Genomic DNA, 459,563 nt, shown 5'->3' with positions numbered 1-459,563 from the left:
AAACAGTGCCTGACCCGAAACTCGAAGCCCCTGACGACATTATTCTGCGCGTCACGGCAACGGCTATTTGCGGGTCGGACCTGCACCTGTATCGGGGCAAGATTCCGACGGTCGAGCATGGCGATATCTTCGGCCATGAATTCATGGGCATTGTCGAGGAAACCGGGCCCGGCGTGACTGCTGTGCAGCGCGGTGACCGGGTGGTGATTCCGTTCGTGATCGCCTGCGGTGACTGTTTTTTCTGCCAGCAAGAGCTCTACGCAGCGTGCGAAACCACTAACAGCGGCGCCGGTGCGGCCATGAACAAGAAGCGCATACCACCGCCGGCCGCGCTGTTCGGCTACAGCCGGATGTATGGCGGCATTCCCGGTGGCCAAGCGGAGTTGGTGCGGGTGCCCAAGGCCAATACCGGCCCTTTCATCGTCCCCGGCACGCTGTCGGACGAGAAAGTCCTGTTTCTGTCCGACATTCTGCCGACCGCCTGGCAAGCGGTGCTCAATGCACAGATCGGTCAGGGATCGAGTGTGGCCATTTATGGCGCTGGCCCGGTGGGGCTGCTCAGCGCGGCGTGCGCGAAAATGCTCGGCGCCGAACGTATCTTCATGGTCGATCACCACCCGTATCGGCTCGAATACGCGCAACGCACCTATGGCGTGATACCGATCAACTTCGATGACGACGATGACCCGGCCGATACCATCATTCGCCAGACCCCGGGCAGTCGAGGCGTCGATGCAGTGATCGATGCGGTGGGGTTCGAAGCCAAGGGCAGCACCACCGAGACGATACTGGCTACGCTGAAACTCGAAGGCAGCAGCGGTAAGGCTTTGCGTCAATGCATTGCGGCGGTGCGGCGCGGCGGCGTGGTCAGCGTGCCAGGCGTCTATGCCGGATTCATCCATGGCTTTCTGTTCGGCGATGCTTTCGACAAAGGCCTGACTTTCAAAATGGGCCAGACCCATGTGCAGCGCTACTTGCCGGAACTGCTGGGTTACATCGAAACCGGCGCATTGCAACCCGACGCGATCATCACCCACCGCCTGTCCCTTGAGCAGGCCGCCGAGGGTTACAAGATTTTCGACAAGAAAGAAGAAAACTGCCGCAAGGTCATTCTGACCCCCGGCAGCAGCGATGTGCCGCTGGCGCAAATGGAAGAAATGCCGCCGTTGGTGCCCGTCAGTTGATCAACCTGAACAGCGGGGCAGTGCCAACGGCATGCCCCGCACCGCAGCAAATGAATAGGGTTACGACGCTGAATGCTGACGGACATGCTTGGGCCCCGCCAACGCCCAGGCAATCAAGCCGAACAACGGCACAAACACGATCAGTACGATCCACACGCCTTTATTGCTCGATTTCCCCTCGCTCTTGCGCACCCGATTGATGGCCCAGAGTTCGATTAGCAGAAGAACTGCCGCCAGTACGATCCACACGGTTTCGATTTGCATTGGCTACCTCCTGATGGTCTGTTCGTTAGGTGGCGTGTGGCGCGGCGGGTTCATTTATTTTTCTTCAGGGCATTGAGCTGGCGAGCCAGTTCGAGGGCCTCTCGACCACTGTTGAAGGTCGGCAGCAGGTGGGTGAAGGGGATGTCGATCATCCGGTTTTCGCGCACCGCGCGCAGTTGCGACAGCACCGGGTCTTTGCTCAGCAGATAGCGTTTGCGACTGGCGGGGGACCATTCGGCGTCGGCCAGCAGAATCACGTCGGGGTCGCTGGCCAGCAGTGTTTCGCGGTTGACGGTCACCCGATAAAGATTGATGTCGGCGAACACATTACGCGCACCGGCGGCGGCCAGTAGCGGGGTGACAAACCCGCGCTGACCTTCGCTGTCGAGGCCTTTGACCTCGCTGTCGAGATAGAACACTGACAGCGGTTTGTCCGCACCAGCCAAGGCTCGGGCGCTGGCGAGGTCGGCATCCATGGCCTCGCGCAACTGTCGCGCCTGGGCCTGTTTGTGCAGCAGTTTGCCCAGAGTCAGCAAGTCATTGCGCACATGCGCGAAGTAATCCAGCGAGTGCCCGTTGCAGGCCGATTCCAGTAGATACGAGCCCACGCCATTGCGCGCCAGCCCCGAGCGCGAGGTCACACCGTCGCCGAACGCCGTGGCAAAACCACCGATCACCAGATCCGGCTGCTGTGCGTAAAGCACTTCACTGGCCGGGTACTGCCGGGCGATCACCGGCACGCCGAAATACTCGGATGGTCGCTGTCCGGCAGCGGTGTCATCCAGGTAAGCCACGCCGACCAATGCAGGCCCCGCGCCCAGCGCCAGGACGATATCGGCGGCATGCTGATTGAGAGCGACGATGCGCGAAGGCTTCACGGCGTTCCATTGTTCGCTGCAATTGCGATAACTGTCGGCGAGTACGGGCAGTGAGCAGAGCAGGGCACCAAGCGCTGCCAGGATCGATCTCATGTCCGCGCCTTGATCAGCAGATCCGCAACAACTTCACCGCCGACCAGATGCCCTTCAACCAATCGCTGCACATCTTCCTTGCTGCGCACGCCATACCAGCAGCGCTCCGGATACACCGTGACAACCGGCCCCAGATTGCACGGAAACTGGCAGTGCGTGCGAGTCAGCAAGACGCCACCCGGCGTCTCGATGCGATCGTGTTCGAGCAAATGCCGGCGCAGGGTTTTCCATAACTGCAAGGCGCCGCGCTGGGTGCAGCGCGGGCCGGTACAGAGGAACACGTGGCGCGCATGCTCGGGCACGTGCGACCAGCCCGGGTGCGTGTCGACGCCGTCGATGGTTGTGATTTCGCTCATCAGAAACGGTACGTGTAGCGCACTTCGGAGGTGAACGGCCGGCCGAGGTTGTCGACGTTGCTTGAGCGGCTGGTGACGTAATCACGGTCGAAGAGGTTTTCCACCAGCAGACTTACGCGGTGCTGGTGGGCGTTGTCGAGATAGCGATAAGCATCGGCGTCGACCACTGAATAATTGCCGTACTCGACTTGCTTCGAGCTTTTGATATCGCGGATATAGCGGATCGCAGCGCCAGCGCCCCACAGACGGTTTTCCGATTCATAGCCCACCCGCGAACGGGCGAAGAAGCTCGGGATGTCGTTGATGGTCGCCCCCGTGCGCGATTCGGTGAGATTGCGGGTCATGTCCGCTTGCAGGCTCCATTGATCGTTGAGCGCCAGTTTGGCGTCAGCCTCGAAACCGCGCATACGCACCTGGCCTTCACCGTTGACCCACTGGATGTCATCGAGGGTGATCAGGTCGTCGATCTTGCGTTTGAACAGGGTCACGCTGGCGCTGAATTCGCGGTCGAGCAGGAAGCCTTTGTAGTCGACACCCAGCTCCGCGTTGCGGCTTTTTTCCGGCTTCAGGTTGCGATTGCCGATCTCGTCGCCCGGTTCGTTGACGAACAATTGCTCGGCGTTCGGCAGTTTGTAGGCGCTGCCGTATTGGCCGCGCACCGACCAGTTATCGTTGAGGTCATACAGCGAAGTGAGCATGCCGACCGTGGCGCTGTCACCGCCGCTCATGGCCTCGTGGCGCAAGCCGATACTCGGGTGCCAGTCGGGCAGGGCGTCGATCTGCGGGCGCAGTTGCGTGTAGAACGCGTGGGCTTCGGCCTTGTCGTTGTCGATGATCAGCACATCGTCCTGGCCCTTGAACCATTGGTTGTCGGTACCGAACACCAGCATATGGCCGCCGGGCAACTCGGCTTTGCCTTCGGCCTGCACGCCCCAGTCGGTGAAACCCCAGTAATCATTGTGGTTGATGACTTTGGTGCCGCCGCCCTCGACGTTGTTGACGCGGGTGTAGCGCGTGTCCCAGTCGTTGATGTGGCCTTTGACGAAGTAGCTCAGGCGCTCGTTGACGGTCTGCTCGAAAGTCGCCGTGGCGATCTGCTGTACACGATCGTTGGTGGTTTTGTGGTTGTCGACCGGGCGGGCGAAATCGAGGTTGGCGTCGGCGTATTGGTAGAACAGTTCCAGCCGCGCATCGTCGCCGAAGGACTGGATCGCCTTTCCGCCGAACGTGGTGACTTCGTACGCACGGTTCTTCCCGGACTCGTTTTTCATGTCGCGGTTGCGATACGGCTGATAGCCGTCGGAGACGTTGTGGCTGACGTACGCCAGCAAACCCAGGTCGCCAAACCCGTTAGTGAAGATATTCTCGACCCGCGCATCCTCGGTGGTACCGCCAAAGCTGTCGACGCCCAGATTCACTTCGCCGGCGGCTTTGCGCGACTGCGGGCTGCGGGTGACGATGTTGATCACGCCGGAAACGGCCTGAGTGCCGAACAATAGACTCTGGCCACCCTTGAGCACTTCGATGCGTTCAATGGCGTTGGCCGGCAGCGTGTCCAGATAGAGGCCGCCGTACAGACGATTGTTCAGGCGCACGCCGTCGAGCAGGATCAGCGTATCGTCGTTGCGCCCACCGAGCAGCGAATAAGTGCCGTAGTCGAAGGGACCGTTTTTCGGTGCTACATACAGACCGGGAATGAACATCTGCATGACGCGGCTGACATCGGCGCTGGGGCCGGCGCGCTCGATCTGCTCGCGGGTAACGATCTCGACCTTGCTGCCGAACTTCGCCATATCAGCGACGGTGGTGGACTCCACCGACGGTGCAGAAACGATTTGTTGATTGAGTTCCAGTGGCGCGTCATCGGCCAGCAGCAGCGGGCTGAACAGGCAGCCGAACAGAAGGGTTGGAGCAGAAGTGTTGAAAGGTCGAATCATTGTCTTCTCGAAAAGGATCTTCGCAGAAGAGCATGCAGGAGAAGGCATCGCGCACAGCCAATACCGGCCCATGCCCGCCCACCGCAGGATTTTGCCAAACAGCAATTCAGGCCGGTCTCCGGGCTCGCGCGTATCGAGGCTTTCACCTTCCCATGGTCGTCTGGCCACAGTGGTGTATCGAAAGCATCACGCGCATACCGTTGCGGGGGCAGCACCGGACTTGTTCGAAAAGAACGTACCGGTTTCCCGTTTCACCCCATGCACGGCGGCATGGGACACCTGAAACTGGGCGGCATCTGAACATTCGGATGACCGTTCGTCAACTTGCATGCGTGCGTACTCCTCTAACCACTGTGGGAGCGAGCTTGCTCGCGAAGGCGTAGTGTCAATCAACAATGATGTAACTGACCCGGCCTCTTCGCGTGCAAGCTCGCTCCCACAGGATCTCTGCTCTGCATTAAAAACAGGTCGAGGTCGCACTTGGTCGTTTGATAGGTGAAGGTTTAAAGTTCACTTCAAGTTCAATTACGGCTCAGGTCAATCATGAAAATCGGTGAACTGGCAAAAATCAGCGGCCTGGCAGCTTCGCGCATCCGCTTCTATGAGGCGAGCGGCCTGATCAACTCGGTCGGGCGCAAGGCTAACGGCTATCGCGATTACGCCCCGGAAACCGAGTGGATTCTGCAGATCATCACCGGTGCACAGTCGGCGGGGTTTTCCCTGGAGGAAATTCGCCAGTTGCTGCCGGTGAATGCGCAGGACTGGCAGCACGAAGGGATGCTGGTCGGGCTCAAGCGCAAGGTCGAGGAAATCGAAGTGCTCCAGCAACGCCTCGCGCACAACAAGGCGCAACTGCTGCGCGTCATCCATGGCATCGAGAGCAAACCGGCGGACGTCGGCTGTGCGGACAACGCGCAGTTGTTGATCAATCAGATGCGCGAGGAGAAGGCGGCGCAGCTCAAGTAACCGCCTCGTAAAAAGCTCTTGACCTTAAAGTTGGCTTTAATCTTATGGTTGTTGCACGCCCAAACGAGGATTCCTCATGAACGTGTTCGACAGCCTGTTGCTTCCCAACGGTTCAACCCTCAAAAACCGCATCGCCAAAGCCGCCATGGAAGAAAACATGGCCGACGCCGATCAGGCGCCCTCTGAACAACTGATGCGCCTGTATCAAGCCTGGGCCGACGGCGGTGCCGGTCTGCTGATCACCGGCAACGTCATGGTCGATGGCCGTGCGATGACCGGGCCGGGCGGCGTGGTGCTGCAGGATGACCGGCAATTGGCCAAGTTCAAGCGTTGGGCGCAGGTCGGTCGGTCCGGTGGTGCGCAGTTCTGGTTGCAGATCAACCATCCCGGTCGACAAATGCAGGCCAATCTCGGGCAGAAAACCTGGGCGCCGTCGGCGGTTCCGCTGAGCATGGGCAGCCTGTCCAAACACTTCACCACGCCCCACGCGATGACCGCCAGTGTGATCGCAGAGGTCGTTCAGCGTTTCGCCCGCAGCGCGCAACTCGGCGAGCAGGCCGGGTTCACTGGCGTGGAAATCCACGCCGCCCATGGCTATCTGTTGAGTCAGTTTCTGTCGCCGCTGACCAATCAGCGCAAGGACCAGTGGGGCGGCTCGCCGGAGAACCGCGCGCGGCTGTTGCTGGACATCGTCAAGGCTGTACGGGCGCTGGTTTCTGCGCAGTTTGCAGTGGCGGTGAAACTCAATTCCGCCGACTTTCAGCGCGGTGGGTTCAGCGCCGATGACGCGCGACAAGTCGTCGAATGGCTCAACAATCTGGGGGTGGATCTGGTTGAATTGTCCGGCGGCAGCTACGAAGCCCCGGCGATGCAGGGCGAAGCGCGGGACGGGCGCACCCTGGGGCGTGAGGCGTACTTCGTCGAGTTCGCCCAAGACATTCAGAAAGTCGCACGGATGCCCGTGATGGTCACCGGTGGCGTGCGCCGCCGGCCGATCGCTGAAATGGTCGTTAACAGTGGCATGGACATGGTCGGCATCGGCACCGCGCTGGCCATCGATCCGAACCTGCCGCGTGACTGGCTGCTGGGCAAGGACAGTGCCCCCGAGCTGCCACCGATCACCTGGAAGAACAAGGCCATGGTGTCGCTGGCCAACATGGCGGTGGTCAAGTTCCAGTTGCGCAAACTCAGTCAGGCGCGAAAGCCCGATCCGCGCGTGTCACCGCTGCGCGCGTTGATCATGCAGCAAATCGGCAATGCCTTGCGGACGCGCCAGTACCGCAAATGGGTGGCGAACAACTGATCTGAATGGCTTGCTGACGTTCGGCCCTATATCCTGCACGCCTGTGTGATGGAACGACTTAGGGAAGAATTGCATGCCGTTCAGGGTGATGGTGGTCGGTGGTTACGGAAATTTCGGCAGTATCGTCTGTCGGCACCTGGCGTTGATGCCGGAGATCGGCCTGGTACTCTCCGGCCGTGATCCGCAGAAATTGCAGCGCAAAGTCGATGAACTGAATGGTCAATCGGGCAATGTCTGCGAAGGCTGGTGCGGCGACGCCATGGGCGCCGAGTTCAAAGACGCGTTGCGAGCGTTGAACATTCAATTGGTCGTGCATACCGGCGGGCCGTTTCAGGGGCAATCCTATGCGGTCGCCGAAAGCTGCATCGCCGCCGGCGTGAACTATTGTGATCTGGCTGACTGCCGCACCTTCGTCAACGGTATCCACGTACTCGACGCGAGAGCGAAGCAGGCCGGCGTGGCGATCCTCAGTGGTTGCAGCTCGGTGCCGACGCTGTCATCGGCGATCATCGATGAGCAGCGCCAACGCTTTTCCCGCATCGACTCGATCGAACACGGCATTTCCTCCTCGGCAAAAATGCCCGGGCTGTCGACCATCGAGGGCGTGCTCGCTTACGCCGGCAAACCGATCAAGCAACTCAAGAACGGCAAAGTGCATGAAGTCTCGGGCTGGCTGGACCTGACCTTGCGCAAAATGCCGCAGATGGGCACGCGGCTGCTAGCCAATGTCGATGTGCCGGACATGGATATTTTCGCCGGCCGTTATGGCGCGCAGACCCTGAAGTTCAAGGCAGGCGCCGGGCTTAAACTCGGCGGCATCGCCAACGGTCTGCTGGCTCAGGCGCTGAAGGTCGGGCTGGTGCGCGACCATGCCCTGTGGGCAGCAAGACTGCATCGCCTCGGCCTGCGTTTCGAGCGTTTCGGCGATGGCAAAAGTGCGATGTACATCGATGTTCAAGGCCTGGGCGTTGACGGCAAACCGCTGTCGATGACCGCGCAACTCACCGCCCTGAACGACAAAGGCCCGGAAATCCCCAGCTGCGCCGCCGTGGCACTGGCCACGAAAATGGCCTCAGGCTACGTGCCATCCGCCGGCGCCCGACCGTGCGTGGGCGAAATCAGCGTCGCCGAATACATGGCCGCGATCAACGACCCGGCCAACCTGAGCCTGGCCGTGAACTTCTCGGACGGGCAGCGCTGACATGCTCTACCTGTGCCTGAAATACTTGCACATCATCGCCGCGATCTTCCTGTTCGGTTTCGGCATGGGCTCCTACCTCTACCTGATCGCCGCCAGCCGCACGCGCAACCCGCAAGTGATTGCCCACGTCGCGCGCATGGTCGTGGGCTTCGACACTTGGATCACCACACCGGCGGGCTTTGTGCAGATCATCACGGGGTATCTGTTGATGCGACTTTCCGGGCTGAGCATGAGCACGGAGTGGGTGCTGACCTCGTTGATCATCTTCTTCTGCGTCGGCGCGCTGTGGTTGCCGGTGTTGATTCTGCAGAAGCGGCTGTGCGTGATGGCGGCGAGTGCGAGCGAGGTGGGCGCGGCGCTTGATGAGCAGTATCAAGCGGTTTACCGGAAATGGTTCTGGATGGGCGTGATGGGTTTCGCCGGGATGTTTGTCATCGTGCTGATGATGGTGACGAAGATGACACCTGTGCAGCTGTTCAGCTTTCTGGTGTAGCTGCAGTGGCTTTCAGGAATCGCTGTTCGTGATCTGGAGTGGGTAGCAGGCAGGTGTCGTATTTGCCGAACAGCCGATAGCGGTTCAATGCGATACGGTCGTAGGCCCAGTCGCGCAGGACTCGGGGGAAGATGCGCAGCAGTCGCAACGGCTGCCAGCGGGCGGGTAATTGGCTGATAACTTCGAAGAAAGCGTCGGAACGTTCCCAGTAGTGTTGGTCGCGGATGACGGCCATGGTGTCGAATTGATCGATGGGCAGGCCGGCCCATGCCAGAAGCGCCTGTCCTTCGGGGGATTGCACGGCGGCCAAGCGCACGCGATGTTGGTGGTCGTGGCGGATGAGAAAACGTGCCCAGCCGTTGCAGAGTTTGCAGACACCGTCGAACAGGACCACGGATTCGCCGGGGTTGAGTAGCGGGGCGGCGGTTGGGCGGGTTTTCGGGGTGGTCATGGGTTGGGTTCGGGAGAGGCTGGATTGTTGCGATCATAGCCTTAGGAAGCGCTTTGCGCGAATGCGCCATATTCGGCGATCATCGGACGCCTCAACGCTCAGGCACTCTGCGAGAGAGCGCAGATCAACTACAGTTTCCCTGACCTGTCTTTAAGGAAGTTCGTCTATGTCAGTGGATCAAGATCGTTTCTCTCGCGCTTTCAGTTTTCTTCTCAACAACGGCATTGAGTTGTTTCCGGTGAAAATCAAGCGTAGGGATACCGGCGTCGTTGCTTTTCGCATATCAAAAGGGGGAACTGCTGGAAATACATTGGAGGCAGGTGAGGAAGTTGATGAAGAGACAATGATTCATAAGGTCTTGAAACTTGGTTATGCGGTCCGCTGTTCTTCGGTCGATGGAAGTACCAAAGGTTTGTACAAACCAAATGAAAGATCAGTATGCGAGGTCCGTCGGAAAACAGTGCCTTAAATTAGGCAGTTTTACAGCTCGGCCACATTTAGACACATGGCTAGTTCCCTATAAAATGCAAGGAAACTTCGAAATGGAGATCAATCAGTTGGAACAGATCATTGCGTCTGCCCAAGGCGCAATAGCTGCGAGAAGACGTCTTGCACAGCTCATAAATTGTAGCGCGTCCACATCAATCCAACCTGGTTCGGCAAAGAATTCGGAGGCGCTCGCAGAAGCCTATGAGTCCGACCTATTTCAGTATGTGCACGGCACTCCCACGCTTCCCGAAGATAACCGACTCAAACGATTGCTCAAAGACGTTGAGCGATTGAACTTCTGGCAGGCGCATGACTGTTATGTGGGAGCGCGTACTCCTGACGGCGAATGGAAATTTTCTGATTCTGATGGCAATTCTTGCGAGGGCGCGAGCCTGCGTGAGGCGCTTGACCAGCTCATGGTTATCCAACCAGATTTGCGTGGTCAGATGAGTGACGATGATGCTTGGGAAGGTTGATTTGATATTAAGGGAGACAAACTTTTCGACGGTAAGCCAAGGCAGGTTGATCGCGAAAGTTGGTGACAAAGCAAGCACTTCATGAGCGCAGGGGGGCAGCAGTATCCGGCGCGGTCAAGCTCGGACTGTTCTTCAGGGACAGGTCTCATCCAGGAATGTGATCTGTCCCTTGTCGATGTCGACCCAGCCAGAGTTTTTTGCAGCAGATCGGAAATCTAGAAGGTTTGCGTTGGTGAAGGCTAATTAACGGCTGGCAGAAATCCACGCTGCTCCATGCGGATCTGCAGTGAAAGGGGATGAACGCGATAAGTGCCTTCAGATACGCGCATAGTGAAGTGATTATAGGATGGGCTATGAGTGCCAGTTTCAATTTCTGAGTTTGATAGAAAACAGCCCGTGGTTGTGGCGTTGTCCTGAGCAAAATAATCCATGAACTCCTTACGGGTAACGATAATTCCATTACCGAGTTGGCCATCGATGATTGCATCCAAAAAGCGGCTGCGCAGAGTCATGTTTAATCCTTAAGAAATGTGAAGTCGAAAATTTCGGGAAAACCAGTATTAATGCCACATCAGTGGCGGTTCGGCTCAAAGCAGGATGTGTGAACAGGATTGCAGGGGCCGAGTGAAGTCAGATAGATGTTCTGCTGCCGTTGACGCTTCGCAAATGTAGTCTGTCTCCTGTCGACGTCAAATAGCTGCTTTACCCCCGCGAACTTCGTCCACTCGATCCTTCGCCCCCGCCCGCAGCGCATGCCGAAGTCTCAAGGCCGGCCGCTCGACGCAGTAGTACGAAACGCCACTCAGCAAGAACGACAGCAGCAACACCGTTACCACCTTGGGCCAATCGAATGAAGTGATCGGCCAAAGCCCGTGCAGGAAGTAGATCACCACGAAGTGATTGAGGAACACGCCGTAGCTGATGTTCCCCAGGAACTCGTCGGCCTTATGGAACTTGAGTTTCGTCAACAGGTACACAGCGGGAATCCCCAGTGCGATACCCGCGGTCACTTCGGCGTTGAACGGTCGGCGCTCGATCCATCCCGCCATGATCGCCACAAAGGTCAATGTCGCCGCCACGGCGGTTCCTGCGGTGATTGCCAATCCCTTCGCCTGCGGTTTATAGAGGTAGCTGCCGCACAGGAACATGAACAGCACACCTGGCAATAATCGGTAGCCGTAAAAATCGCTGTTGATGAGTCCAAGGCATGCGGCAATGAAGACGGCTGCGGACAAGGCGAAGGCTGCGCCTCGCGCCCGGTAGATGATCAGGAACGGGATCACCAGGTAGAAGCACATCTCGAGTCCGAGCGACCAGGCAGCAGGCAAAATCCCTGAACCGGTCGCGCCGAACATGTAGAAGCCGAGGGGCACGATGGCCAGGCTTGCGGCGATGTTTTTGAAGGTCAGTTCAGCTGCTTGCGGCGTGCCGGGCAGCAGAAAATAGATCACCGCACAAGAAACGACGAAGTAGAACAGGAATTGCGGATAAAGGCGCAACGCCCGGTCCAGGTAGAACAGGCCGACTTTCTCGGGCGCCTTGTAGTTGCGCTCGATCAGTGAAGTCATCACGAAACCACTGATGAGCAGGAAGGAAATCACGGCAACCACACCCGGGTTGAATCCCATGAACATCTTGCCCATATGTGAAACAGCGACCAGAACCGCCAACAGCAGACGAAAAGCTCCCACTTCTATCCCCGAACGACCTTGTAGTTATGGTGGGTAAATTACGATGGTTTGTGGGGGGATGACAGGTTTTTTTCTGCGCTCGGGGCTAGGGAATGGCGGGAATTTCAGGATTTCGGAGAATGCGGGATTTATGCGAGCCATTCGCAGTGGGCGAGAGCGCTCGGCACGGAACCAAGCGCTCAGGGTAGGCGGGGCACTTACGGCTCCGCCCTGACGTTTCAGCCTTTGTTTGCGTTCAGCTTGCGCAGTTCTTCGTAGGTCGCCGACTGGACGAACCAGAAGCCGGAAATGATGCACCAGCACAGGGTGCCGGCCACGAAGATACCCAGCGCCGGGAGGAACCCGCTGGTGAAAATCGCGACGATAGCGACCAGCCAGATGAACGCCAGGGAGAGATAGAGGACGGTGTTGTTGACGCTGATGACGAAGTCTTTCACGGGGGCATATTCCTTGCGGGATGTAGAAAAATTCCCCCTCTCCGGGGGCGGACGCATGCTATCACATTGCCTTCATGATTCAAGCAAGAGGAACTCATTGCCGGGTGGAATGAGGACAGATTTATTTATCAGGCAGGCCGGTCGCTTCTGGCTGAAAGCAGACGCCCAATGCAATCTTGATCCCTTTGTGACAGCAGCCTGTCCGCCGCCACAAAGGGATTCCCCTCAATCCACCGGCACAACCTTATCCAGCGCTTGATTCACCGCCAACTCCCCCAGCATCACCACTTGTGCAATCCCCAGCGCAGTTTTGCGGTGGCCTGGGCCCAGGAGGGCGGCGAAGTTGTGGAGCATTTCGGTGGCTGAGCTGAGGGACTCGCTGGCGTTAACGAGCAGGGACTCGCTGTTGCAGTCGGAATTGGCCAGGAACATGGGCGCGTGTTTTTTGTCGCTGCCGATGATGCGTTGGGTTGGGGTGAGGAAGTAATCGAGGGCGCGTTCGGCGGCTTCGTGGAATTTCTTTGAGTCGGGTGATTCGTAGGGGGAGGCCGGATCTGCTTCCGGCGGGTTAGGCGTTACTTTGAACATTTTCTTCTTTTTCCTGTTGTGTGGCCGCCGCACCTAGCTACTAAACAAGGGGTGGCAGCTGTACGCAGGTTAGTAGACCGGGGAAAAGAAGAAAGCCGGCGCGCCCGAGGGCGCCCTACGCACAGCCGCCATCAAGTGCAGGTACGTGAATACCTTTTGACGGACGCTTGTGCACTTTCATTTACCACGGGCTACTAAACCCGATCACTGGGAATCAGTGACGCGAACCAAGTTACCGGTGGCCCTTGAGGCGCACAAGCCGGCGGATTCTGGCGTAGTCGTAGGCAATGGCGCAAGGCGTTGTAGCCTGAAGCAGGTAACGCGACGTGTCTTTTAAACAACCACGAAAAACGCCTAAACACGCCTCATCAACACGCCGTTCAAAATGACATTCGTCGGCCCGCCTTACAGCTCAGGCAATTGACTGGAACCCTGACCACAGGCCACGCACCAACACTTGGTTGCAACCCAAAAAGACGAGGAGGGATACCCATGTCAGTTCATCCAATTCTGTTTCTGGGCGGCTCCGGCGCCATTGGCCACCGTTCTGCCAAAGCCTTGCGCGCTGCCCATCCCGACGTACCTTTATTGATCGGCGGCCGTGACCTGGCCAAGGCGCAACAAGCTGCCGAGGAAATGGGCGGGGCGCAGGGCGTGGTCATTGATCCTGCCGCTGATGACCTCGGGCTGGGCGATCGCCCGGTCAGTGCCGTGGCGGTTTTCTACATGGACCATTCCCTTGCCGGCCTGCGTTTTGCACAGCAGCGCAAGGTGCCGCACTTGAGCATTTCCTCCGGCGTGTTCGAGATTGCGCCGCAAATCGCCAGTTACATCCATCGCCCTGACGCGGCGCCCATCGTGCTGGGTTACGAGTGGATGGTGGGCGCGACGACGGTGGCGACGCTGCACCTTGCCGAGGCCTTTGCCCGGGTGCACGACATCCGCATCGATGCTTTGGTCGACGAGGAGGATGGCGGCGGGCCGACCGTGGCCAAGGATTTTGAACACCTGAACAGGATGCTGCCCGCCGCCCTGACTCGGCGCGACGGGGAATACATCTGGCGCGAAGGGGAGGACAAGAACGTTAGCTTCCGCGCGCTGGACGGCACTTCGATGCAAGCCAGCGGTTTCTCGTCCATCGACGTCACAGGGCTGGCGGCCGCTACCGATGCGCCGAATGTTCAGTTCAATCTCGCCAGTGGCGTCAGTTCTTCGCGGCGCGCGGGTCGGCCGATGTCGACCGAGATTCTTATCGAAATGCTTGGCGAGGATCGTAACGGGCGACCATTGCACACCCGGCACGCACTCGTTCATCCGGCAGGTGCGGCGGCGCTGACGGGTTTGAGCATTGCCATGCTGCTGGAGCGATTGCTCGGGCTCGATGGCCGAGCGCCGACGCGGGGAGGTCTTTATTTCCCTTATCAGTTGCTCGACGCCGGTGCGTATCTGGAGCGCCTGAGCAAAGAGGGGGGTGAATTGCTTGAGCTGAAAGTGCAATAAGTCAGGCTTCCTTCCGTAGTGTCGGTTTTGCTTATTGAACCGCTGGCGAGCCTTGATGCGCTCGCCAGCGGCCATTTCTCTTCACGGCGACTGCCAAGGCCCGCCATCCGCCACCGGCACCTCGCCCAGATCATACGGGTTGACCCCTTCAAGACAGCCAACATTGAAGCCGAACTCATGCGGATTGGTACTGCGTCTGTGATGGGTGTAGATGCCGCAATTACCGCAAAAGAAATGCTCGGCCACCTGCTGGCCAAAGCTGTACTTCAACAATGCGGATTTTCCTCGGATCACTTTCAGGTCAGCCCCCGGCACCGCTGCGACAATCGCGCCCCGGCGTTTGCAGAACGAGCAGTCGCACCGGTGCGGCGTGGGCAGGCCGTCGGGCAGGTGGATTTCGAGGATCACCGCGCCGCAATGGCAACTGGCGCGATGGTCGCGGCGGATGGGCGTGGTGCCAATCTGTTTGAGCATGATCAAGCCTCCATCCAGTCCACCGTTGCCGTTTCGCGCCATTTCACCTCGGTGATGCCGAACCGCTCGGCCTGGGGTTTGGAGATGACTTTCAACGGTGGTTTGCCGGGTTTGGGAATGGGTGCAATGCCGGCGTCGCAACTCGCCCAATGCCATGCGTCAGCGTTGCGCATGGTTTTTGCGCGAATGACGAATGACTTTGGCTGGCCGTGAAGTTTGTATTCGATGACGAAGATGTCGACGTTGCTCATGAGTTCCTCCTTACGCTCATACGCAAATGAGTTTTGCCGACAAAAAAAATTCAAAGGATTTTCGCGGTTTGTTTCAGGCTGCTGACAAACGCTTTGCTTTGAACGGTTGGAACCGGCGGCGGCCTAAAGATCAAGCGTCTGCCAAGCACACACGCGGACGAAAATACCCCACGATTTCAGCCCCGGAGATAACCGGTGAACAAGACGATCAGCGCCGAGGATTTGAATATTCATTTCAAGCACAACGATGACGCTGCACTGTTTAGGTGGCTGCTTGCCAGTTTCTTGATGGGCAAGCGGATACAGGCCGAAATCGCTGCCGAAGCCTATCGGGTGATCGCTGATAAACACGGTCGCGATACACCGTGCAAACTGGCTGCGTGCAGCCATCGTGAGCTGGTCGCGATGCTCGGGGAGGCGCATTACGTGCGTTATGACGAGACCACCGCCGTACGCCTTCACGCCTTGGCCCGCAAGTTAAACGACGAGTATGCGGGCAAGGTCAGCCATATGGTCGAGGTCAGCGCTGATCGCCAGGCCTTTGAAAAGCGCCTCGCAGAATTCGACGGCATCGGTCCGAAAACCGTGGAAATCTTCATGCGCGAAGCAGGTGCTGTGATCAGCCTTTGAGCGCGGGCCGTGACAAGAGAGCGGCCACCACCCGCGTCGTGCAAAGGCTACCTGACTCGACGACCCGAACGATTGATCGCCAACAGGCACAGCCCGACCAGCAATGCAGCACCTGCAACCAGAAGCGCCGAAGGTTGCATCGGCTGGCGCAAGCCTGCTGCATGCCGCTGCGATATTGCCAGTGGTCGGGTTGCAATGGTCGCTTCGTCAAGCGCCTGGAGTGGCGTAACGGCTTCGGCCTGAAACGGCATTTCCTCTATGCTCAGACGCAGGCCGTCTGTCAGCTCCAGTGTCCGCGCGGTGATCGTGCCGACGATTCTGTCCGGATACACCGGTTCGCCATTGGGATCGAGTTGGTCATACAAGAAGTTCTGCCCTTCGAGCCAGCCCACGGCCGTTTGCAACTCGGGGCCCAGGTAATACTTGCCGTCGAGGAAAAATCCAGAAAATTGCGGCGCGCGCTCGACGCTTTCAATGCGATAACGCTCACCCGGTTTCATACCGGTTTCAGGGGCAATCATGGCCAATCCCTCCGTTGTAGGTTCAGCGGTAGAGAACAAGGATCGACTGTCGTTCCATGTAACGGAGCAATGGTCGCGGTTGTCCCCGAACGGACCGGTAAAAGGCGAATACGACTTCGCCCGGCCAAGGCCGGGCGAAGCGATGTTTCGCTAGCTGAATCAGTAATCCCAGATCGCCGGAATCCAGCGGAACGCTTCACCATTCACGGCAACCCGACCGACCGACGGAAAGGGCAGGTGCGTGGCGACAAACAGTTCGCCACTGGCGGCGGCCTCCTGCAGCAAGCGCACGCGTACGCGCACCGCTTCATCGGGGTCGTGCTCGAAGCCGTTGTGCCAGTCCGGGTGGTCGAAGGCCACCGGGAACAGGGCGTCGCCAGCGAAGGTCAAGCGTTCTTCGCCGGAGGTCACGTAGACCACGCAATGGCCCGGGGTGTGGCCACCGGTGATTTTGGCGACTACGCCGGGGGCGACTTCGAACGCGTCTTCGAAGATGCGCAGCTTGCTTTGGTACTGCTGGATGAACGCGTTGGCGGTGGAGCGCAGCACGTCCGGTACCGGTGCGGGCATGTCGGTGCAGGTGAAGTCCGGCGATGTCCAGAAGTCGACCTCGGTGGCGGTGACGTGGATGCGCACGTCATCGCGCAGACGGTTTTTCACCGAGTCGACGAGCAGGCCGCCGACGTGGTCCATGTGCATGTGGGTGATGACGATATCGGTGACGTCCGCAAGGTCGATCCCGGCGGCCGTGAGGCGTTTGGGAAACTGCCCGGCGCGGGGAAAACCGGGGAACTGGCCGCCGAGGCCCGCGTCGACGAGGATCACCTGCGTGCCGCTGCGCACCACCAGCACGTTGAGTGCCCAGTCGAACGCGTCGGGGCCGAGATACATCTCTTTGAACCACTCAGCGCGGTCGGCGGGATCGGCGTTGGTCGACATGGTCTGGGTCGGCAGCGGCAGGACGCCGTCGCTGATTACCATCACGTCGATGTCACCGAGGCGCAGCGCGTAGCGCGACGGCACCAGTTCTTCGGTCGGGGTTTGCCGGGTGGCGCTGCTGGCGGTGAAGGATTCCAGGTGCATGGTCATGGTGCTCTCCTTTTTATCGGGCAAGACATCGGTTCTTGGGCGCTTGGGGCGCAGATCAGGCCACCGGAATCGCTGGGTCGGCAGCGGCCAGAGCGGCGCTACGCTCAGCGACCGGCGGGTAGATCCACACGCTGTTGATTTGCGTCTTCAGTTCCTTGGCTTCGTCTTTCACCAGTTTCAGCTGGCGATCCCAACCTTCGGTGTACACCGCGCCCCAGGCACCCAGGTCGAGGCAGGTGACGTACTTCGGCTGACGGTAAGTGGTCGGCGCCACGCCAAGCAGATCGGCGACGGCGTTGTTGCCGGCATGACGACCGAGGCTGATGGCGTGCTGGCAGGACATCACCGAAAAGTTGCCGACGTCATCGGTGGCGGCGCGGGCGACATCGCCAGCGGCGAACACGTGTTCAAGGCCCTGCACTTTGAGGTTGCCGTCGACGTGCAGACGACCTTGGCCATCGCGCTCGGCATTGAGCTGTTCTGTCAGTGGGCTGGCGCGGAAACCGACGGTCCAGATCACCGTGTTGCTCTCGATGTGCCGGCCGTCGGCGAGGGTGACGCCGTTGGCATCCACGGCGGCGACCGTGGCGTCGACGATCCACTCGATACCCAGTTCTTTGGAGGCCTCGATGATGGACGGGCGGATGCCGTCGCCCATGGTCGCGGCGATGTCTTTGCTGCGGTCGACGATGATCACCCGAACGTCTTGATCGTCACCGAGAATGGCGCGCAGACGGCTCGGCATTTCGGTCGCCGTTTCGATCCCGGTGAAGCCACCACCGGCGATCACTACGGTATTGCGTGCGGCGCTGACAGGCTGGCTTGCCAGCGAGTGGAGGTGACGCTCCAGGCGTGCCGACGATTCGATCTGGTCGACGTCGAACGCATGTTCTTTCAGGCCGGGCACCGGCGGACGCGCCAGTTGGCTGCCGCTGGCCAGCACCAGGCGATCATAAGTCAGCTCACCGGGGCGGCCGGCTTCATCGCGATAACCGACACGCCGCGCCTGGCCGTCGATGCTTTCGGCGGTACCTTTGACGAACCGCACACCCACGGCAGCGAACAGTTCATTCAGCGGCGCGTACATGCTTTGAACATTGGGTTCGTAGAAACGCGGACGGATGCGCAGTTCGGCTTGCGGGGCGAGCAGTGTGATTTCCACATCGTTGCGGTCATGCATATCCAGCAAACGCGCGGCGCTCAATGTGCTCCACAGCCCGCCGAACCCTGCACCGATCACCAATAATTGCTGTTTCATAATGTGCTCCCTGACGCTGATGGTTGGTTAGATCCGAGTCGTTTTCGACTCTGGCGTGACGATCACTGGCCGCTGCAAAACCGCTTGCTGAACTGTCTGGCGCTTAATCGCTCGCTGTCGAAAGCAATGCTAGGGCGTGGGCGTTGCGGGCGCAGTTGTCCATCGGTGTGCATGGATTACGCATGGGTCGAAGGGAGGTATACGAAGGTATCGAACACGCTACCGGGCAAGATTCAGGGCCGTGTCGATGTGACTGAGCAGAATTTCCGGGGCGCAGGGTTTGGCCAGGCAAGCGATGACGCCGGGCGCGCGGGTGTGCATGTCATCGGGATGGGCGGTGACGAAAATCACCGGAATGCGCCATCCTTGCGCGCATAACTCTTTATACAGTTGGGTGCCGCTGATGCCGGGCATCTGGATATCGGAGATCAGGCAATGCGTCTGCGCCGGACCGCCTGACTCAAGGAACGCCTGCGCGCCCGGATAGCTGAGGACCCGATAACCGCTGGCGCGCAACAAGCTTTCCAGCGCACTGCGAATGGCCTCGTCGTCGTCAACCACGGCAATGACAAGCTGCTGTTGCATAGGGCTCCCTGGCCGGATGGGCACGCATGGCGACTCCTGTCGTTCTTGCACCATACGCCGTCGGCAGCGGCGCAGAACTATACCTAGGTATAGTCGGTCGGGACCCTTTGCTCGTCAGCGGATATTCGCATCAGCCTGCGCGACTGAAACGGCTGCGGTAGTCGCGCGGCGAAATCGACAGGTGACGCTGGAAGCAGGCGCGCAAACGCTCTTCATCACCGAAGCCGCAGAGGCGCGCGACCTTGTCGATGTTGTGCGGCGAGTTCTCCAGCAAACGCTTGGCCGCTTCGAGGCGGAACACTTCGATGGCTTTGGACGGCGTGCGGCCGGTGCTGTGTTTGTAGACCCGGGTGAAATTGCGCAGGCTCATTTTCGCCTGTTCAGCGAGGCGCTCCACGGTCAGCTTCGGATCGTCGAGGTGATCGATCAGCCACAGGTGCAAGGAGTCGAACAACGGGCTGTCCTGCACCTGTGCTTGCAACAGCGTGCTGTATTGCGCCTGACCACCGGGGCGCTTGAGGTAAACCACCAATTCGCGGGCGACCTGCAACGCCACCTCACGGCCGCAATCAGCCTCGACCAGCGCCAAGGCCAGATCGATACCGGCCGTGACGCCTGCCGATGTCCAGACTGCGCCCTGCTGGATGAAGATCGCATCGGCATCCACATCGATCGTCGGAAAGCGCTCGCGCAGGGTGTCGCACATGGCCCAATGCGTGGCGGCGCGGCAGCCGTCGAGCAAACCGGCCTGAGCCAACAGAAATGCGCCGCTGCACACCGAGACCACTCGCCGCGCGGTAGGGGCGTTGTGCCGCAGCCACGTGGTGAGTTCGGCGTGCTCGTCGAGGGTCTGGCAGATATCGGGCGCACCGGGCACGACGAGGGTGTCCAGTGCGGTGATGTCCTGGTCACGCAGCGCACGGGTATCCACGGCCAGACCTTCGACGGTATTGACCAGCCCCCCTTCAAGGCTGGCGGTGTGCAACTGATAGCCCGGTTGGTCACGCTCGGCCAAGGCTTTGCTCGCGGCCCAGAACACCGTTTGCGCGCCACTGAGGTCGAGCAAGCTCATGCGCGGGTAGGCAATAAACACCACATCGCGCGGCGGGTGCGTAGCGGTGAAGGACTGTCGGGAAGCGCTGGACATCGGGATCGTGCCTGTGCGAACGGCTGAAAAGGGACGGTGGCGGCATGGCCGATTTTCAGGGGTTTCTGGCCTGTCGGCAATGCGCACCGGCTGCTAGCCTGCTGCGCGACCGTTTGGCTGGCCTGTGGCTGCGTTTGCCATCATGAACTAGATTTAATCACCTGCACATCGCACGCGTTGCGATCTCGCCGAGGACACACGATGACCCTGTGGTCGCATTCCAGCCCCAGCGCAACCCCGCCCGCGTTGAGGGAACCGGTGGTTTATGTGGTCGACGACGACGCCTCCATGCGTCAGGCCCTCGACGGTTTGCTGCGCTCGATCGGTCTGCAGGTGCAGACATTCGAAACCTCCCAGGATTTTCTGGCTTCGGCCAAACGCGACGTGCCCGGTTGTCTGGTGCTCGATGTGCGCTTGCGCGGTGAAAGCGGCCTGACCTTTCAGGAACAGATGGAAAAAAACGGCCTGCGCACGCCCATTGTGTTCATGACCGGACACGGTGATATCGCCATGTCCGTCAAAGCGATGAAGGCCGGCGCGGTGGACTTTCTGGCCAAGCCTTTCCGTGATCAGGACATGCTCGATGCGGTGGCCAGTGCCCTGGCCCGCGACAGTGCGCGACTGCTCGCCGAACAGTCCGGCGCGGCCCTGCGATTGGCTTACGAGACGCTGACCCTGCGTGAGCGCGAGGTGCTCGGTTTCGTCATCGGCGGGTTGATGAACAAGCAGATCGCCGCGCAACTCAACCTCAGCGAAGTGACGGTGAAAGTCCATCGCGGTCAGGTCATGCGGAAAATGGCAGCACGTTCGGTTGCGGATCTGGTACGTATCGCCGAATCGCTGGGCATCGAGCCGACGCGGCGGACCCGTTGAGCTGAATCAGTCCCGGGCACTCACCGCTTGGCAGAAAACCCTTTGACGGTGTCGAGACACATGGCCAGCAGAAAGCAGATTTTGTGGGACGACGGCGAGCGGGTATTCACCCGCGAACGAGATCAGGGGGAGGGCAGTTCCAGCGTGCTGATGGTGCGTCCGGCACTCGCTCAGCCGCTGCCCGCAACGCTCGACCGACTGGCACACGAATACGGCCTCAAAGACGATCTGCACCGTGAATGGGCGCTGCAACCGCAAGCCCTGAAACGCGTCGGCGGTAGCACGCGCTTGCTGTTCGACGATCCCGGCGGCGAGCCGTTGTCGCGCCTGCTGATCGCGCCGCTGGACATCGAGACCTGCCTGTTGCACGCCATCAACATTGCCGTGGCACTCGGCCGTTTGCACCAGGGCGGGCTGGTGCACAAGGACCTCAAACCACAGCACATCCTCGTCAATTGCCATGACGGTCACGCCCGTCTGACGGGCTTCGGTCTGGCCACGCGCCTGCCGCGCGAGCGCCAGGCGCCGGCGCCGCCGGAAACCATTGCCGGCACCCTGGCCTACATGGCGCCCGAACAAACCGGGCGGATGAACCGCTCGATCGACTCGCGCAGTGATTTGTATGCCTTTGGCGTAACCCTGTATCAGATGCTCACCGGCTCGCTGCCATTCAGTGCCAATGAGCCGATGGAGTGGGTGCATTGCCACATCGCCCGTGTACCGATGCCCGCGTGCGAACGGGTGGCCACCGTGCCGGTGATGCTCTCGCGTGTGGTCATGAAGCTGCTGGCCAAGACGGCCGAGGAGCGCTATCAAAGCGCCGCTGGCGTCGAACATGACCTGCGCCGTTGTCTGGACGATTGGCAACGAGCGCGGCAGATCAATGTGTTCACGTTGAACGAGCAGGGCGCGATCGATCGCTTGCTGATCCCGGAGAAACTCTATGGGCGTGAGCGCGAAGTGCAGACGCTGATCGACGCCTTCGCCCAAGTGGTGCAGACCCCTACGCCGAAGCTGGTGCTGGTGTCCGGTTATTCCGGCATCGGCAAGTCCTCGGTGGTCAGTGAGTTGCACAAAGTGCTGGTGCCGTCGCGGGGTTTGTTCGCCGCCGGCAAGTTCGATCAGTACAAACGCGACATTCCCTATGCAACGCTGGTCCAGGCGTTTCAGGGGTTGGTGCGCACGCTGCTGGGCAAGCGCCGCGAGGTGCTCGCTGACTGGCGCGCGGCGTTGCTGCAGGCACTGTCGCCCAATGCGCGGTTGATGACCGAGCTGATCCCGGAACTCAAGCTGATTATTGGCGAGCCGCCACCGGTGCCGGAGTTGGAACCGCAACAGGCGCAGCAGCGCTTCATGAGGGTGTTGCAGAGTTTCATCGGCGTGTTCGCCCGGCCCGAGCACCCGTTGGCGCTATTTCTCGATGACCTGCAATGGCTGGACGCGGCGACGCTCGATCTGCTGGAGGATCTGCTGACCCGCGCGGAGCTTGGGCACCTGTTGCTGGTGGGGGCGTACCGCAATAACGAGGTCGATGCGGATCACAGACTCAGCGCAAAACTCGAGGCCTTGCGCACTGCTGGCGTACACATCGACGAGATCCGCTTGGCTTCGCTCGCGGGCGTGCACATTGAACAACTGATTGCCCAATCCCTGCGCTGCCCACCCGCGAGCATCGTGGCGCTGGCGCGGCTGGTGCTGGACAAGACCGGCGGCAATCCGTTTTTCGTCATCCAGTTTCTACACGCGCTGGCCGAAGAAGAACTGCTGGTTTACGACCACCAGGCCAGCCGCTGGCGCTGGGATCTGGCATTGATCAACGCCAAAGGCTACACCGATAACGTGGTCGATCTGATGCTCGGCAAACTGGCGCGCCTGCCGCTGGAGACGCGCCATGCCCTGCAACAATTGGCCTGCCTGGGCAACGTCGCGCGGATCGATACCCTGGCCACCGTGCTCGACTTGTCGACGGCTCGCGTGCACGCGGCGCTGTGGCCGGCAGTGCGCCAGGAACTGGTGGAGTTTCACGAAGGCGCCTGTGCGTTTGCCCATGACCGCATTCATGAAGCTGCGTATTCGCTGATCGCCGAAGACGAACGTGCGCAGACTCACCTGCGCATCGGTCGTTTGCTGGCGCTGCAAACACCGGGGAAAGGGCGTGAAGACGCGATTTTTGAAATCGTCGGCCAACTCAATCGCGGCGCCACTTTGATCAGCGCCTGTGCCGAACGTGAACAACTGGCCGAATTCAACCTGCTCGCCGGCCAGCGCGCCAAGGCTTCGACCGCCTACACCTCGGCACTGACTTACCTGGGCGCGGGCGCTGCGGTGCTGGGCGAGCAAGGCTATGACAGTCGCCATGAACTGGGGTTTGCCCTCGAGTTGAACCGTGCCGAGTGCGAATTCCTCACCGGGCAACTGGCACTGGCCGACGCGCGTCTGACTGCGCTGGCCGAGCGCGCCATGACCACGGTGGAGCGAGCGGCGGTCACGTGTTTGCAGATGGACGTTTATCTGCTGCTCGATCGCAGTGATCGTGCGGTGAGTGTGTGCCTGACGTATTTGCGTCAGGTCGGCATCGACTGGACGGCGCATCCGGACGATCAGCAAGTGCGCCAAGAGTATGAACAGATCTGGACGCAACTGGGAGAACGCAGCATCGAACAGTTGATCGATCTGCCGCTGATGGAAGATCCGGCCTGGCTTGTGACGCTGGATGCATTAAGCAAGCTCTTCGCGCCGGCATTGCAGTCCGATGCAAACCTCGCCTGCCTGACCATTTGCAAAGCCGTCAGCTTGAGTTTGCAACATGGCAACTGCGACGCTTCCTGCATGCTCTACGCCAACGTTGTGCGCGTCGCCGGCCGGCGTTTCGGCGACTATGCCGCCGGTTACCGTTTTGGCCGATTGGGCTGCGATCTGGTCGACCGCCGTGGCCTGACGCGATACGAAGCGCGCACCTACCTGTGCTTCTCGATTTTTGTGGTGCGCTGGATGCGACCGGTACGCGAGTGCCGCGAATTGCTGCGGCGTGCGCTCAGCGCCGGCAACCGCATTGGCGATTTGCCCTATGCGGCCTATGCCGGCAACAGCCTGATTTCCGACTTGCTGTTTATTGGCGAGCCACTGGCGGAGGTGCAGGTTCAGGCTGAAGCGGGGCTGGCCTACGCGCAGAAAATCCGCTTCGGTCTGGTCGTGAGTTTCATGAGTTGCCAACGGGCACTGATCCGCATGTTGCGCGGGCAGACCCCAGTGTTCGGCAGTTTCAACGATGAGTATTTCGATGAGGCGCGCTTTGAGGCGAAGCTTGCCGCGCCGGATCTGGCGCTGGCTCGCGGCAAATATTGGGTGCGCAAGCTGCAGGCGCGTTATCTGGCCGGGGATTATCCGGCCGCCGCCGACTGCGCGGCTCAGGCCAGAGAACTATTGTGGGTGATCTCGTCGTTTTTCGAGGAGGCCGAATATCACTTCTACGCCGCGTTAACCCTGGCTGCCTGCGTCGAGGCGGATGCTGATCAGTTGCAACGTTTGCGTGAACACCACGAGCAACTGCAAACCTGGGCGCAACAGTGTGCAGAAACCTTTGCCAGTCAGACGGCGCTGGTGGCTGCCGAAATGGCTCGCGTTGCAGGGCAGGTGATCGAAGCCGAGTCGCTGTACGAGCAAGCGATTCAACTGGCCCGGGACAACGGTTTTGTCCACGTCGAAGCCTTGGCCAATGAACTCGCCGCGCGGTTCTACGGCGCCCGCAGCCTGAGCAAAATCGCCCGCCTGTACCTGCAAGACGCGCGTTACGGTTACCTGCGCTGGGGCGCCGATGGCAAGGTGCGGCAACTGGAGCGACGTCACCGCCATTTGCGCAATGAAGAGCCAGCGCCCGGCCCGACCGCGACGATCACCACGCCGGTCGAGCATCTGGATCTGGCCACGGTACTCAAGGTTTCTCAAGCGGTTTCCGGCGAAATCGTCCTCGATCGCCTGATCGAAATGATCATGCGCACCGCCATCGAACAGGCCGGCGCCGAGCACGGCCTGCTGATTCTGACAGAGGGTGAGGCGGCGTATATCGCCGCGCGAACCCGCATCGACGACGACAGCACGCTATTGTGCAATGAACCGGTGAGTGCAGCGGTGCTGGCCGAATCGATGCTCTATCAGGCCCTGCGCACCGGTGAAAACCTGTGCCTGGACGATGCCTGCGCCGATCCGGCATTTGCCGCTGACCCGTACATTCAACAGCGCGGTGCGCGCTCGATCCTCTGTCTGCCGTTGATGAATCAGGCGCGGATCGCCGGGGCGCTGTACCTGGAGAACAACCTGTCGGCCGGTGTGTTCAGCCCGGCGCGTATCGCCGTGCTGCGGCTGGTGGCTTCGCAGGCGGCGATCTCGCTGGATAACGCGCGGCTGTATCGCGATGTCGCCGAGCGCGAGGCGAAGATTCGTCGGCTGGTCGATGCCAACATCATCGGCATCATCGTCTGGAGTATCGAAGGCGAAATCATCGAGGCCAATGACGCCTTTCTGCGCATGGTCGGTTACGAGCGCGACGATCTGCTGTCGGGCAGCGTGCATTGGCGCGACATGACGCCGCCGCCACTGCGCACGAAAAGTGAAGCGGCGCTGGCGACCGCGATCCGCACCGGCCGCGCCCAGCCATTCGAGAAGGAATACATCCGCAAGGACGGCAGTCGCCTGCCGGTGATCGTCGGTCTGGCCGCGTTCGAGGCCAGTCAGCAACAAGGCGTGGCGTTCGTCCTCGACCTCAGCGAGCGCAAACAGGCCGAGGAACAGGTACGCGAAGGCGAGCGTCGTTTTCGCCAGGTCCAGACGGAACTGGCTCACGCCAACCGCGTGGCGACCATGGGCCAGTTGGCGGCGTCCATCGCCCATGAAGTCAACCAGCCCATCGCGGCTACGGTGACCAATGCCAACGCGGCGTTGCGTTGGCTTGGCGCACAACCGCCGAACACCGACGAAGTCAAGCAGAGCCTCAGACGGATCATCAACGATGGCAACCGCGCGGCCGACGTGCTCGGGCGGATCCGCGCGCTGATCCGCAAGACGCCACCGCAACGTCATGCAGTGGATCTCAATGCGCTGGTGGGCGAGATGGTCGGGTTCACGCGTGGTGAAGCGGCCCGCTATGGGACGCTGGTCACCACACAACTTGCCAGCGACTTGCCCGCAGTAGTGGCCGACCGCGTCGAGTTGCAGCAGGTCCTGCTCAATCTGATCATCAACGGCCTGGAGGCCATGGCAGTAATGGCGGAGGGCGAGCGTCGGCTATTCATCACCAGTGAATCCGTTGATGAAAACGTGCAGATTGTGGTCAGCGACTCCGGGCCGGGATTCGCCTGCGAGCACGCCGAAGAAGTTTTCACCGCGTTCTACACCACCAAATCCACCGGGCTGGGCATGGGGCTGTCGATCTGTCGCACGATCATCGAAAGCCATGGCGGGCATTTGTGGGCGGAGGCGAACACGCCTTGCGGGGCGCGGGTAGTCTTTACGTTGCCGGGGTGTGCGGGGAGGTGAGGGCGAGATGGGGTATCCGTCGTCAGATACGTTGTGACTTATCGGTGTTCATTGCGACCGATTGGTTTTGGTGTGTCGATATCAGACACAACCATGGCGCATTCAGGCTACTGAATCATTCGTCAGGCCGGGTAAGGTGACGTGGCTCTACAACAAAATAATCCCATCTAGATCATGGGGTTGATAAGAACTGCGGCGGTTGAGAAGGCTTCTTTCGGGGCATTCAGCAGGCAACGATGATGATCGATCGCCTCAGTCAACTCGCTCAAATGTCGATCAGCAGAGAATAAAAAAACCAATGATCAGCCCGAACTCCATGGATTCGAGTAGCCAATTGGCGCAGGGCTTCAAGCCTCGTCACGTCACTATGCTGTCCATCGCCGGGATTATCGGCGCCGGATTGTTCGTCGGCTCGGGGCATGCCATTGCGGCGGCGGGGCCGGCGGTGCTGCTGGCTTATCTGTTCTCGGGTCTGCTCGTCGTGCTGGTCATGCGCATGCTCGGCGAAATGGCGGTGGCCAATCCGGACACCGGCTCGTTCTCGACCTATGCCGATCAAGCGATCGGGCGCTGGGCGGGGTTCACCATTGGTTGGCTCTATTGGTGGTTCTGGGTGTTGGTGATTCCCATCGAAGCATTGGCGGCCGGCCATGTTTTGAACCAATGGTTTCCTCAGGTCGATGCCTGGCTGTTCGCCTTGGGCTCGATCATTGCGTTGGTGGTGACCAACCTGTTCAGCGTGTCCAAATACGGTGAATTCGAATTCTGGTTCGCCATGGCCAAGGTCGTGGCGATCATTGGTTTTATCGGTGTCGGTTTCGCCGTGCTGATGGGCTGGGTTCCCGACAGGGAAGTCAGCGGGTTGAGCGGGTTGATGGCCGACCACGGCGGATTTGCGCCCAACGGCCTGTCAGCGGTTGTCGGCGCGTTCATCACCATCATGTTCAGTTTCATCGGTACCGAAGCGGTGACCATTGCCGCTGCCGAATCCAACGACCCGTCGCGCAACATTGCCAAGGCCACCCGCTCGGTGATCTGGCGTATCGGCGTGTTTTACCTGCTGTCGATCTTCGTGGTGATCTCCGTGGTGCCGTGGAATGATCCGTTGCTGGCCTCGGTCGGCTCTTATCAGCGCGCTCTGGAAATCATGAACATTCCCCATGCCAAGTTCATGGTCGATGTGGTCGTCCTGATCGCTGTGGCCAGTTGCATGAACTCCTCGATCTACATTGCCTCGCGCATGTTGTACTCGCTGGGCCGGCGGGGCGATGCGCCGAAGATGCTGAAGGCGACTTCCTCGGAAGGTGTGCCGCGCGCCGCGGTTATCGCCAGCACGGTGATCGGTGCGTCAATTACCGTATGGAGTTATTTCATGCCTGCCGGGCTGTTTCAATTTCTGCTGGCCAGCTCCGGCGCGATTGCCTTGCTGGTGTACCTGGCGATCGCGGTGTCGCAACTGCGCATGCGGCGGATACTGCGCCAGCGCAACGTCGAGCTGACCTTTCGCATGTGGCTGTTTCCGTGGCTGACATGGCTGGTGATCGTGTTCATCTGCGCAGCGTTGGCGGTGATGATGATCACCCCGGAACACCGCACCGAAGTCACCACCACCATCGGCCTGGCGTTGGCGATTTCCTTTATCGGCCTGGTGACGTCGCGTCATCCTGCGCCGGCGGTGAGGGTCACGTCGGTGGGTAAAAAAATCGGCAGTTCATTGCGCTGAACCGTTCATTGGCGCCCGGATTTGCGTCAAAGCCTGAATGACATGGGCTGCCATTTTTTCGGGACTGATCGTCCCGTCCACTCGCAGCACCGAGGCCGTTTGCGCTGATAACCACGCTTCGTGCCAGGCGCGATTGCGTCCTGAAAAGTCCGGATTGTCGTACTGCGAGGCCCATTCTCGAAAGGCGACATGTATCTCATGCATGTCGCCACCCGGTGCAATCCGCTCTCCAAAGCGTTGCTTTTCCCGTGCCGCCAGCCGTTCGAGGCGAACGGACGTTGGTGTGACAACGAACGCAATCAGATCGGCATGGGCAATCAACGCATCCCCCCAATCAATACAAGAACCCGTCAGCACCCAATCGTCGTCACCGAGTTCTTGCTGCATCAATGAAACACGCTCACTGACCGAACGCTTGGTTGTGAACGGAGGATTGGTAGGCATCCAGAAGAAATCGTCGACATCGACCTGGCGTATGCCCAGTAGATGGGCGAGGTGCTGACCCAAAGTCGTCACGCCCGCACACGAAGCGCCTGTAATGTAGATCCGCAATTCTTCCTCCTTGAGTCTTGGCCGGTTTCGGGGGCAGCAAGATATCAAGATCGCTCCTAGCGTGTCAGTGCCGCTCTTCAGGACTCACGGTTTATTACCGGAGATTCCACATCCGTATAGTGCTTGCCCCGTCGCGCGATTACCCCTAAACCCTCGAATTGAAGCGATGTATTGCGGTCAATGACACCGGTGAATCGCCGGCACACGGAGGGATCATGGACGCCAGCGCAATTCCCGAAGGTTTCACCCCGTTTACCCGCAGCAGCCCGTTGCTGGATTTGCTGGGCCCGATCTACGCGCGCGGCAGCGGGCTGCAATTGGAGCTGGGGTTGTTGACTGACTCACGCCATGCCAATGGCCGTGGCACCTTGCATGGCGGGGTATTGGCGACATTGGCCGATGTCGGCATGGGCTACGCCATGGCCTTCTCCAGCGACCCTCCACAGCCATTGATCACGGCGAGCATGACCCTGGATTATCTCGGCGCGGTAAAAATGAACGAGTGGCTGGAAGTGCGTCTGGAGTACTCGAAAAAGGGGCGTCAACTGGCGTTTGCGGCGGTTAGTTTGCATGTCGGGGAGCGCACGGTTGCGCGGGCCAGTGCGGTGTTTGCGGTGCCAATGGGGTGAGGTGTGTTCACCGCACAGGTTGAATGACTGGAGGATTTTTAACGTCCGATTTGGCATTCTCAAACGGGGGCTGCGCCTTGCCGGAGTTGCCGCTCGAGTGTAGGGTACACAGCCGCTGCGATCTGTAGCGAAGCCAACTACCCGTGATGCTCTCTACTGGTAATGCCAAAACGTTAGGTATTGAGCGTTAGGTAATGACCTTGAAGTCTTGCTGTTTGATCGTTCCTTGCTGCCTGTAACTGCAACGACCCCGGCCACTACAAAAGCGGTAAGGGTAGTTCGCCAGAACCGTATGGCTACTTCAGATCATCCCTGGTGCGTGATACGCCAAAAACGTCAGTGGCATAGACCAATGAGCAGTTCTAAAGTCACCCCCTCAGTACCCGCTACTGCACCAACTCTAGAAGGTTTGTGAATGATAAAAACTATCCCTATATGGAAAATGATGATGGCCACCAGGGGTAAGATATTGGGACTTGCACTCCTGGCATCCTTACCTGTTTTTGTTGTTGGCAGTGCGTGGGTATTCCTTGAAGGTTTGAAAAATGGGCAAAAGAGCCAAGCTATAATGGGGTTTATCTGTCTATTTTTCTTTGGTGTGGGCAGCGTGCTATTTGCACCTTCAAGAAAATATATTCCCGGCAAAACATTTCAGGGTTATAGAAATAAAAAGCTCAATACAAGGACAGCCGTATATTACGGTTACGCAATCATTATTTTTATTTGCTCGGTTTTTGCGGTGCTTGTACCGAAAGATATGCTGAAAGCCCTAGGCTATGGGGTGGTGGGTATTGTTGGTATTTATTATTATTCAAAGAGCCTAAAGTTTCACGCCGATATCGATTTTTCGACAAATGAGTATTTGGCAACTGCTCTGGGATTTCCAGCAGGTGAGAAAATTCTGCTCAGCTACCAGAATTTTGATGCGGGCGAAGTTGAAGCAGGTTGCAATGCTTTTGCCGCAACGGCGACAAAGTTAATTGTAGCGTCGTTTGATGGGAGTGTTTGGGAAAAGCTATCACGGGACCTGAATCAGATCTCGCGCATTGGTATCATTGGCGATGAAAGCCAAAATTACTACGTTAAATTGCAGTTTAATGATGGAGCCGATGCTTTGCTGCGCATTGGACTATATGAAAAGCTCACATCAAATCCCGTCTTGGTAGTAAGAAGGCTGTTGGAAACGATTGATGCAAGTCTCTTGAGTGATAATGGGACACTAAAGACAGCACCAAGACGTCGGGTAGTTGTCAGTTCTGCAGCGCCAATCTCGATTTCAGAAGCTGTTGCGCCTGAGTCTACGCGCGCAGCCATGGTGCCCGTACGCAAAATTGAAGTGGCCCCTGATGTATTAAATGCCATCCGGTCCGCCGAGGAAGTTGCTCCCGGTCGCAGGCTGGAGCTTTAACAATGTCGCATTGTACAAAGTTTGAATTTTCTTATGTTGATGAAGAAGCCATTGCCAAAGCTTTCGGCAAGATGGGCCTTAGTCCAACGACGGGTCTGGTTTCCATGTTTTCCAGCGACTTCAGTAAAAAAGTGCTGGGCAAAATAGGCTATATGGGCGCGCAGCAATTTCGAGCTATTTGTGGCCAAACCGCTGATGAATTCAATCTATTCGTTTGCAAAATTGAGGATGGCTCGTACAAGCTTCTCATCGAACGGGAAAATATTTCTGACAACGATGAATCGATAATGGCTGATTTGGCATTAAGCTTTCAGAAAGCGTACATCAGCGTAGCCATCGATGAAACGATCAAGCGTATAGACGCATCAGGTATTCCAGCAAGAGTGAAAGAAAGTCTTCAAGGGTTCGAGATTGAATTTGGACCTCACTACGAATACAGCATTCATGTGACGGTTACCGGCGATCAAGTGACGGAGGAGGTGCGTGGCGTGAAAGGCGACATTTGCACAAAACTTACTGAAGAGCTTGAGTCGCTACTGTCCAGCCCTACGGCGGAGCTTGTAACTGAGTGGAAGCCGGAATATACCGTAGTCCATGAAGAGCAGACCCTTCAAATTCTCAGTGCGAATTTCTGAATGGACATCAATGTACATCATATGGAATTGAGCAGCGTTAACGGCCCCGGGTTACGTTTGACCTTATGGGTGCAGGGTTGTGCGCTGAATTGCAAGGGTTGCTTCAACCAGGCCACCCACACTCGCGAAGCGAGTACGCTGATGTCTGTTTATGAATTGGCACAGAAGATAAATGCACTGGACATCGCCGGGGTGTCTCTTTCTGGAGGCGAGCCGCTCGACCAGGCGCAAGCTTTGGAGCAATTGATACATGCCGTCGATGGCGAGAAAAACTGGATACTCTATACAGGCTATACGCCAAAAGAGATATTCGAGAATGACGCCATGATTCGAGTTGTTAAAGCCGTGGACTTGACGCTGGCCGGTCGCTATCGGCATAACGCTAAACATCCCTATCAGCACAAGCAGATTATCAAAACCAGCGACAGAGTCGATATGGGTTTCTTTAGTAATAGAAGGGCCGTCGAATTTGTTGTGTCAAGTACTGCGGTTACCAAAACCGGTCTTCCGATGCATGTGTAGCCTAGTTCAGGCGTAGGGATATAGATATGAACCGTACTCAGCAGATAACAGATTACCTCAAGGCGCGTTATGCGGTATTGGTCGTTGAAACTTTCGAAGAAGAGCGTGCGCTCAACGAAATTTCTGAAATCGCCAAGACGCTTAACCATCGCTTGTTCGTTTGGAACTCGACGCTAGGCGTTCAGATAAATGGCGCCGTGGCTGGAGATAAAACCTTTGATTTGAAAATGGCCTTGGACTTTTGTGAAGAAAAAGCAAAGGAGGAAGGCAGCAAAAATATTTTTGTTTTCTGTGATGCTCATAACTACCTGGCCTCAAGCTCAAATCCTGTTTACCGTCGTCGACTTCGAGATTTGGCCATAAATATCCGCTCGCGTGGATACCGAAGTAATTGCATTGTCGTGGCGCCCAGCTTTGAAATTGCCAATGATCTGCAGAAGGAAGTTACATTGATCGATTTTCCTTTGCCGTCAAGAGACGAAGTCAAGGCTCAAATAAATAACTTTGTTAATTCCTGGCAGGGCAACAGCAGCGTTAAGATTGACCTTTCCAGCGAAACCAAAGATAAACTCATTGATGCCGCTTTGGGACTTACGGGGCTGGAAGTGGATAATAGCTTGTCTCGTTCATTGGTATCCAGTCTGAGCTTGAATGAAAATACCGTAAAGGATCTGCTTTCCGAAAAAAGACAAATTATCCGGAAAACGGGTATCTTGGAATACATCGACTCAAAGATAAGTCTTGAGGATGTTGGAGGGTTGGCCACTCTTAAAAAGTGGCTGCATTTACGTAGCCAGTGCTTTGGGCAGGCGGCGCGGGAGTTCGGTGTCGGAACCCCAAAGGGTTTGCTCTTAACTGGAGTTCCTGGTTGCGGTAAGTCTCTAACGGCGAAATGCGTATCGTCGTCATGGAACATGCCCCTATTGCGTTTGGACATGGGGAAGATCTTCCAAGGCGTGGTCGGTTCCTCAGAATCCAATATCCGTTCCGCACTGCGTACTGCCGAAGCTATTTCGCCCTGTATTCTATGGATCGATGAAATCGAAAAAGGACTTTCCGGTTCTTCCGGAGGTGCATCTGACGGAGGTACGGCTACACGCGTATTCGGCACGCTGTTGACTTGGATGCAAGAAAAAACGGCACCTGTTTTTGTCTTTGCTACTGCTAACAACATCAACAGCTTGCCTCCGGAGTTGTTGAGAAAGGGGCGATTCGACGAAATATTTTTCGTTGACTTCCCATCGACTTTAGAAAGAAAGAAGATTCTTGAAATACACCTGAAAAAATTGAAGCGCGACCCGGAAAAATTTGATCTGGATCGCTTGGCTGCTCTAGGGGGCGAGTCGAATTTCGGTAAAGATATCGTGCTTTCTGGTGCTGAAATCGAAGCCTGGGTTGGGGATTCGCTGATTGAAGCGTTCTCACGGCGGATGAATGGCTCTGGTGATGCAAGCGACCTGACGATGGCTGATTTTGAAACCACTATTTCGCGTTTGGTACCGATGAGCAAAATGCGTAAAGACGAGTTCACCAAACTCCGTGATTGGGCGAATCAAAATGCAATTAGCGCTTCGGCTACGCTTGCCGGTCAAAATGATACGGAAACTCAAATCGGCGGCAGGCAAATTGATTTTTAATTTGCGGTGACATGGCAGCCTCGCCTAAACGCTGGCGACACACCCACGCGGTCCAGCAGAGCCGCGTGGGCGCAAGGAAGAAGGCCCTTTGTGACCAGCATTTCTTGCCTCTAAACAGGATTCCGGACCGCTAGAATCGGATATCGGTGAGCGGGGTAACTGTCGGCTCAAACGACTGCTGCTGGTTCACCCTCAAGCCTGATCCATCGCCGCCGCCACGCCCTGATCCTCACCCAGAAACCCACCACTCTGATGCTGCCAGAGCCGCGCATAAATGCCGTTTTTGTTGAGCAATTCCGTGTGCGTCCCTTGTTCGATAATCCGCCCCTCATCCATGACAATCAGTCGATCCATCGCGGCAATCGTCGACAACCGATGCGCAATAGCGATCACGGTTTTCCCCTGCATCATTTCATCAAGGCTTTCCTGAATGGCCACTTCGACTTCAGAGTCCAGCGCACTGGTGGCTTCATCGAGCAGCAGGATCGGCGCGTTCTTGAGCATCACTCGGGCAATGGCGATGCGTTGGCGCTGGCCGCCGGAGAGTTTGATGCCGCGTTCACCGACCAGGGTGTCGTAGCCGCTGTGGCCTTGTTTGTCGCTGAGTTGGCTGATGAAACCGTCGGCCTGTGCGTTCGCGGCGGCGCGGCGGATGTCCTCGTCGGTGGCGTCCGGGCGGCCGTAGGCGATGTTGTCGCGTATCGAGCGGTGCAGCAGCGACGTGTCCTGGGTGACCATGCCGATCGCGCTGCGCAGACTGTCTTGCGTCACGTGCGCTATGTTCTGACCATCGATGCGGATCTCGCCGCTGTCGACGTCATAGAAACGCAGCAGCAGATTGATCAGCGTCGATTTGCCCGCACCGGAGCGGCCGACCAAGCCGATTTTCTCGCCAGCGCGGATGTTCAGGCTCAAATTGTCGAGGACCTGACGTTCGCCGTTGTAGTTGAAATTGACCTTGTCGAACGTCACCGCGCCGCCCGCCGGCACCAGCACGCCGGCGTTCGGCGCGTCCTGCACTTTGGGGCCACGGGTGAGGGTGGCCATGCCGTCCTGGACGGTGCCGATGTTTTCGAACAGCGACGTCATCTGCCACATGATCCAATGCGACATGCCGTTGATGCGCAGCGCCATGGCGGTGATCGCCGCCACCGCGCCGGTGCCGACCTGGCCCAGATGCCACAGCCACAGGGCATAGCCGCCGGCACCGATAATCAGCCCGACCACCAGCGCCTGATTGACGATTTCGAACTGGCTGACCAGACGCATCTGGCGAAAACCGGTGAGCTTGAAATCCTCCATCGCCGCGCGCGCGAAGTGCGCTTCGCGTTTGGAGTGCGAGAACAGTTTCACCGTGGTGATGTTGGTGTAGGCGTCGGCAATACGTCCGGTCATCGACGATCGCGCATCGGCCTGTTCCTGGCCGACCTTCCCTAAACGCGGCACAAAATAAACCATGGCCAGCCCGAATAACGCGAGCCAGGCAATGAACGGCAGCATCAGTTTCAGGGCAAAGCCGCCGGCCAGGGCGATGATCGCAATGAAGTAAACGCCGATGCCCGGTGCGATTTCGATCAGGGTGAACAACACCTCGCGCACGGCCAGCGCGGTCTGCATGACCTTGGTCGTGACCCGCCCGGAGAACTCATCGGAGAAGAACGAAAGGCTTTGCCGCAGCATCAGCCGATGGAAATCCCAGCGCAGCCGCAGCGGCAAGTTGATCGCCAATATCTGGTGCTGGACCATGGTGCGCAGCGCCACCAGGCCGATGCTGATGAACAACACAATGCCGATGCCCCACAGCACGCGGCTTTCCTGCGCGTTGACACCGCCGCCGGCCTGCCACGTCGAGAGCAGATCGACGACCTGGCCGAGAAAGGAAAACAGCCAGGCTTCGTAGATCGACACACCGGCACTGAGCAGCGCCAGCGCAAAGATATAACCGCGTGCGCCGCGCGTGCAGGCCCACAGGAACCGCATCAGGCCAACGGGCGGGGGTGGTGCTTCGTCGGGGGGGAAGGGGTCGAGTCGTTGTTCAAACACGCGAAGCATTGTGGTCTCCGAAATCATCAGGGTCAGGGGATTTTGCCACTTAATGGCGGTGTTGCGGGTTTGCATGTCACTGACTTGTCCCCAACAAGTGTTATCGCCCGGGATCACGGCGGTGCACAACCCCAAGGATTCCGGGTACATGCCGATCAGCTAAGCTGTCTGCTCAGACGACTTGAGCAGCGCACGATGCAACGAACAAATCCGGTTTCATGTTGGGAGTCGATGGGCAAAGGAAATGTTTAATTTCTTTTTGACACTTTTATTCGTCTTGATCCCCACGGCGTCGCTTTCACTCGACAGTTACCTGCGCTACCGAGTCGCCAGAAACAAACCGGTGAGCAATGTCTGGAAGGGGTGTAATCATTTGCTTTCCATTCTGCTGCTCATGCAGTTGCTGGGTTTGGCGCTGTACTTCTTCTACATCGCCTGAGCGCGGTGATTGTCGGCCTTCCAGGGAGAGGAAACGTACGTGATCCCGAATTATCGAATTCGCTTCTACTCGCTCATCGGTGCGCTGTTATGTCTGCTCGGGGCATTGGCCAGTGCTGAACAGATACACAACGCCGCGACCCTGTGGCAGTTCGACGTCACGACGGGGCGGGGCGTCTCCAAAGTCCGGGAACACTTGGTCTTCGATCAACAGCCGTGGCGCTTCGGTTTTTATCTGCTGATGGCCATTGCCGTTTTCATTGCCTCGACTGGCGCGGGGCTGTGGTTGTGCTGGGGTGTTTTGCGCGGGCGGCGGGCGTTCAAGCGCTGGAGTGGGAAATTCCTTAGATAGTCACTCGTTTTGATAGAGGGTCTGAATATGCTGGGTTTCGGTTCCGCACTGTTGGTCATAGGAGTGGGGTTGATTTTGTATGTGTCCGATATGTTCGGGTATTCGAAGTCTGTAGAGGCAGAGCGGTCTCAGCTGACGTCTGCTCAAGTGTTAACCAAAGAGCAGAGAGCCAAGCGTCGCTATTTTCAGTCGGCAGGCGTCGCCAGAGTTGTCGGTGGGTTGGCGATAGCCGTCGGGCTTTTGATCCTGGCTGTCTTTGCTTGAAAAACGTCGATGCCAACTAGCGAATCCAGCCATTGCTCCCCAATTCGGCAACAGTGTTTGTCCCACCACCCGATTTTTCCCGCCCCCGTCATTCCCTAGCATCGTCTCCAGGCCGTCAGCAATCACGCTGAAGCGGCCCACTCAACGAGACGGTGAACATCATGAACACAATGAAAATGGCGCTGGCGTTACTGCTTGGCAGTCTGGGCGCACAGGCTTATGCGGATTCAGCGCCGACGCAAAACCTGCCGGTCGAAACCTATGGCTACTCGAGCAAACTCGACATCGAGCATGTGATCTCGATCACCGAGCCGGCCAATGAATGCGCGCCGGTGCCGGTGCAGATGACTTATGAGGATTCCCATGGCGAGCGCCATGTTCTGCAATACCAGGTCATGGGCACTGGCTGCTCCAGTTGATTCAGTTGATTCAGTGCAGAGAGGGGAGGGTCGACACTCCTTGTCTGCTGCGCTCAGGGCTTTCTTGCTCCGGCAATATCTTCGTCCGATGCCAGTAATTCCGGGATCGACTGCTTGAGAAAATCCACCCAGGTTCTGGTCTTCGCATCAACGAACTTGCGCGACGGATAGATCGCGAACAGGTTCAACTCCTCCAGCCGGTACTCCGGCAACACTCGCACCAACGTCCCCGCCCGCAGGCCATCCACGGCCGAAGCTATCGGCTGAATGCCGATGCCCATGCCTTTTCTGATCGCGATGGTCATGCCGTCGGCGGTATTGATATGGAAAGGTGACACGGGAATGGTGATGGTCTCCATGCCTTGCGGCCCCTCGAACGTCCAGTGCTCCACCGGCATTACCGTGTTGACGATGCGCAGGCACTCATGTTCGGCGAGGGCGTCGGGCGAGTCGGGCATGCCGCGTTTTTCCAGATAGGCCGGCGACGCGCAGAGGATGCTGTAGGTGATGCCCAGCCGTTGCGCGACGAAGCCGGAATCCGGCAGTTCACGAGCCAGTACGATGGACATGTCGTAGCCTTCTTCGAGCAGGTCCGGTACGCGGTTGGTCAGGGTCAGGTCGAACATCACCGAGGGATGAATCTCGCGATAGCGCGCGATGGCGTCGATCACATAGTGGTTGCCGATGGCCGACATGGCGTGGATTTTCATGCGGCCCACGGGCAGGGTTTGTGCGGTGCCGGCCTCTTCGTCGGCCTCGCGGACATCATCGAGTATGCGTTCGCAGCGTTGCAGGTAGCGCAGACCGGCTTCGGTCAGGGCGAGGCGGCGGGTGGTGCGGTTGATCAGGCGCGTGTGCAGACGGGTTTCAAGGGCGGACACGGCTTTGGAGACGTTGGTTGTGGTGGTGTCGAGCAGTAGGGCGGCCGCCGTAAAGCTGCCGCTTTGCGCGACGGCGACGAAGAAACGCATGCTCTGGAAAACGTCCATCGTTGTTCCGCCTTATGGTGGGTTGTGTGGTGTTGGTGAGTCGGTGTTCACTTCTAATGGCAGCCCCTCACCCTAACCCTCTCCCGGAGGGAGAGGGGACTGACCGAGGTGTCTTACGCTGTCCGCCGACCTGATCAACCTTGGCGATTATGGATTCGGCAACATGCTTTCGATTTGGCGAATCACTTGAACATCCCCCAATCAGGCTCCCTCTCCCTCCGGGAGAGGGCGGGGGGTGAGGGCTACACTCTGAGTCACGCCACAAATTTCAAGACTTACGCCCGGGAATAAACCCCGGCACCCCGGTTTCCACCACCGAATTGAAGCGGATCCGCGTGCTGATGTCTTCCCTGATTTCACGCATCGCCCGCTGCGGCAATGTCGCAACATCAAAATTCTCCTGAATATGCGCTGGCGTCGCCGAGGTCGTCAGAAACGCCGTGCCACGCTGCACGGCCCACGCCAGCGCCACTTGCGCCGGAGTCTTCTGCACATGCCGGGCAATCCCGCTCAGCACCACATCCTCCAGCACGTTCGGCTGCATCCCGTGACCCAGCGGCGCGAACGCCAGAAGAATGATGCCGTGCTGTTGGCAGAACTCGAGCATTTCCCATTCCGGCAGATACGGGTGCGACTCGATTTGCACCACGGCGGGTTTGATCCGTGCGTGCGCGACGATCTCTTTCAGCGCTTGCAAAGTAATGTCCGACAAACCGATGGATTTGCAGCGACCCTCATCCACCAGACTTTCCAGCGCCCGCCAGGTGTCGAGCAACGTGATCTCGCCATCGTAGATGACATGGCCGAATACATCGCGTGGATCCTGATCATCACCCGGTTGAAAAGCAAATGGCGTGTGGATCAGGTAGCAATCGATGTACTCGGTTTGCAAACGTTGGCAACTCGCTTCAAAGGCCGGTTTGACCCGCTCCGGACGGTGGTTGGTGTTCCACAGTTTGGTGGTGATGAACACGTCTTCGCGGCGAATCTGCCCGTCAGCGAACACCTGTTGAAATGCCACACCAATCTGCGCTTCGTTGCGATAACGTTCAGCGCAGTCAAAGTGACGGAAACCCACCTCCAGCGCGCATTTGACCGCTTCAGTGGTGGTGCTCAAATCGCGGAACAATGTGCCAAAACCAACGGCCGGCATCGAGCCTGCACCGTTGTTCAGCGGCCAGCGGGTGTCGCGAAGCGCATCGTGAAAGGCTTCGTAGGTCATGATTTTTCTCCAGTGTCGGTGGTTACAGCGGGGTTTGCTCAGTGCCTGCACGGGCGGCGATTTTTTGCTCGAAGACGCCGACGGAGTTGCCGCCCAGCGCCACGAACAATTGCACGGTGTCGAGATAACGCGTGGTCCTCACGCGAATCTGCCCAAGCAGCGCCTGCTCGTACGCGCGCTCGGCTTCGAGCACTTGCAGAACGCTGTTTTCACCTTGGGCGTAAGCTTGTTGGTTGAGTTGCAAGCTGCTGTCGGCGGCGCGTAACGCATCGTCCTGCGCGAGGTTTTGTTCGGCGCCGTGATGGATCGCCTGCAAGCTGTCCGCGACCTGGCCGAACGACTGAATCACCGTCTGCTGATAGCGTGCGAGCGAGGCGTTGTAGCCATCGATGGCAGCCTGACGCTCGGCTTTCAGCGTACCGCCATTGAAGATCGGAGCAGTCAGGCCGGCCGCAAACCCCCATAGTGCGGCGCCGCCATTGCCGGACGCGGCTTGTGCCAGTGAGGCCGACAACTCAATGCGCGGATAGAGATTGGCCGTCGCCACCCCCACGGCTGCGCTGGCCATGCGCAGTTCGGCTTCGGCCTGCAAGATATCCGGACGATTGCGGGCGGTTTCCGAAGGCAGGCTAACCGGCAGCGTCGTCGGCAAGGCAAAGTCGCTGAGGGTGAAGTCCGGTGCGATCCAGTCGGCCGGGCCTTTGCCGGCAAGGATCGACAATGCATGCCGCGCCGCATCACGCTGCTGGGCAAGCGGCGGCAGCAGGGTGCGATCCTGCGCAAGCCGCGTTTCGGCCAGCGACACATCGATGCGCGTGGTGCTGCCGCTTTGCTGAGCACGCTGCACCAGATCAAGGTTTTTTGAGTCATTGGCCAGCAGCGTTTGCACCGCCTCCATTTGCGCATTGGCCGAGGCGATCAGCAGTGCTTGCCGGGCCACTTCACCGGTCAATGTGAGGTAGGCCGCTTCGTAGCGATGTTTGTGCAAATCGGCCAACGCCTGCTGGCCTTCGACTTCACGCTGGATACCACCGAAGGCATCCAGATCGAATGCCACACGCGGGCCGATGGCGTAGACGTTGGCAACGCTCGGCTGCGGCCCATTGTGGGTGCGTTGCCGTCCGCCGGCCGCCGCGAAATCCACTTGCGGATACAGCGCGCCTTCCGCTGCTGCAACCGAGGCAGCGGCCTGACGCAGGGTCGCATCGGCGGCGACCAGTTCGAGATTGCCGTCGATGGCGCGACGCATCAGTTGGTCGAGCTTCGGCGAGCGCAGCGCGCTCCACCAATCGCCGTGAAGGCGTTGGCCCATATCGAAGCGTTGAACGCCGGAGGATTGCTCGGCTTGTTCATCATAGTGCTCTGACGAACTGGCGGCGGGGCGCTGAAAATCAGGGCCGACAGTGCAGGCCGAGAGCATCACCATCAGGGCCAGCGCGGTAAACGCGCTGGGGATTGCAGAGCGAGTGAAGCGCGAAGATGTTTTCATTTTGCAGACTCCACAAAGATCAGTTGGCCGCAGCCGGTTTGCGCAGCAACAGCACCAGCGGACTCACCACGAGCATCGCCAGCATCAGAATCTTGAACTGGCCCATCACCGCGACGAACGCGGCCTGATGGGTCACCAGGTGGTTCAAATGTTCCAGCGCCGGCAGTGAAGTCGGCAGCGCCACGCGATAGGGCGTCAACTGACTGACCAGCGCCATGTGCATCGCCTGGGTGTTGTTGAAGAAAAAAATCTGCACCACCGCCACACCGAGGGTGCTGCCGTAGACGCGCATCAGGTTGAACAGTCCGGCGGCTTCCGGGCGCAATGCCGGGTTGAGCGTGCTGAACGCGACCTTGCTCAGCGCCGGCATCAACACGCCGAGGCCAACCCCTTGAATGAATCCGCTCCACGCCACGGGTGTCCAGTCCATCAACGGCGAGTAGCCGAGCATCATCCAGTTGGCGTAAACCACCAGCGCAATACCGGCGGCGACAAACAGCCGTGTGTCGATCCAGCCCGGCGCACGGCCCATCAGCAGGAACGCGCCGACCAGGCCGATGCCACGCGGGATGGTCAGGAAACCGGTGGTGTCCGGCGGGTAGCCCATGATTTCGTCGAGCATCGGTGAGGTCAGCGCCATGGTCGACAGCAGCACGAAACCGAGAGCGAAAAACATCACCGTCGACAGAACGAAATTGCGGTCGCTGAGCAACGCCTTACTGACAAAGTGCGTTTTGGCGGTCCACCGATGCACGACGAACAGGTACAACCCAAGCACGCAGGCCAGTGCTTCGATGCAGATTTCCAACGAGTCGAACCAGTCCAGGCGCTCGCCACGATCGAGGAGCATCTGCAGGCCGATCATGCCGAGAGTGAACGTGCCGAAGCCGAAGAAATCATAGGGCGGACGCTGCTCGGCTTTTTTCTCGGCCAGCAGCAATGCCACCAGCATGAAGATGTACGCAATCAGCGGCAGGCTCAGGTAAAACATCGGCCGCCAGTCGAGGTACTCGCAGATCAGGCCGCCAATGCTCGGACCACTGACGATGCCGAACAGCACCAGCGCCGTCCATTTCGCGCCGAACGCAGGACGCTTTTCTGCCGGCAGCGTTTCCAGTGCAATTGCCATCGACAGCGGCGCCAGCACACCACTGGCGAGGCCCTGCAAAATGCGCGCGGCGATGAATTCCAGCGGCGTGCTCGCCAACGTCCCAAGCCACAAACCGAGGGCAAACACCACCAGCGCTATCTGATAAACCCGCTTCAATCCGAAGGACGCGGCGAGCCACTGAGCGATCGGCAAAGTGATCGCGCTGGCGGCCAGATACGCCGTGAAAATCCACCCGGCCTGATCGTCAGTCATCGACAGGCTGCCCTGTATCAAGCGCAGGGCGGCATTAGGCAATGGCAGGTTCATCGATTGCAGATAAGTCGTCAGTAAGGCGACGAAGCGCAGTGCGCGCAGATCAGCCGTGTTGTTCATCTCCCATTACCCCGCGCTGAGCAACGACTTGAGTGGATACCACCATGGCGTGCGGTGGCCGGTGTCGACTTCGACGGTGGCGCTGGTGCCCGAGAACAACGGCATGGCCGGGTCGGCGTCGTCGAGTTCGAGGCGTACCGGCACCCGCTGCACCACCTTCACCCAGTTGCCGGTCGCGTTCTCCGGCGGCAGCAGGGCGAAGTCCGCGCCGGCGCCGGGGCTCATGCTGATCACGTGGGCCTTGAAGGGGCGATCAGGGTACGTGTCGAGGGTGATCGTCGCGGTCTGGCCGGGGCGCATATGCGTGACTTGGGTTTCGCGAAAGTTGGCTTCGACCCAGGTCTCATGGTCGGAAATCAACGCGAACGCGGCGCTGCCATTACTGACGTAATTGCCAACCTGCAAGTCGTCGACCTTGGCCACGATGCCGTCGGCCGGCGCGGTCACTGTGGCGTAAGACAGATAGAGCCGCGCCTCGTCGAGCTGGGCTTTGGCTTCACGCACGGTGGGATGCCGATCGATAGCGATGTCTGGATCACCGTTGAGGGCGACCACGGTGCTGGCGATCTGTTGCTCGATCGAGGCGATGCGTTGCCGTGAAACTTTCAGGTCGGTGTCGGCGCGCTCATAGGCTGCCCGCGAGACGAATTCGCTGGCGATCAGCGCTTTCTTGCGCGCGAACTCTTTCTGATCGTATTCCGCCGACGCCCGAGCGGATTGCAGTTCGGCCTGCTGCTGGCGATAGCCGGCCTTGAGGCCGTCGATGCGCAGGCGAGCGTTGCCTAACTGAGCTTCGGCGCGGTCGACCGCGATCTGTAACGGTTGCGGGTCGAGGCGAAACAACACCTGACCTTTGCGCACGGGCTGGTTGTCGTCCACGGCGATCTCGACCACTTGCCCGGACACCCGCGCATTGATCGATGCCTTGGCCACGCGGGCATAGGCGTTGTCGGTGGAAACGAAAGGCTCGTTCGCCCGGTATTGGCTATAGCCGATGACGGCAAACAGCGCGGGTAGGCCGGCCATCAACAATGGCCGCAGGGTTTGCTTGAACGGTTTCTTCGGCGGTGTATCCATCAGATCCTGGATCGGCTGGGCGCTGGCGTGTGCTGCGGTGAGATCAATTGGCTGGGTCATGATCGGCTCTGTCCAGGGTGCTGAAGCCAAAACGGGGCATCGGGCCGACTTGGGCAAAGCCTGTGGCCGCGACGTGTTTAATTACTGCGAGAAATCAAATCCGTGCGCGGTGGGGGAGGATCGCTCCGTACCGCTGTTCGTCGTCGCCACACCCGCTTCGAGCTGCGCCACAACAAAGCCGTTGATCAAGGAATTTCTGGTTCCTTAATTTTGTGCGATGGTGTAAGAATATGAGCGACTTCTTATCCTTGCAAGGAATTTGTACGACGTGGCACAAAATAAACCGACGGAAGGAAAAGGCCGCGGCCGTCCTCGCGCGTATGACCCACAAACCGCATTGCAACAGGCACTCGGCGTGTTCTGGAATACCGGCTATTCGGGGGCTTCGCTGGACAGCATCGCCACCGCAGCGGGCATGAACCGGCCCAGCCTGTACGCCGCGTTCGGCGATAAACACGCGCTGTACATCAAGGCGCTCGATCAATATTGGGACACCGCGCACGCCGCTATGCAGACCGCGCTGAGCGACAGCGAGCTGACTCTGGCGCAGGCGCTGACTGATTTTTATGAGGGGCAATTGGCGATTTATTTCTCCGGCGACGGCCAACCTCGCGGCTGTTTTGCCATTGGCACGGCGACCACCGAAGCCGTCGAAGACCCGGAAATCCGCCAAGTGCTGTCGGCCAGGCTCAGTCAGCTCGACGCTGATCTGGAAGCGCGTCTGCAAAAAGCAATCGAAGCGGGCGAGCTGAAACCTGATAGCGAACTCGCCGCGCTGGCGGTGATCGCGTCTTCATTGCTGCACAGCATTTCGATCCGCGCCCGTGCAGGTAAGTCCCGTGAAGAATTGAGCGCAATTGTGCGCAACGCCGTCAGCGTGATCTGCGGCTAAGCGCGGTCATGAACGGCCTCGACGACATTCTCGCGCAAGACCTGTCAGTGGTCTTTTGCGGGATCAATCCCGGTTTGCTCGCGGCGGAGCAGGGACATCATTTCGCCGGGCGCAGCAATCGCTTCTGGCGTACGTTGCATCTGGCCGGATTCACTGCCGAAGAAATACGCCCGGAATACGACCGCTCGATTCTGCAGTACCAGTGCGGATTGACCGCAGTGGTCGCACGGCCCACCGCGCGGGCGGATCAAGTGTCAGCGCAGGAATTCATCGCTGCCGCCGCTGATTTCGAAGCGAAGATGGCCCGCTACAAACCGCGCCATGTAGCGTTTCTCGGCAAAGCGGCTTACGCGGGGCTTTCCGGGAAAAAAGCCATTGCCTGGGGGCTTCAGCCGGAAACTTTCGCCGGTGCGGCGGTCTGGGTGCTGCCCAATCCCAGCGGCCGCAATCTGGCGTTTCCCCTCGAACAACTGGTCGCGGCCTATCGGCAGTTGTACGAAGCCACAGCGCTTCAAAGCGCTTGAATGTCCGCCTCGATGCGCGCCGAAATCCATTGCCGACTGTAGGCCAGAACGCCCTGAGCAATGGCCGTGGGAAAGTGGATAAAGCCGTGGGGCGAGGAGGGCAGAAGGTACATTTCGACCGGCGCCGATTGCGCCCAGCGCCTGGCGATGTCGAGGGTGTCGTCGCGCAGCGGATCGAGATCACCGGCAAACAGCAGCGCAGGCGGGAAACCGCTGAAGTCGCCGTACAGGGGTGATAACGGTGGCTGGCGGCGTTGTTCGTCAGTCAGTTCCGGGGTCAGCAAGCGCAGTGCATCGACCATGCCCGGGCCGTCCAGCACCAATGTGTCCGCAGGCGCGGAGCGTACGCTTGGCGTGCCGGTCAGGTCGTAGACGCCGTAATACAACAGTGCGCCGTTGATGCGTTGCAGTAAATCGGGCCATTGCTTCAGCGCCAGCAAGGTCGCCGCCGCCAGATGGCCGCCCGCCGATTCACCGACCACCACGACGGGCCGACCGGCAAATTCGGCATCACTCAATACTCCGCGAGTCGCGTTGAGGCAGTCTTGCAGCAGACCTTCAAGCGGCGTCGAAACCGCTAATCGATAATCGACCGAGACCACCGTCACCTGGCAGGTGTTGACGATGGCGATGTTGAAATTGTCGTCCATCTGCGCATTGCCGATCACCCAGCCGCCACCGTGGAAGTCCAGCACCACGCCTTTCGCCGGGCCTTTGGGGCGGATGATGCGCACCGGTACACTCCCCAGCATCTTCTGCTCAGCCGTCAGACCATGCTCGCGCAACTTCCTCGCGCCGCCGACCTGACTCACGCGCAGCAGCGCCTGGATCAAACGCGGCGTCAGGCGATTGCGGATCTTGAAACGCGGCAGCCAGGCGAGTTTGCGGTTGAAGGCGCGTACCTGCGCCAACTCGCGCTCGCCCTGCGGCCACGGTGTTGCACTACCCCAATTGGCGTTGGTCATCAGCGGTTCTTGATCAGAATGGAAAAATTCAACGCAGCGGCAACGCACAGCCACGCCAGATACGGAAACAGGATCAAGCCAGTGATCAAATCCAGTTGTATCGCCAGCACCACCATCGCCGCAACCACCAGCCACAGCACCGTGAGAATCACCATTGCCGCCAACACCTGATGCGCGCCGAAGAACACCGGCGTCCACAGCGTGTTCAACGCAATCTGCGCCGCCCACAGCGCCAGCACGGTCTGGCTGCCGGGGATCAGGCTCAAGCGGTAACCGGCCCACGCCAACAGCAGATAGATAATCGTCCAGGCCACGGGGAACGCCCAATTGGGTGGGGTGAAACCGGGTTTGTTCAGCGTTTCGTACCACGGCCCCGGTTTGAACATCACGCCGGTAGTTGCCGCAGCCGCGCAGGCCAGAAGAAATATGAAAAAGGTCATTGCCAGTCCTTGGCTGAAATCAGCCGGTAAGGGGTTTAAGAAAAGGACGCCCCGGCGCGCGAAAAGTTTGCCATGAATTCCAGATTGGTCTGAGGGGCGATTCAATTTGAACTAAAAACTGACCGTCGCGTCAGGATAACCAGTTGCCTTTTCCTACTGACGCGGATGACATCATGTACACCTATCACATCGAATACCGATTCAACGGCGAGCCTCGTACTTTTCTGCTTGAACTCAAAGAACCACAGTTGGCCGAGCACGAAGCCGCGATGCATCTGCTGGAACTGCACTTGGGCGACGCGGAAAACGGCCTGCTCATGCCCACTGCGGATTCAACGCCCGAGCAGATCCTCGAGCAGGCCGAGCGAGTAGGGATTACGGACATCAACGTGGTCAGTCAAACCAACTGACACCGGTCATTGTGGGAGCGAGCCTGCTCGCGAAAGCGCAGTGTCATCCTGCACATCGGTTGGCTGACACACCGCTATCGCGAGCAGGCTCACTCCTACAGGGGTTCTGCCGCTGCGGTCACAACAGCTTTTGCATGATGATCGTGCGTTCGGCTCCGTGATATTCATCCCGAACCCTGTCGAACCCAAGCGATCGATAAAAACCTTCAGCGGTGATCGAAGAGGGCACATGCAGCTTGGTGAAACCCTGGCTAACAGCGACCGACTCAAGCTCTTCCATCAGCCGCTTGCCCAGCCCTTTTCCCTGACAGCCCGGTGCGACAAACACGCTGCGAACTACGTCGTGATCAAGGCTGGCGGTGGCGACGATGTGCTGATTGAAAGTCACCACGTAAACCTGACGCTTGCCCAGCAAATCCAGAATCGCTTGCGGCGAAAAGCAACGCTGCACCTGCTCTATAACGTCTGGCGAATAGTCGCGCCCATTGGACTCATGCAAGGTGTTCACGATGAGTTCACTGATCATGGCGGCATCTTCGCCTGTTGCGATCCGAATCTGATCTTCCATTTTCGTTAATCCCTGAGACTTTCCCTGCCGGTGGATGGACCAATCGCGCACCCCACAGCCCGATCGCGCAGCCATTTCCATTCAAAGCGAAACTGTCATATTCAGTATCACTTGCCTACCCATAGTGACCAGCCCAACGCTTAAACAATGAGGCTGCACTGTGTTTCAACGTCTTCTGTGTTCGCTGTCCGTACTGAGCCTGTCCATCGCCGCCGCCCATGCTGCCGAGTCCGTTCCGCTCGACACGCCGCGCCTGCAAGGCATGGACAATTTCCGCGATGTCGCCGGCACCACCACCGCGTATTCCACTGCCCACGACGGCACCATGCGTGCTGGCGTGTTCTACCGCGCCAACGCGGTAACTCCGACGGCCTCCGACCTGGCGACCCTCAGCAGCCTCGGCATCAAAGCCGTCTACGACCTGCGCACCCCCAGCGAAATCGCCGCCACTCCCGACACGCTGATCAGTGGTGCGACTTACCAGAACATCGACATCATCGGCAGCACCACCTCTGGCTCGAACATCACCAACATCTCCTTCAAAAGCGCCGCCGACGCCATCGCGATGATGGAACAGACCAACCGCGCTTTCGTCAGCGACGCCGGCATGCGCGGCCAGTTCGGCAAGCTGTTCAATGAACTGGCCAGCGTCGACGCCGCGCAACTGTTCCACTGCACCGCCGGCAAGGACCGCACCGGCTGGACCGCTGCCGTGTTGCAAAGCATCGCCGGTGTCGACGATGCAACCATCATGGCCAACTACCTGGCGACCAACGACTACACGGCCGCCCGCGTCGCTGCCACGTTGAAGGCGATGCCCGCCAGTATGGCCGCCGTGTATGAGCCGCTGCTCGGCGTCCAGGCCAGCTACTTGCAGGCCGGCCTCGACGAAGTCACCGCGCAATACGGCAGCATGGACAACTACCTCAAACAAGGCCTCGGCCTGTCGCAGGAAACCATTTACGTGCTGCGCGGCAAACTGGTCGAATACAACAGCCTGCCGGGTCAGGCCGGGTTGATCGGCAACGCCGCCGCCGGCGCCGAACTGCTCCGCGAGTTGCAGAACACCAACCTGTCCGGCACCTACAGCGCCTACAACTACTACCTGCAATCGGCCATCGACGCCGGCACCCTCGGCGGTGTCGAAACCCAGGTCGGCGGCCAGGTGCACGCCGACGCCGCCAGTTACCTGCTGCGCCAAAACGCGATGATCGAACAAGCCGCCGCACCGTTCGCCAGCGGCACTGATCTCAAGGTCGGCCAATACCGCCTCTGGACCACCGCGCTCGCCGGCTACTTCGGCACCGACGGCTCGTCCCACGCCGACAGCAGCAACGAACACAGCCAAGGCCTGATGGTCGGCGTCACTCAACGCTTCAGCGAACAACTCAGCGCACGCGGCGGCTTCGGCTACAGCAAAGGCACGGTCGGCGGTGCAGGTGGCGAAGCCGATACCGACTTCACCTTCCTCAACGTCGGCGCCCGCTACGGCTTCACCAGCCTCGAACAAGGCCTGTTCGTCGACGCCAACGCCAGCGCCGGCTACGTCGACTACGACAGCAAACGCGACCTCGGCGGCGGCCTCGGCACCGCCAAGGGCGACACCCACGGCAACCTCACTGGCGCCACAGTCGCGCTCGGTTACCGCGCCCCGGTCAACGGCATGACCTTCGAACCGAGTCTCGGCTTCCGCGTCAGCCACCTCGACCTCAATGGCTTCAAGGAGAAGGGCAGCGAACTCTCCCTCGACGTCGACGACAACAGCGCCACCCGCCGCAGCGCCGTCGCCAACCTCAACGTCGCCTTCGCCCCGGTGGCGATGGGCGCATGGCAACTGGTGCCGGGCGTGCAAATGGGATACGAACGCACACTGGGCGACAACCAGGTAGATAGCGAAAGCCACTTGCTCGGCCTCGACATCGAACAACGCGCGGCTTTTGATAATCGCGACCAGTTCAGCGGCGGCGTCAACGTCATGGCCAGCCTCGGCGCCCTCAGCCTCGGCGCAGAAGTGGGCGCCAACGGCGGCGGCGACAGCCACGGCTTCAACGGCGGCCTCAAAGCCAGCTACGCCTTCTAAAACACACACGGGATCAAGGATGACCCCCAATCCAACCAACACCCCAAAACCCACTGTGGGAGCGAGCCTGCTCGCGAAAGCGCCAGATCAGCCAACACCAACATCGACTGACCCAACGCCTTCGCGAGCAAGCTCGCTCCCACAAAAGCCCCTCACCCTAACCCTCTCCCGAAGGGAGAGGGGACTGACCGCGTGGATTGGAAGAGTTACATCGACGTGGCATACCGAGTCGAGCTCAAATTTTGAAAAGCCCACCAATCGGCTCCCTCTCCCTCGGGAGAGGGATGGGCGGGCGGCGTTCCGATGAGGGGCAGTCCCACCACAAAACCTGCGAGTGTCCCTTGCGCTTGTATATGAAGTTGTGGGAGAGGGGACTGACCGAGGCGTCTTGCGTCATGCATCGACCTGAAAGATCGAGGCGATTATGGATTCAAAGCAAGACTTTCAGGTCGGTGTAGATCTTCAATATCCCCGGCTCGGTTCCCTCTCCTTGGGGAGAGGGCTAGGGTGAGGGGAAAGCAGTTACCGCAAAATCAACTGGCCAACTCGGTCAAACGCCTCCGCGCCCACTCCTCGATCAACCGCGCCGGCGTGCCATCCCCACGCTTAGCGACCCATCGGCGCGGTGCGACGTTTAGCTAAATCTTCTCACCACAAGTTACCTTGCAAACCTGTTACCCAATCACCCCCGAGCCCGAAACTCCGCCGGACTCACCCCGTAAGCCCCCTGAAAATACCGACAAAACCGCCCCACATTGCTAAACCCAAACCGCAACGCCACCTCCGTCACCGACCCCGAACCCCGCCGCTTCAACACCTCATAAGCCCGCTCCAGCCGCACCTGCCGCTGATACGCCACAATCGACATCCCGACAAACCGCCGAAACCCCTCCTGCAATGCGCGCTGACTCACATGACTCAACCGCGCCAGATCCACACCACTCACCAACTGCTCCGGATGCGCCTGAATAAACTCCACCGCCAACTTCACATGTCGCGGCGCAACCATCGCCGTCGGCCGGCGCAACGCCTCGGAAAAGTTATGCGGCCACGCCTCCAACACCGCATCAATCAACATCTCGCGCAACCGCGACGGCATCAATGTCCCGCTGTTGATCAACAAATCAAACTCCGTCCCCGTCGCCAAATCGATCAACGCCTTGATCCCCTGAAACGCTGCCGAATTCAGATTCACGCTGGGTTCAAAAACGATCTTCTGCAGAATCGGCTTATCCAGCAGCGCCGATAACCGCTCGGTGAGCTGATGGCGATTGATCGACATGCCGTGATGCGCGTGATCATCGAAGAAGCGCATCGAGCGGATGTCAGCCTTGTCGATCGCCAGCCCAACCTGCGACACACCGATAGACTCAGTGGCATGGTTAAAAACGATCTTGCCCGCCGTGGGGATGACGAAGGTGATTTCATCCTGGGGATCGGGAAAGGCAACCGTGAAATCCCCGCGATAATGCATCCGCCGAAAACTCACCCCGTCATGCCACCCATAAACCCCGCCAATCATGATGTTCAACGGCAGCGGCGGATTGTCCGCATAGCGATTACCAAACAACTTCGAAAACAGTGCACCGAAGTCGTCCGAACGAAGATTGTCGGAGCGCAGAATGATTTGCTGGCGAACAGGAGTCGGAAACACCTTGGCGGCACCTTCGGTTGCGGGCTCTAGAACAGGGGTGAAGGGTAGGGCGCCGAGGAGGTTAGCAGAGGAAATATGACCGGTTTGTGACAGCCAGAAACATGCCGTAACACCGCCGCGCCACGTTTAAGCAAAGGACACTCGGCAGCCAATCACCGACATGGCAACCTGCTCGCCACTGTACTCAGCAAGCAAACACAGGCACCGCGCCAAGCCCTGGCCCCTGTTTGCCCAGCCCTGAAAGCCCACAAACATCGGAGCGGCAATGCAAGCCAACACGCAAACACTCCCCATCACCCTGACCCCCGAACTCGACTTCGACCAAAACGCCGCCAGCGCTTTCGGCGAATCACTGACCCACGAATACACTCAAGCCACACCATTCCCACACATCGTCATCGACAACTTCCTGCAAGCAGACGTCATCGCCAGCATCCGCGAACACTTCCCGGTCGAACCGACCCACAACGAACAAACCTACGAGCGCGGCTACAAAGGCCAACTCAAACGCCAGATCAGCCCCAACGCCTGCAGCCCGTACCTGAAGAACATCTTCAACACCTTCAACTCCGCGCCAATGCTGGAATTCCTCGAAAAACTCACCGGCATTCAAGGGCTGATTCCTGACCCTTATTTCGCGGGCGGTGGCTTACATGAAACCAAAACCGGCGGTTTCCTCGGCGTGCACTCGGATTTTCGGCTGAACAAAAAACTCAACGTTGAGCGGCGGCTGAACGTGATCATTTACCTGACCGAGGATTGGCAGGAGGCGTACGGCGGCAACCTGGAGCTTTGGGATGTGGGGATGAAAAAGTGCCTGAAGAAGGTGCTGCCGATTTATAACCGGTGTGTGATTTTTAATACGGATAAGGATAGTAACCATGGGCATCCGGAGCCGTTGACTACGCCGGAGCACATCACTCGGCGGTCGATTGCGCTTTATTACTACACGGCGAGTGGGGTGGGTGGCGAGCCGGGGCAGAGGAATAAAACGCACTATAAGCCTAGGCCGAAGGATCGGTGGAGTTTGAGGTACTACGCGAATAAATTTTTTAAAAAGAAGGACTGAGGAGGCTGCGTGATCAGGGAAGCAGTCGTTTTTTTTTGACTGGGTGGTAGTAGTTGGTGTTGGTTCAGCTTTCGGCCAATCGCTGCCATTCACGAAGGGCTGCTTTCGGCCAAAAGCGGCCTGTCGACACCGGCGCACCCAATCCTTGTGCGATACTGCGTTCATGAAACTAGACACTGTCCTAGGCGACTTCTTCCTAACGTTCGGCAAAGACCTCCACATAGAGGCCAACCATGCTCTATTACGGTCGGGTGACTTCGCTAAAAACCTCTACCTCATCAAAGCTGGTGCAGTGCGGATCTGCGTGCGCGACCCAGAAGGTACGGATATCAGCGTCCAATTCTTTTTTGAGGGCGAGGTCGTTAGCTCTCTGGAGAGCCTGGTTAGCGGCTGTCCAAGCGAGTTGGAAATTATCACGATGGAAGCGTGCCACCTGTGCGTGCTAGACCGGGACACCGTTCTGGCGCAGATCCTGTCGAAACCAATCTTGCAGACTCAGTTGCTGGCACTCACGCAGTTGCGACTGGCCGACTACATCAAGCTCTACACCAGTGCCATCTCGCAAACCCCTACAGAACGATATCTGGGCATGCTCTCCACTCAGTCAGATCGATTGGCAAGAATCCCCATGCACGTGCTTGCAGGTTATCTGGGGGTGACCCCAGTTCACTTGAGCCGAATTCGGCGAAAGCTGAAAGCGAGCGCAGACAAAACCGGCATCTGAACATATGTAAATGACAACATAACGCCAGAGAAGCACGATTGGCCTTCACCACTGCTCTGGCCAATCTCCGGCAGCTAACGGGCTGATGTTTCGAAACAGCCCCCTACCTTTGGTTACCACAGTAGTGATGAGACTTTTCAAGCATCCATCCACTTCTGGAGGTACCTCGATGGCATTGAATTTACTGGCTGTACTGCAGATTTCCGGCGCAGCTCTTCTGACTTGGGCATTGGTCAAGCTAGCACGGTGGCTTTGGATCTACCTTTGGCTACCAGCGCGATTCAACGGCCAATCTTTAGCCAAACGCTACGGTCAAGGGAGCTGGGCATTCATCACTGGTGCCAGCGACGGTTTGGGCAGAGCTTTCGCCCGCGAATTAGCACACTGCGGCTTTAACCTGATCTTGGCAGCACGTACCCAGTCCAAACTTGACCGCCTCCAGAGCGAGTTGCAGGAGTTGGGGGTTCAAGTTCGAACTGTCGCGCTTGACCTGTCGGATTCGGCCCCACACACCTATCAAGCCCTGGCCGCCGCCGCAGAGGATGTTGATCTTTCGGTGCTGATCAACTGTGTAGGCACCACAGTACATCGGCGTTATGCGGATGTGCCGATTGCCACTTTACGCCGTTTGCTGGCAGTGAATGTCAGTACCACCGCTATCGTGACCCATACGTTGCTGCCTGGACTCCTCAGGCACTCCTCCTCGACGGGAAGACGTGCAGCACTTCTTAACGTAGGCTCCATAGTGGGGCGCTTTTATTGGCCGGGTACGCAGATCTATGGAGCCTGCAAGGCTTTCGTTGATCATCTCACTGTTCCGCTGGCATTTGAGTATTCAGATCAACTCGACGTTTTGTCCTTCCAGCCCACCGTCATGGCGACAGCTATGGCAGCAGGCACAGAACCTGCTGCCATCACCATTACACCAGAAATGGCTGCCAGCGCAGCACTGTCTCATTTAGGCCACACACTCGCATCTCATGGCCACTGGCGACACGGTCTACTGGCAGCCCTTTTCACTATCCTTCCCGCCCGTGTACTAAATGCAGTGCAACTCAGCGGAGCGTTGGAGATGGGGAGAGTTGAAATGACCAAGGGCGAATAGACCCTGGGCGTCGAGTGTCCCCTTTGCTTGTTTCTCGCCAATGCACCCCAGACCAGCAGCTTTAGGTCGGTAGCTGCTCTTCGCTAAGGTCATCTACGGGGCGGACGCAGACAGCTGCGACAGACCGCTTCTGGCCGATTGCTGCCTTTGAATGCAATCAGAGGCAGCCTTTCCCATACGAGTTGTGACGTCTCGGTTCAAATGCTGATCAGCCAATGCGTGCGGCTATTGGAGAGCGTTAGGCAACGCCCACCAGCACATAGATTTTTAACAAGGGACCTGTTCTGGTAGCTCACGACGCTCACAAGGATTTGACAGGAAGTCATAGTGGCTAAGCCAGCGGCGCGAAAAAGTGATCCATACAGTTGCCCATTGCCAGGGCACGGCACCAACCCTATTGCGGTCGGGTCTCCCGACGTGTTTTTCGACGGACTAGCCGCGGCACGGCAAGGTGACGCGTGCACATGCGGGAGTGCGCTCTCATCTGGGCTGTCTTCGACTGTGTTCATCAACGATAAGAATGCCGCAACCATCGATACGGGTGGCGCTCACGGCGGCATCGTTGTTGGTGGGTCAGGGACGGTAATTATCGGGGATACCCATTCGCCCTGTGAGTTTGTTCCTCCTGCGCCACTAGCGGGCCATGCGCGCTGGATCGGCTTCAGAATACCTGCGGACGAGAGCTACGAGGGCCTATCCTGCACCGCGCATTTTGATGACGGCTCATCGTTGCCCGGTGTATTTGATAAAAACAACGCCATTAAATTTTCGAACCTATCGGGGAAGGCGTGCGTGATGCTGCAATTTGAAGAACAAGCATCCGAAGAAGCGGCATCTCTCACCGAAAGTCTACTGAATTCGATTTTGGGATAAGGATCATCCTATGACAGAGCCGTACATCGTCACTGGCAGCTATGTCGTCCAGCGTGAGCACGCCTTGCAAGACTCGCCTCTTGATCGGGCTTTAGAACTGATGGAGGGCTCTGCGCTGCGGTTTTCACTGGATGCGATATCTGATGAAAAAACTCGAGCGAGCTACATCAAGAACATCCAGCGCATGTCTCAGCAAACACGCGATGACGTGAAAGCTGGAAAGATTACGGCGCAAGAGGGAGTGAAGTTCAGTCATGAGATGCGCAACAAAATCATGGTTGAGCACCGCAAATTTACCTCTGCGCAGGGGCTGGCTATCGCCCAGAGGAAGAAAAAGGGTGGGACAGAGCTCAAAACGCTTTTAAATATGTACTCTGAAAACCTATTCCAAAAGGGTTACGACAGCCTTTCGGAAGTAGAGAAGAACAAAGTCCATTACACCATTCTGGAATCTTCGGGACGGGATAATGCCAAGTTCTCGGCGGGTACAAAAAAAATGCTGATCATGGGCAAGCTCGGTGTTGTTGTGACGGCTGCTCTGGCGACGTATCAGATATTGAATGCTGAAAACAAACCTAAGGAAGCTGCGCGCCAAGGAATCATTGTCGGTGCTGGGGCATTTGGTGGGATTCTTGCGGGGTTGGGCGTCAGCGCATTTTGCGGACCTGGTGCTCCCATTTGTGCAATCGCAGTGGTTTTTGCTGGAACAGTCGCAGGCGGTGTTGCAGGCGAAGCTGTTGCGAGCTCATTGGATGAAGAGCTTGAGGAGTTCACGCATTGGGACATCTTCTGACTGAGCCACAACTGACCAAGGTCAGAGCGGCACTCTCCGAGCCATTCAACGACTTTCCTGTCGATTATGACTATCTGGCGAGGAAGGTCAGAGGCGTCGACCCTGACATTCTTTACGAAATCCTCTATTCAGAGGTCGCGCCGGTGTGTTTCACCAATCTTGTGGCCGCTGTACCTCCGGTGTGGACAGGCTTCGACCCCGAAACTCTCAGAGAGTCGATTGAGGAAAGGTTGGCTGCGAGAGAGCGTAATTGGTTTCGTCGCCAGTTCGACAAAGTGCTGGTTCGCTGGCTGAAGTACAACTACGCCTACATCTGGAAAGAAATCGCTAGCAGGCTGTAGCTTGGGGGGATTTTTAGAAGAAAGAGGACGAGATTATTTTTTGTCTCGGTGGGCGTGTCTGATCAACCTCCATGACGGCATCCCAACCGTCATGGAGGTTTTCTCATTACTCCGTAGGCACCACGTTATCCAACGCCCGATTCACCGCCAACTCCCCAAGCATCACCACCTGCGCAATGCCTTGCAGTGTCTTGCGCGCCGGTCCGTGAACCAGTCCGATCACATCGCCCAGCATTACAGAGGCGGAGCCGAGTGACTCACTGGCATTCACCAACAGTTCTTCAGTCTTGGTTTTTGGATTGGCGATAAACATCGTATTGGTTTGGTACGGGGTGCCCATGATTTCTGGTGCGGGACCGAGGTAATGGGAGAGGGCGCGGTCGACGGCTTCGTTGAATTTCTTGGCGTCGGGGGATTCGTCGCCTGCGATTGGATCGGTTTCTGGCGGGTTCGGCGTAATTTTGAACATAGATGAAACTCCTGGGAAACGATTAAGGAGCCATCACACTTCGCTACCAAACGAGGGGTGGCGGCCATGCACAGGTTGGTAGACCGGCCCAGGAGCCCGGCGCGTCCGAGGACGCCCTACGCATGGCCACCATAAAGCGGAGATCAGAAAAACGATCTCTGCGAAAGGTGCGCAATGCGCCTGGGAAAGTCGGGCTACCAAACCCGATCACTGCTATTCAGTGACCGACCCACAATAGAACCCGCATCCAAGGCGCACAAGCCGGCGGATTCTGGCGTAGTCGTAGGCAACGGCGCAAGGCGTTGTAGGTTGGGATGGCGTAACTTTGAGTGTCTTTAAACAAAGTCGAGGAATTGCTTAAACAGGGCAGTTAGAGCTGTTTTTGCGATGTCTTCGGAGAGTGGATGAGCGGGAACCCCCGGGGGCAAGTCCTCTCGCTACAGGTGGGAGTTAATTCGCCAGCGAAATCAGCATGTCGATCACATTAATCGGCACATAAATCAACGTAATCGCCGCATACGCTTTACGCGACCTCGCCACAAACGCGCCAACCGGCAACGCAATCATGATCACATCCAGCAAACCCCAAAGCGCCACCGGCGATGCCTCAAACAACGTGACATTGACGATCAGCCCCAGGCACAGATACGTGGATAGCGACAGCAATGCATAGCGCCCATCTTGTTCGAAATACACGCGCAACCCGTTCTGCTCGTCCTCACTACGGCTCGGCAGCAGCAACGCCGCCGTGACGAACAGCGAGAGTGTCAGCATCACCAACAGTAGAAATTCGAGAAACGAGAAGGTCTGTTTCACCGCCGACAGTGCGTTGACGGCCCACCAGAATTCCAACTGCGTGGTAAACAGCATCACCGCCCAGACCAGTGCCACCCAATCTGGCTTGGCTACTCGGCGGATGCGGAACACCGTTAATACGCCGAGCAGCAGGCGGGTGACGGAGAGTCCGAGGATCATCGAGAGAACGGTGGCGACGATTGGGAAGTTGTTCATCTTGCCTCTCGTGAACTCGGTTTTGGCTGTCAGGGTGCTTTGGGCAGACTAGGTGGGGCGGGTAGGACCGTCAAACGCGGCTGTGCGGTTGGGTTGGCAGAAAACGGCTGTAGAGCCTTGCTGCGCGGAAGTAATGGATTAGGATGCCCGAAGGCTGGAATGGATCTTCTCGAATAAGGATGTGTGGTTTATGGAATCTGCTTTTTCGCAAGTCACCGAGCGTTTGCACAACCGCCGGTTTTCCGTGGCGAATAACGCTCAGGGCTTATCCGATGCGCGCACGGTGTTTCACTACTTCGTCGAAGGCGCGGCGGTTTGGGGGACTTATGCGGGTGGGCATATTCGCCTGGGCAACCAGGTTGGGCGGGTGACCGGGCCGGACAGTATCGAGCTGCTTTATCAGTGCATCACCACGGATGGCGAGATTCGCGCGGGTTGGTCGCGGGGCGTGGTGGGGGTTAATGAGGCGGGGCGGACAACGTTGCGGTTTGTGTGGGGGTGGTTGTCGGGGGCCGAGGGTGGCGGGGAGTCGAGTTATGTTGAGGTGGTCGCGTAGCGATGGGGCATCTTGTGATTATCGCGTGCTGCTCGGGCACTAACCTTTCAACGCAAGGATGGCTATGTCTGTAGATCTTGATGAGTTGCTGGAACGTGTCGCCGATGAGCAATCGTTCATCGAGTTCGTCGCGGCGCTGGGTGCTGATTTCTCCCGTGAGCGGGCACTGGACAAGGCGACACCATCGTCTACTTATGAGGCCGGTGCGTTAGGCTGGGAAAATGGATCGGTCGATACGTTTCTTGATGCTGCGGCTGCTTGGGCGATGGCTACTTCGAGGAATGCTCAGGCGGATGCTGCCGTTTCTAATGTCTGGCAACGGTGCGCGGAGATTTTGTTGGCTGGGAAGTTTTACGAGTGAGGCTCGCAGATCATCCGCTTTAGGCCTGCATTTTTTTGATAAGAAAACGCCCAAGGGTTTGGCGTGTCCTGGATGGTTAGGACCGCTTACTGCCTTGGGCGAGATGGGCGCAGATTAGGTGGGGGCAATGTAGACGTCAACTCTTCGCCATCACATCCCACGTCCGCATCACCTGCGTAATCGCCGCATCAATACTCTCAATCGGCGTGTCATCCCGAGCAAGGATGGAAATCCCCTGCAGGAAACTGTCGAACACGGTCGCCATGGCGGCCGCGTTCGTGTCGTCCGCTAACAGTCCTTCACTCACACCACGCTCGACACACGCAACAATCCCTGCGCGGGTTCGGGCGCGGGAGTGGGTGAGGGCTTGAGCGACGTGCGCATTTTCCGGGCTCGGCGCGCTCATGACGCCGAGGGTGACCATGCAGCCTTTCGGGTGGCCGTCGTCGCATTGCATGCGTGCTGACTGGCGCAGGGCGGTTTCGATGGCTTGGCGGGGCGGCAGAGTTTCGTCCCACAGGCATTCGGTGACTTGGGCGAAGGTCGCCAGGTAACGCTGCACGCATTCGTCGAACAGGGCTTCTTTGGAGCCGAACGCGGCGTAGAAGCTCGGTGCGGAAATGCCGCCGCCCAGTTCGGCCTTCAACAGTGAAAGGGATGTCGAGTCGTAGCCGTGTTGCCAGAACAATTGCATGGCTTGGTCGACGGCGTCGTCGCGATCGAATGCGCGGGGGCGGCCGGTTCTGGCCATAGCTGAAACTCCTCGGAAAGTGATTTGGATACTAGTCGATACATAAGTCGTTGACAACGTGCCTAGGCTGCCGCCAGTATTTTATATCGATCGGTACGCAAGTCTGATTTTCCAAACTCAAGGAGTTTCCCGTGACACCTTCATTGACTCTAACGGCTGCGCCCAAACGCCTGCCCATTGGCGCCTTGCTGGCGCTGGCCATGACCGGATTCATCTGCATCGTCACCGAAACCTTGCCCGCCGGGCTGTTGCCGCTGATCAGCGATGGCCTGGCAATTTCGCCTTCGATGGCCGGGCAGATGGTTACCGCGTATGCGCTGGGCTCGGTGCTGGCGGTGATTCCGATGACCATCGCCACCCGTGGCTGGCGTCGGCGCAATGTGCTGTTGCTGACGATTGTTGGTTTTCTGCTGTTCAACTCGATCACGGCGTTGTCGTCGCACTATGGCGTAACGCTGGTGGCGCGTTTTTTCGCCGGGGTTGCGGCGGGTCTGGCGTGGAGTTTGTTGGCCGGTTATGCGCGGCGAATGGTCGAGCCGGATCAGCAGGGCAAGGCGTTGGCGCTGGCCATGGTCGGCACGCCGATTGCCCTGTCACTGGGCGTGCCGCTCGGCACATGGCTGGGAGGCCTCGTCGGTTGGCGTACGACATTCGGCATCATGTCCGGGCTGACTTTGATTTTGATTGTATGGGTGCTGGTGAAGGTCCCCGACTATCCACCACAGCCTGCGCATCAGCGCCTGTCGTTGCGCCGCGTGTTGACCACGCCGGGCGTCCGACCAGTGCTGGCAGTGGTGATCAGCTGGATGCTGGCGCACAACATTCTCTACACCTACATCGCCCCGTTCGTAGCGCCGGCGGGGCTGGCCGATCGCGTGGATCTGGTGTTGCTGGTGTTCGGTATCGCCGCCCTGGCGGGGATCTGGCTGACGGCCAAATTGGTTGAACCGCTGTTGCGCAAGACCGTTCTGGTGAGTCTGGCCACGTTTGCACTGGTGTGCGTAGGGTTCGGCTTTTACGGACGGGGGCCGGAGGTGATTTATCTGGGCGTGTTGGTGTGGGGATTGAGTTTTGGCGGTGCGGCGACGCTGTTGCAAACGGCTCTGGCGGATGCGGCGGGGGATGGCGCGGACGTGGCGTTGTCGTTGAATGTGGTGGCGTGGAATAGCGCGATTGCGGGCAGCGGCGTGGTCGGCGGGGTGCTGCTGGATCGATGGGGTGTTGCCTCTTTCCCATGGGCGATGGTGGTGTTGGTGGCGGTCGGGTTTGTGATTGCCTGGAGTGCTCGCGCGCATGGGTTCAGAGCGGGGCCGCGTGGGGCGGGAGCGGCGGCCGTGGGTGGACACTGAAGTGCTCGCTCTCAGATGACGTTGGGTGTCAGGTCAATGTGTTTTTGATGCGCTGACGTCATCGCTGGAAGGCCAGCCTCCACAGGGCTGGTTTTTCAACACTGGTCATTTTTTGAAGTGCGCAAGAAGTTGCGCAATGAAGTTCTTTTTTTCTCGGGTGAATGCTCTGTAGCCCTTTAACTACGTGGCCTCCAGCCAAGTGCGCAACTTCTTGCACACCACTGCGCAAGAAGTTGCGCACTTTCCCTTGTTTTTCATTGGCTTAATCACAGGAAAAGATCAGTCGATGAGCTCGGGGCCTTGATCTGTATGGGTTGCACAAAAGCTGGCATGAACTTTGATGGCGCATGGCCATCCTTTTCAGGCAATGGTGCCTGAGAGGTATGTCTTTCAAGCAAGGAGAGCATCCCCATGGCAACCCCAGCGTACATGTCCGTCACTGGCGAAAAACAAGGCCTGATCACTGCCGGCGCATTCACCGCCGATTCCGTTGGCAACACCTTTCAGGAAGGTCATGAAGACCAGGTCATGGTGCAGGCTTTCACCCACGACGTGATCATCCCGCGTGACCCGCAATCCGGTCAGCCAACCGGTCAGCGCGTGCACAAGCCAGTGGTCATCACCAAGGTCTACGACAAGGCTTCGCCACTGCTGCAAGCTGCTCTGACCTCCGGCGAGCGCATGAGCGAAATCGTTATCCAGTGGTTCCGTACTTCTGCTCAAGGCACCCAAGAGCACTACTACACCACCAAACTGGAAGACGCGATCATCGTCGCCATCAACAACAAAATGCACAACTGCCAGGACCCAGGCAACGCGCATTTCACCCACCTGGAAGAAGTGCAGTTCACCTACCGCAAAATCACCTGGACCCACGAAGTCTCCGGTACTTCGGGTTCCGATGACTGGCGTGCTCCAGTCGTTTAATCGCGGCTGACAGTTGTACCGCCCCGGCCGGCATCGCTGGTCGGGGCGCACTCACTTTTAAAGAATTTTTGCCAATAGCCCCTTGAGGGGCTGTTGCGCGTCGCAGCACTGCGCGAGGAACAAGGGATGTTCTCACCGGCCAACCAGCCTCATTTCAATCTGACCGTCGATGGCATCGACAGCGATTTTCAAGTGCTGTCGTTCACCGGTCGTGAGGCACTCAACACGCCGTTCGAATTCGAGCTGGAACTGGTCAGTGAAAAGGCCTCGATCAACCTCGAAAGCGTGCTGCACAAACTGGCGTTTCTCCAGCTGTCGCCAACCGGCACTGGCATCCACGGTCTGGTCTACAGCGTCGCCCAGGGCGAGGCGGGCAAGCGCTTGACCCGTTACAAAATCTCCTTGCGCCCGCAACTGGCGTACCTCGCGCACCGGGTCAATCAGCGCATCTTCCAGCAGATGACCGTGCAGCAGATCATCAGCCAGGTGCTGGAAGAACACGGCATCCTTGCCAGCGACTACCACTTCCAGCTCAGCGCGATTTATCCGGAACGCATTTACTGCGTGCAGTACGACGAGTCGGACCTCGATTTCATCCAGCGCCTGTGTGAAGAAGAGGGCATTCACTACCACTTTCAGCACACGTCCAGCGGCCACAAACTGACCTTCGGCGATGACCAGACGGTGTTCCCGAAACTCGCGCCAGTAGCCTATCAGCAGGACTCGGGACTGGTCGCCGACAAACCGGTGGTCAAGCGTTTCGGCTTGCGTCTGGCCACGCGCACCAGCCGCACCACGCGCCGTGATTACGACTTCGTCAAACCGAAGATCGAGCTGGAAAGCGACGCCAAAAGCAGCGCCCAGCCGGACCTCGAAGACTACGATTACCCGGGCCGTTTCGTTGATCGCGAGCGTGGTAAACATCTGGCCAATCGCGCGCTGGAACGCCATCGCAGCGACTACCGTCTGGCCGAGGGCAACAGCGATCAGCCGATCCTGGTCAGCGGGCATTTCCTCGCCCTGACCGAGCACGCCAACCCGACGTGGAACGACCTCTGGCTGCTCACCGAAATCTTCCACGAAGGCAAGCAGCCGCAAGTGCTCGAAGAGTCGGTGACCAGCGACACCACCGACCTCAAGGACGATTTCCACCAGGGCTATCGCAACCGCTTCAGCGCGATTCCGTGGGACGTGCCGTACCGCCCGCCTCTCGATCACCCGAAACCGAAAGTCCTCGGCACACAAAGCGCGGTGGTCTGCGGCCCGGAAGGCGAAGAGATTTACTGCGACCAGTACGGCCGGGTGAAGGTGCAGTTCTTCTGGGACCGCGAAGGCAAACACGACGACATGACCAGTTGCTGGATGCGGGTGGCATCGAGCTGGGCGGCGGAAACCTTTGGTTCGATCAATATTCCACGGGTCGGCATGGAGGTGTTGATCACCTTCCTCGAAGGCGATCCCGACCAGCCGCTGATCACCGGTTGCCTGTACCACGGCGCGAATCTGCCGCCGTACAAACTGCCGGATTTCAAGACCCTGGCCACGGTCAAGAGCAAGGAATACAAGGGCAGTCGCGCCAACGAATTACGCATCGACGACACCACCAGCGAGATCAGCATCGCGCTACGCAGTGATCACGGTGCGAGTGCGATCAACCTCGGTTACCTGACCCATCCGCGCCCGAGCGGTGGTCAGCCGCGAGGTGAAGGTTTCGAACTGCGCACCGACCGCCATGGCGCAGTGCGTGCGGCGGCTGGTCTGCTGATCACCACCGAACCACGGCCGAACGAATCCAAGCACCACAAGGATCTGCCGGAAACTGCCGAGCGCCTTGCGACGGCCAGCGATCAGCAAGATGGATTCGCCGTTCAAGCCAAAGAGTTGCAAGCCCAGGAAGCAGGGGATCAGGACGACGTGGCCAAGGCCTTGCACGCGCAGCATCAAGGCGTACTCGGCAGCGGTCCGGCCAACCTCACCGCCAACGAATTCCCCGAGTTCACCGAGCCACATCTGGTCCTCGCCAGCCCGGCCGGCATCGCCCTGACCACGCCACGCTCCAGCCACATCGCCACCGGCGAACACCTGGCCCTGAGTAGCACCGGCCACACCAGCCTGTCGATCGGTAAACGCCTGCTCGCCAGTGCCAGTCGCGGCATGCGCCTGTTCGTGCAAAGCATGGGCTGGCGCTTGGTCGCGGCCTCCGGCGACATCGACGTACGGGCGCTCAAGGACAGCATCAACCTGCTGGCCAAACTCAACATCACCGCCAACGCCGACCGCATCACCATCACCGCGAAAACCGAACTGGTGATTCAGGGCGGCGGCAGCGCGACGACCTACAACGCCGGCGGCATCACCCACGCCACCAGCGGCCCGTACACCGCACACGCGGCGAACTTCGCCTACACCGGCGCGAAATCTTTGGCCGGGGTATTCCCGGAACCGCCGAAACCGGGCAAAGGCAATCTGGAATTGTTCAACCAGTACGCCGGGCGTCAGGGCATCAAGGACGGCGATTACGAAGTCATCGATGCGCTGGGCAAAAGCATCAAGGGCAAGCTCGACGGGAAGGGGTTCGCCAGCGTCGCTGGTGCTGCACCGGGGCCTGCGCGGGTGCTGTTCGGCAAGGATCCGGCGGATACCTGGAGCGACGGCAGCTACATCGGCAAACCGGAGTGGCCGTTGAGTCCACCGGGTGCTGAAGACGTGCCGAGTCAGGTGCAGGCGATGGTCGCGCAGGTCTTGCCGAGCAAGAGTTGGGAGATGTTGGAGAAGGGCAAGGACATGGCGCAAACAGGGATGAATGCGATGCAGACCGCGCAAGGTGCGATGCAAACGGCGCAGCAGGTGAAAGGCGTGGTGCAGGGCGGGGTGGCCGGGTTGCCGAAGCTGGCGAGTGCGGCCATGCCGAGTGCGTCGGGGATTCTTGGGGCGGCGAGCAAGGGCGGCCAGTTACCCACGCTTCCCGCACCAACGCTTCCAAAACCTTCCTTGAAAACCCCGGGCCTGTTGGCGGGTGAGATGCTGTCATGACCACTGAAATCGTAAAACGTGAACCTCAGGTTGCTATCGTTCCACTGAACGCTATCGACATCCAGGACGTTGCCAGCAGCGCAGCGACCTTCGATGCCTGGTTGCAATCAGCCACGGATGGTGTGGTCACCCTCGACCGTATCAAGAACGTCGCCGGCGCCTTGCCGGTTGTGGGCAACATCATGGCGCTGGTCGATGCGCTGGGTGACATCGTCACCTTGTCGAACGCCAAGCAGCGCGACTTGCTCGCGTGGGCCAGCCTGGGCATCAACCTGATCGGCGTATTGCCATTACCGCCGGCCATGGCCGCTGCGCGCATGACCCTGCGCCCGACGCTGTTTCTGGTACGCCAGGAGATGAAGGCCAGCAGCAAATTGTTGCTCAGCACCTCCGTGATCGAGGTGCTGGTCGGGCACCTGAACGCTTCGATTGTCGGCACGCTGGATGATTTTGTTGAACAGGCCAAAGGCAAATTGCCCGGCATCCTGGCGGACGCTGGCAAGCTCGGCGAAGACGTCATCAACGAGATTGCCAAAGGCATCGAAGCGGTGGCTTTTGGCAATCTGGATGCCAAAGGTGATCTGAATGCGGCCAGCGCCCAGGCGAGCGCCGCAGCCGATCAATTCAAGAATGATCCGCTGGCCTCGTTCAGCAATGTTTTTGGGGCTGCCAACAGTGCTCTGAAATCGGCAGGCAAAGGCCTGGCCAACAGCGTGGCGCAAAACCTCGTCCCCGATGACTTCAAAAAAACCGTCTCCGACGAAACCAAAAAACTGCGCGCAATGGGCCCGGAGCTGCGCACTCAGTTGAGCAAGCTCGACGATGAATCGGTGCAGAACTCCATCGGCTGGTTGCTGTTTATCCTCTCCAGTGCCGTGACACTGTGGCGCAAGCGCAATGCTCATGGCCAGAGCACCGCAGTCCATCCAGACAAAACCGGTCAGGCAAAGCACACGGCGTCTGATGGTGAATTGGGATCCAATGGCCAACAGGCTCCGGCGAAAGGGGCGCCCAATCCGAAGAAAGGCCCTTGTGAATGCGCCACGGACTTCAGCATCAATTTCGCCTTGGGTTCGGAAAGCCTGATCCATACCGATTTCAGCCTGTCTGGCCCATTCCCGATCAAATGGACACGCACCTACAACTCGCGCCTCGACGCTTACGATCAGAGTGAACTCGGCGCTCGCTGGGTCAACGAATTCACCACACGGTTTGACTGTGTGGACGAGGGCCTGACGTTCTACGGCGCCGATGGCCGCGACCACAGCTACCCATTGCCAAAGGTCGGCTTGTTCCACTACGACGCCATCGAAAACATCACCCTGCTCCGCAACAGCGAAGATCAACTGTTGCTGTGCCGTGGTTTCGAACGCAAGGAAACCTACGTCCGCCGTGGCCAGCGTTTTGTGCTGACTAATATCTCGCTGCGTAACGGCGCCGGGATCATGCTGCATTACGAGCACCGTCACGGCGAACAATCACTACTCTCCGACCTGATCACCTATCAGGAAAACGACGTCAGCAAGGTGCACTTGCACCTCGGCACGATGATCGATGAACACAGCCGGTTTATCGGCCTATGGGAGATTGTTGATGGCGCCCCGTTGCGACAACTCTGCGCATACCAATACGACGCCTATGGCGACCTTATTCAGGCGCAGGACGAGAACGGCGCAGCCTGGTCGTATCAGTTCGAGCATCACCTGATTACCCGCTACACCGACCGCACTGGGCGCGGCATGAGTCTGGAATGGGATGGCCAGACCGCCAAGGCCAAAGCCATCCGCGAATGGGCAGACGACGGTAGCTTCGACACGCGCCTGGAGTGGGACGAAAACATCCGTCTGACTTACGTCACCGATGCTCTCGGCAACGAGACCTGGCACTACTACGACATCCTTGGCTACACCTACCGCATCCGCTACACCGATGAACGCTCGGAATGGTTCTTCCGCGACGACGCGAAAAACATCGTGCGCCAAGTAAATGCCGACGGCAGCACAGATCGTTATAGCTACGATGAACGCAGCAACCTGCTCGAGCACATCCGCGCCGACCATACCGTGATGCATTACGCCTACGACGATCAGGATCTGCTGATCAAGATCAGCGATGCCGAGGGCGGGCAATGGCAGCGCGCCTATGACGATCAAGGTAACTTGGTCGAAGCGCTCGATCCGCTCGGCAACAAAACCGAATACGCCTACAACAAGGCCGGTCAGCCCATCGCGATCAAGGACGCCAACGGCAACGAAAAGACCCTGGACTACAACGACGCCGGGCAGTTGGTGGAGTACGTCGACTGCTCGGGCAAGACGAGCGCCTGGGAATATAATGAACTGGGGCAGATGATCTGCTTCACCGATGCGGCCGGGAACGCCACCGAATACGAATACAAGGCTGGCCAACTGGTGCTGATCAAGCACCCGGACAAGACCGAGGAGCGCTTTGAACGTGACGCTGAAGATCGGTTATTGGCGTATGCCGACGGTCTCGATCGTTGCACCACCTGGAGCTACAGCGCTGCCGGTTTGGTCACCGAGCGTGTCGATGCCGCCGAACAAACCCTACGTTATCGCTGGGACCGCCTCGGACGGTTAACGGCCCTGGAAAACGAAAACGAACAACGCGCGCACTTCCACTACGACCCGGTCGGGCGCCTGCTGGAAGAACGCGGCTTTGACGGCCGCACCACGCGTTATCAGTACGACCCACTCACCGGACGCCTCGCGCAATCAGTCAATGGCCAACGTGTCATCTCGTTGAGCTTCGACCCGATGGGCCGTTTGACTGAGCGTCGCGCCTCCTTGGGAGATCAGTCGCAAAGCGAAACCTTTGCCTACGATGGCAACGGCAACATGGTGCTGGCCAACAACGCCGACAGCCGCTTGCAATGGTTTTATGATCCGGCAGGAAATATTCTGCGTGAGCATCAACACTATCTGAGTTTGGAACGCCCGGTGGTCGCGGTCTGGCGGCACGAATACGACGTACTAAACCAGTGTATTGCCACGACCCGTCCAGACGGCCACCGTGTCAGTTGGTTGACTTACGGCAGCGGCCACCTGCTCGGCCTGCGCCTCGATGAACACGAACTGATCGGCTACGAACGCGACGACCTGCACCGCGAAGTCGCCCGCCATCAAGGCAATCACTTGCTGCAAACCCAAAGCTGGGACCCGGCCGGCCGTTTGCAGGAACAGTTGCTGGGACGCAGCGACGACAAGTCCACGCTGCTCAAACGCGAGTACACCTACGACGCGGCCGGCCAACTGACCGACATCAACGACAGCCGCCGCGGCCCGCTCGCCTATCGCTACGATCCGGTCGGCCGACTGCTCAGCGCCGCAACGCGTCAAGGCGTGGAAACCTTCGCCTTCGACCCGGCTGGCAACCTGCTCGACGACAAGGCGACAGAAATTCGCCGCCCACTGGACCTGACCCCACCGCGCAGCAAACTGGTCGACAACCTGCTGCGCGAATACGCCGGCACGCACTACGACTACGACGAACGCGGCAACCAGATTCAGCGCTGGCACAACGGCCAACGCAGCGATCTGCGGTGGGACCTGTTTGATCGACTGGTGCATTTCGAAGACCCGCGCCTGGGCGTGGATTTCGCCTACGACGCACTGGGACGACGCCTGCACAAAAACTCTCGTGCGCACTACAAGCAGCGTCCGGCAGCAGGTTCCCTCTGGAACAGAAACGAACACGCGCGCAAACAGCGCGAGCTGGGTTGCGGCTTCACCTTGTACGGTTGGGATGGCGACAACCTCGCTTGGGAAAGCAGCCCGGCACAAAGCGATGGCGAGCCCGGCCGCACGGTGCACTACGTCTTCGAACCGGGCACTTTTGTTCCTGTTGCGCAGGCTGTGCGGCACGCGCCGATCGATCTGATTGGGCTGCCGGATTACAGCGGTGAATACAGCCTCGATGACGACCCGGTGTGGAATCACAAGGCAACGGCATTACCGTTTGACGCGTTGGCCTGGTATCAGTGTGATCACCTCGGCACGCCGCAGGAATTGACGGACTCGCAAGGCAACCTTGCCTGGACCGCGCAGTACAAGGCGTGGGGGCAGGTGACGGAGCAGCGTTCGGAGTGGGCGCGGCAGCATGGCGTGATGAACCCGATACGGTTCCAGGGGCAGTATCACGATCATGAGACAGGGCTGCATTACAATAGATATCGTTATTATGATCCTTCGGTCGGACGTTTTATAAATCAAGATCCGATCGGTCTTGCAGGGGGATTGAACGCCTACGAATATGCACCAAATCCCGTGCAATGGATCGACCCATTAGGTCTAGCGCGTATTCCTAAGTCGGTGAAAACCAAGGTAGCTATCGAGAACAAGCAATTTCACGGAGTGGAATCATGTGAGAAGTGTTTAGTCACAGTAGTTCCTGGTCAAAAGAGCCAGAGGGGTGTAACTCCGCCACCGAATGAACGACAATTCGATCATATTCAACCTGATTCATTGGGAGGCGCAAACGATGAAGGTAATACCCAGATTCTATGTCGCCGTTGTAATCGTGAAGCTTCAGATTCAATCAAGCCGGATTACAAAACACTCAACCGTCTAGGCGGCTCCCCACCTTGAGCGTATAAAATATGAAAGATATTTTTCACAAGATTGTCTTTGAGTTAACGCCTGACGAGGATGATTATCCTCCTGTATCTGCTGAGTCGATTTGGGGCATCTATGCCGGTGATGGCACCTATACCTTAGACAATACTCCCTATTACGTTTATGGCGTGAGTAAGGGAGATTCCGTGCAGGTAAAGTCCAGTGGCGATGAGATGATAGCTGTGCGTGTCGCAAAACAGGGTGGCCATTCGACTGTCAGAGTTTTTGCCAGTGATACTGAAGAGAAAAGAAAAATAATCGCTCATCTTCATCAGTTAGGTGCCTCGTGCTCAGTTAGTCAGGAAATGTCGCTGTTTACAGTGGATATTCCCTCAGATTGTGATTTTTTCGCAATCGACAGATATTTGTCTGATATTGCTGATGGGGAAAATACTGCATATGAGGATGCTTGTCTGCAGCACTCAGATATTGAGTCATCTCGTCTAGGGGAGTGCCTGTCATTGGCTTCTTTACCACTACTAGCTCATTGATTGAGTAAGCCCTAAGGGGGCATGGAGACAGGCCGTGAGCTGGAGTTTATTAATCGTAGTCTGTCCCTATTAATACTCACCCCTTAAGGACCTGAAATGGAAAAGGTATTTTTTAACTTGATCGTCGAAGACGATTACCCTCCTGTCTCGAGCGAAAGCGTTTGGGGCGAAAAAACGGCATCCGACACATTCATTGTGAAGAACATACCGTTTTATTCGAGAGATGCTTGTCTTCATGATGAGGTTGCTGTCATCGCCAGTGCAGACGGTGAGCATCTATTCGATAAGGTCGTCACGAGCAGTGGTAACAGCACCATTCGTATAATTTTCTTTGCTGAGGGAGTACCTCACATCTCGCCCGTGCTGGACTCCCTAGTCAATATAGGTTGCAAGTGGGAAGGAATGAGTAAGAAATTCTTTTCCATCAACATTCCTGCGGAGATTTCCTTCGATGAGGCGATAGACCTGCTTGCTGAGGGAAAAGCTAAAGACTGGTTGGATTTCGAGTATGGATTGGTCCGACAGTAGAGACGCCTACCTAGTAGGCGGAGGGTAACCGTCCGGCCAACTCACCTTCCTGACCCCGACGCCAAAGGCGATGGTGTCCACCTAATTTAAGTGGACACCATTTCTAGCCTTTTAAGCGGGTCTTTCCATGCAGTCACAACGCCGATTAACTCGCCTTGCGAGATTTGCAGGCTCTCAGACCGACCTCAACGGCAAGCCGATTGCCGCTGTCGGTCACAAGGTTAGCTGCCCATTGTGCGAAGGCATATTCCCGATCGCCGAGGGCAGCAGCACCTACACCGTCGACGGCACGCCCATCGCCCTCGACGGCATGAAAACCGCCTGCGGTGCTGCGCTGATTGCGAGCGGGCCGAAAGGCGCCGTAATCAGCTAGGCACTTAATCATTCTGGATTCAATCAATACACCCGCTGTAAACCTTAAAGGACTAAACATGAAATATACCGCTTTGATCTTCGCCATGACTGCAGCCCTAGGCACCGCCAGTTTCGCCCATGCGGAAGAGATGGATCCTGCAGCGCTGAAAAATGCCTACGACATGGGGCGCAACTCGGTGGGTTTGATCAACCACTGCGTCGACAAGGGTTTCTTGAAAGCTGACAGTACTGAGAACGCCAAGAAGATGAGCGACTTTATTAAGGGCATGCCAGGTCCAGTGGACAAAAGTGACGGCGACAAAATCGAAGCTCAGGGACGCAAGGGTGAGATGTTTATGAACGGTGAATACCAAAAGCTCGAGGGTAACCTGCCGCCGACGCTCAGTCTCAAGCAGTGGTGCGAACAGGCGGATCAAGGCATGCGTAATGGCTTGAAGCAAGTAGGTTTGTAAGTGAGTCCGACCTTGTGGTCAGGCTCGAAAAACGCTCGCTGATTGCGAGCGTTTTTTATTCCGCTGCTGGTGCTTGATGTAGTTCTATTGGCTCAGCCCCTTGGAATCCGCCAACCCGCCCTCATAACCATCGCTATACCCAACACCCCGAAGAGGAACGACACGCCATGACCACTCAAACCGAAACCGCCATCCTCGCTGGCGGCTGCTTCTGGGGCATGCAGGATTTGCTGCGGCGCTATCCTGGTGTGTTGCAGACCCGCGTCGGTTACAGCGGTGGCGATGTGCCGAACGCTACCTATCGCAACCATGGTGACCATGCCGAAGCCATTGAAATCACCTTCGATCCGGCGGTGATCAGCTACCGACAGATCCTTGAGTTTTTCTTCCAGATCCACGACCCGAGCACGCCCAACCGGCAGGGCAACGACCTCGGTCGCAGCTATCGTTCCGCAATTTATTACCTCAGCGAAGAACAACGCGACATCGCCGAGGACACGGCTGCCGATGTCGACGCCTCAAAACTGTGGCCGGGCCGCGTGGTGACCGAAATCGAACCGGCGGGGCCGTTCTGGGAAGCCGAGCCGGAGCATCAGGATTACCTCGAGCGTATTCCGAATGGCTACACCTGCCATTTCATTCGCCCGAACTGGAAGTTGCCGAAGCGCGGGTGAGGGGGGCACGCCGCTCATTCAGCGCCACTTCAGTGGTCGCGAGGCTGAATGAGTTTCCGACTTCGCGGGCAAGCCCGCGAAGTGGCGAGCGCTTATGGCGCCGTTTTAACCCTGCGCTTGATCCTTCAAATCATCCAGCGCATCGATGATCGCCTCATCGCTGTCGGCCATTGCATCTCGCATATCTTTAGCGAGGTTGCTCTGGACGGCCATGAATTTTTCGGCCAGATCGCGGCCCTTTTTCGAACTCAGGATGATCGTCATCGCCTGCTCGGGATGCTGGTTGGCGCGAGTCAGCAGGTCAAGCTCATCGTTGTTGAAGTGATTGGCATAGATTTCCACGACCATGCCCTTCAGGTCGTCAGGATCGATGTTCTCTCGCACGACGTTGCGAATTTGCTCGCGTTCGAGCATAGGGTAGCGGGAGGCATAACCGCTGGACGCGGTCTCGACCATGCTGGCGTATTGCTTGGTCATGCCACTGGACTCGACGAACGCCTGCGCCTTGTCCTTGTTACCCCCACAACCCGCCAGCGTCGCTGCGGCCAATAAAGCCAGCATAATTTTTTTCATGCTCATGAGCATTTTTCCTTGAATGATCTGTAAGTGCAGAGAGCGCCACAAGTGTCCCTGTCTCTCACTCCAAACACCGTTTAGGGGTCATGCGGATTTCCCCGGACGGGTCGGCACTATTGGCCCCCTCGGCACTGCGTGCAGGCTCTTTACGACCGCTCCATTCCACAGGATAAGGTCCGCTCGGTGCCAGCAGCGCCTGCATCCGGTTCATGAAATCAGTGTCACTTCGGGCGTAGAAGATCCACTCCCGACGGTGTTCTCCAGTGACCGTGCACACCCACTTCGCGAGCCCGTCATCCGCCGCGGCGGACAGTAAAAGGGCCTCCATCTCATTCATGCGTACAAGATCACGAGGTCGCGGCAGGAGTTTCCTGGAGGTGTAATTCCAACGGACTCTCATCTTGAACGGTAGCGCCTGCTGCTCCGTCGCGGAAATTGAGCGAGCAGTCCGGTAACTCATGGGGCTGGGGGTGTCCGGATAGTCGGACTTCTGGAAAGTTTCCTCGCCCGGCTCGGCTAAGCGCGTTTGTGTGTAAAGATCAGGCGCATCGCCCAGAATGGCTTTGAGTGCAGCATCACTTGCGTCCTTGCGGTCAGCCACGCAGTCATCGTAAGCGGCACTGTGGCTTGGGCCTTCATCCAGGCAGGGGTCGCGTTCGATCGGTGGCGGGGGATGGGAGCAGCCCGTGTTAAGCAGAGCTGTCGATGCCATTAGCACAAACAGCGGCCAAGCGCGATTCAGGGTATTTCGATTGTCGGGTTTGACGTCATTCACAACGTGCCTTCCTTGGGAGGGGCGAGTACAGGTTTGGAGTGGAAGTGATCGAGCCGTGTCGCCATTAATGCCGACTGACCTGCTTGAGCCAGTTCCAGAAGGGGTCGTTCGATTCGCTCACATCCATGCACTCTGTACGCCGGACCAGGTCCGCTGCGCGCGTGGGTATGCTCAGCCCGAGCGTTCGCTCGACGTGGCTTCGCAACAGAAGAGGCGGAGGAGGGTAATCGTCTTCGGCGTATTCTTTTTCGCGTACTTCATCCGGGGTCAGTTGGAACTGCTCCGGCCAGCAGAGCTCGTCGTAACCGATAGCCAGCAGCCTCAACAAGTCTTCAATCGTGTCGGTCAGGACGCAAAGCATCGTTGACCCGGACCCTGATCCCAGATGGACGAATCGCTGTTGCCCGATGTCGTCCAGCCACAGCCCGGCCCACGAGCCGTCCCCACCGGTTCTGAGGAACAGGGTCAGGCGCTGGTTTACGTCAGGATCATCGCTATTAGTCCAGCGGGCGGTGTCGGCAGGTACTGGCAGGTAAAAAGCGGTTGTCGCCACATCGCTATGTGCCGGGTCCGGATGCAGCGTCATGTAGCGCGTGCCATCGCGGTGACTGCGCACGCAGCCATGTTCTTCCAACAACTCAAGTGCTTGGCGAAGGCGTGCGGGCAGCGGATTGCCCGCAGGAAAAGCGGCCGCCATTTCATCGGTGAAGTTCATTCATTTCCTGACTCGGCGGGCATTGGAGAGGGTTGGGTTCCGGTGACCTCGGCGGTCTCGTCCAGAACCCAAGGTCCTGGTGTATGTTCAATCATGCTTTACCAAACCCCAGAAAAGAACGCAGTTTATGGCCCCACTTGCGCTCATAGAAGGGCGTGGTCTCCCTGAGAAAGTAATCACTCAGGCCCGCTTCACCTTGGGACACCCGGCACAAATCAACCGGCTCGCCCTGCGGCGCGGTATCCCCGGCAACATTGCCTGCCTCACGCATAACCCGCTCAATATCGCCGTCCGCCTCAATGCCCACGATCAAGTGCGGTTTTTCGTCCACCGAGGTGTCATGCATCAATGCCAGAAATCCGCGCTTCACATTGGAATGTTTGGCGAGCAGTTGGGTGAGCGAGTGGACCATTTGTGACGGGTATTCGGCAGGCTGGCCGAGCAGCACGTTGGTTTCTTTCTCGACCGTGCGTTCCGTGGCGGTCTGGCCAACAGCATCGGCGAGCAAATTTTGCACCTCTTGCGGGAAAAACTCTTTGCCGTACGGCGACTTCGGATTCAGGCAGAGCAGGGCGCCCAGTGTGATTTCGAACAACGATCGGGCGGGTATCTCGAGGTAGGACTGCTCGCTGTCGATGGACTGTTGCAGTGTTTGCAGGGACGAGAAAAACGGGATGACCGGGGTGCCGTCCGGTTTTTGCCAATGGGCGATGCTGATGTTGCTGCCGGCTTGGAGATTGACGTGGTCGTCGGCCTCACCAGCAGTACCGAGGATGTATACGTTCGAGTTCAACAGTGTGTTGAAAAACTCGGGGCGATGTGCCGGTTCGTCGGCGGCCCGTTTGAGGCTTTTTTCCAGCAGGTTTTCTGGTTGGGTATCCATGGTGTTCATCCGTGACTCGTTCTGAAACAGGGCATAGAACAGGTACATCGACGCGTGTTCGGCTGACGCCTACGCGGGCAAACCTGTTGCCACAGGTTTGCGTATAGATCACAAAATTCGGGTGCAGCGCAAATCACTGTGGGAGCTTGCCTGCAAGCGATGACGGTAGGTCAGTTAGCTTCTTCGCAACAGACACATCGCCATCGCCAGCAGGCTGGCTCCCACAGGGAATGCTTCAGAGCAAACTCCACGACACCCCAACATAAACCCCCATCCCTTCACCCGGCGTAGACCGCGCGGCATCCAGCCCTTTGTCGTCATACCCCGGTGTCACCGTCGCCGCATAGTGCTTGTTGCTCAAATTGCGCATATCCACCCAACCCTGCCAGTCACCCTTCGGCGCGTTGTAACCCAGCGTTGCGCCGTACAATGCGTATGGATCAGCGTAATAACTGTTGGCGTAATCCACCGCAACTTTGGACACCAGCTGCGTATTCACCGCCGCAAAGAACCCCAGCGGCCAGTCGTAACGCAACTCACCCTGGTAGTAATGCATCGGCAGGCCCGGCAAGCGGTTGTCGCCGAAACGATCATCATCGCGATAGTGGAAATCACTGAAGGTATACGCCTGACGCAAACTCAACTGACGGCCATCAGCCGCCGACCAGAGTTTGCTGTTGAGGCTGGCTTCAATACCTTGGTGCACAGTCGGGCTGGCGTTCAACTCATAAGGCGTGACGGCATTGGCATCCGGCAACACCGACAGCAGTTCATGCCGCACCTGCGCGTAGTACCACGCCAGACTCCATTCGCCGACGGCGCTGTCGCCACGACCGCCCAGCTCCAGCGTGGTCGCGGTCTGGTTCTGCAGTTTGATCGGGTCTTTCTGCGTGCCGGTCGCCGCGCCATTGCCAGCCGGGAAGCGCACGTTGGAGCTGTAGATCAGCGACCACGGGTGCGGCGCCTCGACCGAGCGGCTGAGGTTGCCGAACAGTTGCAGGTCCGGGGTGATCTGGTAACGCAGGCCGAGGCGCGGTGCGTAGTCCCAATCGTTCATGCTGGTTTTGCCGCCGCTTTGCGGGTAGGTCACGGCGCTTTCGCGGCGGGTGTAGATGGCTGCGAGGCCGGTGGTCAGCCAGAGGTCGTCGGCGATTTCCAGGTCGTTGCCGAAATGTAGAACGGTGTCCGAACCCTGATAGGTGAAGTTACGCATGCGAGTGCCGGGCAGGTAGCTGGCGGTGTTGCCGGAGGGAACTCGCACAAACTCGCTGGCGCCGTCGTTGGGCAGATGTTTGGTCACGCGCAGGCCGACGTTGCTGCGGCTTTCCATGCCGAAAAGCGTATCGCGGCGTTTGTAGTCGAACGTGCCACTGACGTCGGTGTAGGCGACTTTTAAACGGTTCGGGCCTTCGCGCAGGTCCATCGGATAGTCGTGGTAGACGAGGCCGGTCTGGATGCTCGAATCGTCGTCGATGTAATACGTGGTCTTGTTGCCGATGAAGGTGCTGCCCGGCTGCTTGCGGCTGTCATCGCGCGCCACGTAGGAAGGATTGGCCGCACGAGGCGAGTGTTCGATGGAGTGCTTGGTCACGCGGCCGGCGAGGTCGTTGTCGGTCTCGCGGTAGCGAATGTAGAAGCGCGTTTCCAGATTCGGGTTGAAGCGATAGCCGAAGTTGGCGATCACGCCTTTGCTTTCGCTGGCGGTGTGATCCTGATAACCGTCGGCGTTGGAGTCGGTGAGCGACACGTAGTAATCGAAGTCGCCGAGCACTTGCCCGGAGCTGACCTGACGCTGTTGATAGCCGTGGCTACCGGTGGCGTAGCGCACTTGCAGTTTCGGCGCGGTGTAGCCGGTGTGGCTGACGTAATCGATGGCGCCGCCGAGTGCCAGCGAACCGCGATCAAAACCGTTGGCGCCGCGCAACACTTCAACGTGATCGACCCACAGCGGTTCGAGCAATTCGTATGGCGTGCCGCCCGGGCCGGTCAGTGGCAGGCCGTCGAGCATCGTGTACAGCCCCGACGCATGGGCGCCCGGTGCACGGTTGATGCCCGAGCCACGCACCGAGATTTTCACGCCCTCGTTGCCCGCCGACTGCGCATAAACCCCCGGTTGATACGCCAGCACATCCTGATTGCTCGCCACGCGGCCCTGCAAAGGCTGGCGCATGTCGACCACGTTGGTGCCACCGGGCACTTGTTCGAGGCGGGCCTCGGCTTCTTCAACGCTTGCGTCGGAAACCCTTTGCTCATCCGCCGAAATCAGCACTTGCCCCAATTCCAGTCCTTGAGTCTCGGCCATCGCCGGGCAGGCGAGGGCCAGGCCGAGCAGGGCAGTGGGTAGGGATTTGGGCGACGGCATCGAAAAACTCCAGGCAGGCAAGAACGGGCAATGATCAGTGCGACGTAACAAAGAACGAACGAAACACATGGCAATTTGGCTTTTTGCCCGGCAATGGCAATCAGCACGGCATGAACTAACCTCACGTGTCTGGTTCACCCCGTCAATCAACAGTCTGTTTCTGCATTTATTGGAGAGAGGCCAAGGTCATGGCAAAAGACAAAAAGAAGGCCGCCAAGGCGCCTGAAACTCCGAAGTTGAAAAACAAGGACTACCTCGACCAGTTGCGCAAACTGCACGTCGAACTTGTCAAGTTGCAGGAGTGGGTGATCGCCAAGGGCGTCAAGGTCTGCATCGTTTTTGAAGGGCGCGATGGCGCCGGCAAGGGCGGCACGATCAAGGCGCTGACCGAACGCGTCAGCCCGCGTGTGTTTCGCGTGGTGGCGCTGCCGGCACCGACCGATCGCGAGAAAAGCCAGATGCATGTGCAGCGTTATCTGCCTTATTTGCCGGCGGCGGGCGAAGTGGTGATCTTCGATCGCAGTTGGTACAACCGCGCCGGTGTCGAGCGGGTGATGGGCTTCTGCACCGATGAGCAGGCCGACAAATTCCTCAAATCGATTCCCTGGGTCGAGCACGCGATCGTCCAGTCCGGGGTGATCCTGCTCAAGTACTGGCTGGAAGTCAGCCCCGAGGAACAGACCCGCCGGCTCGAGGCGCGTATCAATGATGGTCGCAAGACCTGGAAACTGACGCCGATGGACCTGAAATCCTACAGCCGCTGGTACGACTACTCACGGGCGCGGGATGAAATGTTCAAATACTCCGACACTGAACATGCGCCCTGGCTGGTGGCCGACTCCAACGACAAGCGCCGCGCACGGCTGAACATCATCACCGATGTGCTCAGCCGCATTCCGTATGAGGATGTGAAGCGCGAGAAGGTCGAATTACCCAAACGGCAGAAGCCGGGCAAGTACAGAGAGCCAGATTATCCGTACCGGCGCGTGGCCGAGAAGTTCTGACAAAACGCCCCAATCCCTGTAGGAGTGAGCCTGCTCGCGATAGCGGTGTGTCAGCCAACACATCCGCCACAGACAATCCGCTATCGCGAGCAGGCTCACTCCTACCGGGTTCGGTGGTGTATCCAAAGCAAGCAGTCCATCCGTCGATTACGCTGAACCACCGGGATCTCACGTCTTTCTATCAAGGAAGTCCTTCACGAGATCATTCCCGATGTTCGATCAGCGCAAGCAAGAAAAACTGGCGGCATGGCGAAAGCTGGCGACGCAATCGCAGATGCGTCTGGACCCGGAAGAACAGTACGACGAACTGCTCAAGGCAGCCGATGAAATGGAAGAGCAGGGGCTGATCACCAGCGCCGAGTGGCGGCAGTTGGTGCGCGATGCCGGCAATGTGTTTATCGGTGACTCGGGGCGGCCAAACGGGTGAACCTGTTCAGGTCACACGACCCTTCCTGGCCTGCAGTTGCGCGCCTCTGGAATCCTGCAGCAGCCGCGCAAATGCTGTTTTGTCGATCGGTCGGCTCATGAAATAACCCTGCACCTCGTTACATTGATCGACCCCGAGAATGTCCAGTTGCTCTTCAGTTTCGACCCCTTCGGCGGTCACGGTCAGGCCCATGGCCTTGCCCAGGCCGATGATCGCCTGCACCACCGCGCGATCGTTGGTGCCGCTGCTGATCGAGGCGATGAAGCGCTTGTCGATCTTGATCCCGTCGAACGGGTAGGCGCGCAAGTAGCCCAGCGACGAATAACCGGTGCCGAAGTCGTCCATGTTCAGGCGCACACCGAGTTCTTTCAGGGCGTTCATGGTGGTCAGCGCGCCGTCGGTGTCGTTGAGCATCACGTTCTCGGTGATTTCCAGTTCCAGGCGGCTGGCCGGGAAGCGGGTTTGCACCAGCACTTCGCGCACATCCTCGACCACATCACTCACGGCAAACTGTGCGGGTGACAGATTGACCGAGAGCAGAATGTCTTCCGGCCAACCCAGCGCGGTTTCGCAGGCTTCGCGCAACACCCAGCGACCGAGCGGGACGATCAAGTCGGTCTGTTCCGCCAGCGGAATGAACAGGTCCGGGCCCAGCAAGCCCTTGGTCGGATGCTGCCAGCGCACCAGCGCTTCGACCGAAACGATGTGCTTGCCATCGACCTTGTAGCGCGGTTGATAGTGCAGGATGAATTCGTTGTGTTTGAGCGCGTGGCGCAAGTCATCTTCCATTTGCCGGCGCGTCTGGATCTGATCGCTCATGTGCGCTTCGAAATAACACCAGGTGTTCTTGCCCTCGGATTTGGCCTGATACAGGGCGATGTCGGCGTAACGGATCAGGTCGCTGGGCACGTAACCGTGGCATCGGCTGAGCGCGATGCCGATGCTGGCGCCGATGTGCAGCGGGTGATGTTCGAAGACTATCGGTTGATGCAGGCTGCCAATCAGGCGGGTGCAGAATTTGTCGATTTCGTGCTGACTGTCCATACCGTTGAGCACCACGATGAATTCGTCGCCGCCCAGACGCGCGACGATGTCCAGTTCGCGGGTGCATTCACGCAGGCGCGCAGCGACTTCTTGCAAAACGGCATCACCGGCCGGATGGCCGAGTGAATCGTTGATCGGTTTGAAATTGTCTAGGTCGATCATCAGCAGCGACAGCGGCGGCGCGTGTTCCTTGAGCAGCAGCGCTTCATCCAGATAACGCGCGAGTTTGTTGCGGTTGGGCAGGCCAGTCAGGGCGTCGTGCATCGACAGATGCTGGATCTGCGCATGGGCGGCGACTTCGTCGGTGATGTCGCTGGCGGTGCCGCGATAGCCGATGACCGTGTGTTTGTCGAAGATCGGCCGCGCAGACAACCGACAGTGGCGTTGCTGGCCGGAGTGGTCGCGGTAGGTGCAGCGCAGGTCGCTGGTGCTGTTTTCCTCGGTCAGGTTTCTCAGCCAGAGTTCCAATGGCGTGGTGTCGCAACTCAACAGGTGGCCGATGTCTTGCCCCAGCCACAGGGTTTGCGGGTAACCGGTCACTTCGCTGAAGCGCGCCGACAGGTACGTCAGCGCCAGGTTGCGGTCGACTTCCCAGATCCAGTCCGACGCGGCTTCGGCCACCGCGCGAAAGCGCTCTTCGCTGGCTTCCAGTTCGCGGTTGGCGTTTTCCAGCGCGAGATTGGAAGTTTGCATGACGGCAAAACTCTGGTCGACGTACTGCGACGAACGCAAGGCGTGGCGGAAGAAGTACGCGGTCAGCAGCATCAGTACCAGCATCGTCGCGCCGAGGGGCGGCAGCAATGACCACAATAAATGTTGTCCGGGCCGCTCCAGATCAGCGATGAGGCTGTAACCGGTGCTGTCCAGCGGCACCCGAGGGCGCTGCGGGTCGATCGTCTCGTCCGGCGCCAGGGTCAGGTTGTTCAAGCCGTAACCGCTGCCGATCAGACGCAATTTGGTCGGCGTAAGTTTGTCGACGAACACCAGCACCGAAGAGGTCTGCGGATCGCCCAGTGGCCGCTCATCGTTGGGTATGATCGCCGCCGTCGACACCAGCGCCGGCCAGCCTTCGAACAGTGAATAGCGACTGACCGGCTTGGTCAGATCACCTTGGCTCAACACTTGATCCAGTAACTCCGTGGCGCTCACCTGAACGGACGCGGACAGCTCGGCATCGACCATTTGCCCGCGCACCACCGCGTAACGGGTGCCTTCGCGGTTGAGGACGAACACGCCGTCATAGCCGTCATTGGTGAACAGGGTTTTGCCGAGGTTCTGCTCGGTGTAGGCCCAATCGGTGTCGACCTGACCGCTCAAATGCTCGTAGGCGGTGGTCCAGTAGGCATAGCTGGTGATGTAGTTTTTCGAGGCGGTGATGCGGTTTTCCAGGGCGCGCGCGGAATAGAAGCGGGTTTTGTCGATTTCTTCGCTGTCCAGCGCATTGGCAATACCCAGCAAAGCCACCGTCGCGGCAATCACGCCGCTGACAAACAGCGCCCCGACCGCGAAGGCCAGTCGGCGGGTGACGGCGCTCTGGCGCGGTGGAAGCGGGGCTGCATAGCTGGAAATGTCCATGTGCTCGTCCTTGATCCGCTGTCTTCTGAATCTAGAACCACGGCGCGGGCGCAATGTTCAGATTCTTCTACGCAACTGCATTGAAAGCGTAGTGAACCCGGCGTGAATTGCCTCCCCAAGTGCAGGACGCCGATCAGCGGCGATTCCCGAAAGGGCAAGACTTCCCGCGCAAAAACCGGATAATGGCGGCCATTCGTTTAGCCGTATTCTGGTAATCCCGCATGGAAATCAAGGTCAACTTTCTCGACAACCTTCGACTTGAAGCCAAGTTCGACGACTTCACGGTGATCGCCGATCAGCCCATCCGCTACAAGGGCGATGGCTCGGCACCGGGACCGTTCGACTACTTTCTGGCGTCGTCGGCGTTGTGCGCGGCTTACTTCGTGAAGTTGTACTGCGACACGCGCAACATCCCCACGGAAAACATTCGCCTGTCGCAGAACAACATCGTCGACCCGGAGAACCGCTACAACCAGATCTTCAAGATCCAGGTGGAATTGCCGGCGGACATCTCCGAGAAGGATCGTTTGGGCATTCTGCGTTCCATTGATCGCTGCACGGTGAAGAAGGTTGTGCAGACGGGCCCGGAATTCATCATCGAAGAAGTCGAAAACCTCGACGCCGATGCCCAGGCCTTGTTGATGCCGGTGGCCGGTTCGGACGCTGGCACTTTCATCGCCGGCAAGGACCTGCCGCTGGAGCAGACCATCGCCAACATGTCGGGCATCCTCGCCGACCTCGGGATGAAGATCGAAATCGCTTCGTGGCGCAACATCGTGCCTAACGTCTGGTCGCTGCACATCCGCGATGCGCATTCGCCGATGTGCTTCACCAATGGCAAGGGCGCGACCAAGGAGGGCGCACTGGCCTCGGCTTTGGGCGAATTCATCGAGCGCCTGAACTGCAACTTCTTCTACAACGACCAGTTCTGGGGCGAAGAGATCGCCAACGCCGAATTCGTGCATTACCCGGACGAGCAATGGTTCAAGCCGGGCCCGAAGGACGAATTGCCTAGCGAGATTCTCGACGAATACACCCTGAAGATTTACAACCGTGACGGCGAGTTGCGCGGCTCGAACCTGTTCGACACCAACTCCGGCAACACCCAGCGCGGCATCTGCTCGCTGCCGTTCGTGCGCCAGTCCGATAATGAAGTGGTGTACTTCCCGTCCAACCTGATCGAGAACCTCTACCTCAGCAACGGCATGAGCGCCGGCAATACCCTCGCCGAAGCGCAGGTGCAGTGCCTGTCGGAGATCTTCGAGCGCGCGGTCAAACGCGAAATCCTCGAAGGCGAAATGGCCCTGCCGGACGTGCCGCAGGAAGTGTTGGAGAAATACCCGAGCATCCTCGCCGGCATCAAAGGCCTGGAAGAGCAGGGCTTCCCGGTGCTGGTCAAGGATGCGTCGCTGGGCGGTGAATTCCCGGTGATGTGCGTGACCCTGATGAACCCGCGCACCGGCGGCGTGTTCGCCTCGTTCGGCGCGCACCCGAGTCTGGAAGTGGCGCTGGAACGTAGCCTCACTGAACTGCTGCAGGGCCGCAGCTTTGAAGGCCTCAACGACTTGCCACAACCGACGTTCTCCGGCCAGGCCGTCACCGAGCCGAACAACTTTGTCGAGCACTTCATCGACTCCAGCGGCGTTGTTTCGTGGCGTTTCTTCAGTGCCAAACCGGACTTCGAATTCGTCGAGTGGGATTTCTCAGGCCAAGGTGAAAACTCCAACGCCGAAGAAGCCGCGACGCTGTTCGGTATCCTCGAAGACATGGGCAAAGAAGTCTATATGGCGGTCTACGAGCACATCGGTGCCAAGGCCTGCCGCATTCTGGTGCCCGACTACTCGGAGATCTACCCGGTCGAAGACCTGATCTGGGACAACACCAACAAAGCCCTGCAATTCCGCGCCGACATTCTCAATTTGCACACCCTGAGCAAGGTCGGCCTGCGCAACCTCGCCCAAGGCCTGGAAAACAGCGAACAGGACGATTACACCGAGATCACTACGCTGATCGGCATCGAGTTCGACGACAACACGCCGTGGGGCAAGCTGACGATTCTCGAACTGCGTCTGCTGATCTGTCTGGCGCTGCAAAAGTACGAGCAGGCCAAGGATCTGGTCGAAGCCTTCCTGCAATACAACGACAACACCGTCGAGCGCGGCTTGTTCTATCAAGCGGTCAACGTGGTGCTGGAGATGGAGCTGGACGAAGATCTGCAACTGGAAGACTACGAGGCTAACTTCCGCCGTATGTTTGGCGATGAGCGGATGGATGCGGCGATTGGTTCGGTCAACGGCAGCGTGCGGTTCTATGGCCTGACGCCGACCAGCATGAAGCTGGAAGGGCTGGATCGGCATTTGCGTTTGGTTGAGAGCTATAAAAAGCTGCATACGGCGCGGGCGAATGTGAAGCAGGTTTAAGCCTGTTTTCACATGGGGTTCGGTGGTGAATTCACCCCTCACCCCAGCCCTCTCCCCTAGGAGAGGGAGCCGATTTGTGAGCTTTTCAAAATCCTAGTTCGACTCGATATCTCAGGTCGGCGTATTTCAACCAGACACCTCGGTCAGTTCCCTCTCCCCAAGGAGAGGGAGCTGATCTGTGGGCTTTTCAACACCAGAGTTCGACTCGATATCTCAGGTCGGCGTATTTCAACCAGACACCTCGGTCAGTCTTTTCTCTTCAAGGAGAGGGCAGGGGTGGGGATTTTTCGAATCCAGAGTTCGACTCGATATCTCAGGTCGGCGTATTTCAACCAGGCACCTCGGTCAGTCCCCTCTCCCTCTGGGAGAGGGCTAGGGTGAGGGGCTTTGGCTTTTCCGCCCATGCGCCGAATCCGCCAATAGCCCGGTATCGACCCGCACAAACACCGAATCACCCACCGCCGTCAGCACTTCCCCCGCATACACCTCGCAAATCACCCGCGTCTTGCGCCCGACGTCACCCTCGACCTTCGCCCGCAAAACCAGCGGCACACCCATCGGTGTCGGCTTGATGAACTTGATGCCGAGGTTGCCGGTGACGCAGTCGATGCGCGGCAGGCTGCCGGGTTCGCGGTTTTCTGCGCGGTAGTGGTAGGCCATGGCCGTCCAGTTGGAATGGCAGTCGACCAGCATCGCAAGCAGGCCGCCGTAGACCAGGTCCGGCCAGCCGCAATATTTGGCCTCCGGCAGGTGTTCGGCAATAACGTGCACACCATCTTCGTGCCAATGGCTTTTGACGTGCAGGCCGTGCGGATTTCGGCCGCCGCAGCCGTAGCAAACGCCTTCGGGGGCGGCGAGGTCTTGCAGAGGAGTGTCGAGGCTGGACATGGTTTTTATTATCCTGGGATGGTGAGCCCGGTCAGGCGCAGGCGATTGCGCCCGCCGCGTTTGGATTCATAGAGGGCGGCGTCGCCTTGTTCGATCAGAGCCGTCAGGTTGGCAGGCGGTTTGTCGAACAGGCTGGCGCCGATGCTCAGGGTCACGGCGGCTGTGGTGGGAAATGTCTGTGAGGTGGTGCTCAGAAACTGCTCGCGCAGTGCGTTGCCCAGTTCCATGACGCGCTCACTCGATGCGCTGCTGAGCAGGATGACAAACTCGTCACCGCCCAGGCGCGCCGTCAGCGCATTGCGCGGCAACACCGAGCGGATCATCTCGCTCAAGGCGATCAACAAACGATCACCGGCAGTGTGGCCATACTGGTCGTTGACCAGTTTGAAATTGTCGATATCGATCAGCAGCAAGGCGCCGGGATGTTGCGGCGAAACATGTTCCAACAAGCGCGGTGCACGTTTTTCCAGGGCCCGGCGGTTGTACAGAGCCGTCAGCGGATCACGCTCGGCAAGGCGGGCGATCTGTTTTTCCCGGCGATACCGTTCGGTGCCGGTCATCGACAGGGCGATCAACATGATCGCCATCGCGCCTTCGACCAGGGAAATCTGAATGATTTCGCCACGAAACGCCGCCAGATCGATCAGCGTGCCGGGAATCACCACCGTCAGGGCTTTGGCCACGTAGAAAATTCCGTGACCAAGCAGCACGTAACGCAGCTGCACCGCGCCGACGCTCAACGATTTGCCATGGGGACGCAGCAGCGAGCTGGCCTTGAGGGTCGCTAGCGCCACCAGCAGCGAATTGGCCGCCAGCATGACCTTCGACCACAACGGCCCGTCTGGCAGCAACAGCATGACCAGCCAGGTGACGAAGATCAGGTACCAGGCCGGCGACAGCCGTATCTGGGTGAAGCGCGCCACGCCGAGCAGGAACAGGAAATGCGCGGTCACCAGCAGGCCGTTGGCGAACCAGATGCCGATCAGCAAAAAGCCGCTGCTGCGCAGCAGGGCCAGGGTGGAGCCGACGGTGATGGTGGCGAAACCGGCGCTCCAGAACAGTAGCGAAGGCTCACGAATGCTGCGCCACTCGATCGCCAGATACAGCGCGGCGGCGGCTGCGAGGGCGATGGAAATGGTCAACATCGTAGGTGGGTCGAGCGGCATTTCTTGATGAGCCTGTCTGATTGGCAGTTAGACCGGCGATTGTAAGCGTTCGGGCGACTTTTTCGCAGAGGTCGTGTTGCCGCGCAGACCACTGGCAGCGGGGAGGGCGCGGGCGTTAGCGGCCACCGCAGCCACTGCGCCGATCGATCATTGCCCGGACGCGAGCCAGGTGTCGACGACCCGACGATCCACCTCTTCCCATTCGGCCATCCCCAGCACGCGGGTGGTGTTGAGCCCGTGCAGATAACCGCGCAACTGATTGGCGGTGTCGGTGATGAGCTGCGGGTCGTTGATTTTTTTGTCCAGCAACACGCTTTCGTACTGTACGAGGTACTCGGCCACGCGCTCGCGGAAGTCGGGCAAAACGGCGTCTCGGATCAGGTCAAACGTTCTCAAGGAAGGTTCCTCATTAGTCTTTTTCTAGTTGTATTGAGTGTGTATCAGTCTGCAGTCGCGCAACTATTGCTAGAAGTAATAGTGACCATCAAGAAACGCAAGTTCTGCTTTGTCGGCAATCGGCGGAAAATTGCCTCCATCGAACACGCCGCTCAAGGAATCTGCGCGATGAACACTCTGACCCGACTGGCTTTGGTCGCCCTGCTGACAGGTGGCGCACTGTTTACAGCCCCGACGTACGCAGCCGACGCTGGGTCGTGTCACTTGCAGAGCCTCACCGGTAGCAGTACGACCTTGCAGCATTCGCAGACCGTCGGTGTGTTGCTCAGCGAGAACACTCTGGACAACCTGCAATACCTTGAGCGTTACCACGACATGGCGGTCAACGGCGCGAAAGATGCGCTCGACTCGCGGATTCGCGAAGCCTTTGTCGGCAGTTCCGATCCGGAGCTGGCCATCGACTGGCTGGTGAGTTCGCTGCAACAGCAGTTCTTGTCGGTGACTGTTTACGACAACCTCGATGCGCTGGTGCAGGCTCATCCGGACGTGGTGGTGAAGCTCGACACGTTCAATCGGCTATTGACCCAACGTAACAGCCTGGTCGAAGCACGGTTCACCGCACGCTTCTATGACGCCGACCTGCAATACATCGGCAAGGCTGAAGGCGCCGTCGAGAAACAGTTGCCTTCGGTGTGGGTGCATAACCAGGCGGCACCGGCCATTGCTGCGCAGATCGACAGGCAGCGTGACTTGCAACTCAATGCCTTGAAGCAATTCGATGTGTCGCTCAAGGCGTTGGTAGCGTCGAGCTGAACACTTAAAACATAAATGGCAACGGCGGCTCCGTGAGGCTGAACCGTTGCCGGTTGAACCGAACCTTTATTTTCAGGATTTTACCGATGCGTCTTTTATTCGTGCCTGCCATGGCTGTTGCTTCTTTATTGCTCGCTGGTTGCGCTTCGGCGCCGAACAACCCGAGCCTGACTTTGCAGACCAGCAAGACCCCTGCGCAATACGCTGACTGTGTTGTGCCGAAGTTGCAGGGCAGTGCGCTGAATCCGACGGTGTCGCAGACTCAGCGTAGTTACCGGATTGTGGTGCCGAGCAAGATTTCTGCTGACAACGTGCTGGAGGCTTACAAGGCTGGCAATGGCGGCAAGGTGTTTATCTACGAGCGGCATTTGTTGGCTTCGAATCTTTTGCCTTCGAGTTTTGAGCGGGCTGCGCAGGATTGCATCTGATTTTGGCTTTTGTACGTATTTGACTGAGCTCCTTTGGTTGGCCGCAACCAACCAATTCTTTGCCTCGCGCCTTTTGTGGTTGCGGGGCTTTTTTTTTGGTTCTTGGCGGCCTTTGGGCCGACCAGGCTCTTGGGGTTTTGGGTGTATATCCGTTGCTTCGGGTGCTGCCTCTGGCGGTTTCGCTTTTACAGCGAGTCCCTTTGGCAAACGCCCCAAAGGAACCAAAGGTCTGGGCCCCGGCGTTCGGCCCCTCGCTGAGGCTCGGGGTTCCTTCGCTCCGAGATCTATCCGGGGGCATCGCCTACGGTTTGCTTCGCTGCACCTCCTCTCGATGCATTTGGCTTCGCCAAACGGTCGCTGCGCTCCCACTCCCGGATAAATCCCTCCACTCAGCCTGCCGAAGGGGCCAGCACGGCAAGATCAAGAGCTGCAGCCGAGCTAACGCTCATCCTGTTGAGTGGTGAAAAGCACAGGGGTCGGCTTTTGATTTGTGTTGGAACTGCCCCTCACCCCAGCCCTCTCCCGAGGGAGAGGGAGCCGATTTGCGTGATATTCAAAGCCTGAGTTCGGCTCGGAATCTCACGTCGGTGCATGTCTCACAATCACCTCGATCAGTTCCCTCTCCCTCCGGGAGAGAGCCAGGGTGAGGGGTTTTTGTTCTGCTTCAGTATTCGAGTACGGCCCGGTATTCCACGTCGGTGCATGTCTCACAATCACCTCGATCAGTTCCCTCACCCTCCAGGAGAGAGCCAGGGTGAGGGGCTGTTGATCTGCTTCAGTATTCGAGTACGGCCCGGTATTCCACGTCGGTGCATGTCTCACAATTACCTCGGTCAGTTCCCTCACCCTCCGGGAGAGGGCCAGGGTGAGGGGCTTTTGTTCTGCTTCAGTATTCGAGTACGGCCCGGTATTCCACGTTGGTGCATGTCTCACAATCACCTCGATCAGTTCCCTCACCTTCCGGGAGAGGGCTAGGGTGAGGGGCTTTTGTTCTGCTTCAGTATTCGAGTACGGCCCGGTATTCCACGTCGGCGCATGTCTCACAATCACCTCGATCAGTTCCCTCTCCCTCCGGGAGAGGGCTAGGGTGAGGGGCTGTTGATCTGATTCCGTATTCGAGTACGGCTCGGTATTCCACGTCGGCGTATGTCTCACAGTCACCGCGGTCAGTTCCTTCTCCCTCCGGGAGAGGGCCAGGGTGAGGGGCTTTTGATCTGCTTCAGTATTTGAATACGGCTCGGAATCTCACGTCGGCGCATGTCTCACAGTCACCGCGGTCAGTTCCCTCTCCCTCCGGGAGAGAGCCAGGGTGAGGGGTTTTTGTTCTGCTTCAGTATTCGAGTACGGCCCGGTATTCCACGTCGGTGCATGTCTCACAATCACCTCGGTCAGTTCCCTCTCCCTCCGGGAGAGGGCTAGGGTGAGGGGCTTTTGATCTGGGCTATCGCGCAGGTTGCTGTAACATGCGGCCTCTTCACTCTGGCGAGCAATGAACATGGATTCTCACTCGATTTTGACCTTCACTGTGGTTGCGGCGATTGCCATTGCCAGTCCGGGCCCTGCGACGTTGATGGCGATCAATAACAGTCTGGCTCACGGGCAGCGCAGCACGATCTGGTCATGCTTGGGCAACGCCAGCGGGTTGTTCTGTCTGTCGGCGGCGGCGATGTTGGGGTTGGGGGCGTTGTTGGCCAGTTCTGAGCTGCTGTTCAATGCGGTGAAGATCATCGGCGCCGGGTATTTGTTCTACCTCGGCGTCAAGCAGCTGTTCAAAAAGGGTCCGATGCTGCCGGAGGGAGTCGAAGGAGAGGCGAGCAAGTTGCAGCCGACTCGCGGCAAGTTGTACAAATCGGCGTTCCTGACGGCGGTGACTAACCCCAAGGCGACGATGTTTTTTACCGCGCTGTTCCCGCAGTTCATTGATCAGGGCGCTGCGCTGCTCCCGCAGTTTCTGATCCTGACTTCGATCTTCATGGCGTTGTCGGTGTCGTCACTGAGCGTTTATGCCGCGCTGGCTTCGCGGGCCAAGGGCGTGTTGACCCGTCCGGCGCTGTCGCGTTGGGTCAGCCGGGTGGTCGGGTCTACGTTTATCGGGTTTGGCGCGGCGATTCTGACGATGCGGCGGCAGGCGGCTTAAACCCATTTGAACCGGGCCGGGAATCTCGCCACGAAGCAGGTTCCCGACTCGGCGCTTGAAGTAACGCTCAAGGTGCCGTTGTGCGCCATCGCTATCTGCGCGGCGATATACAACCCCAGCCCCAAACCCTCGCAACGCTGCCCGGCTTCGGCCCGGGAGAACGGTTCGAACAGCAGTGGCATCAGTTGCGCCGAAATCGGTGTGCCCTGATTGGTCAGGGAAATCACGATCTCGTCGTTTTCCGCATAGGCTTTGAGGACGATTGGCGCGCGGTTCGAGCCATGGGTCGCCGCATTGCCAAGCAGGTTGGAGAGCAATTGGCTGATGCGCAGCGCATCGCAATAGACGCCCGCCGGCACATCCAGTTCATGGATGAAATTCCCCTGCGGATGGGACGCCTGAACCTCGGCAAGGGTCAATTGCAGGGTGTGCTGCAGGTCATCCACCAACTTGCGCTGCACCGGAATTCCGCCACCCAGTCGTCCTCGGGCGAAGTCGAGGATGTTTTCGATCAATACGCCCATGCGCATCGAGCTATTGCGAATCGCCGCAATCAGGTTGAGTGAACGTTTGTCCTCGGTTTTGCTTTCCAGCAAGTCAGCGCTCATGCGCACCGCGCTCAGCGGTGTGCGCAGGTCGTGCCCGAGTACCGCGATGAACTGCTCACGCAGGCGCCCGAGTTCGTTGGCGTTGTTGAGTTCGAGTCTGGTCGCTTCCAGGCGGCCTTGCGTGTCGAGGCTCATGGCGATCAGTTGGGCGAACAGGGTCAGTGTCTTGGCGATGGCCGGTTCGTCGAGATTGGCCGGCACGGAGTCGATGGCGCACAGGGTGCCGAAGAATTCGCCGTTGGCTTTGACAATGGGGATGGAGATGTAGCTTTCCAGCCCATAGGTTTTCGGCGTGTGATGCCGGGAGAAGAGCGGGTGCGTACTGGCATGACCGAAGATCACCGGCTGCTGGTGCTGGCGGATCTCATGGCAGATGGTCGATTCGAGCACCAGTTCACCACCGGGCTTGAGCCCGAAATCAATCGAGTCATCGACAGCGCATGCCACCCAATTCTTCTCGGTGACCCGCGCCACCGCGGCGAAACGCATGCCGGTGAGGTGTTTGACCATGCTGAGGATGACCGGCACCGCGTCAATGCTGCGGATGGCTTCGATGTCGGGTGCAAAGGCCGGGTTGGTCATGGGGCGATGCTTCGTGATGAGTTCGCTCAGAGACTATCTGTTATTGCTGTGCATGACTAATGCGGCCGGTAGAAAAAGCAAGGGCGCCGCGGATTTTCCGGGCGCCCTTGGTTTTTGTTACGCAATCGATCGTCAACGACTCAGAACTTTTATTTGGCGGCCAGCATGCGCGGCTTGTCATAGTTGTCGGTGGAGCACGCTCAGCGGCTGAGCGTGACGCCAAGAGTGGTCAGTCCAGATCTTCGGCCTGATGCCGCTCGGGCACCTGAGTCGCCTCATCGCCCCAGGTGCGATTGACGCGTTGCCCGCGAATGACCGCCGGCCGCTGGGCAATGTCTTCGGCCCAACGCTGCACATGCGTGTATTCGTGAGCGGCGAGAAACTCGGCCGCCGAGTAAACATTGTTGCGCACCAATTGTCCGTACCACGGCCAGACCGCGATATCGGCGATGGTGTAGCTGTCGCCGGCCAGATAGGCGCTTTCAGCCAGACGCCGATCGAGCACGTCCAGTTGCCGCTTGGCTTCCATGGTGAAGCGGTTGATCGGGTACTCCATTTTCTCCGGCGCATAGGCATAGAAATGTCCGAAACCACCGCCCAGATAAGGCGCTGCGCCCATTTGCCAGAACAGCCAGTTCAACGTTTCGGTGCGGCCAGCAGGATCTTTCGGCAGGAACGCACCGAATTTTTCCGCCAGATACAGCAGGATCGAACCCGACTCGAACACGCGGATCGGCGGCTCAACGCTGCGATCGAGCAGCGCCGGAATTTTCGAGTTCGGGTTGATTTCGACAAAACCGCTGGAGAACTGATCGCCTTCACCAATGCGGATCAGCCACGCATCGTACTCGGCGGCGCTGTGCCCTAGCGCCAACAGCTCTTCCAACAGAATCGTCACCTTGACGCCGTTGGGCGTGGCCAGCGAGTAGAGCTGCAAAGGTTGTTTGCCGACCGGCAGGGTCTTGTCATGGGTCGGCCCGGCAATCGGCCGATTGATGCTGGCGAACTGGCCGCCGGACGGGGCTTCGTTTTTCCAGACCTGGGGCGGAACGTAGGGCGCTTTGCTCATGTAAGGGGCCTCAATCTTGGCAAGTGGAAAAAGTACCTCGCTGATAATACCAACGGCGCGGCGCAAGTCGTCCTCAACTCGACGGTGATTTGATTCGCGCTTGATCCACTGTGTCATTCATCTTGTCCGCCTGACGGATATCACCGCAAAAAATATCGACGTTGCCATCGGTCGCGGCGGTCCGCACCACGATGGCGTACTCGCCCGTCAATAACGTCGACAGGCTGACCGGGGCGCTGCGTGAAAAGGTCCAGCCGCGTACCGGTTGACGCTCGGTGGTGACCTTGTCGTTCATCGCGTACGCCACCGGCCCCGGCTGCGCGCAACTGCCCTGATAAACGAATGCGTACAGACGCAACGGCAGCGAGGCGCCGTTGGGTGCGCCACTGATGAAGAAACTGAATCCGGTGTCCTTGCCCCAGTCGGCGAGCGTGACATTGCCGATTTGCCCGCTGTTTTGCCGGGTGGCAGTCAACGCTACGTTGGTGCCAGGGTTTGAAGAACCCGCGCAGCCGAGCAGGCTGGCAGCCACAAACATGGCAGTGAGTTTTACCGGTTTCATTGCTGGCCTCCTGATAGAAGAACTGCAACGAACCAGTTAAGCAGAAGGATTGAACCTGCGCGCACAGGGTTCGTGCGAAGTTGCCGCACAACGATCTGTGTTCACTTCGCACGCCTGAAGCGAAGCCATTCGCGCGCTTGTTTGTAGCCATAAATAAGCACGGTCGAAAAGGCGATAAGCGCGACGGTAGCGCCGAGCAAGCCCAGCCCTGTGGTGAACTGCACGTAGGCAGACAGAGACAGGGCGAGCACCGCATAGGCTGTGACGTACTTCCTATACGCGATCAAGAGCATCGGGACCATCAGGATGACAAACAGGTGAATGGCGACGGTGATGAATATTTCCGTTATCAATTGAATCGGCACACTGCCCAATGATGCCTGAGCCATGGTTATTTCGGCGTCGTAGAGCAGCACCTGCAGCGCGATGACGATGATTGCGGCCAGTATCACCGCGGGGAACGCTATTTTTTTTGAGAGGTTCATCTGATCTTTATTTTCCAAAGGGTGTAATCATTTCCAATGTCAGCCTTAGCGCTGCGGCCATTGATCCTTGATTTCAAACCACGGCGCCTTCGACGTCACTTCCACGTGTTGCTGTTTTTCCGTGGTGAAGGTCGTGTCCAGCGTGCCCAGCGCCACCGAAATCCAGTCGCTGTAGTCACCCTGTTTGCTGGCCCAGAACAGCGACGAGCCGCAGTGCGTGCAGAACTGGCGCTGCACCGACTCAGAAGACTGATAGGCCTTGATCTGGTCGGCGCCCTCCAGCAATTCCAGGTTCTGGCGCAGCACGCTGCCATAGCTGGCAAACGCCGCACCATGGCTTTTGCGGCATTGGCTGCAGTGACAGTGCGAAAGCGCTTTGGGCCGTGAACGGATCTGGTATTTCACGGCACCGCACAGGCAACTGCCCCGGAAGATTTGAGGGGAGGGCGTCAGCATTGTTATTGGGAGTCCTTGTAAGTGATGACTTGTTTCAGGCTGCCAGATGGCTGTGCCAGAAACCCGGTGATCAGCGCAATCACTTGCTCCTGGATCTGCGCGCGCGGACGGCCGCCCTCGCCATCGGTGCAGATGATGCTGTCGCCCGGCACGTCTTGGTCGAGCATCGCCACGGCGCCAGGTTTGCAGATGGCCATGAAGGTGAAATGGCTGGCGTCGCTGATCTCGACGTAGCGCGATGACGTTTTTGGCAGGCGTTTGGCGAGGTCGACGGATTCCAGCTGCGCGGGCAGTTCTTTCGACGGGACGCCGGCAGCGATCACCAGAATCGGCACGGGGTATGCCGCGAGACTGGCATCGGTCATCCCGCGCGACAGACCGAGGTCCAGCGAAACCACGGCAGTCACGCGCTTGTCCCGCAAGTCGGCCGCCAGCCGGGCTTTCGATTGCGCAGTGTTTGCAGTGTTCATCTGTTCGTACGCAGTGCAACTGGCCAGTTGCGGATGAATTTTGCAATCTTCGGCAAAACGCTCGGGGTCGAAGCGCGCGCCGCCGGTTTCGAGTACCGTCCAGCCGCCCAGAGAGTGGCCGACGACGGCAATTCGAGCCTTGGCCACCGCGCCGAATTTTTCCGGTTGCGCCGTCACCGCATCGATGGCGCGGCTGAGGTCAACGGGGCGCTGCCACAACTGCGCGGCGGCTTGCGGGCTTCGGTCGCGGCTGGTGGTGCCAGGATGGTTGACCGCCGCGACGATGTAACCCTGACGGGCCAGCGCACTGGCCAGCCACGTCTGGTTGATCCAGCTTCCGCCGTTGCCATGGGAAAGCACCACCAAGGGATGCTCGCCGCTGGCAGCAGGGGCATCGAGCACCGCCGGGGCGCCGACGAATACCGGGTTGTCACCGAATAACTGTGGCGTCGCGGTGGTGGTCGAGCCTGGGTACCAGACGACCATTTCCAGGGGGCGCTCGTTGCGCGGATCCGCCAGCGTGGCGTACTGGAAACCGACAATTTGTGTGTCAGCGAATGCATGGGTGCTCAAGCAGAGCAGAAGCAGTGCACCGAGTGTTTTCATCATTGTTGTTATCTTCCGTGATGGGCCGATGGGCGAGGCGGACTTTGACTGATTTCGCGCGCTTCAGCGAGTCTCTTTGGGCCCCTCGTTATAAACATTTTCCAGCGGCCAGCGCGTGGCCAGATGCGCCGTCAGATAATCCAGGAAGGCTTTGACTTTGGGCGTCATCGCTGCGCGTTCCTGCACACAGGCATAGATGTCCATCGGCTCGACAGCGGAACCTGCGACATCGCCGTGTGCAAACAGCGGCACCAGTTGCCCGCTCGCCAGGTAAGGCGCTGCGACAAACTCCGCCAGTCGGGTGATCCCGGCGCCGTGGACAGCCATTTGCGCCAGCGCATCAATGTCATCACTGATGGTGGTGGCGTTGATAGTGGCGTCGAAACGCTCGCCGTCACGAACAAAACTCCAGCGCAGGAAACGCCCGTCCAGTGGGTAACGAAAGGCCAGGCATGCGTGGTTTTGCAGGTCGTCGGGTGAATGCGGGCGACCGGCGCGCTGAAGGTAGGCCGGTGCGGCGCACATGATGAAGGGCAATGAAACGATCTTGCGCGCCACGATGCCGTCTTCCAGTTGCGGCTTGATCCGCAGGCTCAAATCGATGTCATCGTGGATGTGGTTGATCTTGCCATTGGTGGTAGACAGTTCGATGCGCAGGCGCGGATGCAGAGCGGCGAAACCGGCGATCAGTGACGCCAGCACATGCCGGCCGAACGCCGAAGTCGAGGCGATGCTCAAACGGCCCTGCAACTCGGTTTCATCGCAGCTGATCGAGCTTTGCGCAGCTTCCAGATCCGCGGCAATGCGCCGGACTTTCTCGTAATACACCGCGCCGTTTTCGGTCGCCGCCATGCGGCGTGTGGTGCGTTTTAGCAGGCGAACGCCGAGGTGCACCTCCAGTCGGTTGATCGTCTGGCTCACCGCTGCTGCACTGACGCCCAGAATCCTGGCGGCGCCGACAATCGAGCCCGACTCCACCACTTTGATAAAACAGGCAATCGCTGCTAACAGATTCATCCATGTTCCGTTGAAGGTTGATTCGTAAGCTCTGCTTTATAAAGTACCTGCGGTTGAGCGTCTAGTTGCGTCAGATCGGCTTTGTTAACGTGCGGGCTCCCTGTCAATGGATGGAAAAGCCATATGAATCAATCAACAAGCACCGAAGCCTTGATTATCAGGCGCCGTAAGCTATCTTCGCGTGCGACGCCGTATGTGTTTGCGTTGTACATGGCAACGATCATGGCGTTTCTGATGTCGCTGGTCATCACCGCCGCCAACTCCGGGATTGATAACAACTATCTGAGTAATGCCTTGCACGCCTACAAACTGGCGATGCCCGTCGCGTTCCTGTGCATTCTTGTGGTGAGACCGATCGTGATCAAACTGGTGGCGTGGACGGTGCACGCGCATCGTTGAAGGTTATCCGCGCCAATATTGCCCGACAGCACCCTGCGTTCCCTGCACCGGATCGGTCTGCGCAAACGTCAACGTCGCGATTTTTTGCAGTTGCTCGCCGCTGGGTGCCTCGCGACAGATATCGCCGCGCTGGCCCGGTGGATAGGCACCGACCACCAGAAAATCGTCGCTGCAACTCAGGTTGCAATGGCCGACGCCAGCGGGCAGCAGCAAGGCATCACCGGCTCTGACCTGCACAACATGCCCGTCGGGCCCGCCCAGCATGAGTTGCGCATGGCCCGTCGCAATGCCCAGCACTTCATGGCCTTCAGTGTGATAGTGATGGAAGTCATACACCCCATAGCGCCATTGCGGCGGCCAGCCGTTGGCACTGAAGGTTTGCTCGAACAGGGCCGCAGGATCGCTGCCCTGCAGATCAAGCGCTTGCGGATAGATCAACACCGGCAGGCGCGGATTGTTCGGCACCCAGTCGTTGCGTTCCAGCAGCAGGGTTTGTACGGGCGTGAGCATGCTGTTCTCCTCATTTGGCGTCTTGATTGACTGTTCTGGCGCCTTCGCGAGCAGGCTCGCTCCCACATTCAGGCAGCGATCCCCTGTGGAAGCGAGCCTGCTCGCGAATGGCTCGCCGCCGATTCAACCGTTAAAGGGTGGACAGCCAGGGCGCGCACTTGCCTCAGAAAAACGCGTAGAGCAACTGATAAAAGGCGATCCGCCACAGAACAGGTTTCACACCCTAAACCTCGAAAAACAAATTTCTTTGCGGGGAAATCAATCGAAACTTCGCCAACAAACCAACTGTCCAGACCCATACAGCTGCCGGCGGATGTTCGCCGGGACAGATCGATGCATCGGTGAAAAGCGAGGATTGAAATGACGCTGACAGTGGGAGATTTTCTGGTTGAGCGGCTCAGCCAATGGGGCGTTACGCGGATTTTCGGTTATCCGGGTGACGGCATCAACGGCGTGTTTGGCGCGCTCAGTCGGGCCAAGGGCAAAATCGAATTTGTTCAGGCGCGGCATGAAGAAATGGCCGCGTTCATGGCCTCGGCGCACGCCAAATTCACCGGAGAGCTGGGCGTGTGCATCGCCACTTCCGGCCCGGGCGCCTCGCATCTGATCACCGGCCTCTATGACGCGCGCATGGATCATATGCCGGTGCTGGCCATCGTCGGTCAGCAGGCGCGCACGGCGCTGGGGAGTCACTACCAGCAAGAGCTTGATCTGGTGTCGATGTTCAAAGACGTCGCGGGAGCATTTGTGCAGCAGGCTTCGGCACCTTCACAGGTGCGGCATCTGCTCGATCGGGCGGTGCGCACGGCAGTGGGTGAGCGTCGGGTGACCGCGCTCATTCTGCCCAACGATTTGCAGGAGCTGAAATACGAAGCGCCGGCGCGCGTCCATGGCACCCCGCATTCCGGTGTCGGTTACACGAAACCCAAAGTGCTGCCTTATGACGTGGATCTGCAGCGTGCCGCCGACGTTTTGAACGCGGGCGAAAAGGTCGCGATTCTGGTCGGCGCAGGTGCTTTGCAGGCGACGGATCAAGTCATCGCGGTGGCGGAAAAACTCGGTGCCGGCGTGGCCAAGGCCCTGTTGGGCAAAGCCGCGTTGCCGGACGATTTGCCTTGGGTCACCGGCAGCATCGGCCTGCTTGGCACCGAACCCAGCTACAAACTGATGAGCGAATGCGACACCTTGCTGATGATTGGCTCGGGCTTTCCGTATTCGGAGTTCCTACCCAAGGAAGGTCAGGCGCGAGGCGTGCAGATCGATTTGCAGCCCGACATGCTCAGCCTGCGCTATCCGATGGAGGTCAATCTGGTTGGCGACTCGGCAGAAACCCTCGCCGCGTTATTGCCATTGCTCGAGCAGAAAACCTCCAACAAGTGGCGCAAGAAGGTCGAAGGCTGGCGCGGCAGCTGGGAGAAAACCCTGGAAAAACGTGCGATGGCCAAAGCCGACCCGGTCAACCCGCAAAGGGTGGTGTATGAGCTGTCGCCGCGCCTGCCCGATGAGGCAATCATCACCAGCGACTCCGGCTCATGCGCCAACTGGTTCGCCCGCGATCTGAAAATCCGCCGTGGCATGCAGTGCTCATTGTCCGGTGGCCTCGCGTCCATGGGCGCCGCTGTGCCTTATGCGATTGCCGCCAAGTTTGCTTATCCCGAGCGCTCGGTAATTGCGCTGGTAGGCGATGGCGCGATGCAGATGAACAACATGGCCGAGCTGATCACCGTCGCCAAATACTGGCGGCAATGGGCGAGTCCGAAATGGATCTGTGCAGTGTTCAACAACGAGGACCTCAATCAAGTCACGTGGGAACAGCGGGTGATGGAGGGGGATCCGAAGTTCGAAGCTTCGCAAAGTATCCCGGACGTGCCTTATCACTTGTTTGCCATTTCCATCGGCCTGAAAGGCATTTTTGTCGATCGCGAAGAAGACGTCGCCGCTGCCTGGGAAAAGGCTCTGGCCTCGGAAGTGCCGGTGGTGATCGAGTTCAAGACCGACCCGAACGTGCCGCCGTTGCCACCGCACATCAAACTTGAACAGGCGAAGAAGTTCGCCACGACGCTGCTCAAGGGCGATCCGGATGAGGCCGGGGTGATCGTGCAAACCGCCAAGCAAGTACTTGGCGCGGTGTTGCCCGGTAAAAAATAACCGATTAGCACACAGGTTTGATCGTTCCCACGCTCTTCGTGGGAATGCCTCTAGGGACGCTCTGCGTGCAGTGACGCGGAGCGTCACGGGCTGCATTCCCACGCGGAACGAGGGAACGATCACCTAACGATCTGCGCCTACAGGTGAGGAGGTGTGTTTTTGATTTTCATTGGCTGTGCAGGCTGGAGTCTGGGGCGCGAACACTGGCCGGCATTTCCCGTAGAGGGCACGCATTTACAGCGCTACGCCGCGCGCCTCAACTGCGTGGAAATCAACAGCTCGTTCTACCGCCCGCACCGTCGACAAACCTATGAGCGTTGGGCCGATGGCGTACCGGAGGCCTTCCGTTTTTCGGTGAAAATGCCCAAACACATCACCCATGAATTACGCCTGGCGGGTTGCGAGGCGGCGCTGGACAAGTTTCTGGCTGAGTGCGGTGGGTTGGGCGAGCACCTTGGATGCTTATTGGTGCAATTGCCGCCATCGCTGGTGTTCGAAGAAGCCAGCGCCGACGCCTTTTTCACGACGTTGCGCGAACGGTTCTCCGGCGCAGTGGTGCTCGAGCCAAGGCATGAATCGTGGGTCAGCGCCGAGTCGATGTTACTGACTCATCAGATCGCACAAGCAGCAGTCGATCCTTCGCGCATCAGTCGTGATGTTTCGCCAAGCGGCTGGACGAGAACTCAGTATTGGCGCCTGCACGGCTCACCACGCATTTACCACAGCACCTACGATTCAACTTATCTGCTAGACCTCGCACAAGCTCTGCAATCAGCGGCCGCAGCAGGTGCTGCGACCTGGTGCATATTCGACAACACCGCCAGCGGCGCAGCGCTGGGCAACGCCTTGACGCTGGCCACACTGACAGCCGATTGGGAGCAGATATGTGCAGCCGTGAAACTCAACCCGGCGAAGAAGCCCTCACCCTAGCCCTCTCCCAGAGGGAGAGGGGACTGACCGCGTTGCTCGCGCAAGTTACGCCGACTTGAAATACCGAGTTGAACGCAAGATTTGAAAAGCGCACAAATCGACTCCCTTTCCCCCTCGCCCTTGGGGGAGAGGGGACTGATCGAGGTGTTCATGCAAATGACACAGACTTGAAATACCGAATTGAACGCAAGATTTGAAGAGCCCACACATCGGCTCCCTTTCCCCCTCGCCCCTGGGGGAGAGGGCTGGGGTGAGGGGGGTAGATCCAGCAGACTGTCGCGATCGTCTGCAAAACCACTAATTACCATCGGCCACTTTGCGTTCGATCTCATCGATCTTGCGCTGCAGCGTCTCGGCGTCCTGCTCCTTTACTCGGGTGGAAGAGGGCGTGATGACCTCATCCACGGCTTCGGTGTCATCGTCCCTGTCTTCAAGATCGCGTTCGACTACGTTCACCGGTTTGCCGGACGTGTCGGTTGGCGGGGCGTTCGAGGTTTTTTCGTCGCTGTTCATGTGGGTGACCTCCAGTGATGTAAACATTGGAGGCAGGCAGTGCGGCAGGCGTTCGATATTTTTGCCGAATGGCGCCCTCCCGCGGCGGAGAGGGCGCACTGACGGTTTTCAGTCCTTGAGAATGTCGCGATCCTTGGTTTCCGGCAGGAAGAACGTGCCCAGTACCGCCGTCATCACGGCAATCACGATCGGATACCACAAGCCGTAATAGATGTCTCCGGTCGCGGCAACCATGGCGAACGCTACCGTCGGCAGGAAACCGCCAAACCAGCCGTTGCCGATGTGATACGGCAGCGACATCGAGGTGTAGCGGATGCGGGTCGGGAACAGCTCCACCAGCCACGCCGCAATAGGGCCATAGACCATAGTCACGTAGATCACCAGTACGGTCAGCAGGAGCAGCACCATCGGGTAATTGGTTTTCGCCGGATCGGCTTTCTCCGGATAACCGGCCTCCTTGAGCGCGCTGCCGAGGGTCGCGGTGAACGCATCGTTGCGCGTCTTGAAGTCAGCGGCAGGCAGGGCGCTGCCTTCGAAACTCTCGACGACTTTGTCACCGATGCGCACTTGGGCGACGGTGCCCGGTTCGGCGATCACGTTCTCATAAGGGATCGCCCGTTTTGCCAGCAGGGTCTTCGCCAGGTCGCAGGAACTGGTGAATTTGGCCTTGCCCACCGGGTCGAACTGGAACGAGCACTGGTCAGGGTTGGCGATCACTTTGACCGGGTTCTTCTCCTGGGCGATGAACACATCGGGGTTACCGTATTGGGTCAGCGCATGGAAGATCGGAAAGTAGGTCAGCGCCGCCAGAATGCAGCCGACCATGATGATCGGCTTGCGCCCGATACGGTCAGAAAGACTCCCGAAAATCACGAAGAACGGCGTGCCGATCAGCAGCGAACCGGCGATCAACAGGTTGGCGGTCTGCGGGTCGATCTTCAGCGTCTGCAGCAAGAAAAACAGCGCATAGAACTGCCCGGTGTACCAGACCACCGCTTGCCCAGCCGTGCCGCCGAGCAGCGACATGATCACCACTTTCAGGTTGTCCCAGCGTGCGAAAGACTCGGTCAGCGGCGCTTTTGACGCCTTGCCTTCGGCCTTCATTTTCTGGAACACCGGTGACTCGCTCAGTTGCAGGCGGATGTACACCGAGACGATCAGCAACAGGATCGACAGCAGAAACGGAATCCGCCAGCCCCACGCTTCGAAGGCTTCAGTGCCCAGCGCGGTGCGGCAGGCGAGGATCACCAGCAGCGACAGAAACAGGCCGAGGGTCGCAGTGGTTTGAATCCATGAAGTGAAGAAGCCGCGTCTGTTGCGGGGTGCGTGCTCGGCCACATACGTCGCTGCACCGCCGTACTCGCCACCCAGCGCCAGACCTTGCAGCAAGCGCAAGGTAATCAGAATGACCGGTGCGGCGACGCCGATGGTTGCGTAGCCGGGCAACAGACCGACAATCGCCGTCGAGACGCCCATGATGACAATGGTGATGAGGAAGGTGTGCTTGCGCCCGATCATGTCGCCGAGCCGGCCGAATACGATCGCCCCGAATGGCCGCACCGCGAAGCCGGCGGCAAAGGCGAGCAGGGCAAAAATGAACGCGGTGGTTTCGTTGACGCCGGCGAAGAAGTGCTTGGCGATGATCGCCGCCAGTGAACCGTAGAGGTAAAAGTCGTACCACTCGAAAACCGTACCCAAGGAAGAGGCGAAGATAACCTTGCGCTCCTCCTTGGTGATGCCGCCGCTGCGCGGTGGACTGCCGGTGGAAGCTGTGTCGATTGTGGCCATGGGTGTTCTCCGTCGTGCTTATTGTTTTGGGCCGGAGTCCCCCGTTACTGCTTATCGCACTCTGGCCTTGTGGCAAATGCCGCAACTGCTCTCGCGTGAAACTTGCACAGTCTGACCGCCTCGCATGGCTGCGAGGTTTCCTGAAGCATAATCAGCTTTTGCCAGATATCCACCCGCCGGCCCGCACACTACGCCTTCACCCAGCGCTGGCGGCTCCAGGCACTCAACCAGTCGACCACAAACACCAGCACCAGCATCGCCAGAATCACCGTGCTGGCCTGGGCTTCCTGAAACAGGCTGAGGCTTACATAGAGCATTTGCCCAAGCCCGCCAGCGCCGACAAAACCCAGCACACTGGCCATGCGGATGTTGTTTTCCCAGCGGTACAGAATGTAGGCCAGCAGTTGCGGCGCGAGATTCGGCAAGGTGCCGTAGCAGAACGCGAGGAGCGGATTGCCGCCCTGCAAACGAATCGCATCGGCGGGTTGCGGCGGGGTGTTTTCCAGCGCTTCGGCGAACAACCGCCCAAGTACGCCAGTGGTGTGCAGGGCGAGGGCGAGGGTGCCGGCGTTCGGCCCGAGCCCGGCGGCGAGCACCATCAGTGCGGCCCAGACCAGTTCCGGAATCGCCCGCAAGGCATTGAGCAGCAGACGCGAAGCACTTTGCAGCGGCCAGCCAAAACGCCCGGCGGCTGGCAACGCAAGGACGATGCCGAACACCGCCGCGAGTAGCGTGCCGAGCGCCGACATCGCCAACGTTTCCAGCGAACCGTGGAAGATGGCCTTGAGGTAATCCGCGCTCAGGTCCGGGCTAAGAAAACGCTGCACATAGGCGCCCATCTGCTTGAGACTGGTGGCGCTGCCGAGTTCGCCGAGATCCAGACCCAGATAGGCAAACGAGGCGATGACAGCCAGCGCGATGCCGGCAATCAGCAGCAGGTTGATCAGGCGATTCATGTCAGCCTCCAGCGCAGCAAGCGGCTGAGTTGATCGGCGGCCAGGACCAGAATCAGAAAGCACAGCAGAATACTCGCGACTTCACCGCCGGCGAACATGCGAATGGACAGGTCGATCTGCTGCCCCAAGCCTCCGGCGCCGACAAATCCCATCACCACCGACGCGCGGATCGCGCATTCCCAGCGATAAACCGTGTAGGAGAGCAGTTCCCCCGCAACATTGGGCAACGTACCGTAAGCGAACGCCGCCAGTCGGCCACTGCCGGCCTGCAACAGCGCGTGCGCCGGGCGCTGATCGGTGGACTCGAAAATCTCCGCGTAAACCTTGCCGAGCATGCCGCTGTAGGTAATGGCGATGGCCAGCACACCCGCTGCGGGACCGAGGCCCACGGCGCGTACAAACAACAGCGCCCAGACGATTTCCGGCACGCTGCGCAGAAAAATCAACATCCCGCGCACCGGCCAGCGCAACAGACGCCCCAGTCGGCTTGGCACGCCACCGCGTGAGGCGGCGGATAGCGACAGCGCCCGGCTAGCGATCAGGCCGGCCGGTATTGCCAATAACAGCGCCAATGCCATGCCAGCGGTGGCGATAGCGAGGGTCTGCAGGGTGGCTTTCAACAATAACTGTAAAAACGCTTCGTCGTGCGCAGGTGGCCAGAATTGCGAGACAAAACGGCCCATTTCATTCTGGCTGTCGGGCAGCAACACGCCCAGATTCAATTCACTGAGCTGAATGCCCGGCCACAGCAAGGCTATCGCCAGCAACGTCAGCAACAGCCGTGGCCCTGCCGCAGGATCGCGTGAATCGGCTTTCAGCATCGTGGAATCTGCACAGTCAATGGCGCCACCGCAGCGGCCGGCGATTGCAGTTTTTCGTTGGCGTACAGCGCATCGAGCATTTCATGGCTGACTTGCCCGGAGGGGCTGTCGAACAGAATCTGCCCGTCGCGCAGACCGATGATTCGTGGGAAGTACGACAGCGCCAGATCGACCGCGTGCAGGCTCGCCACCAGCGTGACGTTATGTTCGCGAGCATGGCGCGAAAGGATCGACAGGGTGTGCCCGGCCATCACCGGATCCATCGCCGACACCGGTTCATCAGCCAGCAGAATCTCCGGCGCCTGATACAACACGCGGGCAATGCCAACACGTTGCAACTGGCCGCCAGATAATTGCTGGCAGTGGGCGAACAATTTGTCGCCCAGATCCAGCCGCGCCAACGCCGCGCGCGCACCCGCCACATCCAGTGGATGCAACAGGTTCACAAGACTTTTACCCAGATTCCATTGGCCGAGCTTGCCGGCCAGCACCGCCGTGACCACGCGCTGACGCGGCGGCAACGGCGGTGCCTGATGCACCAGACCAATGCGGGCGCGCAGGCGTTGGCGCTGGCGGGCCGACAAGTGCCAGGCGAGTTCGCCCAGCACTTCGATCTCACCGCTGCTGGGCCGCAGTGCGGTGGCCAGCAGGTTGAGCAAACTCGATTTACCGGCCCCGGACGGGCCAATGATGGCGACCTGTTCGCCGACGCCAATCTGCAAATCGATAGCGCGCAGGGCGTCGACTCCATTGGCGTGGCGCAGGCTGCCCTGGTTGAGGCTCAGGGTCATTTCAGCAGTTCGGCAGCGCGGGCGGCTTCCTCGATGCCCTTGTAATTTTCAGGCTTGGTGTCGATGAAGCGACTGGCGGCCTGCAGATCAAGGATCTTCTTCTGTTCAGGGTTGGCCGGGTCCAGATCGAGGAAGGCTTTTTTGATCTTCGCTGCCAGCGCCGGGTCGAGGGTTCCGCGCACGGTCCAGTTGTAATCGAAGTAGGTCGGGGTGGTGGCGAAGACTTTGACCTTGTTGGTGTCGACCTTGCCGGCATCCACCAGTTTCTGCCAGACGCTGGCGTTCAGCACACCGGCGTCGACCTTGCCGGCCTGCACCCAGGCCACGGTGGCGTCGTGGGCGCCGGAGTAGGCGACACGGCTGAAATAGGCTTCAGGTTTGATGTTGTCGTTTTTCAGCATGAAGTAACGCGGCATCAGGCTGCCGGAGGTGGACGACACCGAACCGAAAGCGAAGGTCTTGCCTTTCAGGTCGGCGAGGCTATGTACATTCGGGTCGGCGGTGATGAATTTGCTGGTGAACTGCGCGTCCTGCTCGCGCTGAACCAACGGAATCACCGGCGTCGTTGCATCGGTTTTCAAGCGCGCCTGCACAAAGGTGAAACCGCCGAGCCAGGCCATGTCGAGACGATCGGTGGCCAGTGCTTCAACCACCGCCGGGTAATCAGCCACCGGTACGAACTGCACCTTCATGCCCAGTTGCTGTTCCAGATAAGCACCCAGCGGTTCGAACTTGCGCAGCAGTTCGGTCGGCGCTTCATCAGGAATCGCGCTGACGCGCAAAACGTCGGCGGCCTGGGCCATGAATGCAGAAAAGGACAGGGCCAGGCCGGCGGTCAGTGCCAGGGTTTGTTTGAGCATGGAATTCTCCGTTTCGTGAGCGTCAAAAAGTGTGAAGAGCTGAATTACGGCGCTACGTGAGGGTAGACGAATCGGCGAGGTTATACGTACTTGCACGCACAAAGGCCAGCATCGTGGGGACGACGCTGGCCTTTGTTCTTGGGCGGTTATGCAAACAGACGAGCGTCGCGATGGCAACCGGCGGGGTATGTCTGGATATTATTTGCGCTGAGTCGCTTACTCGGTCGCCTCAAAGGCTGCGTGGTACTTCACTTCTCCCGTCGGCAACTCAATGCCGAATGACAACACCTGAAAATATTCCTGCGGCACACCGGGCAACGTCAGCTCCGGGTGATTCTTGAAGCCGAAATGCCCGTAATAGCCCGGATTGCCCAGGACCACGCAACCAGCACCGCCGAGGTTTTGCAGTTGCGCCAGTGCGGCCTTCATCAATGCCGAACCGATGCCTTGATGCTGATGTTCAGGCCATACCGAGATCGGACCAAGACCGTACCAGCCAGTGGCGCCAGACGAAATGGTTACCGGGGAAATCGCCACGTGGCCAACGATCTTGCCGTTTTCCTCGGCGACCAGCGAAACGCTCAGTTGGTCAGCGTCGCGCAAAGCATTGACGATGAACTGCTCGGTATGACTGGAGTGCTCTTCGTTCTGGAAGGCCGCTTCGGTCAATTGCGCGATAGTGTCGACGTCGTCGGGTTGTTCGTTGCGGATGGTCAGGTTCACGCTGATCCTTTTGCGGGTGTCTTGGTCGATCAGCGCGCGCAACGCGGCGAAGATCGGTTCGGCAGCGGTGTGTTTCTTGCCGTAAGTCAGATTGAAACGGTAGTCGAAATCCGCCGGGTTCTGGCCTTGGGTGTGTTGCAGCAGGGTCTCGAGTTTGTCCAGTGCCTTGACCGCTTTGGCCTCGGCAGACCGGGCGTTTTCGTAGTCGTCCCATAGCGCGAGAATGTCGTTTCTCAGGGCGTCATCGAGCGAGCGGGTCAGCAGCAGAAGGTCGTTGCGCTCCTGCTCGCTCTTGTCGGGAAAAGAAGCCTGATCGACCGCCGGAATGTCGCCATTGATGGCTTCGCCCAAGTCGTGAATCACGCACATCTTCAGCACTTTCAGCAGGTCGAGCCCGGCCAGTTCATCGGCGAAGACGATCGCCATCAGGCACAGGCGCCAGCTGTGTTCGGCGGTGCTTTCGGTACGGCCGCTTGAGGTGTGTGCGCTTCTGAGGACGTCTTTGAGTTTTTCCGCTTCACGCAGGAATTCAAGGCGTCCGCTGATTTTTTCGAGGTCCATATACTTGCCCGGTGATAGAGCCGAGCAGCAAGCCTAGAGCCGATGCGGTTGAGCGTCCACGCATAAAATATGCGCTCAGAGCGTCTCCACCAGCCGCGCCGCCGTGCCGTCGGACAACGGAATACGCGTCCAGCGGCACAGGCTCTGGCGGATCGGTACCAGGTCGGAGTCATTGCTGCCGGTGACAAACTCCAGCGCCGGCGGTGCCTGCAATTCGCGCCAGCCCAGTGTGTCGAGCGCCAGTTCGTTGCTGGCGATTTCCGGCGTCACAAAACGCCACAGCGATTGTCCGAGCAATTCGCTCAGCGGACTGGCGAACTGCGCGGCGCGTGCAGGGGAACAGGCCAGCAAACGGTGGGTCAGGTCGCAGACCAGATGCACCGGTCGCGTGTTTTCGCGCACCAGCCGGGCGAGAGCCTGATCGGCCCCCGTGTCGAGGCGCGCGGCCAACAGTTGCTCCAGCTGTAAATGCGCAGCTGGATCCAGCGCCAGCGCACCGCTTTCCCAACGGGAAATAGTCGATTGGGTGACGCTGAACATCTGCGCGGCGTGGCTTTGCTTGACGCGATGCAGCAAGCGCCAGCGACGCAGGGCGATGCCGGGGAGGGCAGGTTTGAGCATTGCAACTGACATGACGGCTGTCGGAAAGACTAAAGGGCCGACAGTCTGAAGACTGCCGACCCCTGCTGCAAATCGATCTGACGATCAGGCCGCGTCGGGTAGTTTGGCGATGACCTTGATCTCGAAATCAAAGCCATACAGCCAGGTCACGCCAATTGCGGTGGCGGTCGGGTGTGGCGCCTCGCCCCAGAATTCCGCCAGCACCAGATTCCAGATCGTTTCGAACTTCGACTGCGGATCCACGATGAACACGGTGACGTCGACCACATCATCGAACGTGCAACCAGCCTCGTGGAGGATCGAATTGAGGTTGCTGAACGCCTGGCGCACCTGGGTTTGCAGATCCGGCTCGGGCGTGCCGTCCTCGGTGCTGCCGACTTGTCCCGAAACAAACAGAAAACCGTTTGAACGCACCGCCGGCGAGTAACGATGGCGTTCGTAAAGTGCGCGGCGGGCAGGCGGGAAAACAACATCGCGCTGAGTCATGGGAGTGTCTCCTTCATTTGAGTTGATGGAGCCACTGTAGGTATTTGCAGGCGGGCGATAAACGCGCAAGCTTGGCGTTCACTGTTTGAGAATCCCAAACAATCGAGGGCGCACCTTGGACCGTTTTGACGCAATGCAGGCCTTCGCCCGGGTGGTCGAGGCGGGGAGTTTCACCAAAGCGGCGGAAACCCTGCACATGAGCAAGACCACCGTGACCCAACTGGTTCAGCAGTTGGAGGCACGGCTGCGGGTCAAGTTGCTCAACCGCACCACGCGCAAGGTCAACGTCACCACCGATGGCGCCGTTTACTACGAGCGGGTGGTCAAGTTGCTGGCGGATATGGACGATGCCGAAACCAGCCTGCCCGGCGCGGCGGCATTGCCCAAGGGAAGACTGCGCGTAGACGTACCGAGTCCGCTGGCACGGCTGATTCTGGTGCCGGCCCTGCCTGGGTTTCACGCGCGTTACCCGGATATCCAGATCGACATGGGCGTCAGCGACCGCATCGTCGACATCATTGATGAGAATGTCGATTGCGTGGTGCGTGGCGGCGAGCTTATGGACTTGTCGCTGATGGCGCGTAAGGTCGCCGATCTTCAGTTGGGAGTGTTTGCTGCACCGCAATACCTGGCGCGCGCGGGCACGCCTGCGCATCCACGGGAGCTGGAAGACAGCCATCACCGGGTGGTCGGTTTCCTCTGGGCGCGTACCGGCAAACCGGTGCCGTATGCCTTGCACAACGCCAGTGAAAACCTGCAAATCAAAGGGCGCCACGTGCTCGCGGTCGACGATGGTAATGCCTACCTCGCGGCAGGTCTGGCGGGCTTGGGCGTGCTGTGGCTACCCAAGTACATGTCGAAAAACCATGAGGCGCGCGGCGAACTGGTGCCGCTGTTCGAGGACTGGCAACTCGAACCGATGCCGCTCTATGTGGCTTATCCGCCGAACCGGCATGTCAGCCTGAAACTGCGAGTGTTCATCGACTGGATTGTCGAGGTGATGGCGCAGCATGCACCGGTCATTGATCGCCCAGGTTATTGATCAGCCATTCGCTGAAACTGCGCGCCATCGGGTCGTTTTCGCTGTCGCGATGAGTCAGCAACGCCCAGTTCGGTCCGCGAATGGTGTCTTCCACCAGCGGTTGCAACAAGCCGTCAGCCAACGCCTGACGGCTGAGCAGTTGACTGACCAGCGCAATGCCAAGCCCAGAACACGCGGCGTCGAGCAGGAGCCCGGGATCGGAGAAATTCAATCCCTGATCCTGCTGACCGACGTCGATCCCGGCCTCGACCGCCCAATGACTCCAGTCCATTTCCCGCTCGCCATGCAATGTGGTGCGCTCTGCTTGAGCGACTTGGAGCAGGCGCGGATGGCACGCCGGAAAGAGCCGGTCGGCGTGCAGCACTTTGAAACTGCATTCCGCCTGTGAACTGATGTCGTCGCGCACCGCCAGATCAATGGTCTGAGTGGCCATGTCTGGCACTTCATCGGTGCTGTAAATCCACAGATCGACCTCGGGATGCTGTGTGCGAAAGTCCGCCAAACGAGGCAACAACCAATGCCGGGCAAACGCCGGGGTGGTGTTGAGCACCAGTTGATTGGGTTTCTGATACTGCCCCAGACGCCGAATCCCCACCGCCAATTGCTGCAGCATCGCTTGCGTGGTGCTGAGCAAATCGTGGCCGGCATCAGTCAATGCCACGCTGCGACCGCTGCGGAAAAACAGCGGCTGTTCCAGGTACGCCTCAAGGCTGCGGATCTGCTGACTGATTGCCGACTGCGTGAGGTTCAACTCTTCCGCCGCCTTGTGAAAACTGCCGAGCCGGGCGGCGGCTTCGAAGCCGCGCAGAGAACTGAGTGGCGGCCAGTGTTTAAGCATATCGATAAGCTCCTCTAATCAGTTATCCGCAAAATCCATCGTTTGTTTGCTGTTTTCATGGCTCGTAGCATAAGCGCATTGAACACAACGGCTTAACTGACGAGGCTTATCATGCAGCACAATGACAATAAAAACAGCGCCTGGATGATGCCGGCAGAGTGGGTGACCCATGCCGCGACGTGGATGGTCTGGCCGCATAACAAAACATTGTGGGAGTCGGGTTGGCGGGTGACCCTGGCGCAGGTTCAGGAAGATTTCGCTCGCGTCGCCAACGCCATCGCCCGTTTCGAACCGCTGAAACTGGTGGTCGACCCATCGGCCATCGCCAGCGCCAAAGCACTGTGCGGGCCGAACATCGAGCTGATTGCGCTGGCCGTGAATGACAGTTGGTGCCGCGACTCTGGCCCGACCTTTATCTGCCATCCGCAGCGAGGATTGGCCGGTGTGAGCTGGCGCTTCAACGCCTGGGGCGGCAAGTCGGCCCATGATCTGGATGAAAGTCTGGCGCGCCGCGCACTCAATCACCTCGGCCTGGATTGCTTCGGCACGCCGCTGAGCAACGAGGGCGGGGCGATTCATGTCGACGGCGAAGGCACGCTCATCACCACCGAATCGGTGTTGCTCAATCCCAATCGCAACCCGGGCATCAGCAAAGCCGAGATGGAAGAGATCTTCAGTCGCTTGCTCGGCGTGAAGAAAACCATCTGGCTACCGGGCGATCCGGATTACGTCACCGGCGACATGACTGACGGCCACGTCGACGGCGTCTGCGCCTTTGCCCGTCCCGGCGTGTTGCTGGTAGACGCCACTCACGATCAATCGTCGGTGTACGCCGAAGTGGCGCGGGAAAACCGTCGCGCACTGGAGCTGGCCACCGATGCGCAGGGCCGCAAGTTCGAGCTGATCGAACTGTACGAAGCCACCGACGCCGTCGACACCGAAGCCGAAGTGTTCTGCGCCTCGTACACCAATTTCTACATCGCCAACGGCGCGATCATCATGCCGGCGTATGGCATCGAAGCGGATAACGTCGCCGCCAAAGTCCTGGAGCAGACCTTCCCCGGCCGCGAAGTGGTGCCGGTACGCATCAATCATCTGGCCCATGGCGGCGGCGGGGTGCACTGCATCACGCAACAGCAGCCAGCCTGGCCGCTGAGAGGTTGAACGCATGAGCATTCTGACCATCGCCAGCACCCAGATGCCGTGCACCTGGGACTTACCGGGCAACCTTGATCGCGCCGAGCAGCTCGTACGCGACGCCGCGAAGCAGGGCGCACAAGTGATCCTGTTGCAGGAGCTGTTCGCCACACCGTACTTCTGCATCGAACAAAGCCATAAGCACATGGCGTTGGCCGAGGAGTATCGCGACAGCCGCGTACTCGCGCGTTTCGCCGCCCTGGCCCGCGAGTTGGGCGTGGTATTGCCGCTGAGCTGGTTCGAAAAGGCCGGCAACGCCTACTTCAACTCGCTGAGCGTGGCCGATGCCGACGGGCGCCTGTTGGGCGTGTACCGCAAGACCCATATCCCCAATGCCATCGGCTATCAGGAGAAGGAATATTTCAGCCCCGGCGACACCGGTTTCAAAGTCTGGGACACCGCATTCGGCCGCCTCGGCATCGGCATCTGTTGGGATCAGTGGTTCCCGGAAACCGCGCGCTGCCTGGCGCTGATGGGCGCTGAAGTGCTGCTTTATCCGACCGCCATCGGCTCGGAACCGGGCTGCGCGGCGCTGGATTCCCGCGACCATTGGCAGATGACCATGCGCGGCCATGCCGCTGCCAATCTGCTGCCGGTGGTGGCGTCGAACCGCGTCGGTCGAGAAACCGCGACCACCGATTCGAGTCTGCAAATGAGCTTCTACGGCTCGTCGTTCATCAGCGATCACAAGGGCCAATTGCTCGCCAGCGCTGACCGCGACAGCTCCGGCGTGTTGCTGCACAGCGTCGATCTGGCGGCCATGCGCGAAGAGCGTTTGAGCTGGGGCATCTATCGCGATCGGCGTCCGGACATGTACGGGCCGCTGCTCAGTCAGGACGGCCGCCACCTTCATGCACGCTGGAACACCCAAGGGGTTTGACATGGCTATCCATCACAAACGCTTGCGCGGCGCGATCGGCGTGGCGCTGATCTGCTTGATGCCGGCGCTGCACGCCGAAGACAAAACCCTGCGGCTGTACAACTGGGCGGATTATTTTGCCGAAGACACCCTGAGTCGCTTCACCGCCGAAACCGGGATCAAGGTGATCTACGACGTCATGGACGGCAGCGAAACACTGGAGGCGAAGATGCTCTCCGGCGGCAGCGGTTACGACCTGATCTTCCCCGGCGACACCGTCGCCGAGCGCTTGATGCGCGCCGGCAGCCTGATGCCGCTGGATCAAGCGAAGCTGAGCGAACTGGCCGACATCGAACCCGGTTTGCAGAAACTGCGCGGTCATTACGAGCACTCCAGCAAAGCCACGGTGCCCTACACCTGGGGCACCATCGGCCTGACCTACAACGAAGAGCAGATCAAACAACGCATGGCTGATGCACCGGTCAACAGCCTCGACATGCTGTTCAAACCGGAGCTGGCGGCGAAGTTTGCCGATTGCGGGATTTCGATGATCGATTCGCCGGATGAAGTGCTAGCGGTCGTGCTCAATTACCTCAAACGTGATCCGCGCAGCGCCAAACCTGAAGATCTGGCGGCGGCCAGTGAACTGCTGATGAAGCTGCGTCCGTATATCCGCAAGTTCCAGTCGCAACCGGTCACTGATCTGGTCAATGGCAACCTGTGCCTGTCACTCGGCTACAGCGGCGACATGACCCAGGCCCAGCGCACCTCGGACAGTGCCGGTAAGCACACGAAGTTTCAGTATCGGGTGCCCCGCGAAGGCACCACGGTGTGGATGGACACCATGGCCATTCCGGTCGACGCCAAACACCCGGAATACGCCTACGCGTTCATCAACTTCGTCATGCGCCCGGCGAACATGGCGGCGATCAGCAATTTTACTGGCTACCCGACTTCCAACGCCAAAGCGCGGGCGGACGTCGATGCAAGCATGAGTGACAACCCGGATATCTACCTCGACGAAGCGACCTATGCTCGATTGATTCCGGGCAAGGATATTCCCCAGGCCGACATGCGTGCACGCATGCGTACCTGGACCAAATTCAAGACTGCCACTGGCCAATGATCCATGGCCGGCGTGTTGCGCCGGCCTTTTTCTACAGGAAAAGCAACATGTCGACTCGTCGCGAGTTCATCAAACAAGTCACGGTCGCCGCCGGTGTCGGCGCGGCATTCATGGGCCTCGGCCTGTCGCCGGGCAAAGTCCTCGCCGCCGCGCAAGGCCGCTGGTTCATGCCCGACGAAGGCGATAAACATGAGCGCGCCTACATCGCTTTCGGCGCGCAGGACGCGATCTGGGAAGACTTCACCGAAGACGTCCAGGAAGCCCTCGGCCGCATCGCCCGCGCCATTGCCCGGTTTGAACCGGTCACCGTGTTCTGCCGCAAGAACGAACGCAGCATCGCCGAAGAATTCTGCGGCACGCGCAATATCACTTACGTCACCGCCGGGCTGGATGACATCTGGATGCGCGACATCGGCGCCAACTTCGTCATCGACGACAAGGGCGGCCTCGGCGCGGTGGACTTCAACTTCAACGGTTGGGGCGGCAAACAGCAGCACAGCAAAGACACGAAGATTGCCGCACTGGTCGCCGACGACGCGCAAGCCACGTACATCCGCACCGATCTGGTGGGCGAGGGCGGGGGCATCGAGGTCGACGGTCACGGCACCGGGATCATGACCGAGAGCAGCTGGATCAACAGCAACCGCAATCCGGACTGGAGCAAGGCTGACGTCGAAGCGGAACTGAAAGAACGCCTCGGCCTGCGCAAAATCATCTGGTTGCCTGGAATCAAGAACAAGGACATCACCGATGCCCACGTGGATTTCTACGCACGTTTCATCAGGCCCGGCGTGGTGATCGCCAACCTCGACACCGACCCTGAATCCTACGATCACAAGGTCACTTTGGCGCACCTGGAAATCCTCAAGAACGCCACCGACGCCGACGGTCGCAAACTGCAGGTCCACACGATTTCGCCGCCGCTGAAGCCGCGCAAAAGCAAGTTCAATCAGGATAACCCGGACTTCGCTGCCGGTTACATCAATTACTTCGTGATAAACGGTGCGATCATCGCCCCGGAATTCGGCGATAAAGCGGCGGACAAAAAGGCCTACGACCTGCTGTTCGAACTGTATCCGCAGCGCGAAATCGTCCAGCTCAACATCGATGCGATTGCCGCTGGCGGGGGCGGAATCCAATGCGTCACCAGCCATCAACCGCAGGCGTGATTGACTCTGACGCGGATCAAGCCAACTATCGGCGCATAACAACATGACCGATGGACTCGAACTTGATCGAACGACGCCAATTCAGCGGAGGCATGAAGGGGAAAAACCTCCGCTATCTGAATGAACACAGCGCTGCTGACCCGCTGCTGACCCGCACCGGTTTTCTGCTGCTGGAACACTTTTCACTGCCAGCATTTACCCAGGCGCTGGACACGGTGGTCACCACTAATTTGCTGCGTCCGGGATTGTTTTCCTCGCGCACGTTTGGTTTGGGCGACGGTGAAGTTATCAGTGATCTGGGACTGGTCATCCGCCCCGATGCACGGCTTGATCTGTCTGCGCTTGATGAACTGGATTTGCTGGTGGTGTGCGGCGGTTATCGCACCGAGTTGCGCGCCAGTGACGAATTCATCCATTTGCTCAAGGCTGCGGCGGAGCGCGGTATCAGCCTCGCCGGGTTGTGGAACGGCTCGTGGTTCCTCGGCCGTGCCGGATTGCTCGACGGCTATCGCTGCGCGATCCACCCGGAACACCGCCCGGCACTGACCGAAATCGCCAAAACCACCCACGTCAGCAGCGAACCCTACGTGATCGACCGCGACCGCCTCACGGCGTCGAGCCCGTCCGGGGCGTTTCACATGGCGCTGGACTGGATCAAAAGCCTGCACGGCAAAGCGTTGGTCGAAGGCATCGAAGACATCCTCGCCTTCGAGGAATCGCGCTATCGACGAATCAAACCGGACGAGAACATCTGCGTCAGTGCGCCGCTGCGTGAAGTGGTGAAACTGATGGACGCCAACCTGGAGGAACCGCTGGAACTGGAGCAACTGGCGGTATACGCCGGACGCTCTCGCCGGCAGTTGGAACGGCTGTTCAAGGAACAACTTGGTACCACGCCGCAGCGCTATTACCTGGAACTGCGAATTACCGAAGCGCGGCGTTTGTTGCAGCACACCGAATTGTCGCAGGTGGAAGTGCTGGTGGCTTGCGGGTTTGTTTCGCCGAGCCATTTCAGCAAGTGCTACAGCTCGTATTTCGGCTACAGGCCTTCCAAAGAAAAACGGCTGGTCAAATAACACCAGCCGTCACCCACCCGAGTTCACCTCGCAATCCCACGTCGGCGTACCTCTCCAAAACACCCCGGTCAGTTCCCTCTCCCTTTGGGAGAGGCTAGAACCTCTGGCCAAGAAGCCTGTACGTCACAAGCCGCCGGCACCCAACCGTATCGTATGCTCGTCGCTTTCCTTGAAGGTAAAAAACGCCCCTGCCTCAGAGCATTTTACTGCCAATTCTTTTGCCCCGATGACCCCATCCACAAGCCACCTATCCACCATTCACCGTCGCTTGGATAGGTTGCGGCAAGCGGTTAACATGGCCACTCAAAACTCGTCAAATGGAAAAGGATTGCTAGATGAGCGAACGTGATGATCTTCTTGCCTCGGTGGCGGAAACTATCAAGACCTATCGTAAAGGTGAAATCGACGAACCAACGCCAGAACATGTTGACCGCTGGCTGTATCAGTTCACGCCAGATCAACAGCTACCTTTTCTGCGAGAGTTCAACCACGTTATTGAATACAGTTTTTTAACACTTAACTACATTAAAGAATTTCTTCGTCGCCTTGTGAATAACGCCGGGCTTGCAGGTGCAAATCCTGCAGCGTACTGGTCAGCCGCTAATTTTCTAAATATTCAGCAACATGGACATAGTCAAAAGGAAATGCTTAAGCAATTTTCTGCGTGTCTCCGTGATGAATGTAATTTAGATATTGGTAGGTGCGGAACGGCGGGGGGCGACTATATTTATCTTGATGATGCAATGTTTAGCGGAAGCCGCGTAGGCAATGATCTTGAACCGTGGATTGTCAATCACGCACCACAGTCTGCCGAAATCCATGTAATCGTAGCTGCTCTCTATTCTGGTGGATCGTACATGGTCGATAAACGGCTCAAAAACGTAGTAAAACAGTCAGGAAAAAACATTTCTATTAAGTATTGGCGCGCCGTTGAAATAGAGAATCGGAAATGGCACAAGAACGTTTCAGGAGTGCTATGGCCTACAAACGTTCCCGCTGTGGCTGAGGTTCATGCCTATATGAGTCTGCCATCGAGGTTTCCTTTCGAACCTCGGCAGCCCGGAGCGACAGTTATAAAGCCATTTCTTACAGAGGCTGGACGACAAATACTTGAAAGTGAGTTTTTTATCGCGGGAGCGAAGATTAGATCAATGAGCGAAAATCCGAAGCTATCCATGCGCCCGCTCGGATTTAGCCATTTTGGTGTGGGTTTTGGGTCCACAATTGTTACTTACCGCAATTGTCCGAACAACTGTCCGCTTGCGATTTGGTGGGGTGATCCGAGCAAAAAAACGGGTGCATTGCATTGGTATCCATTGTTGCCAAGGGAGGGTTATTCCTCCTTGAGGAATATTTTCGATGACCTTACAAGGTTCTAATTCCGATAAGCGAAAGAATAATCTTCAGCGGACTTATGTTCGTGACGAGGTAGTCGTAATTTTTAAAACTAAAGAAGGTTTTGGTGGATTGTCGAATATGGCGTCTGGATACCCGTTGCAGGTCAACGGCGTTCGTATTCTAACCACCGAGGCTATGTACCAAGCGTGCCGCTTTCCGCATCTCCCAGAACTTCAGAAGGAAATCATCAGCCAACATAGTCCTATGACCGCCAAGATGAAGAGCAAGCCACATCGTATGGAGTCTAGGCCGGATTGGGATAAAGTTAGATTCAAAGTTATGCGTTGGTGCCTGCGCGTAAAGCTTGCGCAGAATTACGAAGAGTTCGGGCAGTTACTGATTGCAACGCACGAAAAGCAAATTGTTGAACAGTCGCGTAAGGACGACTACTGGGGCGCAAAGCTCGTGGATGAAAGTGGCGATATTCTGGTTGGACAAAATGTACTTGGGCGGTTGCTCATGGAATTGCGTGAGAAACTCAAGATGGACTCAAATCATGCATTAAAAACGGTGCCTCCCCTGAATATCCCCGACTTCCTTCTGCTGGGAAAATCAATCGAAATAGTCACCGCTCAAGCTTCAGCACGACATTCGAAGGTGCAGCATGGATTATTCTAGCCACTTTATTGAGCGAGTCGCTTATGGAATTTAAAAAAACTCTGACGGAGCACTTCAAAAAATTTGAAGCATCTCCGATGTTGTTTATCGGTTCGGGCATGTCGAGGCGCTATTTAGACACGGAAAATTGGGAGCAGTTATTGCTGAGATTTTGCACCGCAATCCAAGAAAATCCGCTTAAACTGAGGGCGAGTTCCAACGGAAATCTCACAAAATATGCTCAACTTTTAGCAAGAAGTTATGAGGAACGCTGGTGGGGGCAGCCAGAATCGGCAGAGGTGGCGGCGGAGTTCGCAGAACATTTCGTAAATGACAGTTCCATTCTTAAAATTGAAATTTCCAGATATTTGCGCAATGCTCATAAAAATAAGAATCCAGAACTGCTGCAGGAAATGTCGTTGTTGGAGAAGGCCAATATTGATGGAGTGATAACAACAAACTGGGATTGTTTGCTCGAAAATATATTCCCAAAATTCACTACTTTCATTGGCCAAGATGGCTTAATTGCCGGAAGAAGCCACGGCATCGCCGAAATATACAAAATACATGGGTGCTCTAGTGTGCCTAATTCCTTGGTATTGACTGAGGATGACTATGCAGAATACAGAAGGAAGAATCCGTACCTGTCCTCAAAGCTTCTTACTATTTTTATTGAGCGCCCCGTCATATTCCTTGGCTATTCCCTTACCGATCCGCATATTGCAGATATTTTGGAAGACATAATCGGGTGTTTTCCTGAAAGAAGCTTGGAGTTTCTGAGGGATAAACTCATTTTTGTCGAATGGCACAAAGATCTTGATGCGCCCACCATTACTGATTCTGTAATTCATAAGCGGATCCCAGTGAAATTGCTTCGGGTTTCAAGTTTTATCGAAATCTATGAGGTTTTGTCAGAAACAAAGAAAAGAATACCGGCGCATATCTTTCGAAGAATAAAAGATGAACTCTACGAGTTGGTGATCACTGATGACCCGAAGGGTCAGCTTTATGTCAGGAACGAAAGTGATCTTGAAAGCGGTGGCTCTTTAACGGAGTATGTTGTAGGGTATGGAGCTATTTCCACTCTCAAAAAAGGGGAGGCAATTTCAAAGCAGGGACTTATAGGTCTAACTCGTTCAGACTTAATTCGAGACATAGTCTTTGAAACTGAGAAGTTTGAGGCTGGCGAGGTTGTTAGTACGGTTTTTCCAAACCTTGCGAAAGGTAATATGAAGCTTCCTATATTCTATTATCTAAATAAATCAGGTTATTTATTGTCAGATGGAAAGCTAAATCCTGATGTTGCTCCTCTTTGTACTGGTGCGATGTCTCGTTTCGATGGTGACTTGTTTGCGGAGACTAATCGGGGGACAGAACTGAGAAGGTCAAAAACTGTTCCTGAGGTAACCATTAGTGTAAACGAACTTTATAATAAGCAGGGTTTTGAGCTTTTTGTTCGCATGTTGCCATATATGGACCCTATGCTTATAAAGTCCGGTCTTGATGATTTAATTGAAATAATAAGAAAACATGTTGATATCTCTCATGCCACTAGTGGGTTTGCCAGGCTTGTATGTATATATGATTTGGTGAGATATAGTAATCGCTATTAGTGCCTTTGCATAGCTGTTGGATTGGTAATTTATTAGCGAATATTCGCACTTTGCCAACTGACAGCATTGCAATTCTAGATAAAATTTATTGTTACTAATAAACGAGATTTCACCGCGCGACATCAAAGTGCCACTGATTGTCACTATCAGCTCCACCTGTCACCCTGCGCCTCGCTCAAAAGGATCAGGACAAGGAATCAAGGATTGAGTGGCTACGTCCCCGACCCTCCCAAGGGTTATCGCAACACTGGCGTCGAACCCGTCGACGTCAACGCCCAACACTGGGCGTAATACAAAGATCTTCCGGCGACACCGGACGTAAAACCAGAACCGCTGGGATGTGTCTTCGCCAAAAGCTGCAACTTGCCAGACGGCGAAATCAACCACACAAACCAAGCTGGATTCGTCCCGGTAGAGAAACTGGCGGACTACGGTTTGTGGGCTGTTCTGGCCACAGGAGCGGCAATCACCGCCGAAGGCACAACTTTTCAACTGGTCGGCGGTTCCACAACCGGCAGCGCCATTGCTCAGCGAGTAGGTGGCTCCCTTGCGCTAGGCTTGCTCGAAAGTGCAGGTGCGTTAGCAGCAGGTGCCGCCGTCGGCACCGTTGCGCTATTAATGCCCAATACCAACCTTGCACCCGACAGTGCCTTCTACAAAACCGACCAGTACGCCACGCTCGAAACGGGCCGCACGCGCGTCCGCGTCAACGTAAAGACTTTGCCGGACGGTTCCGTCAGCGCTTACGGTTTCTACACGGGCGGCAAAAAGGACTGGGAAAATGTCCCTGTCATCAAAGCGGAAAAGGACGGCGAGAAATACGTAGCCGACGTAGGTAACGGCATTGGCCTTACCTGGACGCCAGCAGCAAACCCAGATGGTGTGCTGGGTATTCCAGCACTTGAAGGCGTGCCGCAATTGCCTCCCGTATGGGTATATCCGCCGACAGAAAAGTCGGACACGCTTTTGGCTAATCCAGCACATCCTCCCGAGTTTCAGGACGCAATCATCTGGTTCCCGGATGACGCTGGCCTTGAACCCATCTACATCGTGCTCAGCACACAACTAGAGAAGAACAAGGCAGCAGGGGCGGCCTTCGAAGAAGGGGCGTACAGCGGTTTTTCGGAAGAAATGGAAGAGTCCGGCCAACAAGTAACGATAAAAACAGAGAGCGGCACCCGGACCCGCCTCGATATGATAGGCAGAGATGCAAACGGCGACATCGCGTGCGTCGAATGCAAAGCCTCGGAAACGGCACCACTGACCCGCAATCAAAAGCGGGCATTTCCGGAAATCGAACAGAGCGGTGGACGCATCATGGGTAAGGGTAAACCTGGCTTCCCCGGCGGCACCCAAATCCCGCCAACCCGAGTAGAAATTCTGCGCCCGCCGCAAAAATAACGGAACCAAGGAACTGAAATGTCCGTAACAGACGCAAAAACCATCGACATGTGGGGCATCCCAAAATGGGACAACAACAAGATCATCCTCGGTATTGCTGACCATTTGGAATGGGGCGACAAGGCTGAACAAGGCGAGCACCTGTTGGTGCTTCAAGAGAAAATCAACAACTACATCGCTTTCATCGAAAGCGGTGAAATCTACACTGAGATACCAGGTGCACTCGGAAAATCACCTGTCATTCGTGTTCAAGGCAAGTACGAGTTACCCGAGCAAGGCGAGTTGTTTATTGATCGCGTTGCCGAGGCATTGAAGGACGTGGGCATAGGATTAGAATTCGTGCTCAAAGCGGATTAATAACACATCTAGAGAAAACGGCTGCCCAGTCACGTGCTTGGTATCAGAAAGCTGACAATCCCCACTGAGAGATCGGGCATGTCTATCAACGAAACAAAAGTCGTCGACATCATCGCAGTACCCGAGAGGGAGCCAGACAACGTCGTACTCGTCATCACCGATCACCTGGAATGGGGCAACAAAGCCCAACAGGGTGAACACCTGCTGTTGCTTCAAGAGAAAATCAACACCTACATCGCCTTCATCGAGAGCGGCGAACTGCTGGACAGCTATCTGCCAGCGAAAGGTAAAAATCCGAAGATTCGCATCAACGGCCTCTATGCGCTGCCCGAGCAAGGTGAAACCTTTATCGACCGCGTGACCGAGGTACTCAAAGGCGTGGGCATTGGAATGGAGTTTGTACTCAAGGACGACTTTGCAGTTCGCCACTAGAGGCTGCCCTGACGCCGGCTTGTCCTCTGAACGCTGAAAGTCCTCACTGATAGAACCTGCGCGCTGAAAACTCCTGCGCGACTGGAAATCGGGCCAGCCACGCCATTTCAGCAAATGCTACAGCTCATATTTCGGCTACAGACCTTCCAAAGAAAAACGCCTGGTCAAATAACCCAAGCCATTACCCACCTGAATTCACCTCGAAATCCCACGTCGGCGAACCTCGCCTAAACAACCCGGTCAGTCCCCTCTCCCTCTGGGAGAGGGCTAGGGTGAGGGGCTTTTAAACACCATCACCCACACGCGTTTAACTTACACGCACTGTTACGCCATAACGGCTACAACACCTTGCGCCGTTGCCTACGCGTACGCCAGAATCCGCCGGCTTACGCGCCTTGAGGCGGGCTGTATCGTTTCCCTGTCACTGCAAAACAGTGATCGGGTTTGGTAGCCCGTTTTCTAAGCGTTATGCGCCGCTATATGCAGTCTCTTTTCGAGGCTCGGTTTTTTATGGTGGCCATGCGTGGGGCTCCTTCGGGAGCGCCGGGGTTTACTCGCTTAGACCGGTCTACCAACCTGCGCAATGGTCACCACCTCGTTTGGTAGCGTGAGTGATGGCTCCTTATTTTTTGCTAAGCGAGTGTCATCTATGTTCAAAATTACGCCAAACCCGCCAGAAACCGATCCAATCCCCTACGACGCTGCGCTCGAACCTCAAAACATCAAAGAGGCCACCGACCGTGCGATCAATTTCTACCTCAATCCCTCCGCGCTGAAGACCTCAGTACCCACCCGCAAGACCGGCAAGATCTACCTGATCGACCCCACGGTGGATAACGAAACCCTGCTCGTCGAAGCCACTGAAACCTTGTCCTCCGCCACTGACATGGCCCGTGAACTCGCCGATTCGATTGACCCTTCACAGCGCAAAAAGATGCTGATCCTGCAACAGGTGATCATGCTCAGCGAACTGGTGGTCGGTCGAGTCCTGGATAACCAGCGCTTGCCGCACTAGTCGCGATGCAGATGGGTGAGGGGGCTTGCTCCCTCATTGCACAGAAGCGTCTGTAATCGCGGCGCTTCACGCCTTCTATCAAAGAGCCGCAAACGGTTCTTGTCTGGAGTTTCAGCAGATGTCTCAGCCACCCGAACCACCGGTCACCGACCTGGTGTCCCCATACGCATCGCCCAATTCAAGAAAGCTGCACGAAGCGGCAGAACGTGCGCTCGACCATTACCTGTTGCCTGCCGCGATCATGGCCACACCCTATACGCCCAGCACGATGTTCATGGTTAACCCGCAATCCGACGCCGAGTCCTTGCTGAGCAATGCCAGCGGTTCGCTCGCATCCGCCACGGTCATGCTCGGCAATTTTGCCGGCGTGCTGGAGGGATCGAACCGTCATACCCTGCTGGGCATTGCGCAAGTGGTCATGTTGGGAGAGTTGGCGGTGAACAAGGCGTTGGATCTGGTTGTGCCAACCGAGTAGTCGCACACGTTATCGATCAAGCAGTCAGCCATTGCGGCTGACTGCTTTTTTTGTTTCTACAGATGGTCGGCGTCGATCACGGCTTTGGCAAACGCCTGCGGATCTTCCTGCGGCAAGTTGTGGCCAATCCCGCCGTTGATCAAACGGAACTGATACTTGCCGGTAAAACGCTTGGCGTAATCCTCAGGCGCCGGGTGTGGCGCGCCGTTGGCGTCGCCTTCGAGGGTGATGGTCGGCACGCTGATCGACGGTGCAGTGGCGAGTTTCTGCTCCAGTGCGGCGTATTTCGCTTCGCCCTGTACCAGGCCCAGACGCCAGCGGTAGTTGAACACGGTGATGTCGACGTGATCCAGATTCTCCAACGCCTTGGCGCTGCGATCGAACGTGGCGTCATCAAATTTCCACTGCGGCGACGCGGTTTGCCAGATCAGTTTGGCAAAATCATGAGTGTTCTTCTCGTAACCGGCACGGCCACGGTCCGTCGCAAAGTAGAACTGATACCACCACTGCAATTCAGCCTTGGGCGGCAGCGGGTTTTGCCCGGCGGCTTGATTACCGATCAGGTAACCACTGACCGAGACCAGCGCTTTCACCCGTTCCGGCCACAACGCCGAAACGATGTCCGCCGAACGTGCACCCCAGTCATAACCGCCGAGCACCGCTTGCTTGATTTTCAGCGCGTCCATGAAATCGATGACATCGCTGGCCAGCGCCGCCGGTTGGCCGTTGCGCAGGGTGTCTTTGGAAAGGAACTGCGTATCGCCATAACCGCGCGCATAGGGCATCAACACCCGATAACCCTTGGCCGCGAGCAACGGCGCGACTTCGTCGTAGCTGTGAATGTCGTAAGGCCAGCCGTGCAGCAGGATCACCACCGGGCCGTTCGCCGGGCCGGTTTCGGCGTAGGCGACGTCGAGTACGCCAGCCTTTACATGCTTGAGCGGGCCAAAGGGCGAGGGCGCGGAATAACTGGCGGCGGCCGGTTCAGCGGTTTGCGCCTGGGTGGTGCCAAAAGCGCCGAACAGCGACAGCGCGAGGATCGACAAGCCGAATGCGGTGTTGCGGGTGTGCAGTGCCTTTTTCATGGTGACGTCTCCTTTGCGAGCTGTTGGCCGAGGGGTCGTTTTGAACCCTTGAAACCTTGAGTGCATTTGAGCGTGGGGACGTATCTGGCCTGTGTCGAAGAACGGCTTAGTTGAAAGTCGATGTGTCGCGATGAGGTTCGTACACAGTGTGATACACGGCGGCGAAACCGACTCAGCATGGACCTGATTCAGGCCAAAATAATAAGTCGCTGTTTTAAAACAAAAAATATTTCACTTCGCGCTTCCCAAAGCAAAAAAACCTTGGTAAATTGCGCCCCGTTCTCACAGCGAACCTAACGAAGTAGCTGGACAGAGCAGTAGGGGCGTCGCCAAGCGGTAAGGCAGCAGGTTTTGATCCTGCCATGCGTTGGTTCGAATCCAGCCGCCCCTGCCATATTCGAAAAAACGCCAACTTCGCAAGAAGTTGGCGTTTTTTTATGCCTGCGATTTGGCCTGGCTTGGTAAAGCAGACGTGTGCGGCGCCGAAGCACCGCGCACGCCGTCCACTCAGTGCGGTGCGCGCGAAATGGTTTTCATCAGGTCTTCGGGGCTGATGTGGCCGACCACACTGCCCGGTTGCGGCAGGTTGAGGATGTGGCCCTTCATCTTGCCGATGATGTGCATCTCGCACGGCTTGCAATCGAACTTCAGCGTCAGTACTTCATCGCCGTGGATCAACTGCATCGGTGCGACTTTGGTGCGCACGCCGGTCACGCCTTTCGCCTGTTTCGGGCACAGGTTGAAGGAGAAGCGCAGGCAGTGCTTGGTGATCATCACCGGCACTTCGCCCGGCTCTTCGTGTGCTTCATACGCGGCGTCGATCAGCTTCACGCCGTGACGGTGGTAGAAGTCGCGCGCCTTCTGGTTGTAGACGTTGGCGAGGAAGGTCAGGTGCGAATCCGGGTACACCGGCGGCGGGCTGGTTTCGGCTTTACGGCCGCCACGCGGGTGAGCGGCAACACGGGCGGCGGTCAGGGCTTCGATCACTTCACGGCGCAGGGCTTTGAGCTGCGAGTTCGGGATGAAGAACGCCTGAGGCGCATCCAGTTTGATGTCGGTGGCGTGGTACTGCGTGGTGCCGAGCTGGCCGAGCAGATCGCGCAGCTGTTCCAGCGCTTGCTCAGGCTTGTTGGCCACACCGAACGGACCGGGCAGGGTGACGCTGGCGCTGATGCCTTCTTCACTGGTGGCGGTCACTTCCAGCTGTTGTTCACGCAAATGAGCGACCCAGCTCAGGGCCACGCGGCGCTCGGACGAGGTCTTTTGCAGCGCCTGTTGCCAGTTGTGATCGAGGTTGCGATTGAGCGGGTGGTTCGGGCGCAGCTTGAACAAGCCTTCGGGCATTTCGTTCGGCTCGACGCGGTAGCGGTAGCGCTTCTCGCCGTCTTCTTCGAACTCGCCTTTGGCTTCGGCGATGTTGGCGCGGAAACCGACCACTTCGCGCTTCACCAGTACATTCAAGCCATCGCCGTTGGACAGCGGCTCCTGGGTGACGACCTGCATGTCGCGCTTGCCGACTTTCTCGACGGTACCCACTGGCAGACCGGTGAAGGTCGGCGAGTCGAAAGCGCCGATGTCGATCTTGCGATCAGTGACGAAGTAATCGGTGCTGCCCCGGTGGAAAGTCTTTTCCGGGTCCGGCAGGAAGAAGTGCGCGGTGCGGCCGCTGGAAGCGCGAGCCAGGTCCGGGCGGTCTTCGAGCACGTCGTCGAGGCGCTGGCGGTAATAGGCAGTGATGTTCTTCACATAGCCCATGTCCTTGTAGCGACCTTCGATCTTGAACGAGCGCACACCGGCTTCAACCAGCGCGCGGATGTTGGCGCTCTGGTTGTTGTCTTTCATCGACAGCAGGTGTTTTTCGTAGGCGATCACGCCACCCTTTTCATCTTTGAGGGTGTACGGCAAACGGCACGCCTGGGAGCAGTCGCCACGGTTGGCGCTGCGGCCGGTCTGCGCGTGAGAGATGTTGCACTGGCCGGAGAAAGCCACGCACAACGCGCCATGAATGAAGAATTCGATAGCGGCGTCGGTTTCGTCGGCGATCGCACGGATTTCCTGCAGGTTCAGCTCACGGGCCAATACCAACTGCGAGAAGCCAGCCTGATCGAGGAACTTCGCTCGCTCCAGGGTGCGGATGTCGGTCTGGGTCGAGGCGTGCAGCTCGATCGGTGGAATGTCCAGCTCCATCACGCCCAGATCCTGAACGATCAGCGCGTCGACACCGGCGTCGTACAGCTGATGGATCAGCTTGCGCGCCGGTTCCAGTTCGTTGTCGTGCAGGATGGTGTTGATGGTGGTGAAAATTCGCGCGTGATACTTGCGGGCGAATTCCACCAGTTCAGCGATTTCGCCGACTTCGTTGCAGGCGTTGTGGCGCGCTCCGAAGCTCGGGCCGCCGATGTACACGGCGTCAGCGCCGTGCAGGATCGCCTCACGGGCGATGGCCACATCGCGGGCAGGGCTGAGCAATTCCAGATGATGCTTGGGCAAGGACATAGTTTTTTTAGTCAGGCTGTCACGGTTAGGCACGCATTGTACCTGCGAAACGGCTGGGCGGCATCCGTGCGCAGATATCAGGTAAGTAGCGTCTAGCACACTTTCAGTCAGTGGGTAACTGTAATGTCTATCAGTTGTTTGATGTAAGGACTCCGAGCATTGTAGTCGTCGCCACATCGTTACATTGTTCAGATGCTATTAACCAAAACAGGGAGCTGATTATGTTGAGTGACGACGACTATGAAAAGTTTGGATTAATCCCAGGGACTCTCAAACCTGATCGAACCAGAGAGAAAGGAACGAAGGGAGAGGAGGGTGATAATTTCTTCAAAGGTACGTTTTCTCCTCCGTTTCCGATGGTGGAGGAAAAGTTTTTTGGAAGCGAGTTCATTTATAGGGCTTCAAAGGACAAGGAGGCGATCTCTATCATTGGGCGCACCCCGCCTGGTGAAGTATTTTATGTGCAACTCGGCTTCGTGCTGCCAGGAGATTCAAAAACCGGTACATATGCTTTAGGTCAGGAGCCGAATGGGCCGACGGGGGTATTTGTCTCTTCCGGCATTCTTACTGCTGACACGGGAACTTTGGATATAGAAAGAGATAATAATCGGCAGACGATCCGCGGTGCCTTCGATATGAATTTCAAGCATGAGGGCGCTGACTATCGTGTGTTTGGGAGATTCTTTCTGAATGCTACGGAACCGCTTTAAGTGTCTCGGCCTATATGACTCAAAAAGCTGAGACCTGACTAGGCAGGTCTCATTGGTGAAATCAGGCCTTGGCCGCCATCGCCGTCACTTCCACACGCATTCCTTCAACCGCCAGCGAGGCCACACCCACTGCCGCACGCACCGGCCACGGCTTGGCAAAGAAACGTTTGTAAACCTCATTGAATGCCGCGCGATCGGCCATGTCGGTCAGGTAGATGGTCAAGTGCATCACCCGATCCATCGAGCTGCCGGCACGCTCCAGTGCGACTTTCAGCGCTTGCAGGGTGCATTCGCTTTGCAGGGTGATATCGCCCAGTTCCAGACTGCCATCGGCACGGGTCGGGATCTGCGTGGAGACCATGATCCCGTTGAACGTGGTGACGTCCGACGAAATCGAGTCTGCGTCCGGATCCGGGGTGAAGGTGATGTCTTGGTTGGCCATGCTGATCCCTTGTTTGAGCGAGTAAAGATCGCGCCAGTTTACAGATTCAGGGCCGACATGGCCCGTTTGGCCAATTGGCACCATACTCCTGCGCGTTATTGGCAAACGAGGCAAACCCCAATGCTCGCGATTCGCCCAAGCCAACTATCGGCGCTTGAACAGGACAGCCGTCAGCAGATCGCGCTGGCGGTCCTCGCCGATCTGCGGAGTACCACGCCCCATGCCGTTGCGGGACTGTCGACTGCCGAAGTCGATTTTCGCCTGCACACGGCGGTTTCCCGATCGCAATGGCACGAACTCGATTCCCGCGACGATGTTGCAGCGTTCGTTCGCTTGTCTTTTATTGTCGGGCCGCACTTCGACGAATACCCGGCATTCAAGGAGATATTCGCCAATCACGCCAGTGAGGCGCGGATTCCTGCGCTTTTCCTGGAGGCCAGGCCGGAAGACTGGAACAACGCCAGCCAATTCGAGATCGTCAGCCGTTACCAGAAAAATCCGGACGTCGCAGTGGTGTCACTGACGGCGCTGGCTGCGCATCACGTCGATGACTACTGGCGCCACGCGCTGCATCCTGACGTCTGGCGGCTTGGTCGAATGAAACCGCTCACAGACCGCGCCGACGTGGCTGCGTTGATTCAATCCGGGGAGTCTGCCAACAAGCGCGGCTATGCCATTGTTGACCCGCAAAAAAACCTCGTGGGTGCGCTTTTCGTGACCCGTGAAAATGCCGTCACTCGCGTTTCCTACTGGGTTGCGCGGCCGGTCTGGGGGAAGGGCATCGCCAGTCAGGCCCTTATGCAACTCAAAGCGATGCTGGTAGATGAACCCCTGACACTGACTATCGAGCCGGGTAACACGCCGTCGTTCAAAGCCGCCACGAAATGTGGATTCCGTCAAACCGACTCCCTCACCTTTATGGCCTGACAACATGGAAAGAGCCGATAACACCCTCGCGGCAGATGTCGAAAATGCCTTGAATGACTACCTTGCGCTGGCGCAGGACGCGACTGACAAAACACATCAGGCCAAACTCGTCATGCTGCAAAAAAAAGTCGCAGCCGCCACCAAGGCAGAGGGTGTGCATGAGCACGATCAGGTGAAGCAGCTCTCTCTGGCTGTCCAGACGTGCTCCCTGCAGCCGACCAAGGTCAGACAATTGCAGGCGCTGAATCTGGAGAAAGTCAAAGCGCTCAACAACGAAATCAAGGTGCGCAACGACGCTTCCCTCACGCTGTGCAAACCCATGTCCATCAGGTTCCAGGACCGGACGTGGAGCCAATACTATTCAGGCACCTCCAACATCAAATATCCCGACGTCAGTGGCATGCTCCCGCATGTCTGCAAAGCCGGGCTGATTCAGAACATGATGCTGTTTGACCTGCTGCAGGGGCATCGCCAGCAGATCTGCTCTTTCCAGTTACCCGATCTCTCTGCGTTGGTTGACAATTACACGGACTACCCGGCAATTATCATTCCGTCAGGTGGCAAGGACGGTCGATGGCAGAAAATGGTTGCCGGTGATTTGCCCAATTACTGGTGGGCGCGCTTCGTTAAACAGGTGCACGTGGTGTTTCTTGTTTCAAACGAAGAAATTGGCAACTACGACAAAATCGAGGATATGGGCGTCACTGTCGTCGGTTACGACGGCTTTGGCATGGGCTGCGCCCGAGCGGTCGGTGTGCATGTCGCGAAAAAACTCAATCGCCTGTGTTTCATGACGGACGACCGGACCAAAGATCTTTGGTATCGCGGTGAACCTGTCGAACTCGGATTACTGAAGCTGATGCCAAAAGGTCTGCAGCCCCGGTTCCCGTTTATCAGCGGGGTCAGCCCCAAGGGTGAGCTGAATATCCTGACTATCATCAATCCCGCAACGACTGAGGCTGAGAAGCCCAATTTCTCCAGATACTTCATTGCCTCCAAGGAGGACAAAGGGCTGTTCCTCTATTGCGAGGCATTGCGCTTGCGCAATCCCCTGACCAAAGTCGGTGCGCTCACTGGCGAGTTCAAAGAAATGGTCAAGGGCGAGCCGGCGTTTCCTTTTCAGTTTGAAGTCAAGTTCGACGCCGACAATCCTGCCTATAGCAACAAAGCCGTCGCTTATGCGGGAATCAAAGGCGCCTGCATGGCGCGCATCACTGACTGCCAACTTTACCGTTCGGTCGACACGCCTCCAGGCAACATCCCGGCCAATGGCGTTGCCCTCGACTGGAAGTACTTGAGCACCCACAAGGGTTTTCTCAATCAGTGGGACGCCGTGAAAATGCAGGATTCGGCGATGTACCTCCTTTTGAAGCAAATCTACGACGAGATGAAGGTAAAATCCGAGTCTGTGGTTGAAGAGGACAAGCTGCAACCCGAACACTGGCAGGCGTTCGATAAGTACCTGACACCGTGGTTCAGTTGAGTCTCCATTGCGGTCCCGGTCTATTTCAGATTGGGGCCGTGGCCGCTTCTGCGGCAAGTGCCGCCTGCACGCCGGGGCGTAGTTCCATGCGGACCATGAACGCCGCCAGGCTTGGCCACCCCTTGATGTCGATGTTGAAGATCGGCAGCCACTTGAGGACGCTGAACAAGTACGCGTCGGCCACGCTGAACGTGTGCAGCAGGTAGTCACTGGTGAGATGGACGTCCAGAAAATCCAGCCGCTGGTACAGCTTGCCGCGAAAGATGTCTTTGATTGGCTCGGGAATATCGGCGTTGAATAGCGGGGCGCTGCCACCGTGCATTTCGGTGGCGATGAAGTTCAGGTGTTCCTGCAGACGCGCTCGCTCCCACGTGCCATTTGCTGGCGCTAGCGTGTTGCCCGGCACCTGATCGACCAAAAACTGCAGGATCGCTGGCCCTTCCGTCAGCACCTCACCGTTGTCCAGCACCAACGCGGCGACGTAGCCCTTCGGGTTGATCTCACGAAAGTCACGCCCATCGGCGGTGCGTTTGCTCTGGTTGTTGACGCGAACAAGTTCAAAAGGCAAACCCAGTTCTCGCAGGACAATGTGCGGGGAGAGCGAGCAGGTCATCGGCGCGAAATACAGTTTCATGGCACTTCCTTGCTGAGTGAAGGCGCCAGATTCCATGGCCGCAGAGGCTTTGGCAAAGGTCATTTCGGGTGTTAGCGTATGACAAAATCTCATGCTCGATGAAAACCCCATGACCATCAGACTTCCGTCGCTTAACGGATTGCGTGCCTTTGAAGCCGCCGCCAGACACATGAGCTTTACCAAGGCTGGCGCAGAACTCAACGTTACCCAGACTGCCGTCAGCCACCAGATTCGCCGACTCGAAGCGGAGCTGGGCGTGCCTCTGTTTTTACGCCTCAACGATGGCTTGTCCCTCAGTGAAGACGCAAAAGTCTATTTGCCGGGTGTTCGCGCGGCGTTTCATGAACTGCGTTATGCGACTGAACAACTGCTCGAGTCTCGCGATAAGAGCGTGCTGACGGTGAGTACTCTGGTGTCCGTTGCGTCGAAGTGGCTGTTACCGCGTTTACCATCCTTTCAACAGGCGTTTCCCGCTATCGATGTGCGAATCAGTGCGTCCACCGAACTGGTGGACTTTGCAAAGGGCGCCATTGATGCGGCGATTCGTTACGGGCGCGGTGACTGGAAGGGCTTGCGTGCCGACTTTTTGATGTCCGACGAGATCTTTCCGGTGTGCAGTCCCGCACTGGCGAAGACCTTGCGCTCGCCGGCGGATCTGCCTGCTCACACAATGCTGCAAGTCAGTGGTGCGACGGCCGGTGATTGGAGCGCCTGGCTGCGTGCAGCGGGTCAACCGCCGCAACTGGCGGAAGGCGCGCGCATGACCTTTGACCTAGCGATGATGGCGGTACAGGCAGCGGTTGACGGGCAGGGGGTGTTCATTGGCCGTTCAACCTATGTCGAGGACGATCTGCGGGCCGGGCGTTTGGTGGTGCCCTTTGATCTGCGCTTGCAGGATCAATTGGGTTTCTATCTGGTAACGCCCCATGAAACCGCGCAATCGAAGAAGATCGTCGCGTTCAGGACATGGCTGTTGGCTTTGCCAGAAGGCCAGGACGCCTTTGTATAAGCGTGTATCAAGCGGCCGCGCAGACACACGCGAACAATAATCTTGGGGTTCAGGACACATCATCCCTACATGCAGCGCCCAAAGTAGCGGTCACACCACCACTGCATTTGAGAGGGCAACATCATGCATCGTCCACTGTTACTGGCCAGCGCTGCGATTCTCGCTTCAATCATCGGTGTCGCCCACGCGGCTGATGCGCCCGCCAAGAGCTGGCAACAAGGCTTGAGCCGCACGGATCTGGTTCGTCAGGACCTCGGTGCCGCCGAGCGCGAGGTGATTCAGGCCCGCGTCGATTTCGAACCGGGCGTGACCTCGCCCCGGCATGCACATCCGGGCGTGGAGGTGGCCTACGTGATCAGCGGCACGTTCGAATATCAACTGGAGGGCCGGGCGCCGGTGACACTGAAAGCGGGGGATTCGTTGTTCATTCCCGAAGGTGTGGCGCATGTCGCCAAAAACGTGGGTGCGGACAAGGGGTCGGAGTTGGCGACTTACATCGTCAAAAAGGGCGAGCCGTTGCTGATTCTCAAACCGTAGGCCCACGCCTCAATGGAGCGTCGCCGCTCGGCGACTTTCTCCAATCCTGATTCGATCGAGCGCTCGGTTCAACGCGTCGAGGGCATCGAGCAGCGCTTTGGCCTCGGCTTCCCTGCCTTCGCCCCACAAGCGCTCGGCCATTTTGTTCAGGGCTTGAATCGAGCGCTCGATGTCTGCGGCGTTTGCGTGCTGTTTAGGGGCCGGTGGTTTCTTCGGCATTCAGGGTTCCTCTGCTGACGGCAAACCACCATACCGCTACGGCACCCAGCAGCATAGTCAGCACGGCCAGAATCAGGATGACCCCTTGCGTGCCTGCGCTTGAGGCCAACAGCGCCACCAGCAAACCCGCCAAGGGTTGCGAGAGGTTGTTGAGCAAGGTAATCACGCCCACGGTCTTGCCAAAATCCTTGGCCGGAATCACCCGCTGGCGGATGCTGCGCATGTAGATGTTGAACATCTTGTCGAAGCCGACGATCAGCAGGAACCCCAGCACATAGCCGGCCAGATTCGGACTCAGGGCGCTGACCAGCGCACCGGCGGCAATCATCGAGTAAGCGAGCCCGCCCATTATCCGCTGGGGCAGTTCCACCCGGGCAAGGAAGAACAGGATCACGATAGTCGTGACTGCGCCCGCTGCCTGTAGCCCGGCGTAGGCATCCTTGCCGGCACTGAACTCGCCGATCACCATCGCCGCCGAAGTGGCCAGGGTGACGCCGACGATCAGATTGACCCCGACGGCCAGCAGGATGATTTTTTTCAGTTCCGCCAGCTCGCGTATATGCCCGAAAGCAATGCGCAGCGGTTGCAGCCAGATGTCCTGATGCTGCTCGAACACCTCCAGCGTAATGCGGCTGAGGCGTTGCCAGACCAGCATGCTCAGGTCAGCCAGCAGGAACAGACCGGCGACCCACAGCACCACCCAGTGCCAGGCCCACACCTCCAGCAAAAGTGCAGCCACCAGCGGACCAAGCACCAGCCCGGTCTGATCGGCGATCTGTGAATAGGACAAGGTCTTGGTGTAGCTGTAGTGCTGGAAAATATGCGGCATCAGCACCTCGCGGGCCATGATGCCCTGGGTGGTCAGCACGCCACACAGCGCTGACAACACGACGACCCAGGCGATACCGCCGAAGAGGGCAAACATGCCCACCGCCAGCAGGCAGAGCAGTGCCCGGTACACCTGGCTGATGTGCAGAATCCTGATGGGTGAAAACTTGTCGCACAGGGCTCCGCACAGCGGAAACGCGAGAAACCGCGGCAGCGATTCGACGAAAAACGCCAGACCTGCCCAAGAGGCGCTGTTGGTGGTCTGGAATACCACCAACGGCACGATGAACAGCAGAATCTGATCCGCCAGCCGCGACAGAAACAGTGAGGTGAAAAATGCCAGGTAATCCTTGCGCAAAGTGAACTCCTTGTTGTTGACGGCCTGGCCGCGTGGCCAGCCGTGCTTCAGTACGCCGATCCCTGGCTGTCGTTGAGATTGTGCCGCTCGTCCCCGCGCAGGGGCGGGTTGAATACGCTGACGAGGATCAGGTCTTGCTCCTTGCCCCCGCGCAGGTAATGACGGTCGTGCTGGTCGAGTACATAAACATCACCCGGACGAATCGGGAAGACATTCCCTTGCATGTCTTCGACTTCGCCTTCCCCGGCAATGCAATAGCATGCCTCCAGATGATTGCGATAGTGCAACAGCGATTCAGTCCCGGCACGCACCACGGTGTGACACAACGTAAAACCCATGGCATCGCGCTCGGTGAGCAGGCGATGGCTGGTGCCCGCGCCCCACTCGACGAAGTACGGAGTCTGTTCAACGTCGGATTTGTTGCGAATGAACATATGAACCTCTCTGCAAAAGTGCTGATTTGATAAAAAATTCAGACCGGTTTCAGGACGGCTTCGCCGTATGCCTGCATTGCGTCGTTCCAGACCAGGTCGCGGTGTGCGGCCATGGCCTGGACATCGCGCCAGTGACGCTGCAGCGGATTGGCGGCGACCAGCGACGAGGCGCCGAGTCGCTCCACCAGACGGCGTACCACCTGCACGCATTGCTGCGCCAGATAGGCGCGGTCACGCTTGAGTTGCCTTAGCTGCCGAGCGTCGAGGGCGCGTCCATGCATGCCGGCGTCGTGCAGCCGTGAGAGCAGTGAGTCGTATAGCAACCCGGCGCTGTACAACTGCGCTGCCGAGTGAGCGACCTGTTCAGCGATCCGAGGCTCGCTGCTCAGAGGTGAACCGGCGAGCGCCAGCACATAGGCCGCGAGCGCTCCCTCGGCACAACCCAGCAACGGGCCGATGATCGAGGTGGTGAGATAAGGCACCAGAGGCACCCGGTCGATGTAGTCGGTGCCAGTCGCGGGGACGGGCTCGGCAAATACTTCATGCAGGGCGAAAACATGTTCGTGAGGCACCAACAGTTGCTCGGTCAGCACGTCATGGGAGCCGGTCGCGGCCATGCCGCAGCTGTCCCAACTGTCGAGCCTGTGTACTTCATGCGCGGCGATCAGCACCAGGAAGCGTGGCGTGTGCGCTGCATCCGGATGGTTGGGGCAGGGCGCATTGAGCATCAGCCACGTGGCGTCTTCGATACCCGAACTGAAGCGCCAGCGCCCGTTCACCCGGATGCCCGTCGCTTCCAGCGATAACTGGCTGTCACCGCCACTGGAGGCTGAAGCGAACAGCTGTCGGGAACCTTCTGCGTACAATCGATCCTGAAAGGCAGGTGTCAGGCGCCGGACAATGCAACCGTGACCGCCCACCAGCGCCATCATCCAGCCTGTGGAGGCGCAGGCTCTGGCCGCAACGCGCGCACTCTCCAGCAAAGTGGGCCAGTGACCGGTGTGAGTAAGCGGGGCGCGCGGCGACAGCAGATCCAGCCAGCCGCCGGCGAACAGTTCTTCGAAGGTGCTGTTGCTCAGGCGGCGGTTTTTTTCCGCGGCGCTGGCCCGCTCCCGCCAATCCGGGAGGTGCTGCAAAGCGCGTTCACAGAACGCGGGCACGGCGGCAGGATGGAAGTCCGGTTTCGAGGCGTCAAACATCGACTGGCTCCCTGATACCGACGGCGGCAGGCTGCCGTTCACCCAGTCGCGGGCTTTCAAAGCAGAATTCGGCGGGCTGCACCACGGGTCCTAACAGCGCGAGGAAACGCTCGAGCTGTTCGGAGTCGTCGGAGGCAACGAATTCACAAAAATTACTGCTGTTCCAGAGTAAGTGAACGTGCTTGAAACGAGCCGACAGGGCGCTTGTCAGCTCCTCCAGCGTGACTTGGCCGTTTTGCATTTGCTCAAGCATTTGCTGGCGCTTCCAGCTGATTTCTTCTTCGCTGAAATAACGGGTTTTGAACACTTCGTCTTTGACGCGCTCGCGCCGCAAGTATTCCTGGGGCTCGGGGTGGTTGAGCTTCTCGAGAAAAAACACCAATCCCCCGGGTTTGAGAAACTGCTGGAGATGAGCGATTTGTCGCTCGCGGTCGCGGCTATAGAACTGGAACGCGGCCATTTCATAGATGTAATCGAAGCCCTGCGCGAAGTCGCGGTATTCGGGGCTTTGCAATACGTCCGGGCTGACCTTGAATACCGATTGCGGGAAAAAGCGCGACTGCGCCGGGTCGGCATGCCGGTCGAAGGCGATTTGATTGGCCTGGTTGGGTGATGAAGTGAAACTTCGTATCAGGCCTTGAGAATGGCCGGCCAAGGCGCGACCGTTGCTGCCATCGAAGGCGTCCACTTCGAACAGACTGAACGTCTGGCCAGGCTCGCGAACACTGGCCTGGGACAGGCGGGCCAACGCCACGCCGACTCTGGACAGTTCTTCGAGTATGTACGGCACGCTCGCCAGGAAGTGCGAAAACAACGGGCCTGCACCTTCGATCAGACGATCATGATAGGCGAGCATCTGCGGATCACCGATCTGCGACCGCAGGTGGCTGTGCAACGACTGCAGAGGCACTTGGCTGGCACCCGTGGCGAGGCTGTGGAAGTGCCCGGCCAGTTTCAGCATTGCGCTTTGTTGCAGGTCGCGATCCAGGCTGGCGTCATCCTGTAGCGAAGGCTGGCAAGTATTCATGGGTAGCTCCTGCTGTCAGAACAGTCCTTTGGTGGTGAACTTGCCCGAGTCGGTTTTCGGCAAGGCTTCAAGAAATACGCAATGGGCGGGCACCATATGCCAGTCCAGACGCGACTTGCAGTAATCGAGCAAGGTCTGTTCGCTGGTCTGTTCATGGCTGGGTGCGAGCACGATGCAGGCCTTGGGCACATGGCCGGCCGATTCGTCGGCGACCGGCACCACCAGCACCTCGGCGACCGCCGGATGCGAGGCCAGGCATTGCTCGATCTCCCGTGGGTTGACGTTCCAGATGTTGCGCGCGAAGACATCGTCCTTGCGGGCGACGTAATACAGATAGCCCTCGGCGTCGCGTTTGAACAAATCCCCGGTGCGATACAGTCGCGAATGGCCGAAGGCATCGTGGACGAATGCCTTGGCATTGGCCTCGGGCATGTCCCAGTACTCAAGCATCAGGTAATCGCTGGTCACCAACAGCTCGCCGACTTCGCCAGGCTGGTCGATCGCCTGGCCTTGTTCGTCCAGCAGATAGAGGCTCACCCCTGGCAAGGGTTTGCCCACTGAAGTGGGGCGTTGATCAATCTCCTCGGGCGACAGGTAGCTGACCCGTTTGCACTCGGTGAGCCCGTAGTTGGAGAAGATCCGTATCTGCGGCAATGCCCGGCGGATTTGCTGGATGTGACGGGTGTGCAAGGCCTGGCCGCTGCTGGAGATGTAGCGCAAGCCGGGGATTCGTGCCTGCCAGGCTGGATCGGTATTGGCCAGCAGGAAAAACACCGGCGGGAACACGTGCATGGCGGTCACCGCCTCGCGCTCGACCACCGCAAGCACATCATCGGCGCTGCTCGCGGGACGGCTTTCGATGACGCTGGTAGCGCCAGCGAACAACGGCATCATCACGTTGTAGACGCCGTAGTCGGACGCCAGCGTCGAGTAGCTGAGGACGCGGTCGTCGGGAGTATTTTGCAGGTAAGCAGTGACGCGACTGGAGGCCGCCAGCATGATCCGGTGATTGACCAGCACGCCTTTGGGATTGAACGTCGAGCCTGATGTGTAGAAGATCGAAGTGGCACGCTCGGGGTCAGCGACCGGCAGTGGCGCGGTAAGGTTTTTTGCCTGTCGTTGTGCGGTGATGACGTCATCCAGAACGATGATTCGCGAAGACGCCAAGGGCGCAGTCACAGTGAGCAGGATCAACTCCAGGCCGGCCGCTTCCATCAGTCCTGGCAGGTCTTCGGTGCAGTCCGTCAGCAGCACCCGTGCGCCCGAATGTTTGAGTTGCTGGATCAGCTTGGCGCGGCTCAGGGTGTGGTGGGTAGCGGCGGTGATCGCCCCGGCTTGCAGTACGCCCAGGTAAGCGGCGATCAGATCGACGCTGATGGGGGCGTAAAAACCCACGCGATCACCTGGCGCCACGACCAGGGTTGGCAGCAGGGCGGCGATGTCATCCGCGCGCTGTTGCAGTTGCTGATACGTTGTCGTCACCCCATCAAGGACAATCGCCGGTTTTGACGGGTATACACTCGCATTATCTGCGATAACCTGATGAAAAAGTTGCATTGCTCAATATCCTTTCAAGCACAACCTGGAGGGCTTATTTACGTTTTCTTGCGCACACCGAAACATAGGTGCCTTGCCAGGTATAAGGATCAATCGGCAAGTTATCTGAATTGCTCAGCGGCCAACTCTGTTTGTCGAAGAAATGATTGAAGGCAAAAATCTCGAAGTCCGCTAACCACTGATCAAAGAAACCTTCGCTTTGTTGAATGGATAAGCCGGCTTCCTTGTCCCAGATAAACGGCTCGCCCGTTGCCTGGAAGTAACGCGTCAAGTCGGATAACAGGTCGAGGAATATAAAACCGCCGGGTTTGATTGCGCTGATTAACTTGGGCATCACCTGTTGAAGTTCGTCTGGAGTGAAAAAGTGCAGCACTTCAGAACATACCAGCACGTCGTAAGCGTGCGGGGCGGGGGTGTAGTCGAGAATATCGGCTTGCTCGAAATTCAACTCTCGCAACCAGGGGTTGTGCCTGCGGCTTTGCACCGTGCTGTCGACCATGTCGACGCCACTCACGTTGTAGCCCTTGCGGGCCAGCGCCGTGAGGTTGCGGCCATCGCCGCAGCCCAGCTCCAGAGCCTGACCTGGACCCGCAGGCAGGTAGTCCAGAAACTGCTTCAGTTCACCGCGCAATTCACCGAACAGCGCGCCGTTATCGCTGGCGTTATATTCTCTGTCATACCATTCTTTCAAGACGCAACTGTTCACTACTTTCATAGTTATTCTCTGCCATCGATATACGTGAGCATACGGAAAGCCGCACGTTTAACGCATGCGGTCAAGTAATGTCAGAAATGCTGTTGAAGGAATGAAATGGTAGAGAGGGGAGGATGAGGCGGGCGAGGGCAAGACATAATGAAACTCCTTTTCATTTTTTGTTTTTCAAGAGTTACCCATGGCTATCGAGTGTTGTGGAGGACTTGATAGCGGAAGGGATAGTTCCATCGCACGGTTTCTCCTGTCAAGGCGAAGCGAGGCTGGATGCGGATGTTTTTTGTCACGGTGTAGTTACATTGATTATGTAATAAGAAATTATTGTAATTGTCGTGGTTGAGAAATAGTGCTGATCTTGAGTGGCCGATGATTTTGACCGGGAAAGGACGAGTTGCCAGTATTCATGTTGAGCGCAGATCGGCCGATATTTGCAGTCTCGAACGTATATTCGGATCATTTTTCTTGAAGTGAAAACAGGGCAGATATGGAGCAGGACAGCCGCATTCTGAGCGCTCTCAAGCGTTTTCGTTATTTGATCCTGGCGGTCATGGTGATCGCGTCCCTGGTAAGCGCGTTCTGGCGCTTTACCGGCGGGTGGAGTCAGTTCTGGACATGTGTAGGGGCGCAAGCGTGGTTTACCCAAGCCGTGTTTGCTTACCTTCGCGGTGGCTGGGTAGCAATCGGCCCCGGTGGACTGCCGAAGGATGCCAACCCGATCGGCAGGGCACTATTGGCTACAGTGGCGCTGGGGCTTTACTTATTGATGTTCAGCTACGAAGAGCAGAAGCCCGACTCTATTCATGAAAGGCGCGCCTCGGACTGGACCATGCCTACGCGGGAGGAGATGCGGCGTTTGGCGGAGTAAAAGCCGGTGCTGGGCTGAAAACACGTCGGGTGCATCGTGCGATCTTCACTTTTACGTCCACTAAAGTCGTGAAGCACGATGGGAAGGGCCGAAAATATCGTGAACCGGAGAAACGACGCAGTCCGAATGCGGCCCGATGCGGCAGCCAAAGCCTGATGGCTTCTCTATGTCATCCGCAATGTTAGAACTTCACCCCAGCGGCAGTGGGCGATCAATGATGACGTGCTTCATCACCAGCGTCGATGTCAGACGCTGTACGTTGGGTAATCTCGACAGCTCCTCATCGTAAAGTTTTTGAAATGCAGGAAGATCTGCTGTCACCACCATCAGCAGGTAATCAGGATCGCCAAAAAGTCTCTGCGCTTGGACGATATAAGGAATACGCGGTAAAGCTTGTTCAAAATCAGCTACTGCCTTTTGGTGTCCCTCTCGAAGCGTGACGAATACCAGGGAAGAGAAATTGAGTCCTATCTCAGTTGCGGACAGTTGAGCTCGATAACCCTTGATCACTCCCGCATCTTCCATCGCCCGAACGCGTCGATGGCATGGAGACAAACTGAGACCCACGCGCTCGGCCAGCTCAGTCAGCGACTGACGACCATCTTGCTGCAGTTGCGCAAGAATCTTCTTGTCCACACGATCCATTGAGTAAGACCTTCTAATTAAGTCGGCTTTGACAGGTAATTTCGAAAGATAATACCACTTCGCTTTCATTATCCTTCTATCACGGTAATTCGGGGCCAAGCGGCGCTCTGGATTGATGGAAAAGGAAGGATTTGATCGTGACTGTTTCTCTGATCATGGCGTTTTGGGCCGTATCATTTTTGTTTGTTATCACACCCGGAGTCGACTGGGCCTACGCGATATCGGCAGGTTTGCGAGGCCGTGTCCTACCGGCCGTAGTCGGCATGCTCTGCGGTCACCTTGTGGCCACGCTGATCGTCGCTGCAGGCGTGGGTGGAGTGCTGGTAAAAATACCCTATGCATTGCTGACATTAACGCTGATGGGGGCGGCCTATCTCTTATGGCTCGGCTTCAACATGTTGCTTAAACCTTCGTTGCCTGTTCAAGGGACATCCAGCAATGACGGTCGCTGGATGGCCTGGGCGATAAAAGGATTGTGCGTCAGCGGTCTCAACCCGAAAGTTCTGTTGTTGTTCCTGGCGCTGCTGCCTCAGTTCACTGATGTGTCAGCCGCCTGGCCAGTAGGGGGTCAGATTGTCGCGCTAGGTCTGATTCACGGTTTCAGTTGCGGCGTCGTCTATCTTGCGGTCGGTTATGGCGCCGGGGCGGTGCTTGCTTCACGACCAGCAGCGGCCATCAATGTGAGCCGAATATCTGGAGCCGCGATGATCGTAATCGCTGTGGTTCTTGCTGCGGAACGGCTGTTCACTTGAAATGAGGAAGCGATATGTCTGAGCAAAATAACGCCCCGTACAACAGTCCTCTTCGCGGCAGGGTACGAATTCCACATTTACGGGACATGAAGGCACGGGGTCAGAAATGGGCCATGTTGACTGCTTATGACATGTACGCCGCGTCGGTATTTGAGTCGGCAGGCATTCCGGTGCTGCTCGTAGGCGATTCGGCAGCCAACAATGTGTTTGGGCACGATTCGACGTTGTCGATAACAGTGGACGAGATGCTTCCTCTGGTCAGAGCAGTTTCTCGCGCTACCAAGCGGGTGTTAGTCATTGCGGATTTGCCTTTTGGCTCTTATCAGGGATCGCCGGAGCAGTGCTTTCATACTGCAGTGCGTTTTATGAAAGAAGGTGGGGCTCATGCCGTGAAGCTCGAAGGTGGAATCGAGATGCTTGCGCAGGTCGAAATGTTGGTAGCCGCAGGTATTCCGGTTATGGCCCATATCGGATTTACCCCGCAGGCAGAACACCAGCTGGGCGGCTACCGTATCCAAGGCAAAGGCGATGATGCACAGCGGTTGATTGATTTGAGTGTTGCCTTCGAACGCGCGGGGGCATTTGGTCTGCTCATTGAAATGGTGCCAGGCGACGTGGCAAAGAGGATTTCCGAGACAGTCTCCATTCCAACCGTCGGAATTGGTGCCGGGAATGGCTGCGATGCTCAGGTGCTCGTCTGGCAGGACATGGCGGGGCTACGGGATGGTCAGTTGCCGCGATTCGTCAAGCAGTATGCGGATATGAGAAAGGTGATGAGTGACGCTGCTCAAGCCTTTGCTAAAGACGTCGGGTCGGGTTCATTCCCTGGGCCAGATCATACTTTTTAGATCATCGGAGCTGTCAATGAACGCACTGCGCCAGAAGGCAATTGAGGGACTTGAGGAAGGCGATACTTTCGAAATCAAACGCACTTTTTCGGACGCAGAAATCGTCCAGTTTGAAGCGCTATCGCGCGATCACAACCCAGTGCACTCCAATGCCGTATATGCAGAGGCCAAAGGCTTTGATGGGGTCATCGCTCATGGCTTGCTGACGGCGACATTGATTACGGAGATAGGAGGGCAATTGGGGTGGTTGGCCTCCTCCATGAGTTTACGTTTCAAGCGCCCCGTTTACGTTGGAGATGAGTTGACCTGCGTGTGGAAAATCAGGGGGGTTAGTGACGGTAATCGAGCGCAAGCCGAGGTGATCGTGAACAACAGTGCCGGTCAGCCTGTCTTGCTCGCGGAAACGACAGGGTTCATTCCCAATGACGCCGAGAGAAAACTACTAGGATCAATGGCGATTGATGAGTCCTAGGCTTATCAAGTCAATGCAAAAAACACCCTTTGTAGAGAAATTACAAATGCATGGTTTAGTAAAGTTTATTATTCGACCGGGAACGGAAATGGCAGACGCCGGCTTTTTCGTTCTAGCCGTTTTCGTTGGTGGCGCAGCGGGAGTATTGCTGGGCTACAAAGTGTCGCTTTGGGTGGGATTGCCCTTCGCACTTTGTGCAACCCTGCTGCTTCATCTCACCTGGCGGACGCCAGGTGAGCAATCTGTTTGAGCTGCTCGAACAGGTCCGCACTTACGTCGGTTTTGTCGCCGTGAGGAACCGATGCGGCTCTCAAATCAGCTGGCTTTTCGTTGGTAGATCGCGGTTTCCGGAAGCGCGTAGCCGTCGTCCAGTTCTTCACTGGTGTACACGCCGAGAATCACGTCCGGGCTTGTTGTGAGGATTCAGCGCGGCTTGAGTTCTTTCACAATCTTGGCGGACGATCTTTTCCTGCGCCTCCGAAGCCAGCTAAAGACCGCATGCACCGGGTGCAAAAAGGCCGTGAGCACGCCTATCAGCATGATGACGAAGATGATGATTAGCGGGATGCTTTCGTGCGAGAACATGGTGGGTTACTCCTGTAGTCACTATGTCGGAACCCGCAGCCTAGACGTATCGAGCCATGTTTTCGATGAACGTATGTTCATGCTCTTGCTGTTGAATTGTGATACCGCGCCGGAGAGAGGATTTTCGAAACGTGCAGGGCTCATCGAGGTAAAACCAGTGATATCGTGCATCCTTTCTCACAGGAGCGACCTTCATGAAACTGGTCGTAGGAGTGTTGGCTGCGGTATGTGCACCACCTGATTTTTCCTCGAGGTTGTAATGGAACTGTCTCGCCTCAATCAGCTTTTTTTCGAGAACAACTGCGTAGCTTCGATGCAGCTCGAAATGGTGGATTTCAAATACAAAATCACGCTAAGTATGTCTTCCTCCGATGATCCAGAAACCGAGGGTGTGACGGCTGTTTTTCGTGACGTGAGCGCACTGAACCTAAGCGGCTTCGGTGGCGGACTAACCCAATTCATGGACCTCGTCGTAACTCGAATCGACGATGGACTTGATAGAGTCCGGTACGAGCTGAGGGATCTTGAGGACGAGAAAATTTCGTTCTATTTCTTCACCTTCAGCGTGCGAGACCACAAGGATTAAATATGCGAATTTTGATAGTAGCGCTGGGCGGTAGCGATGTTGGCGGGGTGTGCGACAGGCCCTGCAAGCGGTGTGGCGAGAGGATGACGGCACTGGCGCAATCAGCGAGGCGCTGAAGGCATATCACAACACGGCCAGCATCGTGACAATGAGAACGTGATAGCGGAGGAGAAGCTTGCGTCAGCGACGCGCTTCACGTCCCTTGACGGGTGGCCAGGTGTTCATGAACACCGCAATTATTAGCCAGGCCTTCATCAAGGAGCTGGTTCTGGGCATGACGCTGCGATCGGCAGCAGTAAACGCTCAAGGCTTGCTGGCAGAACGGAAATTTTTCAGAACGCCAGAAACGACAAAGCCCTGAATAATCAGGGCTTTGACGGTACCAAATATGGCGGAGGCGATGGGATTCGAACTCATGGACCTGTTACAGTCGACGGTTTTCAAGACCGTTGCCTTAAACCACTCGGCCACACCTCCGTTGCGTTGCGGGCGCCATAATACCTGAATGAAACACACTGTCAAACTCTCTGCATGGCTTGTTACAGAGCGTCTGTTATGATCTTTGCGACTGAACGTTTCAGACCAACAGGAGTGTCGCCATGCGCGAACAGGATTACGCAGTTAATAACAGCGTGCAGGCTGAGCAGCTAGAGGTTAGCCGCGTCCTGCGCAACACTTACGGCCTACTGGCTCTGACCCTTGCATTCAGCGGCGTCATGGCTTTTGTCGCACAGCAGATGCGTGTTGGCTACCCGAACATTTTCGTGGTGCTGATCGGTTTCTACGGGCTGTTCTTTCTTACCAACAAACTCCGTGATTCCGCGTGGGGCCTGGTGTCCGCTTTTGCGCTGACCGGTTTCATGGGTTTCCTGCTCGGCCCGATCCTCAACCGTTACCTGGGCATGCAGGGCGGCGCTGAAGTGGTCAGCTCGGCGTTCGCGATGACTGCGCTGGTGTTCGGTGGTCTGTCGGCCTACGTGCTGATCACCCGCAAGGACATGAGCTTCCTCGGTGGCTTCATCACCGCTGGCTTCTTCGTCCTGCTGGGTGCAACGCTGGCGAGCTTCTTCTTCCAGATCAGCGGCCTGCAACTGGCGATCAGCGCAGGTTTCGTGCTGTTCTCGTCGGTGTGCATCCTGTTCCAGACCAGCGCCATCATCCACGGTGGTGAGCGCAACTACATCATGGCGACCATCAGCCTGTATGTATCGATCTACAACCTGTTCATCAGCTTGTTGCAGATCTTCGGCATCATGAGCCGCGACGACTGATCGTTAGTCGTTTCAACAAAAAACCCGCTTCGGCGGGTTTTTTGTTGCTCGCAGAAAAGCGTAGTGGCCTTTTACGTACAAAATGATCTGAAAATAGTGGCGTCTTTTTGGAAATCACCTACACCTAATTACCAAGGAAGAGCAGTAGCCTGATCGACAGGAGTCGGAAACCAGCACCCCTCGTGTCATTCCTGCGTCCCTCGCATTCACTTCCCTCGTTGTTGATCGCCAGGCCTTTCGGTCGAGAGCGACTGTATTCGTTCGTCCAGTAAAAAACCGGGAGGTGAACCACGCCAAATGCCATGCACCGTGACCGTATCCCGGCGAACGACCGGGACCCTGATACCAGAAAAATAATGGAGGCCCTGCCATTGCGGGCGTTGTCCCAATCAAGGAGATCATCGATGAACCAGCCCCAAGGAAAACTGACTGTACTGGCCGTCACCACCGCGCTGTTCAGCGCGTCAACCTTCGCCGGCGTCTATCCTGACTTCGGCTATCAGCCACCTTCCAGCCAATACTCTGGTCCACTGTTTGAGTTGAGCCAGAGTTACCCGGCAACAGCGCCGAAAGTACCGCTACCCGGTTTTTTCAAGAATCTACCGACCAAGCCAGATAACAATTTTGAGACTTGGCGTGCGTACATGGAGGAAGTCAAAACCTATTGCCTTGAAGGCAACGTCGAGGCTGACTGGTACGTGCAGAACAATAAAAAACGTCAGTGGTATCACATGCCGTGGCAGCACTATGGCCCGCTGGGACGCGAAGGGATTCACGGCCTGACCAAAGAGGCGCAGATCCAGGTCAAGCAACTCGCCGCCACGCAGACCGCCACCGGCCAGACTTACGCGGTGGGCATCTATAACGACATCGGTGCCTATACTATCGGAGAGGTCTGGAAAGACCCGAACAACCCTGATCCGAAATACACATCGGCACCCAACAGCTTCCCCGACGGCACCGTAGTCTGCAAAGCCCTGTTCGCCGATATCGATCGCAGCACCGTGCCGTTCCTGGTGAACCCGGTGTTGTGGAAGGGCTACGTCACCGAAACATTCACGTCGGCCAATCGCAAGGTCAAAGATGTCGCATTGATCCAGATGGACATCGCCGTGCGCGATAAGCGCATGAGTGCCACTGGCTGGATCTTCGGCACCTTTCAGTACAACGGCGCGAAAACCGGCAAGCCTGGCTGGGACAACCTCGTTCCGGTAGGGATCATGTGGGGTAACGATCCGGAAGAAATCGGCAACGACTTCACCAACCCGCAACCGACGCAGACCAAGATCAACCCCGCGTTGCAACAGACCGCGATCAATGCCAAGACCCAGGAGTTGCCACCCACTCATCTGGGCTGGAACGGTCGCCTCAATGGTCCGGTGGACAACCCCAACAGTTCCTGCCTGAGCTGCCATGCAACCGCCGAAACGCCGCAAGTGGCGATCATGAATCCAACGTTCCAGGCCAATGCGCCGAAGCCGGGTTCGCCTGAATGGATGAAGTGGTTCCAGAACATTCCGGCCGGCCATGCTTTCACACCGGGCACTCAAAGCACCGACTACAGCCTGCAGTTGTCCGGCGGTCTGGTGAATTACTTCGAGTGGAAATGCGACATGAGCGGCATCTACGCTGACGGCAAGAATGCGTGCAGCAAAGCGTCGGACATGAAACTGAAAATGCTCAATTCCACCAACAACGCCACGCCGCAGCCATTGCAGAAAGTCATTCGTGACCCGAGCCTGCAGCAACTGCTGGAGTAAGAAGCGAAAAGCCTGCGCACGTTCGGCGTGCGCAGGCTTTTTCAGTTGATCACGATGCTGCCGTCAGTCTGCTGCTTGTAGATGGTGTAGGGCAGCAACAAGGTGTCGAGTACTCCGGAAGCCACGGCATCAATCGCCCAGCCGGGAAGGGCGGCGTTGTACTTGTTACCTTCGCCTACCGGCGCATGCAGGTTACAGAAGTCATACATCACGCCACTGTAGATCCTTGGCACAGCCCCGCAATAGGACTTGTTCGATCTCAAATCGTCCACAGCAACCTGATCGTCGCGCACGACCGTCTGCACGGTCCCGCAACCACTGAGTATTAACGCCAACAGCAACACTGCCTGAACTTTCATACCGCCAATCCTTAGCCGGAAAAGACCCAATCTAAGCCAATCGTGCAGGAAAAGCACCTACGCCATCGGCGGCAAGCGGCGCTTGACCGGGGTCTTTTTGACGATCGCGGTATTGGTTTCCGCCAGCGTATTGAGCCGGTCGAGCAGGGTGTCGAGTTGTTCCATCGAACGTACATGCAGGCGCGCGATGAAGCAGTCTTCGCCCGTCACCTTATCGCACTCGGTGAACTCGGGAATCGCCAGGATCTGCCGCTCCACCTCCTTCAACTGTCCCGGCAATGGCCGCACCCGCACGATCGCCTGCAACTGGTAACCAAAGCATTTCGGATCAATTTCCACGGTGTAGCCCCTGAGCACACCGCGTTCCTCCAGCCGGCGCAAGCGTTCGGCCACACTAGGTGAAGACAAGCCGCTGATCTGTGCCAGGGCCTTGAGTGAGCGCCGCGAATCCTCCATCAAGGCGCCGATGAGGATCTGATCAATATCGTCAGTCATGAAGAACTCCAGCATTAGGCAATTGGCGAAAACTACCCACGATAAAAAAGGCAGATGCCGAGTTTAGCCTTCTTTTTGCGCTGGAGCGCTTGCGGCTTTGCTTGGCATACTTTTGTCACAAAGACAGGAGATCAATGATGGACAAGACACTGCGTCACGGCTCATTCGAAATGACCGCCGCCATGCTGATATCCGGGACCATCGGCTGGTTCGTACTGGTGTCCGGGCAACCGGTGCTGGACGTGGTGTTCTGGCGCTGCGTATTCGGCGCCGGCACCTTGCTGCTGATTTGCGCGGGATTCGGCTTCTTGCGCCCGGGCATTCTGACCCGCACCACAGTTCTGCTCGCCGTGATCAGTGGGATGGCGATTGTTGGCAACTGGGTGTTGTTGTTTGCCTCGTATTCACGGGCTTCGATTGCCATCGGCACGGCGGTGTACAACGTGCAGCCGTTCATGCTGGTCGGGTTGGCGGCACTGTTTCTGGGCGAAAAAATCACCTTGCAAAAGCTGTTCTGGCTGGCGATTTCGTTCCTGGGCATGTTGGCCATCGTCAGTGCCCATGGCAGCCAAAGTGAAAGCGGCAACGACTATCTGATGGGCATTGCGCTGGCGTTGGGGGCGGCGTTTCTGTATGCGATTGCCGCGTTGATCATCAAGCGTCTGACCGGCACGCCGCCGCATCTGATTGCGCTGATTCAGGTCTGCACCGGGATTTTGCTGTTGGCGCCGTTCGCGCATTTCAGTGCGCTGCCGCAGGCGCCAAGTGCCTGGGCCAGTCTGGTGACGCTGGGCATCGTTCACACCGGTCTGATGTATGTGCTGCTGTACGGCGCGATCCAGAAATTGCCGACCGCGTTGACCGGCGCACTGTCGTTCATCTACCCGATCGCGGCGATCTTCGTCGACTGGTTCGCGTTCGGCCATCGCCTGGAAACCCTGCAATGGGTCGGCGTGGCCGCAATCCTCCTGGCCGCCGCTGGCATGCAGCAGGGCTGGGGCCTGAAGCCCCGGCGACTGGTCGCGCAGTAACCCTCAGATGTTCCAGCGCGGTGCGGTTTTCGCCAGGCGCTGGCGCATCTCGGCAATGTTCGCCGCCAGTTGCCGGGTCAACAGTCGGTAACCGTCCAGTGCGCTGTAAACCGGTGCGTCGAGGTTTGCCTCCGGCAACTCCAGCGGCCTGTCCAGGCGTTGCGAGGCGCCGGTTTTCAGGGCCCGGGCCATGCCGATCAATTGCACGCGAATCTGCCGGTGCTCGGCCTTCAATGCCGATTGCAAATGGGCCATGGCTTCGGGATCGTTGGCATCCGGGCGGGTGTTGCCGAGGATCTCCAGCGTGCTGATGCACATGCGCAGATTGCGCTGGATGGCATCGAGTTCGGTCATGGAAATCTTCACTTCCTTGGACACCGACGGCATCAGCGAACGCAACTGCACCATTACCGCGCCGAGGCGCCCCATCAGTTTCAAATGCTCATCGGCGCTGACCGGTTGGCCGCTGATGATCCGCCCATACACCGTGGCGCAATCGCGCAAGGCATCGGCGAGGTTGTAGCGCCACGAATACACCGCGTACAGCGGCAGGGCGAACGAGAAGGCCAGCGCCAGCGCAATCCCAATCAAGATATCGACCCCGCGCCACAAACCGTCGGTGATCGGGTTGTCGCCATGTCCGGCGACAATGAACACGGTGATCGCCGAGAGCAGGGCGGTGTAACCACCCTTGCCAATCGCGTGATACGAGAAGAAACCGCAGACCACCGCCATCGCAAAATACGTCAGCCACGGCATGCCAAGCCACGCCTGCTGCGCCACGAGCAGCAAACCGACGCCGGCACCGATCAAGGTGCCGGTGGCGCGTTCGGCGGCTTTTTTGCCGATGTTGCCGTGGTGCTGCAAACCGCCGATCACCACCAGCATGGTCACCGAGGCCCATTCGCCGTGGGGCAGATTGATGCCGGTGGTCAGCAGGATCGTCGCCAGTAACCCGAGGGCCACGCGCACCGCGTGAATCAGCCGCGCGTGCCGGTAACGTCGATAGGGATCAAGCAACGGTCGCAGGACACGGCGCAGCAAGGGCGGAAGTCGATGGGTGCTGTAATTACTCAGTGCGGGCCTCTCGTGATGGCGATTCAGGTCAATGGAAAGGAAAAATGTAATTCATCCATGCTGCCATACGCAGGAGGATTTTGCGCATCGTGCCAATGTGGTGAAAGTGTTGACTGTACAACGCGGCTTGCCCGTAAGCACCGCCCGGCATCAGCTTGCTGTACTGGGCGAAGTCCGGATCGGTGATTTCGATGATCACCGGCACACGCCCCGCCGGCGGCGAACCGGTGTAACCGATCAGCGTCCCGGAAGGCTGCACCTGACCTTCGGCAATCACACCGATGACGTTTTTCACCCGGCCGGCGAAAACTTTGCCGGGAATGCCGTCGAACGCGACTTCCGCCTCGTCGCCCACGGTCAGGCGCAGCAGGCTGTTCTGGCGCATCCACGCGGCAAAATACTGGCCTTCTTCCGGGATGAACACCATCGACGGGCGCAATGGCAACTTGCTCGCCATCATCCCCGGCCGCAAGGAAACATGGGTGACGAAGCCTTTGCTCGGCGCGCGGACGGTGGTGTTGTCCAGTTCGAACTGGGCGTTGTCCAGTTGCGCCTGCAAATCATCGGTGCGGGCGATGGCCGCATCGAGTTCGCGCTGGGTGCCGAAGTTGCGGCGGATCAACTCGGTGATGCGATAGCGGTCACCCTTGGCCGCCACCAATTGCGCTTTCAGCGATTTCAACCGGTTTTCAAACGGTGTGGGATCGATGCGAAACAGCACGTCGCCTTTTTCCAGTGGCTCGTTCCCCTTCACCGGCACGTCGATCACCTGGCCGCTGATGATGGGAATGACTGGCACTGAAACGAAGTAAGTGCGCGCCACCTCGGAGTAGGGGTGGTTGTAGTTCATGGTGAAAATCAAGGCGCCGATCATCAGGATGCCGCCCAGTACGGCGGTGGGCACCGTCCATTTGTTCAGCGGGATACGGAAGATCTTGAACACTGCGACGCAGATCGCGGCGTAAGTCAGGATGAGCAGCAGATCCATGGCGTTCAGCCCTCCCGGTTTTGGGGGGAAGTGGCATTCAGCGCTTCAAGTCGCTCGAGGCGTCCTTGCAGTTCGATCACCTGTTGCTCCAGGCGAACGACATGGTTTTGCACGGAGTTGCCGTCACCGAACCCCCAGCCGCGATCTTCTCGATAGGCCATCGCCCAGATCCACAGGAACGGCCAGAGCGCATGCAGCGTGAACAGACTGACCCAGCCAGTGGCATGGATTGCATCCTGATGCGGATGGTTTCGATGGACGGCAATTTCATAGGGGATGTCGTGCAACACGATGATCCCGTAAAACAGCACAAGCCCGGCAAACACCAACACGCCTAACGCGAAGTAATCGAGCATGATCAAGCTCCCGGCATCCAGCACAGTGCTGGCATCAGTGTAGACACTGATTTGCCGGGCGCCTGGCGACTTTGGATCAGAACCGCATGTGGTCGCCTTCTTGCTTATTTACGATCCAGTGACGGTTGATCAGAAGATGTAATCGGTAGTCAGGAAGCTCGAATCACGCCCGCGAATGATCTCGCTGATCAGGTCCTTGTTGCTGTCCTGGAACTTGGTCGCCACCAGCGTACGGATCGAGAACACCCGCAACGCATCGTGTACCGACAACGTACCTTCCGCCGAGTTTTTGCGGCCATTGAACGGGTAAGTATCGGGGCCGCGCTGGCATTGCGCGTTGAGGTTGATCCGCCCGACCTGGTTGGCGAACGTGTCGACCAGCCGGCCGACCGCCACCGGGTTGGTGCCGAAAATGCTCAACTGCTGACCGAAATCCGACTCCAGTACATAGTCGATCACGGTATCGAGATGACGGTACGGCACGATCGGCACCACCGGGCCGAATTGCTCTTCCTGGTAGACGCGCATCTGCGGATTCACCGGGTACAGCACTGCCGGGTAGAAGAACGACTCACGGGATTCGCCGCCATTCGGATTGACCACTTCGGCACCCTTGCTGCGCGCATCCGCCACCAGACCGTGCAGATAGTCGACCTTGCCCGATTCCGGCAGCGGCGTCAGCGACACACCGCTGTCCCACGGCATGCCCGGTTTCAGCGTGGCCAGTTTGGCGTTGAATTTCTCGATGAAGCTGTCGACCACGTCTTCGTGGACGAAAAGGATTTTCAGCGCGGTGCAGCGCTGGCCGTTGAACGACAGCGAACCGGTGACCGCTTCGCTGACGGCGTTATCGAGGTCGACTTCCGGCAAAACGATGCCCGGGTTTTTCGCATCCAGACCCAGCGCGGCGCGCAAGCGGTGCGGTTTAGGGTGCAGTTTTTTCAGGTCGCTGGCGGCTTTGTTGGTGCCGATAAAGGCGAAGATGTCGATCTTGCCGCTGGCCATCAGCGCGCTGACGGTTTCACGACCGCTGCCGTAGATGACGTTGATCACGCCGGTGGGGAAGCTGTCGCGGAACGCTTCCAGCAGCGGACGAATCAGCAACACGCCGAGCTTGGCCGGTTTGAACACCACGGTGTTGCCCATGATCAGCGCCGGAATCAGCGTGGTGAAGGTTTCGTTCAGCGGATAGTTGTAAGGGCCCATGCACAGGGCGACGCCCAGTGGTACGCGGCGGATCTGCCCGAGCGTGTCCTGTTCCAGCTCGAAGCGGCTGGAGCGGCGGTCGAGTTCCTTGAGCGCATTAATCGTGTCGACGATGTAATCGCAGGTGCGGTCGAACTCCTTCTCCGAGTCCTTGAGGTTCTTGCCGATTTCCCACATCAGCAGTTTCACCACGGCATCGCGCTGCTGGCGCATGCGACCGAGGAAGGCTTCGACGTGCTGGATGCGTTCGGCCACGCGCATGGTCGGCCACAGGCCCTGTCCACGGTCGTAGGCGCGCACGGCGGCGTCGAGGGCGGTGAGGGCAGTGTCGGCATCGAGCAGCGGTGTGCTGCCGAGGATCACTTGTTCGTCGCCGTTATCGCCTTTCAGATAGACCGGGCTGCGCACGGTGGCGAGCGGGCCGTCCCAGCGACGCAACTGGCCGTCGACGAGGTATTCACGTTGCTCGACTTGACCGTCGAGGCGGTATTTTTCCGGGATGTCGCTGACAGAAGGGAACAGGTTGCCAAGGATGTTTGCTGTGGTCATGTCGCTACCCCGTGTTGATGTCCGCATGCAGATCAAAAAAGTCTCTACAGGTTATACGCCTGAACGCGCCGGAATTTAAACCCGCAAATGTCACCGGAATGTCACGCAAAGGCGCAAAGCAGAGGGGGTTGGTTTGATGATCGTTCCCACGCTCCGCGTGGGAATGCAGCCGGGGACGCTCTGCGTCCCATTGGAACGCGGAGCGTCCCTTGAGGCATTCCCACGCAGAGCGTGGGAACGATCATCGGGGAGAGGGCTGGCCCCGTTTGCCCCCCTCGCTGTCCCGCAATGCCCTCAACCCGTTGCAGCCGCTGCCTTAAGGTGAGAGCACAACAATAAGCGAGGCCGTTATGCGGGCAATCCGACTCACTCTAATACTGGCGTTGGTCATGGCGCTGCCTGGCTGCGGCGAAGACCCGAAGCCCTCAGTCACCAGCAACAAAGCCATGCCCAAAGACCCGGCACTGGCGCAGATCTACGCCAACAGCTGCCAGCTCTGCCACGCCAATCCCGCTGCCAACGCACCACTCACCGGGGATCGCAAAGCCTGGGAGCCACGCATTCAGCAAGGCACCGACACGCTGCTCGACCACGCCATCAACGGCTACAACGGCATGCCGCCGATGGGCCAGTGCGTCGAATGCTCGGAAGAACAATTCCTGCAATTGATCGGCTTCATGGCCGACCAGCCCCTCCCAGAATAAGGTGCCCGGCATGACGATGGATCTGACACGGCGTCAGTTGTTGCAACGGGCAAGTATTGTCGGCGCGTTCAGTGCGTTGGCGAGCAGTCCGGCATTGGGCCAATTGCTGCGGGCGCCACGTTTGATCCCATGGCGCAACTGGTCGGGCGGGCAGAGTTGTTTGCCAGCAGCGCGTCTGGCGCCGAAGAATCTCGATGAACTGACAACCGCCATCAAGCAGGCACAAGGCAAGATTCGCCCGGTCGGCTCGGCGCATTCCTTCAGCGCCCTGGTGCCCACCGACGGCACGCTGTTATCGCTGAGCTACTTCAGTGGTCTGCTTGATCACGATGCGAAAACCCTGCAAGCCGAATTTGCCGCCGGCACACCGATGTCGCGCATGGGGCTGCCGCTGAAGGACATCGGCCAGGCCCTGCAGAACATGGCCGATATCGATTACCAGACCCTGGCCGGCGCGATTGCCACCTCGACCCACGGCACCGGCAAAAACTTCCAGTCCTACTCGGCGCATGTCTGCGGCCTGCAACTGGTGACCGCCAATGGCGAGGTGCTCGACTGCGACAGTCAACGGCATCCCGAAGTGTTCAACGCCGCCCGCGCCTCCCTAGGTGCACTCGGCGTCGCCACTAAAATTCGCCTGCAAAACCGCCCGGCCTATCGTCTGCGCGAACGCCAATGGATCGCCAAGACTGAAGAGTTGCTGGAGGACATCGACAACAACACCCGCGAAAACCAGCACTGGGAAATGCTCGTCGTCACCCATTCCGACTACGCCTTGTCCATCGCCCTCAACGAAACCGACGACCCGGCCACGCCGCCGATTTCACCGGAGGAAGAGGGCGGCAACGAGTTCGTCACCCTGATCGAGAAGATCGACAAGTACGCCAGCGACTTCCCCGACCTGCGCCGCACGCTGCTCAACAGCCTGCGCCATCTGGCCAGTTTCGATGACCGCGTAGGCGACTCGTTCGACATCTACGCCAACGTGCGCACGGTGCGTTTCAACGAAATGGAGTATTCAGTGCCTGCCGAACACGGCCCGGCGTGCCTGCGTGAAATCCTCAAGCTGATTCAGGACAAGGACCTGCGCACCTGGTTTCCCATCGAGTACCGCTACGTCAAGGCTGACGACATTCCTTTGAGCATGTTCGAGGGCCGCGATAGCTGTTCGATCTCGGTGCATCAGCATTATCAGATGGATCATCACAACTTCTTCGCGGCGGTCGAGCCGATTTTCTGGAAGTACAACGGGCGCCCGCACTGGGGCAAGTTGCACACGCTCAATGCGCGAACCCTGCAGCCGCTGTATCCGCGTTGGCGCGAGTTTGTCGATGTGCGCCAGGCGCTGGATCCGAGTGGACGCTTTCTCAATGCGCATCTGGCGTCGATTCTGGGGGTGAGCTGATGGCGGTCAATCGACGCAATTTTCTCCTCGGTACATTGGGTGTCGGCGCGGTGTTGGTGGGTGTTGGCGCGTGGCTGCGACCGGGCGATCGAGGCGCGCCGTACAACGATTACTTTCGTGCGTTGAACAATGAATTAAAAAACAAGGGCCCGATGCGCCCGGTGCTGCTGATCGATCTTGATCGCCTCGATCACAACATCGATGTGGTGATGCAGTCGGTCAAACGCGGCGGCAAGCAGTTGCGGTTGGTGGAGAAGTCGCTGCCGTCGCCTGGATTGCTCCGTTACATCGCCCAGCGTGCCGGGACACAGAAGCTGATGTCGTTTCATCAGCCGTTTCTCAATCACGATGCGCTGACGTTTCCACAGTCGGACATTTTGCTCGGCAAGCCGTTGCCGGTTCGTTCGGCAGAGCTGTTTTATCAATCCCACAAAGGCCCGTTCGATCCCGCGAAACAACTGCAATGGTTGCTCGACGGCCCCGAACGTTTGCAGCAATACCTTGCGCTGGCTCAAGGACTGGGCACGCGGATGCGCATCAACATCGAACTGGACGTCGGTCTGCATCGCGGCGGCGTCAGTGATGCGAATACCCTTGGGCAGATGCTCAGCCTGATCAGCGCCAACCCGCAGCATCTGGAATTTGCCGGGTTCATGGGCTACGACCCGTTCGTGGGCATGGGCGTGCCGGGAATTCTTGGCTCGCCCGAAGAACTGTTCGCCAAGGTTATGGTGATTTATCAGCGCTGCGTCGATTTCACCCGACAGCAGTTTCCCGCGTTGTGGCACGACGGCTTGTGCCTTAACACCGCCGGCAGCCCGAGTTATCGCATTCATGAAAACGAAAAGCTCAGCACTGAAGTTTCGGTGGGCACGGCGATGCTCAAACCGACGCACTACGATTTGCCATCGCTCACCGAACACGTCCCCGCGACCTACATCGCCACGCCAGTTCTAAAAAGTACGGGGGCTGTGAACATCCCGGCGCTGGATGACAAGTCGAAACTGTTCTCGTGGTGGGACCAGAATCAGCGCCAGACCTTCTTCATCTACGGCGGTAACTGGATGGCCGAGTTCGAATCGCCAGCCGGTTTGCAGAGTAATGGCGTGTATGGCCGCAGCTCGAATCAGGAGATGGTCAACGGCTCCAATGCCGTCGGCCTCACTGTGGAAGACCAGGTGTTCCTGCGCCCGACCCAGACCGAAGCCGTACTCCTGCAATTTGGCGATTTGCTCGCCGTGCGCAACGGCAAAATCGTCGACACCTGGCCCGTCTACACCTGACCCCAAATCACCCAAACACTGCAAAACCCTGTGGGAGCTGGCAAGCCAGCTCCCACAGGGTTCTCGATGTATGTCCCATCTCATTGCCAAATTCTGTAATGAAGCTTTTATGACAAAAGTTCGGTAGCACATCGCCAGTCCGGTCATGCCTATGTAACGCGCTTGAGGGGCCCAACGGGGCGCTTTTCACAAGCCGAGGCGGGACGCCGGGAGTGAGGCAATGGGGACTATGGAACGCTACTCGAAAGTGGGCATGCAGGAGCTCGATCAACGCCTGTCGAAGATCGTCGAAGCCGCGCGCAAGAAGCCGGTTTCGGTGTATCGCTATGGCGCGCCGTGGGTCTGGATAGTCTCGCAGGATGACTGGCAGGGCGCCTTGAAAGAGGTGTCGAGCTACATTCCGCCGGGCCATTCGCTGGTATTGCTGCGCCCGCAGATCGACGACCTGCTCGATGCCCACCGCGAACTCCTGCACGACCTCAATGCCGAACCCGGCATGCTGATTCCCGCGCAAACGGTCATGCATATCCTGCTTCTGCAACTGCTGTACTCGGTGCCCAGCGAGCAGCAACTCTATGAACAGCTCAATTACAACCTGCTGTTCCGCTGGTTCGTCGGCCTTGGCCTGAACCAGAAAGTCTGGAGCTTCAACGCCCTCAGTCGCGACATCGCCACGCTGCTCAACGAGCCCCGTGCGGTGCTGCTCATTCAAAAAATCATCGGCGAAGTGTTCTGCGGCGCGTTGCTGCAAATGCCCGAGTTCTCGTTGAACTTCGCGCTTTTGCACACGTGGCTGGGCAAACACGCCTGCGCCTCGACAGCCAGCAATTGACGCCATACACGCGGCGTTCGAAACGCCAACAGGTCATCGCGAATTCAGGGGGTAGTGTGGAACCGATTTTCAAGTCACGGCTGGCGCTGTGGGGCTGGCTGCTGGTGACGGCGGGCGCGCAGCCGGCATTGGCCGAAGAGGCTGCCGAAAACGCGGCGGCGAAGCGTCTGGTCGACGTCAACGAGTACTTCGTGCGCGGCAACACCGTGCTCGATGCGCGGGCGATCGAAGAGGCGGTGTACCCGTTTCTCGGCCCGCAAAAAGCCCTCAGCGATATCGAAGGTGCGCGCGATGCCTTGCAGAAGGCCTATCAGGAACGTGGCTATCAATCGGTGTTCGTCGAACTGCCGGAGCAAGCCGTCGCCGACGGTATCGTCTACTTGCAAGTCAGCGAAACCAAGGTAGGCCGCGTGCGTGTGGTCGGCGCCAAACATTATTCGCCGCTGGACATCCGCGACGACGTCCCGGCGCTGAAGGAGGGCGAGGTGCCGGACTTCGCCAAGGTCCAGGGCGAACTGGCGCAACTCAACAAGACGCCGGGTCGCCAGGTGATGCCGCTGGTGCGCGAAGGTCAGCGCCCCGGCACCATGGACGTCGATCTGCAGGTCGAAGACCAGAACCCGTGGACCGCCAGCGTCGGCCTCAACAACGACTACAGCGCCGACACCGAAAAGCTGCGCACCGTCACCAGCCTCGGCTACAACAACCTCTGGCAACTCGGCCATAGCGTCAACCTGACGTTCTTCACCGCGCCGCAGGAAACCGACAACGCCAAGGTCTGGTCGGGCTCTTACACCGCGCCGCTGACCGAGCGCTGGAGCCTGCAGTTCTCCGGTTACCAGTCCGACAGCAACGTCGCCACCATCGGTGGCAGTAACGTGCTCGGCAAGGGCCATTCCTACGGCGTCTCGGCGATCTACACGCTGCCCTCCAGCGGCAACTGGTCGAACTCGCTGTCCGCCGGCATCGACTTCAAGGACTTCGACGAGCGCCTGACCCTGTCTGGCGAAAGCGACAAGGTTCCACTGCAATACGCGCCGTTCACCTTCGCCTACAACGGCTATCGCTACAGCGCAAAGAGCCAGCTCGGCCTCGGCCTGAGCCTCGTCGCAGCGACCCGCAGCATTTTCGGCTACGGCAGCTCCGACGAAGATTTTGACTACAAACGCTACCGCGCCAAACCAAGTTTCGCCGTGCTCAAGGGCGACACCAATTACACCTGGACCTTCGACAGCGGCTGGCAGAGCGCGAGCAAAGCAGCGTTCCAGTTGGCCTCGGGGCCATTGGTTTCCAACGAACAATTCTCCGCCGGCGGCGCCACTTCTGTGCGCGGCTATCTGGCTGCCGAACGCACCGGCGACGACGGCTTGCTGCTCAGCCAGGAAGTGCGCACGCCGTCGCTGGCCAAGTACGCCGGCACGTGGATGCAGGACTGGCGCTTCTACGCCTTCGCCGAAGGCGCGCAACTGTATCTGCGCGACGAACTGCCGGATCAGGACGCCAATTACGCCCTGGCCAGCGTCGGCCTCGGCACCCGCGCCAGCCTGAGTAAATGGCTGTCCGGCAGCCTCGACTGGGGCTATCCGCTACTCGAAGGGCCGAACACCTCGAAACAGGAATCGCGCCTGCACTTCAACCTTCAAGCCACTTTCTGACAAGGAGCACGTTCATGCAGCGCCTCTTTCTTTCGTTGTTGATCTGCCTGGGCTTCGTGCTCCCGGCCACGGCTCAGGCCTGGTGGCAGGACGACTGGCACTACCGCAAACAGATTGCCGTCGACACCACGCCACAAGGCGCGGCGATCAATCAGGCCCTCGGCCGCACCGCGTTGCTGGTGCGCCTGCACACTGGCAACTTCACCTTCGACGGGGTGAAAGAGGACGGCGCGGATCTGCGCTTTGTCGCCGCCGACGACAAGACCGTGCTCAACCACCAGATCGAAAGTTTCGACGCGCTGATGGGCATGGCGCTGATCTGGGTTGATGTGCCGAATGTCGAGGGCGGTCAGCGCCAGGACATCTGGATGTATTACGGCAATCAAAAGGCCCCGGCGACCGGCAACGGCCAACTGACTTTCGACCCGAATTACACCGCGCTCTATCACTTTGACGGCGCTACCGGCACCCCGGCGAAAGACACCACCGCTTACGGCAACACTGCGCAAAGTGCGACCGGAGCGGCGATTGACGGTGTAGTAGGGCGCGCGTTGCAGTTCAGCGGCCAGCCGTTGTTGCTGCCGGCCAGCCCTTCGTTGCAACACAATGCGGGCAGTGCGTTCACCTTCAGTGCGTGGTTGCGTCTGGATCAGGCCAGTGGCGAACAACTGATTCTCGCCCGTCGTGAAGGCGCCAACAACTTGCTGGTCGGTGCGAACCAGGGTGTGCCGTTTGTAGAGATCGATGGCCAACGTGCCGTTGCCACTCAAGCGCTGAATCCCGGCCAATGGCAACACGTTGCACTGACCGCTGAAGGCTCGAAAGTCACCCTGTTCATCAACGGTCGCGAAGCGGCCACGCTCGCTCAGGCGATGCCGGCCTTCAACTCGGTCATGGCCGTCGGCGCTGACGTGCACGAAGGCCCGTTCCAGCCGTTCGTGGGCGCCATCGATGAATTGCGCTTGTCGAAAGTGTCACGTCCGGCAGCGCTTTTGCTGGCCGACGCCACCTCGCAAGGTGCCGAGTCGAAACTGGTGGCTTACGGTGTCGACGAAGAACAGTCCGGTTTCGGTTTCGGCAGCCTCGGCTTCCTGCTCAACGCGGTGCCAATCGATGCCTGGGTGATCATCGCCGTGCTGGTGCTGATGATGTTCCAGTCCTGGATCATCATGCTGCGCAAGAACCGCAGCCTCAGCCGTGTGACCGCCGCCAACGAAGACTTCCGCGTGCAATTCGCCAAGGTCGGCACGCGTCTGGAGATGTTCGCCGACGACGCCCAACTCGCGCAGCGTCTGCAGCATTCGTCGCTGTGGCGCTTGTATCTGGTGGCGGTGAAAGAGATTCGCACCCGCCGCGAGCAGGGCGCCGATACTTCGTCGGTTTCCGCCGCCACCATTGAAGCCATCCGCTGCTCGATGGACGGCGTGCGCACCCGCGAAAACCAGCAACTCAGCTCGAAACTCTCGACCCTGTCCAACGCCATCGCCGGTGGCCCGTACATCGGCCTGCTCGGCACCGTGCTGGGGATCATGGTGGTGTTCCTCGGCACCGCAATGGCCGGCGACGTCAACATCAACGCCATCGCGCCGGGCATGGCCGCCGCGTTGCTCGCTACGGCGATGGGCCTGTTCGTCGCGATCCCCGCGCTGTTTGGCTACAACCGCCTGATCACCCGCAACAAGGAAGTCAGCGCCGACATGCGCGTGTTCGTCGACGAGTTCATCACCCGTCTGGCGGAGATGCACGGCGAGAGCCAGTTCAGTGAGGCGTCGCATCGCGGCCATCACGCCAACCACTCCGTACCGGCCTGAGGAGCACTGACATGGCGTCTGTAAATGCCTCCCACGACGATGACGAAGATGCCGCGGTGGACAGCATCAACATCACCCCGCTGGTCGACGTGCTGATGGTGGTGCTGGTGATGTTCATCCTCACCGCCACCGCGCAGGTCTCGGGAATCCAGATCAACCTGCCCAAGGCCAGCGCCTCGGTGTCGCTGTCCGAGGCCAAGACCAAGGCGATTTCGGTCAACGACGGCGGCCAGGTGTTCCTCGACGCTTACCCGGTGACCCTGGCCGAGCTGGAAGAGCGCCTGCGTATCGAGAAGGCGCAGAGCCCGGATTTCCCGGTGATCGTGCGCGGCGATGCGACCGTTCAATACCAGAAAGTCATCGAAGTGCTGGACCTGTTGCGCCGGCTCGAACTGTCCCAGGTCGGTCTTGTGACCGGCAAACCGAGTCAGGGCTGAGTCATGACCGCACAACTCCCGATCGAGCCGCTGCCGGTGAAAAAACCAGCGCTGCGTTATGCGAAATGGAGCGCCGGATTGCTCATCGGCACGCTCGCCGCGTGGTTCCTCTGGCAGTGGGCCAACGACATGAGCGGCATCCGCCGCGAAGCGCCGAAGGTGCCGACGATCATTCCATTGCCACCACCGCCACCTCCGCCGCCGGAAAAACCGCCGGAGCCGGAAACCCCGGTGGAAGAAAAAGTCGTCGAGCCGGAACCGACACCCGAGCCAGAAGAGGTCAAGCCTGAGGAAGAAGCGCCGCCATCACCGGCGGACGATCTGGCCAACCCGATGCAAATGGACGGTGATGCGCAATCCGGTAACGACGCTTTCAATATCGGCGCGGGCAAGGGCGGCGGCATGGCCGGAGCCGGCGGCGGGCGTTTGGGCACGGGGACATACAGCCAGTTTCTGGCGTTCACCTTCCAGCGTTTGCTGCGCGAGAACCCCGAGCTGCGCAACCTCGCGTTTTCGTTGCAGGCCGATGTCTGGCTGAGCAGCGTCGGTGAGATCACCCGCGTCGAGCTGATCAAGTCCAGCGGTAATCCCGAGATTGATACGCAAGTGTTGGCTGCGCTGCGTGGTGCGCCGTCCCTGAGCGAACGGCCTCCGGCCTCCATCACTTTGCCTGTGCGCCTGTCCCTGCAAGGGCGGCGTCCGGGTTAACCCCCACTTTTAAAGCTTTGGCAAAAGGAGTTGTGTGCAGATGATTTCCAACGTGAATCGATTGTCCCTGGCGGTCGGCATGGTCATCGCGACCCTGGTCGGTCAGGCCGCGGCAGCGCCTGCGCCCTCGGAGAACGCCACGATCAATCTGATCCGCTTGCTGGTCGAGCAGGGCATTCTGAAACAGGACAAGGCTGATGCGCTGATCGCTCAGGCGCAGAACGAAGCGGCGCAGGCTAAACAGGCTGCGGCATCCACCGCTGTGGCGGCGGGGCCAGTGGCGGCGCCGGGCGATGTCCGCGTGCAATACGTGCCGGCAGCGGTGCGCGACCAGATCCGCGATCAGGTCAAAGCCGAAGTCATGGCCACCGCCAAACAGGAAAACTGGGCCGCGCCCAACAGCTTCCCGGAATGGGCTGCGCGCATCAGTTTCGACGGCGACATTCGCTTGCGCAACGAATCGCGCTACTACTCGGACAGTAACAGCAACGAGATCGTCGACTTCGCCAAGCTCAACAATAACGGCCCGTACGACGTCAATCCAAACAGCAGCACCAATCTGCCGCCGCTGCTCAACACCCGCGAAGACCGCACCAATCAGTTCCGCATCCGTGCGCGGCTGGGCATGAAAGCCGAGATCTCGCCGCAATGGACCGCTGGCATTCGTATCGGCACCGGCTCGGACAATAATCCGGTGTCGACCACGCAAAGCCTCGGTGGTGGTTTCGCCAAGAAGGACATCTGGCTCGATCAGGGTTACCTGAACTGGAAGCCTACCGATGAGCTGACCTTGACCGGCGGCCGTTTCGCCAACCCGTTCATGTCCACCGACATGCTCTATTCCAACGACTTGAACTTCGACGGCGTGGCAGCGATTTTCGACCACAAACTCAATCGCGATTGGGGCGTGTTCGGCACCGTCGGCGCGTTCCCGGTGGATTACACCAACGACACTGCCAGCAGCAACGGCTTCGACAAGGAAGAAAGCGACAACAAGTGGCTGTACGGCGCGCAGATCGGCGCCAAGTGGGCGATCAACAGTAACAACCGCCTGAAAGGTGCGCTGGCTTACTACCGCTTCGACGACATTCAAGGCCAGCGTTCCAGCCCTTGCGAACCGTGGGCCGGCGCGCCGGGTTGCGACAGCGACGGCAGCCGCGCAGCGTTCATGCAGAAGGGCAACAGCGTGTTCCTGCTTCGCGACATCACGCCGAACCCGCTCAACCCGACTACCACGCCGCAGCCGCAATTCGTTGGCCTCGCTTCGGAATTCAACCTGCTGGATCTGAACGTGGTCTGGGATGCCGACCTGCCGGAAGACTTCAAGCTGCGCAGTCAGGGCAACTACATCCACAACCTCGCTTACGACGAAGGCGACATGCGCAAGCGTTCGGCCGGGCAGATCGTCAACAACCTCGACAGCAACGGCGACATCGAAAGCGGCGCCAATGCGTGGATGGTGCAATTCACCCTCGGCAGCGCGCTGGACCTGAAAAAGCAGGGCGACTGGAACATGTTCGCTGGCTACAAATACATCCAGCCCGACGCCTTGCCGGACGGCTTCAACGACTCGTCGTTCCACCTCGGCGGTACCAACGCCAAAGGTTATTTCATCGGCGGTAATTACGGTCTGGCGAAGAACGTTTACGCCACCGGTCGCTGGATGAGCACCGAAGCGGTGTACGGCGCGCCGTTCGACATCGACGTCTTGCAGCTTGAGATCAACACGCGCTTCTAAGGCGCCGGGAGAGGGTTATGAAAACGCGATTTGTGTTGCTCGGGCTCGGGCTGTTGATCGCCACTGGGGCCAGTGCCGAAGGCATGGAAGAACGCCTGCGCACGCAATTGCGCAGCACCACGCAACAGCTGCAAGCCCTGCAAAGTCAGCAGGCCCAGGCCAGCGCCGCGCAGCTGGCGGCGCAAAACGAAGCCAAGGCTGCGCAGGCGCAAATCAAGCAATTAAGCGCCGAACTGGCCAAGGCCAAAGGCGTTGCCGAGCAACTGGTTGGGCAGCAACAGAGCCTGCACAGCCAGGCGCAGGCACAAGTGGCAGCCAGCGCCGAGCAGATCGGCAAGTTCAAAAAGGCCTATGACGAGTTGTTGGTCATGGCCCGTGCCAAAGAGGCAGAACGGTCTAAGCTTCAAACGCAATTGGCTGAACGTGACACACAAGTGCAGCAATGTTCAGTCAAGAATCAGCAGATGTACGGCGTCGCCAAACAGATTCTCACTGCCTACGAAAACATCGACGTGGCCGAGGTGATGAAGATCCGCCAGCCCTTCGCGGGCAGCGCCCGGGTCAAGTTCGATGAACTGGCTCAGGGGTTCGGTGACGAGCTTTATAAGACTCAATTCGACGCGCCGCAAGCTGCGCTCTCGCACTGATTAAAAAGCCTGTTAAACAAGGAAGAAACAATGACTCAATTGATCACCCACGTATCACCAAAATCCCTGACCGAAGTCCTGCAAGGGGCGGGTTATCGCGTCAACGAAACCGAACAGAACGGCATTGTCCAGTTGCTCAGCGCCAGCCAAGGCATCGGCTACGCCGTGCGTTTCGGCAACCCGGCGGTGGAGCAGGGTAGCTACGTCGATTTCACTTTCAGCTGTGCGCTGCGGGTGCAGGGTGAGTTGCCACAGGGTGTGGCCGAGCAGTGGAACGCCAGCCGTCGCTTTGCGCGGTTGTCGTTGCAGGGCGAGTTTCTGGTGATGGAAATGGACGTGGTGGTGGCGGCGGGCGTGAGCAACGATCACCTGCGCGGTAACCTCGAATTGTGGGATCGCCTGCTGCAGGAGTTCATCGTTTATCTGCGTGACTTCACCCAGAACGGCAAAGCGCAGACCGCGAAAGTCGCCGTCGCCGAGCAAGAGGAAGTCGCGCTGTGAAAAAGCCTGCCATGGTGATCAGCGCTGCGGCAGTGGCGCTGTTGGTGGTGGCCGTGGCGCTGGTGGTGCGGCCGGGCAGTGACCCGGTCGCTGCCCAGCAATCGTCGCCGCTGGCGACGGTTGCTGCGGGGCCGGCGGTGGCGCGGTTGGGTAATCAGCAGGTAACCCCTGCGGAACTTCAGACGTTGCTCGCTACAGTCCCGGCAGAGACCCGTGAACAATTACGCGGCAATCGTGAAGCGCTGGAACGCTGGATTCGCACGCGTCTGGCCGAGAAAGCGGTGCTGGAGCAGGCTGATGCGCAGGGTTGGGCGCAGCGTCCGGAGGTGGCACGGCAAACCCGTGCGGCGACTGAGCAGATTGTCTTCCGTGATTACTTGCGTTCGGTCAGCCAGGTGCCGGCGGACTACCCGAGTGCGGCTGAATTGCAGCAGGCTTACGACGCAGGCAAAGCCAATTGGCAGACACCGGCGTTGTATCGGGTCAGTCAGATTTTTCTTGCGGTGAATGATCCGCAGAGTCTTGAGACCGTGCGCAAGCAAGCTACCGACCTGAGCAAGAAGGCTCAGGCGACGCCGGCAGAATTTGCCGCACTGGCGACTCAATATTCGCAGGATCGCGTCACCGCTGAACGTGGCGGTGATAGCGGCCTGCAACCGTTGCAGCAACTGGTGCCTGAAGTGCGAGGCGCCGTGACGCGGCTCAAGGTTGGCGCGGTATCTGACCCCGTTCAAAGCGCCGCCGGGTTCCACGTAATCAAACTCACCGAACAACAACCGACGCGCACCGCAACCCTTGATGAACTGCGCGATCAACTGACCCAGGCCCTGCGTGCACAGCGACAGGAGCAGATCGCTCAGGCGTATCTGGACGGCATGCTCAACACCGCGACGCTGAGCATCGACGGCGCCGAGCTCAACAAAGTCCTCGAGGAAAAACGCTGATTTCACCTACACCACAACCCCTGTGGGATTGGTGGACATTCATAAATACAAAGATCGACAGGGAGTCATCGATGTCATTCACCGAACCCGCAGGACGACCGGGCACCACTGATTACCACTGGCCACACGACCACAGCGAACCGTGGCTCGCACACGCCGCGACCATCGACGCCGACGTCGCCCAATACTTCCTGGTCAGCGCCCGTTGCGGCTGCTTCATGCAAGCGGCGCGCAGCCTCAACGTGCGCTCGACCTTGCTGCGCAAACAACTGGCGCTGCTTGAGCAAGAACTGCAACACACCCTGTTCAGCTTTCAGGGCAGCGCCTTGAGCCTGACCCGCGAAGGCCAGCAACTGCAGGCCAAGCTGATAGCGCTGGCCAACGAACGCAAACTCCCGGTGATCGAACAACCGCTGATTCGCCTCGCCGTCGCCGAATCCATCTTGCACGACATCCTCGGCCGCGACCTGATCGCACTGCTGCGTCGCAACGCCAGCGTGCGTCTGGAAATCATCGCCCTCGACAGTGAACTGTCGCTGCGTGCGGTCAGCGCCGACATTGTGCTGTGGCTGGCCAACGGTGAAACCCCACACCCCGGCCCGACCTTCGCCACCAGCGAACCACAAGCGCTGGCGCGCCTCGACTACCTGGCACACATCGCCAAACGCTACTCCCGCGTCACCGCCCGCCCGGATACCCCCGACGACCTCGCCGACTTCATGCTCGTGCAATGGCAGCATGATCGACAGATCGACAGTTTTCGCCCGTGGAATGAACTGGTCGAACAGCGCCTGGCCGGGGTGGTGCAGATGCAGTCCTATGAATTGATGCTGGAGATGATTCGTTGCAGCGCGTGCATTGGGTTGTTGCCAGCGTATATGAGCCGGTTTGACCGGGGCCTGATCGCACTGCCGGGGCTGTTCGAAGAGCCGATGCAATTGCAGGCATGGCTGGCCGTCAATGCTGATTCGCAGAAAGTGGCCGAAGTGCAGACCCTGACTGACCTTATTCACCACACCTTCGCCGAGCGCCAGGAGTGGTTCCAGCCGTGATGCTTTCTCCGTAGGAGTGAGCCTGCTCGCGATGACAATTTAAGAGTTGGCATTGATACCGGCTTACCAGAAAAAATGCCTACAATTCTCACAGTTCGTCTTCGGGCAGGCTCATGTTAACGGGTACCTTCATTCTCGCTATGTTTGGGCCGTAAAACTGATGGTATCTACGCTGACAGTCAATAGGTTGCCGCTGCCGGCGGAGGCTCCGTCAAGACTGAACTCTATTGTTTTAATGCCGGGTCGTTCGACGGCCACCTTCAGATAATCGGTATGTTCCAATGTCGGGATTTTTAACGTCTCCAGTAGAGTGGCTTGGTCGTCGTAAAATTTGACGGTAAATACTCCGTCAGGAGTGCCGTTTGAATACACGCTGTATCTCAGTTCAATGCGTGAACAAGGAACTTTTATTTCCATTGTTGCACTTAAAGATTCTTCAATGCGGCGTAAAAAATACAGGAAATGCTCTCTGGCATTATTAATAATCTTTAAATGACTTCTCGATTGCGCCGCTGAAGTGATCGTCATGTATTTGGTTTCAAGAGTGGTGACAGACCCTTGAGGATAATCTTCGAATTCCTCGGTAAAAGTTTGCGGGAGCTGGGTAAATGTTCTTGCGGGATAACTTTGCGAACCATCCGGAGTCTTGGCAGTAAAGCTGTGTGTGGACGGGGTCAGGCCTCCAATCGGCAAGCTCCATTCGCCGGTTGTTGTATCTGCGGTAGTCTTGCCTTTGGACAATTCTCCGTCCAACACCTCAATGCTTTGACCAGCGGAGGCTGTGCCTCTTATCATAAATGAAGTTTCTACCGTCATTCCTTCATGGGGGATTTCGATACCACTGCCCAAGCCTTTTATTGAAGTTAGCGTTGGTGAAGCATTTGTCGATCCATAAGTCGTCATGTTGAAGCTCCTGCATTGAGTGTGGACAGGAGCAATCAAAGCGCAAGCTTAAGAATTGCGCACCTGTCAGATCTGACAGGTGGCGACGAGCGGTCATTGGCGCGATCATTTGATCCAGAAAACGGAAAGCGTGGTCTGGCCTGTTTCCCCCTGTAGCGAGGGGCTTTCTCCCTCGGCACAGGTTCTTGCCTGTCTTCTCAGTCCGGCAAATCCAGATTATCCATCACCCGATTCACCGCCAGCTCGCCGAGCATGATCAGTTGCGCAATCCCCAGCAGCGTCCTGCGCTGCGATGCGGGGATGAGATGGGCGAAGTCATGGGCGATGGTTCTGGCTGAAGCGAGGGTTTCGCTGGCATCGGCCAGCAGTTCCTCGTTTTTGAAGTCGGCAGTAACGGCGTACATCCGGCGGGTTCTACGCGGTGGTGGGGTGGAGCCGGGTGGGCAGAGGTAGTGGTCGAGGGCGCGGTCGGCGGCTTCGTGGAGTTTTTTTGAATCGAGGGATTCGTAGGGGGAGGTGGCGTCAGTTTCGGGTGGGTTGGGTGTTGGTTTGATCATGGGTAAAGCCTCTAGAGTGGTGAAGCTGCCACCGTTCGCTGCTAACGAAGGAGGTGGCGGCTGTACGCGGGTTAGCAGACCAGGACTCTAGAACCCGGCGCACCGAAGTGCCCCACGCAAAGCCGCCATAACGGCAACCGACTTTGTGCGTCTAGAGTTAACCCAGGCTGCTAAACCCGATCACTGAAGTAATCAGCGACCGCAACACAATAGAACCCGACCCCAAAGCGCACAAGCCGGCGGATTCTGGCGTAGCTGTAGGCAATGGCGCAAGAGTTTGTAGCCTGGAAGGCGTGTCTGGAGGTGTCTTTTAAACACTTGAGTTTAAAAAGCAAGAGATCGAGCGATTGTCAGGGACTCTCGCCAGACAGGTCAGGCGCGGTTTAGAGTGATCGGCCACACATTGATCCAGGAAGGATCCGGCATGCCAGACCACAACCCCGCCATCCACCTCGAACGTTTCAACGAATCACATGTAGAGGCCGTCACCGCGCTGTACAACGATCCGGCCGTGGCGCGTCAGGTGTTGCAGATGCCGTTTCAGTCCGTCGAGGTCTGGCGTCAGCGAGTGATGGCGGATAACGAGCGGACGGTAAAACTGGTGGCGCTGCATCAAGGCGTGGTGATCGGCCATCTGGGTCTGGAACACTATTCGCGGATTCGCCGCAGCCACGCCGGCAGTTTCGGCATGGGCGTTGCGGTCGCGTGGCAGGGCAAAGGCGTGGGTTCGAAGCTGTTGGCGACGGCGCTGGATGTGGCCGACAACTGGATGAACCTGCACCGCGTCGAACTCACGGTCTATGCCGATAACGAAGCGGCCATCGGCCTCTACCGCAAATTCGGTTTCGAAGACGAAGGCCTGTTTCGCGACTACGCCGTGCGCGACGGGCAGTGGGTCGACACCCTGAGCATGGCCCGCCTGCGCAATCGCCCGAAAACCTGACTCAGTCGCCCAGCGCGAACGCCACCGCCGACTGTGCATGCAGTTCGGTGGTGTCGAGCAAGGGCAGGGCGCTGTGTTCGGGTTTGATCAACATACCGATTTCGGTGCAACCGAGGATGATCGCCTGAGCACCGCGAGCGGTGAGGGATTCAATCACCCGTTGATAGATTTGCCGCGACTGTTCGCTGATCACACCGACGCAGAGTTCGTCGTAGATGATCCGGTGCACGTCCTTGCGCTCGGCTTCGTCAGGCACCAATACCGTCAAACCTTTGGCAATCAAACGTTGTTTGAGAAAGTCCTGCTCCATGGTGAACGCCGTGCCGAGCAAACCAACCGTGCGCGCATCAATTTCCAACGCAGCCTGCGCGGCTGGTTCGGCAATGTGCAAAAACGGAATGCTGATCGCCGCCTGAATCTGCTCGGCGACCTTGTGCATGGTGTTGGTACACAGCACCACGCATTCGGCGCCGCCGGCTTCGAGCCGGCGCGCGGCGTCCACCAGAATCGCTGCCGCATCGTCCCAGCGCCCGGCGTGCTGGGCCTGTTCGACCGGGCCGAAGTCGACGCTGTACATCAATAACTGCGCCGAGCGCAACGGGCCTAGACGATCACGGACTTGCTGATTGATGAGTCGATAGTATTCGGCGCTGGATTCCCAGCTCATGCCGCCGATCAGGCCGATGGTGCGCATTGGATGTCCTCAGGCAAATGACAGTGTCGAGTGTTCAGGTCTGCCCGGAGTTTCCTTTTGTTCAGCGTCCGATGCCAGCAACAAGTGACTGTACTGCTGATCTTTCACGTAAGTGTCATGGTGCTTTATCGGGGCGTGTGCAGGTTAAACGTACGCCGGGGCTGGTATCTGCCACTATCCACCTTTGCAGGTCCTTTCCGAGGAACATCGCTATGGACGACGTACAACAACTGGGCGAGATGCTTCGCCATTACGCCGAGAGCGAAGCGCACAAGAAGCGACTGTTCGAGACGCAATCGGCTGCTTGGGCTACGCGGATTACTGCGCTGTTCGGCGAAATTCAGCAATGGCTGGAGCCGGTGCAGGCGCCGAATCTGCTGGAGGTGAGCCGCGAAGCGTATGTCGCGTTCGGGCCGAGCACTCCGGTGGAAACTTCGACGTTCAAGACGGAAAAACTGAGCATTGTGATTGCCGGCAAACCGGTGGAGTTTGTGCCAGATGTGATGGGCAGCGCGGGGCAGATTTCGCTGGCGGTGATGGGGCTGACGGCGGCGCGTTATGGCAGCATTTCGCTGGTGGGATTGGCGAATGGCGAGTGGCAGTGGCGCAAGACCAATGGGCTGAAGGATCCGGATACGTTTGTCTTTGATGCGAACTTTCTGGCGCAGCAGTTGCAGAGCTTGATTCCGCGCGAGCGCGGTTAAGATCAAGAGCTTACCCCCTCACCCCAGCCCTCTCCCCCAAGGGGGCGAGGGGAAAGGGAGCCGATTGGGGGATGGCCCAAACCTGAGTTCGACTCGATATTTCAGGTCGACGTAACCCGAACAAACAATTCGGTCAGTTCCCTCTCCCCAGGGGTGAAAGGGAGCCGATCTTCGTTGTGTTTGAGATTGCATTCACCCGAGATATTTCAGGTCGGTGTAACTCGAATAAACCACTCGGTCAGTCCCCTCTCACTCTGGGAGAGGGCTAGGGTGAGGGCAGCCCACCTGACACCCCTCACATATCGAGATTCACCCACCCCGGCTTCGCCACCTCCGGCGCCACCGCTTTCACGGTTTTGCCGGTGGCCAGCTCAACCCGCCGCGCCACCTCCGGATCATCGGCAAAAGGCACCATGCTCGCCTCATCCAGGCTGTCCGCCGTCTCCCGCCGCAAGCAGTACTCTACCGCCAGCCAAAGAAACACCACGCCCAACACATTGAAAAAAACATCCATCACGTTCGGCTCCCTGCCTCAGGCGATCTGCGCTTCACGGTGCGCCAGCGCCACGTCCGCAACCCGCACCGTGCGCCACACGTTGTAAGCCATCAGCAGCATCCCCGTGAGGAAGAACACCCCGCCGGCAAAGCGCACGATAAACCCTGGATGGCTGGCCTGCAGCGCTTCGACAAACGAATAGGTCAGCGTGCCGTCCTCGTTGATCGCCCGCCACATCAGGCCCTGGGTGATGCCGTTGACCCACATCGAGGCGATGTACAACACCGTGCCAATGGTCGCCAGCCAGAAGTGCAGGTTGATCAGCGGCGTGCTGTACATCTGCTCGCGGCCAAACACTTTCGGCACCATGTGATAGGTCGCGCCGAAGGTGATCATCGCCACCCAGCCCAACGCGCCGGCGTGGACATGGCCGATGGTCCAGTCGGTGTAGTGGGAGAGGGCGTTGACGGTTTTGATCGCCATCATCGGCCCTTCGAACGTCGACATGCCGTAGAACGCCAGCGACAGTACGAGGAAGCGCAGGATCGGGTCGGTGCGCAACTTATGCCAGGCGCCGGACAAGGTCATCATGCCGTTGATCATCCCGCCCCAGCTCGGCGCGAGCAGGATCAGCGACATGGCCATGCCTAGTGATTGTGCCCAGTCCGGCAGCGCGGTGTAGTGCAAATGGTGCGGGCCGGCCCAGATGTACAGGGTGATCAGCGCCCAGAAATGCACGATCGACAAACGATACGAATACACCGGCCGATTGACCTGCTTCGGCACGAAGTAATACATCATCCCGAGGAACCCGGTGGTGAGGAAAAAGCCCACCGCGTTGTGCCCGTACCACCACTGCACCATGGCGTCGGTGGCGCCGGAATACACCGGATACGACTTGAACCAGTCCACCGGAATTGACAGGTGATTGACCACATGAAGCATGGCGATCACCAGAATGAACGCACCGAAAAACCAGTTGCCGACGTAGATATGCTTGGTCTTGCGCTGCACCACGGTGGTGAAGAACACCACGGCGTAAGCGACCCAGACCACGGCCATCCACACCGCGCCGGAGAATTCGATCTCGGCGTATTCCTTGGTGGTGGTGTAGCCCAGCGGCAGGGTGATCAGCATGATCACGATCACCGATTGCCAGCCCCAGAAGGTGAATGCGGCGAGGGTGTCCGAGTACAGCCGCACCTGACAGGTGCGCTGCACCGCATAGTAACTGGCGGCGAATTGCGCGCTGCCGGCGAAACCGAAAATCACCAGGCTGGTGTGCAACGGGCGCAAGCGGCCGAAGGTGGTCCATGGCAGGTCCAGATTCATCTCTGGCCACACCAGTTGCGAGGCGATGAAAACACCCATCGCCATGCCCACCACACCCCAGAAAATCGTCGCGATAACGAATTGGCGGACGACCTTGTAGTTGTAAGCCTGTCCGATTGTTGCTGTGCTCATGGTCAGTTCATCCACGGTTGCAAAGTCTTGCCAGGCCACCCGGTCTGGCATGAGCTGCACTGTAGAAACCCCGCCAGAAACAAAACAGGCTCAGGAATCTTTCATTTATGCGGATCAGATTGAAGGGCTGACTGCGGCGTTCTGCCGCGTGCTGATATGGTTTTTATCGCCGCAGGTGAATCTGTAACGTGCTGCGCTGTTCGGCCATAGTCTGGGAAAATCCTGTGGGAGCGAGCTTGCTCGCGAATGCGGAGTGTCAGACAACAAATCCGTTGCCTGACACTCCGCATTCGCGAGCAAGCTCGCTCCCACAGTTTTGATCCGTGATCAATTCTGATGAGGTGTGCATGTATCAATACGATGATTACGACCGGGCGCTGGTGTTCGAGCGTGTTGCGCAGTTTCGCGATCAGGTCGAGCGCTTCTTGGCCGGGGAATTGAGCGAAGAAGAGTTTCTGCCGCTGCGCCTGCAAAACGGCCTGTACATGCAAAAGCACGCTTACATGCTGCGTGTGGCGATCCCCTACGGCACGCTGAGCGCCGAGCAGATGCGCACGCTGGCGAGCATCGCCAGCGACTACGATCGCGGTTACGGCCACTTCACCACGCGGCAGAACATGCAGTTCAACTGGATCGAGCTGGCCGAGGTGCCGGACATTCTCGAACGCTTGGCGCAGGTCAACATGCATGCAATCCAGACCTCCGGCAACTGTGTGCGCAACATCACCACCGAGGCGTTCGCCGGGGTCGCGGCGGACGAACTGATCGACCCGCGCCCGCTGGCTGAAATTCTGCGGCAGTGGTCGACGATCAACCCGGAATTCCTGTTTCTGCCGCGTAAATTCAAGATCGCCATTTGCTCGGCGAAGCAGGATCGCGCGGCGATCATGATGCATGACATCGGCTTGTATCTTTACCCCGGGCGCGATGGGCAGATGCTGCTGCGCGTGATTGTCGGCGGTGGTTTGGGGCGCACGCCAATTCTCGGTTTGCAGATCCGCGAGGGCTTGCCGTGGCAGCATTTGCTGTCCTATGTCGAAGCGGTTCTGCGGGTGTACAACCGTCACGGTCGACGCGACAACAAATACAAGGCGCGGATCAAGATTCTGGTCAAGGCGCTGGGCATCGAGGCGTTTGCCAAGGAAGTCGAGGAGGAATGGCAGCACCTCAAGGACGGCCCCGCACAGTTGACCGAGGCCGAATACCAACGGGTCACCAGCGCCTTCGTGCCGCCGGTTTATCACAGCCTGGCCGACACCGATCTGGACTTCGGTACTCGCCTGGCCGAAAGCCCGGCGTTCGCCCGTTGGGTCGCGCGCAATGTGCAGCCGCACAAAGTGCCGGGTTACACCAGCGTGGTGCTGTCGACCAAACCGGGCATGGCCTCACCGCCGGGGGATGTCACCGGCGTGCAGATGCTGGCGGTGGCCGATTGGTCGCAGCGTTTCGGTTTCGGCCAGATTCGTATTGCCCATGAGCAGAACATCGTCCTGCCCGATGTGCCGAAAACCGACCTCTATGCGCTTTGGCAACTGGCGTGCAAACACGATCTGGGCAGCGCCAACGTCGGCCTGCTCACCGACATCATTGCCTGCCCCGGTGGCGATTTCTGTGCATTGGCCAACGCCAAGTCGATTCCGGTCGCCCAGGCGATTCAGGCGCGTTTCGAAAATCTCGATTACCTGCATGATCTGGGCGATATCAGCCTGAACATCTCTGGCTGCATGAACGCCTGCGGTCACCACCACATTGGCAATATCGGCATCCTTGGCGTCGATAAGAACGGCAGCGAGTGGTACCAGATCACTCTCGGCGGCGCCCAAGGTAAAAACAGCGCACTGGGCAAAGTCATCGGCCCGTCGTTCAGCGCCGCCGAGGTGCCGCAGGTGATCGAGCGGATCATCGGCACCTTCGTGCGCTATCGCGAGCATGAGGAATTGTTCGTCGACACCGTAGCGCGGATCGGCTTTGAGCCGTTCAAGGAACGGGTCTATCCGAAGACGCTGGAGGCCACGGTATGAATAATCTGTTGCGGCTGGAGCAGGGCGTGGCGCGAATCGAGACGGACGATCCGTGGACGTTGGTGCGCGATCCGTCAATGCCGAGGCCTGACGGATTGCTGATGCTGCCGCTGGCACACTGGCTGAAATCGCCGTCAACCCACGCGGTATGGCTCGGCCCCGACGATGAGGTCGAAAGCCTGGTGCCGTGGCTGGGTTCGTTGCCGCTGATCGCGCTGGATTTTCCGAGTTTTCGCGACGGGCGTGCTTACAGTCAGGCGTATCTGCTGCGCAGTCGGTTCGGCTGGTCAGGGGAGTTGCGCGCGATTGGCGATGTGTTGCGTGATCAGCTCAGCCATATGCGCCAGTGCGGGTTCGACAGTTTTGCCGTGCGTGAGGACAAATCCGCCGAGGATGCGCTGAAGGGGTTGGCCGGGATGAGCGTGCTGTATGGGCGTTCGGTGATTGAACCGCGACCGCTTTTCCGTCGGCGCTAACCCTTTGCCCGGACAGGGGAAACCCTTAGGAACCTTACCGATTGGGCATTTTTCCTTGGGTCGATGGTGGCCTTTTGGTAGAGTCGCCCTCGCCAGCGGGTTTTCGGCTGGACGATGGAACCGAAGAAGGGAGTCTGATCAGTGAGTCCGGGCAAAAAAATCCTCGGCCTCACAGCGGTGCTTTTGATGCTGACGCTGTGGGCCAGTTACTTTTACGTATTCAAGGAAAACCGCGACGGCCAGCTCGGCGGTGTCGGCGAAAGCACCGCGTGGTGCGGCACACCGCCGTCCACGGAAGCGGCGCTGCTGGGCAAGGACCAACTGACCTTGCGCGTCACCAACAACCTGCGCGGTGAGTTCATGCTCAGCGGTTCGCTGGTGGTCTCCGAACGTACCTTCAACCGCTACGACCTCGCTCGCAACGAACTGCGCTTGCGTCTGGAACCGTTGCAATGGTCCTTCGGTGTCACGCCGATCTTCCTTGAGCAGGTCAAGGTGCAGCCGCTGAGCCGCAACCTGTCCGCCACCAACAAAAGTGCCTACGCCGAACTTGAACCGCGCCCGATCGGTGTGCAGGGGCAAGTCACCGAATTCCCTTTCGACACCTATCGCTACGGCTATAAACCGGTGCTCTACTACCTCAAGGGCAGCGAGCGCATTGACCTGCGTTTCAAGAACATCACCACGTTGATGGAGATGTCCAACACCTTTACGCCGATCCAGAAGTACAACCGCGTCGACTACATCAACGAGAAAACCTCGATGATTCGCGACGAGGATTACAAGGCCTACGGGCCGCACGAATGTGCGTTCAGCGTCGAGCGCAAAGGGTCATTCAAGGTTGTCGTGTTGTTGCTGCTGTTGGTGCTGTGCTTGCCGTTGCTGCTGGTGTTCTACCGTAATGAACCGGGTATCGACTTCCTCGCCACGCTGTTGGGCGCTGCGATCGTGCGGGTGTTGCTGATCGGGCCGGTGCAGGATTTTCAGCTGTACAACATCGATTTCCTGTTGGGTGCGGCGATTTTGCTGGTGGGGACGGTGTCGCTGATCAAGGCGATGCACATCAACAGCCGGCGGGAGATGGCCTTGCGCAGTGGTGAGACTTCGTCCTGGTGATCGGGTGAACCTTGAAAAGCCCCTCACCCTAACCCTCTCCCGGAGGGAGAGGGGACTGAATGGGGGATATTTGAGAGATACACCGACCTGAGCGATTGGCTTTGAATCCATATTCGACTCTATTTTTCAGGTCGATGTAACTCGCCAGACAACTCGGTCGGTCCCCTCTACCTCTGGGAGAGGGCTAGGGTGAGGGCAAGAGGATCTCCAGCCAATCACTTAAGCGCCGGATCCCCCATATTCATCTTCTTCCACCCCTGCAACAGCACCTGCGCCTTCGGCTCCTGCCCACTGTCGAGATACCACTGAATTAGCGACAACCGCGCATTGCGGTTCGCCGGTTGCACCTTGAGCAGCCCCTCCAGCACCGCGCACGCCTCATTGACCTTGCCACTCTCATGCAGCGCCACCGCCAGCACATAACCGTACTGCGCGTTCTGCGGCTCCAGTTGCGCGGCTTTCTTCAGTGGTGACATGGCCTCGGCCGCCTTTCCAGCGCGGATCAGCGACAAACCGCGAGTGTGTTGCAACAGCGCGGCATCCGGGTGTTGCTTGAGGCCGTCCTCCAGCAGTGTCTGCGCCTCTTGGCCACGACCATTGGCCTCCAGCCATTGCACCAGCGTCACCAGGGCCGGGTAGAAATCCGGGTCGCGTTTGAGTGCCGAGCGCAGCAGACCCTCGACTTCCGAAGCACGGCCACTGGCCTGGTACAACATCGCCAGATTCAGATTGGCTTCGGCACGTTCCAGCAGACTTTTCTGTACCGCTTCGTACTCGGCAATCGCCGCATCCCAATTGGCTTGCGCCGCGCGAAGTCCGTTATTGCGCGCCACACTCAACAAATCCCGCGCGGCGACGATGCGCACGGCTTTCACCGGATCGCCCAGTAGCGGCGCCAACAGAGGCGCACGCTCCGGTGGCGGCAGGAATGCACTGATTGCCCGTACCGCGCTTTCACGCACCTGCGGTGCCGGATTCTTCAGGTCCTGTGTCGCCAGCTTCAACGCCTGTTCGCTCGGGTACAGCGGCAACTCCGCGAGCAATGTCGCGCGCTGAATTGCCGGCAGATTACTGCGCTGCAACTGCTCATACAACGCATCCGCAGCGCCCGGCTGGCCATTGCGGATCAGCCACAAACTGTCGTCATAACGCGGTGCCTGAGGCGCGGTGGAAGCGCTCCACAACTTGAACTGCGCGGTGACCTTGTCGCCGGCCTTGCCTTGGTGACAGGTCAGGCAGGCGTCCGGCTTGCCGAGTTTCTGCGCCCGTTCCGGGTTGGGAATGCTGAAGCTATGGTCATGCCTGAAGTCATTGCCCATATAGAACTTGCCGGGCATGTGGCAATCGACGCACTGCGAGCCGGGCTGGCCCATGGTGTGGCGAGTGTGCTCGATGGAATCGTAGTTCTTCGCTTGCAAGCCTTTGCCATCAACGCCTTCGACCGAGGTCTTGCCGGCTGTGTTGTGGCATTGCAGGCACACCGCGTTGCCCGGGGCCTTCAGTTCGTTGCTGTGCGGGTTGTGACAGTTGCTGCAACGCACGCCCTTGTCGAACATTTTGCTTTGCAGGAACGAGCCATGTTCGAACACCTCATCCTTGATCTTGCCGTCCAGCGCATACAGTTCGCGGGTGAGGGTGCTCGGCAGGTAATCGTCCATCAGGCGTTTGCCGACGGTGTAGCCATCGCCCAGCGGTGCTCGACGGGCATGGCAACGGGCGCAGGTTTCGATTTCGACGGTGGCGTTTTTATCCTTGAGGTCGACGTCGAAACCCTGGTGGATCAGATCGCCTTTTTTCTGCGTCCATTCAAGGTGATTCGACGCCGGGCCGTGACACGCCTGGCAGCCGACACCGAGGCTGTTCCACTGACTGTTGAAGGTGTTGCTGGCCGCATCGAAATTGCGCTTGAACCCGGTGGTGTGGCACTCGACGCACATGAAATTGGCGTTCTGGCTCGGTTTGCTCCAGTGCAGCGGATTCTTGAAGTTCACGCCTTGGCCGGGGTAGAGATGAAACCAGCGGTTTTTCTCGGTATCCCACGCCACGCCGAGTGCCTGCAAACGACCTTCGCCGACCTCGATCAGGTATTGCTGCAACGGTGCGATGCCGAAGGTGTAGGCGACTTTGAAGTCGGCGTTCTTGCCGTCAATGCCGGGGGTGTTGACCCAGAATTCAGCGCCCTTGCGTGAGAAACGTGTGGTCTCGTTTTCGGCTTTGAAGACGACGTTGTTGAAGTCGCCGAGCATGGTTTCAGCGTTCGCCGGCTGCATCGCCAACTGGTGATGCGAACCCTGCCAATCCTTGACCTGTTCGGTGTGGCAGCCTTGGCACTGTTGCTCATCGACCATCGTTGCCGGTTTAGCGGCGATGACCGGTTGTGGCTTGGCCGGCGCGACGACGGGCGCGCTGGTCGGCACAGGTTTCACCGGTGCGGGAGCGGGGCTGAACAGAAACCAGCCAATGCCGGCGACTGCGGCCAGCAGCACGCCGATGGCAATCGGGAACAGATATTTTGAAATTGAAGATTGAGACGAATCAGGGTCAGGTTGTGCTGTTTTATTTTTATGCTTGGGCATTGCGACTTCCGTAGTCCAGGTGCATTTGCCATCTGGCGTGCGTTCAAGCTCGATGCAGCTTTGCCGGATGACCGGCGTCTGTCAAATGACGGTTGTGATCCGCCACGCAGCCTTGCGTGAATATTGTGCTTTGCAATCGCAATTACTGAGGTTTTAGCTATACCTGTAACTCCCCCGGCAAAGTTTTTGGCCTTCTGACAGGAGTTACAGCATGAAGCTAGCAGTGATGATGGGCACGCTGTGTATTGCCACCGTCGCAATGGTGGGTTGTTCCAGCAAAACCGTCGACCCGAAAGAGTACTCCGGCTTCCTCAAAGACTATAGCCAGCTCAAGGAGGCCAAATCACCGTCCGGTGCCGAGGTGATGCGCTGGATGGACCCGAAATTCGACATCAACAAATTCACCAGCGTTTACATCGAACCGAGCCAGCTTTATCCCAAGCCACAACCCACCGCGAAAATCCCGCAGCAAACCCTCAACGGCATCACCAGCTACTACGATCAGGCGCTCAAGCGTGAAATCGGCAAGTCGCTGCCTCTCGCCACTGGCCCAGGCCCGGGCGTGATCGTGGTGCGCCCGGCAATCACTGCCGTGAGCAGCAAGACCGAAGGCCTGCACGCTTATGAAGTGATCCCGATTGCACTGGTTGCTGCCGCAGTCAGCACCGCCAGCGGTATTCGCGATCAGGAAACCACGCTGGCCACCGAAGCGGTGTTCATGGATGGCGGCAGCAACAAAGTCGTGGCGCAAGTCGTGCGTAAAGGCACCGGCAAACCACTGGAAAATGACTCGCAAGTGATGAAAGCCGATGACGTCAAAAAGGTCATCGATGGCTGGGCGGTCGACATGCATCAGATGTATCTGAAGCTTAAGGCAGAGGCTAAATAATGCAGCGGGGCTGATGGCCCAATCGCGAGCAGGCTCACTCCTGCAAGGGTTCTGTTTTGGTCACAAGATGTGTGTCCACATGAACCTCCTGCAGGAGTGAGCCTGCACGCGATGGCGGTCTGTCAGAAACCGGATCACTGTCCGGTAAACCAGCGGAAATACGGATTCCCGCCATCCCAGCGCATCACCTCGCGCATATCCCGCCCCCACGCATCCCGGTCGCCGTCATAGGCGTGCAGGCTAGCCCGATAAAACTGCATCAGGCGCTGGCGATGGCTATCCATGCGCTCAATGAAAGCAGGATCGGCATTCACCAACGGCGGCGACTGATACAGGTCCAGCAGCGCCGGTAATACCCGTGTGATCTCCTTGCTGCGCACCCACGGCGCGTATTCGATACGTGGCTGATCGTCGGTTACCGCAGGCGCATCGGCGGCGAAGCGTTCAAGTCCGGCGCGATCCGTCACCCAGGTGGCGAGCAGCGCGGCGGCCGAGCCGATGCCGACATCCTGCAAGGTACTGCGCACGTTGTCCTGCTGGAAACGCGCGGTGATTTTCGCGGCGTCCAGTTGCATCGGCTGCATTGAGCCGACCAGCAGCATCTCGTGAAACTCGCTGGTCCACAGCGAGGCATACGGGAACACATCCAGGAAACTGCGCACCAGCGAACGTGAATCGTCGATGTTCTGTGTCGGTAACGGCAGCCATTGCGCGACGATGCCCTGTTGCTCCAGACGGCTGGCCGCCAACTGATAGAAATCCCGCGAATACAGATTGACCACGCCGGCCGCAGAGGGCGGTGGCGGTTCGAGGGTGATCAGGTCGTAGGTTTGCGCGCTGCGCAGCAGTTCCTGACGCCCGTCGCGCAGGCGCACATCAACGCCGGGATCGCTGGCGGCATTGAAGTTGCCCTTGAACAGCGGCGCGGCTTTGACCACCGATGGCAGCAACTCGGCCACCACCCGGTGTTCCAGCCCCGGATAGCGCAACATCGCGCCAGCCGTGATGCCAGTGCCAAAACCGATGACCAGCGTCGAGCGCGGTTCACCGTTGTGAATCAGCAGCGGCAACAGCGCCTGAATGCGCATGTATCGCAGGGAGGGCATGGCATCACCGGTATTCGACACACCTTGAATGTACAAACGGTGAAAGCTGTTTTCGCCGCGACCTTGAGCCACCACCGCCACGGTGCCGCCGCGACCCTCTTCGTAGAACGACAGCGTGCCGTTGCGTGCACCGGGCAACAGGCTGGCGAGTTTGTCGACCGGGGTGAACACGGCCAGGACAACCGAGACCAGACCGAGGGCGACCACCACCTGACGCCGGCCTTTCTTGACGTGATGACCTTTGCGCACGGCAAAGTAGCCGATGCCGGCAGCGATCATCGCCAGCAGGCCCAGCGTGCGCACCAGCCCCAATAGCGGGATTAGCAGGAAGCCGCAGAGCATCACCCCGACAATCCCGCCGAGGGTATTGAACGCCACTACCGCGCCGACATCACGGCCGACGCGTTCGTGGCCGACACTCAAACGCAACGCCAACGGAAACGCCGCACCGAGCAACAACGTCGGCACAAACACGATGCTCAACGCTGCCACGGCGAAGCGCGCACTCATGCCGGCCAGTTCATTGGCGCCCAGACTCAACAGCCACATTTCCGCCTGACTTTGCGCGATCACCAGCCAGCGCCCGAGCAGGGCGATTTCCAGCAGCGCGACCAGCCCGGCGCCTGCAATCAGCAGGCCGAACACGCCCCACGGATCACGGATGCGTTCGACCCGGCGCGCGAGCAGGGCGCTGCCGATAAACAGCCCGGTCAGATAGGTCGCCAGCACCACGGCAAATGCGTAGGTGCGGGTGCTCATGAATTGCACGATCGATTGCGACCAGACCACTTCATAGCCCAGCGCCACGCCACCGGCGATGGAGTACAGCCACAGCGCGGTGCGATCCGTGGCTTTCTCTGCATGATGTTTTGCAGCAGTTACAACCGGGGCCGGCCGTTGCCGGGCAAACCACAACGCACCGACAGCGGCCAGCAGATTGAGCATCGCCGCGAACAAGGCACTGCCACGCACGCCGAGGCTGGCAATCAACACGAACGCGGCGAGCAGGGTGCCGACAATCGCCCCTAAAGTGTTCGCCGCGTATAACTGGCCGCCGGCCTTGCCCGGGTCAGCGGCCAGCGAACGCACCAGCACTGGCAGGGTGCCGCCCATCAGCACCGCAGGAATGCCGACCAGCGCGAACGGCAACAGCCATGCAACCACCCCGACGTGCCCTTGCAGCCAGGCAAACGGACTGGCCGCTAGGCTCATGGTCACGGTCGCGCCGACGCCAAGAATTGCCACCAGCACTTCCAGTCCGGCATACAACAACACCGGTTGCTGCAAGCGATCGGCCCAGCGACCGAACAGCCAGCCACCGATCGCCAGCCCGGCGAAAAACGCGCTGATGCCGGTGGTGATCGCGTACACCTCGACCCCGACCACCAGTGACAGCTGCTTGATCCACAGCACTTGATAAACCAGCGCGGCGGCGCCGGAGATGCACAGGAGCAGGGCGGGGACGAGCAAGGCTGGGGAGGTGGTTTGTGTGACGGGTATGGCCGATGGCTTGCTGGCGATACGTGAGGACATGCGAAGGCCTTAATTCAAGAGTCACGGTGACTGGCTGATCGTTCCCACGCTCTGCGTGGGAATGCCTCACTGGACGCTCCGCGTCCGCTTCGGCAAAGGACGCGGAGCGTCCCGGGCTGCGTTCCCACGCAGAGCGTGGGAACGATCAATAAGGCCGCCCGCCGGTGAGGGCGAGCGGCAGTCCAGCGGTTTTACTGTGCAGCTTTCATTTTCTCAGCGATTTTCGCGTCTACCGCAGCACGGATCTGGTCGATGCTGAAGCTGGCCGGTTTCTGGCTCGGTGGGTAATCGACGAAGGTCTGCAGGAATGCGGCGGACTTCATCACCGCGACCTCGGTCAGATAAACGTTCTTGGTCGTCCAGTCCGAGTACTGGTCGGAAACGACGTCGGCACGTTCATACGGGTCCATGCGCAGGTTGAAAATCTTCGGCACGCGCAGGCATACAAATGGCTCGCTCCAGACTTTAAAGCCGCCGGGTTCACGCTGTTCGCAGAAGACCGCTTTCCAGTTGTCGTAACGCATCGACACCAGCACGCCATCGTCGTTGAAATAGTAGAACTCTTTGCGCTCACCCTTTGGTTGCTGGCCGGTCAGGTACGGCAGTTGGTTGTATCCGTCCAGATGCACCTTGTAGTTGGCGCCGCCGGACGTCGGTGCCCAACCTTTGAGCAACTTGTCTTTCACCCCTGCATCACCGGCAGCGGCGAGCAGTGTCGGGAACCAGTCCAGACCGGAGAACATCTCGTTGGAGACTTCACCCGGTTTGATCTTGCCTGGCCAGCGCACCATTGCCGGAACCCGGAACGCACCTTCCCAGTTCGAGTTTTTCTCGTTACGGAATGGTGTAGTTGCGGCGTCCGGCCAGGAGAACTGGTTCGGGCCGTTGTCGGTGGTGTAGACGACGATGGTGTTGTCGGTGATTTTCAGGTCATCGAGGGTTTTCAGCAGTTTGCCGACGTCGCCGTCGTGCTCGAGCATGCCGTCGGCGTACTCGTTGCCGGCCATGCCGCTCTGGCCCTTCATCGAATCACGCACATGGGTGAACAAGTGCATGCGCGTGGTGTTCATCCACACGAAGAACGGCTTGTCGGCCTTGGCCTGCTTCTCGATAAACGCTTGGGCTGCGGCGGTGGTTTCGTCGTCAATGGTTTCCATGCGCTTGGTGGTCAGCGCGCCGGTGTCTTCGATCTTGCCATCGGCGAAACTGTGGATCACGCCGCGCGGGGTAAAGGCCTTGGTGAACTCGGGGTTGTCCTTGGGCCAGTTCTCGCGTTCCGGTTCTTCTTCGGCGTTGAGGTGGTACAGGTTGCCGAAAAACTCGTCGAAACCGTGATTGGTCGGCAGATATTCGTCACGGTCACCGAGGTGGTTTTTGCCGAACTGGCCGGTGGCGTAACCTTGCGATTTCAACGCTTGAGCGATAGTGATGTCACGTTTCTGCAGGCCGACCGTTGCGCCCGGCAAGCCCACTTTCGAAAGGCCGGTGCGCAACGGCGTCTGGCCAGTGATGAACGAGGAGCGGCCGGCGGTGCAACTGTTCTCCGCATAGTAATCGGTGAACATCATGCCTTCTTTGGCGATACGGTCGATGTTCGGGGTCTTGTAGCCAACCACCCCCATCGAATAGGCGCTGATATTGGTCTGGCCGATGTCATCGCCGAAGATCACCAGAATGTTGGGTTTTTCAGCCGCTGTGGCCGTTGCCGACAGCGCCATGACCGAAGTCGCCACTAAGGCGAGCTTGGGTAGCCACTTGCGTATGCGAGTCATCTGACTTGCTCCTTTTCGCGGGGGTCGTTTATTGCGACTAACGTTTATTGCAGTCCTGCATCACGCTTTCTTATTGCACCTGCCCGGTTGCCGGCGATTCGAACGGGTAGATCCGGCGCCATTCGGACGCCATGTCGACCACGGTCCAACCACGGGAATTCGCTTCGTCGAGGGCCTTGTCGAGCCGGCCGATATCGGATTTTCGGTCGTACGCCCATTCGCGCTTGGCGTCGGTGTGGTGCACCAGTCCCATGAAGCGCTTGCCGGAACCGGCGGCCGTCCACTGCAGCATCTGCAGGTCGCCGTCGGAATTGCCGAAGGCGAGGATCGGCCGCTTACCGATCACCGCATCAATGCTTTCCGGTTTGCCCGGGCCGTCGTCGTTGTGCGCCAGTTTCGCTGTGCGCACGATCGAGGCCTGACCGTCCTTGTATTGGAATGAAGTGATGAACGTGGTGCCGATCACTTGTTCTGGCGGGATGCCGTAGACCTTCTCGGCGAAGGCGCGCATGAACCCGGTGTCGCCGCCGGAGACGATGTAGGTCTTGAAGTCCTGTTTGCGCAGGTAGTCGAGCATTTCCAGCATCGGCTGAAAAATCATTTCGGTGTACGGCTTGCCGGTTTTCGGATGCCGTGCCTGACTTAGCCAGGTCTTGGCGTAGTCATCGAAGGCTTCGATGGTCATGCCGGTGTGAGTCGCGCCAACAATTTTCAGCAGGCCATCCATGCCTGAGGCGGCCAAGGCCTTGTGATCGTTCTCGAGTACAGCTTTGAACGGTTGGGTGGTCTTCCATTCCGGGTGCTGTGCAGCGGTGCGCTTGACCTCGTCGAAGGCAAACAGCAATTCGAAATAGGCCGGTTGTTCACTCCACAACGTGCCGTCGTTGTCGAACACGGCGATACGGTCGCCCGGTTTGACGAAGTCCTTGCTGGTCTGGTCGGTCACGGTCTGCACGAATTCGATAATGCTCTTCTTCGCCGGGCCGTCATTCCACGACGGCAGCGGCTCGTTGGCCTGGGCCAGCAGCGGCAGGGCGAGACCAAACAACAGGGCCAGTGCGAAACGTTGGCGGTGCAGTAGCGCAGTCGTCATGGGAAATCCTTCTCGTGAACGGGGTTGAGCGGGCGCAGGGCCGAGGCCGGTTTCGCGTGTTGCTGTTCGGCCTGACTGTGAAGCGTAGTCAATGATTCGCGCAGTTGAACGAGTGTTTGCTCGGTACTCGGCTGGCGACCGTAAAGCCCGCGTAACAGTCCTTGCAGGCGCGGGCCGGCATTGACCAGTTTCAGCCCCAGGCGACTGCGCCGCAGCCACAGGTACAGCGCCGTCAATTGCGCCGGACTGGCTTGCAGTTGGGCAGTGATTTGTTGCCAGGCGAAATCAGCAGATTGCTGCCATGCCCGTTGCTGCGCTTGCCGGCGTGCATGCCACTGTTGCCTGGCGCGGATGAACGCAGGACGCAGCAGATAAGCGGCGGCAACGACAGCGCCAATCAGCGTTAGCCACAACAGCCAGCGGGTGGAGAAACGCAGATGATTCTGGCCCAGTTGCTTAAGGTCTTCGCTGATCGAAAATACCGGTTTGTAGGCAGTGCCAGCCGCTGCTTCGAAGGTCACCGCCGGCACTTGTGCGGTGCGCGATTGCCGAGTGCTGGCGTCCCACCATTTCACTTCAATGGCCGGCAGCGTATGCGAGCCGGCCTTGTCGATGCGGTAGGTGACGCTGTCGATGCGCTGACCGCCGAGGATGTCACCGCGACCGTCATCCAGCGCAGTGACTTGCGGGGTTTTGGTATAGCGGCTCAGACCGGGGATATCCCCGAGCGTTGGAATCGGCAGGGCCATCGCCAATGCGCCGTCCGCTTGCAGGGTCAGTTGGCGGGTGATGCTGTCACCGACTTTCAAGGGAGTCGCCGAGTTTGTGACGGTCTGGGTGAAGCGCAAACCGGTAGCCACCAACGGTGTTTCCCCGGGTTTGAAACCGGGCGGTTGTGCGGCGCTGAACTGCACCGGTTGGCTTTGCGCAGTGATTTCTGTCGTGGCTTGGCCGGGTGTCGCGCGCACGGTCAGAGAAGGGATATCAAACGTGCGCGCAACGTTCGGGGTGATCAGGTAGCTGTAGCGCAAACCGCTGAAGGCTTGGCCGTCGATGGTTTGGTTGAGGTGCTGCGCCTGACCGTCCGGCGGCATGACCAGCGCGCCGTCGAGTTTCAGGTCGGGCACGGTGGCGGCGCTGGTGAACCAGGTGTCGGTGAGCACGTCGAGCTGCAGTTCGACCAGGCCACCGACCATCGCGCCTTCGGCGGGTTGCAGGTGGGCCTGGACTTTGAGTTGCGGGTCGGCGGCAAAGGCATTGATGCTGAACAGGCTGAACAGCAGTAAGGTGCCGACGGTTGTGGCGACTGAATGGGCCTCTTCGCGAGCAGGCTCGCTCCCACATGGGTGTTGTGTACGGCGCGAATCCGCTGTGGGAGCGAGCCTGCTCGCGAAGGCCGCAATTCGGTTCATGGCCTGGCTCCCTGCTGATCCTGCAAGCTGAATTTCTGCTTGAGAAACTTCGCCGGCGAAGTGGTCAGGTTCTGCAACCACAAAGCATCGGACGCGGCCTGTTCGGTCTCGACCTTTTTGCTCTGGCCCTTGCCCGGTGCCTTGTCGAATTTCACCTCATCGGGTTTGGTCTCCGGGGCGTTTTTCTCGGCGCTTTCGGTGTCCTTGAGCAGCGCCTGCGCCAGGGCCAGATTGGCCGTGGCTTCGGGGAACTGCGGTTGCAGCTTCAAGGCCTGGGTATAGGCGGCGATGGCTTGATCAAACTTGAAGCGCCGAACGTAAATATTGCCCAGATAGAAATACGCCTGCGGCGTGTCGAGCCGCGCGAAGGTCGCCAGTGCGAGGTCGTAATCGGCCGCGTGATACGCCGCGACACCTTTCCAGTACGGGTCGACAAACAGCGCCGCTGCTTGCGGCAGATGCTCATGCTCGAACGCCCAGCGACCTTGCTGGTCGCGGGTGAAAAACGCATCGGTCAGCGCATTGGCCTGCGCCGGTGCCGCTGGCCAACCGAGGCCAATCGCCAATGCCAACGCGGGCATCCAGTTGACGCTCCAGCCCTTGCGCACATTGATCAGCGCCAACAGCAACAGCGGCCAGCACAGCCAATAGCCGGCGTCTTTCCAGTGCAGTTCGCGCTGCTCGGCGCTGGCACTCTGAAAGTGCTGTTGCGCGTGCAGTTCGATCCAGTCCAGATCATCGTCATTGAGCGTCAGGCTCCCTAGCGGCGCATCGACGGCGGAGGCCAGTTGCTTGATTGCCGCCTGATCGAAGCTACCCAGCGCCGGGCGTCCGTTGGCATCGGTGCGCGGCTGGCCGTTGGCGTCGTGGATGACGCCACCGTCCTCACTGCCGACCGCCAGTACCAGCACTTGCAACGGACTGTCGCCCACCCGTTTGTCGAGGCCGTCGAGTTGCGTAATGTCGGCGCCGTCGGTGATCAGCAGCAGACTGCCGGGGGTTTTTTCGGCGCTGAGCAAGCGTTTCGCCTGATCGATCACCGCGCCAACATCTTTCCCCGGTTTATCGATCAACCCGCTGCCCAACGCTTGAATGAAAGTGTCGAGCAGCGCTGGATCGTCGGTGGGCGGCAACACCAGATGCGCGCTGCCGGCGTAGGCGATCAGCGCAGTGCGGGCGCCGGCGCGGCGCTGGATCAGATCGTGCAGCTTGTGTTTCGCCGCTTCCAGTCGGCTCGGCTGCACATCGCTGGCGTCCATCGACGGCGACAGATCCACGGCAACAATCAGCGGCGCACGATTCTCGAGGAAGTCCGGTCGGTCCTGTTCCCAGGTCGGCCCGGCGGCTGCGACCGCAGCGAGGATCAACAGCGCGCACAGCAGATGCACCGGGCGCAGGCGCTGATGGTCCTGCGGCGTTACCAGAAGGTGTGGCAACAAGTGCTCAGCGATATTGCCGCGCAACCGTCGTTGCAGGTCGCGACCGCGCCGCCAGAGCAGCGGCAGCACGGCGCCGAAAAGCGCAAACAGCAACCACAGCGGGCGAAGGAAATGGAAGTCACTGAGGTTGATCTCCATCTCAGGCCTCCTGCCGCTGACGGGCAAACGCCAGGCGCACACGCAGTAGCGCGCCGAGGTGATACAGCGCCAACAGGGCAACCGCCGCGCCCAGCGGCCAGTAGAACAACTCGCGCTGCGGTTGATGGCTGAGGGTTTTCACTTGGTGCGGGGTGAGGCGATCGAGGGTGCTGTAGACCTGATCCAGGGCGGTGCGGTCTTCGGCGCGGAAGAACTGGCCGCCAGTTGTTTTGGCGATCTGTTCCAGCGCTGACAGATTGACCTTGGCCTCGCCAGACGCGCTGGGGTCGCCGATGCCGATGGTGTGAATGATCACGCCTTTGTTGGCGGCCATTTCAGCGGCGTGATCCGGGGTGATCGCACTGCTTGTGTCGTTGCCGTCGGTGAGCAGGATGAGGACTTTTTCCTGTTCGTGGGCCTTGTCCAACAGCTTTAGGCTCAAACCGATGGCATCACCGATCGCGGTATTCGGGCCGGCCATGCCGATGCCTGTGTCGGCCAGCAACAGCGAGAGGCTGGCGTGATCGAGGGTCAGCGGTGCCTGCGGATAGGCACCGTTGCCGAACACGATCAGGCCGAGGCGGTCGTCCTTGCGCTTGTCGATGAAGCCTTGCACCACTTCCTTGACGGCGGCGAGACGATTGATTTTTTCGCCGCTGGCGTTGGTGAAATCTTCGGTTTCCATCGACTGCGACAGGTCGATGGCGAGCATCAGGTCGCGTACCGGTTGTTGCCGTTCGATGGGTTTTTCAACGAACACCGGGCGCGCGGCGGCCAATAGAATCAAAGCCCAGACGAGGATGTTCAGCAGCAGTTGCCAGAGATTACGGCGACTGCCAACGATGCCCGGCGCCTCACCGACGGCCCGGCTCATCGCCGCAAAAAATGGTACGCGCACGGCGCTGCGGGCCTCGTTGTACGCGGGCAGGTAGCGGTAAACCAGCCAGGGCAGCGGCAGCAGGAGCAACAGCCACGGGTAATCAAGCTGCCACATGGTGATGCTCCATCCAGTATTGGCAGGTGTCGAACAGCGCCTGACGTTGCGGCGCAGGCAGGGCGCGCAAGGTTTCGTCGGGGGCGTAGGCGAGTTGTGCGAGTTGGTCGCTGAAGTCGGCCGGGAGCGGTTTTTTGCTGTGCTGCTGCAGAAAGTCTTGCCAATCCTCCCGCCCAAGTACCGCAGGACCCTGTGGGAGCGAGCCTGCTCGCGAAAGCGGTGTGTCAGGCGCCAAAGATATTGACTGTGCGGGCCTCTTCGCGAGCAGGCTCGCTCCCACATTGAGCGGGTTCCAGCTCGGGGATTGTGTCGGCATCGACAGCGCCACACGCTTGAGCAGCTCCGGCAATTCGCGCAAGGCATTGAGGTCATCACTGCGACCACGCAATTGCGCCAGACGCGCCAAGCCTTCACGTCGATAAGCGTCCCTGCGCCATTGCCAATAACGGCGGATACCAATCAGTAACGCGGCCAATATCAAAAGGGCGAGCAGCACCCACCAGCCCCAGGTCTGCGGCGCATAACTGATCGGTGCAGGCAGCCCCAACTCCTTGAGTTGCTCGATGCTTGGAACATTCGGATTCACCGCCGTGCCCCGGCACTTTTGCCCAGTTCCGCGCGCAGTTGTGCGTGGGCCTCTTCGGCAGTACTGAACATCATCAACGGCACCTGACTGCGGCGCAGCAGGGTGGCGACGTCCTGGAGCCGCCCGCTTAGAAAGTCCCCCAGCGGCTGATGCACGTTGCGTTTCTCGATGGCCAGTTCCACCTGCAACTCGCCTTGGGTGACCAGCAGGCGGCCATTGTTCGGCAGCTTCATCGCCAGCGGGTCGTAAACCTGCAGCGCAATCACATCGTTGTGCGCCGACAGTTGCCGCATCAGTTGCAGGGTATGTTCGCCAGCCCCGGCAAAGTCGCTGACGATGCAGATCAAATGATCATGCCCGGCCAGCGCGAGGCAGCGTTGCAGGACCTTGTCCAGTTGATCCTCGTCTTCAGCGTCGGGGCTGGCCGCGCTGAGTGCCTGATTCTGTTCGGCGATGCGGCTGAGCAAGGCTTCCACGCGTTTACGGCTGCGCAGCGGTGCGACGCTGTCGATGCGCTGATCGTTGAACACCAGCCCGCCGACCCGGTCGCCGGCGTTGAATACCATCCACGCCGCCAGTGCCGCGAGTTCGGCGCCGAGGGCCGATTTGAAACTGCGCTGCGAGCCGAAGAACATCGACATGCGCTGATCGACCACGATCAACGCCGGGCGGTCGCGCTCTTCGGTGAAGGTGCGCACCACCGGTTTGCCGGTGCGCAGCGAGGCGCGCCAGTCGAGGTGACGCAAGTCGTCGCCTGGCTGATAGCGGCGCAACTCATCGAAATTCAGGCCGCGTCCGCGCAGGCGCGAGGCATGGTTGCCGGCGAGGATGCTGTCGCGCGGCTGACGGGCGAGAAAACTCAGGTCACGGGCCTTGAACTCCAGCGCCATCAATTGCGCGAGAGAGACGTAGACCAGACCTTCGTCGTTCATGCCGGAATCGCCACTTTGTCGAGAATTCGGTCAAGTACCTGATCGGCATTCACACCGTCGGCCACGGCGTCGTAGCTCAATTGCAGACGATGGCGCAGCACCGGATGCACCACGGCGCGCACGTTGTCCGGCGAAACAAAGTCCTGACCCTGCAACCACGCATCGGCACGCGCACAACGATCCAGGCCGATGCCGCCGCGCGGGCTGGCGCCGATAGCGATCCAGCGCGCCAAGTCTTCGTCGTAATCGGCGGGGTGGCGGGTGGCGTTGATCAGGTCGATCAGATAACTGTCGATGGCCGGCGACACGTGTACCGCGCTGACTTCCTTGCGGGCGGCGAAGATTACGTCCTGCGCCAGGCTGAAACCTTTGGCCGGCGTGGTGCTCGCGCCTTGGGCGAACTCTTCGTTGCGCAGCAGGCGCAGCACCTGGCTTTCGTTTTCCGCGCTCGGGTAGTCGAGCAGCACCTTCATCAGAAAACGGTCCATCTGCGCTTCCGGCAGCGGATAAGTGCCTTCCTGTTCGATCGGGTTTTGCGTTGCCACCACGATGAACAGTTCCGGCAGCGCATGGCTGTTGCCGGCCACGGTGATCTGGCGTTCTTCCATGGCTTCAAGCAACGCGGCCTGGACTTTCGCCGGTGCGCGGTTGATCTCGTCGGCGAGAATCAAATTGCCGAACAGCGGCCCCGGCTGAAAACGGATTTCGTTTTTGCCTTCGACCTGATGCAGCACCTCGGCCCCGGTGATGTCCGAGGGCAGCAGGTCCGGAGTGAACTGGATGCGGCTCATCTTCGCGTCGAGGTGTTTGGCCAGCGCCTTGACCGTGCGCGTCTTGGCCAGCCCCGGCAGACTTTCCAGCAGCAAGTGACCGTTGGCCAGCAATCCTAGGAGGATCTGCCGGATCACTTGATCCTGGCCGAGCACCGCTTCGGCGATGCTGGCTTGCAGGGCATTGAGGTCGGTAAGCGCAGTCATGGGGGCAGTCCTTTGTGTCCGGTCTAGAAAAAGGCCAGGGTCAGGTTGACGCTGAAACCGTTGCCTTCAGGGCGGTTTTTGGTGTCGAACTCCGGCACCCAGCGCGCACTGACATTGGCTTGCGCATCGGCGAACTTGCCGGTCCAGCCCACGACCGGGCCGGCGCCTACAGAGCGCCCGCGATAACCGTTGAACGTGTCGGCGGTCTGGCCTTTGTCGTCGGTCAGTTGCTGGATATAACCGGCGGCGACCCCGGCGTTCCAGCCATTGCCAAAGCCATGGGTCCAGAGCGCATCGAGGCGGAAGATGTTGCCGTTGCGGTAATCGGTGGCGTCGTTTTCGGTGTAGCGCTCGAAAGCGCTCATGAGGCTGAACTCGCCACCCTTACCGTCGAGATGGGTGAACGCCACGGTCGGCATGAACGTGTAATTGTTCTGTCCGGGGTTGGCCAGACGGTCCTTGTTGTAGGCACCAGTGGGCACGTAGATCGGTAGCGAAAACGAGATGTGATTCAGCTCATCGAAGTGGTAGCCGGCGGCAATCGGCGTGATCAGGGCGTCGGCGAATTGTGTTCCCGAGTCGCTGTCACCCAGGGTGCGACCGCGCGGGCCGGTGATGCTGGCTTTGATGTCGGTGTATTGCACCGGCACGCCGATTGCCGAAGCGTAATTCCAAGGCCCTTTGCCGGTGTCCCAGACGTGGGTGAAGTTGCCCATGGTGTAGGAGACTTTCATGTCGATCCCGCCGCTGACCGCGCCGGAAATCGGTGCACCGTTACTGCCCTTGAGCGAGCCGTCGTACCAGATGCTGGTCAACGACATGACCCAGCCCGGCTCGGGCGGGACGATCCCGGCGTTGGAGAACACCTGCTGACCGGTGATCGGTCGACCCACGCCGCCCTCCGCTGCGTAAAGCAGAGGACTGCCGATCAGGCACAGCGCCAATAGCGGGCGCACAACGTTGGGCTTGATCATCAATCAATGACTCCGCTTATTGTTTTGAGTTGACCGGGATCAGTGGCGGCATTTTCCATTCGCCGCTGGCCACTTCCGGTTTTGGCAGATAAAGACGCAGGATCCCGTAGAACGGCCCGTTGGGCGCTGGCAGCCAGTTGGCCTGTTTGTCCTTGCCCGGGTTCTTGTGCTGCACATACAGGGTCAGGCCGCCGTCGGCATCCAGCGCAAGATCCGGCAGCATTCGCGAATTGATCAGGTAGCGATTCAGCGGGTTGGCCACCAGCAATTTGTTCTTGCCGTCATACATCGTCAGCGACCAGAACGCGTCGGCCGGGGGCAGGGCGCCCTTGTCGAAATGCAGGGTGTAATCGTGTTTCGAGGCGTCGGCTGGCTGGCCGTCCTTGTCGACGAAATAGCCGATGTAATTCGCTTCTTCAGCGGAGTTGCCGAATATGCCCATGTTGGCGCCGGCGTAGCGGTACAGGTAATTGCCCTTGAGGTGATCGCGGGTGCCGAAGAAATCCCCGCTGGTCACTTGATGGGTGTCGACCTTGTCCTTTTTGAACGCGGCAAATTCGGCTTTGGCATCGCTGATACCGTCTTCGAGCGCTTTGCGCTGCTCGGCTGAGAGTTTCTTCAGGTCGAACGGCTGGCCAGCGCCGATGCCGATTTTGCTGAAGCGTGCGAGCAGAGCCTTTTCGACGTCCTGCGGCGGCGTGAACGCCAGCATGAAATTCAGGTAACGAAACAGCTCCGGGGTTTCGCTCATGGTCGGCGTCGGTTTCGGCCAAGTCACTTTAGGTGCCGGCGCCGGAGCTTTCTGTTTGAGGTAGTGGCTGAGAGTTTCGACCTTGTAACCTTTCTGGATCTGTTTGACCTTGGCCAGGTCTTTCTCGTCGAACAATTGCGTGCGGTACAGCGCGTAGGTGATGTTGCTTTCGCTGCGCAGCAGGCGGTCGATGTTGACCGGTTGCTGACCTTGCCAATCCGGCCCGGCAATCATGAAATGCCCACCGTTGTTGCCGGTGCTGCGGGTGCCCAGATAGGCGAAGTTCTGCGTGTAGGCGTCGATCAGTTGCACCGAGTAATAACGGTGTTCTTCGATCGGCGGCAGGGTCAGGATCAGCGGCTCGGTGCGCAAGTCCATCCAGACGAAGGAGTAGGGCGTGTCGGCGTTGGGCGTGACAAACGCGGTGTCCTTGGCGGTGAAGGCTTTGGCAGTGTTGCCGATCTGGTTCAACGGCGACTTGTAGTTCGGGCTTTTGCTGTCGATGGCCTGGGTGTAGAGGGTTTTGTACATCTCCACCACCGGGAAGCCATACAGATAGGCTTCCTTGGCAATGCCCTGGGCTTCGTCAGGGCTGGCGCTGAAATCGGCCAGGACGCTGGTGCTCAGCGTAAGGGTCAGGCCGGTCAGCAACAGATTGCGTGTGTGCATGGTGCGTCCTTATTTATTGCGCGAGCGTGATGTCGTCGAGTTTCCAGCTCTTGTCGAAATACGCTTCAGTCGGCGCGTACAGACGGAAATAACTGAACCAGTGTTTGCCGGGCAGGGTTTGCACCCAGTTGCTTTCCAGGCCCTTGGGTGCGGTCGGGCCGAAGTACAGATCCACCGAACCGTCGGGGTTCTTCTGCAAATCCTGACGCGAAGAAAGGTCGGCCTTGCGCTGCGGATTGTCGATCAGGCCGCGGCTGGTGATGTCGTAAACAGTCATCGACCAGAATTGTTTGGCCGGCGGGTTGGCGCCAACGTGCAGGCGATAGCTCTTGCCACCGTCGAGCCAGTCACCCTTGGCGTCGGTGTAGGCGCCGAGGTAGGTCTGACCCAGCCCCGGCGTTTTGGAAACCATGCCCTTGGTGTTGGTGACCGCCTCGTAGAACCAGGCACTGCGTTCCCACAACTGGTCGTAATAGGCCACGCGTTGTGATGGCTCGGCGATGTTCAGCACCGTGTCCCAGTGCCGGTCGGGCCAATACTGAGCGTCAGGAAAACGCTTGGCGAAGGTGTTGGCCTTGGCAATCAGTTCGCCGACCTGCGCACCTTGCTCAAGGGCCTGACGTTGATGGGTATTGGGGTTGAAGGGTTTGTCCTTTTCGATACCGAGGCTGGCAAGCATCGCCATGTAGAACCGGTCACGCTCGTTGACCGGTTCTTTCTGAATGATCTGGTGCAGGCGTTCCCAGTAGGCGATGCCTTGAGGTTGCGTGCCGGACCAAGGTTTGCCTTGCGGCGAAAGCAGGCGAGTGTCGCCCGGCTTATTGCGTTGGGCGTACGGGTACATCTTGAACTTCTCGACCAGTGCCTTGCCCTTGGCCGGGTCCGGATCGAGCACACGGAAACCCACCAGCACGTTCATGGTTTCCGATTTCGCCAGGTAGTACCGGCCGGCATCTGCCGGTGGTTCGGCTCCGGGTGGCAGCACCAGGTATTTGCCGCCCTGACCCTTATCGGGGCCGGTCTGCCCCATGTCGATGATCGCCCGCTGCCAGAAATCACCGATGCCGCCAGCGGTCGGCCCCGGCGGCAACTCGATCACCAGTGGCCCGGTTTCACTCAGATCGACGAAGCCGAGAATGTAGGGGGTAGTGGCGTTGGCAGTGATCACCCCAAGCTTGTCTTCGTAGCTGTTGAGTACCATCAGATCGCCGCTGCGCGCGCCGAGCTTGTCGCGAAACTCTTCCTGCCACTGTGCATAAGACACCAGCGGCAAGGCCCACAGATAACTCTGGGTCGCCTGCTGGAAATCCAGTTCGGCGTACAGTTTGGCAATCGATTCATGGCTCGGCAGCTCGCCTTCCATAGCGATCTTGCCGATAGGGGTATCGAGGTCCTGGGCGCCGACGCCACAACTGACAAACATCATCATCAAACTGAAACCGGCGGCTTTGAGGGCTACGTGCATAGCGATTTCCTTACTTGCCAAACGTCACGTTGAGGCCGGCATAGAGGGTGAATTGCGGCAGGCCATCGCCCTTGCGATCAACCGTCCATTGCGGTTCGACGAAGGCGTTGAGGATGTTGCTGCCGGACTTCCAGGCCTTGCCCACACCCAGACCTATCGGGATGTAATGGGTGTCGTTTTTCAGGTCGAAGGTCCAGGTGCCGGTGGAGCGCAAATACCAGCCTTTTTCCAGGTTATGAATGATGAACGGTTGCATCGTGGCGCTCTCGACGTGGGCGCGGTCGTTGTCCCCGGCAAACGAGCTTTGGTATTGCACCAGTGCGCCAAGCAGACCGCGCGGCGAAGCGTCGATTGCTACCGCAGCCAGGCCGCCTTGCCATTTGCCGGTACCGAGTTCGTCCTGTTCAGCCGTCGGCGCCGTGATCAGCGGACCAATGCCCAACTGCACGCCGTCGGTTTTCAGAATGAAGATATCGAACAGGTTCAGATCGCCGATACCGGTGCTGTAACGGTTGTGCGGATCGGGGCGGGTGCTGATCGGCAGCGTGGCGCGAACCAGTTGCGGCACACCGATGAAATCGTTCGGGGCGATCGGCAGGGTGCCACGCAGCAACACGTCATTGGTGTGCGCGTTGCTGTCGTAGAGTTTCGGGGTGTAGTAGTCCTGCAGATTGGCGCCGGGCGCCACGTTCAACGGGTTGTTGCTTTTGTTGGAGTCCTCGGCGTTATCCGCCTGCGCGCCACACGCAGCCGCCAGCGAACTCGCCAGAAAAAGAGTCTTCCCCACTCGATTGAACATCATCCCCGATTCCCTGGTGGCCTATGGACAACTCGGCACATCTTGGCCGTTACGGCGTAATCCCTTTCTTATCAAGCCTGTAGGACACGTCTGAATGACGCTAGCAGCTAATCGGGAGTTAGCCAGCCGAATGGATTAATTCTTTGGTTTTGTGAGCAGGATCACGGTGATTTTGTGTACTCAAAGGCTGCTGCCCGTGTAGGAGCTGCCGAAGGTTGCGATCTTTTGATCTTGTTTGTAAGTTCAAGATCAAAAGATCGCAGCCTTCGGTAGCTCCTACCTATGCGTATTTCAATTCGGGATGTTTAAACGTTGTTTGGAATTTGCGGAACGTTCCCACAAGGTTTTCAGGTTGTCCGTCGGACGTCGGGTCTCTAGCCTGTGCTCGTCGCTGCCAAATCAGCGACCGGGACTGGAAACCCCGACGGGTATTAGTGGCGCGTACACGCCTTTCATAACGTATCCTTGCGCACTTCGAATGTGTGCAGTCCGTTATGGCGGCTGTGCGCGGGAGACCTTCGGGTCGACCGGGTCGCCGCTGCCCGGGTTTCCAACCTGCGTACAGCTGCCACCTCTTCGTCCGGAAACCGAATGCGGCAGCTCCAACTTTCCAGTGGAGTTCTACCATGAAAAAGCCAACACCCAACCCCCCAGAATCAGACGCCGACAGCACATCCCCCTACGCCTCAGTCGACAGTAAAAAACTTCACGAAGCCGCCGACCGCGCCCTCGACTACTACCTCAATCCCGCCGCCCGCATCATGTCCTGCGCCAACGAGCCGGAACCCATGTACCTCGCCAATCCCCGCTACAACACCGAATCCCTGCTCGCCAACGCCAGCGAAACCCTAGGCTCGGCCAGCGAAATGCTGATCAACTTCGCCGCCTCCCTGGAAACCTCGCAGCGCAAGACTGCACTGGGGATAGCACAGGTCGTCATGCTGGGTGAACTTGCGGTGAATCAAGCCTTGGATCACGTCGAGCTCAATGACTGATCTCTATTGAATGATCGTTCCCACGCGCAGCAAAGGAATGCCGCCCTTGACGCTCTGCGTCAAATTCGCAAGCTGAACGCAGAGCGTCCCTTGAAAGACGGTTGGGCATAACCGTGACAATTGCAGGAGCAAAGGCTTGATAAGGAAAATGGTTACAAACAGGCGGATTAGCCTATGGCTGGTGGCAGTTTTATCCGTCAATGCGGTTTTTTTGGCTTTTCTGATTTTTGGTGATATTGGGAAAGGGCGCGACAGGAAAATGATCAAAACCAAGGAGCCGTTGCTGATTGAAGGTCCAAATGGCGACGAGAACTACTATGTCCTGCCTTTGGGTACCACGCTTTATCACGATAAAAGCTTTCCTGAAGGGCATGACCGTTATGTGGTGTATCTCAACCATAAAGGCGCAATTGCACACGAAGAAGTAACCATGAGGCCTGAGTATGGCGGCTCATTAATCGATCCCCTCTGGCTGGCCAATGTTAATGAGGAAACCTTGAAAGACATTTTCAAACGTTTTCCGCTTTCCAAAGAAGATGTCGCCGCTGCGATCAAGGCCAATGAAATAACCAAGGATGATCTGGCCGACATCATCCGATCGATGCCCGACTGACGGTTTTGCAGGTGTCGAGTGAAACGAGGCTGTGATCTTTTGACTTTGCTTTTCAAGATCAAAAGATCGCAGCCTTCGGCAGCTCCTGCATGTGATATCCGGTTCAGCCGTTTTTCTTGGCCTGTTCGCGAACGCGCTCTTCCTGCTCCCGCGCTTCTGGGGTGAACTCGGCGCCGAAGTCTTCGGCAGAAAATATCTGGCGGATTTCGATTTCAGAATCGCCCGGCATCGGATTGGGGCAACGCTTGACCCATTCGATGGCTTCTTCCTTCGATTTCACTTCCCAAATCCAGTAGCCCGCCACCAGTTCTTTGGTCTCGATGAACGGCCCGTCGATGACCGAGCGTTTGTCCCCGGAGAAGCGTACGCGGGCGCCTTTGCTGCTCGGATGGAGGCCATCGCAATCGATCAGGATGCCGGCCTTGACCAGTTCTTCGTTGAAGTTGCCCATGGCGGTGATCAGCTCTTCGCTGGGCATGATGCCGGCTTCGGAATCGGCGCTGGCTTTGACAAGGATCATGAATCGCATGGCGGTTACTCCGTGGATTGTGGGGATTCGTTGTTTAGTCGAACGAGCCAGCGGTGAATCGACAGGGTCTCTAAATAAAAGACCGGTAACACCACAGAATCCAATGTGGGAGCGAGCCTGCTCGCGAAGAGGTCGTCACATTCAACATTTATGCTGACTGGTCCAACGCTTTCGCGAGCAGGCTCGCTCCCACAGGGGGAATTGCGCAGCTTTTGTATACAATTTTGCGCGCAGGCACCCAACAATTTAAAAACAGGGCATAGGTCGTCGGACAATTTCGTGGTTAACTTCCGCCTCTTGCATGCTTTCCAATCAAAACATCAGAAGGACTCAAGTCATGGCTCAAGTCACCCTTAAAGGCAATCCGGTTCAAGTCAACGGCCAGTTGCCACAAGCCGGTTCCAAGGCGCCAGCCTTTTCTCTGGTTGCCGGCAATCTGTCCGACGTCACCCTGCAAGACTTCGCCGGCAAGCGCAAAGTCCTGAACATTTTTCCAAGCGTCGACACCCCGACCTGCGCCACCTCCGTGCGCAAGTTCAACGCTCAGGCCAACGAAGTGGCAAACACCGTGGTGCTGTGCATCTCCGCTGACCTGCCGTTCGCTCAAGCGCGTTTCTGCGGCGCCGAAGGTCTGGAAAACGTCCAGAACCTGTCGACCCTGCGCGGTACCGAGTTCATCGAGAACTACGGCGTGGCCATTGCTGACGGCCCGCTGAAAGGCCTGACCGCTCGCGCCGTTGTGGTTCTGGACGAAAACGACAACGTCCTGCACAGCGAACTGGTCAAGGAAATCGCTGAAGAGCCTAACTACGAAGCGGCGCTGTCCGTTCTCAAGTAAGCGCTTTTACAATTGTTAACGGCCTGGCCCTGTCCAGGCCGTTTTCATTTGTGTATCAGTGTTTTGCCTCACACCTTGAAACGTAAGGTGTAAGTAAATTGCCGGTAAAGCTGCTTTGCTAATTCCCCATCAGTGCTTATCGTTCAGCCTCCCGTAAAAGAAGCCCACGCGCCCAATGGTTAATCACTCCATGCAATCGTCCCCCCGTAACTCCCGTCGCTGGCTGATCAGCTTGCTTGTCCTGTTGGTGATCGCTGTCCTGTGCTGGAAATTCTGGCCTGCCGGCTCGAGCCACAAGGAGGGCGCTGACAAGGCTGCGGCCGGGCACACCGGGCGGTCGGGGATGATGCGGCCGGGCTTCGGTGGCGGCAGCGGGCCGATTCCGGTGCGCGTGGCGCCGGCGGTCACCGGCGACTTCCCGTTGTATTACAAGGCGCTGGGCACGGTGACCGCGCTCAACACCATCAATGTGCGCAGCCGGGTGGGCGGCGAGCTGGTCAAGATCAATTTCGAAGAAGGCCAGATGGTCAAGGCCGGCGACCTATTGGCCGAGATCGACCCGCGTCCGTACCAGAACGCCTTGCTGCAGGCCGAAGGCACCTTGTTGCAGAATCAGGCGCAACTGAAGAATGCTCAGGTCGATGTCGAGCGTTATCGCGGTCTGTTCAAAGAGGACAGCATCGCCAAACAGACGCTGGACACCGCCGAAGCGCTGGTCGGTCAATATCTGGGCACGGTCAAGACCAATCAGGCCGCAGTCAACGACGCCAAGCTCAATCTCGAATTCACCAAGATCCGCGCGCCGATTGCCGGTCGCGTCGGTCTGCGGCAGGTCGACGTGGGTAACCTCGTCACCGCCAACGACACCACGTTCCTCGCGGTGATCACTCAGACGCAACCGATCAGCGTGGCTTTCACGCTGCCGGAAAACAGCCTCGAAACCGTGCTGACCCGTTACCGCAGCGGCGCCAAGCTACCGGCTGAAGCGTGGGATCGCGGTGATACCAAGCTGCAAGCCACCGGCGTACTGCAAAGCCTCGACAACCAGATCGACGTCGCCACCGGCACCCTGAAATTCAAGGCCCGTTACGAAAACCGCGATCAGGCGCTGTTCCCCAACCAGTTCGTCAACGTTCACCTGTTGGCTGACACGCTGAAAGGCGTGGTGCTGGCACCGTCGGCGGCTATCCAGTTCGGTACCAACGGCACCTTCGTCTATGCGTTGGATGGCGACAAGAAAGTCACCATTCGTCAACTGAAGATCGGCGCCAGTGATGGTGAAAACACTGTGGTCACTGAAGGCCTGACTGCCGGCGACCGTGTGGTGCTGGAAGGCACCGACCGCTTGAAGGAAGGCAGTGAAGTGGAAGTGGTCAACGACAGCAATCAAGTGCCGACCACGCCGACCGAACACCTGCAAGGCAAATCCGCCGCCAACGCGCCGGATGCTGCGGTGACTGACAAGGCCAAGAAGGGCGCATGAACATTTCGCGGCTGTTCATCCTCCGACCGGTAGCCACCACCCTGAGCATGCTGGCCATTGTCCTGGCCGGTCTGATTGCTTACCGCTTGCTGCCAGTTTCTGCACTGCCGCAGGTCGATTACCCGACCATCCGCGTCATGACCCTGTATCCCGGCGCCAGCCCGGATGTGATGACCAGTGCCGTGACCGCGCCGCTCGAGCGCCAGTTCGGGCAGATGCCAGGCCTGACGCAAATGGCCTCCACCAGCTCCGGCGGCGCGTCGGTGCTGACCTTGCGTTTCAGCCTCGACATCAACATGGACGTCGCTGAGCAGCAGGTGCAAGCCGCCATCAATGCTGCGACCAACCTGCTGCCGACCGATTTGCCGGCGCCACCTGTGTACAACAAGGTCAACCCGGCGGACACCCCGGTGCTGACTTTGGCCATCACCTCGAAAACCATGCTGCTGCCCAAACTCAATGATCTGGTCGATACGCGCATGGCGCAGAAGATCGCCCAGATCAGCGGCGTCGGCATGGTCAGCATTGCCGGCGGTCAGCGTCAGGCCGTGCGGATCAAGGTCAACCCGGAAGCGCTGGCGGCCAACAGCCTGAACCTGTCCGACGTGCGCACTTTGATCGGCGCCTCCAACGTCAATCAGCCGAAGGGCAACTTCGACGGCCCGACCCGGGTGTCGATGCTCGACGCCAACGACCAACTGACCTCACCCGAGGACTACGCCAACCTGATTCTTGCCTACAAAAACGGCGCGCCGTTGCGGCTCAAGGACGTGGCGGAAATCGTCGATGGCGCCGAAAACGAACGCCTCGCTGCGTGGGCCAACCAGAATCAGGCCGTATTGCTCAACATTCAGCGTCAGCCGGGTGCCAACGTCATCGAAGTGGTTGACCGCATCAAGGCATTACTGCCGAGCATCACCGATAACCTGCCGGCCGGCCTTGATGTCACTGTTCTGACTGACCGCACGCAAACCATCCGTGCATCGGTCACCGACGTACAACACGAATTGCTCATCGCCATCGCCCTGGTAGTGATGGTGACGTTCCTGTTCCTGCGCCGCGCCAGTGCGACGATCATTCCGTCGGTGGCCGTGCCGCTTTCCCTGATTGGCACCTTCGGCGTGATGTACCTGGCCGGGTTCTCGGTCAATAACCTGACCCTGATGGCGTTGACCATTGCTACCGGTTTCGTGGTCGACGATGCGATCGTCATGCTGGAAAACATTTCGCGCTTCATCGAGGAAGGCGATAGTCCGATGCAGGCCGCGCTCAAAGGCGCCAAGCAGATCGGCTTCACCTTGATCTCGCTGACGCTGTCGCTGATTGCGGTACTGATTCCGCTGCTGTTCATGGCCGATGTGGTCGGGCGGTTATTCCGCGAGTTCGCCATCACCCTGGCTGTGGCCATCCTGATTTCGCTGGTGGTCTCGCTGACCCTGACGCCGATGATGTGCGCGCGTCTGCTCAAGCGTGAGCCGGAAGAACACGAGCAGGGCCGTTTCTACCGTGCCAGCGGTGCTGTCATCGACTGGATGATTGCCGAATACGGTCGGATGCTGCGCTGGGTGCTCAAACACCAGCCGCTGACCTTGCTGGTCGCTATCGGCACACTGGCGTTGACCGTGTTCCTCTATATGGTCGTGCCGAAAGGCTTCTTCCCGGTGCAGGACACCGGGGTGATTCAGGGTATTTCCGAGGCGCCGCAGTCGATTTCCTTTGCCGCGATGGGTGAGCGTCAGCAGGAACTGGCGAAAATCATTCTGGAAGATCCGGCAGTGCAGAGCCTGTCGTCCTACATCGGTGTCGACGGCGATAACGCCACACTCAACAGCGGACGCTTGCTGATCAATCTCAAGCCCCATGGCGATCGCGATCTGAGCGCCACGGAAGTGATTGCGCGTCTGCAACCGCAACTGGACAAACTGGTCGGCATCCGCCTGTTCATGCAGCCGGTGCAGGACTTGACCATCGAAGACCGCGTCAGCCGCACTCAGTATCAGTTCAGCATGTCCTCGCCGGATTCCGAGCTGCTCAGTCAGTGGAGCGGCCGTCTGGTCGAAGCGCTGGCACAACGGCCGGAACTGACCGACGTTGCCAGTGATTTGCAGGACAAGGGCTTGCAGGTCTATCTGGTGATCGACCGCGATGCCGCCTCACGCCTTGGCGTTTCGGTGGCGAACATCACCGATGCGCTGTACGACGCCTTCGGCCAGCGGCAGATCTCGACCATTTACACCCAGGCCAGCCAGTACCGCGTGGTGCTGCAAGCCCAGGCCGGGGAGAAGATCGGTCCGCAGGCGCTGGACCAGATTCACGTCAAGACCACTGATGGCGCGCAGGTACGTCTGTCGAGTCTGGCCCACGTCGAAGAACGTCAGGCGCAGCTGGCGATCACCCACATCGGCCAGTTTCCGGCGGTGATGATGTCGTTCAACCTGGCCCCCGGTGTGGCGCTGGGGCATGCGGTCGACATCATTGAACAGGTGCAGCAGGACATCGGCATGCCGGTCGGCGTGCAGACCCAGTTCCAGGGCGCGGCGGAAGCCTTCCAGGCCTCGCTGTCGAGCACCTTGCTGCTGATTCTGGCGGCGGTGGTGACCATGTACATCGTGCTCGGCGTGCTCTACGAGAGCTACATTCACCCGATTACCATTCTTTCCACTTTGCCGTCGGCGGCGGTCGGCGCCTTGCTGGCGTTGCTGCTCAGTGGCAATGACCTGGGCATGATCGCGATCATCGGCATCATTCTGCTGATCGGTATCGTGAAAAAGAACGCGATCATGATGATCGACTTCGCCCTGGATGCTGAACGCAATCAAGGGATGGCGCCGCAGGAGGCAATTTATCAGGCGGCGCTGCTGCGCTTCCGGCCGATTTTGATGACCACGCTGGCGGCGCTGTTTGGTGCGGTGCCATTGATGCTTGCGACCGGTTCCGGGGCTGAACTGCGTCAGCCGCTGGGTCTGGTGATGGTTGGCGGTCTGCTGGTGAGTCAGGTGTTGACGCTGTTCACCACGCCAGTGATCTACCTGTATTTCGACCGCCTCGGTCGACGCTTTGGCAAGACCAATGCGGATGCCGAAGAGGTGTCGGTATGAAAGCAGCTGCAAGCTTCGAGCTACAAGCTGCAAGAAAAAAGCACATCCTGCGCATGTTTCTAGCTTGCAGCTTGCAGCTTGAAACTTGGAGCTGGCCGCTATGAATTTGTCCGGTCCTTTCATCAAGCGCCCCGTGGCGACGATGCTGCTGAGCCTGGCGATCATGCTGCTCGGCGGTGTCAGCTTCGGTCTGCTGCCGGTTTCGCCATTGCCGCAAATGGATTTCCCGGTGATCGTCGTGCAGGCGAGCCTGCCCGGCGCCAGCCCGGAGGTCATGGCGTCCACCGTGGCCACGCCGCTGGAGCGCTCGTTCGGCGCGATCGCTGGCGTCAACACCATGAGCAGTCGTTCCAGTCAGGGCTCGACCCGGGTCATTCTGCAATTTGATCTCGACCGCGACATCAACGGTGCCGCGCGGGAAGTGCAAGCGGCGATCAACGCTTCGCGCAACCTGTTGCCGAGCGGTATGCGCAGCATGCCGACCTACAAGAAGGTCAACCCGTCGCAAGCACCGATCATGGTGCTGTCGCTGACGTCCGATGTGCTGGAAAAAGGCCAGCTCTACGATTTGGCCTCGACCATTCTTTCGCAGAGCCTGTCGCAAGTGCAGGGCGTCGGTGAAGTGCAGATCGGCGGCAGTTCGCTGCCGGCCGTACGCATCGAGCTCGAACCGCAGGCGCTGAACCAGTACGGCGTGGCGCTCGACGATGTACGCAAGACCATCGCCGATGCCAACGTACGCCGGCCGAAAGGTTCGGTCGAGGACGGTCAGCGCTTGTGGCAGATCCAGGCCAATGACCAGTTGGAGAAAGCCAAGGATTACGAGTCACTGATCATCCACTATGCCGACGGTGCCGCACTGCGCCTCAAGGACGTGGCCAAGGTCAGTGACGGTGTCGAAGATCGCTACAACAGCGGCTTCTTCAACGATGACGCGGCCGTGCTGCTGGTGATCAACCGCCAGGCCGGCGCCAACATCATCGAGACGGTCAACGAGATCAAGGCGCAACTGCCGGCGCTGCAAGCGGTGTTGCCCGCCAGCGTGAAACTGAATCTGGCCATGGACCGTTCGCCGGTAATCAAGGCCACTCTGCATGAAGCCGAGATGACCTTGCTGATCGCCGTGGCGCTGGTGATTCTGGTGGTGTACCTGTTTCTCGGTAACTTCCGCGCCTCGCTGATTCCGACGTTGGCCGTGCCGGTGTCGCTGGTCGGTACCTTTGCGGTGATGTACCTCTACGGTTTCTCGCTGAACAACCTGTCGCTGATGGCGCTGATTCTGGCCACCGGTCTGGTCGTGGATGATGCCATTGTGGTGCTGGAGAACATTTCCCGGCACATCGACGAAGGCGTCAAACCGATGCAGGCCGCGTACCTCGGAGCCAAGGAAGTCGGTTTCACCTTGCTGTCGATGAACGTCTCGCTGGTCGCGGTGTTCCTGTCGATTCTGTTCATGGGCGGCATCGTCGAGAGCCTGTTCCGCGAGTTTTCCATCACGCTGGCTGCGGCCATCATCGTGTCGCTGGTGGTTTCGCTGACGTTGACGCCGATGCTTTGCGCCCGTTGGCTCAAACCGCACACACCGGGGCAGGAAAACCGCCTACAACGCTGGAGTCGCCGCACCAACGATTGGATGGTCGGCAAATATGCCACCAGCCTCGACTGGGTGTTGCGTCACCGGCGCCTGACCTTGCTCAGCCTGCTGATCACCGTCGCGGTCAACGTTGCGTTGTATGTCGTAGTACCGAAAACCTTTATGCCGCAGCAGGACACCGGCCAGCTGATCGGTTTCGTGCGCGGTGACGATGGTCTGTCGTTCAGCGTGATGCAGCCGAAAATGGAGATTTTCCGCCGCGCCGTGCTCAAGGACGAAGCGGTGGAAAGCGTGGCCGGGTTCATCGGTGGCACCAACGGCACCAATAACGCTTTTATGCTGGTGCGCCTGAAACCGATCAAGGATCGCCAGCTCAACGCGCAGAAAGTCATCGAGCGCATGCGCAAGGAAATGCCCAAGGTTCCCGGTGCGCAACTGATGCTGATGGCCGATCAGGACCTGCAATTTGGCGGCGGCCGCGAACAGACCACCTCGCAGTACAGCTACATTTTGCAAAGTGGTGATTTGAGCGAGTTGCGCAAGTGGTACCCGAAAGTGGTTGCCGCGTTAAGGGCATTGCCGGAACTCACGGCGATTGACGCCCGCGAAGGGGCGGGAGCCCAGCAAGTGACGCTGATTGTCGACCGCGATCAGGCCAAACGCCTGGGTGTCGACATGGACATGGTGACCGCGGTGCTGAACAACGCTTACAGCCAACGGCAGATTTCGACGATCTACGACAGCCTCAACCAGTATCAGGTGGTGATGGAGGTCAATCCGAAATATGCCCAGGACCCGGTGACGCTCAAGCAAGTGCAGGTGATCACCGCTGACGGTGCGCGGGTGCCGTTGTCGACGTTCGCCCATTATGAAAACAGCCTGGAAGACGATCGCGTCAGCCACGAAGGCCAGTTTGCCTCCGAGGACATTTCCTTCGACATGGCCGAAGGCGTGACGGTGGAGCAGGGCAGTGCCGCCATCGAGCGGGCGATTGCCAAGCTCGGCCTGCCGGAAGATGTCATTGCGAAAATGGCCGGTACCGCCGACGCCTTTGCCGCCACGCAGAAGAGCCAGCCGTTCATGATTCTGGGAGCGCTGCTGGCGGTGTATCTGGTATTGGGCGTGCTGTATGAAAGCTACATCCATCCGCTGACGATCCTGTCGACCCTGCCGTCGGCCGGTGTCGGCGCGTTGCTGTCGATCTATGCGCTGGGCGGCGAGTTCAGCCTGATCTCGTTGCTCGGGTTGTTCCTGCTGATTGGTGTGGTGAAGAAAAACGCTATTTTGATGATCGACCTCGCGCTGCAACTGGAACGCCATCAGGGCCTGTCGCCGCTGGAATCGATCCGCAGCGCCTGTCTGCAACGTCTGCGACCGATTCTGATGACGACCCTGGCGGCGATTCTCGGTGCCTTGCCGTTGCTGCTGGGCCGGGCCGAAGGCGCGGAAATGCGCCAGCCGCTGGGCCTGACGATCATCGGCGGGCTGATTTTCAGCCAGGTGCTGACGCTTTACACCACGCCTGTGGTTTACCTCTATCTCGACAAGCTGCGCCATCGATTCAACAAATGGCGTGGCGTGCGCACTGACGCCGCTCTGGAAACTCCGCTATGACTGACCGTTCGCTTTTCAATCTGGCCACCGTTCGCGGCTCGCGCTTGCTCAGCCTGTCGCTGTGCGTGGCGATGCTCAGTGCCTGCGCCGTCGGCCCGGACTACCAGCGCCCGCAGACTGCGGAAATCGCCCAGTACAAGGAGGCCGAAGGCTGGACTCAGGCCAACCCGAGCGACTCGCTGGCCCGTGGCGCCTGGTGGGAGTTGTATGGCGATCAGCAGCTCAACGGCTTGATCGAACGCCTGAACAATTCCAACCAGACGGTCGCGCAATCCGAAGCGCAGTATCGCCAGGCTCAGGCCTTGGTGCGCAGTGCCCGTGGCGCGTTTTATCCCAAAGTGGACTTAAGCCTGGGCAAGACTCGCTCCAGTCAGGGCACCGGCAGCAGCAGTTCCAGTCTGAGCAGTTCCTCCAGTGGCATCCGTGATACCTATAACGCTGAGCTGAGCGTCAGTTGGGAAGCCGATGTCTGGGGCAAATTGCGCCGTGGACTGGAAGCCGATGAGGCCAGCGCCCAGGCCAGTTTTGCCGATCTGGCGGCCATGCGCCTGAGCCAGCAATCGGAGCTGGTGCAGAACTACCTGCAACTGCGCGTTATCGACCAGCAGAAACGGCTGCTCGAAGCCACAGTCGCCGCCTACGAACGCTCGCTGAAAATGACCCAGAACCAATACCGCGCCGGGGTTTCCGGGCGCGATGCGGTAGCACAGGCGCAGACGCAACTGAAAAGCACCCAGGCCGATCTGGTCGACCTGATCTGGCAGCGCGCGCAATTTGAAAATGCGATTGCCGTGCTGACCGGACAAGCTCCGGCGGATTTCAACATTGCCGAAGTGCAGACCATCCCAAAGCTGCCGCAGGTGCCGTTGAGCCTGCCCTCGCAATTGCTCGAGCGGCGCCCGGACATCGCCTCTGCGGAGCGTTCGGTGATTGCCGCCAACGCCAACATCGGCGTGGCCAAAGCCGCGTATTACCCGGATCTGAGCCTGAGTCTGAGCGGTGGCTACAGCAGCAGCACCTCGCAGAATCTGGTCAGCCTGCCGAACCGCTTCTGGTCGGTGGGGCCGAAACTGGCGCTGCCGCTGTTCGACGGTGGCATACGTTCGGCCGAAGTCGACCGTACCGAGGCGGTGTATGACCAGACCGTGGCCAAGTACCGCCAGACCGTGCTCGACGGTTTCCGCGAGGTTGAAAATTATCTGGTGCAGCTCAAGGTGTACGAAGACGAAGCGGCGGTGCGCCAGGAAGCGCTGGATGCAGCCCGCGACTCCCTGCGCCTGACGGAAAACCAGTACAAGGCCGGTCTGATTGCTTATATCGATGTGGTGGTGGTGCAAGCCACAGCGCTGAGCAATGAGCGCAGCGTGCTGAATATTCTACAAAGTCGTTTGATTGCCAGTGTGCAATTGATTGCGGCGCTGGGCGGTGGCTGGGATGGGCAACTTGAAGTGAGCGACAGTGCCCAATCTTCGAAGTAACGTGCTTCTGTGTTGATCGTTCCCACGCTCCGCGTGGGAATGCAGCCCGGGACGCTCCGCGTCCCATCCCGAGCCGAACGCAGAGCGTCCGCTGAAGTATTCCCACGCATAGCGTGGGAACGATCGGGTAAAGCCGTGAACGCCGGGCCAGAGCCTTGTCGGATGATCGAACAAGCGTTTCATCGGGTTGATGGCCAATTGCTTACTTTGTCAGTGCGTTCTTCTGTGCAATCAGTACAATCGCCGCATTTGCCCGACCGAGAATGGACGCAATCCGCGTCGGGTGGCCACGAGAAATCCCATGCTCATCGGTAGTTATTCTTCCACCCTGGTTTTCATTTCGTTGTGCGTGGCGATACTCGCTTCCTACACCGCGCTCGACCTCACCGGTCGCATTGCCACGGCCAAGGGCCGCGCGGTGCATTTCTGGACCGCGGGTGGTGCGTTTGCCATGGGCATTGGTGTCTGGTCGATGCACTTCATCGGCATGCTCGCCTTCAAACTGCCGATCGATCTGGGCTATGACATCGTCCTGACCGCGCTGTCGTTGTTCATCGCCGTGTTGTCTTGCGGCTTCGCCTTATGGCTGGTCAGCCAGCCGAAACTGCCGATTCTGCAACTGGCGTTCGGCGCGCTGATCATGGGCGCTGGGATCAGTGCCATGCATTACACCGGCATGGCGGCGATGCGCATGACCCCGGGGATCGACTACGACCCGACGCTGTTCGGTGCTTCATTGCTGATTGCGGTCGGCGCGTCGGCGGCGGCACTGTGGATCGCCTTTCGCCTGCGTCAGCACTCGCCGTACGTGCGCCTGATTCGTGGCGGCGCGGCGATCATCATGGGCATCGCCATTGTCGGCATGCATTACACCGGCATGGCCGCCGCGCAGTTTCCTGATGGCAGTTTCTGCGGGGCCACCGTCAACGGCTTGAAGGGTAACGGCCTCGACAGCCTGGTGTTGATCACCACATTGGCGGTGCTGTCGATTGCCTTGCTCACCTCGATTCTCGACGCACGCCTCGAAGCGCGCACAGCCGATCTGGCGCACTCATTGACGGTGGCCAACCGCGAACTCACGCAACTGGCCCTGCACGACACCTTGACCGGTCTGCCGAATCGCATGTTGCTCGACGACCGGATCAATCAGGCGATGAAAAAGGTCCAGGAACAGGGCGGCTGTTTTGCGCTGATGTTCATCGATCTGGACGGTTTCAAACCCGTCAACGATGCTTTCGGGCATCACATGGGTGATCAGTTGTTGCGCGAAGTGGGCGTACGCCTGCGGGAAGACTTGCGCGGCCAGGACACACTGGCGCGGATCGGCGGCGATGAATTCGTCCTGCTCGTGCGACTGACTGAACCCAATGATGCGTTGGGTCTGGCGGCACGGCAGGTCGGGCTGATCGCGCAATCATTCCGCGTCGCCGAACATGACTTGCAGATCTCCGCCAGCGTCGGCATCGCTCTGTATCCGGGCAATGGCCAGAGCGCTCAGGAACTGCTGATGAACGCCGACGCGGCGATGTACCACGCCAAGGGTGGCGGCAAAAACGGTTACAGCTTCTTCGATGCGTCGATGAACAACAACGCGCGCAAGCAGTTGCAGTTGTTACAGGACCTGCGTGCGGCGCTTGAACACAGTCAGTTCAGCTTGCATTACCAGCCCAAGTTCGACGCCGCCAATGGCCGTCCGGTCGGGGCCGAAGCGCTGCTGCGCTGGCAACACCCGATCCACGGCATGCTGATGCCGGACAAGTTCATCGACCTGGCCGAGAAATCCGGTCTGATCATCCCGATCGGCGACTGGGTGCTCAACGAAGCCTGTCGGCAGATGCGCGAATGGTACGTGCTCGGTTACACCGATTGGCGTATCGCGGTGAATCTGTCGGCTTTGCAGTTTTGCCACGCCGGGCTGGTGCGCAGCGTCGCCAAGGCATTGGCCACTCACCACTTGCCGGCTAACAGCCTGACCCTGGAAATCACCGAAACCACGGCCATGAGCGATGCCGATGCGAGCATGACGGTGTTGCAGGAGTTGTCGGACATGGGCGTCGACCTGTCGATCGATGACTTCGGCACCGGTTATTCCAGTCTGATGTACCTCAAGCGCTTGCCGGCCAACGAGCTGAAGATTGATCGTGGTTTTGTGCGGGATCTGGAGCATGACAGCGACGACGCGGCAATTGTTTCGGCGATTGTCGCGTTGGGGCAGGCGCTCGGTTTGCGGATTGTCGCTGAAGGTGTTGAAACCGGGGTGCAGCAGAAGTTCTTGACGCAGTTGGGGTGTGATTCGCTGCAGGGTTATCTGTTGGGGCATCCGATGCCGGCGGATAAATTCATGCAGGATATTGCGCGTGGTGAGCGGGTGGCGGTGGTCTGATCGACCGCGTTATCGTTCTTCGCGAGCAGGCTCGCTCCCACATTTGGAATGCATAACCCCGTGGGAGCGAGCTTGCTCGCGAAGGCGTCGGGCCCGACGCAACAGACCTCATGCAAAACCCGTCAATGGCGGTTATTCTTGCCCCCGACTGTTACGTGTGCATTGGGGGAGAAAGGCCAGCATGGATAAAGTCATTGTGATCACCGGCGGCGGGCGCGGGATTGGCGCCGCTACGGCGCTGTTGGCTGCCGAGCAAGGCTATCGGATCTGCATCAACTACCAGTCGGATGAACAGGCCGCGCAAAGCGTGCTGGAGCAAGTCCGCGCATTGGGCGCACAAGCCATCGCCGTGCGCGCCGACGTCAGCATCGAAGACGAAGTGATCGCGCTGTTCCATCGGGTCGACACCGAGTTGGGCCGGGTCACCGCGCTGGTGAACAACGCCGGCACCGTCGGGCAAAAGTCGCGAGTCGACGAAATGTCCGAATTCCGCATCCTCAAAATCATGAAAACCAATGTCCTGGCGCCGATCCTCTGCGCCAAGCACGCGATCCTGCGCATGTCGCCCAAGCACGGCGGGCAGGGTGGCAGCATCGTCAACGTGTCGTCGGTGGCCGCGCGTCTCGGTTCGCCCAACGAATATGTCGATTACGCGGCCTCCAAAGGCGCACTCGACACCTTCACCATCGGTCTTTCAAAGGAAGTGGCGGGCGAGGGGATTCGCGTCAACGCGGTGCGCCCGGGTTACATCTATACCGATTTCCATGCCTTGAGCGGCGATCCGGATCGGGTCAGCAAGCTTGAGTCGGCGATTCCGATGGCCCGTGGCGGGCGCCCGGATGAGGTGGCGGAGGCGATTGTCTGGTTGTTGTCGGACAAGGCTTCGTATGCGACCGGGACGTTTGTTGATTTGGGGGGCGGGCGTTAAAAACTTCGAAGATGCATGGGAGGTTCCGGTCCGTTTGCGATCAAGCATCTCCCGTGTTGGTTTTGCGTGTAAAACACACCGAAAGGGCCCCGTCTCGGAGCCCGCTGTGGTTTAACAATCAGGTAACTAATTAATCGTCGGACTCAATCACAATATTGTCAAAAAATGCGCGGGTGGTCGGTTTTAGTTCGCCAGAATAAATGGGTCCAATATCAAAGCTGCCAGCCGTAGGCTTCGTCAGATCCACAGCAATGGAGTATCGATGCCAATCGATAGTCGGCGCAGGGGAGTTCACAGAAAAATTGTTATTTTTACCGGTGCTAACCCGAACGGCATTAAAACCTTCAGGGGGGTCAACAACACGCAGGTCGAAAGAAAGGATAACTTTCCTGTTCACATAATCTTTGAGTGTTCGCTGGTAACACTCAAGCTCCACGCCAGGTTCAAGGTTTTCCTTAGTGGCGAGGCACTTGCCTTTGCCCGTCGATTCATCATCTACCAAATCACATATTTGTATATGACCAATTTCTCCCCAGCCATTTCGTTCGCCATCATCAAAATTGGTTGAGTGCAGAATTTTTTTGTCAGACATTTTCAACGCTCCATGTATTTAAAATTGCCCCTGTATTCAGCCATTACCGATCAATGCTGTCACCTGTCAGAGTTGACAGGTTTTGTCCGAATAAATTGCCGTCCATCAGAAATGCATATAGCTGTATGCAATTAAAGCTTCGCAGGGCTGCTGGTGTTCAATTGCCAAATTAATATCGGCAGCCAAGAGTTCTCACAAACTTGCAAATGCGATAGTTGGGGGCTCAGCAACCTGTCAGAACGACCGCACAATCCGCCCCAACGTCTCCATGGCCTTTTCAGAGTCCTCAGTCCAAGGGCTGCCGTAATTCAACCGAATACAATTCCTGAACCGCTGCGTCGGCGAGAAAATCGGCCCCGGCGCGATGCTGATGCCTTGCGCCAGTGCCATCTGAAACAACTTCAGTGAATCCATCTGCGGTGGCAGCTCCAGCCACAAGAAGTAGCCCCCCGCCGGTTGGCTGACCCGGGTTTGTGCCGGGAAGTAACGGGCAATCGCCGCGAGCATCGCGCTCTGCTGCTCTTCCAGGGCGTAACGCAGTTTGCGCAGGTGCCGGTCATAACCACCGTGTTGCAGATAGTCGGCAATCGCCGCTTGCGCAGGCATCGAAGCACACAGCGAGGTCATCAGCTTCAGCCGTTCGATCTTCTGCGCGTAACGCCCGGCGGCGACCCAGCCGATGCGGTAGCCGGGGGCCAGGCTTTTAGCGAACGAGCCGCAGTGCATGACCAGACCTTCGGTGTCGAAGGCCTTGGCCGGTTTCGGTGCTTGCTGGCCGTAATAGAGTTCGGCGTAGACATCGTCTTCGATCAGCGGCACTTGATGACGGCGCAGCAGTTCGACCAATTCCTGCTTCTTTGCTTCGGGCATGGTCGCGCCCATCGGGTTCTGGAAGCTGGTCATGCACCAGCAGGCCTTGATCGGGTGACGTTCGAGGGTCTGCGCGAGGACGCCGAGGTCGATGCCGTCGCGTGGATGCACGGGAATTTCCACGGCTTTGAGTTTCAGCCGTTCCAGTACTTGCAGGCTGGCATAGAACGCCGGAGCTTCGATGGCCACCAGATCGCCGGGTTCGGTCACGGCTTGCAGGCACAGGTTCAGCGCTTCGAGGGCGCCGTTGGTGATCAGCAGCTCCTCCATCGGCAGCATGAGCCCGCCAACCATGTAGCGCAGGGCAATCTGCCGCCGCAGTTGCGGGTTGCCCGGCGACATGTCGGTGACGACCATGCGCGGATCCATCTCGCGGGCGGCGCTGGCCAGCGAGCGCGACAGGCGTTGCAGCGGGAACAGCGTCGGGCTGGGGAACGCTGAACCGAACGGCACGGTACTCGGGTCCTTGATCGATTCCAGCACCGAGAACACCAGTTCGCTGACGTCGACTTCGGTGGAATCGTTGACGTGGCTGCTGATCACTGGTTCCGAGAACGGGCTCGGCGCGTGGGTGTTGACGAAATAGCCGGAGCGCGGCCGCGCGCGGATCAGGCCGCGGCGTTCGAGCAGGTAATAGGCCTGGAACACCGTGGACGGGCTGACGCCGTACGTCTGGCTGGCATAGCGCACCGAAGGCACGCGCTGGCCGGGGCCGAGGACGCCGGAGCGGATCAGTTCAGCGATGTCGTCGGCGAATTTTTCGTAGCGTTTCATCGAGTACCTTGGTGCTGGTGTTATTGAGGTGTGTCAGGGAGCAAGCCCTCACCCTAACCCTCTCCCAGAGGGAGAGGGGACTGATCGGGGGATGCTTGTGAACTGCACCGACCTGAAATTGCTTCGCCGAATCCATAATCGACTCGACCTGAAAGTGCTTTGCTCGATCCATAATCGACTCGGCCTGAAAGTGCTTTGCTTAATCCATAATCGACTCGACCTGAAAGTGCTTTGCTCAATCCATAATCGACTCGGCCTGAAAGTGCTTTGCTCGATCCATAATCGACTCGGTCTGTCAGGTCGGCGTATAGCGACAGACACCTCGGTCGGCCCCCTCTACCCCTGGGAGAGGGCTGGGGTGAGGGAGCGGATTCTAAGGGATCAACGATTCATCGGCGCAACAAACCTGCTCTTCGCCACGCTGTAAACCTCAGGCTCATCGCTGTCGGCAATCTTGAAACTCAAGGTCTGCGAACTGCTGGCCGGGCGCTCCGTGGTCATCGCCACTGACACCGGCACATCGACAATCTCGCCCGGTGCCAGGCTCAACTCGGTCTTGCCTTGCAACTGGAAGCCGTCGGCGTCGACCAATGTCAGGTTGTAGTCCTGACGCTGCTGGGTCTTGTTGATGACCTTAAGGGTGTAGATGTTTTCGATCTGGCCCTGACCGTTCTCGCGAAACAGCCCGCGATCCTTGGTCACGTCCAGCGAGACCATTGGCCGCTCGATCAACGCCAGTGCCAATGCGCCGATCATCGCCACCAGCACCACGGTGTAGCCGATCAGGCGCGGCCGCAGCAGGTGGGTTTTGCCGCCCTGCAATTCACGCTCGGAACTGTAGCGGATCAAGCCGCGCGGGTAGTTCATTTTGTCCATGATCGAATCGCAGGCGTCGATGCACGCGGCGCAACCGATGCATTCCATCTGTAAACCGTCGCGGATGTCGATGCCGGTCGGGCAGACCTGCACGCACAACTGGCAGTCGATGCAATCACCCAGGCCGGCCTCGAGCGGTTTCACGTCGCGCTTACGCGGGCCACGGTTTTCGCCACGGGCCACGTCGTAGGAAATCGCCAGTGTGTCTTTGTCGAACATAACGCTCTGGAAGCGCGCATACGGGCACATGTGCATGCACACCGCTTCACGCAGCCAACCGGCGTTGATGTACGTGGCGGCAGTGAAGAACAGCACCCAGAACAGGCTGACGCCGCCGATTTGCAGGGTCAGCAGTTCTTCGGCCAGTGGCCGGATCGGCGTGAAGTAACCGACGAAGGTCAGGCCGGTCAGCACGCTGATCGCCAGCCACAAGGTGTGCTTGGCCGCACGCCGGGCCAGTTTGTTCAGGCTCCATGGCGCGGCTTGCAGTTTGATCCGTTGATTGCGTTCGCCCTCGGTGATCTTCTCGCACCACATGAAGATCCACGTCCACGAACTCTGCGGGCAGGTGTAACCGCACCAGACCCGGCCGGCAAACACGGTGATGGCGAACAGGCCGAACGCCGCGATGATCAGCAGTGCGGACAGCAGAATGAAATCCTGCGGCCAGAAGGTCGCGCCGAAGATGTGGAATTTGCTTTCGGAAAGATCCCAGAGCACCGCCTGACGTCCGCCCCAGTTCAGCCACACAGTGCCGAAAAACAGCACAAACAGAAATCCCGCACCACTCATGCGCAGGGTGCGGAACAGGCCGGTGAAGCTGCGGGTGTGGATCTGGTTGTCGCTGGACTTGGCGGTCGCCTTCATTGGGCGCGCGGGTATGCTTTTTATAGTGGGAGATGCTTCTACGGTTCGGACGGGGATTTGTTCGCTCATGGTTATTCGCTCATCAGCCTCCATCAGGCCAGAGCACTATGAGCGTCGATCTGTTTGCATAACAGACTCAGATATTTCAATAAAAAGCGGATCAGATGAGATTCTGCACAGCGCCTGCGACAACTTGAAGCAGCCCGCAGGCAAAGGCGCAAACGCCTATCGCAGGCGTTTGCGCGGGGTGTTGATCAAGGTCAGTCAAATCACCGAATCACTCTCGTCGGCTTTCAGGTGTTTGCGTCCGTCCTTGACGCCTGCGACGGTCAAGGCGTCAGCTTCAGCCTCGGTGATGTAAACGCGCCGGCCCTCTATATCCACGAACGACATGGATTTTTCGCTATCCGTCCGGACTTCCAAGGTGTCGCAGATACGAATTTCTTCGCCATGTTCGACGGTGAAAAAACACACTTTTTGCTCGGGGTTGGATTCATCGACTCGAAGGGGCATGGGGCAGTCCTTTTTTCGGGGGGTCTGCAAGGTTAGGGCGCACGCCGCGCCGATGGTTCTGCGCAACTGATTAATGGTCGCCGCTGTCCATCCTCTATAAGCCCAAAAACAAGGACTGCACGATGAACGCGTGGTGGCAAGAAGTGTGGGAGACCCTGCAAGCAGAATTCGCCGACGTTGGCGACGCTTCGCAATTGACGCGCATTACCGTGCGCCTGCTGATGGCGGCGGTACTTGGCGGAATTCTCGGGTTCGAACGTGAGCACAAAGGCAAGGCTGCCGGGGTGCGTACGCATATGTTGGTAGCGCTCGGCGCGGCACTGTTTGTGCTGGTTCCACAGACGTCGGGGGCCGAGTCGGATGCGATGAGTCGAGTGGTGCAAGGAGTGATTGCCGGGATCGGCTTTCTGGGTGCCGGCACTATCCTGAAAAACAAGGAAGGCGATGAAGGCCACGTCAAAGGCCTGACCACGGCTGCCGGTTTGTGGATGACGGCGGCCATTGGTGTAGCGACGGGGCTGGGCAAGGAAGCCACGGCGCTGCTCAGTACCTTTCTGGCACTGGGCATCTTCAGTGTGATGCCACGCATCGTAAAATTCTTCGAAAAAGAAGAAGAGAAGACTGATGACCACTGATCATTCCTGCGCCGGATGATCGTTCCCACGCTCTGGGTGAGAATGCCTCAATGGACGCTCCGCGTCCGCTTTGGGACGCGGAACGTCGTGGGCTGGATGCCCACGCGGAGCGTGAGAACGATCAATCAGACGATGACTGGCGGCATCGTGCTCGGCGGTTCTTCTTTCGGTGGTGGCGTCGTGCCCGGTGGTTCCTGCTCCGGAACCGGTTGCGGTTCGGTCTCGGGCAGCGTGGGTTTGTCGATGTTCGGATCGGGCGTTTCGGCCGGGATCGGGATGTTCATCTATTGACCTCCGTGTGGCACATGGCGTGAGAAGTGCTTAAGTGGATTGACCACCCTTCACGCAATTCGATCCGCTTTTCTGACACGGCAATTTCATCTGAACTTTTCCCGGCGCCGGTCGCTCGGAACCTAAGTGAGTTCATGTCGGGGCAGGTGCTTCGTTGTGAACACTGATCCGGCACAAGAGCGTCCTTGGGGCGTTAAGGAGAGATGCTCAATGACTGCTGAAAGACCTTCTGAACTGAGCTACAACCCGCACATGCCGCTGTCACAGGCGTTGCTGCTGCCGCGCATTGCCATTGAAAACACCATGCCGACCCTGGAGGGCGGGCAGTTCGCCGTGAAGTCGATTGCCGGCCGCGAAGTGGTGGTCACCAGCAAGGTGTTTGCCGACGGTCACGACAAACTCGCGGTGCGCATCCGCTGGCGCGAGGAAGGTGAAGAGACCTGGCAAAGCGAAGTCATGGCTGATCAGGGCAACAATGGCTGGCAAGGCCAGTTCCGCCCTGAACATCAGGGCCGCTACCTCTATTGCATCGAAGCATGGATCGATCACTTCGCCAGTTTTCAATATGAACTGGAGAAGAAACACAGCGCCGCCGTACCGGTGTCGCTGGAGCTGCAGGAAGGCCGCAGCATGGTGCAACAGGCCGCCGAACGCAGCGAAGGTCAGCTCAGCGAACAGCTTGCGGCCTTGCACCACGAATTGTCCGGGCTGCTCGAAACCGAGCAGGTCGCGCTGTTCCTGCACTCGCGCAGTGCGCAATTGATGGCTGAGGCCGATCACCGCGCCTACTTGAGCGTCAGTCCCGAGTTCCCCATGGACGTCGAGCGCGAACTGGCCGAGTTTGCCAGTTGGTACGAACTGTTTCCGCGCTCGATCACCGACGATCCGCACCGGCACGGCACCTTTAATGACGTGCACTCACGTTTGCCGATGATTCAGGACATGGGCTTCGACGTGCTGTACTTCACGCCGATCCACCCGATCGGTCGCGCCCATCGCAAGGGGCGCAACAATTCCCTGACCGCCGGCCCCGATGATCCGGGCAGCCCTTATGCCATCGGCAGTGAGGAGGGCGGTCACGAGGCGATTCACTCGCAACTGGGCACTCGTGAGGACTTCCGTCGACTGGTCGCGGCAGCTGCCGATCATGGGTTGGAAATCGCCCTCGACTTCGCCATCCAGTGTTCCCAGGACCACCCGTGGCTCAAGCAGCATCCGGGCTGGTTCAACTGGCGCCCCGACGGCACGATCAAATACGCCGAAAACCCGCCGAAGAAATATCAGGACATTGTCAACGTCGATTTCTATGCGCCGGACGCCATTCCAAGTCTGTGGGTCGAGTTGCGCGACATCGTCATCGGCTGGGTCGAGGAGGGCGTGAAAATCTTCCGCGTCGACAATCCGCACACCAAACCGCTGCCGTTCTGGCAATGGCTGATCGCCGATGTGCGCGCGCTGTACCCGGAAGTGATCTTTCTCGCCGAAGCCTTCACCACGCCAGCGATGATGGCGCGGCTGGGCAAGGTCGGGTACACCCAGAGCTATACCTATTTCACTTGGCGCAATACCAAGGCTGAGTTGGCGACGTATTTCACCGAACTGAACGAATCGCCGTGGCGCGAATGCTACCGGCCGAATTTCTTCGTCAATACGCCTGACATCAACCCGGCGTTTCTGCACGAATCCGGGCGCCCGGGCTTTTTGATCCGCGCGGCGCTGGCGACCATGGGCTCGGGGCTGTGGGGCATGTACTCCGGATTCGAACTGTGCGAGTCGGCGCCGGTGCCGGGCAAGGAGGAATACCTCGACTCGGAGAAGTACGAGATTCGCGTCCGCGATTTCACCGCGCCGGGCAACATCATTGCCGAGATCGCCCAGCTCAACCGGATCCGCCGACAGAACCCGGCGCTTCACACGCACTTGGGTCTGAAGATCTACAACGCCTGGAACGACAACATTCTGTTCTTCGGCAAGCGCAGCTTTGACGGCAGCAATTTCATTCTGGTGGCGGTCAGCCTCGATCCGCACAACGTGCAGGAGGCGAATTTCGAACTGCCGTTGTGGGAAATGGGCTTGCCCGACGATGCGACGACCCACGGCGAGGATTTGATGAACGGGCATCGCTGGGACTGGCATGGCAAATATCAGTTCATGCGCATTGACCCGGCGTATCAGCCGTTCGGCATCTGGCGAATCACCGCTACGTAATGATCGTTCCCACGCTCTGCGTGGGAACGCATCCCGGGACGCTCCGCGTCCCAGAAACGGACGCAGAGTGTCCATGGCGGCATTCCCACGCAGAGTGTGGGAACGATCATCGTGGGGCGCTTTTAAAGCATTCAACAGGAGTTTCACATGGCGAAGAAACCCAAGGCAGCCACCTTTATCAAAGACCCGCTCTGGTACAAGGACGCGGTGATCTATCAAGTTCACGTCAAATCGTTTTTCGACTCCAACAACGACGGGATCGGCGATTTTCCTGGCCTGATCGCCAAACTCGATTACATCGCCGACCTTGGCGTCAACACCATCTGGCTCTTGCCGTTCTATCCCTCGCCACGTCGCGACGACGGCTACGACATTGCCGAATACCGTGGCGTGCACAGCGATTACGGGACCATGGCCGACGCCAAGCGCTTTATCGCCGAGGCGCACAAGCGCGGTTTGCGAGTGATCACCGAACTGGTCATCAACCACACGTCCGATCAGCACCCGTGGTTCCAGCGTGCGCGTAAGGCCAAGCCAGGCTCGGCGGCGCGGGACTTCTATGTGTGGTCGGATGACGATCAGAAATACGACGGCACACGGATCATTTTTCTCGACACGGAAAAATCCAACTGGACCTGGGACCCGGTCGCCGGCCAATACTTCTGGCACCGTTTCTATTCGCACCAACCCGATCTGAATTTCGACAACCCGCAAGTGATGAAAGCCGTGCTGTCGGTGATGCGTTACTGGCTGGACATGGGCATCGACGGTCTGCGCCTCGACGCGATCCCGTACCTGATCGAGCGCGACGGCACCAACAATGAAAACCTGCCCGAGACCCACGATGTCCTCAAGCAGATCCGCGCTGAGATCGACGCCAACTATCCCGACCGCATGCTGCTCGCCGAGGCCAACCAATGGCCGGAAGACACGCAGCTGTATTTCGGCGACACCGATGCGGCCGGTCTCAATGGCGATGAGTGCCATATGGCGTTTCACTTCCCGTTGATGCCGCGCATGTACATGGCGCTGGCCCAGGAGGATCGCTTCCCGATCACCGATATTCTTCGGCAGACCCCGGAAATTCCCGCCAACTGTCAGTGGGCGATCTTCCTGCGCAACCACGATGAGCTGACGCTCGAGATGGTCACCGACAAAGAACGTGACTATCTATGGAATTACTACGCCGCAGACCGTCGCGCGCGGATCAACCTTGGTATTCGTCGGCGTCTGGCGCCGTTGATGGAACGTGATCGCCGCCGCATTGAGCTGCTCAACAGTCTGCTGCTGTCGATGCCAGGCACGCCGACCCTGTATTACGGCGATGAAATCGGCATGGGCGACAACATCTACCTCGGCGACCGCGACGGTGTGCGTACGCCAATGCAGTGGTCGATTGACCGTAACGGCGGCTTCTCCCGCGCCGATCCGGCGAGTCTGGTGCTGCCGCCGATCATGGACCCGCAGTACGGTTATCTGTCGGTCAACGTCGAAACCCAGTCCGGCGATCCCCATTCGCTGTTGAACTGGACCCGACGCTTGCTCGCGGTGCGCAAACAGTCCAAGGCGTTCGGCCGTGGCACGTTGAAAATGCTGTCGCCGAACAACCGCCGTGTACTGGCGTACACCCGCGAATTCACCGATGCCGATGGCAAGCACGAAATCATTCTGTGCGTGGCCAACGTCTCGCGCAGTGCGCAAGCGGTGGAGCTGGATCTGTCGGCCTACGTCGGCATGGTGCCGGTGGAGATGCTTGGCGGTAACGCTTTCCCGCCAATCGGCCAGTTGAATTTTCTCCTGACATTGGCGCCGTACGGCTTCTATTGGTTCGCCTTGGCGGCGGAGAACCAGATGCCGAGCTGGCACGTCGAACCGGCGCAGAGCCTGCCGGACTTCACCACGCTGGTGCTGAAAAAACGCATGGAAGAATTGCTCGAAGCGCCGTCGCGCACGACGCTGGAGCAAAACATTCTGCCGAGCTGGTTGCAGAATCGTCGCTGGTTCGCCGGCAAGGATGCGGCCATCGACAAAGTACATCTGGCCTATGGCGTGCGATTTGGTGATGCACAGCATCCGGTGCTGCTGAGCGAAATCGAAGTCACCAGCGGCGGGCAGACCAGTCGCTATCAACTGCCGTTCGGCTTTATTGCCGAAGATCAGGTCGGCCCGGCGTTGCCGCAGCAATTGGCCCTGTCCCGTGTACGCCGTGTGCGACAGGTCGGTCTGATCACTGACGCGTTCAGCCTCGAAGCGTTTATTCGTGCGGTGCTGCAAGGCATGCAGAACAACACCGTACTGGAGTCGGCGGAGGGGGAAATCCGCTTCGCACCGACGCTGCATCTGGAAAAACTCGGCCTCGGTGCCGAGTCGGAAGTGCGCTATCTGTCCGCCGAGCAATCGAACAGTTCGGTGGTGATCGGCAACAGCCTGGTGCTCAAGCTGATACGAAAAGTCGCTTCTGGCGTACACCCGGAACTGGAGATGAGCGCTTACCTGACCGAGGCCGGATTTGCCAATATCTCTCCGCTGCTCGGCTCGGTTATCCGCCGCGATGCCAAGGGCGAAGACAATCTGCTGATGATCGCCCAAGGTTATCTGAGCAATCAGGGCGACGCCTGGGAATGGACGCAGAACAACCTCGAACGGGCGCTGCGCGATGAGCTGGCCGACGCCATGTCCGAGCAGGAACAGCATTACAACGCCCTCGGTGAGCTGAAGGATTTTGCCGGGATGCTCGGTCAGCGCTTGGGTGAGATGCACAAGGTCCTTGCTGCACCGACCGACAATGCCGACTTCGCGCCGCAGGTGTCGACGGCCAAAGACATGCAGGCGACGGGCAAGGATGTCGTGGCCCAGGTCGAGCACGCTTTGAAACTGCTCAAGCAGCATCAGGGCGAACTCAATGCAGCGGATCAGAAACTGGTCAAACGCCTGATCGACGAGAAGAAAACCATCCTTGCCCACGTGCAGGATCTGGCGAAAAAAGCCGTCGGCGGTTTGCGCATTCGCGTCCATGGCGACTTGCATTTGGGCCAGGTATTGGTGATCAAGGGCGACGCCTATCTGATCGACTTCGAGGGCGAACCGGCGCGGCCATTGAGCGAACGCCGTGGCAAACACAGTCCGTACAAGGATGTCAGCGGCGTGTTGCGCTCGTTCGATTACGCGGCGGCGATGACCATCAACGTGCACAACGTTGACCACAGCGCCGAGTCTGAAACCGCGCGGCGTCTGGTTGCCGAGCGTTATCTGCGTGAGGCCCGTGAGGCATTTGTTCAGGCATATCGCCGCGCGGCAGCTAGTCTTGATCATGCTTGGCAAGATCCTGAAGGTGCCGACGCCGCGCTGGCGTTGTTCGGCCTGGAGAAGGCGGCCTATGAAGTGGCCTATGAAGCCGAAAATCGCCCCACGTGGCTGCCCGTGCCGTTGCACGGTTTGTATGGGTTATTGACGGGGCTTAAACCCTTTTCCGATCTTGGTGGAGAGTAGTCATGAGTTTCTCGAACAAGGAACAGGGTGCGGTCAAAGAAGCGTTGCTGCCCTCGGCAAAAGATATCGATGCCTTGGTCCGCGCTGAACATCACGACCCTTTTTCCATTCTTGGCCCGCACGGCGATGGCGCTGGCGGGCAGTTCATTCGCGCCTATCTACCCGGTGCGTTGAGCGTCGTGGTGCTGGACAAGGACAGCGGTGAAGAACGCGGTCCGCTTGAGCAAACCGAAACACCGGGGCTGTTTGTCGGCCATTTCGATCAGGCGCGGCCGTATCAGCTACGCACGCGCTGGGCCGGCGGCGAGCAGGTCGCCGAGGATCCGTATAGCTTCGGCCAGTTGCTCGGTGAAATGGATCTGTATCTGTTCGCCGAGGGCAATCACCGTGACCTCAGTGCCTGTCTTGGTGCGCAGTTGAAAACGGTGGATGGCGTCGACGGCGTGCGCTTCGCCGTGTGGGCGCCGAATGCCCGACGCGTGTCGGTGGTGGGGGATTTCAACGTCTGGGACGGCCGCCGTCATCCAATGCGCTTGCGTCATCCGTCCGGGGTGTGGGAGTTGTTCATTCCGCGCCTGCGAGCGGGCGAGTTGTACAAATATGAAATTCTAGGCGCCCACGGGATTCTGCCGCTCAAGGCTGATCCGATGGCGCTGGCCACCAGTCTGCCGCCGGACACCGCGTCGAAAGTCGCCGAGCCGCTGCAAATCGACTGGCAGGATCAGGACTGGATGAGCAGCCGCCGTGACCGCCAGAAACATTCTGCGCCGCTGTCGATCTATGAACTGCACGCCGGTTCGTGGCAGTGCGAACTGGATGATCTGGGTGAAGTGGCGCGCCAGTACACTTGGCCGGAATTGGCTGAACGGCTGATTCCTTACGTCAAGGAACTGGGTTTCACCCACATCGAACTGATGCCGATCATGGAGCACCCGTTTGGTGGTTCATGGGGGTATCAGTTGCTCTCGCAATTTGCGCCGAGTGCGCGCTATGGCTCGCCGGCGCAGTTTGCCGAATTCGTCGATGCCTGCCACCGGGCGGAGATTGGTGTGATTCTCGACTGGGTACCGGCGCATTTTCCGACCGATACCCATGGTCTGGCGCAGTTCGACGGCACCGCGCTGTACGAGTACGGCAACCCGCTGGAAGGCTTCCATCAGGATTGGGATACGCTGATCTACAACCTCGGCCGCACTGAAGTGCACGGCTACATGCTGGCGTCGGGGCTGCACTGGTTGAAGCATTTCCATGTCGACGGTTTGCGCGTTGATGCGGTGGCGTCGATGTTGTACCGCGACTATTCGCGCAAGGCCGGTGAATGGGTGCCGAACCGCCATGGCGGTCGGGAAAACCTGGAAGCGATCGACTTCCTGCGGCACTTGAATGATGTGGTTGAACTGGAAGCGCCGGGTGCGCTGGTCATTGCTGAAGAATCCACCGCGTGGCCGGGCGTCAGTCAGAGCACCCAGCAGGGCGGCCTCGGCTTTGCCTACAAATGGAACATGGGCTGGATGCACGATTCGCTGCATTACATTCAGCAGGATCCGGTGTACCGCGCCCATCATCACAACGAGTTGAGTTTTGGCCTGGTCTACGCCTGGTCCGAGCGCTTCATCCTGCCGATTTCCCACGATGAGGTGGTGCACGGCAAGCATTCGCTGATCGACAAAATGCCCGGCGATCGCTGGCAGAAATTCGCCAACCTGCGCGCTTATCTGAGCTTCATGTGGACCCATCCGGGCAAGAAGCTGCTGTTCATGGGCTGCGAGTTCGGCCAGTGGCGCGAGTGGAACCACGATCAGCAGCTGGACTGGTATCTGCTGCAGTACTCCGAGCACAAAGGCGTGCAGAAACTGGTGGGTGACCTTAATCGGCTGTACCGCGAGGAACCGGCGCTGCACGATCAGGACGATGCGCCGCAGGGTTTTCAGTGGTTGATCGGTGACGATGCAATCAACAGCGTTTATGCCTGGCTACGCTGGAGCAAGGACGGTAAACCGGTGCTGGTGGTAGCCAACTTTACGCCAGTGCCGCGTCAGGCCTATCGCGTGGGAGTGCCGTTTGCCGGGCGCTGGACTGAATTGCTCAACAGCGATGCCGACACCTATGCCGGGTCCAATTATGGCAATGGTGGCGGGGCGTTTACCGAGGAGGTGGCGAGCCATGGCCAGTCGTTGTCGCTGGAACTGAACCTGCCGCCGTTGGCGGTGTTGATCCTCAAACCGGAGGGTTGATCCGAGACCGTGTCGCTGCCTTCGCGAGCAGGCTCGCTCCCACAGGGGAAATACATTCCAAATGTGGGAGCGAGCCTGCTCGCGAAGGCGCCAGTTCAGACACCTTCAAAATCCGACTCACCGCTCACCAACGCATCCGCACCCCAAGGCTGCCAATAATCCCGTTCAAGTCATTGTCATCGACATCACTGCTGTAATCGGCACTGACATACAGACTCACCGCCGGCGTCACCCGCGCCACCAGACCCAGTCCCAACTCGACGGTGGAGGACTTGCGGCTGCTGCTGATCTTGTCGACCTGATCCAGCGTCACCGTGCTGCCGGTGTAGACGGTGTGCCACAGGTTGGTGCGCACGTAGGGTTCGACCGGCAACCCATTCAAATCGTAACTGCCTTTCAATCGTGCGCCGACGCGACCACTCCACGCCGTCAGATCAGTGGAAGAAGCATTGCCTGAACCCGCGTAAGGCGTGTCGAGCGTGATGCGTTGATTGATCAGTTGCGCCTGCGGTTCGACCACCCAGTTGTCACTCAGGCCAATCGGAAAACCGCCTTCCACCGAGAAGGTCATGGCGCTGCCTTCGGTGGCTTGCCGGGCGCCTTGGCCGTTGCGACTGAAACCGCTGACCCGGCCACCGCTGGCCGACAGGTCAACGTGCCAGCCTTGGGCACCGGTGAGGCTGTAGTAGGCGCCGAGGCTCTGGCCTTGCAGATTGAGAGTGTCACGGTTCGGGTCGGCCAAGGCGCGACTGGTGAGCACGCCGTTGCCATTGGCCTGAATCTGATTGACGCCGCCGATCAGGCCGATGGTCTGAGTATGCCCGCCACCTTGCACGGTCAACACGGCTGGGCCTTTGAAGTCGCCGCTGCCGGGCATCGCGTAGCCTGAGGACAGCACATCGGTTTGCGCCTGCCGGGCGCTTCTGCCGTACAACTCATCCCAGGCCGACGGTGCGAGGTCTTCGGTAATCAAGCGTGTGCCCTGCAGATCGGGCCGTGGGCTGAAGCGTTGCGGGCCGGGGGTGATGACGGTGGTGGGCAAGGTCATCACGGGCACATCCGCGCGATACCACGGGGTGGTTTCATCCGCCGCAGGACCGGCCTGCGCCTCCATGGATGAGCACAGCAAGATAGAGCTCGACACTGTGCAGAAAGTGATTTTGATCTCGTGTGGGGTTACGGAAATTTTCATGGAGGTCTACCTTGCAGGCGCTGCGGTATCTCGATGTGGCGTCTCTCCTACCCCGAACGAGGGGCGACCGAATGGAGCGGGGCGAACCGTGGCCGCTCGATTTCGCGAGTGTCCGAAGGCTCGTCCCGGGTGGTGATTCCGGGGGTAGTAAGGTAGAGATAAGAAGAGTCGAGCGTGCCCGTCAAGAAATTGAACGATGAGTGGTAGTGGTAAAACAGGATTTGCAAGCGTTTGTTTTTCTGCACATAACTAAGTGGTTGTTTGCATGGAAAAACGCAGCGAAAGCCCCGACTCAGAGGCATTCAGTTACCGACAGAAGGTCTGCCGGCACTGATGGGACACCAGGGTTGTGAAACTTCCGCGTATGGCATTGCTGTCACTATTGCGGCTAGAGATGCACCTCTACTGCCAGCGGCAGGTGATCGGACAAATGCGTCCACGGCTTGTTGCCGAGGATTTGCGGGTCATGGCTGCTGGCATTGCGCAGGTAGATCCGGTCCAGTCGCAGCAACGGAAACCGCGCCGGGTAAGTCTTGGCCGGGCGCCCGTGGTGACGCTCAAAGGCTTCGTGCAGGTAGTCCCGGCGGGCGAGGGCGGCGTTGCCCTGCAACTGCCAGTCGTTGAAGTCGCCCGCGATGATCACCGGGGCGTCGTCGGGCAGCGATTCGAGCAACTGGCAAAGCAGTTGCAACTGCAATTGCCGATGGCTTTCGAGCAGACTCAAGTGCACGCAGATCGCATGGACTTCGGCATGCCCCGGCACATCAAGCACGCAATGCAGCAGGCCACGGCGTTCGGGGCCGGTGATCGACACATCGAGGTTGCGGTACTCACGGATCGGATATTTCGACAGCAGCGCATTGCCGTGGTGGCCGTCGGGGTAGACGGCGTTGCGCCCGTAGGCGAAGTCGCTCCACATACTGTCGGCGAGAAACTCGTATTGCGAGGTTTGCGGCCATTCGTTGTAACGGCTCGAATGCCGCTCGTGTTCACCCACCACTTCTTGCAGAAACACCAGGTCGGCCGAGGTGCTGCGCACCGCTTCGCGCAGTTCCGGCAGGATGAAGCGCCGATTGAGCGCGGTGAAACCCTTGTGGGTGTTGACCGTCAGCACCCTTAAACGATGAATGACGGGCGCGTCGTCAACATGACGCTTGGGATCGCTGGACACGGTTACTCCTCTGAATCCTGAGTGCCTGTTCATGCGACTGACAAGCAGGGCTGGCAGTTCCTTGCGAATCATCAGGTCTGCGTTCCGGGCCGGGAGAACTGCCGTAGCGGCGACCCTCCAAGAGGCTCAGCGAACCAGTCGAACAACAATGTCATCGATTTGATAATCGTTGCCACCATCAGTCCCACCACCGCCTCCTCGATCCTGATGGCTTATTATTTGAATCGTGTGGTTCGTGCTCTGTGTCACCGAAAAGTTTCCTGTCTGGGAATACCACTGGCCGGTCCGGGGAACGCTGTACACCGGCAAGATTGCTTGGCCTGTTGAAAACCTGACGGAAAAAATAGGGGGAATGTTAGTCGGCTGAGGGCTGAGGTTTCGGACTCGATAACTGAATGTGTAGGTATGCCCGACCACAAATCGAAATGATTGACTGAATAGTAAGCCAGAGTGACCTGAAGCGCCGGGAGTGTCATTGTGAAACACACCACTGGTCACTCGCCCTTGATAACCTGCTGGCCCTTTGGTCCAGTTACCTGACGTGCCGTTCGTAAAATCGGTTACGGAATCCGTCCACCTCTCTGCAGTAAAGCTGCGCACTGCCGACTCCGGTTGTGCACCATAGAGCGCTTTGGCCTTGATAGGATGCGCGACCGGGCTCAATCCACTGATCACTCTGCTCCAGTCGCCATTGGCATTGACTGGCACGACTGGCGTCAGCGCTGTGTTGCCGTCGTAGATCTGTACGGTCTGGCCGGGACTGGCCTTGCCGGTGACGGTGACGCTGGCGTCGAAGGTCGTGCCGTTCGGTGCAACGGTGCCTTTGGAGTCGGTGATGTTGACGATGGTGGGGGTCACGGTTTGCGCGACGGTAAAGCTTCGCACCGCCGACTCCGGTTGCGCACCGTAGAGCGCTTTGGCCTTGATGGGGTGCGCGACCGGGCTCAATCCACTGATCACTCTGCTCCAGTCGCCATTGGCATTGACTGGCACGACTGGCGTCAGCGCTGTGTTGCCGTCGTAGAGCTGCACGGTCTGACCGGGACTGGCCTTGCCGATGACGGTGACGCTGGTGTCGAAGGTCGTGCCGTTCGGTGCAACGGTGCCTTTGGAGTCGGTGATGTTGACGATGGTGGGGGTCACGGTTTGCGCGACGGTAAAGCTGCGCACCGCCGACTCCGGTTGTGCACCATAGAGCGCTTTGGCCTTGATAGGATGCGCGACCGGGCTCAATCCACTGATCACTCTGCTCCAGTCGCCATTGGAATCGACTGGCACGACTGGCGTCAGCGCTGTGTTGCCGTCGTAGAGCTGTACGGTCTGGCCGGGACTGGCCTTGCCGGTGATGGTGACGCTGGTATCGAAGGTCGTGCCGTTCGGTGCAACGGTGCCCTTGGAGTCGGTGATGTTGACGATGGTGGGGGTCACGGTTTGCGCGACGGTAAAGCTGCGCACTGCCGACTCCGGTTGGGCACCGTAGAGCGCTTTGGCCTTGATAGGATGCGCGACCGGGCTCAATCCACTGATCACTCTGCTCCAGTCGCCATTGGCATCGACTGGCACGACTGGCGTCAGCGCTGTGTTGCCGTCGTAGAGCTGTACGGTCTGGCCGGGACTGGCCTTGCCGGTGATGGTGACGCTGGTATCGAAGGTCGTGCCGTTCGGTGCAACGGTGCCCTTGGAGTCGGTGATGTTGACGATGGTGGGGGTCACGGTTTGCGCGACGGTAAAGCTGCGCACTGCCGACTCCGGTTGCGCACCGTAGAGCGCTTTGGCCTTGATAGGATGCGCGACCGGGCTCAATCCGCTGATCACTCTGCTCCAGTCGCCATTGGAATCGACTGGCACGACTGGCGTCAGCGCTGTGTTGCCGTCGTAGAGTTGTACGGTCTGGCCGGGACTGGCCTTGCCGGTGATGGTGACGCTGGTATCGAAGGTAATCCCGTCGGGCGCGACTGTGCCTTTGGAGTCGGTGATGTCGGTGAGGGTGGGCGATATCCACCCAGCCACCCGTAAATCTAACGCTGCAGAGTATTCATTGCGCTGCGTGGCGGCCCGCCACACGGTATAGAGCACCCTCACGCTATTTCCGATATTGGCCGTCACGAATTTTCCGTCCACCGGAAAACGAACAGGTTGGCCTTCGGTCACGGTGGTGATGGGCAGCCAGTCACTGGTGCTGGCGAAGGGGTTGGGACTGCGCCAGTAATAGGTAAGAACATCCCCCTTCAGGGGCTTCGCCTCGCTGATCCACACATGCACCCTATCGAACACCTTGGACGGATCCAGCACATCCCCCGGCGGATCGGCCTCTTCCACTTCAGGGGCCGGCAGTGTCGCCCGAACCTTTTCAACTTTGGCCAGCAGCCGCTCGGACTCTCTGATGTCGAGGAGGCCAGGTGCATCGTTTGCGACCACGTAAGACAGGTCGAGCGTGCCGTTTTCAAGGACCTTGATGTGCTCGGCGTTGATGTCGAACGTGACCAGGCCTTCCTTGGCTTCGTTGTCGCTGACGATATGGGGAACCTCATGCGGATAGTCGTCGCCATCGGACTTGGTGCCAGACCATCTCAGGCAGATCAGGTCGCCATTTTTCATCGCGTAGCGTACATCGACCGTGGCGTAAGGCTCGTCCGGTTCGAGGGTATCGCCGAGCAGTTCGCGGATGCTCGGCTCGGGGAGGATGTTGACGTCGCCCACGACACTGGCAAAGGTACGCTTGGAAGAGAGTGGGTCACCCCCGTCCTTTTTGTAGAGAATATAAGACGCATCGGCGCGCCCTTGGGCGATGGCCCTGATCAACTCATAAGGCACTTCGATTTCCAGCACTGAAGGGATGTTGTCGATGTCGCGGGTTTTGCTGCAGATGAGCGGTTCAGCGTCACCCGGCGGCGTGCCGATGAAAGTCATTTTCACCTTGTCGCCCACGCCGAAGTACTGGCTGCTGACATGGATCTGGATCGTGACCGGCTGCTTGTTCAAATCCCTGATGGTAATGAAACCGTTGACGGCTTCCCTGATGATCGGTGCATCCAGTCGCCAGCCGCCCGCGTCCACGTCGATGTAGGTGCGTTTGGAGTGGCGGTCGGCCCAGTTCCAGACTTCGTCATTGATGTCGTATTTGATTTCCCGTTTGAGTCCGTCACCGGTGCCGAAAATGGCGTCCGGATCAATGAGGATCTCGATCGGCTGCTGGCCGTCGGCTTGCTCCTGCGTAATGCGGTGCGCCGGAAGCCGATAGTCGCCCAGCTGTAAACGCACCTTGTCGTTGCGCGTGCAATTCACGTAATGAGGGATGGTGGCCAGGACGCCTTTTTTGGCCCATTCGGCGTCTATCACGCCCTGTTCGACCAGCTCGGGCGGCAGTTGCACGATGTTCAACTCTGAGTGGCCGTCGGGCAAATGCGGTTCCTTGTCACGATTTCCCGGTTTGTAAAGCTTGACCCATATCCGCAAGCCCGGCGACGGTGGGTCGGCTTCGGTCTCGCCTGCGCGGGTCAGCACATAGTGGCAGTTTTCAAGCCACCCCGACTCGACCGGCGTTGGCAGATGAAAGAACACCCTTTGGTTGACTTCTTCGGCCTTCACGAAGCGCTCGAGTACTTTTGTGTTGTTGTAATAAATGTCGAGTTTGTCACCCTCGCTCATTGGGCTCAGGTAAGGATTGATGACGCATTGCAAGCCTTCAGGGTCTGTGGTGGCGACCTTGATGCTGATCCCGCCATCGCCGTCTTGCACCGGCTCGACCATCCCCGGAATCAGCAGGGGACGCAGCGCCAGTGTGTTATTGCCTTCCGTCAGGGGAGGGAAGCGGAAACGCTTGTGAGAAGGCATCAGGCAAGTCCTCTTGAAGAGAATTCAGGCGTTTTTTGATGACGGCCGCTGCAGTCGAATTCAGCGAGAATCAGGTGGATTCAGGCTTCGGGTAGGTGACGAACACTGCAATGCGCTCCGGTCAGGTGATGGAGTGATTGAACCTGTGTTTATGGGTTAGCGCACCTGTCAGATCTGACAGGTGCGCACTGAAAACCGACGAACGGCTTAAGAGGGCTGGCACGAATTTTTGGTGGTGGACGGCGAGAAATGCACCCGCGCCAGCAGGATGTCAGTCAGCCTTCACGCTGAAGATGCTGGCGCCTTCATCAACAAGCCCATAGGTATTGCGAGATGTACTCCCTGAACTCGTTGAGTTCAGACAAACACGATTTCGTAGGGCAAACGCATCCGCTCCAGGATCACCGGCGGCAACATCGGCGCAATGCCGATCGCCGGTTCGCCGTTGAGCTGGCTGGCGTAGGCATGGGTGGCGTGGCTCTTGCGCGCTACGGTCCAGGTATCGAGGCGCAGTTTGCGTGCGCGTTCCCATGGGATCAGTTGCTGGTCGCGTTCAGGCCAGTGCCAGGCCCAGACCGGTACATCGTGGAAGGTCGCGCCGGCCTGTTCCGCCGCTTGCGCACTGGCTCGACCCACCGCTTCATGGTCGTCGTTGCCATCGCCGCGCCAGGTGCTGAACACCACGTCGCCGGGACGCAGGTAGCGGCTGATGAATTCGGTCACCTGCGCTTGCTGCTCACAGAGGGCGTTGTCAGTGAAGCCGCCACGCACCCATTTCAGGCTGTGCATCGGCAGGCCGAGGCGGCGCAGGGCTTCGACGCTTTCCTGCGGGCGGAACACGCTCAGGCGTTTCTCCGACCATTGCCGTGAACCCGGATGGCTGGCACTGCCGTCGGTGATCGAGAGCAATTGCAGCGGATGGCCGAGGCTGGAAAGTAGTTGCAGCAGACCGCCGCAGGTAACCACTTCATCGCCCGGATGCGGCGCGATGACCACGGCGCGGGCACCGTCGGGCACCAGGCTGCGGGTATTGATGACGGGGATGTTGTCCAGTTGCGGAGCGCTGTTCCAGATTTGCGCCGGCGAACTGCTGTCGCTGAGGGATAACGGTTTCATGGTGTGACGTCCTTGTGTTGTTTGGCCCTCAGTCGTGCGTGTGGTGATGATTGCCAGACGCCTGCGACCCGTGAAGGCGGGTTGAATGCCTAGCGACGCTCCGAACCCTGGATTGCCGCGCAGCAGAGTATTGCTCATGAAGCGAAATTCGTCGCGTCACAGATCAATCTGATCCGCTTTTTTTTGCGCTATCTGTGCCAGATTTCGCAGGTAGTCACCAAAGCCACCGCGCGCACGGCTGTCGAATCGCGCACTGGTGAGCACTTGCGGGCGATGGCTCCAGGCGATGTTCGCGCCGTCGAGTTCCAGTTCCCGGACCAATTGCACATCCTCGTCGCAGGCCAGCGGTTTAAAGCCTCCGGCCCAGCGATAGGCGTCGGCACTGATGCCCAGATTGGCGCCGTGGATATGCCGATGGCCATCGCAGGCGCGGTAATCCCGGTGATAGCGGATTTGCGCCGCTTCATCGAACGACTCGTGCCAGCGTTCGACCGTGACGGTACCGCATACCGCGTCCGCGCCCAACCCCAGTTGCGCCACCAGCCAGTCGTCGGCCACGCGGCTGTCGGCATCCGAACAGGAGATCCAGCGCGCCCCGCGCTCCAGCAACAGTTGTGCGCCAGCGGCCCGAGCCTGGCCGACATTGCGTGCGTCGATGTGCAGGCTCAGCACCGGATAGCGGCTGACGATCTGTGCCGAGCGGTCGGTGCAGCTGTCGAGCACGACCAACACTTCAACCTTTTCCCCGGCCAGCAAACCGTGGCGGCTGGCGCGCATGGCCGCGTTCAGGCAGTCGTCGAGCAAGTCTTCTTCGTTGTGTGCCGGGATCAGAATGCCGATCATCGCAAGCCCTCCAGTGCCGCCACCGAGCGCGGCTCACGGCTCCACACCTCAAGAATGAAGTCCGCTTCCTGATGCAGGACCAGCCGTGGCAGGTGCAGATTTTCGTGAATCAGGTCATGAACCTGCCGTGCATTCAGCGGGCAGCCATCGATGGGCGGACGCCAGTGACAGGCGAGGAACTGGCCGTCGGCAGTCAGGCAATCACTGGCCCGACGGATCACTTCTGTCAGATCTTCACCATCGAGGTAGTAGCCGATCTCGCTAAATACGATCAGGTCGAATTTTTCTTCCGGCCAATCGCCGGGAAGACGGTTTTGTCGCACTTCGGCGTGATCGAACAGGCTCAGACGCGTGCGCGCCAGGGTCACCGCTGCGCTGGCCGTGTCACAGCACAACAACCGATCACAACGGCCGGCGAGTTCGGCGCTCAATTCGCCGTTGGCGCAGCCCGGCTCGAAGATTGCCCGATAGTGCGGCCGTGGCAGGGCGGCGAGGGTGATCGCGCGCTTGCGCTGCTCGTACCAGCGCTCACGGAAGGCCCACGGGTCGTCGTTGCCGGCAAACAGCCCGTCGAAATAGCGATCCTCGACACTCATAGAAACACCACTTCGAAGGGTTGCAGCAGGCGATCGAGCACATACGGCGCCAGCACCGGGCCAAGTCCGGCGTCAGGATCGCCTTCCAGTTGACTGGCGAAGGCGTACACCGCGTGGCGCTTGCGTGCGACTTGCGCTGGCGTCAGAACAATCTTGCGTGCCCGTTGCCACGGTACGAAGGCGTCTTCCGGGGTTGCCCAGTGCCAGGTCCACACCGGCAGTTCATGGCAACTCGCACTTACGCGACGGGCAGCCTCGGCGCTGGCGCGGCCGACGGCTTCGTGGTCGCAATGACCGTCCTCGCTCCACGTGGTGAAGAGCACATCATCGGGACGCAGATGACGCGCAATGAAATCAACCAGCTCCGCTTCCTGGGCCGCGACCTGGGTGTCGCTGAAGCCACCGCGCAGCCATTTCACCCGATGCATCGGCAAACCGAGGCGGCGCAGCGCTTCGGCTGATTCCTGCGGGCGCACCACGCTCAAACGTTCTACCGGCCAACGACTGGAACCGGGGTGACTGGCGCTGCCGTCAGTCACCGAAATCAATTGCAGAGGCCGGCCAGCGGCGGCGAGCAATTGCAGCAAACCGCCACAACCGAGCACTTCGTCGTCAGGGTGTGGCGCAACAATCACTGCCCGGGCGCCCGGAGGCACCAGACTGAGAATGTCGATGCTGTCCAGCTCCGCCAAGTGCCGCGAAGCCTGCCACTGATGCAGGCTGGTGCCTTGGCCGACAATCGGATTGGTTTTCATAATGCCCATACCTCACTGGATTGCCCGGCCATCAATTGCCCGAGGGCGGCCAGATCCCGTTCGGCATGACTCTGGCGCAGGAACACCGGCAGGTCGGCGCTGAGTCGGGCAAAGTGGCGATCCTTGCAAAACGGCCCCGCGCCGAGGGCGCGGCCGACCTCACGCATCACCTGTTCGGCCGATTGCTCGACCACCGCGCGGGCGCGACGAGCGAGCAATTCGGCGTTGTCCTCGGGATGGGCATCGATGTGCAAGGCGCTGAACCGCAACACATCTGCCGCTGCTTGCAAGGCACTGTCGACCGCGCCGAGATGGGCGAGGGCGTGGGGTTCCGGGCGTTGTGCACACTGCGCGCGCAATGCTTCGGCGATTTGCCGCGCAGCACCGTACCAGCACGCAGCAATACCGATTCCGCCCTGCCAGAAACCCGGGCGTTGCAGATAGTCGCCGGGGTTGCCGATGGCCTGCGCTTCGGCGCCGTCGAACAGCACCTCCACGCTGCCGGTGGCACCCATGCCCACGGCTTGCCAGCCTTGTTCGGTGACGGTCACGCCCGGTTGATCGAGGGCGACGGCGACCAACTGTTGCTGATCATCGGCATCCCACGCGGTGAGCAAGGCATGGCTGAGCACGGCGGCACCGGAGCACCACGCCTTGCGTCCATGCAGCGCAACCATGTGCCCGACCGGGCTGACTTTGACCCGTGCTTGCGGCGGTTCCGCGGCCCACATACCCCAAGTACTGCCCGGCGTCGGTGAGCCGCCCAGTTGCTCGATAATCGCCAGTGCGTCGGTATGGCCTTCGAACAGTTTGCACAAACCCAGGTCATGCCCGCCGACTTCCGCCAGCCGCTGAAAGCGCTCCAGCGTGCGGCCACTGCCCGGTAACGGCAAACGATCCAGCCCGGCCTCGACCAGCGCCCGCAGGCAATCGCCGAGGGCTAGGGTGTGCGGATAATCCGCTGGACGCCGGGCGAGATAGTTGTGCAGATCCATATCAATCTTCTTCATCACGTTGCAGTTCGAACAGCAGCAACGAGCGCCCGGTAACCGAGTATTCGTGGCCGAAATCGAAGCGTTCCTGCCCACGGATCGACGGCTGATTGGTGTCGATCATGCACGTCCAGAAACTGCCTTCCGGTACTTCCGGCAAGGTGAAATTGACGATGTCGTGATGGGCGTTGACCACCAGCAGCAAGGTCGCATCCGCACCTTTGCGGCGAATCCCGGTTTCCTGCGCGCGGCCGTCGAGCAACATCCCCAGGCAGCGGTTATGCGCGTCGTGCCAGTGCTCGGTGGTCATCTCGGTGGCGTCCGGCGCCAGCCAGGTGACGTCCTTGACGCCGATGTCTTCGTTGTACTCGCCGACCAGGAAGCGTCCGCGACGCAGGATCGGATAAGCCAGGCGCAGCTTGATCAGGCGCTTGACGAATTTCAGCAACGCCTTGCCGTCTTCGCTCAGGTCCCAGTTGACCCAACCGATCTCGCTGTCCTGGCAATAAGCGTTGTTGTTGCCGTCCTGGGTGCGGGCGAACTCATCGCCGGCGACGATCATCGGCGTGCCTTGGGCGAGCAGCAGGGTGGCGAAGAAATTGCGCATCTGCCGATGGCGCAGGGCATTGATTTCGGGATCGTCGGTCGGGCCTTCGACGCCGTGGTTCCACGACAGGTTGTTGTTGCTGCCGTCCTGATTGTTCTCGTCGTTGGCTTCATTGTGCTTGTCGTTGTACGAGACAAGGTCGTTGAGGGTGAAGCCGTCGTGGGCGGTGATGAAGTTCACCGAGGAATAAGGACGCCGTCCGCGCTGGTTGAACATCTCACCCGAGGCGGTCATGCGGCTGGCAAAGTCTGCAACCTGGCCGTCGTCGCCTTTCCAGAAGGCGCGGACGGTGTCGCGGAACTTGTCGTTCCATTCGACCCAGCCCGGCGGGAAATTGCCGACCTGATAGCCTCCGGGGCCGCAGTCCCACGGTTCGGCAATCATTTTCACCTGACGCAGCACCGGGTCCTGACGGCAAGCGACGAGGAAGCTGTGACGCTCATCGAAACCATCGTGGTAGCGGCCGAGAATGGTCGCCAGATCGAAGCGGAAGCCGTCGACGTGCATTTCGCTGGCCCAGTAACGCAACGAGTCGGTGACCATTTGCAGGACGCACGGATGACTCAGATCCAGCGTGTTGCCGGTGCCGGAGTCGTTGATGTAGAAGCGCTTGTCGTCGGGCATCAAGCGGTAGTACGAGGCGTTGTCGATGCCGCGCATCGACAGGGTCGGGCCTTGCTCGTTGCCCTCGGCGGTGTGGTTGTAGACCACGTCGAGAATCACTTCGAGGTTGGCTTCGTGCAGGTGCGCGACCATTTCCTTGAACTCGGCAATCTTGCCGCTGGCGAGGTAGCGCGGGTCCGGGGCGAAAAACGCGATGCTGTTGTAGCCCCAGTAGTTGGTCATGCCTTTGTGCAGCAAGTGCTGGTCGTTGACGAAGGCATGGATCGGCAACAGCTCTACCGACGAAACGCCGACGTTGCGAATGTGTTTGAGGACATCGTCATTCATCAAACCGGCAAAGGTGCCACGCACGTTTTCCGGCACCGACGGGTGACGCATGCTGATGCCGCGCACGTGGGTTTCATAAATGATGGTCTTGTCCCACGGCACGCTGACGCGATGGTCATTGCCCCAGGTGTGCGCCGGGTCGATGACCTTGCATTTGGGCACAAACGGCGCGCTGTCGCGTTCATCGAAGCTGAGGTCAGCGTCGGGATGGCCGATGGTGTAGCCGAACAGCGCTTCCGACCATTTCAGTTCGCCCACCAATTGCTTGGCGTACGGGTCGATCAGCAATTTGTTGTGGTTGAAGCGGTGACCGTTGGCCGGGTCATACGGGCCGTAGACGCGGTAGCCGTAGATCAGCCCCGGGTGCGCATCGGGCAGGTAGCCGTGGTAGATCTCGTCAGTGTATTCCGGCAGTTCGATGCGTTCGAGTTCGACTTCGCCGGTATCGTCGAAGATGCACAGTTCGACCTTGGTGGCGTTGGCGGAGAACAGGGCAAAGTTCACCCCCAGCCCGTCCCAGGTCGCACCGAGCGGGAAGGGCAGGCCTTCACGGATTCTCGACGGCTCGGCGTGCGCGGTGGGTTCGGCTTTCTTTGGACGGGTCATGATTGCTCCTGCAAATACGGGGGTAGTTCGGTTAACACTGTTTCCCCTGTGGGAGCGAGCAGGCTCGCTCCCACAGGGGGTTGGTGTGTTTCTTGAGGACGAGCGCGTCCTCGGTGGCGAGCGAACCCGCCACACGGTCATTCAGTTCAATAGTTCGGTTAGCGTCAGATCGCCGAAGGCTTTCGCGGCGCCTTGGGCTTTTTCTCGGCGGCTTTTTCGCCAGGGGGAATCACTTTCGCGGCGCTGGCCGGTTTGGCTTTCGCCGGCGGTTTCGGTTTGGCGGCCGGGGCCTTGGCCTCGGCGGTTTTGCCAGCGGCTTTGCTGCCAGCGGCTTTCGGTGGCTTCTTCGGTGCCAGCGCCTCAGCTTCGGCGAGCTTGCGTGCCATCTCCCAGTGGCGCGCCTCCTGACCATCAGGCTGACCTTCCGATTCCCAGATTTGATAGGCGAATTCGCGGATGCGTTTATCGTCGGTACTCATCGCAATGCTCCTGAACTGAACTCATGCTTGTGTTAAGTGTTGGATAAAGAGATTGACCGGGACATCCCCCAGCGCGTCGCTGATATTCAGCTCCCTGTTTTTTGTGACTGCGCTGCTTGAAAAAAGTCCCTTCAGGTTTGTGTCAGAGGCGGCGAACGGTAGAACCACCCGCGTATCGCCCCAGCGCAGCGCATCGACCTGAGGTACAGCACCGTTTTCCAGCAGGGTTGCGCAACGGACCGGCACGATCACGATGGCCTGCTTGCTCTCATGCTCACGGGCAAATGCGAGCACGTTGTGCGCCTGACTGCCGAGCACTTCCAGGGCCTGATAGCTGCCACGGCGAAACAGCTCGGCATGCTCGACGCGCAGGTTCAGCACTTCGGCAATCAAGGCTTGCTTGATGCGCCCGTCACGCCAGTTCGTCAGCAGTTCCGCAGGTGGCATTGGCTCCTGCAGGGCTTGCTCGCGAGCGGCGTAATCCACCGGCCGGCGATTGTCCGGATCGACCAGGCTGAAGTCCCAGAACTCGTTGCCCTGATACAGATCCGGCACCCCCGGCACGGTCATGCGCAGCAAGGTTTGCGCCAAGCCATTGAGCGCGCCGGCGGCGGCAATGCTGTTGACGGTCTTGCTCAGTGCGGCGCGCAGCAGTTCGCCTTCTTCGCCGGTGAGGAGTTTTTCGGTGAATGCCTGCGCGGCGTTTTCATAGCTTTCGTTCGGCGCGCTCCAACTGCTTTGCAGCTTGGCTTCACGCAGGGCTTTCTGCTGCCATTGCCAGATACGCTTGGCGTAGTCGGCGAACCCGCCCTGATCATCATCACGCAGGTGCAGCGGCCAACTGCCGAGCAACGCTTGATAGAGGATCAGTTCATCGCCGCTCGACGGCATCTGATCGTCCACCCGCACCGGGCGGGCGAGGGCGCGCCACAGTTCGATCTGTTCGGCGTACCAATGGCTGCGCTCACTGAGCACAGCCAAACGTGCGCGGGTGTCTTCGCCGCGCTTGTGATCGTGGGTCGCGGTGGCCAGCAAGTTTTCGGGGAATTCACTCAGCCGTTGCTGATTGACCGCATGAAAGTCGCTGAGCGGGGCGCTGAACTGTTCGGTGTTGTAGCCGACGTCATTGCGCGACAGCAGCACCGCCGAGCGATACAGCGCGGTGTCCTCCACGGCTTTGGCCGCTGCCGGTGAGGTCAGTTGCTGAAAGCGTACGCAGGCATGTTTGAGAATCTTGCGTGAACGCCCGCGCGGTTTGCGCCGCCACGGCGTGCCACCGAGCCAGGCGGCAACGCAATCGAGCACCGGCCAGTCGCCTTCGCCGAGGGTTTGCCGGGCACCGTCCATGGCGTGCTGGAAGAATTTCTCGTCCTGCGCCGAGCGGCCCATGGCGCTGATGTAAGTGCGATAGACCGGGAAATGCACGATCAGCGCCTGCAGCACCCGGCGGATCGCACCGAGAGTCAGGTCGCGGGTCATCAGGTCATCGCGGGCGACTTGCAGCAGGGCCTGGGCGACGCTTTCGCAATCGCTGGCCAGCGAGCCGTTGAGAATCTGCTGACGCGCCAGCTGTGCTTCTTCGATGAACGCGGCCGGGCGTTCGGTGCGCCGCTGCCAGAGGTCACCGAGCACGAATTCGCCGTCCGGGTCGTGTTGCAGCAGCGACAGCTGGTTCATGAACTCGTAACCGGTGGTGCCATCCACCGCCCAGTCGCGGTGCAGGGTTTCGCCGGCGCCGAGGATCTTCTCGACGTGGATCGGCAAGTGCCTGCCCGGCGCCAGCAGATCGACCCGGCGGCGCAGTTTGCGGCAGTAACCACGCGGGTCGGCGAGGCCGTCGATATGGTCGATGCGTAAACCGTCGACCAAGCCTTCGGCGATTAATTGAAAGATTTTGCCATGGGTGGCTTCGAACACCGCCGGACGCTCGACGCGCAGGCCGCCGAGTTCATTGATGTCGAAAAAGCGCCGCCAGTTGATGTCGTCCGCCGCCGTGCGCCAACTCGCCAGGCGATAGCTTTGACGTTCCAGCAACTGATGCAGTTTGTGGAAGCCTTCTTCGCTGGTTGAATCGTAGTGCAGCAGATTGTTCTCGATCGCTTCGAGGATCTGCGGATCAGTCGCTAACTGGCGCAGTTCTTCTTTCAGCGCAATCGCCAGTGAATGGGCATCGGTCTGGTAGCTGAGGGCGGTGAAACGATCGGCTAAAGGCTTCAACGCTTCCTCGGCCCTCAGCAGCTCACCGTAATCACTCGGGCAGATCGGGAAATGATGGTCGTAGTGCTCGACGTGGAAACCACCCGTCTGCGCGTTGAAGTGCAGCTTCAACGTGCCTTCCTGCAAGGCCACGCCGTAATCGCTGCCAAGAAACGGCAGCAGCAACTGGCCCTCCATCAACGGGTCCGGCGAGTGCCACTGAATGTCGAAGAACTCGCCGTACGGACTGAGTCGTCCCCATTCCAGCAGGTCGAGCCACCACGGGTTGTCGTTGCCGCCGACCGCCATGTGATTGGAGACGATGTCGAGGATCAGCCCCATGTTGTGTTCGCGCAGGGTGCTGACCAAACGCCGCAGTGCCGGCTCGCCGCCGAGCTCCGGATTGACCTGGGTCGGGTCGACCACGTCGTAACCGTGCATCGAGCCGGCCCGCGCCGCGAGCAGCGGTGAGGCGTAAATATGGCTGATGCCCAGCCGGGCGAAATACGGCACCAATGGCACGGCTTGTTCGAGGGTGAAGCCTTTATGAAATTGCAGGCGCAGGGTCGCGCGCAGGGGCTGGATAAGCGCTTGATTCATTGGTCACGCTCGGCAGCCTGAAGACGCGCGCAGGCGAGCAGTTCCAGACGTCGCGCCGCATCGGCGCCATCGAGCAGCGCTTCACTGGTGCCGGGCAAACGCCGTGACCAGTTCGGATGAGTGTCGATGGTGCCCGGAAGATTGGCCTGTTCGTTGATGCCCAGCGCATCTTCCAGCGGCAACAGCACCAGTGGCGCGCGGGTATGGCCCAGGAAACGCACAGCGGCGTCGACCACTTGATCGGCCTCGTGGGATTCCTCACGAAAGTTTTGCGGGTCTTGGCTCAACGCACTGCGCAGGCCTTCGCGTTCACGCTGGCGGTATTGGCGCCATTCGATTTCGCCGTTGGCATCGACAAAACCCAAGCGCGCGTTCCAGTCAATGTCGCGGCCATGCCACCAGCCGTTGAGCGTCGGCAGATCGTGGGTGCTGGTGGTCGCCAGTGCGTTGTCCGGCCAGTCGAGAATCGGTTTGAAATGCGTGTTGTCCTGTTCGAACAGCAGCACGCGCATACCGAGCATGGAACGGGCGATAAGTTTTTCGCGCAGGCCATCAGGCACGGTGCCGAGGTCTTCACCGAGCACAATCGCCTGGTGGCGATGGGATTCGAGAGTCAGCAGACGCAGCAAATCATCGACCGGGTAATACAGGTACGCGCCATCGGCCGGGACGGCGCCATTGGGGATCACCCACAAGCGTTGCAGGCCCATGACATGGTCGATGCGCAAGCCGCCGGCGTGGGCGAAGTTGGCGCGCAGCATGTCGATGAAGGCACGGAAACCGTTGCGGATCAGGCCTTCCGGCGAGAACGCGGAAATGCCCCAGCCTTGACCCGAGCGATTGAGAATGTCCGGCGGTGCGCCGACGGTCAGCGAGGCCAGCAGTTCATCCTGAAAACTCCAGGCCTGACTGCCGGCGCCATCGGCACCTACTGCCAGATCGGCGATCAGGCCAATGCCCATCCCTGCGCTGCGCGCGGCGGTTTGCGCGCGCTCCAGGCAACGGTGGATCAGCCATTGGCAGAAAGCGAAATAGCCGATGCGTTCGGCGTATTCCTCGGCAAATGCTTCCAGCGCCGCGCCGCGTGGGTCGTGCCAGTGTTCCGGCCATTGCCGCCAATCGAGGTTTTCGCCACGGGCGGCGCGCATTTCCTGAATCGCTTCGAAACGGCAGTGGTTTTCCAGCGCTTCACCACCGGCGTGGCGGAAACTGGCGAAATCCGGGTGCAACGGATGGTCACCGGCGATGAAACCTTCATACAACGCCTGCAAGAGTTTCTGCTTGGCGTCGGCGGCGCTCGGCCAGTCGATCAGGGGTAGATCTTCCAGTTGCGCAAACTGCTCGGCCAGGCCGGCCGCGTCGATCGCATCCCGCAAGGCGCGCTCGCCGAGAATCGCCCCGGGGGCGGCATACAGGGAATTGAGAAACAGTCGGCTGGAGGGCGAATAAGGACTGTAGCGCCCGGTATCGGCGCTGAACATGGCGTGCAGCGGGCTGATTGCCAAGGCATCGGCGCCGCGCTCACCTGCGACGCGAACGAGGTCTTCGAGCGCTTGGGTATCGCCGAAACCGCCGTCACCGGCGCGGCGCAGGGAATACAGCTGCGCACTCAAGCCCCACGCGCGGGGAATCGGATTATCCACCGCATCGCCGACGCTGAAGCAGCGCTCCGGGGCGACGGCCAGGGTGAAATATTGATCGGCGATGTGTACCTGTTGATAGCCCACCGGGATCAGCCCCGGCAATACCGCTTCGGAATCGAGTTTCAGGTTCAGCCGCGAGCCGTCTTCAAGGTGGACTTCACACGGCGTTTCCGGTGCAAAGTAGCGCGCCAGATCCACGCCGATGCCGACATCGGCGGTCAACAGCGGTGGCAAGTGGCGGTCTTGTTGAACGGCTTGCAGTTCCAGCAGGCTGGCGTCGATTTCCTGCGCGGTGCTCGCGGGGTGACCGAGACCAATCAAAACATTGCGCAGCACCGCCGGGGCGACTTTTTGCGGGCGGCCGTTGGCGTCGATCCAGTCGACGGCGAGGCCGGCTCGGCTGGCGAGAATTTCCAGTTGCGCATCGCTCATAGGCGCTCTCCATTCAGAGGTTGCAAAGGGGTTGCGGCCGTGAGGCTGACAAGCGCGCAATACGCGGGCAGTACGCCCGATTCCGACAGATCGACGGTGGGTGGCTGTTGAAACAACCACACGGCCTCGGTCTGTGGAGGGTTGACCACTGGCGTGTCGCTGAGGTTCAGGTCAATTCGCAGCTCGCTGCCATTGCCCAGACGCCAGCGTGCACTGACCGCGCCATAACCGAGCATATGGGCGCCGAGCGCTTGCGTGCCGGACAGATGGGGAATGATGTATTGATGGCGAAATTGCAGCAGCTTCTGGTACAGCGCGAGGGTTTCCTGCTGTTTTTCGCTGCCATGGCCGATCAACCTTGGCTGTGAGGCGTGGAAGGTTTTGTCGGCATTCGGGTCGGGAATCTGCTCGCGTTTATGCGGGTCGGTGAAGGCGCTGAAGGCGGCGAACTCATTGCGGCGACCCTCACGCACCAACTCGGCCAGTTCGCCGTGGTGACTGGTGAAAAACAGGAACGGCTGCTCGGCGGCGAATTCATCGCCCATGAACATCAGCGGAATCATCGGTGAGAGCAGCAACAACACGGTCGCTGCCTGCACGGCACGCGGATCGGCCAGATGATGCAAGCGTTCGCCGAACGCGCGATTGCCGATCTGATCGTGGTTCTGCAGGAACAGCACGAACGCGGTCGAAGGCAGATGTTCGCTGGGCTCGCCGCGTGGTTCGCCATGGCGGGTGATGTGACCCTGGAAGACGAAACCCTGACTCAGGCAACGCACCAACTGTTCGGTCGGTTGCAGGGCGTAATCGGCGTAGTACGCGTCGGTTTCGCCGGTCAGCAGCACGTGCAGGGCGTTATGGCCGTCGTCGTTCCACTGCGCGTCGTAGTCGTATTCGAGCAGGCTCGACTGGTTGAGTTCGTTTTCCACGGTCAGCCAGACATGCCGACTCGGGTCGATCTGTGCGCGGATGCGCCGGGCCATTTCCGTGAGGAAATCCGGGTCTTCGATGGCATGCACGGCATCCAGGCGCAGACCGTCGAAACGGTATTCGAGCAACCACATCAGGGCGTTTTCAATGAAAAATTCCCGCACTTCGTCGCGACGGAAATCGATCGCGGCGCCCCACGGCGTGTGTTTGTCCTCGCGGAAAAAGCCTTTCGCGTAACGATGCAGGTAATTGCCGTCAGGGCCGAAGTGGTTGTAGACCACGTCGAGAATCACCGCCAGACCGTGGCCGTGGGCGCTGTCGATCAGGTGTTTGAGTTGTTCCGGCGTGCCGTAGGAGGCTTGCGGCGCGTAGGGCAAAACGCCGTCGTAGCCCCAGTTGCGTTCGCCGGGAAACTGCGCCAGCGGCATCAGTTCGATGGCGGTGATGCCCAGGCCGGCGAGGCGCGCCAGGTGTTGTTCGACTTCAGCGAAGCCACCGAGCGCACCGACGTGCAACTCGTAGATCACCGCTTCGCTCCACGGCCGACCTTGCCAGGCACTGTGTCGCCATTGATAACTCAGCGGATCGACCACCACGCTGTGGCGGTCGAGGTCGCCATCCTGCGCTCTGGAGGCCGGGTCGGGCACCTCCAGTTCGCCGTCGATGTTGTAGCGGTAACGGGTGCCCGCCGGGCAACGGGCCTTGATCACAAACCAGCCGTCTGCCTGAGGCAGCATTGGCAGGGACTGGCCGTGTTCAAGTTCGACACTGACGTAGAAAGCATCCGGCGCCCATAGCGCGAACTGCGTGTGTTCGGCGTCCAGCATGATCGCGCCGTGGGGCCATGTTTCAGTAGACCGTAACGGCATCGTGGCAAACCTCCATGGTTACTTGTGGTGCGCTTTACCCAGTGCCTTGGCCACCAGTTGTTCGTAGAGTTCGGCGTAGGGTTCAACCGCTTTGCACCAGTTGAACGGCGCCGCCATCGCCCGGCAACGCATGGCATTGAGCAGTTCGGGGAAGGCGAACACCTTGAACGCGCGGCTCAGGGCTTCCTGATAACTTTCAGCGCTGGATTCATCGAAGAGGAAACCGGTGACACCGTTTTCAATGGTGTCGGCCAGCCCGCCGGTATTGCGCGCCACCGGCAGCGAGCCGAAGCGCTGGGCGTACATCTGGCTCAAACCGCAAGGCTCGTAACGCGATGGCATCAGCAGGAAATCGCTGCCGGCGAACATGCGGCGGGCGTCGGTTTCGTTGAAGCCGATGCGCACACCAATCTGCCCGGGGAAACGCAGCGCCAGTTCGCGCATGGCTTGTTCTTCTTCAGGTTCGCCGCGACCGATGATGGCGATCTGGCCGCCGTTCTGCACGATGTACTCGGACACCGCTATCGTCAGGTCCAGGCCTTTTTGATAGACCAGTCGCGAAACCACAGCGAACAGCGGGCCTTCGGAGTCATTCAATTCGAAGAGCTCGCGAACGTGTGCAGCGTTGACCGCTTTGCCTTCCCAATCACCGATGGCAAATGGCGCGAACAGGTGCGGATCGGTGGCAGCGTCCCAGCTCTCATCAATGCCGTTGGGGATGCCGCTGAGCAAGCCTTGCTGGGTCTTGGCGGCGAGAAAACCGTCGAGGCCGCAGCCGAAGTCCGGGGTAGTGATTTCCTGCGCGTAGGTGGCGCTGACCGTGGTGATATGGCTCGAATACGCCATGCCGGCCTTGAGGAATGACATCTTGCCGTAGAACTCCATGCCTTCCTGTTGCAGGGCATGGGTGGGAATCCCCAGTTCAGGGCAGGAGCCAAGACTGGTCACGCCTTGATAGGCGAGGTTGTGAATAGTGAACAGGGTCGGCGTGCGCTGCCCGCGCCAGTGCATGTAGGCGGGCGCGAGACCGGCCGGCCAGTCATGGGCGTGCACCAGATCCGGGCACCAGTGAATTTGTGCGAGGTTGGCGGCGATATCGGCAGCGGCCAGACCGAGGCGGGCGAAGCGAATGTGGTTGTCCGGCCAGTCGCGACCGTTGTTGGCGCCGTAGGGCGAGCCTTCGCGCTCGTAGAGCTCAGGGCAGATCAACACGTAGATGACCAGACCGTCGGGCATGTCCATACGGCCGATCTTGCACGGCGGCAGCGCTGCATGGCCGCCCAGTTCGCCGATGATGTGGATCGGGTTTTCGCTGTGCATCACCTGCGGGTAACCGGGGATCAACACGCGCACGTCGTGCAGATGGGCCATGGCCCGGGGCAGGGCAGCGGAGACATCTCCGAGGCCGCCGGTCTTGACCAGATCGGCGATTTCCGAGGTGACGAACAACACTTTTTTCTTGTTAGGGTTCTGGCTCGCTACCGGAGTCAGCGTTTTGGTGCCTGGGACGTTGATCTGTCGGCTGCCGGGAACACTGACGGTGCTCGATTCACCAACCGCCTGCTGAGCACGCTCTCCCTGAATATCCAATGCCGCACTGATCATATGAATCTCCCGTCTCGTTGATCTGATTCTTGTCTTGAACAAGCGATGTCCATGGCCAAGTCCTGTGGCCGGGCGCAAACGCGCCACGCATCGGTGAGCAAACGCTACCCAACACGCGCAAGCAGAATGGGTGAACAGGCCGTTGCAAGGATTGCACCAGTCGCTTTGGCCCTGTCTTTCTGATGACCCGTCGCCGCGCGCAAAAGTTTCGACTTTTTTTCGGCAATGTGACCGGTCGGTTTTACCCCGCGAAAGTCAGTCTAGGCCAGATCCTAGAGCGGGCCAGAGCAAATGGGTAAATTGTTCGACAATCGGTTTGCCGTTAACGGAAACCGTGCTCTGAAGGGGGAAACGCACCGACGAAGTGCAGGTTTTTCTGCGAGGGAGGGCCAAAACGGTGACTGGTCAGTCACGATTTTGTGCTAGCGAGGAGGGCGGTTGCACTGTTGTGGTGCGGGCAGTTTGTTGGTGGGGAGGCAGTGAGTGCCCCTTCGCGAGCAAGCTCGCTCCCACAGTGGATCTGCGCCGGGAACAGATTTTCTGCTCACTGAAGATCCCCTGTGGGAGCGAGCTTGCTCGCGAAGGCGGTGGTCGCTACACCAGCGCAATGATGGAAGTTCTCAGTTCAGCAGGCGAATCGGCTCCTCAGCCGCCCAAGCCTGAATATCCTCGATCATCTGCGAAAAGAACTGCTCATAGTTCTGCCGACTGACATAGCCCACATGCGGCGTCGCCAACACATTGTCCAGTGTGCGAAACGGGTGCATGGCCGGCAACGGCTCCTGCTCGAACACATCCAGCGCAGCTCCGGCAATCTGCTGTTTCTGCAAGGCCTTGATCAACGCCGCTTCATCGACAATCGGCCCGCGTGCGGTGTTGACCAGCAACGCCGTCGGCTTCATCCAGCCCAGCGCCTGGGCATCGACTAGCCCGCGACTGCGCTCGCTGAGCACCAGATGCACCGACAACACGTCTGCCTGCTCGAACAGTTGCTGCTTGTTCACGTAGGTCACGCCAGCCTGTTCAGCCCGTTCGGCCGTGAGGTTTTCGCTCCAGGCAATCACCCGCATGCCGAACACCTGGCCGAACTGCGCAACGCGCTGGCCAATACTGCCAAGACCGAGAATGCCGAGGGTCTTGCCGTGCAGGTCGCCACCCAGCCCTTGCTGCCACTGACCATTGCGCAGGGCATTGGCTTCATTCACCAGATTGCGTGTTGCCGCCATGATCAGCGCCCAGGTCAACTCCGGCGCGGCATGCTTGTAGCTGTCGGTGCCGCAGACCTTGATGCCCTGCTTTGCTGCCGCCTGCATGTCCAGCGCCGCGTTGCGCATGCCGCCGGTGACCAGCAACTTGAGATTGGGCAAACGCTTGAGCAAGTCCTCATCGAAACGCGTGCGCTCGCGCATCACGCATATCACCTGATAGCGGCCCAGACGTTCAGCGAGCGTGGCGTTGTCCGCCGGGTAATCGTGTTCGAACGTCACTTCACCGAGACTATCGAGCACTGACCAGTCGACCACATCGCGAGCCACGTCCTGCCAGTCATCAATCACTGCAATCTGCACCGCCATCAGCCTTACCTCATCAACGAACGGGATTGGATGTATTCAGCCAGTCGAGCAGGGCTTTGTGAAACTGCGCCGGTTCTTCCATTTGTGGGGCGTGGCCCATGCCGGGAAACTCCACCAGCGTCGACTGCGGGATCAGCTTGGCCACTTGTTTGCCGAGCACCTCATAGTGGCCGATTTTCGCTTTCACCTCAGGCGGCGCGAGGTCCTTGCCGATGGCCGTGGTGTCGGAGGTGCCGATCAGCAGCAGGGTCGGCATCTTCAGGTCTTTGAACTCGTAGTACACCGGTTGGGTGAAAATCATGTCGTAGATCAGCGCCGAGTTCCAAGCGACCTGAGTCTTGCCCGGGCCTTTGCTCAGGCCAGCGAGCATGTCTACCCAGCGGTCGAATTCCGGTTTCCAGCGGCCGTCGTAGTAAGTGGTGCGTTCGTAATCGCGAATGCCTTGGGCGCTGACCTTCAGTTCGCGCTGATACCACTGATCCACGGTGCGATAGGGCACGCCAAGGGCTTTCCAGTCTTCCAGACCGATCGGGTTGACCATCGCCAATTGCTCGACCTGCTCGGGGAACAGCAACGCGTAACGGGTGGCGAGCATGCCGCCGGTGGAGTGGCCGAGCAGCGTGGCCTTTTGAATGCCCAATGCTTTGAGCAATTGCTGCGTGTTGGTCGCCAGTTGCTGAAAGCTGTATTGATAGTTGTCAGGTTTGCTCGAGGTGCAGAAACCGATCTGATCCGGCGCGATCACCCGGTAACCGGACTCGCTCAATGCCTTGATCGAACTGTCCCAGGTCGCCGCGCAAAAGTTTTTGCCGTGCATCAGCACCACGGTGCGGCCATTGGCCTTGCCGTGGGCGGCGACGTCCATGTAACCCATCTGCAGGGATTTGCCCTGAGACTGGAAAGCAAAGTGTTTAAGCGTGTAAGGGTATTCGAAGCCTTGCAGCTCCGGGCCATAGGCCGGGCCTTCCGGCGCTGCCTCAACTGGCGTGGCAGCCTGAACGGACAGGGGCAGGGCGGCGCAGAGGAACAGGGAGGGGAGCCAACGGGAAAACGTGACAGACATAAGGTCAAACTCCGTTTGAAATCGGCCGATGCTGGAACGGCTGGATTATGGCGACGTTAAACACAGGCAACGCCCGCGCCCGAATGTTCAACCCAGCCAACCCAGCGTGAGCATGGCCAGCACAGCGTAACGTGCACCTTTGGCCAGTGTGACAATCAACAGGAAGCGCCCGAGTGGTTCGCGCATGACACCGGCAATCAGCGTCAGCGGGTCGCCAATGATCGGCAACCAGCTCAGCAACAATGACCAATGCCCGTAACGCTCATAGTGTTTGCGCGCCTTGGCCATGTGCGCGGGGCTGACCGGAAACCAGCGTCGATCCTGAAAGCGTTCGACGCCGCGCCCCAGCCACCAATTGACCAGCGAGCCAAGTACGTTGCCCAGCGTCGCCACCGCGAGCAGGCCCCACAGCCAGTAACGCTCGCTGACGATCAAGCCGACCAGCACTGCCTCGGACTGCAATGGCAGCAAGGTGGCTGCACCGAATGCGGCAATGAACAACCCGAAGTAAGCGGCGCCAATCAATGGGCCGGGTAATCCGCCACGACGACGTCAGCGCCATCCTTCTTCAGGCCAATGACCTGATAAGCATCGCTCATGCCGTCCATTTCCATGCCCGGCGACCCCATCGGCATACCCGGTGCGGCGACGCCGAGCAGGTCATCGCGCTTGCTCAGGGCCAAAACCTGTTCCGCCGGCACATGGCCTTCGACGAATTTGCCGTTGATGATTGCGGTGTGGCATGACGCCAGACGCGGCGGTACGCCATGTTGTTGCTTGAAGCTGCTCATGTCGCTTTCGACGTGGTCTTCGACCTTGAAACCGTTGGCTTCGAGGTGGCTGATCCATTTCTTGCAGCAACCGCAATTGGCGTCGCGGTGGACTTCGATAGGGATCAGATCGGCGGCTTGCGCCAGGGAAGAAATGAACAGGGCGCTCAGGGCGGCCAGACGCAGGTGGGTACGCATAGCGGATTCTCGGCTCGGGTGACGATCAAAAAGAACGCATTTTGACCGGTTTTTTCCGCCTGACATCAACGCAATGTTTCCAGTTGTTGCGAGACGGACTGGCAGGATGATCGTAGATCAAGGCTGACAGGTTGCTGAGCGCGAGATGACAAAATTGTCAGGTGGCAATTGTGTGAACGCCGTCAAACCTGTGGGAGCGAGCCTGCTCGCGAAGGCAGTGTGTCAGGCACTGGATGCAGTGAAGGACAGGACGCTTTCGCGAGCAGGCTCGCTCCCACAGGGGTTATCTGGTTGGCAGAAACCCCAGCAGAGATCAGCGCACTTTGAATCGGCCCATGATCGCGCTCACCCGGCTGTTGGCTTCGAGCAATTGGTGGGTATTCAGTTCGCTGGCTTTGCCACTCTGCACCAGTTCATCAACCATGTGGCGGATCTGCACCATGCTGCGGTTGATCTCTTCGGTCACCGCGCTTTGCTGCTCAGCGGCGGTGGCGATCTGGGTGCTCAGGCTGTTGATGTGGCTGACCGAACCGGCCATTTCATCCAGACCCGAGTTGACCCGGGCGGTGGCGTCGGCGGCCGACTGGCAGCTGGCCTGGGTGTTTTCCATGGCGCTGACCGACGAGCTCACGCCCTGCGTCAGACGCGTCAACATCTCGTTGATTTCCGAAGTGCTGGCCTGAGTGCGCGCGGCGAGGGCGCGGACTTCATCGGCAACCACGGCAAAACCGCGGCCCTGTTCACCGGCGCGTGCAGCTTCGATGGCGGCGTTGAGCGCCAACAGGTTGGTCTGCCCGGCAATCGCGCCGATCACCCCGAGAATCTCGGTGATGCGCTGGGCGTCCTGCTGCATGTTTTCAACTTTGTGTGTGGCACTGGCCACTTCATCGATCAGCGCCACGACGCTGTTGGTCGCTTCGCCCACCACCACGCGGGAGCGGTCGGCGTTTTCGTTGGCGCGCTGGGTGAACGCGGCGGTTTCGGCGGCATTCTGCGCCACGCTTTCTGCCGTCGAACTCATTTCGGTGATGGCGGTAACGGTCTGATCGGTTTCCGAGGCATGGCGCAACAGGATCTGGCTGGTGTGCGTCGAGGTGCGTTGCAGGTTGTCGAGGCTCGATGCCATGGCGCCGGTGGCCTGAGTGACTTCGCCGATCATGTTCTGCAGATAGGCAATAAAGGTGTTGATCGAGTGGCCGATGGCGCCGAGTTCATCTTCAGCGCGAATGGTGATGCGCCGGGTCAGGTCGGCATCGCCTCTGGACAGCAAGTCGATGTTGGCTTTCAACGCTTTCATGCGCTGCACCAACTGGCGAATCGCGTAGACCTGCAACAGCACCAGCAGGATCACCAACGGAATCTGCAACAGGCTCAAAGTGCTAAGGACATCATCACGTTGGGCGGTAAGCATTTTTGTCGGCAGAGCGGTGGCGAGGAACCATGGCGTGCCTTCGATCGGCCGCATGAAGAAAGTGCTGTCTTGCCCGTTGTTGTCGAACTCGATGCGCTGCGCCTGATCGCGGTTCTGCAACCCGGCTTTGACCTGGCTGGCGAAGGTCGACGTGCCCGCCAGCTCGCTGATGTTCTTCAGCACGATCGGACCACTGATGCGCGAACTGTTACTGATGACCTTGCCGTCGGCTTCAACGATGAGCATCTCGGCGTTGAGGTCTTTTTCCTTGCGCGCCACCAGATCGTTGAAGAAGCCGAGGGTGACGTCGATGGTCGACACGCCCCAGGCATTACCGTTTTTCTGGATGGCCATGGCGCAGTTGGTGCGTGGCTCGGCACTGGCGTCATCTTTATAGGCTGCTGCCCACGCGCACTGACCGCGTGGGGTGGCCATGCCGCCCTTGTACCAGCTCTGGTCGTAATAGTTGGGAGCTGCGTCGCTGTTCCAGAACGTGTTCACGGCCAGTTTGCCCGAGGCGTCGCGGTGCCAGAACGTACTGAATTTGTTGCGCCCGGCTTCACGCTGCCCCGGCAGCGGCCAGATACCGCCGCCAAATACCTTCAGCTCGCCGTACTGATCGACCAGACCTGGCAGCACCGCGTCGATGGCGGCGCTGTCGAGCAGCGGGATGGTCTGGGTGATGCTGCGCTGTTGCGCCTGCACTTTGTTCAACTCGCCCTGAATCTGCTCGGCGACTTCGGCGATGCGGTTGAGTACCACCTGTTCTTCAGTGTGACGCAGTTTGGGGGCGACCAATTGGCTGATGCCGACCACGGTCAACACCGACAACAGCAGGATGAACAGAACCAGAAACAGCGTGTAGCGAGCCGAAATAGTGCGGAATGCGGGCATGGAGACCGGTCCTTGAGCAGCGTTTCTTATTAGGGGGCAGGGGACAAAACAGTGCGGGTATCCACAACGTATCGTCGCTACGCCGCGAAGCTTTAGGTACTTGCGTTCTAAATAACCTGAGCTCCGATGACTGGTCGGTATCGGGTTCGATACACAAGCGCAGGTCATCAGCAGTGATCAGTCGAAAAAGCTATTTTCATTTCATTGTGATGACAGCTCTGGATCAAGGTTTGCGGGGCGTTGCGCTTTTGTATCGAGAATGTACAAGAATTGTAAAAAAGTGCAGAAAGAGGTTGGTGCCATCAGTTCGCCCGCCGATACTCGCGGCCATTAATGCCGTTCACACGGATATTTCAGGTCATTTCACAGGGAGTCTTTTCATGACGATCGGTATTGTCGGCGGCTGGCAGGCCAAGGCAGGACTACTGGTGCGCGATACTGGCGCAAAGAAACAAGTTTCCCAGAGCGTCAAGGTGCAGCAGATGCTCTCCCTGGTCGGCACTAACCCCACTGCGCTGAATACCGCGGAGATGGACAAACAGGGGTTGCGCAAGGCAATCAAGGGCTTCGATCCAACCAATGTTTCGGTAAAACAATTGGGCAATCTGAGCGAACTGCTGCGTGGTCGCGGGCTGATCTCCGATATCACGTCCATTACGTTGAAGAACGCCGGGGACAAGTTCGACCGTTTCGGGGTGACCAAGGATATCGATGCCAAATTCAACGCATTGGAATACTTCGCCACCCAACTCGATGCTATCCAGACCAACGGGCTCAATGGCAACGCCTACGGCAAGAGCCTGATCCCTGAGTTCAAGAAAGCGATTTACGTCCTGCAGAACCTCAAGACTTATGGCGATGGCAATGCTCCGAAGCCGGTCGACCAAGGCGTCAAAGCCAAAGCTTGAGGCTGAGCGTTGTAGCCCGCTCGATGCTTGAACGGGCTGCTTCGGTTCGCGTTTCAGGACAGCGGCGATGCCAGTGGGTGCCCGGCAATGGCCTGTTGCGCGTGTTCATGCAGGCGCTGGATGTGCGGGCAATGCAGTTCCAGCCTGCGTGGTTGATAGCCCTGATGAAACAACGCCAGCCACCCCGCGCAACGGTCGTTCGGGGTAATTCCGGTAAAGACGAAACCCAGCGCCGACAGGCTGTCCACGGCGTCGGCGAACCCTGTTGCGAGCCTTAGCCGAATCGAAATCATCCAGTGCCGGGGCAATCTTCGTAGCTGTTTAAGCAATCCGCCGTCGAGCTTTTTCAGCCTGACGTCATAACGCCCGGAACATTGCTCGACATGCAACGGCGGTCCCACCCAGGGCGCGTCCTTTTCCTGTGTTCCGTATACCTCGCACAAATGCTCCATGAAATCGCGACAACTGTCCGGCCATGGCAGCGCCGGGAGCGGGCGGCGGTAGCCGTCGATCGGGATGTAGCCGATGACGATGGACTCCGGTAGTGCTTCGCCAAATGGCGAGGGGACATAGTCGAGCAACAAACCGCTGCTGCAGAAGCCGAGTCTGGCCGCCATGCGTTGTGTGTAGGCGTGCTGCGTCACCTGTTTAATGCTCACGCCGTGGCAACCCAGTGCTTGTGCATGGATCAACAAGCGTGTGCCCAACTGCGTGGCGATGTTCTGTCCGCGGGTCGACGGATGGACCACGCTCAATGCCAGTTCCGCCGTGTGCGATCCGGTGTTTCTGCACAACGTGGCGTGGCCGAGGATTTTTTTGCCGGATTCCGCCACCAATGAATGCCAGCTGCCATCGCCGTGGTTCTGGTTGATCATCAACGGCAAATACACGTGTGGTTGCACGTAGTGGTCACCGTAGATTTCCCGGAACAGGCGACTGATAGCCCCAGCGTCGGAGCGGCGATAACTGCGCAGCGTCACGTTGTCCATGGACGTTGCTCCGGGCGGGCGGGATGGTAAATGCGCAGGTCGACGACTCGCTGACGCTTGCCGGAGCGCGGATGGCGGGTGAGTGCTTCGGGTGTGCAACGGGCAATCTGCAATTCGATTAACCGATCGGCACAGAGTTGCGTGATCAATGGATATCGCTCGATCAATTCACGCTGCAGGGTTGCGTCGGCGTGAGCCGTTTCAGGCTTCAGCGCATCGGGTACCCATTTCAGGCACAAGACATCGACATTGGCCGATTGACTGATGACCAGTTGCCAATCGTCGCTGGCGGTGGTGCGCCGGACAATGGCGTTGATGTCTTCGATCAGCAGGGTCAGAGTGCTCACTCGTACGCGTTGGCCGCTCATGCTGCGGCCCATCAAGGCAAATTTGCGCATCGGTGCCGTGGCCGGTTCTCGCCAGCAGGCGAGGTCGCCCACGGGGTAACGGATCAACGGCATAAGCCGGCGCGTCAGATTGGTCATCACCAACCGCCCGGTACGGTCGCATTCTTCAATCACTTCACCGGTATGCTCATCGATGATTTCCAGCACGCTGTGGCTGGCGAGCATGCGGTGTTCGCCCAAGGCGCAATCGCGGCTGGTGGCGCCGATGAACCCGGCATCAACACTGGCGTAGCCGATGGAGGCGACGCGTGCGTTGGGGAACACTCGGTGCAATAGCTGAAGTTGCCCGGCAAACAGACTTTCCCCGCCGTAAAGCACGGTTTCGACCTCGGTCAGGCATTGCCCCTGGCGCTCAAGCACGCCGGCGAACGTCAGCAGTTGCGCCGGTACGCCGGCCAGCACGTTGATCCGGTATTGGCGCACGGCTTCGGCCAGTTCTGCAGGTTCTACATCTCCGGTGAAGGGGTATTCGGTGATCCCCGCAGTTTCGTGCGCCAGTGCATCGTGGATAAAGATGAAGCTGGCATACAGATCACCGACAAAAAACAGATTCGCCACCCGGTCTGCGCGGTTGAGCTGGCTACTCAGATGCCTGCCAAAGTCACGCACAAGTGTCTGCCATTCTTCGCGGGTAAACACCGAAAGTTTACCGGCGCTGGTTGTTCCACCGGTCTTGAACACCAGTGCGTGTTCAATTGTTGAGGTCAGGACCGGCCATTGTTCGAAGTTCTCGCTGGCGGCCCAGTATTGTTGCGGAACGATCTCCGGAAGTTCATCCAGTGTGGTGATTGGCAATGCAGCGTTTTGCCAGTGAGTGGCGTAATACGTCGAATGTTCGCGGGCAAAGGCGAGCAACTTGTTCAGTTCAAATGTAGTGGTCATGTTGTTCTCTTGATTGTTCTGGAAGTGGCCGATGTTTGCTCTTTACCGGCGTGCGTCGATCACTGACGGGGTCTTTGCGCTGTGCCTGTTTTTGTGGAACTGCTGCACATCGCAGGTCTGCGCCTGCACGGTGAGAAGCCCGGTGCGCACCAGCATGGCCAGCGTCGAATAGCTCTCCAGCCGGTGGAGGATGTCCGCCGGGTCGCCGGGGCTTCGGATCAGCAGGCGTTCGAGGCCGTCAGGCGTGTGATCGAGGTACAACTGAAAGGGCGCTTGCACGTGCCGCGCGAGTTCGTTCTGGCAAATGAAATCGCTGCCAATGCGCAGCAGGCGGCCATGCCGTTGCAGCAGTTCGAAACGTGGCGAACTCAGCCCGCACGGACAGTCGCCGGGCAGCCAGCGCCCCGTGTCGCCGACTTCATAACGTTGTACGTGCTGGCCCTCGCGAGCTTTGGAAGTGAACAGTAAGCGACCCACTTCATCGCCAACGACAGGCGCGTCCTGCTCCAGTGCAACGATTTCCAGATGCTGGATGCTGTCCATCAGATGAAACACCCCATCGCCGGTCGCGGCGCAGGCATGCCCGAAGGGGCCCGCATCAACGCTGCCGTAGACTGCCGAGCGGATGTTGGCAACGCCGCAGCGAAGCAGGAGTTCACGACACTGATCACTGATGTGCTCACCGCCGAGAAAGACTTTTTCGATTGCGCCATAACGGCTCAGGCGCTGCTCTTCGTTGAGAAACAACCGATGCAGCGTGCTGGGCATGCCGATCAGTACGGTCACACGCTGTTCGATGATCAGTTGCGCAATATCGCTGTAATCATCGTCGGCCGGGGCACCCATTGGTAAATGGGTCGCGCCCAGCACTTCCAGGACTTTGGCAAAGCTGAAGAAACCACCGTACAAGCCGCCACTGAAGAACAGGTTCATCACTTTGTCGCGACTCGGATCGAGCCCGGCTGCAAACAGACCGTCGGCCGTCGCCCGCATTTGGCGTTGAAAATCGCGGTAACTGAATCCCGCCAGCGCCGGTGTGCCGCTGCTGCCGCCGGAGCGGAAAAACAGTTGTGCGGCCGCTGTCGTCGGGCGTGCGATGAACGCCGCTTTGTCGGTGATCGGCAGCCCCGCCAGCGTCAACGCGCACGGTGGTCGGTCGAGGGTCATGTGTGTCGGCAACTGCGTCGGCGCGACGCTGACCGACACTCGCCGGCTAAGGCGTTGCAGTGCGTAAACGCCATCGTGGGGTTCGCCTGCGTAGCCGTCATGAATCGCGTTGATCGGCGTAATCCGGCTGACGCCAGCCGCAATCAGCTGGCGCGACAGTTCACCGATCTGTGCTTCGCCGCACACCAGCGCGCAGCTTTGTAATACGTTGCGCCACGGCAACAAGGATTGCGCCAGGTCTGCGCGCGGCAGGGGCTTGAGCAGCAGCGTGCGAAACAGCGGGGAGGGCGCGAGCGACTGATCATGAGTCCAGATCACCCGCCAGCCCGGCGCACTCCAGACCTGCGCAGTCGTCCCGGAAAAGCTTTTGCGCAGATTTGCCATCTGCGCATGGGTAGTGATTTCGCAGGCTTCCTGAGTCGTTGGAATCAGCGCCGGCCATTGTCCGGCGCGGCGCTCGAAAGCCTTTGCCAGCGCCGACCCGATGTCGTCCAGAACCGCCGGTTCGTCGCTGTCGACCAGTAGCCATTGCGGGCTGGAACAGGCCTGCTGATCCAGTCGGCAGACCTCATCGGCGATTGCGTCCAGAGCCGCCGGCGAAGCCGCGTCCGGCGTCAGGTAGGCGAAACTGATGCGGTGTCCCCAGTCGATCCAGCGACATCCGGGCGGCAATTGTTCGCGGATAGCTCGCAGCGCGCTTTCGCCACCCCACGCCGATACACCATTGGCCAATTTGCACAAACGGCCAATCTGCGCCGTCGCCACTGGTAGAACAGCCACATGGTCGCGCAACTGACCGCTGGGGTCGCATTGCACCAGCGTGTGCAACAGGCGCGCGGTCAGGCCCTGGTCACTGCGGCTGGGGCGTAGCCAGTTGAGGTTGCCGGCCAACAGGCTTTCGAGCATGGCGCAGCACGCCAGCAGCGGCGCATTGGCCGGCGTGATGTGGACCACCAGGCCCAAGGGGCTCCAGCGCTCAAAACATGTCTGCCGATAATCGACGCGCCGCAGGGAGTCCGGCTGATCACCCAGTTCACGTTGAAGTTTGGTTTGCAAAGCGTGAGGCTGACAGAAGGCAATCAGTGCCTGGCGTTGCTCGTCATCCAGCGGCAATTCGGCGCTGCGCAGTTGCTGCGCAAAGTTGGCGGCGGCAGTCAGCACGGTGGCGCTGGGCAGTGGGGTACTCAGGTTTTTTGCTAACGTCTGCTGCAGCAGTGTCAGTGCGGTATCGAGATCGAACTCCGCGTGCAGTTCTCCGTTGATCAAATACATGTCAGTGCCTCCCCAGTAATTCGGACGCCGCCATCGCGCAACTCCTGCCGGCGGTTGTGCCTGCACGGCCATGCAACTCGAACCAGTCAGCGGCAAGACCGCAACCGCAAGTCGAACCGGGGTGCAACGTCGCCAGGTCGCTCATCACCACCGCATGCGCCGGGCTGGATGAAATGTAGGGCGAGACGAACCCCAGCAAGCCTTGCTGGCCGTAAGGCTGGACGGAGAAGTCCCGCGGATTGCGCACGTACGCTTTGGCGTAAACCGGGACGTGAAAATGATGGTGGGCACATTCGATGTAGGGCACGGCATGTTCGACCGCGCCATAACCGTCGCGACACTGCGACGTTTTAATGCCCAGTTGCCGGGCGATGCGTCCGTACAGTTGTTGTTTGGCAATTTCCTCGCTGGCTTGGTTTTTCCAGCCTCCGCCGAAAAACACCAGGGAGCCAGACGCAAGTGCCAGATCAGGCACGCCGGTGGCCTGCATCTGCTGCAAGGTCTGCCAGAGAAATGCCGGGAAACCGAAAATGCGCACGGGCAGGCCTTCTTCAGCGAACGATTGCAGGGCAGCGATGACCCCGAACACATCGAACTGGTGGCCATCGCCATTGCTGCGCAAGGCGTAAACAACCCGGTTGACCGGAGCAAAGCGGCAGAGAAATTGATCGGTGTAGGACGTTCCCAGGGTGATCGCACCTTGCGGCTCGTAGCTCAGCAACAGGTAGTTGCATGGCGTGTCCGCTGAACTCCAGCCGTAATGGCTAAAGATCCGCTCGACCATGAACTGAGCGCTGGACAGACTGCGCGGGTCATAGCGCATGCGGCTTTTCTGGCCACTGGTGCCGGACGATGTCAGTTCCAGGGCGTTGTTTGCTGTCGAGCTGAGCAACAGTTGCTGTTTGAAAAAATTGGCCAGAATCGGCGGTAATCGAGACCAGTCATCGAGACTGTCGAGGTCCTGCACGTCGAGACCGTTGGCGTTCAACCAATGTTCGTAGCCGGGGGTGTGCTGGCAATGAAACCGACTGATCTCGGCCATGGCCTGATCGAACAGGCCAGCAGGCACGGAGCCCGGGTAATAGGGGTGTGGCAACGCGCAAAGCGCATCGCCGGCGGGAAAGCGGTTCATTCAATATTCCTTTATTGGGCAGAGGCAGAGTCGGGATCGGGGGCGTGCAGCAATCGCTGCAGCAGAGGCAGGCACATCAGACCGCTGAAGGCGGCGCAGAGCGCGAAGAGTTCGAGACGGGCGCCACCGCCGATGGCAGCAATGAGCAAACCGCCGAGGCCCATCACCGCAATCGAGATCATGCCGACCAGCGCCGAAACCAGGCCTTTGCTGTCGTCACTGGCAAACAACGCCAGCCGATACAGCGCGGCATTGCTCATGCCCAGTCCAACCGCGTACAACGCCAGACTTGCGACCACCGGGCCCAGGCCCGCACCGGCCAGTGCGCAACCAATCAGTGCGACTAGCCCCAGACAAAAAGGCCAGAGCGCCAACCGAATCAGTTGAGGCAAGGCATGAGTGATCAGCAAATGGTCGAGGATCAGATTGCCGGCGATAACGGCAGAGAAAACCGGAATCTGCCACACGCCATATTCAAGGGGGGTCAGCCCCAGCAACTGGATCAACAGCAGCGGTGCCAGGCCGATCCAGGCGATCAGCGGCAGGCTCATCAGCCCCAGCGAGAGGCTGGCGGCGAGAAAACGGCGATTGCCGAACAACGCGCGGTAGCGCTGGCAGGTCTGGCGCCAGGAAAAGCGCACGACCGGTTGCCGCCGCCCATCGTGACGTGCGACGCCGATGGTTTCCGGCATCCAGGCGAAGAGACCCAGCCAGACCGCTGAAGCAGCAAGACCCAAGCCCAGAAACAGTTCGCGCCAGGACAGCCATTGCAACAACAGAATGCCCAATAGCGGCCCCACCAGTGGCGACAGCAAGGCGATATTGCCCAACAGCGCCATCAATCGCACCGCATCGGCCTCGCAGAATACTTCCTGAATGGCGGGATAACTGACCGCAACCACAAAACCCAGGCCCATGCCTTGCAGCAAGCGCAGCAGATTGAAGGCTGCAATGCTCTGGCTGGCGAAAGCACCGGCGCAGGCCACCGCAAACAATGCGCAACCGATCAATAACAGGCGCCGCCGTCCGCATTGATCGGACAGCGGCCCGATCAACCATTGCAGGCAGACGCCGCCAAGCAGATAGAGATTGAAAGCATTGGGAACATGCCGCACATCGGCCTGAAGTTCGCTGGTAACGTTGAGCATGGCCGGCATGATCAAGTCACTCGCCATATACGTCAGAAGTTCAAATGCGCTGATCGCCAAACAAAATCCGAGCACTTGTCGCGGCCCGATCTGAATCAGTGTTCTCTGCATAAACGTCCCTGTTAGTGAGTGGTAGGAAGTTGCCAGAGACTAGTTGCAGAGACTCGCGTGACCTATTGTTTTGCTGCGACATTAGATTTCAAATGCTTGCAACTTATTTAGTCAGTCCGGTTTGGGTATTTGCAGAGTTACAACTGCCAAGAAACGCACAGCGCAAAAAAAGCCCGCAGCAGGGCGGGCTTTGTTTGAAGTTTGATCGGGCTTGTAGATTTCCTGCTTCAATCCGTTAAATGACAAACAGGCAGGGCGAACAATCCGCTTCTATCGATGTTGGTAATAGCCAGGGCCACCCTGGTAGTGACGATGGTGATCGTCATGCCAGCCGCCGTGGGGGAAGATGATGCAGCCACTCAGGGTCAGCAGGGCAAGAACGGGAATCAGCCAGGTGATTCGACGCAGCATTTTGAAAATTCCTCATGGTTACGCCGTCATGAAGCCAAAACTCTTCATCGGCTGTAACATGAGACCCCGATTGCCGCCGCGCATCCCCGTAGAACGGTAAGTGCATGGCATGCAAGCGGATACAAACCGGATACATTTCAAAGTTTCAGGAAGCCGCAATGACCCACAAGCAACGCTTGATTTATTCGATTCTGATCGCCGTGTCGGTCCTGGCCATCATGCTCGGCCTGTCCTGGCTGCAGAACGCCGGGATGATCTCGGAGAAGACGTTCCAGTTCGTCGCCATCGGTGTGGCGGTGATCGTGGTGGTGATCAACGGCGTGATGCGCCGCAAGGTCAAGCCTTGACGGCGATTGCCGCACGCTTCAATCGTTGTTGAGGACTGCCGCAGCCTGTGGATGCAGGCTGTAGCTCTTGTCTTCATTGAAAGTGATGACACCTTCGGCGCACAGGCGCTTGAGCACCTCGCGCACACTGAGGAACGATAGCGGTATATCCAGATCCAGCAATTGGCTATGGACGCCGCGCACGCCCAGACGCCGCTCGCTTTGTGCGGCGACCAGCAGGGCATCAATGACTTTCAGACGAATCAGGCTGGTGCGCAGCCCGAAACTTTTCAGCAGCAACCGGATGCGTTCGTTACCGTGACGCTCGACGCGTTGCCCGAAATCGCTCGCGTGAGGGCTCATGGAAACTCCTTTGGGTGCCTGGCTACCGTCCGTTGGTAGTTGCGAGTTGTACATGCGATTACTCCTTTTCAGAGCCTGATCGGGGAGGTTTTTTTTGCTCTCTCTAAACAAGACGTATCAGCACGACAAATCATGAAAGAAAATATGTAGAAAATTTGTCGGGGGTTTGTCTTTTTCTTGTGATTGCGGGTTGAAATTGTGGTGGGCGTGGCGGCCTTTGGGCCGACCAGGCTCTTGGGGTTTTGGGTGAATATCCGTTGTTTTTGGGGTGGCGGCTGGCGGTTTCGCTCTTACAGCGACTCACTTTTCCAGACGCCGAAAAGTAAGCAAAAGGCTGGGCCCCGGCGTTCGGCCCCTCGCTGAGGCTCGGGGTTCCTTCGTTACGGGATCTATCCGGGGGCATCGCCTACGGTTTGCTTCGCTGCACCTCCTCTCGATGCATTTGGCTTCGCCAAACGGTCGCTTCGCTCCCACCCCCCGGATAAATCCCTCCACTCAGCCTGCCGAAGGGGCCAGCACGGCAAGATCAAGAGCTGCAGCCGAGCTAACGCTCATCCTGTTGAGTGGTGGGAAGCACAGGGGGCGGCTTTTGATTTTTGTTGGAGCTGCCCCTCACCCCAGCCCTCTCCCGAGGGAGAGGGAGCCGAATTGTGTGCTATTCAACGCCTGAGTTCGGCTCGGAATCTCACTTCGGCGCATGTCTCACAGTCACCGCGGTCAGTTCCTTCTCCCTCCGGGAGAGGGCTAGGGTGAGGGGCTTTTGATCTGCTTCGGTATTCGAATACGGCTCGGTATTCCACGTCGGCGCATGTCTCACAGTCACCGCGGTCAGTTCCCTCTCCCTCCGGGAGAGGGCCAGGGTGAGGGGCTTTTGATCTGCTTCGGTATTCGAATATGGCTCGGTATTCCACGTCGGCGCATGTCTCGCAATCACCGCGGTCAGTCCCCTCTCACTCCGGGAGAGGGCCAGGGTGCGGGGCTTTTGATCTGCTTCAGTATTCGAATACGGCTCGGTATTCCACGTCGGCGCATGTCTCACAGTCACCGCGGTCAGTTCCCTCTCCCTCCGGGAGAGGGCTAGGGTGAGGGGCTTTTGATCTGCTTCTGTATTCGAATACGGCTCGGTATTCCACGTCGGCGCATGTCTCGCAATCACCGCGGTCAGTTCCCTCTCCCTCCGGGAGAAGGCTAGGGTGAGGGGCTTTTGATCTGCTTCAGTATTTGAATATGACTCGGTATTCCACGTCGGCGCATGTCTCACAGTCACCGCGGTCAGTTCCCTCTCCCTCCGGGAGAGGGCCAGGGTGAGGGGCTTTTGATCTGCTTCTGTATTCGAGTACGGCTCGGTATTCCACGTCGGCGCATGTCTCGCAATCACCGCGGTCAGTTCCCTCTCACTCCGGGAGAAGGCTAGGGTGAGGGGCTTTTGATCTGCTTCAGTATTTGAATATGACTCGGTATTCCACGTCGGCGCATGTCTCACAGTCACCGCGGTCAGTTCCCTCTCACTCCGGGAGAGGGCTAGGGTGAGGGGCTTTTGATCTGCTTCAGTATTTGAATATGGCTCGGAATCTCACGTCGGCGCATGTCTCACAGTCACCGCGGTCAGTTCCTTCTCCCTCCGGGAGAGGGCTAGGGTGAGGGGCTTTTGATCTGCTTCAGTATTCGAATATGGCTCGGTATTCCACGTCGGCGCATGTCTCACAGTCACCGCGGTCAGTTCCCTCTCCCTCCGGGAGAGGGCTAGGGTGAGGGGCTTTTGATCTGCTTCGGTATTCGAATACGGCTCGGTATTCCACGTCGGCGCATGTCTCACAGTCACCGTGGTCAGTTCCCTCTCCCTCCGGGAGAGGGCTAGGGTGAGGGGCTTTTGATTCTGCGTTCGGGGAATTGCGCAGAGCGGTTAAATTTTTTTCTTTTGCTTCGTTTCTTCGACAGGCTCATTGCGCGTGGACGCGTGGGTGTTTCCAGAGCGGGTCCGCGCCAGCGCCTGATCCGCTCTTTGGCATGTCGATCAGGAGCGAGCGTGATTATTTCCAGACAGTTAACCGGACTGACCCTTGCCAGCGTGTTTTTCGGACTGAGTTGCTCAGCCCATGCGTTCAGCCCGGCCACGGATGTAAGCGCCGATATTCGCCGCACTGCCTTTGGCGTGCCGCATATTCGCGCGCAAGACGAGCGCGGGCTCGGTTTCGGCATCGGCTACGCCTATGCGCAGGACAACCTGTGTCTGCTGGCCAACGAGATCGTGACCGTCAACGGCCAGCGTTCACGTTACTTCGGCCCGGATCAGTTCACCGTCGAGCAACGTGAAAACCGCGTCAGCGACGTATTTTTTACCTGGCTCAACACACCCGAGGCGGTCAAGGCATTCTGGCAGGCGCAGCCTGCGCAGGTGCGTGATCTGGTCGAAGGTTATGCCGCCGGCTACAACCGCTATCTGGCCGAGCGTCGCCCGCAAGGCTTGCCGCAACAGTGTCAGGGCGAGTGGGTGCGAGACATCGCACCGGAAGATCTGGTGAAGCTGACCCGCCGTCTGTTGGTCGAAGGCGGGGTCGGTCAGTTTGCCGAGGCCTTGGCCGGTGCCACACCGCCGCAAGCAACAGCGCGGGTCGAACAAAAGGTGCAGGCTTATCAGTTGGCCGATGCCCGTCAGCAACGCTTTGCCCTGGACCGGGGCAGTAACGCGGTAGCGGTGGGTAGCGAGCGTTCGTTCAACGGTCGCGGGATGCTGCTGGCCAACCCGCATTTCCCTTGGGTCGGCGGCATGCGCTTCTATCAGATGCACCTGACCATTCCGGGCAAACTCGACGTCATGGGCGCCGCCTTGCCGGGCCTGCCGATGATCAATATCGGCTTCAACCAGCATCTGGCCTGGACGCACACGGTCGATTCGTCGAAGCACTTCACCTTGTATCGCCTGCAACTCGATCCGAAGGACTCCACACGTTATCTGCTCGATGGCAAGTCATTGCCACTGAACAAGCAGACCGTGACCGTGCAGGTAAAACAGGCGGACGGGCAGGTGGTGCCAGTCTCGCGTGATGTCTACAGCTCGCAGTTCGGGCCGATCGTGCAATGGCCGGGCAAGCTCGACTGGGACAATCAGTTCGCCTATAGCCTGCGCGATGCCAATATCGACAATGATCGGGTGCTGAACCAGTGGTACGCGATGAATCAGGCTTCCACCCTTTCGCAACTGCAGGATTCGGTACACAAGATTCAAGGCATTCCGTGGGTCAATACTTTGGCTGTCGATGACCAAGGCCAGACGCTGTACATGAACCTGTCGGTGGTGCCGAACGTCAACGCCGAGAAACTGGCCAAGTGCAGCGACCCGCGTATCGGCACACAAATGATTGTGCTGGATGGCTCCAGCAGCGCGTGCGCGTGGGACATTGACCCTGCAGCTGCGCAGAAGGGTATTTATGCTTCCAGCCAGTTGCCGCAACTGCTGCGCAAGGACTTCGTCCAGCACTCCAATGACTCGGCATGGCTGGCCAACCCGGCGCAACCGCTGACCGGTTTCTCGCCGCTGATCAGTCAGGAGGGGCAGCCACTGGGCCTGCGCTCCCGGTTTGCTCTGGATCGCCTGAGCACATTGAGCAAGAAAGGTCCGTTGGCAGTGAAGGATCTGCAGCAGATGGTGATGGACGATCAGGTGTATCTGGCGACTCAGGTGGTACCGGATCTGCTGAAGTTCTGTGGCTCTGACCTTGGCGCAGATACCCAGGCGCTGAAGCCGGTATGCACCAGCCTCAAGGCATGGGATGGTCGGGCCAATCTGGATTCAGGTCTGGGCCTGGTGCATTTCCAGAACATCATGCAGGCATTGCAGGCTTCGCCGGATGTCTGGCGCGTGGCGTTCGATCCCAAAGACGCTCAACACACTCCGCGTGGCCTGGCATTCGAGCAACCTGCGGTGGCCAAGGCGCTGCGTGAGGCCATGTTGGCGTCGGTCGAGTTGAGCACAAAAATGGGCCTGAAGCCGCAAACCCGCTGGGGTGATATTCAAGTCGTCAGCAGTGGCGGGCAACAAACGCCGATTCATGGTGGCCCGGGCACTCTGGGCATCTACAACGCCATCCAGAGCGTGCCACGTGAAGACGGCAAACTCGAAGTGGTCAGTGGCACCAGCTATCTGCAGGTCGTGACCTTCGATGACAAGGGTCCGCACGCTCAAGGCCTGCTGGCATTCTCGTTGTCGAGCGATCCGGCATCGAAATATTCGCGGGATCAGACCGAGGCGTTTTCGAAGAAGCAGTGGAGTGTGCTGCCGTTTACCGAACAGCAGATTCAGGCTGACCCGCAATATCAGGTACAGACCGTGCGCGAAACAGTGGACAAGGCGGGGAAAGTCGCCGCTCAGTAAAGTCGAGCGTTAATCGTTTCGAGCCAGAAGGCTGCATCCTGCAAGGAGTGCGGCCTTCAGCTTTTTGGCGGCTGTTGCGGTATCGAGTTGATCACCGGGTTACCAGCCTTGTTACGGGTCAGGTAGACAGGCAGCACCTTGGGCAGGCTGTTGGCCAGGTTGTTCAGCTCTTTGATGTTGTAGATGCCGCCCACACGAATGGAACCCGTGCTGGTGTCGGCCAGCTCCAACGGATTGCTCAGATAACGGTTGATCAGTGGTAGTGCTTCGTTCAACGCCAGGTTGTCCAGCACCAGTTTGCCGTTGCGCCAGGTCAGTGACGTGTCGCCAGGGTAGGTCTCGCTGATCTGCGGCATGTAGTCGCCCTGCTTGTAACGTGCCTGCATCGAGGGGCCGAGGCGCAAGCCGTCGCCGGGCAGTGAGCGATTGCTGGTGACCAGCACCGAACCTTCGATCAGGTTCACGCGCACTTGATCCTGATACATCCACACGTTGAAACGCGTACCCGTCACCCGAATCCTGCCTTCGCCTGCGCGGACGACAAACGGGTGGGCCATGTCGTGGCTGACTGTGAAGAACGCTTCACCTTTTTTCAGGGTGACACGGCGTTCGTCCTTGTAATTGCTGAAGGTCAGATCGGTGTTGAGGTTCAGTTCAAGTTGACTGCCATCGCTCAGCGTGACCTGGCGGACACTATCGGTGGCGGCGAAATGCTGATAGCTGTCGGGCAGCCAGCCCAGATTCCAGCCGGTATACGCTGCCAGCGGCAATGCGAGCGCACAGACACCTGCAACGACTGCGAATTGACGCCACGCGCGTGAAGGCTGACGCGCGGGTATGACCGCAGCAGATTCCGGGCGTGGCAAGTGTTCAGCCACATCCCAGATTTCCAGCATGGCTTCATACTCGAACGCATGCAGTGGATGAGCATCGTGCCATTGCTGGAATGCGCGACGTTCTTCGTCCGTGCAGTCGGCGGCGTGCAGACGCATGCACCAATGCGCGGCGGCATCGGTGATCGCATCGTATTCTGCTTCCGAGAGGGTGTCTTGGGTCATTGACTCGTCCTGATTTCGCACATTCTAACCTTGTCGGGAAGTTACCGAGAACAACCGTCATGGCATTTACCCATCAAAGTGGAACTTATTTTTCGCTCAGGCGCCCAAAAAGCAGGACGACAATGACCACTATCCACAAATGGAGTGAAAAAATGATCAAAAAGACATTCGCAGCCTTAATCGCCACTGCCGCTTTGTTCAGTGCGGGCGCCGCGTTGGCAGATAAACCGGGTGCTGGTTGAGTAACCATCGAAAAAGCCATCGAAATCGTTAAAACCAAGGCCGGTTATGTCGAGGTCTATGAGATCGAGGCCGATAACAACGGCTATTGGAAAGGTGAGGGGCGCAAGGCTGACGGCGTTGTTTACGAGTTCCGCATCGACGGCGCGTCGGGCAATGTTTTGCGGGATCAGAAGGATTGATGACGCTGTAAACACGCAGTGAGCTTATGAAAAATGCGCCGGCTTAAACCCGGCGCATTTTTTCGATAATCACGGCAACGTTTGCAGGGTTTGCGCCTGACTTGACGCTGGAGCCGGCAGGGCGATCGGCACCTGTGGCGGATCCAGTTGCCTGCCCATTTCGCTGATGAGCAGTGCGATCGAATCGGCATTGGCCAGTATCACGTCAATACGTGCGTCATTGGCGAGCGGATGGCGAATTGCTTTACGAGCCTCTGCAAGGTTTGCGGTTTTGGTCAGGCTGAGTAGTTTTTTGTAGGCCTTGGCGTGCTCAGGCAACTGGTCAAGATCCACCCACACCCCAGTATTGTTCTTTTCGACGAATAGTCGTGAAGGGTCAGCGGAGCGGGACAAGGATTTACGATAGCGTTCCAGGCTCGCTTTGAGCAGATGCCCATCCGGGACGGTGATGTCGATAAGGTCAGGGAATGGACTCATTGACTCTACGGGGACAAAGTCTTCGGTGTCGCAGATCAAATGCGACAGTTCGTGGAGCAGTGTGACTGCGCGGGCGTGGGAATCCACATTGAATCTGGGAGGCAAAAAAGCGGTATAGGTATCCAGTCTCGGGTTGAAAAAATGTTCGGTAAAGTGGATGACCCTTCGCGTGTCTTCCTTGAATACAAAGGCAACCGTATCGTCATCGTAACGCTCGTTGTGGCCAACGAAAAAGCGGTCGGTATAGAGCAAGTCATCTTTTGGGTCAGTCAGTTCCCGGCAGATCGGCAGGATCACCTTCTCGATTTTCGTCAGGAACATGGGCGTCACCTGCGAGATGTCGAAAAAATCTCTGAGAACCGTTTCCACGCGAGAGCCCCCCAGGTTATCGCGATGGACGACAAAGTTATGCAGGCAATTCAGCGCGTAGGTTCTTGCCCGGGCGACAGCTTGCTGTAACACGAAGGCTCTGGCGGGATATTGGCGATGGATCTGCGCCATCCCTCGGGCCTGGATATGCATCAGAATCGAACAGTGTTGCTCAACTCGGGTTTGCAGCTGATTGCGCCGCTTTGATCGGCAGCGATGCACGGGCTGGCCGGGGCGGGCAAGCACCAGTCGTGAGTTTTTCTTCTCCAGGGCCGGCCCTCGGCCCCCGTCTTTTTTGCGCAAGTACCAGGTTTTTTCGGCCTCCATGACCGGATAGACCTTGCCGGCAATCGCCGCATACTGGCGCGCACCCGATGCATCCATATAAACAAGTTTCGGCGGCTCAAGCTTGAGGCTCTCGAGTGCGGTGGTGGTCTCATAAGGCTGCAAGTTGACGCGAGAGGGCGTGAGCGGTGGCACTTTTGACCAGCGAACAACGGCTTTGTCCGTCGTGTTCACGCCAGTGTTGGCAACCTTTGGTCCAGGTGTTGGCGTATCGGTGGCAAATTCGGCTGTTTGCGCTTCTGCCTCCGTTTCCCACGACAGACGACCCAGGCTAAACAGCGATATCGCTCCGGCAATAAAGGTTTTCAGAGCGTTGGCCCAATGGTGATCCTGAAGACCTTCGGCGGATTCCTTGAAGTCCTTGTAGCTTTTCCAAAGAAAGAACAAAGAGGCGAGTTTGCCGGACAAGAGGTGAGGCACCAGACGGACACCGCGACTGAACAAAGATTTCGCGGTTTCCCAGTCGGATTGGGCATTGATCTGCTGCTGGCAGCTGAGTAATCGCGGCAAAAGACTGAGCGTGTCCTTGTGAAAATGCTCCAGCACATTGCCATTGATGGCTGTGCTGTGAAGTTTGATTTCACTGGCTTTGCCAATCGTGGTTTTCAACAGGTTCTTGAGAACGGCCTGTTGCTCGGTGGGCAGGCGTCGCAGGATCAGATCCTGGAAATGCCCAGGTGTATTGAGGGCGTCCACCAACTGCGCTTCATTTTCGAATTCGCGAAAAACATATCGGGAGTAGGGGGCGTAGAGCACCCGTGGCCCTGAGTGTCCTGCGCCAGGCCCGATGACATAGAGGCCGAGGGCGTCGACCGCATCACTGCCTTCGGTCTTGAGCAACGATAGCGGGCCTGCAATGGCGTGCGCTCCCTTGACGGTGGCACGCGCTATTGCGTCCGGCATGTCCAGAACCTGACAAATGTAGTCGTATCCGGTCTCTGACAGTTGCTGTTGCAGCTTCAGCGAGTGCGCGTGCTGCATCAATTGCCAGGGCAGCTGACGCAGAAAACGTTCTTTGCTGGTGCGTGCGGATTCATTGCTGCCTGATAGTGCCTCAGTCACTTTCTCAACATAGGTGGTGGTGATATTGAGCGATGACAACAATCGCTGTACCGCAGACTGATCAAAGTCTGTCGGCAACGCTGTGGTTGCTTTCGAGGCGACTTTGAACCCGGTGCCTTGCACGATGTTGTAGTGATGCAAAGCAAAATCAAGCAGGTTGCAGGGCGGGCCGGCAAGCGTCAGATTCGGAGTGATCTGGATATCCTGCGGCATGAGTCCGTTGTTCGGAAATCGGGCGTCGAGCAGTGTCTTCAGCGTCTGGTCAACGTGAGTGGCCAAAGCAGGGACTGCCTCGAGAAAATCCTTGCCATCGATAAAACTGCGGCGGACCTCATCCAGCAGTGCGAGTTGTGTGCGTTGTTCCGTGACTGGGGCCATGCGTAACCAGTCGGGAAAGTCCCGCTGGCGGACGAAGGCGCGCGCGAGTTCGATAGCCCGGCGCAAGTTCGTATCGATGACGGTGTTTTTCGTTTGATTGAGATAATTCGAGAGGATGTCCTTGTCCGTGATACACGCGCGTAAAGCCTCGCAATGGGCCAGGAAATGCTCAATGGCCGATTGCATGCGATCGTTCAACACGTCGCCTTCAATCAAATGGAAGGTGCCCAGCGTGTATTGCTGGTCCAGTTGATATTGCTTCACAGGCAGGTTTTCCAGCAGCGTCCGACATTGGTCATTGTCATCGAGGCGCCGTTGCAATTGCTTCTGCGCAATGGCGATATCGTCGAACGATTCCAGGCCAATGGCCGGCGTCCACAGGATGGCGCGCCCGGAATGCTCGACGTCCATGCCTCCGCGCTCGGTCAATAGAACGCAATGAGCGAGTGGCAGCACAACGCTTTGGCCGGCGCAGGTGAGAGAGAGCGACCAGGCATCCGGCCGGAACCCATTGAGTGACTGGCGATCCATGCGGGTTGCGTGTTTTGCATCGAACACTGTATCAACTATTTTTTGCTCGGCCGCCAGCCAGGAATCGCTGAGGTTTCTTATGTGCGCCTCCCCGCGCACCCCCTCCTCGAAAGCCTGCGCCAGTTTCCATCGAATGCCTTCGAGAAAGGCGCGCTGATCGGTGCTGCTCGTGGTCGGCTGATCTTTGAAGTGGCTGGAGAGATTGTCCAGGGTTCGTTCGAGGTCTGTCGCCAGGTGAGCCGCCTTGTCGGCCTGCACGAGTGAGGACGGCGGAGCGCTGGTAAACATCGGGCGCGTACTCCACCGCTCGTTGACGTCGAGCTTGAGCAGACGCTCGTGAATCATTGAGCGGATATCCAGCGCTTTATCGAAAAGCGCGTGGATGTCGATCGTGCGCTCGCTTTGGCGAAACAGCTGCAAGGCGAATTCAACGTTCTGGCGCTGTTTGGTGAGGATCGCTTCAAACAGCGTCGCGATGATTTCGCCGCCGATGTTCTCTCCTGAAACCTGAGCGTTGGCGAAACCCAGGTAGCGATTGCGCTCCTCCAGATTCATGAGCCCGTACAACTCGTCCTCATGTCCCGCAGCATTGAGTTTGGCCGTCAGCGTTTGTTTGAGGTCGGCGTAGTTCGTGAGGACTTGCAAGCCTTGCGTGGGGGTGTAGAGGTAGGCCTTGTCATGGTTGATCATCAGCGAGCCGGCCAACTCGACATAAGCGGTTTCCTCGCGCAGACATACCGTTTCGAAGTTCGGCCGCCGGATACCCACGTTCGGCTCTCGAATCAAGCTGTGCAGGGCGTCGAACTCGGTGGCCGAGAGGATTTCCGTTTCGCGCTTGATCATCAAATCGGCACGTACCTGATCCTGCAGCGTCTGGCTGAAGAAGGTGCGTCTGGACGAGCCTTCAAATGCGGCGGTATTCCAATAGACCTCAAGTTGTCGAAACAGCAACATGGTCAGTTTTCCCGACGCGGATTTGATCGCTTTTACCCACGCGTCCCGGTCAGCATCCAGGGGCGGACGGGTCGGGTGGGAGAATTCTGCTGTATGGCCGCGGGGCCAGCCTTGGCGGCGGAAATACAGCAGGAGCGCTTCACTTAGCGACAATGAATCGACCCGACGTCGGGTATCCCCTGAATGGGACGTGGTGTCGGTGAACAAACTGACGCGGGTGAGCGATTGCGGCAAACCGTTAAAGTGCGGTTCGAGCAGTTCGTCGAGAATCTTTTCCAGCAGTGTTGTCAGCGAAGGCAGGCGTTTCAGTTCATCCAGCAGATCGCGGGCGCAGGCGTCGCGGGATTCGCTGATCGAGGCTGTTTGATCGTCAAACACATCGCCCTTGATCGTTTCGCGGGTCAGGGTAATACCACGTTTCTCTACCAGCTCTTTACGTAGCGAAACGGTGAGAAAGGCGAACAGATCATCGGTTTCCTCAGCGTTGTCCAGGCGTGTCTGCAAGGCGTCTGTCAGGGCCTTGTGATCGCTGTATTTTTTCAGACCGTCGTAGGGGGTGTATAAAAACACGCCGTTGTCATCCGGCCCGGTGCCGAGAATAAAACTGCCGGCCAGCGGTACGGCGAGTTGCTTGTCGGCGTTAAGCAGAATGCGTTCGGCGAGCATGGGTGGGGTTTGTTCGCTGCGCAGGGCGTGGGTCGCCAGTTGCACATGGGCGAGCCAGCTGAAATCTTTACTGTTGAGGCCGTGTGTACGACTCAACTCGTCATGCCGGCCTGTGGATTTGAGTATGTCGGGAAACAGCAGCGGGCTGGACATCTTCGCAACTCTGAACGGGGCGCCTTGGGCGGGGAGTTCAAGAGTAGGAGCGCAAGTCGCCGCGCAGGCGGTACATAGTTACCGCACATGCCGAGTGGAAATGTGCCATGGGTCAATGTCGGTCATCACCCATCCAAGGGTTGACAGCCGACAGCTCCGCCATGGTTAATCGGTGGGCAAGTCGTCCGTACGCTGTTGTTCCCTCCAATAATCATTCTGGAGCTTCAGATGTCTGCGCCACACGATCCTGTGTCTTCTGCTGTCTCGTCCTCGTTGTCTCTCGAAGCGCTGACGCACCTGCTTGAAACGATCTTTCTTCGCCACGGCACCTCTGCCGAAGTCGCGCAAGTGCTGGCCGCCAACTGCGCCGGCGCCGAGCGCGATGGTGCTCACAGCCACGGCGTGTTCCGCATTCCCGGGTATGTCTCGACCCTGAAAAGCGGCTGGGTCAACGGTCACGCGGTGCCGCAAGTCGAAGATGTCGCCTCCGGGTTTGTCCGTGTCGATGCCGGCAATGGTTTCGCTCAACCGGCGCTGGCCGCCGCCAGAGCGTTATTGGTCGAGAAGGCGCGTAGCGCGGGGATTGCCGTGTTGGCGATTCGCAACTCGCATCACTTCGCCGCGCTGTGGCCGGATGTCGAGCCTTTCGCCGATGAAGGTCTGGTGGCGCTGAGTGTGGTCAACAGCATGACCTGCGTGGTGCCCCACGGCGCCGACCGGCCACTGTTCGGCACCAACCCGATTGCGTTCGCCGCACCACGGGCCGGCGCTGCGCCGATTGTCTTCGACCTGGCCACCAGCGCGATTGCTCATGGCGATGTGCAGATCGCCGCGCGCAAAGGTGAGCGGCTGCCTGCCGGGATAGGCGTGGACAGCCTCGGTCAGCCGACTCAGGATCCCAAGGCGATTCTTGAGGGCGGAGCGCTGTTGCCGTTTGGCGGGCATAAAGGCTCGGCGCTGTCGATGATGGTTGAGCTGTTGGCCGCAGCGCTGACGGGGGGCAACTTCTCCTTTGAGTTCGACTGGTCCAATCATCCCGGGGCGAAAACGCCGTGGACCGGGCAGTTGCTGATCGTCATCGACCCCCGCAAGGCTGCCGGGCAAAGTTTTGCCGAGCGCAGTGGCGAGTTGGTTCGGCAGATGCACGGTGTCGGGCTCAAGCGTCTGCCGGGGGATCGTCGGCATTGGCAGCGCAGTAAGTCGTTGGCTGAGGGTATTGTGGTTGATGCGCAGACATTGGCGCAGTTGCGTGAGTTGGCGGGGGAGTGATCAAAGATCAAAAGCCCCTCACCCTAGCCCTCCCGAAACGTCGGACCGCCCAGAGGGAGAGGGGACTGACCGGGGTGAATGGGGGGATATGCGCCGACGTGAAAGATCGAGCTCAGCTCAGGTTTTGAAAGCGCCAAAACTGATTCAAAACTGGTAAAAACATGCAGGCATAAAAAAGGCGAACCCAGTGGGTTCGCCTTTTTTATGCGTGTCTGACTCAGCGACGGCCGAGCAGCAAACCGACCACCAGACCGAATCCGGCGGAGATCGCTACGGTCTGCCATGGATGACCGCCGATGTAGCTTTCGGTGGCATCGACCGCCGGCTTGGTGCGATCACGCACGCTCGATACCGAGTCCAGCGCCTGCTGCAGTTTCAGGGCGATTTGTCCGCGCAGCGTTTCCGCTTCTTCGCCGACCAGTGACGCGCTGCTCTTGAGCAGTTTGTCGGACTCTTCAATCAGAGCCTGAAGTTCGCTGAAGGCCTGATCCTTGATTTGATCTTCGGCGGCTTGCACGGCGGATTTGCGGGCCATTGGGTGACTCCTTGCAGTTGAATGGACAGTGATCAATGGAGTGTGGCGCTGAGCAAAAAGTTGCACTGAATTTAGGCCAGAAAGAAAAACCTGCGCGGGAGATTTCCGTCGAGCGTGTAAGATGTCGCCATTTTACGCAGCAGGATAATTCCCCATGAGTTTCAATCTGGCCGACAAATCCCTCGCAGAGCGCGCTGCGCTGGAAGACGAGAAATCCCGTCTGTTCGAACTCTGGCAGAACAATCTGGGCAAAGCCAAAGGCGAAGCCGCGCGTTTGTTCGGTGAGCGCGCCAAGCGCAAAGGCAAATGGGCCGAGTGGGTCCGCGCCGAACTGGACGGCATGTCGCCGCCGGAGTTCGCCAACATGGTGCGCAGTGAAGTCAATCGCCTGATGGCCGCCAATAAGTAAAGTCTCAGGTGAACGTTGCGGCAATCGCCTCGCGCACTTTGATCACCACTGGGTCGATCTGCGTGCTGGTGCGCCAGCCCAGTTCGATCGGGTAACGCGGCAATTTCAGTGGGCAGGGCAACAGCGCCAAACCGCTGAGTGTCGCGATACTCTCGGCGGCATGCGCCGGAATCGTCGCCACCGCCCGACTGCCCTTGAGCAGATACGGCAGCGCGGCAAAATGCGTGGTCGAGGCGCACACCCGTCGACTCAGGCCCAGCGCCGCCAAACCTTCATCGGTAATCCCGATAAAACCGCCGGACGACACCAGAATGTGCTCGCGGGCGACGAACTCCTCAAGATCGATCTGCTGCTGGCCGGCGGCAAGGCTCGCCGGATCAACCAGACACGCATAACCCCCTTCGCCCAACACCTGACGGCTGAGCAGGCGTTCGGCAAAGCCACCTGCCGTGATTGCCAAGTCGATGCTGCGCTCCATCAGGTCACGCGCGACGATCTGGCTGTGGGTCTGACGGAATATCAAGCGAAGCTGCGGCGCACAGTGGGCAACTTCCTCGATCAGGCGGCGACCGTAGGCGATCTCGAAGTCATCCGACAGTCCCACCGTCACCGAGCGGCCGTCGTACTGATTCGCCGCCGGGTCGACCATCGCCAGGCTTTGCCGACATTTGTTCAGTGCCTCGCTGACCACCGGTTTCAATTGATTGGCTTTGAGCGTCGGTGCCAGTCCGCGCCCGGTGCGCACGAACAACTGATCGCCGTAGACCTCGCGCAACCGGCGCAGCGCCGCACTGACCGCCGATTGTGTGACCCCTAGTCGCAATGCCGCGCGGCTGGCGCTGGACTCTTCATGCAGGGCTTCGAAGACTTTCAGCAGATTGAGGTCGACGGTGGCGATATTCATTTGGTTCATATCATTCAGCAGTGAGCGGGGCTTTATTCATGATCGCGTGGCGCCGCAGAATCAGCAACATCCGAACCTGATGGAGTCACCGCAATGGCCAAATCAATTGTTGCTGCACTGCAAATCGGCGCTTTGCCCGAAGGCAAAGACGCGACCCTGGAACAGATTCTCAGTTGGGAAGGCGCAATCACCGAGGCTGGCGCAGCGCTGGTGGTAATGCCGGAAGCGCTGCTGGGCGGCTATCCAAAAGGTGAGGGTTTTGGCACGCAGCTCGGGTATCGCCTGCCGGAAGGGCGCGAAGCCTACGCCCGTTATTTTGCCAACGCGATCGATGTGCCGGGCGTCGAGACGCAAGCGCTGGCCGGTCTGTCGGCGCGCACTGGGGCCAATCTGGTGATCGGCGTGATCGAACGCTCCGGCAGCACGTTGTATTGCACCGCGCTGTATTTCGATCCGCAGAGCGGACTTGTCGGCAAACATCGCAAACTGATGCCCACCGGCACCGAACGGCTGATCTGGGGCAAGGGCGACGGTTCGACCTTGCCGGTGTTCGACACGCAGGTCGGCAAACTCGGCGCGGTGGTGTGCTGGGAAAACATGATGCCGCTGCTGCGCACGGCGATGTACGCCAAGGGCATTGAAGTCTGGTGCGCACCGACCGTCGATGAGCGCGAGATGTGGCAGGTCAGCATGCGTCATATCGCCCATGAGGGCCGCTGCTTTGTGGTCAGTGCGTGTCAGGTGCAGGCATCGCCTCAGGCGCTGGGCGTCGAGATTGCCAACTGGCCGGCGGATCGGCCGCTGATTGCCGGTGGCAGCGTGATTGTCGGGCCGATGGGGGATGTGCTGGCGGGCCCGTTGCGCGGTGAGGCGGGGTTGCTGACGGCTGAAATCGACACCGATGAACTGGTGCGGGCACGGTATGACTACGATGTGGTCGGTCACTATGCGCGGCCGGATGTGTTTGAGCTGTCAGTGGATGAACGCGCCAAGCCCGGGGTGCGCTTCAACACATAACCCACTGGCTGACACAAAACCTGTAGGAGTGAGCCTGCTCGCGATAGCAATCTGTCAGTTAACGATTATGGTGTCTGGCAGACCGCTATCGCGAGCAGGCTCACTCCTACAGTGGACCGGAGGTGTGTCTGCGAGGTCAGTGGCGTTGCTGCCATTCTTCCCGAGTGATTTCCCAAAGCTCCCGTGGGAAACGCCCACCGACGAAATCGCCTTCATCTGTCCGGATCAAGCGCATCCCCGCGCGCTCCGAGAGCTTTCGCGAGCCAATGTTCGGCGCCGCTTTCGGCACGCGCATCACCGGGCGTTGCAGAACGTTGAACCAGTAATCGGTCACCACCGCGCAGGCTTCCGTCATCAAACCCTGACCTTGCCACGCCGGCGCCAGCCAGAAACCGCGGTGGTTGTCCGTTTGATCCATCAGGCTGATCTTGCCGATCAATTGTTCCGGTGCCGATTTCAGGCGAATCGTCCAAGGCCATTCCTTGCCCGCCGCGACCGCCGGCAAGACAATGTCGCGCAGATAGGCGAGGGCACCGCCCTCCGGGTACGGCCATGGCACGGCCGCGTTCAGATAACGCACCACGTCCCAATGCGCAAATTCGCGTTGCACGGCTTCGGCATCGGCCAGTTGCAATGGGCGCAGAATCAGTCGTTCGGTGTACAGCGTCGGTATGTCTTCCATAAACCTGCAGCTTCCATGAATGTCTTTAAGGAACGAAGCAGGCTAACGCATTTTTACCAGGTCGCGGCAGTGGCTTTGGGCAGGCTGAGCTTGCCGCTGTCGACGAAACGCATGGTGCCGAACAAACCGCCGGCGAGTTTGCCGCGCAGCACGTAAGGCAGGTTGTCGAGGGTTTGCGACTGGCTCAGGCCGAGCGTCTGGCGCAGCACCGAGAACGCCGAGATACTGACGGGGACTGTGACGATGCTCTCGGAAAAACGCGGGATCGAGCCGCTTTGATCACTGACACCGGAGGCCAGCGAATGGCCGTTGACCTCAAGGTCCAAAGCGATGCCGTTGTAGTCGATGGCCGTCTCATTGGGGTTCTGTACGCGCAACTTGATGGCGAAACGTACTTCCAGATCCTGACTCGGCAACGGTTCGAGGCCGACCACGTTGATGTTCACCGGATCACGGTTGGGGAACAGCGCGCAGGCGCTGAGGGACAGCAGCAGTAACGACAGAATGACGGCGTGCAAGCGGCGCATAAACAGTCTCTCAACAAAAAAGGGCTGAACCGCTATCGGTTCAGCCCTTTCATTTAGAGGCCAGACGTTAGCGGTTCAACTGTGCGACAGTCGCCGCTGGGGCAGGTTCACCTTTGGCCGGCATGTCCGGGTTTTCCATGACCTGAAGAATAGAAGCTTCCGGGTCGAAATCGTCTTCTTCCAGCTCGATGAATTCTTCCGGCAGGAAGATATTCAGCACGATAGCGCACAACGCGCCAACGGTGATCGGCGATTCGAAGATGTTGCGCAGCGCTTGCGGTAGTTCGCGCAACACTTCCGGCACCGCCGCGATGCCCAGGCCCATGCCTAGCGAAATCGCCACGATCAGCATGTTGCGTCGATGCAGGCCGGCCTCGGCGAGGATCTTGATTCCGGCCACCGCCACAGTGCCGAACATCACCAGTTCAGCGCCGCCGAGTACCGGTTTCGGCATCAGTTGCAGCACCGCACCAATCATCGGGAACAGGCCGAGGAGCACCAGCAAACCGGCAATGAAGAAAGCCACGTAACGGCTGGCCACGCCGGTGAGTTGAATCACGCCGTTGTTCTGCGCAAAGGTCACCATCGGCATGCTGTTGAACACCGCCGCCATCGCCGAGTTGAGACCGTCGGCGAGCAGGCCGGACTTGATCCGGCGGATGTACAGCGGGCCTTTGACCGGTTGCCGGGAGATCATCGAGTTGGCGGTCAGATCACCGGCAGCCTCCAGCGGCGATACAAGGAAAATCACCGCCACCGGCACGAACGCTACCCAGTCGAAATTGAAACCGTACTTGAACGGCACCGGCACGCTGACCAGCGGCACCTCAGGCATCGAGGCGAAATCTACCGTGCCCATCAGCCAGGCGACCACGTAGCCCAGCGTCAGGCCGATAACGATCGCGCCCAGGCGCAGAAACGGCACGTCGACGCGGTTCAGCACGACGATAGTGCCGATCACCAACGCTGCGAGGAAGATATGGCTGGCCGCGCCCAGATCAGGCGCGCCGAAACCGCCGGCGATGTCGGTCATCGCTACTTTGATCAGCGACAGGCCCATCAGCGTGATGATGGTGCCAGTGACCACCGGGGTGATCAGCATGCGCAGTTTGCCGATGAACTGGCTCAGCACCACCTCAATGAACGCGGCAAAAAAGCACACACCGAAGATCGTCGAGAGGATCTCATCGGTGCCGCCACCGCGTGCCTTGACCATGAACCCGGCGCTGAGAATCACGCTGATAAAGGAAAAACTGGTGCCTTGCAGGCACAGCAATCCGGAACCGACCGGACCAAAGCGCTTGGCTTGCACAAAGGTGCCGAGCCCGGACACGAACAGCGCCATACTGATCAGGTAGGGGATTTCACTTTGCAGACCGAGGGCGCCGCCCATGATCAGCGTGGGGGTGATGATGCCGACGAAGCTCGCCAACACGTGTTGCAGTGCGGCAAATACGGTGGCGGTCAGGTGCGGACGGTCGTTGAGGCCGTAGATCAGGTCGTTGTTGCGCGGGGCTTTTACAGAGGCGGTCATGGTGTTTTGCGCGCCGGGAGGCGGGGCCGGGTCAGAAAATGGAGGCGCAGGATGCCGGAAGAGGGCGGCGAGGGCAACGAGCAATAACTGCCTGAAAGGTCAGGTTTTTCAGGCGTTGGGCGCTAAAACGATTCATGCAAATGCGCTGAGCAGATCCTCTTCGAAGGCTTTTTGCGCATCTCCCGGCACCTGCGCCCGATGCCGGGCCAGATGAAACGCCACGTCAAAGCTCAGTTCGCCCTCACGCACCGGCCGCAGCAAACCCTTGGCCTGCCAGCCCCGGGCATAGTGATCCGGCAGATAACCCACATGTTTACCCGACAGAATAAACGTCAGCGTACCCTCAACCTGTTCCGACCGCGCCGAGCAGACCTTGCCCTGAAACGGCTCGTCACTGCGCAAAAAACGGTAGGGGTGATCGACCCGGTCGCACGCCTGTAAAGCGGCATCGCTGGGCGCCTCATCGGTGAACAACGGATTTCCCGGGGCACAATACAAATGCTGGGTTTCGCTGAACAACTGGCGATAGTCGAAGGCACTTTGCACTTGCGAGAAATAGCCGATTGCCAGATCCAGCCGCTGTTGCAACAGCAGGCGTTCCATTTCGCCTGGCATGGCCGTGATCAGTTCGATGCGCACCGATTCATCGCGCTCGCGAAAGCGCCGGATCGCCTCGGCCACGCGTTGTAATACAGATTGATCGACTGACTCGGAAATCCCCAGACGCACCTCACCGATCAAGCGCCCGGCGACGCCGTTGGACTGATGGCGAAAGGTTTCGATCGATTCAAACAACGTACGCACCGCGATCAGCAACTGCTCGCCCTTGGGCGTAACACTGAAGCCCCCCTTGCCACGGCTGCACAAACGGTAGCCGAGGCGGGTTTCCAGTTTGGCCATTTGCTGGCTGATGCTCGATTGGCTCAGGCCCAGATCACCTTGGGCCGCACTGAAACCACCGCACTCGACCACCCGCACAAACAGGCGCAACAGCTGCAAATCAACGTCGTGCAGTTGACCCAACATCACATTACTCCCGGATAAAGTCAGGATAATTATTCGGCTATTTTTCTAATGTATCCGACGGCGCATCCTGCAACCACTTCCCCCGGTCAGGTGTTCGTCATGGCTCCCGTGTTCAAGCTGTGTTTTCCCGCGCTGCTGTTGTCCGTGGCTCTTCAGGTTCAGGCCGAGGACAAGACGCTCAATCTCTACAGTTGGGCCGATTACGTGCCGCCGCCGACCCTGCAACGGTTTGAGCAGGAAACCGGTATTCATGTGCGTTACGACACCTTTGATACTTCCGAGGTGCTGGAAACCAAATTGCTCACCGGTGGCAGTGGCTACGACGTAGTGGTGCCATCGTCCAGCGTTCTGGCGCGGGGACTGGCGGCCGGCGCGTTGAAGGAAATCCCTCACGAGGGCCTCAAGGGCTACGCCAATCTTGATCCGGATTTGCTGGAGAAAATGGCGGCGGTCGACCCCGGCAATCGTTACGGCGTGCCGTACACCTGGGGCACGCTGGGTCTGGGCATGAACGTCGAGGCGGTGAAGCAAAGGCTGCCCGATGTGCCGCTGAACAGCCTCGATCTGCTGTTCAAGCCCGAATACGCCAGCAAGCTCAAGGACTGCGGCATCGCGATTCTCGATTCGCCGCAGGAGGTCATCGGACTGGCCCTGCATTACTTGGGTAAAGATCCCTACAGCACCGACAAGAATGATCTGGCTGCCGCCGGGGCGTTGTTGCAGAAACTCCAGCCGTCGGTGCTCTACGTCGCGACCGGTCGGCAGATCAATGATCTGGCCAGCGGCAACGTGTGCCTCGCGCTGACCTATAACGGCGATGCGAGCATGGCCGCTGATCAGGCACGCAAGGCCAATAAACCGTTTGAAGTGGCGTACCGCATTCCCAAGGAAGGCACGCTGGTGTGGCAGGACAATCTGGCCATCCCCAAAGATGCGCCGCACCCCGAGGCCGCGCGGGCGTTTATCGAATTCATGCTGCGCCCGGACTCAGTGGCCGAACTGACCAACACGCTGTTTTTCGCCACCGCCAACCAGGCCGCGACGCCATTGGTGGATGAGGCCGTACGTCACGATCCCGACATCTATCCGCCGAGCGAGGTGCGTGCGCGGCTCTACGCCGATCGCAGCATGAGCCTCAAGGACATGCGCCAGCGCACGCGTCTGTGGACCACTTTCCGTAGCCATCAATAACAACAGGAGCACCACGATGGATGTGCCCATGCAAAATGATCAGGCGATCACACGTGACAGCCTTTACGGCACCGCTGCCGAAAGTACTTACGCCGGCATCACCAGTTTCATGCGCCGGCGCTACAGCCGTGATCTGCGCGGCGTCGATGTCGCGGTCAGCGGCGTACCGTTCGACACCGCCACCAGCAACCGTCCTGGCGCCCGTTTCGGGCCACGGGGGATTCGCGCCGCCTCCGCCGGGATCGCCTGGGAGCGCCACTGGCCGTGGACGTTCGACCCGTTCGACCATTTGGCGGTGATTGATTACGGTGACTGCGACTTCGATTACGGCGCGCCCCACAGCATTCCCGAAAGCATCGAAGCCCACGCCGAGCAGATTCTCAACGCGGGCAGCGCGATGCTGACGTTTGGCGGCGACCACTTCATCAGCTATCCGCTGCTCAAGGCCCACGCGCGCAAACACGGCACGTTGTCGCTGATTCACTTCGATGCGCACAGCGACACTTGGCCGGACGAAGAGGGCAAACGGGTCGATCACGGCACGATGTTCTGGCATGCGGCGCGGGAAGGTCTGGTCGATCCGGCGCGTTCGGTGCAGATCGGCTTGCGCACGACCAATGACGATCACATGGGCTTTCAGGTGCTGGATGCCCGGCAGGTGCATCGCAGGGGTTGCGAAGCGATTGTCGAAGCGATCCGCGCACGGGTGGGCGATAACCCGGTGTACCTGACGTTCGATATTGATTGCCTGGATCCGGCGTTTGCACCGGGCACCGGTACGCCGGTGTGCGGCGGCTTGAGCACCGTGCAAGCGCTGGAAATTCTTGGCGGTTTGCGCGGGATCAATCTGGTCGGCATGGACGTGGTGGAAGTCGCCCCGGCCTACGATCACGCCGAGGTCACCTCGCTGGCCGCCGCGACATTGGCCATGGAAATGCTCTGCCTCTACGCCGCCCGACACAAAGTCGATCTCTAAACCCGCCGGCAATGATCGTTCCCACGCTCTGCGTGGGAATGCAGCCTGGGACGCTCCGCGTCCCCTCCACGGCCGAACGCGGAGCGTCCGTTGAGGCATTCCCACGCGGGAGCGTGGGAACGATTATCCCGTGGAGACGCGAGCCGGTTCAGGCCACCGGGATGATCGGCAGGTCCAACGTTTGCGGGCCGGTAAAGCGAGGTGTGGCACTGGCGATCGTCTCGTGCGGGACACCGGCCGGCACGCTGCTGCTGTCTTGCAGCCGAGCCATGTGCTGTTCGCTCAGTTGCACCTCGAGTGCGCCGAGGGTGGCGTCGAGCTGTTCGCGGGTGCGCGAGCCGAGGATCGGAATCAGCGCGGTAGTCGAGCGTCGGGCTTTTTCGCGAAGCCAGGCGATGGCGACGTGGGTTGGGCTGGCGTCGATTTCTTTGGCGACGGCCAGCAACGTATCGAGCAGGGCGGTTTCGCGGGCGCTTTTTTCCGCATGCACCAACATGCCGAGTTTGCTCGCACGGTTGTTGTCATCCCCGCCGCGATACTTGCCCGTGAGGAACCCGCCGGCCAACGGAGACCACAGCGTCGCTGCGAGTCCCAGCGCTTCAGCCATCGGCAACAGTTCGCGCTCGGCAGTGCGCTCGGCGAGGCTGTACTCAACCTGAATCGCTGCAATCGGTGCGAAGCCACGCAGTTCCGCCAGTACATCGGCGCGGGAAACGCGCCATGCCGGGAAGTTCGACAGCCCGGCATAGTGAATCTTGCCGGCGCGCACCAGGTCATCAAAACCGCGCAGGATTTCTTCCATGGGCGTCACGCCATCGGTGACGTGGGCCCAGAACAGATCGATGTGATCGGTGTTCAGACGCTTGAGGCTTTCCTCAACCGCGCGAACCATGTTTTTCCGGCTGTTGCCGGTGTGGGAAATGCCGTCGGCCGGGGTCGTGCCCATGCTGTATTTGGTGGCAATCACCAGGCGATCACGCTCCGGGGCGATGAATTCACTGAGCATCGATTCCGACTGTCCGCCCTGATAACCATTGGCGGTATCAATGAAATTGCCGCCGGCATCGAGGAAGCCATCAAAGATACGCTTGGCTTCGTCACGTTCGGCGCCGTGACCCCAGCCGGTGCCAAAATTGCCGGCGCCCAGTGCCAATTCAGAAACACGCAGGCCGGTTTTGCGACCAAAAACCTTGTAATGCATGGCGATGCCCTCGATAGAAAATTGTCTGCTTGAAACATTATGCTCGAAATATTTGGCCAATATGATGTTGATAATATTCAGTGTCAAGACGTTTGCCGCTCAGCGGTCATGCCCGCCATTAGCGTCTTCCGGCTCCTGCCGTTTTCTGACACCAGGCTCTGCTAAGCTCCGGCATCTTTTCCCTGCCGAGCCTGCCCATCGTGTCGCGTACCACTCGTCTTTTGACTTTGCTGCAAGTACTGCGCGGCAAGAAGCGCCCGGTGACGGCGGCGACTCTGGCCGCCGAGCTGGAAGTGTCCGAGCGCACGCTCTACCGCGACATCGCTGAACTGACCGCCCTCGGCGCGCCGATCCATGGCGAGGCGGGGATCGGTTATGTGCTGCGCAGCGGCCTGTTTCTGCCGCCGCTGATGCTCAACGCCGACGAGACCGAAGCCATCGTTCTCGGTTTGCGCTACGTCGATCAGCGTGGCGACGAAGTCCTCGGCAAAGCAGCGGCGGATGCGCTAGCGAAAATCGCCGCCGTGCTCGATCCGCAGGCCCAGGAAGCGCTGCGCAATCCGACCGTGATGCCGGGCCCGCCGGGCTATGGTTTTCCGCAGAACGCCGTGCCGTTGAACGTGTTTCGCCACGCCATCCGCGACCAGGCCAAACTGCACATTGATTACGCCGACGCGCAACAGGTGCCCAGTCAGCGCCTGATCTGGCCCTTGGCGCTGGGCTTTCTCAATGAGGTGCGAATCATCGTTGCGTGGTGCGAATTGCGCAGCGCCTACCGCACCTTTCGCACCGACCGGATCAGCGCTGCCGGGCGTCAGGGCGACAGCTATCCGGGACGGCGCAGCGACCTGTTGCGCACCTGGCGCGAGCAGATGCAACTGGACGAGAGCGGACGTTTCACTCCTGACAAAAACTGACGCAACGCTGTTTTAGGATGCTCGCAGAACCAAACAAAAGGAGCTGCAACCATGTCCCATCCCGTCTCTGCACTGGCCCCGGCGATCGCTGCGTATATCGATGCGGCGAATGCACGCGATACGTCGCGGGTCGCCAGTTTTTTTGCCGAGGATGCCAACGTGTTCGACGAAGGCCAGCATCAGGTCGGCCCGCAAGCCATCGCGCAATGGATGCAAGACACCGGGCAACGCTATCAGCCCCGGGTCGAAGTGCTGGACGTCCAGCAGCGCACCGGCAAGGTGCTGGTGCACGGGCTGATTTCCGGAACCTTTCCCGGCAGCCCGGCGCAATTGCGCTACACGTTCCGCTTGAACGCGCAGGGGAAAATCGCCCGACTGGATATTTCCCTGTAACCATCGTGGCATACTGCCGCGCATGACTTTCGACTCCCCCCTCAGCGCCTGGCAGCACGCCGTGCAACACAAGGGCTTCATCCAGGATGAAGCCCAGGAACACGCGGTCTGGGCGCTGCAAAAATGCCACGAAGCCTTGCACGCCGGTGCCCGTTCGATCACCGGCGTTTATCTGTGGGGGCCGGTCGGGCGCGGCAAGACCTGGTTGATGGATCAGTTCTATCAGAGCCTGCGGGTGCCGGCGCGACGCCAACACTTTCATCACTTTATGGGCTGGGTACATCAGCGCTCATTTCAGTTGAGCGGGATTGCCGATCCGTTGCGCGCGCTGGCCAAAGAGCTGGCGGCCGAGGTGCGGGTGTTGTGCTTCGATGAGCTGTTCGTCAACGACATCGGTGACGCGATCATTCTCGGACGGTTGTTTCAGGTGATGTTCGACGAAGGCGTGGTGATCGTGTGCACGTCCAATCTGCCGCCGGATGATCTGTACGCCGATGGCTTCAACCGCGACCGGTTTGTACCGGCCATTGCCGCGATCAAAATGCACATGCAGGTGGTTGCGGTGAATGGCGCCGAGGATCACCGTTTGCATCCGGGGGCAGGCCTGCAGCGCTACTTTGTCGCTACCGCTGCGGTTAGCGCGCTGGAGGAAGTCTTTCAGGCATTGACCGTCGGGCAAGCGGTCAGCGCCGAACCGGTGGTGGTCGGCCATCGTGTATTGAACGTGGTGCAGGCCAGTGAAACGGTGTTGTGGTGCCGCTACGCGGATCTCTGCGAGCAACCGTTCGCGGCCATGGATTTCATCGCGCTGTGCGACCGCTACACAGCTATTCTGTTGAGCGAGGTGCCCAACCTGAGCGCACAGAAGCGCGAAGGGCGCATCGCGCGCGGCACCGAAGATGGCGCGCAGCGGGTGGTGGCCGGTGACCGCGAGCTGCCGCAATTGTCGGTTCACGACGATGGCGTGCGGCGTTTCATTGCGCTGGTCGACGAGTGCTACGACCGCAAGGTGCCGCTGTACATCGAGGCCCAAGTCTCCATGGACGCTTTGTACACCGAGGGTTATCTGGAATTTCCGTTCCGCCGCACCCTCAGTCGCTTGCAGGAGATGCAGCTGCAGCGTTTTACCGAAGCTTGAGCGAAGAGGGCGCCGACATGAGCCAACCGCTATCCCATCATTTGCTGACCATGGCTTACCAGAATGGCTGGGCCAATCATCGCTTGGCCAAGGCCTGGAAGCAGCTCGGCGCGGCAGACCTGGCGGCGCCTCGGGTGAGTTTCTTCCCGAGTATTCGTTTGACCCTCAATCACATCCTCACCTGCGACTGGTTTTACGTCGATGCACTGGAGCGCGAATTGCGCGGGGCCGAGCCGCATCCTGACTGCTATGTGTTTTTCAACGTCGACGAACCGTTCACAGACAGTCTGCAACTGCGCGAAGAGCAGGCTCACGTTGATCGACGGCTGATTGCGTATTGCGAGCAACTGCGCGATGCCGATCTGACCCGGATCGTCACCATCGCCCGTGATACGCCGCAGCACGACAGTCGTCTGCGTATGCTTTCGCACCTCTTTGAACATCAGATTCATCACCGTGGCCAGGTGCACGCGATGCTCAGCGATACCACGGTGACGCCGCCGCAACTGGATGAGTTTTTCTGTGTCGGCGAAAGTGAGCTGCGCGCTGCAGATTTTGCCGAACTTGGCTGGACCGAGGAATTGATCTGGGGACACTGACAGAGCAAAAGATTGTCGGCCGGTCCACACTCGCGCTAAGGTCAGACAGCCTTTCAGTGCGCACTTTGCGCGCCGGGGCTTTTGTATGTTCGGGGATGGAAATGGATTCCGCAGAGATTCTTGTGCTTCAAGCCATCTACAGCAATCCAACGCACGCCGAGGCCATCGGTATCGTGCTCAATCATTACGCAGAAGATCCTATGGGCGGCGGTCATTCGCTCGACCCGGAACTGCTGCGCCGACTGCCCGAAGAACTGGCCCGTCGCCCGCATGCGTTCAGCGTGCTGGCCTTTGTCGGTGGTGAGCCGGCGGGGCTGGTGAACTGCTTTGAAGGGTTTTCCACGTTTGCCTGCAAGCCGCTGGTTAACGTGCATGACGTGGCGGTGGTGGACCGGTTTCGCGGTCTCGGCCTGAGCCAGAAGATGCTGCAGAAGGTCGAGGAAATTTCTCGCCAGCGCGGTTGCTGCAAGATCACCCTCGAAGTGCTGGAAGGCAATGCTGTGGCGCAAGGTTCCTACCGCAAGTTCGGCTTCGCGCCGGGCATGTTTGACCCGGATCACGGGCGCATGCTGTTCTGGATCAAAAATCTGCAGGCCTGAAAGCCCCTCACCCTAACCCTCTCCCAAAGGGAGAGGGGACTGACCGAGGTGTTTTGGCGAGGTACGCCGACCTGAAACATCGAGCCGAACTCAGGTTTTGAAAAACATACAAAACAGCTCCTGTGCCTTGGGGGGACTGACCGAGGTGTTTGGGCGAGGTACGCCGACCTGAAATATCGAGCCGAACTTGGGTTTTGAAAAACATACAAAACAGCTCCTGTGCCTTGGGGGACTGACCGAGGTGTTTGGGCGAGGTACGCCGACCTGAAACATCGAGCCGAACTCAGGTTTTGAAAAACATACAAAACAGGTCCTGTGCCTTGGGGGGACTGACCGAGGTGTTTGGGCGAGGTACGCCGACCTGAAACATCGAGCCGAGCTCAGGTTTTGAAAAACATACAAAACAGCTCCTGTGCCTTGGGGGGACTGACCGAGGTGTTTGGGCGAGGTACGCCGACCTGAAATATCGAGCCGAACTCAGGTTTTGAAAAACATACAAAGCAGCTCCTGTGCCTTGGGGGGACTGACCGAGGTGTTTGGGCGAGGTACGCCGACCTGAAATATCGAGCCGAACTCAGGTTTTGAAAAACATACAAAACAGCTCCCTCTCCCTCGGGAGAGGGCTGGGGTGAGGGGCGAATTCACCACTAGTCAAAAGCCGGACACCCAATCCTGACTAATCAACAGAATGAGCACAAAAAAAAGGCGCCCCAATCAGGGCGCCAAACTGTCTTCTCCCGGGCCAGAGCGGAGCCACGGAAGGTCCATCGGTTGCTCGCTAATTCTCAGTCGCGATAGGACTCGGTCACCTGCGCCGTCTGATCGGCGGGAACGCGAATTTCTTTCGCGTTGGCGTCGCTCTTCTGCTCGCTCTGGGCGTGGTGGACCGGGAAGTTGTCGTAGTAATAGCGCATGCGCTCAGCGCCGCCTTCGGCAAAGACGCTGGCAGAACCCAGGGCAAACAGCCCGGCAAGGATTGCGGTAGTGATTTTCATGGTGCCTCCTACTGAACAAGTGGGAGCCGTTCGTCCATGAAGCAGATCTCGGAAGTGAGTCTGGGTGGCATGAATTAACACGGGGTTAACGCCCGTACAGTGTAGGTTTTGCAAGGTGTTGCGGGGCAATATCAGACAGACGCGGCGCACATCAAGCGAATGTGCGCCGTGCCCGAGGGGCGGGGGTCAGAGCTTCCAGTCGAGACTCAGGGTGACGGTGCGCGGGTCACCCCAATACACACCGTTATAGAAGCCGACGTTGTCGTAATACTTCTTGTCGAACAGGTTGTTGACGTTCAGTGACGCCGACAGGTGTCGGTCGAACTCGTAGCGCGACATCAGGTTGACCACGGTGTAAGCGCTCTGGGCGATTCGCGCTTCTTCGGTGTCACCGCCAACCGGCCGGCTCGAGGTGCCATACACATCGCTTTGCCAGTTCACCGCACCGCCCACGGTCAGCGCCTGCCATTCACCCGGCAAACGGTACGCGGTGGAGACGCGCAACAGGTTCATCGGCTGATTGGTGTTGGTGCGCGCGCTTTCGCCGTTGACCGAGTGGGTATAGGTGTAACCGGCGGTCATGTTCCAGCCCTGGAGGATTTCACCGGACACTTCCGCTTCAAAGCCGTTGACCTTATTGCCCTTGCCGCCGGATTTGTAGAACTGCTCGCGGGTCACCGGATCCGCCGGTACCGAGTTATCGAGTTCGGCGACGTTATCCTGCTTGCTCCAGAACACCGCCGTGGACAGGTTCAGGCGTTCCTCGAGCAGGCTGCCCTTGATGCCCACTTCATAGTTTTTGCCGACCACCGGGTCGATGTATTTGCGATTCTTGTCGCGGTTGCCCTGGGGCTTGAAGATGTCGGTGTAACTCACGTACGCCGTGTATTCCGGGGTCAGGTCGTACAGCAGCCCGGCGTAAGGCGTCCAGACGTCGTTCTGTTTCTGGCTGGTGTAATCGACCCCTGTCAGCTGCCGATTGGCGTTGTAACTGTTGCTGGTACTGGACGCTTCCCAGCTGCCGTATCGGCTGCCGAGCACCGCGTGCAGCTCATCGGTCAGGCTCAGGCGCGTGGCGATGTAGCCGGCTTTCTGCCGGGTATCGTCCTTGGACCCGGTGAGGTCGGTGACGGTGTCGCTGAATTTGGCGATGTCGCCCATGTATTTCCAATCGCGGATGGTCCCGTAGTCCTTGGGGCGCGCACCGGCAATGGTGTACGGGGAATTCGAACGGCGCTCGGCTTCACCGTAACCGAACATCATTTCGTGCTCACGGCCCAGCAGCGAGTAGGGGCCGGAGACATTGAAGTCATACGCCTGCATTTTCTGCGTACCGATCATGTGCGAGGTGTAGGCGATCATGCCGCTGCGGTCAGCCGCGGGAAAACCGGCACCACCGTAATAGACCTTGCCGTCGGTATTGCTCTCGCGATGGGTGTACGCCGCTTTCAGGCGCCAGCCGCCGGCCAGTTGCTGATCGAGGGTGGCGAACGCGGTCTTGTCTTGCAGCGGCCAGGAACTCCACGACGTCGCCATGTTGGTCGAGCGGCCTAGACCGGCCTTGCTGCCATCGGCATTCCAGTAGGGCACGGTGCCCCAGGATGAACCTTGCACATGCTTGTTCTGATAGTCGTAACCGACCGCCAGCACGGTGGAATCGGTCAGGTCCGCCTCAAGCACGCCATAACCGACCTCCCGTTGCAGCGCGTATTTGTCTTTGATCGACTGGTTGTCGCGATACGCCAACACCGTGCGCCCGCGAAGGCGGCCGTCGAACGCCAGCGGCCCGCCGACGTCGACGTAGCTGTAGTAATTGTCGTAGCTGCCGCCACTGACCCCGGCCAGCGCCTGCCACTGCGCGGTCGGACGCTTGCGCACCATGTTGATCGTTGCCGACGGATCACCCGCACCCGTGGTCAGCCCGGTGGCACCGCGCACCACCTCGATCCGGTCGTAAATGATCGTGTCGGAATCGGATTTCATGCGATCGAAGGTGTTGAGCATCCCGTCGATCTGGAAGTTGTTGATCGCATAGCCACGCGACGAATAGCTGACCCGATCCGAATCAAGATGCTGCACCACCACACCGGTGGTCTGGCGCATGGCCTCGGACAATGTACCGAGTTTGAAATCATCCATCTGCTGACGGGTGATCACCGACACCGATTGCGGGGTTTCCTTGATCGACAGATTCAGCCGCGTCGCCGCGCTCATCGCGCCAGTGGTGTAGGACTCGGTGTTCTCGGTGGTGGTGCCCAAGCCTTGCGCGCTGACGTTGGTCGCGGCCAGTTCAAGTGCCGTGTTTGCGGGCAGCGGCGGTTTTTCGGCTTCGATTTCAGCCAGCAGATCGGCGCTGAATGCAGCGCTGCACAGGCCGAGGGTGAGGGTCATGGAACGGGTAATGGGCGCGAACATCGCAGCCGACTCCTTGTCTTCGAGGGAAAAATTCCGTTTGTTCAAAGACGAGGGGTACGGCTGGGATTTAGTGTCAAACGAGAAATATTGTTATTTGAAGGTGTTTCAGAGGTCTGACTCGACCTCGCTTGAAAAGCAAAAGATCGCAGCCTTCGGCAGTTCCTACAGAGATCGGTGTAGGAGCTGCCGAAGGCTGCGATCTTTTGATCTTGCCGCTATCAGACCCGCAAACGAATCTGCCGGCCCAACACGTCCATCACGTCACAGCCATCACGCAGCAACATCGCAGCCGCGTGGGCCAGTTGCTGCACATCGGCACCTTTGGCGGAGGAGATATCCAGGCTGGCCAGACTTTCCATCATCTGCGTCACCGCGAGAAAACGACTGGCCGCGCTGCTGTGCAAGACATCGAGCGGGGCTTCGGTGGAGACGAGCAACACGGGGATGCTGTCTTCGTTGTGGGTCATAGAAATGTGCGGACTCATGCTTCACCTCCGGCCTGCGCGGCGTGCAGCCCGGCGACGGAGGCCAGTATCAATGCGCGGGCGGTGGCGAGCATTTGCTGGCTGGCCCAGTGCAGTGAACCGCTGTGTTCCGGGCGGGTCGCGGTGGGGGCTTGGTGGGCGAGGGCTTCGGCGCAGTTCAGGTAAACGGAAGCGTGTTCGAGGGCGTAGTGTGCCTGTCCTGACGCCCACCCGACACAAGCTGCGTGAAGCGGTCCGAACAATCAACCGGCTGTTTGAGGAACTGGAGTTGGAGAACCATCCCGACAAAACCTTTTGTAGCGCGCATTGAACGGGGCTTCACTTTCTTGCGAAAGCGTTACCCCGCGCAATAACCCCCGCCGTGTTAAAAATCTCATCATCGAAAAACGGCCAGCTTGAGGAGCAAGCCTCGAACGACATCCCGCGAAGGAGGTGTTTGGAGTGGACTACCGGTTTTCGTATCAACGCCCTTGGTATACATCGGGGGGGGTTAGGGATCTATGTGGTTGGTGGGCATAGTGCCCTTTGGGCGGTAGGCCATGGCAATAAAGAGGTGACCATGTTGGCCATCCCTAACACGCATGCCGGGGGTTTTGGGGTCGGCCTCCCATTGGGCGGTTTGCCCGGTGGGTGAGATTACCCCGGGTACAAATTGGGCGAGGGCCCATGTATGCGGCTCGGTGGTTCCTGGCTTCTGGAACCCATAGGTTATCGCGATGATCAGGGCCTGTTGTATAGGGTCGTCTTCCACTGAAAACAATTGCGCTCCGTTCCGGGTCGCCCATCCTCTGGCGTAGGAGTAGTTAAAGAATGTTTCTTCGCTCACAATAAGCTCATACACGTGTTCGCATGTCACCTGATATTTGACGGTCTGTCCTTTCGTGTCCCGCGCGCTGATCATTGCTGTTCCGATTCCTGTCGAGACCACGTAGCCGGTTGTTGCATCAACGGAGGCGACGTTGGGGTTCGAGGTGAGATATTCGTACGGTGGATAGCCGCCCTGTGCTGCTCGGGATTGTTGCGCGTTGTCGGGTAAGTACGCCGTTGCTTCAAAGGGGGGAGCAAATGGTGCGGGTGCGGGGTACAAGTGGACTCCATCAAGCATCATGGGGGTAGTGTCTATCTCCAGTGACCTGGAGGCATTAATGGTGTAAGTTTTTATCGGAAAATCAACCGCCGTATCAGCATTCGCAACCTTGTCATAGTTCAACTTGAACGCAATCTTAAGCGGACTTCCATCCTCAAGTTCCTGCAACCAAGCAACCTGCGCCGCCGTCACCAACCCCTCCGCCTGTTGATGCACTTCACCTGCCCAAAACACTTTCTCTACAGCCTCACCGTTCTGGTCAGTCCCGTCGTAACGCAGCCAGATATTTTGATTCAAAGCCTGCAACATCCATTTTTCGATCCTCAGTTGCGCACCTTCCTCCAATTGGGTCACATTTAGTTCATCGCCCACCGCGCCATCAATAGTTGGCGTTGGCAAATTCTTGTCGCCATCAGCAATCGGCAACACAGTCAGAGATAACTCCTCCGAGTCCTGCGGCACACCATTGCGAATGACGGTGTAAATCACCCTGACTGTTTTACCCAGGTTGAACGCAACCTGCGAATTGGGCAGCGGGACTTCCAAATCCTCCTGTGCAGTTACATCTATCGGGCCTTCAGTTTTGCTGCCTTCACCCGGCGTACCTGTCCACGTCACGCTCACCTGTGTACCGATCATGTCCGGATAAGCCCGGACAATAGCAGTCAAGGTATCTTTGGCGGCGATGGGTTGCAGGATGCTGTTAGGTGCTTCTTTGATCTCGGGATCTTTCAGATCCAGCGCCACGCCGACACTGAACTTCAACGGCTCGGCATAACTCGTCCCGCCCGCCACGCGTTTGATCTCGTACCGGGCGACCACCGTGCCGCCTTCATTGCCCTTGATCACCGCGGCCGGGATGGGGAACGGCACTCGCTCACCGGCGGTGAATTCGCTCAGCTTGATCGAGTCGGGGTATTGGCCGGTGATCGAGCCGGTCCAGAACATGAACACTTCATCGTCTTTGACTGTTTCCGTGTACGGCACGGTCAGGGTGGTGCCGGCGGTGTCGGCTGGCAGAACGCCGTCCACCACGCCGTCCACTTCAGGTTGCGGCAGTTCCAGGCGTGCTTCGCCGACGCGCAGGATGTCGCTGTGGATCGACTCGCGGATGGCGCGGGAGGCCTCGAATGGGTCCAGCTTGGCGAATACCGCATCCGCGATCAGTTGCTGGTAATAGAACTCCGCTGTGCCGCCGTTGACCGGGGTCAGGTGTTTGCCATCGATGTTGTAAGACAACGGCTCGGCCGCGACGATGTCGTTGCGGGTGATGGGGCGGGTTGGCAGTTCAGGCAGGTACGGTTTGAGGCCTGGCGTGGTGCCCAGCATGACCGGTTGGAGGACCTGGCCTTCGACGAAGGATTTATCGAATGGAATTTCCAGGCGTATCTGGGCCAGTGTGGGGTCGAGTGCACCGGAATCCTCATCCAGCACTTCCGGCGCGGCCAGCCGCTGGACTTCGCCAATGGCGCGGATGAATTGGCTTTTGGATTTCAGGTCGGCGGAGCTGTCGGCTTTTTTCAGGCGGTAAGACAAGGTGATCTGCGACTTGGCCAACTGGTGCAGCACGGCGTTGGGAGCCTTGATTTCAATAACGCTCGGCACGCTGGTCAAAGCAGTGCCTTCTACTTCCCGATCAATCGGCGCACCTTCGACCGGCGTGCCCTTGATCCTGATGAACGGGATGTCGCCGATTTTGAAATTGCTCGTGTCGGTGGCGATGATTTGCACGGTGCCGTCGGCGTCGCCCAGTTTGTCGACGTCCAGCACATTGTTTACTGTTTCCTTGAGCAACGGCGCGCCCAGCCGGGTCGCATCAACGGCCACCACCACACGCTGTTCGGGGCTCCAGTCCTCGGAGCGGTTGAAGACCTTGTCGTACACCTCGAACACCACGGCCACGCCGGGAAACTCTGCATCACCGGCGTCGCGGATGGTCTTTTCGTCGATGGTCACGGTGATCGGTGTCTTGCCTTCGGCCTGCTCCTGGGTCAGCGGCTCGCTGAGCACGTAGATCCCGCCCCAACTTACGCGACAAACATCGCCGACCGCAGCGTTGGGATAGGGCGGTTTGTCATCGGCCTCGCCAATGCGGATCTCCACGCCATCGGCCACGTTGTCCTTGTCGATGCTGCCGTCAAGAATGTCCTGCGCAATGATCATGATCAGCTTGGAATGCCCGCCATCACCGTTGTCATCATGGCCGCCCGGGCGCGTCAGCTTGACCACCACCAGCATGACTTCGGACGATTCAGCCACGCCACCCAACGGCTTGACGGAATAGGACACCGCGAACTGGCCGTCGACCATGTGCCGCGGAGGCACGAACTCGCGCAGTTTTGTGTTGACCTCGTCCTTGACGACGGTCTTGCTCAACACTTCTATGCCGGTGTTCCAATAAACTTTCAACTCGTCGCCAGGCGCCATGTTCCTCCACGGCCCCGCCAGGCACAGCAGGCCGTGAAGCGGAAAGTTGCCCAGCGCGGCGGCGATGTTGATGCCCCAGATATCGGGATCCCTCGACACCGGTTCTTTGCTGCGACCGGGGATGTTGAGTTCCTCAAGTAACAGGGGTTTGTTGGGGCTGGACATGGCGAGGACTCCGTGGCGGGAAGTGACGGAGTGATTGAACGGTTAAACGGGGGATTGCGCACCTGTCAGATCTGACAGGTGCGGGCTTGAATCCGACGGGTGGTAATGTTGGGAGAGGTCGATTCGAAGCTGAAAAACCTTAGAGATTGGTCGTCACCACGCGCTGCGTGGGAATGCGGCCCGGGACGCCCGCGTCGCTTTCAAAGCCGAACGCGGAGCGTCCGTGGAGGCGTTCCCACGCGGGAGCGTGGGAACGATCACCAAAGATCGCAGCCTTCGGCAGCGCCTACACCAATCTATGCAGGAACTGCCGAAGGCTGCGATCTTTTGATCTTGCCGCTATCAGACCCGCAAACGAATCTGCCGGCCCAACACGTCCATCACGTCACAGCCATCACGCAGCAACATCGCAGCCGCGTGGGCCAATTGCTGCAAATCGGCACCTTTGGCGGAGGAGATATCCAGGCTGGCCAGACTCTCCATCATCTGCGTCACCGCGAGAAAACGACTGGCCGCGCTGCTGTGCAGGACATCCAGCGGGGCTTCGGTGGAGACCAGCAACACAGGGATGCTGTCTTCGTTGTGGGTCATCGAAATGTGCGCACTCATGCTTCACCTTCGGCCTGCGCGGCGTGCAGCCCGGCGACGGAGGCCAGTATCAATGCGCGGGCGGTGGCGAGCATTTGCTGGCTGGCCCAGTGCAGTGAACCGCTGTGTTCCGGTCGGGTCGCGGTCGGGGCTTGGTGGGCGAGGGCTTCGGCGCAGTTGAGGTAAACGGAAGCGTGTTCTAGGGCGTCGAGGAGGGGGATGTCGGCTTGGACGGTGAAGAGGTGGTGGGCGACGTGGTCGCAAGGGGCGAAGGGGGTGGATTTTGTGGTTGGATCGGTCATGTGTAACTCCTAGGAAATGAAGTCGCCACGTGATCGCCGTCAAACGATTTGGGTGGCAACTGTACGCGGGTTGACGGACCGGTCCTAGGAACCCGGCGCACTCGAAAGCGCCCCACGCACAGCTGCCATAGAAGCTATGCAAGGACCTAGGAATACTTCGGGCCGTCAAACCCGATCACGAATGAGTCGTGACAGGCGCGAGGATAGGGAGTGAGGGCAGGGCAGTCAACCGCTGCAGTCTCCGGGAGTTTGACGGGATTCTTTGTAGGGACAACGCCATATACTCTTACAATTTCCTACAGCAAAAAAGATCGCAGCCTGCGGCAGTTTCTACACTGAATCATTTAGGAGTTATTACAGTTGCGATCTTTTTATCCAAAATAAACGGTAATGTGGCCTGGCCCTAGCAGCCACTTTTACGCTTAAGGGTATAAGTTTTCGGCGTTAATTAAACCAACGTATTTCATCAAGATAGAAGCCTAGGTTGTTGTCGTATCCGCACTCTATGGTGAAGTAAGAAATATACTGACCTGGTAATGCCTCATATTTGACCGTATAAACTTGTGGGTATGCGTGGGGGATATATTGGCTATGTATCTCTCCACTCTCATCGTAGTATCTGACTCGATGTGCATTGTGCGCATTGATATCTGCCACGGTGAATGAAACCTTGGTAGAAAGTCCGTCCCAGCTGAATTTCATGTGGCTTCTGTTAAGGCATAGCAATGTTAATTCCCCCATGTTATACTTATGCGCAGGCCCTGTTAGCGAGGGTTTGTAGGTAGTGGGGTTTGCTAAAAGGTCGAATGTCAGCCCGCTTTTAAAGCTGACAGATGCACCCACATAAAACTGCTGACTGGTTTCGGACTCCCAGTTTTCGTAACCCGATGTCAGAATCACTTTTTTTAGAATGTATTTGCGCAGGGGGAAATTCACCGCCGTATTGACGTTCAACTGCTTGGCGAAGTTTACCTTGAAGGTAATCGTCAGCTGACTTCCATCTTTGAGTCCCCGCAACCAAGGAACCTGAGCCGCCGTTACTAACCCCTCTACCTGCTGATGCGCTTCAGCTGCCCAGAACACTTTTTCTACAGCGTTACCGTTATTGTCAGTTCCGTGGTAGCAAAGCCAGATGCACTGGCCCACAGCCTGCAACATCCATTTTTCGATTCGCAGTTGCGCATCTTCCTCTAATTGCATTACATCCAACTCATCGCCCACGGCACCATCAATGCTTGGCGTCGGCAAGTTCTCGTCGCCATCAACAATTGGCAACACAGTCAGGGATAATTCCTCCGAGTCCTGCGGCACACCATTGCGAATGACGGTGTAAATCACCCCGACTGTTTTACCCAGGTTGAACGCAACCAGCGAATTGGGCAGCGGGACTTCCAAATCCTGATGTGCAGTTACATCTATCGGGCCTTCAGTTTTGCTGCCTTCACCCGGCGTACCTGTCCACGTCACGCTCACCTGTGTACCGATCATGTCCGGATAAGCCCGGACAATAGCAGTCAGGGTATCTTTGGCGGCGATGGGTTGCAGGATGTTGTTAGGTGCTTCTTTGATCTCGGGATCTTTAAGATCCAACGCCACCCCAATCCGCAGTTTCAACTCCTGCGAATGCCCCAACGTTTCTCCCCCTCGCTCAATCCTGTAATCCGCCACCACCGTGCCGTTGCGGTTGGCAGTCACGAATGCCTTGCCCACCGTGAACTTCACCGGTTTGCCCATCGTGGCCGGGATCATGTCCAGATAATCACTGGTGCTGCCGCCGGTGGCCGAGCCGCGCCAGCGGTAGGTCACGCGGTCCTTGTCCTGGGTGCCGAGGAAGGGCGCCACCAGCGTTGCGCCTATCGGTGGCACCTTGTCCGGATCCAGCACGTCATTGGCGTCTGCTCCTTCGACTTCCGGGCGATCAAAGATCGGCTTCGGCACGCCCACCTGCATGATGAACGGCAGCGATTCGCGCACGCTCAGCAGCAGGTTGTCTCTGTTGGTGACGACGTAGTAGACCTTGACGCTCAAGCCATCGAAACGCTGGATTTCGGTCTGGCTCACGTTGCGCAAGACGGGCTCGCCATCCGCGATGTTGCCGACCTGGCGTGGGTCCTCGTAGTAGACGGTATCGCCGCCAGGCACCTGCGCTTCCCAGATCAGGTTCAGCAGATCACTGCCGTTGCGGCCGACGTACGACGGAATACGCACCGTCGCCCATGGCGTATCGACTGGCAACGTCCCGCCCGGCGCCTCGTCAACCGTAGGCGCAAGCAGTTGGCTGATGTCGCCGACGACGCTGACGCTGGCGTTTTTCGAGGGGATGTCGGACGCATTCTCGCGGCGCCGGACAAAGCCCACCGATGCACTGCCCTTGGCGATGGCGCGCACGGCTTCGTTGGGGATGATGAAGTCGAGCTGAAAGGGCACGAACTCCACCGTTTTCGATAACGGGCCAACGATGATTTGCGGGCCTTGCGCGGGGGTGCCGGTCCAGGTCAGGACCACTTCATCGTTCACGGCAAAGTCTTTAGCCGTCGTGTACACGCGAACGATGACGTCGTCGTCACCCAGTGTGTCGAGGTCCACGCGATCGGTCGGCTGGCCTTTGACCAGCACCAGCGGTGGGTCGAGGCGGTCACCGTTCATGTCCACCAGCACCCGTTTTAGGGCCGACCACGGTGCGCGCTCGTCCGGGTAGTTGCCGCAGCGGTCGACCACCTGAAACGCCACGGCCACCGCGGAGCCATCGCCGGCGGCTTTGATCAGGTCGTAATCGAAAGTGATGTAGATGGGGTATTGATCTGGATCACGCGCTTGATCCGGGGTGACGAGATGAACCACTTTGTGACTGCCCCAACGGGCGTGGATGCGGTCGTATTCAGTCAGGTTGCGGTAGGTGAAGATGCGCATCGTCACCACGTCGGTTTCCGAAAAGTCCTGGTCGACTTCGTAGCGGTCGAGGGAAAAATTCAGGTCGGAGTGGCCGTCATCGCCGGGGATGTCATCGTATCCACCGGGGCGGGTGAATTTGACCAGCAGCTTCAAGCGGGGGGTGGATTCTTCGTCAGGAATGTTCTTGCCGGTGACCTTGTAGAACACGTCGATGACTTCACCATCGACCACAAAATCCTTGGGCAAGGTAAAGGCCACATCCCGATTGAGCTCGGACTCGTGCTCAAGGGTCTTGCTCCACACTGCATCATTAGGGTTGTTCCAGAAGAATTCGACATGCTGCTGGAGTTCCATTTTTAGCCAGGCGGGGATGACCACTTGCAAACCGTTTTCCACCGCACGAATGGGGATACCTCCGTCGTAGCCATCCTCGGGGTCAAGGCTGGATGAGGCGGGGAAATGCAAGCGCTTCAAGGCATAAATTTCTGAGTCGGACATGCGGGCGTGCTCCGTCGGGAAGGTGACGGAATGATTGAAAGCGCATTGACGCGATTGCGCACCTGTCAGATCTGACAGGTGCGGGCTTGAATCCGACGGGTGGTATGTTAGAAGAGGTCGAGTCGAAGCCGAAAAAGCCTTGGAGATTGTGCTGCGCTTCCATCCGACGGTCGCCTTTTGATGTTGCGGCTATCAGCGCGCAAATTCCCGTGTTTTGTCAGAAGCCCAACGGGTACTGAATCACCACGTAAATCCGGTCAATGTCATCGCCAGCCTGAGCCTCATTGGCCCGGTGCGATACATGCGAGACCTGCACTGACAGGTCCTTCGCCGCGCCCGACTGGACGATGTATTTCAAGTCGATATCGCGTTCCCAGTGTTTACCGCCATCACCTTGCTGCGGCTGGTAACTGCCGCTTTGCGCGTCGAACGGGTTATACGCGCCGCCCTGCGGTGCGTGGGTGCCGTCGATGTGGCTGCCGCTGACGTAGCGGGTCATGAAGCTCAGGCCGGGGACACCGAATGCACCGAGGTCGAGGTCGTAGCGCGCCTGCCAGGAGCGTTCGTTGGCGCCGTTGAAGTCGGCGTATTTGATCGAGTTGGCGAGGTAGATCGAGTCGCCACCGACGAAGTCGAACGGCGTGTCGCCATTGATCCGTTGCCAGCCAAGCATCACCGCATGGGGGCCGAAGGCGTATTTGCCGGACAGGCTGAACGCGGTGTTGTCGATGGCGCCGGCCAGCGCGCGGCCGGTGTCGCGGGTGTGATAGAGGTTAGCGTCGAGCAGTACGCCAGATTGCTTGAAGTGCAGATTGCCGTAGTACTGGTGCCAGGTGTCGTTGAGGTCTGATGCGTACAGCGCGCCGCCGACGGGACTGCCGCTGAACAGATCGGCGCCAACAAAACTGATCCCGCCGGCCTCGGTATTGGCGCCGTAGCCGTAGAAATCGCCTTTGCCCGATGAGCTGTCCTGATTCTTGAACGCGGTGAAATGCCCGGCCATTAGATTGACCTGGTCGAACTCGGCGCTGTTGAGCAGAAAACCCGTGGCGTACTCCGGTTGCAGGCGTTTGTCGGAGGTGTCGAACACCGGGGTTTCGACGGTCATTTCCCCGAAGGCGAGGGTAGTACGCGAGGCTTTCAACTTGAGCGCGCCGCCTGCGCTGGAGTAATCGTTTTCGCTGCGGCCATCGCTGTCGACCGGCAGCAAACCGGTCCCGGAATGGCCCTTGCCACCGTCCAGTTTCAGCCCGACGAAGGCGTGGGCATCGATGCCGAAGCCGACCGTGCCGGATGTGAAACCGGATGAGAAGGTGCCGATAAAGCCTTGAGCCCATTCCTGTTTGTAGTTTTTCCCAGAGGGTGAGGGTGAGCGGTAGTCGTTGCTCAGATAGAAGTTGCGGCTGAGCACTTCGCTTTTGGCGTCGTCGAAAAAACCGCTGGCGTGGGCGGTTGGGTTCAGACCGCAGAGCAGCGCGAGGAGGGTGAGACGCGAAGGGACGCGGTCGATCATGGTCGGTGGCCAGCGGCAATTAAGATGGCTGGGATGATCGAGTGTTTGCTGACCAAGGGATTGAGTGGATGTGCTCAATGAGCGGCATCAAACGAAACCCTGTGGGAGCGAGCTTGCTCGCGAAGGCGGTATATCAGTCAACATTTATGCCGGCTGACACACCGCATTCCCAGCGGTTTGACCGCGTTACGCCAGCGGCGGCGTGCGTGGCGGGATCTGGCGTTTGCTGCCGGTCGATTCGAACGCGGCGGCGAGGCGCAGCAGGCTCGAGTCGTCATAGGCGCGGCCAGCGAAGGTCAGGCCGACTGGCATGCCGATGTCGGCCATGACGCCCATCGGTACGGTGACGGTCGGCACGCCGAGGTGACGGATCGCGAGGTTGCCGTTGGCCACCCAAATGCCGTTGCTCCAGGCGATGTCGGCCGATTCCGGATTCACATCGGCGTCCGCCGGGCCGACATCGGCGACCGTCGGGAACAGCACGGCATCGAGGCCCAATTTGTCCATCCAGTCTTCGAGGTCGATACGCCGTGTCTGCTCCAGGCCACGCAGGCCGTCGGGCACGGTGCTGATTTCATTCCACGGCGTGATGCCACGCTCGGCCATGCGCACGTATTCGTCCATGCCGGCAGCCAGATCGCCTTCACGGTTGGGCAGGGTGCCCGGGTCGTGGGGGAAGATTTTCGGCCCGTCAACGTCAACCAGCCGATTGAGTTTCGGGTCACCGTTGGCTTGCAGGAAATCGTCGAACGCCCACGCGGTCAGGTCCCACAGTTCATGGTGGAGGAACTCTTTGGAGACCAGACCCCGGGTGAACACGGTCGGCGCGCCGGGGCGGTCGCCTTCGCAATTGGAGACCAGCGGGAAATCGGTTTCGATGACTTCGGCCCCGGCGGCTTCGAGGGCCTGACGCGCTTGCTTCCACAGGTCGATCACCGAGGCGCGGGTGTTGATGCGCTGGCCGGTCGGGCCACCGATGCCCGGTGCTTCGCTGGTGCCGGCTTCAGGGTCGGCATTGATGAACATGCGCGGCACGGCGAAACGTTTGCCAGCCAAGGCTTTCGCGTCGGCTGCCAGATCGGCGTAAGCGGCGGGGCGCACCTCGGTGACGCTGGGGATCGGTACCCACGGTTGCAGGCGCCAGAGGTCGCCACGGGTGTCCGGGTCTTCGGCGACGACGATGTCGAGGACTTCCAGCAGATCGGCCATGGTCCGTGCGTAAGGCACGACCACGTCCATGGTCGGGGTCAACGGCCAGTTGCCGCGCACCGAGATCACCCCGCGCGATGGCGTGTAGGCGCACAAACCATTGTTTGACGCCGGGCCACGTCCGCTCGACCAGGTTTCTTCAGCCAGACCGAACGCGGCGAAACTCGCGGCAGTGGCGGTGCCGGCACCGTTCGACGAGCCGGAAGCAAACGGCGCGGTCAGGTAATTGGCGTTGTAAGGACTTTCGGCGCGACCGTAGACGCCGCGTTGCATGCCGCCATTGGCCATCGGCGGCATGTTGGTCTTGCCCAGGCAAATCGCCCCGGCGGCGCGCAGGCGTTCGATGGTGAAGGCATCGCGATAAGCGACCAGATCGGCGAAGGCCGGGCTGCCGGACGCAGCGGTCAGGCCTTTGACCAGATAGCTGTCTTTGGCGGTGTAAGGAATGCCGTCGAGCGGGCCGAGGGTTTGGCCTTTGGCACGGCGAGCATCGGACGCCCGCGCTTCGTTCAACGCTTCAGGGTTGCGCACGACCACGGCATTCAGCGCCGTTGGAGTGTCGGCGCCGTCGTAGGCATCGATACGGGCCAGATAGGCCTGAACCAACTCGACTGCGGTGGTCTGCCCGGTTTCCAGCGCGGCGCGCAGTTGGGCAATGGAAACTTCGGTGACTTCGATCATGCGGCCACCGCTGTTTGAATTTGGGTGTTTTTCTTGGAAGAGGTGTTCATAGCGGTTCTCGTTGCACGGCTTTACGCGACAAGGTTAAGACTGGCGCCTATTTAACACCAAGCGGCGCGCGGAGTAATCGGCGGCATTGGTCTCTCACCGATTTTCTCTCCGGCTGGCCCCTTCGCGAGCAGGCTCGCTCCCACAGGGATCGCATTTCAAACAGGCATCCAGGCTGCCAAAGTGGAATGCATTCCAAACGTGGGAGCGAGCTTGCTCGCGAAGGCGTCAGTCCGGCCAACCCTTCACTTCAGCCGATCACAACACGCCGTACTCCCGCGCCGTGCGATCCACCGCAATCCGCGTCTTGTCGATCAACTCATCCAGCTCCGCGCGCGTGGCCACCAGCGCCGGTGCCATGATCATCCGCCCCAATGTCGAACGAATGATCAGCCCTTCCTCAAAGCCGATCGTACGGCAACGCCAGGCAATGTCGTTTTCATTGGCAAAGCGCTTGCGGCTGGCCTTGTCTTCAGCGAACTGCAACGCCGCCACCAGGCCAACGCCCTGAATCTCACCCACCAACGGGTGGTTGCCGAATACTTCGCGCAGGCAGTTCTGCAGGTACGGGCCGGTGTCGGTTTTCACCTGAGTCACCACACCCTCATCGCGCAAGGCCTTGAGGTTGGCAATCGCCACGGCGGCCGCCACCGGGTGGCCGGAGTAGGTCAGGCCGTGGGCGAACACGCCGCCTTTTTCCACCAGTGCCTCGGCCATGCGCCGCGACAGAATCAGACCGCCCATGGGGATGTAACCGGAGGTCAGGCCCTTGGCGATCGACAGCGTGTCCGGCTCAAAACCGAACGTCTGATGGGCGAACCATTCACCGGTGCGACCGAAACCGCCAATCACTTCGTCCGCACACAGCAACACATCGTATTGACGGCAGATACGCTGAATCTCCGGCCAGTACGTCGCCGGCGGAATGATCATGCCGCCCGCACCCTGAAACGGTTCGGCGACGAACGCGGCGACCTTGTCGGCGCCCAGTTCGAGAATCTTTTCTTCCAGTTGCCGCGCGGCTTGCAGGCCGAATTCTTCCGGGCTGAGGTTGCCTTCGTGGGCGAACCAGTACGGCTCATCGATGTGCGCGACATCGGGAATGCTGCCGCCCATCTCATGCATGAACTTCATCCCGCCGAGCGCCGTCGCGGCGAGGGTCGAGCCGTGGTAGCCGTTCCAGCGGCCGATCATGATTTTCTTCTCGGGCTTGCCCATGACCTGCCAGAACTTGCGCACGGTACGGATCAGCACTTCGTTGGCTTCGGAGCCGGAGTTGGTGTAGATCGCGTGGCTGTAGTGATTGGGCAGCAGGCTGAAGAGCAGCTCGGAGAGTTCGATCACTGCCGGGTGAGTGGTGTGGAAGAACATGTTGTAGTAGGGCAGTTGTTCCAGTTGTTTCGTCGCCGCTGCCGCCAAATCCTTACGGCCGTAGCCGAGGTTGGTGCACCACAAGCCGGACATGCCGTCCAGATATCGATTGCCGTCGTTATCCCACAACGCCAGGCGATCGCCGCTGACCATTACCCGCGGGCCTTCCTCGTTGAGGGCCTTCTGATCAACGAACGCGTGGATGTGGTGGGCAGCGTCAGAGGCCTGGTAATCGCGGGTACTGCGGGTCGAATCGAATTCGGCGGACATGGCGGATCTCCGGGAAATTAAGCGGGTGGGTGCGTTCATTTCAACGCTGCACGGACAAAGTTTTGTCACCTAAAAATATTTTTGTAAAGAAAATATTTGTCGATGAAAAAAGACATACGTAGGCTGACGGCCACTGGCAAGGATCAACAGAGGCAACATGAGCGGACTCAGAGAGCGGCAGAAGGAACAGCGCCGGCAGGTGATTGCCGAGGCGGCGCTTGAGTTGTTCAAGCGCAACGGTTTCGCGGCCACCACACTGGATCAGATCGCCGTGCAGGCAGGCGTTTCCGCGCCGACGGTGGTGAATTATTTCGGCGGCAAGCAGGAAATTCTGCTGGCCTTGCTCAAACAACCCGACGAGCAAGCCATGCGCGAAGCGCGGGCGAATCTCGACGAAAACAGTGATCCGCTGGAGTCGCTGTGCGAATTCGAAGGGCTGATGACCGATTACCAGCTAGCCGCGATGCCGGCTTCGTTGTGGCGGGAACTGGCGCCGTTTCTGTTGACGGGTGAATTGGCGCAGGCCTTGAGTCCATGGAATGCCGCTGTAATTGAAGAAACCAAGGCTTTGCTTGAGCATTTTCAGCGGTTGGGCAAGGTCCGCGAATCAGTTGATATCGACGTGGCTGCGACGCTCTTCAATCAGTACGCGAACATGTCATTCGTTCGCCTGGCGACCGAGGTGATGCCCGATCGGGACGCTTATGCCCGGCATATGCGGAGTGTGTTGAATCTGATTTGCCAGGGTATTTGCGTGGAAGTATGACGAGCCATTGATTTTTGATCGAGCTACTCAGGTCCAAAGAAACCAAAGTGTCTGAGTAACAGCATGCCTATCGCCAAACAACCTAAAAACCTGTCATTTATGACAGGTCAAAATCATCATCCGATCCTTGAATATGCAGGCACTGTAGCAGTGCTGCTGCGATAACTTTGCCCTCATTCAAGGAGACTTAAAATGGGTGTTACTGTAGAAGTGATTCAACCCGGCGACGGCGTTATATACCCGAAGCGTGGACAAACGGTCGAAATTCATTACACCGGTACTTTGACAAATGGTACGAAGTTCGACTCAAGTAAGGACAGAGGTCAACCCTCTAAATTCAGAATTGGTGAAGGACAGGTCATTAAAGGCTGGGACGAGGGTATTGCTGAAATGAGTCTAGGAGAACGCAGCAGGCTGACAATTACTCCTGATTACGGCTATGGAGCAAAGGGCCACGGCGGTGTCATCCCGCCTAATTCGAAACTTTTCTTCGACGTTGAACTTCTGGATATCCAGTAATGGCTAGCTCATAACCAAGTATGAGACCACTGCTTGAGCCATCCAGACAAACCAGGCATTGCCAAACACCTTTTGAAAAACAGCTATGCCTGGCTCGCCGAGTCCTTTTCTCGCTAGAGCGCGCCCCTATGTGACTCAAAACCGCCAGGTCACGCCTCCGCCAACAATATGCAACGCGCTGTTGGGATAACTCCCCGACAGCGTCTGCCCGTTGCGCTTGGTCTGCTGCACGTCCATATCACCCAGCCACACCAGTGTGTAATTGAGGTTGATGTCGGTGTCCTCCGCCAGTTTGTAACTCAGCCCGGTCGCCAGTCGCCACGTCTCGTTCATCGGGTTGTCGACGGTGCGGTCCTTGTCCTTTACGGCAGAGCTGTCGTAGCCCACGCCCATGTTCCAGCGCAGTTTCGGGCTGATCTGGTTTTGCGCGCCGATCGACAAGTGCCATGTGTCCTGATATTTGCGGTCGACCGAGCGTGACACATCGCCAGCGGCACTATCCACCGACACGCCGATGTCAGCAAAGTCGCTCCAGTCCTGCCAGTTCACCGAACTGAGCAGCGTCCATTGTTCGTTCAGCTGATGGGCGATGCTCAGGGTCGCGGTCTGCGGGATGTTCATGTCGATTTCAAGTTCGTCGACGTCCAGCCTCGACAGCGCCAGATTGAGCAGCGGATTGCGGATGCCATGCACGGAAGGCGAGTCTTTGAACTCCAGTTTGACCTTGCTGGTGTAGGCCAGACCGACGGTGGTGCGCTCGTTCACCTGATAGCGCAGGCCGAGGTTGATGCCAGTGCCGATGTCGGTGTCCTTGTACTGCAACTTGCCATCTTCCTGAAACGGCGTGCCCGGCAGGAAGGCGTTATTGTCGATCGCCATTTTTGTGTAGTAGTAGCCGTAGACCAGACGCGGGCCGATGCCCATCGACAGGTCATCGGTGATCTTGTAAGCGAAGGTCGGCTGCATCGAGATGCCGATCAGCGACGATTCCTGGCTGAAGTAGCGGCCGGCCCAGTCATCGTCATATTTCACGCTCAGGCCGAAGTTGCCGTACATGCCAAAGCCGATACTGGCGCGATCATTGATCTCATGACTGATAAAAAAACTGGTGCCCGGCAGGATCGGCAGGGGATTGCCGCCCTCGTTGCCGGAGAAGTCATTGTCGCTGTCGCGATCAAAACCCAGGCCTCCGAGTATGGCCTGACCGGTCAAGCTGATTTGCGTGCCCTTGAGCGCGGCAATGCCGGCCGGGTTACTCATCAACACGCTCGGGTCGGTGGCCAGCGCGGCGGAACCGGCATTGGCCAGACCTGCGCCTTCCTGACCTGCTTCATACAGATCGATACCGCCGGCCTCTGCCTGACCGGCAATGCCGGCCAACGCCAGAACTATCAGTGAATACGTCGATCTCATCCGAAACCTCCTTATAAGCAGGGATGTGCATCAGGTTTAGCCTTGAATCGGGCAACACACCAGTCACGGACCTTATTCAACGGCTTCCAATTGCGGCGTGCTCTTGAAGCGCAACACGTAATCCCCAAATGTAGGCATTGATGCCGCTAGCATGGGCGCGCGCCGCACGCCCGGCGGCGATCGCCCCTCCGTCCTCGTGGTGGTCCATCAAAAGCGATTGACGTTGCGAACTCGTTCCAGTCAACTGTTTCCAAAGATGAGATGGAAGGGAGTTGAGGAAGGAGGGAGCGGGTTTTAACTAACGCTGGAAGCAAATTGACCAACGTGGTAACTAACGTCTGTGCTTGCGGGGAATACCTTAAATAAACCGCAAGCGCCGCAGCGATCGATCAGCAGACGAGTAAAATCAGAAAAGATATTATTTTAAGAGTGCACATCATCGGAACAAGGATCATGTTGTAAATGGAGAAACCAAAAGGTGCTGGTGTAATTGATCTCTTTAACCCTCCCTATGAAGTTTGGGAACATCGCAAGCCGACCTATAAAGAGAAAATCGCTTTAGCTTACTCTCATGGCGTTTGGCAGGATGATTCGGACAAAGCCTTGGTTATTTGTGTTGCTAATTACCTGCAAGCCGTAAAGTATTTGATTGAATGCCCGTCACGGCGTGAACTGTTCGATTTTATAAGCTGCGCACTGGATGAGGATGAATTTTATTCAGCTCTCCGTTCAATAATGCCAAAAGAAACACCGCCAGCACTTTTTAACTACCAGAATTCTTACTCGACCCATGATGCGGTCAGTGTGAATCGGGAAATTTCAGAAGTGGGCGCGTACGCACCGGTTGGCCAATACTTTATCCATGGAGGTGCTTGGGCGAACGATGAAAGCTTTAAATCTGTCAGGCCATTTTCTACAACTTTCTGCCCTCAGATTGCATTCTTGAATGCAGAGTGGAAGGGCAAAGCATATGATGTCGGAAGAGTGGATTTTGTCATCGTTAAAGTTTCCTCTCCGTTTGCCAAGTGCTTTTTGTTTGACAGGTTTGGTGAAAAAGGGCATGAGTGTGAAGTCGTATTTAAGTCCGGCTTAACATATAAGACCGTGGGTAAAGAGTGTTTGGGGCACGTGTTGGTTCGGAAGCGGACAAGCAAAGGTGAGGATCTAAGCAAAAGTGTTCCCGCTTACGCAGTTGAAGTGGAAATGTATTGAGTCGAAATAAATCAGGTCTTTCGAATGAGGTTCGAGATTAGTGTTGTTTTGAAGATTGCTTTGAATCTTGGGTTTTCTGATTTGCTGTGATGTTGGCATTGACATGTTAGTGTGAAAATCCTGCGAGGTGTTTTTGACAACTGGTTCAACAGAGTGCGAGCCGCCCTCAAGGCGGCCAACGAATAATGGCCAAGGTAAAAACTGACCTCGCATAAATCAAACGTGCTAGCCAGTCGTCTTTATTGTTTTTTACGTCGAGTGGAACGCTGTGGCTTTTTGAAATATTTGGATTGCGTTATCTGTTTTGTATGATCCTGTTGCTTGATCGCCCTGTCGCACACCACCAAGGATTCCATGATGGATACGCAAGTGTTTCTAATACAATTTTCGAGGGCGTTGTTCAGACGAAGATAGCCTGAACTCTTGAAGTCACTTTCTATCAACTCAAGGTGGTGGATGAATGAGAGAGTGACTTCAGGAACGTTGAAATCCTTGAATGCGCCGATGATGCCTTCTAGCTTCTCATGCCAGATTTTTTGGGCGTTAAAGCTGAGCTTGCCGCCACTGTGGATAAGGCGATTTCTAATGAAGTTAAGCAATTCCCATACGCTGGATAGTATTTCTATGTTGAGATAGAACTCACTTCGTGTCGCCAGCTCCTGAGTGAATTTCTCGGTAATTTTTTTATGGCTAAGAATTTCGCTCAGGCAGACTGAAATCAAACCCCAGCTAGTGATTTTATCCGTTCTTTCTTGTCTTCCAAAAATCTCGAAATGAATTCGTTGAAGCGTGTCCTCTAATAGCGCAAAGTAGCTTATGAAAGCTGATGCATTTAATCCTGATAAGGCTAGTTCGCGATTGGAGATATTATAGGCTTTTGCTTTTTCGATAAATAATTCGCTTACAAAGGTCCTGTCTTCGCTGCACTGGATCATCTCGGGTTGGTCCGATAGAGCACGGCCGGTGTAAACTGCAAATCGTTGACGCTTCAAATTAGCATTGACCGGAATTTCTTCTATGGTTTGGTCAATCATGCCGTCGAGCTCATCCTTGTCGCCTTCTAGCCCGCTCGGTGTTAATGCGCCTTGCGAAAGAAGCACCGGAACTGATATCAGTGTGTATTGACTGAGGAATGCTTTGTAATATTGCGGGTCATCTTTTTTTGTTGGTAATACATCGCAGAAAAAACTGGTCAACGGGAGCATAAACTTCCTTATCGGCTTGCTGGAAACCACGATAGGCCTGCACATTAGAAATCGACACTGGGTATCGACCTTTGCCAAAGGCGCATCAGCATATCGGCATCAACCGCCCATTATTTAATGAACTGCAGAGTCTCAAGAAAGTCACCCCGTACCATGCACCGTAATTTTCTCTTCCCGCAGGTATTTCGTTCCCGGTAGCAGGCTGCCTTGAAGTTGTTTCGTGTTCTTGTGCGGGCGACGGTGTTTGATCGGGAAGAGTGCTGGGTAAATACGACGACTGCAAGAATGTGTTCTAGTCTGAACTCACTGACGATTCTCGGCATCGGGAGAAGCCGTAATGGAAGACAAACCACTGATAGCGTTTCACAGTTCCAGAGCTTTGCTGGACGTGCTCATACGCGCCGGTCTGATTACCGTGCTGGTGCTGTTCTGTTTCGACATCTTCCATCCGTTCCTCAATGTGATGCTGTGGGCGCTGATTCTGGCCATCACCTTGTATCCGTTGAATCAGAAGCTCGGCGCCAGACTCGGCAACCGCTACGGCTGGGCAGCGATCGTGCTGGTGCTGCTCGGGCTGTTGATTCTGATGGTGCCGCTGAGTCTGCTCGGCGCTTCCGTGGCTGACTCGGTGAAAGTCGGCATGCACACGCTGGAGGCGGGCTCGTTCGAGATTCCGCCGCCACCAGCCAGCGTCGAAACCTGGCCGCTGATCGGTGCGCCGCTCTTTGGCATCTGGCAGCACGCTTCGCAGGATCTGAGCTGGGCCTTCAAGGAGCTGGCACCGCACCTGAGCAGTTGGGGCAAAGTGCTGTTGCATCAGGCCGCCGGTGTCGGCGCGGGGATCGTGGTGTTTGTCGTCGCGTTGATTGTCGCCGGTTTGATCATGAAAAACGGCGAAAGCGGTCATCGCACCGCCGTCGCCATCACCACACGGATTTCCGGCCCGGTGCGCGGCCCGCAAATCGCCGAACTGTGCACCTCGACCATCCGTGCGGTGGCGCAAGGCGTGGTCGGGATCGCTTTCATTCAGATGCTGTTGATCGGCGTGGCGCTGGTGATCATGGGCATTCCGGCGGCGGGCATTCTGGCCTTGATGGTGTTGCTGCTCGGCATCATGCAGTTGCCGGTGCTGCTGATTACCATACCGGTGGTGATCTATGTCTTTGCCCACGACGGCGTCAGTGCCGGCACCGTCATTTTTACCGTTTGGATGATCGTTGCCGGGCTCTCCGACAACGTGCTCAAACCGATGCTGCTGGGGCGCGGCGTCGCCGTGCCAATGCCGGTGGTGCTGATCGGCGCGTTGGGCGGGATGGTCACCAGCGGCATCATTGGCCTGTTCACCGGGCCGGTGATTCTGGCGGTTGGCTATGAATTGTTTATCGGCTGGGTGTATCAACCCGCCGATGTCAGCCGTGTTGTCGAAGACACGCCAACGGAAAATCTGCCGTGACACTTATCGCTGCGAGGGAATCTGACAACCGTTCATCGCTCAACTACGCTGGCTTACGTATCCCTCACTGACACTTGGGCGTAAGGAAGCAGGCGCATGCAAAGCAGGCTGCTGGCGGTTTGGATAGTGGTGTTTGCGGCGCTCTGGAGCGGGCTCGGCTGGGCGGTCGATGACCCGGCAAAACCGGCCGACGAAGCGGTCGAGCTGAAGGTCGCCAACCGCACCATCATGCTGTTTCGCGCGACCATTCTGGGGGAGGCACCGGCTTCGCGGGTCAAGCGCGCGAAGATGGTCATCAGCGAGGCGCTGGACGAAGACACCGCGCTGAACATCACCACTGATTCGATCCAGAACAGCTACATGGTGCTGATCGGTGACAAGCGCGCCTTCATCGTCGCACCCAAGGACATCGACAGCCTCGAATACTCATCGGTGCAACAGGCCGCCGAAGGCGCGGCGGAAAAACTGCGCCAGGTGGTCACTGAAACCCGTGAAGCGCGCAACCTGCAGATGATCCTGCGCTCACTGGGGCTGGCCGCCGTGGCCACGCTGATTTACGTCGCGTTGCTGTGGTGTCTGGCGTATCTGCGCCGCAAATTGCTGGCAAAACTTCCCGCACTGATGGATCGCCACACCCAGGCGCTGAAGGTCGGGCGGGTGCAACTGATCGACTCGAATTTCCTCTATCCCTTGGTCAGCCGTTTGCTGCTGTTGCTGCGCTGGCTGCTGATTTTGCTGCTGACGTACGAGTGGCTGGGTTTTGTCCTGTCGCGGTTTCCCTACACGCGGCCATGGGGCGAAAGCCTCAACAACTACCTGTTCGAACTGGCCGGCTATTTGCTGCAAGGCATAGTCGATGCGATTCCGGGACTGGGCGTGGCGCTGGCGATTTTCTTTATTGCCCGAGGCGTCACCGCGTTCACCCGGCGTATCCTGCGGCGCATGGCTATGCCGGGCACATTCAGCTGGCTCAATCACGAAACCCTGCAACCGACCCAGCGTCTGACGGCGCTGGCGATCTGGCTGTTTGCCTTGGCGATGGCCTATCCGTATCTACCGGGTGCCGGCACCGACGCCTTCAAAGGTTTGTCGGTGCTGATCGGTCTGATGATTTCCCTCGGTGCGACCAGCGTGGTCGGGCAGGCGGCGGCCGGTTTGATCCTCACCTACACGCGCACTTTGCGCCCCGGCGAGTTTGTGAAAATCGGCGATTACGAAGGTACGGTCACCGAGCTGGGCATGTTCACCACACGGATTCGCACCGGCCTGGGTGAAGTGCTGACGCTGCCCAATTCGATGATTACCGGCACTGTCACCAAAAACTACTCGCGCACCGTGCAAGGCCCCGGTTACGTCGTCGATACGGTGGTGACCATCGGCTACGACACGCCATGGCGTCAGGTCGAGGCGATGTTGCTGGAAGCGGCGAAACGCACGCCGGGCGTGCTGGAGGATCCGCCGGCACAGGTGTTCCAGACCGCGTTGTCGGATTTTTATCCCGAATACCGACTGGTCGCCCAGGCCATCCCGAGTCAGCCACGTCCGCGCGCAGTGTTGCTGAGCATGCTCCACGCCAATATTCAGGATGTGTTCAACGAGTACGGCGTGCAGATCATGTCGCCGCACTATCTGGGCGATCCGCAACAAGACAAGTGGGTACCAAGGGACAAGTGGTACACCGCGCCTGCGCAAGAACCGAAGGATCAGTGACCGCCGCTCAAAGGGAGTTCGTTCCATGCTCGAATTCATCCTGCACGCCTTGCGTACCGACCCGGAAATTGCCGTGTTCCTGGCGATTGCCCTGGGCGTGTTTATCGGGCGGATTCGTATTGGCAGTTTTCACCTCGGTTCGGTGGCCGGCGCGTTGTTGATGGGCTTGCTGATCGGGCAGATCGGCCTGGAAGTGCCGGCGGGTTTGAAGTCGGTGTTTTTCGTGATGTTCATCTATGCCGTCGGTTTCAAGAGCGGGCCGGAGTTTTTCGGCAGCCTCAATCGCGGCACGCTGAAACTGGTGGTGCTCTCGGTGGTGCTGTGCGCCACGGCGTTGGGGGCGATTCTGCTGATGTACTCGGTGTTCGATTTCGATGCCGGGTTCACCGCTGGCCTAGGCGCCGGCGCGTTGACCGACACGGCGATCATGGGCACTGCGACCAGCGCGATCAATCAACTGACAATCGATGCCGCGGCCAAGGCGCAACTCAACAGCCACATGGCGATTGCTTACGCGATTACCTATCTGTTCGGCACCATCGGCTTGATCGTGTTTGTCGGCAGCATCGCGCCGAAACTGCTCGGCGTGAACCTGCGCGAATCGGCGCGGGAACTGGAGCTGGAACTGGGCATCGCCAAGGAAGAAGAGGCGATCACCGTGCCGTACACGCGGATGGTGGTGCGCGCTCACCAGGTCGCGGAAAACGGTCAGGCCGCCGGGTTGCGCATCATCGATCTGGAAAAACCCCACGAATCGCTGACCGTCGAGCGGGTGATGCGTGCCGGGACAGTCATCGAACGCGACGAAGACTTCGTGCTGATGGCGGGCGACGTCATCGGTGTTTACGCCTTGCGCGATGCGGTGGGCAACCTCAGCCACTGGGTCGGGCCGGAGATCGATCATCCCGAAGCCTTGTCGTTTCCGACCCGTCAGGTGGACATCGTCCTGACCTCAGCGGAATTCGCTGGCAAAACCATCCACCAAGCCAAAACGCGCTTGGCCACTGACCGGCGCCTGGGCTGCTTCGTCAACAACATCAGCCGTCAGGGCTATGACTTGCCGCTGCTGCCCAACACCGTTTTGCGTCGCGGCGATGTGATTTCGCTGACCGGGCGCACCGCCAGTGTCGAAGCCATGGCCAAACGTCTGGGCCGGATTCGCAAAAACAACTACAAAAGCGATATCGCCATGCACACCCTGGGCATGGTGCTCGGTTCGTTGCTGGGGTTGTTGTCGACCCACATCGGCATGATTCCAGTGGAGCTGGGGATCGGCGGCGGGGTGCTGGTCGCCGCGCTGGTGATTGGCTGGTATAACTCGCGTCACCCGGAAATCGGCGCGTTGCCGCCAGCGGCGCAATGGGCGTTTTCCGAGTTCGGCCTGACCGCGTTTGGCGCGGTGGTCGGTTTGCTCGCCGGGCCAGCAGCGTTTGCCGCGATGAAGGAGCAAGGCCTGGCGCTGTTGCTGTCCGGCGCGGTGGTGACGATTCTGCCGCCACTGGTGGCGTTGTACTTCGGCCGCTATGTGCTGCGCCTGCACCCGATGATTCTGTTTGGCGCCTTGGCTGGTGCGCAGACGGAAGCGGCGTCGATGAACAAGATCATCGAACAGTCGGGGAGTAACACCCCGGTGATCGGCTTCACGGTGTGCTATGCGATTTCCAACGTATTGCTGGCGGTGTGCGGGCCGATCATCGTGTTTGTCGTCGCCGGCTAAACCCGGTTGTCAAAAGCCGCTTTCGCGCATGAATACCGCGAGCACATGGGTCGCGCCGTCACCGAGCAGACTGCGCCGCTGGCCCTCGATCTTCAGATGCCCTCGGGTCTCGCGCAGGGTCGGTAACGGCTCATCGAGCTGAATCAACACCTGAAACAACGCGTTGCTTGGAATCAATGAGTGCTCGGCATTCGTGGTCGGCACAGGCCCACCGAAGCGCGACGACAGCATGCGGTGCGACAACTGGCTGGCGCGGGTGCTACCGATCTGCACTACGCGACCGCCCAGCGGCGTGGTCTGACCATCCGGGTAGAAGCGCACACGATCACCGGTGACCATGCGATGCACCTGATCCTGTGCAACATACGCGTCGACCTGCCAACTGCGCGGATCGATCAGCATGCCCAGCGATTCCTGACGGCCAACCCATTGTCCGGTTTTCCAGTCAGGATTGACGTCCAGCCAGACCCCGGCAAACGGCGTTTGCAGGTTGAGCCGGGCGATTTCCGAGCGCGCGGCGCGGGCCTCTTCGAACTGCACGTTGAGGCGCTGGCGGGTCACGGCGTCTTCGGCCAGACCGCCGGGGTCGGCGATCAGCCCGGACAGTCTCGCTTCGTAACTGCGGGCATTGGCTTCGCTGGATTGCAGGCGTGAGGCGATGTCCGGCTCATCCAGGGTGATCAGGGTTTCCCCAGCCTTGACCGGGCCCTCGGAGTGAATCGATTGCAGGCGTGCCGGGTAGGGCGCATACACGCGCAACTGGTGCTCGGCACGGGCCACGCCAACTGCATCGATCTGCGTACGCCAAGGCATCGCCAAGCCCACCAGAACCGCCAGCAGTACGACATAGAACGCCACTTTGCGCCGGCTCGGAATCGCCGCGCGGCTTTTCCACCAGTGGCCCAACTCGCGCATCACGGGCAGGGCGATAAACCATGACAGTTCGACCATGAACAGGAAAATCCCCAAGACCTTGAAGAAAAACAGATAGACCGCCAGCGCGATCCCCAGAAACAGCACCAGCCGATAAATCCAGGTGATGATCGCGAAGGTCACCAGCAAACGCCGCTGGCCCGTCGGGAACGTCTCTGGCCAGTCTTCCTGCAAGCCCAGCAGATTGCGCCGCAACGTGACCCGTGCGAGGGCCGAGGCGCGTTCGTGCAGATTGGGGAAATCCAGCAGGTCGGACAGGATGAAGTAGCCGTCGAAGCGCATGAACGGGCTGGCATTCAGCGCCAGTGACAGCAACCAGCTGGTGGTCGCCAGATACAGCAATGCATTGCGCAACGCGCCCGGATCACACAACGCCCAGCCCAACGTCGACAGTCCGGCCAGCGACAACTCGGTCACGATCCCCGCTGAAGCGATCGCCAGCCGTTGCCGCGAGCGGCTGAGTTTCCAGCTCTCGCCGGTGTCGGTGTAGAGCATCGGCCACATCACCACGAATGCGATACCCATGTGCCCGACGCGCAAACCCAGGCGCGTCGCGACCAAGGCATGGCCGAGTTCATGCAGGGTTTTCGCGACGATCAGCGCCAAGGCAAAACTGAACAGGCCTTCGGTGGAAAACGACTCGACCACAGCGCTGGTGAACACGTCCCACTGCTGCAACACCAGAATGATCCCGAGCAGGCTGAGGCTCAGTACGATTATCCCGGTGAGCGGATGAAAGACCCAGCCCAGCGCTCGCGCCAGAGCCTGCAACGGCTGTTGCGGACGCAGCAACGGAATGCGGAAAAACAGGTAATGGTGCAGCCACCAGCGCCAGGTCAGCCAACTGCCTTGCTCGCTTTTATCCTTCAAACGTTCCAGCGCGGCGGGGCCGGCGCGCAGCAATTGATGGTGTTCGAGAAACTGGCGGAAATCGAGAACTTGCTCGACGTCCGGTTTCAGCGCTGTGCCTTCGGCAATTTGCTCGCTGATAACCCGTGGCGACTGACCCCAGCGCAGCAGGCACTCGAATTCCAGCCAGCCGATACGGTAGAAACGGTTGATCACCGTGTCCTGAATCACCCATGCCGGTTCGCCGTTGCTGCCATGGGCCGCTTCGCTCAGACGCAAGTCTTCACGCAGCGGCGGCACGGGCAGGTCGGCCGGGTCGAGCATTACCAGCCACTCCACGCACGCAGCGTCGCCAAGGGTCGGCGCAGCAGGTAATAACCGAGCATCACCCGCCCGCCGTAGATTTTCGCCGTGCCATGCAGGCCGAGGCGCGCGTGTTCCGGGGCGCCGTCGATGCTGGCGAGCAGGCGATAAGCGACCACTCCTTCATCGCTGGGGCGCGCCTGATAACTGGTTTCCAGAATCTTGCCCTTGAGCGGGGTCAGTGGGTACGCGGTGAGGAACAGCGTCACTTCAGCGCCCGGTTCCAGGGCAATCGCGTCGGCCACGGCGAGTTGAATGAGCATGGCCGGTTGCGACGGGTCAGCCACTTGCATGATGCGTTCGCCAGTCACGACCGGTTTGCCCAGCCAGTCGTTGGGATCGCTGAACACCGCGACGCCGCCCCGTGGCGACAGCACTTGCGTGCGTTTGAGTTGCGCCTGCACCGCCGCCAGTTCCGCCCGACGTTGCTGCGCGCGCCCGGCGAGCAAGGTCAGTTCGCTTTTGCTTTGCGGATTATCGAACGCCCGTTGGCTGGCCGCCTGCAACTCGGCATCGGCCACCGCGACCTCTTTGCCGAGCACTTCGGCGCGGCTGCGCAGGGTGGTTTCATCCAGCGAAAACAGCGGCGCGCCGGCCTCGACCGGTTGATTGGGCCGCACCTGAATTTTTTCGATCACGCCATCGATCGGCGAGCTGATGATCTGCGCCTGGCGCGAGACGATTTCTGTCGGCGCCAGTGCGCTTTGACGTACCGGCAATAACAGCAGGGCGCCAAACACAAGCGCCGCGAGCAGCAGTTGCTTGCGATTGGGCCGCCAGCGACTGAAACGCTTGCGCCGGGTCAACGCTGACCAGCAATACGCCCAGGTCGCGACCAAACCTTTGAGGTGTTGCCACAACACCGGTGGCGGTTCTTGCTCCAGCAAGATGATCAACAGGCCAAGTCGTTGATTGTCGCGATCCTGCAGCGGTATGCACCACAGCCCCGACGGCCACCATTCGTTCCAGCCTTCGGCAATGTCCGCTGGCGGCGCGGCGTTTTCCTGAGCGATCCACACCGGTTCTGCGTCGGGCACTTGTGCCGCGACCCAGCGACTGGCGCGGCGCAGCCAGACCAGATACGGCGAATCTTCGCTGGGCCGCGACAGGCCGGAGACGTTGAGCAGTTCCAATGAGGATTCACGCTGGGCAAACACCAGCGCCTGATGAAATGGCAGCAACGGGTATAAATCGTTGGCCATGCTGAACGCCAGACTGTTCAGCGAGTCGGCGGCCATGGCTTTATCCCGCAATGCATCGAGTTCGAGCAGCAGGTGAGGGTGCGGCAACGACTCGTTCATGGTCATGGGCGAGCGGCTTGTTCGAATTGCGCCGTGCCGCTCATGCCGGCCATCAGGTCGGGGTATTTGTTGTTGAGTTGCGCTTCCAGCTCAACGGTCTGCGCCACCGCATCGACCCGCGAATTGATGGCGCTGACATGGGCCGGGTAGGTCTTGCCGGTTTCGTGGATGCTGACTTGCAACGGTAAGCCGGGTTTAAGGTCTTTGAGCAGATTGGAGGGCACGTTCAGACGTACTTTCAACGCGCCGTCACTGACCAGATCGAACAGCGGCGTGCCGGCCGAAACGGTTTGGTAAGGCTTGACGTAAACCTTGGCCACACGCCCGGAAAACGGCGCGAGCACCTGGCAATAGCTGCTTTGCGCCGCACCCATGGCCCGCGCGCCATCCGCTTTTTGCACTTCAGTATTGGCCATCGACACTTCGATATCGCCAACCGCGTTGAGCTGACGCAGTTGCTGTTTCGCTTGCAGGTTCTGTTTGGCCATGGCCAGTTCCGCCGCCGCGACTTTCGAGCGCGCTTCGGCTTCATTGCAGTTGAAGCGGGCGAGCAGTTCAGACTTGCTGACCTGCTCGCCGAATCCGGCTTTCAATTCACCCAGGGTGCCGGCCATCTGGCTGGAGAGGGTGGTTTCCAGTTCGGCGGCGAGCAACACACGAATCGCACTGGCGCTTTCCAGAGCGGGGGCCGAGGGGCTGTCTTCGGCGTGGACGGGCAGGATCAGACTGGCCAACAACAGGGCCCCGAAACGGGACTCAAGGGCGATTTTGCGCATTCGGCGTTCCTTGCGAAGTGGCGAGCAGGCGTTGTTGTTCTTGTTCATTCAAGGTGCGCTGGATTTCCCGGGACAGGGTCTTGATGTCATGTTGCGAGATTTCCTTGGGCAGCACGTCGAGACCCACCGAGTTGTACATCCGCCCCCACGCGGCTTGAGCACTGGAGAACGCCGCTTCACGCTGATAACGCGAAAGCAGATAACGGCCCTCGGAGCGGATCACTTCCAGTTCCGAGCCCAGCGCGCCGGTTTTCGCCGCTTGCGCATAGTCGAGCAGGCTGCGATCGACGCGCAGGCTGTCCTCGGCGAATTCCACTTCCTGCCGGGCCAGTTGATAGCGCAGGGTGCCGACCCGTACCTGGGTGAGAATCGCCATCGACAGCGCCACGCGGCGGGTATCGTCGGTTTCGCCCTGGGATTTCTCTGCAGCGTTCAACGACGGCAATTGCAGCAGACGAATGAGGTTCATCGACACTTGCAGACCGGTGCTCATCCAGTCGTTGTTATAGAGGTATTTGTTGGAGTCGTATTTGTAGCCGAAATCGACGCTGACGTTCGGCCACAGCTGCGCCTTGGCGATTTCCAGATCCTTTTGATTGACGCGTTTGCGATACCACTCTTCCATGATTTCCGGACGGTTTTCCAGCGACAGCTGTTCCAGCCGCGCCATGCTCTGACGCACTTCCGGCAGCGGCGGGTCAGGCATGTCAGCGAGGATCATTTTCGAGCCCGGTGGCAACGACATCAGCGCCGACAGCTCGGCCTGAGCGAACTCCAGATCCTGGCGGCGCACGGTCAACAGGTAGATCGAGTCGAGCAGCGCGCGCTGATAGGCGAGGATTTCCTGACGCGGCAGCAAACCACGGGTTTCCGCTTCGCGGGCCGAGGTCAGCGCGGTGTGGGTACGCATCAGCAGTTTGTCGACTTCAGGCATCAGGCGCTGGGCGCCGAGCGCCCGCCAGTAGGCATTGCGCACGTCCTGCAGAACGTTTTGCGCGACTTTGCGCCGGCGCTCTTCGGCCATGAGGATCTGGTCGGATTTCTGTTGGGTGCGGTAATAAGCCACGCCGAAATCCAGCAGGCTCCAGCTCAAACCAAGACCGTAGACTTCGCGATAGCGTTCTTCGGAGGTCGAGGGACGCAAGCTGACCTGGCGGTCTTCGATGCCGATCGAGGTGCCGCCGGAATCGTTGTCACGCCCGGCGTACCCGGCCGAGGCGACCAGACGCGGCAGCATTTCATGACTTGAGACGTCGCGCAGATCCGAGGCCAGCGCGCTTTCCATCAGTTTGAGGCGGTAGTCGAGGTTGTATTTCAGCGCCCGTGCGGCGGCCTCGTAAAAGGTGATCGGTGCGGTGACCGGCTCCTGACCGGAATACATGCGTGACTGGTCGGCAATGATGCGCTGACGGTTTTCTTCGTCGGTCGAGGGTTTCGGTTCCGTTGACGAACATGCACTGAGCAACAGTGCAGAAGCGATGGCGGTACTGAGAAGCCGGGTCGCATGTATACGCATATTCATTCCTTTGCATTCTTCGAATTTTTCGTCAGGTCGGCAGCTTTACCGTGGCGTGCGCCGCTGCGCTGCATCACGCAATTGCGCGCTGAAGCCCTTGCCCCGTGGTTTTTCCTGTTGTTTTTCAGCGTGTGCCGGGCTGTGCGTCAGGTCGGCCGGGTTCAAGGTGAACAGCGATGGATCGCTCAACAAGCCATCGGCACTCAGCCCGGTACGGCCCTGACGCCCCTGAATCCACAGCAGGTCCAGTTCGCTTTCGAGGCGGCTGGTGCGCACCGCTTGCTGGACGAATTGCCCCGGCACCAGGCCCAGACCATTGCCGAGCGAATCACTGCTGAACTCACCGACTGCCGCCAGGCGCAGGTTGCTGCCATCGACGCCCCAGGCCGACAGCTCGGAGATTTCCGCCACACGCTCGACCACTGGCGTGACGAAGACCGCCGGTTGCGGATCGGGGATGAGGAAGTTGCGGTTGACGGTGTTCGGGTCACGCTCGAAGTTGTTGCCACCCGGTGCCGGTATGAACGGCGTGGCGATGTCGAGGGTGATCACCAGTTCGGCCTGATCGCTGGCGCCGGCACGGTCGTTGATGGTGTAGGTGAACACGTCGCGCAGAATCTGCCCGAGACCGGCGGCAGCGAGGACGGCGGGGTTGTTCTGGTCGATGGTGTAGGTGTAGCTGCCGTCGGCGTTCAACACCAGGGTGCCGTAGAGGCCGATGATTGGCTGGCCGATCACCCCGGCCGTGCCGCCATCGGCTTCGGCACCGGTGCGAATGCCGACCACGACGAGGCCGTCATTGGCATCGACGTCGCCATCGTTGGGCAATACGTTGCCGGTGGTTTGCGGGGCAGGGGACTGGTCGCTGGCAAACCCGCTGTCGTTTTGCGCGACCGGCGCGTCGTTAGCGCCCTGAATCACCACGGTCAGACGTGCGTCCGACGTCGCCCCGGCCGTGTCCACCATGCGATAGGTAAAGGTTTCGCTGAGGGTTTCGCCCGCCGTGCGCAGGGCCTGGACCACGGGATTGTTGTTGTCGATGACGTAGGTGTAGCTGCCATCGGCATTCAGCGTCAGTTGCCCGTAGAGGCCGATCAACACTTGTCCGGCGCCGGCGGACTGGCCAGCCTGATTGCTGACGCTTTGCACCTGCTTGCTTTCGCCATTGGCGACGCTGTCGACGTCGCTGTCGTTGTCCAGCACGTTGCCCGTGGCATTGCTGCCCGGCGTGCCGTTGTTGACGCCGCCAGCCTCGATCGCCGTGGCGCTGTCATCGGCGGCGACCGGCGTGTCGTTGCGGCCATCGACGGTGATGCGCAACTCGGCGGTACTGGTATCACCCCAACGGTCGACGATGGTGTAGGTGAACACTTCGTTGAGCGTCTGGCCGCTTTGGCGCAAGGCTTGTACGGCAGCGAGATTGTTGTCGACGGTGTAGGTGTAGCTGCCGTCGGCGTTGATCAGCAAGTCACCGTACAACCCGCGCAATGACGTGCCGACGCTGCCGACCGTGCCGATAGCGTTGACGGTGCCGGTATGAATGCCGATCACCGACAACGGATCGCTTTCGGCATCGGTGTCGTTGGCGAGGACGTTGCCGCCGGGGTTGAACCCCGGTTGATTGTTGTTGCTGCCCCCGGCCTCGACGGCGGTGGCCGTGTCGGCATTGGCCACCGGCGCGATGTTGCGGCCACGAATGATGATGTGGATTTCCGCCAGATCGTTTTGCCCGCCACGGTCGCTGACTTGATAGGTGAAGCGCTCGTTGAGAAATTGCAGCGGCCCCAACGCCAGCACCGCCGCATTGCTCGAGTCGAGGTTATAGGTATAGCTGCCATCGGCGCCGATGATCAGTTGGCCATAGAGGCCGTTGATCAGCGTGCCATTGCTGTTGTCGGTACCTGCGGTGACCCCGGCCAGACTGCCGCCAGCATCTTCAGTGCCGAACCGGATACCGGTGACGCTCTTGCTGTCACCCTGGTCGACGTCGGTGTCATTGGGCAGCACGTTACCGCTCGGGTTGACGCCGTTGCCCTTGCCGTTATCGGCCACGGCGAGCGCGGTGTCATTGGCCGCGACCGGCGCATCCCAGGCACCGTCGATGCGGATGCTCAGTTGCGCGGTGTCGTTGGCCCCGGCGATATCACGCAGGCGGTAGGTGAACGTTTCCACCAGCGAATCGCCGACTTTCAACGCCTGCACGGCCGCGAGATTGTTGTTGATTACGTAGCTGTAAGTGCCGTTGGCATTGATCGTCAAGGTGCCGTACAAACCATTGAAGGTCTGTGTGAGACCAACGTTGGTAAAGGTGCCGCCAGCCGCTTCGCTGCCCGTGCGGATCCCGGTAACAAGCTTGACGTCATTGGCATCGACGTCATTGTCGTTGGTCAGCACATTGCCGCTCGGATTGACCCCCGCAGTGCCGTTGAACGTGCCGCCGGCTTCAACCGCGACGGCAATGTCATCGCTGGCGATCGGGTTGTCGTTGGCCCCGCGAATCGTGATGGTCAGGGTGGCGCTGCTGGTGGCACCGGCGAGGTCGCGGATCTGGTAGGTGAAGGTTTCCGTCAGGGTGTCGGCGTTGCTGCGCAGTGCCTGGACCTGCGGATTGAGATTGTCGACCAGATAGCTGTAGCTGCCGTCGGCGTTCAGGGTCAGCCGACCATAGTTGCCATTGAAAGCGCTGCCGATCAGACCCACCGATGAGCCCTGATTGACACCGATCACGCTGAGTACCTCGCCGTTGCCATCGACATCCGCGTCGTTGCTCAGCACGTTGCCGCTCGGATTAATGCCCGGCGTGGCGTTGTTCTGGCCTCCGGCTTCGACAGCGGTGTTGCTGTCGTTTTGCGCGACCGGTGTGTCGTTGCGTCCTTGAATGCTGATGTTCAGCGTAGCGCGATCGGTGGCACCGGCCGCGTCGATCACTTCATAGCTGAAGGCGTCGAGCAGTGTGTTGCCAGCGCGCAAGGCTTGCACCGCCGCCATGCTGTTGTCGAGTCGATAGCTGTAGCTGCCGTCGGCGTTTAGAGTCAACCAGCCATAAGTGCCGCGCAACTCGGTGCCGAGGGTCCCGGCCGTGCCGGTTCCGGCTTCGCTGCCAGTGCGCACCGAAGCCACCGCGCGGGTTTCGCCATAGTCGTAGCCCGGCAGGTCGCCAGGGACTTCACCGCCGTCGACATCGCTGTCGTTGTCCAGCACGTTGCCTGTCGGGTCCTGACCGGGCTGGCTGTTGTTCAAGCCACCGGCCTCAATCGCCACGCCTGAGTCGTCACTGGCCAACGGGTTGTCGTTCTGCCCGCGAATCAGCACGATGATTTCGGCCGTGTCGGTTTGCGGAGTCGCGCCGACGCCATCGCTGACGGTGTAGGTGAAGCGTTCCAAAAGCAGATCCGCGCTGCGCCGCAGCGCCTGAACGTCAGGGTTGCTGTTGTCGACTTCATAGACGTAGCTGCCGTCGGGGAAAATCGTCAGTGTGCCGTACAGCCCGGCAATCACCGTGCCGCCGAGATTCACCGCGATCGGCGTGCCCGGATCGCCGCTCGCGCCGGACTTGATCAGCGTCACCGTCAGCGGGTCGCCATCGGGATCGGTGTCGTTGGCCGTGACGTCGCCCGAGGGGTTGACGCCCGGCGTCAGGTTGTTGATCCCGCCGGCTTCAGTGGCCACCGCAACGACGTTTTGCGCCACGGGCGGATCGTTGACGCCGTGCACGGTAATCACCAGTTGCGCGGTATCGGTGAGGCCGGTGGTGTCGGTCACGCGGTAGGTGAAGAACTCGGTCAATGTCTGCCCTGGCGCCAAGGCCTGGACCGCCGCATTGGTGCTGTCGACGTCGTAGAAAAAAGAGCCATCGGCACCGATGCGCAAGGTGCCGTAGAGACCAGCCACCACGGTGCCATTGGCGGAGGTGGTGCCGGTGGCAACGCCGCTGAGCACGTCGACGGCCGGGTTGTAGGTGGCTTCGCTTTTGTTGATCACGCCGTTGACCAGCAACTGGCTGCTCGGCTGGTCATTGGCATCGACGTCCTGATCGACGCCGTTGCCGCCGGGTTGATTGATCGGCCCGGGGCGGCTGGGGAACTGAATCACGTTGCCGCTCGGATTGCTTTCCGAGGCTGCGCCATTGCTCGACGCGGCTTGTGCCGACGCCGCGTCATCGCTGGCCACCGGGTTGTCGTTGGCGCCTTGAATGACGATGCGCAGTTGCGCGACATCATCGAGCCCGCCGGTATCGGTCAGCCGATAGCTGAAGAATTCGACCAGTTGTTGCCCGGCGCTCAACCGCTGAACCGTGGCATTGCTGTTGTTGACCACGTAGCTGTAAGTGCCGTCGGGATTGATGGTCAAGGTGCCGTAGAGCCCGGCAATCGCCGTGGCGCCGCTGACAGCGGTGAAGTTTCCGGTGCCGGCTTCGGCCACCGGACGAATGCCGGTGACGGTGCGGGTTTCGCCGTTGATGGTGCTGTCGACATCCTGATCATTGGTCAGCACATTGCCGGTAGCGTCACTGCCCGGTGTGCCGTTGTTGACACCGCCGGCCTCGATGGCCACGCCGTCGTCGTCGATACCTTGCGGCGTGTCGTTGGCGCCCTGAATGGTCACGCTCAATGTGGCGGTCGAGGTCGCGCCGGCGAGGTCGGCGAGCACGTAATTGAAGTCATCGCGCAGGGTCTGGCCTGACAGGCGCAGCGCCTGCACGGCAGCGTTGTTGTTATCGACGACATATTGATAGGAACCGTTGCTGCCAATCACCAATTGACCGTACAGACCATTGATGACCGTCACGCCGAGCACCGGCGTCTGAATGCCGGCACCCGGGCCGACCGAGACCACGTGCAGTTGATCGGCGTTGGTGGCGATGTCGACGTCAGTGTCGTTGCTCAGCACGTTGCCGCGCGGATCGATACCGGCCGAGGCGTTGTTGGTGCCGCCAGCCTCCAGGGCCGTGGCACTGTCGTTGACGCCGACCGGGTTGTCGTTGACGGCGGCGAGGATGATTTGCAGGGTGTCAGTGTCGGTCAGCGCATCGCTGGCGGTGCCGGGAATACCGTCGCCGTCGGCATCGCCGTAGTTGCCACGGTCATTGCTGAGCACAGTGAGCGTGTCGGTGCCATTGAAGTTGGCATTGCCCAGATAGCGCAGGCTGGCCAGCGCGGTATTGATGTCGGCGAGGTTGCCGGTCAGGGTCAGGTTCGCGGTGTTGGCACCGCTGACCGTCACCCCGGGCACGCTTGCGCCAAGGAACAGCGTGCCGTGAGTGACCGTAAGAATGACGCTGATCGCCCGGTCGTTGATGTTCGGATCACGGCCGGCATCGACATCGGCGACACTGATGCCGCCGATATTGAGCACCACATCTTCCTGACCATTTTGCGTGCCGGGGAGGGTGTTGACCGGGGCGTCGTTCTGTTCGACATAACCGGCATTGGCGCTTTGTGTGTCGGCATCGCCCAGGGTAATGGTGATCTGGCCGAGGGTGCCGGCATCGCTGTCGACCCGTACGCGCAAATCTCCGATCGGTTGCGGATAACTGATCCGTCCCGCCGGCACATCGATGCGGAACACACCCAGTGGCAACACGCCGAAACGGTATTGGCCGTTGGCATCAGTGGTGGTAGTGAATTGCAGATTGTCGGCGGTGGTATCGAGGCGGCCGTCGGCGCCGGCCCAGGTCAGGGTCACGGTTTGCCCGGCCAATCCGGCTCCGTCGGGTGTGGCACTGGCGTTCGGGCTGGCGGTGTCGTTCCACAAGGTGCCGGTGATCACGCCGAGCCCGGCGGTGTCGCGCAAGATGTACTGGTTCGGGCCGACCGTGCTGCCGGTGCGCTCGCCCGTGGTGCTGCCATCGACCCCGACGCTGTTGCCGCCCCAACTGGTGAAGTCTTCGGGCAGGCTGCTCCAGGTCAGTGTCGCGTTGCTGCTGGCGACGATCGTCGAGTTCGGCAGGTCGACCGAGTAGCGCACCTGGATCTGCGCGCCGACATCCAGTTGATCGAAATTGACGCTCAAACCGCCGCTGGTGCTGAAGCTGATTCCCGCCGGCAGGTTGCCCGGGCCGTAACTCACGCCGTTGATGCTGACGCTGAGCAGGGTGTAATTGCTGCCGCCGGCAAAGCCGTCGCTGACGCGCGCATCGAACGCCGGCAGGCCGCCGTTCTGGGTAAAACTCAGTTGCACCGTGGCGTTGCCAACGGCACCGCTCGGGTTCGGGTTGAAATTGATGATCTGCTTGTCGAGGCCGCTGAAGCTCGGTTCAACCACCCGTTCGAACACAGTGTCACTGACCGCACGCCCGGCACCGTTGACGATTTCCTTCGCGGTCACCGCCAGTTGCGCGCCGGCAGTGTTGGCGGCGATGTTGGTCACGCGCACGTTGAACTCGATCGAGATGCCTTCCAGATCGTCGTCATCACCATTGCCGTTGACCACGTTGCCGAGATTGAACGTCACCACTTGGCTGCCATCGGGGTTGGTGATGACGGTCAGCCGGCTCGGATCGAAGATGCCTTGCGGCGCCAGACCCGAAAGGTCCGAGGTGATCGGCAGGGCTTCAGGGCTGTTTTCGTTGCCGTTGATATTGAGCGTGCCGCCAACGATCAGGTTGGCATCGCTGCTCAGCCCGCCATTGGAAATGAAGGCGATGCGCAGGGCATTGACCAGCGCATCCGGGGAAATGAACTGCAAGCCGTTGGCCAGGGTGATCTGCACTTGATAGTTGGGGTTGTTGCCCTCGGGCACCAGCACCACCACGCGGTAGCGAATCACTTCGCCGACGGTGACTTGTTCGACGGTGGCGGTGGTCGGGTTCGGCGCTGCCGTGTCCGGCAGACCACCGACACGGGAGATTTCGATGGCCTGAGCCACAGGAATCAGCAAAGTCGACAGGTTGCGGTAATCGTTGAGGGTGCCGCCATTGAGCGTGCCGTCGACACCGGTTCGTTCGCCGGCATTGCCGCCGTCGAGGCTGGTCCATTGCACGCTGGCAACGTTGGCGATATTCGACAGAGCAGCGGCGCTGGCGTTGACGATGCCGCGCAGTTGCAAAACGATGCTGCCGCCCTTGGCGATATCGATATTGGCGCCGCTGGCGGTACGCAACTGGCCGCCGACGATTTCGAAGGCAACCCCACCGTTGTTGGTCGCACCGTTCTGATACAACACACCCACCAGCGTGACGTTGCTGAGCTGGGTGGGCAGGGTGTCGAGAATGCTGATGTCGAACGCGCTGAAGTCGGTGCTGCCATTGCCGTTAGTGATGGTGATATTGAAGGTCACCGTGTCGCCCTGGTCATAACCGCCCAGGCCTGAGGTGGAGGTGATCACTTGATTGATCTGCAGGGTCGGCTCGCGCACGGTTACCGTCGGCTGGCCGCCGCTCAGGGCAACGTTGCGATCCTGCGCGACCGCACCGTTCGGCGTGTCGCCATCCGGGTCGTTGTAAACCAACTGCGCATTGTTTTGCAGCGAAACGTTGGCCTGGTTGGCAATCACGTTGTTGGCCACCAGTTGCAGACGTATCACGAAGGTGTTGTTGCCGGTCTGGTTGTCCGCCGACACGCTGGAAACGCTGAAGGTCCAGCGCCCATCGACACCGTCGCCGCCCAACGCCCCGCCAATCCCGGCAAAACCGCTGACCAGCACGCTGCCGGCGAAATCGGCGCCGAGCGCGCCACTGCCGGCGCGGGTTGTGATGATTTGATAGCCGAGGCCGCCGTTGAAACTGGTGTCCAGACGCATGCCCGGTGGAATCAGGTCTTCGATGCGCAGGTTTTGCGTGGTGCCTTCCGGCAGAGTGATGACGATGTCGTAACGCATGCTTTCGCCGACCACCAGATCGCTGCCTGTGGTGTGGCCGGCGCTGGAGTCGCCATTGTCCAGTGTGCCGTCGGCAAAGACTTTGCTGATCACCGGCGCGGCAATCTGCTGGCTGGCCAGATCGGTGAGGTCGGTCGGGGTGAAGTCGCTGCCGCCATTGACGCTGGCGTAGTTGCTCAGGGTCGCGGTGGATTGCAGGCTGCGACTGGCCTCGATGGTCGCACTGACCACGACGTCATAGCTGATCACCACGACATTAGCGCCGCTGGTATCGGCCGCCGTGCCGCTGCGCCCGGCCAGCAAACTGGCCTGGCCGCCGGCGTCGAGGAAGGTGATCTGGTTGCCGCTGACGCTGTAGTCCGTGCCGAGCACCAGCAAGGTGCCGTCACCGCGATAAATCTGCAGATTGGCCGCCGCCAGACTGCCGCCGACAAAACTCAAGCCGGAGGGCAGGGTGATGCTGGTGCTGACGTCAAACGCGCCACCGCCACCGCTGTTTTCAATCGCTGTGACCAAGCGTAAACGGTCGGCGCCGTCGATGTTGCTGATGTTGCCGTCCACCGCCGATAGATCGGTGACGCTGCCATTGAACGGCTTGCCCGTACTGCCCGGCGGATTCCAGCTGCCACTGGTACCGGTCACCGTGCCATTGGAGCCGGAGACCACGCCGTGCTTGATGTTGAGCACCGGCTCGGCGACGGAAACGATCGCGACAACGTCGGAGGAAATCAGCGTGCGGTCGGTGAGGGTGGTCTGTTGGCTCGATTGTGCGAGGACGTCGAGCGAGCGTTGGTCGGCAAACGGTTGGTCGCCGACCCGGACCGTGAAGCGAATGACGATGCGGCTGCCGGTGGTGGTGTTGGTGGCAAAGCTGCCGAAATCGAATACCACCGAGTTGCCGTTGGCGCTGGTCACACTGACCACGCCACCGGCGTTGGTATTGCCCGGACCAAGCTCCCACTGGCCAATGTCACTGCCCGAGCCCCAGGTAATCCCGCTGACGTTGAACAACGGCAGCGGCAGGTAGGCAGTGAGTTTGAATTGCTCGTAATCACCGGTGATCAGGTCGTAGCTCAGCTCGAAGGTCACTTCATCGCCAGGGCGCAACTCGCCATTGCCGGGCGGGGCGCCGTTATTGACCTCGACCAGACTGATGTCGACATTGCTGGTCGGGATGACGCTGGTGGTGGTGGAACCGTCGGTTTCGCTCTCGCCCGTCAGGTTGAAGCGATCGACCAGCAGCGTGCCGTCTACGGTGGCGGTGTTGCCCAGTTCGTCACCTTCGTTGATGTCCGGATGCGGATTGCCTGAAGGCGGCTTGTAAGTCTGGCCGACGATGGCCGAATAGCTCAGCACCGCAACCACGGCGCCCTGCAACGTGTCGTCGAAAGCCAGATCACCGTTAAGCCAACCGCGGATATTGTTGAACGCAGTGCGCAGCGACTGGGCAATGTCAAACACCATTGAGGTGCTGCCATCGGCGTTGTTCACCACGCTGGTGACCAGGGTGATGGTCTGCGCGACGCCGTTGAGGGTCACCGTGAGAGTCGGCGTGCCGCTGAGGGTCTGGCCGTCGCTGAGTTGATCGCGGATGACCAGTTGGCCTTCGTTGAAGAAGTCCTTGCCGAAGGCGAAGTAGTCGGAAATCGCCAGGTTCAGGCTGTACTGCAAGGTGTCGCCGGGGCTGATGCCGCTATGGCCGATGTCGTTCTGCATCGTCGCGGTTTTCAGCAGCGTGATCGACTTGGCGATGAATTGCGTGCCCTGGCCGGTGCCGCTGAAATCAATGGTGGTGTTCGGTGCGGTCAGGTCACGCGGGTCGAGTGGCACCCATTGCCCCGAAGCTGTCGGCGGGCCAAGGGTCACGGTGACGGCATCGCCGGTGACCGGATTGATCACCGGTTGGCCGTTGGCATCGACTTCCGGCACGTAGAACGCAACCACGGTGTCGGTCTTGCCGGAAAGGCTATCGTAGGCGACGGTGAACGAGTTGATGTAGACGTCATTGGCCGCGATCAGCACGGCGATTTGCGCAGGATTGGTCACCACCGTGCCGTCGTGCAGGGTGATCGAGGTCAGCCGGCCGCCGGCGCCGGGGGTGATTGAATTGACTTGAATATTGTCTGGTAGCGGTTGGGTGACGACGACGTTGGTCAGCGTCTGCCCCGGTGCCGGTGTCGCCGACAGGGTCAGCGTGCGCACGTAGTTGGGGCCGGTGGCGGTTTCGCCTTCCGGGGTGTTGATGGTTTCGCTGACGGTGATCACCGTCGGGTGTACGACGAAGGCAGCGGTGCCGGCCTGAATCAGGCTCGGGTCATTGGTCGGGTTGTCCAGCGCGTCGTTGCCGAATTCGAAGCCGCCACTGGCGCGAATGGTCAGGTCGGGCGAGCCGTTGGAAAACGCCGTGTCGGCCAGGTTGCTCAGGCTGGCGGTGATTTGCACGCCGATCACCGGTTGCTGGTTGGTGACGCTGGCGAACGGCAGTTCAATGACCACCAGTTTGTCGCCGGCGCGCATGCCGTAGGTGGCGGCGTTGATGATCAGGAAGTTGCCGTTGGCGTCTTTGGCCAGTGGATGTGTGGCGTTGCCGCTTGCGTCGAACGTCACCACGTGGCTGATCAGGTTTTGCCCCAGATACGTGGCCGAGATGAAATTGACACCGTCGTCGCCATCCTTGCCGGTGACCGGCATCGCTAGGTTGATAAATGGCGCGTAGCCGACTTGGGTCGAGGTGTTGCTGAAGTTCACGGTGAAGGTGAAACGATCGCCGAGCAGCACATCGCTGCCGCCGGTGGCCACCGTGGCGGTTGGCGCGGCATCAGCCAGCAAACCATCGAAATGGGCCATGGCGAGGCTGCTGATGGCGATGTTTTTGTCGAGGTCGCCGACCCGGGTTTCCAGGGCCCAGTCGCCGCCGGCCTTGCTGCTGCCGGTGTCATTGCTGGAGGCGCCGACATCGGCGCCGGTCCAGCGCGCCAGCTCGCTGACCAGGGTTTGCCCGGCTGCACCGGCGCCGACATCGCAGCCGTACAACTGAATGTCTGCGCCTTGGCTCAGATTGTTGCGCCATTGTTCAAGGGTCTTGCCCAGCGAGTCGATGTTGTCCGAGCTGACCGTGCGGTTGCCCAGGGTGAATTGCCCGGAGGCGCCGTGGGACATGATCTGGATCGAGTCGACCTTGCCCAGTTGCGCCAGCGCTGCCGAGATTGCCGCCAGACCGTCTTCGCCGACATTCACCACGATCGCGGTGACATTGGCCGGCAACTGCGCGACCAGTTGCTCGCGGTTTTCAATGCGGCTGTCGATGACCAGCAGGCTGCGTGCCGCTGATGGCTGCTCAGTGGCGGCGCGGCCTTCGGTGGGTGTGGCGTGGGGAACTTGCGCATCCACCGCAGCGGGCGGCGCAGAGGGGTCGGTGTGATGTTGCTCCACGGTCGCTGAAGCGGCGGCGCCGTCGAACAGAATTCGTGGCTCCAAAGCCAATGCCTGACGCTGCGGACGCAGATGCGCACCGCCGAATCCACCTCGTGAACCTTGCATGACCGGCCCTCATACTGCCTGCTGAATCCTTCCATTGAGCGCCGACGCCAAGCGACGGACAAATTCAGCGTAGGCCGTTTCTTACGGTTTTCCAGCGAACTTCAGTGGCTTGCGACAAGGTGGGATAACAGCCTATGGCCATCAATGCGCGGTGTTCCCGCGCACATTGGCGCACAGCAATAGTGAGGTCTAGGCTGGTCAGTCAGTCGCCCTTGCGGCGCAACGCCCAACGCAGGGACAGGAGCGCAACCGATGAAAGCCCCAGCCAGTATTGTCTGCCTGATGTTCACGTTGCTGCTCGCGCCGGCCGCCCGCGCCGACGATCCGCCCGCCACACCGGCCGCCGAGGCCAGCGACGACACGCCGTTGATCAACCCGCAAGTGGTCGACAAGCTCATCGACATGGGCAATTACCTGCGCAGCCTGCCGAAATTCCAGGTCGATGCCCAAGTCTCGCGGGACACGGTTCTGGAGTCCGGGCAGAAGATCAAGACCGAGTCTGCGAACACCCTGAAGGTGGTAGGCCACGATCGTTTGTATGCGAAAAGCGAAGGCGATGTGCGCACCCGCGAATTCTTTTACAACGGCAAGAAGCTCACCCAGTACTCGCCGTACCTGAAGTACTACACCACCGTCGATGCACCGGCCACCGTGGCGGAAACCCTGCACAAGGTCGAGAACTTCTACGGGGTGCAGGTGCCGATGGAGGATCTTTTTCTCTTTGGCAGCGATCAGGCGCAGATCGATGCCTTGAAAGCTGCGCTCTACGTGGGGCCGTCGGTCATCAAGGGCCAGCTCTGCGACCATTTGGCGTTTCGCCAGGAAGGTATCGACTGGCAATTGTGGCTGACCCGTTCCGACAAACCCTTGCCGTGCAAACTGGTGATCACCACCACCGACGAGAAGAGCTTTCCCGAGTACAGCGCGGTGTACCAGTGGAACCTCAAACCGACGATCCCGGATACGCAGTTCACCTTCAAACCGGGCAAGGGCGATGTGGCGATTGCGTTTAAGAAAGCCAGCGATCAGGGGGGGCAGTGACATGAACAAGTCGATGACGTGGAGTCTGTTGTTGTCGCTGGTCACCGCAACGCTGCTGACCGCCGGTTATGTCACCGAAGCCGATGCCCGGGGGCAACGCGCTCAGGGACATGCCCGCGCCCACGTCAACCGCGCGCCGGCGCCGAATGCGCAACGGGCGCAGCGGATCAATGCGCCGCAACGCGCCAATCACGTGAATGCCGGTAATCGGGTCAACTCGGGCAATCGGGTCAATGCCGGCAACCGCACCTATGTCAACAACAGCCATCGCAACGTCAATATCAACAATCACCGCGATGTCGACATTGATGTCGACGGTCATGGCCGTTATGGCTACGACGACAACTACCATCCGATCGCGACCGCAGCGGCGGTGACGGCAACTGTCGCAGTCACGGCGGCGGTGGTCGGCTCGATTTTCACCCCGGCGCAAATGCCCAGCAGTTGTGTGCAGGTGATTCAGTACAACGTCGCCTACATGCAATGCGGCTCGACCTGGTACCAGCCGCAGTATCAGGGCAGCGATGTCACGTATGTGGTGGTCAACGCGCCTTGATCAAGCTTTCGGCACCCAGGGTTGCATCTGCGCGAGCATGCCACGGCCGCCGCGTCGCAACCCGGTGGCCAGGGTCAGCCACGACAGATCGGTAACGATGACATGGGCGGCGGGCACTAACCGCACTTCACCCGCGGTGCCGCCGGCCGGTCCACCGTCGGGCATGAAAATCGTCAGCCAGTCATCCACGCTCTCGACGATCAGGCACAGCCGAAAGCCTTCGCCCTCGGCAATGATCCCAACCTTGGAACCGTCCTCGTTTTCCAATCCGGCAAACCGCGCGGTGGTGTCCTTGAACAACTGATAACCCGGCAGGTTGCTCAGCAGTTTGTCCTCGGTGGCTTCCATGGCCCGCGCCGCCGCCGAGGTGCGCGCGAGCAACCCGGCGAGAAAACACAAAACGATCAGGCCCAACAACGTCGCCACACTCACCAGCGTCACGCCCGCGACGTCGTAGCCCTTGAACATCGGCAACAGCTTTTCGACCGGCCCGCGCAGCAGGTGGATGGCTTTTTCGATCAGCACGACAATCAGCACCAACGGCAGGATGAACAGCAGGCCGCCGATCACGGTGGTCTTGATGAACTTGTACATGACGGCTCCTTGAATGACGTGCGATCGGATTCAAGGCTAGCTGATCTGTGTCCACCTGCCGTAACGCCAGAGCGCCGGAACGAGCGAGCGGTATCAGCGGCGCCAACTGCCCAAGGGCAATTCGACCTCGCGCTCGGCGGCAGCCAAGGCTTTTTCCAATCCGGACTTGTCCAGCGGCGCGCAGTAGGCCGGTTTTGCCCGCTCGAATCGCCAGCTGTCATCGAGGCCTCCGGCGTCGACCGCATCAAAACCGAGGTCATCCAGCAAACCCGCGACCAACGCCTTGGCCTGCGCGTCATCCGCTGCGATGGGCAGGGCGCGCCGCTCGCTGGAATCATGCGGGCGGCCATCCGTAAGCAAGTCCGCTGCGAGAATGGCGTTGAACACCTTAACCACCGTGGCACCGCGCAAATGCTCGGCGACCAATCGGCTGGTGGTGCTCTGGAACGTGTCGAGCGCAGCGATGTGGCCGTCGCGATCCGGGTAATAGTTGTTGGCATCAAGCACGGTTTTGCCCTCGAACCAGGCTGGCGGCAGGCTCGGGATGTGTTCGTAGGGTATGGCCAGCAACACCACGTCGGCAAACTGTGTGGCCTGTTCGGCTGTGCCGATCTGGCAGCCAGTGATGCCGGCGAGCACGCTGCTCATGGTCTGCGGGCCGCGCGAATTGCTGAGCATTACTTCGTGCCCGGCGGCGAGGGCGATTTGCGCGACGGCGCGCCCGATGAAGCCGGCGCCAACGATTCCAATGCGCATGGTGTGTTCCTCTGTCAGGTGGGGAGCCACTATGATGATTCCTGACCAGGTGCAGATAAATCGCACTCTGTTACTTACTTTCGCTAACAGGAGTTTCGAATGGATCGGCTGACCAGCATGGCGGCTTTCGTTTTGGCCGCCGAAGCCGGCTCGTATGCCAGCGCCGCGCAACGCCTGGACATGTCAGCGCAAATGGTCGCCAAGCATGTGGCCGCCCTTGAGCAGCGGCTCGGCGCACGGTTGCTCAACCGCACCACACGCCGGCAAAGCCTGACCGAGCTGGGCCAAGCCTATTACGAGCGCTGCAAGCACATCGTCAGTGAGGCTGAAGCCGCTGATTCACTGGCGCAAGTCATGAACGACACACCGCGCGGCAAGCTCAGGGTCAGCGCGCCGGTGAGCTTTGGCTCCTACAGTCTGATGCCGTTCGTGACCGCGTTCTTGCGCGAGTTTCCGGAAGTGGAAATCGACTTGCACTTGACCGACCGCGCCGTAGATCTGGTGGAGGAGGGTTTTGAGGTGGCTTTCCGGATCGGCCCGCTGGCGACGGCCAGTCTGACCGCGAGGCCATTGGCTGCGTATCGATTGATCGTCTGCGCGGCGCCACGCTATCTGGCCGAACACGGCACGCCGCAAGTGCCCGCCGATCTGCAACAGCATGAGTGCCTGGGCTATGCCTATTGGTCCCGGCCTGCCGACCATGAGTGGTCATTTTTCAATGGCGCCGAGGTCGAGCGCGTGCCGGTCAGCAGTCGCTTGCATGTCAACGAGAGCAAGGCGTTGTTGTCAGCGGCGGTCGATGGTTTCGGGATTGTGCTGGGGCCTGCCGATTTTCTAGAACCGGCGTTGCGCAGAGGGGAGTTGGTCCGGTTGCTGGAGGGATTCGAGGCGCCGAGCAGACATATGCATCTGCTGTACACGGCGCATCGACAGAAGACGGCTAAAGTTCGCCAGTTCATCGATGCCGCAGTCAGCCGATTTGGCTGACCGGGCGATTTGAATGAATAACGTGGCTTAGTTAATTCGCGGATGTTGCTGCACCAATTCTTTGCGTTTGGCTTCCAGCGCAGCGATTTCGGCGTCGATGTCTTCGATTTTCTGCTCGATATTGTCGTGGTGTTCCTGCAGCAGTTCCTTGGCTTCTTCAAGGTCGGACGCGGCCGGCGCGGCACCCCGCAGGGGCTTGTTGGCGGTTTCCTTCATGGTCACGCCGGTAATCAGGCCGACCACGGCGATGACCATCAGGTAATACGCCGGCATGTACAGATCGTTGGTGCTTTCGACCAGCCAGGCGACCACGGTCGGGGTCAGGCCGGCGATCAATACCGAGACGTTGAACGCAGCGGCCAATGCGCTGTAGCGAATGTGCGTGGGGAACATCGCCGGCAGGGTCGAGGCCATGACGCCGATAAAGAAGTTCAGCAACACGGCCAGCATCAACAGGCCGGCGAAGATCAAACCGATCGTACCGCTGTTGATCAGCATGAACGCCGGAATCGCCAGAATGAACAAACCGATGCTGCCGACGACGATGAAAGGTTTGCGGCCAATCTTGTCGCTGATAAAGCCGATTGCCGGCTGCACAAACAACATGCCGACCATGATCGCGATGATGATCAGCACGCCACGGTTTTCGCTGTAGTGCAGGTTGTGCGACAGGTAGCTCGGCATGTAGGTGAGCAGCATGTAGTAGGTGACGTTGGTCACCGCCACCACGCCGATGCAGGTCATCAGGCTGCGCCAGTGTTTGGTCGCGACCTCTTTGAAGGAGACTTTCGGGCCGCCGGCGAGGCCTTCGCGATCGCCTTGCTCAAGCTTTTCGACGTGCTGCTGAAAGGCCGGGGTTTCTTCCAGGGCGTGACGCAAGTAGAGACCGATCATGCCCAGCGGCAAGGCGAGGAAGAACGGCAGACGCCAGCCCCATTCCTCGAACTTGGCTTCGCCCAGCGTCGTCGAGATCAGCACCACCACACCGGCACCGAGGACGAAACCGGCAATCGAGCCGAAATCCAGCCAGCTGCCGAGGAAACCACGCTTGCGGTCCGGCGCGTATTCAGCGACGAAGATCGATGCGCCAGTGTATTCACCGCCCACCGAAAAGCCCTGCGCCATTTTTGCCAGCAACAGCAGAATCGGCGCCCAGATGCCGATCGAGGCATAGGAGGGGATCAGGCCGATGGCAAAGGTGCTGAGCGACATGATCACGATGGTCGCGGCAAGGACTTTCTGTCGCCCGTACTTGTCGCCCAACGCGCCGAAGAACAAGCCGCCCAGCGGCCGGATCAAAAATGGCACCGAGAAGGTCGCCAGTGCGGCGATCATCTGCGTGCCGGGATCGGCGCCGGGGAAGAACACTTTGCCGAGCACATAGGCGACGAAGCCATAGACACCAAAGTCGAACCATTCCATGGCATTGCCCAGTGCGGCGGCGGTGATCGCCTTGCGCATCTTGGCATCGTCGACAATGGTGATGTCGTTCAGGCCGATCGGCTTGACGGTTTTCTTGCGTGATTTCATCCGGGTCTTCTCTTTGCTGATCCATCGTGCCGCGTAGATGCCATCTATTTGATGGCGCGCACTCTTTGGCTCAGATACATGAAGACACGAAATAATTCACTGCGCGCTGCTTTTTTTCCCTGCGCACCTGTGCAGGAGCTGCCGAGGGCTGCGATCTTGATCGTTCCCACGCTCTGCGTGGGAATGCAGCCGGGGACGCTCCGCGTCCCAACAAGATCGCAACCTCCGGCAACTCCTATAGGGGAATGCGGTTACCGGCGCAGGGTTGCGTAGGATTTACCGAGGTCGCTGGCCCAGCCATCCAGCACCACTTTGACGTCGTCGGCAGTCAGCACTTGCTTGTCGTTTTCCAGCGGCACGCCGGTGCCTTTGCGCACCACTTCGGCAATCACTTCGCCAGTCGAACCATCCTCGAACGACACTTCGGTGGCGACTTCACTGTCCTGATCGCGGATGCCGGTCGCCGTGCTCACACCAGCAGCGACGAGGGTCACCGGCAGCCACTCATAAAAACGCAAACCCTGCGTGCTGGTCGCCACTTGCGTGATGGCGGGGCGCACCACCAGGGTGTTCGGCCCCGGTTGATTGACCAGCCGCAGCACCTTGCTCAATTCCAGCCGCAGCGCCGCGTCGTAATAGTCGGTGACCCCGGCCAGTGTGCTCAAAGGAATTCGCGGCGTCGGCTCGGCGCTCGGGTAAAACTGGCTTGGCGCCAGATACACCTGAGTGTACCGACCCCGGGCGAGGGCCGGGCTGACCCACGCCAACACCGGCTGACCGGACGGCGACACACGCTCGGTCAACACGCTGTAGTCATGCAGAAAGCCGCTGTGTTCGACCGTGTTACTGCTGCAGGCGGACAGGCTCAGGGTGGCAGCAAGGGTCAGCGACAGCGAACGAATACTTGCCATCAACGGGTTTCCTTGTGCTGTTGCGTGGCGATGCTGTCCGAGCATTCGATGTGCAACTGGCCGTGGCTCATGATCCATTGAATGAGGTCGGCCGCAGCGATGCTGTGGACGTATTCCACCCAGTGCGCATTGGTCGGGCTGAACTGCTCGAAGTAGCGGCGCAGAACGATCCGGCTTTGGTCGCTGGAAACGCTCAGACACGACTCCTGAAACACAATGGGTGTATCGGGGCCAAGCGCGGCGGTGCGCTGGCTGAGGATCAAGGGACGATTGCTGTTACGTCCCTCGGCGCAATGGTTGTCGTTCAATAGCTTCATGCGAACCCCCTGGATTGGAATGGCCGCAGAATGCCCGCGCGGTTTTGCCAGAGAATGTCCGGTTGATGTCTGTGGCGTAGAAATGTTGCTCGATTGAAATAAATGACCCGGGCGGCGAAATGGCTTTAGATTGGCGTTTTTTCGCCGCATGGATCCGGAACTGTGAGCAGACTGCTGTTCGTCGACGACGACGTGGAAATTCTCGCGCTGCTGAAGAAATTCTTTGTGCAGCACGCCTATGAAGTCGACGTGGCGCCGCACGGCGAGGCCATGTGGGCGGCGATCGCGCAGAACCGTCCGGACACGATCATTCTTGATCTGATGATGCCCGGCGAAAGCGGCCTGAGCCTGTGCCAGAAGGTGCGTGCGCAACTGGGTATTCCGATCATCATGCTCACGGCCATGGCCGAGTTGAGTGATCGCATTGTCGGCCTGGAGCTGGGCGCCGACGATTACCTGACCAAACCGTTCGCCCCGCAGGAATTGCTCGCCCGGGTACGCGCCTTGCAGCGTCGCGCCGGCGAACAGCGCAGTCCGGTCGAGCCAGCGCGCCCGGTGATCGCCTTCGCCGGTTGGCATCTGGACATCACCTGTCGCGAACTGCGTTCACCGGAAAACGTGATGATTCCGCTGTCCGGCGGCGAATTCGATTTGCTCGTGGTGTTCCTCGATCATCCGCAGCGCATTCTCACCCGCGAGCAGTTGATCGACCTGACCCACGGCCATGGCCATGACGCCTTCGACCGCAGCATCGATGTGCAGGTCAGCCGCCTGCGCCGCAAGATCGAGCCGGACAGCAAGCGACCGGATCTGATTCGTACGGTGCGCAATGGCGGTTATCTGTTCACCGCCAAGGTCAGCCGCTCGTGATCCGCCGGCTATTTCGCGCCGACACCCTGCGCCGGCACATCGCCCTGACCATCGTGGCGGCGATGATTGCTTCATTGGCATTGAATGCGCTGTTCGTGCAAGTCGCCGGCATCTGGGCGCGGCCACCGATCGAACGCACCGGCCTGCTCGAGCAGATCGCCGCAACCTCGCGGGTGATCGAGGCGGCCCCGGCCAACCTGCGCCCGCAACTCGCCGCAGCCGCAAGCAGCGCCATGTTGCACGTGTCGTGGCAAGCACAACGCGCGGACTTCGACTTGCCCAGTGACGGGTTTCGCCTGCCAGCGAGCAGGGTGCCGGTGCTGCAGCAACTGCTAGGCAAGGATCGAAAAATCGAGGTGTTCAGCCCAGGCGACTGGCCAGACGGCAGTCCCCAGGCGCATTACGCCGCCGTCGTGCAATTGGTCGATGGCAGCTGGTTGTCATTTATTCCGCCGGAGCGCAGTTGGGGCCTGGAATTTGGCGCGCGTATCGTCATCGTCATTGCGCTGGGGCTGATTGCCACGTTGCTGGTAGCCTGGGTCGCGACGCGCCAACTGGCCAACCCTTTGCAGCGTTTCGCCAGCGCAGCAAAACGTTTCGGCACCGATCTGCGCGCACCGCCAATCAAGATCGAAGGCCCCCACGAAATTCGCCAGGCAATCATCGCCTTCAACACCATGCAAGCGCAGATCCAGCACTTCATCGCCGAGCGCACGCACATGCTGGCGTCGATCTCCCATGATTTACGTGCGCCGCTGACCCGCATGCGCTTGCGCAGCGAGTTCATGGAAGACCTCGATCATCAGGGCAAACTGATTCGCGATGTTGAGGAGATGCAATCGATGATCAACGCTGCGTTGGCGTTTTTCCGCGAGGACACCCATCGTGAGCAGACCACAGCATTTGATCTGTCGGAGCTGCTGCAGACCATCGTCGATGACTACCGCGATCAGCACATCAATGTCGATTTCGATGGTCCGGCGCATCTGGTTTATGAAGGTCGACCGCTGGGGATCAAACGGGTAATCGTCAATCTGCTGGAGAATGCGCTGAAGTACGCGCAGCATCCGGGCATTGCATTGACGTGCGATGAGTACTCAATCTGCATTGAGGTCAGCGACGACGGTCCGGGGATTCCCGAGGCAGCCCTTGCGCAGGTTTTCGATCCATTCTTTCGCCTTGAAGCCTCGCGCAATCGCGACACTGGGGGAGTTGGTCTGGGGCTTTCGGCGGCGCGGGCGATTGTGCGCGAGCAGGGCGGAGAACTGACGTTGAGCAATCGTGGCGGCCACGGGTTACTGGCACGGGTCGAGTTGCCGCGTAACGGATAGTTGCTGGTGTGAAATTTATTCTGTAGATTTTCATGAAATTATAAAAAGATAATTTCACGAGGTCGCGAATGTTTCAGCAGTCCAGCCAGCACGTCGACAGCTATTACGCCCACAGTTGCGCCGATATTCTGCGCAACCGCGCTGTGCTAGAAGGCCAACATGACGCCGACGTGGTGATCATCGGCGGCGGTTTCAGTGGCCTGCACACCGCGTTGCGCCTGGCTTTGGCGGGTAAACGTGTGATCGTGCTGGAAGCCAGTCGCGTGGCGTGGGCGGCCTCGGGGCGTAACGGCGGGCAGGCGATTCTCGGTTGGTCATGTGACATGCCGCCGCTGGAAGCAGCGCTCGGTCATGAACGGGCCAAACGGCTTTGGGATGGCATGCGCTGGGCCGCCGCCGAGTTGCGCGAATTGCCCGGCCGGCATGGTTTCGATTGCGACTATCGGCCCGGGCATTTGTGGACCTCGGTGATGCCGCGCCGGGTCAGCCTGCTCAGCGAATGGCAACACGAGGCCAGCCACAAATGGGGCCACGATGTTTTGCAGTTCATTCCACGCGAACAACTGCCGGAATGGGTGGCTACTGATCGCTATCAGGCCGGGCTTTACGACCCTGAAGGCGCGCACCTCAATCCATTGAAACTGGCCCTGGGCCTCGCCGCCGCCATTGAGCGTGCCGGCGGACGTATTCACGAACAGAGCAAAGCGTTGAGTTATCAGGAGCAGGGCGACGGTTTCCGGGTCGACACCGAGCGCGGTTCGGTGCGCGCCGATGTGCTGGTGCTGGCCTGCAACGCTTATCTCGATGAACTCGACCCGCAGCTGTCCAGCTGCATTCTGCCGGTGGGCACGTACCAAGTGGCGACCGCTCCGCTCACGCATGAGTTGGCCACTGCGCTGTTGCCGCGCAATGTCTGCGTGACCGACAACCAGTTCGTTCTCGATTACTTCCGCCGCACGCCGGATAACCGTTTGTTGTTCGGCGGCGGTTGCACCTATCTGGGCGGCATGCCCAAAGACATTGCGGCGGCAACGCGGCCATTTCTTGAGCGGGTGTTCCCGCAGCTCAAAGGTGTCGACATCGATTTTGCCTGGGGCGGGCATATCGATTTGACGATCAAGCGCACGCCGGACGTTGGCGGCGAGGGCAACCGTTATTGGCTGCAAGGCTACTCGGGCCACGGCGTCCTGCCGACACTGGCCGCCGCGCGCGCGGTGTCTGATGCGATTCTTGGCGATGCCGATGAACTGGCGCTGTATCAGGGCTTGAGCAATGGCAGCTTCCCCGGTGGCAAGCATTTCGCAGCACCACTGGAGGCCATCGGCAAGGCCTGGTATCGGCTGCGCGACAGCATTTGATGAGACTTTGACCATGAACAAGCAAGAAGAAATCGCCGCGCTGGCGATCCTCATCCACGACCTGCGCAAGCACAAGAAGTGGACCCTGAAGGAACTAGCCGACAAGATCGGCCGGTCGGTCGGCTTCCTGTCGCAGGTCGAGCGCGGTCTGTCGCGGCCCACCGTAGCGGATCTGACCGCAATCAGCGAAACCTTTGGCGTGCCGACCACCTATTTCTACAGTTTGCCCAAGCCAAAAGAGCTGCCGTGGGTGACGCGCCCGGACGAGCGCCGCACGTTGTATTACGCCAATGGCATCACCGACATTCTGGTGTCGCCGCAGATCCGCGCCTCGTTCTCCATGCTCGAAAGCCATCTCGAGCCTGGCGCGAGCAGCGGTGATCGCCATTTGACCGACAGCTCGGAGCAGGGCGGTTATGTCCTCGAAGGCGAATTAACGCTGTGGCTTGGCGACGAAGAGGAACCGACGACGTTGAAGGCCGGCGACAGCTTTCAGTTCGACAGTCACACCCGCTGCCGTTACGGCAACCTCACCGAGCAGCTGACCCGCGTGCTCTGGGTCTACACCTGATCACAACAAAGGATGAACACGATGGACGCTGTCTGCGCTGACCTGCTCGCCGAAGTGCGTGCCTTTCGCCAACGCTACCCCGAGGTGCGTTATGTTGACCTGATTTGCCTGGACATTCCCGGGCACTTCTATGGCAAGCGTTATCCAATCGACATGCTCGAAAAAGTCGCCGCCGGCAGCGTGCTGAAACTGCCGCAGAACTGCGTGTTGCTGGGCGTGCAGGGTGGGTTGTTTCCGATTGGCGATTATTGCTTCAACGACGGCGACCCGGATGCCGTGCGCCGTCTGGTGCCGGGCACACTGAAACCGGTGAGCTGGGAAGCGCAGCCGCTGGGGCAGATGCTGATCACTTCGGACGGCACCGAAAAACCGATCGAATTCGAACCCCGTGAAGTCCTCGCGCAGGTGCTCAAGCGTCTGGCGCGCAAAGGCATTCATCCGGTGGTGGCATTCGAGCTCGAGTTCTATCTGTTCGATAAAAAGCTGCGCGACGGTCTGCCGCAATTTCCCCGCGACGACCTGACCGACGATGCCGATGATCAACCGAACCTGCACATCGAGCGTCTCTCACGCTTCGCACCGGTGCTGGATGACATGGTCGAAGCCACCCGGGCGCAGGGTATTGATGCCACGGTGATCACCGCAGAACTCGGCCCCGGTCAGTTTGAAATCAACTTCGGCCATCTCGACGATGGCTTGCGTGCGGCGGATTGGGCCGCGTTGTTCTGCCGCAGCACGCGCGGGGTGGCGCTCAAGCATGGTTATCGCGCCAGTTTCATGGCCAAGCCGTACTTGCAGCATCCGGGCAGCGGCATGCATGTGCATGTCAGTTTGTACGACGCTGATGGCAAAAATCTGCTGGCGGCGAATGATCAGCAGCCGCTACGCCACGCGGTGGCCGGGTGCCTGGAATTGCTGCCGCACAGCATGCCGATCTTCGCGCCAAACCAGAACTCGATGCGCCGTTTGGGCGGCACGGTGAATACCGCGACCAAGGCCAGTTGGGGCTTTGAGGATCGTGATGCGTGCTTGCGGATTCCCGAGTCGGACGTGAAGAACTTGCGGGTTGAATATCGCTTGGCGGGCGCGGATGCCAATCCGTATCTGGTGCTGGCGTCGATTCTGGTGGGATTGGAGCATGGGCTGGAATCGGGCAAAGAACCCATTGCGCCGCTGAATGAAGACCGCAGCAGCGGGATTGATTTTCCAAAGGAGATGTTCGAGGCCGTGCGCGCGATGCAGCATCAACCGCAATTGCGTGAGGGCTTGGGCGCAGAGTTTGTGGATGTGTATTGCGAGAATAAACGGCAGGATCATTTGGCGTTTATGCAGGAGATTGGGGCGCGGGAGTATCGGTGGTATTTGTGAGTGACGGGATCGTCACGGGGGCGTCAACCAGTGGCGACGTTTGCAGTATCAGTCGATCGTTCGTGGACCCATTGCAATCAGTTGTGTATCTTCCAGCGAACCTCAACCTTGCCTCGATAACACCTTTTGGAAGGGATTTCCGGCGTCATTTGCGATAGGAGTCGCGCTATGTTTTCAAAAAACAAACTGATCGGCATTACCGTGATGGTTTTTATCATCACGGTCTGGGCGTTGGTATGGCCGATATCGAAAGCACTTCCTAACGGTGTTTTTAGCGAGCCCGTAGGATCGATTTATAACGGGCTCAATGTTCTGTTTACTGCGCTTGCTTTCGGCGGAGTTATTATCACGTTGCTCTTCCAGGCTGAAGAAGCCAAACATTCAAGGCGTGAGGAAATAGAGCGTTCCATCTTCGATTTATTTCAAACGTTCACCACTCCCGAGTTTCAAAAGGTCAAGAACGGCGCATTTCGTGCGCTGCTCGCCGGCGTCAAAGATGAGTCGTATGCGCGCTTTCTGGCGAGTCGGCTATTCGCCGTTGACCAGTTGGCGTTCCCAGCCTCCGTCATTCCGGTATTGCGCGTGCTCGATGAGTCGAAGCAGAACCTCAATGATACCCAGATAGAGCAAGCGGACCGCGCTGATCGACTGATGCTTGACGACGTACTTAACTTTTTTGCCTTATTGGCACAGCGTAAATCGTCGTCGATGGTCATCAAACACTGTGATTTTGCCTACGATTGGTGGCGGCCGACCTTATGGCTGGTGGCTTTACTGCAGCAGGAACACTTCGAAAAGTCTAAAGAAATACCGGTGTATTGCAGAAATCGCAAGATTTCAGAGACGCTTGTCGTACTCGACGAAATCTATGGGCACACCGCGCTAAATACGCCGAATGAAATACGTCAGTATGTTGATACGCATCCCAAGATCGTGATGTTTCGCAAAGATCTTTAAGGCCTGGGCAGTCAGTGTCATACGGATTGAACAGAGTGTCTGCGGTCGACCGATTATGTTCCTCTGTGAGGGTCGGAATCGAGCCGAAGTGGACACCTCAAAACTTCAGCTCATTACACATTCGTTGCAAAAATTCGTCGCCTGCTGCGCTTTCAGAATGCAAATGATGCCCTAACCAGATATCCCAACCTGCAGCGAGCGTCAGATCCGGGCGCTCGAAGTGTGGAAAGATTGTCTGGTCCAGGCCGGCCACGACTGCGCCGACACGCCGAAATCCCCAGACATTCACCAGTTTGCGCTCCAGCGCCTTCCAGTCGGCATCAGACAAGTCGCCTAATTCAATCATCAGATGGCCATTTGCGGCTTGGAAGGTATTCATGGATTGGCGCCCGGGCGTGGAATATTGGATGGGGAGCACACAGTGATACAGGCCACTGACGTGCTTGTCAGCACTCTTGGGGCGTAGCGAGCCAAAGCGGGAAGTGTTCCAATTACGCAATTTCCCGACACTGACAGACAGGTAATCAGCAATGACCGATACGACCGATGATGCATTCTACGATCGCGCCGATGCGCATATAAACCTGTCGAACGAGCAGCTGAAAGTGTTCGAAAACCTTGGCAAAGTCAGCGCGTCGATGATGTTCGGCACCACTCGATTCAACGCCTGGGTGAGCGCGCGCAGTTTCAAGTCGGGCGAAGAAATGGCACAGGCTCGCGAAGCGATGTTGAAGTATTTCTGTGAGCAGTACCGGATGATGCTTGAGGATAACCTTGACGACCACATCAACAATTTCAGCCAGTACATGACCGCGAAAAACGTTTGACGGGTAGGGCGGGTCCTCAATCGATGAGGCACAGCCTGATCTCAATGATCATGATCGAAGGAGCGTTTGCAGTGAGCTGTCAAACCAGTGATATCGTGCCCGTCCACTGTTTGCACACCAATCACTGATTGCGCCCCACCCGCACGCTTGGTTTTTCAAACGCCAACTGGTAGCGTGCGCCACCTCGCTGTATTACCCGATCCTTGTCGTCATTTTGCCGGTCACTGGCAGACGTAAACGAGTCCCCGCTGCCCACTCGAGGGCGCCGACGCAGGATGCATCGGGCGATGCACAGTCATTCGCAAATGGAGTTCACAATGACGCAAAACAGTACCGTGCTGTCCGGCATCCAGCTGGATCAATTGATGGATCGTCTTGAGGTCGAGCATGAGGAACACGGTGCCGACTATCTGCTGGACCAGTTGCGCGCCCAGCCGCTCAGGGCGGCCTCGCTCGAGTCGATTGACCGTCTGCACGGGCTGTGGGTCAACGCCGGTGATGCTGACAGGGCCAAAGCGGTATTGGCCGACGACGGAAAGGCGCTGATCGAGATTACGCCTGACGACGCGCGCAACGAGCTCAAGGTCAATCTGCTGATTTACCAGCTGCGACTGGGCAACTACCTCAAAGACGAGCAGGGCCTGTTGCTGACGCTCGATACCCTCCAGCATTTGACCCACGAGCCGCTGCCGTTCGATATCGAGCAGTACCGACGCTACCGCATTTTCGATGATCTGCAGCACGCCACCGTCGACGTCGCCCTCAAGGCTATCGAGGTGCGTCACACCTTGGCCCAGGTCAACCCGGCCCGTCACGCCCTGCGGGCCTGGGACGATGCTGATCAGTACCGGCGCCGGGCGCGGGTGCTGGCCAACCATGAACGTGAGGAAGAGGCGCGCGAAGCCGCGCTGGCGGCAATTGCCGCATTGCGCACCGCCGGCGAAGAGCAGGACGTCGACGCTAACGACTGGCTGTGGCTGGGCAATGCGCTGATCGAAATCGTGCCATTGCGTCTGGCGATGTTCGAGCAACCGGTGGTGCGCTTGATCGCCGAATTGTCGCTGCCCCAGCGCCGGGAATGGGAAGTGCGTCTGGCGCGTCTGGCCGCACGCTCCCTGCAGGCTCAGGGCAACCTGGCCGGCGCATTGGCAATCTGTGAAGTGGCAACCCTGAGCCTGGAATCCAGCGGCGGTGACAACTTCGTTGATTTCCATCTGCCTTGGCTGCTGGAAAACGGCCAGATCGAAGAGGCCGGGCAACGTGCGTTCATGGAAATCTATGAAATGCGCGGCGAACTGTGGCCGGGCACGGCCTATTGGGTCCACGATCGCCTGCTCGATGCTGAGGATCAGTCCGCGTGGTGGCCGTTGTGCGTAATGCGTGCCTGTGACGATCAAACGGTGCTGGAGCAGTTCCTTTCCGGCCTGCCGTGGCGTGACGAGTCGACACCGTCGCTGGGCCCGTTGCTCGATGCTCTGCATGCTGCGCGCAATGACCTTGAACAAATCGACAACGTCTTCGACCAAGCGCTGGCAGAGGCCGAACGCCGCGCGCCGAACCACCCATGGATCACCCGCCTGATGGCGGTGCGCGAACATCAGGCCGGGCGCATCGACGCCAACACCCAACTGACAATGCTGCGCGAGGCCGTCTCGGCCGGCGCTATGCAGGACAACCGCAGCGTCTTCAGCCTGTTCAGTGCCCACGCCGATGTGCACGGCATTGCCGATGCCCTGCGCCAGCCGTTGCCGCCCATGGCCGCTGGCATGTACTACTACCAGTTCGCGAATGCCCTCGAGGACCTGGTCGAAACGCATGTCGAGGATCTCACGAGCGAGGAGGCCGAGCCGACCTGGTGGCGGCTGCGCGAAGTCCAAAAGCTTGCCTATGAACTCGGCCAGGCCCGTATGGAACAATGCTTCGCCAGCGGCCGCGGACATCGCTTCGATGCCTGCGCGCACCTGTACTCGATGCTGTGCAACAACCTCGCGATCAATTACCGCTGCTACAACGAACAACTCGTTGAGCAGGCCCTTGAGTTGCATACCCGCGGCATCGCCGCCAGCTCGTTCGCCGAACATTATCAAGGCATCCTCCGCAACCGCATCGAGCTGAAGGATAACCAGGGCATCGCCGACGCCGCCGAACAGCTTTGGCACTACGCGGCCGACTACGGCTATAGCCGTCACGATCCAGAAGAATACATACAGGACGTCACCCGCGCCCTGTACTGGCTGGACCGCGAACGCGAGATTCCGGTCTGGCTGGAGCGCATTCTCAAATGGCAGGAAGAGCGCGAAATCAGCGACAAAGAGCTGGAGTATTCGCCGCTGTTCGCACGGATGAAAATTGCCTTTTACCTCTCGTACTGCCTGCCGGAGGCGGCCACCAGCCTGTGGTTGCGTTACGCGCAGCTCATCAACCAAGGCGACGAACCAACCCTGCTGGGCTGTGCCGGTGATGTGCTCAAGGGGCTCGGGCGCAAGGAAGAGGCCGTGGCCTATTACCAGCGCGCGATCCTGCGCAGTGATCCGAACAGCCAGGTGGATCAGGGCAACAATGAAAAGTTTCGCCAGTTCATCGCCGAACTGCAGGCGCCGGCAAAATCGGCCGGCAAGGCCTGGTGGCAGATATGGAAGTGACACCTGCGCAGCGCCAGTCCGGTTACGCCCCGCGCAACGCACTCAATGCCGATCAACTCAAGCGCGGCATTGCCGAGCGCAGTGAGGCTCGCGGAGATGCGCCAGAGGTGAGCAAATGGTTGCTCAACCATTTCTATCGTCATCTGGTCGGTAACTTCGAACCTGCGCGGCGCATCCTGACGTTGGAGCAGGCTGTCGAGGCATTGGGCGCCGAGCCGCCGTCCTGGGTGGCCAAACATTTAAGCGACGCCGGCAAAGCTTCGCAGCAGGCGTTCGCGCCGCTGGTCTGGGTCGATCCGCAGCAAGCGCCGCTGCTGGCCGAGGAGACCTTGCTGGTGGAGTTCCTGACCTCGCGTCAGGGCACCGCGCTGGCCGGCAAGCTTGACCGGATCAACTGCCCGCAGGCACTGGCACTGTGGCAAAAGGAGCATGCGCAAATGGCTGCGCGGGTCGAGCAGGGCTGGTGTCAGAGCCAGCCTGAGGCGTTGCTAACGCGAGTGACCACCGCTGAGCACGTATTGCAGGAGTTGCGGCCCGAGAGTGCTTCGCTGCGTGCGGAAATGGCCTTTGAAAGTTACGTGATGCGCCACTGCCTGGGCCAGTTCGCCGATCGCCGCGCCTTGACCGGCGGCTACGGTGAACGCTACGCCGAAGCGGTGGAAGAGCAGCGCATGCGCGTGTTCAGTCTGCGCGACGGCCAAGGCCAGCCGCACATTACTATCAGCCTGATCGTCCAGGACGACGGTACGTTGACTGTCGAGCAGGTCAAGGGCAAGCAGAACCGGCCGCCGGTCGAGCGTTATTACCCGGACCTGCTGCAGTGTCTGAATGCCCTGGACACCGACGAGCAGACGCCCGCCGACTGCATCGCAGTCGGCATTGTGCGCACAGACGCGGGCTGGCTGCGCATCGAAGAGGTCAGCGACCCGACCGCCCAGACTCGGCTGGTGGCCCGCTATCCGCAATTGTACGAGCGCCTCGATGCGCCTTCGGCCATGGTCGAATGGCTGGTGGCCGGGCGTCAGCCGCAGCAGTTCTTGCAGGTGGCCCCGCAAGCGGTATCGGTCAGATACGCCACCCGGCATGTTTTCAGCAAGCGCATTGAGCATCAGCCGAATGACCCGCAGTACCTGACCGAAGGTGTGCCGTGGCCGGATATGTCCTCGCCGCTGGTAGAGGAAATCCAGGCCTGGCAGGCGCGGGCAAGGTAAGGAAACCGACATGTTTTTGCTTATCACAGTGGTTGTTTCAGGCTGGTTGTTGTGGCGAGCGTTCAGACCTCGCGGCGCCTCATTGTTCAGCCAGCGCAAACACTGGTCGCTACTGCTGGCCCGGCCCATGGTCGATGCGATGGCCGTCGAGGGTTTCTACTCGCCAGCGTGCGATCACTTCACCGAGCAATCGCGGACGATCCTGCGGGCAGCGTTGCTGCACCAGGCCGGGATCCGCAGCAACAGCAATGACGAGGCGGTGCGGGCGCACTTCAGTGCGACGCTCGATCAGCAGTGGTTTGGCCTCGATTTGCAGGCGCTGACAGCCACCGATGACCCGCGTGCGGCCATGGCTTTTGCCTGCGTGCGGGTGGCGTTTCTGGTCCGGTGTGCGCTACTGATGCGTTGGCTCGAGCCTGACCTCGCCTGGCGCGTGCTGCTGCTCAATGCGCAGCGGGCGCAGGACTGTTTCGACAGTTGGGAAGATTTCGGCAAGGCCTATCAGTCGGGGCGCAAGCAATGGGTCGCGACGTTTCGCGTCGACTCGCTGGGCGAAGCGTTTGACGAGCCGCAACTGCGTCAGTTGCTGGCGCCCGGCGGTGGGGCTTGGGCTGACGTAACCTGGCGAACGCCAGCAGCGTTGAGCCCGGTTCTGGCGAGGTAGCCCCTACTCCTTCAATGACATCGGCCTGTCCCCGCCCGGCGGCAGGCCAAACAGCTTGCGCACGCCGTTAAGAAACGCCCCATAAGGTCGCCCCAGCACGAGCATCATCAAGGCCGCGCCAAGCGTGCCACGCAGCAGGCCGGCTCCTGATGCACCACTGAAGGCAATAATCGCCGCATAGATCGGCACCTGAAAACTGACGAGGGCAACACTGTCCCAGAGCACTCTGGACAACCGACCCTCACTGGCTCGCGTCATCACCCAATCCCGCCATAGGCCGTAAGGCCGCGCGACCGGAATCATCAGTGCCGCGCCCAGCAGGCGCGCATGCAGAACCTGATCCCAGGTCATGCCGCCAACGAAACGTTCATTGATGATGCCGGTGGTGGTGAAAAACAGGATCAGGGCTGTGGTGTCTGCGATAAATGCAGTCCGACGCGTTGGCTGTTGCAGGCGTTGCGGCACCTCAATTCTCCTTTCATGGCTTCAGCTTTCCTCAGCTAAACGCCGGCGCTTCATCGTGCTGTGACAGCGGCTGCACCGCGAGGTGCGGTGATTCGCCGAAGTACTCGATCAGCAGATCCGTGAGCACGCGGATCTTGCGCGCGGGATGCGGGCCTGGTGCGCGGAGGAGGTAGGCACCGGCCGGGGGCGGTGGATGGTTGGTCATGATCGGCACGAGTGCACCCGAGGCGATGTGTTCGTGGGTGAGGCAATCGGGCAAGTAGGCGACGCCGAGGCCGGCAGTCGCGGCTGCGGCGAGGGCGGTGCCGTTGTCAGCCTTGAAGCGTCCTTGCGGGCGCACCGTGATGATCTTGTCAGCCTCCATGAATTGCCAGGCTTCGGTGCCTTGCATGAGCGCCTGATGGGCGTGCAGTTCGTCCGGGGTTTCGGGTGCGCCATGCGCTTTGATGTAGTCGGGGCTTGCGACGAGCTTGGTATAGACCGGGCCGATACGCCTTGCGATCAAATTGGAGTCCTGCAGGTAACCCACGCGAATGGCGCAATCGTAGCCTTCGGTAATCAGGTCAACGAAGCGATCGCTGTAGCAGGTCTGCATGTGCAACTGAGGGTGACGGCGCGCCATTTCCGCCAGCACCGGGGCGAAGTGCGTCGGCCCGAACGACAACGGCACTGCTACGCGCAAGCGACCGCGAAGGGCGCCGGCGGGCAGAATGGTTTCCTTGGCGATGTCGATTTCGCTGCAGACTCGGGCGGCGTAATCGCGGAACGTCGCGCCGGCCTCGGTGAGCGATGCCCCGCGCGTCGAGCGTGCCAGCAGTTGCACGCCGAGTTCCGCTTCAAGCCGGGCCAGCCGGCGGCTGACGATTGACTTCGAAACCCCGAGCCGCAGCGCCGCCTGTGAAATGCCCCCGGCATCCGCCACGTCGACGAAGGTTTGCAGTTCTTCGATATCCATTTTCGCGTTCCCCTTGGCGCGACACAGTTCGCCTCGGGATGCTACTACTGCCGCGAATAGGGGAACAGCACAATGGGTTTTCCAGGCACGGCGTCACTCGCGTGCGTTCTGGATCACAAACCGCACGGGCTCCGGCCGTTTACCGACGTGCGTTACCCAGACAAAAGGACCTGCAAATGGCAAGCGAAGCAATCCGCAACCCCCACACCGATCAACTCCTGACGCCCGAGAATTCGGCGTTGATCGTCATCGACTATCAACCGGTTCAGGTGTCCTCGATCCGCTCGATGCCACGGGATGAACTGGTCTTCAACATCACCAGTGTCGCTAAGGCAGCGGTCAACTACGACCTGCCGATCATCCACTCGACCGTCAATGTCGCGACCGGCCGCAACAAACCACCGATTCAAGAGTTGCAAGCGGTGCTCGGCCATCTGCCCACCTATGACCGCACGTCGATCAACAGTTGGGAAGACACCGAGTTCAAGCAGGCAGTCAAAGCGCTCGGGCGCAAGAAACTGATCATGACTGCGCTGTGGACCGAAGCCTGCCTGACCTTCCCGGTACTTGACGCGATTCAGGAAGGCTACGAGGTTTATGTGCCAGTCGATGCGGTGGGCGGCACGTCGCTGGCCGCGCATGAGGCGGCGTTGCGCCGAATGGAACAGGCGGGGGCGAAGCTGATCAGCCGCGTGCAGATGTACTGCGAACTGCAGCGCGACTGGGCGCGAGACGTGAGCGTGCCGGGCTTTATGGGCGTGTTCGAAAACTTCGACGGCTTCAATGCTGAAAAGGCGCTGGAAGTGGCGGGCAACAAGGCCTGATTAACAGGCCGTCGCTGAAGGTGGCGCTGGCGACAACCGGCGCTGCCTTCATTGGCCCTGTTTCGACGCCTGAAAATAATCTGAACCGCTCTGAGACCTGCTCGCCTAATGATTAGCTTGTGGTCAATCGCACAGGCGCGGTGCCAATACCGGCACACTCCGAGAGGTGGTCAACGTGGCTAAAGACGAAAAGAAAAACAAAGACAAAGGTGACGCTTCGAAAGCCAGCAAGGATTTGAAAGACAAAAAGTCATCACCTGAGAAGAAATCAGCGGCGGCTTCGGCGCTTTCGAAGTCCTCCGACAAGGACAAGAAAGACAAGAAAAAAGACGCCGAGCCCAAGAAGTCTGCGAAAAAAGCGGACAGCAAGCCTGAGAAGGCCAAGGATTCAAAGAAGGCTGATAAGCCGGCCAAAAAGAAAAAATGACCTCTGCGGTGCCATTCATCCCTTGGCTGGCACCCGCGACGTCGCATCGTCTCTGACGATAAGTTCGGAATATCCGTACTTGAGCAGGAGAGCCAGCATGGAAATTGATGAAAAAGCGCCGGGCAACATCTCTCAGCAGCATGTCACCCGCACCACTGACAATGAGACAGGCCATGATCCGCGGCGCGATGATCCTGAAGTGCCGCTGCCGGCAGACGACGAAGCGCCGGTCGATGAAGACATGAGCGATGTGGATGCCAATAACTCGGTTTCGAGTGAACATCCGGAGCCTAGATAATCAAAAGGCCATAAAAAAACCCGGCGTTCAAACCGGGTTTTTTTATGGCCTGCCATTTGGCAATCAGAGCGCCGCTTTCACCTGTAAACCAAATACCAGCGCATTGTCGATGTCCTGCCCGGAAAACGCGCCCGGCTCGATGATGTACTGCATATTCGGCCGCAGGGTCAGCCAAGGCGTGGCCTGATAACCGTAACCGAGTTCGATCAATTGCTCGGCGCTGTCCAGGTTCGGAAACGCGGTGCCATTGTTCAATGCCGCGTCCTGCTGCACATCGCGGCTACGCGAGTTCGGCACGGCGCGGCCATAACCCAAAGCGACGGTGTCACGCGGGCGACCTTCGAACGGTTTGTACAAAACCACGCCGGCGCCATACCACTTGCTGAACGGCGAAGCCGCTTCGCTGGCCGCCGAGTATTGGCCGAAGGCGTGCAGGCTGCGGCCTTCGGAAGTTGGCGAGTTCCAGACCGCCTGATCGATCAGCAGGTAATGCCCGCCGCGACCGGACACTTCGTCGTCGCTGCCGATGCGTTTTACATCAGAGCTGTCGTAGTAGTAGCCGAGCTTGTATTCGCCGGGCAGTTCACCCGCGTGCTTGTACACCAGCTCGATGGGCACCACGGTGCCGGTGGTGTGTTTCGGCCCGAGGTGCCAGGCACGGCTGGAGTTGCCGTTACTTTCCGGGTCGACGTTGAACGCCGCCACGCGCAATTGCCAAGAGGACGACAGGTCGTATTTCACCCGCACACCCAAATGCGCGTTGGGATAGTTGGTCCAGCCGCTGCCACCGGACATGTTCAGCGGATGGCCGCAGAAACCGGCGTTCATGAAGTTGCACAGAATGCCGCTGTCGAGGCCGCCGAGGTCGTTGCCCATGGCCATGTAGCCGAGTTTCACATTGAGCGCCGGGGTGAACAGGCTGCGCTCGTAACTCAGTTCGGTTAGACGCGTGTAGAGGCCACCGTAGTTTTCCTGGATCGGCAAACGGTTGCCGACGAGGTCTTCCGAAGCGCTGTTGCCGCGGCGGTCGTTGATGGTCAACTGGACCTTGCCGGCATTGTCGACGCCGTACAGTTTGCTCAGGTCGAACTGCACGCCGAGCTTGATGTTCTGCGAGTAACGCGCCGAGCGGTGCAGGCCGCCATCAGCGTTGTAAGCCATTTCACCGCTGTAGTCGCCGGTGAACTTGATGCCTTGTGCATCCATCTGGTCACGCAAGCCACCCCAGTCACCGGTGAGGGTGCTGCGGGTCAACAGATCGGAATCGTTGTCGGCCAGCGCGGGGAGGGCAGTGGTGCACGCGACGCCCAGCAACAGGCCTTTGAACAGGTCGGAACGGGAAAAACCAACAGCCGATAACATGTAAATCTTCCTGCAGAAAACTTGAGCAATAGGGGAAAAGCAGCGCGGCACCCGAAGGTGCCGCGCTTTACGTGAACACCGTGGTTTACGGCAGGGCGTAAGCCATCACGTAGTCGCCGCGATCGGTCGACTGACGCGCACCACCGGCGGTGATGACGATGTATTGCTTGCCGGTTTTCGGCGAAACATAGGTCATCGGGCCGCCCTGGCTGCCGACCGGCAGACGTGCTTTCCAGACTTCTTCACCGTTGCCGCTGTTGAAGGCGCGCAGGTAGAAGTCCTGGGTGCCGGCGATGAAGATCAAGCCACCTTGGGTCGACAGGGTGCCGCCGAGGGTTGGCAGACCGATCTTGATCGGCAGGTGCATGCGGATGCCCAGCGGACCGGTGTCTTCAACGGTGCCGACCGGAACCTGCCAGGCGACTTTCTGGGTCTTCATGTCGATCGCGGTCAGCGTACCGAATGGCGGCGCCTGGCACGGAATGCCGGCCACCGACAGGAAGCGGTTTTTGTTCACGGCGTAAGGCGTGCCTTTCAGCGGCACGGCGCCCATGCCGGTGTTCAGTGCTTCGCCACCGCCAGCCGCCTGGCCTTTGTTCTGCGACGGAATCATCTGAATCCACAGACCCAGACGCATGTCGTTGACGAAGATAAAGCCGTGCACCGGGTCAGTGGAAATGCTGCCCCAGTTCATGCCACCCAGCGAACCCGGGAAGCTCAGCGATTTATCGGTGCCCGGCGCGGTGTACAGGCCGTCGTAGCGCATGCCTTTGAAGTCGATGCGGCAGAGCAACTGATCGTACGGAGTAGCGCCCCACATGTCCGATTCGGTCAGGTGCTGAGCACCGATTTCTGGCATGCCCACCGATTTTGGCTGGGTTGGCGAGTACGGTTCGTTCGGGATGTTCGCCGCTTTCACCGGGACTTCTTTAACGTCAGTCAGCGGTTTGCCGGTGGCGCGGTCGAGCACGTAGATCTGCCCGGCCTTGGTGCCGATGACCAGCGCCGGAACGGTTTTACCGTCCTTGGTGAAGTCGATCAGGCTCGGCTGCATCGGCAGGTCGAAGTCCCAGAGGTCGTTGTGTACGGTCTGGAACACCCAGCGCTCTGCACCGCTGGTAGCGTCGAGCGCGAGGATCGATGCGCCGTAGGTGTGATCGAGTTTGCTGCGCTCGACACCATAGATGTCGGTGGACGAGCTGCCCATCGGCAGGAAAACGGTGTTGGTTGCCGGGTCATAGGACATCGGCGCCCAGCTGTTCGGCGTGCTACGCACATAAGTGCTGCCGTCGGCCGGAGCCTTTTTATCCTGCGGGTTACCCGGGTCGAACGCCCAGCGCATGGCGCCAGTCATCACGTCGAAACCACGGATCACGCCGCCGGGCATGTCGGCTTGCACGTTGTCAGCCACGCGTCCGCCGACCACCACGGTGGTGCCGGCCATCAACGGCGCGGACGACAACTGATAGTAGCTGTCCGGTACATCACCCAGACCGGCCTTCAGATCGACTTGGCCGCTGTTGCCGAAACCCTGGCAGAACTCGCCGGTGTCCGCATCGACTGCGATCAGATGGGCATCAATGGTGTTGGTCAGCAGACGACGCTGGCAATTGGCGGCCGGCGCAGGTTTGGCTTCGATGATCGACGAGTTGCTCGGCTGAGCAATCGCTTTGGTGGCGTCGAAATAAGCCATGCCACGGCAACGCTGCCAGACTTTCGACTGGGCGTTGATCGCGTTCTTCCACAGCTCTTTACCGGTGTCGGCATCGAGGGCGATCAGGTTGTTGTGCGGGGTGCAGATGAACACCTTGTTGCCGACCTGCAGCGGGGTGAGTTGGTCTTCGGCGCCGTTGCCATCGCTCTCGGCGACGTCACCGGTGTGGTAGGTCCACGCGACTTTCAGCTTGTCGACGTTGTTGCGGTTGATCTGGTCCAGCGCGGCGAAGCGGCTGCCACCTTCGGTATTACCGTAGTGGGCCCAGTCTTTCTGCGCCTTGTCCGGCTCAACCGGGGTCAGGCCCGGGCCAGTGCCGGTTGCTGCCACGGTTGGATGGGCGACAAACATATTGCCGGCCGCCACAACCACGCCGACCGCCAACACCGCCGCCACGGCGTAAGCACCGCGACCGGCAACGCCGCCGTTGGCACGCTTGAGCAGCGGATAAACCAGCGCCACGACCAGACCGATCACACTGAACATGAACAGGCGCGAGAACACCGGCCAGAACACCAGGCCTGCATCGCTCACCGCCCAGATCGCGGTGCCCACCAGGAACGCGGCGAACAACCACGCACCGGCCAGCTTGAAGCGCGCGATCAGCAGACCGGAAACAGCCATGACCAAGCCACCCACCAGGAAGTACCACGAGCCTCCCAGGCTGACTAACTTCACGCCGCCCGCAGCCAGCGCCAAGCCGAGCAGGGCGATGACAACGCCCAGCCCGATCAGAATGAATTTTGATATGCCCGAGAGGCGTTGACTCTGCTTCACGTTGAGTGTCCCGTTGAAATGAGGCGCGCATTATATAGTTAGGTAACTACCTAGTTAAAACACAAATTTCAACGTGAAGCGTAGTTCGAGGATTTGACTCGCGCACAAGGAGGCCCGGATGTGGAAATGTCTGTCAAAAAGCGCACAAAAATCGCTGTTCTGCCAGATTGATTGTGAGTTGTGACAGATATCGACTGCCGTGCCTTCTGGCTTAAATGATTTGCGCCGGGTTGTAAATGCGACGAATAACCGCCCGTCAGCCTGACCCAGAGCGGTCAGTGGGCGCATCGAGCTATATGGATATGCTTTTTTAATCTTGGAATTCGCCACGCTTTACCGCTCAACTGGCGCCTTTTTGATAGGTGGCTATTTATGTCCGAGCGATGTGAGGTTGTGGTTCTTGGCCTGGGCGCAATGGGTACCGCCACGGTTTATCAGTTGGCGAAGGCGGGAGTGAATGTTGTCGGTATTGATCGTCATCACCCACCGCACAACCTCGGTTCCAGCCACGGCGATACGCGCATTACCCGGCTTTCGGTCGGGGAGGGCGCGCAATACGTGCCCATCGTGCGCAATTCCCATCGCATCTGGCGTGAGCTTGAGGCGCTGACCGGAGAATCACTGTTTGAACAATCGGGTCTGCTGGTGCTGACGTCGAGCGCCGAATTCGACCCTCAAGATCAGAGCGACTTCACCTTGCGTACCATTGGCCTGGCCCAGACCTACGGCATCGAGCACGAAGTCCTGTCCGCCGAACATATTCGCCAGCGCTTCCCGCAATTCGCCAACGTGCACGACTCGGCCATCGGCTATTTCGAACCGGGTGGCGGTTTCGTGCGCCCCGAGCGCTGCATCGATGTGCAGCTCAAACTGGCCGAGCAACACGGTGCGACGCTTTATAAGGGCGAGACCGTTACCGCTATCAGCTCGAACGAAGAGGGGGTCACGGTCACGACCAACCAGCGCACGTTACGGGCCGACAAACTGGTGATCAGCGCGGGCAACTGGAACGGCGAGTGGCTCAGCGAGCCCTATGAGAACTTGCTGAGTGTTTACCGACAAAAGCTGTTCTGGTTCGAACTGGAAGAGAATGCCGGACTGGTCGGCCACTCACCGACGTTCATCTTCACCCACGGTCGCGGCGACGACAAAATCAACTACGGCTTTCCCGCGCTACCCGGCGAAAGCAGTATGAAAATCGCCACCGCGCAATACCACACCTCAACAACAGCGCAGGCCATCGACCGCACGGTTTCAGCGGCCGAAGCGCAGGACATGTACGAGCACCAGGTGCAAGACCGCATCGCTGGCGTGACCTCAAAAGTGCTCAAGTCTGCGGTTTGCGCGTACACCGTGACGCCAGACCGGCATTTCATCATCGACGAGCATCCGTCGCTGCAGCACACCCTGTTCGTTTCAGCCTGCTCCGGTCACGGCTTCAAGCATTCCGCTGCGCTGGGCGAAGCATTTGCCCAATGGTGCACGCGCGGCTCGAGCGACCTGGATCTGTCCTCTTTCTCCCTGAAACGCTTCGAAGGAAAACTATCGTGAAACGCGTCGCGCTCTCCGTAGCACTGCTGGTCGCCGCCATGGGCAATGCCAATGCCGAAACCCTGAAAATCGCCGTGGTGCCTGTGCCCCATGCCGAGATTCTGGAGTTCTTGAAGCCGGAACTGGCCAAGGAAGGGGTCACGCTGGACGTCAAAGTGTTCTCTGACTACATCCAACCCGACCGGCAGACGGATGAAGGCTTGCTCGACGCCAATTACTTCCAGAGCAAACCGTATTACGAGGCCTACAAAAAAGACCGCCCGAGCAGCGATCAAGTGCCGGTCGTGGCCGTGCACATCGAACCGTTCGGTGCCTATTCGAAGAAGATCAAATCCATCAGCGAACTCAAGGATGGCGCCACCATCGCCATTCCCAACGACCCGACCAACTCCGGCCGTGCGCTGCTGCTGATCGCCAAGCAAGGCCTGATCACCCTGAAGGATCCCGACAACATCATGGCGACGCGCCTGGATATCGTCAGCAACCCCAAGCATCTGAAGTTCCAGGAACTCGAAGCGGCCATGTTGCCGCGGGTGTTGAACCAGGTTGATCTGGCGTTGATCAACGCCAACTACGCGCTGGAAGCCAAACTGGTGCCGCACAAAGACGCGCTGTTTATCGAAAGTTCGGAGTCGCCGTACGCCAATTACCTGTACGTGCGTCGCGACAAGGCCAACGCGCCGGCGGTGCAGAAACTTGGCGCATTGCTTAACTCGCCGCAAGTGAAACAGTTCATTCTTGAGCGTTATCACGGTGATGTGGTGCCGGCGTTCTGATTGACTCGGGAGCCGTCAGAAACCCTGACGGTTCCCCGCCCCCTTAAGCGTTCTCTTCAATCCGACGCACGTCACCCAGAGAATCACGCTGCATCGACTGCAGGTTTTTCTCGATGGTTTCGCACAGGGCTTCCATCTGAATCTGGTGTTCGCTGTGGCGAAACGGGCTTTGCAGATCGGTGCCGATGCGTTCGATGGCCAGCAGCATAAACCCCACCACGGTCGAGGCCAGCGGCGTGAACCAGCCCAACGATTCCACCAGGCCGATCGGCACGATCAGGCAGAACAGCGAAATAAACAGCCGCGGAAAATACACATAAGGGTAGGGCAGCGGCGTATTCGCGATCCGCTCCATACCGCCCTGGCTGTTGGACAGATCCACCAATGTCGACTCCAGCCGCGCCAGGCGAATGCTGTCCAGGCGCCCGGCCTTGTATTCCCGCGCGAGCAAAGTCGCGGAACCGGTGAGGATGTCATTGGCAAAGTTATTGGTCGTGCCACTGCGCGCGAATTCATCGGCGGGAATGAACGCGCGGACTTCCTCAGGGCAAGGCTGGCCTTGCAGGTGCGCGGCTAGGCAATTTACATAGGCCACATGCCGGCGCAACAGGGTCGATTTGACCGGATTCACTTCGCTGCCGGAGTCGTCCAGCAGCGTCAGCACCTGCCGAGCGAAGCTGCGTGAATTGTTGATCATCGACCCCCACAACGTTCGCGCTTCCCACCAGCGGTTGTAAGCGCTGCTGTTTCGAAAACTGATCAGCACGATCAATGCCGAACCCAATAACGTCAGGGGCATCAAGGGCAGATTCAGCTTGGCGTTGAGGAAGAGCATGAAATCGACGGTGACGGCGATGTCCCAGAGCAGCAGCCAGAACAACGCCCAGCCGACATAGCCCAGAGTCTTGATGATCAAACGGTATTTTCTGACGATGGCAGCTTTCAAACGGAAACCTCGTGGCGAGCGGTAAGCGTTAACGCTTTAGCTCGGACGGTGTTTCGGGGGGAAGGTTCGCTGGTTGACCTCGGGTGCAGCAGGTATTCGTCAATGCTGTTGCCCCCATTAATCGCAGCTATGCTATCGCGCGCAGGTCTCAGCTTTATTTCATCCTTTTGTAAACGATGGCAAATGTACTGGGCGTGTTTCCTCCGAGTGGTTTCATTAGCGGGACTGCCACGGCTCCGAGCACTCGACATCATGGGCGTGATTTGAAAAGGAAGTCGCTATGTTGGTGATCCGCAAGGCACAAATGGATTCTTTTCGGCAAGAGCGAATGCGATTGGCCATTCGTGATTTAGCCAACTATATCCGCGGCACCTCCGCTGATTTAGTCAGGGAATGGACTACGACCGAACTAGAAGCAGGCTTAGTGGTGGCTCGTGATAAAGCAGCCCAGTGCGCCATCACCGACGCCCTCTCTGTGGCGCAATACTTTGTAGCGATGGTGACCTACTCAGCTGACTTCGATCAGCATCCCACTGTGCGGAAAATCCTGATCGAAAACTCAGGTGCACCCGACCATGGTATTCACGCAGTGTGGCAAGGACTTACAAATGCCGACTGGATGGCAGTGACTGCGACAGGCTCGGCTCCGTTACTGCCTGGAAGAGGTGCGTATGCTGAAACCGATCACTAAAGAGCAGTGGCGCTTGCCAGATTTCTCAACTGAAATAGTTGGTCGTTGCAATTATTCGCAAAATAGCGCGAGCATCACGCATCTGAGTATCAGTCAAGATATTGAGAATGCACCCCATAGTGGATATGTTGACGAACATGACGAAATTTTGTGCGAAGCCCTTGGGCGGTACCACGTTATATACGCCCGGGAATCGTATCTCACTGTCAGCTGGGGGATTACTGGTTACGAATTTGTTGAAGCTGCTGATCTGCAAATTTTCGAGAAAGGTACGAAGAAGCTGGTTTTTTCAATGAATATTGCCACCGCATCCGGCGTTGCACAGAAAATTGCCCCGCCGGAACTTTTGATCGGAGAGAAGTCTTTCACTCATTCTCAAGGTCCTTATATGATGCGGCTGCGTATTACTCAGGTTGCCGCAGATACGTGCATTGAAAATTCTGCTCGACGTCTGTATTTCGATGTTCTGCCGATTATTGTGATCGGTGCTGGTATTGCAGGAATTCGCGCAGCAGAAATGCTGTTGAAAAATAATTCGAAAGAATCTGTTGTGATACTTGAGGCTCACGACTACGTCGGAGGTCGAGCCCGAAGTGAACTGTTTGCCGGTGAAAGTGTAGATTTGGGTTGCCAGTTTTTGCAGGACAGCAACGTGAATCCACTTGTAGATTTGGCTTCTGAATTCAAGCCGTTTCATCACGATCAAGTTCAGTTTGTGCGGGTGTTTGTGGAGGGCGTTGAGGAAGTTGTCACGGAGACTACAACGTGTTGGTTGGAGGCTGAGGAAGCCGGTACCGTTTGGGAGGAAGTTCCGTCTGCTGATGACATGGGCGGTGATGAAGAGCAAAAGTCTGGTGAAAAACAGCAGCAGCAAGACGATGTTCCTGCGCTCCAAAGACCTGTCCCTTCGGGTAACGATAGCTACAGAAAGACCATTGGTGAAGTTGTAACTTTTAACTTGGCGAATGGTGATGGGAACAAAGTGCTTAATCCCGAACTAATGAAGCTTGCTACATCGTTGAGCGCGGAGTTGGATGAGGGTGTAGAAGCTGAATTCTTTACAAAATACGAGCCGGAGGATTTGCTTGATCGCGACAAAGAACCGGACGGAACCAATAAGATGCTGCCGGCGGGAATGGGGGGGTTTATCACCAAGTACTTCGAAGGCCTGAGACAGGACTATTCGAAAAATCTCACGATTTATACAAGTCATGCAGTGGATTTTTTGGAGTTTCGCTCGGGCTCGGCAAAAGTCTGCACCGATGAAGGGGAGGTTGTCGGTTGTGGTGTGGTACTAACGGTATCAACGGAAGTTGTCAATCAGAAAAGAATAGAGTTTAAGCCTCAGCTGGATGAAAGCTTGAGAGATCATTTTAAGAAAATTCCGATGGGACATCTCAAGAAATTTTTCTTGCGCGCAAAACAACATTCGGTTGTTGCGGTACTGTTTGAGGCGCTCTTGGATGAGGAACAATTGGAAAGTAGCGATGTATTACAAACAGATCCTTTTCTGATAACAGTGATCAACGGTATCTCGTGGAAATTTCTTTATCGAGTTCGAGGAGGCATTATTGTCGGATTCATTGGTGGAGCGAATGCCAAGAGTTGGGATGTTCGTTCTGATCAAGAGGTCAAGCTAGAGGCATTAACGGCACTGCGGGGTGCTTTTGTAGTGAAATCTGAGACGGTAAAAAAGGCGCATAAAAATCTTGGCAAAAACAAAGCGCCAAATGACGCCAATTCTCTGAGCGCCAAAACACTGGAAAAAATTGCAGGAATACTTGCGAAAGACGAGAAATATTATCAGCTGAGCTAAAACGATATAAACGAAAGTCTAATAGATGATTTTAGAACCAGTAAATGGAGCGAAGATCCTTGGGTGCTAGGTTCATATTCCTACACAAGCCCTGGAGGAGGAGTCGAAGCTCGCAGGAAACTGAGTGAAGCAGTCGTGTCAGACCTCATGGTCTTCGGTGGTGAGGCGATGCGTCGACATACAGACGAGTACGCGACGGCACATGGCGCCTGGCTGAGTGGAGAGGCCGCCGCTGCCCTGTTGCTTAAAACAATACGGCCAAAATGAGACCACCAAAGGTCTGAGGGGTTTATTGGTTGACGGCTTGACGCTCAGTGTATGACAGGAACTTTCAACTATGCTCTGCGCATCTTCCATGGAAGGATGCTTATCGCAATGAGCAAAATCCCAAGCGTCTACGTTTCGTTGTATTTCATCTTTCTGTCCGGGTGCGCTACGGATCCGACGCAAGATGACTGGCTGAAGAAAAATACTGCCTATGAGCTCAAGAGCAGCTATTTCGAGCCCGCTCATATGGCTTATCTGTTTCGCAACGAACGAGAGGGGGCCGGGAGGAGAGCACCTCCAAACCTCGGCTTGGCATTGGCCGGAGGAGGAACCAAAGCTTCCGGTTTTGCGATGGGAGTGCTTCAAGGCATGCACACCACGGGGCTGATGAAAAACGTCGATATCCTGTCCACTGTTTCCGGAGGCGGTTACGCCGGCTACTGGTACTACTCGCGACTGGTTCTGGATACAGGGGACGAATTCAGAGCCCCTGGAAAATTTGACGTTGCGCAGCTGAATCCATTTTTTGCGGATTGCCTCCCTTTCCGATACTACGAAATGTTTAAAGGGGTTGCGCTGAGTATTGAGCGATGCCCGCAGAAAAACCTCACCAATTATGACCCTAAGGTTCCTGTCACTGCGCCAGGCGCAAAGTATCTCAACGATCCCTATCGATACCAGAACTACATACGGGCCTATCAAGATCTCTTCAGCACCGGGCGCAATATGTTCGGCGCTCGCGCATTCAATTACGACACCACTGACGAGGATGGCAGCATCAACAACGAGATCGTGGAAAACTCGGTCCTGTTGCTCGCCTCAGCCGTCATCAATGTCATTCCCAACATTGTCTTCGATTGGCAATGGAATGTGTCATCAACTCAGCGTGCGTATGCCAAAGGCATAGCGCGTACTTATGGGGCCAGTCCGCCGCTCTGTGAGGACGGTGGGTGTGTGAAGCCACTGTTCAAGGACGGAAAAATACGCCGTGAAGGTGATATCAAGCAGGCGCGTCAACTCACCTTCAACGACATTCGGCGAACATACGAAGAGAAGGGCGCTCCGATGTGGATCATCAATACCACCGCAGGAGAGGATCGCTCCGTTCTCGATATTGGTGGGCAATCCGATTTGCGCTTTACGTCGTTTGAATTCACGCCGTATGGATTCGGCTCAGGCTTGTACGGTTACCGAAAAGGTCAACTCGAAGGCATCACACCGACAGAAGCGGTTGTTTCGTCGGCGGCCTTTTTTGATGACCAACAAAAAGGTCAGATGAGTGTTCCCTGGAGAAACTTCGCAGCAGCCGGCATGAAGGTGTCGACTTTGAACTGGGGGAGTTCATACCGAAATCCGAACGTGCAGGACTTTGCCTATTTTGGTCATATGGCCCAGCCTTTCCCGCTTTATTACGTTGACCGTCTAAAGGCCCCCAAAGACTCTGCATTCATACACCTTTCTGATGGCGGTCAGTCTGAAAACCTTGGCGCTTACGCATTGATCCGACGTGGCGTGCCCAACATTATTATCTCCGATCATGCAGAGGATCGCGGGGGCAACATGCATGATGTCTGTCGCCTGAAAACTCAAATACGTGAGCAAGGCCTTTCGCTTCGGCTGCCAGGGCTTCAAGACTTCGATAAGTTCTGCATGGAAGAGGGTGAGTCCACGCACGGGTACGATATCTATAACTGGCGTCACCCTGTTCTGCTGGGGTGCATTGTCGATAGCCCGACTGATGGCGATGCTTGTATCGAGCCGAGTGCGGAAGAAAAGGCCAAAGGAAAATACTTCGCCAGACTGTTCGTTATAAAACCTGCGATAGGCAGCGAGGCGGTCGTTCGCTCATTGCGTGATATCTCAGAGGCTTGTTCAAAAGACATGGTCCATTGCGCTAAGGCGCTGAGTGATGCCTGCACCAAACCAGCTTCAGATGTAGAGAGCCCGATGTGGGCAAACGCCGAGCCTGCCTCCTGCGAAATGTATGGATTCATGCGAAAAAACGGACCGGGCACTTCAGGCATGGCCAAAGATGATTGCCCACACTTTCCGCAATACGGCACGGTTGCGATGACCGTGGACTCTTCACCATGGATGTATGGAGCAATGCGGGATTTGGCGGCTTACTACACGGGGCGTGTCGGGGCGCTGTTCGATGCGCAGGGCAAGGTTGATCTGCATTTGTTCAATACAGAATTGGCCGATCAGACCAAAAGGCCGGTGGAGCTTGTGCGGGCTAATAAAGGATCGCTGTTGTTCACTCCCAAGGCCGGGATCAAGGGGCAATGCAGTTGAGTCATGGCTCGGCAACTGATGAGACTCCGAGCGATGAAGCTACTGGCGATCAGGGCATGCTTCTGTCGAGCGCTTTGGCCCTGGCAATTGAAAATGCTGGCGGCAGGCTGGCGCCATTCTTCACCGCCAGAATCTCCGCCATCACACTAACGGCAATTTCCGCAGGCGTCTTGCTACCAATGTAGAGGCCGATCGGCCCATGCAGGCGCTCAAGTGACGCCTCGGTTTCACCAAAATGCTCGATCAGGCGTTCGCGGCGCAGTTGGCTGTTGCGTCGCGAGCCGATGGCGCCGATGTAGAACGCCGGGCTGTGCAGCGCTTCCAGCAATGCCAGATCATCGAGTTTGGGGTCATGACTCAAGGCGACGATGCAGGTGCGCAGATCCACCGAGAAGTCGCGCACCACGTCATCCGGCATGCCGACAATCCGCTCCACGCCATCCACCGCCCACGTATCTATGTACTCGGGACGCGGATCGCACACCGCCACTTTGAAACCGTTGAACAGCGCCATGGTCGCCAGATACTCGGCCAGCGCGCCGGCCCCGATCATCAGCATCCGATAGCCCGGCCCCAGGGTGTTGAGCATCTGCACGCCATCGAAACTGAACTGTTCCGGCTTTTTGGTCGGTTCGAGCATCACTTGTCCAGAATCCAACGTCAGACGACGACGAACCAATTGCCCGGTGTCCAACTGCAACAGCAGTTCATCAAGCGACGGCCACGCCGGGTTGAACTCAAGGATCAGTTCAAGCGTGCCACCGCACGGCAGGCCAAAGCGATGCGCCTCATCAGCGCTGACGCCATAGCGCACCACGTGCGGTGCGCTGTCGCTAAAAGCGCTGCCGCCATGGGCGGTGGTATAGCGATGGATCAGATCGTCTTCGATGCAGCCGCCGGACACGCTGCCCACCACGCGACCATCGTCACGCAAAGCCATCATCGACCCCGTCGGACGCGGCGAAGAACCCCAGGTGCGCGCTACCGTGGCGAGCAACACACGCTCGCCGGCGGCAAGCCAGTCCCGCGCCGTGCGCAAGACCAGCAAGTCGATGCTTTCCATCAGATTCTCCCCTCAGCGCATCTGCAGAATGATCGGACTGCTGCTGGCCGGATCGGTGTGTTCCCGCAACTTGCTCACCGACTGCGCATCGACAGCACCGCCCTGATTGCCCCAAGTGCTGCGCATGAAGGTCAGCACTTCAGCGATCTGCTGATCTGACAGCTGCTCGCGGAAGGCCGGCATGCGATAAGCGTCCGGCACGCCAGCCGCCACGACACGCTGCGAACCATTGAGGGTGATGTTGATCGCCGAGGCGCTTTCCTTGGCCAGTGCAGAAGTCGCGCCGGCCAGCGGCGGCATCCATTGCGATTGGCCCTTGCCGTCCAGACCATGGCAGGAAGCACAGCGCGTCACGTAGGTATGAGCACCGGGCGAGTCCAGACGTTGCGTTGCCGACACCGCTTGATACTGCCACGGTGCGCCATCCCGTTCGCGATCTCCGGCAAGCGACTTCAGGTAGTGGGCAATCGCGGTCAGATCTTCATCGCTCATGAACTGCGTCGAGTTGTTGAACGCTTCGGTCATCGAGCCGTAAACCACCGCGTGTTGATTGCGACCGGTCTTGAGGAACTGCACGATCTCCGCCTCACTCCAGCGGCCCAGGCCGGTGTTGTGATCATCGCGCAGGCTTGGTGCATACCAGCCATCGAGCAACGCACCAGCGAGGTACGGCTTACCGGTCTCATCAAGTGCCTTCTCGTTGAACGCCAGGCCGCGCGGCGTGTGGCAACTGCCGCAGTGTCCGGCACCCTGGACGAGATAAGCGCCACGGTTCCACTGTTCATCCTGCGCCGGTTTGGCCGCATACGGTTCGGCGTCGACAAACACGCCGTTCCACAGTGCGATCGGCCAGCGCAGGTTCAGCGGAAACGGAATCGCACTCGGGATATTCGCCTGTTTCACCGGCGCCACACCTTTCATGAAGAACGCATACAACGCACGCACGTCATCGTCACTGAGCTTGGCGTAGGACGGGTAGGGCATCGCCGGGTACAAACGGCGACTGTCGGGAGCGACGCCGTGGCGCACCGCCCGGTCGAAGTCCGCCAGGCTGTAATGGCCGATGCCGGTGTCCGTGTCCGGGGTGATATTGGTCGCATGGATCGCACCCAGCGGCGTGGCCATTTCCAGGCCGCCGGCGAACGGTGCGCCGCCCGGCACGCTGTGGCAGGCCACGCAATCGCTGAGCCGGGCGACGTATTCGCCTCGCGCGACCAGCGCCGGATCGATATCGGCCACGGCGATCTGATGGGTTTCAAGGCGCGAGACGGGCTCGCGGGTGACATACCAGGCCAGCAGGCCTGCCGCGACCAGGCACGGCACCGCCAGCCAGCCAGCGGTTCTTGCGAATCGGCTGTTATTCATGGACGCTCCGGCGCTGATCAAGTGAAGGTGTGTCGGCTCATGGGCAGGCTGCGCACCCGCTGACCGGTTAGCGCTGCCACCGCGTTAGCGACGGCGGGCGCGACCGCAGGCAACGGCGGTTCACCGATGCCGCCCATTTTTTCCCCACTCTCGACCACACGCACATGGACCCGAGCCATCCGCGCAGGCGGCAGGATCGGATACAAGTCGTAGTTACGCGCCCGGGGTTTGCCATCGACCCACACGGCTTCTTCCACCAGGGTTTGCGACAATCCCAACGCCACGGCGCCATTGACCTGAGCCTCGACAATCGCCGGGTTGACGATGCTGCCCGGATCAATTGCCTGCCAGATGTCGTGCACCTTGACCTGACCGTTCTCGATGGACACCTCGGCGATCACCGCCGTCTCGGTACCGAACGGCGAAGCCATAGCCACGCCGCGCGCACGTTTGCTGCCGTCCTCGGCGGTAAACGGCCCGCGCTTCCAGCCGCCCGACAGTTCACCCACCGCTTGCAGCAGCGTGGTCAAACGCTTGTTGTCGCGCAGCAAATGCAGCCGCAAGTCGAACGGGTCCTTGCCGCCCTTGTCGGCCAGTTCATCGAGGAACGATTCATAGAAGAAGTCGTTGAGGGAATTGCCCACCGAACGCCAGTAACCGAGCATCGCTGGACCTTTGACGTAGATCTGCGCGATGCGTTTGTTGGGGATCGCATAGGTTTTGCCTGACAACCCTTCAAGCGCCGTCGGGTCGAGTTTCTCTCCTTGCTTGCCGGCGAGGGCTTCGGTCGGGCCTTCGGTGGCGCTGATCGCTTCGATTGCCAGCGGCCAGCCGTCGTTGTCCAGCGCGCCACGGAAATTCACTGCGGCAACAGGACGGAGCACGTCACGCAGGAACTCTTCCTCGCGACTCCAGATCAGTTTGACCGGACGGCCAACCGCTTTCGCCAGCGCGATTGCCTGAGGGTAGGGACTGGCCGAGTCGTAGAGAAAATGCCGGCCGAAGAACCCGCCCAGCAGCGGCGAATGCAAGGTGATGCGCGAGAGACCGAGGCCCGTGCGTTTGGCAATGTCGGCGCGGAACATGTCCGGCGCCTGATTCGGCAACCAGACTTCCAGCGAACCGTCCGGGTTGAATCGGGCCAGTGCTGACGGCGGCTCCAGTTGGCCGTGGTTCAGGTACTGATTGTGGTAAGTGGCGTCGATCCGCGTCTTGGTTTCCTTGAGAATTGCCGCAACGTCGCCTTCGTTTTCATCATCTTTGGCCGGGCCTTTGTCTTCCGCGAGTCGTTTGAACCAGGCGTCGCTGGAAAAGTCAGCGGGCATCGGCCGCACTGTGCTCTCGGCGGTTGGTTCTTGCCAGTCGACCTGGATCGCCTCGACCGCACGTTTGGCGTGCCACCAACGCTCGGCGACCACCGCCACGGCACCCGGCAAACGATGCACGGAATGCACGCCTTTCATCGCCTTGACCTGCTCTTCGTTGCGCAAAGTGCCAACAGTCATGCCCAGGCGCGGGGCATGTTGAACGGCCGCATGGAGCATGTCATCGACCTTCAGATCGATGCTGTACAGCGCCTTGCCCGTGGACTTGTCGTAAGCATCGAGGCGCTTCACCGGTTTGCCGATCCAGCGGAACTGACTCGGATCACGCAGCTTCACAGAGGCCGGATCAGGAACCGGCAGATCCATCGCGCGCTCGGCCAGTTCACCGTAGGCCAGCGAGCGGCCCGACTTGGCGTGCACCACTTTGCCAGGCTCGGTCGTCAATTCATTCACCGGCACGCCAAGTTGCTGCGCGCCTGCCTGCAATAACATGGCGCGGGCGAGGGCGCCGAGGCGGCGCATGACCGGGTAACTCATGCGCACCGACATGCTGCCGCCGGTGATGCGCATGCCGTTTTCCAACACCACATAGGCTTCGCCGGGCGGCGCCGCTTCAACCAGAAAGGTCGCCGGGTCGGCATCGAGTTCTTCACCGACAATCTGCGCCATCGCGGTGAAGGTGCCTTGTCCGCCTTCCATGAACGGGCAGAGCAGGCGCACGCGGTTGTCCGGGCGGATCTCGAGAAACGCTGGCACCTGCGTGCCGCGCTCGGCCGTCGCAGAAGCGGCAGCTTGCACGCGCGTCACACCCAGCGGCAGACCGAAGCCGAGGACCAGCGCGCCGACGGCAGTGCCGGTGAGAAAACGTCTGCGCGATACATTGATCGGCTCGTGCAGATCCAGCACCGAGGCTTGCTGTGAAGGGTCGATTCGAACGTTCATCATGCGTCTCCCTTGCCGGCCAGCTCATGCACGGCGGCATGAATCGCGTTGTAAGTGCCGCAGCGGCACAGATTGACCATCGCCGCCTCGATCTGCGCATCACTCGGTTTGGGGTTTTGTTTGAGCAGCGCGGTGGCGGCCATCACCTGCCCGGACTGGCAGTAGCCACACTGGGCGACTTGCAGATCGACCCAGGTCGAAACCACCCGTTTACCCACGTCATCGTTTTCGATGGCCTCAATGGTGGTGACCTCGCGACCGACCACACCCGCCACCGGCGTGACGCACGAACGCACCACATTGCCGTCCACCAGCACCGAGCAGGCGCCGCATTGCGCCAGTCCGCAGCCGTACTTGGTCCCGGTCATGCCCAGATCATCGCGGATCACCCACAGCAAGGGCGTATCGGCGTCGGCATCGACCTGATAGGTCTTCTGGTTGATTCGTAGTTCCATGATTCACCCGCTGATCATCGGTTGACGTGCATTGTTATGAGCGGTGACACGCGGCGAGGCGCATCACCGTGAAGCTGTTTATTCGTTCAATTCGCTACTGTGCCGAGGGCTTCTGCTTCAAATGTCTGCCCGCGCAGGAGGGCGATGTCACGACTCGGCGCGGTGCCGAACAGGCGGCCATATTCGCGACTGAACTGCGAAGGGCTTTCATAGCCGACGGCAAACGCCGCCCGCGACACGTCGAGGCGCTCGACCAGCATCAGCCGCCGCGCTTCGTTGAGCCGCAGCCATTTCTGGTACTGCAGCGGACTCATGCCGGTGAGCTGGCGGAAATGATGGTGAAAGGTCGGCGCGCTCATCTGTACCCGCGCGGCGAGATCGTCGATGCGCAGGGCATCTGCGTAGTTGAGCTTGAGCCAGTCAATCGCCTTGGCGATGCGATAACCCTGACCATCGACGGCCGTGATCTGCCGCAGCCGTGCGCCTTGGTCGGTGTGCAGCAGCCGATAGTGGATTTCGCGCAAAATCAGCGGCGCCAGCACCGGGATCGCCTCGGGTTCGTCGAGCAATGCCAGCAGGCGATCAAGCGCGCCCGCCAACGTCGACGACAGGCTGCCAATCGCGGCGCCCGTGCCCGTTGCTGGCTGCCGCTTGGCCGGCAAGCCGCTCTTGGTGATGACCTCGGCGAGCATGCTCACATCCAGTTTCAGCACGAGGCCGACACAGGGCTGCTGGGGACTGGCAAGCATGACTTCGGAGTTGGCGGGCAGATCCAGTGAGGTCACCAGAAACCGCGAAGGGTCATAGCTGTAACCCTCACCACCGACCCACAAGCGCTTTTCGCCGCGACCGACGAGAATCAGGCTCGGTTCGATCATGCACACCACGGGCGGCGCCGGTTGGTCGCGACGAAACAGCGACAAGCCGGGTATGGCCGTGGCGAAGTCACCCGGTGCGCTCACGCGCGGGTCGATGTGCAATGCCAAAGGCGATTGCTGCGGCAGAGGGGTAGGGATCATGTCGGGTCACTCCTGTTGACCGAACTCTAATGCGCGCGCGAGACGTTTCCTATCCATCACCCTGCATCGCCAGAGGATCAGGCAAGCATTCAAGAGGAATGCACTAGGGAAGGGCCGGATTGACCGGGAGAATGTGTCTGTCTGTTACAGGGGCAGTGCTCGCAAGAGCGACAAACTGCTTGCCCCTGCGCATCACACCCCTACGTTTTTTCGCACCACAGGTAGTTCCCATGACCTTTCCTTCTACAGATCCTTCTAAAAGAACAGGCGGCTGGAGCGCCGTGCTGGCCATGTCGCTGGCCGCATTCGCTTTGGTTGCTTCAGAGTTCATGCCGGTCAGCCTGCTGACGCCGATTGCGGCAGACCTGCACATCACCGAAGGCCAGGCCGGGCAGGGGATTTCCGTGTCCGGTGCCTTTGCCTTGATCACCAGCCTGTTGATCGCCTCGGTCGCCGCGCGCATCGAACGCAAGAAATTGCTGCTGGGCCTGACCTTGCTGATGATCGTCTCCGGCACGGTCGTCGCGGTCGCGCCGGGTTACCCGTCATTCATGTTTGGACGTGCGTTGATCGGGATAGCGATTGGTGGTTTCTGGTCATTGTCGGCGGCGACTGCGATGCGCCTTGTGAAGCCTGAACAGGTTTCGCGAGCGCTGGCCATCGTCAACGGCGGTAACGCGCTGGCCACGGTAATCGCCGCGCCGGCAGGGAGTTTTCTTGGCTCGTTGATCGGTTGGCGCGGGGCATTCTTCTGCGTGGTTCCGGTCGCCGTGCTGGCCGCCGTGTGGCTGCTGACCAGCCTGCCGTCCTTCAAGGCCGAGCGCCAGGCCGGTAGCGGCAACGTTCTGCGCCTGATGACGCAATTGCCAGTGGCCTTGGGCATGGTCGCCGTCAGCGTTTTTTTCATGGGCCAATTCATGCTGTTCACCTATCTGCGGCCCTTCCTTGAAGGCGTGACGGGCGTCAGTGTTTCAACGTTGTCCTTGATGCTGCTGGGGTTGGGACTGGCCGGTTTTATCGGCACCTTTCTAATCGAACGGTTTATGGGCCGAGGCCTCTACCGCACGTTGACCGTCATCCCGCTGATCATGGCGGCCATCGCGCTGGCGTTGGTCAGCTTCGGCAAATCACCGGAGCTGACCGCCGTGTTGCTCGGCCTCTGGGGACTGGTCGCCACCGCCGCACCGGTCGGCTGGTGGACATGGCTGGCGCAAACGCTGCCGGATGATGCGGAGGCTGGAGGTGGCTTGCTCGTGGCGATTGTCCAGCTGGCGATCGCCGGAGGCGCGATCATTGGTGGTCTGGCTTTTGATCTGAGTGGTTATAAAGCTACGTTCGAGCTTAGTGCCGCTGTCCTGGTTGTCGCGTCGGTGTTGGCGTGGATGGCGGGGCGCAATGCCACGGAGGTTCATCTTGTCGAGGCGAATGCGGCTGCTTGAGGGGAGCAGCCGTTTCGCGTACCACTAACCTCCGCAGGCTCACGTCAGGTGGCCGTGGTCGGCGCTATTTCTTCAGTTGCTCATAAGACTTGACCATGTCCCGTGCCCAGACATCGAGCACCGCTTTGAAGTCATTGGCCTGCAGAACTTGCGCGGAGTTGTCGAGATCAGCGCCGGCGCCCTTGCGCACCACTTCGGCGACCAGTTTGTTGTCACTTCCATCGAGAAACGCGGCTTCGGTCGCCAGGCTGGTGTCCTGATCACGAATGCCGGTGGCGGCGCTGACGCCAGCGGCCACCAGTGCAATCGGGATCACTTCATACGGACGCAGCCCCTTGGTCTTGGCACTGGCCGCGGTGATCGCCGGACGTACCACCAGCACGCCCGGCCCTGGGCCGCTGGCGAGCGGAAGCGCGCTGGAAAAGGCATTTTTCAAGGTCTGATCGTAGTACTGAGTGATGCCATTGAGGGTCTTTTGCGGGATTTTCGCGGTAGGCTGCGGCTTGGGGAAGAGCTGACTGGGTTCGACGTAAACGCTGGTGAATTTGCTGACATCGACTTTCGGATCAATCCAGCGCATGACGGCTGCACCCGAAGGAGATTTCTCCTCTTTCAGGACGCTGTAGTCGCCGAGAAATCCAGAGTACTGCTCAGGGTCGACGTACTTGCTGGCACAGCCGGAAAGGACCAAAGACAGCACACACAACGGTACAGCGAGTGTCTTGAATTGCATAAGAACGCTCCATTGTCGAAATACTGGTGTGACGCTGGTCTGCGGCGGCGTTTTGAACCGCTACCGCAGACCGACATCAACTGACTCGGTCGTTACGGCGTGACGATGTTGAACCAGAAATCGAAGTCATCCATGTACGACACCAACTCTTCGAGCTTGCCCTGCGTGCCGTCGACTTTGATATCACCCTTGGCCAAGGCGTCCTTCAAAGTGGTTTCTTTCAGGACGATTTTGTTCAAGGTGTCGCGAGTCAGGGACACTTTGGCATCAGCGTCTTTGCCTTCAACGCCTTCAGTGTGGTTGAGAACGCCGTTCTCCATTTCCACCGAGTATTTTTGCTTCAGGTCAGTGAAATCGAAGTTGAGCGACAAACGCTTGCCATCCGCTTTCGGACCATTGAGGCGCATGGCCAGGAAATCGAAGAACAGATCGAGATCCATGGCGCGAACAGTGTCCGGACTGGCCGTGTCCGGAGTAGGCAGTTTCCTCACGCCATCGCGCAGTTCCTGTGCACCTGTGAGGTAGAAATTGCGCCATGGGCCGCTTTCGGCCTGGTAACCCAATTGCTCAAGCGCATCGGCCTGCAGGTTTTTCGCCGCCTGGTTGCTCGGGTTGGCAAACACCACATGATTGACCACTTCGGCGACCCAGCGGAATTCGCCTTTATCCATGTACTCCTTGGCCTTCTTGAGTACGGCGTCTTCGCCGCCCATCATTTCCACGTAATGCTTGGCGCCTTCCTCCGGCGGCAATTCATTCAATGTGGCCGGGTTGCCGGTAAACCAGCCCAGGTACAGCACATAGGTGGCTTTGACGTTATGGTTCACCGAGCCGTAATAGCCACGGTTGGAGAACTTGTTGGCGATCGCCTTGGGCAGTTTGAACTGTTCGGCGATCTCCACCATCGTGTAACCCTTGTTGATCATCCGCAGGGTTTCATCGTTGATGTAGCGGTACATGTCGCGCTGGGACGACAATTGCTCACGCACTTCCTTGTTGCCCCAGACTGGCCAGTGGTGCATGGCGTACATCACCTGGACATCGTCACCCCACAGTTTCAGCGCTTCGTTGAGGTACTTGGACCATGGAAGCGGTTCGCGGATCTTCGCGCCGCGCAGCGAGTAGGTGTTGTGCAGGGTATGGGTGGAGTCTTCAGCGGTGTTGAGCGCCTTTTTCTCCTTGATGTAATAGAGCATTTCCGCCGGTGCTTCACTGCCGGGCGCATACAGGAATTGATAGGTCAGGCCGTCGATGACGTGGGTTTCACCGGTGGTCTTGATGATGTCGGTCGGCGGTATCAGTGTCACGGTGCCGGCCGACGTGGTGGTGCCCAGGCCTGCGCCTAACTGACCAGTCGCCGAAGGAGGTAGCAGGTTGCCGTACATGTAGCTGGCCCGACGGCTCATGGCGGTACCGGCCATGACGTTTTCGGCTACGGCGTGCTCGACGAAGCCCAGAGGGGCGTAAACCTTGACCTTTCCGGCCTTTACATCGTCTTCGTTGATCACCCCACGTACGCCGCCATAGTGATCGACGTGACTGTGGGTATAGATCACCGCGACCACGGGTTTTTTCGGCCGGTGCTGATAGTAAAGATCGAGGGCTGCCTTCGCGGTTTCGGTGGAAATCAATGGGTCAAAGATGGTGATGCCGTCCTTTCCCTCAACGATGGTCATGTTCGAAAGATCGTAGTTACGCACCTGATAGATGCCATCGGTGACTTCGAATAAACCAGAAATATTGATCAGTTGAGACTGACGCCACAGGCTGGGGTTGGTGGTGTCCGGTGCAGCCTCACCTTCCTTGATAAAGGCATACTTGGCAGGGTCCCAAATGACATTGCCCGAGCCGCCTTTGATGACTGTCGATGGCAACGGCGCAATAAAGCCTTTGTGCGCCAGTTCAAACGAGGTCTTGTCATTGAACGGCAGCTCATTGAGCAACGCATTGTTCGCCGCCTTGGTGGCTTCCGAGGCAGGCTTTGGCTTTTCCGCGTCAGCCGCGAAGGCTTGTGAAGCCAATCCAATAGCTGCCACCAACGAAAAAGCGGCGCCAGCCAGTTTCAAGGAACGCCATTCCCCACGGGATTGGCGTTGCACTGTCGAGTCAGTTTCCCGGACCATCTTCTACGCTCCTTCATAGTAGGAATGCGCTAAGCCTAAAGCGCAAAAACAAGCCCACTTGAAGGTAGTAGGAATTCGCAGTTGGCCAGGAAAATCATCGACCGCTTTCAGAAATCAAGTGAAACAAATTTTAACGTAAGCGATGACAAGCTGAGAATTTCAATGGGTGGAAAACTTTCAGGCTCACGCACTGAAAAAATAGAAATGCTATGAAGGTCAACGAGTTATAAATTAGTTGTACAGGTCGAATGATTTCGTCACGCATTGCGACTTAATCGATGACTGCATTCCCGAGCATTGCGGTTACATGCCTTCATGAGGCGACGAGCGGTAATTGCGCTGAACAGTTATTCACTACCAAGACGGTCGCAAATGGCCATGCATACGAAATTTTCCGGTGCCCGCGATTAAGCGGGCACCGCTTCCTATATGGGAAAAAGGCTTACACGCTTGCTTACCACTTGTAACTCACTTTGGCGGTAATCTCGCGACCCGGGTTGTAGAAGTTCGCTGTGCCGGAACCGACCACATGCTGCTCATCCAGCAGGTTGCTGAGGTTCACCGCAAGGTCGGTGCCCTTGGCGATCTTGTAGTTGAAGGCGGCGTCGAACAGCGTGGTGCCATCGCTTTTGCCGGAGTTGGCGGCATCGAAGTAATACGAGCCGACATAGCGCGCACCCAAGCCAACGCTGACATCAGTCGCGGGCACGTCGTAATAGCTCCAGAGCGAAGCGGAATGCTTGGGTGCCGTGGCGAACTCATTACCCTTCAGGGAACTTCCGTCGAACAACGCACCGCGCAGTACCTCGGATTCCATATAGGAATAACCACCGATCAGGCTGAGGTTCTGCGTCACTTGCGCTTTCGCCTCCAGGTCGAGGCCTCGCGCCCGCGACTCGCCCACGGTCTGTTGCTCAATGATGCCGCTTGGTAGCACCACAGCGATGGTGACGTTTTCCTGGGTCAGGTCATAAACGGCTGCGGAGAACAGTGCATCCATTCCCATCGGCGCATACTTCACGCCTATCTCGTACTGCCTGCCCGTCTGCGGTGTGACGCCAACCTGCGGCGGCGAGACGGATTCCACCATGCTCACATAAGTGGACACCTCGTCGTTGACGATATAGGTCAACGCACCTCGGTAGGAGGTTTCGGAGAAGGTGTCTTTCTCAGTGGATTCCAGGCCTTTGCTGGTCAGGTCCATCGAGTCGTTGCGCACACCGCCGGTGATGATGAAACGCTCGTAGAACGACAGATTCTGCTGCAGGAATACGGCCTTGGTGGTCGCGTCTCGCTTGTTCACGGCATACGGCGCGATTGAGCGTGAAACCCCAGTAAACACGGGGTTTGCAATATCAATCGAGGTCGTCGGGGCGTAGACCGAGCTTTCCTTGGTGGTTGAATCAAGGTACTCCACGCCCACCAGGCTGCTGCTGTCGATGTTCTCGAAGCGGGCATCGTATTGCAGCATCAGATTGCCGTTGAACTGGTCGGCTTCGCTGTCCGTTCCAAACTGATAGCGGTCAACGGTGGTACCGACACGTGCGGCGCTGTCGCTGAGGTAAACGTAGCCAAAATCATCGGTCAACTTGCTGTAACGCAGATTGCTGCGCAGTACGAAGCCGTTGTCGAAGTCATGGGTGACGTTACCGCTGAGGCTAGTGCGCTCGACATCGTGAAAGTTGTAGCTGGGCTCACCATAAAACTTGCTGCGGTCGTATTCCTTGTCCAGCGGATAACCGCCACTGTTGGGCGAACTTTCGGTTTTCAGGTAGTCCAGAATCATCGTCGCCGACGTGTAATCCGTCGGTGCCCAGGTCAGGCCCCCCATAAACAACTGGTTATCGTCCTGCGAGTGATCGTACTCGCGGTCGCTGTTTTGGCCTTTGGCAGTAAAGCGGCCAGCCAGGGTTTTCTCGTCGTTCAGCGCATCCCCCACGTCGATGCCTGTCTCGACATGGTCAAACGAACCGTAGGTCACATAGCCTTGGCCGAACTGCTCGAAGCGCGGCTGTTTGGTCACGAAGTTTACCGAGCCGCCAGGGTCCGCCGGGCCAAACAGGGTGGAGTTGGCGCCACGCAGAATCTCGATGCGCTCATAAGCGAATGGATCTTCGCGTACGCCGCGCATCGAACTCAGGGTCAAGCCGTCACGGTAGGTGGTGGCCTGGAAGCCGCGGATCTGGAAATAGTCGTTGCGGTCATCCGTACCGTAGAAGTCAGTGATCACACCGGGCGTGTATTGCAGCGCTTCTTCTGTGGTGCTGACGCTGCGTTGCTCCATTTCCTTGTTGGTAACAACTGATACCGATGCCGGTGTGTTGAGAATGCTGGTGGCCACTTTTCCGCCAACCCAGAGTTCCTTGGCGACCACCGAGTTGGCGTCGTCGTCGGCACTGACCCTGACCTTGGCATTGATGATGAGGGGCGCAAGGCGGTAGTCCTCGACATCCGTTGCGTCGAGTTCCAGCGGGCCGGCGGTCTGTGCTTGAGGGACCAGCAGATAAGCATTCGGGCCTTGCTGTTCGATCTGCAATTGGCTCCCCTGCAGCAACGATGACAGCGCTGCCGACGTATCGAGCGAGCCATTCACGCCAGCGGTGGTGCGGTTCGCCACACTCGACGCGTCGAAGGAAAGACTGATGCCGGCCTCGCGCGCAAAGCGATCAAGCGCCGGCGCCAGTGGGCCGGCAGCGATGTTCCATTGCTTGACTTGATTGCTGTGGTCAGCGCTCGACGTTTGCGCCAGCGACGGCAATGCGTAGCTGCTGACGATCAAACCCAACATCGCACCCTGCAAGGCACGATTTAATGGATGGCGCTGTGAAACCGGGGACGAACTCATTTTCTCGCTCCAAGAAAGGACATCGACAGACTGGCCTGTATTCCGGCCTTCCTTAGAGGTCGAACGATAATGAGAAACCACCTCATTATTTTTCAGGTGATTTTAATGGGCTCAGGCAGCAGCGGTCACGGTTACCCAGTAACGGGTTCGGTAATCGATGTGCAAGCGCAGTGACTGCGCGATCAAAGCCAGGACCTGATCGTTGTCGGCGAGCTGAAAGGTGCCGGAAACGCGGCGATCCGCGACCTCTTCGGCGCAGCGCAATACCCCGGGGCGATAACGCGACAACTCCACGATGAAATCCTTGAGGCGCATATTGCGCGCACTGATCACGCCGTCACCCCAGCTCCACAGATCGAGGCCGTTGTCGCTGAACGTTCGGACGCCACTTGATGTGAACAGCAGCTGATTGCCTGCCTGGACGCTGCGGCTCGCAGGACTTTGACTGGCGCCGGGGAACACTGTGACTGATCCTTCCTGCGCTGCGACCAGAGTGCCTTCGTCAAGCTCGCGTGCCAGAAAGCGGGAACTCTGGGCGCGCATGATCCCGTCACGTGATTGCACCCAGAACGGTCGCGCTTGCGGCGATTGTTGATCGGCGCCGACATTCACGATGATTTCACCCCGTCGCAGGATGATCAGGCGTCGCTCGGCGTCGAAATCGCTGTCGACGGCGCTGTCGCTATTGAGTTGGATGAGGCTGCCATCATCGAGTTGGAAGCGCCGTCGCTCGCCGGTGCTGCTGCGCTGCTGCGCAAGCATGGCGGGTACGGGTGTGTAATCCCGGCCAAGCCAGGCTGCCGTGCCAACGGTCGCCAATATGCCCAGTAGCTTCAGGCTGTCCCGCCGCCGCATTCCCTGATGGCTGCCATCAAGGGTTTGGCGCGCCAGTTGAGCGGGTACGCCGGCAAATTCATCCCCAAGCGTTTCCACACGCTGCCACGCCAACACATGCTCTGGGCGCTGCTGCAGCCAGTGCTCAAAAGAGTGCTGTGTTTTTACGTCCGCTTGATTGAAGCGCAGGCGCACCAGCCATTGGATCGCTTGCTCGACAATGGCCGGATCCAGCGCCTGCGGCTCAGGCCTCGACATAACGCAAGCGATAGCAGTGTTGCAGGGCCGTGGCCAGGTCGCGCTCAATCGTCGCCCGGGAAACACCGAGCTTTTCGGCGATTTGCGCGCACGTCAGACCGTCGAGTCGGGCGAGTAAAAACGCCTGACGAACCCTTGGTTTAAGCAAACTGAGCATGCGGTCTATGCGCTCCAGCGCATCAAGAATCAGCAACCGGCTTTCTTCCGAGGGAACCTCGTATTGAGGCAACAACGTGACGCTTTCCAGGTAGGCACGCTCGAGTTCGCGACGACGATACTGATCAATCATCAGTCCGCGGGCGATACTGCTCAAATAGGCACGTGGTTCGCGCAAGGGGCTGGACTGACGGGATTTAAGCAGGCGTACGAAAGTGTCCTGCGCCAAATCTGCTGCGTTATCGCGACATCCAATGCGTCGGATCAGCCAGCCGTGTAACCACGAATGGTGGGTGCGATAGAGCAGCCCCAGATCTGCAGTACCTAGCGTTTCATCGCTGCGCATCGAATCCCCGGAAAGTACATGATTGATAATTAATCGCATTCTACTCAGGCGACAGGCCTTAGGCAAATACGAGGCGTTCAGCGTTCGCATTGGCGCGAATGGCGTCACTCTGTAGGGACTGCGGGTAAAAGAATGCATCCAGCGTCTGGACGATTTGAACGCTAACCACCGGGCACTTTTTCGTACAGAACCTGGCCAGCAGAATACTGCTCAGTGCGCCAATGACGGTTGGGTAGCGACCGAGACAGTGAAGACCACGACAAACAGCACGACGATTCCCCAGAACAACACCATGACTGTCACCATGAAGACCTTAAGGCCTTGATAAAGCCTGCGCAGCCAATGGCCTTCGGGTTTTGCTTCAGAGCGGCTTCTGAGTACGCCTTTCAAATAGAAACCGAGGAGCGCCAATAGCGCGCCATCTATCGCCAGTGCAGGCAGGCCGGCTATGGGGAAAATGCTTTCCCACCGATAGAAAGAAGACCGGCTCAGAAAGACCACATAACAAGTCAGGCTGCCGTAGGGCAGGGCTCTCCACCATTTACCGGCCAGCGCGCCGACCATCAGGCACATGATCACCATGAACGGGCTGAGGAGAATATGGAGCATCCATTCCAGTACGTTGGGCAAGTAGTCCGGGGAATGGATGCTGCGCCAGAGGTATTCCAACATTGTTCGGGTTCCTGCCTTCCATGAAGTAAGTGCTGCTGCGGTGCTTCCGTGCTGCTGCACGCTATCGGCATGTTTTCGGGTTACATAAGGGCTGTTGGCATTTCGTCATCCTCTAGCGGCCGCTCGCGCCACGGTCATCAACCTTCGCTCTACCACGCTCTGTTTATCTCTGTTGATCCCCCGATAAGAAAAACCGATACCTGCTTAAGGATTTCCCAGAGGCGGGCGGTATACCTGCGGCTTTACAGTCACCTTCATCGTTCAGCGTGGACGGTCTACTTACAGGCCTTGTCCGTCGGGACCTCTACAAAAACAAGAAGGTGAGAGCATGACGAGTGAAACGGTCGATATCAAAGCGTGGATCGACAACCGAAAAGTGGTGCCGTACCAGTGGCTGATTATGGGTTTATGTTTTTTCATAGTGCTTTTCGATGGCTTCGACGTCGCGGTGATGGGGTTTATTGCGCCCTCGCTGATTCAAGAGTGGGGGCTTTCGAAAGCGGCGTTTGGCCCGGTGATGAGCGCGGGCATGATTGGGCTGGCGATCGGCTCGCTGACCGCTGGCCCTTACGCCGACCGAATCGGCCGCAAAAAGGTGCTACTGACGGCAGTGACTGGCTTCAGCGTGCTAAGCCTTGCATGCGCCTTTGCACGTAATCCCTACGAGCTGGCGGCCTTGCGTCTGCTGACCGGTGTGGCGCTGGGCGCAGCGTTGCCAAACACCACCACACTGCTTTCCGAGTATTTGCCGGAACGCAATCGGTCACTGTTCATCACGATCATGTTCACCGGATTCAATATGGGGTCGGGGTTGGGCGGATTTCTCGCTGCGTGGTTGATTCCCCATCACGGCTGGCAGTCGGTGTTGCTCGCCGGCGGGATTCTGCCGATGTTGCTGCTGCCCTTGATGTGGCTGTTGCTGCCTGAGTCGGCGCGTTTTCTCGCCGCACGCAACGCGCCCGCCAGCCAGATTGCCAAGGTGCTGAACAAGCTGGGGGGCACGTTCAGCGCAGAGACGAAATTCGTCATTGCCGAACCGCAGGCTCAGCAAAAAGCACCGCTGCGCTTGCTCTTCACCGATCACTATCGTTTCGGCACTCTCGCCTTGTGGGCAACTTACTTCATGGGGTTGCTGGTGATCTACCTGACCATGGGCTGGATGCCGACCTTGCTGCGTGAAGGTGGGTTGTCCATCGAACGGGCCGCGACCATCACCGGACTGTTCCAGATTGGCGGTACTGTCGGCGCCATCGTGGTTGGGTGGGCGATGGACCGGCGAAATCCGAACGCGGTGATCGCCACGTCTTACGCTCTGGGTGGTGCTTTCATTCTGCTGCTGGGCGCCTTCAGCCTTGAATCGAGCGTGTTGGCATTCGGCGTGGTGGCGGCAGGTTTCTGTATGAGCGGCGCGCAAACCGGCCTCAATGCTTTCGCGCCCGGTTACTACTCGACGGACTGTCGCGCCACGGGCGTCAGCTGGATTCTGGGTATCGGCCGCTTCGGGGCTATCTTTGGTTCACTCATCGGTGGCGCGGTGCTCAGCCTAGGGCTGGGGTTGCCGCTGCTGTTTGCCCTGTTGAGCGTGCCTGCCTTTATCGCTGCACTGGCGATTCTGGCTAACGGTCATGCACGGCGCCGAGTCAGTCGGGCCTTGCTGGCGCATTAATCTTTTCAACAAAGGAACTCGTTATGGCACGCATCATTGGTGGCCTCGCTGTATCTCACACCCCGACCATCGGCTTTGCGGTCGATCACGACAAGCAGCATGAGGCCGCCTGGGCGCCGATCTTCCGTGGTTTTGAGCCGATCAAGGCGTGGCTGAAGGAGCAGCAACCGGATGTGCTGTTCTATATCTTCAATGATCACGTGACGTCGTTTTTCTTTGATCACTATGGTGCATTTTCCCTCGGTGTCGATGAGCGTTACGAAGTCGCCGATGAGGGCGGTAATCCACGCGAGTTACCGGGGATCGCTGGCCATGCGGCGCTGTCGCGGCACATCGGAGAGAGCCTGGTGGCGGATGAATTCGACATGAGTTTCTTCCGTGACAAGCCGCTCGACCATGGCTTCTTCTCGCCGATGTCGGCGCTGTTGCCGTGCGAGCCGGACTGGCCGGTGGAGATCGTGCCGCTGCAGGTTGGCGTGTTGCAGTTCCCGGTGCCGAGTGCGCGGCGCTGCTACAAGTTGGGCCAAGCGCTGCGCCGGGCGATTGAAAGCTACCCCGAGGACTTGAAAGTGGCCATCGTCGCGACCGGCGGCGTTTCCCACCAGGTGCACGGCGAGCGCTGTGGTTTCAACAACCCGGAGTGGGACCAGCAGTTCATTGATCTGTTGGTCAACGATCCCGAGCGCCTGACCGAAATGACCCATGCCGAGTACGCCGCGCTGGGGGGCATGGAAGGTTCGGAAGTGATCACTTGGCTGATCATGCGCGGCGCGCTGTCGGCCACGGTGAAAAACCTGCACCAGGATTACTACCTGCCGTCGATGACCGGCATTGCCACACTGCTGCTGGAAAACCAGGATCGACCCGTTCCCGTCGACGTCGTTGCGCGGCACTTGCAGCACATGCAGCATCAGTTGGCAGGTATCGAGAAGCTCGACGGCACCTATCCATTCACCCTGGAACGCAGCGCCAAGGGTTATCGGTTGAACAAGTTTTTGCACCGCATGATTGAACCGCATTGGCGTCAGCGTTTCCTCGACCAACCCGAAGCGCTGTTCGATGAAGCAGGGCTGAGCGATGAAGAGCGGGATCTACTGCGCCGCCGCGACTGGCGCGGATTGATTCACTACGGGGCGATTTTTTTCGTGCTGGAAAAACTCGCTGCCGTGGTCGGGGTGCCGAATCTGCAGATCTACGCGGCGATGCGCGGAGAAAGCCTGGAGGCGTTCATGAAAACCCGTAATCAGCAGGTGCTCTATTCGGTAGCGGGCAAGGCCCCACGCTAACGACACGGCGTCATCGGCGGCTCGTTCCGGGCCGCTTCGCAACCCCCTTGAATGACTTCACTGCGCCCGGCTCAGCGGGGCTATCACCGACGGTAAGGAATGGGGGCGCGAATCCGAGTTGGGCTACACGCTGCAAAGCGGTGCGTTGAAGAACCTCAACCTGCGCTGGCGCAACTCGAGCATTCGCCGCGATTACAGCAGCAATGAGTTCGACGAGAATCGCTTGATCATCAGCTATCCGTTGAGCCTGCTTTAACCGCTTCATTGGCCTGAGTTCGGATTACCTGGCGGATCATTTCCATCAACGCCTGCGCCACCGGTGAGTGCAGGCAGCCGCTGCGGTAGGTCAGGCCGATGGCTCTGGCGGTCTTTTTCAATTCCAGCGGCAAAATGCACAACTCGCCGGACGCGATCTCCTGTTCCAGTTGATGCGCTGAAACGGCCGCGAGCATGTCCGAGCGTAACAACAGCCCGCGAATGATCGCCATGTCGGCGCTTTCCACCACCGGGGAAGGCGCCGGAATGCCGAAACCGGCGAAGCATTCCTCGAGCATCGTCCGCGCCGGTGAGCCGGCGCGAGGCAATACCCAGCGCGCGTTGCCCAGATGATTCTGCAAATCGCCGTTGCCGCAGAGCGGATGATCACGCCGCGCAAGCACGACCATTTCTTCCGTCAGCAGTGACTCGCCGAGGAGGTCGCTGGCATAGGTCGATGAGCGCAGCGCACCGAAAATGAAATCCACATCACCGGCGCGCAATTCAGTCGCCAGCAGGTCGAAGGGACTCTCATTGGTGATCACTTGAATACCCGGGTGCTCGGCCATCAGACGCACGATGGCTTCGGGCAGGATGCGCGTGCGGCCAAGGGGCAGTGCACCGACATGGACTACGCCGTGCAAGGCACCGCGAAGGGCGGTGATGTCGCTGTCGATATGGCGCAGTTCGTTCAGCGCCCGGCGGATTGCAAACAGGATGTCATGACTCGCGCGGGTCGGCTGCAAACCGCGCGGCGTGCGCTCGAACAGCGATTGGCCGCAGCCGTTTTCGAGGACTTTCAGCGTCGAACTGACCGCAGGCTGACTCAGCCCCAGCAGGTTGGCCACTGTCTGCATGTGCTGGGTTTCACAGAGTTTGACGAACACTTGCAGGCGTCGTGCCTGGAACAGATAAAGCGGTTCAATCGCGGCTTTTTCACCTTGGCCGAGCGATGTCGGCACGCTCCCAAGCTCCGCCAATACCCTTCGCGCACGGGGTAGCAAGCGTTCACCGAAATCGGTCAGGCGCATACCGTTGGCGTGGCGCTCGAACAGCACTACGCCCAGCCGTTCTTCGAATTCGGAAATGGAGCGGGTGACCACCGATTGCGCCCGGTACAGCGCGACTGACGCCTTGGAGACGCTGCCGTGATCAGCCACGCGGACGAAGGCGCGCACGTGCATCAGGCTCGGCAGTTCAAGGTTTTCCATGGGCTAGGGCTCTGCGGGTCGGCGAATTCGACGACTATGCCGCCGCTGTTTTCGAGTGGCAATAAAAAAAACGCATACCTCGAACACTCGAACGCATTACTCCGTCGGCGGGGTGCGATGCGATGCTCTTTCGCAACGCAAGAGGAGAATCCGCAATGATCGATTCAACCAAAAACGCGCTGGTTGTCAGCGCCCACTCAGCCGATTTTGTCTGGCGTGCCGGTGGCGCCATCGCCCTGCATGCCCAGCAGGGTTACCACGTTCACATCGTCTGCCTGTCGTTTGGCGAGCGCGGCGAATCCGCCAAGTTGTGGCGCAAGGGCGAGATGAGCGAAGACAAGGTCAAAGCCGCACGTCGCGAAGAGGCTCAGGCCGCCGCCGACATTCTCGGGGCCAGTGTCGAGTTCTTCGATATCGGCGATTACCCGATGCGCGCCGACAAGGAAACCTTGTTCCGTCTAGCCGATGTTTTTCGCCGGGTGCAACCGGAGTTCGTTCTCAGTCACTCGCTCAAGGACCCGTACAACTACGATCACCCGCTGGCCATGAACCTCACGCAGGAGGCGCGCATCATCGCCCAGGCCGAAGGCTATAAACCGGGTGAGAAAATCGTCGGCGCACCGCCGGTCTACAGTTTCGAGCCACACCAGCCTGAGCAATGCGAATGGCGCCCCGATGTGCTGCTCGACATCACCGATGTCTGGGACAAGAAGTACGCGGCCATCCAGTGCATGGCAGGTCAGGAGCATTTGTGGGAGTACTACACGCGCGTCGCCCTGCAACGCGGTGTGCAAGCCAAACGTAATGTCGGGATCACCTCAACCCGCAACATCGTCTATGGCGAGGGTTACCAGAGTATTTTCCCGCGTGTCACGGAGAATCTGGGATGAGCGAACATATCGGCAAGACTGGCGTTGTCGTGCGCAATATTCAGCGCGCAGAAGCAGCGCTAATCGATGAGTTGAAACGCTTCGGCGTGGCGACCATTCATGAAGCGCAGGGTCGCAAAGGCCTGTTCGCGAGTTCGATCAGACCCATTCAGCAGGGCACAGTGATCAGTGGTTCAGCCGTCACGGTGCTGGTTGCGCCGGGTGACAACTGGATGTTCCATGTGGCCGTCGAACAATGCCGGCCCGGCGATATTCTGGTGGTCGCGCCGAGTTCACCGTGCACCGACGGCTACTTCGGCGACCTGCTGGCCACCTCGCTCAAGGCCCACGGCGTTCGGGCGCTGGTAATTGATGCGGGCGTGCGCGACACCCACACCCTGCGCGAAATGGGCTTCCCGGTCTGGTCCCGCGCCATCAGCGCGCAAGGCACAATTAAAGAAACCCTGGGCTCGGTCAACCTGCCGCTGGTGTGCGGTGGGCAACTGGTACACCCGGGTGATGTGGTGGTTGCTGATGACGATGGTGTGGTGGTCGTGCGACGCACCGAGCTGCAGCAAATCGTCGAAGCCAGTCGCGCCCGGGCCGACCTGGAGGAACAGAAGGCCCTGCGCCTGGCCAAGGGTGAACTGGGTCTGGATATCTACAACATGCGCACGCGCCTGGCGGAAAAGGGTTTGCGTTACGTCGACAGCCTTGAAGAGCTAGGAGACTGAGCATGGCGCAGACTCGCATTCCCTGTCTGTTGATGCGGGGCGGCACTTCGAAAGGCGCTTACTTTCTAGCCGACGATTTACCGCACGAGCCCGCGCTGCGAGACCGCGTGCTGCTGGCGGTGATGGGCTCGCCGGATGCGCGGCAGATCGACGGCATTGGCGGCGCTGATTCGCTGACCAGCAAAGTGGCGATCATCAGAGCGTCAAGCCGCGCTGATGCAGATGTCGATTACCTTTTCGCCCAGGTGCTGGTGGATGAGCCGCGCGTCGATTACGGTCAGAACTGCGGAAACATCCTTGCCGGTGTCGGTCCGTTCGCCATCGAGCGCGGGTTGGTGGCGGCGACAGTCGACGTCACCCCAGTGCGGATCTACATGGAAAACACCGGACAGATCGCCATCGCCCATGTACCAACGTCTGATGGTGAGGTGCGCTACGACGGCGACGCGCGTATCGACGGCGTGCCGGGGCAGGCCGCGCCATTGATTGTCGAATTCAAGGATATCGCTGGCGCCAGTTGCGGCGCCATGTTGCCGACCAGCAACGCCCGGGACGTAATCGACGGCGTTGAAGTGACCTGCATCGATAACGGCATGCCCGTGGTGCTGATCAACGCGCAAGAGCTTGGTTGCAGTGGCTATGAGAGTCCCGCGCAACTCGACGTCAATGCTTCACTGAAACAGCGTCTGGAGTCCATCCGTCTGCAAGCGGGGCGGCGCATGAACCTGGGCGATGTGAGCCAGCGCAACGTGCCGAAAATGTGCCTGATTGCACCACCGCAGGTAGGTGGGGCCATCACCACACGCAGTTTCATTCCCCATCGTTGCCACACCAGCATCGGCGTGTTCGGCGCGGTCAGCGTGGCCGCCGCCTGCCTGATCAAAGGCAGTGTGGCGGCGGTCATGGCGATTATGGAGGAGGGCGACGTGAAACGCCTGTCGATCGAACATCCGACGGGCGAGTTCACTGTGGAGTTGCGCTTGCAGGACGAGCGATTGGTCGGGTGCGGACTGATGCGCACGGCTCGGTTGCTGTTTGATGGCCTCGTCTGCATTCCATCAGCGGTCTGGAGTGGTAAAGCCGTTGGTCAATCAGGAGAGTGCTTCTCGCAAGTACGCGTAAAGAGCTGAAAAATGCGCAAGCGATCCACTCATGTGGAGCAGGTCGCGCGTCCCCCAGAAACGACAAAGCCCTGAATAGTCAGGGCTTTGTTGTATCCAGTGGAAGCTCGGCGGGTGAGTCGCTTTGATCTTCTTCAAGCTTATTGCGCAGTTGGTTTAGAAGCTGGTCAGTGGTCTGGATAGCATCAACGTCCAGACCCTGTGAAAGCTCGTTGATCGATCGCCACCTTCTTTCGGCCTGCGCCTGAGCGGCCGACTGCTGCGGGTTGCACCTCACAGACAGTAAGCTGAATACTTGCTTCCGTTTGTTTTAAAAGCTGGGGCGAAATCTTCCAATCGTGATTGTCTGCTACCGGCAATAGCGGTCATCTTGGCTTAGCATTATCTGGAATGACTTGGGTTTCGATATCAAATCTGTCCAATAGCGCGGCGCCGTCAGTGACACCTGCAATTTGATCGATCGCAGCGATTTTTTAGGATGCGCCATCGAGCGCAAAGTCAGCATTGGTGTAAACAGCCTCCGCCTCGTTATGAAGTGCATAGGCAATATGCGCCGCCAAGCGAACATTCGTCGGGGCGTCTACAAAGCTACCCAGATAATCAACAAGTAAAGTCTTAATCTCTAGCATTCATTTCTCTGGCAGGCTTCATCGACACGGCGCCCTCATGGTTCGTCGTCCCAATAATCAAGTGTAGTCCCGGGCCGCTGCACAGCGGTGAACGCACGCGCTCCATTGATTGTGACCATCGCCTGATATTTGCCGGAGTCCGGGTATTGGCAGACCTCGGGGGTTTCTCGGGTGCCAATGGACAGGTACTTCAGCGGCGCATCCGAGGTGTTGATGATCTGATGTGGATACTCGGGGCCGGCAGGAATGAAGATGACGTCGCCGCTTCGGATCGGCAACATTTCACCCGCCACGCGCAGGGTGCCAACCCCTTCCAGGATGACGAACATCTCTTCCTGAGCATAATGAAAGTGGTAGGGGCAAGAACGCTTGCCTGGCGCGACGATGTCCACCGACGCACCGAGTTTCTGCGCGACGGTGTCAGTGCCGAGGCGCGCGCCATGGCTCTCGTAAAGAGGGTCGCGGCGCTCGTATTGCAGCGGCACATCATTGAAATTGCGAATCATGCGCGCAGCTAAAGCACAGGGGTCATTGCTCATTAATCACTCCCGAAAGTATCTGTACGGGCATCCCGCCTGTCGCCCAAACGAACGGTATTACTGTTGGCGCGGACATAATAATTATCAAATTCACCGCTTTCGATAAATACGAAACCATGGCGGATATAAAAGCGATTTGATGCGCTTTCTTTGAGAGCGCCAACTTTAATAGGGCGTCCGATCTCATCCGCCTCTCTGAAAATCCGAGTGAGAACTTCGGTGCCTATCCCTGCTCCTTGAGCGCTAGGTATCACATACAAGTGGTCGAGCAGGAGTTCGCTCTGATGGTCTTTGAGAACGACAAAACCGACCATATCGCCTGATACTTCTATGCGGCGCGTGCTGCTAGCGTCGAAACCACTATGAAACCGTTCCCGCGCGCGATCAGGATCAAATCGCCCAAGCCGCTCTAGGCTTTCGCGCATGGCCTCAATCCGAATGGCTATCAGATCTTCTAGATCGCAGTTTGAAGCACGGCGTAAAACGACAGCAGATTTTTGATCAGGGGAAGGTGACATAACAAGCGCTCCAGGCATGGCCGGTGACTCATTATAGAGAGCGTGAGTCGCATAACCAGTCACGCCGGCCCATGCCCGCTACCAGCACGTTCTGTCTCAGCCATACATGTACAAAAGGTCGTCGATCAGCCCTAGGTCCTGCTGCGTGTACTGGGCCTTGTTGTAGCGTCTCATGCCCTCAAGCACACCCCTGATCGGAACTTGCCGCGAAGGATCCTGAACAATTTCGATCAGACGGTCGTAATCGGGATCTTTTCCCTTGAGGTATTTTTCAATCATTTCTTTAAGCGCTACGCGCGCCTCTGGATCGGATAGCACTGTCACTTCTCCCGCAAGATCGTGAATTCATCTTCCAACTCAGCGCAGACATCGCACGGGATGGTGTTGGATAATATTCCGCGCAGGCGGATTGAAGATCAGCCTGTCGGGAATATACAAGCACGGTATTCAGATGTCTGTTTTTGACTGCTTTGGTCCCCGAAGCTGCCCTTGATGTCTGTTTGTTGTCGTCATAGGCTACGGGCATTCATGGAGGATCTGACTGATGGCACGCGTGGGTTTGATACTGACACCCGGTTTTGCGGACTGGGAATATGCTTTCATTGCTGGTACGGCGTCCCCGTTTTACGGGGTCGACGTCAGGTTTTTTGCTCCCACTACGGGGCAGTTTCGTTCGCAGGGCGGATTGGCTGTAACGGTCGATAGCAGCTTGCAAAAATGTCTGGACTGGAAGCCGGACGTTGTCGTCGTCATTGGAGGAATGATCTGGGAAAGTTCAGAAGCACCGGATCTTCGAGACTTTCTCCATGCCAGTCGTTCAAGTGGAGCAACCATTGCCGGTATCTGTGGCGGCACGCTGGCACTTGCGAGAGCCGGGCTTCTAGACACGGTTGCTCATACCTCGAACAGCGCTGACTTCTTACAGAATGCCGTCAGTTATGAGGGCTCCACGCTTTACCGAAGCAGCTCGATGGCGGTGATGGCAGACCGCATCATTACTGCTCCAGGCACCGCCCCCGTTAGCTTCACCTGCGCAGTGTTTGAAGGCGCCGGGTTATCTCCGGAGAGCATTTCTCAGTTCAGGTCAATGTTGGCAGCGGAACATGGGTGATCGCGTCGTCCCGGCATGTCGGGCACATTCTCAGGAGACATTTCATCGACTCATGACTGCCGCCAGTTTCGGATGGTTTTTTGCGTAATACAGCTCTGACTCAGCGTCATCTTCGAGGAAGTGCCATATCTTTTTTGATCGCATGGAATATATGACGATAACCAGAAATACCCCGAGATAAAGCCACATCAAACTGGTTGCGCCGGATCTGGACATGATGGCGCCCGTCATCATGAATGACACCGAGCCGCCTAGCTGACTGATCACTAATGTGGATGCCATCAGTCGCACGCGTACGCCGGAGGGGATCGACATGACCCTCTTGTCCATTCCGACCATCGTAATGCAAGCACTCGCCGCCCCGACGAAAAACAGGCAAGTACTCAACTGCCAGATTTCGTCGGTTTGTGTCGCTGCACAGAGTGCAAACGTTAATAAGGCCCAACATCCAAGATACTTGTTGCGCTGATTTTGCTTTTTGGTAATCAGCGGGCTTAAAAAGAATAAACCTGCAACGGCTCCAGCAGCGAACACTGCATTGAACAAACCCACGCTACCTTCAGCTAGACCGCGGGTGTGTATGAGCGCTGGAACCAGCATCGGTACGGTCGCTGTTACGGTCAGACCCAGTAGTAATCCGGAAAAGGTCAAAAATTGTTCTGGCGGTAGAACGCATTTGAGTTTAAGCCCCAAAAACATGTCGTTAATGAGATCGCTTGATGTTTTTTTGCGTTGCAGGGTAGGGGCTGCACTAACCGGTAGCGCCATGGCAAAGACGACTGTTACCAGTGCGACTATCGGAGAAAAACGCAGCGAAATTTCCATCGAGAAAACAGCAATCACAATACCCGCCAACAAAGGCCCGGCGACCCGGCCTACGGTGACAACAATCCGCCGGACACGAAATGCCGCTTCCGTACGATGTTTCTCAACGGTTTCCCCAGGATAGATGCCCAAAAGCGGCTGAATCACCCCAAATGCTGATACGGCAATGACATCGATCAGTATCAAGGCTTCGAGCGAGTACCAGTTCGAGGCAAAAAAGTAGCGCAATACGCTCGCCAACAGAATCGTAAAACAGCCCACCTTGAGCGCCGCACTGCGGCGCATCGACTCAACACGCGGCGCGAGACACAACATGGAAATGATCGCCGCGAGCGCGAGCGCTGTTTCGTATGCAGCCAACTCCATCAGGCTTCCCCGCTGCACGATAATCAGAGGTAACGTGGTATTCCAACAGCCGAGGTAGATCCACAGTAACAAGTCCAGGCAAAGGTACTTTCGAAATGTACTCAATGGGTGATTTCCTTGCTCTGCACCTTGTGTTTGGGATGTCCGCGATGCAACTGCGCAAATCAGCTTATGCCTGCGCCTACATCCGGTGATGTTCCAGCAAGAAGTCGACGAACAACCGCACCCGCGCCGGCATCGCCGCGCCGCCGACGAACACCGCATGAATCGGTTCCTGGTCCCCGGGGTTGCAGGTTTCCAGCAGCGCAATCAGGTCGCCGCGCTGCAGATCCTCGCTCACGCTGAACTCCCCGATACGGGCAATGCCGGCGCCCATTCGCGCGAATTGTGCCAGCGCTTCACCACTGCTGCATTCGATGTTGCCGCTGACCTTCAGGGAAAACTCTTTGCCATCGCGGATAAACGGCCAGTTGGGTTCGGCACGCCGGAAGTTGAAGCGCAGGCAGTTGTGTTGGAGCAGGTCTTCCGGTTCCTGCGGGACGCCGTGGCGCTGCAAATACTCGGGCGATGCCACCACGACCTGGCCGGTGGTGCCAATCCTGCGTGCGGTCAGCGGGCTGTCGGGCAGATGGCCGAAGCGCACCGCGACGTCGGCTTGCCCGCCAAGAATGTCGACCACTTCGTCGCCGAGGGTAAGGTCGACGACGATGTTCGGGTAACGCGCGCTGAAGGCTGCGACCAATGGAACGATGGCCAGCCTCCCATGGCCAAGAGCGGCACTGACCCGCAATCGCCCTCGGGGCACGCCTTGGTCGGCGATGGCGTCTTCGACCTCGTCCATATCAGCGAGGATCCGCCGGGCGCCGCGCAGGAACGCTTCGCCCTCGGCGGTGAAGGTGATCGCTCGGGTAGTGCGCAACAGCAGGCGGGTGCCAAGCCGTTGCTCGGTGCGCGCGATGATCCGACTGACTGCCGAGGGCGTCAGACCCAGTGCACGCGCGGCGGCCGACAAGCTGCCTTCCTGCGCGACGGTGGTGAACACGCTCATTTCACCTGACCTGCCGTTGAAATCCACTTGTGCCTCCTGCGCAAAGGTGATTGCCAAAAATGCTATCTACCGCCTGAAAAGACAGGATCGTAGCATTGGCGGCATAGATAAGGAGCTTTCCATGCGTATCAATCCACCACTTGTTGCACTCGCCATCGGTGCCTTCGGCATCGGCGTTACAGAATTCGCCCCCATGGGCATGTTGCCGGGTATCGCTGCGGATCTGGGCGTTTCCATTCCCGCTGCCGGTTTGCTGGTCAGTGCTTATGCGCTGGGCGTATTGCTCGGCGCACCGCTGATGACCCTGACCACCGGCAGGATTCCCCGGCGCTATCTGCTGATCGGGCTTATGGCGATTTTCACCCTCGGTAATCTGATGTCAGCGTTGGCCACCGATTACTACAGTCTCATGGTCGCCAGGGTCGTGACTTCACTGAACCACGGTGCGTTTTTTGGCGTTGGCTCAGTCGTTGCTGCCACCCTGGTCGCGCCGGAAAAACGTGCCGGGGCGGTTGCGGCGATGTTTATGGGCCTGACACTGGCGACCATCGGCGGTGTGCCGCTGGCTGCCTGGTTTGGCGAACTGTTCGGCTGGCGCACGGCTTTCTGGGGCATTACCGGCCTGGGCGTGGTGACCATGGCCGCGTTGTGGTTCGCCTTGCCCAATGTGCGGGCGCCGCAAAGCGTCGGTGTCATGGCGGAAATCCGCGTATTGGGGCGCGGCCCGGTGCTGGCCGCGCTGGCCCTGACCGTCGTCGGCTCGAGTGCAATGTTCACCGTCTTCACCTACATCGCGCCGATCCTCAGCAGCGAGACCCATGCGTCCACCGCCTTCATCACCGCCATGCTGATGCTTTACGGTGTCGGGTTGACGCTGGGCAACATGTGGGGCGGCAAGGCCGCTGATCGCTCGATCGATCGCACCCTGATCGTCTCGCTGAGCGTGCTGATTGTCGTGTTGTTGGCGTTCACCGTACTGATGCGCTGGCCGCTGCCGGCGGCCGTGGCCATTCTGATCTGGGGTATTGCCAGCTTCGCCCTGGTGCCGCCGCTGCAGATGCGCGTCATGGAAGCGGCCAAGGACGCGCCCAATCTGGCCTCGGCGGTGAACATCGGCGCCTTCAACTTCGGCAATGCGATTGGCGCGGCGCTGGGCGGTGCGGTGATCAGCAGCGGCCTGGGTTATCCGGCGATCTCCTTGGCCGGCGCGGCAATGGCGGGCCTGGGACTGCTGATGGTTTTGGGGTTTGCGTGGCGTTCCAGAACGGTTGAAGCGGCAGTGGTGTGACAAGCTCGCGGTCAGCCTGAAACAACCGAGCTGGCGTAACGACAAAAGCTCTTGATCGAGGCCCGCTCTGGCGAGCCTCTTGGTCCCCACGTCAAAGTGTGGTGATCTGCCCATTGCGATCCAGTTCATACACCTTGTTGCCCTGCAATTTCTCCTTCAGCCACCGCTCGGCTTTACCCAGCGGCCGTTGCCGCGCCCAGAGCAAATCCACACCAATCTGCCAGTCCGTATGCGGATACGCCGAGAGCTGCAGTTCCATCAGCTCACCCTTGGCCAGTTCACGTTGAATGAGCTGGCGGGGCAGGGTGGCCCAGCCGAGTCCGGCGCGGACCATTTCCAATAACGCCAGATAGCTTTCCGCCTGCCACAACTGGGTCGAACGCAGGTATTCGCTGCTCGGTAGCTTGCTTGCGTGGGCGCTGAAGGCCAGGCGCCGATGGATGTGCAGGTCGTCGAATGTGACGTTGTCGAGTTGCGCCAATGCGTGCTCGGGATGGCAGACGTGCAGCATGATCAGTTTGCCCAGTTGCTGGAACGCCAGCTCCTTGGGGTAACCGGGCTGTGAGAACGCCACACCGAGTACCGCTTCGCCGCTGCTGACCAGTTCGCTGACGTCGCCGTACACCGGGTGGCGGATGATCAGGTCGACGAAGGGGAACGCGGCTTCGAAGGCTTTGAGCACCGGCATGATCGGGCCGTACGGCGTTTCAATGGCGAGCGTCAGGCTGGTTTCGACGTGGTCCGAAAGGCAATCGGCGTGGGCTTCGAAGGTCATGCAGCGTTCGAGCACGGCTTCGGCCTGCACCAGCAATTTGTGGCCGCTGGCGGTGAGGGCAGGGCTGCGGTTGCTGCGGTCGAACAGGTCGACGCCAAGGTCGGTTTCGAGGTTGGCAATCGCCGCGCTGATGGTCGATTGAGTCTTGCCCAGTTTGCGCCCGGCGGCAGAAAACGATCCGCTTTTGACCACTTGGACGAACATTAGCAGTTGATCGAGTGAGAAGCGCAAGCGGTGAACTCCCGGTTCGAAAATGAAGGTTTGCAGCGGCCAACGAAAGCCTGATTGTGCCATCGAAAAAAGCGATGGTTGCTAATTTGTTTCATCGTAATAAACGTTCAACCATGGCCCCGCGTCAAACGATCTCCGGGGCGGCTCTGACTTCAAACGCCCCTGAGCATGCCCGCGATCTCAACAGATGCCGCACCTTCAGGAGCGTGTGAAATGACCCCACAACGCATTCATCCGGTGGACGAGGTTTTGCCACTGCGACAGTTGTTCACGTTTGGCTTGCAGCATGTTCTGGTGATGTACGCGGGAGCGGTGGCGGTGCCGCTGATTCTTGGTAGCGCGATGGGACTGACCTCGGCGCAGGTGGTGTTGCTGATCAACGCTAACCTGTTGACCTCGGGTGTAGCGACGTTGATTCAAACCCTAGGCTTCTGGAAATTCGGCGCGCGGCTGCCGCTGATTCAGGGCTGCTCGTTCATTGCTCTGGCGCCGATGATAATGATCGGCAAGGAGTTCGGCCTCAGCCAGATTTTCGGCGCGGTAATCGCGGCGGGCTTTATTACCATTGCCCTAGCGCCGGTGTTCAGCCGCTTGTTGCGGTTTTTTCCGCCGGTGGTGATTGGCAGTCTGATCACCATTATCGGCATCTCGCTGATGCCGGCAGCGGCGATCTGGCTGGGCGGCGGCAATCCCGACTCGGCGGATTTTGGCAATCCCGCGAACTTGTTGCTGGGCCTGGCCACGGTCAGCGTGACGCTGGTGATCTATGCCAAATGCAAGGGCTTCCTCGGCAACCTCAGCGTGTTGATCGGCCTGTTCGTCGGCAGCCTGATCGCAGCGGCTTGCGGTATGACTCACTTCAATCGGGTCAGCGAAGCCGCCTGGTTTGAGCTGAGTGCGCCGATGGCATTCGGCGCGCCGGAGTTCGCGCCTGTGCCGATTCTGATCATGACCCTGGCGATGCTGGTGATCATGGCCGAGACCACCGGCAACTGCCTGGCGATCGGTAAATTGACCGGCAAACCGACCACGCAACAAACCCTCGGTAACGCGTTTCGCGCCGACGGCTTGTCGACCATGCTCGGTGGTTTGTTCAACAGCTTTCCTTACAACGCCTTCACCCAGAACACCGGTTTGATTGCGCTCTCCAACGTGAAAAGCCGTTTCGTCGTGGCTGCGGCCGGGGCAATCATGGTGCTGATGGGCCTGTTCCCAAAACTCGGCGCGTTGATCGCCGCGGTGCCGACGCCAGTGCTCGGTGGCTGCGCGATCGTGATGTTCGGCATGACCACGGTGGCAGGGATTCAGGAACTGTCGCGGGTGCAATTCGAGGGCACGCGCAACGGCATCATCGTCGCCGTATCGGTAAGTGTCGGCGTGCTGCCGATGTCCTTTCCGGCGCTGTTCGAGCACGTCGGCCCGACTCTGAAACTGGTGCTCGACAGCGGGATTTTCCTCGGTGCGATCACCGCCATCGTCCTCAACATCCTGCTCAACAACGATAAAAAATCCGCAACCATCGGCGCTGAACTGGCCGACTGACTGTTTGTTTTCCACTGCCCAGGAGTTACCCATGAATCAATTCACTCAGCTCATCCCGGCCGGCGTCAGCGAGCTTGATCTGACCTTGCTGCGCCAGACCATCGCCTTGTCCGAGGCATCGAAACAACGCGGTCGCCATCCGTTCGCGGCATTGGTGGCCGATCGCAACGGCAAGGTGATTGTCGAAGCGGGGAATAACTCGATGCCGCCGGAAGGTGATCCGACTCAGCATGCGGAGTTGGTGGCGGCCGCCGCAGCGGCAAAGTTGCTGTCGCCGCAAGAGCTGGAACTTTGCACGCTGTACACCAGCGCCGAACCTTGCTGCATGTGCGCCGGCGCGGTGTATTGGACCGGAATAGGGCGGGTGGTTTATGCCTTGTCGGAGCATGCGTTGCTGGGGTTGACGGGTGACCACCCGGAAAACCCGACGTTCTCGCTGCCGTGCCGAGAGGTGTTCGCCAAGGGGCAGCGCAAGGTCAGTGTGTTGGGGCCGATGCTGGAGGGGGAGGCGGCTGAACCGCATGAAGGATTCTGGTCTTAAAGAGGCATCACTTTCTCAACGGAAAAAAGGTGCCCGTCACAGGCACCTTTTCGGTTTTATCTAAAGATCAGCGGCACTAAACCAGGTCATCAGGCTGCATCGTCAAAATGATTTTCCCGACGTTTGCGGAAGACTCCATCCGGCGATGCGCATCGGCGGCCTGTGACAGCGCAAACGTGCTATCGACAACCGGCTCAAGGCTGCCGGCACCCTCGAAGCGATCAAGCCAGTGCTCGCGAAAACGCTTGATCATGGCGTGCTTCTCCGGTTGCGTGCGCGACTTCATCACCGTGCCGATGATTTGCAAGTGGCGGTAAAGAATGTCCTCCAGCGCCACCGTGACGTTGCCGCCACCGCCGAGAATCCCCACCTGAATCAAGCGGCCGCCGCGTGCAAGGGACGCGATGTTGCGGGCGAAGTAGGGCTCACCGATAAAATCGATGATTACATCGACGCCGCGACCCTGGGTTTTGTCGGCGATCACCTCAGCGAAATCCTGGGTCTTGTAGTCGATCGCCACGTCAGCGCCCAAATGCTCGACACGCGCCAGCTTGCTACCTTCGGTTGTCGCATACACCGTGGCGCCGGTGGCGTAAGCCAACTGCACCGCAGCAGACCCGACGCCGCCGGCGGCCGCGTGAATCAGCACCGAATCGCCAGCCTTGAGCCGAGCCAGATGCATCATCGCTTCATGGGCTGTGACGAAGACCTCGGGTATGGCTGCCGCGTGTACATAGTCAAGCTGCGCGGGGATGTGCATGGCCATGCGGTAGTCGATGCGGGCCAGCTCGGCGTAGGCACCGCCGCCGACCACGCCCATGACTCGATCTCCGACCTCGAACCCGGTCACCGCGCTACCTTTGCCGATCACTTCGCCGGCGATTTCCAGGCCGATGATCAGCGAGTCGCCGAAATTCGGATGGCCGTACCCACCGGTTCGATGCGTCAGATCCGCACGGTTCACCCCGGCGGCATAGACACGTACCAGCAGGTCGTCAGGCCGCACTTCAGGATTGGCGACCTCGACAAGCTCGAGGACGTCTGGCGCACCAAATTCTCTGATGTTGATGGCTTTCATTCAGTTGTGCTCCGTTTCGCTGAACGTGGCGTTGGCGATAGCCGATGCGGTGATGGCGCCAGGGAAGCCCACGTAGAAAGCCAGGTGCGTGATCGCTGCCGCCAGTTCGTCTTGGGTTACACCGTTGCCAGCCGCGCGGCGTAAGTGAGCAGGCAACTCTTCCGAGTGACCAGCGGCAATCAATGCCGCCACGGTGATCAGGCTACGGTCGCGAGGGGACAGCGCCGGGTCACTCCAGATCTGCGGATAAAGCGTCGAGTCGACGAATTGCGACAGCTTTGGCGTGAACGCGCGCGCGGCTTCCCGAGGACTGCTGAAATTGAGCTTGGACATGGGCGAGTTACTTAAACCTGGCTGATGAATTTGTGGGTGAGATAGTGCTCGATGCCTTCAATGCCACCTTCGGAGCCGTGACCGCTTTCTTTCATGCCGCCGAACGGGAGCTCGGTCGCGACGATGCGATATTGGTTGATGCCGATCATCCCGGCCTCCAATCCGTCTGCGACGTCAATGGCCGTGCGCGCGCTGGAGGTGAACGCGTAGGCCGAGAGTCCGTAGGGCAGGCGGTTGGCTTCTTGCAGTCCATCGGCCAGTTCATCGAACGGCATCAGCACGGCGATGGGGCCAAAGGGTTCTTCGTGCATGACGCGGGCGTTCATCGGCACATCGGCCAGAACCGTGGGTTGGAAGAAGTAGCCTTCGCCAGACAAGGCTTCACCACCGGCCAATACCCGAGCGCCTTTTTCAACGGCATCGGCGACCAGTTCTTCCATTTTTGCCAATTGCCTTGGGTTGGCCAGCGGTCCGACTTGGGTGTCCGGATGCAGGCCGTCACCGATTCTCAGGGCTTGGGTCGCAGCGACAAAGTGATCGACAAAGGCTTGATAGGCACCACGCTGGATCAGAAAACGAGTGGATGAAATGCACACCTGCCCGGTGCCGCGAAAGCGGTTGGCAACGCCTTCGATAGCGGCTTTTTCAATGTCGGCATCTTCGAATACCAGCACCGGTCCGTGCCCACCCAGTTCAAGGGTGATGGGCTTCACGCCTTCAGCAGCTCGTGCAGACAGCAGGCGACCGATGGGCACCGAACCGGTGAAGGTCACTTTGCGAATGATCGGCGAGGCGATCAGATGGCTGGAGACTTGATCCGGTACGCCGAAGACCACTTGCAACACACCCTTGGGTAATCCTGCATCGTCGAGTGCACGCGCCAGGGCCAGCGCTGTAGAGGGACTTTCTTCACCGGGTTTGAGAATGACGCTGCAACCGGCGGCCAGCGCTGCCGAGAGCTTGCGTGCCGGGGTGATGGCCGGGAAATTCCAAGGTGTGAATGCGGCCACTGGGCCGATGGCCTGGCGCTTAACCAGTTGCAATACGCCTGGCCGGTTAGCCGGGACCACACGGCCATCGATACGCCGTGCGCTTTCGGCGAACCATTCGAAATACTCCGCCGCACGGGTCACTTCATCCAGGCTTTCGCCCAGCGGTTTGCCTTCCTCCAGGGTCATCTGCGCGGCAATCTGTGGTGCACGCTCGAGGATCAGGTCGGCGGCACGCTTGAGGATTTTCGCGCGTTTGTCAGGCACAGTCTGGCGCCATTGCTCGAAGCTTAGGCGTGTCACTTCAAGGGCGTGGTCAAGATCGCTCGCGGTGGCGAGTGGGACGCGGCCGATTTCCCGGCCAGTAGCCGGGTTAACAACGGCGGCAGTATCGCGCCCTTCGGCACTGATCCATTCACCACCGATGAAAAGATAAAGCGGGTCGTAGGAGGTTTTCATGATGTGCCCTTCAGTTGGTTGTCAGAGATTCGTAAGAAACCCGGCGCCTGTTCAGGCGGCCTGTGCAACCAAGTCTATGGAAGGAGGGCCCATTGATTTAGACGGGCCAAAGGGAATCATTGTTGTCGCCAGAGGTAATATCGAGCGGCGAGCCGAACGTGTAGCATCCGGAAAAAATGCGCGTTATCACGGGTGAGCGTGAGATCTACAGGAAGGTCGCGATGGATAAGCTTTCGAACATGTCGGTGTACATAAAGGTTGTCGAGATGGGCAGTTTCACGGCCGTGGCCAATCATCTGGACTCAACGGTCGGTAACGTATCGCGTGCTGTCTCTGCGCTGGAAAACGTGCTCGATGCGCGTCTGTTGCAACGCTCGACCCGACGCCTGTCGGTCACCGATGCCGGGCGACGGTTTTATGAGCGCTGCACGAAAATCCTCGCTGATCTGGAGAGTGCCGAAGCCGAAGCCAGCAATGCCGCGCTGGAGCCGCGGGGAACACTGCGGGTGCATTGCGTCCCCGGACTGGCCCGGCATCTTGTCACCGGGGCGGTGCTGGGATACCGCCAGCAATTCCCGGAAGTGACCGTGGACTTATTGCTCTCGCAACGCATGCCAAACCTGTTGGAAGATCAACTGGACGTCTCGATTCTGATCGCCCGCGCGCTCCCCGATTCGGCGTATGTCAGCCAGAAGATCGGTGTCAGCCATTGTGTGTTGGTGGCGTCGCCAGACTACTTGGCCCGGCATGCGGCTCCCGAGACGCCAGAAGACCTGCGTGATCACCAGTGTCTGCTGTTGGGCACCGTCGACTATGTGCGGGATGAGTGGCAACTCAAGAGCAAGGCGGGGGACGCGACATTTGTCCCGACTGGGCCAAGTTTCAGCGTTAACGATATGGATGCGATGGCACATGCCATTCGAGAGGGCGCGGGGATTGGCTTGCTGGCCGGGTTCACGGCCATCGATGATTTGCGTTCCGGCAAGCTAGTGCGGGTTTTGCCTGACTACCATACCTATGAGCGCAACGTGTATGCCGTCTATACCTCTCGACAGTTCGTCGATGCAAAAATCACCCGGTTTATTGAAACGCTGAAAGATCGGGTTGGCAGTCAACTGGCCGCGACGGCCAAAGAACTTGTCGATTGAAACGCTGCGGAGCAAAAAGGTATTTGCGCCTCGATGAGACCACTCTCCGAGGCGCAATGATCGGCGAACAGCTGACTTAGCCCTGGCTGCAACGGCCCATGACGTTGTAGGCCAGTACGTGGCGTTTGCCTTGCGAATCCTGGTAGGTCATGTGCGTCGGTACCACTGCGCAAACATCCGGCACCGGTTCTTCAGAGATGACCTTGGCGACATCCAGATGGGTACCGTAGCGATATTGCTCGACCTGTTTAGTCGTTGCAGAACCGTCCTGCGCTGCTACCACAGAGCTGAAGCCCAAGAGTGCGACGATGATCATTGCCGTTTTCATGATGTGAATTCCTAAAGTAAGTGTGATGTTGCTGGCAGGACGAACTTTAGGCTTGAGGGTTTTGCGCAAACAGACGCGAATCCGGGAAAGACTTTTATCAATTCCGAACACAATCTTGCGGTATCTGACGCTAGAGCGCATCGCATGGTCCGGCGAGACGGGACAGCAACCGGGCTTGAATACCGCGCATCCTCAGATGCGCGGCAGGCTATCGTTTCGACACTCTCGAAACTGTCGCGAAACGAACCGCGCTTTTACAACGCAAACGTAGTTCCGCGAGTGTTCACAAACAGCGAATAGATCGAGTGACTGCTGGCCATGAACAACCGATTGCCTTCGCGTCCCCCAAAGCACAAATTCGGGCAACGTTCTGGCAGCGAGATGTGCCCGATCGCCTTGCCCTGCGGATTGAAAACGCGCACGCCGTCGAGTTTTTCCAGGTCAGCCTTGGGATCACCGTTGCCGCCCCAGCCGCACCACAGGTTGCCCGCTTCGTCGCATTTGATGCCGTCGATGGCGGCATAGTCCAGCCCTTCGATGTGCTTTCGGCGTTCGCCGAGTGTGCCGTCGTCCTTCACCGCAATCGCCCAGATCAGGCGATTGGGCTTGGCGCGTCCTTCGACGACGTACAGGGTCTTCTCATCGGGCGAAAAGCACAGGCCGTTGGGGCCGTTGAGATCATCGATGACCCGAGTGACTTTTTTGCTCTCGCCGTCGATGCGGTAAACGGCGTGGGGTTGGCTCGGGGTGATCTTGTGGCCTTCGTAATTGTTGCCGGTCTGGAAGGGTGGGTCGGTGAACCAGATCGATCCGTCACTTTTGCAGACGATGTCGTTGGGCGAGTTGAAGGGCTTGCCGTCGAAGCTGTCGGCCAGCACGGTGATCATGCCGTTGGCTTCGGTGCGCGTGATGCGCCGGCCCTCGCTGGTGGTGGTGGAGCCTTCACAGACAATCAGCCGCCCTTGGCGATCCCGGCACATGCCGTTGGAAAAGTTCGAATGTTCGCGGTACACGCTGAAGGTGTCGGTTATTTCATCCCAGCGCATGATGCGATTATTGGGGATGTCGCTGACCAGCAAATAGCGGCCATCACCGACCCAGACCGGTCCTTCGGCCCAGCGCATGCCGGTGGCAAGTTTTTCAATACTGGCGTTGAAAATACGCAGCTCGAGAAAGCTGTCGTCGAGGATGTGAATCAGCGGATCCGGGTAGCGCTGACTCAAGGGTTCGGCGGCCTCGGCGATCCGCGTCAGTGCGGTGCTGCCGACGGTGGCGAGCGTGGCGGAAACGGCGAGGGACTTTTTCAGGAAGCTGCGGCGGGTGTTGCCTTGCGCTTGGTTGAGGCTGTCAGGCTTGGTGGACAGGCGTGAGTCCATGTAGCGATCTCCGTGGTTTTATTTTTTTTCGAGGAGACGTAGTAATACCTTGTGATAGGACATCGTACAAGTTGTACGTTGTGCTGCGCCATTGGGCGTAGGTAGCGGTGGAAGCCAGTGAGCATCATGGCCTCCACCGTAGAATTGGCATGCGATAACTTCGTGTCCTGCGGGCAAGGACAGCTTTTAGTCAACCATCACCTCATCCAGCGCCTGCTCCAGCAGGCTGACCGTGCGCTCGATATTCTGCAGCTTCTCCAGTCCGAACAGCCCGAGGCGGAAGGTCTGGAAGTCTGCCGGTTCATCGCATTGCAACGGCACGCCGGCGGCGATCTGCAGGCCGTGATTGGCAAATTTCCTGCCGCTCTTGATGTCGGCATCATCGGTGTAGCTCACCACCACGCCGGGAGCCTGAAAGCCTGGCGCGGCCACGCTTTTAAAGCCTTTGCCGGTCAACAACGCACGCACCCGATCGCCCAGCGCCTGTTGCTCGTCGCGGATCTTGTCGAAACCGTAGGCTTGCGTCTCTTTCATCACGTCGTTGAACCGCGCGAGGGAATCGCTGGGCATGGTCGCGTGATAGGCATGTCCGCCCTGTTCGTAGGCCTGCATGATCTGCAGCCACTTTTTCAGGTCGCAGGCGAAGCTGCTGCTTTGCGTGTGTTCGATTCGCTCGAGGGCCAGAGCACTGAACATCACCAGGGCGCAGCAAGGGGAGGCGCTCCAGCCTTTCTGCGGGGCACTGATCAGCAGGTCGACAGCGCATTTGTGCATGTCCACCCAAATCGCGCCGGAGGCGATGCAGTCCAGCACGAACAGGCCGCCCACCGCATGCACGGCGTCGCCGACGGCCCGCAGGTAGTCGTCGGGCAGGAGGATCCCTGACGAGGTTTCAACGTGGGGCGCGAAGACCACTTTCGGCCTCTGCGCGGCAATGGCTGCCAGCACTTCGTCCAGCGGTGGCGGGGCGTAGGCTGCCTGGCGACCCGTGTCAACCGGCCGGGCTTTGAGCACCGTGGTAGCCGCCGGGATGTTGCCCATCTCAAGGATCTGGCTCCAGCGATAACTGAACCAGCCATTTCGTATCACCAGGCATTGCTGGCCGGTGGCGAACTGCCGCGCCACCGCTTCCATGCCGAACGTGCCGCTGCCCGGAACCACCGCCACCGCTTCGGCGTTGTAAACCTGTTTAAGGGTGTTGGAAATGTTCTTCATCACGCCTTGAAAGGACTGCGACATGTGGTTCAGCGAGCGGTCGGTGTAGACCACTGAGTACTCGACCAATCCCTCGGGATCGATGCTCGGATAGAGCTTTGACATGGTGACTCCTTTGGCAGAGGGGTAAACATCTTTGGCAAGCAAGTGTAGGCAAAGGGCAGGGATCAGCTCATTGAAATGCGCAAATGAGGTTAGAGTGCTCAGCAATGTCTCTATCGTTGCGTGAACCATGAAGCTGCCGCTGTTTATTTCTCTGGATGGGCCCAAGGGTACCGGCAAAACCACACTGCTGGAGGCTGTGACCGCCGCACTGCGGGCAAACAACCAGAAAGTCATTCGGCTGTGCGAGAGAAAAAGCGACCCGTACCGCGGTGAAACCATGGCCCTCGTCAACCAGCTCGCTAGACATCCCTCGCGGGAGTTGGAGTGGGCGGTGTGTCAGCGCCTTGCCGATAGCCGTCGCTGGATTTCCCGAGAAGTGCTGCCCAAACAGCCGTTGGACAGCATCATCCTGATCGATCGCTGGTATCCGTCAGATGCCGCATTTCGCCATAGCGTGCCGTTTGCCGAGATTCTGCAGTTGAACATGCAGCGAGGCGTGCGCGTGCCGGACCTGCATGTCGGCGTCGTCACCGCACCGGATATTTCATGGGCGCGGGCAACGGCCCGATCGCGAGGCCTAGGCGGCACGGTGATTCAGAAACACGCCGAGCACGTCACCTGTAGCGAGATGTTCGAGCAGGCGGTTGCCGATCACGGCTGGGTGTTGTGCCGTAACGAAGGAACCATCGAAGCCGCAACGACTCAGGTAGTTGCAGAGATCTACAAAGTGCTTGGCTGATTGTCGCTGCGCAGGCGCTGGTTGAATTTGAATTTCAGGTTTCTCTGATCTGAGCTAACTGTACTGACGGATCACACGCCACCCATGCTCACAAACCTCTGGTATGTCGTTCTCCCATCGTCACAGCTGACTGATGGACTGATGCCGGTTCAACTGCTCGGACAACCTTTCGTGGCGTTCCGCGATGACGCGGGCGTCGCACACGTGCTGTCGGATATTTGCGTGCATCGCGGCGGCTCACTCTCAGCCGGCAGCAAAGTGGGCAACAGCGTGCAGTGTCCCTATCACGGCTGGCAGTTTGGCGCTGATGGTGTGTGCACACTAATACCAGCGCAGCCCGACCTGCGGATTCCCGCCAAGGCGCGCGTCGATGCGTACCCGACGTTGGAGCGCTATGGTTGGATCTGGGCGTTTTTAGGTGATCTGCCGGAGTCTGAGCGTCCACCGTTGCCCGCGCTCGACTGGATCGACGATCCCGCCATCCGCGTGGTTTCGGGCCACTTTGACTGGCAGGCCAGTTGGGACCGGATTATCGAAAACGGCCTGGACTTCGCCCATGCACCGTTTGTCCATGGTTCAACCTTCGGCGATCCGGATCATCCCGAGATTGAATCATTCGAAGTCGACAGCGATGCGTGGAGCGGCAGCGCGCGAATGCTCATGCGCAGGCCGGCGCGTAAAGGGTTGCTGAGGCGCAAATCCTCCACCGAGTTTGTCAGTGTGGTCACCGTTCCGGGTTTTCATTTGTCCGGGCCGTGTACGACGCTTGAGCTTGAGTTGCCCAACGGCTGGCGGATCTACATCGTCTCCGCGCATGTGCCGATTGATGCCAATCGCACGCGCACCTGGTGGATGATGGGCAGAACGTTCCTGCGCACCCGACTGCTGGATCGCCGGTTTATTGCGAGCAATATCCGTATCTTCGAACAAGATCATGCCGTGCTGAAAAACGTCCGGCCGGAGCGTGTGCCGGACTCTTTTCAGCAGGAGGTTTCGCTGAAATCTGACGCGCTGCAGATTGCCTTTCGCCGAGACGTGCAGGCGCTGGAGCAGCGCGGCTGGCGCATTGATGAAGAGCGTCTTGCGCGAACGTTTACCGGACGCAAGGCCTGCGCAATACCCAGCCCTGAACGTCGTCAGATTCGCGCCTGGGCGATCGAGCCGATTCCGCTCGTGGACATCACACACGAATCTGAATAGAGGTGCGAGCCAGTCTGCGCTTGGCACAGACTGGCGCAACCCTTAGCGCGTCTCGCACTGCGGCGAAGGCTCGCCGCTCAACGCATCGACCATCGGCGGATGCTCCTGCACCGCCTGACGCAAGTCTTCGGTCACCCGCAGTTCCGCGCCCGTTGGCGAGAACGTTGCTGCCGCTGCGAACGGCGCAGGATTGGCCGGAACCGGGCGTTTGCCACGGCGCCACAGGAAGAAGGTGACCATGCACAGATTGACCAGCGCAAATACCCAGAACAGACCATTGGCGCCGAACGAGTTCATCACCGGCGAGATCATCATTGGACTGATTGCCGAGCCCAGCGAGTTGATCAGCAGCAAACCCTGAATCATCGGCACCAAGGCTTCGGCCGGGGCACGGTCGGCGGCGTGGCTGACGGCAACCGGGTACAGCGCAAACACACCGCCGCCGAGCAGAAACAACATCACCGCGAGCATCGTCGAGGACAACGGCACCAGGACGATCACCAGCGACAATACGGTGCACGCCACTGTCAGAATCGTCAGCACTTGCAAGCGATCCTTGCGATCGGACCAACGCCCGACCGGGTATTGCAGGAGCATCGCTCCGAGAATCGTCCAGGCCATCATGCTGCCGACTTCACCGACATTCAGACCGCTGCGCTGCAGATACAGCGGCAACAAGGTGTAAATCGCGGCGATGGTCACACCCGAGCCGAAACAGCCGACCAGCCCGGTCGGCGTCACGCCCAGCAGTTGCCGTGGCTTGAGCGGCTCGACCTGATCGAGCAGCGGCGACACGCGCGGCAGGATCACGATCGGCAACACCGACAACGAGGCAAGCATGCCGGCGACCATGAACGGTGCGCTGTCGCTGAGCCCGGTGATCTTGCCCAACGTTGCCTGGCCCAGCACACCGGCGCCGTACAAGACGATCATGTACAACGCGAGTAAGCGCCCGCGAATCTTCGCGTCGCCCGCCAGCAGCAGCCAGCTTTCGATCACCAGAAACACACCGACCGTGGCCCAGCCGTTGATCAGGCGCAGGGCGAACCAGCCCCAGGTGTCATAGAACAATCCCTGCAGCAAGATAGTCACGGCGATCAGCGAGGCGAAACTGCCATAGGCGCGGATATGGCCGATGCGCAGAATCAAGCGGTCATTGAACACGGCGCCCAGGGTCAGACCGATGAAATAGGCCGATGAAACGACGCCGATCATCGTCGCTGATGCGCCGGCAGCGTCGAGTCGAAGGGTGGTCAGCGACGACAGAAAGCCGTTGCCCAGCGCAACAATGAACAGCCCGAGCAGGGGCGCCAGCGCCATGGCCAGCAAACGCGGAGACATAAAAACCTCTAGAGATCGAACAGCGCAACGTGCGCCTCTGCGCATGCGATTGCCAAGCCGGGGTGTGTGATGCGGGCGCCCGCCAGACGGGCAGGACGGTTGGATACGTTTCGGTCACCAGATCCGGCGACTGCAAGAGCGCGCGGATTCTAAGGCTTGTGCGGAATTTTCCAATGGCTGTTTGCTGCGACCGTTGGACGCAGGTCAATCAAGGCTGAGTCATAACGACAGCTCATCCTTTGCAGGGCAAAAATGTTCCTTTATTGATGCTCTTGCGCTGGTTAGCCTGTGCGGTCGAGTTGCCATTTTGTGCCAGGAGTCATGATGCTGATCAAAGGTGAGCGGGCCGCCACAGCGTGTGGTTTGGTGGCGATCGTTTTATGGAGTACCGCCGCCGGATTGATCAGGGGCGTCAGCGAGCACTTCGGCCCGCTGGGGGGCGCTGCGCTGATCTATTCGCTGGGCGCCTTGCTGTTGCTGGTGTTCCTCGGCCGTCCGCGGATTCGTTCGACTTCCAGGCTCTATCTGCTGCTCGGCAGCGCATTGTTCGTCGCTTATGAGGTGTGCCTGTCGTTGGCATTGGGTTTCGCCAGTGATCGCCATCAAGCCATTGAACTGGGCGTGGTCAATTATCTGTGGCCGTGCCTGACCGTGGTGCTGGCGATCGTCATGAACGGGCAGAAAACCAGCTGGTTCATCATTCCGGGCTCCGCACTGGCGATTTTCGGCATCTTGTGGGTGGTCAGTGGCGAGGGGTTGTCGCTGCCGGGAATTGTGCGCAATGTTCAGTCCAACCCGTTGAGCTACAGCCTGGCATTGACCTGTGCGATCACCTTTGCGCTGTATTGCAATGTCACGCGTCGCTATGCCGGCGGGCAGAATCTGGTGGTGCTGTTTTTCGTATTGACGTCCGTCGTGCTGTGGGGGAAGTGGTACGTGAGCCAGGAACAGATACCGCCATTTACTTGGGAAAATTCCCTGGAGCTGCTGGCAGCCGGAATCGCCATGGCCGGCGGTTACGCGCTGTGGAACATCGGCATTCTGCGGGGAAACCTGACCTTGCTGGCGACCGCGTCCTACTCCGCGCCGGTGCTGTCATCGGCGTTCGCCGCGCTGTGGCTGGGCGTCAGTTTGCAGATGCAGTTCTGGCAGGGCGCCGTGCTGGTGACGGTGGGCTCGCTACTGTGTTGGCAGGCGACCCGGCAGCACAAGATTTCCCAAGCAACTCCGATCGAGGTCAGCGTGGGCGAAAACCCTCACTGAAAGAGGCCTTAGCGGGCTCCCTTGCCTGATGCTAAATTGCGGCTGTCACAAGTCTCCCGCAATTGAGTCTCGACAGGCTCAGAGAAATTCAGTGTTGATGCTCTTTTATGTGCAAAAGAAGCTGGCCGAAGCAGGCCAGAAAAACGCCAGTGCAATGGCTGATCAATAGTGGGGACTGAAATTTAGAATGCGCCGCTTAATAGCTCATGGATGTGTTGTTGTCAGTGTTGCGATGCTGTGTTCAGGATGTACCTCCTATGCGACCGTGCCGACAATCAACGAACACACTGGTACCGCAACACAGGAAATCATCTCCAGCTTCAGTTACGAAATAGACTCTCCCTGGAAAAACAGTCGCCTTGGCAAAGACGCCTATGCGCTGACAAAGAACATGATGCCAAATGCACAGGATCTCAGCTCCAGACCTACCGCCTCAAGCCCCCCTGCACTGGAAATAAAAATCTCGGAATTTTCATTGGGTGGCGCTTGCACACAAGAGTATTTGACAGGTTTGAGTTTTGGTTTGATTCCGAGCTGGTGCACAAGGCCAGACCTGTTCAAGTTTGATTTCATCCTGAATAAAGAAAACGGCATTTGCAGGCAAAAAACCTATTCAGTAAACGCCACAACGGTTTCACATCTCGTGGTGATTCCATTTGCACTGTCGCAGCCCGACAATCGACCACTGACCCTTTATCAGGCTTCGCTAAAAGATTTCCTTCAAGCAGATCAATGTTCCAAAGGCTTGTGACCAGCGCATCAGGCTTTCAAAAATCTCGCGGCGTAGCTGACGAACAACAGCAGAATAACCAAGCCACCCAATGCGACCACCAGCGTACTGAGGTGCGCAACCATGCCGATAAACGCCGGCCCCATGAGAATGCCGGCGTAGCCCATGGAGATGATCGCCGGAATCGCGGTGCGCTGCGGCATGCGCTGTTGCCGACCCGCCGCCGTAAACAGCACCGGGACTATGTTCGAGCATCCGATACCGACCAAGGCATAGCCCAGCAATGCCACCTGCCAACTATCGAATGCTAGCGAAACCAACATACCGGCCGCCGCGCAGATCCCGCCCAGCGCCACCACGCGAATGCCGCCCAGTCGGCTGACGATGGCGTCTCCGGTCAGGCGTCCGAGCGTCATCGCCGCCGCGAAGCTGGCATAACCCAAACCGGCGTAGCTGGGTTCCATTGCGCGTTGCGAGGCGAGGAAAACCGCGCTCCAGTCGAGCATGGCGCCTTCCGTCAGGAAAACAATGAAACACAGGCTGCCCAACAGCAGCACGATCCCCCGTGGCAGCGCCAACATCGGGCCGCCTCTTTCCGTGCCATAGGTCAGTAAACCTGGCGCAGCTTTGTACAGCGCAGCGAGGATGATCGCCACCAGACACAGCACAGACAACAGCGGATCCAGCCCCAGGCTGAGCATCGCCGTCATGGCCCCGGCACCGGCGATGCCGCCGACACTGTAGAGCCCGTGGAAACCGGATTGCAGGGTTTCGCCGCTGTTCTTTTCAACGATGATCGACTGGATATTGATCGCGCAATCGAGCATGCCCATGCTGGCGCCGAACCCCAGTACCGCAAGGGCCAGACCCGGCAGCCAGGCGAGATGGCTCAGAATTGGCAGCACTGCACACAACGCGACAGTTGAGCAGATGATCACCGGGCGGCAGCCAAAACGTGCGGTCAGGTAACCGGCAAACGGCATGGCGACGATCGAGCCGATACCAAATCCCAGCAACAACAGGCCCAGTCCGCCGTCGTCCAGTCCGGTACGCGCTTTCACCAACGGAACGAGCGGCGCCCAGGCCGACATCACGATGCCGGTGATCAGGAATATGATGCGGGTCGACACGCGTTCGCCGTAGTTTGCATAAGTCGCCACGGATGATGTCGAGGTGTTCATTGAGGCGGACATCCTTATCGGTGTCTCCCGGCTTTTTTCGGCTACCAGCCGGAACAACAGCTTATCGAGACGAAAGAGTCCCTCCAGCATCCGTCGGGATGCTGGAAGGGAGGAGGGTTGGAGCGCGTGAGGAGAACGCCGATCAGCCAACAGACTTCAATGGAATGGGGCCTTTGAGCCGATCCATCATGGTCGCGCAGTACCAGTCATCGAACTGGCAAACGCCGGTCTCGGCCGTTTCCGAATAAGGACCCGGCTCATACGAAGGCGAGGTCACGCCACGCTGAGTGCCCTCGACCAGCGTGCGGTCCTGATCGTTGGTGGCAATCCAGACTTTGGTCAGGCGCTCGATATCGTAATCAGCGCCTTCCACTGCGCTGTCGGGTACCAGCCATTTGGTCGTGACCAAGGTTTCGGTGGCGCTGATCGGCAGCACGCGGAAGCTCAACGCATGGTCACCGAGGAAATGGTTCCAGGTGGAGGGGTAGTGGAAGTACAACAGCGCGCCGATGTCCGCTTCAGTTGTCTTGTCCAGACGGCCGGCAACGGCCGGTTTGCCATCCATGGTGTAGCTGACGGCACCGGATGACAGCGGAATACGGGTCATGCGGAACTGACCATTGATATCCATCACCAAACGGCTTGGCAACCCGGCGCTCTCGCACTTGGCCCAGTAGGCCGATAGCTCTGGATCATCTTCGCCACTGACGCCGCCCACCGAAAGGTTATCGACGAACGAGTGCAGCAGCTCCGGGTGCGAGCCGTCGCAGTGATAGCACTCGCGATTGTTTTCGAAGACCAGTTTCCAGTTGCCTTTCTCGATGATGTTCGACTCGAACGCCACTTTGCAGTTTTCAAGATAGTGCGGCGCTACAAAGGGGCTGACGGCTTTGCGGAAACCCTCGAAGTCCGGGGCCTTGGCGGCCACGCAGACATAAATGTAGGTATCGACGATCTCGCAGTGAGCGCTTTTCAGGCTGTATTGGGATTTGTCGAAATCCTGGCCCATGTTGCCGGCGAACAACAGGTTGCCATCCAGCTCATACGTCCACTTGTGATACGGGCACACCATCTTCGCCACTTTGCCGTGATCGGCCTCGCAGATTTTTGCGCCACGGTGACGGCAGGCGTTATGGAACGCCCGAACTTCGCCGTCTTTGCCGCGTACCACTGCAACGGGATAGTCCCCGATCTGCAGGGTGAAATACTGCCCCGGTTTGGTGATTTCAAAGGTGTGGCCGGCGAAGATCCAGTCCTTGTGCCAGATCTGCTCAAGATCCTGGCGGTAAACGCTTTCACTGCTGTAAAGAGCGCCGGGCAGCGAGTGCCAGGGTTTACGTTGTGCGATCAGGTCAAAAACGCTTTCTTTATTGTTCATTTTTATCCTCCCATAGGCGACATGGGTCTCAGCCTATATGGCCCAGGACAGACGTCACAAACGACATTTGCTGTGGGCAATTCATGCGTTGGCGTTATCGATGGGGCCTGACTGGAGTGGCGGAACGGCGTGAAAAATCCCTTCCAGGGCAGTAATGGCACAGGGTGATTGCGCAATGTGTTGGATCGCCGCTTTCACCTCAGCGCTGCGCTCCACACCAAGACCGCTGGCGAACAGATCAAATTTCTGACTCAGCTCTTCAGCGCTGAGGGCTGTTTCGGGATCGCCCCGCGCGGCGGTGACCGGACTCACCAGCACAGCACCGTTTTTCAGAGTGATGGTCAGTCGGGAGAGGATTTCGTCGGGGAAGCGGGCGGAGATATCGGCGGCTTCGACCACTTCGATACGGCGGCTCAGTGCCAGAATATCTTCGGCATAAATCGCCGCTCCGGTGACTTCCTCCGGACCGACCTTGCCTCTGACGATCAGTGCGGCCAGCGGAAAGGCCAGGGCGTACTGCGCCTGGTCGGCATCATTCGGTGTATGGCCCTGCAAACACATCGACTCGTAGAACGTTTCGACGCGAACGGTTTCAATCGAGTCGGCATCGAGCTGAGGGTTTTCCCGCTGCAGTTCGAGCATAGCGGTCAGCGCCGGTTGCGCCCAGCGGCAGACTGGCCAGGGTTTGAAGTACTGGCTGTCGATCTCCCAGCGTGCACCGATGTCGCTCCAGTATTCGGCGACGGTAACGTCTTCAACCGTTTCTGCCGGTGCACCGGTAATGCCTTCCCGGGCCATGAACAGTGCGTTCAAACCCGCAAATGCACCCGCACCGTGGGCGTCGCGCAGCATGGTCGGCGCGTGTATCAGGCGCATCATCGGGCAGCGTGCGCTGAAGTACTCGGCGATGCCCAAGGCGTGGCGAAATGTCGGCTCATCAAAGTCCAGCAAGCGCGCGCCAGCGCAGACAACACCCAGCGCGGAAAAACCACCCGATGCGTGATAAGTCGGTGAGGTCGCCATCAATGCGGAACCGGCCCGCAGCGCCGTTTCATAACCGATGCACAACGCGGTCAGCAGTTCATGGCCGCTGATCGACTGGCCTTGATGATGCAGCGCATCGGCGAGGGCCAGCACCGCAGGAACAACCGTGGCACCGGCATGCCCCTTGGATTTGAAGTGGCCCTCATGGGCGTCGAGGCTGTCAGCGCTGAACCCTCCGGCCCAGGCTGCGCCGAGCACGTTGACACGCTGCCCGGCAAAGATCAGGCGACTGCTGTAAGCGCCCGCCGGGTAATGCCGTTCGGCAAAACGCCGCATCGCGATACTGGTGTCATTGCTGGCCGCGCCGGCCATGACGCCGACGATATCCAGCAGACTGTCCTGCACAATTGCACGGGTCTTGAGCGGGGCATCGAGGAAATCAAAGTCGCGACAGAATTCGAAGAGTGACATTCAACAATCCCTTCCTGTGAGTTGAGCCGGGCCGATCATGGCCGGCGCAGCTCAACAATGAGCCAGGGGGAGGGTGCCGCTCTAGCAACATTTTCGGCGGGCTATTGATAACCAAATCAGCCGACGCCTGTGCGGACTGAATTAGCGGCGGGGAAACTTCGCCAGAATCCATTCGCGAAAACGCCGCAACTCGTCTTCGTTTTCAGAGCTTTCGCGACAGCTCAGGTAGTGCCAGCTGTTACGCAATTGCACCTGTTGCTCGATCGGTCGCACCAGCAGGCCTTGCTGCACCAATCCCGTGACCAAGTGATTCCAGCCCAGCGCAATGCCCTGATGGGTCAGGACCATGCTGATCAGCAGGTTGTAGTCGTTGGCATTAAAGATTTGCGGGCTGTTCGGCGGACGGTCATCGATATCGATGGCCTGAAATGCCAGCCACACCCCCCAGTCGACATGCTCGGCGACTTGCGAGCGACCGTAAGGGCTGAGGTTGAGCAATGCCGAATCGCGCACGCCTTCGATCGTCGCAATCTCCGGGTGCTTTTCCAGGTACTGCGGGGTGCAGACCGGGTAAATCACGTCGTGGCACAACGGGTAGCTTCTATAACCGTCACGGATGCGCGAAATCTTGGTGATGAAGATGTCGGGCTGCACACCGGGTTCCATGGTCAAAAAGTTCTGCGTGGTGATCAGGTTGAGTTCGATATCCGGGCACTGCGCGAAGAACTCCTGCAGATGATTCGACAGCCACAGCGCGGAAAATGCTGGCGAGCAACAGACGGTGAGGACCTTCTTGGTCGACTGGCTGCTGCGGATGCGTTCGGCAGCCTGGGCGATGTTGACGAACGAAAGTTGCGCGGCATCGAAGAACACCGCGCCGGCCGCCGTCAGCTCCACCGCCCGGCCGACGCGGGTAAACAGTTGCGCGCCCAGATAACTTTCCAGTTCACGAATCTGCCGGCTGATCGCGGCTTGGGAAACGCACAGCGCCTCCGCCGCGCGGGTAAAGCTTTCGTATTTGGCCGCGGCCACAAATGCCTTCACAGCCCTCAAGGACGGCATTTTCAGCAGGATGGTGTCAGGGTCGACATGCTTGCTCATTCGTACACTCTCCTAACCATACAGCTCCCCAACGAAGCGCGAGGAGGGTAACGGAACCGTGCGGGGAGGGCTACGCGAGCGTCGCTGTGGGGATAGACCCGGTCGCTCATGGTGCTGACGCGGCACTCGGCAATGGCTGTCGTCGCAACCGATAACCCGACGTTATCGAATTGCCCCTGTAAATGTAGTTGGATTAAGCGAGGTGATGCTAATAGATTTGAAACATCCCTTTTTCCTGGGACCTCAAAAATAATAAAAGGAAGCCCGTCGTGAAGACATCTATTCATTACCGCTGCCGCTTACAATTATTTTTGCTCGTTTGCCTGTCGCTTAATGCGAAAGATGCACGATGCGAAGGAGGCAAGGTATGACAAGTTCCGACGAGATCATCTGCGTAAAGAATGTTTTCAAAGTCTTCGGTACGCAGCCAGCACTTGCCATGAAAATGGTTAAAGAAGGCGCATCAAAAGCAGAAGTATTCAAAAAGACCGGTCAGGCGATTGGTGTGTTTGATGCCAACTTCTCTGTTCGCCGTGGTGAGATTTTCGTGATCATGGGTTTGTCCGGCTCGGGCAAATCGACCATGGTCAGATTGTTCAACCGGTTGATCGAACCAACCTCCGGCCAGATCTTTCTCAACGGCAAGGAAATTACCGGTCTGGGCGACAAGGATTTGTTGCAAGTTCGCCGCAAAGACATGGGCATGGTCTTCCAGTCGTTTGCTTTGATGCCGCACATGAGCGTCATCGACAACGTCAGCTTCGGCCTGGAAATAAGCGGTGTCAGCGAGAAAGAACGCTATTGCCGCGCGATGGGCGCACTGGAGCAGGTCGGGCTTTCAGGGCAGGAGCTGAGCTTTCCTCACCAACTCTCCGGCGGCATGCAACAACGCGTCGGTCTGGCCCGCGCCCTGGCCAACGATCCCGCCATTCTGCTGATGGACGAAGCCTTCTCGGCACTCGATCCGATGATTCGCAGCGAAATGCAGGGCGAGCTGATCAAGCTCCAGGCCGAGCAGGATCGCACCATCATCTTCATCTCCCACGATATAGAAGAAGCGGTTCGCATCGGTCACCGCATTGCGATCATGGAAGGCGGGCGCGTGGTGCAGATCGGCACGCCGCGTGAACTCCTGTGCAACCCGGTGAATAAATATGTTCGCGATTTCTTTAATGGCTTCGACACCAGTCGGATTCTGAAAGCGGGTGATATCGCGCAACAGGATTGCAATGTCGCTTATATACCGGGCGGGCAAACGCCGATTAAAGCCGAAGCGTCTCTTCGAGATATCTTTCATATTGTCGCTGCCTCGGCAACGCCTATGCCGGTGGTGGATGAAGTCGGACTTTATAAAGGTTCGATTTCGCAAGGCCATCTTCTGAGCTGCCTGTGTAACAGCTGAACTGCGAATAATCAGCATTGATATGCCGTTTCTGAGTGCGAGGTAGCATCATGTCAGACTTCAACTTTTTAGATCCCTTTCAAAGTCTAAATATCCCTTTGGGATCGTGGGTGGAAACCGCCCTTAAATATCTGGTGCATAACTTCAGAGAAGTGTTTCGCTCGATCCGTTGGCCGGTCGATCAAGTGCTCGACGGTGTGCAGTGGGGACTGCTGTCGGTTCCCCCCACGGTATTCATCATCATCGCCGGACTGATCAGTTGGCAGATTGGCGGCAAGCGCATTGCCATCTTCAGTGTTGCAACGCTCACCGGACTTGGACTGATCGGTGTGTGGAGCGATGCGATGGTCACATTGGCCCTGGTGCTGACATCGCTGCTGTTCTGCGCAGTCATCGGCATTCCGCTGGGCATCCTGTGTGCACGCAGTGATCGCACGGAAATGATCATCCGCCCGGTGCTGGACGCCATGCAAACGCTCCCGGCGTTCGTCTATCTGGTGCCGGTGGTCATGCTCTTTGGTATCGGCAACGTACCCGGTGTGATCGTCACCATCATCTTTTCCGTCGCGCCACTGGTGCGGCTGACCAACCTTGGTATTCGTCAGGTTCCGGCCGACAAGGTCGAAGCCGCCCGCGCGTTCGGCTGCACGGCTACGCAAATGCTGATGAAGGTGCAGCTGCCGTTGGCGGCGCCAACGATGATGGCCGGTCTCAATCAGACATTGATGTTGTCGCTGTCGATGGTGGTGGTCGCCTCGATGATCTCGGTGGGCGGTCTGGGTTTGATGGTGTTGAGCGGCATCGGTCGCCTCGACATGGGCCTGGCCAGCGTCGGCGGCGCCGGGCTGGTGCTGCTCGCGGTATTCCTTGATCGGCTGACCCAAGCAATGGGTGAGCGCAGCAGCGATCTGGCTAGCGGTCAGCGCTGGTATGAAAGCGGCCCTGTGGGTCTGGTCATGAAACTAAAGAAAAAGAAGAACGTTGTACGTCCAGTGACGAATTAAGTTGGCCTGCTCACCCATTAAAAAACTCCAAGCGTGGTGAAACATGAAACTGACAAATCTCAAGAAAAGCGTGGTTGCGAGCCTGGTGGCTTCAGTGTTTGGCGCCTTGTTGTGCTCGGCGGTTTACGCGGCCGACGCCAACAAACCGGGTGCCGGCGTTTCGATTACGCCGATCTTCCCGACCATCGCCGAAGAGCGCTTTCGCGGTGAAGTCGTGATCGCTGGCCTCAAGGAGTTGGGCTACGACGTCAAACAGCCAAAAGAAGTCGACTACCCGGCGATGTTTCTCGCGCTGTCTTACGGCGACGCGGACTTCACCGTGCATGAATGGGAACACCTGCACCAGGCGTTTTATGAAAAGGCCGGCGGCGATGACGTGATGGTTAAGGTCGGGCAAATCATGAAGGGCGTGCTGCAGGGCTACATGATCGACAAGAAGACCGCCGAGGCTTATCAGATCAAGGATCTGTCGGACCTGAAGAAACCCGAAATCGCCAAACTCTTCGACAGCAACGGTGACGGCAAGGCTGACCTGACAGGCTGCAACCCAGGCTGGGGCTGCGAGATTATGGTTGAACACCACATGAAAGCCTATGGTCTGGGGCCAACCGTGGTCGACAACCGCGGCTCGTACTTCGCGTTGATGGCGGACACCATTGCGCGCTTCCAGCAAGGCAAACCGGTGCTGTTCTTTACCTGGGTTCCGCAGTGGATCGCCAGTGTTCTGGTAGAGGGGCGTGACGTGGTCTGGCTGCCGGTGCCGTTCACCTCGCTGCCGGATGGCAAGGAAAGCAAGGACACTTTCCATGATGGCAAGAACCTCGGTTTCCCGGTGGACACGGTCAATGCCGTGATGAACAAAGAGTTCGCCGAGAAAAACCCGGTGGCGCGCAAATTCCTCTCTGAAGTCAGCATCCCTACGGCCGCTGAAAGTGCGCAAAACCTGCGCATGCAGAACGGTGAAAAGTCGCTGGCCGACATCAAGCGGCATGCCGCGGAATGGATCAAGGCCAACCAGCAAGCCTATGACGGCTGGTTGAGTGACGCGCGGGCGGCAGCGAAGTAATCGGTTCGACCACGGTTTGGCGGCGGGCCGTGCCGGTCGCTAAACCAACGGGTTGTCGTTTCAAGTGAAGGTGAGCGGGTGACGCAACATGGAAACTTTCCAGAGTCCGTTGAAACAACAGAACATTGGATTTCGCCAATCCACAGTTATGTCGGGCCATGAACGTGTGGTGCGGGTGGCGTTCATCCTGCTCGATCATTTTTCGTTGACGACGCTTTCAACGGCGATGGATGCCTTGGCCACTGGAAACCTGATCAACGCTGAGACGATTTACACGGTATCGACCTACTCACTTCAGGGCGGGCTGGTTGAAAGTGATATTGGCGTGTCGCTGGCTTCGCAAAGGTTGGTCGCAGAAGGCTTCAATCATGATGCGGTGATTGTGGTCGGTGGCCAGCGCGTGCGGCTTGCCGCGCAGCCGTTGCTGCGCCGGGTGCTGAAAAAGTCCGCCAGTAAAGGGATCGTTGCCGGTTGCTGGAATGCCGCGTTTTATCTGGCCGATGCCGGTTTGCTGGAGGCTTGCGAGTTCGCCTGTCACAGCGACAGCGGCGGCCTGATCCATGAGTATTTCCCGCAGTTGAAAGTATCGACTCGCGAGTTTATTTGCGCGCAGCGCCGGGCCACTTGCGCCAACGCTCATTCGGCGCTGGATATGACCCTGGCGATCATGCAGGAACTGGGTGCGCGCAACGATGCGGCACTGGTTGATGAAATAAAACGCGTTCACCAACCCGGACAAACTCAACCGAAGTTTGCGGCAAACGCCGACAGCCTTCGCTGCTCTTCGATTCCGAAGCCGTTGAATATCGCGCTCGACTTGATGGAAAAAAACATTGAGGAACCGCTGGAAATCGATGCAATCGCCAGCCACGTCGGCGTGTCACGCCGGCAACTGGAAAGAAGGTTCGCCCGCTATCTGAATGCGGCACCGAATCGCTATTACCTGGAACTGCGTTTGACTCGGGCTCGGCAATTGATTGTGCAGAGTGATCGCTCGTTGACGGATGTCGCACTGGCTACCGGTTTTGTCAGTTATCCGCACTTCTATAAACGCTTCAAGGACCTGTTCGGCTTACCGCCCATGACCTTCAGGGATTATTACTACGCCAACGACCATGCCAACAGCGGACGTTATGCCGTGGCGGCCAGTTTTTAAAACAAACAGTCAATCGTCACTGTTTGCGCAAGTGCCAGTTTTGCAAGTTTCCGGATCAACGCCACTGCGTGCGTTTGCTTTGTGCCGCGTGCGTTTTGCAACTTCAACGATTAACGGTTCAACACTATGAAAGTCAGTTCATTACCCGCCGATGATGATAGTTGTGGCTGGTTTCATTTGAGCAAGCCACGCAGTCCCGAGCCGGCTCACCGCGGGCACCGTTCCGCCCGCTGGGTGATCATCGGTGCCGGTTTCACGGGGCTGGCGTGTGCGCGGCAACTGGCGCTCAACTTTCCCGATGACGAAGTGGTGCTTATCGAAGCGCAGGAAGTCGGACTGGGGCCGTCGGGGCGCAATGCCGGTTTTGCCATTGATCTTCCCCATGACATTGGCGCTGAGGATTACATCGGTGACATCGCGCTGGCTCGGACCAGTTTGAAACTCAATCTGGCCGGCCAATCGATACTTCGCGAGCTGGTCGATCAATACCGCATCGACTGTCAGATGAAAGCCTGCGGCAAATATCAGGCGGCGGTAGAAAACCGCGGCATCGCCGTACTCGATGCCTATCGCCGGGGCTTGGAAAAACTCGATCAGCCTTTTCAAATGATCGATGCCGATGAGTTGCCCGAACACTTGGGCACGCGGTTTTACCGCAAAGCGTTGTTCACGCCGGGCGCAGTGTTGCTGCAACCGTCCGGACTGGTGAAAGGCCTGGCCAACCATCTGCCGTCGAACGTCACGCTGTATGAGCGCACGCCGATTCTGGAAGTGGAATACGGCGCCAAGACGCTGCTCAAACACGCCCACGGCAGCATCACTGCCGACAAGCTGATTCTGGCGAACAACTCGTTCGGTATGCGTTTCGGCTTCCTGCAAGGGCGCATGTTGCCGATCTACACCTACGCCAGCATCACCCGGCCGCTGACCGAGGAAGAACAGGCGCGCCTCGGCGGTAAACCGTTCTGGGGCGCCATTCCGGCGGATCCGTTCGGTACCACAGTGCGCCGTACCCCGGACAACCGTTTGCTGATTCGCAACAGTTTCACCTTCAACCCCGATGGCCGCAGTAACAGCAAGTACAACGAGCGTTTCGTGCGTCGGCACAAGGCTTCATTCGATCAGCGTTTCCCGATGTTGCCGGACGTGACGTTCGACTACACCTGGGGCGGCGCCTTGGCCATGTCGCGCAACCACAACGGTTTTTTCGGCGAACTGGCGCCCAACGTTTACGGCGCGCTGGGCTGCAACGGTCTGGGCGTCACGCGTGGAACCGTGACCGGCAAGTTGCTCGCTGACTGGCTGGCGGGGCAGCGTGAGCCACTGATTGATTTCCTGTTGCAGGCGCCGGGGCCCAACAGCAACCCGCCAGAACCGTTCCTTTCGCTTGGGGTGAACATGAACCTCAAGTGGGGGCAGTACCGCGCCGGGAGAGAAAGTTGAGGGTCGCTGAAGCCTCGTCGCTCTGCTGCCGTCCCGAAGGCTTGCGCCGCCAATAACCACGGTCTGCCCGGCATGCCGTCGGGCGCACGGATTGAACATTGAACCACTGGAGAAAACGCTATGAACTTTGACGGAATTTTTACCCCTGCCATTACCCCGTTGTCCGCTGATGGCCAGATCGACTATTCGGCGTTCTCCGACGTGCTCGAATATCTGATCGAGTCCAAGGTTCACGGCATCGTTATTGGCGGCTCCACCGGCGAGTATTACGCGCACACCGCCGAGGAGCGCGTGGCCGTCGCCGAGCGCGCCAACGACGTGATCCGTGGGCGTTTGCCTCTGGTCATCGGCACTGGCGGCATTCGTACCGAAGACTCGGTGTACTTCGCCGAAAAGGCCAAGTCGCTCGAAGCGGACGCCATCCTCGTCGGTTCGCCACCGTATGCGTTGCCGACGCAGAAGGAAATTGCTGCTCACGTGCTCGCCGTGGACAAGGCCGCCGGGCTGCCGATCATGCTTTACAACTACCCGTCGCGGATGGGCGTGGCGATGGGCGACGAGTTTTTCGAAGCGATTGCCGGCTGCAAGAACATCGCCGCTATCAAGGAAAGTTCGGGCGAAATGAGTCGTCTGCACCGTCTGGCTCACGCCCATCCGTCGATCCAGTTGTCCTGTGGCTGGGATGATCAGGCCCTGGAGTTTTTCGCCTGGGGCGCGCGAAGCTGGGTATGCGCCGGCTCGAACTTCATCCCGCGCGAACACATTGCGCTCTACGAAGCCTGTGTACTGGAGAAGAACTTCGATAAGGGACGGCGGATCATGTCAGCGATGTTGCCGTTGATGGATTTCCTCGAGAGCGGCAAGTTCGTGCAGTCGATCAAACATGGCAGCGAACTTAGCGGCCTGCGTGCCGGCGGGGTCCGGGCGCCACTGCAAGCGCTGGAGCCTTCCGAGAAGCAAGCGCTGGAAAGCGTGATCAAAACCCTTCAGAAAAACGTCGCGCGTATCGTCGAGGAGGCTTGAAATGGCAGACCTGCTGAGTAAAGAGCAATACCTCGAACTGGCTGCGAAGCTCGAATTTCGCAATCAAGCGTTCATCAACGGCCAGTTTTGCGCCTCGCGTTCAGGCAAGACATTCACCACGACCAACCCGGCCACCGAACAGGTATTGACCGAGATTGCCGCGTGCAATGCCGACGACGTCGATACCGCCGTTGCAGCGGCCAAGGAAGCCTTCGCCGACGCACGCTGGCATTCACTGGCGCCGTCCGCACGCAAATCGGTATTGCTGCGCTTTGCCCAGTTGCTGGAAGACAACGCCCACGAACTGGCGGTGCTCGAAAGCCTGGACAGTGGCAAGCCGATTCGTGAATGCCAGAACATCGACGTACCGGAAACGATTCACACGTTGCGTTGGCACGCTGAGCTGATCGACAAGATCTACGATGCTACGGCGCCGGTCGGCTCGGGTGCGGTGACCATGGTGGTGCGCGAACCGATCGGGGTTGTCGGCCTGGTGCTGCCCTGGAATTTCCCGCTGCTGATGCTCGCCTGGAAAATCGGCCCGTCGCTGGCCGCAGGTTGCTCGATCGTGGTCAAACCGGCCAAGGAAACCACCTTGAGCACTTTGCGCGTCGCCGAACTGGCGCATCAGGCGGGGATTCCCGCCGGTGTCTTCAACGTCGTGCCTGGGGGCGGGAAAGAGGCGGGCGAGCCACTCGGGCGTCACCCGGACGTGGCCATGGTCAGCTTCACCGGTTCAACTGACACCGGGCGACTGTTCCTCAAGTATTCCAGCGAATCGAACCTCAAACGCATCGTGCTGGAATGTGGCGGCAAGAACCCGGCCGTGGTGATGAATGATGTCGAAGACATCGACCTCGTCGCTCAGCACGTGGTGAACGGCGCGTTCTGGAACATGGGGGAAAACTGCTCGGCCTCATCGAGGCTGATCGTGCACGCCGACGTCAAGGATGAACTGTTGCAGCGTGTGCAGGTGCATCTGGGCGACTGGAAAATGGGCGACCCACTCGATCCTGAGAACCGCTTGGGCTCGATGATCAGCAAGGCGCATTTCGAGAAAGTCCGTTCCTACCTTGACGTTGCCCGCGACGAAAACCTCAGCGTGTTGGTAGGCGGAAACACCCGCGACGACATCTTCGTCGAGCCCACCATCGTTGACGATGTGAGTCGCGATAGCCGTTTGTTCCAGGAAGAGATCTTCGGCCCGGTGCTGAGCGTCACCACGTTCCAGACCGTTGACGAAGCCATTGAGCTGGCCAACGACACGGCCTACGGCCTGGCGGCATCGGCTTACACCGGCAACCTGCGCCATGCCCTGAAACTCTCACGCGGGATTCGCGCCGGGATTGTCACCGTGAACTGCTTCGGCGAGGGCGATGCCTCTACGCCATTCGGCGGCTACAAGGAGTCGGGGTTCGGCGGGCGCGACAAGTCGATCTGGGCGCACGACCAATACACTGAAATCAAGACCATCTGGATTGACGCTTCCTAATAGCGCCTTGACGCAAGAAACTACATCGCCCCGACCACTCGATTGAGTGGCGGGGCGATTGCCCCATACCGTTATCCAATCCATGAGCTGGATTGGTGGGTAGACGCATCAGCAGAAAGCTTTCAGTCATCCGCTTTTCGTCAGACATTTTGAACCTAACCCGAAATCGGTCGCTCAACCGGGAAATGTTCGGGGTGGGCGAAATGAACGCGTTCAAGAATCAACTGACACTCGCACAAGAAACCAGATTACTCGCGTTGGCGGCCTGGCAACGCGCACTGGAAAACCTTGAACTGCGCATGGACTGCCCAGACGCCTATCACGATGAACTGCTGCGCCAATCGGATGAAATGGATCGCTTGGGCATACTCAGCTGGGACGAGTGGCGCGACCTGCGCAGAGAAGCAGACGTCGCCTACCTGCGCGCAGTCGCTGGAGACGATTACCATTGAGGTCATGTACGGTCGTTATCTGGATCCGCTGAAAAGATCGACTCAACAAAACAGGAGATTTCCATGCCCGAGCCGTTGACCTCATCAGGCGCGCCACCTCGCTCCTGGTTCGCCCGTTTCTCAGGATCCGGGTGGGGCGGACGCATCTTCTGGTCAATTCTGATCGGGGTGACAGTCTTCCTGCTGATCAGCGGGTATGGCGCCTTCGTCGGGGCCAATAAACAGAATCTGTACTTCGCCTTTATCGGTGGCATGACCGGCTTCGCTGCCACGGCAATGGGCGCTGTCGTAGCGATCGCGTTGCGCGATATCGCCGCCCGAACCCAAGACATCATGCTCGGCTTCGCTGCCGGAATGATGCTGGCGGCCAGTTCGTTTTCGCTGATTCTGCCTGGCATAGAAGCGGCTCAGGCGCTTTGCGGTAACCCGTTGCTTGCAGCCTGCGTCGTCGTTGCAGGATTGGGATTGGGCGTTGCACTGATGGTCGGCCTTGATCGTTTCGTGCCTCACGAACACGAGAAAAGCGGACGCCGGGGGCCGGATGCGCAGCGCATCAATCGTGTCTGGTTGTTCGTGCTGGCAATCACACTGCATAACCTGCCGGAAGGCATGGCGATTGGCGTGAGCTTCGCCAACGGCGATATGAAGGTGGGACTGCCGCTGACCACTGCCATCGCCATTCAAGACATTCCCGAAGGTCTGGCAGTCGCCCTGGCATTACGCGTAACCGGCATCTCCGCACTGCGCGCAGCGCTGATTGCGGTGGGTTCGGGGTTGATGGAACCCATTGGCGCCATTGTCGGACTGGGTATTTCCAGCAGCTTTGCGTTGGGATATCCCATAGCGCTCGGTCTGGCAGCCGGTGCGATGATTTTTGTGGTCTCCCATGAGGTCATTCCCGAGACCCATCGCAACGGGCATGAGACCCCGGCCACCTTGGGACTGATGCTCGGCTTTGGGGTGATGATGTTTCTCGACACTGCTTTGGGTTAATCACGAACCTGACCACTGGAGAGAAACCCTCACGCACTGGCTTTAACCTCAGCCTTGACCACTGATTTACGATAAGTCAGCAAAACGATGCCCGTGACCACGATCACGCCACCGAGAATCTGTCCGTTGCTGAGCATCTGGTCCAGCACGATCCAACCCATCAGCAGCGTTGCCAATGGCTCGATGTTCATGACCGGCGCATTGCGCGGCATGTCGAGTCGAGGCACAGAAATGAACAGGACGATAAAACCTGTGCCGTACAACACCACCAGCGTGGCGAGGGCCAGCCATCCGGTCGAGGTGGCGGGCAGGTTCAGTCCGCCAGGGAGGGCGCCCGTCAGCCCTGCGAGGTTGACGCTGCTAAACACGATGAAAATGGTCAGCAGACTGCGCACCGAGCCACGTACCTGAGACAATTTGTGGTCGGTGATCCACAGCGCGCAGGCGAACACGCTGGCGGCGCAGAACGCGAGCGCGACGCCCGTCAGCCATTGCGCACTGACGTCTGTCGTGGTCGAAAGACGCCCGGGCACGTCCAGCACAAACACCAGACCCAATAGAATCAAGCCCATTAACGTCGCAGTGCGTGCGCTCGGTCGCTGGCCCCCCAGCGCCCAGGTGAGCAATGCCAGCAGAATAGGGAATACGTTCGCCACCAGCAGGGCCAGCGCCACCGGCACCCGTGCGACAGCAGAGTAAAGGCACAGACTCTGCGCAGTGATCAGCAACCCGAGCAATAGTTGCCAGCGCCACGCACCCGCCGGCAAGCGCGGGCTTTGTCTTTGCCACAGCACCAGAATGGCGAGCACCAGCAAGGTCCCGCCGGAACGCATCAAAATCGCCAGCAACACACCCGCACCATCATCAAAAGCGACTCGCGCCGCCACATGATTGCCGGCAAACGCACAGCCCATGCACAACAGGATGATCACAGCCAGATAACGAGGGTAGGGCGGCGGAACGGTTTGCGTAGCGGTAGGGCGAGGCATGGCAGATCTCAAGAGTGATAGCCGCTCAAGGCGACCCGGTTTTTATTATGTTGTCGTACAACTAACCGGTTTGTACCGTATCTGACGGCGACGGGCAAGAGAACTATGCACTGTAAACACGGGTCTGCAGCACGCTACGCCCGGCTTTCAGCGCCTTGAGAAATAAAAGAGATCGTATGACTTTGCGGCGCGACAAATCAGCTCTGGCCAGGTACGGAGGGGCGAAACCCCCACGGCTTAACGTCGCCCGGTCCGCGTACTCACATCCACCCATACGGCCAACACCAAAATGCTGCCCTTGACGATCATCTGCCAGTAACTGTCGACGTCGAGCATCGACATGCCGTTATCCAGACTGGTGATGACCAGCGCGCCGAGGAGGGCGCCGTAGACCGTGCCGGAACCGCCGCGCATCGAGGTGCCGCCGATAAAGCACGCGGCGATGGCATCGAGTTCGCCCATGCTGCCGGCCGAAGGCGAACCGGCGGCGAGGCGCGCGGTGTTGACCACGCCGGCGAGGGCGCACATCACGCCCATGATCCCGAAGATCCACAGCTTAACCGCCTGCACATTGATCCCGGACAGACGCGTCGCTTCCATGTTGCTGCCCACGGCATAGACGCGGCGGCCGAACACGGTCTGGCTGGTGACGTAGCTGAACACGCCCAGCAGAATCAGCAGCAACAACACCGGCACGGGAATGCCGTCGTAGCTGTTCAGCGTCTGGACGAAGCCGGCGAGCACGGCGCCGATCACCAACACGCGGATAACATCACGCACCAACGAATGTGCCGCGAGGCCGTGCAGGGCGCGATTGCGCCGTTGTTTCCAGGTCAGGAACACGGTCAGCGCAAACAACAGAATGCCCAGACCGGTGCCAATCGCATGGGGCAAGTAACCCTGGCCAATGTAAACCAGCTCTGGCGATACCGGCGCGATCGTCGTGCCGCCGGTAACCCCGAGCAAAATCCCGCGAAAAGCCAGCATGCCGCCCAGGCCGACGATGAAAGAGGGTATGCGCAGATAAGCCGCCATGTAGCCGTTGGCGAGGCCGATCATCAGGCCACACAGGGCGACCAGACTCAGGTTCGCCAGCAGCGGAATGTGGTAGACCACATCAAGAATCGCCGCAAGACCACCGAGCAGGCCGAGTAATGAACCGACTGACAAATCGATCTCGCCGCTGATGATCACCAGCACCATGCCGCAGGCAAGAATGCCGGTAATCGACATTTGCCGCAGCAGATTGGACAGGTTGCGCGGGGTCAGGAATCCGCCCTCGGTCTGCCAGCTGAAAAACAGCCAGATCAGCACCACGGCAAACACCAGCGCGAGCATTTTGTAGCGGGTGAACAGTTGTTTGACCTGATTCATTTACGCGGATTTCCGATCATTATTGTTATGGCTGCCAGGCTGGCTGAGGGCGGCGGCGAGTACCTGTTCCTGCGTCAGTTCATGATTGATGAAGTCGCCGCGCAACTGGCCTTCGCCGATCACCAGCACGCGATCGGATACGCCGAGCACTTCGGCCAACTCCGACGAAACCATGATGATCGACACGCCGGCGGCGGCCAGTGCGCCCATCAATTTGTAGATTTCATATTTGGCGCCGACATCCACGCCTCGGGTCGGCTCGTCGAGAATCAGCACTCGGGGCTTGGCCAGCAGCATCTTCGCCAGCACGGCTTTTTGCTGATTGCCCCCCGACAGGCTGGTGATCGGCAGGAAAGGGCTGGCGGTCTTAAGGTGCAGGCGCGAGATTTCCTGACCGATGCAGCCCAGTTCGGCTTCGGCATCGATGCGGGTCAGTTTCGAATAGTTGTCCAGCACGGCGAGGGTGATGTTCTGGCCGACGCCCAGGTCTGGAATGATGCCTTGGCGTTTGCGGTCCTCCGGCACCAGACACAGGCCGGCGCGAATTGATTTGAGCGGTGTGCGCGTGTCGATGGGTTGCCCGTCCAGCCAGACTTCGCCCTCATGGCGACCGGGATAAGCGCCGAACAGCGCGGTCACCAGTTCAGTGCGGCCGGCACCGACCAGCCCGGCGATGCCGAGGATTTCGCCGCGTTTGAGCACGAAGGAAATATCGTCGACCCGTTTGCGCTTGGGGTTGTCGACGTCGTAGCAGGTGATGTGCCGAGCCTCGAAAATCACTTCGCCGATGTCATGTGGTTCGGCGGGGTAGAGGTTGCTCATTTCCCGCCCGACCATCTGCGTGATGATCTGCGCAATGTCCATGTCGGCCATGGCGGTGGTAGCGATGTGTTTGCCGTCGCGGATCACCGAAATGGTGTCGCACACAGCGGCCACTTCATCGAGCTTGTGCGAGATGTAGACGCAGGCAACGCCTTTGGCTTTGAGGTCGCGGATGATGTCCAGCAACACCTCGATTTCCGAACGGCTCAAGGCTGATGAAGGCTCGTCGAGGATCAGCAGGCGGGCCTTTTTGTTCAGGGCCTTGGCGATCTCCACCAGTTGTTGATAGCCGCCGCCGTACTGCGAAACTGGCAGCGATACGTTCATGTCGGGGACTTTCAATTCGCGCATCAGCGCTTCGGCGCGGTGGATCATCGCCGGGTAATTCATGCGTCCGCCGGGCAGCGTCAATTCATGACCCATGAAAATGTTTTCGGCCACCGACAGATCGGGCACCAGCGTCAGTTCCTGGTGAATGATGACGATACCGGCGGCTTCCGTTTCGCTGATCGATTGCGCCCTGAGCGGTTGCCCGTCCCAGAGGATTTCACCGTCCCAGGTGCCATGGGGGTAGACCGCCGAAAGGATCTTCATCAGCGTGGACTTGCCGGCACCATTCTCGCCGCACAGGCCAACGCACTCGCCGGGTCTGACCTTGATGTCGATGCCGTTGAGCGCTTTGACACCGCCGAAGGTTTTGACGATGCCGTTCATTTGCAGCAGATAGTCGGACATGGACAGGACTCGTATAACAAGGACTCACACACCACGAAACCTGTGGGAGCGAGCTTGCTCGCGAAAGCGGTGGTTCAGCTGGCATCGATACTGAATGTGCTGCCGTCTTCGCGAGCAAGCTCGCTCCCACAAGGGTTTTCGCATCACCGCAGAGTTGTGATGGGATCACTTCCCGGCAATTTGCGCCTTGGTGTAGAAGCCGTCCTGTTCGAGCAGGTCGATGTTGTCCTTGGTCAGCGGGGTGGGCGTGAGCAGGATGGTGTCGACTTTTTTGCTGCCGTTGTCGTACTGCGAGCTGAAGGCGGGTTTTTCGTTGCGCGCCAGTTGCACCGAGAGCTTGGCCGCTTCGGTGGCAATCAGTTTCAGCGGTTTGTACACGGTCATGGTTTGCGTGCCGGCGATCACACGTTTGACTGCGGCAAGGTCAGCGTCCTGCCCTGAAATCGGCACCTTGCCGGCCAGTTGTTGCGCTGCCAGTGCCTGGATCGCGCCTCCGGCCGTAGCGTCGTTGGAGGCGACGATGCCGTCGATTTTGTTGTCATTACGGGTCAGCGCGTTTTCAACAATGCTCAGCGCCTCCGTCGGGTTCCATTCCTTCACCCACTGCTGGCCGACGATCTTGATCTCGCCCTTGTCGATGGCCGGTTGCAGCACTTTCATCTGGCCTTCACGCAGAATCTTGGCGTTGTTGTCGGTGGGCGCACCACCGAGCAGAAAGTAATTGCCCTTGGGCGCGGCATTCAGCACGCCGCTGGCCTGCATCTCGCCGACCTTTTCGTTATCGAAGGAAATGTAGGCGTCGACATCGGCGTTGAGGATCAGACGATCATAGGAGACGACTTTGATCCCGGCTTTCTTCGCTTCGGCCACCGCGTTGGTCAGCACCGTGGCGTTGAACGGCACGATGACGATGACATCGACGCCCCGGGAAATCAGGTTTTCGATCTGCGAAATCTGCTTCTGCTCGTTGGCATCCGCCGACTGCACGAAGACCTTGGCGTCCATTTTTTCTGCCGCCGCGACGAAATAATCACGGTCACGCGACCAGCGTTCCAGACGCAGGTCATCAATGGAAAAACCGATTTTCGGGTGGGCAGCGTCAGCCATCACCGGCAGTGACAACAGCGCCAGGGCAGTTGCCAGTAGCGTGCGTTTTACGTTCTTCATGTGGGGCGTCCTTTTATTGTTGTTGGAAAGACACGGCCTGACGATGATTATCGGGCTGGTAAAACTGTAGAGAATCCGCAGACGCCGCAGGCACAGATTTGTCGTAGAAATGTCACCGCGTCGATGCGCCCGCAGACCTCTCTGTGTGATCAGCGATAGATAAACCGGTTGACGATGTTCTCGAGCCTTTCCTGGCGGCCGCTGACGGCTTGCGGGTTCAACTCGTTGGTGAACGCGTGCTCGGCCAGCGATTCAAGGTTGAAGTCACCGGCCATCACCGCCTGCCCGAACGGCTGCTGCCAACCGGCGTAGCGTTGATCCTTGAGCCGTTGCAACTCATCGTTCTGGACCATGGCCGCTGCGCGTTCCAGAGACAGCGCGAGAACGTCCATGGCGCCGACGTGGCCATGGAACAGATCGATCTGATCGAGGCTCTGGCGGCGAACCTTGGAGTCGAAGTTGAAACCGCCATTCTTGAAGCCGCCGGCCTTGAGAATTTCATAGGTGGCGAGGGTCATTTCTTCGACGCTGTTGGGGAATTGGTCGGTGTCCCAGCCGTTTTGCGGATCGCCACGGTTGGCGTCGATGCTGCCGAAAATCCCCAGGGAGACGGCCGTCGCGATCTCGTGATGGAAACTATGCCCAGCCAGGGTCGCGTGGTTGGCCTCGATGTTGACCTTGATTTCGTGCTCCAGCCCGTACTGCTGGAGAAAGCCGAACACGGTGGCACTGTCGTAATCGTATTGGTGCTTGGTCGGCTCCTGCGGTTTGGGCTCGATCAGCAGGTCGCCGGTAAAACCGATCTTGTGCTTGTGCTCGACCACCATGCGCATGAAGCGGCCCAGCTGTTCGCGTTCACGTTTCAAGTCCGTGTTGAGCAGGGTTTCGTAGCCTTCGCGGCCGCCCCACAACACGTAGTTGGCGCCTTTCAGGCGATGGGTCGCGTTCATGGCGCTGAACACCTGAGCAGCGGCGCAGGCGAACACTTCCGGGTCCGGATTGCTCGCGGCACCTGCCGCGAAACGCGGGTTGCTGAAGCAATTGGCCGTGCCCCACAGCAGATTGATTCCGCTTTGCTCCTGGTGTTGCTCGAGGTGATCAACCATTTGCGCGAAGTGGTTGCGATACTCCTTCAGAGAGCTGCCTTCCGGAGCGACATCGGTGTCATGGAAGCAGTAATAGTCGATACCCAGTTTGGAGAAGAATTCGAAGGCGGCTGCCGCTTTACCGATGGCCATTTCCATCGGATCGCCGGCGTGTTGCCATGGGCGCTTGAACGTCCCCGCGCCGAACACATCGGAACCGAGCCAGACGAACGTGTGCCAGTAACAGGCAGCCATGCGCAGGTGTTCGCGCATGGGTTTGCCGAGGATCAGTTTGTCGGCGTCGTAGTGACGAAAGGAGAGGGGAGAATCGCTATCCGGGCCTTCGTAGCGAATCTGCTCGACATCGGGAAAATACTGCATGGACCTTGTCCTTGTTGTTCTTGGCGGTGTCTCGATACTAGCAACGGCCCTGCGCCTGCTGATTATGAAAAACATCAACACGGGGTGCGATTTTGCGTATTGAGCTTCTTCGGCCACGCGCCTAGTCTGTGCCAATCGCCTCTGTGACAAGGGGTTTGGGACAAGTATAAAAACAATGAAAACCGTACCGCCTGTTCACCGCATCGCCCTGTTGTTCAACGGCAGCAAGATCTACGACCGTGGGATCATCAGTGGTATCGGCAACTACCTCAGCAGCACTCGCGCTTCTTGGGACTTGTTCCTGGAAGAGGATTTTCTCTGTCGCCTGAAAGGCATCGAGCGCTGGCAGGGTGACGGGATCATTGCCGACTTCGACGACCCGCTGATTGGCGAGGCACTGGCCGATATCCAGATGCCGGTAGTAGCAGTAGGGGGCTCGTACGAGGATAAACGCGCCTATCCGAAAGCGATTCCCTACGTCGCTACCGATAACAACGCGCTGATCAACCTGGCTTATACGCACTTGATCGAAGCAGGACTGCAACGTTTTGCCTGCTTCAGCCTGCCGGAAGCGCAGGCCAATCGTTGGGCACAGGAGCGCGAAAAAGCTTTTCGCAAACTGATGAAGCGCGATGGCCTGCACGGCGAAATCTATCGCGGCATGGGCACCAGCGCACCGCTGTGGGACAGCGCCGTCGAACAACTGATCGCCTGGCTGCAAAGCTTGCCCAAGCCCATTGGCATCATCGCCGTCAGCGACGCCCGCGCGCGCCAGTTGCTGCAAGCCTGCCTGACCGCCGGGATTGCCGTGCCGGAGCAGGTGGCATTGATTGGCATCGACAACGACCCGCTGACGCGCAGTTTGACTCGAGTGCCTCTGAGTTCGGTGATACAGGGCACGGAAACCATGGGCCGTACCGCCGCGCAACTGCTGCACCAGATGCTGCACGGCATGCCTTCCACCGGTACACAGATCCTGATTCCGCCGGATGCGGTCAACGTGCAGGTGTCGAGCTTGCACCAGCTTTTGGGCAATCCCTACGTCATGCAAGCGCTGCTGTTCATCCGTCAATACGCTTGCCAGGGCATCAAAACGGCGCAGGTGGCGGCGTATGTCGGTGTGTCGCGTTCATCACTCGAAGCGCATTTCCGCACCGAGCGAGGCTGTAGCGTGCATGACGAGATTTTGCGTTTCAAACTGGCAGCGGCTACCAGCGGTTTGAAAAATGCTGATTCGGTGATTGCCGACGTTGCGCGCAGTTGTGGGTTTAAGTCTGCGCAGTATTTGCACACGGTGTTTCGACGGGAGTTTGGTTGTACTCCTCGGGAGTACCAACAAGATCGGAAATAGCGGGCGACGATGGCCGATTCGGGTACGAAGTTCAGGTAGGGCAGGAACGAGGTAATGAAATGCGAGTATCCAACTCGAGCGATCACTGAACCAACCGTTGCGTATTTTAACTGTCGAGTGCGCTGTGGCGCTTTGATATCATTGCGTGGCATTACATCGACAACGATGTGATTGGTCGTAAATCGGGCACATGCAACGATGCAGATTTGACGTTCAGTTTGTTTAATTTCAATGACTGGCAATGAGGCTGTAGTGCAAAAAAGTAAAACATGGAAGCGCGTCAATACTTACCAACAATGCCCACAACTGGGCTATTTACTCGATGCATGGGTTGCTGCGGTCGAGCGCTACACGGGGCACTTTCCTGATAACCCTTGGAGCTACAACGAACGCGCCATTCTCAGCACATTGGCCGGTGCTGCCTGGACGATGGATGGATGGGTCGCACTGGAAGAGTTCGCCACATCAAAACGTTTAAGGAAACTGGAGGCGGGCGTCGATCACGGCGACAAGCTCAGAAAGGGGCGTTGCGACTTGTTCGTCAACTCACCTGAAGCGAGCTTCGTCTTCGAAGCGAAACAGGCCAACCAGCCGATCGGAGGCCGATCCGATGGTTTTTCATACGCCTACAACGCGATGGGTGCCGCCTGGGACGATATTGGTGATGTGCAGGTCGGAGAGGCAGATTACCGCTTTGCTGCGACTTTTGTGGTACCGATGATTCCGCTCGGTGAGATTATCCCTGAGGGAGGCAAGCAAGGTGATATCTGCGCCAAGAAAGTCGAAGGTTTCCTGAAACCATGGCTCGAAAAGACAATGGGGTGCTTGGGCAAAGACGCGAAGTATCAGGATTTCGCGTTCGTTTTCCCTAATCTGGGCGACAAAAACTATGTCCAGCGAGGCCGGTATTACCCTGGCGTCGTCTTGGTGTTGAAAGAACGTCGGCGCGCAACCTCTCGAAGTGCTGCGTAGGCCAGTCATATCGTGAGGATATCTGGCGCGGCGATGTGCTTGCAGCGACGTTCACCGCCCAGCTTTCCGAACTATTGAAAACTGTTGATTCGCTCTTGGAGATCTTTAGCGATACCTTCTAGCCCTGGGTAAATGAAAGCATGTGTTATTCCGTAAAGCGCAAGCTCCCGCTTCATGTTCATCCTGGCCTCAAAAGGAATGCTGTACTTGGTAATCCGTCCCCATTTCAATGGTTCAAACGGATTCTGTTGAATTGAGAAAAGCCCGCCTTGAGAAGAAATTCTCGGCGTCACATGACTTGCGAAGAATAGTCCGTCGCTTTCGAACGGCTGTGAGGCAAAAGTATCGAGTGGCGGGTGCTTGACCCGCATGACATAGAATGCGGCTGAGCCATTGAATTTTTCGGTACTCAACTGTTCTCTTTTCAGCCAGTCGGCATCAATCATTTCGCCCACTGCAAAATACAGCGCAACAAGTGGGTTTGTCGTCCAATCCAATAATCGTGTCGGCAGACCATGATGCTGCGCCAGCGCCAGCCAGTCCCATTCCGAATCAGGCACGTCGCTGAGGAAAGGTCTGGCCGCAGCCTTGAAGCGCTGTAATGCTTCGCGCTCATTCACAATGCTTACCGGATATCGCGGGAGGCGGGATCCTTCAGCACACTGATTACGTAGCGATGACGCTCTCGGGAGTCATTGCACAGCGAGTATTGTCGGGTGAGGCCGCCGGCAATATGGATGTCGATGTGAGCACCGGCATTGAATGGTGGTAACGGCCGGCCGTCTGCTGCGCACAGCTCAAAACTGCAAATACCTTCGGCCTCAACGACTTTGCGGGTGACGTTGACTTGAAGCATGACTTCTCCCTCCACATTGAAGTGGCTGCTGAAAAACGAACGGCAAAAAAGGGTGCGAGCGGGTGACGAATCAGCCAGGCGCGAAGAAGCAGGAGGAGTGGCTAATCATGGGCGCCAGGGAAGGGCACGGTTGGCGAGGGTTCATAAGCAAGACCTGTTAATTATTTTTTTGAGGTTGTGCTACGGCGTATCATGCGGCGCATTGTCCGCAATGCCAGGCTGAGTGAATCCTCAGATAATTTAGTTGCGGTGTCAACCAAATTGCAGGATCTTCGATCTACGGTGTTTTCTCGATGGCTACCGATACACAACTGAACCTGTCGCGTTATGTACCTGGTCTGGTGACATTCCTGGCGAACAAACTCGCCACCGGGGCTTCCCAGTGTTATCGCAAACACTTCGGCATCGGCGTTGTTGAATGGCGGATGCTTTCAATGCTCGCCGTTGAATCCGACATCACCGCCAATCGAATCTGTCAGGCGATCGGTCTCGACAAGAGCGCTGTCAGTCGTTCATTGCAAACGCTGGAAGCAGCGGGGCGGATCACCAGTCAGCTGGATCCCAAGGACGCGCGGCGTTACACCGTGCGATTGACGGCCAGCGGCAAGGAATTGCATGACCGCGTGCTCAAAGTTGCACTTGAGCGAGAGTCGCGCCTGCTCAGCGGACTGACCCCGGCTGAGGTCGACACGTTGGTTGACTTGCTTGGGCGCCTGCATCTGCAAGTGCCCAATGTGAACAGCTACGACCCAAGTGATGAGTGAATCATGGTTGGGTTTTGGCGCGATCTGTAGGTTGAAATCCACCGTGAAGCAGGGCTAGTCGGATTCTCTAAATGGACGGTCCGGCAAGGATGGAAGTGGGCCTACTCCTACTTAACTCTCAAACTCGTCCTACATTTTTTTGGTCATGTCTTTGCTAGCGTTGCAGCCGCGTTCGCTGGGTGCACGACAGCAAAGCATTTCGACTGAGACAGAAAGGGCAGGAGATAGGAGTGAAGGATCACTTGAACACTTCAGAGATCAAAGATGCTAAGGGTTATGAATCGCTGCGCACGCGGCTGGATAATCTGGGCAGTTCGATTGAGTTTTTAATCATGGACATCGCTACCCATGTCCCAGTGGATGAGACCCTGCATAGGCGGGTGTTTTCCGCACTCTATGATCGGATCATGGCTGATCAGCGCAAGTGGCACGAAAAGGTCGCACAAGCTCTACATCCAGCTGCATACCCAGAGCTCATCGTCCACTGGGATGTTGGAAGTGAGTCTGGTCATGCATTGAGTCCGAATGTGGTCCACGGGCTCCTTCAGACTCAGTGCATGCCCAATACATCACCGTCGCTCTACGAAGAGTTTTGCCATTCGTTGTACTTGGGGGAGCAAAGGACCGAGAGCGCTAAGATTCAGTCGCTTTTCTCGGACTGGGTAGACGGACTGGGGATCAGAGATCAGAGCAGTGTTGTTGTCTTCAATTGGACGACGAGGACAGACGCATTTCGCCGAGGGTCACCGCTTCTAGGCCGTCGATGTTTGACAATATGGAATCCAGTGCGCAGAACATTGGCCGCATTAGCCATCTGTTCGACAATGCATGAGTAGGTCATTGTGTGTTCCTTGAACACAATCTGAAACGCACAAAAGACGCCGGATCCTGCATGTATTTCCTCTAACGGCACGAGACTTTCCATAACTGATCGAGTCGGGTGGTGAAGCTCTGACTCATCATTTCTCTACGCATTGCCCAGGCTGGGTTGGCCGGGACACTTGCCGTGCGAAGTGTTCCTCTACCCCAGCGTTGATTGATCTGATCCAGAACGGTCATGACCTTAGTGGCATCTGCGGGTTGAGAAACCGCGAAAAGGTCGTCGGTGTACTCGCCAGGCTGACAGAGGTCGAGCAATAGGACTTCAGCTTTGCTGTAATTGAAGCCTGGGCGGAACAGATGATCGAGCGCGTCAACGGCCGATTTCGTCAGCAATCTCACATCGTCTGAGGGGTAGGGCAGGTCGACCACGACACCGTTGGCATATTTGGCTTCCTCCGGGTTAAACATACCGGTTCGAATGCTCACCCGGATCTTCTTGCATAGCGAATGCTGGGCTCGTAATTTCTCTGCGGCTCGCTGCATGTAGGTGGCCACAGCTTCCTTGATTGGAGGAAGATCTTTGAGGCGTTGACCGAACATCCGACTACAGCAAATTTCCTGCTTCGGTGGATCAGGCTCGTCCAGTTCCAAACAGGGCGTGCCAGCGAGTTCTCGTGCAGTTTTCTCTATCACCACACTGAATTTCTTTCGTAGCGTCCACGGATCTGTCTTGGCAAGGTCCATGGCAGTTCTTATACCCATACCCTCCAAGTGCAATTTCATCCGTCGACCGACGCCCCATACTTCAGCAACGTCGGTATTGCGCAGCACCCAGTCGCGCTTGGCTGAATCGAAAATGTTAACCACGCCCCCGGTCTGGGCCTGTAAGCGTTTAGCTGTGTGATTGGCTAGCTTTGCCAAGGTTTTGGTGTGCGCAATTCCTACGCCCACAGGGATGCCGGTGCAGCGCATGACCTGGCTACGGATCTGCCGTCCAAGCGAATCAAGTTGTTCAATACCAGAGAGGTCGGCAAAGGCCTCGTCAATGCTGTAGACCTCAACAGCAGGCACCAAGGACTCGATGACGGTCATCACCCGTTCGCTCATGTCGCCGTAAAGTGCGTAATTGGATGAGAAGGGTACGATCCCGTGTTGGCGGAGTTTGTGTTTGATCTGGAAGTAGGGCTCACCCATTTTTACGAAAGGCTTAGCGTCGTAACTACGGGCAATGACGCATCCGTCATTGTTGGAAAGTACGACGATCGGCACCTTGGCCAAGTCTGGGCGGAATACCCGCTCGCAACTGGCGTAGAAGCTGTTGCAGTCGATGAGAGCGAAGACGGCAGGGACATTAGACATGGCTGCGCACGCTACCGGTGATGACGCCCCAAATGGTCAGTTCGTCGCTTTCGAGGACATAGCGCGGTGGAAATTTCGGGTTCTCGGACAGCAAAATCACTTCTTTGCCGCGCAGGCACAGGCGCTTGCACAAGGGGTCATTGTTCAGCAGCGCGACGACGATATTTCCGTGAGCAGGTTCGATCGAGCGATCAACGATGGCCAGATCGCCTTCAAAAATTCCGGCGCCTTGCATGCTGTCCCCAGAGATGGAAACAAGGTAAACATGCGGTGCGCGGATATTTAGGACCTCATCCAGCGAGATGTGGGCTTCAATGTGGTCTGCAGCGGGCGAGGGAAATCCGGCAGGTACACTGGATAGACAGAGGGGCAGTTTGCGACCGCCCACAGCGATGGGGCCTAGGATTGAAAAACTCATGACGCACGACTTCCGATACTGTACGAATGTACAGTTAACGTTTTTGGCCTGATTTGGTCAATTTGAGTTCAGAAAAATCTGACAGTCGGGAGTGAGCACGGCAGATTGGCAGTGGTTCTGGACTGCATCTGCAATACTTATCTTGCTCTTGGCTTCAAAGTTTTAGGTACGCAAGGGCAAAGGGTGGGAGACCGGCGAACAGGTGCGTGTCAGGCGCGAATCGTGAGGTCAATGCTGCTCGGCCGACCGCCTGACAGGTGGCTGTTATCGTGCGTAATGCCGTCAGAGAGTCGGCATTGGCTAAAGAAAAGGAGCCAGATTTATTTTCTATACCCTGAAAATAAATCTGTCTTCTTTTTGCTGGACCATTTGCTAGATCTTCGCCGGTCAATATCAAAAGAGCCATGTGGCCAGGAAATTAGGGGTGATTCACCACGGATCCGAGCCTGGAAAATTACCCCTAAAACCGAATGGATACTTTGTTTTGTGGTTTTCTAAAAATTAAACTCGGCGCTGACTATTCCGTCGTCATCTTTTGAGTTGGGTTCATCATTGTCAGGTATGAGGTGCTCGAAAAAATGAGTAAAAGATGGTGCAATTAGAAATAGTGAAGATGCATCATCTTTTGCTTCGTGATACCAGTAATATACTTCTTGTGTGTTTTTGCTAATGCAAAATTGATCTCCTCCACCTGACTCACCAAAAGTGTAGAAATCACCGCGTATTTGGTTCGAGTACATTTCATTTTTGTAGTAGATGTTGTTTGAGTCCGGCGCCAGTCCGTATATTACATCTAAGAATACGAAGCCATCTTTATCGCCGATAGGCATCTTTTTAGGGGTTTTGAATTTTGCCCCATTGGAAAAGACAATGGCTGTCTTGAATTTGTCAAGAAGCTTATCCAGGCTTTCTGGCATTTTAATATCGTCTTGCAAACTATTGCGGGGCGGTTCTGTCTCGAAAGACATCGACTCGGCGCCGAGTTCGTTTAAAATCTTGTCATGTGACATAACTAATTCCTCATGTCCGAAGCAGAGCCGATATGGGGGATGTTTCCATGAAGGTCTGTTGGTATTAACTGAATGGTCTCTTTGTCAAGATGGTGTGGCGTGAGCCCCGCTTTTCGTAAGAGTAGTCTAGCAGCATTGGCACTTCTGAGGCCTCGATCCTCTTTTAGTCTTTCATATACTTTTTTGAAGTCTTGATCTGTTCCATCTAGTACGCCGGGTTTGAATTTGACAGTACCTTTGGACCACTGTGAAAAGTCAGGACGACCATTGACGAAAGGAATAGGCTCCCCTTTGGTTACTTCGTTGACCTCAGGAATGTCAGAGTACCAAGGGCTTTCCCCCGGCTTTCCCTTACCGTCGGGCCCCCAGCGACCTTGGTTCCTTGGGAGTCGGGTGCGGGAGGATTTGCCTTCTGGTGCTCCTGGGCACTCGTCTAAACCTAACGGGTCTACCCAGCCTGTTGGGTTATGGACATATTTATAATTATTCAGCCCCCCCGCCAACTTGATCGGGTCCGGGGTCAAAAAACGCCCAGTGTTCGGATTGTAGTAACGATGGCGATTGTAATGTAGACCTGTCTCGGCATCGAAATACTGACCCTGGAACCGTAAAGGGTTATCGATTTCACTGACTTCCAATGCTGCGAGGTTGCCGTAAGCTCGGAACTTGGCCGACCACATGATTTCGCCGCTGTAATCGGTGAGCTCCTGCGGGGTACCGAGATGGTCGAGTTGGTAATAGAACGGTGTAGCCCTGAGCGGGCCTTCGCCGTCGAGCATCGCCAATGGGCGGAAGGTGCCCGGTTCGTAGATGTAGCTGCGATAGCGGTTTTCAGCGCTTTCCGCGATGAGGCGTTCGCCTTGCCACAGGAACTCGGTGGTGTGGCCGTCGACGGTTTTCTCAATACGACGGCCGAAGGCGTCGTACTTGTACGTCGCGAAGCTACCACCTGGCAGGCTTACACCGATCAACCGGTGTTGGCAGTCGTAGCGATATTCGGTGACCAGTTTTTGCCCGGTACCACGGCCTTCACGGCTCAGGTTGCCGTAGGCGTCGTACTCATAGTGACGATCACCCTGCATCAGCAGGCGGTTGCCTTTGACATTGGCGAGGTTGGCCGCGGGTAGATCGTTCTGACCGAGAAGGTTGCCTGCAGGATCATGTGCAAAGCTTTCCGGCATCGCGCCACGGACGCTGATGAGGCGATCGAGCGGATCATAGTGATAGCTGCGGCTACCTTTGCGACTGTCGTCAATACCGGCCAGGTTGCCGTTGGCGTCGTAGGCATAGCGACGCTGAAACAGATTTTGGTTCCGCTGGCTGACGCTGTGCGCTTGCAGGCGTCCCTGTTCGTCGTACTGGTATTGGCTGAGCAGCAAGCCCTGTTGGCGCTGTTGTTCGCGACCGGCGCTGAACTGGTGGGAGGTCAGGCGTGAGCCGTTGAGGTCGATGCTGCTGAGTTGCCCGCCGGGTTGGCGACGATAATCGAGTTTGCTGCCGTCAGGCAGGCGGCAGTGTTTGAGCTGTCCGACGCTGTCGTATTCGTAGCGCAGGGTGCCCCAGCCTTGGTGTTCTTCGATGAGGCGGTCTTGCAGGTCGTACTTGTAGGCGAGCGGCCAATGGCCGTCGTCGACGTTTACGAGTCGCCCGAGGGCGTCGTAGCTGTAGTGGATTGCCTCGCCATCGGCCAAGGTTTTCACCATTAGTCGGCCAGCAGCGTCACGCTGATATTCAGTGACCAGTTCGCTGCCGTCGTCGCCGAACTCGGTTTTCTTCAGCAGTTGGCCGTTGAGGTCGTACTCATAGGCTGTACGACGACCGTCGAAGCCGGTTTCCTGCTGGATCAGCCCGTTCGAATAGTAATCCAGCTTATAGTGTTCGCCTCGTTCGTTTTCGATGTCGGAAAGCAACAGGCGGGCGTTGTCGTAGCGATAACGCAGTTGACTGCCGTCCGGGTTGATGCAACGGCTGACCAAGTGCAGGTTATCGGCGTATTCGTATCGGGTGATGCGACCCATCTCGTCGCGTTCGGCGGTTACTTTGCCGTAAGCGTTGTAACTGAAGGCGCGGGTCGCGCCGCCGGGAAGATTGATCTGCGCCAAGCGGTCGGCGGCGTCCCATTGGTACTGGGTGATGGCACCGCTTTCGTCCTGCTGAATGACCTGTCGTCCGAAGGCATCGTAGCGGTACTTGCGCTGGCCACCATCGGGTAGGCGTTCTTCAAGCAATTGCCCGAGGCCGTTCCAGGCGAGTTGATGGCGGCTACCGTCGGGATGTGTGACTTCCAGCAAGCGGCCCTGGCGGTCGTAGCGGTAGTGAGTCTCGTTGCCGTCGGGATCAGTCTGTTGGGTGATATCACCCTGGAGGTTACGCTGGTATTTCCAAGTGGCTTCCCCTCGACGGACTACTCGTATCAAACCGTTGTGATACTGGTAGGTAGTCGGTTGATCTTCGGGGGGAATGATTGCAACCAGGCGTCCTGCTTCTTCGTATTGATATTCGGTGACGGCACCAAGCGGGTCTTTTTCAGCGGTCAATCGGCCTTTTTCATCGTAGGCTTTTTGCGTTTGCGCGCCGTCCGGCCCGGTCTGGCTAACTAGTCGGGCGTTTTTGTCGTGTACGTATATCTGCTCACTACCATCGGAGTTGATGGCGGTGACGGTACCTTCGTCGTCCCACATAAAACGCGTATCGATCTGCGTAATATTGGACCACTGACGAATGCATCGGGCCGTCTTGCCTTCGCGCTCCCACTCCCAGTGAAAGATTGCGCCACCGGCCAGTTGGCGTTGCTGGATAACATGCTGATCGTCATAGCGATAGCGCTCGATTTCGCCTGCCGAGTTGGTGGCACTGACCAGTTGGTTATGCTCGTTATACTCGTAGTTGACCAGTGTCTTAACCGTCAGCCACGGGTCTTGGCGTGCACCTCGTTCGTCGTACTCGGCCCGTCGTTGCTGATAGTCCAGAGCAACAATATGCCGATCTTCATAGCGTAAAAACAATGAACGCCCGGCACCATTATCAATGCGCTGTATGCGATCAACCAGGTCATAACTAATATGCAGTTGATTGTCGTAGGCATCGCTAATGGTGGTCAGGCGCCCGGCGCGGAAATGATAAAAGCATGCGTTTTGTCCGGCCTGAGCCAGGATCAGTTCGCTTGGCGCATCTCCCAGGAAAATCGCCGCCTCGGCGAGGCTATTGATGATAGCCGGACGCTGTTCGTTCGGCAGCGGGAACTGGGTCTGACGATTTTCGTTGTCAGTCCACAGCACGCCTTCATCGTTAATTTGTAGACTATGTGATAGTGAATGGCTCCAGCCGTAGCCTAAACGGCTATCGATCTCCACCGCACTGGTGCGGTACAGGCGTGTCCATTCCAACGGTAGCAGACCGTCCAGTTTGCCATCGGCGATAGTCAGGAGTTCCTCGCCGGTGACCATCGAGATGGGGTCGCCCTCACAGCGGGTGTTCTTCGTGCATTGTGCTGCTTGCCCTGCCGGATTCTCGGACTGCTTGGGTACATCCTTAATCTGTTCTTCTTTGACCAGTAGGCTTTGAGGTTCTGTTTTCTTCCGGGCAAACACCGAGGCGTTCGGCTCCTTCAGTGTGGGAGTGTCGACAGTCTTGGGCAGAGGTACAGGGCCACCGCCAGCATCCAAGGGGCTGATGGAGAGGGGGGCCTTTTTGCTCGCGTTCAGCGGAGCATCTTTAGCCTTGAGCATCACAGGTTTAGATAGCTGTGTATGGGCCGGAAGACTGTGCTTGGTACTGGCCGTCATCAGTTGCTCAGCCAGATCCTCAAGGTGTTTGGTGGCTCCCCCGGGCTTCATTTTACTAAGGGCCTTTGTGCCCAGGCGTACGGCCAGGCCGGCGCCGCCGGTTAGGCAAATGCCGATGACCACGTTGATCAGGAATTCGACGCCGATACTTGCGATCACGTTGACGATCACTTGCGGCGGCAGCATGCCTACCCAGGCGACAATCGCCGAGATATAGATGAACATTAGTGGTTCATCGTTGAGTATCAACAAGGCTGAGGCAATAGCTTCTTTGGAAGTGGAATAGAGCTTTTCGAGTTCAAGTTCTGACAAGTAGTCACGAAGCTTTTTGGCGTTGCCTATCGGGTCGGCTAGAAGTCCTACAAGGTCTTTCAAATCATCCCATAGACTGAGCAACGCCTGCTCGAAGCTATCGAGGGCCTCTTGAAGCAAAATCATCACGCGATCCGACCGATCTGCCGCGGAGTAGGCGCTCCATGGCGCTTGGAATTTGCTCGCCCACTCGTTTTTCAACCAGCCGTCGAGATCGCTGATCACACCTTTATAGGAACCATAAAGCGCTTTGACATCAGTTTCAGAGACATCTGGAAAAAAGGTGATGCGATATTGTTTTCCAGGCATGCAGTTTTCGATGGTTTCTATACCGCTGGGGCCAATCACTTTATTGATCGGTGCTCCCACCACGGAGTAGCCAATCAGTGCTTTTTCGACCTGTTCGACGCGCACCGGGGTATTACCGATGGGCACGTAGCGTGCAGTCTCGAATGCATGGATTAGCGTAAATTTGCCGTCCTTAGGACACACGGCAAAGGTCTCGACGGCCCCTGTCCTGGTCCTGCGCTGAGTAACGCTTACTTCGTTGCCGACCTTGAATTTTTGGTCAACGTCCATAACCCAGCGTGTCCAGAAGCCATCCGCCCAATTTTTGTAGTCACTCAGGCAATTATTGAAGTCTTTGAGGATCAGGTTGACGTCGGGTGCTTTGGCGTCCAGTACCTGAAGAACCAAGGTTCCCAGTGGGCTGCTAATCATGCGTTGACTTCCTTTGTCAGCTGGGCGGCGAGGCGCTCTGCCATATCTTCTGTATTCGGTTGATGTCGGACGAAGCGTTCGACTTTGCGGTGCAGGTTGTTTTCAGGAAAGGCGAAATAAAGCTCGGGGCAATCTTCACGCAGCCACTGCATCAGGTTGTCAATTACGGTGGATGGATTCTCCTTATTCAACCCATCCAACAGCTCCTTCGGCACCTCCCACCACGGCCAATCTTTCACTTTCGGCACAACCCTCGTCCCAACCTCCAGCGACTGCCCGTTAATCAGATACCGCTCAAACATCGGCAGTACTTCCCCAGCCTTCTCCCCCAGTCCATGCAGAATCGGATAGATATGCCGCCCATCCCAAAACCGGAAAAACACCTCGGTCCCGTCCGGCATCTTCACCTGCGTCAGACTGCGCAGATGCTCGAACACTTCATTCGGCTCGGAACGCGACACCGCCAACCATCCCCAATCGAGAGCATCGGTTTCAGCGTTCCACGGCAGGAACGCCGAGTTCGGTTTGAGTTCGGTGACGTAGGGCATCACCGGTTGCCAGGTGGAGTAGGGCGTGCCGCCCCAGATCGGGATGAGCTGGGCGGTGGGTTCGGTGAGATACAGGTTTTTCAGCGCGTCGGAATCACTCGCCGCACTAATAACCAGATACAAACGCTCACCAGTCTGCAACGGCTGTTGCGCCAGCCATTCCTTGGGCGTAATTCGATCAGATGGCACAGGCACCTGCCTTGCATTTTTCGCATTCTTCGCAGAACGGCGCGTTACGTTTGAGGGTGTTGATCTGGGCCGGGGTCAGGACCTGGCCGGCCTTGTCGGCGTCGGCCTGTTTCAGGATGCCGGGCATCAACGGGGCGGCGCCGGTGCCGCTGCCGGGACTTCCGCCGGAGTTCATATTGATCACCGGGCCGCTCAGGGTCACGCCGCCGGCGTCGATCTTGATGAAGCTGCCGCCGCCGATCAGGGTCAGCTCTGCGCCGGCTTCCATTACCACTTTCATGCCGCTGCTGAGGTGGATTTCTTGCCCGGCGTCGATGAACTGGCCGGTGCCGATCTTGATGTGCTGATTGACGCCGACGGTCAGGTGGTCGTTGGCGCGGGTTTCGACTTTGCGGTCGGCGTAGACGGTGTGGTGTTCTTCGGCCTTGAACTCGCTGTAGCTGTTCTTTTCGACGGTGTCGTGGCGTTCGTTGCCGACGCGGATTTTCTGGTCGTGCTCGACGTTTTCGTCCCAGTCGCGCTGGGCGTGCAGGTAGATCTGTTCCTGGCCTTTTTTGTCTTCGATGCGCAGTTCGTTGTAGCCGCCACCGCCCATGGAACTCAGGGTCTTGAAGGTGCTGCGGGTCTTGTTCGCCGGCAGTGGATAGGGGACGGTGTTTTCCTTGTGGTACAGGCAGCCGCTGATCAGCGGTTGATCGGGGTCGCCTTCAAGGAAGGTGACCAGCACTTCCATGCCGATACGCGGGATGGCGATGCCGCCGTACTGGGCGCCGGCCCAGGCGCTGGAGACGCGCAGCCAGCAGCTGGTTTTGTCGTCGGCCTGGCCTTCGCGGTCCCAGTGGAATTGCACTTTGACGCGGCCGTACTCGTCGCAATGGATCTCTTCGCCTTTCGGGCCCGTGACCACGGCACTTTGGCTGCCGAGGATGCGCGGTTTCGGATGGCGCAGGGGCGGGCGGTTGGGCACGTCCCACGGCGTGGCCTGGAAGCGGTTGCGGTAGCCTTGATGGAAGTCGTCTTTGAGTGCGGTGGTGTCGCTGGTTACCGACTCTTCGAGGACTTGCGGTTGCTTGCCTTCGTGGAGGACTTCCGTCAGCAACCAGAGGTCGTTCCATTTGGCTTTCGGGTGCGCGGTCAGGGCGAGGAAGTGACCACTGACCAGCAATGGCTGATCGCTTTTGCCTTCGGCGAGCTGGAAGTCGCTGCGATGGCGTTCGAGGGCGCGTTTGGCCAGGTGTTTGCCGCGCTCGCGGTCGATGAAGCGACCGGGGTAATCGTAGTCTTCAAGGTCGGGCAGGGCGTCGCCACGGTTCTCGCTTTCGAGTGTGAGGCGTGGTTTTTCGAAGTCGTAATCGCGGCGGGTGGTGCGGCTGGTACGGGTTTCCAGGCGCAGGTCGAAACGCTTGATCACCGGGTCGCTGGCGACCATGCCGGAATCTTGCTGATAGGCCACAGGTTTGAGTTTCGGGAACACCGTCTGGTCATCGCCGAATACCAGTTTGTGCGCCGTCGCCGTGTGTTCGAAGTGGTAATGGATACCTTCTTCCTCGCACAGGCGCTGGATGAAATGCAGGTCCGATTCATCGTATTGCACGCAGTAGATGCGCTCGGGATAAATCGAGCCGGTCTTGAATTCGTAGGCGTTGCTTTGAATACCGTGTTCTTCGAGGACCTTGCCGATGATTTTCGGCACACTGAGGTTCTGGAAGATGCGCTGGTTGACGCGATGCGCCAGGTACGCCAGTTGCGGGCGCAGGGTCACTGAATAACGGGTCAGGCGTTTGCCGGAATCGCCTTGCGCGGCGCGGTAGATCTGGCCGTGGATGCCGCTGCCGTCGGGCGACAACTGCAGGAAGGCCGGTTTGTGCAGCAGGGTTTCGAGGTCCAGCGACGGCTGCTCACTGACCAGCTCCACCTCGAAGACAAAAGGCTGGCTGATGGCTTCCCGACCGGTGAGGGTAAACACCTGAAAATCGGCGGAAAGCCCTTCGATGGTCAGGGCAAAGTGAGTTTCATTGGCCGGCGCGAACATCCCTTGTTCCTCGTGCTGTACAGCGGCGTGAGTTGACGACCGCAAAACGGCTCAACTTACGCGAAATTCTGGAGGGCGAAAACAACATCGACCAGCAGAGCTGGCCGATGCTTGTAACGATCAGCCGTAATTAAACGACTGGAGCACGCCAGTCATCGGAACCCGAAGTACCGGATACTTCGTGGGTCCAGGTGATTTTGCGGTAGGTGAACTGCACTTCTTCCAGGTGGGTGAAGTGCGAGTTGCCTGGATCCTGGCAGTTGTGCATTTTGTTGTTGATGGCGACGATGATCGCGTCTTCCAGTTTGGTGGTGTAGTAGTGCTCTTGGGTGCCTTGAGCAGAAGTACGGAACCACTGGATAACGATTTCGCTCATGCGCTCGCCGGAGGTCAGAGCAGCTTGCAGCAGAGGCGAAGCCTTGTCGTAGACCTTGGTGATCACGACTGGCTTGTGAACGCGCTGACCGGTTGGCTGACCGGATTGTGGGTCACGCGGGATGATCACGTCGTGGCTGAAAGCCTGAACCATAACCTGGTCTTCGTGGCCTTCCTGGTAGGTGTTGCCTACGGAGTCAGCGGTGAAAGCGCCTGCAGTGATCAGGCCTTGTTTTTCGCCGGTAACCGACATGTACGCTGGTGTTGCCATGGGGTGCTCTCCTTGCGGAATAATTTAAGGTGCCCGGGAGGCGAAATCGCCCGGTGGGTGCCTGACTGTTATCAAGGAGCGTGCCAACAATTGTGGCAGCCATACGGGCCGGGGTGTTTGACTGATTTTCCAGGCGCTTGTGCGAAATAAAGCGCTCGCTCAAGGCAAAAGTGCGCAAGAAGTTGCGCAGCACTGCGCAACTTCTTGCGCACTTGGCTGCAGGCCTTGTACGACGTGGCTCTCAGCGGTTTTGTCAGGCTTTTTTACAAAACAAGTGCGCAACTTCTTGCGAATAATGGCTAATTGACATTGCCGTTGGTTTCGGCCACAACTTACATAGTTCGACCTGATGTGAGTGACCTACCTAAACCAGTGGAACAACTGGGTCTAAGTGAGCCTGATGACTATAAAAAGCCTGAAATTTAGCGGTCCTGAAAAAACCATTCTTGATTCGATCATGCCTGGCGGGAAGAACTGGGCCAGCCACCAAGGCTCTTGCTTGAACACCTGCTCTTACTTCCTTCGATGCAAAGGCGCAGGACCTGCGCAGAAAGTTTGTTCCTCGAAGTGGCAAGACGCCCCGTTGAATGAGGAGAGCGTGAATGTGTTCATTCATGTTCTCGGCTCGTTCGATTATTACGACCAAGGAGATTTTGCCGGAGGAAGTGAAACTGCGGAAATGATCTCCAGATTGCAGACCATGTTCATCAGCGAGAGAGATGACCTTCGAGAAAACTCGAGCTTCGCCGAAGGATCCAAGGCGATGAAAACTCACCTACACACGGAACGAAAAGGGCGTGTGGGATATGAGTTAAAGCTTCAGCGAATGAGTCAGGAACATAGGCTCAGTTGTGCTGCTTGCGATGCCGATTTCTTCGCTCTGTTGGGGATGAAGGCGACACGCGTCATTGAGTGTCATCACCAGCTGCCGCTTTCCCATGAGGATCACACGGGGGAGACGGATCCAGACGATCTTGTGCTTCTGTGTGCCAATTGTCATCGCATCGCTCACACTGACGACAAGCTCTTACGCGTTGAAGCGCTTCGTGATTTCATCCGTTCGTGAGCCCCCGCACCGATTCGGCTTTGCGTTCACCCATCGGGAATGTGCAGCAGGCTTAAACTCTGCCATGGCACACGTTTCCAATTTGCATCCAAGAGGTGGAGGGGGCCAGAAGCGTTCCCCCTCAACAAGGTTCAGGACGCAAATCTGGACGAACACAATCCGCTTGCTGGGGCTTGAGTGTGATTCGCGGCTGCAAAGCTAGCGTGCCATCGGGTTGCAGTTTCAAGGCAGATGCCGCGGTTCTTCCCAACTCCCGGTACGCCCAAAACATATAGGAACTGCTGCTGAAACCTGCCCCTGGAGTGGTCAGTTGAGGGAAAAACAGATACTGATCCTTCGGCCGTATCGTATTGGTGTTGTGGCCATAGTAAGCAGTCACGATACAACTGACCGGATATTCAAGTGTTTCGCATTTTTTGTCATTGAATGCACGTCTTACTGCCTGCTGGTCCCAACCCAGTTTAATCAGCCAAATGCGGCTCGGTGGTAGGCCGCTCTCCGGCGGCCAGATGACTTGTCCGGGCACCACGGGATTCAACCAGGCAGATGTGTTGTACCCCAGTAATTTTGAGTGTGGATTGCCAATCGCACCCTCGCACACTGTGTCGAGTTGCGTCAGTTCACTTGAGAACTTCAAGGTGACTTTTTCTTTCGCCAGCATGCTGCGCAGAGCGCAGAGATCCGCCATGCGTCCTTCAACATCGGCAGCAGCATCTACCACGATCACGTCGCGTGCTCCTCGACGCAGCAAACTGTAGACCCCTAGGTTCTCTGAGTGACCACCATCGCTGAGGTGAAAGCGTTTCGGCGAATCTTGAAACGGGTTCTTTACCGTCTCGCCCCATTCGGCTAATGGAAACATGAAGTTGCGCGGGGAGAGGGATTGCGCGTACTTCTCACCAGCGCCTTGTGCATCCAGCGCTGCGGCCGAGGCGCGAACTGAAGTGCCGAGATCAGCAATGCTGGGCACCCTACCGCGCAGGTATCCGGTGAGCTCTGAACCTTGACCAAAAGGTGTGATTTCGAAGATCCGACTTTGGTCAGTGCCAGCACCCCGTGGGGCATTGCTGGCATTCAAAATCCACAGGGGAATCTTGCCTGTTGATTTGTCCTCGTACAGTACCCTCAGTTGCTGCCATGTGGCTTTGGCGGGGTCCAGATGCCAGCCTGATGTTTGCGGTTTGCCGGTATCGTTCGTGTAGCTGAAGTCCTGATAAGGGCTGGTTCGGGGGTTGGGGTTTAGCGCCCAAGCTCGTTCGATACCGTACTGGTAGGCAGAAGGGACGTCCCCGGTTTTGATGAGAGGTGAGAAGAATACTTCGCCTACACTGGTGATCGCTAGGCGGATCGTTTCCCACCACGGGGCGCCTTGAGCATTGCCAGTAGGAATAGTCTCTGAATATCTGAATACGTCCGGCCAACGCGAGAGGTGAACCTGGCGTCTGTATGGGTCGCCTTCCCGAAAGTGCCTATTCTGCGTGCATTGCTCCATGGTCTTGAATCCATCGGTGCCCTGGCCTGCGAGCTCCAATGCTTTTCGTATTTGCTGCTTAGTCTTGAAGCTGTCTTCGCCGGCGGTGGGTGGCTCCTGCCACCACAGTGGGACGCAATCGTTGAACATGTCGCTGTATGACGTGCCTGCTCTTCGCGCCTCTAAACGTTGGGTGTAATACCACAGCGCGGTATAGCTTCCTCCCGAAACGGTGGACATGGCGTCGAGCTGGGCGAGAACACCGCTGTCATTCAATCCTTGGAGAACGCCATGCGCAAACATCGCTGCGCGCGTTCCACCTCCAGAGAGGGAGAGTCCCACGGCGATTGGGGCGCCGGACTGAGGTTCGGTCGCGTAGTCAGCACTTAAGGTTTTTGCCGTGATCTGCGCCAGCGGACGCAGAGGTTTGACGCCTGGAGCTTGTCCCTTTCGACCTTCGTCCCACTTCTCGGGAATGGTGCTGCAGTTAGCAAGTACACCGACGAGGCCAAGCACTAGAAAATGCCCGGCGAAAGTGGCTACAGTCCTTGTCATGATCTCAGATCCTGGGTAAGTGCCGCGATCGGGTGGCGCAGCAGCTGAAGTATAGCTGCGAGTAGTCACATACACGTTGGCTTGATCAGGATGGATTGGTGGGGAACAAATCCCCGGCCATTTCTTGAAAAACATATTCCGAAATGACGCTTTGTCGTACGTAAGAACGACCTTAGACTTGCCGCCTTTTGAAAGGCCAACCAAGTGCAAGGAATGCTAAAAGTAAGACTGCTCTCACTGCTCCTCATCCCGTTGATAGGTGCCTGCACAGCACCGCGGATGCTAGATACCGCCACTACATCTGAGCGACTCAAGCCGTCGTCGGGTGATGCGACTGACAACTGCTTGGTTGGGTGTCCAACGGGCGGTAGCGAGATGACCTTGTATCGTCAGGCCTATACCCTGAACAACAACGGAACCACCAAGTTCGCGAACTGGGTGGCTTACAAGATTACGAAAACAACACCCGCCAGTGGGCGACCTCGTAATTGGAAGACCGATCCAGACGTACCCTCAAGTGAAACACTCACCCCCAGCGACTATAACGGGGCAAGCGCTGCTTTGAAGATCGATCGCGGGCATCAGGCGAACTTGGCGTCCTTGGGCGGGACGTCTGATTGGCAGGCGCTCAATTACCTGACGAACATCACTCCGCAGAAGGCGGATCTCAATCAGGGCGCGTGGGCTCGGCTTGAGGACCAGGAACGCAATCTCAGCAAAGCCGCAGATGTTGATGCGGTTTATGTGGCCACCGGCCCGCTTTATGAACGAGCGATTGGTTCGCTGCCTGGCACCACGAAGGCACACATAATTCCAAGTGGTTACTGGAAGGTCATCTTCATTGGTAGTACGCCTGCTACCGGTCTCTACGCCGCGTTCATCATGGACCAGAGTACCCCTCGTGCGGCCAATTTTTGTGATTACCAGGCCACCGTTACGGAGGTCGAGAGGCGTTCCGGATTGAATCTGTGGAGCGGATTGCCTTCAGATGTACAGGCGAACTTGAAGGTGAGGAGAGGGCTTCTGCCATCAAGAATAGGTTGTGAAGTCTCTCAACAGACTTCCGCCAGGTAGAGAGTCACGAACTGATAAAGGATAGGTGTGGATCTTCGATCCACACTGCTCCGGGCCGAGCCACCCAGCAGTATTACTGGCTGGCCGGCAATGGGTTCTTTATAGCTGGTGATCGTATCGAGCTATTTTCAACATGCCATAAACGTAGTTCAGTTTTTCTTCCGTTGGCTCGTCGTTGCGCAGCCATCGAACCTTGATGTCTAGATACTGTGCCCACTCAATCCCTTTCTTGAATCTGCGTCGACTGTCGTTCTTGGCGGCCACTTCGATGAATTGATTTACTAGGTCGTACTGATACTTGCCGGCACGGTATTTGGCGTACTCAAACGCGACCTGATAGTGGTCTAGGGCTGCTACGAATTCACCTTGGCGGTAGTGGTAGACCGCCCGTAGCCAAGGTGCCATCCAGCATAGGTGGTCTTCAAGGCCAAGCGAGTTAATGCGCTCAGCGTATTCGTCGATGGTCGACCAGTGAGTGCATGGGTCATGCTTGAGGGTGAAGCCCTGGTTTAGCATGTCGAAAAAACCCTCAGGCGGGCTCAATAGTAGCGTGCGCTCATAGAGGTCCATGCGGGTGCATACTGCAAAGCGACCGTATTCGATGGTCAGTGCAGCGATGATTTCATCCGGGATTGGGGTGCCAACATTTGCACTTTCAATCTGCTGCAGCGTATCTGCTACGTGATCAACTTTTGCATCGAAAAAGCCCCAGAAATCACTACACGCATGTTGCCATGTCACCCAAGCCATCTCAGGCGACGCTTGTCTTTGCATCACCGGGTGTATCTCGGTTTTGAATTCGTTGACGTCCTCCGCTATCCATCGCGAGTAGTCTCGGAATTGATTGCAAACATCCTCCAGATACTTAACGTCGTACGCTTGGGAAATCAGCTCTGCGATGTAGCTCGTTACCCTGGCCAACACCAGGCTTGTCAGAACGCTCGCTTGAACGGGAGGAGGAATCTCTCGTCCGCACTCAGCGAGCGTGTTGAAGGAGTTTGTGAAGTTCTTTATCAGTGCAGGAAGGGCCGGAGGCGAGGGGTTTCTGATCCAGTTGATGGCATTATCAAGGTTGTGCTGAAGCGCGTAATCATCGGAGGCTGCGTTCTTTCCAGGATAATGAAACTGCGTCTGCGAAATGCCACAGCGAGCGTAAGCCCAACGCATGACTTTAGCCAAAGGCATCGTCATCTCGCCGGCGCTGGTTATCGACGGTAGATACCAGAATTCGTCCTTGGGCGTTTCCAGTTGAAAGTCCGCGATTTTGTGCCGCAGCAGGCTCTGGTTCAGCGAGATCACTAGCAGTGGGACTGCCTTGATCGAGATAAAGTATCGAAGGGTCTGGGCCTTGCTCAGAAATGTCCCTTCAGTACGGACGACTTGGTTGTAGCCGTAATGCAGGTCAGACAGTGGATCACCTATGGCTTGCATCATTCGTGTACTGGGTAGGTAACCCATTAGCATGCCGCCGAGCAGTCGGACAGCTTCGCCAAAGTTCGAAGCCAAGTGACCTTCCTCTTTGGCAAGTCGCTCCAACTGCTTCTGAATGTTTTTTTTGGCTGTTTCATCGAATTCATCACGATCCGCCTCCTTGCGAGGAAGCACGCCAAACGCATCGAAAGCGAGCCTGATCAACTCTCCCTGACTTGCGAAACAAACTTTTGAGCTCATATTGAATCCTCAATCCCCCGGTCGAAACCGGGGGCGCCGTCCTAGCGTTGGTTAGGGTTCAACTGCTTGCCACGGTTACCGTGAACATGGGCATTCGTCGGGTTTGTACCCGTAGTTCCGCGGTTGTTGTTCAGAGCGTCAGATCTATCGTTACGCTGCTGGCGTACTGAATCGGCTGGCGTGCTTTTTTTGGACATGTGATTCTCCGAATGAGTAGGTAGGGCAGTTGAATGCTATCCACTGGATTCGGATGATGATCTAGGAAAATTGGCGACGAACTTTTCTGGAGATGATTGGGAGGTTCCCACAGCCTTCATTGTTCGATGGATATATCGATCAGCGCCAACGTCATCTTGATGAAGTCTTCATTTCGGTCGATCGCTGCGAGGGCTTCTCGGACATTCTCCGCAGTGTCTGATGAACCTTGCTGCTCAACCCAATTCGACAACTCCATGATGGCTGCCTCCAGTGCGAGTTGGTTCTCGTGGATCTTGGAGAGAAGCGGTGCCATCAAGTCTGAATTCGGCATATTTGACTCCGTCCGGATTGAAGGCGGTTAGGCCATATTCACATCGAGAAAAAGCCCTACCGTGACGTAGGGCACTTTCGAGCGTTATTTCCCGAGTTTTTTGCGTACATCATCGACCATCGGGCCAACTGCTTTAACTGCGGTCTTGAGCTGGTCAACGGTGACACCGAACTCCTTGGACCAATACTTCAACTCCCATTCTTCGGAAGTGTTCACTCGTTTTCTGTCTTGCGGCCCGCGGTTGTGCAGATCATCAGCCATGTCGATCTCCTTGGTTGTAATTGGGGGTTCTCAGAAGGCTTGAGCATAGGTCATAACTGAGGTTTGGAGGCGCGATATGGGTACGGTAGGAGCGACCGGCCGCAACGGGGGAGCCCCTTTGATAAGGGTGCAGAAGGAGTGACGCAAGTGCTCTGCTGAGACTGCTGACGATCTATGGATGGCGGTTGCCGAGCGCCTGCTAACTAGGATTATTTGTTTAGTGTCAGGCGAGAAGGGGGGGAGTAGGGATCAACGTATAAGAACTTAACGCTTGTGGGGCTCAGACGGATAGGTAGAGCGATTTGAATATGGAGCTACTTTTGATGGGAACCAATCTGTTAGATTTGATTTCAATTTAGTTGTGATCTCTACCCACCCACGAGGTTTCCATGTCCAGACTCGCAGAATTTCGCCAGCTCGAAAAACATCTCGCTGAACAGTTGCAGGCACTGGAGGCATTGAAGGGGGATGCCGGCCTAAAGAAGGAAATTGAGTTCGAAACGAAGATTCGTGATTTGCTGGCCAAGTACGGCTTTAGCCTCAAGGACGTCATCAACATTTTGGATCCCCAAACGGGTGGCCGCGCTTCAGCGGCTCCTGCCAAAAAGGGCAGTCGTAAGGCGCGTCAGGTCAAAGTCTATAAAAATCCGCACAGCGGAGAGACGATCGAAACAAAAGGCGGCAATCATCGGGGGCTGAAGGCTTGGAAGGAGCAGTATGGCTCTGACACAGTGGAATCATGGCTCAGCAAGTAGTGAGTCGCCAGCTATTAAAGAGCCCTTGCGGGCTCTTTTTTGCTTATGTCCAGGCTTCCGATTTCTGAGGGGTAGGGCATGTAAACGTCAGAACACAGTGGTTCTTGTTGCCACTTTTTAGGCGGCAACCAACAATATTTCCTTGGAGTTTGAAGCCTGTTTAAGGAGTCCTGGATGTTGGATTTCGATACTCATGACATCGGCTTGGTAAGTTAGTGCCGGCATCATTTTCTTGCCGAGCTGCAGGAAGTTAGTCAGATCCGTGAGGTGTGACTGGGTGACCCGCGCTGCCAGACGGCGATCGCTATTTAATACTTCGATGCGCCTCTCGTTTAGGTTTCGAAGATCGCTCCCGAGCTGCGTTAAGCATTCTTGGCTAAACCTAGGTGCACCTGATTTCATCTGTACGTGCGCCAGCATGAGGCCTAGGTTGACCAGGCGATCCTGAAGTAGCGAAATCTCGTTCAAACGGTCGATGTTGCTGGCTGCTTTGGGGGCGTGCTTTTCCAGCACCAGCTTGGTGAACTGATACTCCTTATGGAAAGGTGCTATCAGTGCTCTCAGCTGTTGAACATCTTCCTGCTCGCAGAATTGCCGGGCGGTGAGGAGCAAGGCACGGAACTGGGCTTCATCGATCAGTATATTGCGTTCATGACCTTCGCGGACCAAATTCCATGTTTGCTCGATGGCAACCGACTGCGCCTGGATTTGATCGCTGATCTTGTTCAGCTTTTTGCAGACGATCACGAACCCTGCCGTAGTGACTGCCAGGTTCAGGCCGGAAAGGAGTAGGTTCGCTGATTGCAATCCTTGGAGCACGTTCATGCTCTGCTGTAGTTGGCCCATTCCTCCTTGCAGCGATTCGAGCCCACTCGTCAAAGTGGACTGAAGGTTTTGAAGACTTTGTTGGGTTTGTAGGGCGTCCTCCGGGAAAAGGAGGTGGCCGACGATACGCCCGCCTTTCGAGCTTCCAGCAGCATGTCGGACGACGCCGCCAAATAGCTCGTATTCTCCACTTTGGAGTTTGGCCAACAATCCAGGAATATCGGGCAGGGAGCGCAGAAGCGCTTCGACGTTTATAGACATGCGCGTAGTTTCTCCACATAGGCTGCGAAATCAGCTTCAAGTCGAATGCGGCGGATCTTGGCCACTTGGAGCACCGCCGGCACGGTAATGCGAAACGCGGGTGCTGTTGACTGATAGATCGTGGCGCTAGCAACGCCAATGGCCAGCGGAGCCGCGACCAATGCAGCTAGTCGACCACCGATAGCGCCCGCGACTCCTGCGGCACCTCCGGTTGCTACGAAGCCAGCAGCGGTACCGCCGGCTGCAGCCAAGGTGCTTACGACCTGTCCAATGTAGTTCGTCAGAGCTGTGCCGTTCAGCCCCTCTATTGACGCACTCTCTCCAATGTATTTGTGAACGGCCTGGCGGATGACGATTTCTTCTATTGCATAGATGTCATCTGTTGCATTGGGTTTCCCATCAAGCTTTTTCGCGACATCACTTGCCAGCTCCAGATATTCCACACTGTCTGATCTGAATAGGTTGGCGATGCTGTTGCTGCCGAATGCCCGGATCTCGCTCTCCAAAACATCGGGGATCAACTGAAGCTTTCCCTGTGCTTGGCGATTCAGGATGACCTTTTTAATCGAGCTGTCGAGAGCGATTCTACCCTTGCCGTTATCTGTAATCAGATCCGCCAAGACCTCCAGGTCTTCCGACGATGCATTTGAGAGCAGGTCGGTTAAAGACCGCTCGCGTGGCACTACAAACTCCATGTATCCCCCTTTGGTGCTCTGTTAACACTGCGTACGTTACGGTGCTTGCGAAAATGCTTGAGCAACGCTTCGCTGGTGAGGCTTCTGAAAGGTCGGCCTTAAGCATGGACAATCTGATGGCACTTTGTACATATCTTCCACTACTATTGTCTGATAACAGGAATTTTCCGAACGCTCATCAGGACTCACGGAATGGATACCGGCACCGAACAGGAAGCCCGGCGTAACAGCGCCGGTTTCGTCCCTTTTTTCGTTATATCTAGGCACTTGATCTATACAGAGTGTATTGGATTCAACGCAGTCACTCGTCCACTCGCGCAATCTTGCCGCATTGACCTCACGGCCGGGCCGCTAGCGCTGTGAACCATGAGTCTGCGATCAATTTAAACGCGAGGTGCGATGTTTGAACGATTTAATGACTGGCAAGAGCACCAAAACTTTGGAAGTTTCGGCTAATACAAAGCCAGCTAATCAACCAATACGTAACCGCGTAAAAGCACGGGTACTTCAACCCTCTGTTGAAGAAAACGACTACGTGCCACCTGACTTCAGTGGAAGCCGGCAGACACGCATTGGCTCGAGCATCATTGAGCAGTTTGTTGCTGGGCATGATGCAAGCGACGTACTTCGTGAACTCGTCCAAAACGAATATGACGGCGGCGGGGAGTCACTGACGCTTAAATTCGGCAGCAATTCGCTTGAGGTAGTCGGTACCGGACGAAATATTGATCGCAAAGGGTGGGAGCGTCTTTCGGTAATTGTCGGAACTGGCAATGTCATCGGTAGCAAGCAAGCAGAGGTTGTAGCGCCTAAAGAAAACGGCATCGGTTCTAAGAACTTTGGCTTACGCTCGTTATTTCGCTTTGGTGATGAAATACACGTTCGTTCTGGTGGTCAGGTCGCGTTGTTAGATCTTCAGACACAGGAAACAGGTCGAGAACGGGACCTTGCTTCGTCGCGGAAGAAAGGTGTTCGTGTACATGTACCATATCGACATAAATCGACCGAGAGGCTGGAGGCTTTTACCGTCGAGCGTGAGGAGCACGCCCTTGACCTGATGGCCGCAGGCCTACCAGACACGCTAGTGAAACTAGCGCTCAGCGGAAAAAAAAGAGGGCTGCGCGAGGTCAATGTTCGATCGGTCCGTACAGGCCGAGAACTCTTATGGAAGCAGGATGCGAAGCGGGAGCGCACTTCAGCTGCGCGCATCACTATGATAAAGAGGTCAGGAAGACTCGTTGACGAAGGCAGGCAGCGAATCGCCTTCCAAGAAGACGAATTTTCGCGGGCGATTGAAATTCCGATTAGATTCTTAGGTCGGCATTTCCCAGCCTATTACAGTCAGTCAGGAGGTAAGTTGAGTCTTGCTGTATCACTTCCGATCACTCGTCGGCGAATCGATCTCCGACAACACGGCCATCTTTACTACCCGTTGAAAGCACCTGCGTCTGCCACTGGCTGCGTCGTCAGCATCAGTGCTCCATTCGAACTCAACACAGATCGAAGTGCCATCACCGACCATGAGTGGAACGACTGGCTGATCGATGAGGCTGTCGAGCTGACGATTGAGCTCCTTAAGAATGATTGGTTCAGTCGATATGGTGCGGAGGCATTTAAGGCGTTGATCACCAGCGTTAACTTCGGTTCGACACGATTCTCAAAAAAACTACTTCATCGGCTTGCGACGGACGCTTGTTGGCCCACGGGCGATCCGTCCAATCCATACCTCGTACGTGCAGCAGAAATTGTACTTCCCACCGACATCGAGCTACATGGTTTTCTCAGTGCTGATCGCTACCTTGCACCTAAACTTTCAGGTGATGAGACTTTGTCCAAGTTGGCGGCGGAGTGCGGTGCTAAGCGATTCACTATTTCATCGTTGGTAAGGTTGCGATGCGCGGGGAATGATTCAAAGAGACTTGAAACGAAGGTTGGTGACGACGTCGATTATCAATTCCTGGATTACCATGGAGCCCAAACCGACGTCGGCATGCAGAAACGCCAAGCTTCGGCGCTGTCCGCTTATCCTCGAAAATTAAATAAGCTTAACAAGGCTGACTTGGCTAATACGGCATCGACTCTTAACGCCGTCGGCGAACTCTTACCCGCTGTTCGGCTCATGATCGTAAGTCCAGAGCTTTGGGACGATTGTCCTGAACCATTGGCCAACCGGCTCCACCCTGAACTCATTCAATACAAATCCATTTCAAATTTCTGCCGTGTTTTCGACGAAGAACAGTGGTTGATTGACGCCGCTGGCCGCGCTTCCTCTGCGGCGGGCGATGATCGGGAGCGTGAAACTCTTTATAAGAAGCTGCTAACTAGCAACAAGCCCATCAGCCGACTTGCTCTATCGGCGCTACGGAACAATCCTGTTGTCAAGAATCAACGTGGCCAATGGGTCTCACCGTCAGCCATGGTGCACCTCAGTAAGGCCTTGGCCAAAGACCTTAACCTGGCGATAGACGCACCATCAAATGAAATGCTGAAGGCGGCAGGATTGATCACCCGCTTGCGGATCCGTAACTCGCTAAACGGTTCGGATCTAGTTCGATACGCTCGCGCGGTTTCGGAACGTCCCGAAATAGCGGAACGATTTGAAAAGTTACTCGCTGATAATCTCAATTTGCTACTACCTGCGATCATCGATGTGCTGCGGGACATCCCTTGCCTGATGTCGCGGGCGGGGCAGCTCTCCGCCCCGTGTATGCTGCACCTCGACACGAAAGCCAATCGACTATGTATTGATGAAGACTGCCTGATTGTCGGAGGGCGTAACGAGCTTCTCTATCGAAAGCTTAAGCTCTCTGTCATACCGGGTTCGGAAACTTTAATCGAGCTCATCGAACGTCGAGCGCAGGAGCGATTGGCCCCTCATCGGCCGGATCTGATATATCCGGCACTTGTCGAAGCCATTAAGCGTGAACGACGCAGCAGGTCTGAATTTAATAGCAAGCCGATTTGCTGGGTGCTCGGCAGTTATTATCCGCCCTCTGAGATTCTCGTTGGTCCCAGGATGGGAACCCCGCTAAGCGAAGTATTTCCTGTTTACAACCATGCCGATGTAGTCGGAAGTGCTTATCTTGCGCTTGGTGCGGTGAGCCAACCTAATGACTCCCACTGGTCACGCTTCTTCGAGCACGTAGGAACCGTATGGGCAAAGGATTCACCTGTAACATCAGATAGACGGGCAATTCTTTTGGAAGCCTACCGGCTGCGCAGGCATTTTGGATTACCACCGGGGCTTGAGGATGTTCGCTGCTTAATCGACGATCAAGCGCGATTCTTCTCTCTTCGAGAGTTGCGTGCGGAAAAGCTTTTAGAACCAGACTTTCCTGCGCTTGAACAAGCGCTTCGAAAAGCCAATAGTGCTACCGGGGTCGTTGACAGTTCAGACCACGTCCGTGCATTTTTTTCAGGGCTTGGCATTCGTCCACTTTCAGCAATCGCTGGTACAAGCGAGTCGGTACCCGGTCTGGCCGGTCGACCTCCGTTTTGGTTCAAACCCAAGCAAGCCGAGCGTGTTATTGCCATTCTTCACCGGCCGCTTTTTGCGCATGCACTGTATGAAGTTGCCTATAGAAACCGGCATGGTCATAAAAGTTTCTACCCTGCATCGCTATCGATGATTAAACGAAACCTCCTCAGCATCCGAGAGGTTGTTTTTTTTTCAAGCATGGAACGTCGATACAGCGTCGCTGGGACGAGTGTTGTGGTTCCAGCGCAGGTAGCTGTTAGTGAAACGCAGATATGTGTCGTTGCGCCGAAGAATAAAAATAGATTTCAGCTGTTGCTGGCTGAGGCGCTTGCAGAGATTGCCGGGGCGACCAGCGTTGCAACGATGCGCGGCATCGCCAATGCATTTCTTCCGTTACTTCTCTGCGCCACGCTTGAAGACTTAAGAGATTACCTAGAGCAGATGGGACTTTCTAACTTCCGATCATTCTCTGCGAATCTCGAGGAGTCAGATGTTGAAAGTGACGAAGACGAGGACGAGGACGAGGATTTCGAAGAGCTTGCATTGCGGCAGGTCTTCGACAACCTGAATACGTCAGGTTCTAGTAGTAGTGAGGTAGTCGAGCCTACTGAGGAGGTGGCGCCACGCATAAATCATGCTCCACCACTACTTCCGCCTTTGGTATCTCCATTCTCATTACCAAATCTCGAAGACGTTTCGCTGACGGTTGCGCCGACCCTGGGAGTAGAAATAGAAACACGCGAAGATGGCGTTCGTGGTGGTGGCGGAGGAACCACGGGCGTCTGGCTGCCGCCCACGCCTGCAGAAAATGAGCGCGCTATCCATGTGGGGCGACGCGGCGAGGAGCTGGTTTACCGCATGGAACTCCAGAGAGTGCGGGAGATGGGGTATGAGAATCCTGAGCAATACGTCATATGGACATCGCATGACGAGCCGGGCGCCGACCATGACATTCGCTCAATTGACGCTAATGGGCAACAGAGGTGGCTCGAAGTGAAATCTACTACAGGTGTCGATGGCCGTTTTGACTGGCCCCGCAGGGAGTTTGAAAAAGCGTTCCGTGAGCGCGACCGCTACGAGTTGTGGCGTGTTTATCGCGTCGCAGATAAACAGCCCGTGGCAAAGTGCTTTCCCAATCCTTCGCGCATGCTTGGATCGCGGCAAATCACACTTGAGCTCGGGATGTTGCGGGCTAATATTGAGAAGCTGGCGTGAGTCGGATTCTAGGAGCGCGACTCAAGGAGAGGGATGTCATGAGAGCTAAAGTCGCTGCGCTTTTGTGTTGTTTGGGGTTAGCGGTAGCCTCTGCAGCACAGGCTGAATGTCACGGCGAAGGGGAGTACGTGGTCTGCTCGGATGTCGAGACAGATGACGACGGCGATGTTCACGCAAAATCCTGGGATACCCAAGGCAACAGTTATCAGATCGATACCGAGACTAGGCCATATCTGAATGGGCACGAGACGCAGTCCTCTGACAGCGATGGCAACAGCTATTCAATCAGATCTTGGACTGATAGCAGCGGTTCTCACTCTGAAGACAGTGAAGGAAATATCTGCACGATTACGCCGACTGGGCAGATGATAGGTTGCGGGGAGTAATGCTATTGAGTGATGAGCCTCATCGCAACGACGAGGCCCGTCACTGGCACAGCTCAGAGCTTCAAAAGTAAGCTTTCAGATAGCTTGGTTGAGCGTTCAAACATGCTCCGGATACCAATAGCTGTTTTCAGTTTGGATTAC

The 459,563-nt window shown here is 58.6% G+C and carries 399 protein-coding genes, 2 tRNA genes, 7 pseudogenes and 1 riboswitch (2 of these 409 cut by a window edge); of the genes and pseudogenes, 187 read left to right on the top strand and 221 right to left on the bottom strand.

Annotation, left to right across the window (positions count from 1 at the left end; all coding sequences use genetic code 11):
* Positions 1-1,184, top strand: partial view of a zinc-dependent alcohol dehydrogenase gene (locus ACZZ0G_RS28955; RefSeq protein WP_463558582.1) — the 3' portion only. The gene continues 43 nt to the left of window position 1, outside the view; only the last 1,184 of its 1,227 coding nucleotides appear in the window; its start codon lies off the left edge, out of view; it ends in the stop codon at positions 1,182-1,184.
* 60 nt (positions 1,185-1,244) lie between these two features.
* Here ACZZ0G_RS28955 and ACZZ0G_RS28950 read toward each other — a convergent pair whose 3' ends face one another.
* Genes ACZZ0G_RS28950 through ACZZ0G_RS28935 form a run of 4 tightly spaced genes read right to left on the bottom strand, consistent with a single transcriptional unit; the run spans position 1,245 to position 4,712 of the window.
* A complete protein-coding gene (locus tag ACZZ0G_RS28950; RefSeq protein WP_016984840.1) occupies positions 1,245-1,448 on the bottom strand; it encodes a PLD nuclease N-terminal domain-containing protein in 204 nt (67 codons plus the stop codon).
* 50 nt (positions 1,449-1,498) lie between these two features.
* Positions 1,499-2,419, bottom strand: a complete 921-nt coding sequence (locus tag ACZZ0G_RS28945; protein ID WP_463558581.1) for an ABC transporter substrate-binding protein — start codon at positions 2,417-2,419, stop codon at positions 1,499-1,501.
* Complete coding sequence (locus ACZZ0G_RS28940; protein WP_463558580.1) at positions 2,416-2,775, bottom strand: (2Fe-2S) ferredoxin domain-containing protein; 360 nt, start codon at positions 2,773-2,775, stop codon at positions 2,416-2,418. The genes ACZZ0G_RS28945 and ACZZ0G_RS28940 overlap by 4 nt, the downstream gene beginning before the upstream one ends.
* Positions 2,775-4,712 (bottom strand): TonB-dependent receptor plug domain-containing protein, encoded by a 1,938-nt coding sequence (locus tag ACZZ0G_RS28935; protein WP_463558579.1) that lies wholly within the window; start codon positions 4,710-4,712, stop codon positions 2,775-2,777. The genes ACZZ0G_RS28940 and ACZZ0G_RS28935 overlap by 1 nt, the downstream gene beginning before the upstream one ends.
* 92 nt (positions 4,713-4,804) lie before the next feature.
* A riboswitch (cobalamin riboswitch) is annotated at positions 4,805-5,010 on the bottom strand.
* Between the two features lie 245 nt (positions 5,011-5,255).
* Here ACZZ0G_RS28935 and ACZZ0G_RS28930 point away from each other — a divergent pair.
* The 4 genes from ACZZ0G_RS28930 to ACZZ0G_RS28915 all read left to right on the top strand — a co-directional run bounded on the left by ACZZ0G_RS28930 (position 5,256) and on the right by ACZZ0G_RS28915 (position 8,675).
* Positions 5,256-5,678 carry a MerR family transcriptional regulator gene (locus tag ACZZ0G_RS28930; RefSeq protein WP_463396532.1) on the top strand — a complete coding sequence of 141 codons (423 nt, stop codon included), beginning with the start codon at positions 5,256-5,258 and terminating at the stop codon, positions 5,676-5,678.
* 76 nt (positions 5,679-5,754) lie between these two features.
* Positions 5,755-6,981, top strand: coding sequence for an NADH:flavin oxidoreductase/NADH oxidase family protein (locus ACZZ0G_RS28925; protein WP_463558578.1), 1,227 nt, complete (start codon positions 5,755-5,757; stop codon positions 6,979-6,981).
* A 73-nt stretch (positions 6,982-7,054) separates the two neighbouring features.
* Positions 7,055-8,182 (top strand): saccharopine dehydrogenase family protein, encoded by a 1,128-nt coding sequence (locus ACZZ0G_RS28920; protein WP_463558577.1) that lies wholly within the window; start codon positions 7,055-7,057, stop codon positions 8,180-8,182.
* A gap of 1 nt (position 8,183) precedes the next feature.
* The gene (locus tag ACZZ0G_RS28915; RefSeq protein ID WP_463558576.1) at positions 8,184-8,675 is read left to right on the top strand and encodes a DUF2269 family protein; all 492 of its coding nucleotides are present in this window, start codon (positions 8,184-8,186) and stop codon (positions 8,673-8,675) included.
* Here the strand turns inward: ACZZ0G_RS28915 and ACZZ0G_RS28910 are convergent.
* Positions 8,659-9,126, bottom strand: coding sequence for a thiol-disulfide oxidoreductase DCC family protein (locus tag ACZZ0G_RS28910; RefSeq protein WP_463558575.1), 468 nt, complete (start codon positions 9,124-9,126; stop codon positions 8,659-8,661). The two genes, ACZZ0G_RS28915 and ACZZ0G_RS28910, sit on opposite strands and share 17 nt — an antisense overlap.
* 166 nt (positions 9,127-9,292) lie before the next feature.
* Here ACZZ0G_RS28910 and ACZZ0G_RS28905 point away from each other — a divergent pair, with 166 nt between their 5' ends.
* Entirely contained in the window at positions 9,293-9,595 is a 303-nt protein-coding gene (locus tag ACZZ0G_RS28905; protein ID WP_463558574.1) for a hypothetical protein, read from the top strand.
* 73 nt (positions 9,596-9,668) lie between these two features.
* The gene (locus tag ACZZ0G_RS28900) at positions 9,669-10,091 is read left to right on the top strand and encodes a hypothetical protein (RefSeq protein WP_463558573.1); all 423 of its coding nucleotides are present in this window, start codon (positions 9,669-9,671) and stop codon (positions 10,089-10,091) included.
* Between the two features lie 239 nt (positions 10,092-10,330).
* Here ACZZ0G_RS28900 and ACZZ0G_RS28895 read toward each other — a convergent pair whose 3' ends face one another.
* From ACZZ0G_RS28895 to ACZZ0G_RS28880, 4 genes are all read right to left on the bottom strand, one after another.
* The gene (locus tag ACZZ0G_RS28895; RefSeq protein ID WP_463558572.1) at positions 10,331-10,603 is read right to left on the bottom strand and encodes a hypothetical protein; all 273 of its coding nucleotides are present in this window, start codon (positions 10,601-10,603) and stop codon (positions 10,331-10,333) included.
* Between the two features lie 177 nt (positions 10,604-10,780).
* A complete protein-coding gene (locus ACZZ0G_RS28890; protein ID WP_463558571.1) occupies positions 10,781-11,782 on the bottom strand; it encodes an acyltransferase family protein in 1,002 nt (333 codons plus the stop codon).
* Positions 11,783-12,000: 218 nt separating this feature from the next.
* Complete coding sequence (locus tag ACZZ0G_RS28885; protein WP_007916145.1) at positions 12,001-12,219, bottom strand: hypothetical protein; 219 nt, start codon at positions 12,217-12,219, stop codon at positions 12,001-12,003.
* 225 nt (positions 12,220-12,444) lie between these two features.
* The gene (locus ACZZ0G_RS28880) at positions 12,445-12,807 is read right to left on the bottom strand and encodes a DUF6124 family protein (RefSeq protein ID WP_463558570.1); all 363 of its coding nucleotides are present in this window, start codon (positions 12,805-12,807) and stop codon (positions 12,445-12,447) included.
* Between the two features lie 492 nt (positions 12,808-13,299).
* Here ACZZ0G_RS28880 and ACZZ0G_RS28875 point away from each other — a divergent pair, with 492 nt between their 5' ends.
* Positions 13,300-14,307 (top strand): NAD(P)-dependent oxidoreductase, encoded by a 1,008-nt coding sequence (locus tag ACZZ0G_RS28875; protein ID WP_463558569.1) that lies wholly within the window; start codon positions 13,300-13,302, stop codon positions 14,305-14,307.
* An 81-nt stretch (positions 14,308-14,388) separates the two neighbouring features.
* Here ACZZ0G_RS28875 and ACZZ0G_RS28870 read toward each other — a convergent pair whose 3' ends face one another.
* Both ACZZ0G_RS28870 and ACZZ0G_RS28865 read right to left on the bottom strand, forming a co-directional pair.
* A complete protein-coding gene (locus tag ACZZ0G_RS28870; protein WP_463558568.1) occupies positions 14,389-14,781 on the bottom strand; it encodes a GFA family protein in 393 nt (130 codons plus the stop codon).
* A gap of 2 nt (positions 14,782-14,783) precedes the next feature.
* Complete coding sequence (locus ACZZ0G_RS28865; RefSeq protein ID WP_016984867.1) at positions 14,784-15,032, bottom strand: DUF6555 family protein; 249 nt, start codon at positions 15,030-15,032, stop codon at positions 14,784-14,786.
* A gap of 195 nt (positions 15,033-15,227) precedes the next feature.
* On the opposite strand from ACZZ0G_RS28865, the gene ACZZ0G_RS28860 reads away from it, so the two are divergent.
* Positions 15,228-15,662 (top strand): HhH-GDP family DNA glycosylase, encoded by a 435-nt coding sequence (locus ACZZ0G_RS28860; protein WP_463558567.1) that lies wholly within the window; start codon positions 15,228-15,230, stop codon positions 15,660-15,662.
* A gap of 47 nt (positions 15,663-15,709) precedes the next feature.
* On the opposite strand, the gene ACZZ0G_RS28855 is transcribed toward ACZZ0G_RS28860, so the two are convergent.
* The gene (locus ACZZ0G_RS28855) at positions 15,710-16,183 is read right to left on the bottom strand and encodes a short chain dehydrogenase (RefSeq protein ID WP_463558566.1); all 474 of its coding nucleotides are present in this window, start codon (positions 16,181-16,183) and stop codon (positions 15,710-15,712) included.
* Between ACZZ0G_RS28855 and ACZZ0G_RS28850 the strand changes: the two genes are divergently transcribed.
* Positions 16,182-16,337, top strand: a complete 156-nt coding sequence (locus tag ACZZ0G_RS28850) for a hypothetical protein (protein WP_463558565.1) — start codon at positions 16,182-16,184, stop codon at positions 16,335-16,337. The genes ACZZ0G_RS28855 and ACZZ0G_RS28850 overlap by 2 nt on opposite strands.
* A 5-nt stretch (positions 16,338-16,342) precedes the next feature.
* Here the strand turns inward: ACZZ0G_RS28850 and ACZZ0G_RS28845 are convergent, their stop codons facing one another.
* The 4 genes from ACZZ0G_RS28845 to ACZZ0G_RS28830 all read right to left on the bottom strand — a co-directional run bounded on the left by ACZZ0G_RS28845 (position 16,343) and on the right by ACZZ0G_RS28830 (position 20,262).
* On the bottom strand, positions 16,343-17,272 hold the full coding sequence (locus ACZZ0G_RS28845; RefSeq protein WP_463558564.1) for an MBL fold metallo-hydrolase: 930 nt from the start codon (positions 17,270-17,272) through the stop codon (positions 16,343-16,345).
* Between the two features lie 55 nt (positions 17,273-17,327).
* Positions 17,328-18,530: an NAD(P)/FAD-dependent oxidoreductase gene (locus ACZZ0G_RS28840; protein WP_463558563.1), complete on the bottom strand. Its 1,203-nt coding sequence runs from the start codon at positions 18,528-18,530 to the stop codon at positions 17,328-17,330.
* 219 nt (positions 18,531-18,749) lie between these two features.
* Positions 18,750-19,115: a response regulator transcription factor gene (locus ACZZ0G_RS28835; protein WP_463558562.1), complete on the bottom strand. Its 366-nt coding sequence runs from the start codon at positions 19,113-19,115 to the stop codon at positions 18,750-18,752.
* A gap of 130 nt (positions 19,116-19,245) precedes the next feature.
* The gene (locus ACZZ0G_RS28830; protein ID WP_463558561.1) at positions 19,246-20,262 is read right to left on the bottom strand and encodes a GlxA family transcriptional regulator; all 1,017 of its coding nucleotides are present in this window, start codon (positions 20,260-20,262) and stop codon (positions 19,246-19,248) included.
* Positions 20,263-20,463: 201 nt separating this feature from the next.
* On the opposite strand from ACZZ0G_RS28830, the gene ACZZ0G_RS28825 reads away from it, so the two are divergent.
* The 3 genes from ACZZ0G_RS28825 (at position 20,464) to gabP (ending at position 28,390) form a co-directional block, all read left to right on the top strand.
* Entirely contained in the window at positions 20,464-21,135 is a 672-nt protein-coding gene (locus ACZZ0G_RS28825) for a response regulator transcription factor (RefSeq protein WP_463558560.1), read from the top strand.
* Positions 21,136-21,195: 60 nt separating this feature from the next.
* Positions 21,196-26,667: a trifunctional serine/threonine-protein kinase/ATP-binding protein/sensor histidine kinase gene (locus ACZZ0G_RS28820; RefSeq protein WP_463558559.1), complete on the top strand. Its 5,472-nt coding sequence runs from the start codon at positions 21,196-21,198 to the stop codon at positions 26,665-26,667.
* A 298-nt stretch (positions 26,668-26,965) separates the two neighbouring features.
* A complete protein-coding gene (gabP, locus tag ACZZ0G_RS28815; RefSeq protein ID WP_463558558.1) occupies positions 26,966-28,390 on the top strand; it encodes a GABA permease in 1,425 nt (474 codons plus the stop codon).
* On the opposite strand, the gene ACZZ0G_RS28810 is transcribed toward gabP, so the two are convergent.
* The gene (locus ACZZ0G_RS28810; RefSeq protein WP_463558557.1) at positions 28,379-28,942 is read right to left on the bottom strand and encodes an ATP-binding protein; all 564 of its coding nucleotides are present in this window, start codon (positions 28,940-28,942) and stop codon (positions 28,379-28,381) included. The two genes, gabP and ACZZ0G_RS28810, sit on opposite strands and share 12 nt — an antisense overlap.
* A gap of 215 nt (positions 28,943-29,157) precedes the next feature.
* On the opposite strand from ACZZ0G_RS28810, the gene ACZZ0G_RS28805 reads away from it, so the two are divergent.
* From ACZZ0G_RS28805 to ACZZ0G_RS28785, 5 genes are all read left to right on the top strand, one after another.
* Positions 29,158-29,571 (top strand): PaaI family thioesterase, encoded by a 414-nt coding sequence (locus ACZZ0G_RS28805; RefSeq protein WP_463558556.1) that lies wholly within the window; start codon positions 29,158-29,160, stop codon positions 29,569-29,571.
* A gap of 415 nt (positions 29,572-29,986) precedes the next feature.
* Positions 29,987-30,979, top strand: a complete 993-nt coding sequence (locus ACZZ0G_RS28800) for a hypothetical protein (protein ID WP_463558555.1) — start codon at positions 29,987-29,989, stop codon at positions 30,977-30,979.
* A gap of 2 nt (positions 30,980-30,981) precedes the next feature.
* The gene (locus tag ACZZ0G_RS28795; protein ID WP_463558554.1) at positions 30,982-31,614 is read left to right on the top strand and encodes a DUF2997 domain-containing protein; all 633 of its coding nucleotides are present in this window, start codon (positions 30,982-30,984) and stop codon (positions 31,612-31,614) included.
* Positions 31,615-32,136, top strand: a complete 522-nt coding sequence (locus tag ACZZ0G_RS28790) for a 4Fe-4S single cluster domain-containing protein (protein ID WP_463558553.1) — start codon at positions 31,615-31,617, stop codon at positions 32,134-32,136.
* A 26-nt stretch (positions 32,137-32,162) separates the two neighbouring features.
* The gene (locus ACZZ0G_RS28785; protein WP_463558552.1) at positions 32,163-33,773 is read left to right on the top strand and encodes an AAA family ATPase; all 1,611 of its coding nucleotides are present in this window, start codon (positions 32,163-32,165) and stop codon (positions 33,771-33,773) included.
* Positions 33,774-33,965: 192 nt separating this feature from the next.
* Here ACZZ0G_RS28785 and ACZZ0G_RS28780 read toward each other — a convergent pair whose 3' ends face one another.
* Positions 33,966-35,825, bottom strand: coding sequence for an ABC transporter ATP-binding protein (locus tag ACZZ0G_RS28780; RefSeq protein WP_463558551.1), 1,860 nt, complete (start codon positions 35,823-35,825; stop codon positions 33,966-33,968).
* Between the two features lie 235 nt (positions 35,826-36,060).
* On the opposite strand from ACZZ0G_RS28780, the gene ACZZ0G_RS28775 reads away from it, so the two are divergent.
* The 3 genes from ACZZ0G_RS28775 (at position 36,061) to ACZZ0G_RS28765 (ending at position 37,289) form a co-directional block, all read left to right on the top strand.
* Positions 36,061-36,255: a hypothetical protein gene (locus ACZZ0G_RS28775; protein WP_463558550.1), complete on the top strand. Its 195-nt coding sequence runs from the start codon at positions 36,061-36,063 to the stop codon at positions 36,253-36,255.
* Between the two features lie 39 nt (positions 36,256-36,294).
* A complete protein-coding gene (locus ACZZ0G_RS28770) occupies positions 36,295-36,606 on the top strand; it encodes a hypothetical protein (RefSeq protein WP_463558549.1) in 312 nt (103 codons plus the stop codon).
* 425 nt (positions 36,607-37,031) lie between these two features.
* A complete protein-coding gene (locus tag ACZZ0G_RS28765; RefSeq protein ID WP_463558548.1) occupies positions 37,032-37,289 on the top strand; it encodes a DUF2790 domain-containing protein in 258 nt (85 codons plus the stop codon).
* A gap of 53 nt (positions 37,290-37,342) precedes the next feature.
* On the opposite strand, the gene ACZZ0G_RS28760 is transcribed toward ACZZ0G_RS28765, so the two are convergent.
* From ACZZ0G_RS28760 to ACZZ0G_RS28740, 5 genes are all read right to left on the bottom strand, one after another.
* On the bottom strand, positions 37,343-38,278 hold the full coding sequence (locus ACZZ0G_RS28760) for a LysR family transcriptional regulator (RefSeq protein WP_463558547.1): 936 nt from the start codon (positions 38,276-38,278) through the stop codon (positions 37,343-37,345).
* Between the two features lie 268 nt (positions 38,279-38,546).
* Positions 38,547-39,500, bottom strand: coding sequence for an aldo/keto reductase (locus tag ACZZ0G_RS28755; protein WP_463558546.1), 954 nt, complete (start codon positions 39,498-39,500; stop codon positions 38,547-38,549).
* A 22-nt stretch (positions 39,501-39,522) separates the two neighbouring features.
* Positions 39,523-40,989, bottom strand: a complete 1,467-nt coding sequence (locus ACZZ0G_RS28750) for an efflux transporter outer membrane subunit (RefSeq protein WP_463558545.1) — start codon at positions 40,987-40,989, stop codon at positions 39,523-39,525.
* Positions 40,990-41,008: 19 nt separating this feature from the next.
* Positions 41,009-42,472, bottom strand: coding sequence for a DHA2 family efflux MFS transporter permease subunit (locus ACZZ0G_RS28745; protein ID WP_463558544.1), 1,464 nt, complete (start codon positions 42,470-42,472; stop codon positions 41,009-41,011).
* A gap of 6 nt (positions 42,473-42,478) precedes the next feature.
* A complete protein-coding gene (locus ACZZ0G_RS28740) occupies positions 42,479-43,609 on the bottom strand; it encodes an HlyD family secretion protein (protein WP_463558543.1) in 1,131 nt (376 codons plus the stop codon).
* A gap of 268 nt (positions 43,610-43,877) precedes the next feature.
* Here ACZZ0G_RS28740 and ACZZ0G_RS28735 point away from each other — a divergent pair, with 268 nt between their 5' ends.
* Together ACZZ0G_RS28735 and mug are read left to right on the top strand one after the other, a co-directional pair.
* Entirely contained in the window at positions 43,878-44,501 is a 624-nt protein-coding gene (locus tag ACZZ0G_RS28735) for a TetR/AcrR family transcriptional regulator (RefSeq protein WP_463396500.1), read from the top strand.
* A gap of 8 nt (positions 44,502-44,509) precedes the next feature.
* Positions 44,510-45,025, top strand: coding sequence for a G/U mismatch-specific DNA glycosylase (gene mug / locus ACZZ0G_RS28730; protein WP_463558542.1), 516 nt, complete (start codon positions 44,510-44,512; stop codon positions 45,023-45,025).
* Here mug and ACZZ0G_RS28725 read toward each other — a convergent pair.
* Positions 45,013-45,990 carry an alpha/beta hydrolase gene (locus ACZZ0G_RS28725; protein WP_463558541.1) on the bottom strand — a complete coding sequence of 326 codons (978 nt, stop codon included), beginning with the start codon at positions 45,988-45,990 and terminating at the stop codon, positions 45,013-45,015. The genes mug and ACZZ0G_RS28725 overlap by 13 nt on opposite strands.
* Complete coding sequence (gene tspO, locus ACZZ0G_RS28720) at positions 45,990-46,430, bottom strand: tryptophan-rich sensory protein TspO (protein WP_077572574.1); 441 nt, start codon at positions 46,428-46,430, stop codon at positions 45,990-45,992. Before tspO ends, ACZZ0G_RS28725 begins: the two co-directional genes overlap by 1 nt.
* 143 nt (positions 46,431-46,573) lie before the next feature.
* On the opposite strand from tspO, the gene ACZZ0G_RS28715 reads away from it, so the two are divergent.
* Positions 46,574-46,840, top strand: coding sequence for a hypothetical protein (locus ACZZ0G_RS28715; protein ID WP_463396497.1), 267 nt, complete (start codon positions 46,574-46,576; stop codon positions 46,838-46,840).
* A 118-nt stretch (positions 46,841-46,958) separates the two neighbouring features.
* On the opposite strand, the gene ACZZ0G_RS28710 is transcribed toward ACZZ0G_RS28715, so the two are convergent.
* On the bottom strand, positions 46,959-47,408 hold the full coding sequence (locus ACZZ0G_RS28710; RefSeq protein ID WP_463558914.1) for an N-acetyltransferase family protein: 450 nt from the start codon (positions 47,406-47,408) through the stop codon (positions 46,959-46,961).
* 160 nt (positions 47,409-47,568) lie between these two features.
* Here ACZZ0G_RS28710 and ACZZ0G_RS28705 point away from each other — a divergent pair, with 160 nt between their 5' ends.
* The gene (locus tag ACZZ0G_RS28705) at positions 47,569-49,488 is read left to right on the top strand and encodes a tyrosine-protein phosphatase (protein WP_463558540.1); all 1,920 of its coding nucleotides are present in this window, start codon (positions 47,569-47,571) and stop codon (positions 49,486-49,488) included.
* A 682-nt stretch (positions 49,489-50,170) separates the two neighbouring features.
* On the opposite strand, the gene ACZZ0G_RS28700 is transcribed toward ACZZ0G_RS28705, so the two are convergent.
* Positions 50,171-51,142, bottom strand: a complete 972-nt coding sequence (locus ACZZ0G_RS28700; RefSeq protein WP_463558539.1) for an AraC family transcriptional regulator — start codon at positions 51,140-51,142, stop codon at positions 50,171-50,173.
* 265 nt (positions 51,143-51,407) lie between these two features.
* Between ACZZ0G_RS28700 and ACZZ0G_RS28695 the strand changes: the two genes are divergently transcribed.
* From ACZZ0G_RS28695 to ACZZ0G_RS28670, 6 genes are all read left to right on the top strand, one after another.
* On the top strand, positions 51,408-52,211 hold the full coding sequence (locus ACZZ0G_RS28695) for a 2OG-Fe(II) oxygenase (protein ID WP_463558538.1): 804 nt from the start codon (positions 51,408-51,410) through the stop codon (positions 52,209-52,211).
* Positions 52,212-52,374: 163 nt separating this feature from the next.
* Entirely contained in the window at positions 52,375-52,935 is a 561-nt protein-coding gene (locus tag ACZZ0G_RS28690) for a Crp/Fnr family transcriptional regulator (RefSeq protein ID WP_463558537.1), read from the top strand.
* A gap of 169 nt (positions 52,936-53,104) precedes the next feature.
* Positions 53,105-54,040, top strand: coding sequence for an SDR family oxidoreductase (locus ACZZ0G_RS28685; protein ID WP_463558536.1), 936 nt, complete (start codon positions 53,105-53,107; stop codon positions 54,038-54,040).
* Positions 54,041-54,367: 327 nt separating this feature from the next.
* Positions 54,368-54,913 carry a PAAR domain-containing protein gene (locus ACZZ0G_RS28680; RefSeq protein ID WP_463558535.1) on the top strand — a complete coding sequence of 182 codons (546 nt, stop codon included), beginning with the start codon at positions 54,368-54,370 and terminating at the stop codon, positions 54,911-54,913.
* 10 nt (positions 54,914-54,923) lie between these two features.
* Complete coding sequence (locus tag ACZZ0G_RS28675; protein WP_150774763.1) at positions 54,924-55,706, top strand: hypothetical protein; 783 nt, start codon at positions 54,924-54,926, stop codon at positions 55,704-55,706.
* A complete protein-coding gene (locus tag ACZZ0G_RS28670) occupies positions 55,691-56,047 on the top strand; it encodes a DUF7079 family protein (protein WP_463558534.1) in 357 nt (118 codons plus the stop codon). The genes ACZZ0G_RS28675 and ACZZ0G_RS28670 overlap by 16 nt, the downstream gene beginning before the upstream one ends.
* Positions 56,048-56,153: 106 nt before the next feature.
* Here the strand turns inward: ACZZ0G_RS28670 and ACZZ0G_RS28665 are convergent, their stop codons facing one another.
* Positions 56,154-56,516 (bottom strand): DUF6124 family protein, encoded by a 363-nt coding sequence (locus tag ACZZ0G_RS28665; RefSeq protein WP_463558533.1) that lies wholly within the window; start codon positions 56,514-56,516, stop codon positions 56,154-56,156.
* 450 nt (positions 56,517-56,966) lie between these two features.
* Positions 56,967-57,527: a hypothetical protein gene (locus ACZZ0G_RS28660; RefSeq protein WP_463558532.1), complete on the bottom strand. Its 561-nt coding sequence runs from the start codon at positions 57,525-57,527 to the stop codon at positions 56,967-56,969.
* Positions 57,528-57,717: 190 nt separating this feature from the next.
* On the opposite strand from ACZZ0G_RS28660, the gene ACZZ0G_RS28655 reads away from it, so the two are divergent.
* Positions 57,718-58,083 (top strand): hypothetical protein, encoded by a 366-nt coding sequence (locus ACZZ0G_RS28655; RefSeq protein WP_463558531.1) that lies wholly within the window; start codon positions 57,718-57,720, stop codon positions 58,081-58,083.
* 64 nt (positions 58,084-58,147) lie between these two features.
* A complete protein-coding gene (locus tag ACZZ0G_RS28650; protein WP_463558530.1) occupies positions 58,148-58,444 on the top strand; it encodes a DUF7660 family protein in 297 nt (98 codons plus the stop codon).
* Between the two features lie 136 nt (positions 58,445-58,580).
* On the opposite strand, the gene ACZZ0G_RS28645 is transcribed toward ACZZ0G_RS28650, so the two are convergent.
* Entirely contained in the window at positions 58,581-59,195 is a 615-nt protein-coding gene (locus tag ACZZ0G_RS28645) for a TetR/AcrR family transcriptional regulator (RefSeq protein ID WP_463558529.1), read from the bottom strand.
* 131 nt (positions 59,196-59,326) lie between these two features.
* Here ACZZ0G_RS28645 and ACZZ0G_RS28640 point away from each other — a divergent pair, with 131 nt between their 5' ends.
* From ACZZ0G_RS28640 to msrA, 9 genes are all read left to right on the top strand, one after another.
* Positions 59,327-60,544 (top strand): MFS transporter, encoded by a 1,218-nt coding sequence (locus ACZZ0G_RS28640; RefSeq protein WP_463558528.1) that lies wholly within the window; start codon positions 59,327-59,329, stop codon positions 60,542-60,544.
* 411 nt (positions 60,545-60,955) lie between these two features.
* Positions 60,956-61,471 carry an Hcp family type VI secretion system effector gene (locus tag ACZZ0G_RS28635; RefSeq protein ID WP_127646759.1) on the top strand — a complete coding sequence of 172 codons (516 nt, stop codon included), beginning with the start codon at positions 60,956-60,958 and terminating at the stop codon, positions 61,469-61,471.
* Positions 61,472-61,597: 126 nt separating this feature from the next.
* Complete coding sequence (locus tag ACZZ0G_RS28630; protein WP_463558527.1) at positions 61,598-64,504, top strand: type VI secretion system Vgr family protein; 2,907 nt, start codon at positions 61,598-61,600, stop codon at positions 64,502-64,504.
* Positions 64,501-69,111, top strand: a complete 4,611-nt coding sequence (locus ACZZ0G_RS28625) for an RHS repeat-associated core domain-containing protein (protein ID WP_463558526.1) — start codon at positions 64,501-64,503, stop codon at positions 69,109-69,111. Before ACZZ0G_RS28630 ends, ACZZ0G_RS28625 begins: the two co-directional genes overlap by 4 nt.
* A gap of 11 nt (positions 69,112-69,122) precedes the next feature.
* Positions 69,123-69,629 (top strand): DUF4265 domain-containing protein, encoded by a 507-nt coding sequence (locus tag ACZZ0G_RS28620; RefSeq protein WP_463558525.1) that lies wholly within the window; start codon positions 69,123-69,125, stop codon positions 69,627-69,629.
* A gap of 96 nt (positions 69,630-69,725) precedes the next feature.
* The gene (locus ACZZ0G_RS28615) at positions 69,726-70,157 is read left to right on the top strand and encodes a DUF4265 domain-containing protein (protein WP_463558524.1); all 432 of its coding nucleotides are present in this window, start codon (positions 69,726-69,728) and stop codon (positions 70,155-70,157) included.
* A gap of 127 nt (positions 70,158-70,284) precedes the next feature.
* Complete coding sequence (locus tag ACZZ0G_RS28610; protein ID WP_463558523.1) at positions 70,285-70,530, top strand: PAAR domain-containing protein; 246 nt, start codon at positions 70,285-70,287, stop codon at positions 70,528-70,530.
* Between the two features lie 58 nt (positions 70,531-70,588).
* Complete coding sequence (locus tag ACZZ0G_RS28605; RefSeq protein ID WP_223026369.1) at positions 70,589-70,984, top strand: hypothetical protein; 396 nt, start codon at positions 70,589-70,591, stop codon at positions 70,982-70,984.
* A gap of 167 nt (positions 70,985-71,151) precedes the next feature.
* A complete protein-coding gene (gene msrA, locus ACZZ0G_RS28600; RefSeq protein ID WP_463558522.1) occupies positions 71,152-71,658 on the top strand; it encodes a peptide-methionine (S)-S-oxide reductase MsrA in 507 nt (168 codons plus the stop codon).
* A 105-nt stretch (positions 71,659-71,763) separates the two neighbouring features.
* Here msrA and ACZZ0G_RS28595 read toward each other — a convergent pair whose 3' ends face one another.
* The 5 genes from ACZZ0G_RS28595 to ACZZ0G_RS28575 all read right to left on the bottom strand — a co-directional run bounded on the left by ACZZ0G_RS28595 (position 71,764) and on the right by ACZZ0G_RS28575 (position 76,969).
* On the bottom strand, positions 71,764-72,237 hold the full coding sequence (locus tag ACZZ0G_RS28595) for a DUF2059 domain-containing protein (RefSeq protein WP_463558521.1): 474 nt from the start codon (positions 72,235-72,237) through the stop codon (positions 71,764-71,766).
* A gap of 58 nt (positions 72,238-72,295) precedes the next feature.
* The gene (locus ACZZ0G_RS28590) at positions 72,296-73,009 is read right to left on the bottom strand and encodes a DUF695 domain-containing protein (protein WP_463558520.1); all 714 of its coding nucleotides are present in this window, start codon (positions 73,007-73,009) and stop codon (positions 72,296-72,298) included.
* 64 nt (positions 73,010-73,073) lie between these two features.
* Positions 73,074-73,724 (bottom strand): hypothetical protein, encoded by a 651-nt coding sequence (locus tag ACZZ0G_RS28585; RefSeq protein ID WP_463558519.1) that lies wholly within the window; start codon positions 73,722-73,724, stop codon positions 73,074-73,076.
* 91 nt (positions 73,725-73,815) lie between these two features.
* Positions 73,816-74,616: an enhanced serine sensitivity protein SseB gene (gene sseB, locus ACZZ0G_RS28580; RefSeq protein ID WP_463558518.1), complete on the bottom strand. Its 801-nt coding sequence runs from the start codon at positions 74,614-74,616 to the stop codon at positions 73,816-73,818.
* 226 nt (positions 74,617-74,842) lie between these two features.
* Positions 74,843-76,969 (bottom strand): TonB-dependent receptor family protein, encoded by a 2,127-nt coding sequence (locus ACZZ0G_RS28575; protein WP_463558517.1) that lies wholly within the window; start codon positions 76,967-76,969, stop codon positions 74,843-74,845.
* A 188-nt stretch (positions 76,970-77,157) separates the two neighbouring features.
* Here ACZZ0G_RS28575 and ppk2 point away from each other — a divergent pair, with 188 nt between their 5' ends.
* Positions 77,158-77,973, top strand: a complete 816-nt coding sequence (gene ppk2 / locus ACZZ0G_RS28570) for a polyphosphate kinase 2 (RefSeq protein ID WP_463558516.1) — start codon at positions 77,158-77,160, stop codon at positions 77,971-77,973.
* A gap of 211 nt (positions 77,974-78,184) precedes the next feature.
* Positions 78,185-78,400 (top strand): hypothetical protein, encoded by a 216-nt coding sequence (locus ACZZ0G_RS28565; RefSeq protein ID WP_463558515.1) that lies wholly within the window; start codon positions 78,185-78,187, stop codon positions 78,398-78,400.
* 6 nt (positions 78,401-78,406) lie between these two features.
* Here ACZZ0G_RS28565 and ACZZ0G_RS28560 read toward each other — a convergent pair whose 3' ends face one another.
* A complete protein-coding gene (locus ACZZ0G_RS28560; protein ID WP_463558514.1) occupies positions 78,407-81,019 on the bottom strand; it encodes a bifunctional diguanylate cyclase/phosphodiesterase in 2,613 nt (870 codons plus the stop codon).
* A 221-nt stretch (positions 81,020-81,240) separates the two neighbouring features.
* Here ACZZ0G_RS28560 and ACZZ0G_RS28555 point away from each other — a divergent pair, with 221 nt between their 5' ends.
* Entirely contained in the window at positions 81,241-83,439 is a 2,199-nt protein-coding gene (locus ACZZ0G_RS28555) for an OsmC domain/YcaO domain-containing protein (RefSeq protein ID WP_463558513.1), read from the top strand.
* Positions 83,440-83,811: 372 nt separating this feature from the next.
* On the opposite strand, the gene ACZZ0G_RS28550 is transcribed toward ACZZ0G_RS28555, so the two are convergent.
* The 3 genes from ACZZ0G_RS28550 to ACZZ0G_RS28540 all read right to left on the bottom strand — a co-directional run bounded on the left by ACZZ0G_RS28550 (position 83,812) and on the right by ACZZ0G_RS28540 (position 85,889).
* Positions 83,812-84,327 (bottom strand): PaaI family thioesterase, encoded by a 516-nt coding sequence (locus ACZZ0G_RS28550; RefSeq protein WP_463558512.1) that lies wholly within the window; start codon positions 84,325-84,327, stop codon positions 83,812-83,814.
* Between the two features lie 8 nt (positions 84,328-84,335).
* Positions 84,336-85,493: a GGDEF domain-containing protein gene (locus ACZZ0G_RS28545; RefSeq protein ID WP_463558511.1), complete on the bottom strand. Its 1,158-nt coding sequence runs from the start codon at positions 85,491-85,493 to the stop codon at positions 84,336-84,338.
* A gap of 147 nt (positions 85,494-85,640) precedes the next feature.
* On the bottom strand, positions 85,641-85,889 hold the full coding sequence (locus tag ACZZ0G_RS28540) for a hypothetical protein (RefSeq protein WP_463558510.1): 249 nt from the start codon (positions 85,887-85,889) through the stop codon (positions 85,641-85,643).
* Positions 85,890-86,057: 168 nt separating this feature from the next.
* On the opposite strand from ACZZ0G_RS28540, the gene ACZZ0G_RS28535 reads away from it, so the two are divergent.
* Positions 86,058-86,702 (top strand): ATPase, encoded by a 645-nt coding sequence (locus tag ACZZ0G_RS28535; protein WP_463558509.1) that lies wholly within the window; start codon positions 86,058-86,060, stop codon positions 86,700-86,702.
* A gap of 86 nt (positions 86,703-86,788) precedes the next feature.
* The gene (locus ACZZ0G_RS28530; RefSeq protein WP_463396470.1) at positions 86,789-87,130 is read left to right on the top strand and encodes a hypothetical protein; all 342 of its coding nucleotides are present in this window, start codon (positions 86,789-86,791) and stop codon (positions 87,128-87,130) included.
* Positions 87,131-87,709: 579 nt separating this feature from the next.
* Here the strand turns inward: ACZZ0G_RS28530 and ACZZ0G_RS28525 are convergent.
* Entirely contained in the window at positions 87,710-88,291 is a 582-nt protein-coding gene (locus ACZZ0G_RS28525) for a hypothetical protein (RefSeq protein WP_463558508.1), read from the bottom strand.
* A 334-nt stretch (positions 88,292-88,625) separates the two neighbouring features.
* Here ACZZ0G_RS28525 and ACZZ0G_RS28520 point away from each other — a divergent pair, with 334 nt between their 5' ends.
* A complete protein-coding gene (locus tag ACZZ0G_RS28520) occupies positions 88,626-89,267 on the top strand; it encodes a LysE family translocator (protein WP_463558507.1) in 642 nt (213 codons plus the stop codon).
* On the opposite strand, the gene ACZZ0G_RS28515 is transcribed toward ACZZ0G_RS28520, so the two are convergent.
* From ACZZ0G_RS28515 to ACZZ0G_RS28485, 7 genes are all read right to left on the bottom strand, one after another.
* Complete coding sequence (locus tag ACZZ0G_RS28515; RefSeq protein WP_463558506.1) at positions 89,264-90,457, bottom strand: GAF domain-containing sensor histidine kinase; 1,194 nt, start codon at positions 90,455-90,457, stop codon at positions 89,264-89,266. The two genes, ACZZ0G_RS28520 and ACZZ0G_RS28515, sit on opposite strands and share 4 nt — an antisense overlap.
* Before the next feature lie 229 nt (positions 90,458-90,686).
* Positions 90,687-91,526: a glutathione-dependent disulfide-bond oxidoreductase gene (gene yghU, locus ACZZ0G_RS28510; RefSeq protein WP_463558505.1), complete on the bottom strand. Its 840-nt coding sequence runs from the start codon at positions 91,524-91,526 to the stop codon at positions 90,687-90,689.
* 73 nt (positions 91,527-91,599) lie between these two features.
* Positions 91,600-92,088, bottom strand: a complete 489-nt coding sequence (locus ACZZ0G_RS28505) for a hypothetical protein (RefSeq protein ID WP_463558504.1) — start codon at positions 92,086-92,088, stop codon at positions 91,600-91,602.
* 101 nt (positions 92,089-92,189) lie between these two features.
* Positions 92,190-92,591, bottom strand: a complete 402-nt coding sequence (locus ACZZ0G_RS28500; RefSeq protein ID WP_463558503.1) for a hypothetical protein — start codon at positions 92,589-92,591, stop codon at positions 92,190-92,192.
* A 27-nt stretch (positions 92,592-92,618) separates the two neighbouring features.
* Complete coding sequence (locus ACZZ0G_RS28495) at positions 92,619-93,029, bottom strand: GFA family protein (protein WP_463558502.1); 411 nt, start codon at positions 93,027-93,029, stop codon at positions 92,619-92,621.
* 2 nt (positions 93,030-93,031) lie between these two features.
* A complete protein-coding gene (locus tag ACZZ0G_RS28490; RefSeq protein ID WP_463558501.1) occupies positions 93,032-94,108 on the bottom strand; it encodes an alpha/beta hydrolase family protein in 1,077 nt (358 codons plus the stop codon).
* Positions 94,109-94,168: 60 nt separating this feature from the next.
* A complete protein-coding gene (locus ACZZ0G_RS28485) occupies positions 94,169-95,122 on the bottom strand; it encodes a LysR family transcriptional regulator (RefSeq protein WP_463558500.1) in 954 nt (317 codons plus the stop codon).
* A gap of 123 nt (positions 95,123-95,245) precedes the next feature.
* Here ACZZ0G_RS28485 and ACZZ0G_RS28480 point away from each other — a divergent pair, with 123 nt between their 5' ends.
* Entirely contained in the window at positions 95,246-95,521 is a 276-nt protein-coding gene (locus ACZZ0G_RS28480; protein WP_463558499.1) for a DUF2798 domain-containing protein, read from the top strand.
* A gap of 3 nt (positions 95,522-95,524) precedes the next feature.
* Here ACZZ0G_RS28480 and ACZZ0G_RS28475 read toward each other — a convergent pair whose 3' ends face one another.
* Positions 95,525-96,031, bottom strand: a complete 507-nt coding sequence (locus ACZZ0G_RS28475) for a cupin (RefSeq protein ID WP_463558498.1) — start codon at positions 96,029-96,031, stop codon at positions 95,525-95,527.
* A 360-nt stretch (positions 96,032-96,391) separates the two neighbouring features.
* On the opposite strand from ACZZ0G_RS28475, the gene ACZZ0G_RS28470 reads away from it, so the two are divergent.
* Positions 96,392-98,179 (top strand): thiamine pyrophosphate-requiring protein, encoded by a 1,788-nt coding sequence (locus ACZZ0G_RS28470; protein ID WP_463558497.1) that lies wholly within the window; start codon positions 96,392-96,394, stop codon positions 98,177-98,179.
* Between the two features lie 159 nt (positions 98,180-98,338).
* Positions 98,339-99,109 carry a DUF72 domain-containing protein gene (locus tag ACZZ0G_RS28465; RefSeq protein ID WP_463558913.1) on the top strand — a complete coding sequence of 257 codons (771 nt, stop codon included), beginning with the start codon at positions 98,339-98,341 and terminating at the stop codon, positions 99,107-99,109.
* A gap of 297 nt (positions 99,110-99,406) precedes the next feature.
* Here ACZZ0G_RS28465 and ACZZ0G_RS28460 read toward each other — a convergent pair whose 3' ends face one another.
* The 10 genes and pseudogenes from ACZZ0G_RS28460 to ACZZ0G_RS28415 all read right to left on the bottom strand — a co-directional run bounded on the left by ACZZ0G_RS28460 (position 99,407) and on the right by ACZZ0G_RS28415 (position 107,229).
* Positions 99,407-99,622 carry a hypothetical protein gene (locus tag ACZZ0G_RS28460; RefSeq protein ID WP_463558496.1) on the bottom strand — a complete coding sequence of 72 codons (216 nt, stop codon included), beginning with the start codon at positions 99,620-99,622 and terminating at the stop codon, positions 99,407-99,409.
* Between the two features lie 108 nt (positions 99,623-99,730).
* Entirely contained in the window at positions 99,731-101,410 is a 1,680-nt protein-coding gene (locus ACZZ0G_RS28455) for an MFS transporter (RefSeq protein WP_463558495.1), read from the bottom strand.
* A 188-nt stretch (positions 101,411-101,598) separates the two neighbouring features.
* A complete protein-coding gene (gene phnE / locus ACZZ0G_RS28450) occupies positions 101,599-102,366 on the bottom strand; it encodes a phosphonate ABC transporter, permease protein PhnE (RefSeq protein WP_463558494.1) in 768 nt (255 codons plus the stop codon).
* Entirely contained in the window at positions 102,363-103,187 is an 825-nt protein-coding gene (locus ACZZ0G_RS28445; RefSeq protein WP_463558493.1) for a PhnE/PtxC family ABC transporter permease, read from the bottom strand. The genes phnE and ACZZ0G_RS28445 overlap by 4 nt, the downstream gene beginning before the upstream one ends.
* Positions 103,181-103,978 (bottom strand): phosphonate ABC transporter ATP-binding protein, encoded by a 798-nt coding sequence (locus tag ACZZ0G_RS28440; protein ID WP_463558492.1) that lies wholly within the window; start codon positions 103,976-103,978, stop codon positions 103,181-103,183. Before ACZZ0G_RS28440 ends, ACZZ0G_RS28445 begins: the two co-directional genes overlap by 7 nt.
* A complete protein-coding gene (locus tag ACZZ0G_RS28435; protein WP_397480969.1) occupies positions 103,975-104,838 on the bottom strand; it encodes a putative selenate ABC transporter substrate-binding protein in 864 nt (287 codons plus the stop codon). Before ACZZ0G_RS28435 ends, ACZZ0G_RS28440 begins: the two co-directional genes overlap by 4 nt.
* A 216-nt stretch (positions 104,839-105,054) precedes the next feature.
* Complete coding sequence (locus ACZZ0G_RS28430; RefSeq protein WP_463558912.1) at positions 105,055-105,561, bottom strand: GNAT family N-acetyltransferase; 507 nt, start codon at positions 105,559-105,561, stop codon at positions 105,055-105,057.
* Between the two features lie 3 nt (positions 105,562-105,564).
* Positions 105,565-106,122: pseudogene (locus tag ACZZ0G_RS28425) on the bottom strand (HD domain-containing protein); the annotation flags it as partial.
* A gap of 75 nt (positions 106,123-106,197) precedes the next feature.
* Entirely contained in the window at positions 106,198-106,755 is a 558-nt protein-coding gene (locus tag ACZZ0G_RS28420) for a helix-turn-helix domain-containing protein (RefSeq protein ID WP_463558491.1), read from the bottom strand.
* Between the two features lie 72 nt (positions 106,756-106,827).
* A complete protein-coding gene (locus ACZZ0G_RS28415) occupies positions 106,828-107,229 on the bottom strand; it encodes a RidA family protein (RefSeq protein WP_463558490.1) in 402 nt (133 codons plus the stop codon).
* A gap of 115 nt (positions 107,230-107,344) precedes the next feature.
* Here ACZZ0G_RS28415 and ACZZ0G_RS28410 point away from each other — a divergent pair, with 115 nt between their 5' ends.
* Positions 107,345-108,271: a LysR family transcriptional regulator gene (locus tag ACZZ0G_RS28410; RefSeq protein WP_463558489.1), complete on the top strand. Its 927-nt coding sequence runs from the start codon at positions 107,345-107,347 to the stop codon at positions 108,269-108,271.
* Here the strand turns inward: ACZZ0G_RS28410 and ACZZ0G_RS28405 are convergent.
* The gene (locus ACZZ0G_RS28405) at positions 108,249-109,109 is read right to left on the bottom strand and encodes a LysR substrate-binding domain-containing protein (protein WP_463558488.1); all 861 of its coding nucleotides are present in this window, start codon (positions 109,107-109,109) and stop codon (positions 108,249-108,251) included. The genes ACZZ0G_RS28410 and ACZZ0G_RS28405 overlap by 23 nt on opposite strands.
* 111 nt (positions 109,110-109,220) lie before the next feature.
* On the opposite strand from ACZZ0G_RS28405, the gene ACZZ0G_RS28400 reads away from it, so the two are divergent.
* The 13 genes and pseudogenes from ACZZ0G_RS28400 to ACZZ0G_RS28340 all read left to right on the top strand — a co-directional run bounded on the left by ACZZ0G_RS28400 (position 109,221) and on the right by ACZZ0G_RS28340 (position 121,824).
* Positions 109,221-110,273, top strand: coding sequence for an agmatine deiminase family protein (locus ACZZ0G_RS28400; protein WP_463558487.1), 1,053 nt, complete (start codon positions 109,221-109,223; stop codon positions 110,271-110,273).
* A 4-nt stretch (positions 110,274-110,277) separates the two neighbouring features.
* Positions 110,278-111,186, top strand: a complete 909-nt coding sequence (gene aguB / locus ACZZ0G_RS28395) for an N-carbamoylputrescine amidase (RefSeq protein ID WP_463558486.1) — start codon at positions 110,278-110,280, stop codon at positions 111,184-111,186.
* Between the two features lies 1 nt (position 111,187).
* The gene (locus ACZZ0G_RS28390) at positions 111,188-112,291 is read left to right on the top strand and encodes an extracellular solute-binding protein (RefSeq protein ID WP_463558485.1); all 1,104 of its coding nucleotides are present in this window, start codon (positions 111,188-111,190) and stop codon (positions 112,289-112,291) included.
* Positions 112,292-112,338: 47 nt separating this feature from the next.
* A complete protein-coding gene (locus ACZZ0G_RS28385) occupies positions 112,339-113,460 on the top strand; it encodes an agmatine deiminase family protein (RefSeq protein ID WP_463558484.1) in 1,122 nt (373 codons plus the stop codon).
* A 50-nt stretch (positions 113,461-113,510) separates the two neighbouring features.
* A complete protein-coding gene (locus tag ACZZ0G_RS28380; protein WP_463558483.1) occupies positions 113,511-114,536 on the top strand; it encodes a GlxA family transcriptional regulator in 1,026 nt (341 codons plus the stop codon).
* A gap of 335 nt (positions 114,537-114,871) precedes the next feature.
* Positions 114,872-115,915, top strand: coding sequence for a phosphoribosyltransferase-like protein (locus ACZZ0G_RS28375; RefSeq protein WP_463558482.1), 1,044 nt, complete (start codon positions 114,872-114,874; stop codon positions 115,913-115,915).
* A complete protein-coding gene (locus tag ACZZ0G_RS28370; protein WP_463558481.1) occupies positions 115,896-116,552 on the top strand; it encodes an NADAR family protein in 657 nt (218 codons plus the stop codon). The genes ACZZ0G_RS28375 and ACZZ0G_RS28370 overlap by 20 nt, the downstream gene beginning before the upstream one ends.
* A gap of 23 nt (positions 116,553-116,575) precedes the next feature.
* The gene (locus ACZZ0G_RS28365) at positions 116,576-118,144 is read left to right on the top strand and encodes an SIR2 family protein (RefSeq protein ID WP_463558480.1); all 1,569 of its coding nucleotides are present in this window, start codon (positions 116,576-116,578) and stop codon (positions 118,142-118,144) included.
* Positions 118,145-118,348: 204 nt separating this feature from the next.
* A pseudogene (locus ACZZ0G_RS28360) lies at positions 118,349-119,545 on the top strand (S-type pyocin domain-containing protein).
* 18 nt (positions 119,546-119,563) lie between these two features.
* Positions 119,564-119,902, top strand: a complete 339-nt coding sequence (locus ACZZ0G_RS28355; protein WP_463558479.1) for a DUF6572 domain-containing protein — start codon at positions 119,564-119,566, stop codon at positions 119,900-119,902.
* A 78-nt stretch (positions 119,903-119,980) separates the two neighbouring features.
* Complete coding sequence (locus ACZZ0G_RS28350) at positions 119,981-120,334, top strand: DUF6572 domain-containing protein (protein WP_463558478.1); 354 nt, start codon at positions 119,981-119,983, stop codon at positions 120,332-120,334.
* A 649-nt stretch (positions 120,335-120,983) separates the two neighbouring features.
* The gene (locus tag ACZZ0G_RS28345) at positions 120,984-121,349 is read left to right on the top strand and encodes a DUF6124 family protein (protein WP_034155865.1); all 366 of its coding nucleotides are present in this window, start codon (positions 120,984-120,986) and stop codon (positions 121,347-121,349) included.
* A 118-nt stretch (positions 121,350-121,467) separates the two neighbouring features.
* A complete protein-coding gene (locus ACZZ0G_RS28340; protein ID WP_007919067.1) occupies positions 121,468-121,824 on the top strand; it encodes a DUF6124 family protein in 357 nt (118 codons plus the stop codon).
* 56 nt (positions 121,825-121,880) lie between these two features.
* Here the strand turns inward: ACZZ0G_RS28340 and ACZZ0G_RS28335 are convergent, their stop codons facing one another.
* The gene (locus ACZZ0G_RS28335) at positions 121,881-122,909 is read right to left on the bottom strand and encodes an alpha/beta fold hydrolase (RefSeq protein ID WP_463558477.1); all 1,029 of its coding nucleotides are present in this window, start codon (positions 122,907-122,909) and stop codon (positions 121,881-121,883) included.
* 319 nt (positions 122,910-123,228) lie between these two features.
* Between ACZZ0G_RS28335 and ACZZ0G_RS28330 the strand changes: the two genes are divergently transcribed.
* Positions 123,229-123,303, top strand: a tRNA-Gln gene (locus ACZZ0G_RS28330).
* A 113-nt stretch (positions 123,304-123,416) separates the two neighbouring features.
* On the opposite strand, the gene ACZZ0G_RS28325 is transcribed toward ACZZ0G_RS28330, so the two are convergent.
* Positions 123,417-125,405, bottom strand: a complete 1,989-nt coding sequence (locus tag ACZZ0G_RS28325) for a peptidase U32 family protein (protein ID WP_463558476.1) — start codon at positions 125,403-125,405, stop codon at positions 123,417-123,419.
* A gap of 221 nt (positions 125,406-125,626) precedes the next feature.
* Between ACZZ0G_RS28325 and ACZZ0G_RS28320 the strand changes: the two genes are divergently transcribed.
* Complete coding sequence (locus tag ACZZ0G_RS28320) at positions 125,627-126,115, top strand: hypothetical protein (protein WP_463558475.1); 489 nt, start codon at positions 125,627-125,629, stop codon at positions 126,113-126,115.
* Positions 126,116-126,176: 61 nt separating this feature from the next.
* Here ACZZ0G_RS28320 and ACZZ0G_RS28315 read toward each other — a convergent pair whose 3' ends face one another.
* Positions 126,177-126,557 carry a RidA family protein gene (locus ACZZ0G_RS28315; protein WP_064118315.1) on the bottom strand — a complete coding sequence of 127 codons (381 nt, stop codon included), beginning with the start codon at positions 126,555-126,557 and terminating at the stop codon, positions 126,177-126,179.
* Between the two features lie 120 nt (positions 126,558-126,677).
* Here ACZZ0G_RS28315 and ACZZ0G_RS28310 point away from each other — a divergent pair, with 120 nt between their 5' ends.
* Both ACZZ0G_RS28310 and ACZZ0G_RS28305 read left to right on the top strand, forming a co-directional pair.
* A complete protein-coding gene (locus ACZZ0G_RS28310; protein ID WP_463558474.1) occupies positions 126,678-127,484 on the top strand; it encodes a GNAT family N-acetyltransferase in 807 nt (268 codons plus the stop codon).
* The gene (locus ACZZ0G_RS28305) at positions 127,444-128,967 is read left to right on the top strand and encodes a hypothetical protein (protein WP_463558473.1); all 1,524 of its coding nucleotides are present in this window, start codon (positions 127,444-127,446) and stop codon (positions 128,965-128,967) included. Before ACZZ0G_RS28310 ends, ACZZ0G_RS28305 begins: the two co-directional genes overlap by 41 nt.
* 25 nt (positions 128,968-128,992) lie before the next feature.
* On the opposite strand, the gene gstA is transcribed toward ACZZ0G_RS28305, so the two are convergent.
* Positions 128,993-129,601, bottom strand: a complete 609-nt coding sequence (gene gstA / locus ACZZ0G_RS28300) for a glutathione transferase GstA (protein WP_463558472.1) — start codon at positions 129,599-129,601, stop codon at positions 128,993-128,995.
* 109 nt (positions 129,602-129,710) lie between these two features.
* On the opposite strand from gstA, the gene ACZZ0G_RS28295 reads away from it, so the two are divergent.
* Positions 129,711-130,610 carry a transcriptional regulator GcvA gene (locus ACZZ0G_RS28295; protein WP_463558471.1) on the top strand — a complete coding sequence of 300 codons (900 nt, stop codon included), beginning with the start codon at positions 129,711-129,713 and terminating at the stop codon, positions 130,608-130,610.
* A 123-nt stretch (positions 130,611-130,733) separates the two neighbouring features.
* Positions 130,734-131,147, top strand: a complete 414-nt coding sequence (locus ACZZ0G_RS28290) for a cupin domain-containing protein (RefSeq protein WP_463558470.1) — start codon at positions 130,734-130,736, stop codon at positions 131,145-131,147.
* 9 nt (positions 131,148-131,156) lie between these two features.
* Here the strand turns inward: ACZZ0G_RS28290 and ACZZ0G_RS28285 are convergent, their stop codons facing one another.
* The 7 genes from ACZZ0G_RS28285 to ACZZ0G_RS28255 are packed head-to-tail and all read right to left on the bottom strand — an operon-like array spanning position 131,157 to position 137,484.
* Positions 131,157-131,366 (bottom strand): hypothetical protein, encoded by a 210-nt coding sequence (locus tag ACZZ0G_RS28285; RefSeq protein WP_077572657.1) that lies wholly within the window; start codon positions 131,364-131,366, stop codon positions 131,157-131,159.
* On the bottom strand, positions 131,341-132,552 hold the full coding sequence (locus ACZZ0G_RS28280; RefSeq protein ID WP_463396436.1) for an MFS transporter: 1,212 nt from the start codon (positions 132,550-132,552) through the stop codon (positions 131,341-131,343). Before ACZZ0G_RS28280 ends, ACZZ0G_RS28285 begins: the two co-directional genes overlap by 26 nt.
* 47 nt (positions 132,553-132,599) lie before the next feature.
* Positions 132,600-132,986 carry an ectoine synthase gene (locus ACZZ0G_RS28275; RefSeq protein WP_034155877.1) on the bottom strand — a complete coding sequence of 129 codons (387 nt, stop codon included), beginning with the start codon at positions 132,984-132,986 and terminating at the stop codon, positions 132,600-132,602.
* 38 nt (positions 132,987-133,024) lie between these two features.
* Positions 133,025-134,185 (bottom strand): acyl-CoA dehydrogenase family protein, encoded by a 1,161-nt coding sequence (locus tag ACZZ0G_RS28270; protein WP_463558469.1) that lies wholly within the window; start codon positions 134,183-134,185, stop codon positions 133,025-133,027.
* Positions 134,178-135,212: a class I SAM-dependent methyltransferase gene (locus ACZZ0G_RS28265; protein WP_463558468.1), complete on the bottom strand. Its 1,035-nt coding sequence runs from the start codon at positions 135,210-135,212 to the stop codon at positions 134,178-134,180. Before ACZZ0G_RS28265 ends, ACZZ0G_RS28270 begins: the two co-directional genes overlap by 8 nt.
* 15 nt (positions 135,213-135,227) lie before the next feature.
* The gene (locus ACZZ0G_RS28260; protein ID WP_463558467.1) at positions 135,228-136,769 is read right to left on the bottom strand and encodes a class I adenylate-forming enzyme family protein; all 1,542 of its coding nucleotides are present in this window, start codon (positions 136,767-136,769) and stop codon (positions 135,228-135,230) included.
* Between the two features lie 34 nt (positions 136,770-136,803).
* Positions 136,804-137,484, bottom strand: coding sequence for a class I SAM-dependent methyltransferase (locus ACZZ0G_RS28255; RefSeq protein WP_463558466.1), 681 nt, complete (start codon positions 137,482-137,484; stop codon positions 136,804-136,806).
* 481 nt (positions 137,485-137,965) lie between these two features.
* On the opposite strand from ACZZ0G_RS28255, the gene ACZZ0G_RS28250 reads away from it, so the two are divergent.
* Positions 137,966-138,346 carry a hypothetical protein gene (locus tag ACZZ0G_RS28250; protein WP_463558465.1) on the top strand — a complete coding sequence of 127 codons (381 nt, stop codon included), beginning with the start codon at positions 137,966-137,968 and terminating at the stop codon, positions 138,344-138,346.
* A gap of 189 nt (positions 138,347-138,535) precedes the next feature.
* Here the strand turns inward: ACZZ0G_RS28250 and ACZZ0G_RS28245 are convergent, their stop codons facing one another.
* Positions 138,536-138,991, bottom strand: a complete 456-nt coding sequence (locus ACZZ0G_RS28245; RefSeq protein ID WP_463558911.1) for an Lrp/AsnC family transcriptional regulator — start codon at positions 138,989-138,991, stop codon at positions 138,536-138,538.
* Positions 138,992-139,122: 131 nt separating this feature from the next.
* Between ACZZ0G_RS28245 and ACZZ0G_RS28240 the strand changes: the two genes are divergently transcribed.
* Genes ACZZ0G_RS28240 through ACZZ0G_RS28225 form a run of 4 tightly spaced genes read left to right on the top strand, consistent with a single transcriptional unit; the run spans position 139,123 to position 141,313 of the window.
* Positions 139,123-139,743, top strand: a complete 621-nt coding sequence (locus ACZZ0G_RS28240; RefSeq protein WP_463558464.1) for a LysE family translocator — start codon at positions 139,123-139,125, stop codon at positions 139,741-139,743.
* A gap of 14 nt (positions 139,744-139,757) precedes the next feature.
* On the top strand, positions 139,758-140,591 hold the full coding sequence (gene panB, locus ACZZ0G_RS28235) for a 3-methyl-2-oxobutanoate hydroxymethyltransferase (RefSeq protein ID WP_463558463.1): 834 nt from the start codon (positions 139,758-139,760) through the stop codon (positions 140,589-140,591).
* A 16-nt stretch (positions 140,592-140,607) separates the two neighbouring features.
* Positions 140,608-141,063 (top strand): MaoC family dehydratase, encoded by a 456-nt coding sequence (locus ACZZ0G_RS28230; protein WP_463558462.1) that lies wholly within the window; start codon positions 140,608-140,610, stop codon positions 141,061-141,063.
* A 13-nt stretch (positions 141,064-141,076) separates the two neighbouring features.
* A complete protein-coding gene (locus tag ACZZ0G_RS28225) occupies positions 141,077-141,313 on the top strand; it encodes a hypothetical protein (RefSeq protein WP_463558461.1) in 237 nt (78 codons plus the stop codon).
* A gap of 173 nt (positions 141,314-141,486) precedes the next feature.
* Here ACZZ0G_RS28225 and ACZZ0G_RS28220 read toward each other — a convergent pair whose 3' ends face one another.
* Positions 141,487-141,648: a hypothetical protein gene (locus ACZZ0G_RS28220; protein ID WP_463558460.1), complete on the bottom strand. Its 162-nt coding sequence runs from the start codon at positions 141,646-141,648 to the stop codon at positions 141,487-141,489.
* A gap of 259 nt (positions 141,649-141,907) precedes the next feature.
* On the opposite strand from ACZZ0G_RS28220, the gene ACZZ0G_RS28215 reads away from it, so the two are divergent.
* Together ACZZ0G_RS28215 and ACZZ0G_RS28210 are read left to right on the top strand one after the other, a co-directional pair.
* Positions 141,908-142,234, top strand: coding sequence for a hypothetical protein (locus ACZZ0G_RS28215; RefSeq protein WP_463558459.1), 327 nt, complete (start codon positions 141,908-141,910; stop codon positions 142,232-142,234).
* Between the two features lie 223 nt (positions 142,235-142,457).
* The gene (locus ACZZ0G_RS28210; RefSeq protein ID WP_158559201.1) at positions 142,458-142,595 is read left to right on the top strand and encodes a hypothetical protein; all 138 of its coding nucleotides are present in this window, start codon (positions 142,458-142,460) and stop codon (positions 142,593-142,595) included.
* 28 nt (positions 142,596-142,623) lie between these two features.
* Here the strand turns inward: ACZZ0G_RS28210 and ACZZ0G_RS28205 are convergent.
* Positions 142,624-142,711, bottom strand: a tRNA-Ser gene (locus ACZZ0G_RS28205).
* A gap of 122 nt (positions 142,712-142,833) precedes the next feature.
* Here ACZZ0G_RS28205 and ACZZ0G_RS28200 point away from each other — a divergent pair.
* Entirely contained in the window at positions 142,834-143,505 is a 672-nt protein-coding gene (locus ACZZ0G_RS28200; RefSeq protein ID WP_008081508.1) for a Bax inhibitor-1/YccA family protein, read from the top strand.
* A 404-nt stretch (positions 143,506-143,909) separates the two neighbouring features.
* Positions 143,910-145,265 (top strand): hypothetical protein, encoded by a 1,356-nt coding sequence (locus ACZZ0G_RS28195; RefSeq protein WP_463396429.1) that lies wholly within the window; start codon positions 143,910-143,912, stop codon positions 145,263-145,265.
* A 41-nt stretch (positions 145,266-145,306) separates the two neighbouring features.
* Here ACZZ0G_RS28195 and ACZZ0G_RS28190 read toward each other — a convergent pair whose 3' ends face one another.
* Both ACZZ0G_RS28190 and ACZZ0G_RS28185 read right to left on the bottom strand, forming a co-directional pair.
* Complete coding sequence (locus ACZZ0G_RS28190; protein ID WP_463558458.1) at positions 145,307-145,624, bottom strand: YceK/YidQ family lipoprotein; 318 nt, start codon at positions 145,622-145,624, stop codon at positions 145,307-145,309.
* Between the two features lie 57 nt (positions 145,625-145,681).
* Positions 145,682-146,119, bottom strand: coding sequence for an Lrp/AsnC family transcriptional regulator (locus tag ACZZ0G_RS28185; RefSeq protein ID WP_463558457.1), 438 nt, complete (start codon positions 146,117-146,119; stop codon positions 145,682-145,684).
* A gap of 137 nt (positions 146,120-146,256) precedes the next feature.
* Between ACZZ0G_RS28185 and ACZZ0G_RS28180 the strand changes: the two genes are divergently transcribed.
* Positions 146,257-147,150: a DMT family transporter gene (locus ACZZ0G_RS28180; protein ID WP_463558456.1), complete on the top strand. Its 894-nt coding sequence runs from the start codon at positions 146,257-146,259 to the stop codon at positions 147,148-147,150.
* 3 nt (positions 147,151-147,153) lie between these two features.
* Here ACZZ0G_RS28180 and ACZZ0G_RS28175 read toward each other — a convergent pair whose 3' ends face one another.
* From ACZZ0G_RS28175 to ACZZ0G_RS28160, 4 genes are all read right to left on the bottom strand, one after another.
* Positions 147,154-148,194: an FUSC family protein gene (locus tag ACZZ0G_RS28175; protein ID WP_463558455.1), complete on the bottom strand. Its 1,041-nt coding sequence runs from the start codon at positions 148,192-148,194 to the stop codon at positions 147,154-147,156.
* 61 nt (positions 148,195-148,255) lie between these two features.
* A complete protein-coding gene (locus ACZZ0G_RS28170) occupies positions 148,256-149,215 on the bottom strand; it encodes an HlyD family secretion protein (RefSeq protein WP_463558454.1) in 960 nt (319 codons plus the stop codon).
* 5 nt (positions 149,216-149,220) lie between these two features.
* The gene (locus ACZZ0G_RS28165; RefSeq protein ID WP_463558453.1) at positions 149,221-149,571 is read right to left on the bottom strand and encodes a DUF3302 domain-containing protein; all 351 of its coding nucleotides are present in this window, start codon (positions 149,569-149,571) and stop codon (positions 149,221-149,223) included.
* Between the two features lie 129 nt (positions 149,572-149,700).
* Positions 149,701-151,326, bottom strand: coding sequence for an NADP-dependent glyceraldehyde-3-phosphate dehydrogenase (locus ACZZ0G_RS28160; RefSeq protein ID WP_122661245.1), 1,626 nt, complete (start codon positions 151,324-151,326; stop codon positions 149,701-149,703).
* 350 nt (positions 151,327-151,676) lie between these two features.
* Between ACZZ0G_RS28160 and ACZZ0G_RS28155 the strand changes: the two genes are divergently transcribed.
* The 13 genes from ACZZ0G_RS28155 (at position 151,677) to ACZZ0G_RS28095 (ending at position 165,043) form a co-directional block, all read left to right on the top strand.
* A complete protein-coding gene (locus ACZZ0G_RS28155; protein ID WP_463558452.1) occupies positions 151,677-152,030 on the top strand; it encodes a c-type cytochrome in 354 nt (117 codons plus the stop codon).
* A 76-nt stretch (positions 152,031-152,106) separates the two neighbouring features.
* Positions 152,107-153,435 carry a D-arabinono-1,4-lactone oxidase gene (locus ACZZ0G_RS28150; protein WP_463558910.1) on the top strand — a complete coding sequence of 443 codons (1,329 nt, stop codon included), beginning with the start codon at positions 152,107-152,109 and terminating at the stop codon, positions 153,433-153,435.
* 74 nt (positions 153,436-153,509) lie between these two features.
* Positions 153,510-154,718 carry a DSD1 family PLP-dependent enzyme gene (locus tag ACZZ0G_RS28145; RefSeq protein ID WP_463558909.1) on the top strand — a complete coding sequence of 403 codons (1,209 nt, stop codon included), beginning with the start codon at positions 153,510-153,512 and terminating at the stop codon, positions 154,716-154,718.
* Positions 154,719-154,938: 220 nt separating this feature from the next.
* Entirely contained in the window at positions 154,939-155,550 is a 612-nt protein-coding gene (locus ACZZ0G_RS28140; RefSeq protein ID WP_007915478.1) for a transposase, read from the top strand.
* A 56-nt stretch (positions 155,551-155,606) separates the two neighbouring features.
* Entirely contained in the window at positions 155,607-157,205 is a 1,599-nt protein-coding gene (locus ACZZ0G_RS28135; RefSeq protein ID WP_463558451.1) for a ShlB/FhaC/HecB family hemolysin secretion/activation protein, read from the top strand.
* A 14-nt stretch (positions 157,206-157,219) separates the two neighbouring features.
* Positions 157,220-159,016, top strand: a complete 1,797-nt coding sequence (locus ACZZ0G_RS28130; RefSeq protein ID WP_463558450.1) for a DUF2341 domain-containing protein — start codon at positions 157,220-157,222, stop codon at positions 159,014-159,016.
* A gap of 11 nt (positions 159,017-159,027) precedes the next feature.
* The gene (locus tag ACZZ0G_RS28125) at positions 159,028-159,453 is read left to right on the top strand and encodes an ExbD/TolR family protein (RefSeq protein ID WP_007915482.1); all 426 of its coding nucleotides are present in this window, start codon (positions 159,028-159,030) and stop codon (positions 159,451-159,453) included.
* Between the two features lie 3 nt (positions 159,454-159,456).
* Entirely contained in the window at positions 159,457-160,161 is a 705-nt protein-coding gene (locus ACZZ0G_RS28120) for an energy transducer TonB family protein (RefSeq protein ID WP_463558449.1), read from the top strand.
* 40 nt (positions 160,162-160,201) lie between these two features.
* Positions 160,202-161,899: a putative porin gene (locus tag ACZZ0G_RS28115; protein WP_463558448.1), complete on the top strand. Its 1,698-nt coding sequence runs from the start codon at positions 160,202-160,204 to the stop codon at positions 161,897-161,899.
* 17 nt (positions 161,900-161,916) lie between these two features.
* Entirely contained in the window at positions 161,917-162,546 is a 630-nt protein-coding gene (locus tag ACZZ0G_RS28110; RefSeq protein ID WP_463558447.1) for a DNA repair protein, read from the top strand.
* 30 nt (positions 162,547-162,576) lie between these two features.
* A complete protein-coding gene (locus tag ACZZ0G_RS28105) occupies positions 162,577-163,047 on the top strand; it encodes a YbjN domain-containing protein (protein WP_463558446.1) in 471 nt (156 codons plus the stop codon).
* Positions 163,044-163,991, top strand: a complete 948-nt coding sequence (locus ACZZ0G_RS28100; RefSeq protein WP_463558445.1) for a peptidylprolyl isomerase — start codon at positions 163,044-163,046, stop codon at positions 163,989-163,991. The genes ACZZ0G_RS28105 and ACZZ0G_RS28100 overlap by 4 nt, the downstream gene beginning before the upstream one ends.
* Before the next feature lie 71 nt (positions 163,992-164,062).
* Positions 164,063-165,043, top strand: a complete 981-nt coding sequence (locus tag ACZZ0G_RS28095) for a LysR substrate-binding domain-containing protein (RefSeq protein WP_463558444.1) — start codon at positions 164,063-164,065, stop codon at positions 165,041-165,043.
* A gap of 138 nt (positions 165,044-165,181) precedes the next feature.
* Here ACZZ0G_RS28095 and ACZZ0G_RS28090 read toward each other — a convergent pair whose 3' ends face one another.
* Entirely contained in the window at positions 165,182-165,946 is a 765-nt protein-coding gene (locus ACZZ0G_RS28090) for a hypothetical protein (RefSeq protein ID WP_463558443.1), read from the bottom strand.
* 197 nt (positions 165,947-166,143) lie between these two features.
* Complete coding sequence (locus tag ACZZ0G_RS28085; RefSeq protein WP_463558442.1) at positions 166,144-166,503, bottom strand: DUF6124 family protein; 360 nt, start codon at positions 166,501-166,503, stop codon at positions 166,144-166,146.
* Positions 166,504-166,927: 424 nt separating this feature from the next.
* On the opposite strand from ACZZ0G_RS28085, the gene ACZZ0G_RS28080 reads away from it, so the two are divergent.
* Positions 166,928-167,446, top strand: coding sequence for a GNAT family N-acetyltransferase (locus ACZZ0G_RS28080; RefSeq protein WP_463558441.1), 519 nt, complete (start codon positions 166,928-166,930; stop codon positions 167,444-167,446).
* Position 167,447: 1 nt separating this feature from the next.
* Here ACZZ0G_RS28080 and ACZZ0G_RS28075 read toward each other — a convergent pair whose 3' ends face one another.
* Positions 167,448-168,140: an aspartate/glutamate racemase family protein gene (locus ACZZ0G_RS28075; RefSeq protein ID WP_463558440.1), complete on the bottom strand. Its 693-nt coding sequence runs from the start codon at positions 168,138-168,140 to the stop codon at positions 167,448-167,450.
* Positions 168,141-168,352: 212 nt separating this feature from the next.
* On the opposite strand from ACZZ0G_RS28075, the gene ACZZ0G_RS28070 reads away from it, so the two are divergent.
* The gene (locus ACZZ0G_RS28070; protein WP_463558439.1) at positions 168,353-168,844 is read left to right on the top strand and encodes a hypothetical protein; all 492 of its coding nucleotides are present in this window, start codon (positions 168,353-168,355) and stop codon (positions 168,842-168,844) included.
* 295 nt (positions 168,845-169,139) lie between these two features.
* Here the strand turns inward: ACZZ0G_RS28070 and ACZZ0G_RS28065 are convergent, their stop codons facing one another.
* Both ACZZ0G_RS28065 and ccoN read right to left on the bottom strand, forming a co-directional pair.
* On the bottom strand, positions 169,140-169,358 hold the full coding sequence (locus ACZZ0G_RS28065) for a hypothetical protein (RefSeq protein ID WP_038368949.1): 219 nt from the start codon (positions 169,356-169,358) through the stop codon (positions 169,140-169,142).
* 18 nt (positions 169,359-169,376) lie between these two features.
* On the bottom strand, positions 169,377-170,804 hold the full coding sequence (gene ccoN, locus ACZZ0G_RS28060; RefSeq protein WP_038369002.1) for a cytochrome-c oxidase, cbb3-type subunit I: 1,428 nt from the start codon (positions 170,802-170,804) through the stop codon (positions 169,377-169,379).
* Between the two features lie 347 nt (positions 170,805-171,151).
* Between ccoN and ACZZ0G_RS28055 the strand changes: the two genes are divergently transcribed.
* From ACZZ0G_RS28055 to ACZZ0G_RS28045, 3 genes are all read left to right on the top strand, one after another.
* Positions 171,152-172,825 carry a nitrite/sulfite reductase gene (locus ACZZ0G_RS28055; protein ID WP_463558438.1) on the top strand — a complete coding sequence of 558 codons (1,674 nt, stop codon included), beginning with the start codon at positions 171,152-171,154 and terminating at the stop codon, positions 172,823-172,825.
* Positions 172,822-173,301 (top strand): DUF934 domain-containing protein, encoded by a 480-nt coding sequence (locus ACZZ0G_RS28050; protein WP_463558437.1) that lies wholly within the window; start codon positions 172,822-172,824, stop codon positions 173,299-173,301. Before ACZZ0G_RS28055 ends, ACZZ0G_RS28050 begins: the two co-directional genes overlap by 4 nt.
* Before the next feature lie 141 nt (positions 173,302-173,442).
* A complete protein-coding gene (locus tag ACZZ0G_RS28045) occupies positions 173,443-174,417 on the top strand; it encodes a hypothetical protein (protein WP_463396408.1) in 975 nt (324 codons plus the stop codon).
* A gap of 215 nt (positions 174,418-174,632) precedes the next feature.
* On the opposite strand, the gene ACZZ0G_RS28040 is transcribed toward ACZZ0G_RS28045, so the two are convergent.
* Positions 174,633-176,993, bottom strand: coding sequence for a tetratricopeptide repeat protein (locus tag ACZZ0G_RS28040; RefSeq protein ID WP_463558436.1), 2,361 nt, complete (start codon positions 176,991-176,993; stop codon positions 174,633-174,635).
* Between the two features lie 211 nt (positions 176,994-177,204).
* On the opposite strand from ACZZ0G_RS28040, the gene ACZZ0G_RS28035 reads away from it, so the two are divergent.
* Positions 177,205-177,882 carry a DUF3313 domain-containing protein gene (locus ACZZ0G_RS28035; RefSeq protein WP_463396406.1) on the top strand — a complete coding sequence of 226 codons (678 nt, stop codon included), beginning with the start codon at positions 177,205-177,207 and terminating at the stop codon, positions 177,880-177,882.
* A 134-nt stretch (positions 177,883-178,016) separates the two neighbouring features.
* On the opposite strand, the gene ACZZ0G_RS28030 is transcribed toward ACZZ0G_RS28035, so the two are convergent.
* From ACZZ0G_RS28030 to ACZZ0G_RS27970, 13 genes are all read right to left on the bottom strand, one after another.
* Positions 178,017-180,521, bottom strand: a complete 2,505-nt coding sequence (locus ACZZ0G_RS28030) for a fused MFS/spermidine synthase (protein ID WP_463558435.1) — start codon at positions 180,519-180,521, stop codon at positions 178,017-178,019.
* A 191-nt stretch (positions 180,522-180,712) separates the two neighbouring features.
* Complete coding sequence (locus ACZZ0G_RS28025; RefSeq protein WP_463396404.1) at positions 180,713-182,293, bottom strand: arylsulfatase; 1,581 nt, start codon at positions 182,291-182,293, stop codon at positions 180,713-180,715.
* A gap of 70 nt (positions 182,294-182,363) precedes the next feature.
* Positions 182,364-183,386 carry an HAD family hydrolase gene (locus ACZZ0G_RS28020; protein WP_463558434.1) on the bottom strand — a complete coding sequence of 341 codons (1,023 nt, stop codon included), beginning with the start codon at positions 183,384-183,386 and terminating at the stop codon, positions 182,364-182,366.
* Positions 183,383-184,798, bottom strand: coding sequence for a BatD family protein (locus ACZZ0G_RS28015; RefSeq protein WP_463558433.1), 1,416 nt, complete (start codon positions 184,796-184,798; stop codon positions 183,383-183,385). Before ACZZ0G_RS28015 ends, ACZZ0G_RS28020 begins: the two co-directional genes overlap by 4 nt.
* Positions 184,795-186,375 carry a VWA domain-containing protein gene (locus ACZZ0G_RS28010; RefSeq protein WP_463558432.1) on the bottom strand — a complete coding sequence of 527 codons (1,581 nt, stop codon included), beginning with the start codon at positions 186,373-186,375 and terminating at the stop codon, positions 184,795-184,797. Before ACZZ0G_RS28010 ends, ACZZ0G_RS28015 begins: the two co-directional genes overlap by 4 nt.
* A 1-nt stretch (position 186,376) precedes the next feature.
* Positions 186,377-187,369, bottom strand: coding sequence for a vWA domain-containing protein (locus ACZZ0G_RS28005; protein WP_463558431.1), 993 nt, complete (start codon positions 187,367-187,369; stop codon positions 186,377-186,379).
* On the bottom strand, positions 187,356-187,955 hold the full coding sequence (locus ACZZ0G_RS28000) for a DUF4381 domain-containing protein (RefSeq protein ID WP_463558429.1): 600 nt from the start codon (positions 187,953-187,955) through the stop codon (positions 187,356-187,358). The genes ACZZ0G_RS28005 and ACZZ0G_RS28000 overlap by 14 nt, the downstream gene beginning before the upstream one ends.
* On the bottom strand, positions 187,952-188,887 hold the full coding sequence (locus tag ACZZ0G_RS27995; protein ID WP_463558428.1) for a DUF58 domain-containing protein: 936 nt from the start codon (positions 188,885-188,887) through the stop codon (positions 187,952-187,954). The genes ACZZ0G_RS28000 and ACZZ0G_RS27995 overlap by 4 nt, the downstream gene beginning before the upstream one ends.
* Positions 188,884-189,864: an AAA family ATPase gene (locus ACZZ0G_RS27990; RefSeq protein WP_463558427.1), complete on the bottom strand. Its 981-nt coding sequence runs from the start codon at positions 189,862-189,864 to the stop codon at positions 188,884-188,886. Before ACZZ0G_RS27990 ends, ACZZ0G_RS27995 begins: the two co-directional genes overlap by 4 nt.
* A 23-nt stretch (positions 189,865-189,887) precedes the next feature.
* Positions 189,888-190,838, bottom strand: coding sequence for a SphA family protein (locus ACZZ0G_RS27985; RefSeq protein ID WP_463558426.1), 951 nt, complete (start codon positions 190,836-190,838; stop codon positions 189,888-189,890).
* A gap of 16 nt (positions 190,839-190,854) precedes the next feature.
* The gene (locus tag ACZZ0G_RS27980; protein ID WP_463558425.1) at positions 190,855-192,258 is read right to left on the bottom strand and encodes a DUF1254 domain-containing protein; all 1,404 of its coding nucleotides are present in this window, start codon (positions 192,256-192,258) and stop codon (positions 190,855-190,857) included.
* 13 nt (positions 192,259-192,271) lie between these two features.
* A complete protein-coding gene (locus tag ACZZ0G_RS27975) occupies positions 192,272-193,723 on the bottom strand; it encodes a DUF1254 domain-containing protein (protein ID WP_463558424.1) in 1,452 nt (483 codons plus the stop codon).
* Between the two features lie 10 nt (positions 193,724-193,733).
* Complete coding sequence (locus ACZZ0G_RS27970) at positions 193,734-194,522, bottom strand: hypothetical protein (protein WP_463398652.1); 789 nt, start codon at positions 194,520-194,522, stop codon at positions 193,734-193,736.
* A 626-nt stretch (positions 194,523-195,148) separates the two neighbouring features.
* Between ACZZ0G_RS27970 and ACZZ0G_RS27965 the strand changes: the two genes are divergently transcribed.
* Both ACZZ0G_RS27965 and ACZZ0G_RS27960 read left to right on the top strand, forming a co-directional pair.
* Positions 195,149-195,517 carry a DUF6124 family protein gene (locus ACZZ0G_RS27965; RefSeq protein WP_463558423.1) on the top strand — a complete coding sequence of 123 codons (369 nt, stop codon included), beginning with the start codon at positions 195,149-195,151 and terminating at the stop codon, positions 195,515-195,517.
* Positions 195,518-195,653: 136 nt separating this feature from the next.
* The gene (locus ACZZ0G_RS27960; protein WP_463558421.1) at positions 195,654-196,130 is read left to right on the top strand and encodes a hypothetical protein; all 477 of its coding nucleotides are present in this window, start codon (positions 195,654-195,656) and stop codon (positions 196,128-196,130) included.
* A 103-nt stretch (positions 196,131-196,233) separates the two neighbouring features.
* On the opposite strand, the gene ACZZ0G_RS27955 is transcribed toward ACZZ0G_RS27960, so the two are convergent.
* Positions 196,234-196,659, bottom strand: coding sequence for a YciI family protein (locus ACZZ0G_RS27955; protein WP_463558420.1), 426 nt, complete (start codon positions 196,657-196,659; stop codon positions 196,234-196,236).
* A gap of 337 nt (positions 196,660-196,996) precedes the next feature.
* Here ACZZ0G_RS27955 and tpx point away from each other — a divergent pair, with 337 nt between their 5' ends.
* The 7 genes from tpx to ACZZ0G_RS27920 all read left to right on the top strand — a co-directional run bounded on the left by tpx (position 196,997) and on the right by ACZZ0G_RS27920 (position 210,075).
* A complete protein-coding gene (gene tpx / locus ACZZ0G_RS27950) occupies positions 196,997-197,497 on the top strand; it encodes a thiol peroxidase (protein WP_463558419.1) in 501 nt (166 codons plus the stop codon).
* Positions 197,498-197,672: 175 nt separating this feature from the next.
* Entirely contained in the window at positions 197,673-198,980 is a 1,308-nt protein-coding gene (locus ACZZ0G_RS27945) for an MdtA/MuxA family multidrug efflux RND transporter periplasmic adaptor subunit (RefSeq protein WP_463396391.1), read from the top strand.
* On the top strand, positions 198,977-202,078 hold the full coding sequence (locus ACZZ0G_RS27940) for an MdtB/MuxB family multidrug efflux RND transporter permease subunit (protein WP_463558418.1): 3,102 nt from the start codon (positions 198,977-198,979) through the stop codon (positions 202,076-202,078). Before ACZZ0G_RS27945 ends, ACZZ0G_RS27940 begins: the two co-directional genes overlap by 4 nt.
* 100 nt (positions 202,079-202,178) lie before the next feature.
* Complete coding sequence (locus ACZZ0G_RS27935) at positions 202,179-205,286, top strand: efflux RND transporter permease subunit (protein ID WP_463558417.1); 3,108 nt, start codon at positions 202,179-202,181, stop codon at positions 205,284-205,286.
* Entirely contained in the window at positions 205,283-206,764 is a 1,482-nt protein-coding gene (locus ACZZ0G_RS27930) for an efflux transporter outer membrane subunit (RefSeq protein WP_463558416.1), read from the top strand. The genes ACZZ0G_RS27935 and ACZZ0G_RS27930 overlap by 4 nt, the downstream gene beginning before the upstream one ends.
* A 301-nt stretch (positions 206,765-207,065) precedes the next feature.
* Positions 207,066-209,147: a putative bifunctional diguanylate cyclase/phosphodiesterase gene (locus ACZZ0G_RS27925; RefSeq protein WP_463558415.1), complete on the top strand. Its 2,082-nt coding sequence runs from the start codon at positions 207,066-207,068 to the stop codon at positions 209,145-209,147.
* A 181-nt stretch (positions 209,148-209,328) separates the two neighbouring features.
* Positions 209,329-210,075: an SDR family oxidoreductase gene (locus tag ACZZ0G_RS27920; protein ID WP_414869520.1), complete on the top strand. Its 747-nt coding sequence runs from the start codon at positions 209,329-209,331 to the stop codon at positions 210,073-210,075.
* A gap of 130 nt (positions 210,076-210,205) precedes the next feature.
* Here the strand turns inward: ACZZ0G_RS27920 and ACZZ0G_RS27915 are convergent, their stop codons facing one another.
* From ACZZ0G_RS27915 to ACZZ0G_RS27900, 4 genes are all read right to left on the bottom strand, one after another.
* Entirely contained in the window at positions 210,206-210,667 is a 462-nt protein-coding gene (locus tag ACZZ0G_RS27915; RefSeq protein WP_463558414.1) for a hypothetical protein, read from the bottom strand.
* Positions 210,668-210,901: 234 nt separating this feature from the next.
* Positions 210,902-212,311, bottom strand: a complete 1,410-nt coding sequence (gene mapR, locus ACZZ0G_RS27910) for a GntR family transcriptional regulator MpaR (protein WP_008087199.1) — start codon at positions 212,309-212,311, stop codon at positions 210,902-210,904.
* Positions 212,312-212,692: 381 nt separating this feature from the next.
* Positions 212,693-214,123 carry a cytochrome c oxidase accessory protein CcoG gene (gene ccoG / locus ACZZ0G_RS27905; RefSeq protein ID WP_463558413.1) on the bottom strand — a complete coding sequence of 477 codons (1,431 nt, stop codon included), beginning with the start codon at positions 214,121-214,123 and terminating at the stop codon, positions 212,693-212,695.
* A 195-nt stretch (positions 214,124-214,318) separates the two neighbouring features.
* Complete coding sequence (locus ACZZ0G_RS27900) at positions 214,319-214,567, bottom strand: DUF3203 family protein (protein WP_463558412.1); 249 nt, start codon at positions 214,565-214,567, stop codon at positions 214,319-214,321.
* Between the two features lie 122 nt (positions 214,568-214,689).
* Here ACZZ0G_RS27900 and ACZZ0G_RS27895 point away from each other — a divergent pair, with 122 nt between their 5' ends.
* Positions 214,690-215,202 (top strand): MgtC/SapB family protein, encoded by a 513-nt coding sequence (locus ACZZ0G_RS27895; protein ID WP_463558411.1) that lies wholly within the window; start codon positions 214,690-214,692, stop codon positions 215,200-215,202.
* Positions 215,203-215,327: 125 nt separating this feature from the next.
* Here the strand turns inward: ACZZ0G_RS27895 and ACZZ0G_RS27890 are convergent, their stop codons facing one another.
* Positions 215,328-215,486 carry a hypothetical protein gene (locus ACZZ0G_RS27890; protein WP_164979430.1) on the bottom strand — a complete coding sequence of 53 codons (159 nt, stop codon included), beginning with the start codon at positions 215,484-215,486 and terminating at the stop codon, positions 215,328-215,330.
* A gap of 217 nt (positions 215,487-215,703) precedes the next feature.
* On the opposite strand from ACZZ0G_RS27890, the gene ACZZ0G_RS27885 reads away from it, so the two are divergent.
* The 3 genes from ACZZ0G_RS27885 to glgB all read left to right on the top strand — a co-directional run bounded on the left by ACZZ0G_RS27885 (position 215,704) and on the right by glgB (position 223,424).
* Positions 215,704-217,701, top strand: a complete 1,998-nt coding sequence (locus ACZZ0G_RS27885; protein ID WP_463558410.1) for an alpha-1,4-glucan--maltose-1-phosphate maltosyltransferase — start codon at positions 215,704-215,706, stop codon at positions 217,699-217,701.
* A gap of 147 nt (positions 217,702-217,848) precedes the next feature.
* On the top strand, positions 217,849-221,190 hold the full coding sequence (gene treS / locus ACZZ0G_RS27880; protein ID WP_463558409.1) for a maltose alpha-D-glucosyltransferase: 3,342 nt from the start codon (positions 217,849-217,851) through the stop codon (positions 221,188-221,190).
* A gap of 2 nt (positions 221,191-221,192) precedes the next feature.
* Positions 221,193-223,424: a 1,4-alpha-glucan branching protein GlgB gene (gene glgB, locus ACZZ0G_RS27875; protein WP_463558408.1), complete on the top strand. Its 2,232-nt coding sequence runs from the start codon at positions 221,193-221,195 to the stop codon at positions 223,422-223,424.
* Between the two features lie 124 nt (positions 223,425-223,548).
* Here the strand turns inward: glgB and ACZZ0G_RS27870 are convergent, their stop codons facing one another.
* The 20 genes and pseudogenes from ACZZ0G_RS27870 to ACZZ0G_RS27775 form a co-directional block, all read right to left on the bottom strand.
* Positions 223,549-224,616 carry an autotransporter domain-containing protein gene (locus ACZZ0G_RS27870; RefSeq protein ID WP_463558407.1) on the bottom strand — a complete coding sequence of 356 codons (1,068 nt, stop codon included), beginning with the start codon at positions 224,614-224,616 and terminating at the stop codon, positions 223,549-223,551.
* A gap of 388 nt (positions 224,617-225,004) precedes the next feature.
* Positions 225,005-225,787, bottom strand: coding sequence for an endonuclease/exonuclease/phosphatase family protein (locus tag ACZZ0G_RS27865; RefSeq protein ID WP_463558406.1), 783 nt, complete (start codon positions 225,785-225,787; stop codon positions 225,005-225,007).
* A 126-nt stretch (positions 225,788-225,913) separates the two neighbouring features.
* On the bottom strand, positions 225,914-229,621 hold the full coding sequence (locus tag ACZZ0G_RS27860) for a hypothetical protein (RefSeq protein WP_463558405.1): 3,708 nt from the start codon (positions 229,619-229,621) through the stop codon (positions 225,914-225,916).
* Positions 229,622-229,978: 357 nt separating this feature from the next.
* Positions 229,979-230,737: a PIG-L deacetylase family protein gene (locus ACZZ0G_RS27855; protein ID WP_463558404.1), complete on the bottom strand. Its 759-nt coding sequence runs from the start codon at positions 230,735-230,737 to the stop codon at positions 229,979-229,981.
* A 156-nt stretch (positions 230,738-230,893) separates the two neighbouring features.
* Entirely contained in the window at positions 230,894-231,580 is a 687-nt protein-coding gene (locus ACZZ0G_RS27850; protein ID WP_463396377.1) for a glycosyltransferase family 2 protein, read from the bottom strand.
* Positions 231,577-232,176, bottom strand: coding sequence for an SAM-dependent methyltransferase (locus ACZZ0G_RS27845; protein WP_463558403.1), 600 nt, complete (start codon positions 232,174-232,176; stop codon positions 231,577-231,579). Before ACZZ0G_RS27845 ends, ACZZ0G_RS27850 begins: the two co-directional genes overlap by 4 nt.
* Entirely contained in the window at positions 232,173-232,931 is a 759-nt protein-coding gene (locus ACZZ0G_RS27840) for a PIG-L deacetylase family protein (RefSeq protein WP_463558402.1), read from the bottom strand. The genes ACZZ0G_RS27845 and ACZZ0G_RS27840 overlap by 4 nt, the downstream gene beginning before the upstream one ends.
* On the bottom strand, positions 232,928-233,926 hold the full coding sequence (locus tag ACZZ0G_RS27835; RefSeq protein WP_463558401.1) for an acyl-CoA dehydrogenase: 999 nt from the start codon (positions 233,924-233,926) through the stop codon (positions 232,928-232,930). The genes ACZZ0G_RS27840 and ACZZ0G_RS27835 overlap by 4 nt, the downstream gene beginning before the upstream one ends.
* 1 nt (position 233,927) lies before the next feature.
* Positions 233,928-236,087, bottom strand: coding sequence for a glycogen debranching protein GlgX (gene glgX / locus ACZZ0G_RS27830; protein ID WP_463396374.1), 2,160 nt, complete (start codon positions 236,085-236,087; stop codon positions 233,928-233,930).
* A 164-nt stretch (positions 236,088-236,251) separates the two neighbouring features.
* Complete coding sequence (locus ACZZ0G_RS27825; RefSeq protein ID WP_463558400.1) at positions 236,252-236,566, bottom strand: DUF2934 domain-containing protein; 315 nt, start codon at positions 236,564-236,566, stop codon at positions 236,252-236,254.
* Between the two features lie 21 nt (positions 236,567-236,587).
* Entirely contained in the window at positions 236,588-239,362 is a 2,775-nt protein-coding gene (locus ACZZ0G_RS27820) for a malto-oligosyltrehalose synthase (protein ID WP_463558399.1), read from the bottom strand.
* Entirely contained in the window at positions 239,359-241,437 is a 2,079-nt protein-coding gene (malQ, locus tag ACZZ0G_RS27815; protein WP_463558398.1) for a 4-alpha-glucanotransferase, read from the bottom strand. The genes ACZZ0G_RS27820 and malQ overlap by 4 nt, the downstream gene beginning before the upstream one ends.
* Positions 241,434-243,236 carry a malto-oligosyltrehalose trehalohydrolase gene (treZ, locus tag ACZZ0G_RS27810; protein ID WP_463558397.1) on the bottom strand — a complete coding sequence of 601 codons (1,803 nt, stop codon included), beginning with the start codon at positions 243,234-243,236 and terminating at the stop codon, positions 241,434-241,436. The genes malQ and treZ overlap by 4 nt, the downstream gene beginning before the upstream one ends.
* An 18-nt stretch (positions 243,237-243,254) precedes the next feature.
* Positions 243,255-244,841, bottom strand: coding sequence for a glycogen synthase GlgA (glgA, locus tag ACZZ0G_RS27805; protein ID WP_463558396.1), 1,587 nt, complete (start codon positions 244,839-244,841; stop codon positions 243,255-243,257).
* Positions 244,842-245,461: 620 nt separating this feature from the next.
* Positions 245,462-246,415: a D-2-hydroxyacid dehydrogenase family protein gene (locus tag ACZZ0G_RS27800; protein WP_463558395.1), complete on the bottom strand. Its 954-nt coding sequence runs from the start codon at positions 246,413-246,415 to the stop codon at positions 245,462-245,464.
* A gap of 13 nt (positions 246,416-246,428) precedes the next feature.
* Positions 246,429-247,478 (bottom strand): alpha/beta fold hydrolase, encoded by a 1,050-nt coding sequence (locus ACZZ0G_RS27795; RefSeq protein WP_463558394.1) that lies wholly within the window; start codon positions 247,476-247,478, stop codon positions 246,429-246,431.
* An 87-nt stretch (positions 247,479-247,565) separates the two neighbouring features.
* Positions 247,566-248,000: a YqaA family protein gene (locus ACZZ0G_RS27790; RefSeq protein WP_463558908.1), complete on the bottom strand. Its 435-nt coding sequence runs from the start codon at positions 247,998-248,000 to the stop codon at positions 247,566-247,568.
* Positions 248,000-248,446, bottom strand: a complete 447-nt coding sequence (locus tag ACZZ0G_RS27785) for a DUF411 domain-containing protein (protein WP_123450069.1) — start codon at positions 248,444-248,446, stop codon at positions 248,000-248,002. The genes ACZZ0G_RS27790 and ACZZ0G_RS27785 overlap by 1 nt, the downstream gene beginning before the upstream one ends.
* A 313-nt stretch (positions 248,447-248,759) precedes the next feature.
* Positions 248,760-249,287, bottom strand: a pseudogene (locus tag ACZZ0G_RS27780) (methyl-accepting chemotaxis protein); the annotation flags it as partial.
* 333 nt (positions 249,288-249,620) lie between these two features.
* Positions 249,621-250,751: pseudogene (locus ACZZ0G_RS27775) on the bottom strand (HAMP domain-containing protein); the annotation flags it as partial.
* 380 nt (positions 250,752-251,131) lie between these two features.
* Between ACZZ0G_RS27775 and ACZZ0G_RS27770 the strand changes: the two are divergent.
* A complete protein-coding gene (locus tag ACZZ0G_RS27770) occupies positions 251,132-251,659 on the top strand; it encodes a hypothetical protein (RefSeq protein WP_463558393.1) in 528 nt (175 codons plus the stop codon).
* A 53-nt stretch (positions 251,660-251,712) separates the two neighbouring features.
* On the opposite strand, the gene ACZZ0G_RS27765 is transcribed toward ACZZ0G_RS27770, so the two are convergent.
* The 6 genes from ACZZ0G_RS27765 to ACZZ0G_RS27740 all read right to left on the bottom strand — a co-directional run bounded on the left by ACZZ0G_RS27765 (position 251,713) and on the right by ACZZ0G_RS27740 (position 259,178).
* Entirely contained in the window at positions 251,713-252,648 is a 936-nt protein-coding gene (locus ACZZ0G_RS27765; RefSeq protein ID WP_463558392.1) for a GNAT family N-acetyltransferase, read from the bottom strand.
* Positions 252,636-253,937, bottom strand: coding sequence for a phenylacetate--CoA ligase family protein (locus tag ACZZ0G_RS27760; protein ID WP_463558391.1), 1,302 nt, complete (start codon positions 253,935-253,937; stop codon positions 252,636-252,638). The genes ACZZ0G_RS27765 and ACZZ0G_RS27760 overlap by 13 nt, the downstream gene beginning before the upstream one ends.
* A gap of 42 nt (positions 253,938-253,979) precedes the next feature.
* Positions 253,980-256,376, bottom strand: coding sequence for an aldehyde dehydrogenase family protein (locus tag ACZZ0G_RS27755; protein WP_463558390.1), 2,397 nt, complete (start codon positions 256,374-256,376; stop codon positions 253,980-253,982).
* A 1-nt stretch (position 256,377) separates the two neighbouring features.
* A complete protein-coding gene (locus ACZZ0G_RS27750; RefSeq protein ID WP_463558389.1) occupies positions 256,378-257,508 on the bottom strand; it encodes a LuxE/PaaK family acyltransferase in 1,131 nt (376 codons plus the stop codon).
* An 11-nt stretch (positions 257,509-257,519) separates the two neighbouring features.
* Entirely contained in the window at positions 257,520-258,767 is a 1,248-nt protein-coding gene (locus ACZZ0G_RS27745; protein WP_463558388.1) for an MFS transporter, read from the bottom strand.
* Positions 258,768-259,037: 270 nt separating this feature from the next.
* Positions 259,038-259,178, bottom strand: a complete 141-nt coding sequence (locus tag ACZZ0G_RS27740) for a hypothetical protein (protein ID WP_463396360.1) — start codon at positions 259,176-259,178, stop codon at positions 259,038-259,040.
* Between the two features lie 158 nt (positions 259,179-259,336).
* Between ACZZ0G_RS27740 and ACZZ0G_RS27735 the strand changes: the two genes are divergently transcribed.
* Positions 259,337-259,525 carry a hypothetical protein gene (locus ACZZ0G_RS27735; protein ID WP_038363103.1) on the top strand — a complete coding sequence of 63 codons (189 nt, stop codon included), beginning with the start codon at positions 259,337-259,339 and terminating at the stop codon, positions 259,523-259,525.
* An 18-nt stretch (positions 259,526-259,543) separates the two neighbouring features.
* Here the strand turns inward: ACZZ0G_RS27735 and ACZZ0G_RS27730 are convergent, their stop codons facing one another.
* Together ACZZ0G_RS27730 and ACZZ0G_RS27725 are read right to left on the bottom strand one after the other, a co-directional pair.
* Complete coding sequence (locus ACZZ0G_RS27730) at positions 259,544-259,921, bottom strand: fe2+ zn2+ uptake regulation protein (RefSeq protein WP_077572726.1); 378 nt, start codon at positions 259,919-259,921, stop codon at positions 259,544-259,546.
* A 631-nt stretch (positions 259,922-260,552) separates the two neighbouring features.
* Positions 260,553-261,356 (bottom strand): hypothetical protein, encoded by an 804-nt coding sequence (locus ACZZ0G_RS27725; RefSeq protein ID WP_463558387.1) that lies wholly within the window; start codon positions 261,354-261,356, stop codon positions 260,553-260,555.
* Between the two features lie 537 nt (positions 261,357-261,893).
* Here ACZZ0G_RS27725 and pvdQ point away from each other — a divergent pair.
* Positions 261,894-264,239, top strand: coding sequence for a bifunctional acylase PvdQ (pvdQ, locus tag ACZZ0G_RS27720; RefSeq protein ID WP_463558386.1), 2,346 nt, complete (start codon positions 261,894-261,896; stop codon positions 264,237-264,239).
* 56 nt (positions 264,240-264,295) lie between these two features.
* Here the strand turns inward: pvdQ and ACZZ0G_RS27715 are convergent, their stop codons facing one another.
* Positions 264,296-265,297 carry a FecR family protein gene (locus tag ACZZ0G_RS27715; RefSeq protein WP_463558385.1) on the bottom strand — a complete coding sequence of 334 codons (1,002 nt, stop codon included), beginning with the start codon at positions 265,295-265,297 and terminating at the stop codon, positions 264,296-264,298.
* Between the two features lie 152 nt (positions 265,298-265,449).
* On the opposite strand from ACZZ0G_RS27715, the pseudogene ACZZ0G_RS27710 reads away from it, so the two are divergent.
* Positions 265,450-265,719: pseudogene (locus ACZZ0G_RS27710) on the top strand (PepSY domain-containing protein).
* A 69-nt stretch (positions 265,720-265,788) separates the two neighbouring features.
* Here the strand turns inward: ACZZ0G_RS27710 and ACZZ0G_RS27705 are convergent.
* Entirely contained in the window at positions 265,789-270,654 is a 4,866-nt protein-coding gene (locus ACZZ0G_RS27705) for a dermonecrotic toxin domain-containing protein (RefSeq protein ID WP_463558384.1), read from the bottom strand.
* A gap of 228 nt (positions 270,655-270,882) precedes the next feature.
* On the opposite strand from ACZZ0G_RS27705, the gene ACZZ0G_RS27700 reads away from it, so the two are divergent.
* A complete protein-coding gene (locus ACZZ0G_RS27700; protein WP_463558383.1) occupies positions 270,883-271,923 on the top strand; it encodes an Ldh family oxidoreductase in 1,041 nt (346 codons plus the stop codon).
* Positions 271,924-272,140: 217 nt separating this feature from the next.
* On the opposite strand, the gene ACZZ0G_RS27695 is transcribed toward ACZZ0G_RS27700, so the two are convergent.
* Positions 272,141-272,458 (bottom strand): ElaB/YgaM/YqjD family protein, encoded by a 318-nt coding sequence (locus ACZZ0G_RS27695; protein WP_016982860.1) that lies wholly within the window; start codon positions 272,456-272,458, stop codon positions 272,141-272,143.
* Positions 272,459-272,612: 154 nt separating this feature from the next.
* Between ACZZ0G_RS27695 and ACZZ0G_RS27690 the strand changes: the two genes are divergently transcribed.
* The gene (locus tag ACZZ0G_RS27690) at positions 272,613-272,867 is read left to right on the top strand and encodes a hypothetical protein (RefSeq protein ID WP_038363082.1); all 255 of its coding nucleotides are present in this window, start codon (positions 272,613-272,615) and stop codon (positions 272,865-272,867) included.
* Between the two features lie 4 nt (positions 272,868-272,871).
* Here the strand turns inward: ACZZ0G_RS27690 and ACZZ0G_RS27685 are convergent, their stop codons facing one another.
* Positions 272,872-273,780 (bottom strand): LysR family transcriptional regulator, encoded by a 909-nt coding sequence (locus ACZZ0G_RS27685; RefSeq protein WP_463558382.1) that lies wholly within the window; start codon positions 273,778-273,780, stop codon positions 272,872-272,874.
* Between the two features lie 84 nt (positions 273,781-273,864).
* Here ACZZ0G_RS27685 and ACZZ0G_RS27680 point away from each other — a divergent pair, with 84 nt between their 5' ends.
* A complete protein-coding gene (locus tag ACZZ0G_RS27680) occupies positions 273,865-274,788 on the top strand; it encodes a carbon-nitrogen hydrolase family protein (RefSeq protein ID WP_463558381.1) in 924 nt (307 codons plus the stop codon).
* Between the two features lie 136 nt (positions 274,789-274,924).
* On the opposite strand, the gene ACZZ0G_RS27675 is transcribed toward ACZZ0G_RS27680, so the two are convergent.
* From ACZZ0G_RS27675 to ACZZ0G_RS27660, 4 genes are all read right to left on the bottom strand, one after another.
* A complete protein-coding gene (locus ACZZ0G_RS27675) occupies positions 274,925-275,470 on the bottom strand; it encodes a GNAT family N-acetyltransferase (RefSeq protein WP_463558380.1) in 546 nt (181 codons plus the stop codon).
* 53 nt (positions 275,471-275,523) lie between these two features.
* Positions 275,524-275,997 carry an LEA/WHy family protein gene (locus tag ACZZ0G_RS27670; RefSeq protein ID WP_463558379.1) on the bottom strand — a complete coding sequence of 158 codons (474 nt, stop codon included), beginning with the start codon at positions 275,995-275,997 and terminating at the stop codon, positions 275,524-275,526.
* A gap of 67 nt (positions 275,998-276,064) precedes the next feature.
* The gene (locus tag ACZZ0G_RS27665) at positions 276,065-277,531 is read right to left on the bottom strand and encodes a nucleobase:cation symporter-2 family protein (RefSeq protein ID WP_463558378.1); all 1,467 of its coding nucleotides are present in this window, start codon (positions 277,529-277,531) and stop codon (positions 276,065-276,067) included.
* Positions 277,532-277,663: 132 nt separating this feature from the next.
* Positions 277,664-278,557 (bottom strand): LysR family transcriptional regulator, encoded by an 894-nt coding sequence (locus tag ACZZ0G_RS27660; protein ID WP_463558377.1) that lies wholly within the window; start codon positions 278,555-278,557, stop codon positions 277,664-277,666.
* Between the two features lie 99 nt (positions 278,558-278,656).
* On the opposite strand from ACZZ0G_RS27660, the gene ACZZ0G_RS27655 reads away from it, so the two are divergent.
* Both ACZZ0G_RS27655 and speB read left to right on the top strand, forming a co-directional pair.
* The gene (locus ACZZ0G_RS27655; RefSeq protein WP_463558376.1) at positions 278,657-279,748 is read left to right on the top strand and encodes a polyamine ABC transporter substrate-binding protein; all 1,092 of its coding nucleotides are present in this window, start codon (positions 278,657-278,659) and stop codon (positions 279,746-279,748) included.
* Positions 279,749-279,764: 16 nt separating this feature from the next.
* Positions 279,765-280,724, top strand: a complete 960-nt coding sequence (speB, locus tag ACZZ0G_RS27650) for an agmatinase (RefSeq protein ID WP_463558375.1) — start codon at positions 279,765-279,767, stop codon at positions 280,722-280,724.
* Between the two features lie 148 nt (positions 280,725-280,872).
* On the opposite strand, the gene ACZZ0G_RS27645 is transcribed toward speB, so the two are convergent.
* Positions 280,873-281,925, bottom strand: coding sequence for an aldo/keto reductase (locus ACZZ0G_RS27645; RefSeq protein WP_414917198.1), 1,053 nt, complete (start codon positions 281,923-281,925; stop codon positions 280,873-280,875).
* A 200-nt stretch (positions 281,926-282,125) separates the two neighbouring features.
* Between ACZZ0G_RS27645 and ACZZ0G_RS27640 the strand changes: the two genes are divergently transcribed.
* The 5 genes from ACZZ0G_RS27640 to ACZZ0G_RS27620 all read left to right on the top strand — a co-directional run bounded on the left by ACZZ0G_RS27640 (position 282,126) and on the right by ACZZ0G_RS27620 (position 285,571).
* A complete protein-coding gene (locus ACZZ0G_RS27640) occupies positions 282,126-282,842 on the top strand; it encodes a helix-turn-helix transcriptional regulator (protein ID WP_463558374.1) in 717 nt (238 codons plus the stop codon).
* Positions 282,843-282,893: 51 nt separating this feature from the next.
* Complete coding sequence (locus tag ACZZ0G_RS27635; protein WP_463396343.1) at positions 282,894-283,235, top strand: nuclear transport factor 2 family protein; 342 nt, start codon at positions 282,894-282,896, stop codon at positions 283,233-283,235.
* Positions 283,236-283,257: 22 nt separating this feature from the next.
* Positions 283,258-284,373: a cell division protein ZapE gene (gene zapE, locus ACZZ0G_RS27630; RefSeq protein ID WP_463558373.1), complete on the top strand. Its 1,116-nt coding sequence runs from the start codon at positions 283,258-283,260 to the stop codon at positions 284,371-284,373.
* A 17-nt stretch (positions 284,374-284,390) separates the two neighbouring features.
* A complete protein-coding gene (locus tag ACZZ0G_RS27625) occupies positions 284,391-284,972 on the top strand; it encodes a DinB family protein (RefSeq protein WP_463558372.1) in 582 nt (193 codons plus the stop codon).
* 101 nt (positions 284,973-285,073) lie between these two features.
* A complete protein-coding gene (locus ACZZ0G_RS27620; protein WP_463558371.1) occupies positions 285,074-285,571 on the top strand; it encodes a GNAT family N-acetyltransferase in 498 nt (165 codons plus the stop codon).
* A gap of 785 nt (positions 285,572-286,356) precedes the next feature.
* Here the strand turns inward: ACZZ0G_RS27620 and ACZZ0G_RS27615 are convergent.
* The 11 genes from ACZZ0G_RS27615 to ACZZ0G_RS27565 form a co-directional block, all read right to left on the bottom strand.
* Positions 286,357-286,566 carry a hypothetical protein gene (locus ACZZ0G_RS27615; RefSeq protein WP_038363062.1) on the bottom strand — a complete coding sequence of 70 codons (210 nt, stop codon included), beginning with the start codon at positions 286,564-286,566 and terminating at the stop codon, positions 286,357-286,359.
* 186 nt (positions 286,567-286,752) lie between these two features.
* Positions 286,753-288,981 carry a TonB-dependent siderophore receptor gene (locus ACZZ0G_RS27610; RefSeq protein WP_463558370.1) on the bottom strand — a complete coding sequence of 743 codons (2,229 nt, stop codon included), beginning with the start codon at positions 288,979-288,981 and terminating at the stop codon, positions 286,753-286,755.
* A 218-nt stretch (positions 288,982-289,199) separates the two neighbouring features.
* Complete coding sequence (locus tag ACZZ0G_RS27605; RefSeq protein WP_463558369.1) at positions 289,200-289,466, bottom strand: short-chain dehydrogenase; 267 nt, start codon at positions 289,464-289,466, stop codon at positions 289,200-289,202.
* Positions 289,463-289,708 (bottom strand): hypothetical protein, encoded by a 246-nt coding sequence (locus ACZZ0G_RS27600; RefSeq protein ID WP_463558368.1) that lies wholly within the window; start codon positions 289,706-289,708, stop codon positions 289,463-289,465. The genes ACZZ0G_RS27605 and ACZZ0G_RS27600 overlap by 4 nt, the downstream gene beginning before the upstream one ends.
* A 248-nt stretch (positions 289,709-289,956) precedes the next feature.
* Positions 289,957-293,145 (bottom strand): hypothetical protein, encoded by a 3,189-nt coding sequence (locus tag ACZZ0G_RS27595; RefSeq protein WP_463558367.1) that lies wholly within the window; start codon positions 293,143-293,145, stop codon positions 289,957-289,959.
* A gap of 342 nt (positions 293,146-293,487) precedes the next feature.
* Positions 293,488-293,754 carry a short-chain dehydrogenase gene (locus ACZZ0G_RS27590; RefSeq protein ID WP_463558366.1) on the bottom strand — a complete coding sequence of 89 codons (267 nt, stop codon included), beginning with the start codon at positions 293,752-293,754 and terminating at the stop codon, positions 293,488-293,490.
* Entirely contained in the window at positions 293,751-294,035 is a 285-nt protein-coding gene (locus tag ACZZ0G_RS27585; protein WP_463558365.1) for a DUF3077 domain-containing protein, read from the bottom strand. The genes ACZZ0G_RS27590 and ACZZ0G_RS27585 overlap by 4 nt, the downstream gene beginning before the upstream one ends.
* A 444-nt stretch (positions 294,036-294,479) precedes the next feature.
* On the bottom strand, positions 294,480-297,425 hold the full coding sequence (locus ACZZ0G_RS27580; RefSeq protein ID WP_463558364.1) for a hypothetical protein: 2,946 nt from the start codon (positions 297,423-297,425) through the stop codon (positions 294,480-294,482).
* Between the two features lie 217 nt (positions 297,426-297,642).
* On the bottom strand, positions 297,643-298,938 hold the full coding sequence (locus ACZZ0G_RS27575) for an OprD family porin (RefSeq protein WP_463558363.1): 1,296 nt from the start codon (positions 298,936-298,938) through the stop codon (positions 297,643-297,645).
* Positions 298,939-299,124: 186 nt separating this feature from the next.
* Positions 299,125-300,828 (bottom strand): amidase, encoded by a 1,704-nt coding sequence (locus ACZZ0G_RS27570; RefSeq protein ID WP_463558362.1) that lies wholly within the window; start codon positions 300,826-300,828, stop codon positions 299,125-299,127.
* Positions 300,829-301,134: 306 nt separating this feature from the next.
* On the bottom strand, positions 301,135-302,517 hold the full coding sequence (locus tag ACZZ0G_RS27565) for an aspartate aminotransferase family protein (protein WP_463558361.1): 1,383 nt from the start codon (positions 302,515-302,517) through the stop codon (positions 301,135-301,137).
* 157 nt (positions 302,518-302,674) lie between these two features.
* On the opposite strand from ACZZ0G_RS27565, the gene ACZZ0G_RS27560 reads away from it, so the two are divergent.
* The gene (locus tag ACZZ0G_RS27560) at positions 302,675-303,283 is read left to right on the top strand and encodes a TetR/AcrR family transcriptional regulator (RefSeq protein ID WP_463558360.1); all 609 of its coding nucleotides are present in this window, start codon (positions 302,675-302,677) and stop codon (positions 303,281-303,283) included.
* A gap of 192 nt (positions 303,284-303,475) precedes the next feature.
* Positions 303,476-303,802 carry an FKBP-type peptidyl-prolyl cis-trans isomerase gene (locus tag ACZZ0G_RS27555; RefSeq protein ID WP_463558359.1) on the top strand — a complete coding sequence of 109 codons (327 nt, stop codon included), beginning with the start codon at positions 303,476-303,478 and terminating at the stop codon, positions 303,800-303,802.
* Positions 303,803-303,937: 135 nt separating this feature from the next.
* Here ACZZ0G_RS27555 and ACZZ0G_RS27550 read toward each other — a convergent pair whose 3' ends face one another.
* Positions 303,938-305,215 carry an OmpP1/FadL family transporter gene (locus ACZZ0G_RS27550; protein ID WP_463558358.1) on the bottom strand — a complete coding sequence of 426 codons (1,278 nt, stop codon included), beginning with the start codon at positions 305,213-305,215 and terminating at the stop codon, positions 303,938-303,940.
* A gap of 462 nt (positions 305,216-305,677) precedes the next feature.
* On the opposite strand from ACZZ0G_RS27550, the gene ACZZ0G_RS27545 reads away from it, so the two are divergent.
* Positions 305,678-306,427, top strand: coding sequence for a hypothetical protein (locus tag ACZZ0G_RS27545; RefSeq protein ID WP_463558357.1), 750 nt, complete (start codon positions 305,678-305,680; stop codon positions 306,425-306,427).
* Between the two features lie 239 nt (positions 306,428-306,666).
* Here ACZZ0G_RS27545 and ACZZ0G_RS27540 read toward each other — a convergent pair whose 3' ends face one another.
* Positions 306,667-307,632 (bottom strand): hypothetical protein, encoded by a 966-nt coding sequence (locus ACZZ0G_RS27540; RefSeq protein ID WP_463558356.1) that lies wholly within the window; start codon positions 307,630-307,632, stop codon positions 306,667-306,669.
* A gap of 337 nt (positions 307,633-307,969) precedes the next feature.
* Here ACZZ0G_RS27540 and ACZZ0G_RS27535 point away from each other — a divergent pair, with 337 nt between their 5' ends.
* The 3 genes from ACZZ0G_RS27535 (at position 307,970) to aspT (ending at position 312,512) form a co-directional block, all read left to right on the top strand.
* Positions 307,970-309,085 (top strand): AI-2E family transporter, encoded by a 1,116-nt coding sequence (locus tag ACZZ0G_RS27535; RefSeq protein WP_463396101.1) that lies wholly within the window; start codon positions 307,970-307,972, stop codon positions 309,083-309,085.
* 96 nt (positions 309,086-309,181) lie between these two features.
* Positions 309,182-310,795, top strand: a complete 1,614-nt coding sequence (locus ACZZ0G_RS27530) for a mechanosensitive ion channel family protein (RefSeq protein ID WP_463558355.1) — start codon at positions 309,182-309,184, stop codon at positions 310,793-310,795.
* A gap of 25 nt (positions 310,796-310,820) precedes the next feature.
* Complete coding sequence (gene aspT / locus ACZZ0G_RS27525) at positions 310,821-312,512, top strand: aspartate-alanine antiporter (protein ID WP_463558354.1); 1,692 nt, start codon at positions 310,821-310,823, stop codon at positions 312,510-312,512.
* 9 nt (positions 312,513-312,521) lie between these two features.
* Here the strand turns inward: aspT and ACZZ0G_RS27520 are convergent, their stop codons facing one another.
* Genes ACZZ0G_RS27520 through ACZZ0G_RS27500 form a run of 5 tightly spaced genes read right to left on the bottom strand, consistent with a single transcriptional unit; the run spans position 312,522 to position 329,608 of the window.
* The gene (locus tag ACZZ0G_RS27520; protein WP_463558353.1) at positions 312,522-314,618 is read right to left on the bottom strand and encodes an HlyD family efflux transporter periplasmic adaptor subunit; all 2,097 of its coding nucleotides are present in this window, start codon (positions 314,616-314,618) and stop codon (positions 312,522-312,524) included.
* Positions 314,618-315,964 carry an efflux RND transporter periplasmic adaptor subunit gene (locus ACZZ0G_RS27515; RefSeq protein ID WP_463558352.1) on the bottom strand — a complete coding sequence of 449 codons (1,347 nt, stop codon included), beginning with the start codon at positions 315,962-315,964 and terminating at the stop codon, positions 314,618-314,620. Before ACZZ0G_RS27515 ends, ACZZ0G_RS27520 begins: the two co-directional genes overlap by 1 nt.
* On the bottom strand, positions 315,961-316,734 hold the full coding sequence (locus tag ACZZ0G_RS27510; RefSeq protein ID WP_463558351.1) for an efflux RND transporter periplasmic adaptor subunit: 774 nt from the start codon (positions 316,732-316,734) through the stop codon (positions 315,961-315,963). Before ACZZ0G_RS27510 ends, ACZZ0G_RS27515 begins: the two co-directional genes overlap by 4 nt.
* Complete coding sequence (locus tag ACZZ0G_RS27505) at positions 316,715-318,250, bottom strand: TolC family protein (protein WP_463558350.1); 1,536 nt, start codon at positions 318,248-318,250, stop codon at positions 316,715-316,717. Before ACZZ0G_RS27505 ends, ACZZ0G_RS27510 begins: the two co-directional genes overlap by 20 nt.
* Before the next feature lie 45 nt (positions 318,251-318,295).
* Positions 318,296-329,608 carry a VCBS domain-containing protein gene (locus ACZZ0G_RS27500; RefSeq protein ID WP_463558349.1) on the bottom strand — a complete coding sequence of 3,771 codons (11,313 nt, stop codon included), beginning with the start codon at positions 329,606-329,608 and terminating at the stop codon, positions 318,296-318,298.
* Positions 329,609-329,860: 252 nt separating this feature from the next.
* Between ACZZ0G_RS27500 and ACZZ0G_RS27495 the strand changes: the two genes are divergently transcribed.
* Both ACZZ0G_RS27495 and ACZZ0G_RS27490 read left to right on the top strand, forming a co-directional pair.
* Positions 329,861-330,649, top strand: a complete 789-nt coding sequence (locus tag ACZZ0G_RS27495; RefSeq protein ID WP_463558348.1) for a DUF2092 domain-containing protein — start codon at positions 329,861-329,863, stop codon at positions 330,647-330,649.
* Between the two features lies 1 nt (position 330,650).
* Entirely contained in the window at positions 330,651-331,205 is a 555-nt protein-coding gene (locus tag ACZZ0G_RS27490; protein WP_463558347.1) for a hypothetical protein, read from the top strand.
* On the opposite strand, the gene ACZZ0G_RS27485 is transcribed toward ACZZ0G_RS27490, so the two are convergent.
* Complete coding sequence (locus ACZZ0G_RS27485; RefSeq protein WP_463558346.1) at positions 331,206-331,799, bottom strand: DUF502 domain-containing protein; 594 nt, start codon at positions 331,797-331,799, stop codon at positions 331,206-331,208. It lies immediately after the preceding gene.
* Between the two features lie 93 nt (positions 331,800-331,892).
* On the bottom strand, positions 331,893-332,555 hold the full coding sequence (locus ACZZ0G_RS27480; RefSeq protein ID WP_463558345.1) for an NADPH-dependent F420 reductase: 663 nt from the start codon (positions 332,553-332,555) through the stop codon (positions 331,893-331,895).
* A gap of 99 nt (positions 332,556-332,654) precedes the next feature.
* On the opposite strand from ACZZ0G_RS27480, the gene ACZZ0G_RS27475 reads away from it, so the two are divergent.
* A complete protein-coding gene (locus ACZZ0G_RS27475; RefSeq protein ID WP_463558344.1) occupies positions 332,655-333,542 on the top strand; it encodes a LysR family transcriptional regulator in 888 nt (295 codons plus the stop codon).
* 27 nt (positions 333,543-333,569) lie between these two features.
* Here the strand turns inward: ACZZ0G_RS27475 and proP are convergent, their stop codons facing one another.
* From proP to ACZZ0G_RS27460, 3 genes are all read right to left on the bottom strand, one after another.
* Positions 333,570-335,072 (bottom strand): glycine betaine/L-proline transporter ProP, encoded by a 1,503-nt coding sequence (gene proP / locus ACZZ0G_RS27470; RefSeq protein WP_463558343.1) that lies wholly within the window; start codon positions 335,070-335,072, stop codon positions 333,570-333,572.
* 251 nt (positions 335,073-335,323) lie between these two features.
* Entirely contained in the window at positions 335,324-335,983 is a 660-nt protein-coding gene (locus ACZZ0G_RS27465) for a DUF3313 domain-containing protein (RefSeq protein ID WP_463558342.1), read from the bottom strand.
* Entirely contained in the window at positions 335,983-336,300 is a 318-nt protein-coding gene (locus ACZZ0G_RS27460; protein WP_463558341.1) for a hypothetical protein, read from the bottom strand. Before ACZZ0G_RS27460 ends, ACZZ0G_RS27465 begins: the two co-directional genes overlap by 1 nt.
* Before the next feature lie 162 nt (positions 336,301-336,462).
* On the opposite strand from ACZZ0G_RS27460, the gene ACZZ0G_RS27455 reads away from it, so the two are divergent.
* From ACZZ0G_RS27455 to ACZZ0G_RS27430, 6 genes are all read left to right on the top strand, one after another.
* Entirely contained in the window at positions 336,463-337,170 is a 708-nt protein-coding gene (locus ACZZ0G_RS27455) for a response regulator (RefSeq protein ID WP_463558340.1), read from the top strand.
* Complete coding sequence (locus ACZZ0G_RS27450; protein ID WP_463558339.1) at positions 337,167-338,501, top strand: ATP-binding protein; 1,335 nt, start codon at positions 337,167-337,169, stop codon at positions 338,499-338,501. The genes ACZZ0G_RS27455 and ACZZ0G_RS27450 overlap by 4 nt, the downstream gene beginning before the upstream one ends.
* Positions 338,502-338,569: 68 nt before the next feature.
* Entirely contained in the window at positions 338,570-339,859 is a 1,290-nt protein-coding gene (locus ACZZ0G_RS27445) for an NAD(P)/FAD-dependent oxidoreductase (protein ID WP_463558338.1), read from the top strand.
* 13 nt (positions 339,860-339,872) lie between these two features.
* A complete protein-coding gene (locus ACZZ0G_RS27440) occupies positions 339,873-340,430 on the top strand; it encodes a helix-turn-helix domain-containing protein (protein ID WP_463558337.1) in 558 nt (185 codons plus the stop codon).
* Positions 340,431-340,451: 21 nt separating this feature from the next.
* A complete protein-coding gene (locus ACZZ0G_RS27435; protein ID WP_463558336.1) occupies positions 340,452-341,798 on the top strand; it encodes a glutamine synthetase family protein in 1,347 nt (448 codons plus the stop codon).
* Positions 341,799-341,966: 168 nt separating this feature from the next.
* Complete coding sequence (locus tag ACZZ0G_RS27430; protein ID WP_099759193.1) at positions 341,967-342,755, top strand: hypothetical protein; 789 nt, start codon at positions 341,967-341,969, stop codon at positions 342,753-342,755.
* 97 nt (positions 342,756-342,852) lie between these two features.
* Here ACZZ0G_RS27430 and ACZZ0G_RS27425 read toward each other — a convergent pair whose 3' ends face one another.
* Positions 342,853-343,134 carry a hypothetical protein gene (locus tag ACZZ0G_RS27425; protein ID WP_463558335.1) on the bottom strand — a complete coding sequence of 94 codons (282 nt, stop codon included), beginning with the start codon at positions 343,132-343,134 and terminating at the stop codon, positions 342,853-342,855.
* A gap of 151 nt (positions 343,135-343,285) precedes the next feature.
* Between ACZZ0G_RS27425 and ACZZ0G_RS27420 the strand changes: the two genes are divergently transcribed.
* The 4 genes from ACZZ0G_RS27420 to ACZZ0G_RS27405 all read left to right on the top strand — a co-directional run bounded on the left by ACZZ0G_RS27420 (position 343,286) and on the right by ACZZ0G_RS27405 (position 348,099).
* Positions 343,286-343,582, top strand: a complete 297-nt coding sequence (locus tag ACZZ0G_RS27420; protein WP_007913288.1) for a DUF3144 domain-containing protein — start codon at positions 343,286-343,288, stop codon at positions 343,580-343,582.
* Positions 343,583-343,899: 317 nt separating this feature from the next.
* Positions 343,900-346,224 carry a hypothetical protein gene (locus ACZZ0G_RS27415; RefSeq protein WP_463558334.1) on the top strand — a complete coding sequence of 775 codons (2,325 nt, stop codon included), beginning with the start codon at positions 343,900-343,902 and terminating at the stop codon, positions 346,222-346,224.
* A complete protein-coding gene (locus ACZZ0G_RS27410) occupies positions 346,215-347,435 on the top strand; it encodes a hypothetical protein (RefSeq protein ID WP_463558333.1) in 1,221 nt (406 codons plus the stop codon). Before ACZZ0G_RS27415 ends, ACZZ0G_RS27410 begins: the two co-directional genes overlap by 10 nt.
* Before the next feature lie 10 nt (positions 347,436-347,445).
* Positions 347,446-348,099, top strand: a complete 654-nt coding sequence (locus ACZZ0G_RS27405; protein WP_463558332.1) for a DUF1266 domain-containing protein — start codon at positions 347,446-347,448, stop codon at positions 348,097-348,099.
* 3 nt (positions 348,100-348,102) lie between these two features.
* Here ACZZ0G_RS27405 and alaE read toward each other — a convergent pair whose 3' ends face one another.
* On the bottom strand, positions 348,103-348,564 hold the full coding sequence (alaE, locus tag ACZZ0G_RS27400) for an L-alanine exporter AlaE (protein ID WP_463558331.1): 462 nt from the start codon (positions 348,562-348,564) through the stop codon (positions 348,103-348,105).
* A gap of 31 nt (positions 348,565-348,595) precedes the next feature.
* A complete protein-coding gene (locus tag ACZZ0G_RS27395) occupies positions 348,596-349,519 on the bottom strand; it encodes a LysR family transcriptional regulator (protein WP_463558330.1) in 924 nt (307 codons plus the stop codon).
* A gap of 176 nt (positions 349,520-349,695) precedes the next feature.
* Here ACZZ0G_RS27395 and ACZZ0G_RS27390 point away from each other — a divergent pair, with 176 nt between their 5' ends.
* The 3 genes from ACZZ0G_RS27390 (at position 349,696) to ACZZ0G_RS27380 (ending at position 351,068) form a co-directional block, all read left to right on the top strand.
* Positions 349,696-350,343, top strand: a complete 648-nt coding sequence (locus tag ACZZ0G_RS27390) for a hydrolase (protein ID WP_463558329.1) — start codon at positions 349,696-349,698, stop codon at positions 350,341-350,343.
* 166 nt (positions 350,344-350,509) lie between these two features.
* The gene (locus ACZZ0G_RS27385) at positions 350,510-350,770 is read left to right on the top strand and encodes a hypothetical protein (RefSeq protein ID WP_463558328.1); all 261 of its coding nucleotides are present in this window, start codon (positions 350,510-350,512) and stop codon (positions 350,768-350,770) included.
* A gap of 97 nt (positions 350,771-350,867) precedes the next feature.
* Positions 350,868-351,068: a hypothetical protein gene (locus tag ACZZ0G_RS27380; protein ID WP_463558327.1), complete on the top strand. Its 201-nt coding sequence runs from the start codon at positions 350,868-350,870 to the stop codon at positions 351,066-351,068.
* 63 nt (positions 351,069-351,131) lie between these two features.
* Here the strand turns inward: ACZZ0G_RS27380 and ACZZ0G_RS27375 are convergent, their stop codons facing one another.
* Together ACZZ0G_RS27375 and ACZZ0G_RS27370 are read right to left on the bottom strand one after the other, a co-directional pair.
* Positions 351,132-352,430 (bottom strand): carbohydrate porin, encoded by a 1,299-nt coding sequence (locus tag ACZZ0G_RS27375; protein ID WP_463558326.1) that lies wholly within the window; start codon positions 352,428-352,430, stop codon positions 351,132-351,134.
* Between the two features lie 85 nt (positions 352,431-352,515).
* On the bottom strand, positions 352,516-354,921 hold the full coding sequence (locus tag ACZZ0G_RS27370) for a glucose/quinate/shikimate family membrane-bound PQQ-dependent dehydrogenase (protein WP_463558325.1): 2,406 nt from the start codon (positions 354,919-354,921) through the stop codon (positions 352,516-352,518).
* A gap of 372 nt (positions 354,922-355,293) precedes the next feature.
* Here ACZZ0G_RS27370 and solA point away from each other — a divergent pair, with 372 nt between their 5' ends.
* On the top strand, positions 355,294-356,472 hold the full coding sequence (gene solA, locus ACZZ0G_RS27365; RefSeq protein ID WP_463558324.1) for an N-methyl-L-tryptophan oxidase: 1,179 nt from the start codon (positions 355,294-355,296) through the stop codon (positions 356,470-356,472).
* The gene (locus ACZZ0G_RS27360; protein WP_463558323.1) at positions 356,469-357,248 is read left to right on the top strand and encodes a MetQ/NlpA family ABC transporter substrate-binding protein; all 780 of its coding nucleotides are present in this window, start codon (positions 356,469-356,471) and stop codon (positions 357,246-357,248) included. Before solA ends, ACZZ0G_RS27360 begins: the two co-directional genes overlap by 4 nt.
* Positions 357,249-357,291: 43 nt before the next feature.
* On the opposite strand, the gene ACZZ0G_RS27355 is transcribed toward ACZZ0G_RS27360, so the two are convergent.
* Positions 357,292-358,194, bottom strand: a complete 903-nt coding sequence (locus tag ACZZ0G_RS27355) for a bestrophin family protein (protein ID WP_463558322.1) — start codon at positions 358,192-358,194, stop codon at positions 357,292-357,294.
* A 280-nt stretch (positions 358,195-358,474) separates the two neighbouring features.
* Here ACZZ0G_RS27355 and ACZZ0G_RS27350 point away from each other — a divergent pair, with 280 nt between their 5' ends.
* The 4 genes from ACZZ0G_RS27350 to ACZZ0G_RS27335 all read left to right on the top strand — a co-directional run bounded on the left by ACZZ0G_RS27350 (position 358,475) and on the right by ACZZ0G_RS27335 (position 363,263).
* Positions 358,475-358,885: a hypothetical protein gene (locus ACZZ0G_RS27350; protein WP_463558321.1), complete on the top strand. Its 411-nt coding sequence runs from the start codon at positions 358,475-358,477 to the stop codon at positions 358,883-358,885.
* Complete coding sequence (locus ACZZ0G_RS27345; RefSeq protein WP_463558320.1) at positions 358,866-360,701, top strand: FAD-dependent oxidoreductase; 1,836 nt, start codon at positions 358,866-358,868, stop codon at positions 360,699-360,701. Before ACZZ0G_RS27350 ends, ACZZ0G_RS27345 begins: the two co-directional genes overlap by 20 nt.
* Before the next feature lie 6 nt (positions 360,702-360,707).
* Positions 360,708-360,968: an FAD-dependent oxidoreductase gene (locus ACZZ0G_RS27340; protein WP_463558907.1), complete on the top strand. Its 261-nt coding sequence runs from the start codon at positions 360,708-360,710 to the stop codon at positions 360,966-360,968.
* Positions 360,969-361,076: 108 nt separating this feature from the next.
* Positions 361,077-363,263, top strand: a complete 2,187-nt coding sequence (locus ACZZ0G_RS27335) for a patatin-like phospholipase family protein (RefSeq protein WP_463558319.1) — start codon at positions 361,077-361,079, stop codon at positions 363,261-363,263.
* Positions 363,264-363,312: 49 nt separating this feature from the next.
* Here the strand turns inward: ACZZ0G_RS27335 and ACZZ0G_RS27330 are convergent, their stop codons facing one another.
* The 5 genes from ACZZ0G_RS27330 to ACZZ0G_RS27310 form a co-directional block, all read right to left on the bottom strand.
* Positions 363,313-364,326, bottom strand: a complete 1,014-nt coding sequence (locus ACZZ0G_RS27330; protein WP_463558318.1) for an XdhC family protein — start codon at positions 364,324-364,326, stop codon at positions 363,313-363,315.
* 12 nt (positions 364,327-364,338) lie between these two features.
* Positions 364,339-365,691, bottom strand: a complete 1,353-nt coding sequence (locus ACZZ0G_RS27325) for a c-type cytochrome (RefSeq protein WP_463558317.1) — start codon at positions 365,689-365,691, stop codon at positions 364,339-364,341.
* Positions 365,692-365,708: 17 nt separating this feature from the next.
* Positions 365,709-367,958 carry a xanthine dehydrogenase family protein molybdopterin-binding subunit gene (locus ACZZ0G_RS27320; protein WP_463558316.1) on the bottom strand — a complete coding sequence of 750 codons (2,250 nt, stop codon included), beginning with the start codon at positions 367,956-367,958 and terminating at the stop codon, positions 365,709-365,711.
* Positions 367,958-368,413 carry a (2Fe-2S)-binding protein gene (locus ACZZ0G_RS27315; RefSeq protein WP_123594631.1) on the bottom strand — a complete coding sequence of 152 codons (456 nt, stop codon included), beginning with the start codon at positions 368,411-368,413 and terminating at the stop codon, positions 367,958-367,960. The genes ACZZ0G_RS27320 and ACZZ0G_RS27315 overlap by 1 nt, the downstream gene beginning before the upstream one ends.
* A gap of 86 nt (positions 368,414-368,499) precedes the next feature.
* Positions 368,500-369,432, bottom strand: a complete 933-nt coding sequence (locus ACZZ0G_RS27310; RefSeq protein ID WP_463558315.1) for an AraC family transcriptional regulator — start codon at positions 369,430-369,432, stop codon at positions 368,500-368,502.
* A gap of 230 nt (positions 369,433-369,662) precedes the next feature.
* On the opposite strand from ACZZ0G_RS27310, the gene ACZZ0G_RS27305 reads away from it, so the two are divergent.
* Positions 369,663-370,871, top strand: a complete 1,209-nt coding sequence (locus ACZZ0G_RS27305; protein ID WP_463558314.1) for an MFS transporter — start codon at positions 369,663-369,665, stop codon at positions 370,869-370,871.
* Between the two features lie 64 nt (positions 370,872-370,935).
* Here the strand turns inward: ACZZ0G_RS27305 and ACZZ0G_RS27300 are convergent, their stop codons facing one another.
* The 6 genes from ACZZ0G_RS27300 to ACZZ0G_RS27275 all read right to left on the bottom strand — a co-directional run bounded on the left by ACZZ0G_RS27300 (position 370,936) and on the right by ACZZ0G_RS27275 (position 378,838).
* Entirely contained in the window at positions 370,936-371,604 is a 669-nt protein-coding gene (locus tag ACZZ0G_RS27300) for a DUF3313 domain-containing protein (protein ID WP_463558313.1), read from the bottom strand.
* Between the two features lie 92 nt (positions 371,605-371,696).
* The gene (locus ACZZ0G_RS27295; RefSeq protein WP_463558312.1) at positions 371,697-373,727 is read right to left on the bottom strand and encodes an alkyl/aryl-sulfatase; all 2,031 of its coding nucleotides are present in this window, start codon (positions 373,725-373,727) and stop codon (positions 371,697-371,699) included.
* 454 nt (positions 373,728-374,181) lie between these two features.
* Positions 374,182-376,572, bottom strand: a complete 2,391-nt coding sequence (locus tag ACZZ0G_RS27290; protein ID WP_463558311.1) for a TonB-dependent siderophore receptor — start codon at positions 376,570-376,572, stop codon at positions 374,182-374,184.
* A gap of 111 nt (positions 376,573-376,683) precedes the next feature.
* A complete protein-coding gene (locus ACZZ0G_RS27285) occupies positions 376,684-377,664 on the bottom strand; it encodes a FecR domain-containing protein (RefSeq protein WP_463558310.1) in 981 nt (326 codons plus the stop codon).
* Positions 377,651-378,166, bottom strand: a complete 516-nt coding sequence (locus tag ACZZ0G_RS27280; RefSeq protein ID WP_463558309.1) for a sigma-70 family RNA polymerase sigma factor — start codon at positions 378,164-378,166, stop codon at positions 377,651-377,653. Before ACZZ0G_RS27280 ends, ACZZ0G_RS27285 begins: the two co-directional genes overlap by 14 nt.
* 210 nt (positions 378,167-378,376) lie before the next feature.
* Complete coding sequence (locus tag ACZZ0G_RS27275) at positions 378,377-378,838, bottom strand: hypothetical protein (RefSeq protein WP_463558308.1); 462 nt, start codon at positions 378,836-378,838, stop codon at positions 378,377-378,379.
* A 328-nt stretch (positions 378,839-379,166) separates the two neighbouring features.
* Here ACZZ0G_RS27275 and ACZZ0G_RS27270 point away from each other — a divergent pair, with 328 nt between their 5' ends.
* From ACZZ0G_RS27270 to ACZZ0G_RS27260, 3 genes and pseudogenes are all read left to right on the top strand, one after another.
* On the top strand, positions 379,167-380,504 hold the full coding sequence (locus ACZZ0G_RS27270) for an MFS transporter (protein ID WP_463558307.1): 1,338 nt from the start codon (positions 379,167-379,169) through the stop codon (positions 380,502-380,504).
* 23 nt (positions 380,505-380,527) lie between these two features.
* The gene (locus ACZZ0G_RS27265; protein ID WP_463558306.1) at positions 380,528-381,790 is read left to right on the top strand and encodes a gallate dioxygenase; all 1,263 of its coding nucleotides are present in this window, start codon (positions 380,528-380,530) and stop codon (positions 381,788-381,790) included.
* 67 nt (positions 381,791-381,857) lie between these two features.
* A pseudogene (locus tag ACZZ0G_RS27260) lies at positions 381,858-382,046 on the top strand (OprD family outer membrane porin); the annotation flags it as partial.
* On the opposite strand, the gene ACZZ0G_RS27255 reads toward ACZZ0G_RS27260, so the two are convergent.
* Complete coding sequence (locus ACZZ0G_RS27255; RefSeq protein WP_463558305.1) at positions 382,021-383,256, bottom strand: LysR family transcriptional regulator; 1,236 nt, start codon at positions 383,254-383,256, stop codon at positions 382,021-382,023. The pseudogene ACZZ0G_RS27260 and the gene ACZZ0G_RS27255 sit on opposite strands and share 26 nt — an antisense overlap.
* Positions 383,257-383,411: 155 nt before the next feature.
* Here ACZZ0G_RS27255 and galB point away from each other — a divergent pair, with 155 nt between their 5' ends.
* The 3 genes from galB to ACZZ0G_RS27240 are packed head-to-tail and all read left to right on the top strand — an operon-like array spanning position 383,412 to position 385,989.
* Positions 383,412-384,146 carry a 4-oxalmesaconate hydratase gene (gene galB, locus ACZZ0G_RS27250; protein WP_105706397.1) on the top strand — a complete coding sequence of 245 codons (735 nt, stop codon included), beginning with the start codon at positions 383,412-383,414 and terminating at the stop codon, positions 384,144-384,146.
* Positions 384,143-384,859, top strand: a complete 717-nt coding sequence (locus tag ACZZ0G_RS27245) for a 4-carboxy-4-hydroxy-2-oxoadipate aldolase/oxaloacetate decarboxylase (RefSeq protein ID WP_463558304.1) — start codon at positions 384,143-384,145, stop codon at positions 384,857-384,859. The genes galB and ACZZ0G_RS27245 overlap by 4 nt, the downstream gene beginning before the upstream one ends.
* A 2-nt stretch (positions 384,860-384,861) precedes the next feature.
* On the top strand, positions 384,862-385,989 hold the full coding sequence (locus tag ACZZ0G_RS27240) for a 4-oxalomesaconate tautomerase (RefSeq protein ID WP_463558303.1): 1,128 nt from the start codon (positions 384,862-384,864) through the stop codon (positions 385,987-385,989).
* Between the two features lie 464 nt (positions 385,990-386,453).
* On the opposite strand, the gene ACZZ0G_RS27235 is transcribed toward ACZZ0G_RS27240, so the two are convergent.
* From ACZZ0G_RS27235 to ACZZ0G_RS27220, 4 genes are all read right to left on the bottom strand, one after another.
* Positions 386,454-386,609: a hypothetical protein gene (locus ACZZ0G_RS27235; protein WP_463558302.1), complete on the bottom strand. Its 156-nt coding sequence runs from the start codon at positions 386,607-386,609 to the stop codon at positions 386,454-386,456.
* Positions 386,610-386,644: 35 nt separating this feature from the next.
* Positions 386,645-387,148: a cupin domain-containing protein gene (locus tag ACZZ0G_RS27230; protein WP_463396189.1), complete on the bottom strand. Its 504-nt coding sequence runs from the start codon at positions 387,146-387,148 to the stop codon at positions 386,645-386,647.
* Positions 387,148-387,666 (bottom strand): GNAT family N-acetyltransferase, encoded by a 519-nt coding sequence (locus ACZZ0G_RS27225; protein WP_273914739.1) that lies wholly within the window; start codon positions 387,664-387,666, stop codon positions 387,148-387,150. Before ACZZ0G_RS27225 ends, ACZZ0G_RS27230 begins: the two co-directional genes overlap by 1 nt.
* A gap of 96 nt (positions 387,667-387,762) precedes the next feature.
* The gene (locus ACZZ0G_RS27220) at positions 387,763-387,984 is read right to left on the bottom strand and encodes a hypothetical protein (RefSeq protein WP_463558301.1); all 222 of its coding nucleotides are present in this window, start codon (positions 387,982-387,984) and stop codon (positions 387,763-387,765) included.
* 226 nt (positions 387,985-388,210) lie between these two features.
* Here ACZZ0G_RS27220 and ACZZ0G_RS27215 point away from each other — a divergent pair, with 226 nt between their 5' ends.
* Positions 388,211-388,777: a DJ-1/PfpI family protein gene (locus tag ACZZ0G_RS27215; protein ID WP_397480548.1), complete on the top strand. Its 567-nt coding sequence runs from the start codon at positions 388,211-388,213 to the stop codon at positions 388,775-388,777.
* 42 nt (positions 388,778-388,819) lie between these two features.
* On the opposite strand, the gene ACZZ0G_RS27210 is transcribed toward ACZZ0G_RS27215, so the two are convergent.
* Entirely contained in the window at positions 388,820-390,073 is a 1,254-nt protein-coding gene (locus ACZZ0G_RS27210) for an MFS transporter (RefSeq protein ID WP_463558300.1), read from the bottom strand.
* Between the two features lie 76 nt (positions 390,074-390,149).
* Positions 390,150-391,043 carry a LysR family transcriptional regulator gene (locus ACZZ0G_RS27205; RefSeq protein WP_463558299.1) on the bottom strand — a complete coding sequence of 298 codons (894 nt, stop codon included), beginning with the start codon at positions 391,041-391,043 and terminating at the stop codon, positions 390,150-390,152.
* A 94-nt stretch (positions 391,044-391,137) separates the two neighbouring features.
* Here ACZZ0G_RS27205 and ACZZ0G_RS27200 point away from each other — a divergent pair, with 94 nt between their 5' ends.
* Entirely contained in the window at positions 391,138-392,304 is a 1,167-nt protein-coding gene (locus ACZZ0G_RS27200) for an MFS transporter (protein ID WP_463558298.1), read from the top strand.
* 91 nt (positions 392,305-392,395) lie between these two features.
* On the opposite strand, the gene ACZZ0G_RS27195 is transcribed toward ACZZ0G_RS27200, so the two are convergent.
* Entirely contained in the window at positions 392,396-393,310 is a 915-nt protein-coding gene (locus tag ACZZ0G_RS27195; RefSeq protein WP_463558297.1) for a LysR family transcriptional regulator, read from the bottom strand.
* Positions 393,311-393,523: 213 nt separating this feature from the next.
* On the opposite strand from ACZZ0G_RS27195, the gene ACZZ0G_RS27190 reads away from it, so the two are divergent.
* Positions 393,524-394,852 carry a nucleobase:cation symporter-2 family protein gene (locus tag ACZZ0G_RS27190; protein WP_463558296.1) on the top strand — a complete coding sequence of 443 codons (1,329 nt, stop codon included), beginning with the start codon at positions 393,524-393,526 and terminating at the stop codon, positions 394,850-394,852.
* Positions 394,853-394,883: 31 nt separating this feature from the next.
* A complete protein-coding gene (locus tag ACZZ0G_RS27185; protein ID WP_463558295.1) occupies positions 394,884-395,393 on the top strand; it encodes a nucleoside deaminase in 510 nt (169 codons plus the stop codon).
* A gap of 76 nt (positions 395,394-395,469) precedes the next feature.
* Here the strand turns inward: ACZZ0G_RS27185 and ACZZ0G_RS27180 are convergent, their stop codons facing one another.
* Genes ACZZ0G_RS27180 through ACZZ0G_RS27170 form a run of 3 tightly spaced genes read right to left on the bottom strand, consistent with a single transcriptional unit; the run spans position 395,470 to position 398,252 of the window.
* Positions 395,470-396,471, bottom strand: a complete 1,002-nt coding sequence (locus ACZZ0G_RS27180) for an NAD(P)H-quinone oxidoreductase (RefSeq protein WP_463558294.1) — start codon at positions 396,469-396,471, stop codon at positions 395,470-395,472.
* A complete protein-coding gene (locus tag ACZZ0G_RS27175) occupies positions 396,472-396,804 on the bottom strand; it encodes a carboxymuconolactone decarboxylase family protein (RefSeq protein WP_463558293.1) in 333 nt (110 codons plus the stop codon).
* 11 nt (positions 396,805-396,815) lie between these two features.
* Positions 396,816-398,252, bottom strand: a complete 1,437-nt coding sequence (locus ACZZ0G_RS27170) for an NAD-dependent succinate-semialdehyde dehydrogenase (RefSeq protein ID WP_463558292.1) — start codon at positions 398,250-398,252, stop codon at positions 396,816-396,818.
* 221 nt (positions 398,253-398,473) lie between these two features.
* Between ACZZ0G_RS27170 and ACZZ0G_RS27165 the strand changes: the two genes are divergently transcribed.
* Positions 398,474-399,400 (top strand): LysR family transcriptional regulator, encoded by a 927-nt coding sequence (locus ACZZ0G_RS27165; RefSeq protein ID WP_463396202.1) that lies wholly within the window; start codon positions 398,474-398,476, stop codon positions 399,398-399,400.
* Positions 399,401-399,476: 76 nt separating this feature from the next.
* On the opposite strand, the gene ACZZ0G_RS27160 is transcribed toward ACZZ0G_RS27165, so the two are convergent.
* From ACZZ0G_RS27160 to ACZZ0G_RS27150, 3 genes are all read right to left on the bottom strand, one after another.
* Positions 399,477-399,728 carry a DUF2790 domain-containing protein gene (locus ACZZ0G_RS27160; RefSeq protein ID WP_463558291.1) on the bottom strand — a complete coding sequence of 84 codons (252 nt, stop codon included), beginning with the start codon at positions 399,726-399,728 and terminating at the stop codon, positions 399,477-399,479.
* A 254-nt stretch (positions 399,729-399,982) separates the two neighbouring features.
* Positions 399,983-401,104, bottom strand: coding sequence for an SMP-30/gluconolactonase/LRE family protein (locus ACZZ0G_RS27155; protein WP_463558290.1), 1,122 nt, complete (start codon positions 401,102-401,104; stop codon positions 399,983-399,985).
* Between the two features lie 186 nt (positions 401,105-401,290).
* Positions 401,291-402,424: an aminotransferase class V-fold PLP-dependent enzyme gene (locus ACZZ0G_RS27150; RefSeq protein WP_463558289.1), complete on the bottom strand. Its 1,134-nt coding sequence runs from the start codon at positions 402,422-402,424 to the stop codon at positions 401,291-401,293.
* Between the two features lie 127 nt (positions 402,425-402,551).
* Between ACZZ0G_RS27150 and ACZZ0G_RS27145 the strand changes: the two genes are divergently transcribed.
* Positions 402,552-403,163 (top strand): dTMP kinase, encoded by a 612-nt coding sequence (locus ACZZ0G_RS27145; protein WP_463558288.1) that lies wholly within the window; start codon positions 402,552-402,554, stop codon positions 403,161-403,163.
* An 84-nt stretch (positions 403,164-403,247) separates the two neighbouring features.
* Entirely contained in the window at positions 403,248-404,363 is a 1,116-nt protein-coding gene (locus ACZZ0G_RS27140) for an aromatic ring-hydroxylating dioxygenase subunit alpha (RefSeq protein ID WP_463558287.1), read from the top strand.
* 42 nt (positions 404,364-404,405) lie between these two features.
* Here ACZZ0G_RS27140 and ACZZ0G_RS27135 read toward each other — a convergent pair whose 3' ends face one another.
* Positions 404,406-405,749, bottom strand: coding sequence for an MFS transporter (locus tag ACZZ0G_RS27135; RefSeq protein ID WP_463558286.1), 1,344 nt, complete (start codon positions 405,747-405,749; stop codon positions 404,406-404,408).
* Between the two features lie 279 nt (positions 405,750-406,028).
* Here ACZZ0G_RS27135 and yddG point away from each other — a divergent pair, with 279 nt between their 5' ends.
* Positions 406,029-406,967: an aromatic amino acid DMT transporter YddG gene (gene yddG, locus ACZZ0G_RS27130; RefSeq protein WP_463558285.1), complete on the top strand. Its 939-nt coding sequence runs from the start codon at positions 406,029-406,031 to the stop codon at positions 406,965-406,967.
* A 187-nt stretch (positions 406,968-407,154) separates the two neighbouring features.
* Positions 407,155-407,718 (top strand): hypothetical protein, encoded by a 564-nt coding sequence (locus ACZZ0G_RS27125; RefSeq protein WP_463558284.1) that lies wholly within the window; start codon positions 407,155-407,157, stop codon positions 407,716-407,718.
* 8 nt (positions 407,719-407,726) lie between these two features.
* Here the strand turns inward: ACZZ0G_RS27125 and ACZZ0G_RS27120 are convergent, their stop codons facing one another.
* The 4 genes from ACZZ0G_RS27120 to ACZZ0G_RS27105 all read right to left on the bottom strand — a co-directional run bounded on the left by ACZZ0G_RS27120 (position 407,727) and on the right by ACZZ0G_RS27105 (position 412,812).
* Positions 407,727-408,878 (bottom strand): MFS transporter, encoded by a 1,152-nt coding sequence (locus ACZZ0G_RS27120; protein WP_463558283.1) that lies wholly within the window; start codon positions 408,876-408,878, stop codon positions 407,727-407,729.
* Positions 408,879-409,020: 142 nt separating this feature from the next.
* The gene (locus ACZZ0G_RS27115) at positions 409,021-410,256 is read right to left on the bottom strand and encodes an aromatic ring-hydroxylating oxygenase subunit alpha (protein WP_463558282.1); all 1,236 of its coding nucleotides are present in this window, start codon (positions 410,254-410,256) and stop codon (positions 409,021-409,023) included.
* Positions 410,257-410,337: 81 nt separating this feature from the next.
* Positions 410,338-411,711 (bottom strand): MmgE/PrpD family protein, encoded by a 1,374-nt coding sequence (locus tag ACZZ0G_RS27110; RefSeq protein WP_463558281.1) that lies wholly within the window; start codon positions 411,709-411,711, stop codon positions 410,338-410,340.
* A gap of 141 nt (positions 411,712-411,852) precedes the next feature.
* On the bottom strand, positions 411,853-412,812 hold the full coding sequence (locus ACZZ0G_RS27105; RefSeq protein WP_034154055.1) for a LysR family transcriptional regulator: 960 nt from the start codon (positions 412,810-412,812) through the stop codon (positions 411,853-411,855).
* 367 nt (positions 412,813-413,179) lie between these two features.
* Between ACZZ0G_RS27105 and ACZZ0G_RS27100 the strand changes: the two genes are divergently transcribed.
* The 9 genes from ACZZ0G_RS27100 (at position 413,180) to ACZZ0G_RS27060 (ending at position 422,843) form a co-directional block, all read left to right on the top strand.
* On the top strand, positions 413,180-414,214 hold the full coding sequence (locus ACZZ0G_RS27100) for a quaternary amine ABC transporter ATP-binding protein (RefSeq protein ID WP_137217037.1): 1,035 nt from the start codon (positions 413,180-413,182) through the stop codon (positions 414,212-414,214).
* Positions 414,215-414,264: 50 nt separating this feature from the next.
* Positions 414,265-415,218 (top strand): glycine betaine/L-proline ABC transporter permease ProW, encoded by a 954-nt coding sequence (gene proW, locus ACZZ0G_RS27095; RefSeq protein WP_463558280.1) that lies wholly within the window; start codon positions 414,265-414,267, stop codon positions 415,216-415,218.
* Positions 415,219-415,261: 43 nt separating this feature from the next.
* Positions 415,262-416,284: a glycine betaine/L-proline ABC transporter substrate-binding protein ProX gene (gene proX, locus ACZZ0G_RS27090; RefSeq protein ID WP_463558279.1), complete on the top strand. Its 1,023-nt coding sequence runs from the start codon at positions 415,262-415,264 to the stop codon at positions 416,282-416,284.
* Between the two features lie 88 nt (positions 416,285-416,372).
* Positions 416,373-417,440, top strand: coding sequence for a GlxA family transcriptional regulator (locus ACZZ0G_RS27085; RefSeq protein WP_463558278.1), 1,068 nt, complete (start codon positions 416,373-416,375; stop codon positions 417,438-417,440).
* A gap of 126 nt (positions 417,441-417,566) precedes the next feature.
* The gene (locus ACZZ0G_RS27080; protein ID WP_463558277.1) at positions 417,567-418,883 is read left to right on the top strand and encodes an NAD(P)/FAD-dependent oxidoreductase; all 1,317 of its coding nucleotides are present in this window, start codon (positions 417,567-417,569) and stop codon (positions 418,881-418,883) included.
* A gap of 120 nt (positions 418,884-419,003) precedes the next feature.
* Complete coding sequence (locus tag ACZZ0G_RS27075; protein WP_463558276.1) at positions 419,004-419,906, top strand: dihydrodipicolinate synthase family protein; 903 nt, start codon at positions 419,004-419,006, stop codon at positions 419,904-419,906.
* A 1-nt stretch (position 419,907) separates the two neighbouring features.
* Positions 419,908-421,398, top strand: coding sequence for an aldehyde dehydrogenase (locus tag ACZZ0G_RS27070; protein ID WP_463558275.1), 1,491 nt, complete (start codon positions 419,908-419,910; stop codon positions 421,396-421,398).
* A gap of 203 nt (positions 421,399-421,601) precedes the next feature.
* The gene (locus ACZZ0G_RS27065; protein WP_463558274.1) at positions 421,602-421,850 is read left to right on the top strand and encodes a hypothetical protein; all 249 of its coding nucleotides are present in this window, start codon (positions 421,602-421,604) and stop codon (positions 421,848-421,850) included.
* Positions 421,851-421,913: 63 nt separating this feature from the next.
* Positions 421,914-422,843 (top strand): ZIP family metal transporter, encoded by a 930-nt coding sequence (locus ACZZ0G_RS27060; protein ID WP_463558273.1) that lies wholly within the window; start codon positions 421,914-421,916, stop codon positions 422,841-422,843.
* A 29-nt stretch (positions 422,844-422,872) separates the two neighbouring features.
* Here ACZZ0G_RS27060 and ACZZ0G_RS27055 read toward each other — a convergent pair whose 3' ends face one another.
* From ACZZ0G_RS27055 to xylA, 5 genes are all read right to left on the bottom strand, one after another.
* Positions 422,873-423,832 carry an EamA family transporter gene (locus tag ACZZ0G_RS27055; RefSeq protein WP_463558272.1) on the bottom strand — a complete coding sequence of 320 codons (960 nt, stop codon included), beginning with the start codon at positions 423,830-423,832 and terminating at the stop codon, positions 422,873-422,875.
* Positions 423,833-424,069: 237 nt separating this feature from the next.
* On the bottom strand, positions 424,070-425,206 hold the full coding sequence (locus ACZZ0G_RS27050; protein ID WP_463558271.1) for a sugar ABC transporter permease: 1,137 nt from the start codon (positions 425,204-425,206) through the stop codon (positions 424,070-424,072).
* On the bottom strand, positions 425,207-426,763 hold the full coding sequence (gene xylG, locus ACZZ0G_RS27045; RefSeq protein WP_463558270.1) for a D-xylose ABC transporter ATP-binding protein: 1,557 nt from the start codon (positions 426,761-426,763) through the stop codon (positions 425,207-425,209).
* Between the two features lie 165 nt (positions 426,764-426,928).
* Complete coding sequence (gene xylF / locus ACZZ0G_RS27040; protein WP_463558269.1) at positions 426,929-427,930, bottom strand: D-xylose ABC transporter substrate-binding protein; 1,002 nt, start codon at positions 427,928-427,930, stop codon at positions 426,929-426,931.
* Between the two features lie 149 nt (positions 427,931-428,079).
* Positions 428,080-429,396, bottom strand: a complete 1,317-nt coding sequence (gene xylA / locus ACZZ0G_RS27035; RefSeq protein ID WP_463558268.1) for a xylose isomerase — start codon at positions 429,394-429,396, stop codon at positions 428,080-428,082.
* A gap of 175 nt (positions 429,397-429,571) precedes the next feature.
* Here xylA and ACZZ0G_RS27030 point away from each other — a divergent pair, with 175 nt between their 5' ends.
* Together ACZZ0G_RS27030 and ACZZ0G_RS27025 are read left to right on the top strand one after the other, a co-directional pair.
* Entirely contained in the window at positions 429,572-430,747 is a 1,176-nt protein-coding gene (locus tag ACZZ0G_RS27030) for a XylR family transcriptional regulator (protein WP_463558267.1), read from the top strand.
* A 252-nt stretch (positions 430,748-430,999) separates the two neighbouring features.
* Positions 431,000-431,719, top strand: a complete 720-nt coding sequence (locus tag ACZZ0G_RS27025) for a hypothetical protein (protein ID WP_463558266.1) — start codon at positions 431,000-431,002, stop codon at positions 431,717-431,719.
* A gap of 71 nt (positions 431,720-431,790) precedes the next feature.
* Here ACZZ0G_RS27025 and ACZZ0G_RS27020 read toward each other — a convergent pair whose 3' ends face one another.
* Entirely contained in the window at positions 431,791-432,339 is a 549-nt protein-coding gene (locus ACZZ0G_RS27020) for an FRG domain-containing protein (protein ID WP_463558265.1), read from the bottom strand.
* 17 nt (positions 432,340-432,356) lie between these two features.
* Positions 432,357-432,575 (bottom strand): annotated as a pseudogene (locus ACZZ0G_RS27015) (oxidoreductase); the annotation flags it as partial.
* A 293-nt stretch (positions 432,576-432,868) separates the two neighbouring features.
* On the opposite strand from ACZZ0G_RS27015, the gene ACZZ0G_RS27010 reads away from it, so the two are divergent.
* Complete coding sequence (locus ACZZ0G_RS27010; protein WP_008077486.1) at positions 432,869-433,339, top strand: MarR family winged helix-turn-helix transcriptional regulator; 471 nt, start codon at positions 432,869-432,871, stop codon at positions 433,337-433,339.
* Positions 433,340-434,242: 903 nt separating this feature from the next.
* Here the strand turns inward: ACZZ0G_RS27010 and umuC are convergent.
* From umuC to ACZZ0G_RS26975, 7 genes are all read right to left on the bottom strand, one after another.
* A complete protein-coding gene (gene umuC / locus ACZZ0G_RS27005) occupies positions 434,243-435,520 on the bottom strand; it encodes a translesion error-prone DNA polymerase V subunit UmuC (RefSeq protein ID WP_463558264.1) in 1,278 nt (425 codons plus the stop codon).
* Positions 435,513-435,938, bottom strand: a complete 426-nt coding sequence (locus tag ACZZ0G_RS27000) for a LexA family protein (RefSeq protein ID WP_463558263.1) — start codon at positions 435,936-435,938, stop codon at positions 435,513-435,515. The genes umuC and ACZZ0G_RS27000 overlap by 8 nt, the downstream gene beginning before the upstream one ends.
* Positions 435,939-436,432: 494 nt before the next feature.
* Positions 436,433-436,948, bottom strand: a complete 516-nt coding sequence (locus tag ACZZ0G_RS26995; RefSeq protein ID WP_463558262.1) for an SMI1/KNR4 family protein — start codon at positions 436,946-436,948, stop codon at positions 436,433-436,435.
* Positions 436,949-436,950: 2 nt separating this feature from the next.
* Entirely contained in the window at positions 436,951-441,762 is a 4,812-nt protein-coding gene (locus ACZZ0G_RS26990) for an RHS repeat-associated core domain-containing protein (protein ID WP_463558906.1), read from the bottom strand.
* Positions 441,762-442,502 (bottom strand): DUF4123 domain-containing protein, encoded by a 741-nt coding sequence (locus tag ACZZ0G_RS26985; protein WP_463558261.1) that lies wholly within the window; start codon positions 442,500-442,502, stop codon positions 441,762-441,764. Before ACZZ0G_RS26985 ends, ACZZ0G_RS26990 begins: the two co-directional genes overlap by 1 nt.
* Positions 442,492-444,534, bottom strand: a complete 2,043-nt coding sequence (locus ACZZ0G_RS26980) for a type VI secretion system Vgr family protein (RefSeq protein ID WP_463558260.1) — start codon at positions 444,532-444,534, stop codon at positions 442,492-442,494. Before ACZZ0G_RS26980 ends, ACZZ0G_RS26985 begins: the two co-directional genes overlap by 11 nt.
* 130 nt (positions 444,535-444,664) lie before the next feature.
* A complete protein-coding gene (locus ACZZ0G_RS26975) occupies positions 444,665-445,180 on the bottom strand; it encodes an Hcp family type VI secretion system effector (protein ID WP_007919523.1) in 516 nt (171 codons plus the stop codon).
* 400 nt (positions 445,181-445,580) lie between these two features.
* On the opposite strand from ACZZ0G_RS26975, the gene ACZZ0G_RS26970 reads away from it, so the two are divergent.
* Positions 445,581-446,246 (top strand): HNH endonuclease, encoded by a 666-nt coding sequence (locus ACZZ0G_RS26970; protein WP_463558259.1) that lies wholly within the window; start codon positions 445,581-445,583, stop codon positions 446,244-446,246.
* 121 nt (positions 446,247-446,367) lie between these two features.
* On the opposite strand, the gene ACZZ0G_RS26965 is transcribed toward ACZZ0G_RS26970, so the two are convergent.
* A complete protein-coding gene (locus ACZZ0G_RS26965) occupies positions 446,368-448,407 on the bottom strand; it encodes a patatin-like phospholipase family protein (protein ID WP_463558258.1) in 2,040 nt (679 codons plus the stop codon).
* 78 nt (positions 448,408-448,485) lie between these two features.
* Here ACZZ0G_RS26965 and ACZZ0G_RS26960 point away from each other — a divergent pair, with 78 nt between their 5' ends.
* On the top strand, positions 448,486-449,346 hold the full coding sequence (locus tag ACZZ0G_RS26960) for a DNA/RNA non-specific endonuclease (RefSeq protein WP_463558257.1): 861 nt from the start codon (positions 448,486-448,488) through the stop codon (positions 449,344-449,346).
* A 99-nt stretch (positions 449,347-449,445) separates the two neighbouring features.
* On the opposite strand, the gene ACZZ0G_RS26955 is transcribed toward ACZZ0G_RS26960, so the two are convergent.
* The 3 genes from ACZZ0G_RS26955 to ACZZ0G_RS26945 all read right to left on the bottom strand — a co-directional run bounded on the left by ACZZ0G_RS26955 (position 449,446) and on the right by ACZZ0G_RS26945 (position 451,807).
* Positions 449,446-451,017, bottom strand: a complete 1,572-nt coding sequence (locus ACZZ0G_RS26955) for a hypothetical protein (protein ID WP_463558256.1) — start codon at positions 451,015-451,017, stop codon at positions 449,446-449,448.
* 313 nt (positions 451,018-451,330) lie between these two features.
* Positions 451,331-451,546 (bottom strand): hypothetical protein, encoded by a 216-nt coding sequence (locus tag ACZZ0G_RS26950; protein ID WP_463558255.1) that lies wholly within the window; start codon positions 451,544-451,546, stop codon positions 451,331-451,333.
* Between the two features lie 84 nt (positions 451,547-451,630).
* A complete protein-coding gene (locus tag ACZZ0G_RS26945; RefSeq protein ID WP_463558254.1) occupies positions 451,631-451,807 on the bottom strand; it encodes a DUF3606 domain-containing protein in 177 nt (58 codons plus the stop codon).
* Positions 451,808-452,196: 389 nt separating this feature from the next.
* Between ACZZ0G_RS26945 and ACZZ0G_RS26940 the strand changes: the two genes are divergently transcribed.
* Positions 452,197-452,562 (top strand): histone-like nucleoid-structuring protein, MvaT/MvaU family, encoded by a 366-nt coding sequence (locus ACZZ0G_RS26940; RefSeq protein ID WP_463558253.1) that lies wholly within the window; start codon positions 452,197-452,199, stop codon positions 452,560-452,562.
* 117 nt (positions 452,563-452,679) lie between these two features.
* On the opposite strand, the gene ACZZ0G_RS26935 is transcribed toward ACZZ0G_RS26940, so the two are convergent.
* Both ACZZ0G_RS26935 and ACZZ0G_RS26930 read right to left on the bottom strand, forming a co-directional pair.
* The gene (locus ACZZ0G_RS26935) at positions 452,680-453,648 is read right to left on the bottom strand and encodes a hypothetical protein (protein ID WP_463558252.1); all 969 of its coding nucleotides are present in this window, start codon (positions 453,646-453,648) and stop codon (positions 452,680-452,682) included.
* Positions 453,639-454,343, bottom strand: a complete 705-nt coding sequence (locus ACZZ0G_RS26930; protein WP_463558251.1) for a YaaW family protein — start codon at positions 454,341-454,343, stop codon at positions 453,639-453,641. The genes ACZZ0G_RS26935 and ACZZ0G_RS26930 overlap by 10 nt, the downstream gene beginning before the upstream one ends.
* A gap of 403 nt (positions 454,344-454,746) precedes the next feature.
* Here ACZZ0G_RS26930 and ACZZ0G_RS26925 point away from each other — a divergent pair, with 403 nt between their 5' ends.
* Positions 454,747-459,036, top strand: a complete 4,290-nt coding sequence (locus tag ACZZ0G_RS26925; RefSeq protein WP_463558250.1) for a protein NO VEIN domain-containing protein — start codon at positions 454,747-454,749, stop codon at positions 459,034-459,036.
* 513 nt (positions 459,037-459,549) lie between these two features.
* Here the strand turns inward: ACZZ0G_RS26925 and ACZZ0G_RS26920 are convergent.
* Positions 459,550-459,563 carry the final stretch of a hypothetical protein gene (locus ACZZ0G_RS26920; protein ID WP_463558249.1) on the bottom strand. Its footprint extends 586 nt past the window's final position, so 14 of the gene's 600 nt are visible here — the last part of the coding sequence; its start codon lies off the right edge, out of view; it ends in the stop codon at positions 459,550-459,552.

Source organism: Pseudomonas sp. AC169 (assembly GCF_979258515.1).
This window is presented reverse-complemented; position numbering and strand designations above follow the sequence as displayed.

What these genes read in the sequence shown, in the direction of transcription:
- ACZZ0G_RS28950 (WP_016984840.1), bottom strand. Translation starts at nt 1,448, where the DNA reads ATGCAAATCGAAACCGTGTGGATCGTACTGGCGGCAGTTCTTCTGCTA.
- ACZZ0G_RS28945 (WP_463558581.1), bottom strand. Translation starts at nt 2,419, where the DNA reads ATGAGATCGATCCTGGCAGCGCTTGGTGCCCTGCTCTGCTCACTGCCC.
- ACZZ0G_RS28940 (WP_463558580.1), bottom strand. Translation starts at nt 2,775, where the DNA reads ATGAGCGAAATCACAACCATCGACGGCGTCGACACGCACCCGGGCTGG.
- ACZZ0G_RS28935 (WP_463558579.1), bottom strand. Translation starts at nt 4,712, where the DNA reads ATGATTCGACCTTTCAACACTTCTGCTCCAACCCTTCTGTTCGGCTGC.
- ACZZ0G_RS28930 (WP_463396532.1), top strand. Translation starts at nt 5,256, where the DNA reads ATGAAAATCGGTGAACTGGCAAAAATCAGCGGCCTGGCAGCTTCGCGC.
- ACZZ0G_RS28925 (WP_463558578.1), top strand. Translation starts at nt 5,755, where the DNA reads ATGAACGTGTTCGACAGCCTGTTGCTTCCCAACGGTTCAACCCTCAAA.
- ACZZ0G_RS28920 (WP_463558577.1), top strand. Translation starts at nt 7,055, where the DNA reads ATGCCGTTCAGGGTGATGGTGGTCGGTGGTTACGGAAATTTCGGCAGT.
- ACZZ0G_RS28915 (WP_463558576.1), top strand. Translation starts at nt 8,184, where the DNA reads ATGCTCTACCTGTGCCTGAAATACTTGCACATCATCGCCGCGATCTTC.
- ACZZ0G_RS28910 (WP_463558575.1), bottom strand. Translation starts at nt 9,126, where the DNA reads ATGACCACCCCGAAAACCCGCCCAACCGCCGCCCCGCTACTCAACCCC.
- ACZZ0G_RS28905 (WP_463558574.1), top strand. Translation starts at nt 9,293, where the DNA reads ATGTCAGTGGATCAAGATCGTTTCTCTCGCGCTTTCAGTTTTCTTCTC.
- ACZZ0G_RS28900 (WP_463558573.1), top strand. Translation starts at nt 9,669, where the DNA reads ATGGAGATCAATCAGTTGGAACAGATCATTGCGTCTGCCCAAGGCGCA.
- ACZZ0G_RS28895 (WP_463558572.1), bottom strand. Translation starts at nt 10,603, where the DNA reads ATGACTCTGCGCAGCCGCTTTTTGGATGCAATCATCGATGGCCAACTC.
- ACZZ0G_RS28880 (WP_463558570.1), bottom strand. Translation starts at nt 12,807, where the DNA reads ATGTTCAAAGTAACGCCTAACCCGCCGGAAGCAGATCCGGCCTCCCCC.
- ACZZ0G_RS28875 (WP_463558569.1), top strand. Translation starts at nt 13,300, where the DNA reads ATGTCAGTTCATCCAATTCTGTTTCTGGGCGGCTCCGGCGCCATTGGC.
- ACZZ0G_RS28870 (WP_463558568.1), bottom strand. Translation starts at nt 14,781, where the DNA reads ATGCTCAAACAGATTGGCACCACGCCCATCCGCCGCGACCATCGCGCC.
- ACZZ0G_RS28865 (WP_016984867.1), bottom strand. Translation starts at nt 15,032, where the DNA reads ATGAGCAACGTCGACATCTTCGTCATCGAATACAAACTTCACGGCCAG.
- ACZZ0G_RS28850 (WP_463558565.1), top strand. Translation starts at nt 16,182, where the DNA reads ATGGCCAATCCCTCCGTTGTAGGTTCAGCGGTAGAGAACAAGGATCGA.
- ACZZ0G_RS28855 (WP_463558566.1), bottom strand. Translation starts at nt 16,183, where the DNA reads ATGATTGCCCCTGAAACCGGTATGAAACCGGGTGAGCGTTATCGCATT.
- ACZZ0G_RS28845 (WP_463558564.1), bottom strand. Translation starts at nt 17,272, where the DNA reads ATGACCATGCACCTGGAATCCTTCACCGCCAGCAGCGCCACCCGGCAA.
- ACZZ0G_RS28840 (WP_463558563.1), bottom strand. Translation starts at nt 18,530, where the DNA reads ATGAAACAGCAATTATTGGTGATCGGTGCAGGGTTCGGCGGGCTGTGG.
- ACZZ0G_RS28835 (WP_463558562.1), bottom strand. Translation starts at nt 19,115, where the DNA reads ATGCAACAGCAGCTTGTCATTGCCGTGGTTGACGACGACGAGGCCATT.
- ACZZ0G_RS28830 (WP_463558561.1), bottom strand. Translation starts at nt 20,262, where the DNA reads ATGTCCAGCGCTTCCCGACAGTCCTTCACCGCTACGCACCCGCCGCGC.
- ACZZ0G_RS28825 (WP_463558560.1), top strand. Translation starts at nt 20,464, where the DNA reads ATGACCCTGTGGTCGCATTCCAGCCCCAGCGCAACCCCGCCCGCGTTG.
- ACZZ0G_RS28820 (WP_463558559.1), top strand. Translation starts at nt 21,196, where the DNA reads ATGGCCAGCAGAAAGCAGATTTTGTGGGACGACGGCGAGCGGGTATTC.
- gabP (WP_463558558.1), top strand. Translation starts at nt 26,966, where the DNA reads ATGATCAGCCCGAACTCCATGGATTCGAGTAGCCAATTGGCGCAGGGC.
- ACZZ0G_RS28805 (WP_463558556.1), top strand. Translation starts at nt 29,158, where the DNA reads ATGGACGCCAGCGCAATTCCCGAAGGTTTCACCCCGTTTACCCGCAGC.
- ACZZ0G_RS28800 (WP_463558555.1), top strand. Translation starts at nt 29,987, where the DNA reads ATGATAAAAACTATCCCTATATGGAAAATGATGATGGCCACCAGGGGT.
- ACZZ0G_RS28795 (WP_463558554.1), top strand. Translation starts at nt 30,982, where the DNA reads ATGTCGCATTGTACAAAGTTTGAATTTTCTTATGTTGATGAAGAAGCC.
- ACZZ0G_RS28790 (WP_463558553.1), top strand. Translation starts at nt 31,615, where the DNA reads ATGGACATCAATGTACATCATATGGAATTGAGCAGCGTTAACGGCCCC.
- ACZZ0G_RS28785 (WP_463558552.1), top strand. Translation starts at nt 32,163, where the DNA reads ATGAACCGTACTCAGCAGATAACAGATTACCTCAAGGCGCGTTATGCG.
- ACZZ0G_RS28780 (WP_463558551.1), bottom strand. Translation starts at nt 35,825, where the DNA reads ATGCTTCGCGTGTTTGAACAACGACTCGACCCCTTCCCCCCCGACGAA.
- ACZZ0G_RS28775 (WP_463558550.1), top strand. Translation starts at nt 36,061, where the DNA reads ATGTTTAATTTCTTTTTGACACTTTTATTCGTCTTGATCCCCACGGCG.
- ACZZ0G_RS28765 (WP_463558548.1), top strand. Translation starts at nt 37,032, where the DNA reads ATGAACACAATGAAAATGGCGCTGGCGTTACTGCTTGGCAGTCTGGGC.
- ACZZ0G_RS28760 (WP_463558547.1), bottom strand. Translation starts at nt 38,278, where the DNA reads ATGGACGTTTTCCAGAGCATGCGTTTCTTCGTCGCCGTCGCGCAAAGC.
- ACZZ0G_RS28755 (WP_463558546.1), bottom strand. Translation starts at nt 39,500, where the DNA reads ATGACCTACGAAGCCTTTCACGATGCGCTTCGCGACACCCGCTGGCCG.
- ACZZ0G_RS28750 (WP_463558545.1), bottom strand. Translation starts at nt 40,989, where the DNA reads ATGAAAACATCTTCGCGCTTCACTCGCTCTGCAATCCCCAGCGCGTTT.
- ACZZ0G_RS28745 (WP_463558544.1), bottom strand. Translation starts at nt 42,472, where the DNA reads ATGAACAACACGGCTGATCTGCGCGCACTGCGCTTCGTCGCCTTACTG.
- ACZZ0G_RS28740 (WP_463558543.1), bottom strand. Translation starts at nt 43,609, where the DNA reads ATGACCCAGCCAATTGATCTCACCGCAGCACACGCCAGCGCCCAGCCG.
- mug (WP_463558542.1), top strand. Translation starts at nt 44,510, where the DNA reads ATGAACGGCCTCGACGACATTCTCGCGCAAGACCTGTCAGTGGTCTTT.
- ACZZ0G_RS28725 (WP_463558541.1), bottom strand. Translation starts at nt 45,990, where the DNA reads ATGACCAACGCCAATTGGGGTAGTGCAACACCGTGGCCGCAGGGCGAG.
- tspO (WP_077572574.1), bottom strand. Translation starts at nt 46,430, where the DNA reads ATGACCTTTTTCATATTTCTTCTGGCCTGCGCGGCTGCGGCAACTACC.
- ACZZ0G_RS28710 (WP_463558914.1), bottom strand. Translation starts at nt 47,408, where the DNA reads ATGGAAGATCAGATTCGGATCGCAACAGGCGAAGATGCCGCCATGATC.
- ACZZ0G_RS28695 (WP_463558538.1), top strand. Translation starts at nt 51,408, where the DNA reads ATGCAAGCCAACACGCAAACACTCCCCATCACCCTGACCCCCGAACTC.
- ACZZ0G_RS28690 (WP_463558537.1), top strand. Translation starts at nt 52,375, where the DNA reads ATGAAACTAGACACTGTCCTAGGCGACTTCTTCCTAACGTTCGGCAAA.
- ACZZ0G_RS28685 (WP_463558536.1), top strand. Translation starts at nt 53,105, where the DNA reads ATGGCATTGAATTTACTGGCTGTACTGCAGATTTCCGGCGCAGCTCTT.
- ACZZ0G_RS28675 (WP_150774763.1), top strand. Translation starts at nt 54,924, where the DNA reads ATGACAGAGCCGTACATCGTCACTGGCAGCTATGTCGTCCAGCGTGAG.
- ACZZ0G_RS28665 (WP_463558533.1), bottom strand. Translation starts at nt 56,516, where the DNA reads ATGTTCAAAATTACGCCGAACCCGCCAGAAACCGATCCAATCGCAGGC.
- ACZZ0G_RS28660 (WP_463558532.1), bottom strand. Translation starts at nt 57,527, where the DNA reads ATGAACAACTTCCCAATCGTCGCCACCGTTCTCTCGATGATCCTCGGA.
- ACZZ0G_RS28655 (WP_463558531.1), top strand. Translation starts at nt 57,718, where the DNA reads ATGGAATCTGCTTTTTCGCAAGTCACCGAGCGTTTGCACAACCGCCGG.
- ACZZ0G_RS28650 (WP_463558530.1), top strand. Translation starts at nt 58,148, where the DNA reads ATGTCTGTAGATCTTGATGAGTTGCTGGAACGTGTCGCCGATGAGCAA.
- ACZZ0G_RS28645 (WP_463558529.1), bottom strand. Translation starts at nt 59,195, where the DNA reads ATGGCCAGAACCGGCCGCCCCCGCGCATTCGATCGCGACGACGCCGTC.
- ACZZ0G_RS28635 (WP_127646759.1), top strand. Translation starts at nt 60,956, where the DNA reads ATGGCAACCCCAGCGTACATGTCCGTCACTGGCGAAAAACAAGGCCTG.
- ACZZ0G_RS28630 (WP_463558527.1), top strand. Translation starts at nt 61,598, where the DNA reads ATGTTCTCACCGGCCAACCAGCCTCATTTCAATCTGACCGTCGATGGC.
- ACZZ0G_RS28625 (WP_463558526.1), top strand. Translation starts at nt 64,501, where the DNA reads ATGACCACTGAAATCGTAAAACGTGAACCTCAGGTTGCTATCGTTCCA.
- ACZZ0G_RS28620 (WP_463558525.1), top strand. Translation starts at nt 69,123, where the DNA reads ATGAAAGATATTTTTCACAAGATTGTCTTTGAGTTAACGCCTGACGAG.
- ACZZ0G_RS28615 (WP_463558524.1), top strand. Translation starts at nt 69,726, where the DNA reads ATGGAAAAGGTATTTTTTAACTTGATCGTCGAAGACGATTACCCTCCT.
- ACZZ0G_RS28610 (WP_463558523.1), top strand. Translation starts at nt 70,285, where the DNA reads ATGCAGTCACAACGCCGATTAACTCGCCTTGCGAGATTTGCAGGCTCT.
- ACZZ0G_RS28605 (WP_223026369.1), top strand. Translation starts at nt 70,589, where the DNA reads ATGAAATATACCGCTTTGATCTTCGCCATGACTGCAGCCCTAGGCACC.
- msrA (WP_463558522.1), top strand. Translation starts at nt 71,152, where the DNA reads ATGACCACTCAAACCGAAACCGCCATCCTCGCTGGCGGCTGCTTCTGG.
- ACZZ0G_RS28595 (WP_463558521.1), bottom strand. Translation starts at nt 72,237, where the DNA reads ATGAGCATGAAAAAAATTATGCTGGCTTTATTGGCCGCAGCGACGCTG.
- ACZZ0G_RS28585 (WP_463558519.1), bottom strand. Translation starts at nt 73,724, where the DNA reads ATGAACTTCACCGATGAAATGGCGGCCGCTTTTCCTGCGGGCAATCCG.
- sseB (WP_463558518.1), bottom strand. Translation starts at nt 74,616, where the DNA reads ATGAACACCATGGATACCCAACCAGAAAACCTGCTGGAAAAAAGCCTC.
- ACZZ0G_RS28575 (WP_463558517.1), bottom strand. Translation starts at nt 76,969, where the DNA reads ATGCCGTCGCCCAAATCCCTACCCACTGCCCTGCTCGGCCTGGCCCTC.
- ppk2 (WP_463558516.1), top strand. Translation starts at nt 77,158, where the DNA reads ATGGCAAAAGACAAAAAGAAGGCCGCCAAGGCGCCTGAAACTCCGAAG.
- ACZZ0G_RS28565 (WP_463558515.1), top strand. Translation starts at nt 78,185, where the DNA reads ATGTTCGATCAGCGCAAGCAAGAAAAACTGGCGGCATGGCGAAAGCTG.
- ACZZ0G_RS28560 (WP_463558514.1), bottom strand. Translation starts at nt 81,019, where the DNA reads ATGGACATTTCCAGCTATGCAGCCCCGCTTCCACCGCGCCAGAGCGCC.
- ACZZ0G_RS28555 (WP_463558513.1), top strand. Translation starts at nt 81,241, where the DNA reads ATGGAAATCAAGGTCAACTTTCTCGACAACCTTCGACTTGAAGCCAAG.
- ACZZ0G_RS28550 (WP_463558512.1), bottom strand. Translation starts at nt 84,327, where the DNA reads ATGTCCAGCCTCGACACTCCTCTGCAAGACCTCGCCGCCCCCGAAGGC.
- ACZZ0G_RS28545 (WP_463558511.1), bottom strand. Translation starts at nt 85,493, where the DNA reads ATGCCGCTCGACCCACCTACGATGTTGACCATTTCCATCGCCCTCGCA.
- ACZZ0G_RS28535 (WP_463558509.1), top strand. Translation starts at nt 86,058, where the DNA reads ATGAACACTCTGACCCGACTGGCTTTGGTCGCCCTGCTGACAGGTGGC.
- ACZZ0G_RS28530 (WP_463396470.1), top strand. Translation starts at nt 86,789, where the DNA reads ATGCGTCTTTTATTCGTGCCTGCCATGGCTGTTGCTTCTTTATTGCTC.
- ACZZ0G_RS28520 (WP_463558507.1), top strand. Translation starts at nt 88,626, where the DNA reads ATGGATTCTCACTCGATTTTGACCTTCACTGTGGTTGCGGCGATTGCC.
- ACZZ0G_RS28515 (WP_463558506.1), bottom strand. Translation starts at nt 90,457, where the DNA reads ATGACCAACCCGGCCTTTGCACCCGACATCGAAGCCATCCGCAGCATT.
- yghU (WP_463558505.1), bottom strand. Translation starts at nt 91,526, where the DNA reads ATGAGCAAAGCGCCCTACGTTCCGCCCCAGGTCTGGAAAAACGAAGCC.
- ACZZ0G_RS28505 (WP_463558504.1), bottom strand. Translation starts at nt 92,088, where the DNA reads ATGAAACCGGTAAAACTCACTGCCATGTTTGTGGCTGCCAGCCTGCTC.
- ACZZ0G_RS28495 (WP_463558502.1), bottom strand. Translation starts at nt 93,029, where the DNA reads ATGCTGACGCCCTCCCCTCAAATCTTCCGGGGCAGTTGCCTGTGCGGT.
- ACZZ0G_RS28490 (WP_463558501.1), bottom strand. Translation starts at nt 94,108, where the DNA reads ATGATGAAAACACTCGGTGCACTGCTTCTGCTCTGCTTGAGCACCCAT.
- ACZZ0G_RS28485 (WP_463558500.1), bottom strand. Translation starts at nt 95,122, where the DNA reads ATGAATCTGTTAGCAGCGATTGCCTGTTTTATCAAAGTGGTGGAGTCG.
- ACZZ0G_RS28480 (WP_463558499.1), top strand. Translation starts at nt 95,246, where the DNA reads ATGAATCAATCAACAAGCACCGAAGCCTTGATTATCAGGCGCCGTAAG.
- ACZZ0G_RS28475 (WP_463558498.1), bottom strand. Translation starts at nt 96,031, where the DNA reads ATGCTCACGCCCGTACAAACCCTGCTGCTGGAACGCAACGACTGGGTG.
- ACZZ0G_RS28470 (WP_463558497.1), top strand. Translation starts at nt 96,392, where the DNA reads ATGACGCTGACAGTGGGAGATTTTCTGGTTGAGCGGCTCAGCCAATGG.
- ACZZ0G_RS28460 (WP_463558496.1), bottom strand. Translation starts at nt 99,622, where the DNA reads ATGAACAGCGACGAAAAAACCTCGAACGCCCCGCCAACCGACACGTCC.
- ACZZ0G_RS28455 (WP_463558495.1), bottom strand. Translation starts at nt 101,410, where the DNA reads ATGGCCACAATCGACACAGCTTCCACCGGCAGTCCACCGCGCAGCGGC.
- phnE (WP_463558494.1), bottom strand. Translation starts at nt 102,366, where the DNA reads ATGAATCGCCTGATCAACCTGCTGCTGATTGCCGGCATCGCGCTGGCT.
- ACZZ0G_RS28445 (WP_463558493.1), bottom strand. Translation starts at nt 103,187, where the DNA reads ATGCTGAAAGCCGATTCACGCGATCCTGCGGCAGGGCCACGGCTGTTG.
- ACZZ0G_RS28440 (WP_463558492.1), bottom strand. Translation starts at nt 103,978, where the DNA reads ATGACCCTGAGCCTCAACCAGGGCAGCCTGCGCCACGCCAATGGAGTC.
- ACZZ0G_RS28435 (WP_397480969.1), bottom strand. Translation starts at nt 104,838, where the DNA reads ATGCTCAAACAAACCCTGGCACTGACCGCCGGCCTGGCCCTGTCCTTT.
- ACZZ0G_RS28420 (WP_463558491.1), bottom strand. Translation starts at nt 106,755, where the DNA reads ATGTCAGTTGCAATGCTCAAACCTGCCCTCCCCGGCATCGCCCTGCGT.
- ACZZ0G_RS28415 (WP_463558490.1), bottom strand. Translation starts at nt 107,229, where the DNA reads ATGACTCAGCGCGATGTTGTTTTCCCGCCTGCCCGCCGCGCACTTTAC.
- ACZZ0G_RS28405 (WP_463558488.1), bottom strand. Translation starts at nt 109,109, where the DNA reads ATGCTTAAACACTGGCCGCCACTCAGTTCTCTGCGCGGCTTCGAAGCC.
- ACZZ0G_RS28400 (WP_463558487.1), top strand. Translation starts at nt 109,221, where the DNA reads ATGCAGCACAATGACAATAAAAACAGCGCCTGGATGATGCCGGCAGAG.
- aguB (WP_463558486.1), top strand. Translation starts at nt 110,278, where the DNA reads ATGAGCATTCTGACCATCGCCAGCACCCAGATGCCGTGCACCTGGGAC.
- ACZZ0G_RS28390 (WP_463558485.1), top strand. Translation starts at nt 111,188, where the DNA reads ATGGCTATCCATCACAAACGCTTGCGCGGCGCGATCGGCGTGGCGCTG.
- ACZZ0G_RS28385 (WP_463558484.1), top strand. Translation starts at nt 112,339, where the DNA reads ATGTCGACTCGTCGCGAGTTCATCAAACAAGTCACGGTCGCCGCCGGT.
- ACZZ0G_RS28380 (WP_463558483.1), top strand. Translation starts at nt 113,511, where the DNA reads ATGGACTCGAACTTGATCGAACGACGCCAATTCAGCGGAGGCATGAAG.
- ACZZ0G_RS28375 (WP_463558482.1), top strand. Translation starts at nt 114,872, where the DNA reads ATGAGCGAACGTGATGATCTTCTTGCCTCGGTGGCGGAAACTATCAAG.
- ACZZ0G_RS28370 (WP_463558481.1), top strand. Translation starts at nt 115,896, where the DNA reads ATGACCTTACAAGGTTCTAATTCCGATAAGCGAAAGAATAATCTTCAG.
- ACZZ0G_RS28365 (WP_463558480.1), top strand. Translation starts at nt 116,576, where the DNA reads ATGGAATTTAAAAAAACTCTGACGGAGCACTTCAAAAAATTTGAAGCA.
- ACZZ0G_RS28355 (WP_463558479.1), top strand. Translation starts at nt 119,564, where the DNA reads ATGTCCGTAACAGACGCAAAAACCATCGACATGTGGGGCATCCCAAAA.
- ACZZ0G_RS28350 (WP_463558478.1), top strand. Translation starts at nt 119,981, where the DNA reads ATGTCTATCAACGAAACAAAAGTCGTCGACATCATCGCAGTACCCGAG.
- ACZZ0G_RS28345 (WP_034155865.1), top strand. Translation starts at nt 120,984, where the DNA reads ATGTTCAAAATTACGCCAAACCCGCCAGAAACCGATCCAATCCCCTAC.
- ACZZ0G_RS28340 (WP_007919067.1), top strand. Translation starts at nt 121,468, where the DNA reads ATGTCTCAGCCACCCGAACCACCGGTCACCGACCTGGTGTCCCCATAC.
- ACZZ0G_RS28335 (WP_463558477.1), bottom strand. Translation starts at nt 122,909, where the DNA reads ATGAAAAAGGCACTGCACACCCGCAACACCGCATTCGGCTTGTCGATC.
- ACZZ0G_RS28325 (WP_463558476.1), bottom strand. Translation starts at nt 125,405, where the DNA reads ATGTCCTTGCCCAAGCATCATCTGGAATTGCTCAGCCCTGCCCGCGAT.
- ACZZ0G_RS28320 (WP_463558475.1), top strand. Translation starts at nt 125,627, where the DNA reads ATGTTGAGTGACGACGACTATGAAAAGTTTGGATTAATCCCAGGGACT.
- ACZZ0G_RS28315 (WP_064118315.1), bottom strand. Translation starts at nt 126,557, where the DNA reads ATGGCCAACCAAGACATCACCTTCACCCCGGATCCGGACGCAGACTCG.
- ACZZ0G_RS28310 (WP_463558474.1), top strand. Translation starts at nt 126,678, where the DNA reads ATGCTCGCGATTCGCCCAAGCCAACTATCGGCGCTTGAACAGGACAGC.
- gstA (WP_463558472.1), bottom strand. Translation starts at nt 129,601, where the DNA reads ATGAAACTGTATTTCGCGCCGATGACCTGCTCGCTCTCCCCGCACATT.
- ACZZ0G_RS28295 (WP_463558471.1), top strand. Translation starts at nt 129,711, where the DNA reads ATGACCATCAGACTTCCGTCGCTTAACGGATTGCGTGCCTTTGAAGCC.
- ACZZ0G_RS28290 (WP_463558470.1), top strand. Translation starts at nt 130,734, where the DNA reads ATGCATCGTCCACTGTTACTGGCCAGCGCTGCGATTCTCGCTTCAATC.
- ACZZ0G_RS28285 (WP_077572657.1), bottom strand. Translation starts at nt 131,366, where the DNA reads ATGCCGAAGAAACCACCGGCCCCTAAACAGCACGCAAACGCCGCAGAC.
- ACZZ0G_RS28275 (WP_034155877.1), bottom strand. Translation starts at nt 132,986, where the DNA reads ATGTTCATTCGCAACAAATCCGACGTTGAACAGACTCCGTACTTCGTC.
- ACZZ0G_RS28270 (WP_463558469.1), bottom strand. Translation starts at nt 134,185, where the DNA reads ATGTTTGACGCCTCGAAACCGGACTTCCATCCTGCCGCCGTGCCCGCG.
- ACZZ0G_RS28265 (WP_463558468.1), bottom strand. Translation starts at nt 135,212, where the DNA reads ATGAATACTTGCCAGCCTTCGCTACAGGATGACGCCAGCCTGGATCGC.
- ACZZ0G_RS28260 (WP_463558467.1), bottom strand. Translation starts at nt 136,769, where the DNA reads ATGCAACTTTTTCATCAGGTTATCGCAGATAATGCGAGTGTATACCCG.
- ACZZ0G_RS28255 (WP_463558466.1), bottom strand. Translation starts at nt 137,484, where the DNA reads ATGAAAGTAGTGAACAGTTGCGTCTTGAAAGAATGGTATGACAGAGAA.
- ACZZ0G_RS28250 (WP_463558465.1), top strand. Translation starts at nt 137,966, where the DNA reads ATGGAGCAGGACAGCCGCATTCTGAGCGCTCTCAAGCGTTTTCGTTAT.
- ACZZ0G_RS28245 (WP_463558911.1), bottom strand. Translation starts at nt 138,991, where the DNA reads ATGGATCGTGTGGACAAGAAGATTCTTGCGCAACTGCAGCAAGATGGT.
- panB (WP_463558463.1), top strand. Translation starts at nt 139,758, where the DNA reads ATGTCTGAGCAAAATAACGCCCCGTACAACAGTCCTCTTCGCGGCAGG.
- ACZZ0G_RS28230 (WP_463558462.1), top strand. Translation starts at nt 140,608, where the DNA reads ATGAACGCACTGCGCCAGAAGGCAATTGAGGGACTTGAGGAAGGCGAT.
- ACZZ0G_RS28225 (WP_463558461.1), top strand. Translation starts at nt 141,077, where the DNA reads ATGCAAAAAACACCCTTTGTAGAGAAATTACAAATGCATGGTTTAGTA.
- ACZZ0G_RS28220 (WP_463558460.1), bottom strand. Translation starts at nt 141,648, where the DNA reads ATGTTCTCGCACGAAAGCATCCCGCTAATCATCATCTTCGTCATCATG.
- ACZZ0G_RS28215 (WP_463558459.1), top strand. Translation starts at nt 141,908, where the DNA reads ATGGAACTGTCTCGCCTCAATCAGCTTTTTTTCGAGAACAACTGCGTA.
- ACZZ0G_RS28210 (WP_158559201.1), top strand. Translation starts at nt 142,458, where the DNA reads ATGAACACCGCAATTATTAGCCAGGCCTTCATCAAGGAGCTGGTTCTG.
- ACZZ0G_RS28200 (WP_008081508.1), top strand. Translation starts at nt 142,834, where the DNA reads ATGCGCGAACAGGATTACGCAGTTAATAACAGCGTGCAGGCTGAGCAG.
- ACZZ0G_RS28195 (WP_463396429.1), top strand. Translation starts at nt 143,910, where the DNA reads ATGAACCAGCCCCAAGGAAAACTGACTGTACTGGCCGTCACCACCGCG.
- ACZZ0G_RS28190 (WP_463558458.1), bottom strand. Translation starts at nt 145,624, where the DNA reads ATGAAAGTTCAGGCAGTGTTGCTGTTGGCGTTAATACTCAGTGGTTGC.
- ACZZ0G_RS28185 (WP_463558457.1), bottom strand. Translation starts at nt 146,119, where the DNA reads ATGACTGACGATATTGATCAGATCCTCATCGGCGCCTTGATGGAGGAT.
- ACZZ0G_RS28180 (WP_463558456.1), top strand. Translation starts at nt 146,257, where the DNA reads ATGGACAAGACACTGCGTCACGGCTCATTCGAAATGACCGCCGCCATG.
- ACZZ0G_RS28170 (WP_463558454.1), bottom strand. Translation starts at nt 149,215, where the DNA reads ATGGATCTGCTGCTCATCCTGACTTACGCCGCGATCTGCGTCGCAGTG.
- ACZZ0G_RS28165 (WP_463558453.1), bottom strand. Translation starts at nt 149,571, where the DNA reads ATGCTCGATTACTTCGCGTTAGGCGTGTTGGTGTTTGCCGGGCTTGTG.
- ACZZ0G_RS28160 (WP_122661245.1), bottom strand. Translation starts at nt 151,326, where the DNA reads ATGACCACAGCAAACATCCTTGGCAACCTGTTCCCTTCTGTCAGCGAC.
- ACZZ0G_RS28155 (WP_463558452.1), top strand. Translation starts at nt 151,677, where the DNA reads ATGCGGGCAATCCGACTCACTCTAATACTGGCGTTGGTCATGGCGCTG.
- ACZZ0G_RS28140 (WP_007915478.1), top strand. Translation starts at nt 154,939, where the DNA reads ATGGGGACTATGGAACGCTACTCGAAAGTGGGCATGCAGGAGCTCGAT.
- ACZZ0G_RS28130 (WP_463558450.1), top strand. Translation starts at nt 157,220, where the DNA reads ATGCAGCGCCTCTTTCTTTCGTTGTTGATCTGCCTGGGCTTCGTGCTC.
- ACZZ0G_RS28125 (WP_007915482.1), top strand. Translation starts at nt 159,028, where the DNA reads ATGGCGTCTGTAAATGCCTCCCACGACGATGACGAAGATGCCGCGGTG.
- ACZZ0G_RS28120 (WP_463558449.1), top strand. Translation starts at nt 159,457, where the DNA reads ATGACCGCACAACTCCCGATCGAGCCGCTGCCGGTGAAAAAACCAGCG.
- ACZZ0G_RS28115 (WP_463558448.1), top strand. Translation starts at nt 160,202, where the DNA reads ATGATTTCCAACGTGAATCGATTGTCCCTGGCGGTCGGCATGGTCATC.
- ACZZ0G_RS28110 (WP_463558447.1), top strand. Translation starts at nt 161,917, where the DNA reads ATGAAAACGCGATTTGTGTTGCTCGGGCTCGGGCTGTTGATCGCCACT.
- ACZZ0G_RS28105 (WP_463558446.1), top strand. Translation starts at nt 162,577, where the DNA reads ATGACTCAATTGATCACCCACGTATCACCAAAATCCCTGACCGAAGTC.
- ACZZ0G_RS28095 (WP_463558444.1), top strand. Translation starts at nt 164,063, where the DNA reads ATGTCATTCACCGAACCCGCAGGACGACCGGGCACCACTGATTACCAC.
- ACZZ0G_RS28090 (WP_463558443.1), bottom strand. Translation starts at nt 165,946, where the DNA reads ATGACGACTTATGGATCGACAAATGCTTCACCAACGCTAACTTCAATA.
- ACZZ0G_RS28085 (WP_463558442.1), bottom strand. Translation starts at nt 166,503, where the DNA reads ATGATCAAACCAACACCCAACCCACCCGAAACTGACGCCACCTCCCCC.
- ACZZ0G_RS28080 (WP_463558441.1), top strand. Translation starts at nt 166,928, where the DNA reads ATGCCAGACCACAACCCCGCCATCCACCTCGAACGTTTCAACGAATCA.
- ACZZ0G_RS28075 (WP_463558440.1), bottom strand. Translation starts at nt 168,140, where the DNA reads ATGCGCACCATCGGCCTGATCGGCGGCATGAGCTGGGAATCCAGCGCC.
- ACZZ0G_RS28070 (WP_463558439.1), top strand. Translation starts at nt 168,353, where the DNA reads ATGGACGACGTACAACAACTGGGCGAGATGCTTCGCCATTACGCCGAG.
- ACZZ0G_RS28065 (WP_038368949.1), bottom strand. Translation starts at nt 169,358, where the DNA reads ATGGATGTTTTTTTCAATGTGTTGGGCGTGGTGTTTCTTTGGCTGGCG.
- ccoN (WP_038369002.1), bottom strand. Translation starts at nt 170,804, where the DNA reads ATGAGCACAGCAACAATCGGACAGGCTTACAACTACAAGGTCGTCCGC.
- ACZZ0G_RS28055 (WP_463558438.1), top strand. Translation starts at nt 171,152, where the DNA reads ATGTATCAATACGATGATTACGACCGGGCGCTGGTGTTCGAGCGTGTT.
- ACZZ0G_RS28050 (WP_463558437.1), top strand. Translation starts at nt 172,822, where the DNA reads ATGAATAATCTGTTGCGGCTGGAGCAGGGCGTGGCGCGAATCGAGACG.
- ACZZ0G_RS28040 (WP_463558436.1), bottom strand. Translation starts at nt 176,993, where the DNA reads ATGCCCAAGCATAAAAATAAAACAGCACAACCTGACCCTGATTCGTCT.
- ACZZ0G_RS28035 (WP_463396406.1), top strand. Translation starts at nt 177,205, where the DNA reads ATGAAGCTAGCAGTGATGATGGGCACGCTGTGTATTGCCACCGTCGCA.
- ACZZ0G_RS28030 (WP_463558435.1), bottom strand. Translation starts at nt 180,521, where the DNA reads ATGTCCTCACGTATCGCCAGCAAGCCATCGGCCATACCCGTCACACAA.
- ACZZ0G_RS28025 (WP_463396404.1), bottom strand. Translation starts at nt 182,293, where the DNA reads ATGACTCGCATACGCAAGTGGCTACCCAAGCTCGCCTTAGTGGCGACT.
- ACZZ0G_RS28020 (WP_463558434.1), bottom strand. Translation starts at nt 183,386, where the DNA reads ATGACGACTGCGCTACTGCACCGCCAACGTTTCGCACTGGCCCTGTTG.
- ACZZ0G_RS28015 (WP_463558433.1), bottom strand. Translation starts at nt 184,798, where the DNA reads ATGAACCGAATTGCGGCCTTCGCGAGCAGGCTCGCTCCCACAGCGGAT.
- ACZZ0G_RS28010 (WP_463558432.1), bottom strand. Translation starts at nt 186,375, where the DNA reads ATGGAGATCAACCTCAGTGACTTCCATTTCCTTCGCCCGCTGTGGTTG.
- ACZZ0G_RS28005 (WP_463558431.1), bottom strand. Translation starts at nt 187,369, where the DNA reads ATGTGGCAGCTTGATTACCCGTGGCTGTTGCTCCTGCTGCCGCTGCCC.
- ACZZ0G_RS27995 (WP_463558428.1), bottom strand. Translation starts at nt 188,887, where the DNA reads ATGAACGACGAAGGTCTGGTCTACGTCTCTCTCGCGCAATTGATGGCG.
- ACZZ0G_RS27990 (WP_463558427.1), bottom strand. Translation starts at nt 189,864, where the DNA reads ATGACTGCGCTTACCGACCTCAATGCCCTGCAAGCCAGCATCGCCGAA.
- ACZZ0G_RS27985 (WP_463558426.1), bottom strand. Translation starts at nt 190,838, where the DNA reads ATGATCAAGCCCAACGTTGTGCGCCCGCTATTGGCGCTGTGCCTGATC.
- ACZZ0G_RS27980 (WP_463558425.1), bottom strand. Translation starts at nt 192,258, where the DNA reads ATGCACACACGCAATCTGTTGCTGACCGGCCTGACCCTTACGCTGAGC.
- ACZZ0G_RS27975 (WP_463558424.1), bottom strand. Translation starts at nt 193,723, where the DNA reads ATGCACGTAGCCCTCAAAGCCGCCGGTTTCAGTTTGATGATGATGTTT.
- ACZZ0G_RS27970 (WP_463398652.1), bottom strand. Translation starts at nt 194,522, where the DNA reads ATGTTCAATCGAGTGGGGAAGACTCTTTTTCTGGCGAGTTCGCTGGCG.
- ACZZ0G_RS27965 (WP_463558423.1), top strand. Translation starts at nt 195,149, where the DNA reads ATGAAAAAGCCAACACCCAACCCCCCAGAATCAGACGCCGACAGCACA.
- ACZZ0G_RS27955 (WP_463558420.1), bottom strand. Translation starts at nt 196,659, where the DNA reads ATGCGATTCATGATCCTTGTCAAAGCCAGCGCCGATTCCGAAGCCGGC.
- tpx (WP_463558419.1), top strand. Translation starts at nt 196,997, where the DNA reads ATGGCTCAAGTCACCCTTAAAGGCAATCCGGTTCAAGTCAACGGCCAG.
- ACZZ0G_RS27945 (WP_463396391.1), top strand. Translation starts at nt 197,673, where the DNA reads ATGGTTAATCACTCCATGCAATCGTCCCCCCGTAACTCCCGTCGCTGG.
- ACZZ0G_RS27940 (WP_463558418.1), top strand. Translation starts at nt 198,977, where the DNA reads ATGAACATTTCGCGGCTGTTCATCCTCCGACCGGTAGCCACCACCCTG.
- ACZZ0G_RS27935 (WP_463558417.1), top strand. Translation starts at nt 202,179, where the DNA reads ATGAATTTGTCCGGTCCTTTCATCAAGCGCCCCGTGGCGACGATGCTG.
- ACZZ0G_RS27930 (WP_463558416.1), top strand. Translation starts at nt 205,283, where the DNA reads ATGACTGACCGTTCGCTTTTCAATCTGGCCACCGTTCGCGGCTCGCGC.
- ACZZ0G_RS27925 (WP_463558415.1), top strand. Translation starts at nt 207,066, where the DNA reads ATGCTCATCGGTAGTTATTCTTCCACCCTGGTTTTCATTTCGTTGTGC.
- ACZZ0G_RS27920 (WP_414869520.1), top strand. Translation starts at nt 209,329, where the DNA reads ATGGATAAAGTCATTGTGATCACCGGCGGCGGGCGCGGGATTGGCGCC.
- ACZZ0G_RS27915 (WP_463558414.1), bottom strand. Translation starts at nt 210,667, where the DNA reads ATGTCTGACAAAAAAATTCTGCACTCAACCAATTTTGATGATGGCGAA.
- mapR (WP_008087199.1), bottom strand. Translation starts at nt 212,311, where the DNA reads ATGAAACGCTACGAAAAATTCGCCGACGACATCGCTGAACTGATCCGC.
- ccoG (WP_463558413.1), bottom strand. Translation starts at nt 214,123, where the DNA reads ATGAGCGAACAAATCCCCGTCCGAACCGTAGAAGCATCTCCCACTATA.
- ACZZ0G_RS27900 (WP_463558412.1), bottom strand. Translation starts at nt 214,567, where the DNA reads ATGCCCCTTCGAGTCGATGAATCCAACCCCGAGCAAAAAGTGTGTTTT.
- ACZZ0G_RS27895 (WP_463558411.1), top strand. Translation starts at nt 214,690, where the DNA reads ATGAACGCGTGGTGGCAAGAAGTGTGGGAGACCCTGCAAGCAGAATTC.
- ACZZ0G_RS27890 (WP_164979430.1), bottom strand. Translation starts at nt 215,486, where the DNA reads ATGAACATCCCGATCCCGGCCGAAACGCCCGATCCGAACATCGACAAA.
- ACZZ0G_RS27885 (WP_463558410.1), top strand. Translation starts at nt 215,704, where the DNA reads ATGACTGCTGAAAGACCTTCTGAACTGAGCTACAACCCGCACATGCCG.
- treS (WP_463558409.1), top strand. Translation starts at nt 217,849, where the DNA reads ATGGCGAAGAAACCCAAGGCAGCCACCTTTATCAAAGACCCGCTCTGG.
- glgB (WP_463558408.1), top strand. Translation starts at nt 221,193, where the DNA reads ATGAGTTTCTCGAACAAGGAACAGGGTGCGGTCAAAGAAGCGTTGCTG.
- ACZZ0G_RS27870 (WP_463558407.1), bottom strand. Translation starts at nt 224,616, where the DNA reads ATGAAAATTTCCGTAACCCCACACGAGATCAAAATCACTTTCTGCACA.
- ACZZ0G_RS27860 (WP_463558405.1), bottom strand. Translation starts at nt 229,621, where the DNA reads ATGCCTTCTCACAAGCGTTTCCGCTTCCCTCCCCTGACGGAAGGCAAT.
- ACZZ0G_RS27855 (WP_463558404.1), bottom strand. Translation starts at nt 230,737, where the DNA reads ATGAAACCGTTATCCCTCAGCGACAGCAGTTCGCCGGCGCAAATCTGG.
- ACZZ0G_RS27850 (WP_463396377.1), bottom strand. Translation starts at nt 231,580, where the DNA reads ATGATCGGCATTCTGATCCCGGCACACAACGAAGAAGACTTGCTCGAC.
- ACZZ0G_RS27845 (WP_463558403.1), bottom strand. Translation starts at nt 232,176, where the DNA reads ATGAGTGTCGAGGATCGCTATTTCGACGGGCTGTTTGCCGGCAACGAC.
- ACZZ0G_RS27840 (WP_463558402.1), bottom strand. Translation starts at nt 232,931, where the DNA reads ATGAAAACCAATCCGATTGTCGGCCAAGGCACCAGCCTGCATCAGTGG.
- ACZZ0G_RS27835 (WP_463558401.1), bottom strand. Translation starts at nt 233,926, where the DNA reads ATGGATCTGCACAACTATCTCGCCCGGCGTCCAGCGGATTATCCGCAC.
- glgX (WP_463396374.1), bottom strand. Translation starts at nt 236,087, where the DNA reads ATGACCCGTCCAAAGAAAGCCGAACCCACCGCGCACGCCGAGCCGTCG.
- ACZZ0G_RS27825 (WP_463558400.1), bottom strand. Translation starts at nt 236,566, where the DNA reads ATGAGTACCGACGATAAACGCATCCGCGAATTCGCCTATCAAATCTGG.
- ACZZ0G_RS27820 (WP_463558399.1), bottom strand. Translation starts at nt 239,362, where the DNA reads ATGAATCAAGCGCTTATCCAGCCCCTGCGCGCGACCCTGCGCCTGCAA.
- malQ (WP_463558398.1), bottom strand. Translation starts at nt 241,437, where the DNA reads ATGAGCGATGCGCAACTGGAAATTCTCGCCAGCCGAGCCGGCCTCGCC.
- treZ (WP_463558397.1), bottom strand. Translation starts at nt 243,236, where the DNA reads ATGCCGTTACGGTCTACTGAAACATGGCCCCACGGCGCGATCATGCTG.
- glgA (WP_463558396.1), bottom strand. Translation starts at nt 244,841, where the DNA reads ATGATCAGTGCGGCATTGGATATTCAGGGAGAGCGTGCTCAGCAGGCG.
- ACZZ0G_RS27800 (WP_463558395.1), bottom strand. Translation starts at nt 246,415, where the DNA reads ATGGCGGTGCAGATTGCAGTGATTGATGACTGGCAGGACGTGGCTCGC.
- ACZZ0G_RS27795 (WP_463558394.1), bottom strand. Translation starts at nt 247,478, where the DNA reads ATGTCTGTCACGTTTTCCCGTTGGCTCCCCTCCCTGTTCCTCTGCGCC.
- ACZZ0G_RS27785 (WP_123450069.1), bottom strand. Translation starts at nt 248,446, where the DNA reads ATGCGTACCCACCTGCGTCTGGCCGCCCTGAGCGCCCTGTTCATTTCT.
- ACZZ0G_RS27770 (WP_463558393.1), top strand. Translation starts at nt 251,132, where the DNA reads ATGACGATCGGTATTGTCGGCGGCTGGCAGGCCAAGGCAGGACTACTG.
- ACZZ0G_RS27765 (WP_463558392.1), bottom strand. Translation starts at nt 252,648, where the DNA reads ATGGACAACGTGACGCTGCGCAGTTATCGCCGCTCCGACGCTGGGGCT.
- ACZZ0G_RS27760 (WP_463558391.1), bottom strand. Translation starts at nt 253,937, where the DNA reads ATGACCACTACATTTGAACTGAACAAGTTGCTCGCCTTTGCCCGCGAA.
- ACZZ0G_RS27755 (WP_463558390.1), bottom strand. Translation starts at nt 256,376, where the DNA reads ATGTATTTGATCAACGGAGAACTGCACGCGGAGTTCGATCTCGATACC.
- ACZZ0G_RS27750 (WP_463558389.1), bottom strand. Translation starts at nt 257,508, where the DNA reads ATGAACCGCTTTCCCGCCGGCGATGCGCTTTGCGCGTTGCCACACCCC.
- ACZZ0G_RS27745 (WP_463558388.1), bottom strand. Translation starts at nt 258,767, where the DNA reads ATGCAGAGAACACTGATTCAGATCGGGCCGCGACAAGTGCTCGGATTT.
- ACZZ0G_RS27740 (WP_463396360.1), bottom strand. Translation starts at nt 259,178, where the DNA reads ATGCTGCGTCGAATCACCTGGCTGATTCCCGTTCTTGCCCTGCTGACC.
- ACZZ0G_RS27735 (WP_038363103.1), top strand. Translation starts at nt 259,337, where the DNA reads ATGACCCACAAGCAACGCTTGATTTATTCGATTCTGATCGCCGTGTCG.
- ACZZ0G_RS27730 (WP_077572726.1), bottom strand. Translation starts at nt 259,921, where the DNA reads ATGTACAACTCGCAACTACCAACGGACGGTAGCCAGGCACCCAAAGGA.
- ACZZ0G_RS27715 (WP_463558385.1), bottom strand. Translation starts at nt 265,297, where the DNA reads ATGACCCAAGACACCCTCTCGGAAGCAGAATACGATGCGATCACCGAT.
- ACZZ0G_RS27705 (WP_463558384.1), bottom strand. Translation starts at nt 270,654, where the DNA reads ATGTCCAGCCCGCTGCTGTTTCCCGACATACTCAAATCCACAGGCCGG.
- ACZZ0G_RS27700 (WP_463558383.1), top strand. Translation starts at nt 270,883, where the DNA reads ATGTCTGCGCCACACGATCCTGTGTCTTCTGCTGTCTCGTCCTCGTTG.
- ACZZ0G_RS27695 (WP_016982860.1), bottom strand. Translation starts at nt 272,458, where the DNA reads ATGGCCCGCAAATCCGCCGTGCAAGCCGCCGAAGATCAAATCAAGGAT.
- ACZZ0G_RS27690 (WP_038363082.1), top strand. Translation starts at nt 272,613, where the DNA reads ATGAGTTTCAATCTGGCCGACAAATCCCTCGCAGAGCGCGCTGCGCTG.
- ACZZ0G_RS27685 (WP_463558382.1), bottom strand. Translation starts at nt 273,780, where the DNA reads ATGAACCAAATGAATATCGCCACCGTCGACCTCAATCTGCTGAAAGTC.
- ACZZ0G_RS27680 (WP_463558381.1), top strand. Translation starts at nt 273,865, where the DNA reads ATGGCCAAATCAATTGTTGCTGCACTGCAAATCGGCGCTTTGCCCGAA.
- ACZZ0G_RS27675 (WP_463558380.1), bottom strand. Translation starts at nt 275,470, where the DNA reads ATGGAAGACATACCGACGCTGTACACCGAACGACTGATTCTGCGCCCA.
- ACZZ0G_RS27670 (WP_463558379.1), bottom strand. Translation starts at nt 275,997, where the DNA reads ATGCGCCGCTTGCACGCCGTCATTCTGTCGTTACTGCTGCTGTCCCTC.
- ACZZ0G_RS27665 (WP_463558378.1), bottom strand. Translation starts at nt 277,531, where the DNA reads ATGACCGCCTCTGTAAAAGCCCCGCGCAACAACGACCTGATCTACGGC.
- ACZZ0G_RS27660 (WP_463558377.1), bottom strand. Translation starts at nt 278,557, where the DNA reads ATGTTGGGTCAACTGCACGACGTTGATTTGCAGCTGTTGCGCCTGTTT.
- ACZZ0G_RS27655 (WP_463558376.1), top strand. Translation starts at nt 278,657, where the DNA reads ATGGCTCCCGTGTTCAAGCTGTGTTTTCCCGCGCTGCTGTTGTCCGTG.
- speB (WP_463558375.1), top strand. Translation starts at nt 279,765, where the DNA reads ATGGATGTGCCCATGCAAAATGATCAGGCGATCACACGTGACAGCCTT.
- ACZZ0G_RS27645 (WP_414917198.1), bottom strand. Translation starts at nt 281,925, where the DNA reads ATGCATTACAAGGTTTTTGGTCGCAAAACCGGCCTGCGTGTTTCTGAA.
- ACZZ0G_RS27635 (WP_463396343.1), top strand. Translation starts at nt 282,894, where the DNA reads ATGTCCCATCCCGTCTCTGCACTGGCCCCGGCGATCGCTGCGTATATC.
- zapE (WP_463558373.1), top strand. Translation starts at nt 283,258, where the DNA reads ATGACTTTCGACTCCCCCCTCAGCGCCTGGCAGCACGCCGTGCAACAC.
- ACZZ0G_RS27625 (WP_463558372.1), top strand. Translation starts at nt 284,391, where the DNA reads ATGAGCCAACCGCTATCCCATCATTTGCTGACCATGGCTTACCAGAAT.
- ACZZ0G_RS27620 (WP_463558371.1), top strand. Translation starts at nt 285,074, where the DNA reads ATGGATTCCGCAGAGATTCTTGTGCTTCAAGCCATCTACAGCAATCCA.
- ACZZ0G_RS27615 (WP_038363062.1), bottom strand. Translation starts at nt 286,566, where the DNA reads ATGAAAATCACTACCGCAATCCTTGCCGGGCTGTTTGCCCTGGGTTCT.
- ACZZ0G_RS27610 (WP_463558370.1), bottom strand. Translation starts at nt 288,981, where the DNA reads ATGTTCGCGCCCATTACCCGTTCCATGACCCTCACCCTCGGCCTGTGC.
- ACZZ0G_RS27605 (WP_463558369.1), bottom strand. Translation starts at nt 289,466, where the DNA reads ATGAGTCCGCACATTTCTATGACCCACAACGAAGACAGCATCCCCGTG.
- ACZZ0G_RS27595 (WP_463558367.1), bottom strand. Translation starts at nt 293,145, where the DNA reads ATGTCCAGCCCCAACAAACCCCTGTTACTTGAGGAACTCAACATCCCC.
- ACZZ0G_RS27590 (WP_463558366.1), bottom strand. Translation starts at nt 293,754, where the DNA reads ATGAGTGCGCACATTTCGATGACCCACAACGAAGACAGCATCCCTGTG.
- ACZZ0G_RS27585 (WP_463558365.1), bottom strand. Translation starts at nt 294,035, where the DNA reads ATGACCGATCCAACCACAAAATCCACCCCCTTCGCCCCTTGCGACCAC.
- ACZZ0G_RS27580 (WP_463558364.1), bottom strand. Translation starts at nt 297,425, where the DNA reads ATGTCCGACTCAGAAATTTATGCCTTGAAGCGCTTGCATTTCCCCGCC.
- ACZZ0G_RS27575 (WP_463558363.1), bottom strand. Translation starts at nt 298,938, where the DNA reads ATGATCGACCGCGTCCCTTCGCGTCTCACCCTCCTCGCGCTGCTCTGC.
- ACZZ0G_RS27570 (WP_463558362.1), bottom strand. Translation starts at nt 300,828, where the DNA reads ATGATCGAAGTCACCGAAGTTTCCATTGCCCAACTGCGCGCCGCGCTG.
- ACZZ0G_RS27565 (WP_463558361.1), bottom strand. Translation starts at nt 302,517, where the DNA reads ATGTCCGCCGAATTCGATTCGACCCGCAGTACCCGCGATTACCAGGCC.
- ACZZ0G_RS27560 (WP_463558360.1), top strand. Translation starts at nt 302,675, where the DNA reads ATGAGCGGACTCAGAGAGCGGCAGAAGGAACAGCGCCGGCAGGTGATT.
- ACZZ0G_RS27555 (WP_463558359.1), top strand. Translation starts at nt 303,476, where the DNA reads ATGGGTGTTACTGTAGAAGTGATTCAACCCGGCGACGGCGTTATATAC.
- ACZZ0G_RS27550 (WP_463558358.1), bottom strand. Translation starts at nt 305,215, where the DNA reads ATGAGATCGACGTATTCACTGATAGTTCTGGCGTTGGCCGGCATTGCC.
- ACZZ0G_RS27545 (WP_463558357.1), top strand. Translation starts at nt 305,678, where the DNA reads ATGGAGAAACCAAAAGGTGCTGGTGTAATTGATCTCTTTAACCCTCCC.
- ACZZ0G_RS27540 (WP_463558356.1), bottom strand. Translation starts at nt 307,632, where the DNA reads ATGCTCCCGTTGACCAGTTTTTTCTGCGATGTATTACCAACAAAAAAA.
- ACZZ0G_RS27535 (WP_463396101.1), top strand. Translation starts at nt 307,970, where the DNA reads ATGGAAGACAAACCACTGATAGCGTTTCACAGTTCCAGAGCTTTGCTG.
- ACZZ0G_RS27530 (WP_463558355.1), top strand. Translation starts at nt 309,182, where the DNA reads ATGCAAAGCAGGCTGCTGGCGGTTTGGATAGTGGTGTTTGCGGCGCTC.
- aspT (WP_463558354.1), top strand. Translation starts at nt 310,821, where the DNA reads ATGCTCGAATTCATCCTGCACGCCTTGCGTACCGACCCGGAAATTGCC.
- ACZZ0G_RS27520 (WP_463558353.1), bottom strand. Translation starts at nt 314,618, where the DNA reads ATGCTCGACCCGGCCGACCTGCCCGTGCCGCCGCTGCGTGAAGACTTG.
- ACZZ0G_RS27515 (WP_463558352.1), bottom strand. Translation starts at nt 315,964, where the DNA reads ATGACCATGAACGAGTCGTTGCCGCACCCTCACCTGCTGCTCGAACTC.
- ACZZ0G_RS27510 (WP_463558351.1), bottom strand. Translation starts at nt 316,734, where the DNA reads ATGCGCAAAATCGCCCTTGAGTCCCGTTTCGGGGCCCTGTTGTTGGCC.
- ACZZ0G_RS27505 (WP_463558350.1), bottom strand. Translation starts at nt 318,250, where the DNA reads ATGCGTATACATGCGACCCGGCTTCTCAGTACCGCCATCGCTTCTGCA.
- ACZZ0G_RS27500 (WP_463558349.1), bottom strand. Translation starts at nt 329,608, where the DNA reads ATGCAAGGTTCACGAGGTGGATTCGGCGGTGCGCATCTGCGTCCGCAG.
- ACZZ0G_RS27495 (WP_463558348.1), top strand. Translation starts at nt 329,861, where the DNA reads ATGAAAGCCCCAGCCAGTATTGTCTGCCTGATGTTCACGTTGCTGCTC.
- ACZZ0G_RS27490 (WP_463558347.1), top strand. Translation starts at nt 330,651, where the DNA reads ATGAACAAGTCGATGACGTGGAGTCTGTTGTTGTCGCTGGTCACCGCA.
- ACZZ0G_RS27485 (WP_463558346.1), bottom strand. Translation starts at nt 331,799, where the DNA reads ATGTACAAGTTCATCAAGACCACCGTGATCGGCGGCCTGCTGTTCATC.
- ACZZ0G_RS27480 (WP_463558345.1), bottom strand. Translation starts at nt 332,555, where the DNA reads ATGCGCATTGGAATCGTTGGCGCCGGCTTCATCGGGCGCGCCGTCGCG.
- ACZZ0G_RS27475 (WP_463558344.1), top strand. Translation starts at nt 332,655, where the DNA reads ATGGATCGGCTGACCAGCATGGCGGCTTTCGTTTTGGCCGCCGAAGCC.
- proP (WP_463558343.1), bottom strand. Translation starts at nt 335,072, where the DNA reads ATGAAATCACGCAAGAAAACCGTCAAGCCGATCGGCCTGAACGACATC.
- ACZZ0G_RS27465 (WP_463558342.1), bottom strand. Translation starts at nt 335,983, where the DNA reads ATGGCAAGTATTCGTTCGCTGTCGCTGACCCTTGCTGCCACCCTGAGC.
- ACZZ0G_RS27460 (WP_463558341.1), bottom strand. Translation starts at nt 336,300, where the DNA reads ATGAAGCTATTGAACGACAACCATTGCGCCGAGGGACGTAACAGCAAT.
- ACZZ0G_RS27445 (WP_463558338.1), top strand. Translation starts at nt 338,570, where the DNA reads ATGTTTCAGCAGTCCAGCCAGCACGTCGACAGCTATTACGCCCACAGT.
- ACZZ0G_RS27440 (WP_463558337.1), top strand. Translation starts at nt 339,873, where the DNA reads ATGAACAAGCAAGAAGAAATCGCCGCGCTGGCGATCCTCATCCACGAC.
- ACZZ0G_RS27435 (WP_463558336.1), top strand. Translation starts at nt 340,452, where the DNA reads ATGGACGCTGTCTGCGCTGACCTGCTCGCCGAAGTGCGTGCCTTTCGC.
- ACZZ0G_RS27430 (WP_099759193.1), top strand. Translation starts at nt 341,967, where the DNA reads ATGTTTTCAAAAAACAAACTGATCGGCATTACCGTGATGGTTTTTATC.
- ACZZ0G_RS27425 (WP_463558335.1), bottom strand. Translation starts at nt 343,134, where the DNA reads ATGAATACCTTCCAAGCCGCAAATGGCCATCTGATGATTGAATTAGGC.
- ACZZ0G_RS27420 (WP_007913288.1), top strand. Translation starts at nt 343,286, where the DNA reads ATGACCGATACGACCGATGATGCATTCTACGATCGCGCCGATGCGCAT.
- ACZZ0G_RS27415 (WP_463558334.1), top strand. Translation starts at nt 343,900, where the DNA reads ATGACGCAAAACAGTACCGTGCTGTCCGGCATCCAGCTGGATCAATTG.
- ACZZ0G_RS27410 (WP_463558333.1), top strand. Translation starts at nt 346,215, where the DNA reads ATGGAAGTGACACCTGCGCAGCGCCAGTCCGGTTACGCCCCGCGCAAC.
- ACZZ0G_RS27405 (WP_463558332.1), top strand. Translation starts at nt 347,446, where the DNA reads ATGTTTTTGCTTATCACAGTGGTTGTTTCAGGCTGGTTGTTGTGGCGA.
- ACZZ0G_RS27395 (WP_463558330.1), bottom strand. Translation starts at nt 349,519, where the DNA reads ATGGATATCGAAGAACTGCAAACCTTCGTCGACGTGGCGGATGCCGGG.
- ACZZ0G_RS27390 (WP_463558329.1), top strand. Translation starts at nt 349,696, where the DNA reads ATGGCAAGCGAAGCAATCCGCAACCCCCACACCGATCAACTCCTGACG.
- ACZZ0G_RS27380 (WP_463558327.1), top strand. Translation starts at nt 350,868, where the DNA reads ATGGAAATTGATGAAAAAGCGCCGGGCAACATCTCTCAGCAGCATGTC.
- ACZZ0G_RS27375 (WP_463558326.1), bottom strand. Translation starts at nt 352,430, where the DNA reads ATGTTATCGGCTGTTGGTTTTTCCCGTTCCGACCTGTTCAAAGGCCTG.
- solA (WP_463558324.1), top strand. Translation starts at nt 355,294, where the DNA reads ATGTCCGAGCGATGTGAGGTTGTGGTTCTTGGCCTGGGCGCAATGGGT.
- ACZZ0G_RS27350 (WP_463558321.1), top strand. Translation starts at nt 358,475, where the DNA reads ATGTTGGTGATCCGCAAGGCACAAATGGATTCTTTTCGGCAAGAGCGA.
- ACZZ0G_RS27345 (WP_463558320.1), top strand. Translation starts at nt 358,866, where the DNA reads ATGCTGAAACCGATCACTAAAGAGCAGTGGCGCTTGCCAGATTTCTCA.
- ACZZ0G_RS27335 (WP_463558319.1), top strand. Translation starts at nt 361,077, where the DNA reads ATGAGCAAAATCCCAAGCGTCTACGTTTCGTTGTATTTCATCTTTCTG.
- ACZZ0G_RS27330 (WP_463558318.1), bottom strand. Translation starts at nt 364,326, where the DNA reads ATGGAAAGCATCGACTTGCTGGTCTTGCGCACGGCGCGGGACTGGCTT.
- ACZZ0G_RS27325 (WP_463558317.1), bottom strand. Translation starts at nt 365,691, where the DNA reads ATGAATAACAGCCGATTCGCAAGAACCGCTGGCTGGCTGGCGGTGCCG.
- ACZZ0G_RS27320 (WP_463558316.1), bottom strand. Translation starts at nt 367,958, where the DNA reads ATGAACGTTCGAATCGACCCTTCACAGCAAGCCTCGGTGCTGGATCTG.
- ACZZ0G_RS27315 (WP_123594631.1), bottom strand. Translation starts at nt 368,413, where the DNA reads ATGGAACTACGAATCAACCAGAAGACCTATCAGGTCGATGCCGACGCC.
- ACZZ0G_RS27310 (WP_463558315.1), bottom strand. Translation starts at nt 369,432, where the DNA reads ATGATCCCTACCCCTCTGCCGCAGCAATCGCCTTTGGCATTGCACATC.
- ACZZ0G_RS27305 (WP_463558314.1), top strand. Translation starts at nt 369,663, where the DNA reads ATGACCTTTCCTTCTACAGATCCTTCTAAAAGAACAGGCGGCTGGAGC.
- ACZZ0G_RS27300 (WP_463558313.1), bottom strand. Translation starts at nt 371,604, where the DNA reads ATGCAATTCAAGACACTCGCTGTACCGTTGTGTGTGCTGTCTTTGGTC.
- ACZZ0G_RS27295 (WP_463558312.1), bottom strand. Translation starts at nt 373,727, where the DNA reads ATGGTCCGGGAAACTGACTCGACAGTGCAACGCCAATCCCGTGGGGAA.
- ACZZ0G_RS27290 (WP_463558311.1), bottom strand. Translation starts at nt 376,572, where the DNA reads ATGAGTTCGTCCCCGGTTTCACAGCGCCATCCATTAAATCGTGCCTTG.
- ACZZ0G_RS27285 (WP_463558310.1), bottom strand. Translation starts at nt 377,664, where the DNA reads ATGTCGAGGCCTGAGCCGCAGGCGCTGGATCCGGCCATTGTCGAGCAA.
- ACZZ0G_RS27280 (WP_463558309.1), bottom strand. Translation starts at nt 378,166, where the DNA reads ATGCGCAGCGATGAAACGCTAGGTACTGCAGATCTGGGGCTGCTCTAT.
- ACZZ0G_RS27275 (WP_463558308.1), bottom strand. Translation starts at nt 378,838, where the DNA reads ATGTTGGAATACCTCTGGCGCAGCATCCATTCCCCGGACTACTTGCCC.
- ACZZ0G_RS27270 (WP_463558307.1), top strand. Translation starts at nt 379,167, where the DNA reads ATGACGAGTGAAACGGTCGATATCAAAGCGTGGATCGACAACCGAAAA.
- ACZZ0G_RS27265 (WP_463558306.1), top strand. Translation starts at nt 380,528, where the DNA reads ATGGCACGCATCATTGGTGGCCTCGCTGTATCTCACACCCCGACCATC.
- ACZZ0G_RS27255 (WP_463558305.1), bottom strand. Translation starts at nt 383,256, where the DNA reads ATGGAAAACCTTGAACTGCCGAGCCTGATGCACGTGCGCGCCTTCGTC.
- galB (WP_105706397.1), top strand. Translation starts at nt 383,412, where the DNA reads ATGATCGATTCAACCAAAAACGCGCTGGTTGTCAGCGCCCACTCAGCC.
- ACZZ0G_RS27245 (WP_463558304.1), top strand. Translation starts at nt 384,143, where the DNA reads ATGAGCGAACATATCGGCAAGACTGGCGTTGTCGTGCGCAATATTCAG.
- ACZZ0G_RS27240 (WP_463558303.1), top strand. Translation starts at nt 384,862, where the DNA reads ATGGCGCAGACTCGCATTCCCTGTCTGTTGATGCGGGGCGGCACTTCG.
- ACZZ0G_RS27235 (WP_463558302.1), bottom strand. Translation starts at nt 386,609, where the DNA reads ATGCTAGAGATTAAGACTTTACTTGTTGATTATCTGGGTAGCTTTGTA.
- ACZZ0G_RS27230 (WP_463396189.1), bottom strand. Translation starts at nt 387,148, where the DNA reads ATGAGCAATGACCCCTGTGCTTTAGCTGCGCGCATGATTCGCAATTTC.
- ACZZ0G_RS27225 (WP_273914739.1), bottom strand. Translation starts at nt 387,666, where the DNA reads ATGTCACCTTCCCCTGATCAAAAATCTGCTGTCGTTTTACGCCGTGCT.
- ACZZ0G_RS27215 (WP_397480548.1), top strand. Translation starts at nt 388,211, where the DNA reads ATGGCACGCGTGGGTTTGATACTGACACCCGGTTTTGCGGACTGGGAA.
- ACZZ0G_RS27200 (WP_463558298.1), top strand. Translation starts at nt 391,138, where the DNA reads ATGCGTATCAATCCACCACTTGTTGCACTCGCCATCGGTGCCTTCGGC.
- ACZZ0G_RS27190 (WP_463558296.1), top strand. Translation starts at nt 393,524, where the DNA reads ATGACCCCACAACGCATTCATCCGGTGGACGAGGTTTTGCCACTGCGA.
- ACZZ0G_RS27185 (WP_463558295.1), top strand. Translation starts at nt 394,884, where the DNA reads ATGAATCAATTCACTCAGCTCATCCCGGCCGGCGTCAGCGAGCTTGAT.
- ACZZ0G_RS27180 (WP_463558294.1), bottom strand. Translation starts at nt 396,471, where the DNA reads ATGAAAGCCATCAACATCAGAGAATTTGGTGCGCCAGACGTCCTCGAG.
- ACZZ0G_RS27175 (WP_463558293.1), bottom strand. Translation starts at nt 396,804, where the DNA reads ATGTCCAAGCTCAATTTCAGCAGTCCTCGGGAAGCCGCGCGCGCGTTC.
- ACZZ0G_RS27170 (WP_463558292.1), bottom strand. Translation starts at nt 398,252, where the DNA reads ATGAAAACCTCCTACGACCCGCTTTATCTTTTCATCGGTGGTGAATGG.
- ACZZ0G_RS27165 (WP_463396202.1), top strand. Translation starts at nt 398,474, where the DNA reads ATGGATAAGCTTTCGAACATGTCGGTGTACATAAAGGTTGTCGAGATG.
- ACZZ0G_RS27160 (WP_463558291.1), bottom strand. Translation starts at nt 399,728, where the DNA reads ATGAAAACGGCAATGATCATCGTCGCACTCTTGGGCTTCAGCTCTGTG.
- ACZZ0G_RS27155 (WP_463558290.1), bottom strand. Translation starts at nt 401,104, where the DNA reads ATGGACTCACGCCTGTCCACCAAGCCTGACAGCCTCAACCAAGCGCAA.
- ACZZ0G_RS27150 (WP_463558289.1), bottom strand. Translation starts at nt 402,424, where the DNA reads ATGTCAAAGCTCTATCCGAGCATCGATCCCGAGGGATTGGTCGAGTAC.
- ACZZ0G_RS27145 (WP_463558288.1), top strand. Translation starts at nt 402,552, where the DNA reads ATGAAGCTGCCGCTGTTTATTTCTCTGGATGGGCCCAAGGGTACCGGC.
- ACZZ0G_RS27140 (WP_463558287.1), top strand. Translation starts at nt 403,248, where the DNA reads ATGCTCACAAACCTCTGGTATGTCGTTCTCCCATCGTCACAGCTGACT.
- ACZZ0G_RS27135 (WP_463558286.1), bottom strand. Translation starts at nt 405,749, where the DNA reads ATGCGCAGAGGCGCACGTTGCGCTGTTCGATCTCTAGAGGTTTTTATG.
- yddG (WP_463558285.1), top strand. Translation starts at nt 406,029, where the DNA reads ATGCTGATCAAAGGTGAGCGGGCCGCCACAGCGTGTGGTTTGGTGGCG.
- ACZZ0G_RS27125 (WP_463558284.1), top strand. Translation starts at nt 407,155, where the DNA reads ATGCGCCGCTTAATAGCTCATGGATGTGTTGTTGTCAGTGTTGCGATG.
- ACZZ0G_RS27120 (WP_463558283.1), bottom strand. Translation starts at nt 408,878, where the DNA reads ATGAACACCTCGACATCATCCGTGGCGACTTATGCAAACTACGGCGAA.
- ACZZ0G_RS27115 (WP_463558282.1), bottom strand. Translation starts at nt 410,256, where the DNA reads ATGAACAATAAAGAAAGCGTTTTTGACCTGATCGCACAACGTAAACCC.
- ACZZ0G_RS27110 (WP_463558281.1), bottom strand. Translation starts at nt 411,711, where the DNA reads ATGTCACTCTTCGAATTCTGTCGCGACTTTGATTTCCTCGATGCCCCG.
- ACZZ0G_RS27105 (WP_034154055.1), bottom strand. Translation starts at nt 412,812, where the DNA reads ATGAGCAAGCATGTCGACCCTGACACCATCCTGCTGAAAATGCCGTCC.
- ACZZ0G_RS27100 (WP_137217037.1), top strand. Translation starts at nt 413,180, where the DNA reads ATGACAAGTTCCGACGAGATCATCTGCGTAAAGAATGTTTTCAAAGTC.
- proW (WP_463558280.1), top strand. Translation starts at nt 414,265, where the DNA reads ATGTCAGACTTCAACTTTTTAGATCCCTTTCAAAGTCTAAATATCCCT.
- proX (WP_463558279.1), top strand. Translation starts at nt 415,262, where the DNA reads ATGAAACTGACAAATCTCAAGAAAAGCGTGGTTGCGAGCCTGGTGGCT.
- ACZZ0G_RS27085 (WP_463558278.1), top strand. Translation starts at nt 416,373, where the DNA reads ATGGAAACTTTCCAGAGTCCGTTGAAACAACAGAACATTGGATTTCGC.
- ACZZ0G_RS27080 (WP_463558277.1), top strand. Translation starts at nt 417,567, where the DNA reads ATGAAAGTCAGTTCATTACCCGCCGATGATGATAGTTGTGGCTGGTTT.
- ACZZ0G_RS27075 (WP_463558276.1), top strand. Translation starts at nt 419,004, where the DNA reads ATGAACTTTGACGGAATTTTTACCCCTGCCATTACCCCGTTGTCCGCT.
- ACZZ0G_RS27070 (WP_463558275.1), top strand. Translation starts at nt 419,908, where the DNA reads ATGGCAGACCTGCTGAGTAAAGAGCAATACCTCGAACTGGCTGCGAAG.
- ACZZ0G_RS27065 (WP_463558274.1), top strand. Translation starts at nt 421,602, where the DNA reads ATGAACGCGTTCAAGAATCAACTGACACTCGCACAAGAAACCAGATTA.
- ACZZ0G_RS27060 (WP_463558273.1), top strand. Translation starts at nt 421,914, where the DNA reads ATGCCCGAGCCGTTGACCTCATCAGGCGCGCCACCTCGCTCCTGGTTC.
- ACZZ0G_RS27055 (WP_463558272.1), bottom strand. Translation starts at nt 423,832, where the DNA reads ATGCCTCGCCCTACCGCTACGCAAACCGTTCCGCCGCCCTACCCTCGT.
- ACZZ0G_RS27050 (WP_463558271.1), bottom strand. Translation starts at nt 425,206, where the DNA reads ATGAATCAGGTCAAACAACTGTTCACCCGCTACAAAATGCTCGCGCTG.
- xylG (WP_463558270.1), bottom strand. Translation starts at nt 426,763, where the DNA reads ATGTCCGACTATCTGCTGCAAATGAACGGCATCGTCAAAACCTTCGGC.
- xylF (WP_463558269.1), bottom strand. Translation starts at nt 427,930, where the DNA reads ATGAAGAACGTAAAACGCACGCTACTGGCAACTGCCCTGGCGCTGTTG.
- xylA (WP_463558268.1), bottom strand. Translation starts at nt 429,396, where the DNA reads ATGCAGTATTTTCCCGATGTCGAGCAGATTCGCTACGAAGGCCCGGAT.
- ACZZ0G_RS27030 (WP_463558267.1), top strand. Translation starts at nt 429,572, where the DNA reads ATGAAAACCGTACCGCCTGTTCACCGCATCGCCCTGTTGTTCAACGGC.
- ACZZ0G_RS27010 (WP_008077486.1), top strand. Translation starts at nt 432,869, where the DNA reads ATGGCTACCGATACACAACTGAACCTGTCGCGTTATGTACCTGGTCTG.
- umuC (WP_463558264.1), bottom strand. Translation starts at nt 435,520, where the DNA reads ATGTCTAATGTCCCTGCCGTCTTCGCTCTCATCGACTGCAACAGCTTC.
- ACZZ0G_RS27000 (WP_463558263.1), bottom strand. Translation starts at nt 435,938, where the DNA reads ATGAGTTTTTCAATCCTAGGCCCCATCGCTGTGGGCGGTCGCAAACTG.
- ACZZ0G_RS26995 (WP_463558262.1), bottom strand. Translation starts at nt 436,948, where the DNA reads ATGTCACATGACAAGATTTTAAACGAACTCGGCGCCGAGTCGATGTCT.
- ACZZ0G_RS26980 (WP_463558260.1), bottom strand. Translation starts at nt 444,534, where the DNA reads ATGTTCGCGCCGGCCAATGAAACTCACTTTGCCCTGACCATCGAAGGG.
- ACZZ0G_RS26975 (WP_007919523.1), bottom strand. Translation starts at nt 445,180, where the DNA reads ATGGCAACACCAGCGTACATGTCGGTTACCGGCGAAAAACAAGGCCTG.
- ACZZ0G_RS26970 (WP_463558259.1), top strand. Translation starts at nt 445,581, where the DNA reads ATGACTATAAAAAGCCTGAAATTTAGCGGTCCTGAAAAAACCATTCTT.
- ACZZ0G_RS26965 (WP_463558258.1), bottom strand. Translation starts at nt 448,407, where the DNA reads ATGTTTTTCAAGAAATGGCCGGGGATTTGTTCCCCACCAATCCATCCT.
- ACZZ0G_RS26960 (WP_463558257.1), top strand. Translation starts at nt 448,486, where the DNA reads ATGCTAAAAGTAAGACTGCTCTCACTGCTCCTCATCCCGTTGATAGGT.
- ACZZ0G_RS26955 (WP_463558256.1), bottom strand. Translation starts at nt 451,017, where the DNA reads ATGAGCTCAAAAGTTTGTTTCGCAAGTCAGGGAGAGTTGATCAGGCTC.
- ACZZ0G_RS26950 (WP_463558255.1), bottom strand. Translation starts at nt 451,546, where the DNA reads ATGCCGAATTCAGACTTGATGGCACCGCTTCTCTCCAAGATCCACGAG.
- ACZZ0G_RS26945 (WP_463558254.1), bottom strand. Translation starts at nt 451,807, where the DNA reads ATGGCTGATGATCTGCACAACCGCGGGCCGCAAGACAGAAAACGAGTG.
- ACZZ0G_RS26940 (WP_463558253.1), top strand. Translation starts at nt 452,197, where the DNA reads ATGTCCAGACTCGCAGAATTTCGCCAGCTCGAAAAACATCTCGCTGAA.
- ACZZ0G_RS26935 (WP_463558252.1), bottom strand. Translation starts at nt 453,648, where the DNA reads ATGTCTATAAACGTCGAAGCGCTTCTGCGCTCCCTGCCCGATATTCCT.
- ACZZ0G_RS26930 (WP_463558251.1), bottom strand. Translation starts at nt 454,343, where the DNA reads ATGGAGTTTGTAGTGCCACGCGAGCGGTCTTTAACCGACCTGCTCTCA.